The sequence below is a fragment of the Stenotrophomonas sp. 364 genome (genome assembly GCF_009832905.1).
GTDB classification, from domain to species: Bacteria; Pseudomonadota; Gammaproteobacteria; order Xanthomonadales; family Xanthomonadaceae; genus Stenotrophomonas; species Stenotrophomonas maltophilia_AP.
Genome location: NZ_CP047135.1, coordinates 380783 through 827697 on the forward strand (window position 1 = coordinate 380783; position 446915 = coordinate 827697).

429 protein-coding genes, 18 tRNA genes, 2 other RNA genes, 2 pseudogenes and 1 riboswitch (1 of these 452 cut by a window edge) are annotated in these 446915 nt (G+C 67.5%); of the genes and pseudogenes, 259 read left to right on the forward strand and 192 right to left on the reverse strand.

Annotated features, from left to right (window positions below; all coding sequences use genetic code 11):
- The 6 genes from GQ674_RS01710 to GQ674_RS01735 form a co-directional block, all read right to left on the reverse strand.
- Positions 1-1781, reverse strand: the 5' portion of a protein-coding gene (locus tag GQ674_RS01710) for an autotransporter outer membrane beta-barrel domain-containing protein (protein ID WP_159495751.1). 619 nt of this gene lie to the left of the window's left edge; the window shows 1781 of its 2400 coding nt (coding positions 1-1781); the start codon lies at positions 1779-1781; its stop codon lies beyond the left edge, outside the window.
- Between the two features lie 212 nt (positions 1782-1993).
- Positions 1994-3415, reverse strand: coding sequence for an ATP-binding cassette domain-containing protein (locus GQ674_RS01715; RefSeq protein WP_159495752.1), 1422 nt, complete (start codon positions 3413-3415; stop codon positions 1994-1996).
- A gap of 270 nt (positions 3416-3685) precedes the next feature.
- Positions 3686-5071 (reverse strand): FAD-linked oxidase C-terminal domain-containing protein, encoded by a 1386-nt coding sequence (locus tag GQ674_RS01720; RefSeq protein ID WP_159495753.1) that lies wholly within the window; start codon positions 5069-5071, stop codon positions 3686-3688.
- Entirely contained in the window at positions 5068-5610 is a 543-nt protein-coding gene (locus GQ674_RS01725) for a metal-dependent hydrolase (RefSeq protein WP_159495754.1), read from the reverse strand. Before GQ674_RS01725 ends, GQ674_RS01720 begins: the two co-directional genes overlap by 4 nt.
- 126 nt (positions 5611-5736) lie before the next feature.
- Positions 5737-6105 (reverse strand): YraN family protein, encoded by a 369-nt coding sequence (locus tag GQ674_RS01730; RefSeq protein ID WP_159499180.1) that lies wholly within the window; start codon positions 6103-6105, stop codon positions 5737-5739.
- A 5-nt stretch (positions 6106-6110) separates the two neighbouring features.
- Positions 6111-7832: a penicillin-binding protein activator gene (locus GQ674_RS01735; RefSeq protein ID WP_159495755.1), complete on the reverse strand. Its 1722-nt coding sequence runs from the start codon at positions 7830-7832 to the stop codon at positions 6111-6113.
- A gap of 80 nt (positions 7833-7912) precedes the next feature.
- Between GQ674_RS01735 and rsmI the strand changes: the two genes are divergently transcribed.
- Positions 7913-8734, forward strand: coding sequence for a 16S rRNA (cytidine(1402)-2'-O)-methyltransferase (rsmI, locus tag GQ674_RS01740; protein WP_159495756.1), 822 nt, complete (start codon positions 7913-7915; stop codon positions 8732-8734).
- Positions 8735-9002: 268 nt separating this feature from the next.
- Here rsmI and rnpB read toward each other — a convergent pair.
- From rnpB to GQ674_RS01755, 3 genes are all read right to left on the reverse strand, one after another.
- Positions 9003-9353, reverse strand: an RNA gene (gene rnpB, locus GQ674_RS01745) — RNase P RNA component class A.
- Between the two features lie 44 nt (positions 9354-9397).
- Complete coding sequence (locus GQ674_RS01750; protein WP_159495757.1) at positions 9398-9877, reverse strand: DM13 domain-containing protein; 480 nt, start codon at positions 9875-9877, stop codon at positions 9398-9400.
- 237 nt (positions 9878-10114) lie between these two features.
- Positions 10115-10891, reverse strand: coding sequence for an NRDE family protein (locus GQ674_RS01755; protein WP_159495758.1), 777 nt, complete (start codon positions 10889-10891; stop codon positions 10115-10117).
- A gap of 370 nt (positions 10892-11261) precedes the next feature.
- On the opposite strand from GQ674_RS01755, the gene GQ674_RS01760 reads away from it, so the two are divergent.
- The 15 genes and pseudogenes from GQ674_RS01760 to lpxC all read left to right on the forward strand — a co-directional run bounded on the left by GQ674_RS01760 (position 11262) and on the right by lpxC (position 28083).
- Complete coding sequence (locus GQ674_RS01760) at positions 11262-11663, forward strand: division/cell wall cluster transcriptional repressor MraZ (RefSeq protein WP_236546272.1); 402 nt, start codon at positions 11262-11264, stop codon at positions 11661-11663.
- Positions 11664-11677: 14 nt separating this feature from the next.
- The gene (gene rsmH, locus GQ674_RS01765) at positions 11678-12646 is read left to right on the forward strand and encodes a 16S rRNA (cytosine(1402)-N(4))-methyltransferase RsmH (protein WP_159495759.1); all 969 of its coding nucleotides are present in this window, start codon (positions 11678-11680) and stop codon (positions 12644-12646) included.
- Positions 12643-12906: a cell division protein FtsL gene (gene ftsL, locus GQ674_RS01770; RefSeq protein ID WP_159495760.1), complete on the forward strand. Its 264-nt coding sequence runs from the start codon at positions 12643-12645 to the stop codon at positions 12904-12906. The genes rsmH and ftsL overlap by 4 nt, the downstream gene beginning before the upstream one ends.
- A complete protein-coding gene (locus GQ674_RS01775) occupies positions 12903-14747 on the forward strand; it encodes a penicillin-binding transpeptidase domain-containing protein (RefSeq protein ID WP_159495761.1) in 1845 nt (614 codons plus the stop codon). The genes ftsL and GQ674_RS01775 overlap by 4 nt, the downstream gene beginning before the upstream one ends.
- Positions 14744-16225, forward strand: a complete 1482-nt coding sequence (locus tag GQ674_RS01780; protein WP_159495762.1) for a UDP-N-acetylmuramoyl-L-alanyl-D-glutamate--2,6-diaminopimelate ligase — start codon at positions 14744-14746, stop codon at positions 16223-16225. The genes GQ674_RS01775 and GQ674_RS01780 overlap by 4 nt, the downstream gene beginning before the upstream one ends.
- A complete protein-coding gene (murF, locus tag GQ674_RS01785) occupies positions 16222-17616 on the forward strand; it encodes a UDP-N-acetylmuramoyl-tripeptide--D-alanyl-D-alanine ligase (RefSeq protein ID WP_159495763.1) in 1395 nt (464 codons plus the stop codon). The genes GQ674_RS01780 and murF overlap by 4 nt, the downstream gene beginning before the upstream one ends.
- Positions 17606-18691 carry a phospho-N-acetylmuramoyl-pentapeptide-transferase gene (gene mraY, locus GQ674_RS01790; protein ID WP_038690505.1) on the forward strand — a complete coding sequence of 362 codons (1086 nt, stop codon included), beginning with the start codon at positions 17606-17608 and terminating at the stop codon, positions 18689-18691. The genes murF and mraY overlap by 11 nt, the downstream gene beginning before the upstream one ends.
- Positions 18691-20037 (forward strand): putative lipid II flippase FtsW, encoded by a 1347-nt coding sequence (gene ftsW, locus GQ674_RS01795; protein WP_038690504.1) that lies wholly within the window; start codon positions 18691-18693, stop codon positions 20035-20037. Before mraY ends, ftsW begins: the two co-directional genes overlap by 1 nt.
- Positions 20034-21125 carry an undecaprenyldiphospho-muramoylpentapeptide beta-N-acetylglucosaminyltransferase gene (gene murG / locus GQ674_RS01800; protein WP_159495764.1) on the forward strand — a complete coding sequence of 364 codons (1092 nt, stop codon included), beginning with the start codon at positions 20034-20036 and terminating at the stop codon, positions 21123-21125. The genes ftsW and murG overlap by 4 nt, the downstream gene beginning before the upstream one ends.
- A gap of 43 nt (positions 21126-21168) precedes the next feature.
- Positions 21169-22605, forward strand: a complete 1437-nt coding sequence (gene murC / locus GQ674_RS01805; protein WP_159495765.1) for a UDP-N-acetylmuramate--L-alanine ligase — start codon at positions 21169-21171, stop codon at positions 22603-22605.
- Positions 22602-23594 (forward strand): D-alanine--D-alanine ligase, encoded by a 993-nt coding sequence (locus tag GQ674_RS01810; protein WP_159495766.1) that lies wholly within the window; start codon positions 22602-22604, stop codon positions 23592-23594. The genes murC and GQ674_RS01810 overlap by 4 nt, the downstream gene beginning before the upstream one ends.
- Positions 23591-24265: pseudogene (locus tag GQ674_RS01815) on the forward strand (cell division protein FtsQ/DivIB); the annotation flags it as partial. The gene GQ674_RS01810 and the pseudogene GQ674_RS01815, both read left to right, overlap by 4 nt.
- Before the next feature lie 53 nt (positions 24266-24318).
- Positions 24319-25554: a cell division protein FtsA gene (gene ftsA, locus GQ674_RS01820; protein WP_017355446.1), complete on the forward strand. Its 1236-nt coding sequence runs from the start codon at positions 24319-24321 to the stop codon at positions 25552-25554.
- Positions 25555-25759: 205 nt separating this feature from the next.
- Complete coding sequence (ftsZ, locus tag GQ674_RS01825) at positions 25760-26992, forward strand: cell division protein FtsZ (protein WP_038690500.1); 1233 nt, start codon at positions 25760-25762, stop codon at positions 26990-26992.
- A gap of 179 nt (positions 26993-27171) precedes the next feature.
- A complete protein-coding gene (lpxC, locus tag GQ674_RS01830) occupies positions 27172-28083 on the forward strand; it encodes a UDP-3-O-acyl-N-acetylglucosamine deacetylase (protein ID WP_128097505.1) in 912 nt (303 codons plus the stop codon).
- Positions 28084-28408: 325 nt separating this feature from the next.
- On the opposite strand, the gene GQ674_RS01835 is transcribed toward lpxC, so the two are convergent.
- A complete protein-coding gene (locus GQ674_RS01835) occupies positions 28409-28849 on the reverse strand; it encodes a DUF721 domain-containing protein (RefSeq protein ID WP_159495768.1) in 441 nt (146 codons plus the stop codon).
- A 12-nt stretch (positions 28850-28861) separates the two neighbouring features.
- Between GQ674_RS01835 and GQ674_RS01840 the strand changes: the two genes are divergently transcribed.
- From GQ674_RS01840 to GQ674_RS01850, 3 genes are all read left to right on the forward strand, one after another.
- Complete coding sequence (locus GQ674_RS01840; RefSeq protein ID WP_038690496.1) at positions 28862-29812, forward strand: M23 family metallopeptidase; 951 nt, start codon at positions 28862-28864, stop codon at positions 29810-29812.
- 230 nt (positions 29813-30042) lie between these two features.
- Positions 30043-32775, forward strand: coding sequence for a preprotein translocase subunit SecA (secA, locus tag GQ674_RS01845; RefSeq protein WP_159495769.1), 2733 nt, complete (start codon positions 30043-30045; stop codon positions 32773-32775).
- 139 nt (positions 32776-32914) lie between these two features.
- Complete coding sequence (locus GQ674_RS01850) at positions 32915-33868, forward strand: Nudix family hydrolase (protein WP_159495770.1); 954 nt, start codon at positions 32915-32917, stop codon at positions 33866-33868.
- A gap of 113 nt (positions 33869-33981) precedes the next feature.
- On the opposite strand, the gene GQ674_RS01855 is transcribed toward GQ674_RS01850, so the two are convergent.
- Together GQ674_RS01855 and metF are read right to left on the reverse strand one after the other, a co-directional pair.
- Positions 33982-34566 carry a DUF4124 domain-containing protein gene (locus tag GQ674_RS01855; RefSeq protein WP_159495771.1) on the reverse strand — a complete coding sequence of 195 codons (585 nt, stop codon included), beginning with the start codon at positions 34564-34566 and terminating at the stop codon, positions 33982-33984.
- A gap of 50 nt (positions 34567-34616) precedes the next feature.
- Complete coding sequence (metF, locus tag GQ674_RS01860; RefSeq protein WP_038692495.1) at positions 34617-35444, reverse strand: methylenetetrahydrofolate reductase [NAD(P)H]; 828 nt, start codon at positions 35442-35444, stop codon at positions 34617-34619.
- Between the two features lie 123 nt (positions 35445-35567).
- Between metF and GQ674_RS01865 the strand changes: the two genes are divergently transcribed.
- A complete protein-coding gene (locus GQ674_RS01865; RefSeq protein WP_159495772.1) occupies positions 35568-36446 on the forward strand; it encodes a TIGR01777 family oxidoreductase in 879 nt (292 codons plus the stop codon).
- 26 nt (positions 36447-36472) lie between these two features.
- On the opposite strand, the gene GQ674_RS01870 is transcribed toward GQ674_RS01865, so the two are convergent.
- The 3 genes from GQ674_RS01870 to GQ674_RS01880 are packed head-to-tail and all read right to left on the reverse strand — an operon-like array spanning position 36473 to position 39590.
- Positions 36473-37768, reverse strand: coding sequence for a HAMP domain-containing sensor histidine kinase (locus tag GQ674_RS01870; protein WP_159495773.1), 1296 nt, complete (start codon positions 37766-37768; stop codon positions 36473-36475).
- The gene (locus GQ674_RS01875; RefSeq protein WP_159495774.1) at positions 37765-38460 is read right to left on the reverse strand and encodes a response regulator transcription factor; all 696 of its coding nucleotides are present in this window, start codon (positions 38458-38460) and stop codon (positions 37765-37767) included. The genes GQ674_RS01870 and GQ674_RS01875 overlap by 4 nt, the downstream gene beginning before the upstream one ends.
- A 2-nt stretch (positions 38461-38462) precedes the next feature.
- On the reverse strand, positions 38463-39590 hold the full coding sequence (locus tag GQ674_RS01880) for a DJ-1/PfpI family protein (protein WP_159495775.1): 1128 nt from the start codon (positions 39588-39590) through the stop codon (positions 38463-38465).
- Between the two features lie 107 nt (positions 39591-39697).
- Between GQ674_RS01880 and GQ674_RS01885 the strand changes: the two genes are divergently transcribed.
- Positions 39698-40255: a DUF3228 family protein gene (locus GQ674_RS01885; RefSeq protein WP_159495776.1), complete on the forward strand. Its 558-nt coding sequence runs from the start codon at positions 39698-39700 to the stop codon at positions 40253-40255.
- 108 nt (positions 40256-40363) lie between these two features.
- Here the strand turns inward: GQ674_RS01885 and GQ674_RS01890 are convergent, their stop codons facing one another.
- The gene (locus GQ674_RS01890; protein WP_159495777.1) at positions 40364-40873 is read right to left on the reverse strand and encodes a hypothetical protein; all 510 of its coding nucleotides are present in this window, start codon (positions 40871-40873) and stop codon (positions 40364-40366) included.
- A complete protein-coding gene (gene ybaK, locus GQ674_RS01895; protein WP_159495778.1) occupies positions 40870-41343 on the reverse strand; it encodes a Cys-tRNA(Pro) deacylase in 474 nt (157 codons plus the stop codon). Before ybaK ends, GQ674_RS01890 begins: the two co-directional genes overlap by 4 nt.
- 124 nt (positions 41344-41467) lie before the next feature.
- On the opposite strand from ybaK, the gene GQ674_RS01900 reads away from it, so the two are divergent.
- Complete coding sequence (locus tag GQ674_RS01900) at positions 41468-42577, forward strand: hypothetical protein (protein WP_159495779.1); 1110 nt, start codon at positions 41468-41470, stop codon at positions 42575-42577.
- Positions 42578-42643: 66 nt separating this feature from the next.
- Here the strand turns inward: GQ674_RS01900 and ahcY are convergent, their stop codons facing one another.
- Positions 42644-44089, reverse strand: coding sequence for an adenosylhomocysteinase (ahcY, locus tag GQ674_RS01905; protein WP_159495780.1), 1446 nt, complete (start codon positions 44087-44089; stop codon positions 42644-42646).
- 80 nt (positions 44090-44169) lie between these two features.
- A riboswitch (S-adenosyl-L-homocysteine riboswitch) is annotated at positions 44170-44256 on the reverse strand.
- Positions 44257-44382: 126 nt separating this feature from the next.
- Here ahcY and GQ674_RS01910 point away from each other — a divergent pair.
- Together GQ674_RS01910 and ppc are read left to right on the forward strand one after the other, a co-directional pair.
- Entirely contained in the window at positions 44383-46908 is a 2526-nt protein-coding gene (locus GQ674_RS01910; protein WP_159495781.1) for a prolyl oligopeptidase family serine peptidase, read from the forward strand.
- Positions 46909-47067: 159 nt separating this feature from the next.
- Positions 47068-49779 carry a phosphoenolpyruvate carboxylase gene (ppc, locus tag GQ674_RS01915; protein WP_159499182.1) on the forward strand — a complete coding sequence of 904 codons (2712 nt, stop codon included), beginning with the start codon at positions 47068-47070 and terminating at the stop codon, positions 49777-49779.
- A gap of 188 nt (positions 49780-49967) precedes the next feature.
- On the opposite strand, the gene GQ674_RS01920 is transcribed toward ppc, so the two are convergent.
- The gene (locus GQ674_RS01920; protein ID WP_128097792.1) at positions 49968-50468 is read right to left on the reverse strand and encodes an acyl-CoA thioesterase; all 501 of its coding nucleotides are present in this window, start codon (positions 50466-50468) and stop codon (positions 49968-49970) included.
- Positions 50469-50591: 123 nt separating this feature from the next.
- Between GQ674_RS01920 and GQ674_RS01925 the strand changes: the two genes are divergently transcribed.
- On the forward strand, positions 50592-50804 hold the full coding sequence (locus tag GQ674_RS01925) for a hypothetical protein (RefSeq protein WP_159495782.1): 213 nt from the start codon (positions 50592-50594) through the stop codon (positions 50802-50804).
- Here the strand turns inward: GQ674_RS01925 and metK are convergent, their stop codons facing one another.
- A complete protein-coding gene (metK, locus tag GQ674_RS01930) occupies positions 50805-52016 on the reverse strand; it encodes a methionine adenosyltransferase (RefSeq protein WP_128097791.1) in 1212 nt (403 codons plus the stop codon). It abuts the gene before it with no gap.
- 225 nt (positions 52017-52241) lie between these two features.
- On the opposite strand from metK, the gene GQ674_RS01935 reads away from it, so the two are divergent.
- A complete protein-coding gene (locus tag GQ674_RS01935; RefSeq protein WP_159495783.1) occupies positions 52242-53324 on the forward strand; it encodes a metal-dependent hydrolase in 1083 nt (360 codons plus the stop codon).
- 18 nt (positions 53325-53342) lie between these two features.
- Here the strand turns inward: GQ674_RS01935 and GQ674_RS01940 are convergent, their stop codons facing one another.
- The 8 genes from GQ674_RS01940 to GQ674_RS01975 all read right to left on the reverse strand — a co-directional run bounded on the left by GQ674_RS01940 (position 53343) and on the right by GQ674_RS01975 (position 62057).
- Complete coding sequence (locus GQ674_RS01940; protein ID WP_201290207.1) at positions 53343-54329, reverse strand: glycosyltransferase; 987 nt, start codon at positions 54327-54329, stop codon at positions 53343-53345.
- Positions 54326-56218 (reverse strand): hypothetical protein, encoded by a 1893-nt coding sequence (locus GQ674_RS01945; RefSeq protein ID WP_236546169.1) that lies wholly within the window; start codon positions 56216-56218, stop codon positions 54326-54328. Before GQ674_RS01945 ends, GQ674_RS01940 begins: the two co-directional genes overlap by 4 nt.
- Positions 56219-56369: 151 nt before the next feature.
- Positions 56370-57197 carry a methyltransferase domain-containing protein gene (locus tag GQ674_RS01950; protein WP_141059168.1) on the reverse strand — a complete coding sequence of 276 codons (828 nt, stop codon included), beginning with the start codon at positions 57195-57197 and terminating at the stop codon, positions 56370-56372.
- Between the two features lie 39 nt (positions 57198-57236).
- Positions 57237-58256 carry a tRNA dihydrouridine synthase DusB gene (gene dusB / locus GQ674_RS01955; protein ID WP_159495784.1) on the reverse strand — a complete coding sequence of 340 codons (1020 nt, stop codon included), beginning with the start codon at positions 58254-58256 and terminating at the stop codon, positions 57237-57239.
- Positions 58257-58428: 172 nt separating this feature from the next.
- Positions 58429-59175, reverse strand: coding sequence for a SagB/ThcOx family dehydrogenase (locus tag GQ674_RS01960; RefSeq protein ID WP_159495785.1), 747 nt, complete (start codon positions 59173-59175; stop codon positions 58429-58431).
- Between the two features lie 13 nt (positions 59176-59188).
- Positions 59189-60508 (reverse strand): YcaO-like family protein, encoded by a 1320-nt coding sequence (locus GQ674_RS01965; RefSeq protein WP_159495786.1) that lies wholly within the window; start codon positions 60506-60508, stop codon positions 59189-59191.
- A 13-nt stretch (positions 60509-60521) separates the two neighbouring features.
- Positions 60522-61091 (reverse strand): hypothetical protein, encoded by a 570-nt coding sequence (locus tag GQ674_RS01970; RefSeq protein WP_159495787.1) that lies wholly within the window; start codon positions 61089-61091, stop codon positions 60522-60524.
- A gap of 48 nt (positions 61092-61139) precedes the next feature.
- Positions 61140-62057, reverse strand: a complete 918-nt coding sequence (locus GQ674_RS01975; protein WP_159495788.1) for a hypothetical protein — start codon at positions 62055-62057, stop codon at positions 61140-61142.
- Positions 62058-62076: 19 nt separating this feature from the next.
- On the opposite strand from GQ674_RS01975, the gene GQ674_RS01980 reads away from it, so the two are divergent.
- Entirely contained in the window at positions 62077-62718 is a 642-nt protein-coding gene (locus GQ674_RS01980; protein WP_159495789.1) for a phosphatase PAP2 family protein, read from the forward strand.
- Between the two features lie 314 nt (positions 62719-63032).
- Here GQ674_RS01980 and GQ674_RS01985 read toward each other — a convergent pair whose 3' ends face one another.
- Together GQ674_RS01985 and GQ674_RS01990 are read right to left on the reverse strand one after the other, a co-directional pair.
- Positions 63033-63998: a ribokinase gene (locus tag GQ674_RS01985; RefSeq protein ID WP_159495790.1), complete on the reverse strand. Its 966-nt coding sequence runs from the start codon at positions 63996-63998 to the stop codon at positions 63033-63035.
- A 26-nt stretch (positions 63999-64024) separates the two neighbouring features.
- On the reverse strand, positions 64025-65323 hold the full coding sequence (locus tag GQ674_RS01990) for a nucleoside transporter C-terminal domain-containing protein (protein WP_159495791.1): 1299 nt from the start codon (positions 65321-65323) through the stop codon (positions 64025-64027).
- A 194-nt stretch (positions 65324-65517) separates the two neighbouring features.
- Between GQ674_RS01990 and GQ674_RS01995 the strand changes: the two genes are divergently transcribed.
- The 5 genes from GQ674_RS01995 (at position 65518) to GQ674_RS02015 (ending at position 71020) form a co-directional block, all read left to right on the forward strand.
- On the forward strand, positions 65518-66486 hold the full coding sequence (locus GQ674_RS01995) for an aldo/keto reductase (RefSeq protein WP_159495792.1): 969 nt from the start codon (positions 65518-65520) through the stop codon (positions 66484-66486).
- Between the two features lie 297 nt (positions 66487-66783).
- Positions 66784-66981 (forward strand): hemin uptake protein HemP, encoded by a 198-nt coding sequence (locus tag GQ674_RS02000; RefSeq protein ID WP_019182448.1) that lies wholly within the window; start codon positions 66784-66786, stop codon positions 66979-66981.
- Between the two features lie 268 nt (positions 66982-67249).
- Positions 67250-69433, forward strand: coding sequence for a TonB-dependent hemoglobin/transferrin/lactoferrin family receptor (locus GQ674_RS02005; protein ID WP_328803881.1), 2184 nt, complete (start codon positions 67250-67252; stop codon positions 69431-69433).
- Positions 69434-69438: 5 nt separating this feature from the next.
- Positions 69439-70035 carry a Hemin transport protein gene (locus tag GQ674_RS02010; protein WP_159495793.1) on the forward strand — a complete coding sequence of 199 codons (597 nt, stop codon included), beginning with the start codon at positions 69439-69441 and terminating at the stop codon, positions 70033-70035.
- Positions 70036-70078: 43 nt separating this feature from the next.
- Entirely contained in the window at positions 70079-71020 is a 942-nt protein-coding gene (locus tag GQ674_RS02015; protein ID WP_159495794.1) for a DUF6607 family protein, read from the forward strand.
- A 358-nt stretch (positions 71021-71378) separates the two neighbouring features.
- Here the strand turns inward: GQ674_RS02015 and GQ674_RS02020 are convergent, their stop codons facing one another.
- Complete coding sequence (locus tag GQ674_RS02020; RefSeq protein ID WP_159495795.1) at positions 71379-73865, reverse strand: FtsX-like permease family protein; 2487 nt, start codon at positions 73863-73865, stop codon at positions 71379-71381.
- Positions 73862-74464 (reverse strand): ATP-binding cassette domain-containing protein, encoded by a 603-nt coding sequence (locus GQ674_RS02025; RefSeq protein WP_159495796.1) that lies wholly within the window; start codon positions 74462-74464, stop codon positions 73862-73864. Before GQ674_RS02025 ends, GQ674_RS02020 begins: the two co-directional genes overlap by 4 nt.
- A 120-nt stretch (positions 74465-74584) precedes the next feature.
- On the opposite strand from GQ674_RS02025, the gene GQ674_RS02030 reads away from it, so the two are divergent.
- From GQ674_RS02030 to GQ674_RS02040, 3 genes are all read left to right on the forward strand, one after another.
- The gene (locus tag GQ674_RS02030; protein WP_236546170.1) at positions 74585-75235 is read left to right on the forward strand and encodes an arylesterase; all 651 of its coding nucleotides are present in this window, start codon (positions 74585-74587) and stop codon (positions 75233-75235) included.
- Positions 75236-75324: 89 nt separating this feature from the next.
- Positions 75325-76038, forward strand: coding sequence for a response regulator transcription factor (locus GQ674_RS02035; RefSeq protein ID WP_019182442.1), 714 nt, complete (start codon positions 75325-75327; stop codon positions 76036-76038).
- A gap of 154 nt (positions 76039-76192) precedes the next feature.
- Positions 76193-77464, forward strand: coding sequence for a HAMP domain-containing sensor histidine kinase (locus tag GQ674_RS02040; RefSeq protein WP_159495797.1), 1272 nt, complete (start codon positions 76193-76195; stop codon positions 77462-77464).
- 617 nt (positions 77465-78081) lie between these two features.
- Here the strand turns inward: GQ674_RS02040 and GQ674_RS02045 are convergent.
- Positions 78082-78786, reverse strand: a complete 705-nt coding sequence (locus GQ674_RS02045) for an SGNH/GDSL hydrolase family protein (protein ID WP_159495798.1) — start codon at positions 78784-78786, stop codon at positions 78082-78084.
- 288 nt (positions 78787-79074) lie between these two features.
- On the opposite strand from GQ674_RS02045, the gene GQ674_RS02050 reads away from it, so the two are divergent.
- The 8 genes from GQ674_RS02050 (at position 79075) to GQ674_RS02085 (ending at position 84662) form a co-directional block, all read left to right on the forward strand.
- A complete protein-coding gene (locus GQ674_RS02050) occupies positions 79075-79455 on the forward strand; it encodes a diacylglycerol kinase (RefSeq protein ID WP_038692485.1) in 381 nt (126 codons plus the stop codon).
- A 42-nt stretch (positions 79456-79497) separates the two neighbouring features.
- Positions 79498-80247: a TerC family protein gene (locus GQ674_RS02055; protein WP_128095236.1), complete on the forward strand. Its 750-nt coding sequence runs from the start codon at positions 79498-79500 to the stop codon at positions 80245-80247.
- Between the two features lie 118 nt (positions 80248-80365).
- Positions 80366-81007, forward strand: coding sequence for a LemA family protein (locus GQ674_RS02060; protein ID WP_159495799.1), 642 nt, complete (start codon positions 80366-80368; stop codon positions 81005-81007).
- 4 nt (positions 81008-81011) lie between these two features.
- Positions 81012-81908 carry a TPM domain-containing protein gene (locus GQ674_RS02065; RefSeq protein ID WP_159495800.1) on the forward strand — a complete coding sequence of 299 codons (897 nt, stop codon included), beginning with the start codon at positions 81012-81014 and terminating at the stop codon, positions 81906-81908.
- Entirely contained in the window at positions 81908-82396 is a 489-nt protein-coding gene (locus GQ674_RS02070) for a TPM domain-containing protein (RefSeq protein ID WP_159495801.1), read from the forward strand. Before GQ674_RS02065 ends, GQ674_RS02070 begins: the two co-directional genes overlap by 1 nt.
- Positions 82397-82480: 84 nt before the next feature.
- Positions 82481-83371 (forward strand): prolipoprotein diacylglyceryl transferase, encoded by an 891-nt coding sequence (gene lgt / locus GQ674_RS02075; protein WP_159495802.1) that lies wholly within the window; start codon positions 82481-82483, stop codon positions 83369-83371.
- Positions 83368-84162 (forward strand): thymidylate synthase, encoded by a 795-nt coding sequence (locus GQ674_RS02080; protein WP_159495803.1) that lies wholly within the window; start codon positions 83368-83370, stop codon positions 84160-84162. The genes lgt and GQ674_RS02080 overlap by 4 nt, the downstream gene beginning before the upstream one ends.
- A 5-nt stretch (positions 84163-84167) precedes the next feature.
- Positions 84168-84662 (forward strand): dihydrofolate reductase, encoded by a 495-nt coding sequence (locus tag GQ674_RS02085; RefSeq protein WP_159499190.1) that lies wholly within the window; start codon positions 84168-84170, stop codon positions 84660-84662.
- 109 nt (positions 84663-84771) lie between these two features.
- On the opposite strand, the gene GQ674_RS02090 is transcribed toward GQ674_RS02085, so the two are convergent.
- From GQ674_RS02090 to GQ674_RS02140, 11 genes and pseudogenes are all read right to left on the reverse strand, one after another.
- Positions 84772-85074 (reverse strand): hypothetical protein, encoded by a 303-nt coding sequence (locus tag GQ674_RS02090; RefSeq protein WP_159495804.1) that lies wholly within the window; start codon positions 85072-85074, stop codon positions 84772-84774.
- Between the two features lie 26 nt (positions 85075-85100).
- Positions 85101-85766: a DUF1287 domain-containing protein gene (locus tag GQ674_RS02095; protein WP_159495805.1), complete on the reverse strand. Its 666-nt coding sequence runs from the start codon at positions 85764-85766 to the stop codon at positions 85101-85103.
- Positions 85763-86773 carry a symmetrical bis(5'-nucleosyl)-tetraphosphatase gene (locus GQ674_RS02100; protein ID WP_236546171.1) on the reverse strand — a complete coding sequence of 337 codons (1011 nt, stop codon included), beginning with the start codon at positions 86771-86773 and terminating at the stop codon, positions 85763-85765. Before GQ674_RS02100 ends, GQ674_RS02095 begins: the two co-directional genes overlap by 4 nt.
- A 13-nt stretch (positions 86774-86786) precedes the next feature.
- The gene (apaG, locus tag GQ674_RS02105) at positions 86787-87170 is read right to left on the reverse strand and encodes a Co2+/Mg2+ efflux protein ApaG (RefSeq protein ID WP_038690425.1); all 384 of its coding nucleotides are present in this window, start codon (positions 87168-87170) and stop codon (positions 86787-86789) included.
- A gap of 114 nt (positions 87171-87284) precedes the next feature.
- Positions 87285-88118: a 16S rRNA (adenine(1518)-N(6)/adenine(1519)-N(6))-dimethyltransferase RsmA gene (rsmA, locus tag GQ674_RS02110; RefSeq protein WP_128095683.1), complete on the reverse strand. Its 834-nt coding sequence runs from the start codon at positions 88116-88118 to the stop codon at positions 87285-87287.
- Positions 88115-89095: a 4-hydroxythreonine-4-phosphate dehydrogenase PdxA gene (gene pdxA, locus GQ674_RS02115; RefSeq protein WP_159495806.1), complete on the reverse strand. Its 981-nt coding sequence runs from the start codon at positions 89093-89095 to the stop codon at positions 88115-88117. Before pdxA ends, rsmA begins: the two co-directional genes overlap by 4 nt.
- A 55-nt stretch (positions 89096-89150) precedes the next feature.
- Positions 89151-90455: pseudogene (locus tag GQ674_RS02120) on the reverse strand (peptidylprolyl isomerase); the annotation flags it as partial.
- The gene (lptD, locus tag GQ674_RS02125) at positions 90452-92905 is read right to left on the reverse strand and encodes an LPS-assembly protein LptD (protein WP_159495808.1); all 2454 of its coding nucleotides are present in this window, start codon (positions 92903-92905) and stop codon (positions 90452-90454) included. The gene lptD and the pseudogene GQ674_RS02120, both read right to left, overlap by 4 nt.
- A gap of 120 nt (positions 92906-93025) precedes the next feature.
- Positions 93026-93937: a histone deacetylase family protein gene (locus GQ674_RS02130; protein WP_038690415.1), complete on the reverse strand. Its 912-nt coding sequence runs from the start codon at positions 93935-93937 to the stop codon at positions 93026-93028.
- Positions 93938-93971: 34 nt separating this feature from the next.
- Positions 93972-94526 carry a cob(I)yrinic acid a,c-diamide adenosyltransferase gene (locus GQ674_RS02135; RefSeq protein WP_159495809.1) on the reverse strand — a complete coding sequence of 185 codons (555 nt, stop codon included), beginning with the start codon at positions 94524-94526 and terminating at the stop codon, positions 93972-93974.
- A gap of 13 nt (positions 94527-94539) precedes the next feature.
- Entirely contained in the window at positions 94540-95124 is a 585-nt protein-coding gene (locus GQ674_RS02140) for a hypothetical protein (protein WP_137190998.1), read from the reverse strand.
- A gap of 94 nt (positions 95125-95218) precedes the next feature.
- On the opposite strand from GQ674_RS02140, the gene ubiH reads away from it, so the two are divergent.
- Together ubiH and GQ674_RS02150 are read left to right on the forward strand one after the other, a co-directional pair.
- On the forward strand, positions 95219-96424 hold the full coding sequence (ubiH, locus tag GQ674_RS02145; RefSeq protein ID WP_159495810.1) for a 2-octaprenyl-6-methoxyphenyl hydroxylase: 1206 nt from the start codon (positions 95219-95221) through the stop codon (positions 96422-96424).
- Entirely contained in the window at positions 96421-97596 is a 1176-nt protein-coding gene (locus tag GQ674_RS02150) for a UbiH/UbiF family hydroxylase (protein ID WP_159495811.1), read from the forward strand. The genes ubiH and GQ674_RS02150 overlap by 4 nt, the downstream gene beginning before the upstream one ends.
- 104 nt (positions 97597-97700) lie before the next feature.
- On the opposite strand, the gene GQ674_RS02155 is transcribed toward GQ674_RS02150, so the two are convergent.
- From GQ674_RS02155 to GQ674_RS02170, 4 genes are all read right to left on the reverse strand, one after another.
- A complete protein-coding gene (locus GQ674_RS02155) occupies positions 97701-98096 on the reverse strand; it encodes an EF-hand domain-containing protein (protein ID WP_159495812.1) in 396 nt (131 codons plus the stop codon).
- Between the two features lie 61 nt (positions 98097-98157).
- Entirely contained in the window at positions 98158-99204 is a 1047-nt protein-coding gene (gene rlmM / locus GQ674_RS02160) for a 23S rRNA (cytidine(2498)-2'-O)-methyltransferase RlmM (protein ID WP_137190994.1), read from the reverse strand.
- 24 nt (positions 99205-99228) lie between these two features.
- Positions 99229-99789 carry a nucleoside deaminase gene (locus GQ674_RS02165; RefSeq protein ID WP_137190993.1) on the reverse strand — a complete coding sequence of 187 codons (561 nt, stop codon included), beginning with the start codon at positions 99787-99789 and terminating at the stop codon, positions 99229-99231.
- Positions 99790-99985: 196 nt separating this feature from the next.
- Positions 99986-101734 carry a glutamine--tRNA ligase/YqeY domain fusion protein gene (locus GQ674_RS02170; protein ID WP_159495813.1) on the reverse strand — a complete coding sequence of 583 codons (1749 nt, stop codon included), beginning with the start codon at positions 101732-101734 and terminating at the stop codon, positions 99986-99988.
- Between the two features lie 146 nt (positions 101735-101880).
- Between GQ674_RS02170 and GQ674_RS02175 the strand changes: the two genes are divergently transcribed.
- Both GQ674_RS02175 and msrA read left to right on the forward strand, forming a co-directional pair.
- On the forward strand, positions 101881-102147 hold the full coding sequence (locus GQ674_RS02175; protein ID WP_038690397.1) for a DUF2007 domain-containing protein: 267 nt from the start codon (positions 101881-101883) through the stop codon (positions 102145-102147).
- Between the two features lie 30 nt (positions 102148-102177).
- Entirely contained in the window at positions 102178-102828 is a 651-nt protein-coding gene (gene msrA, locus GQ674_RS02180; protein WP_159499192.1) for a peptide-methionine (S)-S-oxide reductase MsrA, read from the forward strand.
- A 149-nt stretch (positions 102829-102977) separates the two neighbouring features.
- Here msrA and GQ674_RS02185 read toward each other — a convergent pair whose 3' ends face one another.
- The 5 genes from GQ674_RS02185 to ahpC form a co-directional block, all read right to left on the reverse strand.
- Positions 102978-103940, reverse strand: coding sequence for a transaldolase (locus GQ674_RS02185; protein WP_159495814.1), 963 nt, complete (start codon positions 103938-103940; stop codon positions 102978-102980).
- 46 nt (positions 103941-103986) lie between these two features.
- Entirely contained in the window at positions 103987-104394 is a 408-nt protein-coding gene (gene rnk, locus GQ674_RS02190) for a nucleoside diphosphate kinase regulator (protein WP_038690393.1), read from the reverse strand.
- 139 nt (positions 104395-104533) lie between these two features.
- On the reverse strand, positions 104534-105484 hold the full coding sequence (oxyR, locus tag GQ674_RS02195; protein ID WP_159495815.1) for a DNA-binding transcriptional regulator OxyR: 951 nt from the start codon (positions 105482-105484) through the stop codon (positions 104534-104536).
- Positions 105485-105570: 86 nt separating this feature from the next.
- Positions 105571-107163, reverse strand: coding sequence for an alkyl hydroperoxide reductase subunit F (gene ahpF, locus GQ674_RS02200; RefSeq protein ID WP_159495816.1), 1593 nt, complete (start codon positions 107161-107163; stop codon positions 105571-105573).
- A 152-nt stretch (positions 107164-107315) separates the two neighbouring features.
- Positions 107316-107879 (reverse strand): alkyl hydroperoxide reductase subunit C, encoded by a 564-nt coding sequence (gene ahpC, locus GQ674_RS02205; RefSeq protein WP_038690387.1) that lies wholly within the window; start codon positions 107877-107879, stop codon positions 107316-107318.
- Positions 107880-108298: 419 nt separating this feature from the next.
- Between ahpC and prmC the strand changes: the two genes are divergently transcribed.
- The 3 genes from prmC to pip are packed head-to-tail and all read left to right on the forward strand — an operon-like array spanning position 108299 to position 110547.
- Positions 108299-109153, forward strand: coding sequence for a peptide chain release factor N(5)-glutamine methyltransferase (gene prmC / locus GQ674_RS02210; RefSeq protein WP_159495817.1), 855 nt, complete (start codon positions 108299-108301; stop codon positions 109151-109153).
- 54 nt (positions 109154-109207) lie between these two features.
- A complete protein-coding gene (locus tag GQ674_RS02215; protein WP_128097442.1) occupies positions 109208-109561 on the forward strand; it encodes a DUF5713 family protein in 354 nt (117 codons plus the stop codon).
- A gap of 41 nt (positions 109562-109602) precedes the next feature.
- Complete coding sequence (pip, locus tag GQ674_RS02220) at positions 109603-110547, forward strand: prolyl aminopeptidase (RefSeq protein WP_159495818.1); 945 nt, start codon at positions 109603-109605, stop codon at positions 110545-110547.
- 32 nt (positions 110548-110579) lie between these two features.
- On the opposite strand, the gene GQ674_RS02225 is transcribed toward pip, so the two are convergent.
- Positions 110580-111464 (reverse strand): LysR family transcriptional regulator, encoded by an 885-nt coding sequence (locus GQ674_RS02225; RefSeq protein WP_159495819.1) that lies wholly within the window; start codon positions 111462-111464, stop codon positions 110580-110582.
- A 107-nt stretch (positions 111465-111571) separates the two neighbouring features.
- On the opposite strand from GQ674_RS02225, the gene GQ674_RS02230 reads away from it, so the two are divergent.
- Positions 111572-113002 carry an MFS transporter gene (locus tag GQ674_RS02230; RefSeq protein WP_159495820.1) on the forward strand — a complete coding sequence of 477 codons (1431 nt, stop codon included), beginning with the start codon at positions 111572-111574 and terminating at the stop codon, positions 113000-113002.
- Positions 113003-113065: 63 nt separating this feature from the next.
- Positions 113066-113728: a hypothetical protein gene (locus GQ674_RS02235; RefSeq protein ID WP_159495821.1), complete on the forward strand. Its 663-nt coding sequence runs from the start codon at positions 113066-113068 to the stop codon at positions 113726-113728.
- A gap of 91 nt (positions 113729-113819) precedes the next feature.
- On the opposite strand, the gene GQ674_RS02240 is transcribed toward GQ674_RS02235, so the two are convergent.
- Genes GQ674_RS02240 through GQ674_RS02255 form a run of 4 tightly spaced genes read right to left on the reverse strand, consistent with a single transcriptional unit; the run spans position 113820 to position 116682 of the window.
- A complete protein-coding gene (locus tag GQ674_RS02240) occupies positions 113820-114611 on the reverse strand; it encodes an N-formylglutamate amidohydrolase (RefSeq protein WP_159495822.1) in 792 nt (263 codons plus the stop codon).
- Positions 114604-115155, reverse strand: coding sequence for an NUDIX hydrolase (locus GQ674_RS02245; protein ID WP_128097436.1), 552 nt, complete (start codon positions 115153-115155; stop codon positions 114604-114606). The genes GQ674_RS02240 and GQ674_RS02245 overlap by 8 nt, the downstream gene beginning before the upstream one ends.
- Positions 115152-116105: a 5'-3' exonuclease H3TH domain-containing protein gene (locus tag GQ674_RS02250; RefSeq protein ID WP_159495823.1), complete on the reverse strand. Its 954-nt coding sequence runs from the start codon at positions 116103-116105 to the stop codon at positions 115152-115154. Before GQ674_RS02250 ends, GQ674_RS02245 begins: the two co-directional genes overlap by 4 nt.
- A 1-nt stretch (position 116106) precedes the next feature.
- A complete protein-coding gene (locus tag GQ674_RS02255; RefSeq protein ID WP_159495824.1) occupies positions 116107-116682 on the reverse strand; it encodes a nitroreductase in 576 nt (191 codons plus the stop codon).
- A 331-nt stretch (positions 116683-117013) separates the two neighbouring features.
- On the opposite strand from GQ674_RS02255, the gene GQ674_RS02260 reads away from it, so the two are divergent.
- Positions 117014-119323, forward strand: a complete 2310-nt coding sequence (locus tag GQ674_RS02260; protein WP_159495825.1) for a DUF1631 domain-containing protein — start codon at positions 117014-117016, stop codon at positions 119321-119323.
- Between the two features lie 112 nt (positions 119324-119435).
- Positions 119436-120521, forward strand: a complete 1086-nt coding sequence (locus GQ674_RS02265; protein ID WP_159495826.1) for an NAD(P) transhydrogenase subunit alpha — start codon at positions 119436-119438, stop codon at positions 120519-120521.
- A 115-nt stretch (positions 120522-120636) separates the two neighbouring features.
- On the opposite strand, the gene GQ674_RS02270 is transcribed toward GQ674_RS02265, so the two are convergent.
- The 3 genes from GQ674_RS02270 to GQ674_RS02280 are packed head-to-tail and all read right to left on the reverse strand — an operon-like array spanning position 120637 to position 122011.
- Positions 120637-121062 carry a DUF3106 domain-containing protein gene (locus GQ674_RS02270; protein WP_159495827.1) on the reverse strand — a complete coding sequence of 142 codons (426 nt, stop codon included), beginning with the start codon at positions 121060-121062 and terminating at the stop codon, positions 120637-120639.
- Positions 121063-121064: 2 nt separating this feature from the next.
- On the reverse strand, positions 121065-121400 hold the full coding sequence (locus GQ674_RS02275; RefSeq protein ID WP_159495828.1) for a hypothetical protein: 336 nt from the start codon (positions 121398-121400) through the stop codon (positions 121065-121067).
- On the reverse strand, positions 121397-122011 hold the full coding sequence (locus tag GQ674_RS02280; RefSeq protein ID WP_159495829.1) for an RNA polymerase sigma factor: 615 nt from the start codon (positions 122009-122011) through the stop codon (positions 121397-121399). The genes GQ674_RS02275 and GQ674_RS02280 overlap by 4 nt, the downstream gene beginning before the upstream one ends.
- A gap of 78 nt (positions 122012-122089) precedes the next feature.
- On the opposite strand from GQ674_RS02280, the gene GQ674_RS02285 reads away from it, so the two are divergent.
- On the forward strand, positions 122090-122398 hold the full coding sequence (locus tag GQ674_RS02285) for an NAD(P) transhydrogenase subunit alpha (protein WP_019182396.1): 309 nt from the start codon (positions 122090-122092) through the stop codon (positions 122396-122398).
- Positions 122395-123849: an NAD(P)(+) transhydrogenase (Re/Si-specific) subunit beta gene (locus tag GQ674_RS02290; protein WP_159495830.1), complete on the forward strand. Its 1455-nt coding sequence runs from the start codon at positions 122395-122397 to the stop codon at positions 123847-123849. Before GQ674_RS02285 ends, GQ674_RS02290 begins: the two co-directional genes overlap by 4 nt.
- A 117-nt stretch (positions 123850-123966) precedes the next feature.
- Here the strand turns inward: GQ674_RS02290 and GQ674_RS02295 are convergent, their stop codons facing one another.
- Positions 123967-124386: a hypothetical protein gene (locus GQ674_RS02295; RefSeq protein WP_159495831.1), complete on the reverse strand. Its 420-nt coding sequence runs from the start codon at positions 124384-124386 to the stop codon at positions 123967-123969.
- Positions 124387-124504: 118 nt separating this feature from the next.
- On the opposite strand from GQ674_RS02295, the gene sufT reads away from it, so the two are divergent.
- From sufT to GQ674_RS02310, 3 genes are all read left to right on the forward strand, one after another.
- Positions 124505-125056 (forward strand): putative Fe-S cluster assembly protein SufT, encoded by a 552-nt coding sequence (gene sufT / locus GQ674_RS02300; RefSeq protein WP_159495832.1) that lies wholly within the window; start codon positions 124505-124507, stop codon positions 125054-125056.
- 57 nt (positions 125057-125113) lie between these two features.
- Positions 125114-126211 (forward strand): branched-chain amino acid aminotransferase, encoded by a 1098-nt coding sequence (locus tag GQ674_RS02305; protein WP_159495833.1) that lies wholly within the window; start codon positions 125114-125116, stop codon positions 126209-126211.
- Between the two features lie 453 nt (positions 126212-126664).
- Complete coding sequence (locus GQ674_RS02310; protein WP_159495834.1) at positions 126665-128410, forward strand: S8 family peptidase; 1746 nt, start codon at positions 126665-126667, stop codon at positions 128408-128410.
- 597 nt (positions 128411-129007) lie between these two features.
- On the opposite strand, the gene GQ674_RS02315 is transcribed toward GQ674_RS02310, so the two are convergent.
- From GQ674_RS02315 to wrbA, 3 genes are all read right to left on the reverse strand, one after another.
- Positions 129008-129493, reverse strand: coding sequence for an asparaginase domain-containing protein (locus tag GQ674_RS02315; RefSeq protein ID WP_038690351.1), 486 nt, complete (start codon positions 129491-129493; stop codon positions 129008-129010).
- A gap of 103 nt (positions 129494-129596) precedes the next feature.
- Positions 129597-129932 (reverse strand): DUF2069 domain-containing protein, encoded by a 336-nt coding sequence (locus GQ674_RS02320; RefSeq protein ID WP_128095670.1) that lies wholly within the window; start codon positions 129930-129932, stop codon positions 129597-129599.
- Positions 129929-130519 (reverse strand): NAD(P)H:quinone oxidoreductase, encoded by a 591-nt coding sequence (gene wrbA, locus GQ674_RS02325; protein WP_137190973.1) that lies wholly within the window; start codon positions 130517-130519, stop codon positions 129929-129931. Before wrbA ends, GQ674_RS02320 begins: the two co-directional genes overlap by 4 nt.
- 83 nt (positions 130520-130602) lie before the next feature.
- On the opposite strand from wrbA, the gene GQ674_RS02330 reads away from it, so the two are divergent.
- Both GQ674_RS02330 and GQ674_RS02335 read left to right on the forward strand, forming a co-directional pair.
- Entirely contained in the window at positions 130603-131877 is a 1275-nt protein-coding gene (locus GQ674_RS02330; RefSeq protein ID WP_128095668.1) for a YihY family inner membrane protein, read from the forward strand.
- The gene (locus tag GQ674_RS02335) at positions 131874-132455 is read left to right on the forward strand and encodes a TlpA disulfide reductase family protein (protein ID WP_159495835.1); all 582 of its coding nucleotides are present in this window, start codon (positions 131874-131876) and stop codon (positions 132453-132455) included. The genes GQ674_RS02330 and GQ674_RS02335 overlap by 4 nt, the downstream gene beginning before the upstream one ends.
- A gap of 166 nt (positions 132456-132621) precedes the next feature.
- Here GQ674_RS02335 and ppk2 read toward each other — a convergent pair whose 3' ends face one another.
- From ppk2 to hemA, 5 genes are read right to left on the reverse strand one after another with little or no spacing between them, the layout of a single operon-like run.
- Positions 132622-133401, reverse strand: a complete 780-nt coding sequence (ppk2, locus tag GQ674_RS02340) for a polyphosphate kinase 2 (protein WP_159495836.1) — start codon at positions 133399-133401, stop codon at positions 132622-132624.
- Positions 133402-133451: 50 nt separating this feature from the next.
- Positions 133452-133790 carry a hypothetical protein gene (locus tag GQ674_RS02345; RefSeq protein ID WP_159495837.1) on the reverse strand — a complete coding sequence of 113 codons (339 nt, stop codon included), beginning with the start codon at positions 133788-133790 and terminating at the stop codon, positions 133452-133454.
- 23 nt (positions 133791-133813) lie between these two features.
- Complete coding sequence (locus tag GQ674_RS02350) at positions 133814-135511, reverse strand: tetratricopeptide repeat protein (RefSeq protein WP_159495838.1); 1698 nt, start codon at positions 135509-135511, stop codon at positions 133814-133816.
- Between the two features lie 2 nt (positions 135512-135513).
- Positions 135514-136599, reverse strand: coding sequence for a peptide chain release factor 1 (gene prfA, locus GQ674_RS02355; RefSeq protein ID WP_159495839.1), 1086 nt, complete (start codon positions 136597-136599; stop codon positions 135514-135516).
- Complete coding sequence (hemA, locus tag GQ674_RS02360) at positions 136577-137860, reverse strand: glutamyl-tRNA reductase (RefSeq protein ID WP_128095663.1); 1284 nt, start codon at positions 137858-137860, stop codon at positions 136577-136579. Before hemA ends, prfA begins: the two co-directional genes overlap by 23 nt.
- Before the next feature lie 64 nt (positions 137861-137924).
- Between hemA and GQ674_RS02365 the strand changes: the two genes are divergently transcribed.
- The 8 genes from GQ674_RS02365 (at position 137925) to ychF (ending at position 144896) form a co-directional block, all read left to right on the forward strand.
- Positions 137925-139622 (forward strand): tetratricopeptide repeat protein, encoded by a 1698-nt coding sequence (locus tag GQ674_RS02365; RefSeq protein WP_159495840.1) that lies wholly within the window; start codon positions 137925-137927, stop codon positions 139620-139622.
- On the forward strand, positions 139619-140281 hold the full coding sequence (gene lolB, locus GQ674_RS02370; protein WP_159495841.1) for a lipoprotein insertase outer membrane protein LolB: 663 nt from the start codon (positions 139619-139621) through the stop codon (positions 140279-140281). Before GQ674_RS02365 ends, lolB begins: the two co-directional genes overlap by 4 nt.
- The gene (ispE, locus tag GQ674_RS02375; protein WP_159495842.1) at positions 140278-141147 is read left to right on the forward strand and encodes a 4-(cytidine 5'-diphospho)-2-C-methyl-D-erythritol kinase; all 870 of its coding nucleotides are present in this window, start codon (positions 140278-140280) and stop codon (positions 141145-141147) included. The genes lolB and ispE overlap by 4 nt, the downstream gene beginning before the upstream one ends.
- Before the next feature lie 9 nt (positions 141148-141156).
- Positions 141157-141233: transfer RNA gene (locus tag GQ674_RS02380), tRNA-Gln, on the forward strand.
- 133 nt (positions 141234-141366) lie between these two features.
- Positions 141367-142326 carry a ribose-phosphate diphosphokinase gene (locus GQ674_RS02385; RefSeq protein WP_038692467.1) on the forward strand — a complete coding sequence of 320 codons (960 nt, stop codon included), beginning with the start codon at positions 141367-141369 and terminating at the stop codon, positions 142324-142326.
- Between the two features lie 109 nt (positions 142327-142435).
- Positions 142436-143050: a 50S ribosomal protein L25/general stress protein Ctc gene (locus tag GQ674_RS02390; RefSeq protein ID WP_159495843.1), complete on the forward strand. Its 615-nt coding sequence runs from the start codon at positions 142436-142438 to the stop codon at positions 143048-143050.
- 81 nt (positions 143051-143131) lie between these two features.
- Entirely contained in the window at positions 143132-143710 is a 579-nt protein-coding gene (gene pth, locus GQ674_RS02395) for an aminoacyl-tRNA hydrolase (RefSeq protein ID WP_159495844.1), read from the forward strand.
- Between the two features lie 94 nt (positions 143711-143804).
- Entirely contained in the window at positions 143805-144896 is a 1092-nt protein-coding gene (gene ychF / locus GQ674_RS02400) for a redox-regulated ATPase YchF (protein WP_128095657.1), read from the forward strand.
- 99 nt (positions 144897-144995) lie between these two features.
- On the opposite strand, the gene GQ674_RS02405 is transcribed toward ychF, so the two are convergent.
- Together GQ674_RS02405 and GQ674_RS02410 are read right to left on the reverse strand one after the other, a co-directional pair.
- Complete coding sequence (locus GQ674_RS02405; RefSeq protein WP_159495845.1) at positions 144996-146033, reverse strand: FAD-dependent oxidoreductase; 1038 nt, start codon at positions 146031-146033, stop codon at positions 144996-144998.
- Positions 146034-146809: 776 nt separating this feature from the next.
- Complete coding sequence (locus GQ674_RS02410) at positions 146810-149560, reverse strand: TonB-dependent receptor (RefSeq protein ID WP_159495846.1); 2751 nt, start codon at positions 149558-149560, stop codon at positions 146810-146812.
- A 198-nt stretch (positions 149561-149758) separates the two neighbouring features.
- Here GQ674_RS02410 and GQ674_RS02415 point away from each other — a divergent pair, with 198 nt between their 5' ends.
- The 47 genes from GQ674_RS02415 to GQ674_RS02645 all read left to right on the forward strand — a co-directional run bounded on the left by GQ674_RS02415 (position 149759) and on the right by GQ674_RS02645 (position 187022).
- The gene (locus GQ674_RS02415; RefSeq protein ID WP_159499194.1) at positions 149759-150730 is read left to right on the forward strand and encodes a cyanophycinase; all 972 of its coding nucleotides are present in this window, start codon (positions 149759-149761) and stop codon (positions 150728-150730) included.
- A 117-nt stretch (positions 150731-150847) separates the two neighbouring features.
- Complete coding sequence (locus tag GQ674_RS02420) at positions 150848-151861, forward strand: isoaspartyl peptidase/L-asparaginase (RefSeq protein WP_159495847.1); 1014 nt, start codon at positions 150848-150850, stop codon at positions 151859-151861.
- A 138-nt stretch (positions 151862-151999) separates the two neighbouring features.
- Positions 152000-152085: transfer RNA gene (locus tag GQ674_RS02425), tRNA-Tyr, on the forward strand.
- A gap of 28 nt (positions 152086-152113) precedes the next feature.
- Positions 152114-152187, forward strand: a tRNA-Gly gene (locus GQ674_RS02430).
- Positions 152188-152234: 47 nt separating this feature from the next.
- Positions 152235-152310, forward strand: a tRNA-Thr gene (locus tag GQ674_RS02435).
- A 40-nt stretch (positions 152311-152350) separates the two neighbouring features.
- Positions 152351-153541 (forward strand): elongation factor Tu, encoded by a 1191-nt coding sequence (gene tuf, locus GQ674_RS02440; protein WP_159495848.1) that lies wholly within the window; start codon positions 152351-152353, stop codon positions 153539-153541.
- Positions 153542-153641: 100 nt separating this feature from the next.
- Positions 153642-153717, forward strand: a tRNA-Trp gene (locus GQ674_RS02445).
- Positions 153718-153761: 44 nt separating this feature from the next.
- Positions 153762-154169, forward strand: coding sequence for a preprotein translocase subunit SecE (secE, locus tag GQ674_RS02450; protein ID WP_159495849.1), 408 nt, complete (start codon positions 153762-153764; stop codon positions 154167-154169).
- Positions 154170-154179: 10 nt separating this feature from the next.
- Entirely contained in the window at positions 154180-154740 is a 561-nt protein-coding gene (gene nusG, locus GQ674_RS02455) for a transcription termination/antitermination protein NusG (protein WP_017356001.1), read from the forward strand.
- A gap of 245 nt (positions 154741-154985) precedes the next feature.
- A complete protein-coding gene (rplK, locus tag GQ674_RS02460; protein WP_019186116.1) occupies positions 154986-155414 on the forward strand; it encodes a 50S ribosomal protein L11 in 429 nt (142 codons plus the stop codon).
- A gap of 4 nt (positions 155415-155418) precedes the next feature.
- Positions 155419-156117 carry a 50S ribosomal protein L1 gene (gene rplA / locus GQ674_RS02465; protein WP_128096249.1) on the forward strand — a complete coding sequence of 233 codons (699 nt, stop codon included), beginning with the start codon at positions 155419-155421 and terminating at the stop codon, positions 156115-156117.
- A gap of 387 nt (positions 156118-156504) precedes the next feature.
- Positions 156505-157044, forward strand: a complete 540-nt coding sequence (gene rplJ / locus GQ674_RS02470; protein WP_128096248.1) for a 50S ribosomal protein L10 — start codon at positions 156505-156507, stop codon at positions 157042-157044.
- Positions 157045-157106: 62 nt separating this feature from the next.
- Positions 157107-157475 carry a 50S ribosomal protein L7/L12 gene (rplL, locus tag GQ674_RS02475; protein WP_038690307.1) on the forward strand — a complete coding sequence of 123 codons (369 nt, stop codon included), beginning with the start codon at positions 157107-157109 and terminating at the stop codon, positions 157473-157475.
- A 340-nt stretch (positions 157476-157815) separates the two neighbouring features.
- Positions 157816-161970: a DNA-directed RNA polymerase subunit beta gene (gene rpoB, locus GQ674_RS02480; protein WP_159495850.1), complete on the forward strand. Its 4155-nt coding sequence runs from the start codon at positions 157816-157818 to the stop codon at positions 161968-161970.
- Positions 161971-162059: 89 nt separating this feature from the next.
- Positions 162060-166301: a DNA-directed RNA polymerase subunit beta' gene (rpoC, locus tag GQ674_RS02485; RefSeq protein ID WP_159495851.1), complete on the forward strand. Its 4242-nt coding sequence runs from the start codon at positions 162060-162062 to the stop codon at positions 166299-166301.
- Positions 166302-166638: 337 nt separating this feature from the next.
- A complete protein-coding gene (gene rpsL / locus GQ674_RS02490) occupies positions 166639-167013 on the forward strand; it encodes a 30S ribosomal protein S12 (protein WP_017356008.1) in 375 nt (124 codons plus the stop codon).
- A gap of 12 nt (positions 167014-167025) precedes the next feature.
- Positions 167026-167493 (forward strand): 30S ribosomal protein S7, encoded by a 468-nt coding sequence (gene rpsG, locus GQ674_RS02495; protein ID WP_017356009.1) that lies wholly within the window; start codon positions 167026-167028, stop codon positions 167491-167493.
- Positions 167494-167631: 138 nt separating this feature from the next.
- Positions 167632-169773, forward strand: coding sequence for an elongation factor G (fusA, locus tag GQ674_RS02500; protein ID WP_159495852.1), 2142 nt, complete (start codon positions 167632-167634; stop codon positions 169771-169773).
- A 52-nt stretch (positions 169774-169825) separates the two neighbouring features.
- Positions 169826-171016 (forward strand): elongation factor Tu, encoded by a 1191-nt coding sequence (gene tuf / locus GQ674_RS02505; protein ID WP_159495853.1) that lies wholly within the window; start codon positions 169826-169828, stop codon positions 171014-171016.
- Between the two features lie 333 nt (positions 171017-171349).
- Complete coding sequence (rpsJ, locus tag GQ674_RS02510; protein WP_010341589.1) at positions 171350-171661, forward strand: 30S ribosomal protein S10; 312 nt, start codon at positions 171350-171352, stop codon at positions 171659-171661.
- An 11-nt stretch (positions 171662-171672) separates the two neighbouring features.
- Entirely contained in the window at positions 171673-172323 is a 651-nt protein-coding gene (rplC, locus tag GQ674_RS02515) for a 50S ribosomal protein L3 (RefSeq protein ID WP_128095572.1), read from the forward strand.
- 12 nt (positions 172324-172335) lie between these two features.
- Positions 172336-172941: a 50S ribosomal protein L4 gene (gene rplD, locus GQ674_RS02520; RefSeq protein WP_038690296.1), complete on the forward strand. Its 606-nt coding sequence runs from the start codon at positions 172336-172338 to the stop codon at positions 172939-172941.
- Complete coding sequence (rplW, locus tag GQ674_RS02525; protein WP_038690294.1) at positions 172938-173237, forward strand: 50S ribosomal protein L23; 300 nt, start codon at positions 172938-172940, stop codon at positions 173235-173237. Before rplD ends, rplW begins: the two co-directional genes overlap by 4 nt.
- A gap of 10 nt (positions 173238-173247) precedes the next feature.
- Complete coding sequence (gene rplB / locus GQ674_RS02530; protein ID WP_038690292.1) at positions 173248-174075, forward strand: 50S ribosomal protein L2; 828 nt, start codon at positions 173248-173250, stop codon at positions 174073-174075.
- 6 nt (positions 174076-174081) lie between these two features.
- Complete coding sequence (gene rpsS / locus GQ674_RS02535) at positions 174082-174351, forward strand: 30S ribosomal protein S19 (RefSeq protein ID WP_017355409.1); 270 nt, start codon at positions 174082-174084, stop codon at positions 174349-174351.
- 12 nt (positions 174352-174363) lie between these two features.
- The gene (gene rplV, locus GQ674_RS02540; protein WP_017355410.1) at positions 174364-174699 is read left to right on the forward strand and encodes a 50S ribosomal protein L22; all 336 of its coding nucleotides are present in this window, start codon (positions 174364-174366) and stop codon (positions 174697-174699) included.
- A 17-nt stretch (positions 174700-174716) separates the two neighbouring features.
- Positions 174717-175448 carry a 30S ribosomal protein S3 gene (rpsC, locus tag GQ674_RS02545; RefSeq protein WP_038690288.1) on the forward strand — a complete coding sequence of 244 codons (732 nt, stop codon included), beginning with the start codon at positions 174717-174719 and terminating at the stop codon, positions 175446-175448.
- Between the two features lie 5 nt (positions 175449-175453).
- On the forward strand, positions 175454-175867 hold the full coding sequence (gene rplP, locus GQ674_RS02550) for a 50S ribosomal protein L16 (protein ID WP_017355412.1): 414 nt from the start codon (positions 175454-175456) through the stop codon (positions 175865-175867).
- On the forward strand, positions 175867-176052 hold the full coding sequence (gene rpmC / locus GQ674_RS02555) for a 50S ribosomal protein L29 (protein ID WP_017355413.1): 186 nt from the start codon (positions 175867-175869) through the stop codon (positions 176050-176052). The genes rplP and rpmC overlap by 1 nt, the downstream gene beginning before the upstream one ends.
- An 11-nt stretch (positions 176053-176063) precedes the next feature.
- Positions 176064-176333 (forward strand): 30S ribosomal protein S17, encoded by a 270-nt coding sequence (gene rpsQ / locus GQ674_RS02560; protein WP_038692463.1) that lies wholly within the window; start codon positions 176064-176066, stop codon positions 176331-176333.
- Positions 176334-176346: 13 nt separating this feature from the next.
- A complete protein-coding gene (rplN, locus tag GQ674_RS02565) occupies positions 176347-176715 on the forward strand; it encodes a 50S ribosomal protein L14 (protein WP_038690286.1) in 369 nt (122 codons plus the stop codon).
- A 16-nt stretch (positions 176716-176731) separates the two neighbouring features.
- The gene (gene rplX, locus GQ674_RS02570) at positions 176732-177049 is read left to right on the forward strand and encodes a 50S ribosomal protein L24 (RefSeq protein ID WP_017355416.1); all 318 of its coding nucleotides are present in this window, start codon (positions 176732-176734) and stop codon (positions 177047-177049) included.
- 10 nt (positions 177050-177059) lie between these two features.
- Entirely contained in the window at positions 177060-177602 is a 543-nt protein-coding gene (gene rplE / locus GQ674_RS02575) for a 50S ribosomal protein L5 (protein ID WP_038690283.1), read from the forward strand.
- Between the two features lie 18 nt (positions 177603-177620).
- Positions 177621-177926 carry a 30S ribosomal protein S14 gene (rpsN, locus tag GQ674_RS02580; RefSeq protein ID WP_038690281.1) on the forward strand — a complete coding sequence of 102 codons (306 nt, stop codon included), beginning with the start codon at positions 177621-177623 and terminating at the stop codon, positions 177924-177926.
- 262 nt (positions 177927-178188) lie between these two features.
- On the forward strand, positions 178189-178587 hold the full coding sequence (gene rpsH, locus GQ674_RS02585; RefSeq protein WP_019186156.1) for a 30S ribosomal protein S8: 399 nt from the start codon (positions 178189-178191) through the stop codon (positions 178585-178587).
- A gap of 18 nt (positions 178588-178605) precedes the next feature.
- Positions 178606-179133, forward strand: a complete 528-nt coding sequence (rplF, locus tag GQ674_RS02590) for a 50S ribosomal protein L6 (RefSeq protein ID WP_128095570.1) — start codon at positions 178606-178608, stop codon at positions 179131-179133.
- A 95-nt stretch (positions 179134-179228) separates the two neighbouring features.
- Entirely contained in the window at positions 179229-179588 is a 360-nt protein-coding gene (gene rplR, locus GQ674_RS02595; RefSeq protein WP_038690277.1) for a 50S ribosomal protein L18, read from the forward strand.
- A 158-nt stretch (positions 179589-179746) separates the two neighbouring features.
- Positions 179747-180289: a 30S ribosomal protein S5 gene (gene rpsE / locus GQ674_RS02600; RefSeq protein WP_038690276.1), complete on the forward strand. Its 543-nt coding sequence runs from the start codon at positions 179747-179749 to the stop codon at positions 180287-180289.
- Positions 180282-180473, forward strand: a complete 192-nt coding sequence (gene rpmD, locus GQ674_RS02605; RefSeq protein WP_038690275.1) for a 50S ribosomal protein L30 — start codon at positions 180282-180284, stop codon at positions 180471-180473. Before rpsE ends, rpmD begins: the two co-directional genes overlap by 8 nt.
- Before the next feature lie 4 nt (positions 180474-180477).
- Entirely contained in the window at positions 180478-180921 is a 444-nt protein-coding gene (gene rplO, locus GQ674_RS02610; protein ID WP_128095569.1) for a 50S ribosomal protein L15, read from the forward strand.
- 3 nt (positions 180922-180924) lie between these two features.
- Entirely contained in the window at positions 180925-182280 is a 1356-nt protein-coding gene (gene secY, locus GQ674_RS02615; protein ID WP_038690265.1) for a preprotein translocase subunit SecY, read from the forward strand.
- A 361-nt stretch (positions 182281-182641) separates the two neighbouring features.
- Entirely contained in the window at positions 182642-182998 is a 357-nt protein-coding gene (gene rpsM / locus GQ674_RS02620; protein ID WP_017355426.1) for a 30S ribosomal protein S13, read from the forward strand.
- 12 nt (positions 182999-183010) lie between these two features.
- Entirely contained in the window at positions 183011-183400 is a 390-nt protein-coding gene (gene rpsK / locus GQ674_RS02625; protein ID WP_017355427.1) for a 30S ribosomal protein S11, read from the forward strand.
- Between the two features lie 14 nt (positions 183401-183414).
- Positions 183415-184044, forward strand: coding sequence for a 30S ribosomal protein S4 (rpsD, locus tag GQ674_RS02630; protein WP_038690262.1), 630 nt, complete (start codon positions 183415-183417; stop codon positions 184042-184044).
- Positions 184045-184099: 55 nt separating this feature from the next.
- Positions 184100-185098: a DNA-directed RNA polymerase subunit alpha gene (gene rpoA / locus GQ674_RS02635; RefSeq protein WP_159495854.1), complete on the forward strand. Its 999-nt coding sequence runs from the start codon at positions 184100-184102 to the stop codon at positions 185096-185098.
- A 201-nt stretch (positions 185099-185299) separates the two neighbouring features.
- The gene (gene rplQ, locus GQ674_RS02640; protein ID WP_038690259.1) at positions 185300-185686 is read left to right on the forward strand and encodes a 50S ribosomal protein L17; all 387 of its coding nucleotides are present in this window, start codon (positions 185300-185302) and stop codon (positions 185684-185686) included.
- 829 nt (positions 185687-186515) lie between these two features.
- On the forward strand, positions 186516-187022 hold the full coding sequence (locus tag GQ674_RS02645) for a disulfide bond formation protein B (protein WP_159495855.1): 507 nt from the start codon (positions 186516-186518) through the stop codon (positions 187020-187022).
- A gap of 50 nt (positions 187023-187072) precedes the next feature.
- Here GQ674_RS02645 and GQ674_RS02650 read toward each other — a convergent pair whose 3' ends face one another.
- Positions 187073-189193 (reverse strand): TonB-dependent receptor, encoded by a 2121-nt coding sequence (locus tag GQ674_RS02650; RefSeq protein WP_159495856.1) that lies wholly within the window; start codon positions 189191-189193, stop codon positions 187073-187075.
- Between the two features lie 218 nt (positions 189194-189411).
- On the opposite strand from GQ674_RS02650, the gene GQ674_RS02655 reads away from it, so the two are divergent.
- Entirely contained in the window at positions 189412-190803 is a 1392-nt protein-coding gene (locus GQ674_RS02655) for a 3-deoxy-7-phosphoheptulonate synthase class II (RefSeq protein ID WP_159495857.1), read from the forward strand.
- Positions 190804-190905: 102 nt separating this feature from the next.
- On the forward strand, positions 190906-192039 hold the full coding sequence (locus GQ674_RS02660; protein WP_159495858.1) for a mechanosensitive ion channel family protein: 1134 nt from the start codon (positions 190906-190908) through the stop codon (positions 192037-192039).
- Between the two features lie 138 nt (positions 192040-192177).
- On the opposite strand, the gene GQ674_RS02665 is transcribed toward GQ674_RS02660, so the two are convergent.
- The 3 genes from GQ674_RS02665 to typA are packed head-to-tail and all read right to left on the reverse strand — an operon-like array spanning position 192178 to position 196205.
- Positions 192178-193803, reverse strand: a complete 1626-nt coding sequence (locus GQ674_RS02665) for an amidase (RefSeq protein ID WP_159495859.1) — start codon at positions 193801-193803, stop codon at positions 192178-192180.
- 56 nt (positions 193804-193859) lie between these two features.
- Complete coding sequence (locus GQ674_RS02670; protein ID WP_159495860.1) at positions 193860-194345, reverse strand: DUF2127 domain-containing protein; 486 nt, start codon at positions 194343-194345, stop codon at positions 193860-193862.
- Between the two features lie 12 nt (positions 194346-194357).
- On the reverse strand, positions 194358-196205 hold the full coding sequence (gene typA / locus GQ674_RS02675; RefSeq protein WP_128097090.1) for a translational GTPase TypA: 1848 nt from the start codon (positions 196203-196205) through the stop codon (positions 194358-194360).
- Positions 196206-196543: 338 nt separating this feature from the next.
- Between typA and GQ674_RS02680 the strand changes: the two genes are divergently transcribed.
- Positions 196544-197035 (forward strand): peptidylprolyl isomerase, encoded by a 492-nt coding sequence (locus tag GQ674_RS02680; RefSeq protein ID WP_038690243.1) that lies wholly within the window; start codon positions 196544-196546, stop codon positions 197033-197035.
- A gap of 152 nt (positions 197036-197187) precedes the next feature.
- The gene (locus GQ674_RS02685) at positions 197188-198174 is read left to right on the forward strand and encodes a malate dehydrogenase (RefSeq protein WP_038690241.1); all 987 of its coding nucleotides are present in this window, start codon (positions 197188-197190) and stop codon (positions 198172-198174) included.
- Between the two features lie 129 nt (positions 198175-198303).
- On the opposite strand, the gene GQ674_RS02690 is transcribed toward GQ674_RS02685, so the two are convergent.
- On the reverse strand, positions 198304-199179 hold the full coding sequence (locus GQ674_RS02690) for an AraC family transcriptional regulator (protein ID WP_159495861.1): 876 nt from the start codon (positions 199177-199179) through the stop codon (positions 198304-198306).
- A gap of 144 nt (positions 199180-199323) precedes the next feature.
- Between GQ674_RS02690 and GQ674_RS02695 the strand changes: the two genes are divergently transcribed.
- The 5 genes from GQ674_RS02695 to GQ674_RS02715 all read left to right on the forward strand — a co-directional run bounded on the left by GQ674_RS02695 (position 199324) and on the right by GQ674_RS02715 (position 205112).
- On the forward strand, positions 199324-200394 hold the full coding sequence (locus tag GQ674_RS02695) for an aldo/keto reductase (protein WP_159495862.1): 1071 nt from the start codon (positions 199324-199326) through the stop codon (positions 200392-200394).
- Entirely contained in the window at positions 200391-200939 is a 549-nt protein-coding gene (locus GQ674_RS02700) for a nuclear transport factor 2 family protein (RefSeq protein ID WP_159495863.1), read from the forward strand. Before GQ674_RS02695 ends, GQ674_RS02700 begins: the two co-directional genes overlap by 4 nt.
- A gap of 120 nt (positions 200940-201059) precedes the next feature.
- Positions 201060-202937: a propionate--CoA ligase gene (prpE, locus tag GQ674_RS02705; RefSeq protein ID WP_159495864.1), complete on the forward strand. Its 1878-nt coding sequence runs from the start codon at positions 201060-201062 to the stop codon at positions 202935-202937.
- 514 nt (positions 202938-203451) lie between these two features.
- Positions 203452-203976 (forward strand): hypothetical protein, encoded by a 525-nt coding sequence (locus GQ674_RS02710; RefSeq protein WP_159495865.1) that lies wholly within the window; start codon positions 203452-203454, stop codon positions 203974-203976.
- Between the two features lie 77 nt (positions 203977-204053).
- Positions 204054-205112 (forward strand): suppressor of fused domain protein, encoded by a 1059-nt coding sequence (locus GQ674_RS02715; RefSeq protein ID WP_159495866.1) that lies wholly within the window; start codon positions 204054-204056, stop codon positions 205110-205112.
- 88 nt (positions 205113-205200) lie between these two features.
- Here GQ674_RS02715 and GQ674_RS02720 read toward each other — a convergent pair whose 3' ends face one another.
- The 5 genes from GQ674_RS02720 to GQ674_RS02740 form a co-directional block, all read right to left on the reverse strand.
- Complete coding sequence (locus GQ674_RS02720; RefSeq protein WP_159495867.1) at positions 205201-205812, reverse strand: glutathione S-transferase N-terminal domain-containing protein; 612 nt, start codon at positions 205810-205812, stop codon at positions 205201-205203.
- 90 nt (positions 205813-205902) lie between these two features.
- On the reverse strand, positions 205903-206361 hold the full coding sequence (locus GQ674_RS02725) for a cell wall hydrolase (RefSeq protein ID WP_159495868.1): 459 nt from the start codon (positions 206359-206361) through the stop codon (positions 205903-205905).
- 291 nt (positions 206362-206652) lie between these two features.
- Positions 206653-208686, reverse strand: coding sequence for an NADPH-dependent 2,4-dienoyl-CoA reductase (locus GQ674_RS02730; protein ID WP_159495869.1), 2034 nt, complete (start codon positions 208684-208686; stop codon positions 206653-206655).
- A gap of 244 nt (positions 208687-208930) precedes the next feature.
- Entirely contained in the window at positions 208931-209545 is a 615-nt protein-coding gene (locus GQ674_RS02735; protein ID WP_159495870.1) for a hypothetical protein, read from the reverse strand.
- 107 nt (positions 209546-209652) lie between these two features.
- Complete coding sequence (locus GQ674_RS02740) at positions 209653-210675, reverse strand: zinc-binding alcohol dehydrogenase family protein (RefSeq protein WP_159495871.1); 1023 nt, start codon at positions 210673-210675, stop codon at positions 209653-209655.
- A gap of 368 nt (positions 210676-211043) precedes the next feature.
- On the opposite strand from GQ674_RS02740, the gene GQ674_RS02745 reads away from it, so the two are divergent.
- The 4 genes from GQ674_RS02745 (at position 211044) to GQ674_RS02760 (ending at position 214619) form a co-directional block, all read left to right on the forward strand.
- Positions 211044-212135 (forward strand): OmpA family protein, encoded by a 1092-nt coding sequence (locus tag GQ674_RS02745; protein ID WP_159495872.1) that lies wholly within the window; start codon positions 211044-211046, stop codon positions 212133-212135.
- A 683-nt stretch (positions 212136-212818) separates the two neighbouring features.
- Entirely contained in the window at positions 212819-213328 is a 510-nt protein-coding gene (locus tag GQ674_RS02750; protein ID WP_159495873.1) for a hypothetical protein, read from the forward strand.
- 20 nt (positions 213329-213348) lie between these two features.
- Positions 213349-214182 carry a pseudouridine synthase gene (locus GQ674_RS02755; RefSeq protein ID WP_128097621.1) on the forward strand — a complete coding sequence of 278 codons (834 nt, stop codon included), beginning with the start codon at positions 213349-213351 and terminating at the stop codon, positions 214180-214182.
- Positions 214183-214274: 92 nt separating this feature from the next.
- On the forward strand, positions 214275-214619 hold the full coding sequence (locus GQ674_RS02760; protein ID WP_159495874.1) for a hypothetical protein: 345 nt from the start codon (positions 214275-214277) through the stop codon (positions 214617-214619).
- A gap of 404 nt (positions 214620-215023) precedes the next feature.
- Here the strand turns inward: GQ674_RS02760 and kbl are convergent, their stop codons facing one another.
- Positions 215024-216235, reverse strand: a complete 1212-nt coding sequence (gene kbl, locus GQ674_RS02765) for a glycine C-acetyltransferase (protein ID WP_159495875.1) — start codon at positions 216233-216235, stop codon at positions 215024-215026.
- A 195-nt stretch (positions 216236-216430) separates the two neighbouring features.
- On the opposite strand from kbl, the gene GQ674_RS02770 reads away from it, so the two are divergent.
- A complete protein-coding gene (locus GQ674_RS02770; protein WP_137190938.1) occupies positions 216431-217132 on the forward strand; it encodes a TorF family putative porin in 702 nt (233 codons plus the stop codon).
- 143 nt (positions 217133-217275) lie between these two features.
- Here the strand turns inward: GQ674_RS02770 and tdh are convergent, their stop codons facing one another.
- Positions 217276-218298, reverse strand: a complete 1023-nt coding sequence (gene tdh, locus GQ674_RS02775) for an L-threonine 3-dehydrogenase (protein WP_128097864.1) — start codon at positions 218296-218298, stop codon at positions 217276-217278.
- 388 nt (positions 218299-218686) lie between these two features.
- Between tdh and GQ674_RS02780 the strand changes: the two genes are divergently transcribed.
- From GQ674_RS02780 to GQ674_RS02810, 7 genes are all read left to right on the forward strand, one after another.
- Positions 218687-220849 carry a S46 family peptidase gene (locus tag GQ674_RS02780; protein WP_159495876.1) on the forward strand — a complete coding sequence of 721 codons (2163 nt, stop codon included), beginning with the start codon at positions 218687-218689 and terminating at the stop codon, positions 220847-220849.
- A gap of 200 nt (positions 220850-221049) precedes the next feature.
- Positions 221050-221694, forward strand: a complete 645-nt coding sequence (locus GQ674_RS02785; RefSeq protein ID WP_038690206.1) for a histidine phosphatase family protein — start codon at positions 221050-221052, stop codon at positions 221692-221694.
- A gap of 46 nt (positions 221695-221740) precedes the next feature.
- Complete coding sequence (gene folC, locus GQ674_RS02790) at positions 221741-223015, forward strand: bifunctional tetrahydrofolate synthase/dihydrofolate synthase (protein WP_159495877.1); 1275 nt, start codon at positions 221741-221743, stop codon at positions 223013-223015.
- Between the two features lie 106 nt (positions 223016-223121).
- Positions 223122-224156: an SPOR domain-containing protein gene (locus GQ674_RS02795; protein ID WP_159495878.1), complete on the forward strand. Its 1035-nt coding sequence runs from the start codon at positions 223122-223124 to the stop codon at positions 224154-224156.
- A gap of 55 nt (positions 224157-224211) precedes the next feature.
- Complete coding sequence (locus tag GQ674_RS02800; RefSeq protein WP_159495879.1) at positions 224212-225009, forward strand: CvpA family protein; 798 nt, start codon at positions 224212-224214, stop codon at positions 225007-225009.
- Positions 225010-225038: 29 nt separating this feature from the next.
- Positions 225039-226505, forward strand: coding sequence for an amidophosphoribosyltransferase (purF, locus tag GQ674_RS02805; RefSeq protein WP_038690198.1), 1467 nt, complete (start codon positions 225039-225041; stop codon positions 226503-226505).
- A gap of 10 nt (positions 226506-226515) precedes the next feature.
- A complete protein-coding gene (locus GQ674_RS02810; protein WP_159495880.1) occupies positions 226516-227367 on the forward strand; it encodes a ferritin-like domain-containing protein in 852 nt (283 codons plus the stop codon).
- A gap of 43 nt (positions 227368-227410) precedes the next feature.
- Here GQ674_RS02810 and GQ674_RS02815 read toward each other — a convergent pair whose 3' ends face one another.
- The gene (locus GQ674_RS02815) at positions 227411-228898 is read right to left on the reverse strand and encodes a DUF2235 domain-containing protein (protein WP_159495881.1); all 1488 of its coding nucleotides are present in this window, start codon (positions 228896-228898) and stop codon (positions 227411-227413) included.
- A 218-nt stretch (positions 228899-229116) separates the two neighbouring features.
- On the opposite strand from GQ674_RS02815, the gene GQ674_RS02820 reads away from it, so the two are divergent.
- Positions 229117-230370 (forward strand): M12 family metallo-peptidase, encoded by a 1254-nt coding sequence (locus tag GQ674_RS02820; protein ID WP_159495882.1) that lies wholly within the window; start codon positions 229117-229119, stop codon positions 230368-230370.
- A 57-nt stretch (positions 230371-230427) separates the two neighbouring features.
- Here GQ674_RS02820 and GQ674_RS02825 read toward each other — a convergent pair whose 3' ends face one another.
- The 10 genes from GQ674_RS02825 to GQ674_RS02870 all read right to left on the reverse strand — a co-directional run bounded on the left by GQ674_RS02825 (position 230428) and on the right by GQ674_RS02870 (position 245146).
- A complete protein-coding gene (locus GQ674_RS02825) occupies positions 230428-230982 on the reverse strand; it encodes a hypothetical protein (RefSeq protein WP_159495883.1) in 555 nt (184 codons plus the stop codon).
- A 127-nt stretch (positions 230983-231109) separates the two neighbouring features.
- Positions 231110-231853 carry a UDP-2,3-diacylglucosamine diphosphatase gene (gene lpxH / locus GQ674_RS02830; protein WP_159495884.1) on the reverse strand — a complete coding sequence of 248 codons (744 nt, stop codon included), beginning with the start codon at positions 231851-231853 and terminating at the stop codon, positions 231110-231112.
- A gap of 52 nt (positions 231854-231905) precedes the next feature.
- Positions 231906-232445, reverse strand: a complete 540-nt coding sequence (locus GQ674_RS02835) for a phosphatase PAP2 family protein (RefSeq protein WP_159495885.1) — start codon at positions 232443-232445, stop codon at positions 231906-231908.
- Positions 232426-233565, reverse strand: a complete 1140-nt coding sequence (locus GQ674_RS02840; RefSeq protein ID WP_159495886.1) for a glycosyltransferase family 1 protein — start codon at positions 233563-233565, stop codon at positions 232426-232428. The genes GQ674_RS02835 and GQ674_RS02840 overlap by 20 nt, the downstream gene beginning before the upstream one ends.
- A gap of 446 nt (positions 233566-234011) precedes the next feature.
- Positions 234012-236939 (reverse strand): TonB-dependent receptor, encoded by a 2928-nt coding sequence (locus GQ674_RS02845; RefSeq protein WP_159495887.1) that lies wholly within the window; start codon positions 236937-236939, stop codon positions 234012-234014.
- Positions 236940-237394: 455 nt separating this feature from the next.
- A complete protein-coding gene (gene ppx, locus GQ674_RS02850) occupies positions 237395-238921 on the reverse strand; it encodes an exopolyphosphatase (protein WP_159495888.1) in 1527 nt (508 codons plus the stop codon).
- A 172-nt stretch (positions 238922-239093) separates the two neighbouring features.
- Positions 239094-241175: a polyphosphate kinase 1 gene (gene ppk1 / locus GQ674_RS02855; RefSeq protein WP_159495889.1), complete on the reverse strand. Its 2082-nt coding sequence runs from the start codon at positions 241173-241175 to the stop codon at positions 239094-239096.
- On the reverse strand, positions 241172-242512 hold the full coding sequence (phoR, locus tag GQ674_RS02860; RefSeq protein ID WP_159495890.1) for a phosphate regulon sensor histidine kinase PhoR: 1341 nt from the start codon (positions 242510-242512) through the stop codon (positions 241172-241174). The genes ppk1 and phoR overlap by 4 nt, the downstream gene beginning before the upstream one ends.
- 168 nt (positions 242513-242680) lie before the next feature.
- On the reverse strand, positions 242681-243370 hold the full coding sequence (phoB, locus tag GQ674_RS02865) for a phosphate regulon transcriptional regulator PhoB (RefSeq protein ID WP_038690178.1): 690 nt from the start codon (positions 243368-243370) through the stop codon (positions 242681-242683).
- 135 nt (positions 243371-243505) lie between these two features.
- Positions 243506-245146, reverse strand: coding sequence for a M48 family metalloprotease (locus tag GQ674_RS02870; protein WP_159495891.1), 1641 nt, complete (start codon positions 245144-245146; stop codon positions 243506-243508).
- A 158-nt stretch (positions 245147-245304) separates the two neighbouring features.
- Between GQ674_RS02870 and grxC the strand changes: the two genes are divergently transcribed.
- From grxC to GQ674_RS02905, 7 genes are all read left to right on the forward strand, one after another.
- Complete coding sequence (gene grxC, locus GQ674_RS02875; protein WP_137190923.1) at positions 245305-245604, forward strand: glutaredoxin 3; 300 nt, start codon at positions 245305-245307, stop codon at positions 245602-245604.
- The gene (locus tag GQ674_RS02880; RefSeq protein WP_038690172.1) at positions 245601-245993 is read left to right on the forward strand and encodes a carboxymuconolactone decarboxylase family protein; all 393 of its coding nucleotides are present in this window, start codon (positions 245601-245603) and stop codon (positions 245991-245993) included. The genes grxC and GQ674_RS02880 overlap by 4 nt, the downstream gene beginning before the upstream one ends.
- 232 nt (positions 245994-246225) lie before the next feature.
- On the forward strand, positions 246226-247233 hold the full coding sequence (locus GQ674_RS02885) for an isocitrate dehydrogenase (RefSeq protein WP_102944208.1): 1008 nt from the start codon (positions 246226-246228) through the stop codon (positions 247231-247233).
- A gap of 132 nt (positions 247234-247365) precedes the next feature.
- Entirely contained in the window at positions 247366-247776 is a 411-nt protein-coding gene (locus GQ674_RS02890; protein WP_159495892.1) for a hypothetical protein, read from the forward strand.
- Positions 247777-247927: 151 nt separating this feature from the next.
- A complete protein-coding gene (locus GQ674_RS02895; protein ID WP_159495893.1) occupies positions 247928-248653 on the forward strand; it encodes a cysteine hydrolase in 726 nt (241 codons plus the stop codon).
- A gap of 52 nt (positions 248654-248705) precedes the next feature.
- Positions 248706-249614: a LysR family transcriptional regulator gene (locus GQ674_RS02900; protein ID WP_159495894.1), complete on the forward strand. Its 909-nt coding sequence runs from the start codon at positions 248706-248708 to the stop codon at positions 249612-249614.
- 25 nt (positions 249615-249639) lie between these two features.
- Positions 249640-250389, forward strand: a complete 750-nt coding sequence (locus tag GQ674_RS02905) for a sulfite exporter TauE/SafE family protein (protein ID WP_159495895.1) — start codon at positions 249640-249642, stop codon at positions 250387-250389.
- Positions 250390-250392: 3 nt separating this feature from the next.
- Here the strand turns inward: GQ674_RS02905 and GQ674_RS02910 are convergent, their stop codons facing one another.
- Positions 250393-251013: a flavin reductase family protein gene (locus tag GQ674_RS02910; RefSeq protein ID WP_159495896.1), complete on the reverse strand. Its 621-nt coding sequence runs from the start codon at positions 251011-251013 to the stop codon at positions 250393-250395.
- Positions 251014-251148: 135 nt separating this feature from the next.
- Entirely contained in the window at positions 251149-251907 is a 759-nt protein-coding gene (locus GQ674_RS02915; protein WP_159495897.1) for a Bax inhibitor-1/YccA family protein, read from the reverse strand.
- A 175-nt stretch (positions 251908-252082) separates the two neighbouring features.
- Between GQ674_RS02915 and GQ674_RS02920 the strand changes: the two genes are divergently transcribed.
- From GQ674_RS02920 to GQ674_RS03005, 18 genes are all read left to right on the forward strand, one after another.
- Positions 252083-252159: transfer RNA gene (locus GQ674_RS02920), tRNA-Pro, on the forward strand.
- A gap of 42 nt (positions 252160-252201) precedes the next feature.
- Positions 252202-252278 (forward strand) — tRNA-Arg (locus GQ674_RS02925).
- A 35-nt stretch (positions 252279-252313) separates the two neighbouring features.
- Positions 252314-252390: transfer RNA gene (locus GQ674_RS02930), tRNA-His, on the forward strand.
- A gap of 81 nt (positions 252391-252471) precedes the next feature.
- A tRNA-Lys gene (locus GQ674_RS02935) sits at positions 252472-252547 on the forward strand.
- A gap of 624 nt (positions 252548-253171) precedes the next feature.
- Positions 253172-253247, forward strand: a tRNA-Lys gene (locus GQ674_RS02940).
- A 265-nt stretch (positions 253248-253512) separates the two neighbouring features.
- The gene (locus tag GQ674_RS02945; RefSeq protein ID WP_159495898.1) at positions 253513-253776 is read left to right on the forward strand and encodes a hypothetical protein; all 264 of its coding nucleotides are present in this window, start codon (positions 253513-253515) and stop codon (positions 253774-253776) included.
- A 64-nt stretch (positions 253777-253840) separates the two neighbouring features.
- A complete protein-coding gene (locus GQ674_RS02950) occupies positions 253841-255178 on the forward strand; it encodes a chloride channel protein (protein ID WP_159495899.1) in 1338 nt (445 codons plus the stop codon).
- A gap of 87 nt (positions 255179-255265) precedes the next feature.
- Positions 255266-255350: transfer RNA gene (locus GQ674_RS02955), tRNA-Leu, on the forward strand.
- A 237-nt stretch (positions 255351-255587) separates the two neighbouring features.
- Positions 255588-256883, forward strand: a complete 1296-nt coding sequence (gene tig / locus GQ674_RS02960; RefSeq protein ID WP_159495900.1) for a trigger factor — start codon at positions 255588-255590, stop codon at positions 256881-256883.
- A 65-nt stretch (positions 256884-256948) separates the two neighbouring features.
- A complete protein-coding gene (gene clpP, locus GQ674_RS02965) occupies positions 256949-257575 on the forward strand; it encodes an ATP-dependent Clp endopeptidase proteolytic subunit ClpP (protein WP_038690153.1) in 627 nt (208 codons plus the stop codon).
- A gap of 125 nt (positions 257576-257700) precedes the next feature.
- Positions 257701-258990, forward strand: coding sequence for an ATP-dependent Clp protease ATP-binding subunit ClpX (gene clpX / locus GQ674_RS02970; RefSeq protein WP_038690151.1), 1290 nt, complete (start codon positions 257701-257703; stop codon positions 258988-258990).
- A 143-nt stretch (positions 258991-259133) separates the two neighbouring features.
- A complete protein-coding gene (gene lon / locus GQ674_RS02975; protein ID WP_159495901.1) occupies positions 259134-261599 on the forward strand; it encodes an endopeptidase La in 2466 nt (821 codons plus the stop codon).
- 205 nt (positions 261600-261804) lie between these two features.
- A complete protein-coding gene (locus tag GQ674_RS02980; protein ID WP_038690141.1) occupies positions 261805-262077 on the forward strand; it encodes an HU family DNA-binding protein in 273 nt (90 codons plus the stop codon).
- An 11-nt stretch (positions 262078-262088) separates the two neighbouring features.
- Positions 262089-262163: transfer RNA gene (locus tag GQ674_RS02985), tRNA-Val, on the forward strand.
- Between the two features lie 27 nt (positions 262164-262190).
- Positions 262191-262267 (forward strand) — tRNA-Asp (locus tag GQ674_RS02990).
- A gap of 108 nt (positions 262268-262375) precedes the next feature.
- Positions 262376-262452: transfer RNA gene (locus tag GQ674_RS02995), tRNA-Asp, on the forward strand.
- Between the two features lie 89 nt (positions 262453-262541).
- Positions 262542-262618 (forward strand) — tRNA-Asp (locus GQ674_RS03000).
- Positions 262619-263323: 705 nt separating this feature from the next.
- Positions 263324-265297 carry a peptidyl-prolyl cis-trans isomerase gene (locus GQ674_RS03005; protein ID WP_159495902.1) on the forward strand — a complete coding sequence of 658 codons (1974 nt, stop codon included), beginning with the start codon at positions 263324-263326 and terminating at the stop codon, positions 265295-265297.
- A gap of 324 nt (positions 265298-265621) precedes the next feature.
- On the opposite strand, the gene GQ674_RS03010 is transcribed toward GQ674_RS03005, so the two are convergent.
- Both GQ674_RS03010 and gloB read right to left on the reverse strand, forming a co-directional pair.
- Positions 265622-266851: a lytic transglycosylase domain-containing protein gene (locus tag GQ674_RS03010; protein WP_159495903.1), complete on the reverse strand. Its 1230-nt coding sequence runs from the start codon at positions 266849-266851 to the stop codon at positions 265622-265624.
- Positions 266848-267615, reverse strand: a complete 768-nt coding sequence (gene gloB / locus GQ674_RS03015; protein WP_128096571.1) for a hydroxyacylglutathione hydrolase — start codon at positions 267613-267615, stop codon at positions 266848-266850. The genes GQ674_RS03010 and gloB overlap by 4 nt, the downstream gene beginning before the upstream one ends.
- An 11-nt stretch (positions 267616-267626) precedes the next feature.
- Here gloB and GQ674_RS03020 point away from each other — a divergent pair, with 11 nt between their 5' ends.
- Genes GQ674_RS03020 through dnaQ form a run of 3 tightly spaced genes read left to right on the forward strand, consistent with a single transcriptional unit; the run spans position 267627 to position 269465 of the window.
- Positions 267627-268271, forward strand: a complete 645-nt coding sequence (locus GQ674_RS03020; RefSeq protein WP_159495904.1) for a methyltransferase domain-containing protein — start codon at positions 267627-267629, stop codon at positions 268269-268271.
- 11 nt (positions 268272-268282) lie between these two features.
- Entirely contained in the window at positions 268283-268735 is a 453-nt protein-coding gene (gene rnhA / locus GQ674_RS03025) for a ribonuclease HI (protein WP_128096569.1), read from the forward strand.
- A 4-nt stretch (positions 268736-268739) separates the two neighbouring features.
- The gene (gene dnaQ, locus GQ674_RS03030; protein ID WP_159495905.1) at positions 268740-269465 is read left to right on the forward strand and encodes a DNA polymerase III subunit epsilon; all 726 of its coding nucleotides are present in this window, start codon (positions 268740-268742) and stop codon (positions 269463-269465) included.
- 92 nt (positions 269466-269557) lie between these two features.
- Here the strand turns inward: dnaQ and GQ674_RS03035 are convergent, their stop codons facing one another.
- A complete protein-coding gene (locus GQ674_RS03035; RefSeq protein WP_038690130.1) occupies positions 269558-270262 on the reverse strand; it encodes a protein phosphatase 2C domain-containing protein in 705 nt (234 codons plus the stop codon).
- A 169-nt stretch (positions 270263-270431) separates the two neighbouring features.
- Between GQ674_RS03035 and GQ674_RS03040 the strand changes: the two genes are divergently transcribed.
- A tRNA-Ser gene (locus GQ674_RS03040) sits at positions 270432-270522 on the forward strand.
- A gap of 327 nt (positions 270523-270849) precedes the next feature.
- Positions 270850-271257: a DUF6165 family protein gene (locus GQ674_RS03045; protein ID WP_159495906.1), complete on the forward strand. Its 408-nt coding sequence runs from the start codon at positions 270850-270852 to the stop codon at positions 271255-271257.
- 98 nt (positions 271258-271355) lie between these two features.
- Here the strand turns inward: GQ674_RS03045 and GQ674_RS03050 are convergent, their stop codons facing one another.
- Entirely contained in the window at positions 271356-272405 is a 1050-nt protein-coding gene (locus tag GQ674_RS03050; protein ID WP_159495907.1) for a glycosyltransferase family 9 protein, read from the reverse strand.
- A 21-nt stretch (positions 272406-272426) separates the two neighbouring features.
- On the opposite strand from GQ674_RS03050, the gene GQ674_RS03055 reads away from it, so the two are divergent.
- Genes GQ674_RS03055 through GQ674_RS03065 form a run of 3 tightly spaced genes read left to right on the forward strand, consistent with a single transcriptional unit; the run spans position 272427 to position 274350 of the window.
- Positions 272427-273176, forward strand: a complete 750-nt coding sequence (locus GQ674_RS03055) for a 3-deoxy-D-manno-octulosonic acid kinase (protein ID WP_159495908.1) — start codon at positions 272427-272429, stop codon at positions 273174-273176.
- A complete protein-coding gene (locus tag GQ674_RS03060; RefSeq protein WP_159495909.1) occupies positions 273176-273943 on the forward strand; it encodes an MBL fold metallo-hydrolase in 768 nt (255 codons plus the stop codon). Before GQ674_RS03055 ends, GQ674_RS03060 begins: the two co-directional genes overlap by 1 nt.
- 2 nt (positions 273944-273945) lie before the next feature.
- On the forward strand, positions 273946-274350 hold the full coding sequence (locus GQ674_RS03065) for a DUF4440 domain-containing protein (RefSeq protein ID WP_159495910.1): 405 nt from the start codon (positions 273946-273948) through the stop codon (positions 274348-274350).
- Between the two features lie 77 nt (positions 274351-274427).
- Here the strand turns inward: GQ674_RS03065 and ffs are convergent.
- Positions 274428-274524, reverse strand: an RNA gene (ffs, locus tag GQ674_RS03070) — signal recognition particle sRNA small type.
- Between the two features lie 133 nt (positions 274525-274657).
- Positions 274658-275050, reverse strand: coding sequence for a hypothetical protein (locus GQ674_RS03075; protein WP_159495911.1), 393 nt, complete (start codon positions 275048-275050; stop codon positions 274658-274660).
- A 218-nt stretch (positions 275051-275268) separates the two neighbouring features.
- On the opposite strand from GQ674_RS03075, the gene GQ674_RS03080 reads away from it, so the two are divergent.
- Positions 275269-275586: a multidrug efflux SMR transporter gene (locus GQ674_RS03080; RefSeq protein ID WP_159495912.1), complete on the forward strand. Its 318-nt coding sequence runs from the start codon at positions 275269-275271 to the stop codon at positions 275584-275586.
- Positions 275587-275598: 12 nt separating this feature from the next.
- Here the strand turns inward: GQ674_RS03080 and GQ674_RS03085 are convergent, their stop codons facing one another.
- The gene (locus tag GQ674_RS03085; protein WP_159495913.1) at positions 275599-276051 is read right to left on the reverse strand and encodes a GNAT family N-acetyltransferase; all 453 of its coding nucleotides are present in this window, start codon (positions 276049-276051) and stop codon (positions 275599-275601) included.
- Positions 276052-276152: 101 nt separating this feature from the next.
- Here GQ674_RS03085 and GQ674_RS03090 point away from each other — a divergent pair, with 101 nt between their 5' ends.
- Positions 276153-276842, forward strand: coding sequence for a hypothetical protein (locus GQ674_RS03090; protein WP_159495914.1), 690 nt, complete (start codon positions 276153-276155; stop codon positions 276840-276842).
- 165 nt (positions 276843-277007) lie between these two features.
- Here the strand turns inward: GQ674_RS03090 and GQ674_RS03095 are convergent.
- Positions 277008-277100 (reverse strand) — tRNA-Ser (locus GQ674_RS03095).
- A 136-nt stretch (positions 277101-277236) separates the two neighbouring features.
- Here GQ674_RS03095 and dnaX point away from each other — a divergent pair.
- The 4 genes from dnaX (at position 277237) to GQ674_RS03115 (ending at position 280727) form a co-directional block, all read left to right on the forward strand.
- Positions 277237-279192 carry a DNA polymerase III subunit gamma/tau gene (dnaX, locus tag GQ674_RS03100; RefSeq protein WP_159495915.1) on the forward strand — a complete coding sequence of 652 codons (1956 nt, stop codon included), beginning with the start codon at positions 277237-277239 and terminating at the stop codon, positions 279190-279192.
- 6 nt (positions 279193-279198) lie between these two features.
- A complete protein-coding gene (locus GQ674_RS03105) occupies positions 279199-279519 on the forward strand; it encodes a YbaB/EbfC family nucleoid-associated protein (RefSeq protein ID WP_038690110.1) in 321 nt (106 codons plus the stop codon).
- 99 nt (positions 279520-279618) lie between these two features.
- Complete coding sequence (gene recR / locus GQ674_RS03110) at positions 279619-280218, forward strand: recombination mediator RecR (protein ID WP_038690108.1); 600 nt, start codon at positions 279619-279621, stop codon at positions 280216-280218.
- 149 nt (positions 280219-280367) lie between these two features.
- Entirely contained in the window at positions 280368-280727 is a 360-nt protein-coding gene (locus tag GQ674_RS03115; RefSeq protein ID WP_159495916.1) for a histidine triad nucleotide-binding protein, read from the forward strand.
- A gap of 200 nt (positions 280728-280927) precedes the next feature.
- Here the strand turns inward: GQ674_RS03115 and GQ674_RS03120 are convergent, their stop codons facing one another.
- From GQ674_RS03120 to GQ674_RS03135, 4 genes are read right to left on the reverse strand one after another with little or no spacing between them, the layout of a single operon-like run.
- Entirely contained in the window at positions 280928-281452 is a 525-nt protein-coding gene (locus GQ674_RS03120; protein WP_128096756.1) for a Slp family lipoprotein, read from the reverse strand.
- Positions 281449-283398: a DUF3488 and transglutaminase-like domain-containing protein gene (locus GQ674_RS03125; protein ID WP_159495917.1), complete on the reverse strand. Its 1950-nt coding sequence runs from the start codon at positions 283396-283398 to the stop codon at positions 281449-281451. The genes GQ674_RS03120 and GQ674_RS03125 overlap by 4 nt, the downstream gene beginning before the upstream one ends.
- Positions 283391-284347, reverse strand: coding sequence for a DUF58 domain-containing protein (locus GQ674_RS03130; RefSeq protein ID WP_159495918.1), 957 nt, complete (start codon positions 284345-284347; stop codon positions 283391-283393). The genes GQ674_RS03125 and GQ674_RS03130 overlap by 8 nt, the downstream gene beginning before the upstream one ends.
- A gap of 1 nt (position 284348) precedes the next feature.
- The gene (locus GQ674_RS03135; protein ID WP_159495919.1) at positions 284349-285275 is read right to left on the reverse strand and encodes an AAA family ATPase; all 927 of its coding nucleotides are present in this window, start codon (positions 285273-285275) and stop codon (positions 284349-284351) included.
- A gap of 67 nt (positions 285276-285342) precedes the next feature.
- On the opposite strand from GQ674_RS03135, the gene GQ674_RS03140 reads away from it, so the two are divergent.
- Entirely contained in the window at positions 285343-287184 is a 1842-nt protein-coding gene (locus tag GQ674_RS03140; protein ID WP_159495920.1) for a glycosyltransferase family 39 protein, read from the forward strand.
- 19 nt (positions 287185-287203) lie between these two features.
- Here the strand turns inward: GQ674_RS03140 and GQ674_RS03145 are convergent, their stop codons facing one another.
- The gene (locus GQ674_RS03145) at positions 287204-287776 is read right to left on the reverse strand and encodes a Maf family nucleotide pyrophosphatase (RefSeq protein ID WP_159495921.1); all 573 of its coding nucleotides are present in this window, start codon (positions 287774-287776) and stop codon (positions 287204-287206) included.
- A gap of 112 nt (positions 287777-287888) precedes the next feature.
- Between GQ674_RS03145 and GQ674_RS03150 the strand changes: the two genes are divergently transcribed.
- The 14 genes from GQ674_RS03150 to GQ674_RS03215 all read left to right on the forward strand — a co-directional run bounded on the left by GQ674_RS03150 (position 287889) and on the right by GQ674_RS03215 (position 299357).
- Positions 287889-288398 (forward strand): YceD family protein, encoded by a 510-nt coding sequence (locus tag GQ674_RS03150; RefSeq protein ID WP_038690091.1) that lies wholly within the window; start codon positions 287889-287891, stop codon positions 288396-288398.
- A gap of 108 nt (positions 288399-288506) precedes the next feature.
- On the forward strand, positions 288507-288704 hold the full coding sequence (gene rpmF, locus GQ674_RS03155) for a 50S ribosomal protein L32 (RefSeq protein ID WP_038690090.1): 198 nt from the start codon (positions 288507-288509) through the stop codon (positions 288702-288704).
- Between the two features lie 88 nt (positions 288705-288792).
- The gene (locus GQ674_RS03160; RefSeq protein WP_128096910.1) at positions 288793-289770 is read left to right on the forward strand and encodes a beta-ketoacyl-ACP synthase III; all 978 of its coding nucleotides are present in this window, start codon (positions 288793-288795) and stop codon (positions 289768-289770) included.
- Positions 289771-289844: 74 nt separating this feature from the next.
- Positions 289845-290627 carry a serine/threonine protein phosphatase gene (locus tag GQ674_RS03165; protein ID WP_159495922.1) on the forward strand — a complete coding sequence of 261 codons (783 nt, stop codon included), beginning with the start codon at positions 289845-289847 and terminating at the stop codon, positions 290625-290627.
- A 506-nt stretch (positions 290628-291133) separates the two neighbouring features.
- Positions 291134-292078, forward strand: a complete 945-nt coding sequence (fabD, locus tag GQ674_RS03170) for an ACP S-malonyltransferase (RefSeq protein ID WP_159495923.1) — start codon at positions 291134-291136, stop codon at positions 292076-292078.
- A gap of 70 nt (positions 292079-292148) precedes the next feature.
- Positions 292149-292892 carry a 3-oxoacyl-ACP reductase FabG gene (gene fabG, locus GQ674_RS03175; RefSeq protein ID WP_159495924.1) on the forward strand — a complete coding sequence of 248 codons (744 nt, stop codon included), beginning with the start codon at positions 292149-292151 and terminating at the stop codon, positions 292890-292892.
- A gap of 153 nt (positions 292893-293045) precedes the next feature.
- Positions 293046-293285 (forward strand): acyl carrier protein, encoded by a 240-nt coding sequence (acpP, locus tag GQ674_RS03180; RefSeq protein WP_017357544.1) that lies wholly within the window; start codon positions 293046-293048, stop codon positions 293283-293285.
- A gap of 136 nt (positions 293286-293421) precedes the next feature.
- Entirely contained in the window at positions 293422-294684 is a 1263-nt protein-coding gene (gene fabF / locus GQ674_RS03185; protein WP_038690078.1) for a beta-ketoacyl-ACP synthase II, read from the forward strand.
- A gap of 85 nt (positions 294685-294769) precedes the next feature.
- Complete coding sequence (locus GQ674_RS03190; RefSeq protein ID WP_159495925.1) at positions 294770-296125, forward strand: aminodeoxychorismate synthase component I; 1356 nt, start codon at positions 294770-294772, stop codon at positions 296123-296125.
- Between the two features lie 66 nt (positions 296126-296191).
- Positions 296192-297250, forward strand: a complete 1059-nt coding sequence (gene mltG / locus GQ674_RS03195) for an endolytic transglycosylase MltG (protein ID WP_159495926.1) — start codon at positions 296192-296194, stop codon at positions 297248-297250.
- The gene (gene tmk / locus GQ674_RS03200) at positions 297247-297915 is read left to right on the forward strand and encodes a dTMP kinase (RefSeq protein WP_159495927.1); all 669 of its coding nucleotides are present in this window, start codon (positions 297247-297249) and stop codon (positions 297913-297915) included. Before mltG ends, tmk begins: the two co-directional genes overlap by 4 nt.
- Entirely contained in the window at positions 297908-298867 is a 960-nt protein-coding gene (locus GQ674_RS03205; protein WP_159495928.1) for a DNA polymerase III subunit delta', read from the forward strand. Before tmk ends, GQ674_RS03205 begins: the two co-directional genes overlap by 8 nt.
- Positions 298864-299217: a PilZ domain-containing protein gene (locus GQ674_RS03210; RefSeq protein WP_038690068.1), complete on the forward strand. Its 354-nt coding sequence runs from the start codon at positions 298864-298866 to the stop codon at positions 299215-299217. Before GQ674_RS03205 ends, GQ674_RS03210 begins: the two co-directional genes overlap by 4 nt.
- Positions 299218-299282: 65 nt before the next feature.
- Positions 299283-299357: transfer RNA gene (locus GQ674_RS03215), tRNA-Val, on the forward strand.
- 212 nt (positions 299358-299569) lie between these two features.
- Here GQ674_RS03215 and GQ674_RS03220 read toward each other — a convergent pair.
- From GQ674_RS03220 to GQ674_RS03230, 3 genes are all read right to left on the reverse strand, one after another.
- The gene (locus GQ674_RS03220; protein WP_159495929.1) at positions 299570-300193 is read right to left on the reverse strand and encodes an SMI1/KNR4 family protein; all 624 of its coding nucleotides are present in this window, start codon (positions 300191-300193) and stop codon (positions 299570-299572) included.
- Positions 300194-300195: 2 nt separating this feature from the next.
- Positions 300196-300834, reverse strand: a complete 639-nt coding sequence (locus GQ674_RS03225; RefSeq protein ID WP_159495930.1) for an SMI1/KNR4 family protein — start codon at positions 300832-300834, stop codon at positions 300196-300198.
- A 176-nt stretch (positions 300835-301010) separates the two neighbouring features.
- A complete protein-coding gene (locus tag GQ674_RS03230; protein ID WP_159495931.1) occupies positions 301011-302084 on the reverse strand; it encodes a NucA/NucB deoxyribonuclease domain-containing protein in 1074 nt (357 codons plus the stop codon).
- A gap of 157 nt (positions 302085-302241) precedes the next feature.
- Here GQ674_RS03230 and GQ674_RS03235 point away from each other — a divergent pair, with 157 nt between their 5' ends.
- The 3 genes from GQ674_RS03235 to GQ674_RS03245 all read left to right on the forward strand — a co-directional run bounded on the left by GQ674_RS03235 (position 302242) and on the right by GQ674_RS03245 (position 305261).
- Positions 302242-303861, forward strand: a complete 1620-nt coding sequence (locus tag GQ674_RS03235) for a serine hydrolase domain-containing protein (RefSeq protein ID WP_236546172.1) — start codon at positions 302242-302244, stop codon at positions 303859-303861.
- On the forward strand, positions 303858-304307 hold the full coding sequence (locus GQ674_RS03240; protein ID WP_159495932.1) for a hypothetical protein: 450 nt from the start codon (positions 303858-303860) through the stop codon (positions 304305-304307). Before GQ674_RS03235 ends, GQ674_RS03240 begins: the two co-directional genes overlap by 4 nt.
- A 75-nt stretch (positions 304308-304382) precedes the next feature.
- Positions 304383-305261, forward strand: a complete 879-nt coding sequence (locus GQ674_RS03245) for an SDR family NAD(P)-dependent oxidoreductase (RefSeq protein WP_159495933.1) — start codon at positions 304383-304385, stop codon at positions 305259-305261.
- 66 nt (positions 305262-305327) lie between these two features.
- Here the strand turns inward: GQ674_RS03245 and GQ674_RS03250 are convergent, their stop codons facing one another.
- The 4 genes from GQ674_RS03250 to GQ674_RS03265 are packed head-to-tail and all read right to left on the reverse strand — an operon-like array spanning position 305328 to position 308465.
- The gene (locus GQ674_RS03250) at positions 305328-306137 is read right to left on the reverse strand and encodes a hypothetical protein (RefSeq protein ID WP_159495934.1); all 810 of its coding nucleotides are present in this window, start codon (positions 306135-306137) and stop codon (positions 305328-305330) included.
- A gap of 30 nt (positions 306138-306167) precedes the next feature.
- Positions 306168-306350: a hypothetical protein gene (locus tag GQ674_RS03255; RefSeq protein ID WP_159495935.1), complete on the reverse strand. Its 183-nt coding sequence runs from the start codon at positions 306348-306350 to the stop codon at positions 306168-306170.
- Positions 306347-307483, reverse strand: a complete 1137-nt coding sequence (locus GQ674_RS03260) for a PepSY-associated TM helix domain-containing protein (RefSeq protein ID WP_159495936.1) — start codon at positions 307481-307483, stop codon at positions 306347-306349. Before GQ674_RS03260 ends, GQ674_RS03255 begins: the two co-directional genes overlap by 4 nt.
- 58 nt (positions 307484-307541) lie before the next feature.
- Positions 307542-308465 carry a LysR family transcriptional regulator gene (locus GQ674_RS03265; protein ID WP_159495937.1) on the reverse strand — a complete coding sequence of 308 codons (924 nt, stop codon included), beginning with the start codon at positions 308463-308465 and terminating at the stop codon, positions 307542-307544.
- 106 nt (positions 308466-308571) lie between these two features.
- Here GQ674_RS03265 and GQ674_RS03270 point away from each other — a divergent pair, with 106 nt between their 5' ends.
- On the forward strand, positions 308572-310095 hold the full coding sequence (locus GQ674_RS03270; RefSeq protein ID WP_159495938.1) for an MFS transporter: 1524 nt from the start codon (positions 308572-308574) through the stop codon (positions 310093-310095).
- On the opposite strand, the gene GQ674_RS03275 is transcribed toward GQ674_RS03270, so the two are convergent.
- Both GQ674_RS03275 and GQ674_RS03280 read right to left on the reverse strand, forming a co-directional pair.
- The gene (locus tag GQ674_RS03275) at positions 310079-310225 is read right to left on the reverse strand and encodes a TonB-dependent receptor (RefSeq protein ID WP_236546173.1); all 147 of its coding nucleotides are present in this window, start codon (positions 310223-310225) and stop codon (positions 310079-310081) included. The genes GQ674_RS03270 and GQ674_RS03275 overlap by 17 nt on opposite strands.
- A 282-nt stretch (positions 310226-310507) precedes the next feature.
- Positions 310508-310921, reverse strand: a complete 414-nt coding sequence (locus GQ674_RS03280; RefSeq protein WP_159495939.1) for a GFA family protein — start codon at positions 310919-310921, stop codon at positions 310508-310510.
- A gap of 164 nt (positions 310922-311085) precedes the next feature.
- Here GQ674_RS03280 and GQ674_RS03285 point away from each other — a divergent pair, with 164 nt between their 5' ends.
- Positions 311086-312063 carry a DUF4105 domain-containing protein gene (locus GQ674_RS03285; protein ID WP_159499198.1) on the forward strand — a complete coding sequence of 326 codons (978 nt, stop codon included), beginning with the start codon at positions 311086-311088 and terminating at the stop codon, positions 312061-312063.
- On the forward strand, positions 312060-314009 hold the full coding sequence (locus GQ674_RS03290; protein ID WP_159495940.1) for an alpha/beta fold hydrolase: 1950 nt from the start codon (positions 312060-312062) through the stop codon (positions 314007-314009). Before GQ674_RS03285 ends, GQ674_RS03290 begins: the two co-directional genes overlap by 4 nt.
- A gap of 289 nt (positions 314010-314298) precedes the next feature.
- Here GQ674_RS03290 and GQ674_RS03295 read toward each other — a convergent pair whose 3' ends face one another.
- Positions 314299-315669, reverse strand: a complete 1371-nt coding sequence (locus GQ674_RS03295; protein ID WP_159495941.1) for an MFS transporter — start codon at positions 315667-315669, stop codon at positions 314299-314301.
- A gap of 92 nt (positions 315670-315761) precedes the next feature.
- On the opposite strand from GQ674_RS03295, the gene soxR reads away from it, so the two are divergent.
- Positions 315762-316196 carry a redox-sensitive transcriptional activator SoxR gene (soxR, locus tag GQ674_RS03300; RefSeq protein WP_201290209.1) on the forward strand — a complete coding sequence of 145 codons (435 nt, stop codon included), beginning with the start codon at positions 315762-315764 and terminating at the stop codon, positions 316194-316196.
- A gap of 135 nt (positions 316197-316331) precedes the next feature.
- On the opposite strand, the gene GQ674_RS03305 is transcribed toward soxR, so the two are convergent.
- Positions 316332-317141 (reverse strand): short chain dehydrogenase, encoded by an 810-nt coding sequence (locus GQ674_RS03305; RefSeq protein WP_328803873.1) that lies wholly within the window; start codon positions 317139-317141, stop codon positions 316332-316334.
- Here GQ674_RS03305 and GQ674_RS03310 point away from each other — a divergent pair.
- On the forward strand, positions 317032-317913 hold the full coding sequence (locus GQ674_RS03310; RefSeq protein WP_159495943.1) for a LysR substrate-binding domain-containing protein: 882 nt from the start codon (positions 317032-317034) through the stop codon (positions 317911-317913). The genes GQ674_RS03305 and GQ674_RS03310 overlap by 110 nt on opposite strands.
- A 77-nt stretch (positions 317914-317990) precedes the next feature.
- Here GQ674_RS03310 and proC read toward each other — a convergent pair whose 3' ends face one another.
- Positions 317991-318812 (reverse strand): pyrroline-5-carboxylate reductase, encoded by an 822-nt coding sequence (proC, locus tag GQ674_RS03315; RefSeq protein ID WP_159495944.1) that lies wholly within the window; start codon positions 318810-318812, stop codon positions 317991-317993.
- A gap of 31 nt (positions 318813-318843) precedes the next feature.
- Positions 318844-319524 carry a YggS family pyridoxal phosphate-dependent enzyme gene (locus GQ674_RS03320; RefSeq protein ID WP_201290210.1) on the reverse strand — a complete coding sequence of 227 codons (681 nt, stop codon included), beginning with the start codon at positions 319522-319524 and terminating at the stop codon, positions 318844-318846.
- Between the two features lie 86 nt (positions 319525-319610).
- Here GQ674_RS03320 and GQ674_RS03325 point away from each other — a divergent pair, with 86 nt between their 5' ends.
- The 4 genes from GQ674_RS03325 (at position 319611) to GQ674_RS03340 (ending at position 323747) form a co-directional block, all read left to right on the forward strand.
- Positions 319611-320648 carry a type IV pilus twitching motility protein PilT gene (locus GQ674_RS03325; protein WP_070208322.1) on the forward strand — a complete coding sequence of 346 codons (1038 nt, stop codon included), beginning with the start codon at positions 319611-319613 and terminating at the stop codon, positions 320646-320648.
- 78 nt (positions 320649-320726) lie between these two features.
- Complete coding sequence (locus GQ674_RS03330) at positions 320727-321869, forward strand: PilT/PilU family type 4a pilus ATPase (protein ID WP_159495945.1); 1143 nt, start codon at positions 320727-320729, stop codon at positions 321867-321869.
- A 172-nt stretch (positions 321870-322041) separates the two neighbouring features.
- Positions 322042-322626: a DUF4234 domain-containing protein gene (locus tag GQ674_RS03335; RefSeq protein ID WP_159495946.1), complete on the forward strand. Its 585-nt coding sequence runs from the start codon at positions 322042-322044 to the stop codon at positions 322624-322626.
- Between the two features lie 137 nt (positions 322627-322763).
- Positions 322764-323747: an aldo/keto reductase gene (locus GQ674_RS03340; RefSeq protein ID WP_159495947.1), complete on the forward strand. Its 984-nt coding sequence runs from the start codon at positions 322764-322766 to the stop codon at positions 323745-323747.
- 76 nt (positions 323748-323823) lie between these two features.
- Here the strand turns inward: GQ674_RS03340 and GQ674_RS03345 are convergent, their stop codons facing one another.
- Entirely contained in the window at positions 323824-324645 is an 822-nt protein-coding gene (locus GQ674_RS03345) for an alpha/beta hydrolase (RefSeq protein WP_159495948.1), read from the reverse strand.
- Between the two features lie 171 nt (positions 324646-324816).
- Here GQ674_RS03345 and GQ674_RS03350 point away from each other — a divergent pair, with 171 nt between their 5' ends.
- The 3 genes from GQ674_RS03350 to GQ674_RS03360 all read left to right on the forward strand — a co-directional run bounded on the left by GQ674_RS03350 (position 324817) and on the right by GQ674_RS03360 (position 326576).
- On the forward strand, positions 324817-325035 hold the full coding sequence (locus GQ674_RS03350; RefSeq protein ID WP_159495949.1) for a DUF4287 domain-containing protein: 219 nt from the start codon (positions 324817-324819) through the stop codon (positions 325033-325035).
- Positions 325036-325099: 64 nt separating this feature from the next.
- Positions 325100-325801, forward strand: coding sequence for a hypothetical protein (locus tag GQ674_RS03355; RefSeq protein ID WP_159495950.1), 702 nt, complete (start codon positions 325100-325102; stop codon positions 325799-325801).
- A gap of 67 nt (positions 325802-325868) precedes the next feature.
- A complete protein-coding gene (locus tag GQ674_RS03360) occupies positions 325869-326576 on the forward strand; it encodes a YitT family protein (protein WP_038690005.1) in 708 nt (235 codons plus the stop codon).
- Between the two features lie 10 nt (positions 326577-326586).
- Here the strand turns inward: GQ674_RS03360 and GQ674_RS03365 are convergent, their stop codons facing one another.
- Complete coding sequence (locus GQ674_RS03365) at positions 326587-327132, reverse strand: DNA-3-methyladenine glycosylase I (protein ID WP_159495951.1); 546 nt, start codon at positions 327130-327132, stop codon at positions 326587-326589.
- Positions 327129-328931 carry a DUF4153 domain-containing protein gene (locus GQ674_RS03370; RefSeq protein WP_159495952.1) on the reverse strand — a complete coding sequence of 601 codons (1803 nt, stop codon included), beginning with the start codon at positions 328929-328931 and terminating at the stop codon, positions 327129-327131. The genes GQ674_RS03365 and GQ674_RS03370 overlap by 4 nt, the downstream gene beginning before the upstream one ends.
- 80 nt (positions 328932-329011) lie before the next feature.
- On the opposite strand from GQ674_RS03370, the gene GQ674_RS03375 reads away from it, so the two are divergent.
- The 5 genes from GQ674_RS03375 to GQ674_RS03395 all read left to right on the forward strand — a co-directional run bounded on the left by GQ674_RS03375 (position 329012) and on the right by GQ674_RS03395 (position 332899).
- On the forward strand, positions 329012-329578 hold the full coding sequence (locus tag GQ674_RS03375) for a YqgE/AlgH family protein (protein WP_159495953.1): 567 nt from the start codon (positions 329012-329014) through the stop codon (positions 329576-329578).
- Positions 329571-330068, forward strand: a complete 498-nt coding sequence (gene ruvX, locus GQ674_RS03380; protein WP_159495954.1) for a Holliday junction resolvase RuvX — start codon at positions 329571-329573, stop codon at positions 330066-330068. The genes GQ674_RS03375 and ruvX overlap by 8 nt, the downstream gene beginning before the upstream one ends.
- A 17-nt stretch (positions 330069-330085) precedes the next feature.
- Positions 330086-331036, forward strand: a complete 951-nt coding sequence (locus tag GQ674_RS03385) for an aspartate carbamoyltransferase catalytic subunit (RefSeq protein ID WP_159495955.1) — start codon at positions 330086-330088, stop codon at positions 331034-331036.
- Positions 331037-331468: 432 nt separating this feature from the next.
- Positions 331469-332314 (forward strand): hypothetical protein, encoded by an 846-nt coding sequence (locus GQ674_RS03390; protein ID WP_159495956.1) that lies wholly within the window; start codon positions 331469-331471, stop codon positions 332312-332314.
- A gap of 60 nt (positions 332315-332374) precedes the next feature.
- Complete coding sequence (locus GQ674_RS03395; protein WP_159495957.1) at positions 332375-332899, forward strand: hypothetical protein; 525 nt, start codon at positions 332375-332377, stop codon at positions 332897-332899.
- 31 nt (positions 332900-332930) lie between these two features.
- Here GQ674_RS03395 and GQ674_RS03400 read toward each other — a convergent pair whose 3' ends face one another.
- From GQ674_RS03400 to GQ674_RS03475, 16 genes are all read right to left on the reverse strand, one after another.
- Positions 332931-333740 carry a prolyl oligopeptidase family serine peptidase gene (locus GQ674_RS03400; RefSeq protein WP_159495958.1) on the reverse strand — a complete coding sequence of 270 codons (810 nt, stop codon included), beginning with the start codon at positions 333738-333740 and terminating at the stop codon, positions 332931-332933.
- A gap of 67 nt (positions 333741-333807) precedes the next feature.
- On the reverse strand, positions 333808-334074 hold the full coding sequence (locus GQ674_RS03405; RefSeq protein ID WP_038689991.1) for a hypothetical protein: 267 nt from the start codon (positions 334072-334074) through the stop codon (positions 333808-333810).
- A 13-nt stretch (positions 334075-334087) separates the two neighbouring features.
- Positions 334088-335449 (reverse strand): magnesium transporter, encoded by a 1362-nt coding sequence (mgtE, locus tag GQ674_RS03410; protein ID WP_038689989.1) that lies wholly within the window; start codon positions 335447-335449, stop codon positions 334088-334090.
- A gap of 218 nt (positions 335450-335667) precedes the next feature.
- The gene (gene ptsP / locus GQ674_RS03415) at positions 335668-337437 is read right to left on the reverse strand and encodes a phosphoenolpyruvate--protein phosphotransferase (RefSeq protein ID WP_236546175.1); all 1770 of its coding nucleotides are present in this window, start codon (positions 337435-337437) and stop codon (positions 335668-335670) included.
- A 2-nt stretch (positions 337438-337439) separates the two neighbouring features.
- Positions 337440-337709 carry an HPr family phosphocarrier protein gene (locus GQ674_RS03420; protein ID WP_038689987.1) on the reverse strand — a complete coding sequence of 90 codons (270 nt, stop codon included), beginning with the start codon at positions 337707-337709 and terminating at the stop codon, positions 337440-337442.
- A complete protein-coding gene (locus GQ674_RS03425; protein ID WP_038689985.1) occupies positions 337702-338094 on the reverse strand; it encodes a PTS sugar transporter subunit IIA in 393 nt (130 codons plus the stop codon). The genes GQ674_RS03420 and GQ674_RS03425 overlap by 8 nt, the downstream gene beginning before the upstream one ends.
- A gap of 191 nt (positions 338095-338285) precedes the next feature.
- Positions 338286-339176: an RNase adapter RapZ gene (gene rapZ / locus GQ674_RS03430; protein ID WP_038689983.1), complete on the reverse strand. Its 891-nt coding sequence runs from the start codon at positions 339174-339176 to the stop codon at positions 338286-338288.
- The gene (hprK, locus tag GQ674_RS03435) at positions 339173-340123 is read right to left on the reverse strand and encodes an HPr(Ser) kinase/phosphatase (RefSeq protein WP_038689981.1); all 951 of its coding nucleotides are present in this window, start codon (positions 340121-340123) and stop codon (positions 339173-339175) included. The genes rapZ and hprK overlap by 4 nt, the downstream gene beginning before the upstream one ends.
- The gene (locus GQ674_RS03440; protein ID WP_159495959.1) at positions 340120-340572 is read right to left on the reverse strand and encodes a PTS sugar transporter subunit IIA; all 453 of its coding nucleotides are present in this window, start codon (positions 340570-340572) and stop codon (positions 340120-340122) included. The genes hprK and GQ674_RS03440 overlap by 4 nt, the downstream gene beginning before the upstream one ends.
- A gap of 21 nt (positions 340573-340593) precedes the next feature.
- A complete protein-coding gene (gene raiA, locus GQ674_RS03445) occupies positions 340594-340911 on the reverse strand; it encodes a ribosome-associated translation inhibitor RaiA (RefSeq protein WP_038689977.1) in 318 nt (105 codons plus the stop codon).
- A gap of 55 nt (positions 340912-340966) precedes the next feature.
- The gene (locus GQ674_RS03450) at positions 340967-342406 is read right to left on the reverse strand and encodes an RNA polymerase factor sigma-54 (RefSeq protein WP_159495960.1); all 1440 of its coding nucleotides are present in this window, start codon (positions 342404-342406) and stop codon (positions 340967-340969) included.
- A gap of 41 nt (positions 342407-342447) precedes the next feature.
- On the reverse strand, positions 342448-343167 hold the full coding sequence (gene lptB / locus GQ674_RS03455) for an LPS export ABC transporter ATP-binding protein (protein ID WP_128098031.1): 720 nt from the start codon (positions 343165-343167) through the stop codon (positions 342448-342450).
- Positions 343167-343721, reverse strand: coding sequence for a lipopolysaccharide transport periplasmic protein LptA (gene lptA / locus GQ674_RS03460; RefSeq protein WP_159495961.1), 555 nt, complete (start codon positions 343719-343721; stop codon positions 343167-343169). The genes lptB and lptA overlap by 1 nt, the downstream gene beginning before the upstream one ends.
- Positions 343722-343864: 143 nt before the next feature.
- Positions 343865-344425 carry an LPS export ABC transporter periplasmic protein LptC gene (lptC, locus tag GQ674_RS03465; RefSeq protein ID WP_128098029.1) on the reverse strand — a complete coding sequence of 187 codons (561 nt, stop codon included), beginning with the start codon at positions 344423-344425 and terminating at the stop codon, positions 343865-343867.
- Positions 344422-344970 carry an HAD hydrolase family protein gene (locus tag GQ674_RS03470; protein WP_159495962.1) on the reverse strand — a complete coding sequence of 183 codons (549 nt, stop codon included), beginning with the start codon at positions 344968-344970 and terminating at the stop codon, positions 344422-344424. The genes lptC and GQ674_RS03470 overlap by 4 nt, the downstream gene beginning before the upstream one ends.
- Positions 344971-345013: 43 nt before the next feature.
- Entirely contained in the window at positions 345014-346015 is a 1002-nt protein-coding gene (locus tag GQ674_RS03475) for a KpsF/GutQ family sugar-phosphate isomerase (protein ID WP_159495963.1), read from the reverse strand.
- A gap of 53 nt (positions 346016-346068) precedes the next feature.
- Here GQ674_RS03475 and GQ674_RS03480 point away from each other — a divergent pair, with 53 nt between their 5' ends.
- The 3 genes from GQ674_RS03480 to GQ674_RS03490 all read left to right on the forward strand — a co-directional run bounded on the left by GQ674_RS03480 (position 346069) and on the right by GQ674_RS03490 (position 347946).
- Positions 346069-346299: a BolA family protein gene (locus tag GQ674_RS03480; protein WP_128098027.1), complete on the forward strand. Its 231-nt coding sequence runs from the start codon at positions 346069-346071 to the stop codon at positions 346297-346299.
- 61 nt (positions 346300-346360) lie between these two features.
- On the forward strand, positions 346361-347638 hold the full coding sequence (murA, locus tag GQ674_RS03485; RefSeq protein ID WP_159495964.1) for a UDP-N-acetylglucosamine 1-carboxyvinyltransferase: 1278 nt from the start codon (positions 346361-346363) through the stop codon (positions 347636-347638).
- A complete protein-coding gene (locus tag GQ674_RS03490) occupies positions 347635-347946 on the forward strand; it encodes an EF-hand domain-containing protein (RefSeq protein ID WP_159495965.1) in 312 nt (103 codons plus the stop codon). The genes murA and GQ674_RS03490 overlap by 4 nt, the downstream gene beginning before the upstream one ends.
- A gap of 99 nt (positions 347947-348045) precedes the next feature.
- On the opposite strand, the gene GQ674_RS03495 is transcribed toward GQ674_RS03490, so the two are convergent.
- From GQ674_RS03495 to purM, 6 genes are all read right to left on the reverse strand, one after another.
- Positions 348046-348729 (reverse strand): DUF3108 domain-containing protein, encoded by a 684-nt coding sequence (locus GQ674_RS03495; RefSeq protein ID WP_128098024.1) that lies wholly within the window; start codon positions 348727-348729, stop codon positions 348046-348048.
- 3 nt (positions 348730-348732) lie between these two features.
- Entirely contained in the window at positions 348733-349527 is a 795-nt protein-coding gene (locus GQ674_RS03500) for a DUF3108 domain-containing protein (RefSeq protein WP_159495966.1), read from the reverse strand.
- Between the two features lie 67 nt (positions 349528-349594).
- Complete coding sequence (gene purN, locus GQ674_RS03505) at positions 349595-350254, reverse strand: phosphoribosylglycinamide formyltransferase (RefSeq protein ID WP_159495967.1); 660 nt, start codon at positions 350252-350254, stop codon at positions 349595-349597.
- Entirely contained in the window at positions 350251-350856 is a 606-nt protein-coding gene (locus tag GQ674_RS03510; protein WP_201290252.1) for a DUF2238 domain-containing protein, read from the reverse strand. The genes purN and GQ674_RS03510 overlap by 4 nt, the downstream gene beginning before the upstream one ends.
- 53 nt (positions 350857-350909) lie before the next feature.
- Positions 350910-351401: a hypothetical protein gene (locus GQ674_RS03515; protein ID WP_236546176.1), complete on the reverse strand. Its 492-nt coding sequence runs from the start codon at positions 351399-351401 to the stop codon at positions 350910-350912.
- Between the two features lie 20 nt (positions 351402-351421).
- Entirely contained in the window at positions 351422-352477 is a 1056-nt protein-coding gene (gene purM / locus GQ674_RS03520; protein ID WP_159495969.1) for a phosphoribosylformylglycinamidine cyclo-ligase, read from the reverse strand.
- Between the two features lie 108 nt (positions 352478-352585).
- Between purM and GQ674_RS03525 the strand changes: the two genes are divergently transcribed.
- From GQ674_RS03525 to hda, 3 genes are read left to right on the forward strand one after another with little or no spacing between them, the layout of a single operon-like run.
- On the forward strand, positions 352586-353707 hold the full coding sequence (locus GQ674_RS03525; RefSeq protein ID WP_201290211.1) for a DUF2066 domain-containing protein: 1122 nt from the start codon (positions 352586-352588) through the stop codon (positions 353705-353707).
- Positions 353704-354876, forward strand: a complete 1173-nt coding sequence (locus GQ674_RS03530; RefSeq protein ID WP_128098019.1) for an AI-2E family transporter — start codon at positions 353704-353706, stop codon at positions 354874-354876. Before GQ674_RS03525 ends, GQ674_RS03530 begins: the two co-directional genes overlap by 4 nt.
- On the forward strand, positions 354873-355583 hold the full coding sequence (hda, locus tag GQ674_RS03535; RefSeq protein ID WP_137188798.1) for a DnaA regulatory inactivator Hda: 711 nt from the start codon (positions 354873-354875) through the stop codon (positions 355581-355583). The genes GQ674_RS03530 and hda overlap by 4 nt, the downstream gene beginning before the upstream one ends.
- 100 nt (positions 355584-355683) lie before the next feature.
- Here hda and murU read toward each other — a convergent pair whose 3' ends face one another.
- The 4 genes from murU to GQ674_RS03555 form a co-directional block, all read right to left on the reverse strand.
- On the reverse strand, positions 355684-356397 hold the full coding sequence (murU, locus tag GQ674_RS03540) for an N-acetylmuramate alpha-1-phosphate uridylyltransferase MurU (RefSeq protein ID WP_159495971.1): 714 nt from the start codon (positions 356395-356397) through the stop codon (positions 355684-355686).
- A complete protein-coding gene (locus GQ674_RS03545; RefSeq protein ID WP_159495972.1) occupies positions 356394-357419 on the reverse strand; it encodes a phosphotransferase in 1026 nt (341 codons plus the stop codon). Before GQ674_RS03545 ends, murU begins: the two co-directional genes overlap by 4 nt.
- Before the next feature lie 59 nt (positions 357420-357478).
- On the reverse strand, positions 357479-357754 hold the full coding sequence (locus GQ674_RS03550; RefSeq protein WP_159495973.1) for a GlsB/YeaQ/YmgE family stress response membrane protein: 276 nt from the start codon (positions 357752-357754) through the stop codon (positions 357479-357481).
- Positions 357755-357824: 70 nt separating this feature from the next.
- Complete coding sequence (locus GQ674_RS03555) at positions 357825-359318, reverse strand: M20 family metallopeptidase (protein WP_159495974.1); 1494 nt, start codon at positions 359316-359318, stop codon at positions 357825-357827.
- A 247-nt stretch (positions 359319-359565) separates the two neighbouring features.
- Here GQ674_RS03555 and GQ674_RS03560 point away from each other — a divergent pair, with 247 nt between their 5' ends.
- The 4 genes from GQ674_RS03560 to GQ674_RS03575 all read left to right on the forward strand — a co-directional run bounded on the left by GQ674_RS03560 (position 359566) and on the right by GQ674_RS03575 (position 362686).
- A complete protein-coding gene (locus GQ674_RS03560; protein ID WP_137189998.1) occupies positions 359566-359847 on the forward strand; it encodes a helix-hairpin-helix domain-containing protein in 282 nt (93 codons plus the stop codon).
- 423 nt (positions 359848-360270) lie between these two features.
- Positions 360271-361338: a L,D-transpeptidase gene (locus GQ674_RS03565; RefSeq protein ID WP_159495975.1), complete on the forward strand. Its 1068-nt coding sequence runs from the start codon at positions 360271-360273 to the stop codon at positions 361336-361338.
- 26 nt (positions 361339-361364) lie between these two features.
- Positions 361365-362072 (forward strand): murein L,D-transpeptidase catalytic domain family protein, encoded by a 708-nt coding sequence (locus GQ674_RS03570; protein WP_159495976.1) that lies wholly within the window; start codon positions 361365-361367, stop codon positions 362070-362072.
- Positions 362073-362086: 14 nt separating this feature from the next.
- The gene (locus GQ674_RS03575; RefSeq protein ID WP_159495977.1) at positions 362087-362686 is read left to right on the forward strand and encodes a HutD family protein; all 600 of its coding nucleotides are present in this window, start codon (positions 362087-362089) and stop codon (positions 362684-362686) included.
- A gap of 196 nt (positions 362687-362882) precedes the next feature.
- Here the strand turns inward: GQ674_RS03575 and GQ674_RS03580 are convergent, their stop codons facing one another.
- The 13 genes from GQ674_RS03580 to GQ674_RS03640 form a co-directional block, all read right to left on the reverse strand.
- Entirely contained in the window at positions 362883-364487 is a 1605-nt protein-coding gene (locus GQ674_RS03580; protein ID WP_159495978.1) for a sulfite reductase subunit alpha, read from the reverse strand.
- Positions 364484-365464, reverse strand: coding sequence for an FAD:protein FMN transferase (locus GQ674_RS03585; protein WP_159499206.1), 981 nt, complete (start codon positions 365462-365464; stop codon positions 364484-364486). Before GQ674_RS03585 ends, GQ674_RS03580 begins: the two co-directional genes overlap by 4 nt.
- Positions 365465-365578: 114 nt before the next feature.
- Positions 365579-366385 carry a DUF4198 domain-containing protein gene (locus GQ674_RS03590; protein ID WP_159495979.1) on the reverse strand — a complete coding sequence of 269 codons (807 nt, stop codon included), beginning with the start codon at positions 366383-366385 and terminating at the stop codon, positions 365579-365581.
- Between the two features lie 123 nt (positions 366386-366508).
- Positions 366509-367027 carry a DUF2271 domain-containing protein gene (locus tag GQ674_RS03595; RefSeq protein ID WP_159495980.1) on the reverse strand — a complete coding sequence of 173 codons (519 nt, stop codon included), beginning with the start codon at positions 367025-367027 and terminating at the stop codon, positions 366509-366511.
- A gap of 20 nt (positions 367028-367047) precedes the next feature.
- The gene (locus GQ674_RS03600) at positions 367048-367683 is read right to left on the reverse strand and encodes a PepSY-associated TM helix domain-containing protein (protein ID WP_159495981.1); all 636 of its coding nucleotides are present in this window, start codon (positions 367681-367683) and stop codon (positions 367048-367050) included.
- Between the two features lie 640 nt (positions 367684-368323).
- Positions 368324-370756, reverse strand: coding sequence for a TonB-dependent receptor (locus tag GQ674_RS03605; protein ID WP_159495982.1), 2433 nt, complete (start codon positions 370754-370756; stop codon positions 368324-368326).
- 147 nt (positions 370757-370903) lie between these two features.
- Entirely contained in the window at positions 370904-371335 is a 432-nt protein-coding gene (locus tag GQ674_RS03610) for a hypothetical protein (RefSeq protein WP_236546178.1), read from the reverse strand.
- A 140-nt stretch (positions 371336-371475) separates the two neighbouring features.
- Positions 371476-372162 (reverse strand): Fe2+-dependent dioxygenase, encoded by a 687-nt coding sequence (locus GQ674_RS03615; RefSeq protein ID WP_159495983.1) that lies wholly within the window; start codon positions 372160-372162, stop codon positions 371476-371478.
- Positions 372163-372209: 47 nt separating this feature from the next.
- Complete coding sequence (locus tag GQ674_RS03620) at positions 372210-374531, reverse strand: catecholate siderophore receptor Fiu (RefSeq protein ID WP_236546179.1); 2322 nt, start codon at positions 374529-374531, stop codon at positions 372210-372212.
- Positions 374532-374688: 157 nt separating this feature from the next.
- A complete protein-coding gene (locus tag GQ674_RS03625) occupies positions 374689-375081 on the reverse strand; it encodes a hypothetical protein (protein ID WP_159495985.1) in 393 nt (130 codons plus the stop codon).
- Between the two features lie 79 nt (positions 375082-375160).
- A complete protein-coding gene (locus GQ674_RS03630; RefSeq protein ID WP_159495986.1) occupies positions 375161-375493 on the reverse strand; it encodes a non-heme iron oxygenase ferredoxin subunit in 333 nt (110 codons plus the stop codon).
- Positions 375490-376026 carry a GNAT family N-acetyltransferase gene (locus tag GQ674_RS03635; RefSeq protein ID WP_159495987.1) on the reverse strand — a complete coding sequence of 179 codons (537 nt, stop codon included), beginning with the start codon at positions 376024-376026 and terminating at the stop codon, positions 375490-375492. The genes GQ674_RS03630 and GQ674_RS03635 overlap by 4 nt, the downstream gene beginning before the upstream one ends.
- A 63-nt stretch (positions 376027-376089) precedes the next feature.
- Positions 376090-376851 carry an energy transducer TonB gene (locus tag GQ674_RS03640; protein WP_159495988.1) on the reverse strand — a complete coding sequence of 254 codons (762 nt, stop codon included), beginning with the start codon at positions 376849-376851 and terminating at the stop codon, positions 376090-376092.
- Positions 376852-376957: 106 nt separating this feature from the next.
- Between GQ674_RS03640 and GQ674_RS03645 the strand changes: the two genes are divergently transcribed.
- Positions 376958-377374 carry a hypothetical protein gene (locus GQ674_RS03645; protein WP_159495989.1) on the forward strand — a complete coding sequence of 139 codons (417 nt, stop codon included), beginning with the start codon at positions 376958-376960 and terminating at the stop codon, positions 377372-377374.
- Positions 377375-377446: 72 nt separating this feature from the next.
- Here GQ674_RS03645 and GQ674_RS03650 read toward each other — a convergent pair whose 3' ends face one another.
- The 5 genes from GQ674_RS03650 to GQ674_RS03670 form a co-directional block, all read right to left on the reverse strand.
- Positions 377447-378703 (reverse strand): cysteine desulfurase, encoded by a 1257-nt coding sequence (locus tag GQ674_RS03650; protein WP_159495990.1) that lies wholly within the window; start codon positions 378701-378703, stop codon positions 377447-377449.
- Positions 378700-379962 (reverse strand): Fe-S cluster assembly protein SufD, encoded by a 1263-nt coding sequence (sufD, locus tag GQ674_RS03655; protein ID WP_159495991.1) that lies wholly within the window; start codon positions 379960-379962, stop codon positions 378700-378702. Before sufD ends, GQ674_RS03650 begins: the two co-directional genes overlap by 4 nt.
- Positions 379962-380726, reverse strand: a complete 765-nt coding sequence (gene sufC / locus GQ674_RS03660; RefSeq protein ID WP_159495992.1) for a Fe-S cluster assembly ATPase SufC — start codon at positions 380724-380726, stop codon at positions 379962-379964. The genes sufD and sufC overlap by 1 nt, the downstream gene beginning before the upstream one ends.
- A gap of 66 nt (positions 380727-380792) precedes the next feature.
- On the reverse strand, positions 380793-382268 hold the full coding sequence (sufB, locus tag GQ674_RS03665; RefSeq protein ID WP_128095585.1) for a Fe-S cluster assembly protein SufB: 1476 nt from the start codon (positions 382266-382268) through the stop codon (positions 380793-380795).
- 16 nt (positions 382269-382284) lie between these two features.
- A complete protein-coding gene (locus GQ674_RS03670; RefSeq protein ID WP_038689897.1) occupies positions 382285-382737 on the reverse strand; it encodes an SUF system Fe-S cluster assembly regulator in 453 nt (150 codons plus the stop codon).
- 175 nt (positions 382738-382912) lie between these two features.
- Here GQ674_RS03670 and GQ674_RS03675 point away from each other — a divergent pair, with 175 nt between their 5' ends.
- Together GQ674_RS03675 and GQ674_RS03680 are read left to right on the forward strand one after the other, a co-directional pair.
- Positions 382913-383380 carry an SET domain-containing protein-lysine N-methyltransferase gene (locus GQ674_RS03675; protein ID WP_038689895.1) on the forward strand — a complete coding sequence of 156 codons (468 nt, stop codon included), beginning with the start codon at positions 382913-382915 and terminating at the stop codon, positions 383378-383380.
- 123 nt (positions 383381-383503) lie between these two features.
- The gene (locus tag GQ674_RS03680; protein WP_159495993.1) at positions 383504-384046 is read left to right on the forward strand and encodes a type 1 glutamine amidotransferase domain-containing protein; all 543 of its coding nucleotides are present in this window, start codon (positions 383504-383506) and stop codon (positions 384044-384046) included.
- Positions 384047-384245: 199 nt separating this feature from the next.
- Here the strand turns inward: GQ674_RS03680 and GQ674_RS03685 are convergent, their stop codons facing one another.
- The 4 genes from GQ674_RS03685 to GQ674_RS03700 all read right to left on the reverse strand — a co-directional run bounded on the left by GQ674_RS03685 (position 384246) and on the right by GQ674_RS03700 (position 386518).
- Positions 384246-384842, reverse strand: coding sequence for a DUF1439 domain-containing protein (locus GQ674_RS03685; protein ID WP_159495994.1), 597 nt, complete (start codon positions 384840-384842; stop codon positions 384246-384248).
- 98 nt (positions 384843-384940) lie between these two features.
- Positions 384941-385486 (reverse strand): hypothetical protein, encoded by a 546-nt coding sequence (locus tag GQ674_RS03690; protein ID WP_159495995.1) that lies wholly within the window; start codon positions 385484-385486, stop codon positions 384941-384943.
- 49 nt (positions 385487-385535) lie between these two features.
- On the reverse strand, positions 385536-385844 hold the full coding sequence (locus tag GQ674_RS03695; protein ID WP_128095580.1) for a DUF3861 family protein: 309 nt from the start codon (positions 385842-385844) through the stop codon (positions 385536-385538).
- Between the two features lie 275 nt (positions 385845-386119).
- Positions 386120-386518, reverse strand: coding sequence for an HU family DNA-binding protein (locus GQ674_RS03700; RefSeq protein ID WP_038689886.1), 399 nt, complete (start codon positions 386516-386518; stop codon positions 386120-386122).
- Between the two features lie 376 nt (positions 386519-386894).
- On the opposite strand from GQ674_RS03700, the gene GQ674_RS03705 reads away from it, so the two are divergent.
- The gene (locus GQ674_RS03705) at positions 386895-387326 is read left to right on the forward strand and encodes an OsmC family protein (protein ID WP_128095581.1); all 432 of its coding nucleotides are present in this window, start codon (positions 386895-386897) and stop codon (positions 387324-387326) included.
- 83 nt (positions 387327-387409) lie between these two features.
- On the opposite strand, the gene GQ674_RS03710 is transcribed toward GQ674_RS03705, so the two are convergent.
- Positions 387410-388285 carry a PhzF family phenazine biosynthesis protein gene (locus tag GQ674_RS03710; RefSeq protein ID WP_159495996.1) on the reverse strand — a complete coding sequence of 292 codons (876 nt, stop codon included), beginning with the start codon at positions 388283-388285 and terminating at the stop codon, positions 387410-387412.
- 180 nt (positions 388286-388465) lie between these two features.
- On the opposite strand from GQ674_RS03710, the gene GQ674_RS03715 reads away from it, so the two are divergent.
- The 3 genes from GQ674_RS03715 (at position 388466) to murD (ending at position 393882) form a co-directional block, all read left to right on the forward strand.
- Complete coding sequence (locus GQ674_RS03715; protein ID WP_159495997.1) at positions 388466-391069, forward strand: bifunctional aspartate kinase/diaminopimelate decarboxylase; 2604 nt, start codon at positions 388466-388468, stop codon at positions 391067-391069.
- A gap of 70 nt (positions 391070-391139) precedes the next feature.
- Positions 391140-392492 carry a UDP-N-acetyl-alpha-D-muramoyl-L-alanyl-L-glutamate epimerase gene (murL, locus tag GQ674_RS03720; protein WP_159495998.1) on the forward strand — a complete coding sequence of 451 codons (1353 nt, stop codon included), beginning with the start codon at positions 391140-391142 and terminating at the stop codon, positions 392490-392492.
- On the forward strand, positions 392473-393882 hold the full coding sequence (murD, locus tag GQ674_RS03725) for a UDP-N-acetylmuramoyl-L-alanine--D-glutamate ligase (RefSeq protein WP_159495999.1): 1410 nt from the start codon (positions 392473-392475) through the stop codon (positions 393880-393882). The genes murL and murD overlap by 20 nt, the downstream gene beginning before the upstream one ends.
- A gap of 56 nt (positions 393883-393938) precedes the next feature.
- Here the strand turns inward: murD and GQ674_RS03730 are convergent, their stop codons facing one another.
- Positions 393939-394538: an SMI1/KNR4 family protein gene (locus GQ674_RS03730; RefSeq protein ID WP_159496000.1), complete on the reverse strand. Its 600-nt coding sequence runs from the start codon at positions 394536-394538 to the stop codon at positions 393939-393941.
- A gap of 178 nt (positions 394539-394716) precedes the next feature.
- On the opposite strand from GQ674_RS03730, the gene GQ674_RS03735 reads away from it, so the two are divergent.
- A complete protein-coding gene (locus tag GQ674_RS03735; RefSeq protein WP_159496001.1) occupies positions 394717-395517 on the forward strand; it encodes a dienelactone hydrolase family protein in 801 nt (266 codons plus the stop codon).
- A gap of 582 nt (positions 395518-396099) precedes the next feature.
- Here GQ674_RS03735 and GQ674_RS03740 read toward each other — a convergent pair.
- Entirely contained in the window at positions 396100-397098 is a 999-nt protein-coding gene (locus GQ674_RS03740) for a polyprenyl synthetase family protein (RefSeq protein WP_159496002.1), read from the reverse strand.
- Between the two features lie 305 nt (positions 397099-397403).
- Between GQ674_RS03740 and GQ674_RS03745 the strand changes: the two genes are divergently transcribed.
- Positions 397404-399017, forward strand: a complete 1614-nt coding sequence (locus GQ674_RS03745; protein WP_159496003.1) for an alpha-glucosidase — start codon at positions 397404-397406, stop codon at positions 399015-399017.
- A gap of 363 nt (positions 399018-399380) precedes the next feature.
- On the opposite strand, the gene GQ674_RS03750 is transcribed toward GQ674_RS03745, so the two are convergent.
- Complete coding sequence (locus GQ674_RS03750; protein ID WP_201290212.1) at positions 399381-402140, reverse strand: TonB-dependent receptor; 2760 nt, start codon at positions 402138-402140, stop codon at positions 399381-399383.
- A gap of 259 nt (positions 402141-402399) precedes the next feature.
- Entirely contained in the window at positions 402400-404469 is a 2070-nt protein-coding gene (locus tag GQ674_RS03755) for a glycoside hydrolase family 97 protein (protein WP_159496005.1), read from the reverse strand.
- A 274-nt stretch (positions 404470-404743) separates the two neighbouring features.
- Between GQ674_RS03755 and GQ674_RS03760 the strand changes: the two genes are divergently transcribed.
- From GQ674_RS03760 to GQ674_RS03785, 6 genes are all read left to right on the forward strand, one after another.
- A complete protein-coding gene (locus GQ674_RS03760; protein WP_159496006.1) occupies positions 404744-406945 on the forward strand; it encodes a Six-hairpin glycosidase-like protein in 2202 nt (733 codons plus the stop codon).
- The gene (locus GQ674_RS03765) at positions 406942-408429 is read left to right on the forward strand and encodes an MFS transporter (RefSeq protein ID WP_159496007.1); all 1488 of its coding nucleotides are present in this window, start codon (positions 406942-406944) and stop codon (positions 408427-408429) included. The genes GQ674_RS03760 and GQ674_RS03765 overlap by 4 nt, the downstream gene beginning before the upstream one ends.
- Positions 408429-410144 carry an alpha-amylase family glycosyl hydrolase gene (locus tag GQ674_RS03770; protein WP_159496008.1) on the forward strand — a complete coding sequence of 572 codons (1716 nt, stop codon included), beginning with the start codon at positions 408429-408431 and terminating at the stop codon, positions 410142-410144. The genes GQ674_RS03765 and GQ674_RS03770 overlap by 1 nt, the downstream gene beginning before the upstream one ends.
- 124 nt (positions 410145-410268) lie before the next feature.
- Positions 410269-410649, forward strand: a complete 381-nt coding sequence (locus GQ674_RS03775; RefSeq protein WP_159496009.1) for an SseB family protein — start codon at positions 410269-410271, stop codon at positions 410647-410649.
- Positions 410650-410770: 121 nt separating this feature from the next.
- Complete coding sequence (locus GQ674_RS03780) at positions 410771-412270, forward strand: ATPase domain-containing protein (protein ID WP_159496010.1); 1500 nt, start codon at positions 410771-410773, stop codon at positions 412268-412270.
- Positions 412260-414308: a PAS domain-containing protein gene (locus GQ674_RS03785; RefSeq protein ID WP_159496011.1), complete on the forward strand. Its 2049-nt coding sequence runs from the start codon at positions 412260-412262 to the stop codon at positions 414306-414308. The genes GQ674_RS03780 and GQ674_RS03785 overlap by 11 nt, the downstream gene beginning before the upstream one ends.
- A gap of 61 nt (positions 414309-414369) precedes the next feature.
- On the opposite strand, the gene GQ674_RS03790 is transcribed toward GQ674_RS03785, so the two are convergent.
- Both GQ674_RS03790 and GQ674_RS03795 read right to left on the reverse strand, forming a co-directional pair.
- Positions 414370-417948: an ABC transporter permease subunit gene (locus tag GQ674_RS03790; RefSeq protein ID WP_159496012.1), complete on the reverse strand. Its 3579-nt coding sequence runs from the start codon at positions 417946-417948 to the stop codon at positions 414370-414372.
- Between the two features lie 13 nt (positions 417949-417961).
- Positions 417962-418855 (reverse strand): ABC transporter ATP-binding protein, encoded by an 894-nt coding sequence (locus tag GQ674_RS03795; protein WP_159496013.1) that lies wholly within the window; start codon positions 418853-418855, stop codon positions 417962-417964.
- 208 nt (positions 418856-419063) lie between these two features.
- On the opposite strand from GQ674_RS03795, the gene GQ674_RS03800 reads away from it, so the two are divergent.
- Positions 419064-419489, forward strand: coding sequence for a hypothetical protein (locus GQ674_RS03800; protein ID WP_159496014.1), 426 nt, complete (start codon positions 419064-419066; stop codon positions 419487-419489).
- On the opposite strand, the gene GQ674_RS03805 is transcribed toward GQ674_RS03800, so the two are convergent.
- Positions 419416-420447: a LacI family DNA-binding transcriptional regulator gene (locus GQ674_RS03805; RefSeq protein ID WP_159496015.1), complete on the reverse strand. Its 1032-nt coding sequence runs from the start codon at positions 420445-420447 to the stop codon at positions 419416-419418. The two genes, GQ674_RS03800 and GQ674_RS03805, sit on opposite strands and share 74 nt — an antisense overlap.
- Before the next feature lie 299 nt (positions 420448-420746).
- On the opposite strand from GQ674_RS03805, the gene GQ674_RS03810 reads away from it, so the two are divergent.
- From GQ674_RS03810 to GQ674_RS03835, 6 genes are all read left to right on the forward strand, one after another.
- On the forward strand, positions 420747-421301 hold the full coding sequence (locus GQ674_RS03810; protein ID WP_159496016.1) for a single-stranded DNA-binding protein: 555 nt from the start codon (positions 420747-420749) through the stop codon (positions 421299-421301).
- Between the two features lie 449 nt (positions 421302-421750).
- Positions 421751-422197, forward strand: a complete 447-nt coding sequence (locus GQ674_RS03815) for a hypothetical protein (protein ID WP_159496017.1) — start codon at positions 421751-421753, stop codon at positions 422195-422197.
- A gap of 260 nt (positions 422198-422457) precedes the next feature.
- Entirely contained in the window at positions 422458-423354 is an 897-nt protein-coding gene (locus GQ674_RS03820; protein ID WP_159496018.1) for a TIM barrel protein, read from the forward strand.
- Between the two features lie 30 nt (positions 423355-423384).
- A complete protein-coding gene (locus GQ674_RS03825) occupies positions 423385-425070 on the forward strand; it encodes a GMC family oxidoreductase (protein ID WP_159496019.1) in 1686 nt (561 codons plus the stop codon).
- Positions 425070-425645, forward strand: coding sequence for a gluconate 2-dehydrogenase subunit 3 family protein (locus GQ674_RS03830; protein ID WP_159496020.1), 576 nt, complete (start codon positions 425070-425072; stop codon positions 425643-425645). The genes GQ674_RS03825 and GQ674_RS03830 overlap by 1 nt, the downstream gene beginning before the upstream one ends.
- On the forward strand, positions 425645-426403 hold the full coding sequence (locus tag GQ674_RS03835) for a DUF1080 domain-containing protein (protein WP_159496021.1): 759 nt from the start codon (positions 425645-425647) through the stop codon (positions 426401-426403). Before GQ674_RS03830 ends, GQ674_RS03835 begins: the two co-directional genes overlap by 1 nt.
- 30 nt (positions 426404-426433) lie before the next feature.
- Here the strand turns inward: GQ674_RS03835 and GQ674_RS03840 are convergent, their stop codons facing one another.
- From GQ674_RS03840 to GQ674_RS03860, 5 genes are read right to left on the reverse strand one after another with little or no spacing between them, the layout of a single operon-like run.
- Positions 426434-426730 (reverse strand): cytochrome c, encoded by a 297-nt coding sequence (locus tag GQ674_RS03840; RefSeq protein WP_201290213.1) that lies wholly within the window; start codon positions 426728-426730, stop codon positions 426434-426436.
- A gap of 18 nt (positions 426731-426748) precedes the next feature.
- Entirely contained in the window at positions 426749-427615 is an 867-nt protein-coding gene (locus tag GQ674_RS03845; protein ID WP_159496022.1) for a sugar phosphate isomerase/epimerase, read from the reverse strand.
- Positions 427616-427633: 18 nt separating this feature from the next.
- The gene (locus GQ674_RS03850) at positions 427634-428758 is read right to left on the reverse strand and encodes a Gfo/Idh/MocA family oxidoreductase (RefSeq protein ID WP_159496023.1); all 1125 of its coding nucleotides are present in this window, start codon (positions 428756-428758) and stop codon (positions 427634-427636) included.
- A gap of 12 nt (positions 428759-428770) precedes the next feature.
- Positions 428771-429988 (reverse strand): nucleoside permease, encoded by a 1218-nt coding sequence (locus GQ674_RS03855; RefSeq protein ID WP_159496024.1) that lies wholly within the window; start codon positions 429986-429988, stop codon positions 428771-428773.
- 26 nt (positions 429989-430014) lie between these two features.
- Positions 430015-431067, reverse strand: coding sequence for a sugar phosphate isomerase/epimerase family protein (locus GQ674_RS03860; RefSeq protein ID WP_159496025.1), 1053 nt, complete (start codon positions 431065-431067; stop codon positions 430015-430017).
- A 95-nt stretch (positions 431068-431162) separates the two neighbouring features.
- Here GQ674_RS03860 and GQ674_RS03865 point away from each other — a divergent pair, with 95 nt between their 5' ends.
- The 4 genes from GQ674_RS03865 (at position 431163) to GQ674_RS03880 (ending at position 434141) form a co-directional block, all read left to right on the forward strand.
- Positions 431163-432170, forward strand: a complete 1008-nt coding sequence (locus GQ674_RS03865) for a LacI family DNA-binding transcriptional regulator (RefSeq protein WP_159496026.1) — start codon at positions 431163-431165, stop codon at positions 432168-432170.
- A 153-nt stretch (positions 432171-432323) separates the two neighbouring features.
- The gene (locus GQ674_RS03870; RefSeq protein WP_159496027.1) at positions 432324-432710 is read left to right on the forward strand and encodes a hypothetical protein; all 387 of its coding nucleotides are present in this window, start codon (positions 432324-432326) and stop codon (positions 432708-432710) included.
- A complete protein-coding gene (locus GQ674_RS03875; protein WP_159496028.1) occupies positions 432707-432985 on the forward strand; it encodes a hypothetical protein in 279 nt (92 codons plus the stop codon). Before GQ674_RS03870 ends, GQ674_RS03875 begins: the two co-directional genes overlap by 4 nt.
- 130 nt (positions 432986-433115) lie before the next feature.
- Positions 433116-434141 (forward strand): AI-2E family transporter, encoded by a 1026-nt coding sequence (locus tag GQ674_RS03880; protein WP_159496029.1) that lies wholly within the window; start codon positions 433116-433118, stop codon positions 434139-434141.
- Positions 434142-434168: 27 nt separating this feature from the next.
- Here GQ674_RS03880 and GQ674_RS03885 read toward each other — a convergent pair whose 3' ends face one another.
- Positions 434169-436148: a hypothetical protein gene (locus tag GQ674_RS03885; RefSeq protein ID WP_159496030.1), complete on the reverse strand. Its 1980-nt coding sequence runs from the start codon at positions 436146-436148 to the stop codon at positions 434169-434171.
- A 151-nt stretch (positions 436149-436299) separates the two neighbouring features.
- On the opposite strand from GQ674_RS03885, the gene GQ674_RS03890 reads away from it, so the two are divergent.
- Positions 436300-436515 (forward strand): hypothetical protein, encoded by a 216-nt coding sequence (locus GQ674_RS03890; protein ID WP_159496031.1) that lies wholly within the window; start codon positions 436300-436302, stop codon positions 436513-436515.
- On the opposite strand, the gene GQ674_RS03895 is transcribed toward GQ674_RS03890, so the two are convergent.
- Positions 436516-437577 (reverse strand): MBL fold metallo-hydrolase, encoded by a 1062-nt coding sequence (locus GQ674_RS03895; protein WP_159499212.1) that lies wholly within the window; start codon positions 437575-437577, stop codon positions 436516-436518.
- Between the two features lie 112 nt (positions 437578-437689).
- On the reverse strand, positions 437690-438259 hold the full coding sequence (locus GQ674_RS03900; RefSeq protein WP_159496032.1) for a TetR/AcrR family transcriptional regulator: 570 nt from the start codon (positions 438257-438259) through the stop codon (positions 437690-437692).
- A 255-nt stretch (positions 438260-438514) separates the two neighbouring features.
- Here GQ674_RS03900 and GQ674_RS03905 point away from each other — a divergent pair, with 255 nt between their 5' ends.
- From GQ674_RS03905 to GQ674_RS03930, 7 genes are all read left to right on the forward strand, one after another.
- On the forward strand, positions 438515-438964 hold the full coding sequence (locus tag GQ674_RS03905; protein ID WP_159496033.1) for a DUF1801 domain-containing protein: 450 nt from the start codon (positions 438515-438517) through the stop codon (positions 438962-438964).
- A gap of 53 nt (positions 438965-439017) precedes the next feature.
- Positions 439018-439533, forward strand: coding sequence for a DUF1801 domain-containing protein (locus tag GQ674_RS03910; RefSeq protein WP_159496034.1), 516 nt, complete (start codon positions 439018-439020; stop codon positions 439531-439533).
- A 141-nt stretch (positions 439534-439674) separates the two neighbouring features.
- The gene (locus tag GQ674_RS03915; RefSeq protein ID WP_159496035.1) at positions 439675-440829 is read left to right on the forward strand and encodes a metallophosphoesterase; all 1155 of its coding nucleotides are present in this window, start codon (positions 439675-439677) and stop codon (positions 440827-440829) included.
- A gap of 45 nt (positions 440830-440874) precedes the next feature.
- The gene (locus GQ674_RS03920; RefSeq protein WP_159496036.1) at positions 440875-441213 is read left to right on the forward strand and encodes a hypothetical protein; all 339 of its coding nucleotides are present in this window, start codon (positions 440875-440877) and stop codon (positions 441211-441213) included.
- 93 nt (positions 441214-441306) lie between these two features.
- The gene (locus tag GQ674_RS03925; RefSeq protein ID WP_236546180.1) at positions 441307-441972 is read left to right on the forward strand and encodes an alpha/beta hydrolase-fold protein; all 666 of its coding nucleotides are present in this window, start codon (positions 441307-441309) and stop codon (positions 441970-441972) included.
- A 75-nt stretch (positions 441973-442047) separates the two neighbouring features.
- Positions 442048-442242, forward strand: a complete 195-nt coding sequence (locus GQ674_RS21565; RefSeq protein ID WP_236546181.1) for an RES family NAD+ phosphorylase — start codon at positions 442048-442050, stop codon at positions 442240-442242.
- A gap of 2 nt (positions 442243-442244) precedes the next feature.
- The gene (locus tag GQ674_RS03930) at positions 442245-442658 is read left to right on the forward strand and encodes a hypothetical protein (RefSeq protein ID WP_159496037.1); all 414 of its coding nucleotides are present in this window, start codon (positions 442245-442247) and stop codon (positions 442656-442658) included.
- A 10-nt stretch (positions 442659-442668) separates the two neighbouring features.
- On the opposite strand, the gene GQ674_RS03935 is transcribed toward GQ674_RS03930, so the two are convergent.
- Together GQ674_RS03935 and GQ674_RS03940 are read right to left on the reverse strand one after the other, a co-directional pair.
- Complete coding sequence (locus GQ674_RS03935) at positions 442669-444078, reverse strand: DUF2867 domain-containing protein (protein WP_159496038.1); 1410 nt, start codon at positions 444076-444078, stop codon at positions 442669-442671.
- A gap of 30 nt (positions 444079-444108) precedes the next feature.
- Entirely contained in the window at positions 444109-444423 is a 315-nt protein-coding gene (locus GQ674_RS03940; RefSeq protein WP_128096117.1) for a metalloregulator ArsR/SmtB family transcription factor, read from the reverse strand.
- 392 nt (positions 444424-444815) lie between these two features.
- Here GQ674_RS03940 and GQ674_RS03945 point away from each other — a divergent pair, with 392 nt between their 5' ends.
- From GQ674_RS03945 to GQ674_RS03955, 3 genes are read left to right on the forward strand one after another with little or no spacing between them, the layout of a single operon-like run.
- Positions 444816-445250: a pyridoxamine 5'-phosphate oxidase family protein gene (locus GQ674_RS03945; protein WP_159496039.1), complete on the forward strand. Its 435-nt coding sequence runs from the start codon at positions 444816-444818 to the stop codon at positions 445248-445250.
- Between the two features lie 11 nt (positions 445251-445261).
- Positions 445262-446002, forward strand: coding sequence for a DUF72 domain-containing protein (locus GQ674_RS03950; RefSeq protein ID WP_159496040.1), 741 nt, complete (start codon positions 445262-445264; stop codon positions 446000-446002).
- Positions 445995-446723, forward strand: a complete 729-nt coding sequence (locus GQ674_RS03955) for a DNA-formamidopyrimidine glycosylase family protein (RefSeq protein ID WP_159496041.1) — start codon at positions 445995-445997, stop codon at positions 446721-446723. The genes GQ674_RS03950 and GQ674_RS03955 overlap by 8 nt, the downstream gene beginning before the upstream one ends.
- The last annotated feature ends 192 nt before the right edge of the window (positions 446724-446915 follow it).

The following is a 446915-nucleotide window of genomic DNA, read 5'->3' on the forward strand; positions in this document are numbered from 1 at the left end:
AGCGAGCGCGAGGTGGCGCTGGACTGGCCAGCGGTCAACATCACGCCCAGGCGGCCACGGCCGTCGTCAAACACGCCCATGTCGGCGCCCAACTGCAACCGCGAGCGGTCCACGCGCGGGTCCAGCTGGTCTTCCACGGCAGCCAGCTTGCTTTGGGTGCCATCCACGCGCGCCCAGCCACGCACGCCCTCATGGGCCGTGCTGCCGCCCTGGCGGTCGCGCCAGCCATGACGCAGTAGCTGGTCCAGCGCGAACTGGTTGGCCAGGTAGGCGCCGGTTTCCGGGCGCAGCACCGGAATGGGAATGATCGGATCCACCGGATCCACCGGATCCACCGGATCGACAATCGGCTGACACTGCGGCAGGCTGGGGTCGGCCACGCACGGGTCTGGCGCGGTGGCCAGCTGCGAACGCAGGTACCAGCCGCCGTCGGTCGCATCCTTGAACAGGAAGTACTCGTACTGCCCGCCCACCGCGCGGCCCTGCAGATCGAACTGCGCATTGGACGCGCCGCCGATGCGGATCAGCTCGATGCCCTTGCTGGTCTGCGCACCGGCACCGCCCGCGTTGGTCACGCGCACGTTGGCCTGGCCGTTGGCATCGCCGCTGATGATGAGCCTGTCGGTGGCCGAACTGTCATCGCCCAGCGCGGTGTTGAAGCCCAGCGTGCCACCGTTGCCGCTGAAGGTATCCACATTGAGCGTGTTGAAGGTGCTGCCATCGCCCAGCGCCACGGTGCCGCCAGCGCCCAGGGTGAGATGGCCGATGGTGCTGTCGCCGGTCATCTGCCAGGTGGCGTCGCTGTCGATGCTGGCGGTGGTGACGTTGGCGAAACGGCCGTCGATCTGCGCCTTGTTGCGAAGCACTACGTCCAGGCTGCCGGTAACGCGGTCGGTGTCGAAGGTGATATCGCCGGCAAGGCGTGCGTCATCCACCGTGAAGTGGACCTCGGCTTCGCCCGTTGCACTGCCATCGGGGCGCACCAGCAACAGATGGCCATCGCCGCCGGAGAGCTGGGAGCCGTTGGCGACGGTGATGTCGTAGCGCACCGACCTGCGCGGTGCTATCCAGATGGCGGCCCCACTGTCCGAGACGACCTGTGCGTTGTCCACGCGCAGGGTGATGGGCTGCCCGAGTACGGACGGGATGGTTCCGCCCAACAGTAGTACGCCCGAATTCGCGCCTTCCACCCGGGTGCCATTCTGCAGGATGGCGGTGCCCTGCTGCAGGCGCACTGCGTGGCCGTTGCTGAGCATGGCCGCGCCCGGTGATACTTCGGCGCGTACGAACGAAGAGTCGACGATGACGGTGCTGTTGGCATCGGGTCGGCTGGGGGACTTGTCGAGGTAGATGCCGACGCTGAACCTGGCGTTGGCCCCCACCGAGCGCAGGGTGCTTCCCGTGATGCGCGCGCTGGAATGATCGCTGACCACCACATTGCCGTCATGAAGCGTGCTGTTGGTCATATCCAGCGTTGAACTGCCCCGCAGCACGATGCTGGCATCCCTGCCATCGACGGGCGCTTGTACATGGCCGTTGTTCAGCGTTACCTGGGAGTCCGTGCTGCTAATTGTCTCCGTACGACCGCCGTCCACACTCAGGCGTGAGCCGTTGATCAGGTTCCAGGCTTCGGCGGTGCTGCCTTCACGCACGGTGGCCGATTGGCCATCAAGGTCACGGGACAGCACAGATGTTGCGGGAAGAGCCGCCAGGGCCAACAGCAGGCACTGGGTGAGGGGGCGCATGAGGAAGCACTGGGGACGTGCAGAATGACGGCGCATGGATCACTCCTGATCGGACCAATGTGTCTGGTATGGACAGCCGCGTCATGGGCCGTCACTCCTCTCTTCCGGGGAGCTTGGCCTGTCGGCGATGCGATGCCAGAGACGCCCGGGCATGTCCATTTCGACTCAAATTGTTCCGGCTCAAGGAGCGGGGGGCCATGCAATATGTTGCAAAGCGTCGTGATCGGCTTCCTGCTTTGCTTGAGGGTTCAGCGTACGACGGCGCCGTCGCTGGTGGCCAGGTTCAACCGCTGGGTAGGCTGCAGTGACTGGATGAAGCCCTCATCGTGGGAAATCACCACCAGGGTGCCCGGGTAGGCGTGCAGGACCTGCAGCAGATGGGCACGAAGGCTCATGTCCAGGTTGTTGGTGGGTTCGTCCAGTATCAGCAGGGTGGGCGGGTGGGCCGCCATCAGGGCCATCGCCAGGCGTGCGCGTTCGCCCCCTGACAGCTGGCCGATGGTCGTCTGCGCCGGAGCCTCGCCACGGAACAGGAAGTCGGCCAGATGCAGGCGGCATTCGGAGGGGGTCCATTGGGGTTGGCATGCGGCCATCGCCTGCACCGGCGTCAGCGCGCCCGGCAGTGCGTCGTAGTGCTGGTCGATCAGCGCGACCTGCTCCGCCGCCGGCAGCAGCCAGTCGCCCTCACGCTGGACATCGGTGGCACCCTGCAATGCGCGGGCGAAGGTGGATTTGCCGCTGCCATTGTCGCCGGTCACCAGCAGGCAGTCGCCCACCTCCAGGCGCACCTGCAGCTGCTGCACGATCAGCGGTGCATCGTAGCCGCAGGCGCCATCGGTCACCTGTACCACCACGCCCTCCCGGCGCCAGCCCGCGGGAAGCTGGAAGCGCGGCTCGATGACCTCGTCGCGCTGCAGCTGCCGGCGGCGCTCGGCAATGTCCTCCTGTACCTCACGGATCTGCTGGCGTTTCTGTCCGGCGGTGGTGTTGCCGCGTTCCAGTTTGGTGGCCGAACGCACCGTGCCCCATTTGCGCTGCTCCACCTTCACTGCGCCACGCTTGCGTGAGGAGGCGGCGCGCTCCTGTTCGCGCATCAGTGCGTCATGCGCCTGCGACTGTGCGCGGTCGAGATCGCGCGCGGTGCGATCCAGCGCGTCGCGCCGGCGCTGCAGTTCCACCTGATGGTCGTGGTAACGGCCCTGGAAGACCTCGATGTGCTGGTTGTGGATATGCCAGAGCGTGTCGCACAGCGCATCGATCAACGCGGTGTCATGTGAGGCGATCAGCAGGGTGCCGTGGTACTGGCGCAGCCGGGCCAGCAGCGAGCGCCGCGCACTGCGGTCCAGATGGTTGCTGGGCTCGTCCAGCAGCAGCACGTCCGGTGCTGAATCCAGCGCACGCGCCAGAGCATGGCGCATCTGTTCGCCGCCGCTGCGCGCCGATCCGTCCAGCACGTGTTGCGGTACATAGGCAACCGATGCATCGTCGCGCCAGCGGATCTCGCCTGCGCTGGGCATGACCTGTCCAGCCAGCATACGCAGCAGGCTGCTCTTGCCGGTGCCGTTGTTGCCGATCAGGGCGACGCGCGCGCCGGCAGGCAGGCGCAGGTCCACGCCGCTGAAAAGCGGGCGGCCGTTGAAATGAAGCTCTATATCTTCCAGTCGCAACATGGTGCTTGATCTCCAGCGAGCAGGTCGTTGTCGTTGACGGCCTGATCCTTCGCTACAGCGTGTAGTGGTGCAGTTTTCGATACGGCTCTGGTCAGGACTTCAGGGCCCGAGCCAGTGGCGCAACCCGATCCATGAATTCCCTGGCGCAACTTCGAATCTGGTAGCTGCCGAGCAAACCACGACCGTCAGCCAAAGTCACTGCAACAACTTGCAATAGCACTATGGCCGAACCAGCCCCCGGCGAGGCTGGTGCAGGGCCCCGGTGAAATATCAGCCAGGCGGAAGCACCTTGCCCGGGTTGAGGATGGCATCCGGGTCCAGCGCGTGCTTGATCGCCCGCATCGCCGCCAGTGTTGCCGGTGAGAATGCCTGGGCCATGAAATCGCGCTTGGCCAGCCCAATGCCGTGTTCACCGGACAGCGTGCCGCCCAGCGACAGCGTCAGTTCGAAGATCTTCGGCAGCGCGGCATGCGCGCGTGCGTTTTCGTCGGCATCGTCCGGGTGGTAGAGGATGTTGACGTGCAGATTGCCGTTGCCGGCATGGCCGAAGGTGACGATGGTCAGCGCGTACTCGTGCGCCAGTGCCTGCACGCCTGCCACCAGCTCCGGAATGCGCGACACCGGTACCACCACGTCTTCGTTGATCTTGCCGGGCGCGACGGTGCGCAGTGCGGGTGACAGTGCCTTGCGTGCGGCCCACAGCTGGTCGCGCGCGCGGCCTTCCATCGCCACGTCCAGTTCGATCATGCCGTCGCCTTCAGCGGCGGTGGCCAGCGCCTGCAGCAGGTAGGGCAGGGTGTCGTGGTCGCCGTCGGCTTCCACCAGCAGCATCGCGCCGGCCTCGGGGACGTCGGCGCCGTTACGGCGCAGCAGCTCCAGGCTGCGTGCATCCATGAATTCCAATCGGGTGGGCACCACCGGCTGCGCCATCAGGCGCGATACCGCCGCAGCGGCCGCATCGGCGTCGCGGTACAGCACGCGCAGCCCGGCCTGGGCGACCGGCAGCGGGGTGAGTTTGAGGGTGGCTTCCACGATCAGCGCCAGCGTGCCTTCGCTGCCTACCAGCAGGTGGGTGAGGTCGTAGCCGGTGGCGTCCTTGGTATAGGCGCCACCACAGTGGATGAGTTCGCCTGCGCCGGTTACCGCCACCAGCCCGAGCACGTTGTCGCGGCTGGTGCCGTACTTCACCGCGCGCGGGCCACCGGCATTGCAGGCCAGGTTGCCGCCGATGCTGCAGATGTCCGCGCTGGACGGGTCCGGTGCCCAGAACAGGCCATGCGGGGCCAGCGCGTGCTGCAGGTCGCCGTTGAGCACGCCCGGCTCGACCACCGCGCAGCGGTTGCCGGGCTGGATGTCGAGGATGCGCGTCATGCGCGCGAACGAGAGCACGATGCTGCCGTTGACCGGCACCGCCGCGCCGGTGGTGCCGGTGCCGGCGCCGCGCGCGACCAGCGCGATGCGATGGGCGCGGCAGGCGCGGACCAGCGCCGCCACCTGTTCGCGGTCACGCGGGAAGGCCACGCCGAGCGGCCGCTGGCTGCGCCACGAGTTGTCCTGTGCGGCGGCGGCCAGCGCGGCATCATCGGTGCGCCAGCCGTCCTCGCCCAGGAGCGCATGCACGGTGGAAACAAAGGCGGCGGGCAGGGCGAGGGTCATTGCGGGGTCCGGGTATCAACAGGGGCGCGTTGGATCAGCCTCCAGCCGATCACGGCGGCGGCCAGCGGCAACCACACCCAACGCAGTTCGGAAACAACGGTGGCCAGTCCACGCGGGCTGAAGAACTGCCCGGCGAACGGCGACACGCGGATCGGGCGCCACGGCGCGAACAGACGCTCGCCGCTCCATGGCCACCACAGGGCAACGCCCAGGCCGCCGGAGGTCAGCGCGTCCAGCAGCGGGTGCGACAGCGCGCTGATGCCGACGAACGCGGCGGCCTGCACCGCACTGGCGCGCAGGCGTGTGTGCAGCGCGGCAGCGAGCACGGCCAGCACCGCGGCGAACACGATCGAATGACTGGCCCCGCGGTGACCGAAGCTGTCGGCGTAGGGAATGTGCAGTGCGAAGGCCAGCACATCGGCATCGGGCAGCATCGCCGCGACCACGCCAGCGGTCAGCAATGGCGCAGCGATGCGCCCGCGATCGGACGCACACCACAGCGCCAGCGGAATCGCCGCATGGGTAAACACACTAGGCATGCGCCACGCCCCCGGCCGCTGACCGGCGCAAGGCCGTGCCGGCATTACCCACATGCCACCACCCCGTAGAGCCGGGCTCTGCCCGGCTGCACGCCATCCCGGAATCACGTACATCCGACCGATCCATCAGCAATCCTCCAGCCGGAATGCATCGCGCAGCCAGTTCAGTTGCGGCGGTTCCCCCCAGGCATCGATCACATCGAACCGGCACGGCCGGGTGGCCAGAGCCGGGTGGGACGACAGAAACAGTTGCGCGGCCAGCGCCAGCTTGCGCCGCTTGCGCAGGTCCACCGATGCCGCGCCGCCGCCAAATCCGGCACTGGCCCGGTACCGCACCTCCACGAAGACGGTGGTGTCGCCGTCGCGCATGACCAGGTCCAGTTCACCGCCGCGATAACGCGCGTTGGCGCTGATCGGCTGCAACCCGGCGTTGCACAGGTACGCCTGCGCGGCCGCTTCCACCGCCGCGCCACGCTGTGCCCGCGCGGTCGGCATGTCGCTTAGTTGGCGCTGGCGATCGGCATCGGCCGGCCACCGCTGAAGGTCGACCACGCCGGCACGCGCAGCACATTGCCATTGCTGTCCAGGAACAGCGTGCCGGTGGCGCCGGGCAGGCCGCCTTCGTTGGCCATCTTGTCCAGGTACGCACTGATCTTCCACGCATCGAAACCAAACGCGAACAGGCGGCCGGAGGCGCCGCGCGCGCTGGGCAGGATCTGCCCGGCGGTGCTGGCCGACGGCAGGCCCGGCACGCCGCGCACGTTCCATGCTTCGTTGGGGTACACGATGCCATCCAGCGCCATGTCTTCTTCGGCCTTGCCGGCACCCACGGTGAGCTGCGAGGTGCCGACGCGGGTGGCGCCACCGGCACCGGCCAGCGCCAGCTGCGGGGCCAGTGCGCGCGCCTGCGGCGCCTTCACCGCCAGCAGCACGCCGTCGACGGCACCGGCTGCGCGGATCTGCGCATCGATGTTGCCCACGGTTTCGCCCACGCCGATGCTGGCCACCACCTGGCCGCCGCGCTGGGCAAAGCGCTCGCGGAACGCGGCGGCGGCACGGCGGCCGTTGTCGTCATTGCTGTGCACCACCAGCACCTTGCTGCGCTCGCGCCCCCGCAGGTATTCGGCGGCGATGATGCCGTCGTCTTCCGGGGCCAGCGAGAAGCCGGCGCTGCCGGCCGGCGGGCTGCTCTTGCCGCGGTTCAGCGCCAGCACCGGCACCGGCAGCTGGGCGCGGCCGAACACGGCGTCCACTTCGTCGCGGCCGAGCGGGCCGACCACGAAATCGACGCCGGCATTGACCGCCTTGTCGTACGCGGCGACGGCACCGGCGGCGGTGCCGGCGGTGTCGATGAACTGGATGTCCGGGCGGCGGCGGGTTTCACCGTAGTAGCCACTGAGCAGGCCATCGCGCACCGGCTGCGCGGCCGTGGCCAGGCGACCGCTGAGCGGCAGCAGCACGGCCATCTTCACCGGCGGGCGATAGCCATCGCTCATGGCCGGCGGGCGCTTGCTGGTGTCGAACTGCACCGCCTGTTCGCGATCGAACGGACGCGGCAGCGGCAGGCCGCGCGCGATCAGGGCGCGGCCGGCGAAGTTGTACAGCGGCTCGTTGGCCGGCAGCGCGGCGGCGCGGGCGCGCAGGGTGGCATCGTCGAGCGTGCCGAGCAGGCCGGCGATGGCCTGCTGGTTCTCGATGCGGGCCTGGCCGGTGAGCGCGGCGTGCGCGCGGGCGCGTTCCTGTGCGGCTCCGATGATGTCGCCGGTGGCCTGCAGCGCGTTGGCACGGGCCAGCTGCCAGCGGGTGCGTAGTGGCGGGGCGATGGTGTCCGACGATTCCTTGAGCAGGGCCAGCGCCTGCGCCGGCTGCTTGTCGGCCAGGGCCAGTTCGGCACTGGTGAGGTGGTAGCGCTGCAGGCTGGCGCCGTTGAGCTGGCGCGGGGTGATCTGGGCCAGCAGGCTGCGCGCGCGGACGTTGTCGCCGGCTTCGTGCCAGGCAAACGCGGCATCGGCCAGTGCACCGGCACGCGCGGCGCCCTTGAGCGTGTTGGCCAGCGCTTCCAGCTGCACGGCCGCATCGCGTGGCTTGCCTTGATCGATCAATGCCAGCGCCTGGGCCTGGGCCGGCGATTCGGGCGCGCTGGTCAGGCTCGTCGTGGCGCAGCCGGCAAGCAGCAGCAGCGACAACGACAGGGCGGAGATCCGTGCGACGGGCTTGTTCATGATCAGGTCCATTCGATGGGGGCAGCGGCCAGGGCCGGGGAACGGTACGATTCTACCCTTGACCCATGAGTGACGTTGCGATGAGTGCTGTCCCCACGCTGTATGTCGTTGCCACCCCGATCGGCAACCTGGCCGATCTGACCCCGCGGGCACAGGACGTGCTGCGTTCGGTGGCGGCGATCTGCGCCGAGGACACCCGCCGCAGCGGCCAGTTGCTGGCCCACTTCGGCATCCAGCAGCCGCTGGTCGCGCTGCACGACCACAATGAAGAGGCCATGGCGCAGCGCATCGTGGCGCGGCTGCAGGCCGGCGAGTCACTGGCGCTGGTGAGCGATGCCGGCACTCCGCTGGTCAGCGACCCGGGCTACCGGCTGGTGCGCGCCGCCCGCGAGGCGGGCATCCGGGTGAGCCCGGTGCCGGGCGCCTGCGCTGCCATTGCCGCATTGAGTGTGGCCGGCCTGCCCAGCGACCGCTTCACCTTCGAAGGCTTCCTGCCGGCCAAGGGCGCGGGCCGCCGCGAGCGCCTGCAGGGCCTGGCCGCCGAAACCCGCACGCTGGTGTTCTACGAATCCTCGCACCGCATCACCGAATCGCTGGCCGACATGGCCGCCACCTTCGGCGCCGAGCGCCCGGCGGTGCTGGCGCGCGAGCTGACCAAGCTGTTTGAAACCGTGCTCGACGGCACCCTGGGCTCGCTGCTGCAGCAGGTGGAAGCCGACGACAACCAGCGCAAGGGCGAGTTCGTGGTGATGGTCCAGGGCGCCGCCGACGACGATCAGGCCCAGCTGGCCGCCGGCCGCCGCATGTACGCCAAGCTCAGCGAACACCTCCCGCCCTCCACGGCAGCCAAGCTGGCCGCCGAACTGACCGGCGCCCCCAGAAAGGCGTTGTACGGCGGCTGAGGGGGGAAGTGCAGGGGCGCGCAGGGATCCTGCGGGCCCGCGCGATGGCGCAGGTGTCGGCCGTCGTAGTGCCGGGCTCTGCCCGGCATCGCGCGAAGCGCGCCGCGCAGTTCACAGCAGCCGGGCAGAGCCCGGCTCTACGGCGTGATGTCACGTAGCCCCCTTTAGTAAAGGGCGCGCGGCGACAGCCGCGGGGAATTGGACGCTGGTGGCCCGGGGCCCAAGGTTTGCGCTGCAAACCTTGGAGCTTTTTTCGTCATAAAAAAAGCGGCGGAGCCGGCCGATAAGCCGGGTTTTGTCGTGGACAGTCATTCCTCTAGGCGCTACGTCACCGCAGCGCTCAAGCAACCTACCCGGACCCGACGCGGGCCACGCCATTAGGTCCCTATTTGGTCTTGCTCCAGGTGGGGTTTGCCGTGCCGGTCTGTTGCCAGACTCGCGGTGCGCTCTTACCGCACCATTTCACCCTTACCGGCTTCCCGAAGGAAACGTAGGCGGTATCTTTCTGTTGCACTTTCCGTCGGCTTGCGCCGCCCAGGCGTTACCTGGCACCTTGCCCTATGGAGCCCGGACTTTCCTCGGCATCCGCAAGGGATGACGCGACTGTCTGGCCGACTCCGCCGCGCGCATTGTCCCACATCCCGGCATGCGCAGGGCGCGCGATCACCCCGGTGTTCGATACTGTCCGGCCGAGATGAACTGCGCGAAGCGCTCGCACCACACCACCACGGTGGTGAATTCCTCGACATCCACGCCCGGTGGCACATCGACCAGGAACCGGTTGAAGGTCTTCACCTCGCCGATCCGCACCGCATCGGCCTTGATCCGTTCAAAGCCGGCCTTGGTGTCGACGAACTCGCGGGTCAGATACACCTTGTAGTCCGGCCCCGGGGCGATCTTGCCGGTGAACGCGACCTGGGTGGCGCTCACGCTCAGTGCGCCGTCGGCCCAGTGCAGCGCGTCGCTGCCTTTCTGGTTGCGGTGGAAGGTGGCGTGGTAGCGGGCCTGCTCCATCGCGGCCTGGACCTGTTGCACCGGCGGATCGTCGGGGGCGGTCAGGATCGGCAGGAAGTACACGCCCAGGCCGAAGCCCACGCCAAGGACCAGCAGATGGCTGGCCAAAAGAAAGAGGATGCGTCGCATACAGGTCTCGGTTCCGAAGAGGGCGCGGCGAAGGTGCCGCCCGCTTCATCCTCGTCTTGGAGGGGGAGGGGTCAAGCCCACGGCCGATGCCGGTGCCGGTCATGGCCGACGCTCGCCCGGGCCAGCCCGGCGTCATGGCCAGAAATCCGTTGCAGCGCAACGCGTTAAACTTCGGTGAACACCTTCAATCGCGGCTGAAGTGCCCCGTCGCACACCGGCGAAAACGCGCTGGTCGCGTCATGTCCCCGCAGCCGTCGGCGTAACCGCCAGCCGGGTCTCGCCGATGCAGCTGCCGTCCGGCCCGAACCGGCGCTCGTGGATGAAGCCCTGGCCGTCGGCATCCAGCGCGATGATTGTGCTGGCGCGGGTGCCGTACTCGGGGCTGCGGATGAATGCCGCGCTCAGCCAGCGCTCGCGTTCCAGGCCGATGCCGGTGTCGGGCAGGGCGCCGTCATCGGCGCGGGTTTCATCGGCCAGCGCCGCCCACAGCGGGGCCAGGTCGTCACTGCCGCTGGCGATCCAGCCCTGCAGGGTGGCGTTCAAGCGCTCCGTCTTGGGCCAGGGCGCATCCAGCGGCCCATTGGACATGCCGTGTACGCCGGGTGCCAACGCCTGCCGGCCCGCCGGGTGGTTGCCCAGGAACTGGCAGCTGTGGCGGTCGGCCAGCAGCAGGTTGAACGGGGCGAAGTCGGCGGCGCGGGCGGCCAGCCCATCGGCGAAGCGGGCGGCCGGGGCGGTGTCACGCAGGTAGTCGGCCACCAGGGCGCCGCGGGAGGGGCCGGTCTGGCGGGCCAGCGGGTCGCGCACGTTGGTCACCACCGCCATGCGGCCGCCGGCCCCGACGCCGGCCCAGGTGCCGCCCGAGCGCAGGTCGCGTCCGGCCAGCAGCCCGTGGTCGGGCGCCGGCCAGGCCGCCAGCGCGGCGGTGGGGCGGGCGTGGAACTCGTCGCGGTTGCCGGCCATCAGCAGCTGCCAGCGGGGGTGGGTTTTCCAGGCAAGGGCAAGCAGGCACATGGCCGACATTGTGCCGGGTTTGCGCAAGGCCCGGCCAATGGCGACGGGCCTTCGCATGAATACGCGCCTATGTTTCACGCCCTCTACACAGGCCTGAACTTCGCCCCAATCTCAAAAAATGAGACGAAACAGCAACTTGTGGATAAGCCTTGAACAAGTCTCTAAACATTGCTGCAAGCCCTTGATGTTCAAAGTGATTTCCCGCTCGCAAAGTTGTTGACAACCCAATCGGCACTGCTAAGGTGGGCAACAGAGGCAAAACCGGGTTTTTTGTGGTTTTTCGTGGTTCAATGTTTCATCCGGGCGAAGGAAAGGTGCACGCGTCGTGTTTCAGGGCGAGACGGCCATCACGGTTGACGATAAAGGACGCATGGCGGTTCCCACCGCGCATCGTGACCTTGTCGCGCGTGTGAGCAACAACCGCCTGGTCCTGACCTACAACCCCTTCGAGTCCGGCTGCCTGTGGCTGTATGCCGAAACCGAGTGGGAACGGGTCCGCGACGACGTCATGGCCAAACCCAACACACAGCGCGTCGTGCGTCTGCTGCAACAGAAGCTGGTCGGCTCGGCCGCGCATCTGGAGCTGGACGGCAACGGCCGCATCAGTATTCCTGCCAGCCACCGCGGTGCCGTTGGCATTGAAAAGAAGGCGGTTCTGCTCGGCATGGGCGACAAATTCGAATTGTGGAGCGAGCAGGCACATCGCGCGTTGATCCAGCAGACGTTGTCTGACGGGGATCTGGGCGATGGGTTGCTCGACCTGAAGTTGTGAGCCGGGGTGCCCGGATGCGCGGAGCAGCGCAGACCGGTCACCTTCCGGTGTCGCAGTCGCCGGCGGGGCACCTGCCGGTTCTGTACACACAGGTCCTGGACGGCCTGAGGGTGATCGAAAACGGTACGTATCTCGATGGCACGTTTGGTCGTGGCGGTCACGCCCGCGGCGTGCTCGCGCAACTCGGTCCCGGAGGCCGGCTGCTGGTCATGGACAAGGATCCTGAAGCGATTGCGGTAGCCGAGCGCGATTTCGCGCCGGACCCGCGCGTCTCGATCTTCCGGGGCAGCTTCGCCGACCTGCTGCACTGGGACGCCACCGCCGACGGCCTAGACGGGGTGCTGTTCGACCTGGGCGTGTCCTCGCCTCAGCTGGACGTGGCCGAGCGTGGTTTCAGCTTTGGCAAGGACGGCCCGCTGGACATGCGCATGGACCCGGACAGCGGCGAAAGCGCGGCGCAGTGGCTCAACCGTGTTGAAGAACGCGAGCTGATGGACGTGCTGTGGACCTACGGCGAAGAGCGCCAGGGCCGCCGCATCGCCAAGGCCATCGTGGCCCGCCGCGACAAGCAGCCCTTCACCCGCACCGCCGAGTTGGCGGAGTTGATCGCCTCGGTGATGCCGCGTGGCAAGGACAAGATCCACCCCGCCACGCGCAGCTTCCAGGCCATTCGCATCCACATCAACCGCGAACTGGCCGACCTTGAAGCCGGCCTGGACGCGGCGATGGCGCGCCTCAAGCCCGGTGGAAGGCTGGCGGTGATCAGCTTCCATTCGCTGGAAGACCGCATCGTCAAGCAGTTCATGAACCGCCACGCCAAGGCCCCGCCGAGCAATCGCCGGCTGCCCGAGCTGGCCGCGTTCGTGCCGACTCTGGATCTGCATGGCGGCGCCATCAAGGCCGAGGACGACGAGCTGGCGGTCAACCCGCGCTCGCGCAGCGCCGTGCTGCGCGTGGCCGAAAAACGCGAGGTGGCCGGGTGAGTCGCCTCCTGCTCATCGTGCTGCTGGCCTGCACCGTCGCCTCGGCGATCGGGGTGGTGTTCATGCGCCACCGCCACCGCCAGACCTTCATCGAGCTGTCCAAGGCCGAGCGCGCGCGCGACGAGATCAACATTGAATTCGGCCGCCTGCAGCTGGAGCAGGCGACCCTGGCCGAGGCGACCCGGGTTGACCGGGTGGCCCGCGAGAAGCTGGGCATGAAGTTCCCGGAAGCGGCCGACGTGGTGGTGATCCGGCCATGAACAAGTCCGGTCGCAACCGCACCCGCAACAGTTTCAACCTGCGCCAGCGCCTGAAGTGGGTGGGTCTGGCGCTTGGGCTGTGCTCGGTGTCGCTGGTGGGCCGTGCGGCTTACGTGCAGATCATCAACAGCGATTTCTACCAGCGCCAGGGCGAAGCGCGGTACCTGCGCGAACTGCCGATCAACACCTCGCGCGGCATGATCACCGACCGCAACGGCGAGCCGGTGGCGGTGTCCACCCCGGTCGCCTCGATCTGGGTCAACCCGCAGGAACTGCTGCGCGCCCCGGACCGCATCCCCGAGCTGGCCACCGCGCTGGGCATGCCGCTGGACGAGCTGACCTCCAAGCTCTCGCAGAAGGCCGACAAGGAATTCATGTACCTGCGCCGCCGGATCAATCCGGACGACGCGGAAAAGGTGGTGGCGCTGAAGATCCCGGGCGTGGCCTCGCAGCGCGAGTTCCGCCGCTTCTACCCGCAGGGCGAGGCGATGGCGCACGTGCTGGGCTTCACCAACATCGACGACCGCGGCCAGGAAGGGCTGGAGCTGGCCTTCGACGAATGGCTGCGCGGCAAGGCCGGCGCCAAGCGGGTGATCCGCAACCGCAAGGGCGACACGGTGGAGAGCGACCTGCTGCGCGCCGCCGAGCCGGGAAAGGACCTCACCCTCAGCATCGACCGCCGCATCCAGTTCCTGGCTTTCAAGGAGCTGCGCAACGCGCTGATCGCCAACAAGGCGGCCGGCGGCTCGATGGTGATCATGGACGTGGCCACCGGCGAAGTGCTGGCCATGGTCAACCTGCCCACCTACAACCCCAATTCGGTCGGCGGCGCCGCCCCGGACACCCGCCGCAACCGCGCGGTGACCGACCTGGTCGAGCCGGGCTCGACCATGAAGCCGTTGACCATCGCCTCGGCGCTGCAGTCCGGGGTGGTCACCAAGGACACCACGGTGGACACCAACCCGGGCTACATGGCCGTGGGCCGGTTCACCATCAAGGACGTGCCGCGCAACAACGGCGTGCTCAACGTCACCGGCGTGATCACCCGCAGCTCGAACATCGGCGCGGCCAAGATCGCCGCCAAGATGCCCGACCAGGTGTTCTACGACCACGTCCACAGCTTCGGCTACGGCGTGTCCCCGCACAGCGGTTTTCCCGGTGAATCGGCCGGCGTGCTGCCGCGTCCGGCGCGCTGGAGCGGGTCGTCCAAGACCACCATGTCCTACGGCTACGGCCTGAACGTCACCCCGCTGCAGATCGCCACCGCCTATTCGGCGCTGGGCAACGGCGGCAAGTTGATCGCACCGACCTTCGTCAAGGGCCAGCGCAACGAAGGCAAGCAGATCATCGACGAGAACATCGCCAGGCAGGTGGTGGCGATGATGGAAACCGTGGTCACCCAGGGCGGCGCCAAGCAGGCCGCGGTGCTGGGTTACCACGTGGCCGGCAAGACCGGTACCGCACGCAAGGCCGGCCCCGGCGGCTACGAGCGCGGTCATTACAACGCGCTGTTCGCCGGCGTGGTGCCGGCGACCAACCCGCGCTTTGCCACGGTGATCGTGATCAACGACCCGCAGGCCGGCAAGTACTACGGCGGTCTGGTGTCGGCGCCGGTGTTCCACAACGTGATGGAAGGCGCGCTGCGCCTGATGGACGTGCCGCCGGACGACATCGAGTCGTGGCTGGCGGCACAGCAGTCCGGAAAGCTGGGGCATACCGCCTCGTCGTTGCCGGTGCCGCCGCCGGAAACGGTGATCGCCCCGGATGCCGCCGCCGAATTCGATGCCGCGCTGCCCAGCGCGCACGCCACGGTGCCGCCCGCGCAGGGAGGCACCCAATGAGCCAGACGATGTTGCTTTCGCAGTTGATTCCCGATGTGGTGCTGAGCCACGACCCGTCCATCACCGGCCTGGTGCTGGACAGCCGCGCCGTGCGCCCGGGCAATGCCTTCGTGGCGATCGCCGGCTTCGGCGCGCATGGCCTGGGCTTCGTCGACCAGGCGCTGGCCAACGGCGCCGACGCGATCCTGTTCGAGCCGCCGGCGCCGGCCGAGCTGCCGGCCCCGGCCGACGCCATTGCCGTGCCCGGCCTGCGTACGCGCATGGGCGCGATGGCCGACCAGTTCCACGGCCATCCATCGCGCGCGATGACGATGGTGGGCGTGACCGGCACCAACGGCAAAACGTCCACCGTGCAGCTGCTGGCCCAGGCCTGGCACCTGCTCGGCACCGCCAGTGGCAGTATCGGCACCTTGGGCGTAGGTCTGTATGGCCACGTGGTGCCGACCGGCTTCACCACGCCGCTGGTGCTGCAGATGCATGAAGTGCTGGCGCAGCTGCGCGACGACGGCGCGCGCGCGGTGGCAATGGAAGTCAGCTCGCACGCGCTGGACCAGGGCCGCGTGGATGCCGTGCACTACGACGTGGCGGTGTTCACCAACCTCACCCGCGATCATCTCGATTACCACGGCGACATGGCGCAGTACGGCGCGGCCAAGGCCAAGCTGTTCCACCGCGACGGCCTCAAGGCCGCCGTGGTGAACCTGGACGACAGCTTCGGCAGCGAACTGCTTCGCACCGTCGATGCCAGCGTGCGCCAGATCGGGCTGAGCTCGCGCGGCGCGCAGCAGGCTACGCTGCGCGCCGATTCGCTGAAGCTGGACGGCCGCGGCATCGCCTTCGACCTGGTGGTGGAGGGCGCGCGCCATCCGGTGCAGTCGCCGCTGCTGGGCCGCTTCAACGTGGACAACCTGCTGGCCGTGGCCGGCGCGCTGTATGCGCTGGACCATGCACCGGCCGCTATCGCCGCGCTGCTGTCGCAGCTGCAGCCCATTGCCGGGCGCATGAACCGGCTCGGCGGCGAGCACGGCCTGCCCACCGTAGTGGTCGACTACGCCCACACCCCCGACGCGCTGGAACAGGCGCTGGCCAGCCTGCACGACCACCTGGCCGGGCGCCTGGTCTGCGTGTTCGGCTGCGGCGGCGAGCGCGATACCGGCAAGCGGCCGCAGATGGCCGCCATCGCCGAGCGCGGCGCCAACGTGGTGATCGTCACCGACGACAACCCGCGCGGCGAAGACGGCGACGTGATCGTGGCCGACATCGTGGCCGGGCTGGCCAACCCCGCCGCCGCCATCGTGCAGCGCGACCGCGCCGCCGCCATCGCCACGGCGATCGGCCTGGCCGGTGCCGGCGACATCGTGCTGATTGCCGGCAAGGGCCACGAGCCCTACCAGGAAGTGAACGGCGTCAAGCATGCCTTCGACGACACCGTGGTGGCTGCCGGCGTGCTGGCTTCGCTGCAGGAGGTTGCCCCATGAAGCGCACCCCGCTGTCGCTGATCGCGCATTGGGCCGGTGGCGAGATCCATGGCGAGGACACCGCCATCGACGCCATCAGCAAGGATACCCGCACGCTTGCCCCGGGCAGCCTGTACGTGGCGCTGCGTGGCGACCGTTTCGACGGCCACGATTTCGCCGCCGATGCCGTCGCGCGCGGTGCCTCGGCGATGCTGGTCGAGCGCCTGCTCGACGTGGCGCTGCCGCAGATCCTGGTGGCCGACACCCAGCACGCGCTGGGCCGCATTGCCCATGGCATGCAGCGCGACCGCGCCGCCGGTGTGTTCGCCATCACCGGCAGCAACGGCAAGACCAGCGTCAAGACGCTGCTGCTGGCGATTTTGCAGCAGGTGGCACGTGAAGACCGCAAGGTGGTGTACGCCAACCCGGGCAATCTCAACAACGAGATCGGCCTGCCGCTGGCGGTGCTGGATGCCCCCGAAGACGCCGATTTCGCCGTCTACGAGATGGGCGCCGGCAAGCCGGGCGACATCGCCTACCTGACCGATATCGTGCGCCCGCGCTACGCACTGGTGAACAACATCGCCCCGGCCCACCTGGAGCGGATGGGCAGCCTGCAGGGCGTGGCCACCACCAAGGGCGCGATCTACGCGGCGCTGCCGGCCGATGGGGTGGCGGTGATCAACGCCGACGACGCCTTCGGCATCTGGTTCGAACAGCACATCGTGGGCCAGCCGCCGCGCTGCCGCGTGCTGCGCTACGGCCTGGACCACAGCGCCGACGTGAGTGCGTTGGCCATCCGACCGAGCGCCACCGGGAGCCAGTTCCTGCTCACCAGCCCGACCGGGAACGTGGAAATCGCGCTGGCCCTGCCGGGTCGCCACAACATCAGCAACGCACTTGCCGCCGCCTCGCTGGCGCTGGCCGCCGGCATCGGCCTGGACCAGATCGCGCAGGGCCTGGCCCGTGCCGAACCGGTTCCGGGCCGCCAGGTCGCGCACCAGCTGCCCAACGGCGCGGTGCTGATCGATGACAGCTACAACGCCAACCCCGGCTCGCTGGCTGCGGCGATCGACGCGCTGGCCGGCGGCAAGGACGAAGGCTGGCTGGTGCTGGGCGACATGCGCGAACTGGGCCCGGACGGCCAGGCGCTGCATGCCCAGGCCGGTCGCCGCGCACGCGATGCCGGGATCAAGCGCCTGTACACGCTGGGGCCGCTGAGCGCCGCCGCATCGAGCGCCTTCGGCGACGGCGGCCGGCACTTCCAGGATCACGACACGCTGGCCGCCGCGCTTGCCTCTGAACTGCATGCTGGCGTGCGCTGCCTGGTCAAGGGCTCGCGCGGCAGCGCCATGGACAAAATTGTGAAAGCGCTGCTGGCGCGAGGAGAGGAAACCCCCCATGTTGCTTGAACTGGCCCGATGGTTGCAGCAATTGGAGAGCCTGTTCGGGCTGTTCGGCTATCTGACGCTGCGCGGCATTCTTGCCGCGCTGACCGCGCTGTTCCTGTCGCTGTGGCTGGGCCCGGCGATGATCCGCAAGCTGGCCCAGTTCAAGGGCGGCCAGCCGATCCGCACCGACGGTCCGCAGACCCACTTCTCCAAGGCTGGCACGCCGACCATGGGCGGCTCGCTGATCCTGCTCACCATCACCCTGTCGGTGCTGTTGTGGGCCGACCTGCGCAACCGCTACGTGTGGGTGGTGCTGGCGGTGATGCTGTGCTTCGGCGCCATCGGCTGGTACGACGACTGGATCAAGATCGTGCGGCGCGACCCGAACGGCCTGAAGTCGCGCTGGAAGTACCTGCTGCAGTCGATTTTCGGCCTGGCCGCCGGTCTGTTCCTGTTCTACACCGCCGACGTACCCGCCGCGCTGACCTTCTACATCCCGATGTTCAAGTCGGTGGCGTTGCCGCTGGCCGGCATCAGCTTCGTGGCCATCGCCTACTTCTGGATCGTCGGCTTCTCCAACGCGGTCAACCTGACCGACGGTCTGGATGGTCTGGCGATCATGCCGACCGTGCTGGTGGCCTGCGCGCTGGGCGTGTTCGCCTATGCCTCGGGCAACGTGGTCTTCTCCAACTACCTGCAGATCCCGCAGATTCCCGGGGCCGGTGAACTGGTCATCATCTGCGCGGCCATTGCCGGTGCCGGCCTGGGCTTCCTGTGGTTCAACACCTACCCGGCCATGGTGTTCATGGGCGACATCGGCGCGCTGGCGCTGGGTGCGGTGCTGGGCACCATCGCGGTGATCACCCGCCAGGAGCTGGTGCTGGTGATCATGGGCGGCGTATTCGTGATCGAAACGCTGTCGGTGATGATCCAGGTCGCCTCGTTCAAGCTGACCGGCAAGCGCGTGTTCAAGATGGCGCCCATCCACCACCACTTCGAACTTAAGGGCTGGCCGGAGCCGCGCGTGATCGTGCGCTTCTGGATCATCTCGGTGGTGCTGGTACTGATCGGCCTGGCCACGTTGAAGGTCCGCTGATGAACGACCTGTCGCGCCAGGCAACCCGCCTTGAAGCCATCGGAGGCCACTTCGACAAGTGGCTGCTGGGCGCGATCATCGCGCTCACCGGGCTGGGCGTGGTGATGGTCGCGTCGAGCTCGATCGCCTTGATGAGCAGTCCGTTCTACTACCTCAACCGCCATCTGATCTTCCTGGCCATCGGCATCGTGCTGGCGGGCATCGCCATGCGCACCGAGCTCAAGAGCATCGAGCAGTACAACCAGGTGCTGCTGCTGGGCTGCTTCGCGCTGCTGGTGGTGGTGTTCGTTCCCGGCCTGGGCAGCAGCGTCAATGGCGCCCGGCGCTGGATCAACCTGGGCATCTCCAAGTTCCAGACCGTCGAAGCGGTGAAAGTGCTCTATATCGTGTGGCTGTCCAGCTACCTGGTGCGCTTCCGCGACGAGGTCAACGCCACCTGGCCGGCGATGCTCAAGCCGCTCGGCGTGGCCGGTGCGCTGGTGGTGCTGTTGCTGCTGCAGCCCGACTTCGGGTCGTCCACGCTGCTGCTGGCCATCACCGCCGGCATGTTGGTGCTGGGCGGCGTCAACATGCCGCGCATGTCGATGCCGGTGATCATCGGCATGGTCGGCATGAGCGCACTGGCGATCATCGAACCCTACCGCATGCGCCGCATCACCTCCTTCCTGGACCCGTGGGCCGACCAGCAGGGCGACGGCTACCAGCTGTCCAACGCGCTGATGGCCGTGGGCCGCGGCGAGTGGACCGGCGTGGGCCTGGGCAACTCGGTGCAGAAGCTGTATTACCTGCCCGAAGCGCATACCGACTTCATCTTCTCGGTCACCGCCGAGGAGCTGGGCTTCATCGGCACCTGCCTGATCATCGCGCTGTACGCACTGCTGGTGGGTCGCACCTTCTGGCTGGGCATGCGCTGCGTCGAAATGAAGCGCCACTTCTCCGGCTACATCGCCTTCGGCATCGGCCTGTGGATCAGCATGCAGAGCTTCGTCTCGATCGGGGTCAACCTGGGCATCCTGCCGACCAAGGGCCTGACCCTGCCGCTGATTTCCTCCGGCGGGTCCAGCGTGCTGATGACCTGCGTGGCGATGGGGCTGCTGCTGCGCGTGTCCTACGAACTGGATCGCGCCGAGCGCCGCCAGGCGGTGCGCATGGGCGCGGCCGAAGGCGACGAGCCGATGGATGCCGAGCCGGGCAGGGGCGCCAGTGCCTCGTCCGTGGCCGCCGCCATGCAGGACACCAAGGCCCATGACGGCAGCCCGCGTGATGGCCTGCCACGTGACAGCGCCTCGCGTGGCACCAGCCGCATGCAGCAACGCATCGAACCGACCCTGGGGAGGATGGGATGAACACTCAACCCGCTTCCTCCGAGCGCCCGGTGATGATCATGGCCGGCGGTACCGGTGGCCACATCTTCCCGGGCCTGGCCGTGGCCAAGGTGCTGCGTGCGCGCGGCATTCCGGTGACCTGGCTGGGCAGCGACGGCGGCATGGAAACGCGCCTGGTGCCGCAGCACGACATCCACATCGACACGCTGGCCATCAGCGGCCTGCGCGGCAAGGGCAAGCTGGCCCTGCTCGGCGCGCCGGGCCGCCTGCTGCGCGCGGTGCGCGCGGCCGGCTTCCTGATCCGCGACCGCCAGCCGCGTGCCGTGGTGTCCTTTGGCGGCTTCGCGTCCGGCCCCGGTGGCCTGGCCGCGCGCCTGCACGGATTGCCCCTGCTGGTGCACGAACAGAACCGCGCGCCGGGCCTGACCAACCGCGTGCTGTCGCGCTTCGCGCGGCGCGTGCTGACCGGCTTCCCGGGCAGCTTCGCCCAGCGCGAAGAAGCCGTGGGCAACCCGGTCCGCGCCGAGATCGCCGCGATCGCGCCGCCCGACGTGCGCCTGGCCAACCGTCAGGGGCCGCTGCGCCTGCTGGTGCTCGGCGGCAGCCAGGGCGCACGCGTGCTCAACAACGCCGTGCCGAAGGCGCTGGCCGCACTGGGCAGCGCTGTCGCCGTCGACGTGCGCCACCAGAGCGGCGAAAAGCTGCATGCCGAAGCCGTCAGCGCTTACCAGGCCGCCGGTGTCACCGCGCGCGTGGATGCGTTCATCGCCGACATGGCCGAGGCATTCGCCTGGGCCGACCTGGTGGTGTGCCGTGCCGGCGCTTCGACCCTGGCCGAGCTGTGCGCGGTGGGCGTGGGCAGCGTGCTGGTACCCTTCGCCGCCGCCGTGGATGACCACCAGACCCGCAACGCGGAGTACCTGGTCGACCGTGGCGCGGCCGTGTTGCTGAAGCAGGATGAAACGCTGGCCACGCACCTGGAAGGCGTGCTGCGCGATTTGTCCGAAAATTCCGCCCGTCGCATGCAGATGGCCAACGCCGCGCGTGCCCTGGCCAAGGTCGATGCCGCAGAGCGCATCGCCGACATCATCCTCGAGGAATCCAAATGAAGACCGCCACGCGCCATCGCGCCTGCCCGACGCGGGGCCGCGCATGATCCGCCGCCTGCACGATACCAACGACCTGGTGCGCGCGTTCCCGCGCGTGCACTTCGTCGGCATCGGCGGCACCGGCATGAGTGGCATCGCCGAAGTGATGCTGACCCTGGGCTATGAAGTGTCCGGCTCGGACAACGCCGACAACACCGCCACCCGCCGCCTGGCCAGCCTGGGCGCGCGCGTGATGCGCGGCCATTCGGCCGCCAACGTGCTGGGCACCGATTGCGTGGTGGTGTCCAGCGCGATCCGCGACGACAACCCCGAGCTGATGGAAGCGCGCAGCCAGCGCATTCCGATCATGCCGCGCGCGGCGATGCTGGCCGAGCTGATGCGCTTCCGACGCGGCATCGCCGTGGCCGGCACGCACGGCAAGACCACCACCACCAGCCTGACCGCAGCGGTGCTGAGCGAAGGCGGGCTGGACCCGACCTTCGTGATCGGCGGCCAGCTGCTGGCCGCCGGTGCCAACGCCAAGCTCGGCAGCGGGCAGTGGCTGGTGGCCGAAGCCGACGAAAGTGATGGCAGCTTCCTGCGCCTGAACCCGCTGGTCTCGGTGATCACCAACATCGATTCGGACCACCTGGAAAACTACGGCAACGATTTCGCCCGGGTCCAGGCCGCCTTCGCCGAATTCCTGCAGCGCCTGCCGTTCTACGGCCTGGCCGTGCTGTGCATCGATGACCCGGAAGTGGCGGCGCTGGCCGCGCAGACCCCGCGTCACGTGATGAGCTACGGCATGAGCAGCAATGCCGACGTGCGCGCCGAGGACGTGGTCCAGGACGGCCCGCGCATGCGCTTCACCCTGCGCCTGCCGGAAGGCAGTAGCTACCCGGTCACGCTGGCCCTGCCGGGTGCGCACAACGTGCTCAACGCGCTGGCCGCCGCCGCCGTGGGCTGGCAGCTGGGCGTCGCCCCGGAGGCCATCGCCCGCGCGCTGGAGAGCTTTGCCGGCATCGGCCGCCGCTTCAACGATCTTGGCATCATCACCACCCACACCGGTGCGCGGGTACGCCTGATCGACGACTACGGTCACCACCCGCGCGAGCTGGCCGCGGTGTTCGCGGCTGCCCGTGGCGGCTGGCCGGACCAGCGTCTGGTGGTGGCCTTCCAGCCGCACCGCTACAGCCGCACCCGCGACCAGTTCGATGCCTTCGCCGCGGTGCTGTCCGAAGTGGATGCGCTGGTACTGAGCGAGGTCTACCCGGCCGGCGAAGCGCCGATTCCGGGGGCCGACTCGCGTTCGCTGGCGCGCGCCATCCGTGCGCGCGGCCGCAGCGAGCCGGTCGTGGTGGGTCATACCGCCGAACTGTCGCACGTGCTGCCCGACGTGCTGCAGGACGGCGACCTGCTGTTGCTGATGGGCGCCGGCGATATCGGCCACGTTGCCCAGCTGATCGCAACCGAAGGCTTCACGGAGACCCCGGCAGCATGAACCCGATCTTCTTCCCGTCGCTGCGCGTCACCGACCCAGCCGTGTTCGGCCGCGTCGCGGTGCTGCTGGGCGGCACCTCCAGCGAACGCGAGGTGTCGCTGGATTCGGGCCGCAACGTGATCGCCGCGCTGCGCGCGCGCGGCGTCGACGCGGTGGCCGTGGATGGCATCCCGGCGCTGGCGCTGGCGCTGGTCGAAAAGCGTTTCGACCGCGTGTTCAACATCCTGCACGGTCATAACGGCGGCGGTGAGGACGGCATCGTGCAGGGGCTGATGGACGCCTTCGGCGTGCCGTACACCGGCTCCAAGGTGCTCGGCTCTGCGCTGAGCATGGACAAGATCCGCACCAAGCAGGTGTGGCTGTCGCTGGGCCTGCCCACGCCGCGCTACGTCAAACTGGTGGAGGGCGTGGAAGTGCACGCCGCCGCCGCCGAGCTGGGCCTGCCGGTGGTGGTCAAGCCGGCCAACGAAGGCTCCAGCGTGGGCATCAGCCGGGTCAGCGATGACGCCGGCCTGGACGACGCCGTGGCCCTGGCCGCGCGCTACGACGGCCAGCTGCTGATGGAACAGATGGTGGTGGGCGACGAGCTCACCGTGGCGATCCTGGGCGACCAGGCGCTGCCGTCGATCCGCATCGTGCCCAAGGGCCAGTGGTACGACTACAACGCCAAGTACATCGCCGAGGACACCCAATACCTGTGCCCCGGCCTGGAGGGCGATGACGAGGCCGAGATCCGCCGCATCGCGCTGGCTGCCTTCCAGGCCGCCGGCTGCCACGGCTGGGGTCGGGTGGACGTCATGCGCGACCGCGACAGTGGCCGCTTCTACCTGCTGGAAGTGAACACCGCGCCGGGCATGACCAGCCATTCGCTGGTGCCCAAGGCCGCCGCGCAGGCCGGTATCGGCTTCGAGGAGCTGGTCTGGCGTGTGCTGGAACAGACCCTGCCAGCCAACCTGCAGGATCTGGACAGGGAGCGTGCCCACGCATGAACGCGGTGCTGCGCATCTTCGTCTGGTTGCTGGCCCTGTCGGTCGTAGCGCTGCCCGTGGTGGCCGTGCTCAACGGCTGGGTCGGTGCCGAACGCTGGCCGTTGGCCAAGCTGCGCGTGCACGCCGAGTTCAAGCGGGTGCCGGCCGAACAGCTGCAGCAGGTGGTGCTGCCGTACGCCAAGGCCGGGTTCTTCGCGGTCAAGCTGCAGGATGCGCAGGACGCCATTGAGCAGCTGCCGTGGGTGGAAAGCGCGCAGGTGCGCAAGCAGTGGCCCGACGTGCTGGAGATCCGCTTGGTCGAGCACAAGCCGTTCGCGCGCTGGGGCAACGACCGCCTGCTGTCCGAGCAGGGCAAGCTGTTTGCCACGCCCAAGAAGCTGCAGGACCTGGCACTGCCCGACCTGGATGGCCCGGACAGCCAGACCGAGGAAGTGGTGGCGCTCTACAACGATGCCCGGGCGCTGTTCGCGCCGGCCGGGGTGGACGTCAAGCGGGTCAGCATGGACGCACGTGGCAGCTGGTCGCTGCTGCTCAGCAATGGCACCGAAGTGGTGGTGGGCCGCGATGACGCACGTTCGCGCCTGCAGCGTTTCGTGCGCGTGCTGCCGCAGCTGAGCAACCAGGCGGCGCCGATCGAACGCGCCGACCTCCGATATACCAATGGTTTCACGCTGAGCTGGGGTACCCCGGCCGCAACCGCGCCAAAGCCGGCGCAGGACAGGACATGAATCGCAAGGGTGACAAATCACTGATCGTTGGCCTGGATATCGGCACCTCCAAGGTGGTGGCGCTGGTCGGCGAATATTCGCCGGGCAATCCGATCGAGGTCATCGGCATCGGCTCGCACGAATCGCGCGGGCTCAAGCGCGGCGTGGTGGTGGACATCGAATCCACGGTGCAGTCCATCCAGCGCGCGGTGGAAGAGGCCGAGCTGATGGCCGGCTGCGAGATCCGCTCGGTGTATGCCTCTATCTCGGGCAACCACGTGCAGTGCAAGAACTCCCCCGGCATCGTGCCGATCCGCGACGGTGAAGTGACCTGGGGTGACCTGGACCGGGTACTCGACGCGGCCAAGGCGGTGGCGATCCCGGCCGACCAGAAGATCCTGCATGCGATCCCGCGCGAGTACGTGCTGGACGATTCGCAGGAAGGCATCCGCAACCCGGTCGGCATGACCGGCGTGCGCCTGGAGGTGCATGCGCACCTGGTGGTGTGCGCACAGTCGGCCGCGGCCAACATCAGCAAGTGCGTGCAGCGCTGCGGCCTGCAGGTGGACGACCTGGTGCTGTCCTCGCTGGCCTCCAGCGTGGCCGTGCTGACCGCCGACGAGCGCGAGCTGGGCGTGGTGCTGGTCGACATGGGCGCCGGCACCACCGACCTGGCCGTATTCGTGCAGGGCGCGATCTGCCACACCGCCTCGCTGCCGATCGCCGGTGACCACGTCACCAACGACATCGCGCACATGCTGCGCACGCCGACCCCGGAAGCGGAGCAGATCAAGGTGCGTTACGCCTGCGCGCTGGCCCAGCTGGCCACCGCCGAGGAGAGCATCCAGGTACCCAGCGTCGGCGATCGTCCGCCGCGCCGGATGCCGCGCCATGCGCTGGCCCAGGCAGTGCAGGGCCGTTACGAAGAAATTTTCGAGATGGTGCAGGCCGAACTGCGTCGCTCCGGTTTCGAGGAACTGGTGCGCGCCGGCATGGTGCTCACCGGCGGTGCCTCGAAGATGGAAGGCGTGGTCGAACTGGCCGAGGAAATGCTGCAGATGCCGGTACGCGTGGGCATTCCGCAGCACGTCACCGGCCTGGGCGAAGTGGTCGGCAACCCGGTGCACGCCACCGGCGTTGGCCTGCTGCTGATGGGCAGCCAGATCGAACACCCGCGCCGTCCGTCGCTGCCCACCGGCCGCGCGGGCAGCATGTTCAAAAAGCTCAAGACCTGGTTCCGCGGCGAATTCTGACGCGGCCCGCGGTAGAGCCGACCGTTGGTCGGCTGCATCACCTGCACCACCACCACCCCCGGCACCACTGCAACGCAACGCACCACCGCAACACCGCACCACCGGCAACACACAACCCACACAGCCGCAACGGCAACATGACGCGCGAAAGGCAGGAGGCCTGACCGCCCATGCCACCGAAAGCGGATACAACGAGGACACGGACATGGCGCATTTCGAACTGATTGAAAAGATGGCACCCAATGCGGTGATCAAGGTGATCGGCGTGGGCGGCGGCGGCGGTAACGCCGTGGCGCACATGGTCAGCACCAGTGTGGACGGCGTGGAGTTCATCACCGCCAACACCGACTCGCAGGCCATCAAGAATTGCGGTGCCAAGCTGCAGCTGCAGCTGGGTACCAACGTCACCAAGGGCCTGGGCGCAGGCGCGAACCCGGAAGTCGGCCGCCAGGCCGCGCTGGAAGATCGTGAGCGCATCATGGACGCGCTGCAGGGCGCGGACATGGTGTTCATCACCGCCGGCATGGGCGGCGGCACCGGCACCGGCGCCGCACCGGTGGTGGCACAGCTGGCCAAGGAGATGGGCATCCTGACCGTCGCCGTGGTCACCAAGCCGTTCCCGTTCGAAGGCCGTCGCCGCATGCAGGTGGCGCTGAAGGGCATCGAGGAGCTGAGCCAGCATTGCGACTCGCTGATCACCATCCCGAACGAAAAGCTGATCACCGTGCTGGGCCGCAACGCCACCATGATCCAGGCCTTCCGTGCCGCCAACGACGTCCTCCAGGGCGCCGTGCAGGGCATCGCCGACCTGATCGTGCGTCCGGGGCTGATCAACGTCGACTTCGCCGACGTGCGCACCGTCATGTCCGAAATGGGCCTGGCGATGATGGGCACCGGCACCGCCCGCGGCGATGACCGCGCCCAGGCTGCGGCCGAAGCGGCCATCCAGAACCCGCTGCTGGACGATGTGAACCTGGCCGGTGCCAACGGCATCCTGGTCAACATCACCGCCGGCGCCGACTTCACCATGGCCGAGTTCGACGAGATCGGCCGCACCATCGATGGCTTCGCGTCCGAAGATGCCACCGTGGTGGTCGGTACCGTGCTGGATCCGGACATGCAGGACGAAGTCCGCGTGACTGTGGTGGCCACCGGCCTGAACCGCGTCGTGGCCTCCAAGACCCAGCGTCCGGGCGAGCGCGCGCCGATCAAGCTGGTCCGCAACGCCACCACCGGCCAGCCGGAGTTCGGCGAGTTCGACACCGGCGGCGATGCGGTCTCCAAGGCCGTCGGCGGGATGGGCATGGGCATGGGCCTGCGTCGTCCGAGCGCCGATACCCCGGCGTCGTCGGCCCCGTCGTCGTCCGGCCCGGCGGCTGCTGAACTGCCCAACGATTACCTGGACATCCCGGCGTTCCTGCGCCGCCAGGCGGACTGAGGATTGCATGCCGGGGTCTTGTCCTCCCCGGTAAGCGCCTCCATGTCCCTTGCTGCCGGGCCCGGAGTGGCCCGGCAGTCTGCCGCCCGTCTTTCGATTCAGAAAGGGGTGGTGGTACTGCGTGTTATTCTTGTTTGTCACCGCCGCGCTGACTGCGCGCTCTCCCGGTCCTGCTCCCCATGATTCCGCAACGCACCCTCAAGAACACGATCCGCGCCACCGGCGTTGGCCTGCACAGCGGTGACAAGGTCTACATGACCCTGCGCCCGGCCCCGGTCAACCATGGCATCGTGTTCCGTCGGGTCGATCTGGAGCCGGTGGTGGAAGTGCCCGCGCGCGCGGACCTGGTCACCGAAGTCACCCTGTGCACCGGGCTGACCTACCACGAGGCCAAGATCCAGACCGTCGAACACCTGATGTCGGCCCTGGCCGGCCTGGGCGTGGACAACATCATCGTGGAGCTGTCCTCGGCCGAACTGCCGATCATGGACGGGTCCTCCGGGCCGTTCGTGTTCCTGCTGCAATCGGCGGGCATCGCCGAGCAGGACGCCCCCAAGCGCTTCATCCGCATTCTCAAGACGGTGGAAGTGACCGAAGGCGACAAGGTCGCCCGCTTCGAGCCCTACGAGGGCTACAAGCTCGGTTTCACCATCCAGTTCGATCACCCGATGATCCCGGCCAAGCAGTCGCGCGCCGAGATCGAGTTCTCCACGGCCGCCTACACCAAGGAAATCTCCCGCGCGCGCACCTTCGGGTTCATGCGTGACCTGGAGTACATGCGCGAGCGCAACCTGGGGCTGGGCGGCTCGATGGACAACGCCATCGTGCTCGACGAATTCCGCGTGCTCAACGACGACGGCCTGCGCTACGCCGACGAGTTCGTGCGCCACAAGATCCTCGACGCCATCGGCGACCTGTATCTGGCCGGCGGCCAGGTGCTGGGCGCCTATGAAGGCTTCAAGTCCGGGCATGCGCTCAACAACAAGCTGGTGCGCGCGCTGATGGCCGACGCTACGGCGTGGGAGTGGGTGAGCTATGACGCCGCTGCTGCTACGGCGCCGGTGGTTTATGGGGCGCCGGCGTACGCCTGAGGTCGCCACCCGGCCGAAGTAGCCACCCATGGGGCGGCTCTACCACCCGGCGGGATATCGCATTGATTTTATTGGAAAACGAACGGCGCCTTGGGCGCCGTTTCGCGTTTTCGGGGTATAGGCGGGGTGATCTTGACGTCAATGAACCGTGGACGTGCACAGGTCACGGAATTGTGAACCTGATCGAGGTTCTTGCTGAATTTAACGCAATTTTAATAAAAGACTAACGACTGGGCGGCGTTCCGCGGCTACGATGCTGGCCGGTTCCCTGACAAGTTCACGTGCTCGTGACGCGTCGGGGAAGGGGACGGATGCCCCGATGCCTTCAGGACTTGGTGAAATCCATGTCCTTCAGGCAGGCCAACGCGTCGCGTAGCCCTTTGTGCGTGGCGGCTGAAACTGCGTGGGGGCCATTCCGGTTGTCGATCGCTGGGGAGCGTGGAGGAGGGGCAGCCGCAGTTTTGACGGTCACCTTGGTGACCTTCAGCCCGATGGACCGGGCCGCGTCGATCAACTGTGCTTCGGCAAGCCTCAGCTTGGCGTGCCACACAGGGGAGTCGACGAGAAAAACGAGGTGCTCGCCGCTTACATTCGCCAGCCGGCAACGGGTGGCCAGTGCAGGCGGTAAATGGGGGCGCAATTGACGGTCCAGTGCGTCCAGCCACAAGGCTCGGCGCAGCGGGTTACCGGCTTTGTCCGCCATCACCGCATCCAACGCCGGCTTCGGCGTGGATGGGGATCGCGCACTGGATTTCGGCTCAGACATGAAAACTCACTGATGGCATTCAAAAAGATCGTAATCAAAACGCGTGAAGGAAAGGCCAAGACGCCCCTGGCGCGTTTGCGTTTCTACTTCGAAGATTCCCCCCGGGCCCTGCTGGGCAGCGTGCTGGGGGTTGGCTGCCTGATCGGCTTCGGTGCCGGCATCGGCGGCAGCATGTTCAATGATTCCCGGCTCCACGCCAAGGTCGCCCAGCAGGAACGCGAGCTGGCGCAGGCCCAGAAGGACGCCCAGACCCAGGTGAACGCGCTGGCAGCGCGGATGGGTGAACTGCAGGCGCAGGCCACCCGTCTCAACGCCCTGGGCGAACGACTGACCCAGATGGGCAAGCTGGAAGACGGCGAATTCGACTTCAACGAGACCCCCGGCCTCGGTGAAGGCGAGCCCGGCCCGACCCAGGACATCCCGGTCAGCGCGGTCAACGCCGACTTACAGGTGCTGGAGCAGCGCTTTGCTGCTTCAGGCCGCCAGTTGTCGGTGATGGAGTCGCTGATGTTCGACCACCAGCTCGAACAGAACGCGGTGCCCGGCCGCATGCCGATCCGCAACACCTATATCACCTCCAACTTCGGCACCCGCAGCGATCCGTTCGGTCGCGGTGCGGCCACCCACAAGGGCATGGACTTCCACGCCAAGGTCGGTGACCCGGTGATGTCGGTGGCCGACGGCGTGGTCAGCTTCGCCGGCGTGAAGGGCGGGTACGGCAACGTGGTCGACGTGGACCACGGCAACGGCTATGTCACCCGCTACGCGCACAACTCGCGCCTGGTGGTGAAGCCGGGCGACCTGGTGCGGGCCGGCCAGGAAGTGGCCAAGGCCGGCTCCACCGGCCGTTCCACCGGTGCCCACGTGCACTTCGAGGTGTGGGAACGTGGCCAGGTGGTCAACCCGCGCAAGTTCCTCGGTGACGGCGGCAATACCCCGGTCGGGCGCGTCTCGCGCGGCTGATCGCGTCGGGTAGTGCCGGCCGCTGGCCGGCACGCCTGCAGGGTCGCCGAATGCGGTATCCGGCCAGCGGCCGGCACTACCTCCACGGGGTTGAAACGCCAGGCCCCCGACCCAAGCTACAATGGGTATTGCCATAGACAGGGCGCAGTGCGCCCTGTTTCGTTTGCGGCCGACGCATCCCCCGGGGAGGGCGTGGCCGTTGGGGCGTCTCATTCCAACCGGTTCCTTCAATGATCAACAGCCTGCTTACCCGCGTCTTCGGCAGTCGTAATGAACGACAGCTGCGCCAGCTCAACCGCATCGTCGCCAAGGTCAATGCGTTGGAGCCGGAAATCGAAAAGCTCTCCGACGAGCAGCTCAAGGCCAAGACCCCGGAGTTCAAGCAGCGCATTGCTGACGGTGAAGCCCTGGACAAGGTGCTCCCGGAAGCGTTCGCGGTCTGCCGCGAAGCCAGCCGCCGCGTGCTGGGCATGCGCCACTACGACGTCCAGCTGATCGGCGGCATGGTGCTGCACCTGGGCAAGATCGCTGAAATGCGCACCGGTGAAGGCAAGACCCTGGTCGCCACGCTGCCGGTGTATCTGAACGCCCTGGAAGGCAAGGGCGTCCACGTGGTCACCGTGAACGACTACCTGGCCCGCCGCGACTCGGCGCAGATGGGCAAGCTGTACAACTGGCTGGGCCTGAGCGTGGGCGTGGTCTACCCGGGCATGCCGCACGGCGACAAGCGCGAGGCCTATGCCAGCGACATCACCTACGGCACCAACAACGAATTCGGTTTCGACTACCTGCGCGACAACATGGCGCTGTCGCGCGCGGACCGCTACCAGCGCGGCCTGCACTACGCCATCGTCGACGAAGTCGACTCGATCCTGATCGACGAAGCGCGTACCCCGCTGATCATCTCCGGCCCGGCCGACGATTCCCCGGAGCTGTACATCCGCGTCAACCGCGTGGTCCCGGGCCTGATCAAGCAGGACGCCGAAGACGGCGAAGGCGATTTCTGGGTCGACGAGAAGGGCAAGCAGGTGCACCTGTCCGAAGCGGGCATGGAGCACGCCGAGGCGCTGCTGGTGGAAGCGGGCATCCTCAATGCCGAAACCGAAGGCCTGTACGCCGCGCAGAACCTGACCGTGGTGCATCACCTCAATGCCGCCCTGCGCGCGCATGCCATCTACCAGCGCGACGTGGATTACATCGTGCGCGACGGTGAAGTGGTGATCGTCGACGAATTCACCGGCCGCACCCTGGCCGGCCGTCGCTGGTCCGACGGCCTGCACCAGGCGGTGGAAGCGAAGGAAGGCGTGCCGGTCCAGCGCGAGTACCAGACCCTGGCCAGCATCACCTTCCAGAACCTGTTCCGCATGTACAAGAAGCTGTCCGGCATGACCGGTACGGCCGATACGGAAGCCTACGAATTCCAGAGCATCTACAACCTGGAAGTGGTGGTGATCCCGACCAACCGCCCGACCATCCGCAAGGACGGGTCGGACCAGGTGTTCCTCAACCGCACCGGCAAATTCAACGCCGTGCTGGCCGACATCCAGGAATGCAACAAGCGCGGCCAGCCGGTGCTGGTGGGTACCACGTCGATCGAAACCTCGGAGATGCTGTCCGAGCACCTGCGCAAGGCCGGCGTGCACCACGAAGTGCTCAACGCCAAGCAGCATGACCGCGAAGCGACCATCATCGCCAACGCCGGCATGCCCGGTGCAGTGACCATCGCCACCAACATGGCCGGTCGCGGTACCGACATCGTGCTCGGCGGGTCGCTGGAAGCGCAGCTGCACGAGCTGGGCGAAGAGGCTACCGACGAACAGCGCGCCCAGGTCAAGGCCGAGTGGCAGAAGCGCCATGACGCGGTCAAGGCCGCCGGCGGCCTGCACATCGTGGGCACCGAACGCCACGAATCGCGCCGTATCGACAACCAGCTGCGTGGCCGTTCCGGTCGCCAGGGTGACCCGGGTTCGTCCCGCTTCTACCTGTCGCTGGAAGACAACCTGATGCGCATCTTCGCCTCGGACTGGGTCCAGAAGGCGATGCGCATGATGGGCATGAAGGAAGACGACGTCATCGAAGACCGCCTGGTCAGCCGCCAGATCGAAAAGGCGCAGCGCAAGGTGGAAGCGCACAACTTCGACATCCGCAAGAACCTGCTCGACTTCGACGACGTCAACAACGACCAGCGCAAGGTGATCTACGCCCAGCGCGACGAGCTGCTGGACGCCGAGTCGGTGAAGGACAACGTGGACGGCATCCGTGGCGACGTGATCTACGACATCGTGGCCCGTTTCGTGCCGCCGAACTCGATCGATGAGCAGTGGGACCTGCCGGGCCTGGAAGCCACCCTGGCCGCCGACCTGGGCGTGCAGATGGACGTGGTGGGGCTGGTCAAGCAGCACGAAGAACTGGATGCCGAGGCCATCGCGGAGAAGGTCCAGGCGCGCATTGACGCGCACTTCGCCGAGAAGGAAACCGGCGTGGGCGAAGACACCATGCGCGCACTTGAAAAGCACGTGATGCTGACCGTGCTCGACCAGAGCTGGAAGGAGCACCTGGCGCGCATGGATTACCTGCGCCAGGGCATCTACCTGCGCGGTTACGCGCAGAAGCAGCCCAAGCAGGAATACAAGAAGGAAGCCTTCGAGCTGTTCTCGGAAATGCTCGAGAACGTCAAGCGCGAAGTGGTGACCCTGCTGGCGCGTGTGCGCATCCGCAGCGAAGAAGAAGTGGAAGCGCTGGAGCAGGCCGAACGCCAGCAGGCGCAGGCGCGCCTGATGCAGTCGCAGTTCCAGCACCAGGATGCCGGCGGCTACAGCGCCGACGAAGAGGCTGCGCAGGTGGAAGCGGCGCAGAACGGCGTGGCCCAGGTGGGCCGTGACGAGCCCAAGGTGGGCCGCAACGATCCGTGCCCCTGCGGCAGTGGCAAGAAGTACAAGCACTGCCACGGTCAGCTGACCTGACCCCAGGACGCCCCGCCAAGTGCGGGGCGTCTGCTATCTGGGGGTAGAGCCACGCCATGCGTGGCTGCACCCCGGCCCGGCACCGGCCGATGCTTTTTCGGGATTGCGCCAGCACCGCGCTATTGGGCATGCTCCCCCCATGCCATCCCCCAAACGATCGATCCACGTCGTGGCCGGCGTCATCACCGACGCCCGCGGCCGCATCCTGCTCAACCGCCGTACCGAAGACCGCGACATGGGCGGCCTCTGGGAGTTTCCCGGCGGCAAGCGCGAGCCCGGCGAAAGCTCCGAGCAGGCGCTGGTGCGCGAACTGCGCGAGGAACTGGGGATCGAAGCGGAGGTGGGCGAGTGGATCATGGACGTGCCGCAGATCTACCCCGACAAGCGGCTGCGCCTGGAAGTCCGCCGGATCAGCAGCTGGAAGGGCAGCCCCCGCGGGCGTGAGGGCCAGGCCATCACCTGGGTCACGCCGGACAAGTTGTCGCGCTATTCGATGCCGCCGGCCGACCTGCCGGTGGTGGCCGCGCTACGCCAGCCCGACCGCTACCTGATCACCCCCGAGCCCGAGGCCGACCACGCCCAGGCCCACCACGACTGGCACCAGCGCCTGGCCCAGGCACTGGCCGCAGGGGTCAGCCGGATCCAGTTGCGCACCCCCGCCAGCCCGGCGCGGGTGGCGCTGGCCGAACAGGCCATCCAGACGCACCGTGGCCGCGTGCAGTGGCTGCTCAACCGCGACATCGCGCTGGCCCAGCGGCTGGGCGTGGGTGTGCACCTGGGCAGCGAACAGCTGCTGCAGCTGGATGCCCGCCCGCTGCCGGCCGACCAGCTGGTGGCCGCCTCCTGCCACGACCTGGAGCAGCTGCAGGCCGCGCAACGACTGGGTTGCGACTTCGCCGTGCTCGGCCCGGTCCAGCCCAGCGCCAGCCATCCCGGCGGCACGCCGCTGGGCTGGGAAGCCTTCGAAGCCCTGCGCGAGCAGGTATCGCTGCCGCTGTATGCGCTGGGTGGCCTGCACCCGGACGACATCGAACAGGCCCGCCGCCACGGAGCCCAAGGCATCGCCGCGATCCGCGCGCTCTGGCCCACCTGATCCGTAGTGCCGGGCTCTGCCCGGCAACTCATGCCGCCTGGCCGCTTTGCCCGGCAATTCATGCCACCGGGCCGCCATGCCTGGCGATTCCCTCTGCCGGGCAGAGTCCGGCGCTACAGCGTGATCCAAAAACACCCGTACTGCCGCCGCAGCCCGAACACCGTGCGCGCCGGCGTCGCCGTGCTGCCCAGCGTCTGCTCCAGCCGCAGCCCCACCGGACGCGGCCGGCGCGGCGCCACCTCCGCCAGCGGCTGCCCATCGCTGCCCAGCACCGGCGCGGCGTCAGTCGCCAGCCGCGGCTCCTCATCGCTGGCCGGATACACCGGCGCGATATCCACCAGCGGCCGCTGCACCACCGATTCCAGCCGGCCGATGATCTGGTTGGCAGTGGCGTTGGAGACGTTGTTCCACAGATAGATGGACGACAGCCGGTTCACGTCCTGCTGGCTGACCGCGTCGCGGATCTGCCCGGTCAACTCGCTGAGCCGACGCGCGCACCCGGCGCGGTAGATGCCGGTGTTGCCCACGGTGGGCGTGCGTGCCGGCATCCGCTCGGTGGCGCCAAGCGCATCGCAGCGGCGGTCGGTGAAGACGGTCTGGCCCTGCGCGTTGGTACACCGGTTCACGCGCTGCGCCTGCGCCGATGCCGGGGCAGGCAGGCACAGCGCGCACAGCAGGAGCGGCAGAAGCAGTTTCATCGCAGCAGAGTAGCCGCGCCGGCGTTATCTGCAAGCGATTTGCGCGGGTGTCAGCCCTTGAGCAGCTTCAACACCTGGGTGGTCGGCTTGGCCAGATTGAGGGTGTAGAAATGCAGCCCCGGCGCGCCGCCGGCCACCAGCCGTTCGCACAGCCCGGCAACCACTTCCGCACCGAATGCGCGCACCGATTCGGCATCGTCGCCGTAGGCCTGCATCTTCTTGCCGATCCAGCGCGGGATCTCCGCGCCGCACTGCTCGGAGAAGCGGCGCAGCTGGCTGAAGTTGGAGATCGGCATGATGCCCGGCACGATCGGCACGGTCACCCCGAGCGCGCGCACTGCATCGACGAAATGGAAATACGCATCGGCGTTGAAGAAGTACTGGGTGATCGCGGCATCGGCGCCGGCGTCGATCTTGGTCTTGAAGTGCTTCAGGTCCAGCAGCGCATCGTTGGCCTGCGGATGCGTCTCCGGGTAGGCACCCACTTCGATGCGGAACGCATCGCCGTGCTCGGCGCGGATGAAGCTGATCAGGTCCGACGCATAGCGCAGGTCGCCGGGGTGGCCCATGCCCGAGGGCAGGTCGCCGCGCAGGGCGACGATGCGGCGGCACCCGATGGCGCGGTACAGCTTGAGCAGTTCGCGGATTTCCTCGCGGCTGCCGCCCACGCAGGACAGGTGCGGCGCCGCCTCGAACCCGTGGTGCTGCTTGAGATGGCGCACGGTTTCGGAGGTGTAGCTGAGGGTCGAACCGCCGGCCCCGAACGTACACGACACATACTCCGGCGCGAACGCTTTCAGCTTGGCCGCCGTGCGATCAAGCTGGGCGCGCTGGTCATCGGTCTTGGGCGGGTAGAACTCGAAGCTGATGGCGGTCATGGGCGGCGGCGGCAGCGGGTGTGTGGCCATCATATCGCTTCATCGCGATGAATGTAAAAGAGTGCTGCCGTGACCTGCACGCGATGTCGATTACAGTGCCTGTCCAGAGAGGGAGGAGTGAAGATGGACATCCTGATCACCGGCGGCACGGGTTTCATCGGTCGCCCCCTGTGCGAGCAGCTGCTGGAACGGGGGCACCGGGTCAGCGTGCTGACCCGCTCCCCCGGCCGCACCCCGCCGCCGGGCGTGCAGTACGTGGGGCAGCTGGACGATGTGGGACCGGTGCAGGCGGTGGTGAACCTGGCCGGCGAGCCGCTGACCGAGGGCCGTTGGACCGACGCTCGCAAGCAGGCCTTCCACACCTCGCGGATCGGCACCACGCGCGCGCTGCTGGCGTGGATGCAGGCATTGCCGACGCCGCCGCAGGTGCTGGTATCCGGTTCGGCGATTGGCTACTACGGGCCGGGGGATGCCACCCCGCTGGACGAGGCCGCCTCGCCCGGCCATGACTTCGCCGCGATGCTGTGCCGGCAATGGGAGGCCGAGGCGTTCAGGGCCGACGCGCTGGGCATACGCACCTGCGTGGTGCGCACCGGCATCGTGCTCGATCGCGACGGCGGCGCGCTGGCGCGGATGCTGCCGCCGTTCCGGCTGGGGCTGGGCGGTCCGATGGGCGATGGCGACCAATGGATGAGCTGGATCCATCGTGCCGACCTGGTCGGGCTGATCCTGTGGCTGCTGAGCAACGACACCGCCCGCGGCGCCTACAACGGCACGGCACCGGCGGCGGTGACCAATGCCGAATTCGCGCGCACCCTGGCCAAGGTGCTGGGCCGGCCTGCGCTGCTGACCACGCCCGCCTTCGCGCTGAAGCTGGCGTTCGGGGAAATGGCCGGGCTGCTGCTCACCGGGCAGAACGTGGTGCCGGCGCGCGCGTTGGAGGATGGTTACGTGTTCAAGCACCCAAGGTTGGAACAGGCGCTGGAGGCGATCCTGGGCTGATGGCGTGGACGGTCGCCGGACCGACGTCAGCCGGCCACCGATGGGGCCACGCCGCGCAGGCCCGCGCAGACGCCGGTGTCGCTACGCTCGATCCGCAGGCGCAGCCCGTGGTGGTCACACAGCCGGCGCATGATCTCCAGGCCAAGCCCGCTGCCCGGGCTGTGTTCACCCTTGTCGAACGGGCGCGGCTGCGGCCATTGCTGCAACGTTGCACCATCGTCCGAACTGTTGAGCACCTGTAACTCGCCGTGTTCCATGTGAATGCGCACGCGGCCGCGCTGGGTATGGGCGAATGCATTGCCGACCAGGTTGGCCAGCACCATGCGCAGCGGCGCTTCCGGTGCCAGCAGGGTGGCATCGTCGGCCAGCGCCAGTTCCACCGCCACCGCGCGCGTCTCCAGCAACGGCGCCTGTTCGACAATGATCCGCTCCAGCAGCGGCACCAGCTTCACCGGCGCGACGGGCTGCGTGTCGCTGTCCTCGCGCGCCAGGGCGAGCAGGGCGGCCACAGCCTGCTGCAGCTGCAACGCCGACAGCCGGATGTGCTGCACATGCTGGCGCCCGCGTTCCGACAACCCGGTCTCGCCCAGCAGCTGGCCCGCCGCGCTGGAAATCACCGCCAGCGGCGTGCGCAGTTCATGGCTGGCATCGCGGGTAAAGGCGTGTTCGCGGGCCACGAATGCGGACACGCGCTGCGACAGTCGATCCAACGCGCGCGCCAGCACGCCGATCTCGTCATCGGCGAACTCCGACGCCAGCGCGCTGCCGCCCTGCGGCTGCACCGGCAAGGTTTCCACCCGGTGCACCAGCCGATACAGCGGGCGCGTGCCACGGCGCGCCAGCCATACCCCCAGCCAGATCGCCAGCAGCACCATCACCAAGGCGGTGCAGGCCAGCACCATCACCACCCGGTCGCGGATGGGGCGCACCACCAGTTGCCGGCTGACCTCGGCGACCAGCCAGGCCGGCGCGGCCGGTGCAGGCGGCTGCAGCTGGCGCACGTGGTAGTGCCGACCCTCGCGGCCACTGAACTCCGACCGCCAGGGCTCCTGCGCGAAGCCCGGCTTCAGGTCGGCCGGGAACCGCGCCGGATCGCGGTACAGCACGATGCCGGTATCGGCCGGTGCCTGCCAATCGCCGCGGGCCGCATGGCTGGCCAACTGCGCGGCAGCTTCGCGCGCCAGTTGCGCCTCGAACACGCTGTCTTCCACCGCGTACATGAAGACCACCGCGTACAGCCCGAACACCGACGCCACCAGCACGGTGAAGGCAGTGAACGCCAGTACCAGGTGTCGGCGCAGCCGCCGTACCGGCCGCCTCACGGCGTTGCCTCCAGGCGGAAGCCAACCCCGTGGACGGTGCGCAGCATCTCGCCCTGGAAGGGGCGGTCCAGGGCCTGCCGCAGCAGGTACAGGTGCGACCGCAGGGGATCCGACGGCGGTGCTTCATCGCCCCAAAGGCGCTGGATCAGTTCACTGCGGGTCACGGTGCGCGGCCATGCATCGGCCAGTGCCAGCAGGATGCGTTGCGGCAGCGATTGCGGCTGCAGGTGCAGCGCCACGCCATCGCGCCATGCGGCCCCATCGCGACGATCGACGCTGAGCGGACCGATCCGCAGCAGGTGCGGCTGGCCGATATGGTGCCGCCGCGCCAGCGCCAGGCAACGGGCCAGCAGCTCGGCATCGTCGAAGGGTTTGACCAGGTAGTCGTCGGCGCCGCTGGCGAAGCCCTGCAGCTTGTCATCCAGGGCGTCGCGTGCAGTCAGCATCAGCACCGGCACGTGGCGGTCGCTGCCGGCCCGCAGCCGCTGGCACACGCCGATGCCGTCCAGCCCGGGCAGGCCCAGGTCGAGCAGCAGCACGTCCGGTGGCGCGGTCAGCGCCATGCGCAGGCCGGTGCGGCCATCGGCGGCGAAGTCTACCTGGTGGCCCTGCGCCTGCAGCATGTGCATGATCGCCGAGGCCAGCGGCAGGTTGTCTTCGATCAACAGCAGGCGCAGGCGCTCGGCATCCATGGTCAGGGCTGCATGCGGGCAAGAAGGGCCTTAGCTTGTTCCAGCGTGGGCTGCTTTTCCAGCACGGCCTGGAGCTGGCTGCGTGCCTGGTCGGTACGACCCAGCCGCCAATGCGCTTCGGCGATACCGACATCCAGCTGCGCCTCGTCCATGTACGGGCGGGCCAGCTGCATGATCGACAACGCATCGGCAATGGCGGCCGGGTCTTGCGCGGCCTGCAGCTGGTAGTAGCCGAGGATGCCGATCAGCTCGACATGCAGCGTGTCGCGCTGCTGCGCAAGCTCGGTGGCCACGCGTGGGTCGCCGCGCAGGTGCCGCTCCACCAGCGCCATGCTGCGCTCGTCGCGCCACGGTGTACGCGCCACCGGCACGCGACCGCTGGCACGCACGAAGGCATCGGCCAGCGCGGCCGTGGAGTAGGGGTTCTGGCCGGTCACCAGGCGTCCATCCACCACCACCTTGGGCATCATCAACGGGGCCTCCTGCCAGCGCGCGCCGCGTGCACGCAGTGCCGGTTCGAGCTGGAAGGCGAACGTGGCGGCCCAGCGCTTGCCGAACAGCGCTTCTTCCTCTTCGGTGAACCCGGTCATCGCCCGCCCGTCCACCAGCCGGCTGCCGTCGCCGAGCCGCACCTCGGCCAGCGCGGCCGGACCGTGGCAGACCGCGCCGACCACTCCCCCGTTGTCCCAGATCCGACCGATCACCTGCTGCAGGGCGGTATCGCCGGGCAGGTCGAACATCGCGCCCTTGCCGCCGATCACCAGCACGCCGGCGTACGCCTGCGGCTGCAGCGCGGCGGTAGGCAGGGTGGCGCCGAGCTTCGCCACCGCCTGCGGATCGGCCAGCAGTGCGGCATTGAAGGCCTCGGCGGGGTTGTACTTGTCGGCCTGCACCGCGCCGCCGGCCGGGCTGGCCACGTCGATCTCGAAGCCGTTCTGGCGGAGGATCAACCAAGCCTGCGCGAACTCGTCCATCTCGAACCCGGGGCGGGTTTTGCCTTGGTCACGTCCTTCACCGCTGACCACCAGCAGTACGCGCGCAGGGGTGGGGTTGGGGGCCGTCGACGCGTTGCCAGCCAGGGGCAGTGTGGCCGCAAGTACCAGCAGCCAGCGTGGGAAATTCAGGGTCATGGTGCGCGCTCCTTCAAGGGGTGGGCGCAGTCTGGGCAGGCGATGTGAAACGGATTTCAAATGCCGGGGCGGTTACCCTGTGCACCTGTTTTCCCGCTGCGTGCCCCATGTCCATCGTCCTCACCGACTTCGCCCGTCCCCGCCTGTTCCCGCGCGTCCCACGCGGCAACACCATCCAGGACTGCACCGCCGAACAGTTCCAGGCGCACCTCAATGCGCACGCGCCGTTCAAGGTGCTCAACGGCTACGCGCCGTTCTGCAAGCTGTTCGTGTACGAGAACTGGACCAGCACGCGCTGTCTGACCGTGCCGATCACCGACGCCAACCGCCACCAGCTGCACAGCGCGTACGAAGCGCGCAACCGCAACGAACTGCCGGTGCTGGTGCGCTGGTTCGAAGGCGTGGAATCGCCGCGCGCGAACTACCTGGTGGTGATCCTCTACAGCGCCGAACAGCTGGCCAAGGAAGGCTCGCCGATCGACGCCGACTGGGGCATCGTCGGCTGCATCTACACCGCCGAGCCGGACGAAGTGCCGATGGCGCCGATCACCATGATGCGCAACGCGTTGGGCGTGGACGAGGGCGGATCGGGCGTGCCGCTGGACCGCGAGGCGTACCAGCGCGCGGTGGCGTTCTGGGAGAGCAACGCCAACTGGCGGCCATGATCGCATGATCGGGTAAAGCCACGCCATGCGTGGCTGCGCCATGCGTGGCTGCGCCGTGTTCGGCCTTGCGGCAGCCACGCATGGCGTGGCTCTACCCCGTAGACAGGATCAGCCTTGCGGCAGCGCACTCCACTCCCACCACGGCGCGTGATACTCGCGGTCGGTGCAGCGCCATCCGCGCCCGCAGACGGTGCAGGTGGCGTCCTGCGTACCGCCCCAGCCACCTTCGGCGACGCCGGTGGCGATGGGCACCACATGGCCGCTGGCGATCTCGCGCCCGGGCTCGTAATGCATCCAGTGCGGATACAGCTGGCACAGGCAGCCGTCGTGGTCACGCCAGTGGCGCAGCTTGCGCAGCACGAAGTCCAGTGCGTAGTGCTCGCGGATCCACTGCGGGTCGGTGTTGTAGCGTGCGCGGGCCGCCTCCACGTACGGCAACTGCAACGCCAGGTCATCCAGCAAAGCCGCGTCGCGGGTGAGGGCGATGGTGGCGGCTGCGGTGCGCAGCAGGCCGTAGTCGCCACTGCCCAGCGCCCGCAGCAGGGCGGTGGCGGGGCGGCCTTCCTGCAGCGGCGGCAGGGGCGTGCCGAACAGGCGCTCGAACAGGCTGCCGATCATCGCGACTTACCGATCGGCGCATACGCACCGCCGGTGAGCTGCAGCAGGTCGGCCGGTGCCAGCGCCACTTCCAGCCCGCGCCGCCCGGCACTCACGTGCACCGCCGGCAGCGCCTGTGCGCTGGCATCCAGGAAGGTGCGGTGCCGCTTCTTCTGTCCCAGCGGACTGATGCCGCCGACCAGGTAGCCGGTGGCGCGCTGCGCCTGTTCCACGTCGGCCATCTCGCACTTCTTGCAGCCCGCGGCCTCAGCCAGCGCCTTCAGGTCGAGCGTCCCGCTGACCGGCACGATCGCCACCAGCAGGTCGTGCTTCTCGGTGCTGGCCAGCAGGGTCTTGAACACCTGCGCCGGGTCCAGCCCGAGCTGCTGCACGGCTTCGCCACCGTAGGAAGCGGCATCGGGATCGTGGGGGTAGGACAGCACGCTGTGGGCGATGCCGTGCTTCTTGAGCAGGTTGATGGCCGGGGTCATGGACGCATCGTAGCGTGGTGCGTGGGGTGGCGGCTTGACCGAGGCGACTGCGGGCCTGCCTTGACCTGGTGCGCGCGGCCAATCAGCATCTGGGCGCTTGATGAAACAGTCGCAAGGATGCGCCGTGCCCCACCGCAAACCGTTCCCGCCCTTCGTCCGCGTCGCCCTGCCCGAGTTGCTGCGTGCGCAGCTCTGGCAGTCGCTGCGCAGTCGCGTGCCGCACCTGCTGGGCCACCTGTTGGTGGTGTCGATGATGCTGGGGTTCGCGGCGCTCACCTCGTGGATGGCATGGACGGAGCCAAGGCGATGGTCGGGCCTCACCTGGCTGTGCGGGGGATTGGCGCTGGTCGCCATCCTGGTCGCGTTCGTGATGGCGCGCTACATGGGCAGGAAGGTCGCGCCCCTGGTGGTCGCGCTCTGGCGCGGCGAGGCCTGGGGCATGGCGTGCCCGGGGGCCGCGCTTGGCCCCGTCTGGAATCCCAGGGAAGGCTGCAGCATCGCGCTGGAGGGTGTCGCCTTGGCGTCACCGCTGGTGATGGTGTTGCCGGCCCGGTTCCGCCGCTTGGACGACACCTTCGTGACTGCGCTGGTGATGTACCCCCGCGCGACGCCGCTGCAGGTGTACGTGGAACGCGGTACGCCGGATGTTCTGCTGGGCATTCAGCACCTCGATGAGTCCGCGCCTTCGATTCAGCGCACCCCGTTGCAACACTGGCCGCTGCCGGTGGTGGCGTTCACCACCGGGCAGATTGTCGGCGCGGTCGTTTCGGGCAGTCTGGCGTTCACGGCCATCGTCGCGCTGACCGTGGTGTTGCGCGGCTCGGATGCCAGCGCGTTGTTCTTCGCCGTGCTCGGTGCTGTGGGCGCGGGCTGGGCTGTCTTCCGGGTATGGCGCCCGGTCGCCATGGCATGCATGCATCGCGGTGCACGTCCTGAACTGCACATCGTGGAAGGGCGTGCGCAGGGCATGATCGAAATCGTGCAGCTGTGGACCCAATCGCGTGCGCACGTGCATGTGCGCCACGAGCGCTGGCTACTGCTTGGTAATCACTGGCACCTGCTGGACACTGCACTTACCCCGGCGCCGGCGCCGGATGCACTGCCCCCGTTTCCGCCGACGCTGGACAGGGTGCGCCTTGAGTATGCGCAGTGGGGTCGTGAGCGCCAGCTGGCGCGGGCCATCGACGACCAGGGGCGCTGGATCGGCGGCGCGCTGCGACCGCCACAGGGCTGAGCGGAAACAAAAACGGGCGCCTCGCGGCGCCCGTTTCATTTCAACGCAACAGGATCGGCAGGCCGATCAGTAGCGGTAATGATCCGGCTTGAACGGACCTTCCACCGGCACGCCGATGTAGTCGGCCTGTTCCTGGGTGAGGGTGGTCAGCTTCACGCCGATCTTCTCCAGGTGCAGGCGGGCCACTTCTTCGTCCAGGTGCTTGGGCAGCAGGTACACCTTCTTCTCGTAGCTGTCCTTGTTGGCCCACAGGTCGATCTGGGCCAGGGTCTGGTTGGCGAACGAGTTGGACATCACGAAGCTCGGGTGGCCGGTGGCGCAGCCCAGGTTGACCAGGCGGCCTTCGGCCAGCAGGAAGATCGCATTGCCGTTGGGGAAGATGTACTTGTCCACCTGCGGCTTGATGTTCACGTGCTGCACGCCCGGGAAGCCCACCAGCGCATCGACCTGGATCTCGTTGTCGAAGTGGCCGATGTTGCAGACGATGGCCTGGTCCTTCATCGCGCTCAGGTGCTCGATGCGGATGATGTCCTTGTTGCCGGTGGTGGTGACGTACAGGTCCGCACGGCCCAGGGTGGATTCGATGGTGTTGACCTCGAAGCCTTCCATCGCCGCCTGCAGGGCGCAGATCGGGTCGATCTCGGTGACCACCACGCGCGCGCCGTAGGCACGCAGCGACGCGGCGCAGCCCTTGCCCACGTCGCCGTAGCCGCATACCACGGCGACCTTGCCGGCCAGCATCACGTCCATCGCGCGCTTCAGGCCGTCGGCCAGCGACTCGCGGCAGCCGTACAGGTTGTCGAACTTGCTCTTGGTGACCGAGTCGTTGACGTTGATCGCCGGGATCAGCAGGGTGCCGGCCTGGGCCAGCTGGTACAGGCGGTGCACGCCGGTGGTGGTCTCTTCGGAGACGCCCTTCCAGTCCTTGACCACGCGGGCCCAGTAGCCCGGACGCTCCTTGGCCACGCGCTTGAGCAGGTCCTTGATGACCTGTTCTTCGTGCGAGGCGGCCTTTTCGTTGACCCAGTCGCTGCCGTTTTCGAGCTCATAGCCCTTGTGGATCAGCAGGGTCACGTCGCCGCCGTCGTCCACCACCAGCTCCGGGCCGGTCAGGGTGCCGTCGGGCAGGGTGAAGGTCAGCGCGTCCAGCGTGCAGTCCCAGTATTCCTCCAGCGACTCGCCCTTCCAGGCGAACACCGGGGTGCCGGACTTGGCGATGGCAGCGGCGGCGTGGTCCTGGGTCGAGAAGATGTTGCAGGACGCCCAGCGTACGTCGGCGCCGATGTCCTTCAGGGTCTCGATCAGTACCGCGGTCTGGATGGTCATGTGCAGCGAGCCGGTCACGCGCACGCCCTTCAGCGGCAGGGTGGCGGCGTGCTTGCGGCGGATCGACATCAGGCCCGGCATTTCATGCTCGGCGATGTCCAGTTCCTTGCGACCCCAGTCGGCAAGGGTGATATCGGCAACCTTGTAATCACCTTCGGTGGAGAAGGTCTTGGCAACAGCATTCATTCGTAAGCTCCGGTAGTGACGCGCCATGCTCGTCAGACGCGATGTCGGCACTCCGACACCCGCATGACAACAAGACTCGTAATCGCCGGGCGCCGTTGGAACAAACCTGGCCACCGAGCCTGGCCGGCCGGACAGGGTCCGGAACGGTCGCAGCGCCCCTCGGTGGAGGGCCGCCCATTATATCGCGGCAGGGTGCGTTGGCATGAATCGGCGGCGGCCCCCAACCATCGGCAGGGGGGCGAACGGCGCCCGGCTGTTAAGGTCCAAGGTTTGTATCAGCACAGGGATCGAACATGACACGCAATGATCGTCGGCGCCGCGCGCGCTGGGGCGGCCTGGTGATGGGGATGGCGTTGCTGGCGGTGGCCCCGCTGGCGTTGGCCGCCCCGGCAGGCAAGACCTCCGCCCCGCCGGTGGCCAGCGCCAAGGGCGAGCAGGGCTATGCGCTGCCCTCGGCCGCGCTGCAGGCGGTGGTGGATGCGCCGCGTGCGCCCACGTTGAGCCTGTCCCCGCGCCGCGACATCGCCGCGATGCTGCAGACCCCGTCGCTGCCGTCCATCGCCGAGGTGGCCCAGCCCGAGCTGAAACTGGCCGGCCTGCGCATCAACCCGGCCACGCATGCCGCCAGCCGTTTCAGCTTCGGCAACAAGCTGTGGCTGCTGAACGTGGCCGACGGCAAGGAGCGCCAGATCACCGGCCTGCCGCAGCCGCTGTCGATCGCCGGCATGGCGTGGTCGCCGGACCAGCAGTACCTGGCCTTCAACCAGGTGCATGCGGCCAGCGGCGCCAACGAGCTGTGGATTGTCGATATCGCCGCCGGGTCGGCGCGGCGCCTGCTGTCGGATCTGAACACCGTGCTGGGCGATGGCTACACCTGGCTGCCCGACAGCCGCGGCCTGGTGGTGACCCAGCAGCTCAAGGGCCAGGGCCCGGCCCCGGCGGCCGGTGGCGTGCCGGCCGGTCCTGCGATCCAGCAGACCGAGGCTGATGCCGGCGTCCGTGCGATCCGCACCTACCAGGACCTGCTCAAGAACGAAGCCGATGCGCGCCTGTTCGATTACTACGCCAGCGCGCAGCCGGTGCGGGTCACGCTCAACGGCGTGACCACGCCGCTGTCCACCGCCGGCGTCTACCTGGATCTGGACGTGTCGCCGGACGGCCGCTTCCTGCTGGCCGAGCGCGTGCTGCGCCCGTATTCCTACCTGGTGCCGGCCGACGACTTCCCACGCCGCATCGAAGTGCTGTCGGCCTTGGACGGCACGCTGCAGCACACCGTCAGCACGCTGCCGCTGGTGGAAGGTCTGCCGACCGGCAATGACGCAGTCCCCACCGGCGTGCGCAGCATCAGCTGGCGCGCCGATGCGCCGGCGACGCTGGTGTGGGCTGAAGCGCAGGACGGGGGCGACCCCAACCGCGCGGCCAAGGTGCGCGATGCGGTGCTGATGCAGGCCGCCCCGTTCGATACGCCCCCGGTCACGCTGGCCCAGCTGGGCAGCCGCTATGCCGGCATCCAGTGGGGGCGTGGCGACCTCGCACTGCTCAACGAGTCGTGGTGGAAAAGCCGCGAAGTGAAGCAGTGGCGCATCGCTCCGGACCAGGCCGAACAGGCGCCGCAGCTGCTGTCGTCGCGGTCCTCGCAGGACCGCTACAACGATCCGGGCCGGCCGGGCCTGGTGCGCGACGTCAACGGGCGTGCGCGCCTGCAGATCACCGCCGATGGCCGCAGCATCTTCCTGTACGGCCAGGGTGCCTCGCCGGAAGGCGACCGCCCGTTCGTCGATCGCTTCGACCTGGACAGCAAGCAAGCCACCCGCCTGTTCCATTCGCAGGCGCCGGGCTACGCCGCGCCGGTGGCGCTGCTCGACCAGGAGGGCACCTCGCTGCTGATCACCCGCGAGACGCCTGATGAGCCCACCAACGTGTACGTGCAGTCGCTGGCCGACGCCAACGCCGCCCCGCGCGCGCTGACCCACTTCGCCCACCCGCTGCCGCAGCTGCGTGGGGTGAGCAAGGAGCAGATCCGCTACAAGCGCAACGACGGTGTCGACCTGACTGCCACGCTGATGCTGCCGCCGGGCTACAACCCGAAGAAGGACGGCCCGCTGCCGCTGCTGATGTGGGCCTACCCGGGCGAGTACAAGACCGCCGCCGCCGCCAGCCAGGTGACCGATTCGCCGTACCGCTTCAACGCGATCAGCTACTGGGGCCCGCAGGCGTTCCTGGCCAAGGGCTACGCGGTACTGGTGAGCCCATCGATGCCGATCATTGGCGAGGGTGACAAGGAACCCAACGACACCTACCTGCCGCAGCTGATCGCCAATGCCGAAGCGGCGGTGGACGAAGTGGTGCGGCGGGGCGTGACCGATCGCGACCACATCGCCATCGGCGGGCACTCCTACGGCGCGTTCATGACCGCCAACCTGCTCGCGCACACGCGCCTGTTCAAGGCCGGCATCGCCCGCAGTGGCGCGTACAACCGCACGCTGACCCCGTTCGGCTTCCAGGCCGAGGAGCGCAACTACTGGCAGGCCCAGGACGTGTACCAGAAGATGTCGCCGTTCAACTACGCCGACAAGATCAAGGACCCGATCCTCTTCATCCACGGCGTGGACGACAACAACTCCGGCACCTTCCCGATCCAGAGCGAGCGCATGTTCGCCGCGGTCAAGGGCCTGGGCGGGACGGCGCGGCTGGTGATGCTGCCCAACGAATCGCATGCGTACCGCGCACGCGAGTCGATCATGACCATGCTGGCCGAAAGCGAGCGCTGGCTGGAGCAGACCGTCGGCCCGGGCTCGCCGATCAAGAAGAAGCGCTGAAGCACCCGCAGGTACCGGCCGGTGGCCGGTACCTGAAAGGACCGGCACCCACCGGCCGCGGGCCGGCACTACCAGATGTAACTATTTGCGCGACGCAGCATTGACCTCGTTGTGGGTTAGGCTTGGGTGGATTCCGTTCCCGAGGCCAGTGCGTCGCAGATGAACGAGTACCGCAGCAGCATCGTCTTTGCCACTCCCGATATTCCCCTGCGCGACGACGTACGCCGACTTGGCGCACTGGTCGGCGACCTGCTTGCCGAGCAGGTGTCCACGCAGTTCTTCGATGACGTGGAACAGGTGCGCACGCGCGCCATCGCCCGCCGCGAAAGCGACGCCCCGCTGTCCGACCTCAACGACGCGCTCACCGGCCTGCCGCCCGAGCGCGCCGAAGCGATGGTGCGTGCGTTCAGCACCTACTTCCAGGTGGTCAACATCGCCGAGCGCGTGCATCGCATCCGCCGTCGCCGCGACTACCAGCGGGCCGGCACCGCCGCGCCGCAGCCCGATGGCCTGCAGGATGCGCTGCTCAACCTCAAGGCGCAGGGCGTGACCCTGACCGAGCTGGCGCAGTGGCTGCCACGCATCGACATCGAGCCGGTATTCACCGCGCACCCGACCGAAGCGGTACGCCGCGCGCTGCTGGAAAAAGAGCAGTTGATGGTCGCCAGCCTGGTCGACAACCTCGACGGCCAACGCACGCCCGGTGAAGCCGCCGCCGACGCCGCGCGCTTCCGCATGGCGCTCACCGCCTCCTGGCAGACCACCGATTCCTCGCCGGTGCGGCCCACCGTGGACGACGAGCGCGAGCACGTCGGCTTCTACCTGGTGCAGGTGCTGTACCGGGTGATCCCGGTGCTGTACGAATCGCTGCAGCAGGCGCTGCTGGATACCTATGGCGAAGACCTGCCGCTGCCGCGCCTGCTGCGCTTCGGCACGTGGGTGGGCGGGGACATGGACGGCAACCCCAACGTCGACGCCGGCACCATCCGGCACACGCTGGATGCGCAGCGCCAGGCGGTCCTGGGCCGCTACCAGAAAGACCTGCTGCAGCTGGCCAGCCTGCTCAGCCAGTCCACCGAGCGGATCTCGGTGAGTGACGCGCTGCAGGCGCGCGTGGCGCACTACGAACAGCTGTTGCCCCAGGTGAAGTCACGGCCACGCCATGCCGACATGCCGTACCGCCTGCTCAACGACCGCATGCGCGCGCGCGTGCAGGCCACGCTGGACGATGCAGACGGCGCCTATGCGTCGCCGGGCGAACTCGAGCACGACATCCAGTTGATCCTGGACAGCCTGCACGCCAACAAGGGCGACCATGCCGGCGGCTTCGCGGTGCGCCGCCTGCTGTGGCGCGTGCGCACCTTCGGCTTCCACCTGGCGCGGCTGGACGTACGGCAGGAGTCGAGCGTGCACGGCCGCGCACTGGCCAGCGTGCTCGATGGCCAGGAGGCCTGGGATGCGGCCGATGCGGTCACCCGCGCAGCCCGGTTGGCCCCGTTCGCCAGTGGCGAACAGGCCTTGCCGCCGAGCACCGAGGAGGGCGGTCAACGCCTGGACGCGGTGTTCGCTGCGCTGGCCGATGCACGCCGTCGCCACGGGGCCGACGCACTGGGCAGCTACATCATCTCGATGGCGCATGATCGCAGCGACGTGCTTGCGGTGCTCGCGCTGGCGCGCCGGGGTGGGCTGGTCGACGACGCCGGCGCGGTGCCGCTGGACATCGCCCCGCTGTTTGAAACGGTGGACGATCTCAGGCGCGGCACCGATACCCTGCGCGACCTGCTGGCCGACCCGGTTTACCGCACCCACCTGGCCGCGCGCGGTGATGTGCAGATGGTGATGCTGGGCTATTCGGACAGTGGCAAGGACGGCGGCATCGCCGCCTCGCGCTGGGGCCTGCAGCGGGCACAGGTGGAACTGTTGGAGGTGGCCGCCGAGAACGCCATCCGCCTGACCTTCTTCCATGGCCGTGGCGGGTCGATCAGCCGCGGTGGCGGCAAGACCACCCATGCGGTGGATGCCTCGCCACGGGGCAGCATCGACGGCCGCCTGCGCGTGACCGAGCAGGGCGAAGTGATCCACCGCAAGTACGGCATCCGCGCACTGGCACTGCGCTCGCTGGAACAGTCCACCGGGGCGGTGCTGCGGTCCAGCCTGCGCCCGCGTGCGGCCGAACCGCGCGAGGAGCAGTGGCGCCCGGTGATGGATCGGGTGGCGCAGAAAAGCGCCGAGGCCTACCGGGCCTTCGTGGGCCAGAAGGACTTCATGCAGTACTTCCGCCATGCCACGCCGATCGACGTGATCGAGCGGATGACGCTGGGCTCGCGTCCGTCGCGGCGGCTGGGCGAGGATGCCGCGTTGTCCAACCTGCGCGCCATTCCGTGGGTGTTCGCCTGGAGCCAGGCGCGCGCAGTGATTCCCGGCTGGTATGGCGTGGGCAGCGGCCTGCAGGCCGCGATCGAGGCCGGCCACGCGGACACACTGAAGGAGATGGCGCGCGACTGGCCGTTCTTCAGCACCTTCCTGGACGACATCGCGATGGTGCTGAGCAAGGGCGACATCACCATTGCCGAGCAGTTCTCGCAGTTGTCCGGTCCGTTGCACGCCACGTTCTTCCCGCAGATCCAGCGCGAGCTGGAGCTCACCGCGCAGCAGATCCTGGTGCTGACCGGACAGGACGAACTGCTGCAGCACGACCAGCGGCTGGCGTTGTCGATCCGCCTGCGCAACCCCTACATCGACCCGATCAGCGTGCTGCAGGTGGACCTGCTGCGCCGCTGGCGTGCCAGCGGTGGCGAGGACGACGATGTGCTGCGCGCCCTGGTGGCGTGCGTGAACGGGGTATCGCAGGGCGTGCAGAACACCGGCTGAGGGTGGGCCATGCGTACCGACCAACGGTCGGTGCCTACCGGGAATTCCATCGGCAAACGCGGCGGGCGACGACCGTTGGTCATGACCCGCAATGCCCGACCCCGGTAGGCCATGACCGTTGGTCATGGCCCGCAATGCCCGGCGACGAAGGTGCCCCCATACCGACCAACAGCCGTTACCCGTCGTCGTTATTCCGGCGACGGCGGGTTGGACGCCAGCAACTCCAGATGACGCTGTTCCATCTCTTCGCGCAGCTGCCGACGGATCAGCGCGGCGGCGTGGCGGCGGCGTTCGTCGCTGGTCTCCAGCTGCAGCGGCGGCACCGCGGTGGGTTTGCCGTCCTCGTCCACCGCGACCATGGTGAAGAAGCAGCTGTTGGCGTGGCGCACGCTGCGCTTGAGGATGTCCTCGGCCACCACCTTGACCCCGATCTCCATTGACGAGGTGCCGGTGTAGTTGACCGAGGCCAGGAAGGTGACCAGCTCGCCGACCGCGATCGGCTGGCGGAACATCACCTGGTCCACCGACAGGGTGACCACATAGCGGCCGGCATACCGGCTGGCACAGGCATAGGCGACCTGGTCGAGCAGCCGCAGGATCGCGCCGCCGTGCACCTTGCCGGAGAAATTGGCCATCTCCGGCGACATCAGCACGGTCATGGACAGCTGGTTGGATTTGAATTCGGGCATGGCGGCAGTGTAGCGCCGGTTGCCCGCCCGGTAGAGCCGACCGTTGGTCGACTGGGCGGGCCGCCGAAACGACGACGGGCCGCTTTGGCGGCCGCGCCGCGATGGCATGGATGCGCCGGGGTGATGAACGCATCGCCATGCGCCTGCGTTTTTGCCGCCCAAACGACGACGGGCCGCTTTCGCGGCCGCGCCGCGATGACATGGATGCGCCGGGGTGATGAACGCATCGCCATGCGCCTGCGTTTTTGCCGCCCAAACGACGACGGGCCGCTTTCGCGGCCCGTCGTTTTCATCTCGATCAAAGGCAGCCGACCAACGGTCGGCTCTACCGATTGATTATTTCAGCTTCGCATCCGCACGCAGGGCGGCGGCGCGGTCGGTCTTCTCCCAGGAGAAGGCCGTGGCGTTGACGGTTTCGCCCTCGCCGTTGAGGTAGCTGAAGTCCTTCGGCTTGCGGCCGAAGTGACCGTAGGCGGCGGTCTGCTGGTACATCGGGTGGATCAGGTCCAGCATCTTGATGATGCCGTACGGGCGCAGGTCGAAGTGCTTGCGGATCAGCTTTTCGATCTTGTCATCGCTGATCTTGCCGGTGCCGAAGGTGGTGACCGAGATCGAGGTCGGCTCGGCCACGCCGATGGCGTAGGAGACCTGCACTTCGCAACGGTCGGCCAGGCCGGCAGCCACGACGTTCTTGGCGACGTAGCGGGCAGCGTAAGCGGCCGAACGGTCGACCTTGGACGGATCCTTGCCCGAGAACGCACCACCACCGTGACGGGCCCAGCCGCCGTAGGTGTCCACGATGATCTTGCGGCCGGTCAGGCCGCAGTCGCCCACCGGGCCACCGATCTCGAACTTGCCGGTCGGGTTGATGTGGAACTTGGTGCCCTTGTGCAGCCACTTGGCCGGCAGCACCGGCTTGATGATCTCTTCGCGGACGGCCTCGATGAGGTCCTTCTGCTTCACGCCCGGGGCATGCTGGGTGGACAGCACCACCGCGTCGATGGCCGAGACCACGCCGTTTTCATAGCGCAGGGTGACCTGGCTCTTGGCATCCGGGCGCAGCCAGGACAGCGGCGAGTTCTTCTTCTTGCGGATCTTGGCCTGCTGCTCGACCAGACGGTGCGACAGGTGGATCGCGGCCGGCATGTAGCTGTCGGTCTCGTTGGTGGCGTAGCCGAACATCAGGCCCTGGTCGCCAGCGCCCATTTCTTCGGGCTTCTTGCGGTCAACGCCCTGGGCGATGTGCGGGGACTGCTTGCCGATCAGGTTCAGCACGCCGCAGGTGGCGCCGTCGAAGCCGACGTCGGAGCTGTCATAGCCGATGTCCACGATGACCTTGCGGGTCAGCGCTTCCAGGTCGATCCAGGCGCTGGTGGTGATTTCACCGGCCACGATGGCGACGCCGGTCTTGACCATGGTCTCGCAGGCGACACGGGCGCGCTGGTCCTGGGTGAGGATCGCGTCCAGCACCGCATCGGAGATCTGGTCGGCAACCTTGTCCGGATGGCCTTCGGAGACCGATTCGGAGGTGAAGAGGTAGCTGGACATCAGGCTTAATATCCTTTGATTCGGATGGAAAGATGGGCGCGAATGATACACGGCATGTCGCCCGGTTGCATTGTGCGCCACGGGGAGTTGCCGGTGGTTAAGCCCGCGTGCCCGGCCAAGCGGCCGCCAGGACGCGATTGGGCCCCAGCGTCGCGGCCCAGTGTTCCACCAGCGTGACAGCCAGGAAGCCGCCACGCCGCCCTTCACACCCTATACCATCGGCCGATGGACTCCCTAAGCCAGATCGTACTGGGCGGCGCCGTTGCTGCCGCCATCGCCCCCGCCGGCCACCGTCGCGCCGCCCTGTTGGCCGGTGCCGCGCTGGGCACGCTGCCGGACCTGGACGCCCTGGTGCTGGCCTTCACCACCGCCGACCCGGTCGCATTGATGACCGAGCACCGCAGCGCCAGCCATTCACTGCTGGTGCTGCCGTGGGTGGCCGCGCTGATCTGGTGGCTGTTCAAGCGCTTCGGCCACGGGCGGGTCGCGCAGGCACCGACGCGCTGGTTCTGGGCGATCCTGCTGGCGCTGGTGACCCACCCGCTGCTGGATGCCTTCACCGTGTACGGCACCCAGCTGTGGTGGCCGTTCACCCCTGCGCCGACCATGTGGTCCAGTGTCTTCATCATCGACCCGCTGTACACCGTGTGGCTGCTGATCGGCTGCGTGGTGGCCTGGTTCGCCCGTGCCCGCCCGGTGGCGCAGAAGGCGCTGGTGGCCGGGCTGGTGCTCAGCTGCGGCTACCTGGGCTGGTCGCTGCTGGCCAAGCACAACGTCGAGCGGCAGGCCGACCGCGCGCTGGCGGCGATGGGACTGGGCGACGCACCCCGCTTCTCGGTGGCCACCCCGTTCAACACGCTGCTCTGGCAGGTGGTGGCGATGACCCCGAGCGGCTACGTGATCGGCGAGCGCTCGCTGGTGGCCGACGAGGGCCCGATGCATTTCCAGGGCTATCCCTCCAACGTGCAGGCGCTGCGCCAGGCCGAGGCGGCGGGCATTCCGGCGGTGCGGCGGCTGCAGTGGTTCAACCGCGGCTTCATGCGCGCCCAGGTGGTGGATGGCCAGCTGCAGTTGAGTGACCTGCGCATGGGCCTGGAGCCGGATTACACCTTTACCTTCGCGGTGGCGCGTGTCCAGGGTGGGCAGTGGAGCGCCATCACGCCCGAGCAGTTGCGCCCGGCCTACGAAGGCGAACAGGGCAGGGCGAGGGTGAAGCAGCGGTTCGCGCAGATGTGGGCGCGGATCTGGCAGACGCCGCATGACCAGGCGGCCGCAGCAGACAGCGCAGCGGCCAGGGCCGTGCGCTGATCCGGCTGCGGCCCGGCGTTAGCGCGGTCGGGCCAACGGCGGCGCTGCCCGGTTGACCTGGATGGAGCGGTGCAGAACCTGGCGCGGTACATTGGCAATGTCGAAACCGGTGAAGGCCAACAGGAACTGCAGCCCGGAAATCAGGGCCACCATGACGATCATGATGGTGCCTACCGGGGTGGTGACATCGGCGGATGCCGAGGCGATCCAGTGGTACAGGCCGAAGAGGCTGCCGAACGCGAGCAGGCCCAGGCCGGCAATCAGCTCCAGTGACGCGATGGACAGGTCACGCAGGAAGTAGTTGTAGCCGATGCGCTTGAGCGTATTGCGCACATGCTTGAAGGCAAATTCCCCGAGGATGCGGCTGACGCGCAGGTTGCTGGTCTCATCGGCGTAGCGCGCGTCCATGGCGACGTCCTGGACGACGGCGCGGATGGTGTTGAGCCGGAACAGCATGTCGGTTTCGAAGAAGTAGCGATCGCTGACCGCATCCAGGCGCAGATGGCTGGCGACGCGGGCATGGATGGCGGTATAGCCGTTGGTGGGGTCGAACACCTGCCAGTAGCCGGACGAGGCCTTGGTCATGAACGACAGCATCAGGTTGCCCACCCGCCGCAGCAGGGGCATGCGCCGGATATGGCTGAGGTTCCAGAAACGGTTGCCCTTGGTGTAGTCGGCGGTGCCGTCGGCAATGGGTGCCACGAAGTCCATCAGCAGCGCCGGATCCATCTGACCGTCGCCGTCGACCTTGACCAAAATGTCCATTCCGTCGGCGATGGCGGCCCGGTAGCCGGTCTTGATCGCGCCGCCGACACCGCGGTTGTGCGGATGGAACAGCACGGTGACGCGCGGGTCGGTGCTGCTGGCTTGGATCAACGCGCCACTGCCATCGGGGCACGCATCGTCCACGCAGTAGATGGCGGCCACGGCGTCGTCGATTGCCGCCAGCACGTCCATGACATGGCGGGTGACCTTGTAGCAGGGGATGACGACAGCGATCTTCACGGCGCATCCCCGACGGGCAATGGCGCCGGCGCGCAGTCGGCCGGCACCTTCCGGCTGCAGGGTTCGGCCAGCATTGCCGCGGCGGGCACTTCCACCAGATCGGCGTACATCGACCGTGGCTCGACCACATCACTGACCATCACATGGTGGTAGCGGTTGAACGTGGTGTTGAACGCCTCTTCGGACATCGACGGGAAGCGCTGGCGGAAGTAGGCCAGCTGCGGGAAGTACAGGGTGTGGTTGACCGCCGGGATGCCGATGCCGGAGAACATGGCCCCGTAACGCCCTTCCACGACCAGCGAACCGTCCGGTGCCAGCTGCCCCCCGCGTGCCTGCATGGACTCGAGCACCGCATCGCGGTCCATGGCGAAGATCGGCTGTGCCGACTGCACCGGGTTGAACAGGCCGTTGATCAGCACGTTGCACAGCATGGCGACCGCCAGCACCAGCGCCGCCGGGTGCGCGGCCAGCCGCGGCCGCCGGGCGGCCAGGGCCAGCACGCCCACACACAGCAGCGGCCAGGCATCGGCGGTGGTGTGCAGCCGGCTGAAGCTGCCTTCCCCGAACGCAAGCTTGGCCAGGCTGCCGACCACCAGCAGTGCGGCCAGCAGCAGCAGGCGGCCGCGGCTCAGGCGCGTGCCGCCCTGCACCAGCACAACCGCGCAGCCGATGTTCAAGAGCAGGCCGAACGCCAGCACGGCGCGGCTGGGCGGCACCATGGACAGGCCGGTCAGCTTGCCCACGGCCAGCGGCACCGGCAGGAAGACCCAGCAGGCGATGAGCAGCGTGCCACCTACCAGCACCGCCAGCGACAGGCGGTTGGCGCGGACCCAGTGCATCACCTTGGTCCAGTCGGCCAGCACCGCGGTGAACAGCGGCAACAGGCTGCCGAGCACGGCGATTTCGCACGCGTTGGAATAGTTGAAGGCCGGCAGCGGATAGAAGCCGCGGGTCATCAGGTTGGGGAAGAAGTGGGCCATCAGCGTGATCCAGCTGACGCCACCGCCCGCGCTTTCGCGGTGCCCGGGGTAGACGGTGTTGCGGATCACCTCGATCGCGTCGTGGAAGTAGCCGACGAACACCGCAAGGGCCAGTGCACCGGCCAGCGCGGCATCGAACAGGCGTGGCAGGGTCAGTGCATCGCGGCGGAACGCCAGCACCAGTACGGCCATGGTCAGCAGGGCAGAAATGATGAAGGGCGGGTAGGCGATGGCCAGCAGCCACACCACCAGCGCGTAGGCGCTGGCCAGGATACGCGGCCAGCGGTTGTCGATGCGCAGCCAGGCCACGGCCGCCCACGGTGCCAGCGCGAAGGCGCCGGCATTGCTGGTCCACCAGACCTGCACATAGGGCGAGAAATACAGCGTGAGCGCGATCAGCACCGCGGCCAGGGGCGGCAGCCGCAGCTGGCGCAGGAACAGGGCCCAGCCGCACAGGAAGGCCATCGACATGAACATGAAGAAGAAGGAATAGGCGTTGGCCGGTGGCAGCACGAAGAATGCCCAGTGGTAGGGTTTGAACGGCAGTCCCCAGTCCAGCAGCGGCAACGCCTGGAACGAGCGCAGGGTCTCGTGGTACGGCGAAAACGCGTTGGTCGGACCGAAGTCGTTGGCCACGGCGATCTGCACGTAAGGCGTGTAGACCATCCATTCGTCCATGCGGATGCCGCGCGCCCTGCCCAGCAGCGGCTCGATCGGTGCCAGCCCCAGGTACTCGCTGGCCATCGCGTAGGACGAGGGCGTCAGGGCAAAGACCACATAGAGCACGCACAGCGCCGCGATGACCGCCATGCAGACACGCGCCTGGCGCGGATCGAGCCCGCTCAACAGGCCGGTGTCATGGGCGGGCTGTGGCAGCCGGACATGTCCGGCCAACGCGCGTTTTTTCATGTGGCTTCCCTTCGGGCGCAGAACTCGGTGCACCGCGACTGCAGTAGCAGCACGGTGAGGATCTGGCGCGCGCCTTCCTGGGCACCAACCTGAGGCTGATTCTAACCGGTTGGCTCAAACAGATAGCAGAAGGGAGTCACGTAGCGGTGGGTCAGTAAACGGTGGCGCGTGCCTGCACGAACGAGAAAAAGAACACGGCGTTGGGGTCGTTCTGGACCAGGCTGAATTCCCGGCGCATGCCGTCCACGGTGTCGCGATCGACCAGCCCGGCCTCCAGCAGCGGGTCGGCCGCCGACAGCAGCAGCTGTTCCCAGAACGCGATCATGGTCTTGCGCCGGGCCGGCTCGCGGTTGTCCAGGTGGATGGTCTTGATCTCGGTGTGCACGTCGCGGAAGCCACCGGCCAGCAGCAGGTTGCCGAGCTTGGCGCCCACGAACGGGTCGCCGCCGTGGTCGTACTGGAAATCATTGAAGGCCATCCAGTAGCGCCAGATGTGCGGCGAGTACGGGTCGAGCAGGAACGAGGCGTTCATCACTTCGGTGATGTACACCGGCGAGCCCGGGGCGAGCACGCGGCGCACCTCGCTGAGCACGCGCGCCGGTGACGGCACGTGTTCAAGCACCCAGCACAGGAACGCCGAATCGAACTGGCGCGCGCCGAACGGCAGGTCGCCGGCATCGGCCTGCTGCAGGGTGTAGCGCTCGCTGCACCAGGGCGTCTTTTCCAGGTTGGCGCGCGCGGTGTCCAGCTGCGCCTGGCTCAGGTCCACCCCGGTGACGTGCAGGTCGGGAAAACGGCGCAGCAGGATCTCGGTCTGCGCGCCGACGCCGCTGCCTACTTCCAGCAGGCGCTGGGCATTGCTGTAGTCGATGCCGCTGAAGATGCTCGATTCGAACAGACGGGCCTGGGTGACCAGGCGGTGCTGCTCGGTATCGGAGAAACCGTGCAGGTAGGTGGGGGCGGTGATCGGCGGGGTCATGGGAGCGGGGTCACATAGCGTCGAGCGTGGCTCGGCGGATCAGGGGGCAATGGCGCAGCGCGCCTCGGCGCTGGCCTCGGCATGCGGCAGGCCGGCGGCAAGCGCATTGAAATAGTCGGTGGTCAGCGCGATCTGGCTGGCGGCGTCGTCGGCGCGGTTGACCACCGCGCGGAAGGCGGCGTTCTCCGGCCGGTCCTTGGCGTACCAGCCCAAGTGCTTGCGCGCGATGCGCACACCCTGCGCTTCGCCGTAGAAGTCGTGCAGCGCGTGCAGGTGGCCCAGCAGTATGTCGCGCACCTCGTCCAGCGAGGGCGGGGCGAGCAGTTCACCGGTGGCCAGGTAATGCGCCACTTCACGGAAGATCCAGGGCCGACCCTGCGCGGCCCGGCCGATCATCACCGCGTCCACGCCGGTCACGGCCAGCACGTGGGCCGCCTTCTGCGGCGAATCGATATCGCCATTGGCCAGCACCGGAATGCGCAGCGCGGCCTTGATCGCGGCGATGGTCTCGTACTCGGCCTGGCCGGTGTAGTGCTGGTCGCGGGTGCGGCCATGCACTGCCAGCGCGGCAATGCCGCTGTCCTCGGCGATATGGGCGATGCGTGGGCCGTTGCGGTGGTCGCAGTCCCAGCCCGTGCGGATCTTCAGCGTCACCGGCACGTCCACCGCCTGCACCACGGCAGTAAGGATGCGTGCCACCAGATCCTCGTCGCGCATCAGCGCCGAACCGGCCCACGCGTTGCAGACCTTCTTGGCCGGGCAGCCCATGTTGATGTCGATGATCTGCGCGCCGTGGTCCACGTTGTAGCGCGCGGCCTCGGCCAGCTGCTGCGGCTCCGTGCCGGCGATCTGCACGCTGATCGGATCCGGCTCGCCGGCATGGTCCATGCGATGGAGCGACTTGCGGGTGGTCCAGAAGCGCGGATCGGAGATGGTCATCTCCGAGGCGGCCAAGCCCGCGCCCAGCCGTTTGCACAGCAGGCGGAAGGGTTTGTCGGTGACACCGGCCATCGGTGCCAGCACCACGTTGGGCTGGATGTTGTAGGGGCCAATCTGCATGCGCGCATTGTAGAACGCCCCGGCCGTGCCGGCCGCGCGCGGGGGCTGCCTGTTCAGGCCGATCGGGAAGGGCCTGATGCGCTCCGGTCATGAGCACATGCTTGACGATTGCTTCCGTCGCCCCCAATGGCGGCTGATGCTGGTCAGTTGGCTGGTGCGGCGCCGGCGGTGGTCAGGGCGCCGGACCACACGCGTAGGCCAACACGGCCAGATGCCGCTGCGGGTCGAGCCCGAGCAGGGCCAGTACGGCGGCATCGTCGAAGGAGCCGATCGCGCAGCCGGCGGCGTTCATCCCGGCCACTTGCTGCCCGAGTGCGCCCAGCCAGACCCCGGCCTCGATCAATACGAAGCGGCCACCGCGCTCGCCGTACTTGGCCAGCGTGCCGGCCGGCTCGGCGATCAGGAACAGCACGGCCGCCGGGCGTTCGGGCCAATCCACGCCGAGCAGCCCGGACAGCGCCGGCCATGCGGGGCAGGGCCCCACAGGCACCAGCGCATGCCCGATCGGGTCGTACCAATGGATGCCCGGCTCTGCGGCAATCGTATCGTCGGCGCCGTACAGCGCGGCATAGGCCTGGATCGGATACTTGGCCCCACCGGACGGCAGGCGCCGGGTGTCACTGTCGCCGGGTCGGGCCCGCAGCGGGGCGAGCACGCGGCCCAGCTCCTGCGCGCCCCAGCGGGCCACACCGAAGCGGCGGCCACTGTGGCGTTGCGCCAGCGCATCGCCGGGCTGCACCGGGTCGGGCAGGGCGATGCCGGCGGCGGCATGCACCGGTCGGGGCGGCGGGGCGATGCGCGCGGCATCGTCGGCGATGCGCGCGCGCATCATCTCCGCACGTGCGGGGTTGAGTTCGCCGTTGTGCCAGAACAGGTGGAAGGCGGGGGCATCGTGCCAGGGAGACGGTGGTGAGGGCATGGGGTGGCCTGCTTCAGCCCAAGGGATGCGGGAAGGGGTTGGGCGCTTCGCCGCCGTGCGGCACGCCGGGATAGCGCCACGCCACGTCGCGGCAACGCCCCCCCAGGAACGGTGCACGCTCGTCGGCATGCAGGCCGCTGAGCTGCGGCGACAGCACCCGCATCACCCGCACGCCGGCTGCGGCTACGTCAGTGGTGGTCAACTCGCGGTAGTACAACGCGATCCCGGCCTGGCCGAGACGTCGCCGCAGCAGATCCAGCTCGTCACCGGCGCGCAGCGCCGGCGGGCGCAACGCAGCCACCGTCGGCGACACCTGCAACGGGCTGTCATGCGTGCGCTTCAGCAGGGGCACGCTCGCCCACAGGTCCGGACGCAGGGTATAGAACGCGGCATGTTCGTCGAAGCTGCGCAGCGCGGCAGGCTCGCGCGGCAGCCGCGCGCTGTCATGTCGACACAGATGGGCGGCGAAGGTCAGCGCCTGCTGCCACTCCAGCAGCGCTTTGTGCAGCGCTTCGGCCGGGTCGGCGCGGCAGGCGATGCCCAGGACATGGCGGGGGCGGCCTTCAAACGGCATGCCACCGGCCACGGCGATCACCGGGTGCGGGTTCCAATGCTGGGTCAGGTCGAAGGCCTGCAGCTGGCCCCCGTGCTTGCTGGCATGCGCGTGCCAGGACGCCGGCAGGGCGATGCGGCGGCCCGCCACGCCATTGATCCACGTCACCGCCAGTGCGTCGCGTTCCAGCAGCTCCTGGGCAGCACGCAGCAGCGCCAGCCACTGGCCATCGCGGCCATCCCGCCAGGCGGCCAGCCCGCTGGAGGTCGACGGCAGCCGTGCCTGCCCGTGCCGAGGGCCTAGCCCGACCAGCTCCTGCGGGACCCACGTCACCTGGTTGTCGTCCAGGGAATACACGGCCGCGAACAGATCCTCGTCGTGCTCGGGCATCGGCCACGGGAAGCCCGGGGTTGCGCGCTGACCTGCCGAAAACAAGGCGAACGCCGACTCGTCCAGGCGTTGCGACGGCGTCAACGTATCCCGGCGGCGTACCGCCAGCGTGACCTGTGCCGCGGCCAGCCGCTCCAGCGCCTCGGCAACGGCTCCATCGGCGGCGGCAGCGGCATCCAGGCCGACGGCGCCGGACACGCTCTGCCAGGGATTGGCCGGGTCGGCCGGGGTGGCGGCGTTGTGCACCCGGCGTCCCCCGAACAGCGGGCCGGTGGCATCGCAGGCATGGGCGTCGATCGGCTGCGCCGGACGTACCACCCCGCAGCGCGCACGGGCCGCGCCGTGCAGCAGGTGCGAGGACAGCGTGGGCGGGAGGGGCGCGGCCGCCATCACGCGGCGCGGTTCACTTCAGCACACCCAGCCAGAGCATCATCTCCGCGGCGGCAGCGACGAACGTGCCCAGCAGCAGGCCGATGCCGACGCCGATGCCGCTGCCGAGCGAACGCCCTGACCGCTCGTAGACGGTGGCGTAGATGCCAACGATCACCGCAACGGCGACAAACAGGCCGAATATCACGTTGGCAGCGCCCATGACGCCGCCGGCGATCACGGCCAACGGCACCGCGAACGCACCCAGCAGCTTGCGTTTGGTTCGGCTCATCGGAACCGGGGCAGGCGGCATGGCGTGGCCAGCGTCCGGGGCGACGACCGGTTCCGGCGGCGGCGCATCCGGCCAGAGCGTCGGCTGGTCCGGAAGGCCGGTATTGCTGGCGCCGGTATCATCGCTGGCCGGGGTGTCGCGGCCGGTCGTTGCGATGGGTCCCAGCGAGCCGAGTACCACCGCCGACAGCGCCGAGGCGCCGATCAGGGTGACGATGCAGGAACTGCATGTGGTCGATGTCGAACCGCCACCGGCGGCGGCAAGGTCCTGGCGCGACGCGCTTGCATCGAACTGGTTGGGCAGACGGTACATACGGTCACTCCGTTGACGAATGAGGAAACGCCCGACACGTGCGTACGATCATACCGGTCGCCCGGTGCGCCACGGTAACGACAGGGGTTCGGCCGGCCAGGTCGCACCGCCCTGGCAGGCGGGGCACCACGGCAGTCGCAGCACCCGGTCGCGCTCGCCGTGCAGGCGATGCAGGTCGAGCCAGACACTGCGTTCGAGATAGCCCAGCAAGAGGGCTGGCTGATCCAGCAATGGCGCGACCAGCGCCGCGATGCGCGCCGGCTGCGCTGCGACCGCCGGCATCGTCGGCACGACCGCTTCGCCCCAGCGGCGCAGCACCCGGTTGCCCAGGCAATACACGCAGGCGGTCTGGCCGGGCACTACATAGGGCCCAAGCGCCAGTGTGTGGTGATAGCTGATGTCCACCAGCAGATGCGGTTGTGCCGGCATCTGCGCGCGGTAGCGGTCCAAGGCCTGTTCCCAGCCGAGGCCATGCCGGACCAGCACCCGCAGGTCGGCCTCGGCGTGGGCATCGACGCGCTGCAGATCCGCGCTGGCATGCTGGTCGAAGGCCTCGGCCAAGCCGGGCAGGGGCGTACCGAGCCAATCGAGCGCATAGCGCCTTGCCTTGCGCGCGGCATGCAACGGCACCAGCACGCCCAGGCGCATCAACTGGCGGGTCGCCGGGCCGCACTCGGCGTCGTCCTGCACGGACGCCAAGGTGTCGTTCTCCCAGTGCGCGAGGATGCGTTCGACGACGCTTGGCGTATCGGCCTCATCCACCACGTACACCTCATCGGCGCCACCGGAGACCAGCAGCAGCCGGCGCTGCGCATGGGTCTGCGAAAACAGGGCCCAGGCCGGATTGCGCGTCCAGCGCGGTGCGTCGACGTGCGCGCCTGCCTGTTCCTGACTGCCTGCTGCTGCCACTGCGTACAGTCCCTGTATTGGCCAAAGCACAAGAATAGCGGCAAACAGGCGTTCCACGTTCTGCTACGGTGCGCGCATGTCCCTACCGCCCGTTGCCACCACTTCGGTTCCCCAGCCGCCCTGGCGCGAGGCGATGCTGTGGATGCTGCTGCTCGGCGCAATGTTCATCCATGGCTACAGCTGGACCAACCACTGGGCCGCCAGCCAGGCGCATACCTACAGCCTGCACGGGCCTTGGGATGATGCGATCCCGTTCTGGGCGTGGACGATCTGGCCCTACCTGGCGCTGAATCTGCTGTACCCGCTGACGTTCTTCATTTTCCCGACCCGTTCGGCCCTGCGCCGCCATGCGCTGGCCATCGCCCTGGTGCAGGCGGCCTGCATGCTCGCCTTCGTGTGCTGGCCGACCGGCAACGTGCGTGCCATGCCGCAGCCGGATGGCGCGAGCGGGCTGTTGTTCGCACAGCTGCGGGCCTTCGAGGCGCCGTTCAACATGGCGCCGTCGCTGCATGCCGCGGTGCTGCTACTGGTGTGGCAGGCGTGGCGGCGCTGGTTGCAGGCCGACGCGGCGCCCCTGCGTTGGCTGTGGCACGGCGCCTGTGGCCTGATCCTGGTCTCGACCGTGACCACCTGGCAGCACGATCTGCTGGACGTGCTTGCCGGACTGGTGCTTGGGGCGCTGGCGCTGTGGATCACGCGGGCCCCAGTTTTGCGGTAGGCATCGTGCATTCACCGCTCCACGATGAGTACCTGTCGCCTCTCGCGTATGGCCGGTGCAGGCGCCGTTTGGTTCGGCGGGCGTCTCCGATCGGGCCGGTCGCGAGCGTGAGGGCCCCGTAGCCGCCGGTAGGCCCCTGGTGCAAATGTCCCCCGGCCGCAGGGCGGCCTCCTCCTTTATTTTGCCCAGGAGCCTACCGGCGGCTACGGGGCCCAGCGACCGACCCACCAACAACCGCGCCTGCAAAGGGTCAACGCAGGCTTAAAAAAAAGGCCAGCGCGAACGCTGGCCTTGGTACACGTCAACGGTGACGCTTACTTGGTTTCGGCATCACCCGGGGTGAAGTGCGGCATCGCCACGGCGGCGCCTTCCTTCTCGGTGGAGCGGCCGGCGAACTGGTTGGCAAACCGCACGTGGCGGATGAAGGCCGCGTCCGGGTCCTGCGCGATCGAGGCACACAGGGCGCCGTTGAACGCATCGCCGGCACCGGTGGTGTCCAGTACCTGCACCTGCTCGGCGCCCACCCGATAGTACGGCTGGGTATCGCCGCGCGGATTGTCTTCGGCGTGGGACACGAACACGCCCACCGAGCCCAGCGTCACCACCACGGTGCCGGTGCCGGTGAGCTTGCGGCACAGCGCATGCAGGCTGGCACCGTCGAGCGCGGCCACGTCGTTGGCATCCACACGCTCGCCCACATGGCGGCCGAGCAGGGCGGCGAACTCGGTCTCGTTGGGGGTTAGCACGTCGGCCAGCTTGAGCAGGCCGATGCTGGACGGTGCGTCGGCCGGGGCCGCGTTGAGCACGGTGGTGACACCGGCCTCACGGGCCAGCGCCAGCGCCGCTTCAATGGTTTCCACCGGCGATTCCAGCTGGGCCAGTACCACCTTCGCGTCGCCCAGCAGATCGCGCTGGGCCTGCACGAAGCCCACGCTCAGCGCGGCATTGGCGCCCGGGCCGATCACGATGGTGTTGCGGCCGCGGGCGTCCACATAGATGCCACCGGTGCCGGTGGGCTCGGTGCTGGCCTCGGCGGTCAGCGCGAACCCGTCCTGGGCGGCCAGGCCGCGTGCCATCGCACCGCCGGCATCGTCGCCCAGCGCGCACAGGAAGGTGGTGGCGGCGCCAGCACGGCACGCGGCCACGGCCTGATTGAAGCCCTTGCCGCCGGGACCGGTGCTGTAGCGCCCGGCGATGGTTGCGCCCGGGGCCGGGAGCGACTCGCAACGCCAGACATGATCCACGTTGAAGGAACCGACGACGACGACTTTGCTACTCATAAAGACTGTTTCTCAAAGAACGGATATCAACTGAAATGCGTCAGCACGCCGGCAATGGTCGCCGTCATGAAGGTGGCGATGGTGCCGCCCAGCACCGCACGCAGGCCGAACTTGGCCAGGTCGTGGCGGCGTTCCGGGGCCAGCCCACCAATACCACCGATCTGGATGGCGATCGAGCTGAAGTTGGCAAAACCGCACAGCGCGTAAGTCGCGATCAGGCGACCTTCGTCGGACAGGCTCATGCCCGGCACCTGGCCGTTCACGATCTTGGACAACTCGGTGTAGGCGACGAACTCGTTGATCACCACCTTCTGGCCGATCAGCGACCCGACCGTGGTGGCATCCACCCACGGCGTACCGATTACCCAGGCAATCGGGGCCAGCAGGTAGCCGAAGATGGTCGACAGGTCGGTCGGCTTGCCGATCGCGGCCGCCAGGCCGGTATATTCGCCAAACCAGGTCAGCGGCGCGTTGAGCAGGGCGATCAGGGCGATGAAGGCCAGCAGCATGGCGCCGATGTTCAGCGCCAGCTTCAGGCCATCGCCCGCGCCGGCCGCGGCCGCATCGATGATGTTGCTGGAGGTCTTCTCCACTTCCATCTTGACCGTGCCGCGGGTCAGCGGGGTACCGGTTTCCGGAATCAGGAGCTTGGCCACCACCAGCGTTGCCGGGGCCGCCATGATGCTTGCTGCCAGCAGGTGCTTGGCATAGAAGGCCTGCTGCACCGGATCACCGCCGCCCAGCATGCCCACGTAGGCGGCCAGCACGCCGCCGGCGATGTGGGCCATGCCGCCGATCATCATGGTCAGCAACTCGGACTGGGTCATCCTGGCGATGTACGGGCGCACCGTCAGCGGGGCTTCGGTCTGGCCAATGAACACGCTGGCGCAGACGCTGGTGGTTTCCGCACCGGACACGCGCATCACCTTGGTGATCGACCACGCCATCACCCGCACGATCGCCTGCATGATGTTGAGGTGGTACATCACCCCCATCAGCGCCGAGAAGAAGATGATGGTCGGCAGCACCTGGAAGGCGAAGATGAACCCGTAGTTGGAGGTGTCCATCAGGGAGCCGAAGATGAAGCTGGAGCCTTCGTTGACGAAGCTCAGCACCTTCACGAACCCTTGGCCCAGCGCATCGAACACGTCCCGACCGCCCGGCACCAGAATCACCAGCGCCGCAAAGGCGATCTGCAGGGTGATGCCGGTGGCGACCAGCTTCCAGTCCACCGCACGCTTGTTGTTGGAAAACAGCCAGGTGATGCCGATCAGCACCGCCAACCCGAACAGGCCGAAGCCGATCCTGCCCAAACCTTCGACCATGAGACTTCCCTTTGGGGGTGCCGCGAAAAACGGGAAGCCTATAGCGGCGGCAGGGGCGGGGCAAGGAAAAGCGGCGTCCGCGGGTCGATCGGCCGTGATCGGGCAAGCATCGGCAAGGGGTTGCGGGCGGCGGGCGGCTACACTGGCCGGCACCGTTCCGGCCCGGTTGCGGGCCTGCAGCAGAGGACAATCCCATGCAATACCGACGTCTTGGATCCACCGGCCTGAAGGTGTCGGCCCTGTCCTTCGGGGCCTGGGTCACCTTTGGCGACCAGATCGGCCGCGACGAGGCCCGCAACCTGGTCGCCAGCGCCTGGGATCACGGGGTCACCTTCTTCGACAATGCCGAGGGCTATGCGCGCGGGCGCGCCGAGCAGGTGATGGGCGATGTGATCGCCGACCTGCGCCTGCCGCGCGATGGCTTCTGCGTGTCCAGCAAGGTGTTCTTCGGCGCCGTGGACGACCCGCGCCCGACCCAGCACGGGCTGTCGCGCAAGCACGTGACCGACGCCTGCCATGCCGCGCTCAAGCGGCTGCGGGTGGACTACCTGGACCTGTATTACTGCCACCGCCCGGACCCGGACACCCCCATTGCCGAGACCGTGCTGGCCATGGACACCCTGATCCGCCAGGGCAAGGTGCTGTACTGGGGCACCTCGGAGTGGTCGGCGGCCCAGCTGCAGGAGGCCGTGGCCGTGGCGCGCGCGCAGCACCTGCACCTGCCGTCGATGGAGCAGCCGCAGTACAACCTGCTGCACCGCGAGCGGGTGGAACAGGAGTACGCCCCGCTGTACGCCGACCCGGGCCTGGGCACCACGATCTGGTCGCCACTGGCCTCGGGCCTGCTGACCGGCAAGTACAACGATGGCGTGGACACGCAGTCGCGGCTGGGCCAGGAACAACTGGGCTGGCTCAAGGACATGGTGCTGGACCCGGCCGGCAACCGGCTCGACAAGGTCCGCCGCTACACCGCGCTGGCCGCCGGTCTTGGCCTGTCCCCGGCGCAGCTGGCCATCGCCTGGTGCCTGCGCAACCCGAACGTGTCCAGCGTGATCCTCGGCGCGAGCCGGGTCAGCCAGCTGGAAGAGAACCTGGGCGCGCTGGACCTGCTGGCGCAGGTGGATGAGGCCACCTGGCAGCAGGTGGAGGCGATCTTCGCCTGATGCGCATCCCGGCGCAGCAAGCGTAGAGCCGGGCTCTACCCGGCTGAAACCAGCCCCCGTAGAGCCGGGCTCTGCCCGGCTGATCGACGCCGATCAACGCGATAAACCCGGACATCCCGGTGGCCCAGCCGAGCAACACTCGGCTCTACCGGGCGGCTGATTTACGCCAGTCGATTGATTGCGTCAATCGTAAATAGAAAATCAATCATCAATGCCATCAATCAAAGTGAGAATGGTTGTTGATTGTCAACTGAGAATCATTATCATTTGACTAGTCCCTCGCACGAGTCCAGACGAATGAACACTCAAGCTGCTGTACTGCTGCGCCCCGAAACGCTGACCCTCCGCGACCGTCCGGTGCGCGTGGTCCCGCCCGAAGAAGTGATCGACAGCGAAGCCCTGCTCAAGGGTCGCCGCGAAATCCTGATCCAGCACGGCGACCGCTTCTACCGCCTGCGCCATACCAGCAACGACAAGCTGATCCTGACCAAATAGAGCCGGGTAGAGCCGACCGTTGGTCGGCTGTTTACCGCCAGGCAGCCCGGCTGCACCGCTACCCGTCCACGCACGACCCATCGGGTCCGCCCCTCCCCCGGACCCGGCGGGCCGGTCGTGCACTACCGCTCTCTCCCCCTCGATTCTTCGTCAGCGGCTTGGGTCGCTGGCGTCGGTCGGGGGTCTCCTTCCGCGTCCCGCCCATCATCAGCCTCCCATGAAGAACCGTCCGACTGCCCTGAGCGCCGCCTTGTGGCTGGCCTTGCCGATGGCCGCCCATGCGGCGGCTGATGCCGCCCCCGACGCGCACCAGTTCGATCCCGTGCAGGTCACCGCCACGCGCACCGCACGCGCGCTGAGCGACGTGCCTGCCACCGTCGATGTGATCGACCGCGAGCAGCTGGACAACCACCTGGTGCGTGACCTCAAGGACCTGGTGCGCTACGAGCCGGGCCTGTCGGTGACCAGCAGCCCGGCGCGGTTCGGCCTGGGCGGCATCCGCATCCGGGGCCTGGACGGCAACCGCGTGCTGATCCAGACCGACGGCATCGCCATGCCCAAGGCCTTCGCGATCGGCAGCTTCTCCGACGCCAACCGCAACTTCACCGACCTGGAAACGCTCAAGCGCGTGGAAATCGTGCGCGGGCCCGCCAGCGCGCTGTACGGCTCGGACGCGCTTGGCGGCGTGGTCGCCTTCGTCACCAAGGACCCGACCGACTATCTCAAGGACGGCAGGAACAGCTACGTCGGCCTGAAGTTCGGGTACGACGGGCAGTGGGACGGTCTGCTGGGCAGCGTCACCACCGCCTTCGGCGGCGACCGCTGGAGCGGCATGGTCAACGTCAACCACCGCCAGGGCCAGGAAACCCGGAGCATGGGCGACCGGCGCAGCAACGACAGCACCCGCACTGCGGCCAATCCGCAGGACCGCGACGGTCGCAGCGTGCTGGGCAAGCTGGTGTTTGCGCCCAGCCAAGACCAGCGCTTCAAGCTGACCGTGGAAGGCAACGAAGACAGCGTGGATACCAACGTGCTGTCGTCGGTGGCGCCGCCCGCGCCTGTGGTCGCCGCCGCGACCACCACCGCGATGAAGGCCCGCGACCACCAGACCCGCGCCCGCGTGTCGTTCGGCCACGAGATGGACGACGTGGGCCAGGGCTTTGCCGATGACCTGTCCTGGCAGGTGTACCGGCAGGACAGCGAAACCACCCAGCGCACCTATGAAAACCGCGGCAGCGGTGACAATGCCAGCCGGCGCGAGCGCGAGTTCAACTTCGACCAGCGCGTGTATGGCCTGCAGGCGGTGTTCCACAAGGCCCTGCAGACCGGGTCGGTCGACCACGCGCTCACCTACGGCCTGGAAGGTACCTGGACGGACACCCATCAGAAGCGCGACGGGTTCCAGGTCAACGCCAGGGGCCAGGTCAACACCACGATCCTGCCCGACACCTTCCCGGTGCGCGACTTCCCGATCAGCAAGACCACCGAGCTGGGTCTGTACGTGCAGGATGAAATGCGCTTCGCCGACGGCCGCCTGTCGCTGGTGCCCGGCGTGCGCGTGGACCATTACGAACTGCGCCCGGAAACCGATGGCATCTTCGCCACCGACAACCCGGGCGTGGCCGTGTCCGACCTCACCAAGACCAGCGTGTCGCCGAAGCTGGGCCTGGTCTGGCGCTTCGCCGAGCAATGGTCGCTGTTTGCCGGGTACGCGCATGGCTTCCGCTCGCCGCCGTTCAATGACGTCAACTTGGGCTTCACCAACGTGCAGTTCGGCTACACGGCCATTCCCAACCCGGACCTCAAGCCGGAAACCAGCGATGGCCTGGAACTGGGCGTGCGCTTCATCGGCGCGGCCACGTATGCCAGCGTCAGCGGCTACTACAACCGCTACAAGGACTTCATCGAGTCGCAGGGCTTTGTCGGGTTCAACAACCAGGGCCTGCAGGTGTTCCAGTCGCGCAACGTGGCCGATGCGGACATCTACGGCGCCGAGCTGAAGGCCGGGGTCGAGTTCGGCAAGCTCAGCAGCGCGCTGGAGGGATGGTCGTTGAACGGTTCGGTGGCGTGGGCACACGGCCAGAACAAGACCGAAGACGTGCCGTTGTCGACCATCGATCCGCTGCGCGGCACCGTCGGCCTGGCCTTCGACCGCGACCGCTGGGGCGTGGAACTGGTGGGCACCTTCGCCCGGCGCAAGGACCGCCTGCCGCCGGCGGCCGCGGCCAACACCACGCCCTTCGCCCCGGCCGGCTACGGCGTGCTGGACCTGATGGCGCACTGGGACTTCGCGCCAGGCGCGAAGATCAACGTCGGGGTGTTCAACCTCGGCGACCGCCGCTACATCGACTATTCCGGGATCACCTCGTCGCTGGTCTCCACCAGCAGCGTGGCTGATCGTTTCACCAACCCTGGCCGCACCGTGTCGGCCAGCCTAGCCGTGAGCTGGTAGCCGCCATGAGCCGAGCCCTGTCTGCCGTACGTTCCTTCGCCGGTGCCCGCAGTACGGCACCGTTGCCATCGCCCGCGCAGCTGGTGGCGTTGGGCACCGTGCTGTGCCTGTACCGGCCCGACAGCAGCGAGCTGGGCGGCTGGAAACATGCGGTGTCGGCCCATGCCTGCCAGGGCATGGACAGCGAGGGCATCCGCGAAAGCCTGTGTTTTGCCGACGCACGCGGACGCTGCTGCTGGCGCCTGTACCTGCTGCCCGACAGCGACTTCCTGGCCTGGGACCGGCTGGTGACGGCCTTCCCGGCACGCCCGGAGCCGGTCAACGATGGCGGCGTGGCCGAGCGCCTGTGGCGCCGGCTGGCCACGCGCCTGGGCGGTGAACCGTGGCGGATGTGCGCGCTGCGCCTGCATGCCAACGACGGCCAGGGGCTGTCGGCCAGCCTGGCCTCGTTGTCGGCCCTGGGGGCGACAGCAGCGCGACGGATTGCACGGGTGGAAGGCGCCGACGGTGAACTGTGGGTCGACGACTGCTGCTGCGCCACGGCGGCGCGCCAGGCGCTGGCCCCCCTTGACCGCAGTGCGCCGCCGCTGGTGCGGCTGTAACCAACACGATGCGATGCAAGCCAACCTTGAAGGAACTCCTTGGATGAAACACCAGATAGCCAGTGCGTGCCTGCTGCTTGCCGGCAGCGGTATGGTCCACGCCCAGCCCTCGAACCTGCAGCGCGACCACGACAGCATCGTGGCGATGAAGGGTGAATACGTGGTCGACTTCGCCTTCGACGAGACGGTGCTGCTGAAGCCGGGTTACGAGCGCGCGCCGGCCGTGCGCAGCGGCGGCAACGAGGTGGTAATCGTGGTGGAGGACAGCCCGACGCGGGTGGTCCTGCAGCACCTGCTGGTGGATCCCAAGAGCGGCCATGTGACCAAGCACTGGCGGCAGGATTGGGTGTACGAAGCACCGCACCGGTTCGAGTTCAGTGCGGACCAGACCTGGCAAGTGCGCACCATTCCGGCCGCGGTCAATGCCGGTGCCTGGACCCAGTGCGTGTACGAAGTGAGCGATGCGCCGCGCTACTGCGGCACGGGCACCTGGGCCTACGACAACGGGGTGGCGACGTGGACCAGCGACCTGAGCTGGCGCCCGCTGCCGCGTCGTGAATACACCCGGCGCAGCGACTACAACGCGCTGGCGGTGGTCAACCGGCACACGCTGACGCCGAGCGGATGGACGCACGAGCAGTTCAACACCAAGATCCTGCGCAACGCCGACGGCAGCCAGCAGGAGATCGCGCGCGAGTTCGGCTTCAACGACTACACCAAAACCACCGAGGTCGACTTCAAACCGGCCTACGACTACTGGACCGCCACCGCCGGGTTCTGGGCCAAGGTGCGCCAGCGCTGGGACGGGTTCCTGGGGCAGGCCCCGGGCGTACACCTGAAGACGAAGCTGGACGGCATGGCGATGATCATCCCGCTGTTCACCCAGGCCCAGGACCTGCAGGACGGCAAGAAAGTGAAGGACGCGCAGATCGACGCGGTGTTCAAGCAATGGGTGGAAAAGGCACCGGCCGAGGCCGCCCGCTGAGCCCCCATGCCCTTTCCGGCGACTGTCCTCCGGCGTCGGCCTGCGGCCGCCACCTCCTCCTTTATTTCGCCTCCAAGGGCATGGGGGCCCTCACGCTCGCGACCGGTCCGATCGGAGACGCCAGCCGCGGCGCCTGCACACTCGGCGACCCGCGTCCCGTTGTGCTCACTCCGCGATGGCCATTGCACCAAGACGCTTCCCTCAGATGGGAGAAGAACCAAAAAAGAAGCGCCCGATGGGCGCTTTTTTTTCTGGAGTGCTGTCGGCCAACCCCGGTAGAGCCACGCCATGCGTGACGGCGCCTCAACGTCAACCGACCCACGGACGGTCGCGACGCGGCCTGAGCGCCGCGCCGGCCTCACACCTCGCGCAGCGCCAGCGCGGGCGGGGTGTGCAGGATCCGCCGCGTGCCCCACCAGCCGGCCAGCATGCTCAGGGCCACCCCGATCGCACCGCCGGCCAGCAGCGGTCCCCACGGCGGGCTCAGGGTCAGTTCGAACACCTGGCGCGCCACCACGCTGCCCAGCAGCGCGGCCGCACCCACTGCCAGCAGTGCCGACAACAGCCCCAGCGCGCCGAACTCCACCAGCACCGCCCCACGCAGCTGCGTGCGCGTGGCCCCCAGCGTGCGCAACACCGCGCTGTCGTAACGGCGCTCGCCGGCCGTGGCCTGCAGCGCGGCCAGCAGCACCAGCAGCCCGGCCAGCAGGCTGAAGCCCATCACCAGCTGCACCGCCTGGGTCACCCGGTCCACCACCTCGCGCACCCGTTGCAGGATGCCGTCGATGTCCAGCAGCGAGATGTTCGGGTAGTCGCGGGTCAGCGCGGCCAGCTGCGTGGCCTGCGCACGCGGCAGGTGGAAGGCGGTGATCAGGTTGTAGGGCGCATCGCCCACTGCGCCTTCGTTGAGCAGCAGGAAGAAGTTGACCCGGAACGAATCCCAGTCGGCCTTGCGGATGCTGGTCACGGTGAAGCTGCGTTGCTGCTCGCCCATCTGCAGGGTCACCGTGTCGCCCAGCTTCATCCCGTAGCGCTCGGCCCAGCCCTGTTCGATGGAGGCCTCCGCCGCCGTGCTGCCCACGGCCCAATAGCGACCACTCAACAGCGTGTTGGCCGGCGGGAAATCATGCCGCCAGGAGAAGTTGACCGGGCGGTTGGCATCGTCGTCGTCGTTGCTGTTGTCCTGCCGTTCCTGCCGCTGCGGCGGCCGGTCGTTGACCGCCAGCAGGCGCCCGGTACTGAACGGTTCGATCCCCGGCGCGGCCACGCCCAGCCCCTGCAGGGTGCTCAGCACGGCGCCGCGCTGCTCGGGCTGGATGTTCATCAGGAAGTAGTTGGGCGTGTCCACCGGCAGGCGGTCGCGCCACTGCGCCAGCAGCCCCGGCCCGATCACCGACAGCAGCAACAGCGCGCACAGCGACAGTGACAGCCCCACCAGCTGCAGCACCGCCAGACCCCGGCGGCGGGTGAGGGCAGCCAGGCCCAGCTTCCAGCGACCGCGCAGGCGCGGCTGCAGGCCACGCACCAACCACAGCAGAAACGCGCCCAGCGCGCCGGCCAGGGCCGCCAGTGCCGCCAGGCCGCCGAGTACCCAGGCCGCCAGTTTCACATCGCCGGTGGCCTGTACGGTCAGCGCCACCGTGGCGGCCAGCGCGGCCAGGTAGACCAGCAGCGAGCTCGGCGGCAGGGCGGCAAAGCTGCGGTTGAGCACGCGCATCGGCGGCACCCGGCGCAGCCGCAGCAGCGGTGGCAGGCCGAAGCCGAGCAGCAGCACCAGGCCGATGCCCGCGCCACTCAGCGCCGGGGTGGCCTGCGGCAGCGGCAAGCGGTTGGGGATCAACCCGCCCAGCGCCTGCACCAGCCCGGCCTGCGCGGCCATGCCCAGGCCGATCCCGACCAGGCATGCCGGCACCGCCAGCATCACCAGCTGCAGCGCCATGGCGCTGAGGATGTCGCGCTGGCGGGCGCCCAGGCAGCGCAGGATGGCCACCTGGTCGATCCGGCGCAGTGCAAAGCGGTTGGCCGCCAGCGCGGTAGCCACGCCGGCCAGCAGCACCGCCAGCAGCGCGGCCAGTGACAGGAAGCGGCCGGCCAGGTCGAACGCCCCGCGCACGCCGCGCTGGGTGTCGGCGATGCCGACGATGCGGTAGCCCTTGGCCTGTGGTGCCAGCCACGCGCGGAAATCGGCAATCGCCTCCGGCGCGCCGGCGAACATCATCCGGTACGAGGCGCGGCTGCCGGGGCCGAGCAGGCCGGCCGCGTCGACGTCGGCGCGGTTGACCAGCAACGGCGGGGAGAGCTGCATCAGCTCGCCGGAGGTATCCGGTTCGGCCTGCAGCACGCGGGTGACGGTGAGGCTGCCCGCGCCGAACTCCAGCGCGTCGCCCACCTTCAGGCCCAGCGCCTGCATCAACCGCGGATCGGCGTAGGCCTGCCCGGCGGGCGGCGCGCCGGCCGGTTCGGACGTGCTGCCCTGCAGGCCGCGGCTGACCAGCAGCTGCCCGCGCAGCGGATAGCCTTCGCTGACCGCCTTGATGTTGGCCATCTGGCTGGCCTCGCCATGGAACAGCACGGTGGGGAAGCTGACCATGCGGGTGCTGGCCAACCCGCGTTCGCGCGCGGCATCGGCGAAGGCCTGGGGGATGTCGTCGCGGGCGTTCAGGCCCAGGTCGCCGCCCAGCATTTCCGCCGCGCTGCCGGTCAGCGCGAGCGTGACCCGGTTGACCAGCGTACCCACTGCGGTCATCACCGCCACGCCGAGCACCAGCGCAGCGAAGACGGTGAGCAGGTCTCCGGCAAGGAATTCGCGGCGCAGGGCGCGCGCGGCATGTTTGACCACGTTCATGCGGATACGCCGGCCGCGTTGTCCACCAGGCGCCCGCCATCGAGCCGGTAGATGCGCTGGCAGCGCTGGGCCAGGCGCAGGTCATGGGTGACCAGCACCAGGGTGGTGTCGCTGGTGGCATTGAGGGCGAACAGCAGGTCGCTGATCTGCTGGCCGGTGGCCTGGTCCAGGCTGCCGGTGGGCTCATCGGCAAAAAGGATGCGCGGCCTGGCCACGAATGCCCGGGCCAGCGCCACGCGCTGCTGCTCGCCGCCGGACAGCTGGCGCGGATAGTGGCGGGCGCGATGGGTCAGGCCCACCTGCGCCAGGACCTCGCGCACCCGCGCAGGATCTTCGCGCCCGGCCAGCTCCAGCGGCAGTGCGATGTTTTCTTCGGCGGTCAGCGCCGGCAGCAGGTGGAAGCTCTGGAACACAAAGCCCACTTCGCGGGCGCGCAACTGCGCGCGGTCTTCCTCGTCCAGGGCATTGAGGTCCGACCCGGCCAGCGTGACCCGCCCGCGGCTGGGCAGGTCCAGCCCAGCCAGCAGGCCGAGCAGGGTGGTCTTGCCGGAACCTGAAGCGCCGACGATGGCGATGCTCTCGCCTTCATGGACGGTCATGCCAATGTTGTCCAGTATGTGGACTTCACCCTCCGGGCCACGCGCGGATTTGCCCACGTCGTGGGCGGCGATGGCGACGGACGCGCTGCGGGGGGACAGGCTGTCGATGAGGATTCTCCAATGTACCGAGCGATGTGGAAGGGCCGCACGGCCCTGATGGTCTGGATGCTGGCAGCATTGCTGCTGGCGCCGTTGCTGGCGTGTGCCAAAGGTGCCGCCCCCGCCAACGCGGTGCTGGTGGTCGGTGACAGCCTCAGTGCTGCCCACAATATCCCGGCCGAATCCGGCTGGGTGAACCTGCTTCAGCAGCGGGTCAAACAACAGGTGAAGCCGGCCCCGGCGATCATCAACGCCAGCATCAGCGGCGAGACCACCGCCGGCGCGCTCACCCGTCTGCCGGGCCTGCTGACCAAGCACCGCCCGGCGGTGGTGGTGATCGAGCTCGGTGGCAATGACGCGCTGCGCGGGCTGACCCCGGTACAGCTGCGCGGCAACCTGGAAAAGATGATCGTAGCCAGCCAGACCGCCGGCGCGAAGGTGCTGCTGCTGGGCATCGACGTGCCGCCCAACTACGGCCCGGCCTACCGCCAGCGGCTCAAGGACGTGTACGCCGGGCTGGCCAGCCAGTACAAGGTGCCGCTGCTGCCGTTCCTGCTGGACGGGGTGGCGCTGCAGCCCGGGTTGATGCAGGCCGACGGCCTGCACCCCACCGCGAAGGCCCAGCCCCGGGTGCTGGACAACGTCTGGCCGCACCTCAAACCCCTGCTGTGACAAGGCGTCATTCCCTGGCGTGAGCGGCTTCACGCCACCTCCACCGCCGATGCGGCATGTTTCACAAAGCTGAAGAAAGAGGGAATCCCATGCGTCAGACAAAGGAGACCTCCGGCCTGGTGCTGGTGGTCGAGGACAACCGCAATATTTCCGAGATGATCGGTGAGTATCTGGAAGGCCGCGGGTTCGAAGTCGACTATGCCCAGGACGGGCTGGACGGCTATCGCCTTGCAGCGGAGAACAGTTATGACGTGGTGGTGCTGGACCTGATGCTGCCGCGCCTGGACGGTATTGAAGTCTGCCGCCGGCTGCGCAACGACGCCCGCAAGTCGACCCCGGTGCTGATGCTGACCGCGCGCGACACGCTGGACGACAAGCTGACCGGGTTGGGCTTCGGCGCCGACGATTACCTGACCAAGCCGTTCGCGATCCAGGAACTGGAAGCGCGCCTGCGTGCCCTGATCCGTCGCGAACGTCGCCAGGTGGGCTCGGAAGTGCTCAAGGTGGCCGACCTGGTGCTGGACCCGGTGAGCATGCGGGCCACCCGTGCCGGCACCGAGCTGCAGCTGTCGCCGATCGGCCTGCGCCTGTTGACGATCCTCATGCGCGAATCGCCGCGTGTGGTGACCCGCCAGGAAATCGAGCGCGAGATCTGGGGCAATGGCCTGCCGGACTCGGACACCCTGCGCAGCCATCTGTACAACCTGCGCAAGATCATCGACAAGCCGTTCGACCGTCCGTTGCTGCATACCGTGCAGAGCGCCGGTTACCGCATCGCCGACATCGCCCAGCCGATGAGCTGATGCCCATCGCAGTGGCTGGCGCATGACCGCAGGGGCCGTGACCGGCCCCCTATCGAGACAACGACCCGCGCGTTTGCGGGTCGCTGTCGTTTCTTGCACGACGGAATCACGACGCGCTTCCCTATAATCGCGTCGAACCGCCCTGGACCCCGTAATGCCGCACGGTCTGCCGCGCAAGATACGCATCGTCTTCATTCTCCAAGCCGTGCTGGCCAGCCTGGGCATCCTGCTGGGTGCGTGGCTGGTATCGCTGGTGATCAAGCACAGCCTGGTCAGCAGCGCGCTGAAGGAAGAGGCGGCCTACTATTGGCAGCTCTACGACGCCTCGCCGATGCAGCCGCCGCCGAACACGCAGAACATCCGCGGCTACCTGCTGGAGACCGGGCGTTCGCCCTTGAGCCTGCCGGCCAACCTCCGCGCGCTGCCGCCGGGGTTCCACGAACTGAAGGCCGACGATCAGCTGGTGCTGGTGGACGTGCGCCCGGAAGGGCGGCTGTACCTGGTGTTCCTGCGCTCGCGTGCGGAGATGCTGGCCTTCTGGTTCGGGATCGTGCCGGTGCTGCTGACGTTGCTGGCGGTGTACGGCGCGTCGTGGGTGACCTACCGGGCCTCCAAGCGGCTGGTGTCGCCGGTGAACTGGCTGGCGCGGCGCGTGTCGCGCTGGGATCCGGGCCACCCGGAAGCGGCGGATCTGGCGCCGGACAAGTTGCCGGCGGACATGCAGGGCGAAACGCGCCAGCTGGCCGCGGCCCTGCATTCGCTGGCCACGCGGGTCACCGCGCACGTGGCACGCGAGCGCAACTTCACCCGGGATGCCAGCCATGAGCTGCGCACGCCGTTGACGGTGATCCGGGTGGCCAGTGATATCGCGCTGGGCGACCAGGAGCTGACGCCGCGCCTGCGCCGCGGGCTCAACCGCATCCAGCGCGCGGGCCGCGACATGGAGGCGGTGATCGACGCCTTCCTGATCCTGGCCCGCGAGGCGGACGTGGAGCCGCAGGTGGAACTGTTCGACGTCAACGAGATCGTGCGCTACGAGGTGGACAACGCGCGCGAGCTGATGGTGGGACGACCGGTGGAGATTTTCCTGCACAGTGCCGGCCCGGTGCAGTTGCACGCGCCGCCGCGGGTGCTGCAGGTGGTGGTGAGCAATCTGTTGCGCAACGCCTGCAGTTACACCGACGAGGGGCGCATCGATGTGGATGTGCTGGACGATCGGGTGGTGGTGCGCGATACCGGGATCGGGATGTCGGCCGAGGCGTTGGGGCGGGCGTTCGAGCCGTTCTACCGGGCCGAGCCGACGCGGCCGCAAGGCACGGGGCTGGGGCTGTCGATCGTGCGCCGGTTGTGCGACCGGTTCGGGTGGAAGGTGACGCTGGACAGCCAGCCGGGGCAGGGTACGCAGGCGGCGGTGTTGTACCGGTAGGTGTTTGGGGTGCGACCTTTTACGTTTGCGGCAACAGCAACAGCAACAGCATTGCGTTTGTGATTCCAGCTGTTGGGTCGGCGAGGGTGGGTTTGCAGGACACGCTGCAAGTACATCCCTGTAAGCTCCGTCGCCGCATCCATGCGGCTCAGGGTCCTGCAAACCCACCCTCGCCGACCCTCGACAGTGGGTCGGTGCGCATGGGGAGGGCAGGAGCAACCGAGCATGGCTCGGCTTTACCGGTGTTGTTCCGGTGGCATCTTTTTCGCGTGTTGATCATTGCCGCGCCGCGCGCGGCCAGCGGACCAACGGTCCGCTCTACCGGTCCAGGCAGCGAACCAACGACGGGTGTGTTTCCGGATGGCTCCCCACAAACGCGTTTCGCGGATCGTTTCCGACAACGCACACCCGCCGTGGTAGGTGCCGACCGTTGGTCGGCACGCTCTTCCTCTTTTCTCCAACGCGCCGACCTACTGTCGCGGGTCGGGGTGGGTGAGATGGCGGGACCGTTGGGCGCCATGGATGGCGCTCACGAGCCTCCATGGATGGATTTACGGCGTGTCCCGCCATCTCACCCACCCCGGCCAGCCCTCAGCGAACCGGATTCAGCCGTTGCTTCACTCGCACGACACCTTCGGCGCCAACGCCGCCCGCCAGATCGCATACCCGTCCGGCGTCATGTGCAGCATGTCCTCGCGGAACAGCGCCGCGCGCGGCTGCCCATCGCTGCCCAGCATCGGCGTGTAGATGTCCGTGTAGCCCGTGTTCGGCAGCTTGGCCAGCGCCGCCTTGATCATCGCGTTGGCCTCGATGATCGCCGGCAGCAGGTTCGCGCGCGACGGGCTCGGCTTGATCGAGATGTACTCCACCGTCGTCTTCGGCAGATCACGGTGCACCCGCTGCACGAAGGCCAGCACATCGTCGCGCACCTGCACCGCGCTGCGGCCGCTGTTGAGGTCGTTGTCGCCGGCGTAGAAGAACACCTTGCACGGCGCGTACGGCACCACCACCTGTCCGGCGTACCACGTACTGTCGCGCACTTCCGAGCCACCGAAACCGCGGTTGAATACCGGCTGGCCCGGGAAATCGGCGGCCAGGGTGTCCCACATCCGGATCGAACTGCTGCCGATGAACTCGATGCCCCCGCGCGGCGGCGGGGTGGTGGCGTCGGCCTTGGCGAAATCGGCCATGTCCTGGGCCCAGGCCACGTTGGAGACCTGCGCCGGCACCTGCGGCGGCTTGGCCGGGGACAGGGCGAACGCGGGCAGGGCGGCGCCAAGCGCCAGGGCGAGCAACAGGGGGCGGGTGCAGCGGTGACGCATCGGCAGACTCCTCGGCATGGCGCCCCATCGAGCGCCCGGTTCGGTTGAAACCCCATCATAGAAGCTGGGGGCCGGCGCCGCTTTACCCGCCGTGGCGGGGGCTGTGCGCCACGCGTTGCCGACGCCGGGCCGGTCACTAGCACGGCCTGACCCCGGCCGCCTCCGAGGAAGGTGCGACAGGCTTGTGGCAAAATGACGGATTGCCTGCCCATTCAGCCCTGCCCATGACCCCTTGCTGCGTGCTGTTCCCCGCGTCCCGGCCCGCCCTGCGTGATGGAGCGTGCCCCCGTGGCTGACGAAATCGGGCACATGCCGCGCGGCCCCCGGCGCATCTTCAAGGCGGCGGTGTGGTCCTGGCAGGGCCTGCGGGCGGCCTGGCTGCACGAGTCCTCGTTCCGCCTGGAGGTCTACCTGCTGGTGGTGCTGGCGCCGCTGGCGCTGTGGCTGGGCCAGACCCCGGTGGAGCGTGCGCTGATGATCGGCTCGATGCTGCTGGTGTTGTCCATGGAACTGGCCAACTCGGCCATCGAAGCGGTGATCGAGCGCTACGGCGCCGAATTCCACGAACTGGCCGGACGCGCCAAGGACATGGGCTCGGCGGCCGTGTTCGTGCTGATGATGAACGTACTGCTGTGCTGGGGCCTGGTCCTGCTGCCCCGCTTTTTCTGAGCTGCCCCCACGGCGCATCCCCCCTTGTAAGGATCCATGTCCATGTTTCTTGAGCTGCTGTCCGACCCCAACGTATGGTTGACCCTGTTCACGCTGAGCGCGCTGGAAATCGTGCTCGGCATCGACAACCTGGTCTTCATCTCCATCGCCGTGAGCAAGCTGCCCGAAGCGCGCCGCCCGTTCGCGCGCAAGCTGGGCATCGCGGTGGCCTGCATCACCCGCATTGCGCTGCTGGTGTCGCTGGCCTACCTGGCACACATGGAAGCCAACCTGTTCACCGTAGCCGGTATTGGCATCTCCATCCGCGACCTGGTGCTGATCCTCGGCGGCCTGTTCCTGATCATCAAGGGCGGCATGGAAATCCGCGAGCTGATCACCGGCGGCGAAGACGAAGACCCCACCACCACCAAGGCCTCGGCCGTGTTCGGCATGGTCATCGCGCAGATCGCGGTGATCGACATCGTGTTCTCGCTGGACTCGGTGATCACCGCCGTCGGCATCGCCGACCACGTGCCGGTGATGGTGGCCGCGATCCTGCTGTCGGTGGCGGTCATGCTGCTGGCGGCCAACCCGCTGGGCCGCTTCATCGATGCCAACCCGACCGTGAAGATGCTGGCCCTGGCCTTCATCCTGCTGATCGGTGCGGTGCTGATCCTGGACGGTCTGGGCGTGCACGTGCCCAAGCCCTACATCTACGCGGCGATGGGCTTCTCGGTGCTGGTGGAGTGGCTGAACCTGCTGATGCGCCGCCGCGCCGTGGCACACAACGTGCCGGGCGCCGGTAACTGGTAACAGGGGGCCGACTACAGGTCGGCAGGTGGGGCGCCCGGCAAAGCCGCCGGCCCCCACATCCGGTTGACCGCAAACGTGGCATGCTCCGGGTCCCGTCCATCGAAATCCGGAGCCGGCCATGCGATCGTTCTCCCGCCTGTTGTTGCTGGCCATGCTGGCCGCCCTGTTGTCCGGTTGCGGCTACAACGCCATCCAGCAGAAGGATGAGCAGGTCAAGGCCGGTTGGGCCGAGGTGCTCAACCAGTACAAGCGCCGTGCCGACCTGATTCCCAATCTGGTGCAGACCGTGGAAGGCTATGCCAACCAGGAACGCCAGGTGCTGACCGACGTGACCAACGCGCGTTCGCGGGTGGGCCAGATCAACGTCAACGCCGACGATGCCGAGTCGCTCAAGCAGTTCCAGCAGGCCCAGGGCGAACTGAGCGGCGCGCTGTCGCGGCTGCTGGTGGTCACCGAAAACTATCCGAACCTCAAGTCCGACCAGGGCTTCCGCGACCTGCAGGCGCAGCTGGAAGGCACCGAGAACCGGATCACGGTGGCGCGTGGCCGCTACATCCAGATGGTGCAGGACTACAACACCTTCCTGCGCCAGTTCCCGCAGCTGATCACCGCCAAGATCTTCGGCTACCAGGTCAAGCCGAACTTCACCGTGGACAACGAAGCGCAGATCTCGCAGCCGCCGGCGGTCAAGTTCGGTTCGCAGGCCCCGGCCCCCGCGCCGCAGCCGCAGCCGCAGCCGCAGCAGGCCCCGGCGCAGTAACCCGATGAACCTCCTTCGCCTGCTGCGCGGCCTGGTACTGGCGGGGCTCTGCCTGGCCGGGCCGGCGCTTGCCCAGGCCGACGTGGTGATCCCGCCGCTGTCCTCGCCGGTGGTCGATACCACCGGCACCCTGGATGCCGCCCAGGTCCAGGCGCTGCAGTCGCAGGCGTTGGCCCTGCAGCAGCGCAAAGGCAGCCAACTGCAGATCCTGATGGTGCCCAGCACCGCGCCCGAATCGATCGAGCAGTACACCCAGCGGGTGTTCGAGCAGTGGCAGATCGGCCGCAAGGGCGTGGACGACGGCGTGCTGCTGGTGGTGGCCAAGGATGACCGCCGCGTCCGCATCGAACCCGGTTACGGACTGGAAGGGGCGATCCCCGACGCCATCGCCAACCGCGTCATCCAGGAATACCTGGCCCCGCGCTTCCGCGCCAACGACTACGCCGGCGGCCTGGCCGATGCCAGCGCCGCGCTGATCAAACTGATCGACGGCGAGGACCTGCCGGCGCCGGTCAGTACCCACCGCGCCAGCCCCAATCCTGACGGCGGCGGCTGGACCTTCGCGCTGGTGATCGGCTTCTTCGTTGGCAGCGTCCTGCGCGCCATCCTCGGCTGGCTGCCGCGCCCGGTGCGGGCGCTGCTGGGCGGCGGCGGCGCGGCGGTGGTCGCCTTCCTGTTCACCTCGTTGTGGCTGGCCAGCGGCCTGGCCGGGCTGATCGGTCTGATCGTCGGCCTGTCGTCCGGCCGGGCCGGTGCGTTCGCGCGCGGCGGTGGCTGGGGCGGCGGTGGCGGCTGGGGCGGAGGCGGATTCGGTGGGGGCGGTGGCTTCGGCGGCGGTGGAGGCGGCTGGGGCGGCGGCGGTGGACGTTCAGGGGGCGGTGGCGCCTCGGGAGGCTGGTGATGCGCTGGCTTCGGCACATGTTTTCCCCCTCGGTGCGGCGCGCGTTCCCGCCCGGACGCCTGCAGGCGATCACCGACGCGATCACCGCCGGCGAGCGCCGGCACGGTGGTCAGGTGATGTTCGCGGTGGAGGCGGACCTGCCACTGCTGGCGCTGTGGCAGCGGGTCAGCCCCCGCCAGCGCGCCGAGCATGCCTTCGCGCAGCTGCGCACCTGGGATACCGAACACAACAACGGCGTGCTGGTGTACCTGCTGCTGGCCGACCACGCCATCGAGCTGGTCGCCGACCGCGGCCTGCGCGGCAAGGTGGGCGAGGCGCAATGGGCGGCCATCTGCGCCCACATGCAGCAGCGCCTGCGCGACGGTGCGTTGCAGGACGCGGTACTGCTGGCCATCGGGGAAGTATCGGACCTGCTGGCCGGGCACTATCCGCCGGTTCCGGGGTCACAGGATGACGGCCTGCCGAACACGCCGCAGATTCTGGGCTGAAGCCCGGCAGTCGCGCGATCGGCGCCGCCGCGAGGCCGCTCCCGGGCGGCGCTAGAATATCTGCATCCCTGCAAGGCGTCCTTCATGATCTATTTCCACGACATCGACCCCATCGCCATCTCGCTTGGGCCGGTCAAAGTGCATTGGTACGGCATCATGTACCTGCTCGGCTTCACCGCCGCCTGGTGGCTGGGGCGCAAGCGGATCGCCGCCGGGCGCCTCCCGGGGGTGAATGCCGATGGATTTTCCGACCTGCTGTTCTACGCCATGCTCGGCGTGGTGGTGGGCGGGCGCGTAGGCTACATGCTGTTCTATGCGCTGGGCGATTTCCTGCACAACCCGCTGCTGCTGTTCAAGGTATGGGATGGCGGCATGAGCTTCCACGGCGGCCTGCTGGGCGTGCTGTTCGCCGCGTGGTGGTGGTCGCGCAAGCACCGCCTGCACCTGTTCGACACCCTGGATTTCGTGGCCCCGCTGGTTCCGTTGGGCCTGGGCTTCGGCCGCGTCGGCAACTTCATCGGTGCCGAACTGTGGGGCAAGTACACCGGCGGCACCTGGGGCGTGGTGTTTCCCAGTGGCCTGCCGGCGCCGTTGAACGGGCTGGACCTGGCCACGTTGAAGGAGCAGTTCGCCACCGGCGCGCTCAACCCCTACGCCCGCCATCCCTCGCAGCTGTATGAAGCGCTGCTGGAAGGCCTGGTGATGTTCCTGGTGCTGTGGGCGGTGTCGGCCACGCCGCGCCATCGCTACGTGATCGCCGGCCTGTTCGCGCTGTTGTACGGCATCTTCCGCTTCGCCGTGGAGTTCGTACGCATGCCCGACAATGGCGTGTACGTCGCCTTCGGCTGGCTGACCAAGGGCCAGATCCTGTGCGTGCCGCTGATCGCCTTCGGCCTGGTGCTGCTGGCCCTGTCGCGCCGCGCCCCGGTGCTGCAGCCGCAGCTGCCGGTGCAGACCGCGGGGGCCAAGGCATGAAGCCCTACCTGGACCTGCTGCAGCACGTGCTGGAGAACGGCACCGAAAAGTCGGACCGCACCGGCACCGGCACGCGCAGCGTGTTCGGCTGGCAGATGCGCTTCAACCTGGGCGACGGCTTTCCGCTGGTCACCACCAAGAAGCTGCACCTGCGGTCGATCATCCATGAGCTGCTGTGGTTCCTGAAGGGCGACACCAACATCGGCTACCTCACCGACAACCAGGTGCGCATCTGGGACGAGTGGGCCGATGCCAACGGCGACCTCGGCCCGATCTACGGCAAGCAGTGGCGCAGCTGGGCCACCGCCGATGGCGGCAGCATCGACCAGATGCAGTGGCTGGTGGAGGAGATCAAACGCAATCCCGATTCGCGGCGGCTGGTGGTCAGCGCCTGGAACGTGGGCGAGCTGTCGCAGATGGCGTTGATGCCCTGCCACAACCTGTTCCAGTTCTACGTGGTGGACGGCAAGCTCAGCTGCCAGTTGTACCAGCGCAGCGGCGACATCTTCCTGGGCGTGCCGTTCAACATCGCCAGCTACGCGCTGCTCACCCATATGGTGGCGCAGGCCACCGGGCTGGGCGTGGGCGACTTCGTGCATACCCTGGGCGACGCGCACCTGTATTCCAACCACGTCGACCAGGCGCGCGAGCAGCTGTCGCGCACGCCCCGCGCGCTGCCGCAGCTGTGGTTGAACCCGGCGGTCACCGACCTGTTCGGCTTCCAGTTCGATGACATCCGCATCGACGGCTACGATCCCCACCCGGCGATCAAGGCGCCGGTCGCGGTATGACGGCGATCCGGCTGTCGCTGATCGCCGCGCTGGACCGCAGCCACGGCATCGGCCACGACAACCAGCTGCCGTGGCAGCTGCCCGATGACCTCAAGCGCTTCAAGGCGTTGACTTTGGGCAAGCCGATCCTGATGGGGCGCAAGACCGCGCAGTCGCTCGGTCGCGCGCTGCCGGGCCGCCCCAACCTGGTGCTCACCCGCAGCGGCCAGGTGCCGTTCGAGGGCATGCAGGCGGTGGCCTCGGTAGACGACGCGCTGGCCTTCGCCGCGGCCAGCGGTGCCGATGAGCTGTGCGTGATCGGCGGAGGCGAGGTGTATCGCCTGACGCTGGCCCAGGCCACCGACCTGCACCTGACCTGGGTGGACACCACGGTGGCCGCCGACACCCACTTCCCGCCGGTAGACCCGGCGCTGTGGGTGGAAGTGGCACGCGAGCACCACCCGGCCGACGCACGGCATTCGGCCGCGTTCGACTTCGTGGATTACATACGACGCCCGTAGAGCCGGGTTCTACCCGGCTTGTATCAGCAGCCCGCAAGGCAGCATCGTAGAGCCGGGCTCTGCCCGGCTGGCATCAGCAGCGCGCAAGGCAGCATCGTAGAGCCGGGTTCTACCCGGCTGGCATCAGCAGCGCGCAAGGCAGCATCGTAGAGCCGGGCTCTGCCCGGCTGGTATCAGCAGCGCGCAAGGCAGCATCGTAGAGCCGGGCTCTGCCCGGCGCCAGCGAGGTGTCGATGCTTGCCCGGCCGGCGCCTTCGCGCTGCAGGAACACGAAGCTGGCGGTATGCGCATGGCGCTGCACCCACAGCATCTTGCGCGTGCGTTGGAACCCGGTGGGCACCAGCAGCGCGTCGAACGCGGCCTGCATGCTCGCCAATGACGCCGTGGGGGTGATGGAAGCCTGTTCGGGCACGGGCGCGTCCTTGCGGTGGCCAGCGCTCAGGCTGGCGGCCGGTAATGGCCGATGAGGGTGTGGGCGAACAGCAGGTCTTCTTCCTGCGTGCCGCGCGCGATGTTGTGCAGGATCAGTGGGGTGCCGTCGCTGCGTCGTCGGTCGGAGACGATACCTACGTGCAGAAGCCCGCTGCCCTTGAGCTTCCAGGCCACGATGTCCCCGGCGGCAAAGTCGGCCGCCTGGCGCGACGCCGGTTGCTGCCAGCCCTGGCGCTCGAACCAGCGCATCAGGTTGGGCACGCGGCGATGGTCGATGTTGCGGTCCGGCCGCGACAGCCCCCACAGCGCCGGGTAGGCGCTGAAGGCGCGGCGCATGTCCTCGTGGATACGTTGCTGCAGATCCACGCCCTGTGTGCGCAGGGCGCGCACGATCACATCGGTGCACACGCCGCCGTCGATGGGGACGTCGCCACCGGGATATCCCAGGACGGCATAGGCCGGGTCGTAGCGCACGGTCTGCCCGATCTGGCTACGCGCAGCGGCCACCAGCGGCGGCGAGGGCAGCGTCGGTGGCCGTGCGGCGGGGGCGGGCGTGGCGACCGGCGCGCCGGTGTCGCCAGCCGCTGGCGTCGGGCTGCGCTGGCAGGCGATACCGGCCACGGCCAGCAGTCCTGCCAGACCCACCCGCAGCCACCGACCCGTGCCAATCATGCCGGGGTCGGGGTGCTTCCGCCGGTGTCGCCGGCCGGTTCGGGGTTGCGGCGCGGAGACGATGGACCACGCGGACCGCGTTCGCGACGCTGGCCCTGCGGCTGCCGCGGCGGGCGGCCGTTGCCCTGCGTCTCGCCATCGCCGGCCGGACGCCGTGCCGGCGGACGCGGCGGCGACACGGGCCGGGGCACGTCGCGCCCCGGCACCTGCACCACGCGCAGTTCCTCGGTATCCAGCTGCAGCGCGGTGAGCTTGCCGCCCCACACCGCGCCGGTGTCGATGGCATGCACGCCCTGGGTGATGGTCAGGCCCAGCGCGGACCAGTGCCCGCACACGATCTTCAGGTCACGCTCGGCGCGGCCCGGCACTTCGAACCACGGGTACAAGCCCTGTTCCTGCGTCCCCGGCGTGCCCTTGTCCTCGATCCCGATGCGGCCACGCGGCGTGCAGTAACGCATGCGTGTGAACAGGTTGATGATCGCGCGCGAGCGATCGTACCCGGCCAGGCCGGGCGACCAGCTGGGCTTGTCGCCGTACATGTTGCGGAACAGCTTGCGGTAGCCGCTGCCGTGCAGCTGCACCTCCACTTCGCGGGCATGCTTCTCGGCCAGCTGGGTGGTCCATTTCGGGGCCAGCCCGGCGTGGATCATCATCCAGCCCAGTTCGCGGTCCACGTGCGCCAGCTTCTGCAGGCGCAGCCAGTCCAGCAGCACGTCGCGGTCGTTGGCCTGCACGATACGCAGCAGGTCCGGGTTGACCTTGCGCTGCTCTTCCTCGGTGCGGGCACCCACGGCCAGCAGACTCAGGTCATGGTTGCCCAGCACCACCACGCTGCTGTCGCGCAGCGAATGGACCAGGCGCAGGGTTTCCAGCGACTGCCCGCCGCGGTTGACCAGGTCCCCGCAGAACCACAGGGTATCCACTGCCGGGTCGAAGCGGATCTTCTCCAGCAACCGCTGGGTGACGTCGTAGCAGCCCTGCAGGTCGCCGATGGCCCATACACTCATGCGCGCGCCTCCATCAGTGCAGTGTGCGTGGAACGGTCAACACGAACGGCGCGATGGCGGCGGCGAACTCGGTGCCATCGTCGGCCACCATGTCGTAATGCCCCTGCATCGTGCCGTGTTCAGTTTCCAGCATGACACCGGAGGTGTAACGGAAGTCTTCACCCGGGCGCAGCCGCGGCTGCTCGCCGATCACCCCGTCGCCATCCACGTGCTCGATGCGGCCGTTGGCATCGGTGATGCGCCAGTGGCGTGCCACCAGGCGGGCGGCCACGCGGCCATGGTTGTGGATGCGGATCGTATAGGCGAACGCGTAGCGCCCGTCCTCCGGCGTGGACTGGTCGTCGAGGAAGCGCGGAGCGACCTCGACCGAGATCGCATAGTGTGCAGCGTCGTTCATGCAGGCAGTTTAGAGAATGTCGTGCAGTTTGAGGTGAGCGCGCCATGGAATGGCGCGCTCCTTCAGGGATTTCAAGCGGTTCTGCGTGCCTGCGTCCAACGCAGGCCGGGGCGATCAGCCTTGCGGGGCGTCGTCGCCTGCCACCTGCGGAACGTTGGCCAGGGCGATGAACTGCGCCACGTCCAGCTGCTCGGCACGGGCATCGCTGCGCACGCCGGCGGCCTCGAACTGTTCGGGCGTGACCACCCCGTTCAAGGCGTTGCGCAGGGTCTTGCGGCGCTGCCCGAAGGCGGCCCGGACCACATCGGCGAAGCGCTTGCGGTCAATGATGCCGACCGTGTCCGGATCACGCGGCACCAGCCGCACCACGGCCGAGTCCACCTTCGGCGGCGGCCGGAAGGCGCCCGGCGGCACCACGAACAGCGCGGTGACCTTGCACCACGCCTGCAGCATCACGCTCAAGCGGCCGTAGACCTTGCTGCCCGGGCCGGCGGCCATGCGGTCCACCACTTCCTTCTGCAGCATGAAGTGCATGTCGCGGATCACGCCGGCGTGCTCCATGGCGTGGAACAGGATCGGCGAGGAGATGTTGTAGGGCAGGTTGCCCACCAGCCGGATCTGGCCGTCGCCGGCGAGCTCGGTGAAGTTCACCTGGAGCACGTCGCGGTGCACGATGGTCAGCTCGCCCAGCGGTTCAGCGGCGGCGGTCAGCGGCGCGATCAGGTCGCGATCGAACTCGATCACGGTCAGGCGCGGATGGCGGCGCAGCAGCGGCAGGGTGATGGCACCCTGGCCCGGGCCGATCTCGACCAGGCGGTCGTCGTCTTTCGGGTTGACCGCCAGCACGATCTTGTCGATGTAGCTGCGATCGGCCAGGAAGTGCTGGCCCAGCTGCTTTTTGGGCGGCGCGGTGAACCCGCCGGCCGAGGAGGAATACGAGGAAGTCATGGCACCATCTTACGTTGCCGCGCCAGCCGGGCACACAGCGCGGTGGCAGCGAGGAGGCTGGAAGGGTCGGCGATGCCCCGGCCGGCCATGTCCAGCGCGGTGCCGTGGTCGACGGCCACCCGCGGGTAGGGCAGGCCCAGGGTGATGTTGACGGCCTGTTCGAAGCCGCTGTACTTGAGCACCGGCAGGCCCTGGTCGTGGTACATCGCCAGCACGGCATCGAAGCCGGCCAGCTTGGCCGGCAGGAACGCGGTGTCGGCCGGCAGCGGCCCGATCAGGTCCAAACCCTGGTCGCGCAGGCGCTGCAGCAGGGGAATGATCAGGTCCAGCTCTTCACGCCCCAGGTGGCCGTCTTCCCCCGCATGCGGGTTCAGGCCAAGCACCGCGATGCGCGGCGCGACGATGCCGAAGTCGCGCTGCATGGCGGCGTGTACGGTGTGCAAGGTGCGCGCCAGGCCCTCGGCGGTGATGGCATCGGCCACCGCGCGCAGCGGCAAGTGGGTGGTGGCCAGCGCCACGCGCACGATATCGTTGGCGAGCATCATCACCACCTCCACGCCGGCCTGGTCGGCCAGCAGTTCGGTGGTGCCGCTGTAGGAGATGCCGCCCTGGTTGATCACCGCCTTGTGCACCGGGCCGGTCACCACGCCGTCCAGTTCACCGGCCAGGCAGGCCTGGCCGGCCTGCAGCAGCGCGCCGATCACCGCCCCGGCATTGGCCGGATCGGCGTGGCCGAAGCGTGAGGGGACGGCGTTGCGCACCGCGCGCACGCGCAGATCGCCCGGCTGGCGGGGAACAGCATCTTCAGGCAGGAGCTGCAGGGGCAGCGACAGCGCCGCCGCAGCGGCGTGCAGGGTGTCCGGGTCGGCGAAGGCCAGCAGCCGGCACTCGGTGCGCGGCTGCTGGGCAAGGCGGATGCAGAGTTCCGGACCGATCCCGGCGGGCTCGCCCGGTACCAGAGCGAGCTGCGGGATCATCGGGGTATCCTCAGGACTGCGGCGGCGTGGTGGTGGTAGTGCCGGTGGCGTCCGCGCCGGTACGCAGGTTGACGTAGGCTTCGCCACGCAGTTCCTGCAGATAGCGGTTGTACTCTTCTTCCAGCTTGCGGCGACCGATGGTCTCGCGGATCTGGGCACGCTGGTTGTCGGTGGTGGCATCGGTCTGGCGCGTGGCAACGCGCTGCACGATGTGCCAGCCGGCATCGGTGCGGAAGGCCGGGCTCACGCCGCCGTCTTCCACGCCCGCCACCTGCTTGCCGAAGTCCGGGCCGAAGGCATCGGCCGGGAACCAGCCCAGATCGCCGCCCTGGCCCTTGCTGTTGTTGTCCTCCGACGCTTCCTTGGCCACGGCCTGGAAATCGGCGCCGCCGGCAATCCGCGCGCGCAGCGTTTCGATCTTGGCCTTGGCCGCGGCATTGTCCTGCTGGTCGGTGACGCGCACCAGGATATGGCGGGCATGGTATTCGGTGATGGTCTGGCCGCTGGCGGCGGCGCTGGCATCGCGCACTTCCACCAGCTTGAGCAGCTGGAAGCCGCTCGGGCCGCGGATCGGGCCGACCACGTCGCCGGCCTTCATCTGCGCCATCATCTGCGCGAACGCATTGGGGATTTCATCCAGCGAACGCCAGCCCAGGTCGCCGCCTTCCAGCGCGTTGGGGCTGTCGGAATAGCGGACGGCAGCGGCGTTGAAGTCCAGTTCGCCCTTGTCCAGCAGCGCCTTGACGCCATCGGCCTTCTTCTGGCCGGTGGCGATCTGGTCAGCGGTGGCGGCTTCCGGCAGGCCGATCAGGATGTGCGCCAGATGGTACTGGGTGCCCACCGAGGCCTGCTGCTTCAGCGCGGCATCCACTTCACCCTCGCTGACGCTGATGCGGCTCTGCGCGAAACTCTGGCGGAGGCGCTGCACGGTGATTTCATCGCGGACCGAGTTGCGGAAATCGTTGAAGTCGATGCCGTCACGGGCCAGGCGCTGGCGCAGGGCGTCCAGGTTGGAGCCGTTCTGCTGGGCGATCGCGTTCAGGGCCTGGTTGAGTTCCTGGTCGCCGATCTTGATCCCGCTGCTCTGGGCGCGCGCCACCTGCAGCTTGACCAGCACCAGGCGTTCGAGCACCTGCCGGCTCAGCACGTCTTCCGGCGGCAGCTGGTTCTCACGACCGGCGTACTGCGCCTTGATGTTCTGGATCGCACGGTCCAGTTCGCTCTGCAGCACCACGTCTTCATCGACGATGGCGGCAATGCGGTCCAGCGGCTGGCTCTGCTGGGCCAGCACCTGCAGCGGTGCTGAGACGGTGGTCACCGCCAGCAGGGAAGCGAGTAGAACGGGAAGGGTCTTGGTCATGGGATCTGATTCGGATCGTAGTCGTCGCGGTCGGCCCCGGTGTTGCTGGGCGGCACGAGATAGAGGTCGTCTCGGTAGTACCCGAGAATAGCACGGCGCAAGGTGCGGTCCGTGTTCTGGCCGATGGAGCTCAGGCCCTTGAGCACGAACTCGATCTGGAAGGAGTTGTTCAGCTCGCCCTCGCGGTTGCGCACATAGCGGCGGGCGATGGCGCGAACCGCCAGGCAGCAGCTGTCCCACTGCACGCCACCGATGATCTCCAGCGGCTTCTTGTCTTCCAGGGAGTAGTAGTAGCGCCCCACCAGGCTCCAGCGCGGGCTGATCGGGTACAGGAACGACAGGTCGACCTGTTCAAGCAGCGTGCGTTCTTCCTTGGTCGCGGTGACCGGCGCTGCCGCGTTGATGCGGTAGCGGTAGGTCAGGTTGACGACGCCATCGTTGGACATCAGATACCGCGCCCGCAGGCTGGCCAGGTCCTCCCGCTTGTACTTGGGATCCCACTGGTAGGTGGCGCCCAGCGTCCAGCGGTCGTTGACGGCGTAATTGGCATCGGCGATCCACGCCGACTTGCCCTGCTCGACCTGGGACTGCTGGCCCGGCAGGGTGACCCGCGAATCATCGAAGTACAGGATCTGGCCGATGCTGCCGGAGAAGCGCTCGCGACCGGTGGTCTGGTCGATGAACCGGGTGCTCAGCGCCATCGTCAGCTGGTTGGCATCGTTCTGGCGGTCGGCGCCGGTATAGCGCGAGTCGCGGAACAGTTGGCCCCAGCTGAAGGTGAAGTCGCGGGTATCGAAGATCGGCAGTTCGCTCTGGTCGCGGTACGGCGTGCGCAGGTAGAACAGGCGCGGCTCCAGGGTGTGCAGGAACGACTTGCCGCCGATGGTGGTCTCGCGGTCGAAGAACATGCCCGCGTCGAGGCTGGCCACCGGCAGGCTGCGACTGGGCGAGGTGTTGCCGCGCAGCTGGTCCGGGGTAGCCGTATTCGGGTCGATGCCCGCGTCGGAAAGCGCCTGACGGCGTACCTGGTCGGCCAGGCCCTGGTCCAGCTGATAGCCGGTGTAGCGGTAGGCCAGTGTGGGCGTCACATACCAGGACGGGCCGCTGAACGGCAGCGACACGTATGGTTTGATGTCCAAGCGCGAGCCGTTGAACTGCTGCACCACCTGGCCGGTACGCTCGTACTCCTGCTCAGGGCCGAACTTGACGTTGATGTCGTCGTGGGTGAAACGCACCGCTTCCGCGTATACGCCGGTTTCCAGCCACGGCAACACCGGCTTGTCCCAGTTGAAGAACGCACGTGGCTGGCGCGCATACGGCAGCGAGCTTTCGGTCAGGGTGTAGTCGGTGAGCTGCCAGTAATCGGCCATCAGGCCGCCGGTCCAGTTCTCGCCGGTGCCGTAGATGCCCACCTGGCTCTGCAGGTTGGATGCGGTCACGCCCAGCAGTTTGCTGGAGAAATCTTCGGTATACCGCTCGTCGCTGACCCAGGCGATATTCGCGCGCGCCTGCCAGTTGGCGTTGAGGTTGTGATAACCCTCGAACTCGACCCGGCCGCGATCCTTGTCGCGCAGCTTGTCGTTGGGCAGGTAGGCGGTCAGCAGCGTGCCGCGCCCGCCGTCGTACAGATAGCGGAACTCGTTGTCGAGCATGAACCCGCGCTTGCTCATGTAGCGCGGGGTCAGGGTGTCGTCGTAGTTCGGCGCCAGGTTGAAGTAGATCGGCTGGGCGTAATCGAAGCCGTTGCGCCCGGACAGGCCCAGCTGCGGGTACAGCAGGCCGGTCTGGCGACGGTCGTCGATCGGGAACTTGAAGTAAGGTGCCCACAGCACCGGCACCTTGCCGATCCGCAGCACGGCGTTGCGCGCGGTGCCGAAGCCCTCGTCGTTGTCCACTTCGATCTGCGGTGCCGACAGCTTCCAGACCGGCTGGGACGGGTCGCAGGTGGTGTAGGTGGAGCGGTGCATCTGCCCGACCGCACCCTGCAGGTCCACCGATTCGGCGCCACCGTTGCCACGGCGATCCACCAGCTGGTACTGGATGTCGCTGATCTTGTGGGTGTCCGCTTCCTGGTTGCCTTCGGCGCGCTTGGCCACCATCCGGATCGAGGAGTCCTGGTAGCGGACGTTGCCCTCGGCGATGTAGTTGCCGCTTTCGGTGTCGAAGCTCAGGTGGTCGGTGCCCAGGAACTGGTCGCCGCGCTTGAGCGCGACGTTGCCCTGGTACTGCGGCACCGTAGACGTGCCAAACAGCTGGTCGCCCTCGATGTCGGTGTCCTGCTGGTCGCGCGTGGCGGCCGCGGCCTTGTCGGCTTTGGGCGCATCGTCGAACACGGGCAGCACGTCAGTGGCCGGGCACAGGCCCCAGTTCACCGGTTTGTCGTCGGCCATGGCCGGCAGGCAGATGGCGATGCTCAGGGGGAGAGGCAGCAGGCGGAGGGCTCGGCGCACGCGGGAGTCGGATTCGGGGGAAAACGGATCGTAGCTTGCCCCATCCCTTGCATAGGGGCAATGAAGGCCTTGCCCGGCCAAGGGTTCAGGTTCATGCGCGGGCTCGACCCGCGCAGGTGCTCAGCGCAGCTGGCCGACGTGGGCCACGCTGCATTCGGCCAAGGCCTGCAGGTCGTATCCGCCCTCCAGCATGGACACCACCCGGCCACCGCCATGACGCCGGGCCAGCCCGCGCAGCTCGGCGGTGATCCAAGCGAAATCGTCGGTCTCCAGCATCAGGTCGGCCTGCGGATCGCGCAGATGCGCATCGAAACCGGCCGAGATCAGCAGCAGCTGCGGGCGGAAATCGTCGATGGCCGGCAGCATTTCATCGGCCCAGGTGTTGCGGAAGCGGAACCCGCCGCTGCCCGGGGGCAGCAGGATGTTCATCAGGTTGCCGGCACCACGGTCGCGACGCAGCCCCGAGTTGGGAAACAGGCCGGCCTGATGAGTGCTGTAGTAGGCCACGCCGGGGTCGGCGATGAAGATGTCCTGGGTGCCGTTGCCGTGGTGCACGTCGAAATCGACGATGGCGATGCGTTCCAGGCCGTAGCGGTCGCGCGCATAGGCGGCGGCCACGGCGATGTTGTTGAGCAGACAGAACCCCATCGCCGTGCTGGCCGTGGCGTGGTGGCCGGGTGGGCGCACCGCGCAGAACGCGACCGGGTCATCGCCCAGCATCACCGCGTCCACGGCGGCCACGCCGGCGCCGGCGGCATGCAGGGCCGCGCTGGCCGAGCCGGGCGAGGTCAGGGTGTCCATGTCGATCTGGCGCAGCGGCTCGGTCTGGGCCTTGAGCACCAGGTCGATCAGCTCGCTGTCGTGCACGCGGGCCAGCTCGCCGAGCTTGGCCGGCGGCGCCTGGCGCCAGTCCAGCTGGTCGGGGAAGGCGGCGAGCAGGGCATCGAGCACCACCTGCAGGCGCTGCGGGGATTCGGGGTGGCCGCGGCCGGGATCGTGTTGCAGACAGGCAGGGTGGGTAAAAACCAGCATGCGGGCAGGGGTTCCGGTGGGGCGGCGGGAGGGCTCAGGCGTGGCGGCGTTCGTGGCGCCACACCACTTCGCCGTGCCCGTCGGCGCGGGCCAGCACCCGGGCCAGCACGAACAACAGGTCGGAAAGGCGGTTGAGGTAGCCGATGGCTTCGGCGCGCACCGGCTCCAGCCGCGCCAGGGTCACCGTTTCGCGCTCGGCCCGGCGCACGATGGTGCGGGCCAGGTGGCAGCGTGCGGCCGCCTCGCCGCCGGCGGGCAGGATGAACTCCTTCAGGGCGGGCAGGTCGGCGTTGTACTGGTCGAGCTGGCGCTCCAGGGCGTCGATGTCGGCCGCCTGGATGGCCGCGTGGCCGGGAATGCACAGCTCCCCGCCCAGGTCGAACAGCTGGTGCTGCACGGTGGTCAGCAGCGCCCGTACCTCGTCGGGCAGGGCGACTGCAAGCAGCACGCCCAGCGCCGAATTGGCCTCGTCGACGGTGCCGTAGGCGTTGACCCGCTGGGCATCCTTGGGCACCCGGCTGCCATCGCCGAGCCCGGTGCTGCCGTCATCGCCGGTGCGGGTGTAGATGCGTGAAAGCCGGTTGCCCATGCGTGCCGATCGCTCAGCGCAGGACGTCGTGGCGCGCCTGCAGCAGCTTGCCGACCTGTTCCGTGGTCAGCTGCAGGGCGGCGGCCAGGCCGACATAGATCGCGGCGGTACGCAGGTAGGGCACAAACCAGTCGGCGTAGTTCTTCAGCCAACCGGCGGCGGTCGGTTCGGCCACCATGTCGCTGCTCCAGTAGAACCCGCCCTGCGCGAACAGGTGGCAGACCGCCACCGCGGCCACCAGCAGCAGGGCCGCCTTGCCCAGCGTGAGCCACTGGGCGCCGTGGTATCCCTGGCGCAGCAGCAGGCCGCCGGCCCACATGGAAAAGTACGCCGGCAGCAGCATCCAGGTGCCGGGCGAGACGCAGTAATGCTGCAGGTACTGCTGGCCGCTGCTGCGGATCACCAGAATGTCGATCACGATGGCCAGCGCCATCAGCAGCGGGAACGCCCAGCGGGTCCAGCTGCGCAGGTAGAACCCGCCGATGAAGAACACGGCCCAGGAGGCATCCGGGATCGCCATGAAGTGATTGACCCGGGTGGCGGCCATCAGCAGTACGAGCACGGACAGGACGAAGGCGCGTTGGGCGGTGGTGGACATGGCAGCCACGGGAAAGGGTCAGGCATTCATTCTAGCGCCTGCTGCGGCAGGCCGCCGCACGCGCCGGGAACGGCCCAGCGCTTATCATGGCGGCATGAGTGAACGACATGACGTAGTGATCGTGGGCGGCGGGCTGGTCGGTGCCAGCCTGGCCATTGCACTGGACCGCGCCGGGCGCGACGTCGGGCTGGTGGAAGCCACCCCGGCTGGCACCCTGCCGACGGTATTCGACCAGCGCAACCTCAGCTTCGCCGCCGCCACGGTCAACGCGCTCACCGCGTTGGGCGTGATGCAGCGCCTGGGCACCGCGCCCGGTGCGATCACCCGCATCCATGTCAGCCGCGCCGGCGATTTCGGCCGGGTGCAGATGGACGCCGCGCAGTACCAGCGGCCGTGGTTTGGCCAGGTGGTGGTGGCGCGTGAGTTCGGCACCGCGCTGGAAACCTGCCTGCAGGGGCTGTCGCACCTTACCCGTTACCGCCCGGCACGCTTCGTGCGGCTGGGCGCCACCGTCGACGGGTACCGCCAGGTGTTCATTGCCGACGACAGCGGCGAGCGCTGCCTGCTGGCACGGCTTGTGGTGGGCGCCGACGGCACCCGCAGCGGCGTGCGCGAGGCGCTGGGCATCGACGTGGACGAGCACGATTTCGAACAGACCCTGTTCGTGTCGCGGGTGCGTGGCGCGCGTGCGCCGGACGGGACGGCCTATGAGCGCTTCACCGACACCGGCCCCACCGCGCTGTTGCCGCGCGGCGATCGCCACTTTGGCGCGGTGCACTGTGTGGCCCGTGACCAGGCCGCGGCGGTCCAGACGCTGGACGATGCGGCCTGGCTGCAGCGCCTGCAGGGCGCGATCGGCTGGCGCGCCGGGCGGCTGCTGGAAAGCGGCCCGCGCAGCGCCTACCCGCTGATCCAGGTGCTGGCTCAGGCGTTGGTGGGCGAGCGTGCGGTGCTGCTGGGCAATGCCGCGCAAACCATCCATCCGTTGGGCGCACAGGGCTTCAACCTGGGCCTGCGCGACGCGCTGACCCTGGCCGAACTGGTGGCCGACGCGCAGGACCCGGGCAGCGACGCGCTGCTGCAGGCGCATGTGGCGCGCCGCGCCGAAGACCGCGCGCAGACCATCGCCTTCTCCGGCGGGCTGGCCCGCCTGACCAGCAATCCGGCGCCGTTGATGCGGCCGCTGCGCAGCCTGGGGCTGCTGGCCGCGCAGGCCACCCCGATGCAGTCGATGCTGGTGGGCGGGGCGATGGGCTTCCGTGGCGAAGTACCGGCGCTGTGCCGCGGAGCGGGCGCATGAGCCGGCGCGCGCGCGATGTGATCGTGGTGGGCGGCGGCGTGGTCGGCGCGGCCTGTGCGCTGGCGCTGGCCGACACGGGGCTGCAGGTCACCTTGGTGGAAGGCCGCGAGCCGCCGCCGTGGCAGCCGCAACAGCCGGACCTGCGCGTGTACGCGTTTGCGCCGGACAACGCGGCCCTGCTGGCCGCGCTCGGGGTATGGCCGGCCGTCACCGCGGCGCGTGCCTGTGCCTACCGGCGCATGCGCGTATGGGACGCCGGCGGCGGCGATGAACTGCGGTTCGATGCCGACCACCTGGGTCGCGAACAGCTGGGCTGGATCGTGGAGAACGACCTGCTGGTGGACCGCCTGTGGGCGGCGCTGCCGGCGGCCGGCGTGCAGGTGTGCTGCCCGGCGCGGGTGGAAGCGCTGGAGCAGGACGCCGACGGCGTGCGGCTGCGGCTGGAGGATGGCCGCCGGCTGGAAGCATCCTTGGCCATTGCCGCCGACGGGGCCGAATCGACCTTGCGCCGCCTGGCCGGGCTGGAGGTCAGCCGCCAGGACTATGGCCAGCGTGGCGTGGTCGCTTACGTGGACAGCGAAAACGACAACGAAGCCACCGCGTGGCAGCGCTTCCTGGTGACCGGGCCGCTGGCGGTGCTGCCGATCGGGGCCCGCCGCAGCTCGATTGTCTGGACCCTGCCCGATGCCGAGGCCGAGCGGGTCCTGGCGCTGGACGAGGCCGCCTTCGGGCGCGAGCTGACCCAGGCGTTTGCGGGGCGGCTGGGAGCGATGACGCTGGCATCGCGACGGGCGGCCTTCCCGCTGCGCCGCCAGCTGGCCACCGGCTACGTGGCCGGGCGCGTGCTGGCCTTGGGCGATGCGGCGCACGTGGTGCACCCGCTGGCAGGGCAGGGCGTCAACCTGGGCCTGCGCGACGTGGCCGCGCTGCGCACACTGGTCCTGCAGGCGCAGCAGCGCCGCCAGGACTGGATGTCACCGCACCGGCTGCAGCGCTGGGCGCGCGAGCGGCGCAGCGAGAACACCGTGGCTGCCTACAGTTTCGATGCGATCAACACCGTGTTCTCCAACGACGAGCTGCACCTCACCCTGGCCCGCGGCCGGGTATTGGGCTGTGCCGGCAAGCTGCCGCCGCTGGTGTCGATGTTCTGGAAGCGCGCCGCCGGCGTGTGAGACCGCGCAGCCGGGCAGAGCCCGGCTCTACGTGGCGGTGGCGATGCGTTGGGCCGTGCGCAGCCGGGCAGAGCCCGGCTCTACGTGGCGGTGGCGCGGCTGCCTCAGTCGGTCAGCCAGCCGGCCAGGTCGGTGCGGTCCAGCTTGCCGCGCCGCTTCACATCCAGGGCGCCGAACTCATCGGCCAACGCCGGGTTGGCCTGCGCCTCGGCGCGGCTGATGAAGCCATCGCCATCGGTGTCCAGCGTCGCGAACGCGAACCGGTACTGGCCCACCACGCTTACCGGCTGCACCGAGCGCACCGTCACCGCTGCCTCGCCCGCCGGGGCGGCCAAGGTCACCTGATGAGTCACCCGGCCCTCGGACAACGACTGCGTGCGTACGCTGGCGGGGACCTCGCGCAGCGGTTCACTGATCGCTGGCGACGGCGTGTATGCCTGCGCCAAAGCGAGCGAAGGCAGCAGGCACAACAGCAGCAACAGGGTGGGGCGAGTTCGCATGCAGACTCCGTGGGTTACGTGGGCGGGAAGAGCCGGGCCATGCCCGGCGGTACCGCGTTGATCAGCGCAGCGGCGAGGCCAGCACCGTGATTTCCTCACGGTCGTGGTACAGCTGCTTGGCCCGCACCACCAGCGGCTTGCCCGCCTGTTCCTGGAACAGGTCCAGGCACAGGCGGGTCTCGTCCCAGCGCTTCTTCATCGGCAGCTTGAGGTTGAAGATCGCATGCTTGCACCAGCCCTCGCGGAACCAGGTGGCCATGCGCTCGGCCACCCGGCGCGGCTGTTCCACCATGTCGCAGACCATCCAGTCGAGCGGTGTTTCCGGCTGCCAGTGGAAGCCATCGGCGCGCAGGTGTTCCACCAGCCCGGTCTCCAGCACGTGCTCGCGCAGCGGGCCGTTGTCCACGCTGATCACCTTGACGTGCTGGCGGGTCAACACCCACGTCCAGCCGCCGGGCGCGGCGCCCAGGTCGGCCGCGCGCATGCCCGGCTTGACCAGCTGTTCGCGTTCTTCCGGGGTGAGCAGGGTGAGCAGGGCTTCGTCCAGCTTCAACGCCGACCGCGACGGGGCATCGGGCAGCAGCTTCAGGCGCGGAATGCCCAGCGCCCACGGCGCGCTGTCGCGGGTGTCGCTGACGCAGACGAACGCATGGCGGCCATCGACGAACACGACGTGCACGCGCGGCAGCGCGGTGTTGGCCTTGTCGGTGAGCAGGCCGGCCTTGCGCAACGCCGGACGCAGCGCATTGCCGAACGCGCGGGCCAGGCCGGCCAGCGGCTTGCCTTCGTCCGAGTCGGGGTGTTCCACCCACATGTCGCCGAAGCGCTGCTGCCCCTGCAGGGCGGCGATGATCGGGGTGATGCGGTCGCTGGGGTCCAGCTCACGCAGTTCGGCCAGCACCACCAGCTTCTGGCGCGCGAAGATCAGCGACCGCCACGGCAGCGCCTTGGACAGCGCGGCGCCTTCGTCGGTGGCGAACAGCACGTAGCCGTCATTGCGCTGGGTGCGCGCGTAGCCGGCGATGCCGGCATAGGCGGCGCGCTCGGACAGTTCACCGGCCAGTTCCGGCTCGAATCCCTGGCGGCACAGACACAGCAGGCCGCTCATCGCAGCGCGCCCGAGGCGCAGCGGTCAGTAATGCGCACCGTTGATCTCCCCATACTGGCGCAGCACGGCGCGCGCGGCGTCGCGTTCAATGTCGCGCACCACCTCGATGCCGCGCTTGTTGAGTTCACCGACCCAGTCGGCCGGCAGCGGGCCTTCATCGAACGCCGTGAGTTCTTCCACGTCCTGCGCACTGGCCCCGATCAGCAGCCGGTCGATGCCGGCCCAGATGGTGGCGCCGTAGCACTGGCAGCACGGCTGCGACGAGGTGGCCAGGGTGATCGGGCTCAGCACGTCGTTCAGCCGCGGGGTCTGCAGGCGCTGCTGGGCCAGCATGTAGGCCATGTTCTCGGCATGGGCCAGCGAGGTGCTGTGCGGCACCACGCGGTTGACGCCGGCGGCGATGACGCGATGGTCCGGGCCGAACACCACCGCGCCGAACGGGCCGCCGGTTTCCGCCTCGACATTCAGGCGCGACAGCTCGATCGCCAGGGCGACCTTGGCGGCATCGTCGGGATACACACGGGCCAGGTCGATCTGGTCGTGGATCCAGGCGGGCAGGGTGAGGTGGACTTGCGCGTACAGCATCGGGGCGTGGGCCTCTTCAAATATGGAGCAGCGGCAGTGTATCGGGCCGCGCGTAGGGATGCCGTGTCCGCGCTGAACGCGGCCACGGTGCTGGGGGCGCAGGGGATGCGCCGCTGGCGTGGGGAGTGGCGACGCGGCACCGCGGGTGCGGGGCCGCGCAGCAGGAGTGGCCGGTGCCTGGCACCGGCCGACAGGCTTACGCCGACCAGGTATCGCGCAGGGTCACGCTGCGGTTGAACACCGGCGTGGTGGCGGTATGGTCGCGACGGTCGGCGACGAAGTAGCCGGTGCGCTCGAACTGGAACGACTGCTCCGGCGCGGCGGTGGCGGCGGCCGGCTCGACATAGCCGGTGACGGTGCGGCGCGAGTCGGGGTTGAGGTAATCGCGGTAGGTCTTGCCGTCGGTTTCGTCGTCCGGATTGGGCACCGAGAACAGGCGGTCGTACAGGCGGATTTCGGCCGGCACCGCGTGCACCGCGCTGACCCAGTGGATGGTGCCCTTGACCTTGCGGTTGGCGCCTTCCATGCCCGGGCGCGATTCCGGGTCCAGCCAGCCGCGCAGTTCGGTGACGGTGCCGTCGGCGTCCTTGACCACCTCATCGCAGCGGAAGATGCCGGCGCCGCGCAGGCGCACTTCGCCGCCCGGCACCAGGCGCTTCCAGCCCTTGGGCGGAATCTCGGCGAAGTCCTCGCGCTCGATCCACAGTTCGCGGGCGAAGGGCACCTCGCGGGTACCGAAGGCCTCGTCCTTGGGATGGTTGGAGAAGGTCAGCGTTTCGGCGTGGCCCTCCGGCAGGTTGGTCAGCACCAGCTTGACCGGGTCGACCACGGCCATGCGGCGCGGCGCGGCGCTGTCGAGGTCTTCGCGCAGCGCGCCTTCGAGCACGCTGAAGTCGATCAGCGAATTCTGCTTGCTGATGCCCACGCGCTCGACGAACAGGCGCATCGCCGCCGGGGTGTAGCCGCGGCGGCGCAGGCCCTGCAGGGTCGGCATGCGCGGGTCTTCCCAGCCGTCCACCAGCTGTTCGGTGACCAGCGCCATCAGCTTGCGCTTGCTCATCACCGTGTAGTTGATGTTCAACCGCGAGAACTCGATCTGGCGCGGCTTGGCGGCTTCACGCGGCAGGCCGCGCTCGACCAGCGGCGCGGTCAGCGCGTCGTCGTGGGCGAAGTCGACGTTGTCCACGCACCAGTCATACAGCGGGCGGTGGTCTTCGAATTCCAGCGTGCACAGCGAGTGGGTGATGCCTTCCAGCGAATCGCCCAGCGCGTGCGCGAAGTCGTACATCGGGTAGATCGGCCAGGCGTTGCCGGTGTTCTGGTGTTCGACGTGCTTGATGCGGTACAGCGCCGGGTCGCGCAGGTTGATGTTGCCGCTGGCCATGTCGATCTTGGCGCGCACGGTGCGTGCACCGTCCGGGAACTCGCCGGCGCGCATGCGCGCAAACAGGTCCAGGTTTTCCTCGACGCTGCGCTCGCGGTACGGCGACGGGCGGCCCGGCTCGGTCAGGGTGCCGCGGTAGGCGCGCACTTCCTCGGCCGACAGGTCGCACACATACGCCTTGCCGTCGCGGATCAGCTTCTGCGCAGCCAGGTAATAGGCGTCGAAGTAGTCCGAGGCGTGGCGCAGCTCGTTCCACTCAAAGCCCAGCCAGCGCACGTCGTCCTGGATGGCGGCCACGTACTCGGGGTCTTCCTTGGCCGGGTTGGTGTCGTCGAAACGCAGGTTGCACACGCCGCCGAACTCGCCGGAAAGGCCGAAGTTCAGGCAGATCGACTTGGCATGGCCGATGTGCAGGTAGCCGTTGGGCTCGGGCGGGAAGCGGGTCTTGATCGCGGCATGCTTGCCCGCGGCCAGGTCCTCACGGACGATCTGACGGATGAAATCCCGCTTTTCGTGGGCTTCCGGAAGGGCGTCGGTGGGGGCGGCAGTAGGCTCGGACATGGTGCGCGGTCGCAGTCTGAAAGGCAGAAAGACCAACAGTTTAGCCTGTCGTAAGGCGACAGGCTAAACGGGTAGGTGCCGACCGTTGGTCGGCACGCCTTCAGCCCCCGGGGGTATGCTGGGGCCACACCCGCCGGAGCCCGCCCATGCACGTGATCTACCAGGCCGATAACCTGTTTGACGCCCATCTGGTCAAGCACGCGCTGGAGGATGCGGGCATTCCCGCGTTCGTGTTCGGTGAGTCGCTGCTGGGCGGGATGGGCGAGCTGCCGCTGTTCGGGGTGCTGCGCGTGTGCGTGCCCGACCTGGCCCGGCCGGAGGCCGAAGGCATCGTGGCCGGGCTCGACTTGGGTGGCGCCCCGGACGACCCCATATTCGACGGTGACGAAAGCGCCGGCCTGTTGCCGGCCTAGGAGACCGCCATGTTGGGAATTGCCAAGGGCCTGTTGGGCATCGGCGCGTTCAAGCAGCGCCTGCCGCGCCCGGACGAGGCGCTGCCGGGCCGGGACCACCCGCTGCCGCTGCACAACCAGCATTACGTCAACAGCCACCCGCTCAAGGACGGTTTCGCCGGCCTGCAGCGTATCCGCGTGGCGATGGGCTGCTTCTGGGGCGCCGAGCGCAAGTTCTGGACGCTGCCGGGCGTGTATTCCACCTCGGTGGGCTATGCCGGCGGTTCCACCCCGAACCCGACCTACGAAGAGGTCTGTTCCGGTATGACCGGGCACACCGAGATCGTGGAGGTGGTATTCGACCCGGCCATCATTTCGCTGGGCCAGGTGCTGCAGGTGTTCTGGGAGAACCATGACCCCACCCAGGGCATGCGCCAGGGCAACGACACCGGTACCCAGTACCGCTCGGCCATCCATGCCACCAGCCAGGCCCAGTTCGACGCGGCCATCGCCAGCCGCGACGCCTACCAGCAGCGTCTGGACGAGGCCGGCCTGGGCGCGATCACCACCGAGATCGAGTTTCCGGCCCCGGCGTACTACTACGCCGAGGACTATCACCAGCAGTACCTGGCCAAGAACCCGAACGGGTACTGCGGTATCGGTGGCACGGGGGTGAGTTGCCCGATCGGTGTGGATGCCTGAGCGATGCGGTAGAGCCGACCGTTGGTCGGCTGCTCCCACGTCACTGCAACGGCAGCCGACCAACGGTCGGCTCTACCCCGGTTGTTGAGGGTTGAGACACCAAAAGGCCCCGCATTGCGGGGCCTTTTGGCGTCCAGGACCCGGCGGGCTTACAGCCGCTCGCGGATGGTCTGGCGAAGGGCTTCGAGGTCCTTGGCGAAAGCGTCGATACCGGTGGCCAGCTTCTCGGTGGCCATCGGGTCGGCGGCCAGGTCGGCCGCAAAGCGTGCTTCGTCGATCGCCGCCGCCTGCACCGGCTCGGCCGCACCGGCCACCAGCTTGCGCGGCAACGCGCCGTGCTCGGCGTCCAGCTTCTCCAGCAGGTCCGGCGAAATGGTCAGCCGATCGCAGCCGGCCAGCGCCTCGATCTGGGCGGTCGAACGGAACGACGCGCCCATCACCACCGTCGGCGAACCGCGGCGCTTGAACTCGGCGTACACGCCGCGCACGAACACCACGCCCGGGTCGGCATCAATGTCGGCCGGGGCCTGGCCGTTGGCCACGTACCAGTCCAGGATGCGACCGACGAACGGCGAAATCAGGAACGCGCCGGCTTCGCTGCAGGCCAGCGCCTGGGTCGGGTTGAAGATCAGCGTCAGGTTGCAGTCGATGCCCTCGGCCTGCAGCACGCGCGCTGCCTCCACGCCCGCCCACGTCGCGGCGATCTTGATCAGCACCTTGCTGCGCGGCACGCCGGCCGCCTCGTACATCGCAATGAACTGGCGCGCCTTGGCCACCGTCGCGGCGGTGTCGTGGGCCTGGTCGGCGTCCACCTCGGTGGACACCCGGCCCGGCACCAGCGAGCTCAGCAGCGTGCCCACGCCCACCGTCAGGCGGTCGGCCACGGCGTGCACGATGGTCTCGCGTTCGCCGGCCTGCTCGCGGCCCCAGGCCAGTTCGCGCTCGATCAGGTCCGCATACACCGGCAGGTCCAGCGCCTTCTTCACCAGGGTCGGGTTGGTCGTGCAGTCGACCGGCTTCAGGCGCTTGATCGCCTCATAGTCGCCGGTATCGGCTACCACGACGGACAGATCACGGAGCTGGCTGAGCTTGGACGGAGAAACGGTGTTCATTGCGACTCCTGGTACGAAAACGGGAACCTGCGCGGCGGCAGGAAGGTCAGGCGTGGGGCTGGTTGTGGACGGCGGTCACGCGCAGGCGCAGCTTGCGGCCACCCGGGGCGTCCCAATCCATGGTCTGGCCGACCGACAGGCCCAGCAGGGCGGTACCCACCGGCGCAAGGATGGACACCTTGCCCTGTTCAACATCGGCTTCGCGCGGATAGACCAGCGTCAGCACGTGCTTTTCGTTCTGCAGCTCATCTTCGCATTCCACGCGCGAATGCATCATGACGGTGCCGTCGGGAATCTGGTCCGGCGCCACCACCGTGGCACGGTTGAGCTCCTTGGCCAGCGCCACGGCGGCCGGGGTCTGGCTGACGGCGGGGGATTCAAGCATGGCGTCCAGACGATCCATGTCGTGGCTGGAAACGATGATCGACGGGGGAAGTCCGCTGGAAGTGGACATGTAAAGCTCCTTGCGAGTAATGATGGCCCATGCAAAAGGCGGCGCCTGCTGGCGCCGCCTGGGTTCTATTGTGCTGCCTATCGAAGACGGATGCGACCCGTGCGGTGCAGGGGCCGATGCAGCCGGTTCATCCGGCTTGTCAGGCGTTGCCGCGCGCTGTCAGGGGCACGCCGGAATCGGTGTTGTCCAAGGTGAACAGTTCCTGCGGCAGGCGTTTGAACTGCTGCGCCAGCTGCTGCAGGAAGCCGGTCATGGCCGAACTGCGCCGCCATGCCATCGCGATGCGGCGGCTGGGCCGGTCGTCGCCCTGGAAATCGAGCAGGCGGATGTTTTCCGAACGCGGGACCGGCGGCTTCACCGACAGGGTCGGCAACAGCGTGATGCCCACGTCGGCCGCAACCATCTGGCGCAGCGTCTCCAGGCTGGTGGCGCGGAACTCGGACTTCTCATTGGCGCCGAACAGCCGGCACACCGCCAGCGCCTGGTCGCGCAGGCAGTGCCCGTCTTCCAGCAGCAGCAGCTTCTGGGTGGACAGCTCCTGCACATCCAGGTGCTGCCGGCGGGCCAGCGGGTGCTGCCCGGAGACGGCCAGCAGGAACGGTTCTTCGAACAGGAATTCGGCGTGCAGCTGGTCGTCGTCCAGCGGCAGCGCCAGCAACGCGGCATCCAGCTTGCCTTCGCGCAGCCGCGCCAGCAGCTCGTCGCTCTTTTCTTCCACCAGCAGCAGTTCCAGCTGCGGGAAGCGTTCGCGGATGTTGGGAATCACATGCGGCAGCAGGTACGGCCCCAGCGTGGGGAAAATGCCCAGCCGTACCGTCCCGGCTTCGGGATCGCGGCTGCGTCGTGCGGCTTCCTTCAACTGCTCGACCTCGGCCACGATGGTGCGCGCACGCGCCGCCGCTTCCACCCCGGCGGGAGTCAGCATCACTTTGCGTGGAGCACGCTCGACCAGGGGCAGGCCCAGTTCGTCCTCCAGCTTGCGGATCTGGGTGGACAGGGTGGGCTGGCTGACGAAGCACGCCGCCGCGGCGCGGCCGAAGTGCCGGTGGTCGGCCAGCGCCACCAGGTATTTCAGATCACGTAGGTTCATTTCCTTGGACCTCTAAGCGGTAATGGACCGGGTGACGGCGTGGCTTACCCAGCAGGTGGGTCCCGGCGAACCGGGACCCGGACGTTTCAGGCAGCTTCGGCGACAGCGCCGCTGCTCTTGGGAACGGATGTACGAATCAGGTGATCAAAAGCACTCAGTGCGGCGGTCGAACCGGCGCCCATCGCGATGATGATCTGCTTGTACGGAACGGTAGTGCAATCGCCTGCCGCGAACACGCCGGGCACGCTGGTCTGGCCACGGTCGTCGATCACGATCTCGCCACGCGGCGACAACGCCACCGAGCCCTTCAACCACTCGGTGTTGGGCAGCAACCCGATCTGCACGAAGATGCCTTCGAGTTCGATCCGGTGCGCATCGCCACCCACGCGGTCCTTGTAGACCAGCCCGGTCACCTTCTGGCCATCGCCCAGCACTTCCTGGGTGAGGGCGCTGGTGATGATGGTGACGTTGCCCAGGCTGCGCAGCTTCTTCTGCAACACTTCATCGGCCCGGAGTTTGTCATCAAATTCCAGAAGGGTCACATGCGACACCAGGCCGGCCAGGTCGATCGCCGCTTCCACGCCGGAGTTGCCGCCGCCCACCACCGCCACGCGCTTGCCCTTGAACAGTGGGCCATCGCAGTGCGGGCAGTACGCCACGCCCTTGTTGCGGTACTGGTCTTCGCCGGGCACGTTCATCTGGCGCCAGCGCGCACCGGTGGACAGGATCACCGTGCGCGACTTCAACACCGCGCCGTTCTCCAGCGTGATCCCCACCAGGCCGTCATCGCCGGCCGGGGTCAGCGCCGTGCCGCGCTGCAGGTTCATGATGTCCACCTCGTACTCGCGCACGTGCTGTTCCAGCGCCGTGGCCAGCTTCGGACCCTCGGTTTCCTTGACCGAAATGAAGTTCTCGATCGCCATGGTGTCCAGCACCTGGCCGCCGAAACGCTCCGCCGCCACGCCGGTACGGATGCCCTTGCGCGCGGCATAGATCGCCGCAGCGGCACCGGCCGGACCACCGCCGATCACCAGCACGTCGAAGGGTGCTTTGGCGGCGATCTTCTCGGCGTCGCGTTTGGCCGAACCGGTGTCCAGCTTGGCCACGATCTGCTCCAGGGTCATGCGGCCCTGGTCGAACATCTCCCCGTTGAGGTACACGGTGGGCACCGACATGATCTGGCGCGCCTCGACCTCGGCCGGGAACAGGCCGCCGTCGATCGCCACGTGCTGGATGCGCGGGTTGAGCACCGCGGCAAGGTTCAGTGCCTGCACCACGTCCGGGCAGTTCTGGCAGGACAGCGAGAAATAGGTTTCGAACTTGAGTTCGCCTTCCAGCCCCTGCACCTGCTCGATCAGCTCGGCGGTGGCCTTGGACGGGTGACCGCCCACCTGCAGCAGTGCCAGCACCAGCGAGGTGAACTCGTGGCCCATCGGCAGCCCGGCGAATGCCAGGTGGATGTCCTGGCCCGGCGTGGTCAGCGCGAACGACGGGGTGCGCTCGCTGCTGTCGCGGCGCACCTCCAGGGTGATGTGCGCCGACAGCGCAACCAGCGTGTTCAGCAGCTCCAGCATTTCCTGCGACTTGGCGCCGTCATCCACGTGCGCCGTGATCTGGATCGGACGGGTGACACGTTCCAGGTAGGTCTTCAGCTGGGACTGGAGGTTGGCATCCAACATCGAAAAACTCCTTGATTCAGGCAAGCAGACGGCGTCGACGAACCCCGTGGGTGCATCTGCGCGACATGGGGGTGAACCCAAACCGGCGCGTGGGGCACCGGCTTGGGTTCACCCCCATTCCCGTCGAAACGGGAATGGGGATGGGAAACGGCTTAGATCTTGCCGACCAGGTCCAGCGACGGGGTCAGGGTCTTTTCGCCTTCCTTCCACTTGGCCGGGCACACCTGGTTCGGGTTGGCGGCGGTGAACTGGGCAGCCTTCAGCTTGCGCAGGGTCTCGGAGACGTCACGGGCGATCTCGTTGGAGTGGATCTCCAGGGTCTTGATCACGCCTTCCGGGTTGATGATGAAGGTGCCGCGCAGGGCCAGGCCTTCTTCTTCGATGTGCACGCCGAAGGCGCGGGTCAGCTGGTGGGTCGGGTCGCCGACCAGCGGGAACTGGGCCTTGCCGACGGCCGGCGAGGTTTCGTGCCACACCTTGTGCGAGAAGTGGGTGTCGGTGGTGACGATGTACACCTCGGCACCGGCCTTCTGGAACTCGGCGTAATGGTCGGCGGCGTCTTCAATCTCGGTCGGGCAGTTGAAGGTGAACGCGGCCGGCATGAAGATCAGCACGGACCACTGGCCCTTCAGGGTGCTGTCGGAAACCTTGATGAACTCGCCATTCTGGTAGGCATTGGCTTCGAACGGCTTGATCTGCGTATTGATGAGCGACATTGATGTTCCTCTTGGTGAAGGGGGTGGGTGAAGCGACCAACACAGGTTAGCGGCTCCTTTCCCATAAGGACAATCCATTGATTGCATCTATGCGATAGCCATAGTCTATCAATAGGGGCTGATCGTGCGATGAATGTCAGGCCCTGTTTCGCCCGAAAGCGTTGCAGCACAATGACATCCGGGCTGAATGCGGTAATCGGAGCAATAGCTGCTTCTTATTCCTGCTGGGGGATGGCTGAACGAAACCAACGCGCGCACGCGGCGGTGGCATCGGATTGGCGATAGAGCTAGTCAACCAACGTTGGTTCGGTGATTGCGGCAATCAATGCCTCGCTTGGGCCAGCCCCCGTCCTTTCGCCTGCCTGGGCCCCCAGCCCGGTGCACTACACTGCGCCCCCGCCACCTGCCCGACCTGTCCGATGACCGCCGCCCCCCGTGACCTGCGCCAGCTGCTTGCCGATGCCGCCACGGCCCTGCCCGGGGTGGAGGGCCGGCACGAGGCCGAGCTGTTGCTGCTGCATGTGCTGGACAAGCCGCGCAGCTGGCTGTTCGCGCACGCCACCGACCCGGTGGCCGACGCCGACATGGCGGCATTCCAGGCGCTGCTGGCCCGCCGCGTGGCCGGCGAACCGGTGGCCTACCTGCTGGGCCATCGCGGATTCTGGACGCTGGACCTGGCGGTCAGCCCGGCCACCCTGATCCCGCGCCCGGAAACCGAGCTGCTGGTGGAGCTGGCGCTGGCCCGCATGCCGGCCGACACCCCGCTGGCGGTGGCCGACCTGGGCACCGGCAGCGGGGCGATCGCGCTGGCGCTGGCCAGCGAACGCCCGCAGGCCGCAGTGACCGCCACCGATCTCAGCGCCGCCGCGCTGGACGTGGCGCGTGGCAATGCGGCGCGCAACGGGCTGGCGCGCGTGCGGTTCGTGCAGGGCGCGTGGTTTGAACCGTTGCAGGGCGAACGCTTCGATCTGATTGCGAGCAACCCGCCGTACATCGCCAGCCATGACCCGCACCTGCAGCAGGGCGACCTGCGCCACGAGCCGGCCACGGCGCTGGCCTCGGGCATCGACGGCCTGGACGACATCCGCCACATCGTCGCCGCTGCCGGCGCGCACCTGCTGCCCGGTGGCTGGCTGCTGATTGAGCATGGCTGGGACCAGGGCGCGGCAATCCGCGCGCTGTTCGAACAGGCCGGCTTCGCGCAGGTGCACACCGAGCGCGACCTGGAACAGCGCGACCGGGTGACGCGCGGCTGTCTGCCGGGTATGCGCTGACGCTGCCTGAAACATCGCGCGGGTAGAATGGCGTTCCACTTGAAAGGAAGCGCCATGACCACTGCCAGCCCCTCTGTTTCCCACGCGCAGCTGCAGTCCCACGAATTCCTCGCCGACATGGTCGAGGACGCGTACTTCCCGCCGGCGCTGGTGGCCCAGGGCCAGCAGATCCTGCTGCGCCTGTGCGAACGCATCGAACGCGAACGCCCGGCCGACGCCGCCGCGCTGATGGCGCTCACCCATGCCGCCACGCTGGAATTCAACGTGTTGGGCGAAGCGTTCGAAGCGCAGGACAGCGAGCTGGAAACCGCTGCCCGCGAGAACATCGGCGCCGATTTCGAGCTGATCGCGCGCAGCTACGGATTCGATGTGGATGTTGATGATCTGACCAGCCCGCGCGAGTGGTGAACCCGCTCGCCCGCGCCTGTGCCCAACAACGGAGTTCTGTCATGCGTACGCTGTATCCCGCCCTCACCCCTTACGACGTCGGCACGCTGAAGGTCGACGATCGCCACACGCTGTATTTCGAGCAGTGCGGCAACCCCGACGGCAAGCCGGTGGTGATGCTGCACGGTGGCCCCGGTGGCGGGTGCAGCGAGAAAATGCGCCAGTTCCACGACCCGGCCAAGTACCGCATCAACCTGTTCGACCAGCGCGGTGCCGGGCGTTCCACCCCGCATGCCGACCTGGTGGACAACACCACCTGGGACCTGGTGGCCGACATCGAAAAACTGCGCGAGCACCTGAAGGTGGAGCGCTGGCAGGTGTTCGGCGGCAGCTGGGGTTCGACCCTGGCCTTGGCGTACGCGGAAACCCACCCGCAGCGGGTGACCGAACTGGTGCTGCGCGGCATCTTCATGCTGCGCCGCTGGGAACTGGAATGGTTCTACCAGGAAGGCGCCAACCGCCTGTTCCCGGATGCGTGGGAGCACTACCTCACGCCGATCCCGGAAGTGGAACGCCACGACCTGATCTCGGCCTTCCACCGCCGCCTCACCAGCGATGACGAAGCCACCCGCCTGGCGGCGGCCAAGGCGTGGAGCGTGTGGGAAGGCGCGACCAGTTTCCTGCACGTGGACGACGAGTTCGTGAACAGCCACCAGGACCCGCAGTTCGCGCTGGCCTTCGCGCGCATCGAGAACCACTACTTCGTCAACGGTGGTTTCTTCGAGGTGGAAGAGCAGCTGCTGCGTGACGTGCACCGCATCGCCGACATTCCCGGCGTGATCGTGCACGGCCGCTACGACGTGGTGTGCCCGTTGCAGAACGCGTGGGAACTGCACAAGGCGTGGCCGAAATCGACGCTGGAAATCAGCCCGGCGTCGGGCCATTCGGCGTTCGAGGCGGAAAACGTGGACGCCCTGGTGCGCGCCACGGATCGCTTCGCCGGTTGAATCGATGCGAGGTGCCGACCCACGGTCGGCACCTACCAGTTGCCGGCCAACAACGCGTCGGCCAGTACCTTCATCTTCGGTGAGGCCTGCCGCGACGGCGGGTACACCAGCGACAGCGCCCGGCTGCGGCCTTCGAACGGCTGCAGTACGCGTTGCAGCCGCCCCGCGGCGAGCGCGTCGGCCACCGCGAAATCCATCACCTGCACGATGCCCACCCCGGCCAGTGCGCCTTCCACCAGCGGGTCGCCGCTGTCGAACACCATCCGCGCCAGTGGGGTGAACTCACGCAGCCGGTCGTCCTCGCGGAACTGCCAGTCCACCAGCCGCCCGCTGCGCAGGTTGCGCACCGCCAGGCAGGTGTGATCCTGCAGGGCATCCACCGTGGCCGGTTGCCCGTGCTGAGCGATGTAGGCCGGGGAGGCGACCGTGACCCAATGCAACGGCCGCAAAGGGCGGGCCACCATGCGCACGTCGCTGATCGGCCCGGTACGCAGGGCGGCGTCGAAGCCTTCCTCGACCAGATCCACCAACCGGTCGTTGAGCACCAGCTCGAACTGCAGCTGCGGGTGCGTCGCCATCAACTGCCCGGCCAGCGGCACCAGTACCTTGCGCCCGAACATCGATGGCGCGGTCAGTTTCAACACACCCGAGGGCGTGGAGGGGCGGTCGCCCAGCCGGCGCTCGGCTTCCTCCAGCCCGCTCAGCAGCGGCGCGCAGTGCTCGACGAACTGGCGGCCATCCGGGGTGAGGCTGACATTGCGGGTGTTGCGTTGGAGCAGGCGCACGCCCAGCGTGCCTTCCAGCCGGCTGATCGCCCGCGACAGCCCCGACTGGCTGATGCCCAGCTGGCCGGCGGCCAGGGTGAAACTGCGTGCTTCGGCAACCTGCACCAGCATGCGCACGGCATTGAGATCCATGGCGGCGTCCGATTGATGCGAAAATGCATGACAGAAATCGAAGTATCCGGGTTTCTTTGTTTGGCGTCATCAATGAGACTGCCCGCCTTCCCCACGCACCGACCGGCATGACCCACTCCGCGCATTCCTTCCCGCCCCGGCTGGCGTTGACCCTGTTGGCCATGGCCCAGCTGATCATCGCGCTGGACGCCACCATCATCTTCGTCGCCCTGCATGAGATGGGCGTGCAGCTGCAGATCAACGCGCAGCAGCTGCAGTGGATCGTCAGCGGCTACACCGTGGCGTTCGGCGGCTGCCTGCTGCTGGGGGGGCGCGCGGCCGACCTGCTCGGTCGGCGCCGCATCTACCGGCTGGGCATGGGCCTGTTCGCGCTGGCCTCGCTGGTGGGCGGTTTCAGCACCAGCGCCTGGCTGCTGATCGCCGCGCGCGCGGTACAGGGCATCGGCGCGGCGTTGCTGTTCCCGGCCACGCTGGCGCTGATCAACACGCTGTACGCCGAAGGGGCGCCGCGCAACCGCGCGCTGGCGATCTGGTCGATGGCCAGCGCCGGCGGGCTGGCGCTGGGCACGCTGTTGGGCGGGGTGCTGACCCAGAGCTTCGGCTGGTCGTCGGTGCTGCTGGTGATCGTGCCCTTCGCCAGCGCCTGCGCACTGCTGGGCGGCTGGTGGCTGCCGCGCGACCCCGCGCCGCAGGCCGGGCGCTCGTTCGACCTGGCCGGCTGCTTCACCGTCACCCTCGGTGGCAGCCTGCTGGTCACTACCCTGGTGCAGGGCCCGGAGTGGGGCTGGCTGGCACCGCGCACGCTCGGCTGCCTGGTGCTCTCGGCGCTGCTGCTGGCCGCCTTCGTGCAGATCGAGCAGCGCAGCCGCGACCCGCTGATGCAGTTCTCGCTGCTGCGACTGCGCAGCCTGCGTGCGGCGATGCTGCTGACGTTGTTGTTCATGAGCAGCTTCGGCGTGCAGTACTACTTCCTGGCGCTGTATTTCCAGGACGGCTACGGCTGGAGCGCGCTGCAGGCCGGTCTGGCGTTCCTGCCGCCGACGCTGGTGTGCACCTTCGGCATCAAGATCACCGAACGCATGCTCACCCGGCGCTCGCCGCGGCAGGTGCTGGCGCTGGGCATGGCCGCCGGTGCGGTCGGCATCACCGCGGTGGCGGTGGCGCTGCCGTACGGGGCCACGTACTGGGCGCTGCTGCCGGGCATCGTGGTGCTGAGCGTCGGCCAGGGCATGACCTGGACGGCGATGTGGATCGTGGCCGGGCAGGGCGTGCCGGCCGCGCAGCAGGGCGTGGCGTCGGGCATGGCCGCCACCGCGCAACAGATCGGCGGCGCGTTGGGCCTGGCGGTACTGGTCATGCTGGCCAACGCCGGGCGTGGTGTCGCGGCTGCAGGTACCAGCCCCGAAGCGCTGCATGGCCTGGTCAACGCGCAGTACGGCGCGGCGGTGTTCGCGCTGCTCGGGGTAGGCGTGGCGGTGTGGTTGCGACCGCAGCCGGACGACGCGGCGCTGCCAGCGGCCTGCGCCACCGAACGGTAGGCGCCGACCGTTGGTCGGTGCGTTGGTTGCCTCTACCATCGCTGTTTGCCCGGACGCCCCGCCATGACCGCGTTGCTTACCCTCACCCAGGCCCTGGAAGCCATCGCTGCGTGCAGCGACGATGGCCAGGTGTGGGAGCGCCATGCCTGGGTCCATGCAAGCGACGGCGATGCGCGCCAGGCCCGCTTCTGGCTGGCCGGCCACGATGCCGCGGACGCGGAGGATGCCGAGGGCGTGCATCCGTTCGCGGCCGCGCACGGTCTGCGCCACTACCTGGAGGGCGCCACCTTCGCCGACGTGCTCAGCGTGCAGAAACGGCAGCAGCCGTTCTCGACCGTGGACGACTACGCACGCGCGCTGGACCATTACAGCGAAGAGGATGCGTTCCTGGAACGCCCGGGATTGTCGATGGCCTACGGCGATGCGCCGCAGGAGGAGCTGGCCCGCGCGCGCACCGAAAGGCTGTCGCCCGGGTTGTATGCCGCCTTCGACCTGGTGTTGGAAACGGTTGAGCCGGCGCAGCGCAAAGCGGCGGCCAGCCTGGTGGCCGAGATAAAGGCGCTATCGGTGGGCGAGGCGCTGGCGCAGGTACGTGCACTGCCGCTGGCAGTGGCCTGCAACATCGATCGCGCGGCAAGCGCCGCACTGCAGGCGCGCTTCGCGGCGATCGGACTGCCGCTGCAGGTCACCGGCTACCGCTCGTTCCCATGGCAACCCATCGGGTAGAGCCGACCGTTGGTCGGCTGCGGTACCCGAACGATCGCTACCCCGCCCGGTAGAGCCGACCGTTGGTCGGCTCCACGCACGGCCACCCCGTTCAACCGAACCGCGGCGCCAAAGCCTGCAACAGCCGCGCCAGCCGCCGTGCCCAGGCCTGCTGCCCGGCGGTGTCGGCAATCAGGTCCTGGCGGATTTCCAGTTCCACGTGCGCAAGCCCACGCGCTTCGGCGTGCACCGGGATCGCGTAGTCGGTGGCGTCGCTGACCGCATAGGGCTGGTTGTCGCCCACCACCAGGTCGCCCTCGGCCTGCAGGGCGTGCATCAATGCATGCGCAAAGCGCGCATCGCGCTGGTACAGCACGCCGGCATGCCATGGGCGCGCCACGCCCTGCATGGACGGGGTGAAACTGTGCATGGCAATCAGCACGGTGGGCGTGCCGGCCGCGGCGCGGGCGTCCAGTTCGGCGGCAATGCGGCCGTGATACGGCGCGAAGATGGACTGCACGCGGGCGTCCTGTGCTGCGTCATCCAGCCCCTGGTTGCCTGGCACCACGGTGCCGTCGCTGAGCGGCGCGAACCGCCCCGGCGCACCCGACGGGCGATTGCAGTCGATCACCAGCCGCGAGTAGGTCTGAGTGATCGCCCAGGCGTCCAGCAGGCGCGCCAGCTCCACCGTGACCCCGGCAATGCCGATGTCCCAGCCGATGTGGCGATCCAGTTCGGACGCCGGCAGGCCCAGGTTGCCCAGTGCCGCCGGCACCTGCTGGCCGGCATGGTCGGCGATCAGCAGGAACGGCGAGCGTCCCTGGGCCTGATGCACGGTGAACGGTGCCGGGTCGGACGGTCCGAGCAGTGCGGCCGATGTGATCGGGGCAAAGGAATCAGCCACGCGGGGTGCCGTCCAGATGGTGCTCGATCATCCACAGCCCGGCCCACAGCTTGGCGTCCAGTTCATAGCCCTGGCCGATCTTCTCCACCAACCAGGCGGCAGCGCGTGCGCGCGGCACTTCGTGCACGGTGATGTTCTCGCTGGCATCGCCACCGCCATCGCCCACCTTGCGCAGCCCGGTGGCACGCACGAACGCGATTTTCTCGCTGCTCGCGCCCGACGAGGTCGGGCCGATCATCAGCACTTCAGCGTGCTCGGCCGTCCAGCCGGTTTCTTCTTCCAGTTCGCGCACCGCCGACACTTCGATCGACTCGCCGGCATCGATATCGCCCACCAGCCCGGCCGGCATTTCGATGGTGTTGGCCTGCAGCGGCACCCGGAACTGCTCGACGAACAACACGTTGTCCTCCGGGGTGACCGCGATGATGATCGCGGCCAGGCCGCCGGCATGGGTACGCTCGCTGTATTCCCACGTGCCGCGCACGACCATGCGCTGGTATTTGCCTTCGTAGACGACCTTGGGGGCTTGCGTATTGGGGCTCATGCGAACTCGCTGGCAATGGAAGGGGAATCGGGCAGGCCGGCGGCGCTGAACAGCCGGCGCCGGGTCAACGGACCGAACCGCAGCGCATCGCACAGGCCCTGCAGCATCTGCGGGTCGGCGCTGCCCCGGCGGAAATCGGCATCGGCGCAGTCCAGTGGCGCGTCCAGCGCGATGGTGGTCAGCTGCCGCCACAGCAGCGCGTGCTCGCGCTGTTCGCGCAGCCGCACCGCCATCTGCGCCGCGCCGCGCAGGCGCAGGAAGGGCACTTCGTCCAAGCGCTCGTACAGCACGTCCAGGCTGCCGAAGTGGGCCAGCAGTACTGCGGCCGACTTGGCGCCTACCCCGGTGACACCGGGGATGTTGTCCACCGCGTCGCCACACAGCGCCAGGTAGTCGGCGATCTGGTGCGCGTGCACGCCGTGGCGCGCCTTCACCCCCGCCATGCCCCAGCGCTGGTTGCGGGCGTAGTCCCACTGTTCGTCGTGTTCGTACAGCAGCTGCGACAGGTCCTTGTCGGCGGAGATGATCACCCCGCGCATGCCGGCGTCGCGGCGTGCGTGCAGGGCGCTGCCGATCAGGTCATCGGCCTCGTACTCGTGGTGGGCCAGCACTGCCAGCCCCAGTGCCATGCACAGGGCTTTGCAGTGGGCGAACTGGCGACGCAGCGCATCCGGGGCCGGATCACGGTTGGCCTTGTAAGCGGCGTACAGCCGGTGGCGGAAGCAGCTGTCCAGGGCCTCGTCGAAGGCAATGGCGATATGCCGCGGGCGCTCGCGCTCGATCAGGTCCAGCAGGAAGCGGGCGAACCCGTGCACCGCGTTGGTCGGCCAGCCCTGCTGGTCCTGGAACTCATCGGGCATCGAATGCCACGCGCGGAACACGTACAGGCTGGCATCGACCAGGTACAGCGGCGGACGCGGGGCGAGGGGCGCGGCAGACAACGGGTCCATCTCAGCCCACCCAGTCCTGCAGCAGCGCGGCGGGGTCGGGGCGGTCGCGCTCGGGTGCCGGCGTCTTCGGAGTGCCGATGTGGATGAACCCGGCGATGCGCTCGCCCTCGGCCAGGCCCAGGTGGGCATGCACGGCGGGGTCGAAGGCCATCCAGGCGGTCAGCCACTGCGCGCCGTAGCCCAGCGCCTGCGCTGCCTGCAGCAGGGCAAAGCAGACGCAGCCGGCGGTCATCAGCTGTTCCTGTTCGGGCACCTTGGGGCTGGGGCGCGGGCTGGCCACCACGGTGATGATCACCGGCGCATGCGAGAACCGCTGGCGGTCCTTGTCCAGCTGGGCCTGCGCCACCTGAGGGTCACGCTGCTGGCTGCGCTCGGCCAGGAACGCGCCCAGACTGTGACGTGCATCGCCGGCGATGCGCAGGAAGCGGTACGGCACCAGCTTGCCGTGGTCGGGCACGCGCACCGCCGATGCCAGCATCCGCAACAGGGTGTCCGGGTCCGGCCCGGGCTCGCCAAGCTGCTTGGCGGGTACCGAGCGGCGGGCGTCCAGGGCTTGCAGCGCAGGGGATTCGGACATGTTCACTCGATCAGGTTTCACGGTGCGCCCAGTATAGTCGCGGCAGTTTGTGACGCGCCCAGCGGCGATCTCCGATCGATTTGCGACAAAGCGTGATGAACATCACCTAATCAATGGCATTGCTTCACGTGGCTGTACTCGCTTCCCGCCGACGCTGGTCGTACGATACAAGGCCTGCCGGTACCCCGGTCGTGAGGTTCAAAGTGCGGACTGTTTCACTGTCCCTGACCGGTGGGGCGACCTACCATCCGGACGCGGGTGCCTGGGGGGCACCGGTATCTGTTGTTTCCATGCTGCATTCTGTGCCTGCGAAGGTGGGGAGCCTTTTCGCATGATCGCCACGCCCACTCCATTGGGGCAGCCGGGTCGTCACCCGGCACTGTTGAAGCTTGCCCGCGAGGCAGCGCTACCGGCGCTGACCGAGTCGTTCGCGACCGTGCTGGCCCGCTTTGACGACGTTCTGTTCGACCGTGCCGGCACCGCCGGCGCGTCGCAACTGCTGTTCCTGGATGGCATGCGTGAACTGCGCCGCCGTCGCGAGGAGATCGTGGCCGGCTTCCGTAACCACCTGGCCCAGGCCTGGGACGCGCTGGAGCGCGGTGAGCCGGTTTCGGCCGAGGCCACGCTGGCCGGCCAGATCGAAGACGGCCTGAGCCTGGTGCCCGAGCATGTGCTGGAGTCGCGGCTGGCGGTGCGCAACTTCGCCACCGTGCTGCTGCGCGACTGGAAGCCGGTGCTGGCGCGGCTGGACCGCCGCCTGGGCTGGATCGCCGGCGGGCTGGAACTGAACGCCGACAGCAACCCGATCAGCCCCGAGCACATCGGCGTGGCCATCCATGAAGCCTTTGCCGACTGTGAACTGGCCCCGGAAGTGCGGCTGGTGCTGATCAAGCTGTGCGAGCGCGACCTGCATGCGCCGATCGGCAAGCGTTACGAGGCGCTGGACGAGCAGCTTGCTGCCGCCGGCGTGATGCCGCAGATGGCTGCGCCGCGGCGCCCGGCGCCACGGCCGCCAAGCCCGCGGCACGAGCTGGACGCGCTGGTCGATGCGCTGGACCAGGATGGCCAGATCGGCAACGACGATGCCGCCGCGCCGGCGTGGGCCCGGCGGTTCGCCGACCGCTGGGCCGAAAGCCGCGGACGGATGCAGTCGGCCGGCGCCAGCCAGGCTGCCGGCGAATCGGGCGATACCCTCAGTGGCAACCAGGGCATGCTGCTGGAAGCGCTGCACGAGCTGCTGCAGCAGACCCGGCACGTACGCGAAGACGCGACCTCCGCAGCCAGCGTGGCCGTCGGCCAGCAGCGTCCGCTGAGCCAGCGCGAGATGATGTCGGTGCTGTCGCTGCTGCAGGCCACGCCCAGTGCCACCCTGCGCGCGGCGATCGGCGAAGATGGCGAATCGCTGGCGCAGCGCCTCAAGAGTGAAGTGCTGTCGGGCGCCACGCGCCTGGGCGTGGATCCGTCGCAGGCGCGGCTGGACCCGCAGGACGAAGATGCGATCGACCTGGTGGGCATGCTGTTTGACGTGATGCTCGATGAGCGCGACCTGGAAGGCCGCTCGCGCGAGCTGATCGGCAGGCTGGTAGTGCCCTTCGTCAAGGTCGCCATGCTCGACCGCCGCATGTTCGTGCAGAAGACCCACCCCGCGCGCAAGCTGCTCAACTCGCTGGCCGAGGCCTGCGAAGGCAACACTGGCGAGAGCCAGGCCGAGCGCGTGCTGATGGGCAAGGTCGAGGAGATCATCGAACGGCTGGTGGCCGAGTTCAACGAGAACCTGGCGATCTTCCTGACCCTGGAAGAAGAATTCCGCGATTTCCTGGCCCAGCACCGGCGCCGTATCGAAATCGCCGAGCGCCGCGCCGCTGAAACCCAGCGCGGCCAGGAAAAGCTGGAAATGGCACGCAGCCGCTCGGCCGCCGAGCTGGACCGGCGCATTGCCGATGCCACCCTGCCGCAGGCCATCGGCGAGTTCCTGCGCCAGCCCTGGCAGCACCACCTCACCCTGACCGTGCTGCGCGAAGGCGAGGACGGGGCGTCGGTGGGCGAGGCGCTGGCCCTGGCCGACGGCATCCTGGAAGAAGTGGCCGAGGCGCGCCGGCAGATCGTCGGCAAGCCGTGGCTGCAGGCCTGGCACCCGGCATTGCGCAAGGTGTTTGCCAGCGTGGGCGTGCACGCCGACGCCGCCACCGGGGCGATCGACGCCCTGCACGACACGCTGCAGGCCATCGCCGAATCGCGCCCGGAGCTGGAACGCGCGCTGCCCGAACTGCCCCAGGTGGCGCTGCCCACCCCGCCCGTGCAGGAAAGCGCGCCGGTGGAACTGGGCGGCAAGGTCGACGTGACCGATTTCGACAATGCCGACGCCGACCGCTTCCGCGGCCTGGAAATTGGCAGCTGGCTGGATTTCGTCGACAAGGACGGCAAGGTGCAGGCCGGCAAGCTGTCCTGGGTGAGCCCGATTTCCTCGCGGCTGCTGTTCGTCAACCGCCGTGGCGTGCGCTTCTGCGTGGCTTCGCCGGAAGAACTGGCGGTGATGGTGCGGCTGGGTCGTCTGCGCGCGCACATCGACGATGGTGCCTTCGACAGCGCCATGCAGGGCGTGATCGACCGGCTGGACAACAAGAACGCCACCGTCCATTGAGGCAAGGCCGGGTTCTGCCCGGCCCCCTGCGTCCCACCGGCGCATGGTTTCTACTCAAACCGAACCGGTAGGTTACGATCCCCCCACACTCTGCTGATCGTCGGGGACACGCATGGCTGTCGAGGTGGTGGTGGTAACCGAACGCGCGCCAGGGGAACGGCGCGTGGCGATGACGCCGGAAACGGCACGCAAGCTGGCCGCGCTGGGCGCGACCGTGTGGTTCGAACCCGGGGCCGGCCAGGCCGCCGGTTTTCCCGACCAGGCATACATCGACGTCGGCGCGCAGCCGGCCGACGACACGCGGCTGGGCACGGCCGACATCGTGCTGTGCGTGCAGCCCCCGGACAACGCGCGGTTGGGCCAGCTCAAACCCGGCGCGAGCCTGGTCGGCATGCTGCACCCGCAGGCCGATGCCGAACGCGCCGGCCTGATCCAGTCGCGCGGGCTGCAGGCCTTCCCGCTGGAGCGCCTGCCGCGCACCACCCGCGCGCAGTCGATGGACGTGCTGAGTTCGCAGGCCGGCATGGCCGGTTACAAGGCCACGTTGATCGCTGCGCAGCTGGCACCGCGTTTCTTCCCGATGTTGACCACCGCCGCCGGCACCATCCGCCCGTCGCGGGTGCTGGTGGTGGGCGCCGGCGTGGCCGGGCTGCAGGCCATCGCCACCGCGCGCCGGCTGGGGGCGCAGGTGGAAGGCTTCGATGTGCGCCCGGAAACCCGCGAGCAGATCGAATCGCTGGGCGGCAAGTTCCTGGACCTGGGCGTCAGCGCCGTGGGCGAGGGCGGCTATGCGCGGCCGCTGACCGACGAAGAACGTGCCGAGCAGCAGCGCCGGCTGGGCGAGCACCTGCGCCTGGTGGACGTGGTGATCTGCACCGCGGCCGTGCCCGGGCGCCCGGCGCCGAAGATCGTCAGTACCGCGATGGTGCAGGGCATGAAGCCGGGCAGCGTGATCGTGGACCTGGCCGCCGAGACTGGCGGCAACTGCGAGGCCACCCGCCCGGGTGAAACCATCGCGCTGGGCGGGGTCACCGTGGACGGCCCGCTCGACCTGGCCAGCCGCGGCGCGGTGCACGCCAGCGAGATGTACGCGCGCAACCTGTACAACTTCGTCGCGCTGTTCCTCAAGGACGGGGCAATCCAGTTCGACTGGGATGACGAACTGCTGGCGAAAACCCGCTGGGTGGCCGCCGGGTGATCCAGCCAGCCACCCCATGGGTGGCTGCACACCACAGGCACCCGCGCCATTCCCGCACCCACGCGGTTCCCACCGGGGTAGAGCCACCCCATGGGTGGCCGCACACCCCACGGCATCACCGTTTCGGCGGCGGCATAGCCTTCACCGGGTTGGCCTTCAACCAGTCCTGGCGCTGCTCCGGGGTCATCTTCGACCAGCGCTCACGCAGCGCATCGCGCTGCGCCGGACTCAATTCGCGCATCTGCGCGAACAGCGCGCGGGCCTGCTCGCGCTGCTCCGGGCTCATGTTTTCGAACCGATGGCGCCCGCGCCGGGCCAGCTCGCGTTGTTCCGGGGTCATGCCCTGCCAGCGCTGGCCGTGCTCCAGCATGCGCTCGCGCTGCGGTGGCGGGGCGTCGTTCCAGCGGTCGCGCACGGGCGCGATCAGCGCCTCGCGCTGCTGCGGGGTCAGCCGATCCCACTCCGGCAGGGGCGGGGTCTGCGTCCCGCTGGCCGCGCTCGTCGACAGCAGCGCCAAGGCCAGGATCAGTCGCGGTGTCATGTTCACTCCATTGCCAAGTCGGTCGTGCCCAGCCATACGTACAGGTCGGGATTTTCGTCGAGCACATCGCTGCTGTCATCCACTGCCGAGGCCACCGTGGGCGTGGCCGGGGCGCTGGGTGGGTTGGCGGTGAAACTGTAGCCCAGCGCCAGCGCGGCCACCGCCGAGCAGGCAGTGGCCATCCACCAGCCATGCGCGCGGCTGCGGCGTGGCGCGGCCGCGTGGCGGGCATTGCGCAGCCGCGCCAGGGTGGCCGGCGACACCTGCTGCAGGGCCTGTGCGTGTAGGGCGTGCAGGGCGGCGTCATCGTGCAGGGGCGGGGTAACGGGGCGGCTCACAGGGCGATCTCCAGGTGCTGCTGCAGCGCCTGCCGGGCGCGCGAAAGATGGGTTTTGACCGCGCCTTCGCTGCAGCCCATGGCCGCTGCGGTGGTGGCGCCGTCCAGTTGCTGCAGCACGCGCAGTGTGAAGGCCTCGCGCTGGCGTGCGGGGAGTTCGCGCAGTGCCCGCACCAGCTGCGCGTACTGTTCGCGCTGCTCATGCGCCTGTGCCGGGCCGGGGGCGTGGTCGGCCCAGTCGATGTCGTGCTCGCTGCCGGCCTCGTCGCTGCTGCGCCAGAAGCGCAGCCGGAAGCCGCGCCGGCGCTGCAGGTCAACCACCCGGCGGCGCAGGATGCTCCAGAACAGCGGCGCCCACTCGGCGGCCGGTTTGTCGCGGTAGGACAGCATCCGCAGCATGCTGTCCTGCACCGCATCCAGCGCATCGTCGCGCTGGCGCAGGCCGGCCTCGGCGAAGCGGAACGCGCGCGGCCCGATGCCCGCCAGGAACGCGTCCAGTGACACCGGCAGGGCGGCGTCGGCCTCGGTGGTCAGCGGTTGCAGGGTGGGGCTCACCAGCACAGGGTAGCGCTCGCGCAGGGGGGTACCTGTGACAACGCACCGGGGCGGCATCGGTTGACCGGCCTGCAGAACGGTTCAGCGCATGGTTATGATGGGGGGACGGGATCACCGCCTGGGAGAGACACTGCAATGAGCGACGGGTTCGTGGCGTTGTACATCTTCATGCTGGCCGCGATCGCCGGCCACGTGATCATTTCACGGGTGCCGGTGATCCTGCATACCCCTTTGATGTCCGGCTCCAACTTCATCCACGGCATCGTGCTGATCGGCGCGATGGTGGTGCTGGGCCACGCGCAGACGCCGCTGGAGAAGATCATCGGCTTCATCGCGGTGGTGCTGGGCGCCGGTAATGCCGCCGGTGGCTACGTGGTCACCGAGCGCATGCTGGACATGTTCAAGCCCAGCGCCAAGCGCGACGCCGGGGAGAAGGCACCTTGAACGTGAGCACCGCGCAACTGCTGCAATGGCTGGTGCAGGTGAGCTACCTGGTGGCCGCCACCCTGTTCCTGCTGGGCCTGCAGCGCATGGCCTCGCCGATGACCGCGCGCAGCGGCATCCGCTGGGCCGGGCTGGGCATGCTGATCGCCACGGTGGCCACTTTCTTCCTGCCCGACCTGCACAACATTCCGCTGATCCTGGCGGCCGTGACGATCGGCACCGGCGTGGCCTGGTGGTCGGCCAAGCGTGTGGCGATCACCGACATGCCGCAGATGGTGGCCCTCTACAACGGCATGGGTGGTGGCTCGGCCGCGGCGATCGGCGCGGTGGAACTGCTGCGCTTCTCGTTCCTGGCCAACCGCGATACCACCCATTGGAGTGAACAGGCGCTGGCCGACCTGGCCGCGCGGCAGCCGTCGGCCACCGTGCTGGCGCTGGCCATCATCGGTTCGGCGATTGGTGCGGTGTCGCTGTCCGGCTCGATCATCGCCTGGGCCAAGCTGGACGGCCGACTCGACCGGCGCGTCACTTTCCCCGGGCAGCAGGCGTTCAACCTGCTGGTCGCGCTGGCGATGGTGGTGCTGGGCGCATGGGCGGCCATCAGCCTGAGCCCGGTGGCCATCATCAGCTTCTTCGTGGTCGCACTCGCACTGGGCGTGCTGATGACGCTGCCGATCGGCGGCGCCGACATGCCGGTGGTGATCTCGCTGTACAACGCGTTCACCGGCCTGGCCGTGGCATTTGAAGGCTACGTGCTGGGCAACGAGGCGCTGATCATCGCCGGCATGATGGTCGGCGCGGCCGGCATCCTGCTGACCCGCCTGATGGCCAAGGCGATGAACCGGCCGATCAGCGGGGTGCTGTTCTCCAACTTCGGCGGCGGCGGCGTGGCGCAGGAAATCAGCGGCGCGCAGAAGCCGATCGAGGCCAGCGACGTGGCGGCCATGCTCGCCTTCGCCGAGCGCGTGGTGATCGTGCCCGGCTACGGCATGGCCGTGGCCCAGGCGCAGCACAAGGTGTGGGAGCTGGCCCAGCGCCTGATCGACCGCGGCATCAAGGTGAAGTTCGCCATCCACCCGGTTGCCGGGCGCATGCCGGGCCACATGAACGTGCTGCTGGCCGAAGCGGGCGTGCCTTACGACCTGATCGCCGACATGGACGACATCAACCCCGAGTTCCCCAACACCGACGTGGGGCTGGTGATCGGCGCCAACGACGTGGTCAACCCGGTGGCGCGCACCGACCCGGCCAGCCCGATCTACGGCATGCCGATCCTGGACGTGGTCAACGCGCGCAACGTGGTGGTGATCAAGCGCGGCAAGGGCACTGGCTTTGCCGGCATCGAAAATGCCCTGTTCTACGCCGACAACGCCCGCATGCTGTACGGCGATGGCGCCGGCGCGGCAAGCGCGCTGGTCAGCGAATTGAAGGCGCTCGACGGCGGGCATTGAACAGAACGGTAGGGCCGGCCGCGGGCCGGCTCCCCGCGATGCGTGAATTCCAATGCGTTTGCGGGGCGTCATGAAGAGCCGGCCAGCGGCCGGCACTACCGTCGGCGCGCAGGGCGGTTACTTCGCCACCCACCACCCGATCACCAGCGCCACGCCCAGCCACAGCCATTCGGCGGCGCCGTTGGCCAGGCCGATCAGCGTCCAGGCCATGAATGGGCCCATCCGCAACGATGAATCCCACGGATTGAGGCCCATCGAGCCGCCCAGGTAGGCCGAGGCGATGCCCCAGTTGGCGGCCAGCGCAACCAGCAGGGTCGCCAGCAGGGTCACCACCACCCGGGCCGGGCCGGCGCGGAAGGTGCCCAGGCGCAGCATGAACGCGATGTCCAGCGCCGCCAGCACCGCCATCCAGCCGGCCTGACGGCCGCTGAGCAGGGCAATGAACAACCAGGCCAACATGGCCGTGACGACACCAAGCAGCAACATCGGGGGCCAGAGCCAATGGCGGCTCCGGGCAGGCACGGACGTGGGCGACATGCAATCTTCCTGTGAGTGCCCACAGGATACCGGCTTGCGGGGTGACCGGCGCGTGGGCGGCCGCTGGGCTAAAATGGTCGCCTTGCGGGAATTGGCCGCGACCCCCATATCGATCCACATGTATTCCCGTAGCAGTGAACCTGTCCACTTCGAACGCGACTGCGAGGCCGTCATGGTCCCGCAGGGCGAAACGGTCACGCTGCCCGCTGGCAGCTATGGCTACATCACCCAGGCACTGGGTGGCAGCTATACCGTCTTCGTCGAAGGCAATCTGTTCCGCATCGCCGGCAAGGATGGCGACGCCATCGGAAAGGAACCGGCGCCGGCGCTGGAGCTGCCTGACAACGCCTCCGATGACGAAGTCGAAAAACTGGTGTGGCAGCAGCTGCGCACCTGCTTCGATCCCGAAATTCCGTTCAACATCGTTGACCTGGGCCTGGTCTATGAGGTCGACCTCAAGCACCTGGACGACGGCCGGCGCGAGATCGACGTCACCATGACCCTGACCGCGCCCGGCTGCGGCATGGGCGATATCCTGGTCGATGACGTGCGCAGCAAGCTGGAGATGATTCCGACGGTGGCCCAGGCCGACGTCGAGCTGGTCTTCGACCCGCCGTGGGGCCGCCACATGATGTCCGAGGCCGCCCGGCTCGAAACCGGCATGTTGTAACCGCCCACCGCCAGCAGGCGTCGCGGCGTTCCCCGTAACCAGAACAGGAAATATCCGGTGTCCCAGTCTTCCGTGAGCTTCAACACCACCCGTTCCGCCACCCCGCGCAGCAGCGAGGAGCGCGAGCGCATCCTGGCCGCCCCCGGTTTTGGTCTGCATTTCACCGACCACATGGTGGAAGTGCGGTGGGACAAGGACACCGGCTGGCACAACGCGAGCGTGCGTCCGTACGGCCCGCTGCAGCTGGACCCGGCCGCGGCGGTGCTGCATTACGGCCAGGAGATCTTCGAAGGCATCAAGGCCTACCGCCACGCCGACGGCTCGATCTGGACCTTCCGCCCGGATGCCAACGGCCGCCGCCTGCAGCGCTCGGCGCAGCGCCTGGCGCTGCCGGAACTGCCGGTGGACATCTTCGTCGAATCGCTCAAGCAGCTGATCGCCGTGGACGCCAGCTGGGTGCCGTCGGCTGACGAATCCAGCCTGTATTTCCGTCCGTTCATGATCGGCGATGAAGCCTTCCTCGGCGTGCGCGGCGCGCACAAGGCCGGCTACTACGTGATCGCCAGCCCGGCCGGCCCGTACTTCGCCAAGGGCGTGGCCCCGGTGTCGATCTGGCTGTCCACCGAGTACGCACGTGCGGCCAAGGGCGGCACCGGTGCGGCCAAGTGCGGTGGCAACTACGCCGCCTCGCTGCTGCCGCAGCAGAAGGCGCAGGCCCAGGGGTGCTCGCAGGTGCTGTTCCTGGATCCGGTCGAGGGCAAGTACCTGGAAGAACTGGGCGGCATGAACGTGTTCCTGGTTTACAAGGACGGCACCCTGGTGACCCCGGCGCTGTCGGGCAGCATCCTGGAAGGCATCACCCGCGAGAGCATCCTGCAGCTGGCCCGCGACCGTGGCATGAAGGTCGAAGAGCGCAAGGTCACCATCGACGAGTGGAAGCAGGGCGTGGCTTCCGGCGAGATCGCCGAAGTGTTCGCCTGCGGTACCGCGGCGGTGGTCACCCCGATCGGCCAGCTCAAGGGCGAGGGCTTCTCGGTGGGCGACATCAACGCGCCGGCCGGTGAAGTGACCATGTCGCTGCGCAAGGAGCTGACCGACATCCAGTACGGTCGCCTGCCGGACCGCCACGGTTGGCTGGTGCGTCTGGACGCGTAAGCGCCCAGCACCGGATGACCCCTGAAAACCCGCCTGGCAACAGGCGGGTTTTTTCATGGCGGTCGTGCAGGCCTCCGCATGCGCAGGCGGATTGTCCAGCGGTGGCAGCACGGCGCAGGCCCCGGTGCGCAAGGCGTGTCTGCATTTTTCCGAGGCAGACAGCCGAAACAGACATTCGATGTCGCAATGTGACCGGTCGGAAGGCGCCAAGTTCCTTCACTTTCACAAACCTTCGACACGAAAAGTCTCAGATCCGACATTTCATGTCGCTGAAGTGCGGCTGAAACATTGTTGAACCCGCAGGGACCCACTAGGTTCGCGATGGGCGGTTTGATTTCAGGGGAACCGATCCAGCAACCGGTCTTGATCCGCGCCATCGCGTTCAACAGCCCCCGGGTCGGGACTGGAAATTCAGCCGCGTTCGCGGCATCCACAGTCTGAAAGGGAAATCCGATGTCTCATGATTCGCAACCCCGTTTGCGTCAGCGTGCATTGGTTGTACTCGGCGCGTCCGTCCTGTCCACCCTGCTGCTGGCCGCCCCGGCATTCGCCGGCGATGTGCAGCTCAGCGGCTTGTCGTCGGCACCGACGCACCAGCGTTTCATCGTCAAATACAAGGATGGCGCCAATCTGGTCGCCACCCCGACCGCACTGGCCAGTTCGTTGAAGGCGGCGGCCTCTGCCGTACCGGCTGCGCAGGGTCGCGCGCTGGGCCTGCAGAAGCTGCGCCAGCTGGCCATCGGCCCGACCGTGGTCAAGGCCGATCGCCCGCTGGATGCGGCCGAATCGGAACTGCTGATGCGCCGCCTGGCGGCCGACCCGAACGTGGAATACGTCGAAGTCGATCAGCTGATGCACGCCACCCTGGTCCCCAATGATGCGCGCCTGTCCGAGCAGTGGGGCTTCGGCACCAGCAACGCCTCGATCAACGTGCGCCCGGCATGGGACAAGGCCACCGGCACCGGCGTGGTGGTGGCGGTGATCGACACCGGCATCACCAACCATCCGGACCTCAACGCCAACATCCTGCCCGGCTATGACTTCATCAGCGACGCGGCGATGGCGCGCGATGGCGGCGGGCGTGACAACAACCCGAACGATGAAGGCGACTGGTACGCCGCCAACGAATGCGGCTCGGGCATTCCGGCGTCGAACTCGAGCTGGCACGGTACCCACGTGGCCGGGACCATCGCGGCGGTGACCAACAACAGCACCGGCGTGGCCGGTACGGCATTCAACGCGAAGGTGGTGCCGGTGCGCGTGCTCGGCAAGTGCGGTGGTTATACCTCCGACATCGCCGATGCGATCGTGTGGGCCTCCGGCGGTACCGTCAGCGGCGTGCCGGCCAATGCCAATCCGGCCGAAGTGATCAACATGTCGCTGGGCGGCGGTGGCACCTGTTCGACGACCTACCAGAACGCGATCAACGGTGCGGTGTCGCGCGGCACCACGGTGGTGGTGGCGGCGGGCAACAGCAACACCAACGTGTCGTCGTCGGTGCCGGCCAACTGCGCCAACGTGATCGCCGTGGCAGCCACGACGTCGGCCGGCGCGCGCGCGAGCTTCTCCAACTACGGTGCGGGCATCGACATTTCGGCCCCGGGCCAGGCGATCCTGTCCACGCTCAACAGCGGTACGACGGTGCCGGGCACGGCGTCCTACGCGTCCTACAACGGGACGTCGATGGCGGCGCCGCACGTCGCCGGCGTGGTGGCGCTGGTGCAGTCGGTGGCACCGACGGCGTTGACGCCGGCGGCGATCGAGACGTTGCTGAAGAACACGGCGCGTGCATTGCCGGGTGCGTGCAGCGGCGGGTGCGGCGCGGGCATCGTGGACGCCGATGCGGCGGTCACGGCGGCGCTGGGCGGGACCAATCCGAACCCGGGTACGGGCACGGTGCTGCAGAACAATGTGCCGGTCACCGGTCTGGGGGCGGCCAGCGGGGCATCGCTGTCCTATACGGTGGTGGTGCCGTCGGGCCGTTCGCAGCTGAAGGTGAGCATCGCCGGTGGCAGCGGTGATGCGGACCTGTACGTGCGTTCGGGCAGCGCGCCGACTGACACTGTGTACAACTGCCGTCCGTATCTGAGCGGCAACAACGAGACCTGCACGATCACTTCACCGGCGGCCGGTACCTGGCACGTGCGGGTGAAGGGCTATTCGACCTTCTCCGGGGTCACCCTGACCGCGCAGTACTGAGCCCACATCCCTCTCCAATGGGCACGCCCCGACTTCGGTCGGGGCGTTTTTTTTTGGGGGGGATTTTTTTTTAGAAGCTGAAAGCCGGAGCCGGAGCCGGAGCCGGAGCCAGAGCCAGAGCCGAAGCAGGATCAACGGCCGGGCGTTTGTGCCTGCGCTGGCTTGGCCGGGTACGGGTGGGTTGGCGGGACACGCCGCAAGTACGTCCGTGTAGGCTCGTGAGCGCCATCCATGGCGCCCAACGGTCCCGCCAACCCACCCGTACCCACCCCCGAAAATTTGCTGGTGCGCAACGAACAGCCGAAAGCAGAGCAGCGAAGCAGCCGACCAACGGTCGGCTCTACGGGGTTGGTCTTCGATGGGCACCGGCCAACTGTCTGGGGTGGGGGTGTGTGGGGGCGCGGGGCCGTTGCGCCGCATGGATGCGGCGCACGAGCCTACACGGATGTACTTGCGGCGTGCCCCGCGAACCCGCACACCCCCGCCCGGCCCGGAACGCAGGCGGTGTCGCTTTGGACGTGGCTCCAGACGTGGTTTTGGAAGTAGCTTTGGCCCCGGCTTCTGCCGGCAGCCGCCAAAAAACCTTCCCCCCTCCGATCAGGCTTCTTCGAACCGGTTCGCTGCCACGTTCTTGCGCACGTGCTCCGGGTTCCAGATGCGGCCGTTCATGGCGATGTACACGCCGCTGGCCAGCGACTGCACCGCGCCGATCGCGCAGCCGATGTTGAACTCCGCGTCCGAGCCGCGGAAACGGGCTGGGCTCAGTGCGCCGGTCATCACGATCGTCTTGTCGGCGATGCTCCGCAGCACCTGGCCGGTCTGCACCATCGAATCGGTGCCGTGCGTCACCAGCACGTGGCGCGTCGGCTGCGCGGCGATGGTCGCGCGGATCAGCTCGCGGTCCTCGTCGGTGATGTGCAGCGAATCCTTGCGCAGGATCGGAATCACATTGAAACGGAACGTCACGCCCAGCTCGCGCAGGATCATCCCGATCTGCGGATCGCCGATCTGGTAGTCCGACTTGTCGTCGAAGTAGATCTTGTCGATCGTGCCACCGGTGGTGATGATCAGTAGTTCGTCCATTGCAGGCTTCCTGGATAGCGGTCAGAACCGTGCGGGCAGCCCGCGCCGGGATGCAGATGATACGACCGCCAGCGCCGCCCCGCAGCCGCGGGCCGCCAACCGGTCAGCGCTTCCCGAAGCGGCGGCGCAGCCCCGGACCACTGCCCACCCCGATCACCGCCAGCGCCAGCAGCAGCTCCGCCCATGCCCAGCCGGCCGTTTCCGGGTGGCTCCAGGCGCTCATCACCCCGTGGCTGAACCAGAACAGCGCCAGCACCCCGGCCCAGAAGGCCGCCTTGCCGCGCCGCAGCCACACCCCCAGCGCCAGCAGCAGCGGCGGCAGGGTAAACACCAGCTGCGTGGCCAGCCAATGCCGGTCCTGCGCGAACCACAGCGCATACACCGCCGCCAGCGCCACCAGTAGCAGGGCCAGGATCGCGTCCTGCGCGCGGCCGTTCATGCCAGCCGCCGCGCGATGTCGGCCACGCGCCGGCCCAGCGCGCGTGCCAGGATCGCCTCATCTTCGCTCGGTACCGGATTGTCGTCGGCCCCGGCCACGTGGCTGGCCCCGTAGGGCGTGCCACCGGTGGTCGTATGGCTCAGCGCCGGCTCGGTGAAGGGAATGCCGACAATCAGACAACCGTGGTGCAGCAGCGGCACCTGCATCGACAGCAGGGTCGATTCCTGGCCACCATGCAACGAGGCCGTCGAGGTGAACACCGCCGCCGGCTTGCCAGCCAGGGTGCCATTGACCCATTCGGCACCCAGCCCATCCAGGAAGTGCTTCACCGGCGCGGCCATGTTGCCGAAACGGGTCGGGCTGCCCAGTATCAGGCCGTCGCACTCGGCCAGATCACCGATGTCCACATAGGGCGCGCCATCTTCGGGCACCGGCGGGCGGGCAGTCTGCGTCACCGCCGCCACTGGCGGCACCGTGCGCAGCCGCGCGCTCATGCCCGGCACCTCGCCGATGCCCCGCGCGATCTGGCGGGCCAGCCGGGCCACCGAACCACCGCGGCTGTAGTAGAGCACCAGTATTTCCGCCATCGCGCGTCATCTCATCCGGACCAGCGGCCAGTATGGCGATGCGATGCAGTCCCGCACACCCCTCTTCGGGTACCCTTGCGCCGATGGAACCCCTCGACACCGTGAACCTCTGGATGGAGCGCGTGCGCGATCGCAAGCGTGCCGCCAGCTTCGGCCGCTTCCTGTGGCGGCGCTTCCTGGACGACCGCCTGTTCCAGGCCGCGGCCTCGCTGGCCTACACCACCGTGTTCGCGCTGGTGCCGCTGGCCATCGTGGTGTTCGGCGTCCTGTCGGCGTTCCCGGTGTTCGACCGCTGGAGCGACCAGCTCAGCGACTACGTGTTCTCCAACTTCGTGCCCAACGCCGCGCGCGCCGCCGAAGGCTACCTGCGCCAGTTCTCGGCCAGTGCCGGCCAGCTCACCGCCGCCGGTTTCATCGCGCTGGTGGTGTCGCTGCTGATCACCCTCAACAGCGTGGAAGAAACCTTCAACCAGATCTGGCGCGTGGGCTCCACCCGGCCCAAGTTGACCCGCTTCCTGGTCTACTGGACCGTGCTGACCCTCGGCGCGATGCTGGCCGCCGCCTCGCTGGCGGTATCGGCGCGGGTGTTCGCGCTGCCCCTGTTCGGCACCAGCGAAGGCCGCTGGCTGGCCAATTTCTCGCTGACCGTGGCTCCGATTCTGATCGAGTTCGTCTGCATCACGCTGGTCTACCGCGTGGTGCCGCACCACACGGTGAAGTGGCGGCACGCCATTCCCGGCGCGATCCTGGCCGCGGTGATGCTGGAACTGGTGAAGTGGGGCATGGGCGCCTATCTGGGCAGCTTCCAGTCCTACCAGAAGCTCTATGGCACGGTCGCCTTCGTGCCGATCCTGCTGCTGTGGATCTACCTGTGCTGGGTGTCGGTGCTGCTCGGAGCCTCGCTCGCGTCCTCGGTCGCTGCCTTCCGCTACCAGCCGGCCGAGCTGCGCCTGCCCACCGGCTATGAGATTTACGGCCTGCTGCGCCTGATCGGGCGGTTCCAGCAGGCCCGTGCCGAAGGCCACAGCCTGGATGATGACGAGATCCTGCGGCTGGAGCCCATGCTCACCGACTCGCTGTTGCAGACCATGCTCTGCGACCTGGAGGCCATCCGTGTGGTGCGGCGCGATGAGCGCGGCGAATGGCTGCTGGCGCGCGACCTGGACAAGCTGACCTTGGCCGATCTGTACGAGACCACGCAGATGCGCATCCCGGTGCGCGAAGCCTACCTGCCGTACCGCGACGACAGCCTGGGCCAGGCCTCGGTACTGGCGTTGGATGCCCTGCGCCTGCCGTTGCGCGAACTGCTCAAGCGCCGCGTCAGCGATATCTACTCGACTCCCGGAGATACACCATGACCGCCAAGCCCCTGCTGCTGGCCGTGGGCCTGCTGGCCCTGGCTGCCTGCAACAAGCCCAACGCCCAGCCCGACGCCACCGCATCCGCGCCGACCGCGCCGACCGCGCCACCGGCCGCCGTCGCAGAACCGGCCGCGCCAGCGGCCACCGAGGTTGCGCCGACCGATCGCAAGACCGTCGAACGTCCCACCCTGACGTTGCCGGCATTGGACGGCAGCACCTACGACCTGGCCGCACATCGCGGCAAGTGGGTAGTGGTCAATTTCTGGGCCACCTGGTGTGCACCGTGCCGCAAGGAGATGCCGGAGCTGTCGGCGCTGCACGCGATGCGCAGCGAGATCGAGGTGGTCGGCCTGGCGTACGAGGACATCGAGCCGGCCGAGATGAAGGCATTCCTTGAAAAGCGCCCGGTAACCTATCCGATTGTCATCGTGGACACCTACAACCCGCCCGAGGATTTCGCCATTCCGCGCGGCCTGCCGCTGACCTACCTGATCGCGCCGGACGGCAAGGTCGCCAAGGAGTTCCTCGGCCCGGTCACTGCACACGACATCGAGTCGCGCATCAAGGAAGGCTGAATCGTAGAGCCGGGCTCTGCCCGGCTGCTTTACCAAAGGCGATGTATCTGCGGGTGGCGTCTGCGGCGCTTCCACCGTGCTGCGCGCTGCAGCCGGGCAGAGCCCGGCTCTACCCCCTCGGGTTCTGTTCCACGAAGCCGATGCACCGCGGCAGGCGTCTGCAGCCTTACGGAATCTCGAACGCGTCGATCGGCGGCAGCACCCCGAACTGCTCCTTGTGCAGCTTGCCCTTCAACGGCGGCAACGCCAGTTCCGGTTCGTCCACGCGGGTGTCGGGCAGGCGGTCGAGCAGATTGCGGATCAGCGCCAGCCGACCGCGCTTCTGGTCGTTGAAGTCCACCAGCGTCCACGGCGCCTCGTCACGGTGGGTCGCGCGCAGCATCGCTTCGCGCGCGTCGGTGTAGGCGCTGTACTTGCTGCGTGACTCCAGGTCCACCGGCGACAGCTTCCAGCCCTTGAGCGGGTTCAGGTGGCGCTCGGCAAACCGCTTTTCCTGCTGCGCCTGGTCCACGCCCAGCCAGTACTTGAACAGCAGGATGCCGTCGTCCACCAGCAGCTTCTCGATCACCGGCGCCTGGGCCAGGAACGCGTGGTACTCCGGTTCGCTGCAGTAGCCCATCACGTGTTCAACCCCGGCGCGGTTGTACCAGCTTCGGTCCATCAGCACGATCTCGCCGCCGGCCGGCAGGTGCGCGAGATAGCGCTGGAAATACCACTGCGTGCTTTCGCGGTCGGTCGGCTTGGGCAGCGCCACCACCTTGCATTGGCGCGGATTGAGGTGCTCGGCGATGGCCTGGATCGCACCGCCCTTGCCGGCGGTATCGCGGCCTTCGAACAGCACCAGTACGCGTTGGCCGGTGTGCTGCACCCAGCGCGCCATCGCGATCAGCTCCAGCTGCATGGGTTCCAGCAGGGCCTCGTACTCCTTGCGCTTGAGCTTGCCCATCCACGTGCCTCGGTCATCGTTGGGAACCCCGAGCCTAGCGCAGCGAAGGTTCAGCCGTTGTCGGCGTCGTCGGGCAGCGCACGCGGCCGGTGCACGAGGAGGTCGCCCGGCATCAGCACCACCGGTTCGCCGGCCATCTGCAGCGGGCCCTTCGCCATCGGCGCGCCCTCATCGTTGCATTCGAACACGGCAAACGACCCGAACGCATCGGCCGGCCAGGGAAGCACCGTGGCCACGGCACGACCGTCGATCGCATGCTGTGTGCACCACTGCAGGCGGGCGATGGCCAGGTCGAGCTCGGCCTTCCACGCCAACGCGGCAGGGTCGCCAGCTGTGTCGCGCAGCACCGCGACCGCCTGCGCGCGCTGTTCTTCCAGCAACGACAGCACGCGTGGCGATCCCGCGCCGGATGTCACGCCGCGCCCTGCCAACCGCGTTCGCGCGCCAAGTCTTCCACCACCGCGCTGAAATCACGGGCGAACCCGGCCATGTCGAACAGGCCGCTGTCACCGCGGCGCTGCGCCAGTTCGGCGCGCAAGGCCTGCAGTGCCTGTGCGTCGTTGCCCAACGCAATGGCGGTGGCCACGAAGGCGCGATCGTCGGCCACGTTCATGCGCGCCAGCCCCAGGTGATGGTTGAGGCTGCCGGCCACGCGCGAGGCGAACGTCGCGCCGGGGCAGGTCAGCACCGGGCAGCCGGCCCACAGGGCATCGGAGGCGGTGGTGTGTGCGTTGTAGGGGTGGGTGTCCAGGAACAGGTCGGCGTGCTGGTAGCGCGCGAGGTACGCCGGGTGCGGCAGCTTGTGCATGAACACCAGCCGTGCCGGATCCAGCTGCGCCTGGCGCGCCGCGCTGCGCAGCCGCGCATCGGCGTTGCCCGGGCCGGACAGCAGCCACAGCACGCTGCCGGGCACCCCATGCAGCACCGCGAACAGGCGCTGCACGCTGCGCGGATTGAGCTTGTAGCTGTTGTTGAAGCAGCACAGCACCACGCCCTGTGCCGGCAGTCCGCAGTCCTCGCGCGACGGCGGCGCGGCGAGCACGCGGGTGGTGTCCGACGGTTGGAACGCCCGTGGCAGGTACCGCACCTGCTCACTGAATCCGGCGACCAGCGACGCGGGCAGCACGAACGCGTCGGCCAGCACGTGGTCGATCCAGTCCGCGCCGGAGGTACCCGGATAGGCCAGCCAGTTCACCTGCACCGGGGCAGGGCGCATCGCCAGCACCTGCGGGGTACCGCCGCCGCCCCAGCCGCGCAGGTCGAACAGCACGTCGATGGCGGTGTCCCGGATGCGCGCGGCGACCTGCGGGTGCGGCAGCGCGCCCACCTCGTGCACCTGCGTGGCGGCCGCCTGCAGGCGTGCCCGCAGGGGGCTGCCATCGCTGGCGGTCAGCGCGAACAGGTGCAGGTCCAGGCGGCCGGCGGCGGCCAGCTGTTCCAGCAGCGCCACGATCAGCAGCCCGGTGGGATGCGCGCCGAAGCCGTTGGACAGAAAGCCCACGCGCAGGCGGCCCTGGCGGCGCACGGTGGTGGCGGGCAACGGCCGCACGCTGGCGCTGATGACCGCGGCGCGTTGCCGCGCACAGGCCAGTTGTTCGGCGGCACTGCCGTCTTCGCTCAGGAACGCAAACGGCTCCACTGCGGCCTGGCCCTGCGCGACGGCCTGGCGCACCTGTGCCGACAGGCGCTCGATGTTGCGCCAGTCGCACAGCCGACGCTGCCAGTTGAGCAGTTGCGCGGTGATGTAGGGTTCGCCCGGCAGTAGCGTGTGCGCATGCCGGTATGCATCGGCAGCGGCCTCCGGCTGGCCGGCATCCTCCAGCGCGTGGCCGAGCCACAGCGCGATGCCGGGGTGTTGCGGCGCGCGGTCGGACGCCTGGCGCAGCAGCGCGGCCGCCTCGGCGTGGCGTGCCTGCATCCAGCGCGCACGACCGAGCCGGGCCAACGCTTCGGGGTGATGGTCGCGCAACTGCAGTGCACGCGTGGCGGCGTGCTCGCCGGCCGGAACATCGCCGGCCTCCAGTTCGGCATCGGCCAGCATGACCCAGGCGATGAAATCGGCCGGCTGGTGTTGCACCGCCAGGCGCAGCTGCTGCCGGTCCGCCTCCATCCTCAGGTACCCGCCGCCAGCTGCGCCAGCTCGTCGGCCTGGTGCTCGTGGATCAGCCGTTCCACCAGGGTGTCCAGCTCGCCGGCGATGATGTTGGGCAGGTCGTACAGGGTCAGCCCTTCCACGCGGTGGTCGGTGATGCGCCCCTGCGGGAAGCTGTAGGTGCGGATGCGCTGGCTGCGGTCGCCGCTGCCCACCTGCAGCCGGCGGCTCTCGGCCGTGGCTGCGGCCTGCTTGTTGCGTTCGGCATCCAGCAGCTGGGCCTTCAGGCGCTTCATCGCCTTGTCGCGGTTGGCGTGCTGGCTGCGTTCGGTCTGGCATTCCACCACTACGCCGGACGGCACGTGGGTGATGCGGATCGCCGATTCGGTCTTGTTGACGTGCTGCCCGCCGGCGCCGGAGGAGCGGAAGGTATCCACGCGCAGGTCGGCCGGGTTGATTACCACGTCATCCACTTCGTCCGCTTCGGGAATGATCGCCACCGTCGCCGCCGAGGTGTGGATGCGGCCCTGCGACTCGGTGGCCGGCACGCGCTGCACGCGGTGCGTGCCGGACTCGAACTTCAGCTTGGAATAGGCCCCGCGGCCGACCACGCGGGCCACGATTTCCTTGTAGCCACCGTGTTCACCGGGGCTGTCCGACTCGATCTCCACCTTCCAGCCCTGGCGCTCGGCGTAGCGGGCGTACATGCGGAACAGGTCGCCGGCGAAGATCGCGGCCTCATCGCCCCCGGTACCGGCCCGCACTTCCAGGAACAGGTTGCCGTCGTCGCGCGGGTCGCGCGGCACCAGCAGCAGCGCCAGTTCCTGGTCCAGCTGCTGCAGCCGCTGCTGGGCGGCGGTGATTTCCTCTTCGGCCAGCTCGCGCAGGTCCGGGTCGCCGCGCATGGCTTCGGCCGCAGCCAGGTCGGCCAGCGCACGGGCCTCGTCGGCCAGGGCCGTGGCAATCGGCTGCAGCTGCGCGAACTCGCGCGAGAACGCGCGGAAACGGTCGTTGTCGTTCACCACGGCCGGGTCGGCAAGCAGGCGTTCCAGTTCTTCGCGGCGTTCGGCCAGCGCTTCCAGCTTACGGCGCAGGGTCGGCGTCATCAGTCTTCACAGCAGGATGTTGGTAGCCCGGCTTGGCCGGGAACAGGCGCTCGGCGGCGCGGGTCAGCTCAGTATCGCCGCTCAGCGCAGCCGCGCGCAGCGCGGCGGTGGGCGGGTGCAACAGGCGGTTGGTCAGGCCGTGGGCCAGCAGTTCCAGCACTTCGTCCGGTGATTTGCCGTGGGCCAGCTGCTGGCGGGCCTTGTCCAGCATTTCCACGCGGGTCGCTTCGCCGTACGCGCGCAGTTGCCGCAGGGGTGCCTGGTGGGCGCTGGCCTGCAGGGTTTCGACGAAGCGGGCCACCTGCAGCTCGATGATCGCCTCGGCTTCGGCAGCGGCCTCGCGGCGGCTGCGACGGTTGTCTTCGACCGCCCGCTCCAGATCGTCCACGGTGTACAGGAAGGCATCGGGCAGTTCGCCCACGCCCGCCTCGATATCGCGCGGCACGGCCAGGTCGAACAGCAGCATCGGCTTGTGCTTGCGGGTCTTCAGTGCGGCGGCCACATGCGCGCGGGCGATCACCGGCTCGCGGGCGGCGGTGGCCGAAAACACCACGTCGGCCTCGCCCAGGTGGCGCTCCAGCTCGGTCAGCGGCAGTGCCACGCCGCCATGGCGGCTGGCCAGTTCCTGGGCATGGGCCAGCGTGCGGTTGGCCACCAGCAGGCGGCGCACCTTGCCTTCGCTCAGGTGCCGGGCGGCCAGTTCGATGGTCTCGCCAGCGCCCACCAGCAGCACCGTGGAGTCTTCCAGCCGCGCGAACGAGTTCTGCGCCAGGCGCACCGCGGTGGAGGCCACCGAGATCGGGTTGGCACCCACGCGGGTATCGGTACGCGCGCGTTTGGCCACCGAGAAGGTCTGCTGGAACAGCCGGTCCAGGCGCTGGCCCAGCAGGCCGTGGTCACGCGCGATGGCCCAGGCGTCCTTGACCTGGCCCAGGATCTGCGGCTCGCCCAGCACCATCGAGTCCAGCCCGGTGGCCACCCGGAACAGGTGGCGCACCGCATCGGCGTCGGCGTGCTGGTACAGGTAGCCGTGCAGCTTCCCGGCGTGGGATTCCAGCCACTGCGCCAGTGCCTCACCCGATTCGGCCACCGCATACAGCTCGGTGCGGTTGCAGGTGGACAGCAGCACGGCTTCGGCCACCTGCGGGGTATCGCGCAGCGACGCCAATGCCTGGGGCAGGGCGTCGCCGCCAAAGGACGCGCGTTCGCGCAGTTCCACTGGCGCGGTCTGGTGATTCAGTCCGAGCACCCACAGGGTCATTGTTCAGTTGCTTGCGATAAGCTGCTGGCCATTCAAGTCGTCATTTTAAGGCCAGAAGCCCCCGATGCCCGCATTGATTCGCATCTCCAGCGTTCTGTTGCTGTCCTTGTCCGTCGCCAACGCCCTGGCAGCGCCGGCGCCGGCGCCCGTGGCAGCCCCCGCAGCCAAGGCCACCCCGGCCCCGACCGCGCCGTTGACCCCGGTCATGGCCGGTGAGTTCGCCCTGCAGGCCGGCAAGCTTGGCGATGCCGCGCGCTGGTACCTGGAAGCGGCCGAGGCCGGCACCGACGACGCCGGGCTGGCCGAGCGCGCCACCCGCATCTCCATGCTGGCCGACGACGACAAGCGCGCCGCCCGGGCGCTGGCGCTGTGGGAGGCGCGTGCCCCGCGCAGCCTGGCCATGCGCAGCGCCGCCGCTGCGTTGGACATGCGCCAGGCCGACATCGCCGGCGCGCGCATCGAACTGGGGGCGCTGCTGAAGGACCCGGACCCGCGCGGCTGGAAGTTCGCCATTGCCGCCTTGATCGGCGGCGGGCGCGACCCGGCCGTGCCGGCCCAGGTGCTGGGCGGGCTGGTGGACGACAACGCGATTCCCGATCAACTGGAGGTCTGGCAGGAGCTGGGCCGCCTGGCCATGCGCATGGAGCGCCCGGACCTGGCCAAGCGGATGGTCGACGAAGTCGTGCGGCGCTTCCCCAACGAACCCCGCGTGGCGCTGTTGAATGCCAGCCAGCTGGCCCAGGCCGGCAAGCAGGACGAGGCGATGGCGCTGCTGCGCGGCGTCGAGCCCAAGAGCCGCCAGGACCCGGACCTGCGCAACGCGCTGGCGATCGCCTACGACACCATGGGCGACCCGCGCGCGGCGGCCCGTGTGCTGGCGGTGGGGCCGCAGGACGTCCAGACCTGGGGCATGCGTGCCTCGCTGCTGGCCAAGCAGAAGGACGATGCGGCCCTGCTGCTCCTTTATAAGGAGCTGTCGGCCAAGGCGGCCAAGCCCGACCCGGCCCAGCGCCTGCTGCTGGGCAAGATCGCCGAGTACCTCAAGCGCCCGGCCGAAGCAGTGGACTGGTACCACAGCGTGCCGGGGGGCGAGGAACTGGCCGAAGCGCGCCTGCGCGCGGCCAATGCCCAGTACGACGCGGGCCGCCCGGACAAGGCCTTCGCCGAAGTGCATGCGATCCAGTCCGACGCCACCGTCGATGACGAGGCCCGCCGCGACGCCTACCTGCTGGAGGCCGAGCTGCGCCAGCGCGGCAACGACCTGCCCGGCGAGCTGGATGCCCTGGCCCGTGGTCTGGCGGCCTACCCCGACGAGAACGCGCTGCTGTACGCCCGCGCCCTGGCCTGGGAGCGCCGCGACGACGTGCCGCGCGCCGAAGCCGACCTGCGCAAGATTTTGGTCACCGACCCGGAGAACGTGGCCGCGCTCAATGCGCTGGGCTACACCCTGGCCGACCGCACCCAGCGCTACCAGGAAGCACTGGAGCTGATCGACCGCGCCCGCGTCGCCGAGCCGGACAACGCCGCCATCGTCGACAGCTACGGCTGGGTGCTGTATCGCCTGGGCCGCAACGAAGAAGCCCTGGTGCAGCTGCGCCGCGCCTGGACCCTGAGCAAGGACGCCGAGGTTGCCGCGCACGTCGGCGAAGTGCTGTGGGTGCTGGGCCGCAAGGACGAGGCACGGCGTTTCCTCGACGAGGCACGCAAACTGGACCCTGACAACCGCGCCCTGCAGCGCGTGATCGAGAAATACGGCGTATGACGTTGAACCTGTTCAAGGCCGGCGCCGCGCTGGCGATGGCCGCATCGTTGTCGGCCTGCGTGTCGCTGGACGAGCGCAAGGCCCCGGCCGCGCCCACCGTGGTGACCACCGTGTCAGCCGAGGCCGAGCACGCCGAAGTGGCCCGCGTGGCTGCCGTGCGTGCGCAGCCGCAGTGGAGCTTCCAGGGCCGCGTGGCGGTCAACAAGGGGCGCAATGGCGGCAACGGGCGCATCGACTGGCAGCAGGATGCGCGCCGCTACGTGGTGGAACTGAGCGCGCCGGTCACCCGCCAGAGCTGGAAGCTGACCGGCGACAGCCACCACGAAGGCGGGCGCCTGGAAGGCCTGGAGGGCGGGCCGCGCGAAGGCGAGGACGCCCAGCAGGTGCTGCTGGAGGCCACCGGCTGGGACATTCCGGTCAACCAGCTGCCCGACTGGGTACGTGGCCTGGTGGCCGATGACACCGGCGCCGCCGAGCACGTCGAGCGTGACGGCGACGGTCGGCCGCGCCGGGTCGAGCAGATGGGCTGGCAGATCCAGTACCTGGACTGGTACCCGGCCGAAGGCGACCGCCCGGTGCTGCCCCGGCGGATCGAAGCGACCAGCGGGGACGCCAAAGTGCGCGTGCTGGTCGACAGCTGGACGCTCGGCCGCCCATGAGTGCCCCGGACCTGAACGCGGGCTGGTCGCACTGGCCGGCCCCGGCCAAGCTCAATCTGTTCCTGAACATCACTGGCCGCCGACCCGATGGCTACCACCAGCTGCAGACCGTGTTCGTGCTGCTTGATTGGGGCGACCGGATCCGGCTGCGGGTACGTGAGGACGGTCAGGTGCGCCGCGACGGGCCTTCGCTGGCGGGCGTGGCAGAGGCGGATGATCTCGCTGTACGTGCAGTGCTGCTGCTTAAACGTGCCGCCAATGTCGCCCAAGGTGCGGACATCGGCGTGGAAAAGCACATTCCGGCCGGCGGCGGGTTCGGCGGCGGCTCCTCCGACGCGGCCACCGTATTGGTGGGCTTGAACCGTCTATGGAACGCCGGCCTGGACGTCGATGCGCTGGCCGCGTTGGGGTTGCAGCTGGGCGCGGATGTGCCGGTTTTCGTGCGGGGGCACAACGCCTGGGCCGACGGCGTCGGCGAGCAGCTCACCCCGATCACCCGCGCGCCGGCCTGGTATGTCATCGCCGATCCGGGCGTGCATGCGCCGACCGCCGGACTTTTTGCAGATCCGCATTTGACGCGCGACGCCCCAGTGGCGAAAATAGCGGACTTCGCTTCCGGGTCTTTGCTCGGGAATGCGTTCGAGCCGGTACTGCGCCGTCGCGAGCCTGCCGTAGAGGCAGCGTTTGCAGCGTTGAGCAGGATCGGCCGGGCACGACTCACCGGGTCGGGAAGCGGTTGTTTCGTCGAGTTCGCCACGCGCGCTGCTGCAGAGCAGGGCCTGGCGCAGTTGCCGGAAGGACTGCGGGCATGGGTGGCTGCGGGCGTGGAGCGCTCGCCACTGCTTGATGTACTCGAGCGTTATTGATTTTGATGCAGGGGCGTCGCCAAGAGGCCCAAGGCACCAGGTTTTGATCCTGGCATTCGGAGGTTCGAATCCTCCCGCCCCTGCCACTTGCGGATGTCAGCCGCGTTCCCATGCGCATATCTGCGCGGGCACGGCCGATGATCCGCGGTGTTGTCACCGCAGACACTCCAGGGTGCCGGCGGCCGAGTTCTCCAATCGCTCCCGCCCGAGACCGTCATGATGCAAGATCACCCCAACCTGCTGGTATTTTCCGGCAACGCCAACAAGCGCCTTGCGCAGAGCATCTGCAAGGAACTGGGGGTGCGACCGGGCAAGGCGTTGGTGTCGCGCTTCTCCGATGGTGAAGTCCAGGTCGAGATCGAGGAAAACGTCCGCAAGCAGGACGTGTTCGTGATCCAGCCGACCTGCGCGCCCAGCGCGGAGAACCTGATGGAGCTGCTGGTGCTGATCGATGCGCTCAAGCGCGCCTCGGTCAACAGCGTGACCGCAGTGGTGCCGTACTTCGGCTACTCGCGCCAGGATCGCCGCATGCGCTCCTCGCGCGTGCCGATCACCGCCAAGGTGGCCGCCAAGATGTTCAGCGCCGTGGGCGCCGACCGGGTGCTGACGGTGGACCTGCATGCCGACCAGATCCAGGGCTTCTTCGACATGCCGGTCGACAATGTGTATGCCTCGCCGCTGCTGCTCGCCGATATCTGGCGCGCCTACGGCACCGAAAACCTGATCGTGGTGTCTCCGGACGTGGGCGGCGTGGTGCGCGCACGTGCGGTGGCCAAGCGTCTGGACGATGCGGACCTGGCGATCATCGACAAGCGCCGCCCGCGCGCCAACGTCTCCACCGTGATGAACATCATCGGTGACGTCGAAGGCAAGACCTGCGTGATGGTCGATGACATCGTCGATACCGCCGGCACCCTGTGTGCGGCTGCCGCGGCGCTGAAGGCGCGCGGCGCCCTCAAGGTGGCCGCGTACTGCACCCACGCCGTGCTCTCGGGCCCGGCAGTGGACAACATCAACAACTCCCAGCTCGACGAGCTGGTGGTGACCGACACCATCCCGCTGCGTGAAGAGGCGCGGGTGTGCAGCAAGATCCGCCAGCTCAGCGTGGCGGAGATGCTGGCCGAAACGATGCGTCGCATCGCCTTCGGCGAGTCGGTCAGCTCGCTGTACGTGGACTGATTTTTTTTCCGCCCGCCAGCAACGGTGGGCGGGCCCCGGGTACGTCTGGTCGCGGACGTGCCCTCAATCGCCAAGCCAACCGGCAAGGCACCAACTGGTAGTCAATACAATGTCCAAGACCCATGAAATCAAGGTCACCGCTCGTGACGTGCAGGGCAAGGGTGCGAGCCGCCGCCTGCGTCACGCCGGCGTGATCCCGGCCGTCGTGTACGGCGGCGACGCCGCTCCGATCAACATCAACCTGGACCACAACGCCACCTGGCTGGCCCAGCAGAACGAGTGGTTCTACTCGTCGATCCTGGACCTGAACCTGGATGGCAAGATCACCAAGGTCCTGCTGCGTGACATGCAGCGCCACCCGTTCAAGCAGCTGATCATCCACCTGGATTTCCTGCGCGTGAACGAGAACGAAGCGCTGACCGCCAGCGTCCCGCTGCACTTCGTCAACGAAGACACCTCGCCGGCTGGCAAGGCTGCCGACGTCGTGGTCACCCACGAACTGAAGGAAGTGACCGTCACCTGCCTGCCGAAGGACCTGCCGGAATCGATCGACGTCGACCTGGCCGACCTGAAGGCTGGCGACGTGATCTACCTGTCGGACATCAAGCTGCCGAAGGGCGTCGAGATCCCGGCCCTGGCCCAGGGCAAGGACCATGACGACGCGATCGTCACCGCCAAGCTCGGCAAGGAAGAAGCTGCCGACGAAGCGCCGGCTGCAGAGTAAGTGATTGCGGCGCCTGTCCTTCGGGGCAGGCGCCGTTTCTGTATGTGCCGGCACAGTGCCGGTACCGACGAAAGAAGAGTGATGACAGGATTGCGATTGATCGTTGGTCTGGGCAACCCCGGACCCGAGCACGCCCAGACCCGGCACAATGCCGGGTTTCGTTTCATTGACGCCCTGGTTGAACAGGCCGGCGCGCGCTGGAGCGTGGACAGCAAGCTGTTCGGCGAGACCGCCAAGGTCGACATCGCCGGGCAATCGGTGTGGCTGCTCAAGCCCGCCACCTTCATGAACCTCAGTGGCAAATCGGTCACCGCCGCGCAGCGCTTCTGGAAGATCGAACCGGAAGAAACGCTACTGGCGCATGATGAGCTGGACCTGCCGCCCGGCGTGGCCCGGCTCAAGTTCGACGGCGGCCATGGCGGCCAGAACGGCCTGCGCGACACCATCCGCCTGCTCGGCCACGGCAAGTTCCACCGCCTGCGCATCGGCATCGGCCATCCCGGCCACAAGGACCGCGTGGTCCCGTGGGTGTTGGGGCGCGCGAGCAAGGACGACGATGTGCTGATCGGCCATGCCGTCAACGATGCGATCGACGTCCTGCCGCTGGCAGTGAAGGGCGATTTCAGCGAAGCGATGAAGCGGCTGCACACCCCCAAGTAGGTACCGACCGTTGGTCGGTACGGAGAATGATTGGTAAAACGGCGAACACACCGCGCCTTTTTCCCAATCACGTTCACCCCAGAGGTTGTCAAAGATGGGTATCAAATGCGGCATCGTCGGCCTGCCCAACGTCGGCAAATCGACCCTGTTCAATGCGTTGACCAAGGCTGGCATCGCCGCGGCCAACTTCCCGTTCTGCACGATCGAGCCGAACGTCGGCATCGTGCCGGTACCGGATCCGCGCCTGAACGAGCTGGCTGCGATCATCAACCCGCAGAAGGTCATTCCGACCGCGGTGGAGTTCGTCGACATCGCCGGCCTGGTGGCCGGTGCCGCCAGTGGTGAAGGCCTGGGCAACAAGTTCCTGGCGCACATCCGCGAAGTGGATGCGATCACCCACGTGGTGCGTTGCTTCGAAAACGCCGACGTCATCCACGTCAACAACAAGGTCGACCCGCTGTCGGACATCGACACCATCGACACCGAGCTGGCCCTGGCCGACCTGGACAGCGTCGAGAAGGCGCTGAACCGCGCCGAGCGCGCCGCCAAGGGGGGCGACAAGGACGCGGCGGCACGCAAGCCGGTGCTGGCCAAGCTGCAGGCCGCGCTGGCCGACGGCAAGGCCGGCCGTTCGGCGGGCCTGGACGAGGAAGAAAAGGCGTTGGTCCGCGACCTGTTCCTGCTCACGCTCAAGCCGGTGATGTACATCGCCAACGTGCTGGAAGACGGCTTCGAGAACAACCCGCACCTGGACGCCGTGCGCGCCCGCGCCGCCACCGAAGGCGCGCAGGTGGTGCCGGTGTCGGCCGCGATCGAAGAAGAGCTGTCGCAGCTGGACGACGAGGACCGCGACACCTTCCTGGCCGATCTGGGCCTGTCCGAGCCGGGCTTGAACCGCGTGATCTACGCCGCCTACCAGCTGCTGGGCCTGCAGACCTACTTCACCGCCGGTGTGAAGGAAGTCCGCGCCTGGACCGTTCGCAAGGGCGCCACCGCCCCGCAGGCCGCCGCGGTGATCCACACCGACTTCGAGAAGGGCTTCATCCGCGCTGAAACCATCGCCTATGACGACTTCATCAAGTACAAGGGCGAAGCCGGCGCCAAGGAAGCCGGGCGCCTTCGCCTGGAAGGCAAGGAATACCGTGTCCAGGAAGGTGACATCCTGCACTTCCGCTTCAACGTCTGAGCGCATCGCACGTTGAGGTCGGTACAAGAGAGGCCCCGCAGCGCGGGGCCTTTTCTTTGTCCGCGCATACCACCTCGCCGAAGCACCCCGTACCCGCGCTCAATCGGTAACGATCTCCTCCGCGGCCAGCCGGCCCAGCCAAGGCGCCAGCATGACGCCCGGGTGCGCGATGAGAGCGTAGAGACCGTCAATGCCCGGCATGAAACCCCGGATCGGCATGCCCGCGGCAGTCAGTGGCCGTTGAGCGGCCCTCATCGAGCGCACTACCAGCCCGGCAGGGGCAGTGAGCAGGGCCTGCGTATCGGCCATGCACTGACGGGCCAGGCGATCCAGTCCGTCATCGCCATCGACGGGCATGTCGGCCGCAACCAGCAGTCCACCGCCGAGACGCGGCCGGACTTCGTGGTCTGCGGCACACAGCAGGTGATGGAGACGCCCGGGCAATGCGTCGAACGCCAGCAATACGGCAGGCGCCTCATGCACGGGCAGGTGGATATCCAGGCGTGCCGCCAGGGGCACGGCGCTGGCGGCATTGGCAAGCACCACGGCGTCCACGGCATGCACCCCGTCCGTTGTCACCACTCCGGTGACCCGGCCGTTGCGGGTTTCGATGGCCGACACCTCCTGATTGAAGGCTACGCGCGCGCCGGATGCCCGTGCACCGGACAGCAGCTGCGCGGTCAGCAGGGCGGGTTCGAGGGCGACATCCCCGGGCACCCATGCGGCCAGTGCCGGCGCCTTCAGATACGGCTCCAACGTCCTGATGCGTGCGTGATCGAGCAGCTCGATACCGATACCGGCCTCTCGCTGCTGGGCTACAAACGCGTCGGTTTCAGCGTCTGTACCGGCCCATACGAGCGCACCGCGCGCTGCGATCGGTAATGGCCCCAGCGCTTTCGTCAGCCGAGCGAATTCTGGCAAGGCGTCGCGGATCATCGCAAAACGCGACGGTGAGTCGCCCGGCAGCATGCTGCCCGTACCGACCCAGCCGTACGAGCTGCCGGTCGCTCCGCTCGACGCAGTGGCGCTGCGCTCCAGCACCGTGACGGCTGCACCCGCGCGCGTCAGGTGCCACGCTACAGAGGCGCCGATGATGCCGGCACCGACAACGGCGATGCGGGGATTGCCTTTGCGCACGCGGTGCTCTCCATTGATAAGGGGGAACGCAGCATAGTCGGGATGGGTAGCCACTCTGCGACAGGTTGGCCGCTGGCAAGCACGTGGTGGTGATTATTTAATCACGCCCGGAAACCCTTGCCGCAGGTGCTTCCGACCCACTTGTCCACAACAAACACCCACCGCTCTCCACGCCCCATGTGGAAAACCCCGACCCCGGTAGTGCCGGCCGCTGGCCGGCAACCCGCACACCCACCCCGCAAGCCACGTGGACAATTTCTGACCACTACTGGAAACCCTTGCAGCGTATCGCTCGCACCGGGTTGTCCACAGCAAACCCCCATCGCTCTCCACGTACGATGTGGAAAACTCCACATACGCGTGGACAAAAAATCACCACGTCCCGAAAACCTTGCGGTGGTTGGCTTGCACCTACTTGTCCACACCAAACCCCCACGCCTCTCCACGTCGGGTGTGGAGAACCGTGCAGGACGTATTCGGAATGGCGAGGAGCCGGCCAGCGGCCGGCACTACCTGCTTGGCTCTCTGCATGGCCACCGGCCAATTGTCTGGGGCGGGTGCGGGTGGGTTGGCGGGACCCTCCACCGCATGGATGCGGTGGCGGAGCCTACACGGACGTACTCGCGGCGTGTCCCGCCAACCCACCCGCACCTGCCCCGCGCAGGCGCCAGCACACCGTGATGGCTTGTGCGTTGTCGCGTGGGAAGTGCATCGCCCAAAAAAAGACGGAGGCACTGCCTCCGTCTTTTCGCCCGCATCCACTGCAACCGCGCCGCTTACAGCGCCGTGCCGCCGAACTTGTGCGTGTACTGCAGATTGATCGTACGGCCCACGGTATCGAACCACGACACGTCGTAGTACGGGTAGGACGTATAGGTCGCGTCCTTCGGCGGCATCTTGTTGCCTACGTTCACCACCGACAGCGACAGGCGCGAATGGTCGTCCACGCGGTACTGCACCGACACGTTGTAGCGGTACGTGGCCCCGATCCACGGACTGTCGCCGCTCTCCGGATCGAAGCTCTGGTCATAGCTGTCGTAGGTCGGCAGCTTGCCCAGCCGCGACCCGTACAGCGTGGCCGACCACGCATCGTTCTCCCAGGTGATGCTGGCGCTGGTCTTGGTGCGCGGAATGTCGAACCCGCTGTTCACCGCGAACTTGTCCTCCACCACATCGCCGTCGAACTGCTGGAAATCGTGCGTCTTCACCCAGGTGTGATTGCCGCTCAGGATGAAATCGCCGATCCCGGTGGTCAGCCGGTAACGCACGCCCACGTCGATGCCCTGCGTGGTCTCGCGCGCGATGTTGACCGGGTTGACGTGCACTCCGTACAGGCGGCCGTCGCTGGTGCGGGTGACGCGGCTGATCGCATCGACACAGGTCGGCGAGTTCGCATCGGCATTCCCCAGGCGGCAGGCCGCTTCATCACGCAGGATGGTGCCCACGTCCATGTCCTTCACCTGGTCGCGCATGTCGATGTCGAACCAGTCCACCGACAGGTCCAGGCCCACCGCCGGCGACCACACGAAGCCGGCGCTCCACGACGTGCTGGTCTCCGGATCCAGCTGGCGGTTGCCTCCGCGCGTGCGGATCAGGTTCTCTTCGTAGTCCGAGCAGTCATCCGCGCCGTCCAGCTGGCAGGCGTAGTAGTCGTTGTTGCTGGTTTCATCGTTGCCCGGGCCGGCGTACACGTAGTGCAGGTCCGGCGCGCGGAACGCGGTGCCGTACGAGCCGCGCACCAGCAGGCTGTCGATCGGGCGCCACTCGATGCCGCCGCTCCAGGTTGCCTTGCCGATGCTGTTGCCCGAGTAGCGGTACTGGTCGTAGCGGCCGGCCACGCTTACGTTGAGCGTGTCGTGCAGCGGCAGGCGCAGCTCGGCCGCAGTGGCCCAGCGGTTGCGGCTGCCATGGCCATCCGAGTCCTTCCAGCTGTAGTAGTAGTACCCGGTCGCCAGCGGATCGGGGTTGAGCGCGTAGGACTGGTTGCCGAACTCGGCGGTGGCGGCGAACCCGGCCTTGCCGCCCGGCAGTTCGAACAGCTCGCCGTTGGTCAGGGTCAGCGCGGCCGTATCGGTGCGCGACTTCGGCGTATAGGTTGTCTTCGCGGCGATCGAATCGTACTCGGCGCGGCTCAGCGGCCGGTAAAGGCGCGCCGGATCGGCGTCGAACACCGGGAACACGTTGTCGTCGTCATCGGTGTACTCGCCCAGCTGCTCGCCCAGGAACAACGCATTGGCCTTGGACGCGATGATCTGCGGCCAGCGGATCGAGGACTGGTACTGCGAATGGCTCAGCGACGCTTCGTAGTCCCAGTTCGGGCCCAGGCTGCCCTTGAAGCCGGTGGTCACGCTGAAGGTCTTCTGGGTGCTGCGGATCATCCCGTTGCGCAGCCCGCCCATTTCCTCGGGCGAGAACTGGCGCTGCCAGAACTCCACCTGGTCGGTGGCCTGGTTGTAGAAATAGCCGTCTTCGTTGCCGTCGGCGGCCATCCGTCCCCACTGGGTCACGTCGCGCATCAGCGCGATGTCGTGGTAGCCCATCTGCACGTCGGCAAACCAGTTGGTGCCATTGTCGAAGGCATGGTTGAGCGAGGCGTAGCCATTCACGCCGCGGCGCTTGCTCAGGATCGTGCCGTAGCCGATGGAGCGGTCGCTGCCGCAGTAGAAGCCGTAGCGGGAACGCTCGGCATACTGGGTGCTGCCGCGGTTCTGCCCGGCCAGCGCATCGCAGGTCGCCTTGCCCGGGTCCAGGTAATCGTCGTTGTAGTCGGTGCGCAGGTAGGCGCGGCGCGCGGCGCGGGCGCTCTCGGTGGGCGCGTCCAGGGTGGAATCCTGCTGGCTGCGCTCATAGGCCCAGAGCGGCGTCTGCGACTGCAGTTCCAGGCTGTACACCGCACTGAAGCGGCCGGCATCGAAGCCGCTGGCCAGGCTGATGTCGAACGAATCGGCGCCGCCTTCGGTGGCCGTGCCCATGCGCACGTCTACCGTGGTGCCATCCACGTGCTTCTTGAGGATGAAGTTGACGACGCCGGCGATCGCATCCGACCCGTAGATCGCCGAGGCGCTGCCGGTCAGCACTTCGATCCGCTCGATCATCCCGATCGGAATGTTGGACACGTCGGTGAAGTTGCTGCGGCCCTGGAACGGCATCGGGAAGTCGGCGATGCGGCGGCCATTGACCAGCACCAGGGTGTGGTTCGGGCCCAGCCCGCGCAGATCGACCTGCTGCGCACCCGGCGAGAAGTCCGCGCCGCTGGAGGACTGCTGGCTCTGGGTTTCACCGCCGTTCTGGGACATCGACCGAAGCACGTCCGGCACGCTGGTGAAGCCGCTGGCCTGGATCTGCTCGGCAGTGATCACCGTGACCGGGGCGGGGCCCTCGACCTGGGCGCGCGGAATCCGCGAACCGGTGACCTGCACCGTGTCCAGCTGCTGCACCCCGGACGCGGCCGGCGCCTGGGCGCCTGCGGTTGCGGCCACACCCATCAACGCCAGCTGGATCGACCACGCCATCGCCTGTTTACGCATGAGAATTCTCGAGAAGAAAGTGTCGGCCTCCAGGGAGACCTGTCCCCCATTCACATTTCGCGAATGGACGGCGCGCATTTAACGCCTTTTTTACGGGCTTGACCACTACCGATTTCTCTGGCAAAGAGTGAAAGCGCTTACACCCGGTTTTTGTTCAGGGAGATCAACGTGCACAAGGCTTTCCGCCCGTTCGCGCCGATGCTCTGGCTGCTGCTCGGCCTGGCCCTGCCCAGCCACGCGCAGTCCGTCCTGGACACCGGCTACCGCTACTACGAGGTGGGTGATCTCGACGCCGCCCCGGCCCTCCGCACCGAACCGGCGATGATGTTGATGGGCGGGGGCGAGTGGGTTCCCGAGGCCTTCCAGTGGTGGCTGCAGCGCGCGGGGCACGGCCGCGTGGTGATCCTGCGCGCCTCCGGTGCCGACGAGCTGCAGCAGCGCCTGTACCGCGATATCGGCGGTGCCGCCTCGGTGCAGACCCTGGTCTTCGACAGCCGCCGGGGCGCCGACGACCCGGCCGTACTGCGGGTCGTGGCGGCCGCCGATGCGATCTTCATCGCCGGCGGCGACCAGTCCCGTTACATCCGCTTCTGGAAGGGCACCGCGCTCAACGAAGCGCTCAATGCGCACGTCCGTGCCGGCCGGCCGATCGCCGGCACCAGTGCCGGCCTGGCCATCCTGGGCGGCTACAGCTACGGCGCGATGGACGGCGGCAGCATCACCTCGGCCACTGCGCTGCGCGATCCGATGGGGGGCGAAGTCACCCTGGACAGCGACTTCCTGACCATGCCGTACCTGTCCAACGTGGTGACCGACACCCATTTCGGCAAGCGCGACCGCCTCGGCCGGTTGATCGTGTTCGTGGCCCGGGCGGCGCAGCAGGCCGGGCGCGAGGACATGGTGGGCATCGGCGTGGACGAGGACACCGCCCTGTGCGTGGAAGCCGATGGGCGCGGCCGCGTGCTCAGCAGGAACGGCGGCTACGCCTGGCTGGTGATGCCGCGGCACACCGCCGACCGCCTGCGCGATGGCGAGCCGCTGGAATTCCACGCCATCCCGGTCACGGGGGTGGGAAGCGGCAGCCTGCTGCACCTGGACGGGTTCCGCGTGGACGATGCGGCCTTCCAGGTCACTGCCGATATCCGCGACGGCGGTCTGGAGCTGCGGTAGCCCGCGACTGCGGGTCGTGGGATGACGGGCCCACGCGCGCCGCCAGGGCAGGGTATGGGCCTACCCGCACCGCGCATCTGCGGCCATGATGGGGCTCCCAACCTGCCGGTGCCGTCCATGTCCCGTCCAACCGCGTTGCTGCTGTCGCTGTGCCTGTCGATCCCGCTGGTGGCCACGGCTGCCGCGCCGGTATTGGTCATCCATGGTGGCGCCGGCGTGGAGCGCAGGGACCTGACGCCGGCCGAAGAAAAGGCCGCACGTGCCGCGTTGCGCCAGGCGCTGCTCAGCGGCCACCACGCGCTGGCGGCCGGCAAGCCCGCACTGGAGGCAGTGACCGCGGCGATCTCCGTGCTCGAAGACGATCCCACCTTCAATGCCGGCAAGGGCGCGGTATTCACCCACGACGGCCGCAACGAGCTGGACGCATCGCTGATGGACGGCGCCTCCCTGAAAGCCGGCGCGGTGGCCGGCGTGCAGCGGGTGCGCAACCCGATCCTGCTGGCCGAAGCAGTGATGCAGCACTCCGCGCACGTAATGATGGTGGGGCAGGGGGCGGAAACCTTCGCCGCCAGCCAGGGCATCGCGCTGGTCGATCCGACCTACTTCCGCACTGAAAAGCGCTGGCAACAACTGCAGAAGGCGCTCCGGGAAGAGGCCAGCGGACAGGCGCACGCAGACCTGGAAACCGCACGCCACTTCGGCACGGTCGGCGCGGTGGCACTGGATGCGCAGGGCCATCTTGCCGCGGGCACCTCGACCGGCGGCATGACCAACAAGCGCTACGGTCGCGTGGGCGATTCGCCGATCATCGGCGCGGGCACCTATGCCAATGCCACCTGTGCGGTGTCGGGCACCGGCTGGGGCGAGTACTACATCCGCACGGCGGCCGCGCACGACATCTGCGCGCGCATGCAGTACCTCAAGCAGGGGCCGGTGGAAGCGGGGCGCGCGGTGATCAACGATCGCATTCCCGCGCTCGGGGGCGACGGCGGTGCGATCGTGCTCGCCGCAGACGGTCGCGTCGCCGCGCCGTTCAACACGCAGGGCATGTACCGGGGCTGGATCGGCGCCGATGGCGTGCCGCACGTGGCCATCTTTGCCGACGAACCGCTGCCGCTGCCGGGGCAATAGCCCGTTACGCCAGGGCTTTTTGCACTTCGTGTGAAAAAGTTGAAAAAGAGTGTTGACAGAACCCCCGTTAATCTCCAAAATTCACGGCTCTTCCACCCCACACCGAAAACGCTTCGGCGCCACGGGACAGGGTGGTAAGGAGGGATACCCAAGCGGCCAACGGGGGCAGACTGTAAATCTGCTGGCTTACGCCTTCGGTGGTTCGAATCCACCTCCCTCCACCAGTTTCATGTTGTGGCAAAGGCTTCCGATGCGGGAGTAGTTCAATGGTAGAACCTCAGCCTTCCAAGCTGATGGTGCGGGTTCGATCCCCGTCTCCCGCTCCATTGAATGAGTTTGAATCTAATCAAATTCGTGCCATAATACAAAACTCGCTCACGTAGCTCAGTCGGTAGAGCACCTCCTTGGTAAGGAGGAGGTCGAAGGTTCGATTCCTTTCGTGAGCACCATCTAAGTGCCACCATTCAGACGATTTCGAGATAAGCAGCCATGGCCAAGGGTAAGTTCGAGCGCACCAAGCCGCACGTCAACGTCGGCACCATCGGTCACGTCGACCACGGCAAGACCACGCTGACCGCCGCACTGACCAAGATCGGTGCCGAGCGCTTCGGTGGCGAGTTCAAGGATTACTCCTCGATCGACGCCGCGCCGGAAGAAAAGGCTCGTGGCATCACGATCTCGACCGCGCACGTCGAATACGAATCCACCGAGCGTCATTACGCGCACGTGGATTGCCCGGGCCATGCTGACTACGTCAAGAACATGATCACCGGTGCCGCCCAGATGGACGGCGCGATCCTGGTCTGCTCGGCTGCTGACGGCCCGATGCCGCAGACCCGCGAGCACATCCTGTTGTCGCGTCAGGTCGGCGTGCCGTACATCGTCGTCTTCCTGAACAAGGCAGACATGGTCGATGACGCCGAGCTGCTGGAACTGGTCGAAATGGAAGTCCGCGAGCTGCTGAGCAAGTACGACTTCCCGGGCGACGACACCCCGATCATCGCGGGTTCGGCCCGCCTGGCGCTGGAAGGCGACCAGAGCGACATCGGCGTGCCGGCCGTGATCAAGCTGGTCGAAGCTCTCGACAGCTGGATCCCGACCCCGGAGCGTGACATCGACAAGCCGTTCCTGATGCCGGTGGAAGACGTGTTCTCGATCTCGGGCCGCGGCACCGTGGTGACCGGTCGTATCGAGCGCGGCGTGATCAAGGTCGGCGAAGAAATCGAAATCGTCGGTATCCGTCCGGTCCAGAAGACCACCGTCACCGGCGTGGAAATGTTCCGCAAGCTGCTGGATCAGGGTCAGGCAGGTGACAACGCCGGTCTGCTGCTGCGCGGCACCAAGCGTGACGACGTCGAGCGTGGCCAGGTGCTGGCCAAGCCGGGTTCGATCAAGCCGCACACCCAGTTCGACGCCGAAGTGTACGTGCTGTCCAAGGATGAGGGTGGTCGTCATACCCCGTTCTTCAAGGGCTACCGTCCGCAGTTCTACTTCCGTACCACCGACATCACCGGCGCTTGCGAACTGCCGGAAGGTGTGGAAATGGTGATGCCGGGCGACAACGTGAAGATGGTTGTCACCCTGATCAACCCGGTCGCCATGGACGAAGGTCTGCGCTTCGCGATTCGCGAAGGCGGCCGTACCGTCGGCGCCGGCGTGGTCTCCAAGATCATCGCGTAATTTCGTAATACCGGCGGTTGCATAGCTCCGCCGGTCTCGCGAATGGCGGGCCGGGAACCTCGGTCCGCCTTCGCCGTCTAAGGGAAGGCAGTTTTTCAGTACGCCAGTAGCTCAATTGGCAGAGCAGCGGTCTCCAAAACCGCAGGTTGGGGGTTCGAGTCCCTCCTGGCGTGCCACTTCTCCCTTCCAGCGGCCATGCCGCCTTAGCAGCCAGAGCCGGATGAACAGCAAGATCGAGCATTCCAAAGACAACGCCTCCACTGGAGGTGACATCGTCAAGTACGCCGCCGCAACCCTCCTGGTGCTGGCGGGTCTTTTTGCTTGGTACTGGTTCGGCACCCCTGAGCATGCGTCCCAGAGTGCATGGGCCGGTCCGCTTCGCGGTCTGGCCGTTGTCGTTGGCTTGGTGGCCGGCGTTGGCGTGTTCCTGATGACCGGCAAAGGTCGCGACACGCGTGAATTCCTTTCCGAATCGCGTTTCGAACTGCGCAAGGTAGTCTGGCCGACCCGCCAGGAAGCCATCCGCATGACCTGGGTGGTGATCGTTGTTGTGATCATCCTCAGCTTGCTGCTGGGCGGATTTGATTTCCTGATTCAGAAAGCGACCCAGTGGTTCCTGGGTCGATAAGGAGAAACCAGTGAAGCGTTGGTACGTCGTTCACGCCTATTCGGGCTTCGAAAAGTCGGTTGCGCAGGCTCTGCGCGATCGCATCGTGCGTGACGAGATGCAGGAGCGCTTCGGTGATGTCCTGGTCCCGACCGAGGAAGTGGTCGAAATGCGTTCCGGCCAGAAGCGCCGTTCCGAGCGCAAGTTCTTCCCGGGTTACGTGCTGGTCCAGATCGAGACCCACGAAGAAAACGGTATTCCGCGCATCGACAACGAAAGCTGGCACCTGGTGAAGGATACGTCCAAGGTGATGGGCTTCATTGGCGGTACCGCTGACCGTCCGCTGCCGATCCGTGACGAAGAAGCTGCTGCCATCCTGGACCGCGTTCAGGAAGGTGTGGAAAAGCCGCGTCCGAAGGTGCTGTTCGAGCCGGGCCAGATGGTCCGCGTCACCGAAGGCCCGTTCAACGACTTCAACGGCGTGGTCGAGGAAGTCAACTACGAGAAGAGCCGTCTGCGCGTCTCGGTGTTGATTTTCGGTCGTGCCACCCCGGTCGAGCTCGAGTTCGGCCAGGTCGAAAAGGCCGTCTGACCCCACGTGGCGCCGGGCTCTGCCCGGCGTTGCCGCGAAGCGGGGCAGGGCTCCGCTCTGCCGCATTCAGACAGGCGGGCCAAAACCTGATATAGTGCGCGGCTTCCTGCCAGGAAGCTGGCAAAAGCAAGGGCCGCCGCGAGGTGGCCTTCTGCGTGAATTCAAAACGCGATGCCGGGACGCGTGATTCCCGGTCCGATGGGGAGCCTGTTGTCGTAAGGCGCTAGCACCCGGAGAGCATACTCATGGCAAAGAAAGTTGTCGGTTATATCAAGCTGCAGGTGAAGGCCGGTCAGGCCAACCCCTCGCCGCCGGTCGGTCCTGCGCTGGGTCAGCGTGGCCTGAACATCATGGAATTCTGCAAGGCCTTCAATGCCGCCACGCAGAAGCTGGAGCCGGGTCTGCCGGTGCCGGTCATCATCACGGCCTATTCGGACCGTACCTTCACCTTCATCACCAAGAGCACCCCGGCCGCCGTGCTGCTCAAGAAGGCTGCTGGCATCTCCTCGGGCTCCAAGCGCCCGAACACCGAAAAGGTGGGCAAGGTGACCCGTAAGCAGCTGGAAGAAATCGCCAAGACCAAGGAAGCCGACCTGACGGCCGCCGACCTGGACGCCGCGGTGCGCACGATTGCCGGTTCTGCCCGTTCCATGGGCCTCGTGGTGGAGGGTTAAGAAGATGGCACAGACCAAGCGTGAGAAGGCCATCAAGGCCGCCGTCGTCCCGGGTAAGGCATATGCCTTCGAGGACGCGATCAAGATCCTGAAGACCGCTACCAAGGCCAAGTTCGTCGAGTCCTTCGACGTTGCTGTGCGCCTGGGCGTGGACGCCAAGAAGTCCGACCAGCAGGTGCGCGGTTCCACCGTGCTGCCGTCCGGTACCGGCAAGAGCGTGCGCGTTGCCGTCTTCGCACCGGCCGGTGCCAAGGCTGACGAAGCCCTGGCCGCTGGCGCCGAAGCCGTTGGCATGGAAGACCTGGCCGAGAAGATGCAGGCCGGCGATCTGAACTACGACGTCGTCATCGCCACCCCGGACGCCATGCGCGTCGTGGGTAAGCTGGGCACCGTGCTCGGCCCGCGCGGCCTGATGCCGAACCCGAAGGTCGGCACCGTGTCGGCCAACCCGGGCGAAGCCGTCAAGAATGCCAAGTCGGGTCAGGTGCGTTACCGCACCGACAAGGCCGGCATCATCCACTGCACCATCGGCAAGGCCGACTTCGCTGAAGAAGCGTTGAAGCTGAACCTGCAGGCGCTGCTGCTGGACCTGATCAAGGCCAAGCCGGCCACCTCGAAGGGCACCTACCTGCAGAAGGTATCGGTCAGCTCGACGATGGGCCCGGGCGTCACCGTCGACACCTCGTCGCTGACCCTGAAGTAAGTGTTTCAAGCGGGAGCTGGGCACATGTCCGGCTCCCGCGATATTTGAAGGCAATCGACGTGGGGTCCGCCCTGCAACGATAGCCGTCAAAGACCGCAGGCGCGGTCAGTACATACCGGCGACGGGCAGGGATGCTCGCATTGGCAGGGAGTCGCCGCCGGCGCAGTACCGACCGCTTAATCGATTCCCCCGGGAATCACCCTGCGTAGATGGTGCCCTTCTGGAGTTTTTCTGGTTTACGCACGTCTGGGTCTCCCAGGTTGGCCATCCAGGTCTAGAACGGCCCACCCTTGGAACATCAACCCGATGTTCCCGGCGTCCAGGACGGATGCCGCCCAGGACCGCACACGGCAGGAGCCGTAAGCGGAGTTCAATTGGAGGAGTGCAATGGCTCTCAATCTGTCCCAGAAGCAAGAAGTAGTCGCGGAGCTGGCAGAAGTCGCCGCCAAGGCTCACTCCTTGATCGCAGCCGAATACGCTGGCACCACGGTCTCCCAGATGACCGCGATGCGCAAGCAGGCACGCGAAACCGGCGTTTTCTTGAAAGTTGTCAAGAACACGCTGGCGGCACGTGCAGTGGAAGGTACCGAATACGCGTGCGCCAAAGACGCACTCGTCGGTCCGCTGCTGTACGCGTTCTCGCTCGAGGAGCCCGGCGCAGCCGGTCGCCTGATCAAGGATTTTGCCAAGACCAACGACAAGCTGCAGGCAAAGGTCGTGGCCATCGGCGGGGAACTGTTCCCGGCTGGCCATGTTGACGTGCTGGCCTCGCTGCCGACCCGTGATCAGGCCCTGGCCATGCTGGCCCGCGTCCTGACCGAGCCGGTCACGATGTTCGCCCGCGCCATCAAGGCCATCGGCGACAAGCAGGGTGGTGGCGAAGAAGCCGCTGCCGATGCTGCCGAACCGGCTGCCGAGACCGCCTGAGTCGACGTTTCCGTGGTTCCTGACGGAACCTCAACCCAGAAAATTATCCAAAGGTAATCAAAATGTCCCTTACCAACGAACAGATCGTCGACGCAATCGCCGAGAAGTCCCTGATGGAAGTGATGGAGCTGGTCAAGGCCATCGAAGAGAAGTTCGGCGTCTCCGCCGCTGCTCCGGTCGCCGCGGCTGCCGCTGCTGGCCCGGCTGCTGCCGTGGAAGAGCAGACCGAATTCGACGTCATCCTGAAGTCGGCCGGCGAGAAGAAGGTCGAAGTGATTAAGGCTGTCCGCGCCATCACCGGCCTGGGCCTGAAGGAAGCCAAGGACCTGGCTGAAGCCGGCGGCATGATCAAGGAAGGCGCTTCGAAGGACGACGCTGCCAAGTTCAAGAAGGACCTGGAAGCTGCTGGCGCGACTGTCGAAGTCAAGTAAGCAGTTCCTTGCCTCGCCATCGAATCACGGCGATGCAGCCAAGGCTGGGGGCGTAAGCCCCCGGCCTTTGGTCGTTGTTGCGACAACCGCTGGTAGAGCCGACCGTTGGTCGGCTGATCCTCAGTGGTAGAGCCGACCGTTGGTCGGCTGATCCTCAGCGGTAAAGCCGACGGTCAGTCGGCTGCCACACCTTTCCGGCCGCAGGCCGGCGAGTTGGCAGTTGGAAGTAGCGGGAGAAGGCGTGCTGGTGCCGGCAATACCAGCGACTTCCAACTGACAATTTTCATGTTCCCTTCGGGCCGCGCCTGTACGGCGGCCCGCACAGCCAAGGTGAGACCCCATGACGTCATATTCGTTCACCGAAAAGAAGCGTATCCGCAAGGATTTCGGCAAGCAGCGCTCGATCCTCGAAGTGCCGTTCCTGCTTGCCATCCAGGTGGATTCCTATCGCGAATTCCTGCAGGAAAACATTGATCCGGCCAAGCGCCGTGATCTGGGCCTGCACGCCGCGCTGAAGTCGGTCTTCCCGATCGCCAGCTACAGCGGCAACGCTGCCCTGGAATACGTCGGCTACAAGCTTGGCGACCCGGTCTTCGACGAGCGCGAATGCCGCCAGCGTGGCATGAGCTACGGCGCGCCGCTGCGCGTGACCGTGCGCCTGGTGATCTACGACCGCGAGTCGTCGACCAAGGCCATCAAGTACGTGAAGGAGCAGGAGGTCTACCTCGGCGAAATCCCGCTGATGACCGACAACGGCACCTTCATCGTCAACGGTACCGAGCGCGTCATCGTGTCGCAGCTGCACCGTTCGCCGGGCGTGTTCTTCGACCACGACCGTGGCAAGACCCACAGCTCGGGCAAGCTGCTGTACAGCGCCCGCATCATTCCGTACCGCGGCTCCTGGCTGGACTTCGAGTTCGACCCGAAGGACGCGCTGTTCACCCGTATCGATCGTCGCCGCAAGCTGCCGGTGTCGATCCTGCTGCGTGCGCTGGGCTACAGCAACGAAGAAATGCTGGCCGAGTTCTTCGAGATCAACACCTTCCACATCAACCCCGATGAAGGTGTGCAGCTCGAACTGGTCTCCGAGCGCCTGCGCGGCGAGACCCTGAACTTCGACCTGGCCGACGGCGACAAGGTCATCGTCGAAGCCGGCAAGCGCATCACCGCGCGCCACGTCAAGCAGCTGGAAGCCTCGGGCATCGCCGCCCTGGCCGTGCCGGACGATTACATCGTCGGCCGCATCCTGTCGCACGACGTGGTGGACGCCAACACCGGTGAACTGCTGGCCCAGGCCAACGACGAAATCACCGACGAACAGCTGCAGGCCTTCCGCAAGGCCGGCGTCGACGCCGTGGGCACCCTGTGGGTGAACGACCTGGATCGTGGCCCGTACCTGTCCAACACCCTGCGCATCGATCCGACCAAGACCCAGCTGGAAGCCCTGGTCGAAATCTACCGCATGATGCGTCCGGGCGAGCCGCCGACCAAGGATGCCGCGCAGAACCTGTTCCACAACCTGTTCTTCACCTTCGAGCGTTACGACCTGTCCACGGTCGGCCGCATGAAGTTCAACCGCCGTGTCGGCCGCAAGGCTGTCACCGGCGAAGCCGTGCTGTACGACCGCAAGTACTTCGGTGAGCGCAACGACGAAGAGTCCAAGCGCCTGGTCGCCGAGCACGCCGACACCTCCGACATCCTGGACGTGATCAAGGTCCTGACCGAGATCCGCAATGGTCGCGGCGTGGTCGATGACATCGATCACCTGGGCAACCGTCGCGTGCGTTCGGTCGGTGAAATGGCCGAGAACGTGTTCCGCGTGGGCCTGGTCCGCGTCGAGCGCGCGGTCAAGGAACGCCTGTCGATGGCCGAATCCGAAGGCCTGACCCCGCAGGAACTGATCAACGCCAAGCCGGTCGCCGCTGCCATCAAGGAGTTCTTCGGCTCCTCGCAGCTGTCCCAGTTCATGGATCAGAACAACCCGCTGTCGGAAGTGACGCACAAGCGTCGCGTCTCGGCCCTGGGCCCGGGCGGTCTGACCCGTGAACGCGCCGGCTTCGAAGTGCGCGACGTCCATCCGACCCATTACGGCCGCGTCTGCACCATCGAAACGCCGGAAGGCCCGAACATCGGCCTGATCAACTCGCTGGCCGTGTATGCCCGCACCAACCAGTATGGCTTCCTGGAAACCCCGTACCGCAAGGTTGCTGACGGCAAGGTCTCCGACGAGATCGAATTCCTGTCGGCCATCGAAGAAAACGAGTACGTCATCGCCCAGGCCAACGCCCTGACCGATGCCAAGAGCATGCTCACCGAGCAGTTCGTGCCGTGCCGTTTCCAGGGTGAGTCGCTGCTGAAGCCGCCGGCGGAAGTCCACTTCATGGACGTATCGCCGATGCAGACCGTGTCGATCGCTGCCGCGCTGGTTCCGTTCCTGGAGCACGATGACGCAAACCGTGCACTGATGGGCGCCAACATGCAGCGCCAGGCCGTGCCGACCCTGCGTGCGCAGAAGCCGCTGGTGGGTACCGGTATCGAACGCGCCGTGGCCCGTGACTCGGGTGTGACCGTGAATGCCCGTCGTGGTGGCGAGATCGTGCAGATCGACGCCGGCCGCATCGTGGTCAAGGTCAACGAAGTGGAGATCACCGACGCGACCGACGCCGGCGTGGATATCTACAACCTGATCAAGTACACCCGCTCCAACCAGAACACCTGCATCAACCAGCGTCCGCTGGTGGAAGTGGGCAACGTGGTGGCGCGTGGCGACGTGCTGGCTGACGGTCCGTCCACCGACATCGGCGAACTGGCCCTGGGCCAGAACATGCTGATCGCCTTCATGCCGTGGAACGGCTACAACTTCGAAGACTCCATCCTGCTCTCCGAGCGCGTGGTGGAAGAGGATCGTTACACCACGATCCACATCGAAGAACTGACCTGCGTTGCGCGTGACACCAAGCTGGGGCCGGAGGAAATTTCCGCCGACATCCCGAACGTGTCCGAGCAGGCGCTGAACCGTCTGGACGAGTCGGGCGTGGTGTACATCGGCGCCGAAGTGCGTGCCGGCGACATCATGGTCGGCAAGGTCACCCCGAAGGGCGAAAGCCAGCTGACCCCGGAAGAGAAGCTGCTCCGCGCGATCTTCGGCGAGAAGGCCTCGGACGTGAAGGACAGCTCGCTGCGCGTGCCGCCGGGCATGGACGGCACCGTCATCGACGTGCAGGTCTTCACCCGCGACGGCATCGAGAAGGACAAGCGCGCCCGTCAGATCGAAGAGTCTGAAATCAAGCGCGTCAAGAAGGACTTCGACGACCAGTTCCGCATCCTGGAAGGCGCCATCTACGCCCGTCTGCGTTCGCAGATCGTGGGCAAGGTGGTCAACGGTGGTGCCAACCTGAAGAAGGGCGACACCGTCACCGACGCGTACCTGGACGGCCTGAAGAAGGCTGACTGGTTCGCGCTGCGCATGAAGGACGACGACGCTTCCGAAGCCATCGAACGCGCCCAGAAGCAGATCCAGGCGCACGAGAAGGAATTCGAGCGTCGCTTCGCCGACAAGCGCGGCAAGATCACCGCCGGTGACGACCTCGCCCCGGGCGTGCTGAAGATGGTCAAGGTGTTCCTGGCCGTGAAGCGTCGCATCCAGCCGGGTGACAAGATGGCCGGCCGCCACGGCAACAAGGGTGTGGTCTCCAACGTGGTGCCGGTCGAGGACATGCCGTACATGGCCTCGGGCGAAACCGTGGACATCGTGCTGAACCCGCTGGGCGTGCCGTCGCGTATGAACATCGGCCAGATTCTGGAAGTGCATCTGGGCTGGGCCGCCAAGGGCCTGGGTCGCAAGATCCAGGGCATGCTGGAAGCCCAGGCCGCGATCAACGACCTGCGCAAGTTCCTGGACGACGTCTACAACCACGACAAGACCCAGCACGCCAACCACGTCGACCTGACCCAGTTCAGCGACGAGGAGCTGCTGCGCCTGGCCGCCAACCTGACCGACGGCGTGCCGATGGCTACTCCGGTGTTCGACGGTGCCACCGAAGCCGAGATCAAGCACATGCTTGCCCTGGCCGACCTGCCGCTGAGCGGCCAGACCCAGCTGTATGACGGCCGCACCGGTGAGGCGTTCGATCGCCACACCACCGTGGGCTACATGCACTACCTGAAGCTGAACCACCTGGTCGACGACAAGATGCACGCCCGTTCGACCGGCCCGTACTCGCTCGTTACCCAGCAGCCGCTGGGCGGCAAGGCGCAGTTCGGTGGCCAGCGCTTCGGTGAAATGGAAGTCTGGGCGCTGGAAGCCTACGGCGCGGCCTACACCCTGCAGGAAATGCTGACGGTGAAGTCCGATGACGTGCAGGGCCGCAACCAGATGTACAAGAACATCGTCGACGGTGAGCACGAGATGGTCGCGGGCATGCCGGAATCCTTCAACGTTCTCGTGAAGGAAATCCGCTCGCTGGCCATCAACATGGAACTGGAAGACAACTGATGGCGCAGGCGCGGCTGCCCCGGCAGCCGCGCCACCCGTTCGTTCGCTGACAGCCCATCGACAAGATTTCCTCCTTTCGGAGAAACACCATGAAAGACTTGCTGAACCTCTTCAACCAGCAGCGCCAGACGCTGGACTTCGACGCGATCAAGATCGCGCTGGCCTCGCCGGACCTGATCCGTTCGTGGTCCTTCGGCGAAGTGAAGAAGCCGGAAACCATCAACTACCGCACCTTCAAGCCGGAGCGTGACGGCCTGTTCTGCGCCGCCATCTTCGGGCCGGTCAAGGACTACGAGTGCCTGTGCGGCAAGTACAAGCGCATGAAGCACCGCGGCGTGGTCTGCGAAAAGTGCGGCACCGAAGTCACCCTGGCCAAGGTGCGCCGCGAGCGCATGGGCCACATCGACCTGGCCTCGCCGGTCGCGCACATCTGGTTCCTCAAGTCGCTGCCGTCGCGCATCGGCCTGATGCTGGACATGACCCTGCGTGACATCGAGCGCGTGCTGTACTTCGAAGCCTACGTGGTGACCGAGCCGGGCCTGACCGCCCTGGAGCGCCGCCAGCTGCTGACCGAAGAGCAGTACCTGCAGGCACGCCAGGAGCACGGCGACGACTTCGACGCCGCCATGGGCGCCGAGGCCGTGTACGAGCTGCTGCGCACCATCGACCTGCAGTCGGAAATGACCCGCCTGCGCGAGGAAATCTCCAGCACCGGTTCGGAAACCAAGCTCAAGCGCCTCACCAAGCGCATCAAGCTGGTCGAAGCCTTCCTCGAGTCGGGCAACCGTCCGGAGTGGATGGTCATGACCGTGCTGCCGGTGCTGCCGCCGGACCTGCGTCCGCTGGTGCCGCTGGACGGTGGCCGCTTCGCGACCTCCGACCTGAACGACCTGTACCGCCGCGTCATCAACCGCAACAATCGCCTGCGCCGCCTGCTCGAGCTGAACGCGCCGGACATCATCGTGCGCAATGAAAAGCGCATGCTGCAGGAATCGGTCGATGCGCTGCTGGACAACGGCCGTCGCGGCCGTGCCATCACCGGCACCAACAAGCGCCCGCTGAAGTCGCTGGCCGACATGATCAAGGGCAAGCAGGGTCGCTTCCGTCAGAACCTGCTGGGCAAGCGCGTCGACTACTCGGGCCGTTCGGTCATCGTGGTCGGTCCGTACCTGCGCCTGCACCAGTGCGGCCTGCCGAAGAAGATGGCGCTTGAGCTGTTCAAGCCGTTCGTATTCGCCAAGCTGCAGCGTCGTGGCCTGGCCACCACCATCAAGGCCGCCAAGAAGCTGGTCGAGCGCGAAGAAGCCGAAGTCTGGGACATCCTGGAAGAGGTCATCCGCGAACATCCGGTGATGCTGAACCGTGCGCCGACCCTGCACCGTCTGGGCATCCAGGCGTTCGAGCCGGTGCTGATCGAAGGCAAGGCCATCCAGCTGCACCCGCTGGTCTGCACCGCGTTCAACGCCGACTTCGACGGTGACCAGATGGCCGTCCACGTACCGCTCTCGCTGGAAGCCCAGCTGGAAGCGCGTGCGCTGATGATGTCCACCAACAACATCCTGTCGCCGGCCAACGGCGAGCCGATCATCGTGCCGTCGCAGGACGTCGTGCTGGGTCTGTACTACATGACCCGCTCGCTGGAAAACAAGAAGGGCGAGGGCATGGCCTTCGCCAACATCGCCGAAGTCAAGCGCGCCTACGACAACCGCGTGGTGGAACTGCACGCACGCGTGAAGGTCCGCATCACCGAAGTGGTGACCGACGAAGACGGCAACAAGCAGAACAAGACCTCGATCGTGGACACCACGATCGGTCGCGCCCTGCTGGCTGAAATCCTGCCGGAAGGCCTGCCGTTCGCGCTGGCCAACACCGAGCTGACCAAGAAGAACATCAGCCGCCTGATCAACTCCAGCTACCGCCAGCTGGGTCTGAAGGACACGGTCGTGTTCGCCGACAAGCTGATGTACACCGGCTTCGCTTACGCGACCCGCGCCGGCGTCTCCATCGGCATCGACGACATGCTGATCCCGGACGAGAAGAAGGGCATCCTCACCGAGGCCGAAGCCGAAGTGCTGGAAATCCAGGAGCAGTACCAGTCGGGCCTGGTCACCGCCGGCGAGCGCTACAACAAGGTGGTCGACATCTGGTCGCGCACCAATGAGCGCATCGCCAAGGCGATGATGGACACCATCGGTACCGAGAAGGTCATCAATGCCAAGGGCGAGACCATCGACCAGAAGTCGATGAACTCCCTGTACATCATGGCCGACTCCGGTGCGCGTGGTTCCCAGGCACAGATCCGCCAGCTGGCCGGTATGCGTGGCCTGATGGCGCGTCCGGATGGCTCGATCATCGAAACGCCCATCAAGGCGAACTTCCGTGAAGGCCTGAACGTACAGGAATACTTCAACTCCACCCACGGTGCCCGTAAGGGTCTGGCCGATACCGCGCTGAAGACCGCCAACTCGGGTTACCTGACCCGTCGTCTGGTGGACGTCGCGCAGGACGTGGTCATCACCGAAGTGGATTGCGGTACCACCGAAGGCCTGACCATGACCCCGATCGTGGAAGGCGGCGACGTCGTGGAGCCGTTGAAGGACCGCGTGCTGGGTCGTGTCGTGGCCGAGGACGTGTTCCTGCCGGGCAACGACGAAGATCCGATCGTGACCCGCAACACGCTGCTGGACGAAGCGTGGGTGGCCAAGCTTGAAGATGCCAGCGTGCAGTCGGTGAAGGTCCGTTCGACCATCTCCTGCGCCTCGGCCTTCGGCGTGTGCGCCCATTGCTACGGCCGCGATCTGGCCCGTGGCCACATCGTCAACATCGGCGAAGCGGTCGGCGTCATCGCCGCCCAGTCGATCGGTGAGCCGGGTACCCAGCTGACCATGCGTACGTTCCACATCGGTGGTGCGGCATCGCGTGCGGCTGCCGTGGACAACATCACCGTCAAGACCACCGGTTCGGTCAAGTTCAACAACCTCAAGTCGGTGGCGCATGCCAGCGGTTCGCTGGTGGCGGTCTCGCGCTCGGGTGAAATCTCGGTGCTCGACGCCCACGGCCGTGAGCGTGAGCGCTACAAGCTGCCCTACGGTGCCACCATCACCTCCAAGGACGCCGACTCGGTCAAGGCTGGCCAGACCGTGGCGAACTGGGATCCGCATAACCACCCGATCGTGTCCGAAGTGGCCGGTTTCATCCGCTTCATCGACTTCATCGACGGCGTGACCGTCATCGAGAAGACCGACGAACTGACCGGCCTGGCGTCGCGTGAAATCACCGACCCGAAGCGTCGTGGCTCGCAGGCCAAGGACCTCCGTCCGATCGTGCGTATCGTGGATGCCAAGGGCAATGACCTGACCATCCCGAACACCGATCTGCCGGCCCAGTACCTGCTGCCGCCGCGCTCCATCGTCAACCTGCAGGACGGCGCCGCCGTCGGCGTGGGTGACGTGGTCGCCAAGATCCCGCAGGAAGCGTCCAAGACCCGTGACATCACCGGTGGTCTGCCGCGCGTGGCCGACTTGTTCGAAGCGCGCAAGCCGAAGGATCCGGCGATCCTGGCCGAGCGTTCGGGCATCATCAGCTTCGGTAAGGACACCAAGGGCAAGCAGCGCCTGATCATCAAGGACACCGATGGTTCGGAACACGAAGAGCTGATCCCGAAGTACCGTCAGGTGATCGTGTTCGAAGGCGAACACGTGACCAAGGGCGAAACCATCGTGGACGGCGAGCCGAGCCCGCAGGACATCCTGCGTCTGCTGGGTGTCGAGCCGCTGGCGGCCTACCTGGTCAAGGAAATCCAGGACGTGTACCGCCTGCAGGGCGTGAAGATCAACGACAAGCACATTGAAGTGATCACCCGCCAGATGCTGCGCAAGGTCGAAATCACCGACCAGGGCAGCAGCAAGTTCCTGAATGGCGAGCAGGCCGAGCGCCAGCGCGTCATCGAGGAAAATGCACGCCTGACCGCCCGCAACGAGCTGATCGCCCGTTTCGACCCGGTCCTGCTGGGTATCACCAAGGCATCGCTGGCCACCGAATCGTTCATCTCGGCGGCCTCCTTCCAGGAAACCACCCGCGTGTTGACCGAGGCGGCCGTCCGCGGCACCAAGGACAACCTGCGCGGCCTGAAGGAAAACGTCATCGTCGGCCGCCTGATCCCGGCCGGTACCGGTCTGTCGTACCACGCCAACCGCCGCCGCAACGCGAGCGGGCTGACCGATTCGGAAATGCAGACCCTGGCCGGCACCCCGGTCGTGGCGGCACCGGTCGTCGCGTCCGCTCCGGAAGTGGCGGTCGAGTCGACCGACACCGAGCAGGCGGAAGACTGATTGACAGGTCCGGCCCTGGCCGGACCGAAGGGTAGGGCCCGGCCATTGGCCGGGCCAGACCGCTCGGACGCCGCCGGCCACTGGTCGGATGGCTGCCGATGAGGTAGGATGCCGGCCCGGTCTGTCAAAGGACCGGGTTGACAACCTGAACGGGGGGCATGGAGAAGGCTCCCCTGTAACGGCCCGGGATCAGGGCTGGCTTGGCGCGTGCGCATTTGACTGCGTTTTCGCCAGGTTGCTACAATCGTCTGTCTCAGCAGGCCGGTTTCTTGCCTGCTCGCACATATCCGCATTCATGGCCGGTTTTTTCACTGGCCTCTCTCAGAAGAACATACTGATGGCGACGATCAATCAGCTTGTCCGCAAGCCGCGGCAGGCAACCACTTATAAGAGTGCCTCCCCGGCCCTCGATAAGTGCCCCCAGCGCCGTGGCGTCTGCACGCGCGTGTACACCACCACTCCGAAGAAGCCGAACTCGGCGCTTCGCAAGGTTGCCAAGGTTCGCCTGACCAACCAGGAAGAAGTGATTAGCTACATCGGCGGCGAAGGCCACAACCTGCAGGAGCACTCCGTGGTCCTGATCCGTGGCGGTCGCGTCAAGGATCTGCCGGGTGTGCGTTACCACACCGTGCGTGGCTCGCTGGACGCCTCCGGCGTTGCCAAGCGTCGCCAGGGCCGTTCCAAGTACGGCGCCAAGCGTCCGAAGAGCTAAGGGAAAGTACACATGTCTCGTAAAGGTAATACGCCGCAGCGCTCTGTCCTGCCGGATCCGAAGCACGGAAGTGAAACCATCGCACGCTTCATCAATATGGTGATGCTGAGCGGCAAGAAGTCGGTCGCTGAAAAGATCGTCTACGGTGCCATGGACGTGATCGGCGAAAAGAACCCGAACTCCGTCGAGCTGGTGCAGAAGGCTCTGGACAACGTGGCTCCGTCGGTCGAAGTCAAGTCCCGCCGCGTCGGTGGTGCCACCTACCAGGTGCCCGTCGAAGTGCGTTCGTCGCGCAAGATGGCCCTGGCCATGCGTTGGCTGATCGACTCGGCGCGTAAGCGTGGTGAAAACACCATGCCGAAGAAGCTGGCTGCCGAACTGCTGGACGCCTCGGAGAACCGTGGCGGCGCCATCAAGAAGCGCGAAGAAACCCACCGCATGGCCGAAGCCAACAAGGCATTCGCCCACTACCGCTGGTGAGTTTGACGGCCTTGCAAAACAGGCAGAGCGGTACTACGTATTAGTGCCGCTTCGCGGCACCTGGGGTGCCGCGCCAATCCGAAGGCCGCCGAAAGGCGGCGTTCGGCCATCCGAATTCCAAGAAATTGAGAGGCTCCCGTGGCCCGCACCACTCCCATCGAGCGTTACCGTAACTTCGGCATCATGGCTCACATCGATGCCGGCAAGACCACCACGTCCGAGCGCATCCTGTTCTACACCGGCAAGAGCCACAAGATCGGTGAAGTGCACGACGGCGCTGCCACCATGGACTGGATGGAGCAGGAGCAGGAGCGTGGCATCACGATCCAGTCCGCTGCGACCACCGCGTTCTGGAAGGGCATGGACAAGTCCCTGCCGGAGCATCGCTTCAACATCATCGACACCCCCGGACACGTCGACTTCACCATCGAAGTAGAGCGCTCGCTGCGCGTGCTCGACGGTGCTGTGTTCGTGCTGTGCGCCGTCGGTGGCGTGCAGCCGCAGTCCGAAACCGTGTGGCGCCAGGCCAACCGGTACAAGGTGCCGCGCATTGCCTTCGTCAATAAGATGGACCGCACCGGTGCCAACTTCACCAAGGTCGTTGGCCAGCTGAAGGCCAAGCTGGGCGCCGTCGCCGTGCCGATGCAGCTGCCGATCGGCGCTGAAGAAGGCTTCAAGGGCGTGGTCGACCTGATCAAGATGAAGGCCATCCACTGGGATGAAGCCTCGCAGGGCATGAAGTTCGAGTACCTGGAGATCCCGGCCGACATGCAGGCGGAGGCCGACGAGGCCCGCACCTACATGATCGAAGCCGCGGCTGAAGCCAGCGAAGAGCTGATGGAAAAGTACCTGGGCGGCGAAGAGCTGACCGAGGCCGAAATCGTCGAGGCCCTGCGCGTGCGCACCCTGGCCACCGACATCGTGCCGATGTACTGCGGTTCTGCGTTCAAGAACAAGGGCGTGCAGGCCATGCTGGACGGCGTGGTGCAGCTGCTGCCGTCGCCGATCGACGTGCCGGACGTGACCGGTACCGACGTCGACGATGAAACCGTTGCGCTGAGCCGCAAGTCCGACGACAAGGCCCCGTTCTCGGCCCTGGCGTTCAAGATCATCACCGACCCGTTCGTGGGCGCGCTGACCTTCTTCCGTGTCTATTCGGGCACGCTGAACGCTGGCGACCAGCTGCTGAACTCGGTGAAGGGCAAGAAGGAGCGCATCGGCCGCATCCTGCAGATGCACTCCAACGATCGTGAAGAAATCAAGGAAGTGCTGGCCGGTGACATCGCCGCGGCCGTGGGCCTGAAGGACACGACCACCGGTGACACCCTGTGCTCGCAGGACCACCCGATCATCCTGGAGCGCATGGTGTTCCCGGAGCCGGTCATCTCGATGGCCGTCGAACCGAAGACCAAGTCCGACCAGGAAAAGATGGGTCTGGCGCTGGGCCGTCTGGCTCAGGAAGATCCGTCGTTCCGCGTCAAGACCGACGAAGAATCCGGCCAGACCATCATCTCCGGCATGGGCGAGCTGCACCTGGACATCATCGTTGACCGCATGAAGCGCGAGTTCAACGTTGAAGCCAACGTCGGCAAGCCGCAGGTTGCGTACCGCGAAACCATCCAGCTGGCCGATGTCAAGTCGGACTACAAGCACGCCAAGCAGTCCGGTGGTAAGGGTCAGTACGGTCACGTCGTGATCGAGCTGTCGCCGATCACCGCTGAAGACCGTGCCGATCCGAAGATCGGGCCGCTGATCAAGGACGACTTCCTGTTCATCAACGACATCACCGGTGGCGTGATTCCGAAGGAATTCATCCCGTCGATCGAAAAGGGCCTGCGCGAAACCATCACCAGCGGTCCGCTGGCGGGCTTCCCGGTCGTGGACGTCAAGGTGAAGCTGGTGTTCGGCTCGTACCATGACGTCGACTCCTCGGAAATGGCGTTCAAGCTCGCGTCCTCGATGGCCTTCAAGCAGGGCTTCCAGAAGGCCAAGCCGGTCCTGCTGGAGCCGATCATGAAGGTCGAGATCGTGACCCCGAGCGACTATCAGGGTGACGTGATGGGCGACGTGAGCCGTCGTCGCGGCATGCTGCAGGGTTCGAGCGTGACCGGTGACGGTTCGGCCGAGATCATCAACGCGATGATCCCGCTGGGTGAAATGTTTGGTTACGCCACCTCGCTGCGTTCGCAGACCCAGGGTCGCGCGACGTTCACGATGGAATTCGACCATTACGAGCCGGCTCCGTCGAACATCGCTGAAACCGTGATCAAGAAGTCCTGAGCGTAAGCTCAGGTCTCAATCTCTTTCTTTCTGACATTCAAGGGTTACAACAATGGCAAAGGGTAAGTTCGAGCGCACCAAGCCGCACGTCAACGTCGGCACCATCGGTCACGTCGATCACGGCAAGACCACGCTGACCGCTGCACTGACCAAGATCGGTGCCGAGCGCTTCGGTGGCGAGTTCAAGGATTACTCCGCGATCGACGCCGCGCCGGAAGAAAAGGCACGTGGCATCACGATCTCGACCGCGCACGTCGAGTACGAATCCACCGAGCGTCATTACGCCCACGTGGACTGCCCGGGCCATGCTGACTACGTCAAGAACATGATCACCGGTGCCGCCCAGATGGACGGCGCGATTCTGGTCTGCTCCGCTGCTGACGGCCCGATGCCGCAGACCCGCGAGCACATCCTGCTGTCGCGCCAGGTCGGCGTGCCGTACATCGTCGTGTTCCTGAACAAGGCCGACATGGTGGACGATGCCGAGCTGCTGGAACTGGTCGAAATGGAAGTCCGCGAGCTGCTGAGCAAGTACGACTTCCCGGGCGACGACACCCCGATCATCGCGGGTTCGGCCCGTCTGGCGCTGGAAGGCGACCAGAGCGATATCGGCGTGCCGGCCGTGATCAAGCTGGTCGAAGCTCTCGACAGCTGGATCCCGACCCCGGAGCGTGACATCGACAAGCCGTTCCTGATGCCGGTGGAAGACGTGTTCTCGATCTCGGGCCGCGGCACCGTGGTGACCGGTCGTATCGAGCGCGGCGTGATCAAGGTCGGCGAAGAAATCGAAATCGTCGGTATCCGTCCGGTCCAGAAGACCACCGTCACCGGCGTGGAAATGTTCCGCAAGCTGCTCGACCAGGGTCAGGCAGGCGACAACGCCGGTCTGCTGCTGCGCGGCACCAAGCGTGACGACGTCGAGCGTGGCCAGGTGCTGGCCAAGCCGGGTTCGATCAAGCCGCACACCCAGTTCGACGCCGAAGTGTACGTGCTGTCGAAGGACGAGGGCGGCCGTCACACCCCGTTCTTCAAGGGCTACCGTCCGCAGTTCTACTTCCGTACCACCGACATCACCGGCGCTTGCGAACTGCCGGAAGGTGTGGAAATGGTGATGCCGGGCGACAACGTGAAGATGGTTGTCACCCTGATCAACCCGGTCGCCATGGACGAAGGTCTGCGCTTCGCGATTCGCGAAGGCGGCCGTACCGTCGGTGCCGGCGTGGTCTCCAAGATCCTGGCGTAATCTGCTAGAATCTTCGCCCCGATGTTGCCTGGGTAGGGCATCGGGGCGGAACTAAATGGGAAAAGAGGCGCAGGACGCACCTCGTGTTCCCCGGACCAGGAAGGGTCGCGCCATTCAGGCAGTGTCAACAGGTCCCCTGTTGACCGCCGCGTTGTATGCGCGCTATACTTTTTGTCTGGGCAGATCGGGAGACCGGTCTGCCTCGATTTTTGAGGTCTACGGAAAGATCTTGTCGCCGCACGGGAATGTGCGGCGTCTGCATTCAGGATATTCATGGGACAAGGCAACCCAGAGGCCTTGTCCGTCGCTCTTTTAACGAAGGAACCCACCGTCATGGCGGACCAAAAGATCCGGATTCGGCTGAAGGCGTTCGATCATCGTTTGATCGACCGTTCGGCCAGCGAGATCGTAGAAACGGCAAAGCGGACCGGCGCGCAAGTGCGTGGCCCGATCCCCCTGCCGACCAAGATCGAGCGTTACACCATTCTCGTTTCCCCGCACGTCGACAAGGACGCGCGTGACCAGTACGAGACCCGCACGCACAAGCGCGTGCTCGATATCGTTGACCCGAACGACAAGACCGTGGACGCGCTGATGAAGCTCGAACTGGCTGCCGGCGTCGACGTTCAGATCAAGCTGACCTGAGGACTACGACCATGACGAAGAAATATTCGTTGGGCTTCGTGGGCCGCAAGGCTGGCATGAGCCGCGTGTTCACCGAAGATGGCCAGGCCATCCCGGTAACCCTGATTGAAGCTACCCCCAACCGCATCGCGCAGATCAAGACCGTCGAATCCGACGGCTACAGCGCCGTGCAGGTGACCGTCGGCGCGCGTCGCGCTGCCCTGGTCAACAAGCCGGAAGCCGGTCACTTCGCCAAGGCGAAGGTCGACGCGGGCCGTGGCCTGTGGGAATTCCGCGTTGAAGACGCCCAGCTCGGCGATTTCGCCGTCGGTGGCGAAGTCAAGGCGGACATCTTTGAAGTCGGCCAGATCGTCGACGTCCAGGGTGTCACCAAGGGTAAGGGCTTCCAGGGCACCATCAAGCGCTACAACTTCCGTATGGGTGACGCTACCCACGGCAACTCGCTGTCGCATCGCGCGCCGGGTTCGCTGGGTCAGCGCCAGACGCCAGGTCGCGTGTTCCCGGGCAAGAAGATGTCCGGTCACATGGGCTCGGTGCAGCAGAGCACCCAGAACCTGGAAGTTGTCAAGGTCGACGTCGAGCGCGGTCTGATCGCGGTTCGCGGCGCCGTTCCTGGCGCGGCGGGTGGCGACGTGATCGTCCGTCCGGCGAGCAAGGCATAAGGAGAGATGACGATGGAACTCGTTATCACGGGTAGCAATAACAAGGTCTCGGTCTCCGACGCCGTGTTCGGTCGCGATTTCAGCGAAGATCTGGTTCACCAGGTCGTTGTCGCCTATCGCAACGCCGGCCGCGCCGGCACCAAGGCACAGAAGACTCGCTCTGAAGTGGCTGGTACCACCAAGAAGTCGAAGAAGCAGAAGGGCGGCGGCGCGCGTCATGGCGCACTGACGGCTCCGATCTTCGTCGGCGGCGGTGTCACCTTCGCGGCCAAGCCGCGCAGCTTCGAGCAGAAGGTCAACCGCAAGCAGTACCGTGCAGCCATGTGCGCGATCCTGTCCGAGCTGAACCGTCAGGGCCGTCTGACCATCGTGGAGTCCTTCGATGTCGAAGCGACCAACACGAAGGCTCTGATCGCCAAGCTGGCCGGCCTGGAAGTGGGCAAGCGTCCGCTGATCGTCACCGAAGATGCTTCCGAGCACCTGTACCTGTCGGCGCGCAACATTCCCTACGTGGAAGTGCGTGACGTGCAGGGCCTGGACCCGGTGTCGCTGGTCGGTGCCGACACGGTCGTCATCACCGCTGACGCGGTCAAGAAGGTCGAGGAGTGGCTGGCATGAGCGCCAACGAGAAAATCTTCAGCGTTCTTCGCGCTCCGCGAGTCTCCGAAAAGACCGCGCGCCTGCAGGAACATTCCAACCAGTATGTCTTTGAAGTGTCGAACGAAGCGACCAAGGCCGATGTGAAGGCCGCGGTTGAGCAGCTGTTCGATGTCAAGGTCGAGTCGGTCAACGTGCTGAACGTGAAGGGCAAGAACAAGTCCTTCCGTAACCGCACCGGCCGTCGCGGCGATTGGCGCAAGGCATACGTGCGTCTCGCCGATGGCCAGTCCATCGATGTAACGGCCAAGGCCTGAGGTCCATCCCATGCCATTGATGAAATTCAAGCCCACTTCCCCCGGCCGCCGTTCGGCCGTGCGCGTGGTTACGCCCGATCTGCACAAGGGCGCACCGCACGCAGCGTTGCTGGAGCCGCAGAGCAAGTCCGGTGGTCGTAACCACCACGGCCGCATCACCACCCGTCACGTTGGTGGTGGCCACAAGCAGCACTACCGTGTCATCGACTTCAAGCGCAACAAGGAAGGCATTCCGGCGCGCGTGGAACGCATCGAATACGATCCGAACCGCACCGCCCATATCGCCCTGCTGTGCTACGTCGACGGCGAACGCCGCTACATCATCGCACCGAAGGGCCTGAAGGCCGGTGACCAGGTGATCGCGGGTTCGGATGCGCCGATCAAGACCGGTAACACGCTGCCGCTGCGCAACATCCCGGTCGGTACCACTGTCCACGGCATCGAACTGAAGCCGGGCAAGGGTGCTCAGATCGCGCGTGCCGCCGGCGCCGCCGTGCAGCTCGTCGCTCGTGAAGGTATCTACGCCACCCTGCGCCTGCGCTCGGGTGAAATGCGTAAGGTGCCGGTCGAGTGCCGCGCCACCATCGGTGAAGTCGGTAACGACGAACACAACCTGGAAAAGCTGGGCAAGGCTGGCGCCAAGCGCTGGCGCGGTGTCCGCCCGACCGTTCGTGGTGCTGCCATGAACCCGGTTGACCATCCGCACGGTGGTGGTGAGGCGAAGGCCGGCCAGGGTAATCCGCATCCGGTCACCCCGTGGGGTGTTCCGACCAAGGGTTACAAGACGCGCAAGAACAAGCGCACCCAGCAATTCATCGTCCGCGATCGTAGGGGCTAATCGACCATGGCACGTTCACTCAAGAAGGGCCCGTTCGTCGATCACCACCTCGTCAAGAAGGTGGAGGCCGCTGCGGGTAGCAAGAAGCCGATCAAGACCTGGTCGCGCCGTTCGATGATCCTGCCGGAAATGGTAGGCATCACCATCGCCGTTCATAACGGCAAGAACCACGTTCCGGTGCTCGTCAACGAGAACATGGTCGGCCACAAGCTCGGCGAATTTGCCATCACCCGGACCTTCAAGGGTCACGGTGGTGACAAGAAGTCGGGCAAGTAAGGAGAGATGACAATGGAAGCGAAAGCAATCCTGCGCTCCGCGCGCATCTCTGCGCAGAAAGCCCGCCTGGTCGCTGACCAGGTGCGCGGCCTGCCGGCCGAGCGTGCGGTCAACCTGCTGAAGTTTTCGGACAAGAAGGCTGCCCACCTGATCAAGAAGGTGGTGGAGTCGGCTATCGCAAATGCCGAAAACAACCAGGGCGCCGACGTCGACGAGCTGAAGGTTCAGACCATCATGGTAGATGAAGGTCCGACCCTGAAGCGTTTCATGGCGCGGGCGAAAGGCCGCGGCACCCGCATCCTCAAGCGCACCAGCCACATCACTGTGGTTGTGGGCGCCGGCAAGTAAGCGGAAAGGAAAACACCATGGGTCATAAAGTTCATCCGATTGGTATCCGCCTCGGTATTTCCAAGGACTGGAACTCCAAGTGGTACGCCAACAAGGGCGAGTTCGCTGGTTACCTGGCGGCCGACCTGAAGGTGCGGGAAATGCTGCGCAAGAAGCTTGCGCAGGCCGGCATCAGCAAGATCCTTATCGAGCGTCCGGCAAAGACCGCTCGCGTGACGATCCACACCGCCCGTCCGGGCGTGGTGATCGGCAAGCGCGGTGAGGACATCGAAAAGCTGCGTAAGGAAGTGAGCGAGATGATGGGCGTTCCGGCGCACATCAACGTCACCGAAGTGCGCAAGCCCGAGCTGGACGCACAGCTGGTTGCCGAGTCGATCGCGCAGCAGCTGGAGCGTCGCATCATGTTCCGCCGCGCCATGAAGCGCTCGGTCGGCAACGCGATGCGCCTGGGTGCCCTGGGCATCAAGGTCAACGTCGGTGGCCGCCTCAACGGTGCAGAAATCGCCCGTTCGGAGTGGTACCGCGAAGGCCGCGTGCCGCTGCACACGCTGCGTGCCGACATCGACTATGGCTTCGCTGAAGCCAAGACGACCTACGGCATCATCGGCATCAAGGTCTGGATCTACAAGGGCGAGGTTTTCGATTTCTCCCAGGTTGGCCAGGAAAAGCAGGACGATTCCCCGCGCAACGATCGTAACGATCGCGGCGACCGCGGTGACCGTCAGCGCCCGGCTCGTGAAGCGAGGTAACGGCAATGTTGCAACCCAAGCGAACCAAATACCGCAAGGTACACAAGGGCCGTAACGATGGCCTGAGCTGGAGCGCCAACGCTGTCAGCTTCGGCGAATACGGCCTGAAGGCAACCGCTCATGGTCAGCTGACCGCGCGTCAGATCGAAGCGGCTCGCCGCTCGATCAGCCGCTACGTCAAGCGCGGCGGCAAGATGTGGATCCGAGTGTTCCCCGACAAGCCGATCACCAAGAAGCCCATCGAAGTTCGAATGGGTTCTGGTAAGGGCAACGTGGAGTACTGGGTAGCCCAGATCCAGCCCGGCCGCATGATCTATGAAATTGAAGGTGTGGATGAAAGCGTGGCTCGCGAGGCGTTCCGCCTGGCAGCTGCCAAGCTCTCCGTGACCACCACCTTCGTGACCCGGACGGTGATGTAATGGATATCAAACAACTTCGCGAAAAGTCGGCTGACGATCTGAAGGCCCACCTGACCGACCTGCGTAAGGAGCAGTTCTCGCTCCGTATGCAGCAGGTTACTGGCCAGCTGCCGAAGACTCACGAAACCCGCCGGGTCCGCCGCGAGATTGCTCGCGTCAAGACCCTGCTCGGCAGCACCAAGTAAGGATGGCCGCGATGAGCGACAATACTGAAAACAAAGCGCTGCGCACGGTCGAAGGCCGTGTCGTCAGCAACAAGATGGACAAGACGGTCACCGTGTTGGTGGAACGCCTGGTCAAGCACGCCCTGTACGGCAAGTACATCAAGCGTTCGACCAAGCTGCACGCCCACGACGCCGACAATGCCTGCAACGAAGGCGATGTCGTCCGCGTGACCGAGATTGCTCCGATGTCCAAGACCAAGAACTGGCGCGTGGTGGAAGTCATCACGCGTGCGGCTGAATAAGGAGATCTGAATCATGATCCAGATGCAGAGCTACCTCGAGGTCGCGGACAATTCCGGTGCCAAGGAAGTGATGTGCATCAAGGTGCTGGGCGGCTCCAAGCGTCGCTACGCCCACATCGGTGACATCATCAAGGTCACCGTGAAGGATGCGATCCCGCGCGGCAAGGTCAAGAAGGGTGAAGTGTTCGACGCCGTCGTGGTGCGTACCCGCAAGGGTGTGCGTCGCGCCGACGGTTCGCTGATCCGTTTCGACGCCAACGCCGCGGTCCTGCTCAACAACAAGCAAGAGCCGATCGGCACCCGCATCTTCGGACCGGTGACGCGTGAACTTCGTACCGAGAAGTTCATGAAGATCGTCTCGCTCGCTCCCGAAGTGCTGTGAGCGACAGGAGATAATCATGGCTAACCGTATCAAGAAGGGCGACCAGGTCGTCGTCAACACCGGCAAGGACAAGGGCAAGCAGGGCGAAGTCGTCCGCGTCGACGGCGATCGTGTGATCGTCGCCAACGTGAACATCGTCAAGCGCCACACCAAGCCGAACCCGCAGGCAGGCGTTGCCGGCGGCGTGGTCGAGCGTGAAGCGTCGATCCATATCTCCAACGTGAATGTGCTGAACCCGGCTTCGGGCAAGGGCGAACGCGTTGGTTTCAAGGTGCTGGAGGATGGACGCAAACTGCGTGTGTTCCGCTCCAGCGGTGAGGCGCTCGACGCCTGAGGATGCGCTGATGAATACCCGTCTCGAAAAGTTCTACAAGGAAGAAGTGGTGCCGGCGCTGATGAAGCAGTTCGGCTACACCAATCCGATGCAGGTTCCGAAGCTGGTCAAGGTCACCCTGAACATGGGTGTCGGCGAAGCAGCCACGAACAAGAAGATCCTGGAAAATGCCGTCGCCGACATGGCCAAGGTCTCCGGCCAGAAGCCGATCGTGACCAAGTCCCGCGTCTCGGTGGCTTCGTTCAAGATCCGCGATGGTTGGCCGATCGGCTGCAAGACCACGCTGCGTCGTGAAAAGATGTATGAGTTCCTGGACCGCCTGATCAACATCTCGCTGCCGCGCGTGCGCGACTTCCGTGGTGTCTCGGGTCGTTCCTTCGACGGTCGCGGCAACTTCAACATGGGTGTGAAGGAACAGATCATCTTCCCGGAAATCGACTTCGACGCTGTCGACGCGATCCGCGGCATGGATATCGCCATCACCACCACCGCCAAGACCGACGCGGAAGCGAAGGCGCTGCTCGCAGCGTTCAAGTTCCCGTTCCGTAACTGATACGTCGAGGAAACTGAAATGGCAAAGACCTCCATGGTCAACCGCGATCTGAAGCGCGCCAAGCTGGCCGTCAAGTTCGCTGGCAAGCGTGAAGAGCTGAAGAAGATCATCTCCAGCCCGACCGCTTCCTACGCCGACAAGGCCGACGCTGTCGTGAAGTTGCAGAAGCTGCCGCGCGATTCGTCGCCGAGCCGCCACCGCAACCGCTGCGAACTGTCCGGCCGCCCGCGTGGCGTCTACAGCAAGTTCGGCCTCGGCCGCAACAAGCTGCGCGAAGCCACCATGCGTGGCGACGTGCCGGGCCTGCGCAAGGCCAGCTGGTAAGGGATTCGTCCCGGAACCTGCCCCGCATCCCCTGGGTGTGGGGCAGGGGGGGGCGACCGGTTGTTCAGGTTTGTTCCCAATTAAGGAGTCCGACGCAAGTCGGGCTCTTTTTGCCGTATACTTCCGCGTCTTGCTCCGTCACCGGGGCTGGCGCAGAGCGGACCGTTGGCCCGCTGAACAGGTAACAAGGGTTCTGGCCCATCCCAGGAACACAGCAAGATTTTCGCGAAAGCGGATATCGGTGCACTCAAAGGTATCGACTATGAGCATGACTGATCCCATCGCCGACCTGCTGGTACGCATCAAGAATGCGGCCGCGGTAGGCAAGCAGACGGTGAAGGCACCGTCCTCCAAGATCAAGGTTGCAATCGCAGAAGTGTTGAAGGCCGAAGGCTACATCACCGACCTGCGCGTGACCAAGATCGAGAACAACAAGGCCGAGCTTGAAATCGTCCTGAAGTATTTCGAAGGCAAGCCGGTCATCGAGACCCTGAAGCGCTTCTCGCGTTCGGGCCTGCGCCAGTACCGTGGCAAGTCTGAGCTGCCGAAGGTCCTCAACGGCCTGGGCATCTCCATCATCTCCACCTCCAAGGGCATCATGACTGATGCGCAGGCGCGCCAGTTGGGCGTCGGCGGCGAAGTCCTGTGCTTCGTGGCCTAAGGCGAGAAGGAACCAACTATGTCCCGCGTAGCCAAGAAGCCGGTCAACCTGCCCAAGGGCGTTGAACTGAACATCCAGCCGGAATCCGTCAGCGTGAAGGGCCCCAAGGGCACCCTGTCGCTGCCCAAGGTTGCTGGCGTTGAAATCACCGTCGACAACGGCGTGGCCACCCTGGCCGCCAACGACGAGAGCCTGATCGCACTGACCGGTACCGTGCGCGCCATCCTGGCCAACATGGTCAAGGGCGTCACCGACGGTTTCGAGCGCAAGCTCGAGCTGGTCGGCGTGGGTTACCGCGCCGCGATGCAGGGCAAGGACCTGAGCCTGTCCCTCGGTTTCTCGCACCCGATCGTGTTCGTGGCCCCGGAAGGCATCACCATCACCACCCCGACCCAGACCGAAGTGCTGGTCCAGGGCGCTGACAAGCAGCAGGTCGGTGAAGTGGCTGCCAAGATCCGTGGCTACCGTCCGCCGGAGCCCTACAAGGGCAAGGGTGTGAAGTACGCCGGCGAAGTCATCATTCGTAAGGAAGCCAAGAAGGCCTAATCAGGCGCGGGAACTTCCACGGGAACCCGGCGGTCAATCGCTGGGTTCCTCAAAGCAAAAGCCCGCTTCACTTCAGCTTTCAAGGAACTCAAATCATGAGCATCAACAAGAACATCGCCCGCCTGCGTCGCGCCAAGTCGACCCGTGCACACATCCGCGTTCTCGGCGTGCCGCGTCTGTCGGTGCTGCGCACCGGTCAGCACCTGTACGCCCAGGTCTTCACCGCCGATGGCTCCAAGGTGCTGGCGGCTGCCAACACCACCCAGGCCGACGTCAAGGAAGGCCTGAAGAACGGCAAGAACAGCGACGCCGCCGCCAAGGTGGGCAAGCTGGTCGCCGAGCGCGCCAAGGCTGCGGGCATCGAGAAGGTCGCTTTCGACCGCTCGGGCTACCGCTACCACGGCCGCATCAAGGCACTGGCCGACGCAGCCCGCGAAGGCGGCCTGCAGTTCTAAGGGATTCGGGGGCAGGGCACAGCCCTGCCTTCACCTGCCTGCCGGCGCGGGTTGCGCCGGGCGACGTCCTTCTTCTGCAGGGGCGAACGATTCACCGCACCACTTCACAGCTATAAGCGGCCTCGAGCCGTACATACTCAATCAATCAAGGAATCAACATGGCAGAAGAACGTCAGCAGCGGGGTCGCGATCGCGACCGTAACCGCGAAGAGAAAGTCGACGACGGCATGATCGAAAAGCTGGTCGCGGTCAACCGCGTCAGCAAGACCGTCAAGGGTGGTCGTCAGTTCACCTTCACCGCACTGACCGTGGTCGGTGACGGCGCAGGCAAGGTCGGTTTCGGCTACGGCAAGGCACGCGAAGTGCCGGTCGCCATCCAGAAGTCGATGGAGCAGGCCCGCAAGAACCTGGCCGACGTCGATCTGAACAACGGTACCCTGTGGCACCCGGTGAAGTCCGGCCACGGCGCAGCCCGCGTGTTCATGATGCCGGCCTCCGAAGGTACCGGTGTGATTGCCGGTGGTGCCATGCGCGCCGTGCTGGAAGCCGTTGGCGTCAAGAACGTGCTGGCCAAGGCCGTTGGTTCGCGCAACCCGATCAACCTGGTTCGCGCCACGTTGAAGGGTCTGAGCGAAATGCAGTCGCCGGCCCGCATCGCGGCCAAGCGCGGCAAGAAGGTGGAGGATCTCAACCATGGCTAATGACACCACCAAGACCGTCAAGGTTCGTCTGGTTCGCGGCCTGCGTGGTGCCCAGGCGCGTCATCGCCTGTCGGTGCGTGCGCTGGGTCTGGGCAAGCTCAACGATGTTCGTGAACTGAAGGACAGCCCGCAGGTTCGCGGCCTGATCAACAAGGTCCACTACCTCGTCAAGGTTGAGGAATAATCCAATGACCATGCATCTGAATGAATTGAGCCCGGCACCGGGCGCTCGCAAAGAGCGTACCCGCGTCGGTCGTGGTATCGGCTCCGGCCTGGGCAAGACCTGCGGCCGCGGCCACAAGGGTTCGTTCGCCCGCAAGGGTGGCGGCAAGATCAAGGCGGGCTTCGAAGGCGGCCAGACCCCCATGCAGCGTCGTCTGCCGAAGGTCGGTTTCCGTTCCAAGATTGCCAAGGACACCGCTGAAGTCCTGTCCTACCAGCTGGAACGCCTGGAAGCCGGCGAGATCGACTTTGCCGCGCTGCGCGCTGCCAAGCTGGTCCCGAGCTCCGCAAAGCGTGCCAAGATTGTCATGAAGGGCGACGTCACCAAGGCGTTCACCCTGAAGGGCGTCGCTGCAACGGCCAGTGCCAAGGCCGCGATCGAAGCTGCCGGCGGCAGCGTACAGGAGTAAGACATGGCGCAAGCTGGCATTGGTAACCTCGGCGGCGGGCTCGGCAAGTTCACGGAACTTCGCCAGCGTCTGCTGTTCGTCATCGGGGCATTGATCGTCTATCGCATCGGCTGTTATGTGCCGGTGCCGGGCGTGAATCCCGATGCCATGCTTGCGCTCATGCAGGCGCAGGGCGGCGGCATCGTGGACATGTTCAACATGTTCTCGGGCGGCGCCCTGCACCGTTTCAGCATTTTTGCGCTGAACGTGATGCCGTACATCTCGGCGTCCATCGTGATGCAGCTGGCGGTCCATATCTTCCCGGCATTGAAGGCAATGCAGAAGGAAGGTGAGTCGGGCCGTCGCAAGATCACCCAATATTCCCGCATCGGGGCCGTGTTGCTGGCCGTGGTGCAGGGCGGCAGCATCGCGCTGGCGCTGCAGAACCAGCTGTCGCCGAGCGGCGCGCCGGTTGTGTACGCCCCGGGCATGGGCTTCGTGCTCACCGCCATCGTTGCGCTGACCGCCGGTACGATCTTCCTGATGTGGGTTGGCGAGCAGGTCACCGAGCGTGGCATCGGCAACGGCGTCTCGCTGATCATCTTCGCCGGCATCGTGGCCGGTCTGCCGGGCGCGGTCATCCACACCGTGGAAGCCTACCGTGACGGCAACATGAGCTTCATCGCGCTGCTGCTGATCGTGCTGGTGGTGCTGGCCTTCACCTACTTCGTGGTGTTCGTCGAGCGTGGCCAGCGTCGGATCACGGTGAACTACGCGCGCCGCCAGGGCGGTCGCAACGCGTACATGAACCAGACTTCGTTCCTGCCGTTGAAGCTGAACATGGCGGGCGTGATCCCGGCCATCTTCGCCTCGTCGATCCTGGCGTTCCCCACCACCCTGGCCATGTGGTCCGGCCAGGCCAGTTCGGCCACCTGGCTGCAGAAGGTCGCCAACGCGCTGGGTCCGGGCGAGCCGCTGCACATGATCGTCTTCGCCGCGCTGATCACCGGTTTCGCGTTCTTCTATACCGCGCTGGTGTTCAACTCGCAGGAAACCGCGGACAACCTGAAGAAGTCGGGCGCCTTGATTCCGGGCATCCGTCCGGGCAAGGCGACGGCCGACTATGTCGACGCCGTGCTGACCCGCCTGACCGCCGCCGGTTCGCTGTACCTGGTGATCGTCTGCCTGCTGCCGGAAATCATGCGCACCCAGCTGGGCGCGTCGTTCTACTTCGGTGGCACCTCGCTGCTGATCGTGGTGGTGGTGGTGATGGACTTCATTGCGCAGATCCAGGCGCACCTGATGTCGCACCAGTACGAGAGCCTGCTGAAAAAGGCCAACCTGAAGGGCGGCAATCGCGGCGGTTTTGCCCGCGGCTGATAAGCCTGTTACACTTTCGTCTTCCTGACGTGATGGTCCTCCGCTTCGCGGACCTGGCCACACAAACGAAGGGCGGCCCCCGCAGCGGTTCCGGGTGGGGGTGAGATCGGGTGGTCCCGCGCGGGAGTAGCGCGGGCGTCACCGGGAAGGGCATCAAGGTGCCATTTCCTGGGGTCAACCTGATCCGGCGCCGGAGCCTGGGCACACTCCCTGGGCCAAGTTCGTGAAACCTTGTGTTTCACGGGCTTCCAAGTAAACCGGAACCTTGTTAGTATCGCTAGTTCACTTTTTTGATCCATCCTGCCGGATTGGCGCGCCCCATGGTGCGCTGTCGGCCATCACTCAGCTGGAGAACCGCGTCATGGCGCGTATTGCAGGCGTCAACCTGCCAGCCCAGAAGCACGTCTGGGTCGGGTTGCAAAGCATTTACGGCATCGGCCGTACCCGTTCGAAGAAGGTCTGCGACGCCGCAGGCGTTACCTCGACCACCAAGATCCGCGATCTGTCGGAGCCGGAAATCGAGCGTCTGCGCTCGGAAGTGGCCAAGTACATCGTGGAAGGCGATCTGCGCCGTGAAATCGGTATCGCGATCAAGCGCCTGATGGATCTGGGCTGCTACCGCGGTCTGCGTCACCGTCGCGGTCTTCCGCTGCGTGGCCAGCGCACCCGTACCAACGCCCGCACCCGCAAGGGCCCGCGCAAGGCGATCAGGAAGTAAGGGACCTAAGAAATGGCTAAGCCCGTCGCTAAGACCAAGAAGAAGATCAAGCGCGTCGTCACTGACGGCGTCGCCCACGTCCACGCTTCTTTCAACAACACCATCGTGACCATCACCGACCGTCAGGGCAACGCTCTTTCGTGGGCGACCTCCGGTGGCGCTGGCTTCCGCGGTTCGCGCAAGTCCACCCCGTTCGCTGCCCAGGTGGCTGCCGAGAAGGCCGGCCGTGCCGCGCTCGACTACGGCGTCAAGTCCCTGGAAGTCCGCATCAAGGGCCCGGGTCCGGGTCGTGAGTCGGCCGTGCGCTCGCTGAACAATGTGGGCTACAAGATCACCAACATCATCGACGTGACGCCAATCCCGCACAACGGGTGCCGTCCGCCGAAGAAGCGTCGCGTCTAAAGGAGCGATAAGAAATGGCTCGTTATATCGGTCCTACCTGTAAGCTCGCCCGCCGCGAAGGCGCCGACCTTTCCCTCAAGAGCCCGGCGCGTGCGCTGGACTCCAAGTGCAAGCTGGAGCAGAAGCCCGGCCAGCACGGCGCCACTGCCCGTAAGGGCAAGCTGTCCGACTACGCTACCCAGCTGCGCGAAAAGCAGAAGGTCAAGCGTATCTACGGTCTGCTGGAGCGTCAGTTCCGCAACTACTACAAGAAGGCCTCGACCAAGAAGGGCAACACCGGCGAGAACCTCCTGCAGCTGCTGGAAACCCGCCTGGACAACGTTGTCTACCGCATGGGCTTCGCTGTGACCCGTCCGGCTGCCCGTCAGCTGGTCTCGCACCGCGGTGTCACCGTGAACGGCAAGTCGGTCAACCTGGCTTCTTACCAGGTCAAGGCTGGCGACGCTGTTGCGCTGTCCGAGAAGGCTGCCAAGCAGCTGCGCGTTCAGGAAGCCCTGACCGTGTCGGCCACGCACGACCTGCGTCCGTCGTGGGTTGAAGTGGATTCCGGCAAGTTCGCCGGCATCTTCAAGGCGGTTCCGGATCGTGCGGACCTGCCTGCGGATATCAACGAAGCGCTGATCGTCGAGTTGTATTCGAAGTAATTCACATTGGAGAATCCCCGGCGACGGCCGGGGATTCACTAGGAGAACCCGCAACATGACGGTTACCGCCAACCAGGTTCTGCGTCCTCGCGGTCCGCAGATCGAACGCCTTACCGACACCCGCGCCAAGGTCGTTATCGAACCCTTGGAGCGTGGTTACGGGCATACGCTGGGCAATGCCCTGCGTCGCGTGCTGCTGTCGTCCATCCCGGGCTTCGCCATCACGGAAGTTGAGATCGACGGCGTGCTGCACGAGTACACCACTCTTGAAGGCTTGCAGGAGGACGTGCTTGAAGTCCTGCTCAACCTGAAGGACGTGGCGATCCGTATGCATACCGGTGACAACGCAACCGTGTCGCTGTCCAAGCAGGGTCCGGGTGTCGTGTCTGCTGCCGATATCAAGGTCGATCACAACGTCGAGATCCTCAACAACGACCATATCATTTGCCACCTGACCAAGGACACGGCAATCAATATGCGTTTGAAGGTCGAGCGTGGTTTCGGCTACCAGCCGGCGGCCGCGCGTCGTCGTCCGGATGAAGAAACCCGTGCCATCGGTCGTCTGGTCCTGGACGCCTCGTTCTCGCCGGTCCGTCGCGTCGCCTATTCGGTGGAAGCGGCCCGCGTCGAACAGCGTACCGATCTGGACAAGCTGGTGCTGGACATCGAAACCAACGGCACGATCGATGCCGAGGAAGCCGTGCGCACTGCCGCGGACATCCTCAGCGATCAGCTGTCGGTCTTCGGTGACTTCACCCACCGCGACCGCGGTGCTGCCAAGCCGGCCAACAACGGCGTGGATCCGGTGCTGCTGCGCCCGATCGACGATCTGGAATTGACCGTTCGCTCGGCCAACTGCCTGAAGGCAGAGAGCATTTACTACATCGGCGATCTGATCCAGAAGACCGAAGTGGAACTGCTCAAGACCCCGAACCTCGGCAAGAAGTCGCTGACCGAGATCAAGGAAGTCCTCGCACAGCGCGGTCTTTCGCTCGGCATGAAGCTGGAGAACTGGCCGCCGGCCGGTGTCGCCCAGCACGGCATGCTCGGCTGATCCAGCGCTACGCAAGATGCTTGACCCCGCACCTTCGGGTGCGGGGGCTTTACCCGCAGTACCTCGCATCGACAGGCCCATAGCCTGCGGTGACGGTCGGCCAGGAGGGCCGGCATCGGACCAACCGCAGTCCAAGCAGCAACGCCAGGATGGCGACAGCGATACCCAACCGATCCAACATTCAATCAAGGAATCACGTCCATGCGTCACATGAAGTCCGGCCGCAAGTTCAACCGCACCAGCGCCCACCGCGAAGCTATGTTCAAGAACATGGCTGCCTCGCTGTTCAAGCACGAGCTGATCAAGACCACGCTGCCGAAGGCCAAGGAACTGCGCCGCGTCGCCGAGCCGCTGATCACCCTGGCCAAGGTCGATTCTGTCGCCAACCGTCGTCTGGCCTTCGCCCGTCTGCGTGACAACGAAGCCGTGGGCAACCTGTTCACCATCCTGGGCCCGCGCTACGCGACCCGTCCGGGTGGCTACCTGCGTCTGCTGAAGTGCGGCTTCCGCGCTGGCGACAACGCTCCGATGGCCTACGTCGAACTGGTCGACCGTCCGGCTGCCGTGGCTGAAGCCGTCGAAGAATAATCGACGCGCAACACCCGTAATTCGGTGAAGAACCCGGCCTTGTGCCGGGTTTTTCCGTTTGTGGGGTAGGGGTTTGTTGGTGTGTTGATCTACGGCAACGGCAACGGCAACGGCCAGGCGCGTCGCGTACTACGGAGGGGCGCTGGTGTGGGTGGGTGTACGGGACACGCCGCAAGTCCCGCTCCGCGGCCCAGCCCAGCCGCTGGCGGCTGTGCGTTCGGACGCATGCGAGGCAATGCCTCGCAAGCAATGCGTCCTCACCCATGTAGGCTCCGTCGCGCCATCCATGGCGCTCAGGGTCCCGTAGACCCACCCACACCAGCGCCTGGACAGTCGGTCGGTGCGCATGGGAAGGGCCGAGCCATGCACCTCAACCCCAGCGCGCGTTTGCGCCAGCGGACGTGCAGCCAATCACGTTGCTCGATAGCTTGTTGTTCAATTGCCTGCGGCACCAGCGAACTGTCAGGCGGCGGTACGGGTGGGTTGGCGGGACCCTGAGCCGCATGGGTCCGACGCATGCGTCGGACGGGCTGGGCAGGACGCCCAGCCCCGGCCTTGCCGAGCGCGCAGGATTGCGCACTCGCGCAAGCGGCGACGGAGCCTCCAGGGACGGATTCACGGTGTGTCCCGCCAATCCACCCGTACCGACGCCCCTTCCGGGGCAAGGAGTCAAAGGCATTCGCTCTTGCTGTCGGGTCACAGCCAAGATCTCAAACGTCAACAGAACACGCTGTCTGGTCCAGCGGGCCGATAGCCGGTAGGTCGGCAGGGGCCGGGGCCTGCGGCGCCCTGTTAATCTTGGCGCCTTGCACGTTCATGAGTGTTGCCAATGAATCCACTGCGCTGGAATTACCGCGCCCAGTTCCTGCTGGGGTTCCTGATCTGCGCCGGGCTGCTCGCCTATGCGATCTTCCTGCAGCTGAAGATCGGACTCGAGCCGTGCCCGTTGTGCATCTTCCAGCGCCTGGCGTTCGCCGCGCTCGGCCTGCTGTTCCTGATTGGCGCCCTGCATGGGCCGCGCGAGCGTGCCGGCCGTGGCACCTATGGCGTGCTGGCCTTCATCGCCGCGGCCGTCGGGATGGGCATTGCCGGCCGTCACGTCTACGTGCAGCTGCTGCCCAAGGATATGGGGTCGAGCTGCGGCCCGCCGCTGGCCTTCCTCAGCGAAACCATGGGCCCGCTCGAAGTGCTCCGTACCGTGCTGACCGGCACCGGCGATTGCGGCAACATCGACTGGCGTTTCCTCGGCCTCACCATGCCCATGTGGAGCCTGGTGTGGTTCGTGCTGCTGGCCGGTTGGGCGCTGTACGCCTCGTTCCGCAAGCGCCGCGCCTGATCCTGCGCCTCCGGGCCCGCCGGCGTATGGCCGGCGGACCGGATAGCCATTTAGAAGTCCTGCTGCAGGCTCAGGTAGGCGCCACGGCGCGGGCCCCACTGCGGGGCGAACACCCCGATGCCGCCGCCGTCGCGCAGCTGGTAACTGCGATCCAGTGCGTTGACCAGCGCCAGCTGGGCGTGCAGCGGGTGCCCGCTGTCGGCGTTGAAGTCGTGCGCCGCGCTCAGGTTCACCTGCAGGTAGGACGGCAGCTCGCCGCCGTTGGGCACGCCCTCGATATCCGAGCGCAGCCCACTGCCGAACACATAGTTGGCGCCCACCCGGTTGTGGCCAGCGAAGGCGTAGCTCAGCCCGCCCGATGACGTCAGCTTCTGGTCGTGGTCCAGGTGGATCCAGTTGTCCTGCACGTAGGCCAGCGCCTCCGGGTCCAGGTTGTACTGGCCGGTGAGCACGTGCTTGCCCATCGCCTTGTTGTAGGCCGCATTGACGTAGGCACTCAGCGGGCCCCGGCTGTAGTCCGCACTGAACTCCACCCCGTGGATGTGGCCGCGGCGGTAGTTGAAGGTCGAGTAGATGTAGGCCGCGCCGAACTGGCCTTCGTCCTGCAGGCGATCGACCTTGCGGTCGTAGGCGTCCAGTCCCAGCGTGAGATGCTCGCCGACCTGCTGGGAGATGCCCACGTCGTAGTAGTCGCTGCGCTCGGACAGCGGCGTGGTGCTGCCGATGGCCGGCTGCGCATTGGTGGTGCCGTCGTACAGCGCGATGTCGCTGCCGGCCACCAGCTCGCTGGCCGGGGGCGTGAAGTAGCGCGAGTAGCCCGCGTGCACGGTAGTGCTGTCGGTGGCGTTCCAGACCACGCCCAGGCGCGGGCTGAGCTGGCCTTCGGTGCCGCCGAAGGCCCGGTACCGGTCGCCACGCAGGCCGTAGTTGAGCGTCCAGTCGGTGCCGATGCGCCACTCGTCCTGCACGTACAGCGCCGTGGCGCTGGCGTGGAAGGCGCTGGCGTCGGGGATCACCCGCGGCGTGGTGCTGGCCTGGTTGCCGTCCGCGTCGACCGGGAACACCCAGGCGGTACTGCCCGCCCGTGCACGCTCGCTGTTGGCGTACAGGCCGTAACGCAGGGTGTGGTTGTCGCCCAGCGGGGTGGAGAAGTCGGCCTGCACTGTACTGGCGCGGTTGCTGCGCTGTACCTGCGAGGCCACCCCGCTGAAGACCAGGTCGCCGGCCACGTCCGGGTTGAACGCCAGGTCACTGTACCGCTGCCCCGCCGAGACCTGGTAGGCGGTGTCGCCCAGCGTGCCCTGCAGCGCCAGCATGCCGAAGCGGGTGGTCTCGCGCTGGGTCTCGTCCAGCTGCGCCGAGTCCTGCCCGGCGGTATCCAGATAGCCGAACTGCGGCGCCTGGCCGGGGTTGGTGGGGATCTGGAAGCGGTTGTTGGCGAACCCGGCGAACAGGCTCAGCCGGGTGCTGTCGTTGACTAGGTAGGTGAGGTCGGCGAACGCCTTGCCCTGGTGGGTGTCGTCATGATCGGGCCGGCGCGACGCAGTCGGGTTTTCCAGGCCCACCTGGTTCTGGTTGTAGTTGCCGGTCAGGTACCAGCTCCAGCGGCCCTGGCTGCCCCACCAGGAGGCGTTGGGGTTGAGCGTACCGAACGACCCGGTGGTGAGGCCGGCGCTGCCGCCATTGCCCAGCGCGGCGCCGCTGCGGGTGGTGATGTCCACCACGGCGGCGGTGCGCTCGCCGAACTGGGCCGGCAGCGCGCCATCCATCAGGCGGATGCTCTTGATCGTGCGCGCGTCCAGGGTCTGGCCGAAGCCGGAGATCGATTCGGGCAGCAGGACCCCGTTGAGGCGGTACTGCAGGTTGGCGTGGTCACCCCGCACGTGGACCCCGCCGTAGCTGTCCTGGACCACGCCAGGGGCCTGCAGCAGCACCTGGCTGAGCGGGGCGGAGGCACCCAGCGGCTGCTTCTGGATGTCCTCGGCGGTGATCTGGTACTGGCTGCTGCCGATGTCCGGCGACAGCGTATTGCGGGCCTGGTCGAGCTGGGCACTGACGGTCACCGTATCCAGGTCGGTGACCGCGGGCGTGGCGGGGGCGTCGGCCAGGGCGGGCAGGCTGGTGGCGGCAAGGGCGAAGGCAATGGCGGCGGTGAGCGCAGAGGGCTTCATGGGCGGGCGTTGGCTGGGCAGGGAAGGGGGTGCCGGCCTGGCAGTGTTACTCCGTAACAAATCATGCGCCTGTCCGCTGGCCCATGGGCATGCCGTTCGTGGCCGATCGCGCGGGCCGTTTTCCGGCGTTCAGCTGCCGCCACCGGGCGCGTGCCGCTTTGCGTGGGCGGCGCGCTCTGCGACCATGGCCGGTCCCCACCCCCTCCCGGAAGTCCGTGATGAGCCCGTCCGCCCCGCCCGTAGCCGATCCTGTCGCGACCGATGTCGATACCGCCTGGTCGCCGGAAAGCTGGCGCGGCAAGCCCGCGCTGCAGATGCCGACCTATCCCGACCCGCTGGCACTGGACGCGTCCCTGCACGAGCTCAAGCGGCTGCCGCCGCTGGTCACCTCCTGGGAAATCCTGGCGCTCAAGCAGCAGCTGGCCGATGCGCAGGAGGGCAAGCGCTTCCTGCTGCAGGGCGGCGACTGCGCCGAGAACTTCAGCGACTGCGAGTCCACCACCATTTCCAACCGGCTCAAGGTGCTGCTGCAGATGAGCCTGGTGATGGTGCACGGCATGCGCAAGCCGGTGATCCGGGTGGGCCGCTTCGCCGGCCAGTACGCCAAGCCGCGCTCGGCCGATACCGAAACCCGCGACGGCGTGACCCTGCCCAGCTACCGCGGCGATGTGATCAACGCGCCGGAGTTCACCGAAGCGGCGCGCCTGCCCGATCCGCGCCGGATGCTGCAGGCGCATGCGCATTCGGCGATGACCATGAACTTCGTGCGGGCGCTGATCGACGGCGGCTTCGCCGACCTGCACCACCCCGAATACTGGAACCTGGACTGGGTGCAGCATTCGCCGCTTGCCGCCGACTACCAGAAGATGGTCGCGTCGATCGGCGACGCGGTGCACTTCATGGAGACGCTGGCCGGCGCGCGCGTGCACAACCTCAACCGGATCGATTTCTACACCTCGCACGAAGCGCTGCTGCTGCCCTACGAGCAGGCGCTGACCCGCCAGGTGCCGCGCCAGCAGGGCTGGTTGAACCTGAGCACGCACTATCCGTGGATCGGCATGCGCACCGCCGCGCTCGATGGTGCGCACGTGGAATACCTGCGCGGCGTGCGCAATCCGATTGCAATCAAGGTGGGCCCGTCGGTGCAGCCGGACCAGCTGCTGCGCCTGATCGACGTGCTCAACCCCGATGACGAACCCGGCCGCCTGAGCTTCATCCACCGCATGGGCGCGGCGCATATCGCCGAGAAGCTGCCGCCGCTGCTGGAGGCGGTCAAGCGCGACGGGCGCCGCGTGCTGTGGGTGTGCGATGCGATGCACGGCAACACCGAAAGCACCAGCAACGGCTACAAGACCCGTCGCTTCGACAACGTGCGGGGTGAAGTGGAGCTGTCCTTCGACCTGCATGCGGCCGCTGGCACCCGCCTGGGCGGCGTGCATCTTGAACTGACCGGTGAAGACGTCACCGAGTGCACCGGCGGCGCGCGCGAGCTGACCGAGCGCGACCTGGAGCGCGCCTACCGTTCGTCGGTGGATCCGCGCCTGAACTACGACCAGTCACTGGAGATCGCCATGGCGATCGTGCGCAAGCAGCAGCATTACGGCGCCTGACGCAGCGGACGCCGTCCACGTGCGGCTTACATCCGGCTGACATGCCGGTCATGGCCACGCTGGCATCCTGCGGTCTTCCGTTGAAGACCGCAGGAGCGTGCAGTGACAGTGGACGGGCAACAGGCGGGGTTGTATCTGTGGCCGATCGGCATCGCGCTGGCGGTGGGTTTCACGGGCTGGTGGCTGCTGATGGCGCTGACCCGCCGCCTCAAGGGGCGTGACTACCGACGTGCGCGCATTGCACGGGTGATCAGCCGCCCGCTGGCGTTCGCGCTGCCGTTGCTGCTGCTCGTCCCCGCGCTGGAGGCCACGCCGCTGCAGGGGCGCTGGCTGGACGGCTCGCTGCGCATGCTGCACATCGGGCTGACCGCCTGCTTCATCTGGTTGCTGGTGCGCGCGGTGGCCGCCGGCGAGCAGGCGATCCTGCGCGACCACCCGATGGAGGTGGCCGACAACCTCGAGGCGCGCCGCGTGCAGACCCAGACCCGGGTGCTGAGCCGGGTGCTGATGGGCGCGATCATCCTGGTCGGCGTGTCGCTGATCCTGCTCACCTTCCCGATGGTGCGCCAGATCGGGACTGCGTTGCTGGCTTCGGCCGGCATCATCGGCCTGGTCGCGGGTATCGCCGCCAAGCCGGTGTTCGGCAACCTGATCGCCGGCCTGCAGATCGCCTTGACCCAGCCGATCCGGCTGGACGACGTGGTGATCGTGGAGGGCGAGTGGGGCCGGGTCGAGGAGATCGGCAGCAGCTACGTGGTGGTGCGCATCTGGGATGAGCGGCGGATGGTGGTGCCGCTGACATGGTTCATCGAAAACCCATTCCAGAACTGGACCCGGCGCAGCGCCGACCTGCTGGGCACCGCGTTCCTGTGGCTGGACTACCGGGCGCCGATCGCGGCGATCCGCGCCGAGCTGGAGCGTATCTGCAAGGGCGAAGCGCTGTGGGATGGCCGGGTGTGCGTGACCCAGGTGACCGAGACCACCGACCACACGCTGCAGGTGCGCCTGCTGGTCAGCGCGCGCAACTCCGGCGACGCCTTCGACCTGCGCTGCATCGTGCGCGAGCGGATGCTGGATTTCCTGGCCCGCGAACATCCGCAGGCGCTGCCGCGCACGCGTGCCGAACTGTTGCAGCAGCCGGATCCCGGTCTACGTGGCCCACGCTCCCAGCCGGCCGACGATGTGCGCTCGCCGGGTGCCGAGGATGGCGCGCCGGCGATCCAGCCGGAACCGTAGCGGGCGTGGTTGGTCGATGCCTCGTCGCCCGGCCAACGGTCGGGCGCTACCGGGGTGTAGCCAGGCGCACGGGTGATGGATCGGTGGCGCGAACGTGCCGAGGTCCGGTTGGTACCGACCGTTGGTCGGTACGCCCCCTCAGGGCGGGCTGATGTGCGGCAGCAGGCTGTTGGTCTGGAACCGCGGCGGGCGCCGGGCGCGGGTGCGCTGCTCGTAGGCGTAGGCCAGTTCGATCAGACGGGGCTCGCTCCAGGCCGTGCCCATGAATAGCAGGCCCAGCGGCAGGCCGTCCACGTGCGCCATCGGCACGCTCAGGCTGGGGTAGCCGGCTACCGCGGCGGCGCTGTAGCTCTCGCCCGGGAAATCATCGCCCGCGCCGGCGCGGATCGGCCAGGCGACGCCGGTGGTGGGGGCGATCAGTGCGTCCAGCTGCTGCGCGCGCAGCGCGGCGTCGATGCCGTCCGGTCCGGCCAGGCGCCGTGCCTGACTGCGCGCGGCGATGTAGGTCGCATCGCCCAGCCCGCCTACCGCGGCCGCCTCGTCCATCAGGTCCTGGCCGAACGGCAGCAGCTCCTTGTCGGCGTGCTCACGGTTCCAGGCGATCACCTGGTCCAGGCTGCGCACCGGCGCGTTGTGGCGGGTCAGGTAGCGCTGCAGGCCGGCCTTGAACTCATGCAGCAGCACGATGCGCTCGGCCTCCTGCCACTGGCCCTGGGTGGGCAGCTGGACCGGCACCACCACGGCACCGGCCTCGCGCAGCACGCCGATCGCGTGCTGCAGCGCCGGGGCGATTCCCGGCCGCTGGTCCAGCGGGCCCTGCAGCACGCCGATGCGCGCGCCGCGCAGGCTGTCGGCGTTCAATCGGGCGGTGTAGTCGTACACCGCCCGCCCGGGCATGGTCGCGGTCGCCGGGTCGGCGTCGTCGCGGCCGGCCATGGCGGTCAGCAGGGCCGCGGCGTCGGCGACGCTGCGCGTCATCGGCCCGGCGGTGTCCTGGCTGAAGGAGATCGGGATGATGCCCTCACGGCTGATCAGCCCGACGGTGGGCTTGAGGCCGACCACACCGTTGATTGCCGCCGGGCAGACGATGCTGCCGTCGGTTTCGGTGCCCACGGCGGCGGCCGCCAGGTTGGCCGCCACCGCCACCGCGCTGCCGCTGCTGGAGCCGCACGGGTTGTGGCTGAGCCGGTAGGGGTTGCGGGTCTGGCCGCCGCGCGCGCTCCAGCCGGAAATGGACTGGCTGGAGCGGAAATTGGCCCACTCGCTGAGGTTGGTCTTGCCCAGCACCACCGCGCCGGCCGCGCGCAGGCGGGTGACCAGGAACGCGTCGTCGGGGCGGAATTTCGCCAGCGCCAGCGAGCCGGCGCTGTTGCTCATCGGGCGCGCGCCGATGTTGTCCTTGAGCAGCACGGGGATGCCGTGCAGCGGACCGCGCAGTTGCCCACGCCGACGTTCGGCATCCAGGGCGGCGGCGTCCTTGAGGGCGTCGGGATTGAGTTCGATCACCGCGTGGAGGCGCGGGCCGGCGCGGTCAAGGCGGGCGATCCGTTCCAGGTAAGCGCGGGTCAGGGTAACGCTGTCCAGGGCACCGGCGGTCATCTGCGCCTGCAGATCGGCGATGTCGGTCTCGGCGTAGGCGAAGGGGATGTCGGGGGGCGGCACCGCAGGGGCGGCGTGCGCTTCGCTGGCATGGACCGGGGCGGGCGCAGGCGCGCAGCCGCACAGCGACACGAGCATCACTATCGATGTCAGCGGCAGACGCATCAGGGTGTCCCGGAAACCGGCGCTCAGGCTAACCAGCCGATGCCACGCGTTGCAACTCAGTGCAGGGCGGTCGGCCTGGGATGACGCTTGCGGATATCGCGGGCGAGCACGCCGACCACGATCAGGTTGATCACCAGCACCGACCACGAGGCCCAGCCAGGGTGACGGATGATGGCGTAGATATCGAACGGCAGGTAGATGCCGGCAGTGACGCAGCCCAGCCAGGAGGCCCAGGCCTTGGCGCGCCAGAGGCCCCAGGCCTCGAAAAGATGCAGCACCCCGTAGGCCAGCATGGCCACCGCGGCCAGGTGCACCGCATCGGGATTGATCATGTTGAGCAGCGAGGGCAGGGTGCCGTGATCCGGGTCCAGACTGAAGCGCCGGATCAGGGCATTGACCGCGTCGCGCAGTGGCTGCGGGCCGAGTACTTCCAGCCCGGTTGCCGCCAACAGCGCCAGGACCGCCTTGCTGGCTTCCAGCAAGGCGATCAGGTGCAACCCCGGATGCTTGTGAGGATCCGGGTTGTAGGGCTTGTCGGTCACGACAGGGTCCTATCAGCCGCCGCGCGATGCCTTCTTGCGGTCGCTTTCGGTCAGGCCCTTCTTGCGCAGGCGGATTTCCTTCGGGGTGATCTCGACCAGCTCGTCGTCTTCGATGAAGTCCAGAGCCTGTTCCAGCGAGTACTTGATCGCCGGGGTCAGCTGGATCGCATCGTCCTTGCCCGAAGCGCGCATGTTGGTCAGCGGCTTGGTCTTGATGGCGTTGACGGTCAGGTCGTTGTCCTTGGAGTGGATGCCGACCAGCTGGCCTTCATACACGTTGTCGCCTTCAGCAGCGAACAGCTTGCCGCGTTCCTGCAGCGGCCCCAGGGAGTACGCCGGGGTGGCACCCGGGGCATTGGCGATCATCACGCCGTTCTGGCGCTTGGCGATGGCGCCCTGTTCCTTCGGACCGTAATGGTCGAACACGTGGAACAGCAGGCCCGAACCCTGGGTCAGGGTCTTGAACTCGTTCTGGAAACCGATCAGGCCACGGGCCGGGATCTGGTATTCCAGGCGCACGCGGCCCTTGCCGTCCGGCTCCATGTTCTTCAGCTGGCCCTTGCGGGTGCCTAGCTTTTCCATCACGCCGCCCTGGTGCTGTTCTTCGATGTCCACCACCAGCTGCTCGATCGGCTCCATGGCCTGGCCGTCGATGTGCTTGATGATCACTTCCGGGCGCGACACGGCCAGCTCGTAGCCTTCACGACGCATGTTTTCGATCAGCACCGACAGGTGCAGTTCGCCACGGCCGGAGACCAGGAACTTGTCGGCGTCTTCCAGCTGTTCGACCTTCAGGGCCACGTTGTGGACCTGCTCGCGGTCCAGACGGTCCTTGATCTGGCGGCTGGTCAGGAACTTGCCACCGGACAGGTCCTTGTTGCCGGCGAACGGCGAGTTGTTGACCTGGAAGGTCATCGAGATGGTCGGCTCGTCGACGGTCAGGGCCGGCAGCGCTTCCGGGGTGTCCGGGTGGCACAGGGTGTCGGAGATGGTCAGCTCGGCGATGCCGGAGATGGCCACGATGTCACCGGCTTCGGCGGTGTCCTGCTCGATGCGCTCCAGGCCCAGGAAGCCCAGCACCTGCGCGACCTTGCCGTTGCGCTTCTTGCCTTCACGGTCGATCACCGCGACCTGCATGTTCTTCTTCAGGGTGCCGCGCTGGATGCGGCCGATGCCGATCACGCCCACGAAATTGTTGTAGTCCAGCTGGCTGATGCGCATCTGGAACGGGCCATCCGGGTCCACTTCCGGCTTCGGCGCGTGCTGCATGATCGCTTCGTACAGCGGGGTCATGTCGCCGTCGCGCACGGTGTCTTCCAGGCCGGCGTAGCCGTTCAGGGCCGAGGCGTAGACGATCGGGAAGTCGAGCTGTTCATTGGTGGCGCCGAGCTTGTCGAACAGGTCGAAGACCTGGTCGATCACCCAATCCGGACGCGAGCCCGGGCGGTCGACCTTGTTGACCACGACGATCGGCTTGAAGCCCATCGCGAAGGCCTTCTGGGTGACGAAGCGGGTCTGCGGCATCGGGCCGTCCATCGCGTCGACGAGGATCAGCACGGTGTCCACCATGGACAGCACGCGCTCCACTTCGCCGCCGAAGTCGGCGTGTCCCGGGGTGTCGACGATGTTGATCCGGTTCTTGATACCGGTCTTCTTGTCTTCCCAGGTGATGGCCGTGTTCTTGGCCAGGATGGTGATGCCGCGTTCCTTTTCCTGGTCATTGCTGTCCATCACGCGCTCGGCGAGCACGGTGCGCTCGGAGAGGGTGCCGGACTGCTTGAGCAGCTGGTCGACGAGGGTGGTCTTACCGTGGTCGACGTGGGCGACGATGGCGATGTTGCGAAGATTTTCGATAGACATGCGAAAGGGGGCCAGTCGGCGCCGGATTTGGAAAAAGAAGTCCAACATTATACGGCCAAGATGACCAATCGCGAAAAGTGCCTCGTAAGCCTTGCCGGACGGGCATTCAGGTAGTGCCGGCCGCTGGCCGGCAACCCCAGAACCCCGGCGGGTTTTGCCTGGCTGCCGCCCGTGGCCGGCACTACCCCCATCCCTGAGGCATTCAGCAAAGCCTTTCCGTGCCGGCGCGGAGGTGCCTGGGCGCGTGGCGACGCGTTTGTCCAACAGGCGCCCGTTGGTCAGGGGGCGCGGTGTATCCTATGGAGCTAACGACAAACCCCCGTACCCCAAGGATTTGCATGTCCCTCATCGCCACTTTCGACACCACCCAGGGCCCGATCAAGGTCGAGCTGTTCGCCGACAAGGCCCCGCTGACGGTTGCCAACTTCGTCAACCTGGTCAAGCGCGGCTTCTATGACGGCCTGGTCTTCCACCGCGTGATCCCGGACTTCATGATCCAGGGCGGCTGCCCGAAGGGTCAGGGCACCGGCGGCCCGGGCTACAAGTTCGAAGACGAGAAGAACGGCGTGCGCCATCAGGTGGGCTCGCTGTCGATGGCCAATGCCGGTCCGAACACTAACGGCAGCCAGTTCTTCATCACCCACATCAAGACCGACTGGCTGGACGGCAAGCACACCGTGTTCGGCCAGGTCCTGGACGGCCAGGCCATCGTTGACTCGGTCAAGCAGGGCGACGTGATCCATTCGATCACCTTGGAAGGCGACACCGACGCCGTGCTGGCCGCCCAGGCCGAGCGCGTGGCCGAGTGGAACAAGCTGATCCCGGCCTGATCCCGAAAAACACGAACGGCCCCCTGCAAAGGGGGCCGTTTCTACGTTCCGGCCGCCCCGCCAGGCCCGTCCCCGCCCGCGCGGCCATCTCCCACACAGCTACTTAGCCGGCCAGCGGCCGGCACTACAGCTTCTTAGCAGAGGAAATCCCCATGAAAGCACCTGTTCGTGTTGCCGTGACCGGCGCCGCCGGCCAGATCGGCTACGCCCTGCTGTTCCGCATCGCCTCCGGCGAAATGTTGGGCAAGGACCAGCCGGTCATCCTGCAGCTGCTCGAGCTGCCGGTGGACAAGGCCCAGGCCGCGCTGCGCGGCGTGATGATGGAACTGGAAGACTGCGCGTTCCCGCTGCTGGCCGGCATGGTCGGCACCGATGACGCCGAAGTGGCCTTCAAGGATGCCGACATCGCCCTGCTGGTCGGCGCGCGTCCGCGCGGCCCGGGCATGGAGCGCAAGGATCTGCTGCTGGAAAACGCCAAGATCTTCACCGCGCAGGGCGCGGCGCTGAACAAGGTCGCCAGCCGCAACGTAAAGGTGCTGGTGGTCGGCAACCCGGCGAACACCAACGCCTACATCGCCATGAAGTCGGCGCCGGACCTGAACCCGCGCAACTTCACCGCCATGCTGCGCCTGGACCACAACCGCGCGCTGAGCCAGCTGTCGTCCAAGCTGGGCAAGTCGGTCGGTGGCATCGAGAAGCTGGTCGTGTGGGGCAACCACAGCCCGACCATGTACCCGGACTACCGTTTCGCCACCGCCGATGGTGCGTCGGTTGCCGATGCGATCAACGACCAGGAATGGAACGCCGGCACCTTCATCCCGACCGTGGGCAAGCGCGGCGCGGCGATCATCGAAGCCCGTGGCTCCTCCTCGGCCGCCTCGGCCGCCAATGCCGCCATCGACCACGTGCGCGACTGGGTGCTGGGCAGCAACGGCAAGTGGGTGACCATGGGCGTGCCGTCCGACGGTTCCTACGGCATCCCGGAAGGCGTGATCTTCGGCTTTGCGGTGACCACCGAAAACGGTGAGTACACCCTGGTCAAGGACCTGCCGGTGGACGACTTCAGCCAGAAGTACATCGACAAGACCCTGGCCGAGCTGGAAGAAGAGCGCAGCGGCGTGGCCCACCTGCTGGGTTGATCGACCCGAGGCGACCTGCCGGCCCTGTGCCGGTACCCGTCGCCCGCAGGTAGGTACCGACCGTGGGTCGGTATGCTGTTGAAAAACGCCGGGCATTGCCCGGCGTTTTTCGTTTCGCATCGTGCTGCCTCATCCCGCGCGGAGCCGCGCGGCGTCCTTCGCTGGGGGGAGGCCGAACACCCGCGCGTAGTCGCGACTGAACTGCGATGGGCTCTCATAGCCAACACTGAAACCGGCGTTGGCGGCATCCAGTGCGTCGCTGACCATCAACCGCCGCGCTTCCTGCAGGCGCAACCGGGTGCGGTACTCCAGCGGACTCATCGTGGTGATGGCCTTGAAGTGCTGATGGAAACTGGAGCGGCCCATGCCGGCGCGTTCGGCCGCCTGCTCGATACGGCACGCTTCCCGGAAGTGCGTCTTGATCCACACGATGGCGCGCGCGATCTGGTTGAGCCGGCTGTCGGCCCGGGCCATGTGCCGGAGCAGGCTGCCGCTGGGCCCCTGCAGGAGCCGGTAGAGCATCTCGCGCAGGGTCAGCGGGGCAAGGGCGTCGATGTCGCCAGGGGTGTCCAGCAGGCGTAACAGGCGTATCGCCGCGCCCAGCAGTTCGTCACTGGTGCGGTTCAAGGCCAGTCCGGTGGCGGGCGCCCGCCCCACCGGCGTGGGGTGGCGCAGCGCCAGCTCGGACAGCATCTGCATGTCCAGATCCAGTTGCAGGCACAGGTAGGGCGCCTCCGCGCTGGCGGCCACCACCGACCCCATGACCGGCAGCTCGACCGAGGCGATCAGATAATGCTCGGGGTCATAGCGGTAGGCCGTGGTGCCGACGCTGGCCTGTTTGATGCCCTGGCCGACCAGGCACAGCGTGGGTTCGTAGATCACCGGCATCGGCAGCGTGGGTGCCGACGCACGGATCAGGGTAACCCCCGGAAGCGCGCTCTCATGGGAGCCGTCCACCCCGGTGTGGCGTTCCAGCAGTGCAATGAACGTGCTCAGTTGGTCCATGTGTCGATGGTAGCGCGACCGTCCGGGCCGGTTTGCGGCCCTGGAGGATCGGGCAAGCATCGCGCACAAGCGGGCTACCGGCGTCAGGTGCGGGGGGCGGGAAGATACATGCCGCATTCCCGCCTCCAAAGGACACCCCAAACCATGAACGCTCCCCAGGCACTGGACCACTATCGTCTGCTCGGCCGCTCCGGGCTGCGCGTATCGCCGCTCTCGTTGGGCACCATGACCTTTGGCTCGGACTGGGGCTGGGGCGCCGACGACGCCGAGTCCGCACGGATCTTCGACACCTATGTCGAGCGTGGCGGCAACTTCATCGACACCGCGGTGAACTACACCAACGGCGCCGCCGAGCGGATCCTCGGCGGGCTGCTCCGGCAGAAGCGCGAGCGCGTCGTGCTGGCGACCAAGTTCACCATGTCGCGTGACCCGGGCAACCCCAATGCCGGCGGCAACCATCGCCTCAACCTGGTGCGTTCGGTGGAAACCAGCCTGCGCCAATTGGCGACCGACCGGATCGACCTGCTGTACCTGCACGCCTGGGACTTCACCACCGCGGTGGAGGAGGTGATGCGTGCGCTGGACGACCTGGTGCGCGCTGGCAAGGTGCTCTATCTGGGCATCTGCAACACGCCAGCCTGGCGCGTGGCACAGATGCAGACACTGGCCGACCTGCGCGGCTGGTCGCCCCTGGTGGCGCTGCAGATCGAGTACAGCCTGCTCGAGCGCACGGTCGAGCACGAACTGATGCCGATGGCGGCCGCACTGGGCCTGGGCGTGCTGCCCTGGTCGCCGCTGGGCGGCGGCATCCTGACCGGCAAGTACACCCGTGCCGATCTGGTCGAAGACAACGCCGCCGATGTCTCGCCCACGCGCAAGGGCGTGATCGCGTCGACCGGGCACCTCAACGGGCGCGCGCTGGATATCGCCGCGGTGGTCGGCGAGGTTGCCGCCGAACTCGGCGTCAGCCGTTCGCAGGTGGCGCTGGCCTGGACCCTGCACAATCCGGCCGTGGTGTCGCCGGTCATGGGCGCGCGTACGCTGGCCCAGGCCGAGGACAACATCGGCGCGCTGGCGGTGGTGCTCGGCCAGGATCACCTGCAGCGGCTGGAGGACGCCAGCGCACCGGCGCCGATCTTCCCGGCACGCTTCATGTCCCGGCCGATGGCGCGACAACTGGTCACCGGTGGTGCGCATATCCGGGGGCGGCAATGATCGTGGGCGCAACGACGTGGATCCTGCTCCTGCTGGCACTGGCCTTGCCCTTGAGCGCCGCCGGCACGCCGTCTGAAAACAACCCCGCGACGGTCAGTGAGCACAATCGTCGCCTGGTCAGCGATGCGTTCGAACGCTGGAGCGCCGGCCAGGACGGCTTTTTCACGCAGGTGCTGGACCCGGCGGTGGTCTGGACCATCGCCGGCTCTGGCCCCAGTGCAGGGCGCTTTGAAGGGCGCGATGCGTTCGAGCAGCGCGCGGTGCGCCCGTTCATCGCCTGCCTGTTGGCGCCGGTGCGGCCCGTATCCCACCAGGTCTGGGCGGACGGCAACCACGTCATCGTGCACTGGCATGGCCAGGCCACCGCTGTCGACGGGCTGCCTTACCGCAACGACTATGCGTGGATCATGCGCATGCAGCACGGCCGTGCGGTGGATGTGGTCGCCTTCCTCGATCTGGTGCCATACGACGCGGTGCTGAAGCGCCTGGGGCCGGACTGCACCAGGGGTCTGCCCGCGCCGGCCGATCGCCCCCGTCGTCTGTAGCGAACGCGGGCACGGCGCGTACCATGGCCGGTACACGCCGTGCCTACGACCAAGGTCGGGCGGCCCGGCCGACACCATCGGACTATGCTCGATCCCATGATTCTGTCTGGGAGGGCTGTCATGCGTTACGAAGCGATGTACCGGCGTTCGGTGGATGAACCCGAGGCGTTCTGGGCCGAAGAGGCCCAGCGCATCTACTGGCATAAAGCGCCGGAACAGATCCTCGACTACAGCAACCCGCCGTTCCGGCGCTGGTTCGTCGGCGGCGAAACCAACCTCTGCTACAACGCCGTGGACCGGCACCTGGTCGACCGCCCGGAGCAGCTGGCACTGGTGGCCATCTCCACCGAAACCGACATCACCCGCGAGATCACCTATCGCGAGCTCTATCGCGAGGTGAACGCGTTCGCCGCCGTGCTGCAGCGCCTGGACGTGGGCCGTGGCGACCGCGTGGTGATCTACATGCCCAACATGGCCGAGGCGGTGTTTGCGATGCTGGCGTGCGCGCGCATCGGGGCAATCCACTCGGTCGTGTTCGGCGGCTTTGCCGCGCACAACCTGGCGCTGCGCATCGACGATGCCGAACCCAAGCTGCTGATCGCCGCCGATGCCGGCAAGCGCGGTGGCAAGGTGATTCCGTACAAGGCAATGGTGGATGCGGCCTGTGCCGAAGCCACTTCGCCGCCGCCGCATGTGCTGATCGTCTCGCGCGGGCTGGACCCGGCCGAACCGAAGGTGCCCGGTCGCGACGTCGACTACGCCACGCTGCGCGCCGAGGTGGGTGACCAGGACGTGCCGGTGGTCTGGCTGGAATCCAGCGAGCCCAGCTACCTGCTGTACACCTCCGGCACCACCGGCAAGCCCAAGGGCGTGCAGCGCGACGTGGGCGGTTACGCGGTGGCGATGGCGCAGTCGATGCAGACCGTGTTCGACTGCAAGCCGGGCCAGGTGATGTTCTCCACCTCCGACGTGGGCTGGGCGGTGGGCCATTCCTACAACGTGTACGGCCCGCTGATCGGCGGCTGCACTTCGCTGCTCTACGAAGGCCTGCCGACCAACCCCGACCCGGGGATCTGGTGGGCGTTGTGCGAGCAGTACAACGTGCGCACGTTGTTCTCCTCGCCCACCGCCATACGCGTGCTGAAGAAGCACGACACCGACTTCATCACGCGCCACGACCTGGACGCGCTCAAGTACGTGTTCCTGGCCGGTGAGCCGCTTGACGAACCCACGGCGCACTGGATCAACGACGCGTTGGGCAAGCCGATCATCGACAACTACTGGCAGACCGAAACCGGCTGGCCGGCACTGACGTTGTTGCCCGGGGTGGACATGAAACCGGTTCGTTTCGGCTCGCCCGGGTTCCCCAACCTTGGCTACAAGATGAAGGTCATCGACGAGAACACCGGGGAAGAAGTGGCGCCCGGGCAGAAGGGCGTGCTGGTGATGACCCCGCCGTTGCCGCCGGGGTGCATGAGCACCGTGTGGAAGGACGACGACCGGTTCCTGCAGAGCTATTTCAGCCACTTCAAGGAGCTGCTGTACAGCTCGCTGGACTGGGCGATCCGCGACGCCGACGGCTACACCTTCATCCTCGGCCGCACCGACGATGTGATCAACGTGGCCGGGCACCGGCTGGGCACGCGCGAGATCGAAGAGTGCATCTCCGGCCACCCGCTGGTGGCCGAGGCGGCGGTGATCGGGGTCAAGGACGAGCTCAAGGGCCAGGTGCCGCTGGTGTTTGTCACCCTGCGCCAGGCAGTGGACGGCGATGGCAGCACGGTGATCACCGAGATGATGCAGCGGGTGACCCACTCGCTCGGCGCACTGGCGCGGCCGGCGCACATCCATATCGTCAATGCGCTGCCCAAGACCCGCTCGGGCAAGCTGCTGCGGCGCTCGCTGCAGGCGCTGGCCGAAGAGCGTGATCCGGGGGACCTGTCCACGCTGGACGATCCGGCCGCATTGGATGAGATCCGGCGCGCGCTGGGGCACTGACGCGCACCGTTCGCGTCGCATGGGACAAACGCGCAGGCGCGGCCCCGGAAGGGGCTGCCTCGGTGCGGATCCCCATGGAGGACGGCATGGCGATGGAACACAGGATGCGGGTAAGCAAAGCGCTGGTGACGGCGATCGGCTGGTGCTGCCTGCTGGGCTACGCGACCTATCTGATCGCCGATGCCTGGGGGATTCCCGGCCGCTGAACATCCTCCAGGTGATCGCGGTGCCGGTCCTGCTGCTGGTGGTCATCCGTGCCATCCGCCGCTACCTGCAGTTCCGCGCGGACGCCTGACCGGCGCGTGTTGCAGCGCATTATCGGTGTCGGCCAGCCTCGGGTAAGCTCCGGACGTGACCGCTGCAGGCTCCAGTGCCTGGCGTCGCGCGCTGGGGACACGGCGCGCGGGGGCGCGGGCGTGGCGTTGCGCCTGCAACGGTCGCAAGGGGGCGCACGTGCACCGGCCAACGGCCGGAGGGCGGGCGTGGCACTGCAGCACGCAACAGGGGGAAGTACATGGCCTACATCCATGGCAAGACGGCCGCGGGCCGCCAGGAAATCGAAGACCGTGCACGTCGGCTGCCGCCGGCGTTGCGCTCCATTCTGCTGATGGTCGATGGTCAGCGCGATGACGATGCGTTGACCGCCTTGTTGCCGGGCCTGCGCGCGCCGGACGACGCGCTCGCGCAGCTGGCGCAGATGGGACTGATCGAGGTTGTCGGCGGTGCCGTCGCACCGCCCGCCGCGCGCGCGCTCACCGCCGGGCGCGAGCAGGACCCGGACCTTTACAAGCGCCTGTACGACTGGATGAGCGAATCGGTGCGCCGCCATCTGGGCCTGAAGGGCTATTTCATGCAGCTCAAGATCGAGCGCTGCACCGATGCGGCAGGGCTGGAAAAACTGTGGCCGGACATGGCCGCCGCTGTCGCCAAGGCCAAGAGCCCGGCGTTGGCCAGCCGCTGGTTGAGCGACACCCATGCAGTGCTCGACGCATCGACGCAGCCGCAGCCCGACGCGAGCGCCGAGCCCGTGCCTGGCTGAATCGCCAGCGCCTGCCAGGGTGGTCGTTGCCGCGCGGGGGCGTTACCTTGCCCGGCTACACCTGCAGGAGCACCGCGATGGACCCCACGCACGATGACCACGGCACCCCCGGCTGGGATGCCATCAATGCGGCCCTGGCCGCGTTGTACCCGGGGCAGGAACCCAAACACTTCGGCACGGCGCTGCCGTACACCCTGGGCGGCAATGACCCGCTCGACGGGATCAGCGTGTACTGGGCCGAATCGCCCCGCCCGTACTGGCATTACGTCACCTATGGCTTCTCCGAGCTGTACGACAAGCAGAGCGACGACGCAGCCGACAGCGGCTACGGCTTCGAGCTGACCTTCCGCCTGGCCGCCGCGCCGGGGCAGGGCGCGGACGACGCGCCGCCGGTGTGGCCGATGAACCTGCTGCAGAACCTGGCGCGCTATGTCTTCAGCAGCGGCAATGTGTTCGAGGCCGGCCACCACCTGGACGCCAACGGTCCGATCGCGCTGGACACCGACACCGTGCTGCGCCACCTGGCGCTGGTGGAGGATCCGCAGCTGCCGCCGCGCGACACCGCCAACGGCCGCGTGCGCTTCCTGCAGGTGGTCGGGCTGGCCGATGAGGAAATGGCGGCGGTGCGCCGCTGGTCCACCCAGGGCGTGCTGGATGCGCTGTTGCCGGCCATGCCGCTGTGGATCACCGACCTGCAGCGCGGTTCGCTGCTGGCCGATCCGGCCCTGGCCGCGCAGGTCGAGGCGGGCAGTGCCCGCGACGGCTCCGCCACCGGCCTGCTGTTCCTGGAAACGCTGGACTGGGAGGCCCAAGGCGACAGCGTGGAGCTGGTGCTGGGCGCCGGCCAGGTGCCGGGCGTGCTCGAACTGCTGCCGCTGCGGTTGGACCACGGCCACGCGCTGACCTTGCTCAACGCGCAGCGCAGCTGGCGCTTCGAGCCCGGCGAGGTGGACCAGCTGGAGATCGAGACGGACACCGCGCGCTGCGTGCTCAGCCCGGCCACCCTGCGTGCCTTGCAGGACCACCTGCAGGCCCAGCGGGGCGTCTACCCGCTGCCCGGCGGACGCCTGCGGATCCGGGTGGAGCCCACCCAGCTGCGCGACGCACAGGGCAATGTCGTGCGCACCGTCGGGTAACCCGGTAGAGCCACCCCAGGGTGACCGCAAAAGAAAAACGCCCGGCAGTGCCGGGCGCTTTACTTATATATATGCCGCGTTGAACGACTCAGCTCAGGCCTTCGGCCTTCAGCGTGGCCTGCACGCCAGCATCGGCGTCCATGCGGGTCTTGTACGCGGCGATGTTGTCCAGGCCGCCCAGGTCGATCTTGGCACCGGCCGCCCAGCGCAGGGTGATGTAGAAATACGGGTCGGCGAAGCTGCGGAAGCCGGCCAGCCACGGGCGGTCGGCGAGCTGCTTGTCGGCGCGTTCGAACAGGCCGCGCAGGCGCTTGCGTGCGGTGGCACGGAGCGCTTCGTGCTGGGTCTCGTCTTCGATGAAATTGCCCGGCCCGAACAGCGGCTTGAACGCCGGGTGCAGGTCCGAGTTGACGAAGGACAGCCACCGGGTCGCTTCGGCGCGCTGCTGGGCGCTGCCGTCACCGGCCAGGCCGGCCTGCGGGTAGGTGTCGGCGATGTAGCCCATGATCGCCGCGTTCTGGGTCAGGATGAAATCGCCATCGACCACCGCAGGCACCGAACCGGCCGGGTTGATCTTCAGGAATGCCGGCGCCTTCAGCGTGTCCTTGTCGAGCAGTTCCACCTCGAACGGCTGGCCGGTCCACTGCAGGGCGATGTGGTCGGCGGTGGAGCAGGCACCGGGCTTGCTGTACAGCTTCATGGGAACTCCGTTGACGGATGGGTGGAAGGTCAGCTGCCCACTATTCCAGAGCAGGCCCCGCATCCTCAACGGTATGGCCGTAACAGACCGTTACGACGTGCGCGGCTTGAGTTTCTGCACGCGATAGAACGTGTGGTCACCGATGGTGGCCACCTGGTAGGCATTGCGCCAGCTCGGGTTGGCAATCGACAAGGCGGCGAAGTGGCTTGCGCCGGGCACGATCTCCTTGCGTTCACCCACCGGCAGGGCCCAATTGCGCTCGGCATCGAAGGCCACCGTCATCGCTTCCTGCCAGGCGTCTGCATTGCCCAGCTGGGTGCCAGGGGCCACGATGGTCGGCGCGAACTGCTTGCGCGCGGTCACCACCTTGCACATCGAGTCGCCCCACAGCCCGCTGTCCAGACGACGCAGGGCCACCTCGGCGACGGCTTGCTGGCCGCGCAGGGTCTGGTCACGCGCTTCGAGGTAGACGGTCGTGCTCAGGCACAACGAATCGGCGGCCGGCTGCGGCAACAACTGCGACAGCCAGAGAATCCAGGCCAGTTTCATAAATCTCCTTGCTCCGTGTAGGCCGCACCTGGCTGGTCCATCCGATCATGCGGACGGGGCGGGGGTACGACTTGGCGTCATGGGGAGGCGACCATCGGGGTCGCCCGGGGGCGGACCCGAACAGGACGTGGGGTCCGCGCGCTCACTCGAACTGGGTGGTGAGCGGGAAAGTTGGCGCACGATAGGGGGCCATTTCCCAATGCATCCTGAACCCGAAAGCTTGACATTCAGGTTCGGGGCGCGGGCCGGAATGGGCTTCCGGACCCGTATTCAGGTCGCCAGCGACCGGTTTCAGAGCTGCGCGGCGAGGTGGCTGCCTTGGTGGATCGCGCGCTTTGCATCCAGTTCGGCGGCCACGTCCGCGCCCCCGATCAGGTGCGCGTTGATCCCGGCCGCCTGCAGCGCGGCGTGCAGATCGCGGCGCGGTTCCTGGCCGGCGCAGACCACCACGTGATCCACCGGCAGGGTCTGTTCCTGGCCCTCGATGCGCACGCGCAGGCCCGCATCGTCCACGCCCAGGTACTCCACGCCGCCCAGCATCGTCACGCCCTTGGCCTTGAGCGTGGCGCGGTGGATCCAGCCGGTGGTCTTGCCCAGGCGCGCGCCGGGCTTGCCCGGGCTGCGCTGCAGCAGCCAGACCTTGCGCGCCGGTGCTTCGGGCGCGGGCTTGGCGAGCGCACCGCGGGCTTCAAAACTGGGGTCCACACCCCATTCGGCCATCCAGCGGGCGGGATCGAGCGCGCTGGAGGGGCCGTCATGGACCAGGAACTCGCCCACGTCGAAGCCGATGCCGCCGGCGCCGATGATGGCGACCTGCGCCCCGGCCTGGACCCGGCCCAGCAGCACGTCCAGATAGTTGACCACCTTGGGGTGGTCGGCACCGGGGAAGTCGACCCGACGCGGGGTGATGCCGGTGGCCACCACGACCTCGTCAAAGCCGGCCAGCGTGGCGACATCGGCCACGGTGTCCAGCTTCACCTCGACCCGGGTCTGCTCCAGCTTGTGGCGGAAGTAGCGCAGGGTCTCGTGGAATTCTTCCTTGCCCGGAATGCGCTTGGCCACGTTGAACTGGCCGCCGATCTCGCTGCCGGCGTCGAACAGGGTCACCTGGTGGCCGCGTTCGGCGGCGACCGTGGCGCAGGCCAGCCCGGCCGGACCCGCGCCGACCACGGCCACGCGCCTGGGGGCGGTGACCGGGCGGTACACCAGTTCGGTTTCGTGCACGGCGCGCGGGTTGACCAGGCAGCTGGCGGTCTTGTTCTCGAACACGTGGTCCAGGCAGGCCTGGTTGCAGGCAATGCAGGTATTGATCGCTTCGGGGCGACCGGCGCGGGCCTTGTTGGCCCATTCCGGGTCGGCCAGCAGCGGCCGCGCCAGCGACACCATGTCCGCGCCGCCGCTGGCCAGGATGCGCTCGGCCACGTCGGGCATGTTGATGCGGTTGGTGGCGATCACCGGCAGCTGCACATGCGGCTTGAGCTTGGCGGTGACTCCGGCGAAGGCCGCGCGCGGCACCGAGGTGGCGATGGTGGGGATGCGCGCCTCGTGCCAGCCGATGCCGGCGTTGATCAAGGTCGCGCCGGCCGCCTCGATCGCCTTGGCCTGCTGCACGATTTCATCCCAGTTGCTGCCGCCGTCGACCAGGTCCACCAGCGACAGCCGGTAGATGATGATGAAGTCCGGGCCGCAGGCCTCGCGGATGCGGCGCACGATTTCAACCGCAAAGCGCATGCGCTGGGCCGCGTCGCCGCCCCAGCGGTCGGTGCGCGTGTTGGTGCGCGGGGCAATGAACTCGTTGATCAGATAGCCTTCCGAGCCCATCACTTCAACGCCGTCGTAGCCAGCCTCGCGCGCCAGCCGCGCACTGCGCGCGTAATCGGCGATGTGGCGCTCAACGCCACCGGCGCTCAGCGCGCGCGGGGTGAACGGATTGATCGGCGCTTTCAGCTTGCTGGGGGCCACCGACAGGGGGTGGTAGGCATAGCGCCCGGCATGCAGCAGCTGCAGGCAGATCTTGCCGCCGTTGTCGTGCACCGCGGCGGTCACCTGGCGGTGCGGGCGGACCTCCCACGGCCAGGACAGCTTGCCGCCGAACGGCTTGAGCCAGCCGACCAAGTTCGGTGCGAAGCCGCCGGTCACGATCAGGCCGACCCCGCCGGCCGCGCGCTCGGCGAAATAGGCGGCCAGGCGCGGGAAATCGCGCGCGCGGTCCTCCAGGCCGGTGTGCATGGAACCCATCAGGACGCGGTTGCGCAGCTGGGTGAAGCCCAGGTCCAGCGGGGCGAACAGATGGGGGTAGGCGGGGGATTCGGCGGCTGGCGACATGTCGATACGCTTGCGTACGGAAGCGCGCAGGGTGCCGTGAAAGGGTCTTGCGCGCAAGGCCCTTTCACGGCGCCCTGCGCGCTTCGCTCCAAGGTTCGCTGCGCGAACCTTGGACCCTGATGCATGCCTCCTCTACCCCCGCCTATCGGCGCGCCCCTTCAACAGAAGGGGCTTTTCTCCGGAGGGGCGCGCGCGCTGCATGGGGTAGGTGCCGACCGTTGGTCGGCACGGCTGTGGTCGCGGCTTACGGTGCCGCGACGGTGGCGGGGGCGGGCTTGCGGATGCCGAACAGCGGCAGCGTGACGCCGCAGAGTGGGCCGATCAGCAGCGCGAAGGCGAGGGTGCCCACGCCGACGTTGCCGCCCAGCCACCAGCCGATCAGCAGGACGGTGCCCTCGATGAGGCTGCGGACGACCCAGATCGGCCAGCCGGTGCGGGCATGCAGGCCGGTCATCAGGCCGTCGCGCGGGCCCGGGCCGAAACGTGCGCCGATGTACAGGCCGGTGGCCACGGCCACCATCAGCAGGCCACAGATGAACAGCGGGACCTGCCACGCCAGCCCGTGCACCTCCGGCAGCAGCCACAGGCCGAACTGCGCGCTCGGGCCGATCAGCATGACGTTGAGTACCGTGCCCAGCCCCGGCTTCTGCCGGATCGGCCACCACAGCAACAGCACCAGCGCGCCGATCACGTTGGTGGCCACGCCGAACGACAGCGGCGTCTGCAACGCGATGCCCTGCGACAGCACATCCCACGGCGCCACCCCGATCGCGGCACGGATCATCACCGCCGCGCCCATGCCGTACAGGAACAGGCCAAGCAGCAGTTGCAACAGGCGCAGGGGAAGTGAAGTGGGCATGGCATGTGTCACCGGAGGGGCCCTTGACTGTAGGTTGTGCCCGCCACGCCGGACAGATACAGATACACGCCAATATCCGCCGACACCTGCGCCGCCGGCGCAGGCATCTACCAGCCGGCCAGCACCAGCTTGCCGACCGTGCCACCGCTTTCCAGTTGCCGGTGGGCCTCGCGCAGGTTGGCGGCGTTGATCAGGCCAAGGTGCGTACTGCGTGTGCTGCGCAGTTCGCCCGCATCGACCAGGCTTGCAACGCGGTTCAGGATGCGATGCTGTTCGATCATGTCCGCGGTGCGGAACTTCACGCGCGCAAACATGAATTCCCAGTGGATGCCGATGCACTTGGCTTTATAGGGATCGCCGATGCGCAAGGCGTCGCGCGGTTCGACAATCAGGCCGACATGGCCTTGGGGCGCCAGCAGTTCGCCCAACACGTCCCAGTAGCGGTCGGTGTCGGCCAGGTTGAGCGCCACCTGCACCTGCGCGATGCCCAGTGCCTGCAGCTGCGGTGGCAACGGCTGATGGTGGTCGACCACGTGGTGGGCGCCCATCTGCAGGCACCACTGCACCGACGCGGTGCGCGACGCCGTGGCGACCACGGTGAAGCCGGCATGCCGGGCCAGCTGGATCGCCATCGAACCCACGCCGCCGGCACCGCCGATGACCAACAACACCTGGCCGGCATGGCGACGGTCATCAAACTGCAATGGCATGCGCTGGAACAGCAGTTCCCACGCAGTCAGCGTGGTCAGCGGCAGCGCTGCGGCGTCGGCGAAATCCAGCGTGGTCGGCTTGCGTCCGACCAGTCGCTCATCCACCAGGTGCCACTGCGCGTTGCTGCCGGTACGTGTCACATCGCCGGCGTAATACACCTCGTCGCCGGGCGCGAAAGCCACTACGTCCGGGCCAACGGCTTCGACGGTTCCGGCGGCGTCGTAGCCAAGAATGCGCGGGGGATCTTCGCGTTCCGGACGCGGCGCGCGCTGTTTGGTATCCACGGGATTGACGGAAACGGCCTGTATTCGCACCCGTAGATCCGAACCAAAGGGCGGACCGGGGTCGGGCAGCGTCAGATCAAGCAGTGCGGCGGGGTCGTCGATCGGCAGGTACTGGCGCAAACCCACGGCTTTCATGGCAGCTCCGGTGCAGGACGTTCCTCATCATACGTCCGCCAACAAAGCTGTTCTTGCGCTGAATCAAGGCAGGTGCGGATTTTTCACGGAATACTGCGATGGTGCAGTCCAAGGATAGCAAAATCGGGTCGGACCCCTTGCCATTGCTGGGTCTTGCGCAATTTCATCAACCTGTATAGGGTGCCACCAGCTGGGCCGGTAGAGGTCTGGCGGTCGTCTTCACATGTTACGTGACTGTTAACATCACCTTCACCCTCCTGAGCATAATGTTCGCTGCGGTGGCGTGCTGAATCGGCAGTCTGAAAACGACGCAGGTGCTGGCCCATGCCTCTACCGGTTTCATACCCCCGAAATAGGAGCTGTACTCAATGAACAAGAAGATCCTCACTGCCGCGCTGCTGGGCGGTCTGGCTTTCGCCCAGGCTGCTTCGGCGCAGGATTTTGACGACCGCTGGTACCTGACCGGTTCGGCCGGCTTCAACTTCCAGGATAACGACCGTCTGACCAACGACGCTCCGTTCGTGACCCTGGGCCTCGGTAAGTTCATCAGCCCCAACTGGTCGCTGGACGGCGAGCTGAACTACCAGAACCCGAACTTCGATGCCAACCAGGATCTGAACTGGAGCCAGTACGGCGTGTCGGTCGACATGCGTCGCCACTTCATCTCTGAAGGCCGTGGCTGGAACCCGTACCTGCTGATGGGTCTGGGCTACCAGAAGTCGGAAGAAGAGTACGCCGCCAACAGCCTGAATGGTCCGCGTGAGCGCAAGGACGGCAACTTCGCCGCCAAGCTCGGCGTCGGCCTGCAGACCACCTTCGAAAAGCGCGTTGCTGTCCGCGCCGAAGTGGCCTACCGCGCTGACTTCGACGACCAGAGCATCGCCGCTCCGTCGGAAGACTGGTTCGGCGACGTGCTGGCTTCGGTCGGCGTCGTGATCCCGCTCGGCCCGGCTCCGACCGCCGCTGTGGTTGCCCCGGCTCCGGTTGCTCCGAGCTGCGCCGACCTGGATGACGACGGTGACGGCGTCAACAATTGCGACGACAAGTGCCCGGATTCGCAGCCGGGTCAGACCATCGGTCCGGACGGTTGCCCGGTCCCGGTCTCGATCGATCTGAAGGGTGTGAACTTCGACTTCGACAAGGCGACCCTGCGTCCGGACGCCGTGGCGATCCTGAGCGAAGCCACCGAGATCCTGAAGCGTTACCCGGATCTGCGCGTTGAAGTTGCCGGTCACACCGACTCGAAGGGTACCGACGCTTACAACCAGAAGCTGTCGGAGCGTCGCGCCACCACCGTGTATGACTACCTGACCAAGAACGGCGTGTCCGCTTCGCGTCTGGTGGGCCCGATCGGCTACGGCGAGAGCCGTCCGATTGCGCCGAACACCAACCCGGATGGCTCGGACAACCCGGAAGGTCGTGCAAAGAACCGTCGTACCGAGCTGAACGTCCAGAACTAATCCTTCTGGTAGTACAGTTTCAGAAGAGGGCCCGGCATTGCCGGGCCCTTTTTTTGCTTTTTTTAGGTCAAAAGCCAAAAGCCAAAAGCCAAAGCCAGAAAGCGGTCGTTGCCGTCTGCTTCCAGGCTGGGCGGGGGTGTGTGGGTTCGCGGGACACGCCGCAAGTACGTCCGTGTAGGCTCCGTCGCGCCATCCATGGCGCTCAGGGTCCCGCGAACCCACACACCCCCTCCCTCGACAGTGGGCCGGTGGCCAATGAAGAGCGAGGAGCGAAAGCTGGGCGCCGTGTTTCGCTTTTCCTGTGAGCACCTGTCAGGTGTCGGGGGGGCTGGTAGGGGTGGGATTGCGGGGCCCTGAGCCGCATGGGTCCGACGCATGCGTCGGACGGGCTGGGCAGGACGCCCAGCCCCGGCCTTGCCGAGTGCGCAGGATTGCGCACTCGCGAAAGCGGCGACGGAGCCTCCAGGGATGGATGCACGGCGTGTCCCGCAACCCCACCCCTATCGGCCCAGCTCGGCACAGGGGGACATGGAGACCTCGCACTTGATCGTTGGCTTGTTGCTCTTGATCAAGAAATCAACAATAAATCCAACAAGTTGCCGTATTCATTGAATGTGGGATCTTGAAAGCCGTTGTGGCGCTGTTAAACTCGCCGCGTCACCCCTTTTCCCTGGATGCATCCCATGCTGCGTATCGCACTGGCCGCCGTGCTCGGCCTGGCCTTGGTTCCCACCGCCTACGCAGCCGTGGATTGCTCGGCGCATGCCATCAGCGCCTCGCCGCTGCCGCTGCCGGCCACCGCAATCGCCCCGGTCGCTGAAGAGCTTTACATCCGTAATGTGCAGCTGGGCATGCCCGCCGGCGTGCTCACTTCCAACTTCGACCAGCAGCAGTCGCTTGATCGCGTCCTGCAGCGCCTGCGCATCGATGGCTGCCAGAACATCGCCAAGGCCATGCCCGGCGCACCGGCGATCAAGGCCAACGACCCGGCTGCCTACAAGCCGGCCACCGAGTTTGACAATACGCCGTGGCGCTTTGACATGAGCCAGAACGGCAAGCGCATGACCGCCGAAGAATTCGATGCCTGGATGAAGGCCCGTGGCGTGCGCGTGGTCAAGGCGCGTCCGGTTCCCGCTGCAGCCCCGGCCGCGGCCGAAGCACCGGCTGACGCCAAGCCGGGCGAGAAGAAGTAAGCCGCCCTGCGCGGAGCACGATGAGCACACGCCGGCCCCCTGCCGCGCCTGCCTCTCGACCACGCCGCCCCGAGCGGCGTGCGTCACCGGTAACACGTCCGCGCAGCGACGATGCACCGCGCCATGGCCTGGCGCGCGTGCTCTCCAAGGCCGGGCTGTGTTCGCGCACCGAAGCGGCGCGCTGGATCCAGGCAGGCCGCGTCACCGTTGATGGCCGCGTCATCAACAACCCTGAATTTCCCATCATCGACGGTCGCCACCACGTGCGCGTCGATGGCCAGCCGCTGGATGCACCACGCCGCATCCACCTGATGCTCAACAAACCGCGCGGCCTGGTCACCACCGCCCAGGACGAGCAGGGCCGTGACACCGTCTACCGCTGTTTCGATGGTGCCGGCCTGCCGTGGATCGCGCCGGTCGGGCGCCTGGACAAAGCCAGCGAAGGCCTGCTGTTGTTCAGCAATGACCCGCAATGGGCCGCGCGCCTGACCGACCCCGCCACCGGCCCGGACAAGACCTACCACGTCCAGATCGACGCCATTCCCGATGCTGCGCAGCTGCAGGCGTTGTGCACCGGGGTGGAGGACGAAGGCGAGCATCTGCGCGCGCGCCGCGCCACCCTGCTGCGCAGTGGCGACAAGACCGCCTGGCTGGAAGTGGTGCTGGAAGAGGGCCGCAACCGGCATATCCGCCGCCTGCTGGCCGCGTTGGACATCAACGTGCTGCGCCTGGTGCGCGTGGCCATCGGGCAACTGCCGATGGGTGCGCTGGGCAAGGGCACTTGGCGCGAACTGAGCGCGCACGACCTGGACCTGCTGTATGCCGCGGCCGACGGTGCCGTGGCCCCGCCGTGACTTCCTGGCCTGCCCGTGCGTGGCAGGCCAACCGAACCGGGCAATGGATGGCCTTGTACCCGACGTTCCATTCACTCCCGGGAGATTCCCCCATGCACGCCCAACGCCTCAACTTTTCCCTGTTCCGCGGCGCCTGCCTGCTGGCATCGGCCGCACTGCTGGCTGCCTGCGGCGGACACAAGCAGGCCGCCAAGGCGGACGCGCCGGCGGCTGACAAGGTGGTGGAAGTCGTCACGCCTGAGCTGGACGGCCGCGGCAGCTACCGCTTCATGATGAGCGACGGCGACAAGAAGATGTCTGCCGACGAGTTCGACGCCTGGATGAAGGCCAACGGCATCCGCGTGGCCAAGGGCAACGGCCAGGACCGCCCGGTCGCCGCCCCGGTGGTGGTGGCCAGCAAGGAACAGGCCAAGGACAAGAAGAAAAAGAAGAAGTAACCCGCGCGGGGCGGATGCCCATGCCCCGCAACGGCCGGGTCCACCCCGTTCATGCGCGCGCAACGCCGGTAGAGCCGACCGTTGGTCGGCTGGGGCACGCCCGCGTGCCCCTTGGCAGACGTTCATGACCCACACCGCCGGTAGAGCCGACCGTTGGTCGGCTGGGCACGCAGGCGTGCCCCTGTGTCGGATGTTCTTGACGCTCACGAAGGGCAGCCGACCAACGGTCGGCTCTACCCCGGTTACGCGCTTGTGTCGGATGGTCATCGGTCGGGTCCACCCCGATCATGCGCGCGTGTCGGATGTCCATGACCCGCAATGGTCGTATCCACCCCGGTCATGCGCGTGTCCCATGTTCATGACCCACAATGCCGGTAGAGCCGACCGTTGGTCGGCTAAGGCACTCAGCCCTTGATCACGCCCAGCTCCACACCAATGCGGGTGAACGCATCGATCGCGCGGTCCAGGTGCGCACGCGTGTGCGCGGCGCTGATCTGCGTGCGGATGCGTGCCTGGCCCTTGGGCACCACCGGGAAGAAGAAGCCGATCGCGTAAATGCCTTCTTCCAGCAGGCGCTCGGCGAACTTCTGCGCCAGCGGCGCGTCGTACAGCATCACCGGGCTGATCGGGTGCACGCCCGGCTTCACGTCGAAACCGGCCGCGGTCATCTTCTCGCGGAAGTAGGCGGTGTTCTCGGCCAGCGTGCTGCGCAGGTCGTCGGCGGCGGCCAGCATCTCGAACGCCTTGATGCCGGCGGCCACCACGTGCGGCGGCAGCGAGTTGGAGAACAGGTACGGGCGCGAACGCTGGCGCAGCAGTTCGACCACTTCGCTGCTGGCGCAGGTGAAGCCACCCAGCGCGCCGCCCATCGCCTTGCCCAGGGTGCCGGTGATGATGTCGATCTTCTCCAGCACGCCCTTGACCTCGGCCGAGCCGCGGCCGGTAGCGCCCAGGAAGCCGGTGGCATGGCATTCGTCGATGTGCACCAGCGCGTTGTACTTCTTCGCCAGCGCGGTGATCTCGTCCAGCGGGGCAATGAAGCCGTCCATCGAGAACACGCCATCGGTGGTGATCAGCTTGGTCTTGCAGCCGGCAGCATCGGCGGCCTGCAGCTGGGCTTCCAGGTCGGCCATGTCGCAGTTGGCGTAGCGGAAGCGCTTGGCCTTGCACAGGCGCACGCCGTCGATGATCGAGGCGTGGTTGAGCGCGTCGGAGATGATGGCGTCGTTCTCGCCCAGCAGCGGCTCGAACAGGCCGCCGTTGGCATCGAAGCAGGCCGCGTACAGGATCGTGTCCTGCTTGCCGAAGAAGGCGGCGATCTGCTGTTCCAGCTGCTTGTGCAGGTCCTGGGTGCCGCAGATGAAGCGCACCGAGGCCATGCCGAAGCCGTGGCTGTCCAGCGCGTCCTTGGCCGCCTGGATCAGGTCGGGGTGGTCGGCCAGGCCCAGGTAGTTGTTGGCGCAGAAGTTCAGCACCGTGCGGCCGTCGTCCAGGGTGATCTCGGCCGACTGCGGGCTGGTGATGATGCGTTCGGACTTGAACAGGCCCTGGGCGCGGATCGCCTCCAGTTCTTCAACGTAGTGCTGGGTCAGCGGGGCGGAGGTGGCGTCGCTCATGGCAGGCAGTCTTCGGCACGGGAAAACCGGGATTTTACCTGTCGGCGCCGGGCAGGGGGGGGCGCTGGCGGTGGCTCGGCGGGCCGGGTGCGGTCGGAACGGTTGCACACGTGATTGTTGCATCGCAATATCAATCGGGTTAAAAAACCGTAAACCCCGCTGCACCGCCCACCCCACGTCCCGGAGAGACCCCGCATGAACCACGCCACGCGCTGTACCGCCGCCGCTGTGCTCTGCGCCGCCCTGCTTGCCCCGTTTGCCGCCAGTGCCCAGGACGAGGCCGAATCGCCGTTCAGCTGGAACGTCACCGCCGTGTCCGACTATGTGTTCCGTGGCGTGTCCCAGACCGATGAAGACCCAACCCTGCAGGCCGGCTTCACCTACACCTCGCCGGTGGGCCTGTACGCGGGTGTGTGGGGGTCGGGCGTGGACTTCGGGCCGGGCGACCCGAGCACGGAGATCGACTACTTGATCGGCTACGGGGTGGATGTCACCGACGGGGTCAATTTCGACGTGCTGCTCAATCGCTATACCTATCCGGGCGCCAGCGAGCTGAACTACAACGAGCTGATCACCACCACCACCTTCGCCGAGCAGTACAAGCTGACGGTGGCCTACACCGACGATCTGTCCGGGTCCGATACCAAGAGCTGGTATTACGCGGTGGGCGGCGAGTGGGGCCTGCCCAATGACTTCACCCTGAGCGCGAACGTGGGCCGTACCTCGCTGGAAACCGATTTCGGCAAGGACTACACCGACTTCAACGTCGGCGTGAGCCGCCAGTTCGGCCTGTTCAACCTGGGCCTGGGGTACCACGGTACCGATGGCGCCGGTCGCGACAACAACGGCAAGCTGGCCGACAACCGCGTGGTGTTCACCGTGGCCGTGGGCAAATGACCTGACGCTGCGATGGGCATGAAAAAGGCGCCGAAAGGCGCCTTTTTCGTTAGCCGGGTGCGTACCGACCAACGGTCGGTACCTACCTGGTAGGTCACGACCGTTGGTCGTGACACCGCCCGGCGCGCCAACGGCGCGCTGCCTCAATTCCAGCTCAGCACGACCTTGCCGGCCTTGCCCTGTTCCATCAGGTCGAAGCCCTTCTGGAAGTCGTCGATCGGCAACTGGTGGGTGAGCACCTTGCCGAGCGGGAAACCGGACAGCACCAGCTGGGTCATCTTGTACCAGGTCTCGTACATCTTGCGGCCGTAGATGCCCTGCACGGTCAGGCCCTTGAAGATGATCTTGTCCCAGTCGCAGCCGGCGCCCTTGGGCATGATGCCGAGCATGGCGATTTTGCCGCCGTGGTACATGCAGTCGAGCATGTCGTTGAAGGCGCGCGGGTTGCCGCTCATTTCCAGGCCAACGTCGAAGCCCTCCATGTGCAGGTCCTTCATGACGTCCTTCAGCGAGGTGTTGGACACGTTGACCACGCGGGTGGCGCCCATGTCCGCGGCCAGCTTGAGGCGGAAGTCGTTGACGTCGGTGACCACCACGTTGCGCGCGCCGATGTGCTTGCAGATGCCGGCGGCGATGATGCCGATCGGGCCGGCGCCGGTGATGAGCACGTCTTCGCCGATGACGTTGAACTCCAGCGCGCAGTGCGCGGCGTTGCCGTACGGGTCGAAGAAGGCGGCCAGCTCGGACGGGATCTGGTCGGGGATGGGCCACAAGTTGCTGGCCGGCATCACCATGTATTCGGCGAAGGCGCCGTTGACGTTGACGCCGATGCCGACGGTGTTGGGGCACAGGTGCGGGCGGCCGCCCCGGCAGTTGCGGCAGTGGCCGCAGACGATGTGGCCTTCGGCCGAGACGCGCTGGCCGAGCTCATAACCGGTGACGCCGGGGCCGATCTCGGCGATGCGGCCGACGAATTCGTGGCCGATGGTCAGGCCGGGCTTGATGGTGCGCTGGCTCCATTCGTCCCACAGGTAGATGTGCAGGTCGGTACCGCAGATGGCGGTCTTTTCCAGCTTGATCAGGACCTCGTTCGGGCCCGGGGTGGGGACCGGAACCTCTTCCAGCCAGATGCCCTTGGCGGCTTCACGCTTGACCAGGGCCTTCATTGTTTGCTGCGCCATCGGGGTGGAACTCGTCTGGGGGAAAACGCGGATTATAGGGCCGCGGGCGGTTTTCCCATGCTGCATTGCGGGTGGTTTAGCGGGGCGGCAGCGCCTGCTTCTGGCGAGCGAGGTGCCGGTCAGGCCGGTGCAGGACACGCCGTAAACCCGTCCCTGGGGGCTCGTGGTCCGCATCCATGCGGCCCAACGGTCCTGCACCGGCCTGCCCGCCACCTCCAGCCGGCTGCCCGTGCCCGCGGGGACGTAGAGCCGGGCTCTGCCCGGCTGGCATCCCCGGCTGGCATCTGCCGGCGGGCAACCCATGACTTCCGGGCTTCGGGCCGGGGCAGGGGGCTGGGCTACACTCGGCGGTTCTTTCACCAGGGGCTGCTCAATGCGCTCGAACCTGCTCGCTTTCTCCGTCGTCGCCAGCCTTGGGCTGGTCCAGGTCGCCCATGCCGCTGAAGGCATGTGGGTGCCGCAGCAGCTGCCGGAGATTGCCGGGCCGCTCAAGCAGGCCGGCCTGAAGCTGTCGGCCGAGCAGATCTCCAACCTCACCGGCGATCCGATGGGCGCGGTGGTGGCGTTGGGCGGCTGCACGGCAAGCTTCGTGTCCCCGCAGGGTCTGGTGGTGACCAACCACCATTGCGCGTACGGCGCGATCCAGTTGAACTCGACCGCCGAGAAGAACCTGATCAAGGACGGCTTCAACGCGCCGACCCTGAAGGATGAACTGAGCGCCGGCCCGAATGCGCGCGTGTTCGTGCTCGACCAGATCACCGACGTGACCGCGCAGGCCAAGGCCGCGATCGCCGCCGCCGGCAAGGACCCGCTGGCTCGCACCCGCGCGCTGGATGCCTTCGACAAGGCCCAGACCGCCGCCTGCGAAGCCGATGCCGGTTTCCGCTGCCGTCTCTTCAGCTTCTCCGGTGGCAACACCTACCGCCTGTTCCGCAACATGGAAATCAAGGACGTGCGCCTGGTCTATGCGCCCCCGGGCAGCGTGGGCAAGTTCGGCGGCGACGTCGACAACTGGATGTGGCCGCGCCACACCGGCGATTTCTCCTTCTACCGCGCCTACGTGGGCAAGGACGGCAAGCCGGCGGCTTTCGCGGCCGACAACGTGCCGTACCAGCCGAAGCACTTCCTGAAATTCGCCGACCAGCCGCTGGGGGCCGACGACTTCGTGATGGTGGCCGGCTACCCGGGCCGTACCAACCGCTATGCGCTGGCCGGTGAGTTCAACGAAACCGCAGGCTGGACCTACCCGACCATCGCCCAGCACTACGCTGCGGTGCTGAAGATGATCGACGAGGCCGGTAAGGCCGACGCCGACATCAAGGTGAAGTACGCCGCCACCGCAGCCAGCATGAACAACGTGGCCAAGAACTACGTCGGCCAGCTGGAAGGCTTCAAGCGCATCGACGCGGCCGGCCAGAAGAAGGCTGAAGAAGCGGCCGTGCTGGCCTGGCTGAAGCAGCAGGGCGCGGCAGGCAAGCCGGCACTGGCCGCGCACGCGCAGCTGATCAAGCACCTGGATACCAGCAAGGCCACGCGCGAGCGCGACCTGTTCGTCAGCCAGTTCAACAGCACCTCGGCGGTGGGCGCGGCGTTGTCGCTGTACCGCCTGTCGATCGAGCGCGCCAAGCCCGACGCCGAGCGCGAAGCGGGCTTCCAGGAGCGCGACCTGACCACCATCGAAGGCGGCCTGAAGCAGATGGATCGCCGTTACGTGGCGAAGATGGACCAGCAGCTGCAGACGTACTGGCTGGACCAGTACGTCGCCCTGCCGGCCGATCAGCGCAGCAATGAGGTGCTCAACACGTGGCTGGCCGGCAGTGATGCCGCTGCGGTGAAGGGGCTGGTGGCCAGGCTGGGCGGCACCGAACTGGGCAGCCTGGACAAGCGCCTGACCTGGTTTAAGGCCGACCGCGCCGCCTTCGAGGCCAGCACCGATCCGGCCATCCAGTACGCCGTGGCGGCGATGCCGGCGCTGCTCAAGCAGGAAGAGCAGAAGAAGATCCGCGAAGGCGAATCGCTGACCGCCCGCCCGCTGTACCTGCAGGCCGTGGCCGACTACAAGAAGAGCAAGGGCGGCTTCGTCTACCCCGATGCCAACCTGTCGCTGCGCATCACCTTCGGCAACGTCATGGGCTATGGCAAGGACGGTGTGAACTACACCCCGTTCACCACCCTGGAAGGCGTGGCCGCCAAGGAAACCGGCGTGGATCCGTTCGATTCGCCCAAGGCGCTGCTGGAGGCGGTCAAGGCCAAGCGCTACGGCGGCCTGGAAGACAAGCGGATCGGCTCGGTGCCGGTGAACTTCCTGTCCAACCTGGACATCACCGGCGGCAACTCCGGTTCGCCGGTGCTGGATGCACACGGCAAGCTGGTGGGCCTGGCGTTCGACGGCAACTGGGAGTCGGTCAGCTCCAACTGGGTATTCGACCCGGTGATGACCCGCATGATCGCGGTGGACAGCCGCTACATGCAGTGGATCATGCAGGAAGTGGCGCCCGCGCCGCAGCTGCTGAAAGAGCTGAACCTGGCCAAGTGACCCTCACAACCCCGCGGCGAAAGCCGCGGGGTTTTTCGTTGGGCAGATGTCGACCGTGGGGCGGCAGGCGGTCGCTGCAGGACCCGCGGCCCGGGCCGACCAACGGTCGGCATCTACCGGGTATCATGCGGTGCTCGCGGTCATTCACATCACGTGAACGATTGCGACAGCATTCCTCCCCCCAAGGACTCCCAGTACGCATGCGCATCCTGCTTGCCCGCCACGGTGAAACGCCGTGGAATGCCGAAGGCCGTTACCAGGGCCAGATCGATATCCCGTTGTCGCCGATCGGCGAAGCCCAAGCCCAGGCCCTCGGGGAGCGCCTGAAGTCGGTGGACATCACCCGTGCGGTAGCATCGCCGCTGTCGCGTGCACAGCGCACCGCGCAACTTGCGCTGGGCGCCGAGCGTGCGTCGATGCTGCTGACCGAACCGGAGCTGCAGGAGATCGCGCACGGTGAGTGGGAAGGCCTGCTGGCCAGTGAAATCCATGAAAAAGACCCGTCGCGCCTGCAGGCCTGGCGCGACGAGCCCGACACCGTGCTGATGCCCGGTGGCGAATCGCTGCGCCTGGTGCTGGAGCGCAGCTGGCGCGGCCTGGCGCGTGCCGCCGAAGGCCTGGGCGAGCACGACACCCTGCTGGTGGTCGCCCACGACGCGGTGAACCGGGTCATCCTGTGCCGCATCCTCGGCCTGCCGCTGTCGCGCCTGTGGACCTTCCGCCAGGCCCCGACCACGCTGAACCTGCTCGAAGGTGCCGACCTGGACCAGCTCGAACTGGTGCGCCTGAACGACTGCGCGCACCACACCCCGTTCTTCGGCGAAGCCAAGCACCGCGCGCTGTAATCGTCCCGCGTCCCATTCCGTCGTCCGCCCCACTGATCCAATGCCCATGACCACCGCACGCCCGCAGACCCTTTCCGCTTGGCTCAGCCATATCGAGCAGCAGCACCCGGCCACCATCGACATGGGCCTGGAGCGCGTGCGCAGCGTGGCGCAGGCATTGGGGCTGGCGCAGCCGGGCGCGCACACCGTGATCGTGGGCGGCACCAATGGCAAGGGCTCCACGGTGGCCTTCATCGAGGCGATTGCGCGGGCGGCCGGCTGGAAGGTCGGCGCGTACACCTCGCCGCACCTGCTGCGTTACAACGAGCGCGTGCGCATCGATGGGCAGGACGTCGCCGACGAGGCGCTGGTGGCCGCGTTCAATGCCATCGAGGACGCACGCGGCAGCATCACGCTGACCTATTTCGAGTACGGCACGCTGGCCGCGCTGTATCTGTTCGAGCAGGCCGGGCTGGACCTGGCGGTACTCGAAGTCGGCCTGGGCGGGCGCCTGGATGCGGTCAACATCGTCGACGCCGACGTGGCGGTGATCACCACCGTCGACATCGATCACAGCGAGTGGCTGGGCGAGGATCGCGAAACGATCGGCGTGGAGAAGGCCGGCATCATCCGCGGCTGGAAGCCGGTGATCCTGGGCGAAACCGATCCGCCGTCCAGCGTGCTGGCCCGTGCCTACCTGCTGGGCGCCAACGCGATCCGCGGCGGCAGCGATTTCTTCGCCGACGTCATCGATGCACAACACTGGCGCTGGCGCGATGTGGGGTTCAGCATCGACTTGCCCACCCCGGCCCTGCGCGGGCCGATCCAGCTGCGTAATGCCGCCTCGGCGATCGCCGCGCTGCGCACCCTGGACAAGCCGCTGTCGCGCACGGCGATCACCGAAGGCGTGGCCACTGCGCGCATCCGCGGCCGGTTGCAGGCCGTGCAGCGCAACGGCGTGGACGTGCTGGTGGATGTGGGCCACAACCCGCAGGCCGCGCGCGAACTGGGGGCCGCACTGAAGGCCGCACCGGTGGCCGGGCGCACCCGGGCGGTGTTTGCCGCCCTGCAGGACAAGGATGCGGCCGGCGTGGTCGAGGCACTGGGCGGGCAGGTCGATGCGTGGCACCTGGCCGGCCTGGACGGTGCCCGCGCGCAGAGTGCGCAGGCGCTGCAGGCCCGCCTGCAGGACACCGCCGCCGCCGATGCCCGTCAGCACGCCACCGTTGCCGATGCGCTGGAAGCGGCACTGGCCGCCGCTGCCGCCGGCGACCGGGTGCTGGTGTTCGGCTCGTTTCATACCGCCGCACAGGCGCTGCTGTGGCTGGACGCAGCGGACTGACACAGCTTTTCAGTGCGCTGCGGCCGTTCAGCCGCCACCGTCGCCGCTCACGCCGACACCCGTATAATCGCCGTGGCATTCCGCCGCGCCGCCCTGCCTGCCTTCCGTGGATACTCCTCTGAAACAGCGACTGATTGGTGCCATCGTTCTGGTGGCTTTGGCTGTGATCTTCCTGCCCATGCTGGTCAAAGGCCCTGCGCCTGACAGCGGCGTGGCCAGCGTACCCATCAGTGCACCGGCAGCGCCGTCGGACGGCCAGTTCGAAACCCGCGAACTGCCGCTGGTCGCGCCCACCGGCGCGGCAACCGGCCTGCAGGGGGCATCGACCACCCAGCCGCTGCAGGACGGCGTGGACGCCACCCCCGCGCCTGCCGCGACCGATACCTCGCCCACCGTGGCGGCCGGCAACTTCGCCGTCAGCTTTGGTGCCTATGGCAGCCAGGCCGACGCCGATGCGGTGATTGCGTACCTGAAAAAATCCCAGCTGCCCGGCTTTGCCGAACCGGCCACCATCAATGGCCGCCAGGCGTGGCGCGTGCGGGTTGGCCCGTATGCCGACCGCGCCCAGGCCGAAGCCGCCCGCCTGCAGGCGGTGAAGGTGCGCAACGACGTCAAGGCCGAAGTGGTCACGCTGGATGCGCGCGCCGACACGGCCGTGGCCCCTGCGCCGTCGCCGGCCGCCACCGCCCCGGCCACCGCCACTGCGTCCAGTGCTGCCGCTGCGCCGTCCAGTGCCGCGGTGAAGACCGAAGCGCTGCCGCCGGAGCCGGTCGCCGCCGCGAAGCCGGTGGCCCCCAAGCCCGAACCCAAGCCGGCCCCGGCCAAGCCCGAACCGGCCAAGCCGGAGCCGGCCGCGACCGCCGCTGCCAAGCCGGTGGCAACGCCGGCGGCCCCGGCCGCCAGCAGCATCGGCTTCGCCGTGCAGCTGGGCGCGTTCGGCCAGGCTGCCGAAGCCAATGCGCTGCGCGACAAGGTCCGCGCCGCCGGCTTCAGCGCGTTCGTGGAACAGGTACGCACCGACAAGGGCACGCTCAACCGCGTCCGCGTGGGTCCGGTCGCCAACCGCGCCGAGGCCGAAAACCTCAAGGCCCAGGTGGCGTCCAAGGTGGGCGTGGCAGGCATGGTCCGGCCGCATCCCTGATGCCGCACGCGTACGCGCGCCCTGAGCCCGCACGGCCCCGGTGCCGGGGGCGCGCATGATCGATAGCGCCCTGCTGGTGGTGATCGCGCTGTCGGCCCTGCTGGGCGTGCTGCGCGGCTTTGTCAGCATCGTCATCAGCCTGGCGTCGTGGGTGCTGGGCGCCTGGGCGGCGCTGGTGTTCGGGCAGAACGCGGCCACGTGGTGGGCGGGCTCGGTCGAACCGGGTACCGGCCATGTGATCGCCGGCTACGTCTCGGTGTTCCTGCTGGTGATGGTGGCGGTGTGGGCCATCGGTCTGGTGATCCGCCAGCTGGTGCGGGCCACCAGCCTCAACGGTGCTGATCGCCTGCTGGGCGGGGTACTGGGCGTGGCCCGCGGCGCGGTGATCGGCTGTGTGCTGTTGCTGGCGGCGTCCTACACCCCGATGGTCAATGAACCCAGCTGGCGCGACTCCCAGCTGCGGGGCGTGCTCGACCCCGGCGTGGCCTGGTTGCAGGCGCGCATGCCGGGCATGCCCGAGCTGCCGCAGCTGCCCGGCGTGGACGCGCTGCAGGGCCTGGCCGGCCTGCCGGCGGCGCTGCCGGAGGTGAATGCGGCGCAACTGCCCGGCGCGGAGTTGGGCAAGCCGGGCCTGACAGGCGATAATGGCGTGATTGGCGGATTGCTGGCAGGGCGCGGATGGCCGCGACCACTGGATGAAACCCCGCAGCAGGCGGGAGACCCCACCGACGTGGGGGCGCGCAGCGGCAGCCCAGGTTCCTCGCAGCACAACGATCCGGCGCGCGTGCGCCCGGATCAGCCTGTTCCGGCACGGAACGGGTCCCCCGGCCAGGCACGGCCACCTTCACTGTAGATGGGCACAGCCCAGCGGAGATTCGCACCATGTGTGGCATCGTCGGAATCGTCGGCAACCAGAACGTCGCCGGGCAGTTGTATGACGGCCTGACCGTCCTCCAGCATCGTGGCCAGGACGCGGCCGGCATCGCCACCGCCGACGGCACGCGGCTGCGCGTGCAGAAGGCCAACGGGCTGGTCCGCGACGTGTTCGACGCCAAGCGGATGTCGACCCTGGAAGGCCGCGTCGGCATCGCCCACGTGCGCTACCCGACCGCCGGCTCCGAAGGCATGGACGAGGCGCAGCCGTTCTACGTGAACTCGCCGTACGGCATCGCGCTGGCCCACAACGGCAACCTGATCAATACCGAAGCCCTGCGCCAGCAGGTGTTCGAACAGGACCGCCGCAACGTCAACACCGACTCGGACAGCGAAGTGCTGCTGAACGTGTTCGCCTACGAACTGGACGCGCAGCGCCAGCTCACCCCGGAAGCGGCGATCCGCGCCGTGGCCGGCGTGCACCGCCGGGTCAAGGGCGGCTACGCGGTGATCAGCGTGGTGCTGGGCTTGGGCCTGGTGGCCTTCCGCGACCCGCACGGCATCCGCCCGCTGGTGCTGGGCAAGCGCGCCCACGCCGAAGGCGATGAATACATCGTGGCTTCCGAATCGGCCGCGCTGGACGTGCTGGGCTTCCAGCGCGTGCGCGACGTGCGCCCGGGCGAAGCGCTGGTGATCACCGCGCGTGGCGAGCTGTTCTCCGAGGTCTGCGCCGAGCCGGCCGAGCACAGCCCGTGCATCTTCGAGTACGTGTATTTCGCACGTCCCGATTCGATGATCGACAACGTGTCGGTGCACAAGGCGCGCATGCGCATGGGCATCAAGCTGGGCGAGAAGATCCTGCGCCTGCGTCCGGACCACGACATCGACACCATCATCCCGATCCCGGACACCTCGCGCGACGCCGCGCTGGAGATCTCCAACACGCTCGGGGTGAAGTACCGCGAAGGCTTCATCAAGAACCGCTACATCGGCCGCACCTTCATCATGCCGGGGCAGGGCGAGCGCGTGAAATCGGTGCGCCGCAAGCTCAACCCGATCCACCTGGAGTTCCGCAATCGCGTGGTGCTGCTGGTGGACGACTCGATCGTGCGCGGCACCACCAGCCAGCAGATCGTGCAGATGGCGCGCGACGCCGGCGCGCGCAAGGTGTACCTGGCCAGCGCCGCGCCGCCGGTGCGTTACCCCAACATCTACGGCATCGACATGCCGGCCGCCGAAGAACTGGTGGCGCACAACCGCAGCATCGAAGACATCGAAAAGCACCTGGGCTGCGACTGGTTGATCTACCAGGACATCGAAGACATGGAAGCGGCGGTGCGCGAAGGCAACCCGGAACTGAAGGCCTTCGATTCGTCGTGCTTCAACGGTGTCTACCCGACCGGCATCGAGCCGGGGTATTTCGAGCGCATCCAGCAGTTGCGCTCGGACGATGCCAAGCACAAGCGTCGCGCCTGAGGCTGCGCCGATGGCCGAGCAGTTGCCGCTGGAGGCGGCCGGTGACCTGCTGCGTGCCGCGCAGCAGTGCCTGGCCGCAACGGACCCGCTGCAGAAAGTCGCGCTGACCCAGGCCTACGCGGTGCAGTTCCGCGCGGGCCAGCTCAAGGCCCGCGCCGATGCCGCGCCGCCCGCGCCGATCCGCATGCCGGGCCGGCCGTCCAGGCCGCAGCTGGTGCACCCGCGCGACCTGCCCAAGCGCGGGCTGGGCAGTGCAGAGGGACGCGCCGCGTTCATCCATGCCATCGCGCATATCGAGCTCAATGCCATCGACTTGGCCTGGGACGCGGTGTACCGCTTCCGTGGCCTGCCCGGTGCGTTCCATGCCGACTGGGTGAGCGTGGCCGACGACGAATCGCGCCATTTCATGCTGCTGCACGGGCGTCTGCAGGCGCTGGGATTCGACTACGGGGATTTCGACGCCCACAACGGCCTGTGGGAAATGTGCGAGAAGACCGCGCACGACGGGCTGTCGCGGATGGCGCTGGTACCGCGCGTGCTGGAGGCCCGCGGGCTGGATGTCACCCCGGGCATGATCAACAAGCTGCGGTCGGCCAACGACCACGCCACCGCCGATGTGCTGGAGATCATCCTGCGCGAGGAAGTGGCACACGTGGCCGCCGGCTCGCGCTGGTACCACTGGTACTGCAAGCGCGCCGGGGTCGAACCGCGCGAACGCTTCATCGCGCTGTTGAACGAGTACGCCGGCGGCTTCCTGTATGGCCCCTTCAACCTGGAAGCGCGCCTGCTGGCCGGGTTCGATGAAGAAGAACTGGCCAACCTGATCGAGCAGGCCGGCCGCACCAGCGGCCCGGTGCGATAACACCACACCGCGTGCAGCCACCCCACAGGTGGCTACACGCACCTCACGCGTTCGGCAACACCACGCGTTTGCCATCTTCGGTGGGGCGGTTGATGTAGAACAGTCCCGGCCCGGGGCGATACGGCAATTCGCGGGTGCCTTCATCGGCGGCGTAGAGCAGCGCGGTATCGCCAAGCGCGTCGAAATTCCAGTGCGCCGACTGCATCAGGTAGTGCTGCCGCAGCAGCTGTTCCTGTGCCGCATCCAGCGCCTGCCCCGACAACAGCCGCGCGGCGATCGGCCGCAGTACGTCGGGCAGGGTGAGCTCGGCCACGTCGTCGGCATCGGCCAACCAGCGCACGCCCGCCGCAGCCGCACGCTGCTGCATCAGCCGCAAGGCCACCCACTGGTAGCGCCCATCGATGTCGCGTTTCAACACCACCGCTGCGTGCGCATACAGCACCCACTGCGGCAGCACGCTGGCACTGCCGGCCACCCGCTGGGCCTGCCAGCGGTGCCATACGTCCACCCACACCGCGTCATCGCCCAACCCCAGCTCGGCTTGCCAACGCTGGCACGCTGCCAGTGCCTGCCGGTACACCTGCGTGCCCTGCAGCAGGTGCAGCGGCGGTAACTCGGTGTCGGCCAGGCCGTGCCCGGCAACGCGCTGGCCGAGCGGGCGCGTCAACAGCTTGGGCCCTTCGATGCGCTGGTCGTAGCCGCCGCCGATATTGGCGTGCACGCCGGGCAGGGCGATCTCTTCGTGCTGCGGTGCCACCGAGGTCAGCGCGAAGTGGTAACGGTGTTCGTCGCGCGCGGCAATCTGCACCACCTTGGCGGCACACCCGGCCGGCAGCGCCACAGCGGGAAGCTCGTCGCGCTGCTGCGGGTTGATCGCCACCACCGTATCGAACAGACCGACAAAGCGCGCCGGCCGTGCGGGCACGGCCGCCTCGTTGGCCAGCTGCCAGCCGGTGCGGTGCAGCTGCTCACGCAGCCACGCGCGGCCGTCGGCGCGGTTGAGCCGGGTGAGCGCGTCGCGTGCGGATGCGGCGCCGCGCGAGAAACCGAACAGGTCGATATGCAGCATCTCCAGCACCGCCTGCGGGTGGGTTCGCGCCAGCGCGCGCAGGGCCTCGGGAAGCAGTTCGTCCAGCGCCCGCCGCGACTTGGCACGCACCCCGGTGCGCCCGATGCCGAAGGCCAGGCCCATCAGGTCGTCGTCGCTTCCGGTGCGGGTGCCGGCACCTTCGATGTAGATCGCCAGCGATGCCACCGGGCCGCGCGTCGGCTGCGCGCGGTCGTCGGGATACAACGCATGCAGTCGCGCGATATTGGTCAGCCCGTTGCTGTAGCTGCTGGTCAGCCGGCTCTGGTAGGGCGAGGCGTCATCGGCCACCAGTGGCGCCGGTGGCCGTGCGGTGGGGGTGGTGCTGCCGGGCGGGCGGGAGGCGTGCAGCAGGTTGTCGGCGTTGTTGCGGGTGCCGTCGAAGAACAGGCCGATCTGCAGCGACAACGTTGCCGTGGGTGCCGGAGGGGGCTGTCCTGCCATGGCCATCTGTTCCCGATAGATGCGCCGAAGGTAGCGCGAAAACGACACGAACGCGACGTGGCTGAACCAGCCGGTCGGCGGTCACAGTTCGGAAAAGTGATCGACATTGTCTATTGAATTCACGCGATCAAGTGGAGCCATATGGGCGGGCCCGCTCGCAGGGGCTGCACCGCAATCACGATGTCCACCCCGTTTTCCACTCAAAGAGAGATGACACGATGTCCAGATCGATGAGCAAGGCCGCAGGTGTGATCACGTTGTGCCTGGCGGCGGCCGGCGCGGCCGGCGCTGCCCCGCTGTTTGAACCGGTGACGGTACTCAGCCGCGCCGGTAGCGCCAACCAGCCCGCTGCACAGGCCGTGTTGTCTGCCGCCTCCACGGCCGCGGTCCAGGAGGTGCGGATCGATGCCGCCGCGGTCAACGCCGGCCAGCGCCAGCTGGAGTTCGAGCTGCTGGGTACACCGGTGCAGGCGCTGCAGCAGCGCGTGGAGGCCCTGCCCGACGGCGGCAGCATCTGGTACGGCCAACTGCAGGCGCGCAGCGCCAAGCTGGGCGCGCGGGCCGCCGCCAACGACCCGGCCAATTCGGTGATCCTGGTGCGCAACGGCGACACCGTGACCGGCTCCATCCGCAAGGACGGCCAGCTGTACCGGCTGCGCCCGCTCAGCGATGGTCGCCATGTGCTGGTGGAAGTGGACGAGTCGCGCATGCCGGCCGACCATCCGGCCGATTACAACAGCCTGCCGCGGATCGCCATGCCGGTCAGTGACCGCGCCGGCATCGCGGCGGCGTCATCGGGGACGCCGGCCACCATCCGCGTGCTGGTGGTGGCCACCAACGGCGCGGTGGCCGCGTACGGCGGCAACATGCAGTCGCTGGTGCAGCTGGCGGTGGCCGAATCCAACCAGGGCTACGTCAACAGCAACGTCGGCATCACCCTGCAGCTGGCCGGTTACGAGACCACCCCTTATGTGGAATCGAGCAGCTTCTCCACCGACCTGGCGCGTTTCCGCAGCACCACCGACGGGGTGATGGACAGCATTCACACCAGCCGCAACACCACCCGCGCCGACGTCGCCGTGCTGGTGATCAACAATGCCAGCTCGTGCGGCCTGGCCTCCGGCATCGGCTCCACCGCGGCTACCGCGTTCGCGGCGGTGCACTGGGACTGCGCTACCGGCTACTACTCCTTCGCGCATGAAATCGGCCACCTGCAGAGTGCGCGCCATGACATCGCCACCGACCCCAGCACCTCACCGTATGCCTATGGCCACGGCTATCGCTACGAGCCGGCCACCGGCGCGCGCTGGCGCACGATCATGGCCTACGCGTGCACGGCAGGCTGCCCGCGCCTGAACTTCTGGTCCAATCCGAACATCAACTACAACGGCGTGCCGATGGGCATTGCCAGCAGTGCCGACAACCAGCGCGTGCTGGTCAACACCAAGGCGGCGGTGGCCGCGTTCCGCTGAGCCTGGCCGACGCCCTGTCTGCGACCGCACGTTGCGTTCGCGGGCAGGGCAACCGGGTCAGGCAGGATCGGCCGCGTCCGCGCGGCAGCGCCGCAGGGCGGTCTGGCCGTCGCTGGGCTCGATCCGGCCGGGAGGTAGGTCGCCGCCGGCGGAGGTGCTGTCGGCATCGATGAAGAGCAGCAGATTCACGATCGCGCTGGTGGCCACATAGGCGGTGTCGCCCTCGGCCGTGGTCACACCGCGATACAGGCGCGGCGTCTTGCCGCACACCACCAGCTCGTAGGCCATCGCGCCGACACCCTCGCCATCGCCGGCCTTCAGCTGCATGCGTTCGCCATAGGGACCGCTGCCGAAGCGCTCCAGCAGCACCCAGCCCTGCGCGGGAGGCGCCTGTTCGAACGCGAACACGGGCGTGCGTCCCTGCGCATCGGTGATGCCCTGGTAGACATCCTTCTCCGCGGCCACGAACGGCAGGTCGAACGCCGTGTGCGACAGCCCGAAGGACCGTAACGCGGCCGGGGCGGCGCTGACCGTATCGCGCAGCACGAACTGGTAGCGGTGTGGGCCGCTGCCTACCTGCACGGCATGCGGGTCGGGGGCGATCTGTTCCACCTGGGGGGGGCGTGGCCGCGGCGTCGGCGGCTGTGGCGGCGCTGGCTGCCGCAGGCGCGCCCAGCGAAAGCAGCGCGGCCAGCAGCAGGGCCGGTGTGCGGTCGATCATCCGTGATCCCTTATCGGCTCAGCGCGCCAGCGCATCCAGGCTCCAGCCCTGCGCGGTCACGCGCAGCACCGAGCCTTGTTCATACCAGTCGCCCAGGACGATCCGCGTGCACGGGCGACCGCCGACCTGCAGCGCATGGATCGCCGGGCGGTGGGTGTGGCCGTGGATCATGGTGTCTACGCCGTGGCGCGCGAAGGTGGCCTCCACTTCAGCCGGTGCCACGTCGGTGACGGTTTCGAAGCTGGCCCGGTCGTCCTGCTTCATTTCCGACTGGCGTGCCTGGCTGGCATCGCGTGCCTTCTGCGCAAAGGCGATGCGCGCGGCCAGCGGCTGCGACAGGAACTGTGCCTGGAACACCGGGTCACGGGTCTGCGCGCGGAACTGCTGGTAGGCCACGTCGTCGGTGCACAGCAGGTCGCCGTGCTGCAGCAGTACCGGGCGGCCGTACAGATCGATCACGCTGGGGTCGGGCAGGATGCGGAAGCCGGCACGGCGCGCGTAGTCGTTGCCGACCAGGAAGTCCCGGTTGCCACGGATGAAGTACACCGGCACGCCGGCATCGGCCACCGCGTGCAGCGCGCCCGCCACCGCGTCGGCGGCGGCGGACGGGGTGTCATCGCCGATCCAGGCTTCGAACAGGTCGCCCAGGATGTACAGCGCGTCGGCCTGCATCGCTTCATCGCGCAGGAACGCTAGGAACAGCTCGGTGATGGCTGGACGACTCGGGTCCAGGTGCAGATCGGAAATGAACAGCGTGGTCATGCGCGCATTGTAAAACGGGTCGGGCGGCTCTGCGGCGGCCCGCATCATCGGGTTACATCGGCAACGGCAGCCAGCGAAGGCTGGCACCGGCCAGCGCGGTGGCGATCGCCGTGGCGGCGAGCACGTCGCTGGGATAGTGCAGGCCCAGCACCACCCGCGACAGCCCCACCGCCGCGGTGAACGGCAGCAGCAGCGGTGCCAGCCACGGGTAGTAGGCCAGGGCAACGATGGTGAACGACACCGCGTGCAGGGTGTGCCCGGACGGGAAACTGAATTCATCCAGCGGCGCCACCCAGGCGCGGATGCGCAGGTCGGCGGCATACGGGCGCGGGCGTCGGGTCCAGCGCTTGAGGCCCTTGTACAGCAGCAACGCCATCAGCCCGGTGGCGGCCATGTGCAGCGAGGCCTGCAGCCCTTCAAACCCGTCCACCAGCACCAGCGCGCCCATCAGCGCGTACCAGAACACGCCATCGCCCAGCCGGCTGACCACGGCGAACGCGCGGCGGACCCGGCGGCGCCGGCAGTAGTGGTTGGCGCGGCGGCACCAGCGGGTTTCGTGGCCGCGCAGGGCCTCAAGCGGCGTGGTCGGCATGCGGCCTCCGGGCCTGGGCCAGTTCGGACAACAGGGCATCGAATTCGGCCACCACCTGCTGCGGATGCAGCCGCTTCATCGCGGTGGCCGCGTTGCGGCCCAGGCGGGCCCGCAGCACATCGTCGCCGGCCAGCTGCAGCGCGGCGGCGACGAACTCACTGTCTTCGTTCACCGCGATGCCATTGTCGTCGGTGCGCAGGTACTCGCGTGCCGCGCCGTAATCGAAGGCGACCGTCGCCACGCCGCTGGCCATCGCTTCCAGGGTGACATTGCCGAAGGTTTCACTGCGGCTGGGAAACAGGAACAGGTCGCCGCTGGCGAAGTGGCGGGCCAGGGCGTCGCCCCGCTGCACGCCGCAGAAGATGAAGTCGGGGTTTTCATGCGCCAGCTTTTCGCGCGAGGGGCCATCGCCCACCCAGATGAAGCGCGCCTTGGGGCGGATCTGCTGCAGGCGGCGGAACGCCTTCACCGCCAGCCCGAGGTTCTTCTCCGGCGCGATGCGGCCCACGTAGATCGCCGCAAAGCCGTTGCCGTCGATGCCCCATTCCTCGCGCAGGGCGGGGTCGCGCCGCTGCGGTTCGAACTGGCTGCTGTCCACCGCGCGGGCCAGCAGGCGTACCCGGTCGAAGCCCTGTTCGCCCAGGAACTGCTGCAGCTCCTGGGTGGGCACCAGGGTGGCATCGGCCTGGTTGTGGAAGCGCCGCATCCAGCGCAGCGCAGCGGCCTGCAGCCAGGCCACACCGTAGTCGGGCAGGTATTCGTCGAAGCGGGTATGGAAACCGCTGGCCACCGGAATGCCCAGCCGTCGGGCGGTGCGCAGTGCCGACCAGCCCAGCGGGCCTTCGGTGGCAATGTAGATCGCATCGGGGCGTTGCAGCTGCCACTGGCGTGCCAGGCGCTTGGGCGCGGGCAGCCCGAAGCGCAGGCCGGGATAGCGTGGGAGGCCGGCGCCGGCCACCAGCAGGGTGCCTTCTTCGGTGTCGGCTTCGGTGGCCTGGCGCGGGCGTACCAGGTCCACCTGGTGGCCGGCCGCGCGCAGTCCCTGTTCCAGCCCCTGCACGGTCAGGGCGACGCCGTTGACTTCAGGGGGGTACGTTTCAGTGACGATGGCATAGCGCATGGCGGGCCTCCGGTATGCGGCCATGCTGGGCGCGCGCGATGTAGCCCCCATGACGCGCGCATGACCGGCCGATGACGCCCGGAGGCTTCAGCCCCCGCGCCCGACCCACCGACAAGCGTCAAAAAAAGCATGGCATCCACCTGCGCACCGCAAGCCGAGCCCCGTAGCAGCCGGTAGGCCCCTGGGCAAAATAAAGGAGGAGGCCGCCACGCGGCCGGGGGACATTTGCGCCAGGGGCCTACCGGCTGCTACGGGGCCCTCCCGCTCGCGACCGGCCCGATCGGAGTCGCCAGCCGATCCAAACGGTGCCTGTGCACCCGCGTAGCGTCGCGCTCACTCTGCGACGGCCTTGCAACAAGACGCTTCTCTCAGAGGGGAGAAGAAACACAAAAAAACCACGGCCCCGAAGGGCCGTGGTTGGGTGTTGCGGTACTACCTGGCAACGATCAGAAGCGCTGCTGGTACTTCATGTAGACGAAACGACCGATGTCATAGCCGCCGTAGTACGAGAAGGCCGAGTTCGGCTTGCTGTACATGACCGGACCCAGCTTGTCGAACACGTTGTTGGCGCCGACCGACACGGTGGCATCCCACGGCAGGTTGTAGCGGAACTGCAGGTCGTGGAAGGTGACCGAACCACGCTCGTTGTAGTTGCGCGCGCCCTTGTACCAGGGAGCGTACACGCCCGGATCGGAGCACTCGCCCGGGTACCTGGTGATGTCCACGCACTGTTCCTTCACGCCGGAATAGTAACGCGCGGTCCAGGTCACGCCGAAGTTCTCCAGGTCCCAGCCCAGCGACAGGTTGGAACGGATGCGGAAGCCGCTGCCGATGCCGTTGGTCGGGGTCGGAACCACCTTGCTGTCGTCGGTCGAACGGTAGATGTTCTCGCTGACGTAGGTGCTGGCCCAGTTGGCGCTCAGCTTGCCGTAGCCGGTGTCCACGCGGTAGCTCACGTCCAGGTCGTAACCTTCGGTCTGCAGGAAGCCGGCGTTGCGGTTGCCGAACTGCAGGTCGGTGACGATGCCGTTGGACGGGTCACGGGTGAAGCGGGTGCAACGCGAATCAATGCCCTGCTCGTAGCAGTCGATCAGGATCTGCGTGGGGGTATCGGCGATGATCGTGTTGTCGATGCGGATCTTCCACCAGTCCAACGCAATGTTGAAGTTGCTGATGAAGGTGGGGCTCCACACCACGCCCAGGGTCTTGCTGGTCGAGGTTTCCGGGGTCAGCAACGGGTTGGAGCCGTTGGTGAACGGCACCGGGGTGGCGTCGGTCGCGGTGGCGACCGGCTGGTTGCCCTGGCGCAGCTGGCGGAACGTATCGGCGTTGGCGATGTCGCGGGCGCAGCGCGCGCGGACTTCGGCGCTGGTCTTGGACGCACCGAACTGGGTGTCGCACGGATCGCTGAACTGCGCGAAGGTCTGCGAACCGCCACCGTACAGATCGTTGATGGTCGGCGCGCGGAAGCCCTCGGCCCAGGTACCACGGACCAGCAGCTGGTCGATCGGCTTCCACTTGAAGCCGAACTTGCTGTTGAGCGTGTTGCCGAAGGTGTCGTAATCCGAGAAGCGGGTGGCCGCGTTCAAGGTCAGTTCCTTGGCACCCGGCAGGTCGGCCAGCACCGGAACGTTGACTTCCAGATAGGCTTCGTTGACCTGGTAGTCACCACCGGTCGGGCCAGCGGCCAGGTTGGTGGTGGCACCGGTCTGGGCCAGCGGATCGGGCACGTACTTGCCCACTTCCTTGCGGCTCTCAACGCCGAACGCGAAGCCCAGGTCGCCGGCCGGCAGGGTGACGATCGAACCGGCGATGTTGGCGAAGAAGTTCTTCGTCGTGGTCTGGCCCTTGGTCAGCTCCGGCGGGAACAGCCATTCCTGCAGCTCGGCATTGCCGTCCAGGCCGTTCGGGTCGATCGTGCCGTACGGCACCAGCGGGTTCCACGGCTTGCAGGTGGCGGGATCGATCGGCGCGCCCGGGGTACCGCACTGCACCTTGCCGGTGGCAGCGTTGTAGAACGACGGGCCCACCGCAGCGGCGACACGGCCCTTGTGCAGGTTGCCGGTAGCCACCGACTCCAGCTCATTGCGGTTGTACTGGTAGCCCACTTCCCAATCGAAGTAGCGCTCGCCGATGTCGAACGAACCATCGAACGAGGCCACTGCACGGTAGGTCTTCAGCTCGCTGGTGGTGACGCGCGGCACTTCCCAGGTACGGCGGTTCCACGCGACGGCGGTCGGCGTGGCGTAACCGTGCTGGCGACCGAACGGGTTGAAGTAGCTGTCGATCGACATCGAGCCGACGCCGGCAGTGCTGGACTGCAGCGGGTAACCGGCGATCTGGCGGACCGAGTTGCGCTTGTTGTAGCCCAGCTCGGTGCGGAAGTTGATGTTGTCGGTGATCGCAAAGCGCCCGTCGAAGTACACCGAGTCGCGCTTGACCGGATAGCTGACGTGCATCTGGTCGTTGGAGTTGCTGACATCACCGGTGAACCCGGTCGGGTCGGTGATGTGATAGTTGGCCGGGTTCAGCGGGTCGGCGCCGCGGTTGAGCGAGTAGTTGCACCCGGCGGTGGCGTTGGTGCAGCCCGGGCGACCCTTCACGCCGGTGAACTGGCCGTACTGGCTGATGGTGGCCCAGTTGGTCAGGTTGTCGGCGTGGCGGTCGGTCAGGCCGTAGGCGCTGAAGCCACGGTCGGCGGCCCACACGGCCTTTTCTTCGGAATGCTCGGCCGACAGCGTCAGCGAGATGCGGTCGTTGCTCCAGCCGGCAACCACGTCGAAGCGGTCACGCGCGCCGTCGCCTTCGCTGTACTGGCCGTGGTAGACGTTGGCGGTGACGCCGGTGACGTTGCTGCGGGTGATGATGTTGACCACGCCGGCCATGGCATCGGAGCCGTAGATGGCCGAGGCGCCGTCCTTCAGCACTTCGATGCGCTCCACCGCCGAGACCGGCAGCGTGGAGATGTCCTGATAGCCGGAGGTGCTGATGCCCAGGCGCTTGCCGTTGACCAGCACCAGCGTGCGCTGGGTGCCCAGGTTGCGCATGTCGATGTAGGTACCGCCGGCATTTTCACCGGCGGTCAGCGCGTTGGCGCGGCTGATCGTCGGGCTGCCCATCGCGGTCACGTTCTGCAGGATATCGGCCACCGAGCTGAAGCCCTGGCGTTCGATGTCGTTGCGGCTGATCGCAAACACCGGCTGTGCGGTTTCCACGTCAACCTGGCGGATGCGCGAACCGGTGATCTCGATGCGGTCAAGGTTGGTTGCTGCCGGCGCGTCCTGTGCCATCGCCGGGGCGGCCATCAGGCCTGCGGTGCCGGCGACCAGGGCGTAGCGGATTGCCTGCCCCAGTACGTTGGTGCGTGAATTCATTTGGCTCTCTCTCTCGGTTGGAACTGGATCAAAAAAGAGTCGGCGGGCCCAAGTTCCCGCGTTCCCAAAAATCCGACCGTGTGAAGGCCGGTTCCTTGATCATAGTCTCGGTCGTTAATACTTTGTAAATAGTCCGCAAAGAATTTCTCACGGCTTTGTAACGAGCGGGACAAAAGTGCAAGAGAAGCAATGACTTGTCTTGGCGGTTCAGTGGTGACTGCGTATCGGTTTGTGTCGAAATGTATCAATTTGACGCAGTGCGGCATGGTCGGCGCGCAAATTCGCCCCTCGTCCGGGCGCTGGACCCGCCCGCAAACGGACACGACCCTGCCACCGAGCGCCGGGGGGGGCGGGCGTTGGAAGGGGGGATAAGGTGGGTTCACACGCGCCCGGTACCCGGACGCGGTCCTGAATGGACAAGGGGGCTGCCCGCGTCGGTGCGCGGGCCGGTGACCTCAGGCCACGAACGGCCGGAATTGCACGCCCAGCCCGGCCATGCCTTCGGTTTCACCGATCAGGTCGGCGCGCAGCAGCGGCCGCGCGTCGATGTAGGCCTGCGGCAGGATCAGCGAGAGGCGGGTGTCGTCGGCGGTGAGTTCCAGCGCCGGCATCGGGGTTTCTTCGTGGGCGCGGTTGAGCAGCACCGCCAGCCGCAGCAGCGCGGTCATGCGCCGTGCCGGCTGCAGCAGGCGCTCGGGCAAGGCCTCGAACGCCGACTTGGAGATGTTGCGGCGGTGGCTGCGCACCAGCGCGGCCAGCAGCTGCTGTTCCTGCCGCGAGAAGCCGGCGATGTCCGAGTTCTCCAGCACGTAACTGCCGTGCACGTGGTAACCGCTGTGGGCGATCATCAGGCCCAGCTCGTGCAGGCGCGCGGCCCAGCCGAGCATGCGCGCGTCGTCGGGGTCCAGCCCCCAGCTGTCTTCGACCTGGGCCAGCAGGTTCATCGCGGTGTGCTCGACCCGGTCGGCCTGCACGATGTCGATGCCGTAGCGCAGGGTCAGCGCGGCCACCGATTCGTCGCGCAGGTCGTTCTCGCTGGCGCGGCCCAGGATGTCGTACAGGATGCCTTCGCGCATGGCCGCCTTGCTGACCAGCAGCTTCTGCAGGCCCAGCGCCTGGAAGGCTGCCTCCAGCACCAGGATGCCGCCGGCGATGATCGGCCGGCGATCGGCCGACAGCCCGGGCAGGTTGATGTCTTCGATGCGCTTGGCCTTGAGCAGCTCGTCGCGCAGCTGCGGCAGGGCTTCGGCGGTGATCGCGCCCTTGCTCAGCTTCATGGTGGCGCAGATCTCGCTGATCGCCTTGTGCGTGCCCGACGAGCCCAGCGCTTCATGCCAGCCCAGTGCACGGTACTTGTTGGCGAACTGCTGGAACTCGGCGCCGATCTCGGTGAGCGCGTCCTTCCAGCGCTTGCGGCTGAGCTTGCCGCCCGGGAAGAACCGGCGCGTGCTGGCGATGCAGCCGGCCTGCAGGCTTTCGCGCTCCAGGGTCTGCATGCCCTGGCCGATGATGAATTCGGTGGAGCCGCCGCCGATGTCGATCACCAGCCGGCGCTGGTCCGGCTTGGGCGGTTGCGCGTGGGCCACGCCCAGGTAGATCAGGCGGGCCTCTTCGCGACCGCTCACCACCTCGATGGCATGCCCGAGCGCGGTCTCGGCCGGCATCAGGAAGGCCTGCGGCGAGCGCAGCTGGCGCACGGTGTTGGTGGCCAGGGCGCGCACCCGGACCGAGGGAATGGCGCGGATGCGCTGGCCGAACCGCGCCAGGCATTCCAGCGCGCGCTGGCGCGCCTCGGCGGACAGGCCGCCCTTGCCGTCCAGGCCATCGGCCATGCGCACCGTTTCGCGCAGGCGGTCGACCACCCGCAGCTGCCCGAGCGTGTAGCGCGCGATGACCATGTGGAAACTGTTGGAACCCAGGTCGATGGCGGCGAGCAGGTCGCCATCCTGCAGGGCGGGCGGAGTCGTGGAGGTATGCGGCATTTGCGAATGTTAGCCGAAGGGTGGGTCGCGAAGTCACCGCGCGCCCTTCACATGGGCAGGCTGCGACGACCGGTCGCATCGAAGGGGGGACCGGCGGCCGCCGATGCGCGAATCGTGACCCGCCGGGTGCGCACCGTTGCCCGGCACGAAGGGGGCATCACCCGGTCGGTCCCTACAGCCCCTGCATCAAGGCCATCTGCGCCGCGTGCGGCGGTTCGTCATGGCCCGGGGTGCACTTCAGGTAGCTGCCGTCGGCCTGCAGCTGCCAGGCGTTGAGGTTGTCGTCCAGGTAGTTCTGCAGCACGTCGCGGTACACCTTGCGCGCCAGCTCCTGGTCCAGGATCGGGAAGCAGGTTTCCACCCGGCGCAGCAGGTTGCGCTCCAGCCAGTCCGCGCTGGCACAGTAGAGCTCCGCGGCGCCATCGTTGCCGAACCAGTACACACGGCTGTGCTCCAGGAAGCGGCCGACGATCGAGCGCACCCGGATGTTGTCCGACACCCCGGGCACGCCCGGGCGCAGCGTGCAGGCGCCGCGCACGATCAGGTCGATCTGCACGCCGGCCTGCGAGGCGGCATACAGCGCACGGATCACCTGCGGCTCGTTGAGGGCGTTCATCTTGGCGATGATCCGGCCCGGACGACCACTGGTGGCCAGGCGGGTCTCGCGTTCGATCCGCTGCAGCAGGCCCGGGTGCAGGGTGAACGGCGATTGCAGCAGGCACTTGAGCTTGGTCCGCGGCGCCAGACCGGACAGCTGCTGGAACAGCAGGTGCACGTCGTTGCCGATGTCCGGGTCGGCGGTGATCAGGCTCAGGTCGGTATACGCGCGCGCGGTACCGCTGTGGTAATTGCCGGTGCCCAGGTGCACGTAGCGGCGCAGCTTGCGGCCCTCGCGGCGCACGATCAGCAGCATCTTGGCGTGGGTCTTGTAGCCCACCACGCCGTACACCACCTGTACGCCGGCTTCCTGCAGGCGGTCGGCCAGGCCCAGGTTGGCTTCTTCGTCGAAACGGGCGCGCAGTTCCACCACCACGGTGACGTCCTTGCCGTTGCGCGCGGCCTGGATCAACGCATCGACAATCTGCGAATCCTTGCCGGTGCGGTACAGCGTCTGCTTGATCGCCAGCGCATTGGGGTCCACCGCGGCCTGCTTGATCAGGTCCAGCACCGGGGTGAACGCATCGAACGGATGGTGCAGCAGCACGTCCTTGCGCGCCACCACGTCGAAGATGCCGTCGCCGTCGCGCAGCACGCGCGGACTGAGCGGGGGATACTTCAGTTCGGGGCGGGCCAGCAGGTCGTACAGCTGGATCACGCGGTTGAGGTTGACCGGCCCGTCGATGCGGTACACCGCGTTCTCGGTCAGGCCGAAGTTCTGCAGCAGGGTGCGCACGATGTCGCGCGGGCAGTCCTGCGCGATCTCCAGCCGCACCGCCGGCCGGTAGCCGCGGTCGACCAGCTCGTCGCGCAATGCCAGCGCCAGGTTCTCGACCTCTTCCTCGTCCACCACCAGCTCGGAATTGCGGGTCACGCGGAACTGGTAGGCGCCCTGGACTTCCATGCCCGGGAACAGTTCATCGACGAAGGTCGACAGCACCGAGGACAGGAACACATAGGTCTGCGCGCCGCCGAGCTTTTCCGGCAGCTGGATGATGCGCGGCAGCGAGCGCGGCGCGCGCACGATGGCCAGGTGGCCGGCGCGGCCGAACGCATCGGTGCCCTTGAGCACCACCACGATGTTCAGCGACTTGTTGAGGATCTTCGGAAACGGGTGCGACGGATCCAGCCCGAGCGGCGACAGCACCGGCATGATCTCGTTGCGGAAATAGGCGCGCAGCCAGCGCTTCTGGCGGTGGTTCCAGGAGTGCCGGCCAAGCACGTCGATGCCGGCCTCGTGCAGCGCCGGGCGTAGGGTCTCGTTCCAGCAGCGGTACTGCTGGTCCACCAGCTGTGCGGCACGGTCATGGATGGCGTTGAGGATCGCCTGCGGGGTCATGCCATCCGGGGCCGGCGGCAGGCCGAATTCCTGCGCATGGCGGACCGCGGCGGCGCGGATCTCGAAAAACTCGTCCAGGTTGGTGCAGGAAATGCACATGAAGCGCAGCCGCTCCAGCAGCGGCACCTGGGTGTCCATCGCCTGGGCCAGCACGCGGAAGTTGAAATCCAGCTGCGACAGCTCGCGGTTGATGTACAGCGCCGGGTCACGCAGTGGATCGTTGTCCACAGGCACGGCGATGGGAACGAGAGTGCTCATGCGGAAAGGTCTTCGGAAGAGGAAAGGGAGGCCGTGTCGGCGCGCTCGCGGACGTGGTCGGCATCGAAGTGGCACGCGAACACGCTGCCCTTGCCGACCTCGCTCTGGATCTCCAGGCGCGCATGATGCAGGCCCAGGATGTGCTTGACGATCGACAGGCCCAGGCCGGTGCCGCCGCTTTCGCGCGAGCGGCTGCTGGACACCCGGTAGAAGCGTTCGGTCAGGCGCGGCAGGTGGGTGGCGGGAATGCCATAGCCGGTGTCGCGCACTCTGAGCACCACGCCCTGGCCCTCGCGGGCCAGCTCGACTTCTACCCGCCCACCGGCCGGGGTGTAGCGCACCGCGTTGGTGACCAGGTTGGAGAAGGCGCTGTGCAGTTCCTTGTTGGAGCCCTGCAGGTCGACCCCGGCGCTGTCGATCACGCTGATCTGGTGGCGGCCCTGGCTGTGCGCTTCGGCCTCGCGGCGCAGCGTGGCCAGCATCGGCGCCATCGCCACGGCTTCTTCTTCGGTATGTTCCTGCGATTCCAGCCGCGACAGGGTCAGCAGGTCTTCCACCAGCTGGGCCATGCGCTGGGACTGCTTGCGCATCTCTTCCAGCATCGGGCCGGTACCGGGGAAGTCCTCCGGCTCCATCATGTCCAGGTAGCCGTGCACCACGGTCAGCGGCGTGCGCAGTTCATGCGACACGTTGGCCACGAAGTCGCGGCGCACCTGCTCCAGCCGCAGCAGCTTGCTCACATCGCGGGCGATCAGCAGCCAGTAGTCCGGCGAATAGGGAATCAGCCGCAGGTTGAGCCGGATCGCCGGATCGACCGGGGAGGGTACGTCCAGGATCGGTTCGGCATTGCGCCCGCCGGCCAGCCAGTGGGCCAGGGGCATCGGCTGCAGGCGCTCGACCAGGGCCTCGCCCAGGTCACCGGGATGGTGCAGGCCGAGCAGCGAGGTGGCCGCTTCGTTGAACCACTGCACGCGCTGGCTGTTGCGGTCCACCACCACCACCGCGTCGGGCAGGGCGGCGGCGGCGGCGCGGTAGCTGCGCAGCATGTCCAGCAGGCGCCGCTTGCGCGTGCGCATTTCCAGCTGGTTGCGGTACAGCAGGCGGTCCAGCTCGTTCCACACCCCGTTGCCGCCGCCCATGTCCCAGCGCTGCCGGGCGGTGAGCCGGCGCAGCACCCGGCGCAGCCGCCAGTAATGCCAGGCCAGTGCGCCGATGGACGCCAGCGCGATGCACATCCACACATGGCCGGTGAGCAGCCCCAGCACGCCGGCGGCGAGCAGCAGCAGGGCGAGGGTGGCCAGTGTCTTCAACCAGGCAGAACGGATGTGGCGCGGCATTGCGGTCTCGCGGAAGGTGCGGTCCCCGGCGTGATCCGGGGGAGAGCGGGGCGCTGCTCCAGCGTAGCGCGGGGCTCTGCCCCGCTGAATCGTTGCCCCGCTGAATCGTAGAGCGGGGCTCTGCCCCGCTGCTGGAGCAACCCGAGCGTAGCAGAAGGCAGGCAGAGATCAGGTCGAGGTAGAGAAGCGGTAGCCAGCGCCGCGCACGGTCTGCACCATGTTTTCCGCCGCGAACGGTTCCAGCGTCTTGCGCAGCCGGCGGATGTGCACGTCGATCGTGCGCTCCTCCACGTACACGCTGCCGCCCCATACATGGTCCAGCAACTGGGCGCGGGTGTAGACGCGCTCGGGGTGGGTCATGAAGAAATGCAGCAGGCGGTATTCGGTGGGGCCGATCGGCACCGGCTGGTCGCCGGCGAACACGCGGTGGGCGGCACCGTCGATGCGGATCGAACCGACCGCCACGCTGCCGTCCTCGTCATCGTCGCGGGCGCGGCGCATCACCGCGCGGATCCGGGCCAGCAGTTCGCGGGCCGAGAACGGCTTGACCACGTAATCGTCGACACCGGCTTCCAGGCCGCCGACGCGGTCGTTCTCTTCGCCGCGGGCAGTCAGCATGATGATCGGCACCTCGCGGGTGAGGGCCTCCTTGCGCCAGCGACGGGCCAGGTCCAGCCCACTGGTGCCCGGAAGCATCCAGTCCAGCAGGATCAGGTCGGGGACGCGATCAGCGATCGCCGTCTGCGCTTCGCGCGCATCACCGGCATGGATGGGGTCGTAGTCGCCCTTGCGGAGGGCGAAGGCGACCATTTCGCGGATCGCGGGTTCGTCATCGACGATCAGAATGCGTTTCTGCACGTGCGCACCGTATTGCTTATCAGACCGGGATTGAGCCCAGTAGACTACGGTTTCATGACATGTTTGTGACGACCCGGGCGGCCATCGATGCCGATTGCCATGCCCCGGTCATCTGTCGGGAGCCCGGTCACCGGCTCAGCGCCGTTCCAGTTCCGGATCGCGGACGCCCTGGCGGCGCATTTCGAGCACGGTCGGGGTGATGCTCTCGATGCGTGCATCCACCCGGGCGCGGCCCACGTAGTCCAGGCCGGGCTGCTTCTTCAGGGCCTGCAGCTGGATCAGGGCCTGCTCCGGCCTGCCGTTCAGGTAGGCCGCCTCGGCGTAGGCCTCGCTGGCGCGCACCGTATCGCCGGCCAGTTCGCTGGCCCGGGCGTACCGCAGCTGGAACACCGGATCATTGCCGCTTTGCGACAGCAGCGGGCGCAGCATCGCCTGGGCGCGCTGGCCGGCCTCGCGGCCGCCCTGCTCGTTGAGGGTCTCGGCGTAGGTCAGTGCCACCGGGCGGCTGCCCGGGTGCTGGCGCAGCAGCGTCTCGAAGCGGGCATTGGCCTGGGCGGGCTGGCCCGCGCGTGATTCGGCCTGGCCCAGCGCCACCGCGACCCACAGGTTATCGGGATGGTCGCCGAGCAGCGCGGCCAGGTCGGTACGGGCCTGGGCGGCGCCGCTGTTGCGCAGCCGCGCCAGGGCCAGGCCGTAGCGCTGTGCCGGGCTGAGGCCGTTCTTCTGCGCGCGCTGCAGGTTTTCGTACTCGCGCACCACGTCGCCCGGGGTATCGGCGCTGAGTACGCGCAGGCGTTCGCGCGCCCACTCGAACTGGCCGCTGGCCCCGCGGCTGAGGGCGTTCACCGACAGCTGCATCGAGGCCGGCAGCAGCGGGTTGCCGCGCCGCACGATCGGGTCGGACAGCGCCGGGTCGGCCGGGTTCACCCGTTCCTGGCGGACCCCGCCGGGAACCTCGGTGGTCAGCAGCACGGTGTCCTTCTTCATCTGCTCGGCGCGGGCCTTGGCCTCGCTGATGCGGGTGGTGTTGACCGGGTGGGTCTGCAGGAAGTCGGGCACCGAGTAGCCGCCGGCGTTGCCGCGCATCGAGGCGGACATGCGTTCGAAGAAGCCGGCCATGGCATCCACGTCGTAGCCGCTGCGGGCCAGCGTGCGGATGCCCAGGCGGTCGGCTTCGGATTCGTTGCTGCGGGTGTAGTTGATCTGGCGCTGCTGCATCAAGCCCATGCCCGAGGTGATCGCGGCCATCGTCGCATCGCCGGAGGAGCTGCCCCCGGCCTGCTGCGCGGCTACCACCGCGGCCAGCATGCCCAGCAGGATCGGGATCTGGTCGCGCTGGGCGCGTTCCACCCCGCGCAGCACATGCTGCTGGGTGACGTGGGCGATTTCGTGGGACAGCACGGCGGCCACCTCGTCCTCGCGTTCGGCGGTCAGCACCAGGCCCGCATTCACCCCCACGTAGCCCCCCAGCGTGGCGAAGGCATTGATCTGGCGGTCCTTGAGCATGAAGAACGTGTAGGACTGGCGCGGCTGGGCGCTGTTGGAGCCCAGCCGGGTGCCGATGTTCTGCAGCCAGTCGTCCACCAGCGGGTCGTCCAGCAGGAACCCGTAGTTGCGCAGTTCGCGCAGCATCATGCCGCCGTATTCGGCCTGGCGGGCCGGGGTCAGCAGCTCACCGGCCGACGACCCGATGTCCGGCAGCTTGGCGTCCTGGGCCGAGGCCAGCGGGGTGGCCAGGGCGAGGGTGAGCGCGGCGGAGAGCAGCAGAGGGCGCAATCGAAGCTCCAGGACAGGCGGGGCGGGGCGGGGGACCAGGCGGCAGCGTGACAGGCTTCATGCCAATCTGCGGTTAATCCACAGTGTTGCGGTCATGACGTGGAAAAACCAGCGGCCAGCTACCATATACAGACACTCGTTTGTCCGTGGAGTTTCCCGTGAGCCAAGATGTTGCGTCCAACCCGGGTGGGGCCCCCGCCATCACCATCTATTCCACCGCCGTCTGCCCGTACTGCGTGGCCGCCAAGAACTTCCTGAAGAGCAAGGGGCGCGACTGGACCGAAGTGCGGATCGACCTGGACCCGGTCGAGCGCGACAAGATGATGGCCAAGACCCGCCGCACCAGCGTGCCGCAGATCTTCGTCGGCGAGGTCCACGTGGGCGGCTACGACGACATGATGGCCCTGCACCGGGCCGGCAAGCTGGAACCGCTGCTGGCCGGCGAGGGCCAGGCGTGAGCGCGGCCGACGACGGCAGCAAGGACCGCATCGCCGAGTTCACCGAGTTCCGCCAGCGCATGAACCAGCGCATCCTGGGCGAGCCCAACCAGGTGGTGCGGCGCTTCTTCGCGCTGGACACCCAGACCTACCAGGCCGGTGCCCTCGATGTGAAGACCAAGGAGCTGCTGGGCCTGGTCGCCTCGATGGTGCTGCGTTGCGATGACTGCATCAGCTACCACGTGGCCCAGTGCAAGGACGCCGGGGTAACCCGCGAGGAATTCTTCGAGACCTTCTCGGTCGGCCTGGTGGTCGGCGGTTCCATCGTGATTCCGCACCTGCGCCGCGCGGTCGATTTCCTGGACCAGCTTGAAGGTGGTGCCGCCGCGCCGGCGGTTCACGAGCATTGAGGGCGGGGCCGCGGTGCGGCCCCGCCCCTGATGACGCCGGCGACGCGCCGGCGGGTATCCGTTCATGTTCGACCGTACGTGACCACCGACCAACGGTCGGTGGCTGCCTACCACCAATGGCGGATTTGGGTCCGTTGGGCGGGTCAGGCATAATTGCCGATGAAACTTCCCTTGCGCCCGTGCTCCGCGTAGCTGACGGACGGCGCTCCCCCTCGGTTCGGAATACACATCAATGACGCAGAAAATCACGGTCATCCGCGGTGACGGCATCGGCCCGGAGATCATGGACGCTACCCTGTTCGTGCTCGGCAAGCTGGATACCGGCTTTGAATACGAAGACGCCGACGCCGGCCTGGTCGCGCTGGAAAAGCACGGCGACCTGATGCCCGCTTCCACGCTGGAATCGATCGCACGCAACAAGATCGCCCTGAAGAGCCCGCTGACCACTCCGGTCGGTGGCGGCTTCACCTCGATCAACGTCAGCCTGCGCCGTCACTTCGACCTGTATGCCAACGTGCGTCCGGCGGTGTCGTTCCCGAACACCAAGTCGCGCTTCGGCGATGGCGTGGACCTGATCACCGTGCGTGAGAACACCGAAGGCGCCTACCTGGCCGAAGGCCAGGAAGTGTCGGCCGATGGCGAGACCGCCTTCTCCGGCACCCGCATCACCCGCAAGGGCTCCGAGCGCATCGTGCGCTACGCCTTCGAGCTGGCCCGCAGCACCGGCCGCAAGAAGGTCACCGCCGTGCACAAGGCCAACATCATCAAGTCGACCTCGGGCCTGTTCCTGGCCGTGGCGCGTGAAGTGGCAGCCAAGTACCCGGACATCGAGTTCCAGGAAATGATCGTCGACAACTGCTGCATGCAGCTGGTGATGCGTCCGGAACAGTTCGATGTGATCGTGACCACCAACCTGTTCGGCGACATCATCTCCGACCTGTGTGCTGGTCTGGTCGGCGGCCTGGGCCTGGCCCCGGGTGCCAACATCGGTGAGAACGCGGCCATCTTCGAAGCCGTGCACGGCACCGCGCCGGACATCGCCGGGCAGGGCAAGGCCAATCCGTGCGCGCTGCTGCTGGCCGCCGCGCAGATGCTGGACCACGTCGGCCAGACCGACAACGCCGAGCGCCTGCGCAAGGCCATCGTGGCCACGCTGGAAGCCAAGGACTCGCTGACCGGCGACCTCGGCGGCACCGGCAACACCATGGGCTTCGCCCAGGCCATCGCCAGCCGCCTGTAAGCGGCCGGCGTTCCCGCTGGAGATCGCCTCGGGCGATGTTCAGCCGGGGAGGCACAGCGTTGAAGACGGGCCGTCCTTGTACGGCCCGTCTGCGTTTTCAACCGCGGGTTTTCACCGACAGGATGTTTCCAGATGCCTGAGGCAGCCGTGTGGGTCGTGGCGGCCGTTGCCGTCTATGCCATCGGCGTGGCGATCTACGCCACCTTGTACTGGCCGTGGTCCCGCGCCCAGCGTGCGCTGCGCCACCTGCGCAGGCATGGGGTGCCTCTCCGCAGCCTGCGCGAGAGCGAGGCGCGCCTCCTGCAGTTGATCGAGTTTCCGGCGGGGTTGCCGGTGTATCTGCTCGAAGGCAGCTGCGCGGCGTTCGTTGTCAGGGGCAGGTCTCCTCCGGCCCAGTATGTGCAGACGCTGGCTGGCGTGCCGGTGAAGTATCCGGCGGGCCTCGCACATGCCGTGCGCGCGGGAAGCAATACCGCCGAAGTGGTTCTGGGGCGCGACCACGCGATGATCGTGCGGCTCAATGGGGTCAAGCTGCCCTCGTAGCGTCGAGCCATGCTCGACTACGCAAGGCCAGTCGAGCATGGCTCGACCCTACAGTGCGTTTTTTGCACAGATCATGTGTTGTTGCACGGCTGGTTCGTGCGCCATCCGCTCCGCATCCTGTGCCCACTTCCCACCGCACAGGAGTCGCCCCATGGACCTTTCCGCCTTCGGCCTGGCCAGCCTGATCGGCATGGCCGCCGCCGAGCCGGCCCATCCCACCATCCGCCACATGGCCGGTGCACCGTCGGTCACCGCGCTGGATGCCGCGAAAACCGCCGTGCTGGTCATCGATTTCCAGAACGAGTACTTCGACGCCAGCGCCGCGCCGGCCTTCGCCGGTGGCCGCATGGTCATTCCCGATGGTCTGGCCGCGCTGCGCCAGGCCCAGCGCGTGGTGCAGTTCGCCGATGCCCATGGCATCCGGGTGATCCACGTGCAGCATGTGCTGCCGGCCGGCGCGCCGCTGTTCGCGCAGGGCAGCGCCAATGCCGCCTTCCATCGCGACCTGCAGCCGCGCCAGGGCGAGACCGTGGTGCAGAAGGACAACGTCAGCGTGTTCGCCGGTGCTTCGGCTGCGGTGCTGGACAAGGTGTTGAAGGATGCTGGCATCGACACCCTGCTGGTTACCGGCCTGCAGACCCATGCCTGCGTGGTCGGTGCTGCCCGCGATGCGGCCGCCGCACCACGCGGCTACCGCGTGATCGTGGCCGGTAATGCCACCGCCAGCCGCGACCTGGACCTGGCCGGCGGCCAGCGCATCGGTCACCGCGCGCTGCACGAAGCCTCGCTGGCGCAGGTCGAAGATGCCTTCGGTGAAGTGATCAGTACCGAGGCGATGCTGGCGCTGCCGGTGCGCAAGGCCGGCGACGGCGCTTGATAAGCTGGCGGGGCCCGCAGATCGCGGGCTCCGCTTCCGGGAGCTGCCTTCGATGGATCACTTCGCCGCCCTGCGCGCGCTGCGCGCCATCGTCGAAGCGGGCAGTTTCACCGCCGCCGCCGAGCGCCTGGGCACCACCCATTCGGCGATGTCGCGGCAGCTGCGGCAACTGGAAGAACACCTGCAGGTGCGCCTGCTCGACCGCAACAGCCGGCGCCTGTCGCTGACCGAGGCCGGGCGCGATTATTACCGCGAGGCCGTGGCCCTGCTGGATCGCCTGGAGGCCGCCGATGACCGCGCACGCGCCGGCCAGGCCGAGCACAGCGGGCGCCTGCGCATCAGTGTGCCGCAGGTCGTGGCCAGCCAGGAGCTGCCGCATTGGCTGCCCGGTTTCCTCGCCCGCTACCCGCAGGTCTCGCTGGACCTGTCGGCCGACGATCAGCTGGTCGATGTCGTCGGCGGTGGCTTCGATCTGGCCCTGCGCATCGCGCCGTCCCTGCCGGACAGCCAGCTGGTGGCGCGCGAGCTGGCCAGCTGCCCGCGCATCCTCGTGGCCGCCCCCGCGTACCTGGCCCGGCACGGCCTGCCGCGTCAGGCCACCGACCTGCAGCAGCACACGCTGCTGGGCTTCAGCCCGACCGGGGCCGGTGCGCCGTGGCAGCTGCAGGGGCCGCGTGGCGCCACCGCCAGCATCGAGGCCGGCCAGCGCCTGCGCGTGGATGCCACGCCCGCGCTGCATGCGGCGGTAATGGCGGGCATGGGCATCAGTCTGTTCACTGCGTTGACCGTGCAGGAGGATCTGCGAAGCGGTCGCCTGATCCGCGTGCTGCCGGCCTGGAATGCCGGCCAGCGCCGTTACTTCGCGCTGTATCCGCACGCGCGTGCCCTGGCGCCGAAAGTGCGCGCGCTGGTCGATCACCTGGCCACGCACTACGCTGGGTGGACGGGCGGGGCAGGCTAGCCACGCCACGGCAACAAGGAGCGTGATGGATCCGGTCTATCTGCTGGTGGCGGTCGGTGCGATCGTCGCCGGCTTCGTGCAGGGCCTGTCCGGGTTCGCCTTCGGCATGGTGGCGATGTCCTTCTGGGCCTGGGGGCTGGATCCGCAGCTGGCCGCTGCGCTGTCGGTGTTCGGCGCGCTGACCGGCCAGCTGCTGGCGGTGTTCACCGTGCGCCGCGGCTTCAACCTGCGCCTGTTACTGCCGTTCGTGCTGGGTGGGCTGGCCGGTATTCCGCTGGGCGTGCTGGTGCTGCCGCAGCTGGACATGGCCTGGTTCAAGGCCTTGCTGGGCGGGTTTCTGGCGGTGTGGTGCCCGGTGATGCTGAGGGTGCGCAGGCTGCCGCCGATCAAGGTGGGGGGCCGCATCGGCGACGCCGTGGCCGGCATGGCCGGCGGCGTGCTCAGCGGCATTGGCGGCTTCGCCGGGCCGGTGCCGACGCTGTGGAGCACGCTGCGCGGCTTCGCCAAGGAGGAGCAGCGTGCGGTCATCCAGAACTTCAACCTGGCCATGCTGGCGGTGACCATGGCCACCTATGTCGGCAACGGCATGATCACCCGGCAGATGCTGCCGTACTTCGCCATCGTGGCACCGGCCATGCTGGTGCCGACCCTGCTGGGCGCGCGCCTGTACATCGGCATCAGTGAAGCGCGCTTCCGGCAGATCGTACTGGGCCTGCTGACCGCGTCCGGCATCGCCCTGCTGTGCTCGGCACTGCCGGTGCTGTTGTCGCGTTGAGGCTCAGGCCGGACGGAACATGCGGAAGCGCTGTTCGGCGCTGACCCGGAAGTAATCAGCCGGGCCGCCACCGCGCAGGATCGGATCGGCGGCGGCCGTGTCGTAAATGCCATCGACCAGCAGACGCGCATCGATATGCACCGCCACCACCTCGCCCAGCACCAGCCAGCCGTTGGTGTCCTGGCCGGCGGCATCGCGCAGGCGCACGATCTGGGTGCAGCGGCATTCCATGCTGACCGGGCTCTGCGCCACGCGCGGCGGGCGCACCTGGGTGGAGGCCAGCGGGGTCAGCCCAGCCAGGCTGAACTCATCGACCTCCGGCGCGACCGCACGGCAGCTTTCGTTCATCGCCTCGGCCAGATCGAAGGTGGCCAGGTTCCAGACGAACTCGCCGGTGGCCTCGATGTTGTGCAGCGAGTCTTTCCGCCCCTGGCTGGAGAAGCCGATGATCGGCGGGGTGTAGTTGAAGGCGTTGAAGAAGCTGTAGGGCGCCAGGTTCAGGGCGCCGTCGGCGGTGCAGCTGGAGATCCAGCCGATCGGGCGCGGGCCGATGATGGCGTTGAAGGGGTCGTGTGGCAGCCGGTGGCCATCGGCGGGGCGGTAGCTGTGGAAGGTGTCGGGCATGGGGTGGGGGTTCCGTGGAGTCAAGCGTGCTTGACTGGATGTTGCCCCCGATTATCCGTCAGCCGGACAGGTGCGACCCACGAAAAAGCCGCGACCCTCGCGGATCGCGGCTTGTCGCTTACGGCTTGATCGGGCTCAGCGCTGCTGGATCTTCGACAGCAGGCGCAGGAATTCTACGTACAGCCACACCAGCGTCACCATCAGGCCGAACGCGCCGTACCACTCCATGTACTTCGGTGCGCGAGCTTCGGCACCGGTTTCGATGAAGTCGAAATCCAGCACCAGGTTCAGCGCGGCCACCACCACCACGAACAGGCTGAAGGCGATACCGAGCCAGCCGCCTTCATGGATCATCGGGATGTTGATGTTGAAGAAACCGAGCACGAACGAGGCCAGGTACAGCAGCGCGATGCCGCCGGTGGCGGCGACCACGCCGAGCTTGAAGTTCTCGGTGACCTTGATCAGCCCGCTGCGGTACGCAGCCAGCATCACAAACAGCGTGCCGAAGGTGAGCATCACCGCCTGCATCACGATGCCCGGGAACTTGGCGTTGAACAGGGCCGAAATCGAGCCCAGGAACAGGCCTTCGACCAGCGCGTACATCGGCGCGGTCACCGGCGACCATTCCTTCTTGAACACCGTCACCAGCGCCAGCACCAGGCCGCCGATCGCGCCGCCCATCGCGTACAGCATCGCGCTGGAGGTGGGCAGGCCGGACGCATCAATGGCCTGGCTCCACGCGAACGCTGCGGTCAGCACGGTCAGCAGCAGCAGCACGCCGGTCTTGTTGACGGTGCCATTGATGGTCATCACCTGGTCGGGCGAGGTCACCACCGAGCCGCTGGCCAGGTCGAGGAACGTCGATTCGGAAAGTGCGGGGTTGCCGCTGCGCATTGCCAATCTCCTTGAAGGGTAGGGTGCCGACCATCCGGCCGCTGTGCCGAGAATAGCCGATACGCCGTTGCCGGATCGGGACATGCACGACAACGTGAAAAAAGCGTTGACAGATCCCGCGCGCATTCCCACAATAGCCGACTCTTTCGGGGGGAACCTCGGAGGGATCAACCGCCGGGGTATAGCGCAGTCTGGTAGCGCGCCTGCTTTGGGAGCAGGATGTCGGGGGTTCGAATCCCTCTACCCCGACCAAGCCTGCTCAAAACAGGATTGAAATGCGATAATCCAGCCAGGGCGCCCGTAGCTCAACTGGATAGAGCACCGGCCTTCTAAGCCGGCGGTTACAGGTTCGATTCCTGTCGGGCGCACCATCAGGTGCATGCGTCAGGAAGCAAAGGTTTCAGTGGTGGCTGTAGCTCAGTTGGTTAGAGTTCCGGATTGTGATTCCGGAGGTCGGGGGTTCGAGTCCCCTCAGCCACCCCACTGATTTGAAACTGGTTCGCCGAAAGTGAATCAGGGTTGCAAAAGACGACACACGCGTTACACTGTGCGTCTCAGTTTTCAGGGCTGTTAGCTCAGTTGGTAGAGCAGTTGACTCTTAATCAATAGGTCCAAGGTTCGAATCCTTGACAGCCCACCAAGACAGAAGCCACCTGGTCATCCAGGTGGCTTTTTTCTTGTCTGGCGTTCCCGGAATGCTGACTGGAGAGTAGCCCCCTTGAGTCAAGGGGGCGCGGCGAAGCCGCGGGGATGTGGGTGCTGATGAGAGGGGCCCGCGTCTTGCGCAGCAAGGCGTGGGGCTGCGGCGCGATTGCGCGGCAGCTACCCCACCAAGACAGAAGCCACCTGGTCATCCAGGTGGCTTTTTTCTTGTCTGGCGTTCCCGGAATGCCGACCCGGAATGCCGACTGGAGAGGAGCCCCCTTGAATCAAGGGGGCGCGGCGAAGCCGCGGGGATGTGGGTGTTGATGAGAGGGGCTCGCGTCTTGCGTAGCAAGGCGTGGGGCTGCGGCGCGATTGCGCGGCAGCTACCCCGCCAAGACAGAAGCCACCTGGTCATCCAGGTGCCTTTTTTCTTGCCAGCGATTCCGCAAGCGCCCGTAGTGCCGAGCTACGCTCGGCAACCACGTAAGGCCGAGCAGCATCGCGACTCCGCCAGCCGGGCAGGGCCCGGCTCTACCATCGGGGTGCTGTTTCTCACCCGTTTAGAAAAAGTGCTTGCATCCCCGTCGGGAAATCCAGCATAATTCGCCTCCCGATTTTCGGGCTGTTAGCTCAGTTGGTAGAGCAGTTGACTCTTAATCAATAGGTCCAAGGTTCGAATCCTTGACAGCCCACCAAGACGAAAGCCATCTGGTCATCCAGGTGGCTTTTTTCTTGCCCGGCGTTCGCGTGCGACGCAACCCGGTAGTGCCGAGCCACGCTGTGCAACGGTCCAGCGCGCGAGGATCTCATTGCGCACGTCGCTGCCATGACCTCCCGCCGCCCGCCGCGCCGAACACGTCACGGGGTTTTCCCAACCTGCAACGTCGCGCACGGTCTGTGCCTGGCAACCGCGTTTCACTCGACGTACCGCGCCAACGGCGCCTGTTCGAGGCAGCAACGATGACGCTTCCCACCTTCGCCGGACTCATGCTGGCCGCCTTTGCCGGTACCGCGCTGGCGGCCGACGCGCCGCCGCAGGCCGTACCGCCGACGGTACAGGCGCAGTACGCCACCACGGTGGTTCGCCATGACATGGCGCCGGGCACGTTCGTGCCTGCCATCCCGCTCGCAGACGTGCCGGCCCATCCTTACGCGCAGACCGTGCTGCGTACCGACCTGGCCGAGGGTGAATTCCTGCCCGCCCAGGCCGTGCCAACCGACTGATTCGGCCGCCGCTGCCGCCAGTCACTGCACATCGCGTGGATCGGTCCGGTGGAACACTATGGGCATGGATACCCCGTCGCCTTCGTCGCGCACGCGCTGGCTCGGCTCGCGGCAGCAATGGTTCGAGCGCTTGGCGCTGTGGGGCGGGGCAGTGGCGGTGGCGCTGGCCGCCATCCTGTTCGCCAAGGCCAGCGACGCGGCATTCGCGCTGTTCCGGCGCATCTACGATGCCTCGCCGTGGTGGCCGCTGCTGCTCACCCCGGCCGTGTTCGGCCTGTTGGCCTGGCTCACCCATGGTGCGCTCAAGCCCACCCGCGGCAGCGGCATTCCGCAGGTGATCGCCGCGTTGGACAAGCCCGATGCCGACTTCCGCCAGCGCAACCTGTCGCTGCCGGTGTCTGTCGGCAAGCTGGGGCTCACGGTGCTGGCCTTGCTGGGCGGGGCGTCGGTCGGGCGCGAAGGCCCCACCGTGCATGTCGGGGCCAGCCTGATGTACGTGATCGGGCGTGCGCTGGGCTTCCGCGACCCGCGCCACGCCGGCCACTTCCTGTTGGCCGGTGGTGCGGCGGGCATCGCGGCGGCGTTCAACACCCCGTTGGCCGGGGTGGTGTTCGCCATCGAGGAGCTGTCCGGGCGGCTGGAGCACCGTTTCTCGGGTGCACTGCTGACCGCGGTGATCGTGGGCGGCGTGGTTTCGTTGGGGTTGCTGGGCAATTACACCTACTTCGGCCGGGTCGATGTCGCATTGCCGCTCGGCATGGGCTGGCTGGCGGTGCTGTTGTGCGGGGTGGTCGGCGGTCTGGCCGGGGGCCTGTTCAGCCGCGTGGTGCTGGCCGCCATGGACGGTCGCCCGCGCTGGCTGGGGCGCGCGCGGGCGTCGCGGCCGGTGCTGTTCGCCGCCGCGTGCGGGCTGCTGCTGGCGCTGCTGGGACTGGTGTTCGGCGCGGGCGCGTTCGGCACCGGTTACGAGCAGGCCCGCGGGCTGGTGCAGGGGCAGGCGCTGGTCGGGCACGAATTCGGGCTGATGAAGCTGGCTGCCAACCTGGTGTCCTACATCGCGGGCATCCCGGGCGGGCTGTTCTCGCCCGCGCTGGCGGTCGGGGCCGGCATCGGCCACAACCTGGCCGCACTGCTGCCGGGGGTGGACCCGTCGGCGGTGGTGCTGCTGGGCATGTGTGCCTACCTCACCGGGGTCACCCAGGCGCCCTTGACCTCGGCGGTCATCTCCATGGAGCTGACCGACAACACGGACATGCTGCTGCCGATCCTGGCGGCGGTGCTGCTGGCGCGCGCGGTGTCCTCGCTGGTCTGCCACCAGCCGATCTATCGCGCGCTGGCGCAGCGGCTGCTGGCGGCGATGCCCGCCGCGCCCGCGCCGGTGGTGGGTCGGCCAGATGTCTGAATGCGGAGCGCGCTGCCTGTCGGTGGCGCCAACAGCGCTTTTTCTTTGCCTCCAGCCCTGCAACAATGGCGGGCTGAGCATCTGCTCGCGAAAGTGGCGGAATTGGTAGACGCCCTGGATTTAGGTTCCAGTGCCGCAAGGCGTGGGGGTTCGAGTCCCCCCTTTCGCACCATCCCATTCCCGGCGCTGGCCGGCACCATGACGATGGGCACGTCCCGGATCCCGGGAGACGGCGGCATGCTGCCCTGGTGCGCCTTCAGGGCCGCGCCCGGCCCGCGCTGGCGGCGCTGGCCGTTATCGGCGAAACTACAGGGCTGCGGCGGGCATGCGCGTCAACGACCCCGCGTTCTAAACCCGTTCCATCCATCACATCGTGCCGGGGGCGTTGCCGCCGGTGGCAGGAGTCAACATGCAAGCTTCGATCGAATCCACTGGCAATCTGGAACGCCGCCTGACCTTCTCGCTGCCGGAAGACCGCCTGCAGACCCACATCAGTGGCCGTCTGGGCGAAATCGCCCGCACCGCGCGGATCAAGGGCTTCCGCCCGGGCAAGATCCCGGCCAAGGTGATCGAACAGCGTTTCGGCCAGCAGGTCCGCAGCGAAGCCGTCGACGGCCTGCTGCGCGAGACCTTCGATGCCGCCCTGCGTGAGCACGAGCTGCGCATCGCCGGCACCCCGCGCATCGACAAGGGCGAGGAAGGCGAATTCTCCTTCGTGGCCACCGTCGAGCTGATTCCGGACTTCGGCGACGTGGACGTCAGCAAGCTGACCGTGGTGCGCCACAGCGCCGAGATCAGCGATGCCGACATCGACCAGATGATCACCAACCTGCGCGAACAGCGCCGCAGCTGGAGCCCGGTCACCCGTGGCGCGCAGGAAGGCGACCTGGTCGCGCTGGAAACCTTCTCCCAGGCCGGCGATGAGCGCCTGCCGGCCGAAGGCAGCGAAAAGGGCAGCGTCATCGTGGGTCAGGGCATGATGTTCGAGCAGATCGAGCAGGGCATGATTGGCATGACCAAGGGTGAAGAAAAGACCCTGGACGTCGAATTCCCGGCTGACTGGCGCGTGCCGGCCCTGGCGGGCAAGCAGGTGAAGGTCACCGTCAAGGCCGTGGACGTCTCCGCGCCGGTGCTGCCGGACGTGGATGAAGACTTCATCAAGAGCTTCGGCGTGAAGGGCGGCGACGAGGAGCAGTTCCGCAAGGACATCCGCGCCAACCTGGAGCGCGAACTGAAGGGTGCTCTGATGAACCGCCTGCGCCGCGAAGTGGGCGAGCAGCTGATCGCCGCTTACGCGTCGGTCGAAATGCCGCCGCGCCTGGTCGAGAACGAAGCCCGTGCCATGCTGGGCCAGCAGATCGAGCAGATCCGCCGCAGCGGCCGCAACCCGGGCGAAATCCCGGCCGATGCCCATGAGGGCTTCAAGGACGCCGCCGCCAAGCGCGTGCTGGTCGGCCTGCTGGTGGGCGAAGTGGCCCGCAAGAACGACCTGCGGCTGGACCCCAAGCGCCTGAATGAAACCATGCGCCTGATCGCCTCGACCTACGAAGAGCCGGAGCAGGTCATTGAGATGTACCGCAATGACCCCCAGCTGATGAGTGGGCTGCAGAATCGTGTGATGGAAGAGCAGGTGATCGACTGGATCGCCGAGCGCGCCCAGCACACCGAAGAGAAGCTGTCGTTCCAGGACGCGATCCGCCAGTAAGCGGCCGCGTTTTACGCCCCGCGCTCCGGCGCGGGGTTGTTCCCCCCAAAATAGGTGCCTCACTAATGGACAACCGAACCACAGCCCTGAACATGGTTCCGATGGTGGTCGAACAGACCAGCCGCGGCGAGCGCGCCTATGACATCTATTCGCGCCTGTTGAAAGAGCGCCTGATCTTCCTGGTTGGCCCGATCGACGATCACATGGCCAACGTGGTGGTGGCGCAGCTGCTGTTCCTGGAAGCGGACAACCCGGAAAAGGACATCAGCATCTACATCAACTCGCCCGGTGGCGTGGTCACCGCCGGCATGGCGATCTACGACACCATGCAGTACATCAAGCCGGACGTGAGCACCATCTGCGTCGGGCAGGCCGCCTCGATGGGCGCGCTGCTGCTGGCATCCGGCGCGGCCGGCAAGCGCTACGCGCTGCCGAACTCGCGGGTGATGATCCACCAGCCGCTGGGCGGCTTCCAGGGCCAGGCCACGGATATCGACATCCATGCCCGTGAAATCCTGACCCTGCGCTCGCGCCTGAACGAGGTGCTGGCCAAGCACACCGGCCAGTCGCTGGAGACCATCGCGCGCGATACCGAGCGCGACAACTTCAAGAGCGCCGCCGACGCGGTGGCCTACGGGCTGGTGGACCAGGTGCTCGAGCGCCGTCCGGAAGAGTCGATCACCCCGGCATGATGCTGCAGCCAGGCCGGCAAACCGGCTTGTTTCCGCGGGGTCGGGCGGACTGGTGTCCTCCCGACCCTGTGTTATTCTCGAATCGAACCCCCGTTCAGCGGGTGGGGTAACTGGGTAAGCGAAGCATGAGCGAAGACCGCCAAGGTCGTTCCACGGACACCGGCAAGATCCTCTACTGCTCTTTCTGCGGAAAGAGCCAGCATGAGGTGCGCAAGCTGATTGCGGGCCCGAGCGTGTTCATCTGCGATGAGTGCGTGGAGCTGTGCAACGACATCATCCGTGAAGAACTCGAGGAAAAGGCCCAGTCGGCGCGCAGTTCGCTGCCCAAGCCGCGCGAGATCCTCGAGGTCCTTGACCAGTACGTGATTGGCCAGAACCGGGCCAAGCGCACGCTGGCCGTGGCTGTGTACAACCACTACAAGCGCATCGAGAGCCGGCAGAAGAACGACGAGGTCGAGCTGGCCAAGTCGAACATCCTGCTGGTCGGCCCGACCGGTTCGGGCAAGACGCTGCTGGCCGAAACCCTGGCCCGCCTGCTCAACGTGCCGTTCACCATGGCCGACGCCACCACGCTGACCGAAGCCGGTTACGTGGGCGAGGACGTGGAAAACATCATCCAGAAGCTGCTGCAGAAGTGCGACTACGACGTCGAGAAGGCACAGCAGGGCATCGTCTACATCGATGAAATCGACAAGATCTCGCGCAAGAGCGAGAACCCGTCGATCACCCGTGACGTGTCCGGCGAAGGCGTCCAGCAGGCCCTGCTGAAGCTGATCGAAGGCACCGTGGCCAGCGTGCCGCCGCAGGGCGGGCGCAAGCATCCCCAGCAGGAATTCCTGCAGGTGGACACCAAGAACATCCTGTTCATCTGCGGCGGTGCGTTTGCCGGGCTGGACAAGGTGATCCAGGCGCGCTCCAACGATTCGGGCGGCATCGGCTTTGGCGCCAAGGTCAAGAGCGCCGAGCGCAAGCAGGAGATCGGCAAGGTGCTGGCCGAAGTCGAGCCGGAAGACCTGATCAAGTTCGGCCTGATCCCGGAATTCGTCGGCCGCCTGCCGGTGGTGGCGACCCTGGAAGAGCTGGACGAGGCCGCCCTGGTGCGGATCCTGACCGAGCCGAAGAACGCCATCACCAAGCAGTTCAAGAAGCTGTTCGAGATGGAGCACGTCGAGCTGGAGTTCCGCCCCGACGCCCTGGCCGCGATCGCCCGCAAGGCGCTCAAGCGCAAGACCGGTGCCCGTGGCCTGCGGACCATCGTCGAATCGGTCCTGCTGGACACCATGTACGACCTGCCGTCGGCCGAGAACGTCAGCAAGGTTGTCGTGGATGAATCGGTGATCGAGCACAAGTCCGAGCCGTACCTGATCTACCAGACCCCGCCGGCCCCTGAACAGAAGGCCGCGGGTGCTGAATAATCGGCTCAAGCAATTGAATTGATAGAAGTTTTTCAGAACAGCTTGCATCTAGAAGCCGATGGCCCCATAACGAGGCCATCGGCTTTTTTTGTATCCGGGCGAGGCCGCCCGGAGGCCATCCCCACTGTTCCACTGGAGCCCACATGGCCCGTTCCCCAATTGAGACTCTCGACCTGCCGGTACTGCCGCTGCGTGACGTGGTGGTGTTCCCGCACATGGTCATTCCGCTGTTTGTCGGCCGCGACAAGTCCATGCACGCGCTGGAACAGGCGATGGCGGCGGACAAGCGCATCCTGTTGCTGGCGCAGAAGTCGGCCGAGACCGACGATCCCACCGCCGCCGACCTCTACCAGGTCGGCACGCTGGCCCAGGTGCTGCAGCTGCTTAAGCTGCCCGACGGCACCATCAAGGTGCTGGTCGAAGGCCTGTCGCGGGTCAATGTCACCCAGGTCACCGAGCGCGACGGCGCGCTGCAGGGCATCGCCACCGAAATCGAATCGGACGAGTCGCGCGAGCCGCGCGAGATCGAAGCGATCGCCCGCTCGCTGATGTCGCTGTTCGAGCAGTACGTCAAAACCAACCGCAAGCTGCCGCCGGAACTGCTACAGACCCTGGCCGGCATCGATGAACCGGCGCGCCTGGCCGACACCATCGCCGCGCACATCAGCGTGCGCCTGGCCGACAAGCAGCGCCTGCTGGAAACCCTGCAGATCGGTGACCGGCTGGAAATGCTGGTGGGCCTGGTCGACGGCGAAATCGACGTGCAGCAGATGGAAAAGCGCATCCGCGGCCGCGTGAAGTCGCAGATGGAAAAGAGCCAGCGCGAGTACTACCTCAACGAGCAGATGAAGGCCATCCAGAAAGAACTGGGTGACCTCGACGACGCGCCCGGCGAGCTGGACGAACTGGCCCGCAAGATCGCCGAGGCGGGCATGCCCAAGCCGGTGGAAACCAAGGCCAAGGCCGAGCTCAACAAGCTCAAGCAGATGTCGCCGATGTCGGCCGAAGCTGCGGTCGTGCGCAACTACCTGGACTGGCTGCTGGGCGTGCCGTGGAAGAAGCGCACCAAGGTGCGCAAGGACCTCAAGGCCGCGCAGGACACGCTGGATGCCGATCACTTCGGCCTGGACAAGGTCAAGGACCGCATCCTGGAGTACCTGGCGGTGCAGTCGCGCGTGAAGCAGATGAAGGGCCCGATCCTGTGCCTGGTCGGCCCGCCCGGCGTGGGCAAGACCTCGCTCGGCCAGTCCATCGCCAAGGCCACCAACCGCAAGTTCGTGCGCATGAGCCTGGGCGGCGTGCGCGACGAGGCCGAAATCCGCGGCCACCGTCGCACCTACGTCGGCTCCATGCCGGGCCGCATCGTGCAGAACCTCAACAAGGTGGGCAGCAAGAACGCGCTGTTCGTGCTGGACGAGATCGACAAGATGTCGATGGACTTCCGTGGCGATCCGTCGTCGGCGCTGTTGGAAGTGCTGGATCCCGAGCAGAACAACGCGTTCAACGACCACTACCTGGAAGTGGACCTGGACCTGTCCGAAGTGATGTTCGTGGCGACCTCCAACTCGCTCAACATTCCCGGCCCGCTGCTGGACCGCATGGAAGTGATCCGCATCCCCGGCTATACCGAGGATGAAAAGCTCAACATCGCCATGCGCTACCTGGTGCCCAAGCAGCTCAAGGCCAACGGCCTGAAGCCGGAGGAACTGGAGATCGAGGCCGACGCCATCCAGGACATCGTGCGTTACTACACGCGCGAATCGGGCGTGCGCAACCTCGAGCGCGAAGTGGCCAAGATCTGCCGCAAGGTGGTCAAGGAAATCGCGCTGGCCGGCCCCGCCGGGCTGCCCAAGCCGGCCAAGGCCGGCAAGAAGGGCGGTGCGAAGAAGAAGGCACTGGTGGTGGTCACCGGCAAGAACCTGGACAAGTACCTGGGCGTGCGCCGGGTCGATTTCGGCCGCGCCGAAGAACAGAACGAGATCGGCCTGGTCACCGGTCTGGCCTGGACCGAAGTGGGCGGCGACCTGCTGCAGATCGAATCGACCCTGGTCCCGGGCAAGGGCCAGCTGATCCTGACCGGCCAGCTGGGCAACGTGATGAAGGAATCGGCCTCGGCCGCCCTGTCGGTGGTGCGTTCGCGTGCCGAGCGGCTGGGCATCGACAACGAGTTCCTGCAGAAGCACGACGTGCACGTGCACGTGCCCGACGGCAGCACCCCGAAGGATGGCCCCAGTGCCGGCATCGCGATGGTGACCTCGCTGGTGTCCACGCTGACCAAGGTGCCGATCCGCGCCGAAGTGGCGATGACCGGCGAGATCACCCTGCGTGGCCGCGTCACCGCGATCGGCGGGTTGAAGGAGAAGCTGCTGGCCGCGCTGCGTGGCGGCATCACCACGGTGATCATCCCCGAGGAGAACCGCAAGGACCTGGCGGACATCCCGGCCAATGTCACCCGTGATCTGAAGATCATCCCGGTGAAGTGGATCGAGGAAGTGCTGGACCTGGCGCTGGAGACCCCGCTCACCCCCAAGAAGGCCAAGAAGGATGGGGCGCGCGTCACAGTGCGCGGCAAGAGCAAGACAGCTTCCACCACGCGCGTCAAGCATTGACGTGTGCTGTCGAAATGCCCGAAACCCGCGTCGTTATTGGCTTTTCAGCTTGCGCGGGTAGGGGTGCACTGGTATAAAAGCACCACTCGCGAGTCAGTACGCACTGATGTCGGCGAATCGAGAACTTCACTGGCATCCGGCCGCAGTCTGGGTCGGATGCTTCACTGTCGAACATGCGGAATCCCCGCCAAAGGAGCTGTACAGAATGAACAAGACCGAATTGATCGACGCCGTTGCCGAGGCCGCCGACCTGACCAAGGCCGAGTCCAACCGCGCCGTCGATGCCGTCATCGCTTCCATCACCAAGGCCCTGAAGGGCGGTGACGCTGTGACGCTGGTGGGCTTCGGTACGTTCCAGGTTCGCGCACGTGCTGCCCGCACCGGCCGCAACCCGAAGACCGGCGACACCATCAAGATCGCTGCATCGAACAATCCGTCGTTCAAGGCTGGCAAAGCCCTGAAGGATGCCGTAAACTAAGCGGCTTGCTGGGGTGCTTAGCTCAGCGGTAGAGCGTCTCCTTTACACGGAGAGGGTCGGGGGTTCGAAACCCTCAGCACCCACCACAGCACCGCAGTAGAAGTTTGAGATTTGGAGCGGTAGTTCAGCTGGTTAGAATGCTGGCCTGTCACGCCGGAGGTCGCGGGTTCAAGTCCCGTCCGCTCCGCCAGTTTCAAGAAGGCCCCTGAGCAATCGGGGGCCTTGTTTTCTCCGCCGACGCAGGTCGCGGTGAAGGCGGTAAAGCCGACCGTTGGTTGGCTGAAAAAAGTTAAAACATGGAGCGGTAGTTCAGCTGGTTAGAATGCTGGCCTGTCACGCCGGAGGTCGCGGGTTCAAGTCCCGTCCGCTCCGCCAGTTTTAAAAAATCCTCGAAAAAAGCAGTCTTCGGGGTAGGTTTTCTGAATATCTTCGGATAGAATGAGCGCCTGCAAAGTTTCAAGCGCGGAGCGGTAGTTCAGCTGGTTAGAATGCTGGCCTGTCACGCCGGAGGTCGCGGGTTCGAGTCCCGTCCGCTCCGCCAATCTTTGAAGAGCCCCTGGTGCAAACCAGGGGCTTTTTTTTTGGTTTTTGTCCCGACGAACGGGAGTGTCTTGTTGCAAGGTCCGGAGCAGAGGGCGTGCATCCATTCACGTGCGTCTTGATTGTCCAGGCGACGTTGTGGATCGGGGCGCAACTCCGTTCGTGACTGCCGCGAGCGTGAGGGCCCCGCAGCGGCCGGTAAGCCCCTGGCGCAAATGCCCCCGGCCTGGCGGCCTCCTCCTTTATTTTGCCCAAGGGGCCTACCGGCCGCTACGGCGCTCGGCTTGCGGTAAGGAGGGGGAAGCCAGGCTTTTCTGGCGCTGTTGGTGGATCGGGCGCTGGGCCCCCATGCCCTTGGAGGCGAAATAAAGGGGGAGGTGGCGACCGCAGGCCGACGCCGGAGGACATTCGCCGGAAAGGGCATGGGGGCCCAGCGCCCGATCCACCGACCACCGCGCCCGGAAAAGTCCACCGCACCTGTCGTGCGTGCCGCGCCGCTGGCAGAAGAAAGAAGAACCGGTTCTGTCTAACGCGGCAGCGTCAAGCGCGTCGTGGTCAGCTGCCCCTGCCGGGATCGATGTGATGGCGACATCGGGCGGCCCGCAGACGTTGCGATGGCCGCGCCGCGCCTGCCTGCGATGGTTTTGGAGCCACGCCGGAAGCGGGTTACACTGCCCGGCTCGCCACTCAGGCCATGATTTTTCCCATGCTGCAGAAACTTCGCGACAAGACCTCGGGCTGGATCGTTACCGTGATCCTGGGGCTGCTGATGATTCCGTTCCTGTTCGTGATCGACTCCAGCTACCTCGGTGGCGTGGGTGCGCAGAACGTGGCCAAGGTGGCGGCACCGCCGACCTGGTGGCGCTCGGCGCCGTCGTGGTGGCCGATGTCCTTCCTGTGGCAGCACCACGAGATCAGCTCGCAGGATTTCCGCGTGCGTTTCGAGCAGGCCCGCCAGCAGGCGCGCCAGGAGCAGGGCGAGAACTTCGACCCGCGCGAATTTGAAAGCACCGAAAACAAGCTGGCCGTGCTCGACCAGATGATCGACGAACAGGTCGTGCGCCTGGCCGGCGAACAGTCCGGCATCGTGATCGGCGACAACGCCGTGCGCGAATACATCGCCGCGATCCCGGCCTTCATCGGCCCGGACGGCAAGTTCAACGACAACCAGTACCGCCTCGCGCTGGCCGGTGGCAATCCGCCGCGTACCCCGACCCAGTTCGAGGCCCTGGTGCGTGAGAGCATCCAGCAGTCGGTGATTCCGTCGGCGCTGCAGGTGTCCGGGTTTGCCACCGCCGCCGAAGCCGAGCGCCTGCTCAAGCTGCTGGGCGAAACCCGCGACGTCGAACTGGCCGCGCTGCCGGAACTGCCGGCCGACACCGCCGAGGTGACCGACGCGCAGATCAAGCAGTGGTACGACAGCCACACCAAGGATTTCCGCCAGCCGGAAACCGTGACGCTGGAATACGTGGAAATCAACGGCGCGAACCTGCCGGCGGCTGCCCCGGCCGACGAAGCAGCCCTGCGCAAGCGCTATGAAGAGGAGAAGGCGCGGTTTGCCACCCCGGAACAGCGCCTGGCCTCGCACATCCTGATCGCCGCCGATGGCAGCGACCCGGCCAAGCTCAAGGCCGCCGAAGAAAAGGCCACCCGCCTTGCCGCCGAGGCGCGCAAGCCCGGCGCCGACTTCGCCGCACTGGCCAAGGCCAACTCCGAAGACCCCGGCTCCAAGGAACACGGTGGCGATCTGGGCTGGGTCGAGCGCGGCGCGATGGTGAAGCCGTTCGAGGACGCGCTGTTCAACATGCAGGCCGGTGAAGTGACCGGCCCGGTCAAGACCGACTTCGGTTACCACGTGCTGCTGCTGCGCGAAAAGAAGGGCGGCGAAGGCCGTCCGTTCGAAGACGTGCGCGACCAGCTGGCGGCCGAAGCACTCAAGGCCGACAACGAGCGTGCGTTTACCGACCTGAGCGGCCGCCTGGTCGACCTGGTGTACAAGAACCCGACCTCGCTGGAAGGCCCGGCCAAGGACATGGGCCTGCCGGTCCAGACCCTGGGGCCGTTCACCCGCACCACCGCCAGTGGCATCGCCGCCAACCCGGCCGTGCTGCGCGCCGCGTTCTCCGACGTGCTTACCCAGGACGGCACGGTCAGCGACCCGATCGAGCTGGCGCCGAACCACAACGTGATGATCCGCGTCACCGAGCACAGCCCGGAGCAGGCGATGCCGCTCGCCAAGGCGCGTGACCAGGTGATTGCCGCCATCCGTGGCGAGCGTGTCCGCGCGGCGTCGGAGAAGGCCGCCGATGCGGTGCTGGCCAAGCTCAAGGCCGGCCAGACCCTGCAGGCGCTGACGGTCAGTGACAAGCTGCAGGTGACCCCGCTGCCGGGCCTGCCGCGTACCCAGCCGGTGCCGACCCCGGAAATCAACCGTGCGGTGTTCAGCACGGCGCTGCCGGCCGACGGCAAGCCGAGCTACGGCAAGGTCGCCATGCAGGGCCGGTACCTGGTCTTCGCGGTGAACAAGGTCACTCCGGGCAACCTGGCCGAGATCCAGCCGGAGCAGAAGAAGGCCTTCACCGATCAGCTGAACCAGATCGATGGCATGGCCGCCGCCAAGGCTTACATCGACGCGATGCGCAAGCACTACAAGGTGCAGACCGAAGAGGCCAACCTGTAACCGATCCGGTTGCAGTGGCAGCAGAAGGCCCGGCATTGCCGGGCCTTCTGCGTTGTGGGGCAGGCCGAGGTCGGTACGCAGCCTGTCGGCCGCACCTGATGGCTCGCACGCTCGCCATCCCGGTAGGGGCGCGCCCCAGCCGACCGCCGACACGCCGGATCGGCGCGATGTCGGCATGACCCCAACCGGCGCTGCCGCCCATGGCGGCCCCTCGGTACGCAAGGGGAGCGTCTGCCGGCCCCCGGAAACGACGATGCCCGGCAACGCCGGGCATCGTAGGTACCGCATTGAACCGATCAGCGCGGCCGGGGGCGGCGCGCCGTATCAATCTTCCACGCGCAACACCGCCCCTGGCTTCAGCACGCTGCTGCCGGTGAGCCCGTTCAGCGACAACAGCGCCTTGAGCGGCATCCCGTACCGGCGCGCAATGGTCCACGGCGACTCGCCGTCACGCACGGTGTGGTGGCGGTTGCGGGGCCGGTCGGCACTGCTGGCCACGGTCCGGGCCGCGCGCGCGGTCGGCGCGCTGGCCGTGGCGGCTGGCGCGGTCTCGGTGCGGTCCGGGGACTCCACGGTGGCCACGGCAGCCATCACCGCGGCGCTGGCGTCGACGGGGGCGTGCGTGGCCGGTGCCAGTACCGTCACCTGGCCGCTGGGGCGGCCCTTGCCGCTCGCCAGGGCCGGGTTGAGCCGGGCAATCCGCGCCGGGTCCAGCGAGCGCTGTGCGGCCCACTGCTGGACGCTGGTGCCCGCCGGCAGGGTGTGGCCCTTGAGCACCGGCACCGTGCGGTCCAGCGAGGCCATCACGCCGGGCTTGGTTTCGGCGTTTTCCAGCACACAGGCCAGCGCGTGCAGCTTCTCGACGTAGGCATAGGTGATCGGCGACAGCCCCGGCAGTTCGGCCGGGCGCGCGTTCTGCGCGTTCATGCCGGCCTTGCGCAGCGATTGCAGCACCCGGTACTCGCCGGCGTTGTAGGCCATGGTGGCCAGGCGCCAGTCGCCCCCGAACATACCGTGCAGGGTCTTGAGGTAGCGCACCGCGGCCTGGGTGGAATCCACCGCAGACAGGCGGCCGTCGTAGCCCGGGGTCATCTGGACGCGGTGGTTCTTGGCGGTGGTGGCGATGAACTGCCACAGCCCGGCCGGGCCGGTGCCATTGCGGGCATTGGGCCGGTAGCCGCTTTCCACGAACGGAATCAGCGCGAACTCGGTGGGCAGGTTGGACCGGCGCAGTTCTTCGACCACGTAGCCAAACAGCACCAGGGCATCGTCATCGGTATTGGCCAGCCGTGACGGGGCGTGCGCGAACTGCTTCTGCCACCGTGGGCTGGTGGCCTCGGCGTTGCAGGTGGGTTCGGCCAGGCCATCGCGGAAGCTGGCGAAGATCTCCTGCCCGTTGCGCACCGAGACCGGCGGCAGGGCGGCGGGGTCCAGGGGCAGCTGGGAGAGCCCGGCCACGTTCTGCGACATTCCCGCACTCAACGACTGGGCGCTCGCGCCGCCGGCCAGGGACAGTGCCAGGCCGAGCGCGAGCGGCAACAATCGCCGGCTCATGTACCGAATCCGTCTTTCCAGCCGCGCAAGCCTGCGACGACATCGACTTCATCGGTGACGGGGCGACCCAGGTGGGCACTGACGGCCTGCTGGATCGACGGCGTTCCGGTACGCAGGAACGGATTGCAGTGAAGCTCGCTGGCCAGTGACACGGGCAGCGTAGGACGGTCATCGCGGCGCATGGCCAGGGCCTCCTCATGGCGCTGCAGCAACGCAGCGTTGGTGGGGTCGACATGCCGCGCGAAGACGGCATTTGACACGGTGTATTCGTGCCCGCAGCACAACAGCAGGTGCGGGGGCAGGGACGCCAGCTTGTGCAGGGATGCCAGCAGCTGGGACGGCGTACCTTCGAACATGCGGCCACAGCCCAGGCTGAACAACGCATCGCCACTGAAAAGGTGTTCAGCGGTGTGAAACGCGATGTGGAACCGGGTGTGGCCGGGCACGGATACTACGTGGAACCTTTGGCCCGCTGCCTGAATGCATTCACCTTCAGCCACCCGATGGGTGGCCATCGGGATGCGCGGATCGTCCGGTGCATACACCGCAAGCCCCGGATACCGGGCCTGCAGCGCGGCCACGCCGCCGATATGGTCGTTGTGGTGGTGGGTGAGCAGAATCGCCGTGGGGGTCCATCCCTGCTGCGTTGCGGCAGCCAGAACCGGGCCGGCGTCGCCGGGGTCGACCACGACCGCCTGGCCGTCATCGGCGACCAGCGCCCAGATGTAGTTGTCCGCAAATGCGGGTAGGGCAGTGAGTCGCATAGAATTGGACCATGCCCGCCACGCCGAGCCCCCGTCAAGCGTCAGTCGCATCCTGGTTTGATACTGAACCGGCACATGTGCTGTGCCAGTTGGAATTCCGGCGGCTGATGCCGTTGCTGGCCGAGCGCCCGGTCACGCCGTGGCTGTGGCTCGCCCCCACGGCCGCCTGGGCGGCCCTGCCGGACCTTCCCGGTCGCGGCCTGCGCCTGCACCGGGCTGGGGCAGGGTTCGCCGGCGACACCCGCTGTGGCCTGCCGCTGCCGCTGCCGGACGAGAGCGTCAACGCCATCGTGTTGCAGCACGTGACCGCCCGCGATGCCGAGCAGTTGATCGGCGAGTGCGAGCGGGTGCTGATGCCCGGTGGCCGGTTGTGGCTGTCCACGCTCAACCCGTTCAGCCCCTACCGCCGCCAGTGGCGCCAGCACGGCCTGGTGGTGCGCAGCCCGCAGCGGCTGCGGCACACCCTGGAGCGGGCCGGCCTGAGCTGTGATGGGCTGAGCTACCTGGGGCCGATGTGGCGTGACTGCGCCCCGGGCCAGCGCAGCTTCGCGCCCCTGCGCGCGGCCTGCCTGTTCACCGCCGAGAAACGCACCCCGGCCCTGCCGGGACCTACGCCGCTGCCGGTCCCTCGATGGGCCGGTACCGTGGCGACCTGATCTGGACTGCAATGAAAACAATCGAAATACACACCGACGGTTCCTGCCTCGGCAATCCCGGGCCCGGTGGCTGGGCGGCATTGCTGCGCTACAACGCGCACGAGCGTGAACTGAGCGGTGGCGAAGCGCATACCACCAACAATCGGATGGAGCTGATGGCGGCCATCTCCGGGCTGGAAGCGCTGACCGAGCCGTGCAACATCGTCCTCTTCACCGACTCGCAGTACGTCCGGCAGGGCCTGACCCAGTGGATGCCGGGCTGGATCCGCAAGAACTGGAAGACCGCCGGCGGCGACCCGGTCAAGAACCGCGAGCTGTGGGAACGCCTGCACGCGGCCACGCTGATGCATACCATCGACTGGCGCTGGGTGAAGGGCCATTCCGGCGACCCCGACAATGAACGCGTGGACCAGTTGGCACGCGACGCCGCGATCCGGATCCGCGCCGCCGGCCCGGTACACTGAGCCCATGCGTCAGATCATTCTTGATACCGAAACCACCGGCCTGGAATGGCGGAAGGGCAACCGCATCGTCGAAATCGGCTGTGTGGAACTGCTTGAACGCCGCCCCAGCGGCAACAACTACCACCAGTACATCAAGCCGGACTGCGAATTCGAACAGGGCGCGCAGGAAGTCACCGGGCTGACCCTGGAGTTCCTGGCCGACAAGCCGGTGTTCGCCCAGATCGCCGAGGAGTTCCTCGCCTTCATCGACGGCGCCGAGCTGATCATCCACAACGCCGCGTTCGACATCGGCTTCCTCGACAACGAGCTGTCGTTGCTGGGGGATCAGTACGGCAAGATCACCGACCGCTGCACGGTGATCGATACGCTGAAGATGGCGCGCGAGCGCTTCCCCGGCCAGCGCAACTCGCTGGATGCATTGTGCAAGCGGCTGGGCGTGGACAACGCGCACCGCCAGCTGCACGGCGGCCTGCTCGACGCGCAGATCCTGGGCGATGTGTACATCGCGCTGACCTCGGGCCAGGAGGAAATCGGCTTTGGTTCGACCGACGACAGCAAGCGCGGCACCGCGCATGCCCAGGCGTTCGATACCTCACGCCTGCTGCCGCGCCCGCGCGTGGTGGCCACCGCGTCCGAGCTGGAGGCGCACGAAGCGCGGCTGGCCAAGCTGCGCAAGAAGGCCGGCCATGCCATCTGGGATGGGCCGAAGGTGGAAGAGGCGGTGGCGTGAGGGCATCACGACCAACGGCCGTGATCCACCGGTTGGTGATGCACCCATGCGATGAACCGGTAGGTCACGACCGTTGGTCGTGACCGGGGCAATCAATGGCAACGCACCAGAATCACGGTGATGTTGTCCGACCCGCCGCCATCCAGCGCGGCCGCCACCAGCGTGTCCACGCATTCCTGCGCGCTGGCGTCATCGAAGGCCAGCGTGCGGGCGATGCCGGTGTCCTCCACTTCCTCGGTCAGCCCGTCGCTGCACAGCAGCAGCTGCATGCCCGGGCGCAGTTCGCCGGTGGTGGTGGCCACGTTCAGATGCGCCGGGTCGGTGACCCCCAACGCCTGCGTCACCACGTTGCGGTGCGGATGGGCACGGGCCTGCTCGGCGGTCAGGTTGCCCTGGGCCACCATTTCCTGCACCACGCTGTGGTCCTGGCTGAGCTGGGCCAGCTGGCCGTCGCGCCACAGGTAGGCGCGGCTGTCGCCGACCCAGGCCACTTCGTACCGGTTGCCCTGGACCCGCGCGGCCACCACGGTGGTGCCCATCGGCAGGCTGTCGTTGCGGCGGCGCGAGGTGCGGATGATCTCTTCATCGGCCACCCGGATGGCGTGCGCCAGCGTCGCGCCGTGGCGGATCTCGCGCACGATGGTCTCGCGTGCCAGCGCGCTGGCCACTTCGCCGCAGGCGTGCCCGCCCATGCCGTCGGCCACCAGCCACAACGCCAGTTCGCCATCGCCGTAGTAGGTGTCCTCGTTGAGGTCACGGCGCAGGCCGGGGTGGGTGAGATGTCCGAATTCGATCATGGGTGGGCTGCAGCCAAAGGGACGTTGCGGGGGATAACGGCATGATCGCGGCCCGCCGGACATCCGGCAAGGCATCCATACAGAAGAAATTCACTTCGCCGGTGCGGAATGACTTGTCGTCAGCGCGTCCTGCCCGTATCATTCGCGTCCCGGTTCGCCGGGACCATCTGGAGAGGTGGCAGAGCGGTTGAATGTACCTGACTCGAAATCAGGCAGGCGTTTATAGCGCCTCGGGGGTTCGAATCCCCCCCTCTCCGCCAGACACAAAGAAAAAGGGCTGCCCGTTGGGCGGCCCTTTTTCTTTGTGTCTGGCGCGGGATGCGACGGCGCTGCGCGCCGTCGCCCCAAACGCTGCTGTGCAGCGTCTGGGCCCGTCCCTTTGCCTGCCTCTCCCCGCCCCTGTCAGGGCAGCCCCTCAACAGAGGGGCTTGTTGCTCCAGAACGGATGTGTGGGGTGAAGCGGACGGAAGGGCGGGGAAGGGAGACCGCGGCGGGTGGGGTTCTGGTGGGCGACGCAGACGGTCCGTTCGACGTGGGTTGACTGCCGGGTCCGTTAAACTGGCGGCCTCACGTAACGGATGGCCCCCATGACCGCTGAAATCCTTGTTCCCGTGTCCTTTGGCGAGCTGCTGGACAAGATCTCGATCCTGCAGATCAAATCCGAGCGCATCGACGATGCGGCCAAGCTGGCCAACGTCCATGCCGAGCTGAGCGCGCTGGACAAGACCTGGATGGCGCACCCGGCCGCAGTGAAGGACATCGCGCGCCTGCGTGCCGACCTGAAGGCGGTCAACGAGCGCCTGTGGGACATCGAGGACAACATCCGCCTGCAGGACAAGGCGCAGGCCTTCAACGAGGACTTCGTCGCGCTGGCCCGCAGCGTGTACCTGCAGAACGACGAACGCGCCCGCATCAAGAAGGCCATCAACCTGGCGCTCGGCTCGGGCTACGTGGAAGAAAAGTCGTACAAGGATTACGCACCCAAGGGCGCGTAACTCCATCGGCCTGCCATGCAGAGGTGGTAGTGCCGGCCGCTGGCCGGCAACCCCGCAATGTCCGTCTCCGCTTGACCGCGCAGCGTTAATTGCGCCGGTCAGGCCGGGCGATGATCGGCGACATACCGCTCGAACGCGGCGATGCCGTCTTCGACGGTGATCAACTGCATCACGTCGTCGAATTCGATCTTGGTGCCCCACTTGAGCGCACTGGCCGGCTTGCCCAGGTACTTACGCGCGGCATCGTCGTAGCGGTCCACGCAGTAGCGTCGGTCGGAGTAGGGGCCGCTGCGGTGCGGGTTGCTGGCCGCGTGCAGGCCCAGCACCTTGGTGCCCACCGCGTTGGCGATGTGCATCGGGCCCGAGTCCGGGGTCATCACCAGCGCGGCGCGTGCCAGCAGCGCCGGCAGCTGCTTCAGCGTGTCCTTGCCGACCAGGTCCAGCGCGGGCGTATCCAGCTGGGCCAGGATGGCATCGCTCATGTCGCGCTCCAGTTCGCTGCGCCCCCCGCACAGCACCACCCGCCAGCCGCGCGCGGTGGCATGGTTGGCCACCGCGGCGTAGCGGTCGGCGTACCAGTTGCGGCGCACATGGCTGGAGCAGGGCGAGATCATCAGCACCGCGCGGCCATCGTCCTGCCACTGCGCCTGCGCCCATTCCACCGCGGCAGGCGGCACCGCCAGATCCCAGCTGACCTGCTGCTGGACGATGCCCAGCGGCTCGCTGAAGCTGCCGATCGCATCCAGTACGTGGATACCGGGGCGGTCGGGAATACGTTCGTTGATGAAAAGGCCGTGAAGATCCTTCGAGCGTGCCTTGTCGTAGCCGATGCGGCGCACGGCCGGCACGAACGCCGACAGCACATTGGCGCGGAAGGCCACCTGCATCTGCAGCAGCGCCTCGAAACGGCCGGGCGGGAAGGTGGCCTTCAGCGCCCGCATGCCGGCCAGGCCGGTCTTCTTGTCGTACGGGTGGAAGACCACGCCGGGCAGGCCGTCGAGCAGTTTGTGCCCGGCCTTGTCGATGATCCAGTGCAGCGACGTGCCCGGCCTGGCCTGCTGCAGGGTCCGCACCAGCGGCACCACGTGGGTGACATCGCCCAGGGCGGACAAACGCAAAAGACACAAGGAAGAGGACGTTGGTGCCATGGTGTTGTTAGACTCGAAGGAATGGTCGCATTCGACGCCAATGAAGCGCTGACGCCCTGCCGTGATGGACGCGGACTGGGTGCCATTCTGTTCGACCGCGAACGGCTGCGGCAAGCCGAGATCGAGCTGTTCTCGCCGGCCCACTGGGCCGAGCGGGCGCGGCCGGTCGGTGATGGCGGTCGCGGCGGTGCCTGGTTCGTCGATGCGCCGTTCGGCCAATGCGTGCTGCGCCAGTACCTGCGCGGCGGCATGGCGGCGAAGCTTAGCCGCGACGCCTACCTGTGGCGCGGCGCCGACCGCACCCGCAGCTTTGCCGAATTCCGCCTGATGCGCGCCCTGCGCGCGCTGAAGCTGCCGGTACCGCGTCCCATTGCCGCGTTCTACATGCGCGAGGGCATGCGCTACCGCGCCGCCATCCTGATGGAGCGGCTGGAGGGCGTACGCTCGCTGGCCGACCGCGCGCTGGTGGCCGGGCGGGGCGCCCCGTGGGAAGAAACCGGCCGGCTGATCGCGCGCTTCCACCGCGCCGGGCTGGACCATGCCGACCTCAACGCACACAACATCCTGTTCGACGCCAACGGCCACGGCTGGTTGATCGACTTCGACCGCGGCGTGCAGCGCATTCCGGCCACGCGCTGGCGCGAGCGCAACCTCAAGCGCCTGCTGCGGTCGCTGCTCAAGCTGCGCGGCGAGCGCAGCGTGGAAGAGGTGGAAAAAGACTACGCACGGCTGCGCCGCGCCTACGACCTAGCCTGGAACCGGGGCTACTGATGGACTGGGCACTGCGCTTCATGGGGGTCGGCAACGCGTCGGCCGTGCAGCTGGGCTCGCCGATGGCGGTGATCGAGCGTGACGGCCGGCCGTGGCTCACCATCGACTGCGGTGGCGAAGGCCTCACCGCTTTCATGGCGCAGTACGGGCAGGTGCCGCAGGCACTGTTCGTCACCCATGTGCACCTGGACCACGTGGCCGGTTTCGAGCGCTTGTTCGTGGATGCGTATTTTTCGCCGCACCGTCGCGGGCGCATCCGCGTGTACGTGCCGGCCACGGTGGTGCCGCTGCTGCACAAGCGCGTGGCCGACTATCCCAACGTGCTGGCCGAGGGCGGCGCCAACTTCTGGGACGCCTTCCAGCTGATCGTGGTGGGCGATGCGTTCTGGCACGACGGGGTGCGCCTGGAAGTGTTCCCGGTGCGCCACCACTGGCCGGAAACCGCCTATGGTCTGCGCCTCAAGGGCGCGGTGACCTGGAGTGGCGATACCCGCCCGATTCCGGAAATGCTGGCCCGCTACGCCGACGACAACGAACTGATTGCCCACGACTGCGGCCTGCACGGCAACCCGTCGCATACCGGCGTGGATGACCTGGAACGTGAGTACAGCCGTGAGCTGCAGGCGCGGATGATGCTGTACCACTACGCCAGCGAGGCCGATGGCGCCGCGCTTCGCCAGCGCGGGCATCGGGTGGCGGTGCCGGGCGAATGCGTGGCGCTGGCCGCGCCGACCGCCCTGCACGTGCTGACGCAGGATCCGCCCTGAGCATGGCGCAGGTGACGGACAGCACCGCGCTGGCCGCCCACCTGGAAGCGCTCGAACGCGCCCTGCATGACCCGGTGGTGCGTGCCGATGCCGCGCGCCTGGAGGCGCTGCTCGATCCGGATTTCAGTGAAATCGGCAGCTCGGGCAGCTGTTACGGGCGCGCCGCCGCACTGGTCGAGATTCCCGCCGAACGCGCCGTGGTGGAGATCGTCTCGGACGACTACCGCGTTGCGGTGCTGGCCCCGACCGTGGCGCAGGTGCGCTATTGCAGCTGGTATGTGGTTGACGGTGTGCGCCAGCGCGCGGTGCTGCGCAGTTCGCTGTGGCGGCTGCACGACGCGGGGTGGCGCCTGCTGTTCCACCAGGGCACGCCCGGCGTAGAGCCGACGGTTGGTCGGCAGACGTAATCATCCGGGGAGCGTTGAGGGCAGCCGACCAACGGTCGGCTCTACGCCCGCGATGGCAGGGGCCCAAAAAGGTGGCGGCCCCGCCGGCTGACCTCGGCGCCCGCGTCGATCGATACCGTTGCTGCCTTCCGGCCCTGGCGGGATTTTCGACCTAGCGTCGCGAGGGGCCGACGGGGCCACCATAGAGACGTTCCAAGCACCGGGTGATCGAAATCAGCGGGTGCCGGAGGTGCAGTGCAGGGACAGCCCCGCAGTGCAGTCGCGCATTCTAGCGCATGCGCCGCGTGCAGTGCCAGCGGCGCACGACTCAGCCGCCACGCTGCCAGAGCAGCTGCAGGTCACCATCGACGAAACCCAGCCCGATGCCCTGCACCTGCGCGCTCAGGCGCGGGCCGAAGCGGGGCGTGGCCAGGGCCTGGAGCAACGCGGTGTGCAGCGCGGCCAGGCAATCTTCCCAGTGGTTTCCGGTCACCGAATACGGCAATTCGATTTCGCGGGCCTCCGGTGCCCAGACTTCATCACAGGCCCAGTCAGGATCCTGTGCATCGAAACGGTCGGTACCGACCAGTTCGATGCAGAAGCCGGCATCGTCGCCCGCCGCGCCTTCGCTGAGGTTGAATGACAGGCCCACTACTTCGTCGGGCAGTGGCGACTGCAGCGCCTGTTCCAGCCAAGCGGCGAGCGTCGAATCAAGCGTCATGCGGGGGCTTCCTGCGTCCGGGCGGGTCAGGATGCCACGCCCGCCGCGCGTCCATGTAGCTGAATCGGTTGTAGCCACGGGCTGAACCCCGCGACAAGTGCCGGGCCTGCAGGTGCCGGCCATGGTCCGGCGTTGCTAGAATCGCCGCAGGAGGAACGGCCTCCCCCGCAGCGGGACACACTGACCAGGACGGCCTGGCCCTATCTAAGGAGGGCCACATGGCCTGGATCTATCTGTTGGCAGCCGGCGTACTGGAAATCGTCTGGGCGTTCGCGATGAAGCAGTCGGACGGCTTCAGCAAGCTCACCCCCAGCATCATCACCGTGGTTACCATGATCGCCAGTTTCTGGCTGTTGTCGCTGGCCATGCGCACCTTGCCCCTGGGCACCGCGTACACGATCTGGACCGGTATTGGCGCGGTGGGTGCGTTCGTCATCGGCATCACGTTCCTGGGCGAGCAGGTGAGTGCGATGCGTATCGCCGCAGCCGTGTTGATCGTGAGCGGGCTGGTGCTGATGAAGCTGTCGAGCAGCTGAGTCCTTCGGCGCTTAATCCAGCGGCATCACGCGTTGCATGTCCACCGCGTCCAGGCCCGGGCCGTGGCCATCGGTCACGATCCGGGTGATGCCGAATCCCAGCGCGGCGTAGAAATCGCAGGTGTGCTGGCTGGTGCTCAACACCACGCGGCGCGCGCCATGTGCGCGTGCCTGCTGCAGGCGCGCGTGCGCCAGTTCGCTGCCCAGCCCCTGCCGGTGCACGGTGTGGTCAACCATGCCCCAGCAGAACGCGGCGGTCAGCGCGTCGTCCATCGCCAGTCCGCCGCAGGCCACCACCCGGTCGTCGCGTTCGATCACCAGGTAGTCCGCAGCGCGCGCAGGCTGCTGCAGGTAGGTGGCAAAGTCCGCACGTTCATGCGCGCCGAAGAAGCGCGGCACGTTGCCATCGAAGATGGCCAGGCAGGCGGGTGCATCGGCAGCGGTGAAGGCGCGGATCGTGGACATGGGACGGCATGCAGTGGCTGGGAAGCGCGACTGTGCCACGGAACCCCGCTGCCGACCCGCCGCGCTACCATCGGGGCGGACAGGTGAGGCAGGAGGCCGGAATGTTCAGAGCGAAGATCGCCGCATGCGTGCTGCTGGCGGCGTCGGTGTCGGGGTGCACGTACGTGGTCAAGGACACGGCGGTGGTCTGCGACACGGTCGGTCGCGCGCCGGTACAGGCGACGCTGCCGCCGACGGCAGGGCAGCCGGCACGCCGCATCGTGCTGGTGCTGGACTATTGGCTTATAGAGGCCGCGCCGGGTCAGGCGGACAATGTGGTGTGGCTGGCAGTGAGCGCAAGCAATGAAGGGCGGCGGCGCTACGACACGCGTCGGCACGGCCCCTACGCGCCGACCGTGTGGGGCCCGGGCGAAGCACCGGTACCGCTGTGGTATTCCTCGGCAGGGGCGTACCTGGTGCGGGAAGACGGCCAGCGCATCGCGGCCGATCCGGCGTTGTATCGCGGCTTCACCACGGCATTGAGCGCCCGGCAGCGCCGCCCGGCCCGGTACGACGCGCGGCGGCTCGACCTCAACAGCGATGTCATCTGGGGGCCGCGCCAGGGCGGAGACCTCAACCAGGCGATCATGATCCGCTTTGATATTCCGCCACCGGCGCCGGACGCGCGCTGGACCCTGTATCCCGGCGAGGTGACCGTGGGTGACACCGGCGCCGTCGTGGCATTTCCCGCGCGCGCGTTGTGCCTGCGCAAGGGCCATCGCGGCAAGGTGCACTGGAGCATGCTGCCGTGACGGGAGGGGGAGCTGCGTCGCCCGCTGGCAGGCCGGCGGGGTAGAGCCACCCCATGGGTGGCTGCGCGCCGGTAACCGAAGCCACCCATGGGGTGGTTCTACAGGGGATTCTCTTGCGTCGCGCCAACAAAAAGGCCGCCCCGAAGGGCGGCCTTTTCATGTGTGTGGCGGAGAGAGGGGGATTCGAACCCCCGAAGCGCGGTTTAGACGCTTACACACTTTCCAGGCGTGCTCCTTCAACCGCTCGGACACCTCTCCGGACCTGCTGCGATAACCCGCTGCAGGGGCGCAGATTCTAGCGGGGGAATCGCAATCGCACAAGCGGCACGAGACGGAGGGCAGGGGGGCTGGACAGGCGTGGCACAATGGACGTCCCGATGAAGACGGTGGCCTGATGTCCTATCTCGTCCTTGCCCGCAAGTGGCGTCCGAAGCGTTTTGCCGAGCTGGTGGGCCAGGAACACGTGGTCCGTGCGCTCAGCAATGCGCTGGACAGCGGCCGGGTGCACCATGCGTTCCTGTTTACCGGTACCCGCGGGGTGGGCAAGACCACCATCGCGCGCATTTTCGCCAAATCGCTGAACTGCGAGCAGGGCACCAGCGCCGACCCGTGCGGCCAGTGCCCGGCCTGCCTGGACATCGATGCCGGGCGCTATATCGACCTGCTCGAGATCGATGCCGCGTCCAACACCGGCGTGGATGACGTCCGCGAGGTGATCGAGAACGCCCAGTACATGCCCTCGCGGGGCAAGTACAAGGTCTACCTGATCGACGAAGTGCACATGCTCTCCAAGGCGGCGTTCAATGCGCTGCTGAAGACGCTGGAAGAGCCGCCGGAGCACGTGAAGTTCCTGCTCGCCACCACTGACCCGCAGAAGCTGCCGGTGACGGTGCTGTCGCGCTGCCTGCAGTTCAACCTGAAGCGGCTGGACGAAGACCAGATCCAGGGCCAGATGACCCGGATCCTGGCCGCCGAGGAGATCGAGTCCGACCCGACCGCGATCGTGCAGCTGGCCAAGGCCGCCGACGGCAGCCTGCGCGATGGCCTGTCGCTGCTCGACCAGGCCATTGCCTACGCGGGCGGCGCGCTGCGGGAAGACGTGGTGCGCACCATGCTGGGCACGGTCGACCGCACCCAGGTGGCCGCCATGCTGGACGCCCTGGCCGATGGCGACGGCGTGCGCCTGCTGCAGGTGGTCGCCGCACTGGCCGAGTTCTCGCCCGATTGGAGCGGCGTGCTTGAGGCGCTGGCCGAGGCGCTGCACCGCATCCAGGTGCAGCAGCTGGTGCCGGGCGCGCAGTCCGACGGCGAGGGGATCGATGCCGCCGCCTTCGCCCAGCGGCTGCGCCCGGAAGTGGTGCAGCTTTGGTACCAGATGGCACTGGGGGGCCGACGCGACCTGTACCTGGCCCCGAGCCCGCGTGCGGGCTTCGAAATGGCCGTGCTGCGCATGCTGGCATTCCGACCGGCCGCCGCGGTACCGCCGGTGCCGCGCGATCCGGGTAACGGTACCGAGGTGAACAACGGCGCCGGCAGCCCCGCGCAGGGCAGCGGCATGGCCGCAGCGCCAGTGGCGGTGGCGGCTGCACCGGTCGCCCGGGTCGCCCCTCCCGCAGTCACCCCGGTGGCCCCGGTAGCGGCGGTGGCCGTGCCCGTGGTTGCCCCGGCTGCGGCGCCGGCGCCGGAAAGCCCGCGCCCGACGCCGCCCCCGGCGGCCCAGCCGGCGCCTGAAGACGACCTGCCGCCGTGGCACCAGGCCGGTGCCGAGGAGCGTGACGAGGCGCTGGCCGCCGAACTGGCCAGCCCCGACGCGGCCATGGTGGCCCCGTGGGAGGCGCCGCCGGCGCGTCCTCCCGCACCGGCCCCGGTGGTGGCGCCGGCAGCCGGGGCGCGCCCGCAGGGCATCGCCATTGCGCCCTCGGCGTCGGTTGCCGACGCGGATGCCGCTGCCCCGATCGCCCTTTCCTCGCCGGAAGCCTGGCTGGAACTGGTCGCCCAGAGCCAGCTAAACGGCCCCTCGCGGCAGCTGGCGGCCCACGCGGCGTTCATCAGTTTTCAGCACGGCATCTTGAAACTGGCGGTATCGCCCGGATTTGAGTACTTGTGTTCGGACCGTTCGCTGGCGGCGCTGACCGATGCGCTGTCCGGGCCGCTGGGACAGACCCCGCGGATCGTGATCGAACATGGCAACGCCGAGGCCGAAACGCTGCACCAGCGTTCCGATCGCCAGCGTGGCGAGCGGCAACAGGCGGCCGAAGCCGCCTTCATGGCCGACCCGCAGGTGCAGGTGCTGATCCAGCAGCACGGCGCGCGGGTCGTGACCGATTCCATCCGTCCTTTTGATGAGTAACACGACATGCGCGGCAACATCGCCCAATTGATGCAGCAGGCCCAGAAGATGCAGGAAAACCTGCAGAAGGCCCAGGAAGACCTCGCCAAGCTGGAAGTTACCGGCAGCGCCGGCGGTGGCATGGTCAGCGTGACCCTGACCGGCACCAAGGAGTGCCGCAAGGTGCGCATCGACCCGTCGATCCTGGGCGATGCGGAAATGACCGAAGACCTGGTCGCGGCCGCCTTCAACGATGCGTCCAACAAGATCGACGCCGAATCGAAGAACCGCATGGGTTCGGCCACGGCGGGCATGCAGCTGCCGCCGGGCATGAAGCTGCCGTTCTGATCCACCGCAGGTGCCGGGCCCGCGCCCGGTACCGGTGGGGTGACCACGACGCGAAGCCTTCGGGCTTCGCGCGTTTGTTTCTGAGATGAGCCCATCGCCATGAGCCTGCCCCTGCTCGAACAATTGATCGAGGCCTTCCGCGTGCTGCCGGGCGTCGGCCAGAAAACCGCCCAGCGCATGGCCTACCACGTGCTCGAGCGCGAGCGTGTGGGCGGGCAGAAGCTGGCCGAGGTGCTGGCCAAGGCCATCGAACGCATCGGCCATTGTGTGCAGTGCCGCGATTTCAGCGAGACCGAGACCTGCGCGGTGTGCGCCAATGGCAGCCGTGAGCGGCAGCAACTGTGCGCGGTGGAATCGCCCGCCGACCGGTTGGCGATTGAACATGCGACCGGTTTCCGCGGCGTGTACTTCGTGCTGCAGGGGCGGTTGTCGCCGCTGGACGGCGTGGGCCCGCGCGAACTCGGCCTGGACCAGCTGGAGGCCCGCCTGAAGCAGGGCGAAGTGCAGGAACTGATCATCGCCACCAGCGCCACGGTGGAAGGCGAAGCCACCGCGCATTACCTGGCGCAGCTGGCGCGCGCGCACAAGGTGCGCCCCAGCCGGTTGGCCCAGGGCCTGCCGCTGGGCGGGGAGCTGGAATACGTGGATCGCGGCACGCTGTCGCACGCGTTCGGCACGCGCACCGAAATCCAGGAATGACCCCGGGCAACCGCGCCGCGCCGACGGGGTAGAGCCGACCGTTGGTCGGCTGGCCGCGCTGACCGCACCTCCCATGCCCCGCGCCGCACCCGTCGAAACCGGCAGCGCATCCGCGCTACTCTCCAAGCCCCTGTTCCAAGAGGTGCCCCATGAGCCAAGACACCCTGTTCGGCAAGATCATCCGCCGCGAAATCCCGGCCACCATCGTCTACGAGGACGACGAGGTGCTCGGCTTCAAGGACATCGCCCCGCAGGCACCGGTGCACGTGCTTTTCATTCCCAAGAATGAGGCGATTCCGACGTTGGACGACGTGCAGCCCGCGCAGGCGCACTTGATCGGCAAGCTGGCGCTGGCGGCAGCCGAGTACGCGCGCCGCGAAGGCTTCGCCCAGAACGGCTACCGCATCGTCATGAACTGCCGCGAGGACGCCGGGCAGACCGTGTTCCACATCCACCTGCACCTGCTGGCGGGCGCGCCGCTGGGCCACTTCGGCACGGCGAACGGCTGAGGCGCCTACGGCGACGGCATCCCGCGGGGTAGAGCCACCCCATGGGTGGCTGCGCGGCGCCGGATCCAACGGCAGCCACGCATGGGGTGGCTCTATCTGATCGGCGACGCCCGTTGTGTTGCCCCACGGTGCAACAAGAAAAGCCGCCCTTGGGCGGCTTTTTTGCAATGCCTACCGACCAACGGTCGGTATCTACCCGGTTACCACCAGCCCCAGCCGCGGTAGCCCCAGCCCGGGCCCCAGCCCGGACCCCACGGCCCGTACGGGTAGGCTGGCACCACGTCCACCTGGCGCTGTTCCGGCCACAGGTAGATCACATCGGCGTCCAGCTTGGGCAGGCGGTAGTCGTATTCGCCGATGCGGGTGTTCTCGTAGCCGGCGATCTTGCCGATGAAGGTCACATCGCGACCCGGTTCGAACACGGCCGGGTCGTAGAAGCCGGCGCGGCAGGCCACGAAACGGCCGTCGCTGGCGTCGGCCGAGGTGGTGCTCGGGCGGCCACTGCCGTTGAGCGGGCGCGAGATCATCTGGAAACAGGTCTGGCCCTGGGCCGGATTGGTTTCGATGATGCGGCCGCCCCAGCGCACCGGGGTACCCACCTGCTGGGTGGGCACCGCATCGCGCGGGCTGACCATGCTGAACTGGCCTTGCAGCGGTTTGGGCGCGGTCGCGCAGGCGGCCAGCGCCAGCGAAGCAGCGAGGGGAAGCAGAATCTGGATCTTCATGGGGATGCTCCGGAGGACGGGCGATGCCTGCGCAGGTCGCGCAATAATGAAGTGAGGTCGACGTCCGCGCCAGCGTAGCGCGCGAGAACGAAACGGCTGCTGAGCGACAACAGCGCCGGGTCTGGCCGCTGCTGGTGGACGCGCTGGGCCCAGCGGCCTGCGGGCTCGGCACTGTCACGCGCCAGGCCAAGCCTGGCGTAGCGCCGCCCCAGGCGGTGCCACGCGCGCAACAACGGGTCGCGCTCGCGTTCGCCACGGCTCAGCAGCCACGCCATCCAGCCTAGCGTGGCCAGCGCGAAGACCGTGAAAACGGCGATCAGCTGTGACGGTTCCAGCGTGTCGATGCCCAACGGCCGCAGCATCTGCTGCTGGCGGTTCGCGTCGAAGGACAGCACCAGGTCGTTCCAGCCGCGCCGCAGCCAGTCGCTGGCCTGCCCCAGTTGCAGCCAACGGCTCTGCAAGGTGGCGGCGCCGCCCTGCTGCAGGCGATCTTCCAGGGTGTCGTAGATGCGCTCGGGAGCCACGGCGGCGGTCGGATCGACCCGCACCCAGCCTCGCTGCGGCAGCCATACCTCGGCCCAGGCGTGTGCGTCCATGCGGCGCACCACCCAGTAGTCGCCGTACGGATTGCGCACGCCACCGGCGAAACCGGTGACCACCCTTGCGGGAATGCCGGCGTTGCGCATCAGCACCACGAATGCCGAGCTGAAGTGTTCACAGAAGCCGGCCTGCTGGTTGAACAGGAACTCGTCCACGCCATCACGACCGGGCAGAGGCGTTTCCAGGGTGTAGGCGAAGCGGGCGCGGATCCAGTCCAGGCTGCGCGCGACGATGGCCGCGTCGTCGCTGCCCGCCTCGCTGCGCCATTGCCGGGCCAGGGCGGCGGTACGCGGGTTGAAGCCTGCCGGCAGCTGCAGCGCACGTTGGCGCTCGTAGGGGCTGAGCGCGTCCTGGTAGGTGGCCACCGGCGACGACTGCAGGCGCCAGCGGGTCAGCGTGGTCAGGCGGGCAGTGCTGCGCAGGCTGTGGGCACCGTCCAGGGTGCTGCCGGCGGGCGCCTGCAGCGGCAGGTCCAGCGCCACCAGCTGGCGGCGGTCGGTGGGCTCGTAGTCGATCTGGTAGTCCCAGCGCACAGCCGAATGCGTCACCGCCGCCGGAGACCGTTGCCGGGCAGCGTCATCCTGTTCCCAGCGGCGCCCATCGAAGCGGGTCATCACCGGGCCGCGCCAGTAGCGCTGCTCGGCGGCGGGCACGGCGCCGAAGAACTGCACGCGCAGGGCAGGCGCGTCGTCGGCCATCAGGTCCAGCCACTGCCCCGGCTCCATGTGGTCGGACAAACCGGGCGTGCCCACGGCGCGGTCCGGGATGCCCCACAGCGGCTGGCTCAGGCGCGGGAAGAGCCAGAAACCGGCCAGCGCCAGAGGCAATCCCAGCGCGACCAGCTTGCCCACCCCGCGCAGCGCGCCGCCCAGGCGCGGGCTGGGCGCCTGGCCTTCGGCATGGGCAAGCCGCTGCAGGGTCAGCAGCGCCGTGAGCGCGGCCACGACGGCCAGGGCCATCGTGGTGGGGCCTTGGTCCAGCAGGAACGCGGCGAACGGCGCGAACAGCGCAAAGCCAAGCAGGCTGCGTGCATCGCGCAGGCTGCGCAGTTCGCTGGATTTGAGTGCCAGCATGGCCGCCAGCAAGGCGCAGCCGGTATCGCGGCCGGGACGCGCGCCCATCTGCCAGTAGATGGCGGCGAGCATGCACAGCACCAGTGCCACGCGCAGCACCGCAGGCAGCACGCGTTGACGGGCAGCCGCAGCGGTCACCAGCGCGACCAGGGCGATGATGGCGGCGAGCAGGTCGGGCAGCTGCAGCAACAGCGGCAGCAGGCCCAGTGCAGCACTGGCCAGGGTCCAGTGGCGCGCGCTGGAAGCCAGGGTGGGGGACGTGGGCTCAGTCATGCGGCATCAGCGCCAGTGCGCGTTGGCACAGGTGGTGGTGGGCGCTGCCATTGCCCGGTCCCAGCACCGGCTGCCCGGGTAGCTGCAGGGTGTAGCGGCGGCCATCGCGCTCGGCAAGGTCCACCCAGCGGGCCAGCCGCGCGATGCGTGCTTCGACCGGTAGCGCGGATAGCTGTCGCCAGTCCAGCAGCACGTCCACGCCAACCGGCTTCTCATACTCGCGCACCAGCAGGGTGTCGCGCCGTGCGGAGTGCTTCCAGGCGATGCTGCGCGTCGGGTCGCCCGCGCGATAGGGGCGCAGCTGATGCAGCTCGTCGCCACTGGCATGCACGCGGGTATGCAGGGGATCGCCACCACTTTCCGGCAGGGCGGGCGCCTGTCGTTCGGGGGCGGCGTAGACCAGCAGCGGTGCGTCGGGCCATACCCACGACCAGGCACGCACCAGGCCCAGCGGCTGCGTGGTGGAAATGCGGATGCGTGCCAGATCGAACCAGCCGCGTCGCACGGTGGGCAGCATCAGGTCCACTTCGATCTGGTCGGTATCCAGCAGATGGCCGAAGGCCACCGCCTGATCCAGGGCGAGTTCGAGGCCGCGTCGTGCGCGTGCGTCGGGCCGCGACAGGCTGATCCGCAACCGCATCGGCTGGCCGGCGTGCACCGGTTCGGCCGATACCGCATCGATCTGCAGCCCGGACAGCTGCAGGTGCGCGCTGATGGTGCTGGCGATCGCGACGGTGGCCAGCAGCAATGCCAGCAGCAGTGCCGGGTTGTTGTTGTAGTTCAGTGCGCCCAGCAACATCGCCACCAGCACGGTGGTCACGAACATGCCGAAGCGGGTGGGCAGCACGTAGATGCGGCGCCGGTCGAGCCGGCGCGGCAAGGCTTCGGGCTGCCGTGGCCGCGCCAACAACTGCAGCGTGTGCCAGCGGTCTCCCCAGCCGCGGCGCATCTCAATCCACCGCGACGGTCTGGAGGATCGCGCGGGCCAGTGCCGGGCCGGTGCTGGCTTCGGCCTCCGGCACCAGGCGGTGGCCGGCAACCGCCACGAACAGGGTCTGCACATCTTCGGGCACCACGTGGGTGCGACCGAGCAGCAGCGCATGCGCCTTGGCCGCATGCAGCAGGGCCAGGCCGGCACGGGGCGACAGCCCCACGCGCACGCCGGCGTGCTGGCGGCTACGGGTGAGCAGTGCCTGCACGTAGTGGATCAGTGCGTCGCTGGCATGCACCTGGCGGGCCGCCTCGCGCAGCGTGCGCACCTGTGTGTCGTCCAGCCGCGGCTGCGCCTGTGCGATCAGGTGGCGGCGGTCGGTGCCGCGCAGCAGTTCGCGTTCGGATTCGGCATTGGGATACCCCAGGGCCAGCCGCAGCAGGAAGCGGTCCAGCTGCGAGTCGGGCAGCGGGAAGGTGCCCGACAGATCCACCGGGTTCTGCGTTGCGATCACGAAGAAGGGATCGGGCAGCGGGTGGGTGACACCGTCCAGGGTGACCTGCTGTTCGGCCATCGCTTCGAGCAGCGCGCTCTGCGTGCGCGGTGGCGCGCGATTGATCTCGTCGGCCAGCAGCACGTGGGTGAACACCGGGCCGGGATGAAACTGGAACTGGCGGCTGGCCGCATCGTAAACCGAGACGCCGAGCACATCTGCAGGCAGCAGGTCCGAGGTGAACTGCACGCGCTGGAAGCCCAGCCCCAGGCTGGAGGCCATGGCGTGGGCCAGCGTGGTCTTGCCCAGACCCGGCAGATCCTCGATCAACAGATGACCGCCGGACAGCAGGGCGACGAACGCCAGCCGCACTTCATGCGCCTTGCCCAGCACCAGTCCGTTGACCTGGTCCTGGGCGCTGCGGAGGGCCTGTCGCACTACATCGGTTAGCATGGCTGGCACGTGGGGCGAATTTTCCATGTCCGTCTCGTGTCGATGATTCCTTCGATTCTATAGAGCAATGCAGGGCGAACAACGCGCACGCACGATTTTTCTGCTGTTGTGGACGCTGGTCACCGCGGTGAAGCTGGTGATCGCCGCGCGTCTGCCGTTGTTCGTGGACGAAGCGTTCTACTGGCAGGAAGGCCAGCATCTGGCGGCGGCCTATTCCGACCTGCCGGGGCTGACCGCATGGCTGTCGCGGCTCGGGGTGGAGCTGGGGGGCGCGCACGTGCTGGCCCAGCGCCTGCCGTTCCTGGCCATCGGCGCTGCGCTGCCGTGGTTGGTCTCGCGTATTGCCACGCGCTGGTTCGGCGCCGTGGCCGGCTGGCAGGCCGGCAGCCTGACGTTGCTGATGCCGTTGTCGGGCACGCTGGGCATCCTGGCGGTGCCGGACGTGCCGATGGCGCTGGCGGCGGTGCTGTGCCTGGACGCCGGCGCGCGCCTGCTGCGCACTGTGGACGCAGCCTCTGCGGTGAAGCTGGCGCTGGGCCTGATGATCGGCGCGCTCAGCCATTACCGTTTCATCGGCGTGATCGTGGTCGGCTTCATCGCCCTGCTGTTGTTGCCGCAGGGCCGCCGCATGCTGCGCGATCCGCGCGTGTGGGTGGCGCTGGCGGTCGGGGTGCTGGCGTGGCTGCCGCTGCTGTCGTGGAATGCCGACAACCAGGATGCCGGCCTGAAATTCCAGGTGGTCGAACGCCACCCGTGGGCGTTCGAATGGAGTGGCCTGTGGTTCCTGGTGATCCAGCCGATGCTGGTCACCCCGATCCTGTGCATGGCGATGTGGAAGGTGGCGCTGGCCGGCACCCGTAGTGGTGGCGGTGCGCGTGCGCAATGGCGCTACTTCGGCCTGGTGGGCGCGGTGTCGACCGTGGCGATCTTCGGGCTGGGCTTCTTCACCGATGTGGAACGCATCAGCTTCCACTGGCCGCTGCCGGGTTATCTGGCGCTGCTGGTGGCGGTGCCGGTGGTGCTCAACGGCTGGCCGCGCTGGCTGCGGCGCACCGGCTGGTGGCTGGCCGGTACCGGCCTCGCACTGGCCTTCGGCTACTACCTGATGGCGTCCACCCCGAGCCTGCGCGAGCAGCTGGCCGGCGACAAATACTACCCGCGCAATTTCGCCGGCTGGGAACCGCTGGCCGCTGCGGTGCGCGACGAACTGTCCGGCATGCCCGAAGGTACCCGGGTGCTGGCCGGCAACTTCAAGGTGGGGGCCGAGCTCGGCTTCCAGTTGCGCGATCCGTCCATCGAAGTGCTGCGCCACCCGCTCAACGACAAGCACGGCCGCAGTGCCCAGCTGGGGCTGTGGGGGCTGTTGCACGATGGCCAGCGCAACGCGCCGATGCTGCTGGTGCTGTCGCCCAGCGACCAGCGTTACCGCGACCTGCTGCAGCGCTACCACGCGGTGTGCGAGCAGGTAGGCCCGCTGCCACCGCCGCGGGTGGTCAGCAACGATCATGGCTACCAGCGCTTCCTGCTGTTCAAGCTGCCCGCAGAGCGTGCGTCCGGGCCGTGCGTGACCCCGGCGATGGCCTGGATCGATACGCCCCAGGCCGACGCAACGGTGGCGGGCGTGGTGGAAGTACGCGGCTGGGCCTTCAAGGACGGGGTGGGGCTGTCGCGGGTGGAGGTGCTGCTGGATGGCAAGGCCGTGGCCGAGGCCGAGTACGGTCGCCTGTACGACATCACCAGCTTCTGGACGAACTCCAACGACCCGCAGCACCCCAACGTCGGCTTCAGTGCACGGATCGATACGCGCGGGCTGGCACCGGGCAGGCATTGGCTGGGGCTGCGCCTGCATGGCCGCGATGGCAGCGTGGAAGCCTGGCAGGAACAGGTGCTGCAGGTGCCCGCGCGATGAGCAGCGCGCTGCCCGGGGTTCAGGGCAGGGTGTAACCGGCCTGGCGCAGCAGCTGGCTGGTGGCGATCAGGGGCAGCCCGATCAGTGCCGTGGGGTCGCGGTTCTCGATGGCCTCGAACAGGGCGATGCCCAGCCCCTCGCACTTGAAGCTGCCGGCGCAGTCCAGCGGCTGTTCGGCAGCCACGTAGCGGGCGATGGTGGCCGCATCCAGGGCGCGGAAGTGCACCCGGGTCAGGTCGCAGGCCGCCAGCTCCCGACCGTCGCAGCGCAGGCTGACCGCCGTATGGAACGCCACCACCTGGCCGGACATCGCCGCCAGCTGCGCCTGCGCCGCGGCCACGGTGCCCGGCTTGCCCAGCGGGGAACCGTTCAGCTCGGCGACCTGGTCCGACCCGATCACCCAGCGCCCGGGGTGGCGGGCGGCCACCTCGGCGGCCTTGGCCTGTGCCAGGCGCACCGCCAGCGCATGGGGAGATTCGCCCGGCCGGGGGGTCTCATCCACGTCCGGGCGTGCGCAGTCGGGCGCCAGGCCCAGTCGTTGCAGCAGTTCCAGGCGGTAGCGGGAGGTGGAGGCAAGCACGGGCGGAAGCATGCGAAAATACCGGTCGGTGGGGTCGGCAGTCTGGCCGCGGCGGCCGGGTGGGGCAAGCCGGTACAGGATGGATTTGACAGCCGGGCAGACGGTCCTTAACATTCAGCGGCTTATGTCCGCGAACGTGCCCGAATTGCTGGATGCTTGGCGGATGGTCGCAGCACGCAGGTGCTTCGACGGCCAGGTGAATCTAGCTGAATTGACCCGCCTGCAAGGGCTTGTTGCCGATACCGAAGGTCAGTGCACCTATGCACTGGAATTCGCGCACGACGACATCCTGCGGGTATCCTATGTTGAACTGACCATCGAAACCGCGTTGCCGCTGATCTGTCAGCGCAGCCTGCAGCGCTTCCTGCTGCCGGTCTCGATGGTGCAGCGGCTCGGCCTGATCCGCAGCGAAGAGGAAGAATCCTCGTTGCCGGAAGGGTACGAACCGTGGCTGGTGCCCGAAGACGGCATGCTGCGACCGCTGGAACTGGTCGAGGACGAACTGGTCCTGGCCGTGCCCGTTGTGCCGTTGTCTCCCGATGGGCAGGCAGTGGACCGCGACTGGGCACCGACCGAAGAAGAAATCAGCAAGGCCAATCCGTTCGCGGCGTTGGCGGCACTGAAAAAACAATAGCAGCCGGATTGTCGTCGGCGGCTGCGGCGAAAGCGAAGACTGTGCTGGGCGCTGGCGTCCTGCGCGACGAAACGACGAAGCAAAACGAACCGAGTTTGGAGCAATCCCATGGCTGTGCAGAAATCCCGTGTCACCCCGTCCCGCCGCGGTATGCGCCGTGCGCATGACGCCCTGAGCGCCAAGCAGCTGTCCACCGATCCGACCACCGGTGAAGTGCATCTGCGTCACCACATCACCGCTGACGGTTTCTACCGTGGCAAGAAGGTGATTGCGACCAAGTCGAATTCGGCCGTCGAAGAAGATTGATCCGTGAAGGCCGCTGCCCGGTCGGGCAGCGGCCTTTACTCCATTCTTCCCGGCTGTCGGTGTTGATGGCCGTGCTACAGGACATGCAATGAGCAAGCGGATCTACTCGAGGATCGCGGGCACTGGTAGCTATTTGCCCGAAAAAGTGTTGACCAACCAGGATCTGGAGAAAATGGTCGACACCACCGATGAGTGGATCCAGTCGCGAACGGGTATCCGTGAGCGGCACATTGCAGCGGAAAACGAGACCACCAGCGACCTCGGCTACCATGCCGCGGTGCGTGCGCTGGAAGCGGCCGGTATCGACGCTTCGCAGCTGGACATGATCGTGGTGGGTACTACCACGCCCGATCTGATCTTCCCCTCCACCGCGTGCCTGATCCAGGCCAAGCTCGGTGCGAGCGGGTGCCCTGCCTTCGACGTCAACGCAGCCTGTTCTGGCTTCGTGTTCGCGTTGAGCGTGGCGGACAAATTCATTCGTTCCGGTGATGCACGCCATGTGCTGGTCATCGGTGCGGAAACCCTGACCCGGATCGTCGACTGGACCGAGCGCACTACCTGCGTGCTGTTCGGCGATGGCGCCGGCGCGGTGGTGCTGAAGGCCGACGAAGACACCGGCATCCTGAGCACCCACCTGCATTCGGATGGCAGCAAGAAAGAGCTGCTGTGGAATCCGGTGGGCGTGTCGGCCGGTTTCGGCGAGGGCGAGAACGCCCGGGGCGCGATCCTGATGAAGGGCAACGACGTGTTCAAGTACGCGGTCAAGGCGCTGGACTCGGTCGTCGATGAAACCCTGGAAGCGAACGCGCTGACCAAGGCCGACCTGGACTGGCTGATCCCTCACCAGGCCAACCTGCGCATCATCGAAGCGACGGCCAAGCGCCTGGACATGTCGATGGAGCAGGTGGTGGTGACGGTGGACAAGCACGGCAACACGTCGTCGGCGTCGGTGCCGATGGCGCTGGACGTGGCGATCCGGTCGGGGCGCGTCGAGCGTGGCCAGCTGCTGCTGCTGGAAGCATTCGGCGGCGGCTTCACGTGGGGTTCGGCCCTGCTGCGCTATTGATAGCACTCGTTACGACAGCGTGACGCTTTCATTACGGCCCCATCAGGGGCCGTATGCATTTCAGGAGACCTGTCATGGTTGAGCCCATCGTCATTGAAGGGCAACGCGCCTGGCTGAAGCAGTACGGCGAAGGAAGCCGCGCGGTAGCCTTGGGCCTGCTCAATTTTGTTGCACACCGTTTCCAGCTCGATGCGCTGCGCCCGCCGCCGCACCGGGGCGGCGATGCCGCGAAGGAAACCGAGGCGCGCCGTCTGGGCGAGCTGGCCGCGCAGGGGGTGAACGTGCCGCACGTGATCGGCACTGGCCACGCGGCGCTGGTGCTGGAAGACAACGGCAGTTCGTTCAATACGTGCCTGCGACAGGCCGACGCGGCCGGGCGCGACGTGCTGGTGGCGGCAGCGATGCAGGCCATCGCGGCGGCGCATGCGAAGGGGGCCTACTTTGGGCAGCCGTTGCCGCGCAACCTGACCTGGGACGGGGCGAAGGTGGGCTTCATCGATTTCGAGGAAGACCCGCTGGAGGTGATGGATCTGGCGCAGGCGCAGGCACGCGATTGGCTGATGTTCGGCTACGGTGTGGCCAAGTATTACGAGGACCGTCCGCAGCAGTTGCAGGCGCTGATGGCGCAGGCGATGGACGGGGTGGAAGCGCCGGTGATCGCGCATGCGCACGCGGTGTCGGGGCGGCTGCAGGGGCTGGCCCGGGCGAGTCTGAAGATGGGCCGTTCGGCGCGCGCGCTGGCCCACGCGATTCTGATCGTGCATGGGGCCACGGCGCTGGGGGTGCTGATGCTGGCGGTGATCTGCTACGACTTCTTCTCCGACGGCGACCTCGACATCCTGCAGTTGTTGGTTTGATCGGGGTGGGGCCAGAGCGTTATTGCTCGCTTGGGTTGGGCCGGGTCGGCGTGGATGGGTTGGCGGGACACGCCGTGAATCCCGCTCCGCGGTCCGGCCCAGCCGCTGGCGGCTGGGCGTTCGAGCGCTTGCGAGGCAGTGCCTCGCAAGCAATGCGCTCTCACCCTTGGAGGCTCGTGGGCGCCATCCATGACGCCCAACGGTCCCGCCAACCCACCCACGCCGACCCCCGACAGATTCCGGGCGGGCATGGGCAATCAACGGCACTTCGTCTCGGCGTTGCTGAGCCTCAGCAGAGCAGCCTGCCCGTATGGGTGAGGGGAGGGTAGTGCCGAGCGAAGCTCGGCACCTCTCAAACCCACCCCAGCCCTCTCCAAGACAGTGACGGACTGCTCTGGCTCCATGCTTGCAATCGAAAGCGGCCCCGCCACATACGCGTCAGTACAGACGGAGGGCGGTATTCCCCCTTATCATTCGCCGTTCGATTTTTGCAGGCGGATGACCGCGTGACCGATTCCAATCTCGCATTCGTGTTCCCCGGCCAGGGCTCGCAGTCGCTGGGCATGCTCGCCGAACTGGCCGAGCTGCACCCGCAGGTCCGCGAGGCCTTCACCGAGGCCTCCGATGGCGCCGGTGTCGACCTGTGGGCGCTGTCGCAGGGCGGCCCCGAGGAAATGCTCAACCGCACCGAATTCACCCAGCCCGCCCTGCTGGCCGCCAGCATCGGCGTCTGGCGCGTCTGGAATGCCCTCGGTGGCGCCACGCCTGCCGTGCTGGCCGGCCACAGCCTGGGCGAGTACACCGCGCTCGTTGCCGCCGGCGCCCTGACCCTGCGCGACGGTGCCCACCTGGTGCGCCTGCGTGGCCAGCTCATGCAGGAAGCCGCCCCCGCCGGCGTCGGCGCCATGGCCGCCGTCCTCGGCGCCGAAGACGCCCTGGTCCAAGAGGTCTGCGAACAGGCCGCCGGCAGCCAGGTCGTCGTGCCCGCCAACTACAACTCGCCCGGCCAGATCGTCATCGGTGGCGACGCCGCCGCCGTCGACCGTGCCCTGGCCCTGCTCGCCGAAAAGGGCGTGCGCAAGGCCGTCAAGCTCGCCGTCAGCGTCCCCTCGCACACCCCGCTCATGCGCGAAGCCGCCAACCGCCTGGCCGAAACCATGGCCGGCCTGGACTGGCGCGCCCCCGCGCTGCCGGTCGTGCAGAACGTCGACGCCCGCATCCACGACGGCGTCGACGCCATCGCCCAGGCCCTGGTCCAGCAGCTCTACCTGCCCGTCCAGTGGACCGGGTGCGTGCAGGCGCTGGCCGCCCGTGGCGTCACCCGCGTTGCCGAGTGCGGCCCGGGCAAGGTCCTGACCGGATTGATCAAGCGCATCGACAAATCGCTGGACGCGCGCACACTGTCCACGCCCGCCGATTTCGAGGCAGCCCGCGAAAGCTGGGCCGCCTGATCCTTTGACTGGCTTCGCGTCGCCCGGCCCCGGCCTGGCGCGTGGACCGGTCCCGTTCGAGGAACTACAGATGAGCAAGCCCCTTCAGGGTGAAATCGCACTGGTGACCGGCGCCAGCCGTGGCATCGGCGCCGCCATTGCCGACGCACTGGCCGCGCAGGGCGCGACCGTCATCGGCACCGCCACCACCGACGCCGGTGCCGCCGCCATCGGCGAACGCCTGGCCGCTGTGGGTGGCCACGGCCGCGCACTGAACGTCACCGACGCCGCCGCGCTGGAGGCCGTGCTGGACGGGATCGCCAAGGAGTTTGGCGCCATCAGCATCCTGGTCAACAACGCCGGCATCACCCGCGACAACCTGCTGCTGCGCATGAAGGACGAGGACTGGCAGGCCATTCTCGACACCAACCTGACCAGCGTGTTCCGCACCTCCAAGGCGGTCATCCGCGGCATGATGAAGGCCCGCAAGGGGCGCATCATCAACATCGCCTCGGTGATCGGCGTGACCGGCAATGCCGGCCAGGCCAACTATGCCGCCGCCAAGGCCGGCATCATTGCCTTCTCCAAGTCGCTGGCCAAGGAAATCGGCTCGCGCGGCATCACCGTCAATGTGGTCGCTCCCGGCTTCATCGACACCGACATGACCAAGGCCCTGCCGGAAGAACAGCGCGCCGGCCTGGTCAAGACGATCGCCCTGGAACGCCTGGGTGAACCGTCCGACATCGCCAACGCGGTGGCGTTCCTGGCCGGTCCCTCGGCCAGCTACATCACCGGCGAAACCCTCCATGTGAACGGCGGCATGTACATGCCGTAAGCATGTGGCGCACGGATCGCGCCGCAAGTGGTTGATCTGAAAGATGTTTTGCAGCAATGCAAGGCATCGTCGGTTTCCACTACACTATCCCACGGTCATCCGACATCGGATGGCGTCATTTTTGAACCACTACTCCATCTGGAGCGATATCCAATGAGCACCATCGAAGAACGCGTCAAGAAAATCGTCGTCGAACAGCTTGGCGTCAAGGAAGAAGAAGTCACCAACAGCGCATCGTTCGTCGATGACCTGGGCGCTGACTCGCTGGACACCGTTGAACTGGTGATGGCGCTGGAAGAAGAGTTCGAGTGCGAAATCCCGGACGAAGAAGCCGAGAAGATCAGCACCGTCCAGGCTGCAATCGACTACATCAACGCCCACGTCAAGGCTTGATGTCAGGCGGCTTGCGCGCGGCGGTGGCACCCGCCCCGGCCGCGCGCGGCAATCCCATGGGGCCGCACTTGCGGCCCTGTGCATTTGAGCGTTACACCGCGTCATACCCGTGAACCACGGGCCAGGAGAATCAGCAATGAAGCGTCGCGTCGTCGTCACCGGCATGGGCATGGTCTCGCCCCTTGGCAATGATCTGGACACCAGTTGGAAGGGCATCAGCGAAGGCCGTTCGGGCATCGCTGCGCTGACCAACGTTGCCGACAGCTACCTGGAACGGTTCACCACCAAAATCGCAGGTGAGGTCAAGGGATTTGACATCACGGCCGACAACGCACTGTTCGGCACGTACCGGGTCAGCGGCAAGGATGCCAAGAAGATGGACCCGTTCATCCATTACGGCTTGGGCGCAGCGTTCATGGCCCTGCACGATTCCGGCCTGGAGATCACCGACGCCAATGCCGAGCGCATCGGCGCGATCGTCGGCGCCGGCATCGGCGGCCTGCTCGGCATCGAAGAGCAGACCATCGATTTCCATGAGGGCAAGAAGATCTCGCCCTTCTACGTGCCCAAGACCATCATCAACATGTTGCCCGGCCAGCTGAGCATCATCAGCGGCCTGAAGGGCCCGTCGTTCTCGGCGGTGTCGGCCTGCGCCACCTCGAACCATTCCATCGGCACCGCCATGCGCATGATCCAGTACGGCGATGCGGACGTGATGGTGGCCGGTGGTGCCGAACGTGGCTCCTCGCCGACCGCCCTCGGTGGCTTCTGCGCGATGAAGGCCATGAGCACCCGCAACGATGATCCCGAAGCGGCCTCGCGGCCGTGGGACAAGGACCGTGACGGCTTCGTGCTCGGCGACGGTGCCGGCATCCTGATCCTGGAAGAGTACGAACACGCCAAGGCCCGTGGTGCGAAGATCTACTGCGAACTGGCCGGTTTCGGCGCCAGCTCCGACGCCTACCACATGACCGCGCCGAGCGAGAACGGCGAAGGCGCCGCGCGCTGCATGGTCATGGCCATGAAGGACGCCGGTGTGACCCCGGAGCAGATCGGCTACCTCAACGCGCATGGCACCTCGACCCCGCTGGGCGACCTCGGCGAGACCATGGCCATGAAGGCCGCTTTCGGTGACCACGCCTACAAGATGATGGTCAGCTCGACCAAGTCGATGACCGGCCACCTGCTCGGTGCCGCTGGCGGCGTCGAAGCGATCTTCTCGGTGCTGGCACTGCGCGACAACGTGATTCCGCCGACCATCAACCTGCACCAGCCGGGCGAAGGCTGCGACCTGGATTACGTGCCCAATGAAGCACGCCAGGCCAAGGTCGACGTGGTGATGTCCAACGGCTTCGGCTTCGGCGGCACCAACGGCACGCTGGTGTTCAAGCGCGTCTGATCGCCGCGCAGCCGTACCCGCACCCGGGCCGCCATCTTGGCGGCCTTGGTGTATCTGGCCCTCCCGCACCTTCCGGTTCCCCGCCATGCTGCTGACCCATCCGCTGCCCGCCACCACCGACCTGCTCGCGCTGCAGCGCGTGGCGCCGTCGCGCTATCCGCTGCTGATGGAGTCCACCGCCTCGGGCACCGCGCAGGGTCGCTGGGACCTGCTGCTGATGGGCAACGGGCAGGCGCTCGCGCTGCACGCGGACGGCGTCGTGCGCGATGCCGAAGGTGTTGCCCATCCGGGCAGCTTCCTGGACGTGCTGGACGCGCAGTGGGCGGCGCTGCGCCAACCCCGCGAGGAGATCCAGCTGCCGTTCCGCGGCGGCTGGGCGCTGATGCTGGATTACGAACTGGCCGGGCAGATCGAGACGGTGCTGCAGCTGCCCGCGCGCGCCGACGGGCTGCCCGCCGCCCTGGCCCTGCGATGCCCTGCAGCGGTGCTGCACGACCGCGTGCTGGGCCAGTACCACGCTGTGTGCGAAACCGACCACGCCGCACTGCTGCAGACCCTGTTGGCCGACCTGGACGCCGCGCGTGCGTTGCCGCCGCTGCCGGCCTGGCAGCCGCCGGCCGAGGTGGGCGAGGATGGGCCCGCACGCTTCACCGACGGCGTGGGCAAGGTGATCGATTACCTCCGCGCCGGCGATGTGTTCCAGGTGAACCTGTCGCGGCGCTGGAATGCCCGGTTCGCCAGCACGCTGTCGCCGCAGGCGCTGTACGCGCAGTTGCGCGTGGCCAACCCGGCGCCGTTTGCCGGGCTGTTCATGGCGCAGGGCAGGGCGGTGGTCAGTTCCTCGCCGGAGCGGCTGGTGTCGGTGCATGGCGATGAGGTGCAGACCCGGCCGATCGCCGGTACCCGCCCGCGCTTTGCCGGTGACGATGACGCCGCGCGCATCCAGGAGCTGGTCGGCCACCCCAAGGAGCGCGCCGAGCACGTGATGCTGATCGACCTGGAGCGCAATGATTTGGGCCGCATCTGCACGCCCGGCAGCGTCGAGGTCGACGAGCTGATGACGGTGGAAAGCTACGCCCACGTGCACCACATCGTGAGCAACGTGCGTGGCCGCCTGCGCGCGGGCGTGAGCCCCGGCCAGGTGATCGCCGCCACCTTCCCGGGCGGCACCATCACCGGCTGCCCGAAGGTGCGCTGCATGCAGATCATCGCCGAGCTGGAACAGACCGCGCGTGGTGCCTATACCGGCGCGTTCGGCTGGCTCAACCGCGACGGCGACCTGGACCTCAACATCCTGATCCGCACGGCCGAAGTGGCCGACGCCAGTGCCACCTTCCGCACCGGTGCCGGCATCGTGGTCGATTCGGACCCGGACAAGGAACTGGACGAAACCCGCGCCAAGGCGCGTGGCCTGATGCGTGCGCTGGGCCGGCATGACTGAGCCGTTTGGGCGTGTGCAGCGGTCGCGCGGTATGCTGCGCGGCGGCGAAAACCATTCGAGGTGACCATGGCGGGTGCGAAACGGGGATGTCTGGCCGTGCTGGCGGTGCTGCTGTTGGGGGCATTGCTGCTGGCCGGTGCAGGGGCATGGTTCTGGCATAGCCAGCGCGGCTTCGCCGATGCGCCGTTGACCCCGGACCAGCCCAGCATGGTGATCGCCTCCGGCGACGGCCTGAACACGGTGCTCGGCAAGCTGCGTGCGGCCGGCGTGGACGAAGGCAGCGACACCCAGTGGCAGCTGCTGGCGCGCCAGCTGGATGCGGCTGGCAAGCTCAAGGTGGGTGAATACGCGCTGGACCCCAGCCTGACCCCGCGCGAGCTGCTGCTGCGCATGCGCCAGGGCCGCGTGCTGCAGCACCGGGTGACCATCGTGGAAGGCTGGAACATCCGGCAGGTCCGGGCCGCGCTCAAGCGCGCCGACCCGCTGGCGCACACCACCGACAGCCTCGACGATGATGCCCTGATGAAGGCCATCGGCTTCCCCGGCGAACACCCGGAAGGCCGCTTCCTGCCCGAAACCTACGTGTACCAGCGCGGCGACAGCGACGTGGACGTGCTCAAGCGCGCGCACGCCGCGATGGAGAAGGAAATGACCGCAGCGTGGGACAGCCGCGCCGACGACCTGCCGCTGAACTCGCCCTACGAACTGCTGACCTTGGCCTCGATCATCGAGAAGGAAACCGCGCTGCCCAGCGAGCGGCCGCAGATCGCTGGCGTATTCATGCGCCGGCTGAAGATCGGCATGCGCCTGCAGACCGACCCGACCGTGATCTACGGCATCGGCAGCAGCTATGACGGCAACATCCGCAAGCGCGACCTCACCACCGATACGCCGTACAACACCTACACCCGGGCCGGCCTGACCCCGACTCCGATCGCCATGCCGGGCCGCGACGCCCTGCAGGCCGCCGCGCAACCGGCCGCCGGCGATGCGCTGTACTTCGTGGCAGTGGGCGACGGCAGCGGCGCGCATGTGTTCTCGGCCAACTACACCGACCACAACGCCGCCGTGGCGCGCTACCTGCAGCAGCTGCGCCAGCAGCGCAGCCAGGCGGCGCCGCAATGACCGCATCGCTGCTGCGCCACCCGCGTTTGGTCAGCCTGGAAGGCGGCGAAGGCGCGGGCAAGACGACCGCCATCAATGCCATCCGCGAGGCCCTGCACGCACGTGGCCACGAGGTGCTGTTGACCCGCGAGCCCGGCGGCACGCCGCTGGCCGAGCGCATCCGCGCGCTGGTGCTTACCCCCGATGCGGAGATCGCCGCCGAGCCGCTGTCGGCCGAGGCCGAACTGCTGCTGGTGTTCGCCGCGCGGGCCCAGCACGTGCGCCAGGTGATCGAGCCAGCGCTGCGCCGCGGCTGCTACGTCGTCAGCGACCGCTTCACCGATTCCAGCTACGCCTACCAGGGCGGCGGCCGTGGCCTGGACCCGGCCTGGATCGCCGACCTCGAGCGCCGCGCCGTGGGCCTGCTGCCCGGGCTGACCCTGCTGCTGGATGTGGACGTGGCCATCGGCCGCGCCCGCGCCAATGGCCGCGATCTGTGGCCGGACCGCATCGAGAGCGAGCAGGACGATTTCTTCCAGCGCGTGCGCGCGGTATTCCGCCAGCGCGCCAGCGCCGACCCCGCCCGTTTCCGCCTGATCGACGCCAGCCAGGACCAGGCCGGCGTCTCCGCTTCGGTGGTGGCGGCGCTAGATGCCTGGCTGGCACGGGAGCCTGCCCATGAGTGACACCTTTTCCCCGTGGCAGCAGCGCGCCTATGACCAGACCGTGGCCGCGCTGGATGCCGGGCGCCTGGGCCACGGCCTGCTCATCTGCGGCCCGGCCGGGCTGGGCAAGCGCGCCGTGGCGCTGCGCATGGCCCAGCACATCCTGTGCCGCGGTGAACCGGCCGCTGCCCAGCGCAGCGCGCAGCTGATCGCCGCCGGCACCCACCCGGACCTTCAGCTGATCTCGTTCGTTCCCAACAAGTCCGGCGACAAGCTGCGTACCGAGATCGTGATCGAGCAGGTCCGCGAGATCTCCCAGAAGCTGGCGCTGACCCCGCAGTACGGCATCGCCCAGGTGGTGATCGTCGACCCGGCTGATGCGATCAACCGCGCGGCCTGCAACGCGCTGCTCAAGACCCTGGAAGAGCCGCAGCCGGGCCGCTACCTGTGGCTGATCAGCAGCGACCCGGCGCGTCTGCCGGCGACGGTGCGCAGCCGCTGCCAGCGGCTGGAGTTCAAGCTGCCCCCGCGTGAGGAGGCACTGGCGTGGCTGAAGACCCAGGGCCACAGCCCGCGCAGCGCCGAAGAGGCACTGGACGCCGCGCGCGGCCACCCCGGGCAGGCCGACGACTGGCTGCGCGAGGATGGCCTGGCGCTGCGCAAGCAGGTCGCCACGGACCTGGAGGCGCTGGTGGCCGGTCGCGCCGGCGCGGTGGAGCTGGCCCAGCGCTGGACCGCGGACGACAACGCGGCGCTGCGCCTGCGCCACGCCGCCGACCTGGCGCTGGCCCAGGCCAGCACGGGTGGCTTGACCGATCCGGACCGATTGCACAAGCTGGCGGCGTGGTTCGACGCCGCCAACCGTACCCGCGATCTGCTGCGCACCACCGTGCGCGCCGACCTTGCGGTGGTGGAATTGTTGTTGGCCTGGAACAAGGTCAACGAGCGGCAAGCAAAGGGGAATAGAGCATGAGTGCCACCAACGCCCGCCAGGGCATCCTGTCGCTGGCGGTCAAGGACAAGGCCGCGCTGTACAGCGCGTACATGCCGTTCGTGAAGAACGGCGGCGTCTTCGTCCCCACCCCCAAGCGCTACTTCCTGGGCGACGAGGTGTTCCTGCTGCTGACCCTGCCGGACTCCAGCGAGCGCCTGCCGGTGGCCGGCAAGGTGATCTGGGTGACCCCCGCCGGCGCTCAGGGCAACCGCGCGGCCGGCATCGGCGTGCAGCTGGCAGAAGGGGCCGAGGGCGAGAACGTGCGCAACAAGATCGAGACGCTGCTGGCCGGCATCCTGACCTCGGACAAGCCCACGCACACGATGTGAAGAAATTTCGGCGAAACCGTTGACGCCGAAAATTGCCGCCCTATAATGAGCGGCTCAGCAGCATCGGGCGGTTAGCTCAGCGGTAGAGCATTGCCTTCACACGGCAAGGGTCGCAGGTTCGAACCCTGCACCGCCCACCACGATTCAGTCGAAAAAGCCTCCGGAAACGGGGGCTTTTTTGTTGGCGTGGGTTCTCACGGCCCGATGCGGTGACACGGCCGCTCTCTGATGAGGGCTGTTAGGCTGGGTTACGCCCGCAACTCAGTTGCAAAGTTCGATCAGAAGCGAACGCCAGGTTTAGGTGGATGAGTCGATCACCAACGCCGCCTCATGGGTCACAGTTGTGTGTCTTTCATCTGCGAAAGCTTGCTTGGTAAGAGCTGACGAGCTCCTGGATGAGATCCAAAAAAGTCTCCTCACAGTCATATCCCTGGCGGCTGTACATGACCGTCCATGGCTCGCCTTTGGGGCTCGCATTGATCGGGTCGAACAGGACGAACCAGTCATAGTCCGAAGGCTCAGCAGTTACCTGGATGGCGTCGCCCATGCGATAGGTCACATCCTCGATATCAAGTAGCGGGTCCTTGGCGTGCGCATTCGCCCACATCGCAACGATCTGCGCATTGTCGTCCCCGAACTTTCGGACCAGCTCCACGGGAAGCAGGACGCAACAGTAAGTTCCAGGAACTAGAAAGCCGTTCGACTCCAAGAGGAACTCCCGGTAGCTGTCAGGGAACCTAAATCCAAGTCGCTCTTCAGCGTCAGCGATCTGTTGGGGTGTTGCGCCCTTCTGACCCAGCCATGTCAGTTCTTCACGACCAACCTTTGATGCAAGCACCGCTAGAGGGGCGTCTGGAAAACCGTTGATGAACGGCTCCAGGCCAAGGTACTCAATGCCATCATCCCTGCCGCGTTCAATGCACGCCAGTCCCACTGCATTGAGCTCCACAAGAAGCTCTTTCCACAAGGCGCTCATGTCTATTTTTCCTGGTACAGGCGAAGGCCGTAATTCACTGAGAAGAGCTGGAGCTCCATGAACTGCTCAAAACCATCGATGTATTCCGCGCCCTCATGAACGAGTTTCACCACCTCCACCTCTCCCTTTGGTGACTTTTCCTGTGGGTCAAGAAGGACGAATTCGGGGCGGTGATTGGGTGGGCCCGAAAGCTGGATCGTTCCCTCAAGGCGATTCTGGACGTAGTCGTCCACTTCAGCTGGCCATGTGTCCAATGTCTCTCGGTAGAACCGTGCTACGTCTGCATGGTCGTCGCCGAGGTGCGCGATCAGTTCTACAGGCAGGATCGAGCTTGTTGATTGGCCTGGCATGAGAAAGCCGTTCGAAACGCGAAGAAATGCGGTGTAGGTAGAGGGCAGCGTGACGCCCAGCCGCTGTTCGGCGGATGTGATCTGCACCTGCGTTGCAGGCGGCATACCAAGCCAGGTAGCGTGCCCGGCCATCGCAGAAATCGCAACCTGGGCCATTGCGCTGTTTGAGTGCCGGTCGACAAACTGCTGCATCCCCAACTCAGGGGGAGGGTTCGCCACGATGTACGGGATGCTGGTGAGACATGCTTGATTGAGATCGGTGAGGAGGCGGCGCCAGTCTTGTTCGTTCATGGACTTCTCGATCCTTGGCAGTTCAAGGGAGTTCTGTCGCGCTCGTACCTTGAGATGTTGAGGCGGACACGTGGCTTTCTTCCTGGCATGTACACTTTGCTGAGATCATGGCAGGCCAGAACATAAGCTCCGTCTGCCAGCTACAGTTGGCCTGGCATTTCCGATCTGCACTTCTACTACTCCACTACCCTCACCCAGAACTCCTCTCCGTCGAGCACCCTCGCTTCCGTGCACAGGAACCCTCCTAGTCGATTGCCAACCTTCTGGTTGTCCGCGCCAAGAATGTACTTGACGGACATTGAGGTTTCCGGGACCAAAGAAGCGCCTTGGTTGGTAGATGCGAAGGGGTACTCGTCGCAGTTGAGACCTGCCTCGTAGCCCTCCGGAAATCGCTTCCTGCACAGTGTTCCCGATGCATTTCGATTGGCATTGTTGATCTTGTCATCTCTCGTGCGGGTCAATGCCGCACCGCGGCGCGCAGGATCTACATGCCAGCGTCCTATCATGCCAGGAAGAATCTCCTGCGCGACTTTGATGTGCGTTGCCGACTCATCCGTTTCCGAGTCGGAAAGGCTGACGTCAAACACTGCGGGATACTCCAGGAATCTGCACCCAGATGTTCGCTTCTTGGACAGCGTGTCGCAGCGTAATTGCGGCGCGACCATTTGTATTGGCGTCTGGTCGACGTTGAATCGTGTCAAAACAAGCTGTGTGTTCTGACTGGTCTTGCCATCGTCCGTATCGAAGCGAAGCGCTGCGGAGAATTCGTAGATTCCTGGTCCACTCAGCGTTTGTGGCTCGAACTGCTGCTTCTCAGTGCAACTGCCGCAGTATAGATCGGGGGCTACGATCAGCCCGGCCATTGCGTTGCCTTGTATGGCTTCAAACTCGACGCGGACGCGGTGCGTCCATGCGGTACGACTTTGCGGGACAGACACATAGTCATACATCGTCACGTTTGCCACTTCTTCCTCACCCGTTTCCGGGTTGTGTGAGGAGTACTTCGCGACCCGTTTTACGCAGTAGTGCTTCCGCGAACCAGTCGCTTCTTCCTCATCCTTGTCCGTCGCATCCTTGCAGGCTTCTTCGAACGACATCTCCGGATTCTGCAGGCTGTGCTCGTACTGCCGCAGTTCGTCCAGCGTCATGCTGGCGACCATCTCCGCATCGGTGGGGCAACCTTCTTCATCCTGCGCAAAGGCGGGCAACGCGAACAACGCAAAGGCCAAGGCCAACGGGGTGAGCTTCATGTACTGCTCCTGGAGGTTGGATGCGTGGATGCATCCGGTATCCCGGTGTTACGCCTGCTCAAGGCCATTCGATGTAGGGAAACTGCACTGCGGGCGCGAAGCGTGACGCTCCGTCGGCGGCGCCTGTGCCGCACTGCACGCTTGGCAGCTCGAAAGTGTGTGGGCTGCACGGCGGCATGACGATCCGTCAGTGTCAGCGCGTGTCGCGATCAGCCGCTTCATGCGCGTTCCAATCAGAATCGGCGGTAGTGACCTGCATGCCAAGGCCGAGCTGCCACGTCCCGCGCTCTCGTTGAAACAGGCCGCCATCTATCCGATAGTGTCCCGGCCACGCACCTGGCCCGGCGCGTTGGACATTCTCCAAACGGACGAGGTGGAATGCATGCGGCGGTTCATGATTGTCGGAATTGCAGCCCTGCTGCTGGTCTCACTGGCGGCCCATGCCAACCCGCCTGAGCCGCAACAGGACACGGCCCAGCAGGCCCTCGCGGCGTGGCTGGCCGCCTTCAACGACGCCGATGGCGATGCGCTGCACGCGGTACGTGAGAAGTACGGCATGCGTCCCAATCGTGTGGCCGATCTCGAATTCCGCAAGGACACCGGTGCCCTGCAGGTACTCGAGGCCAGGCCCGGCACCGCTGGCACTGCGAAGGTACTGGTGCTGCCGTCGGTGAATGACCGCGCGATGCTGGTCACCGCGTCCGTCGACCCGACATCCGGCGCGACCGCGCTCCAGTTCGAGGGCGCGGAAACGCCGCCCCGGTTCGCACCCAAGCGCCTGCCTGAAGCTACCCTGCTGGCCGAGGCGAAGGCCCGCCTTGACGCACTGCAGGCATCGGACGAGGTTGCCGGTGCCTTCCTCGTTGCCAGAAACGGCGAGGTGCGGATGCAGTGGCAGGGTGGGCGGGAAGACCGCGAGCGTGTGCTGGCCGTGTCCGCTGACACCCGGTTCCGCCTGGCCTCGTTGAACAAGATGTTCACTGCCGTGGCCATCCTGCAACTGGAGCAGGCGGGCAAGCTGACCCTCGATGATTCCCTTGGCAAGCACCTGCCCACCTATCCGAACCGTGCGGTGGCCGACGCAGTCACGCTGCGCCAGCTGCTGAACCACACCAGTGGGCTCGGCGACATCTTCGGCGAGAAGGCCAGCAGCAATGCCGCTGCGCTGCGCACCCTGCACGACTATTGGGCGGTGTTCGCCGACGAGCCGCTGGCCTTCCCGCCGGGCAGCAAGGACCAGTACTCGAACTACGCCTACATTCTGCTGGGCTCGGTGATCGAGGCGGTGTCGGGCCAGTCTTACTACGACTATGTGGATACCCACATCTACCGGGTTGCGGGCATGGCCGGGACCGGATCGCTGCCGGAGTCGACACCGGTCCCGGCAAGGGCGAACGCGTATACCCGCGTGGATGGAAAATGGACGCTGGAAACGGCGTCGCTGCCCTGGCGCGGCACTTCCGCGGGCGGTGGCTACAGCACCGTGGGCGACCTGCTGAAGTTCGGCGAGGCACTGCGTACGGGAAAGCTTCTGCCCCCCGCCGTCCTGGCGACAGCCACCGCGCCGCAGAACACCATGGCCTGGTATGGCTATGGCTTCATGGTGCGTGGCCAGGGAAGGGAGCGTCTGTATGGGCACGAGGGCGGGGCACCCGGCGCAAACGCGGTGTTCTACGTGCTTCCCGAGCAGGGCTATGTGCTGGTGGGGTTGAGCAACGTGGACCCGGAGGCGATGGGCAACGTGGTCAATTTCGTGGCCAACCGGCTTCCACTGTGAACGTGCGTGGGCCGGCCAGGGGTGCTGGCAGGATCAGCGCACACGCCGCTGGGCCCTGCCTGGGCAGCTACTTCGCGCGGTTGTACGCCGGGGCATTGGCCTTCCTGCCGCTGCCGGCGCTGGCGTCGGATTTCACCGGCCTGCTCACCGGCATGACGCTGCTGCTGCTCGCAGCCACCCTGGTGGTGTTGCTGCCCTTGCTGCTGGTCCGCCGGCATGCCTGGGTGCGGTGGCTGGGTACGTTCGTGGGCGTGAGCGTATTACTCATTGGCCTTGGCACCGCGGGCGTGGATACCTGGCGGCTGGTGGCCCGGACCAAGGTCAACGAAGTGCTGTCGGTGGGCACCGGCCTGCTGCTGCTCTACCTGCTGCTATGGCTGGCCATTGCCTACACGACGTACCGTCTTCAGCGCAGGCCGCCCGGACCAGACACGCGCCAGCGCTGACGATACGCGCAGCGTATCGCTACGGCACGCAACAGGTATTGGCGGCGCACCCCGTCGCTGCCCGATGCTGTGCGGATGACGACATCGAATCCCGTTTCCTTCGACGGCCAGGTGGGCCTGGTGACCGGCGCGGCCAGTGGACTGGGTCTGGCCTATAGCCGCCTGCTGGCCCAGCGCGGCGCACAGGTGGTGATGCACGACGTGGGTGCCGGGCTGGACGGCACGGGCAACGACCCGCAGCGGATTGCCCGCACGGTCGCGCTGCTGCGCGAGGGCGGGCTGGGCGTGCATGCGGCACACGGCAGCATCGACACCCGCGCCGACTGCCAGGCCCTGGTCGCCGGCATCCTGCAGCGTCACGGGCGGCTGGATTTCATCATCCACAACGCCGGGTGGGTGGAGTACCAGCCGATCGAGGCGCTGGATGACGACCACTTCGACCGCATGATGACGCTCGCTGCCAAGACGCCGCTGTGGCTGGCCGAGGCCGCGTGGTCGTCGATGCAGGCCAATCGCCATGGCCGCATCGTACTCACCACGTCCGACCGTGCGTTGTACCCGCAGTATGTGCAGAAGGGGCTGGCTGCCTATGCGGCGGCCAAGCTGGCGGCGGTGGGCATCGTCAACGTGCTGGCCGCCGAAGGCGCAGCGCACGGCATCGTGGTCAACGCGGTGTCGCCGGTGGCCAAGACCCGCATGTGGGGCGTGGAAGGCGAGCCGGACGAGCTGCATCCGGATGCGGTGGCCCCGGGCGTGGCGTTCCTGGTGTCCCGTATGTGCGTGGACGGCGGCTGGATCCTGCGGGCCAGCAATGGCCAGTTCCACGCCACGCGCAGCACCGAGGCCGACGGCGTAGCGTATCCGCGCGATCTGCGTGCGGTGCGTGCCGGCAGCATCGAGGACATCGCCGGGCAGTGGCCGGCCATTGCACCGACGGTGGCGGAACCGCGCTGACGGCCGTCCGCAGCAGCGCGATTCCGCCAGCACTGTGCGGCTTTCCGGGCACGGCCGTGACGATTGTTACTGTTGCGCGGGGTTCCGCGCACGCAGGTCCTGGGTGAGGCGGAACACATCGCTGACGACGTACAGGCCGTCGTGTCGCTGCAGGTGCTGATTGTCCGGCCCGTCCACCGCACTGGCGAGCAGCACGAACTGGTGCGCGGGATCGGGCTGGTAGACCAGCCCGAACAGGGCGTGCCGATCCAGATAGCTGTCCTCGTCCGACGTTGGCGTGCCACGCGCACGCAGTGCGCGCAGTGTTTCCATCGTGGGCGGCTGACGCTCGAGGTAGTCGTAGAACTCGACGATCGGTGCGCCGTGGGCGACGTCCAGTACGTACATGGCGTGGAAGTGGTCGTCCACCTGCACCGAGGCCACGTCGCCGGCGCGCCACAGCGTGAGTGATTTCTTGTGAGGCGGACGGCGCGCGGGCATCAGCGGCGCGCTCTGCAGCAGCGCACGGATCTGGCCGCTCTTGCGGTGGAAGTGATCGCTCAGGGCCACCGCGTCGTTGAGCGCAGTGATCGCGGCGAGGGCGCGAGTGGTCAACGCAGGTGCGTGGAAGCCCTGCTGGTGCAGTGCGGTGGCCAGCGCCAGTGCGGTGGTGTGGCGGTACAGCGGGGTGGTGATGCTGTCGTCGCTGTCCAGGATGCACTGCCAGCGCAGCATCAGGGTGGCAATGACCTCCGCGCCGATCTCGGCCGGTTCACGCGCAGCCTTGTCGGGGGAAAGACGCGCCCACAACGCGCAGCGCTTCACGTCAGATTCGATCGCCTCTACCAGTTCGCCGCCGGCCAGGTGGTTGAGCACGTTGCGGTGGGTAATGGTCACGGTGGTCGCTCGGTGTGCAGGCCGGACAGTTTAGCGGGTGCGTTTGACCCAGGCGCGCACAGCCAGCGCCACCAGACCGACGAAGATCAGCCACGACACCACATCGAAGATGCCATCGCCGAGCAACGCGCTGACCAGCCCCAGCAGGCTGGCTGCGGCGATCCAGGCCGGGGCGACGAACGGGCTGCGCGGTGCGGCGGAAGATCGGCTCATTCGGGTGCTCCGGTACGCGCGGCGCGTTCGAGTTCGGTCACCCGTTGCGCGGTGCTGCCGCGCTTGAACCACAGGTACAGGCCGCTGATGAGCACGCCAATGGTGAGCAGGTCCAGCAGCGCCCACAGGATCTTCAATGGCAGCTTGCCGTAATCACCGAAGTGCAGCGGCTGGCTGAGCAGCAGCACGCTCATGTAGAGCGGCAGCTGCGGCTGCGCGGTGAGTGCGCCGGTCTGCGCGTCGATCAGCACCGGGCGGTACAGGCGTTCGGTGAGTGCGCTGTTGCCCTGCATGAACACGCCATAGTGGTGGTTGCCGCTGTAGCCGGTGCCGGGGAAGCTGACGAAGGCCGGGCGCATGCCCGGTTCCGCAGCGCGCGCGGTGTCCACCGCCGCCTGCAGCGAGGCCAGCGTGGTGGGGCGTGGCTGGCCGGCGTAGCGTGCGGCGAATTCGCCCAGCTGCTCGCCTTGCCACGCCTGTTCGAGCGGCTTGGCGACGGTATTGATCGCGCCGGTGATACCCACCACCAGCGCCCAGCCCAGGGTGACGACGCCCAGTACGTTGTGCAGGTCCAACCAGGCCAGCCGACGGCTGCGCCCGGTACGCAGGGTGCCGAACGGCTGCTTGCGCATGAACGGGCCGTAGAGCACCAGGCCGGAGATGATCGCCACGGCGAAGAGCAGGCCCATCACGCCCATGAACAGCATGCCGGGAAGGCCCAGGAACAGGTCGGTGTGCAGGCGGTACAGGAAGTACATCACCCCTTCGTTGAACTGCGCGGCCGGCAGCACCTCGCCGCTGATCGCATGCAGCAGCGCGGTCTGCATCTGCGGCGGTGGGGTGTCGGCGCGTGCACCGGTGTTGACGTACACGGTGGGCGCGTCCGGGTCCCAGCCGACGAACAGCGGCACGTTGCCCGGGTACTGCGCCAGCGCGGTGCGCACCTGTGCATCCAGATCGCGCGCGGCGGCATCGGTGGCCGGTGCGTCCACGTGCGGCTCGGCCAGGTGGGCGATCTCTTCGCCGAATACCAGCGGCAGGCCGGTCAGGCACAACAGCAGCAGGAACACGGTACAGACCAGGCTGGTCCACTTGTGCACGAGGAACCAGGCGTTGAGGGTGGATCGTTGCATTCGGCTGGCGCAGGGCAGGCAGGGATGCGGGCGATGGTACGTGATGCGGCCGAAGCGGTCAGCGCCGCGCGGGTGCAGCAGGCGGCGACGGTGCGGCGCTGAACAGGTGCTCGGCCATGAAGTCGATGAACACCCGCAGGCGCGCGCTGGGCTGCCGTGTGCCCGGCCACAGCAGTGAGAACTGGCCGGGCTGCCGTGGTTGCTCGGGCAGCAGCGCCTGCAGCCGGCCGTCGGCCAGCGCGTCAGCGGCCAGGAAGTCGGGCATCCACGCCACGCCCAGCCCGCCGATGGCAGCGGCGAGCAGGGCTTCCATGTTGTTGCAGGTCATCACCGTGGCCAGCGCGGCACCTGCATCGCCATCGTGCCCGGGCAGCAACCACGGCTGCAGCTTGCCCGTGGTGGGGTAGCGGAAGCGCACCGCTGGATGCGTTGCCAGCTGCGCCAGCGTGGCCGGCTCTTCGTGCGCGTGCAGGTGCGTCGGCGCGGCGCACAGCACGAAGTGGAACGGTCCCAGGCGGCGCGCCATCAGGCTGGAGTCGGCAAGTTCACCGCTGCGGATCACCACGTCCAGCCCTTCGCTGACCACATCGACCAGGCGGTCGTTGAAGTCCAGCTCCAGCTGCACGTCCGGGTAGCGTTGCCGGAACAGCGGCAACAGCGGCAGCAGGAAGCGGTAGCCGATGGTGGGCAGCCCCACCCGCAGCAGGCCGCGGGGCGACTGCTGGCGCTGGGCCAGGTCGGCTTGTACCTCGGACAGCTCATCCAACGCGCGTCGGCAGCGCTGCAGCAGCAGCTCGCCTTCTTCGGTGAGGTGTACCCGCCGCGTGGTGCGCTGGAACAGGCGCACGCCCAGCTGCTGCTCCAGGCGTGCAATGCGCTTGCCAACCGTGGAAGGCGACAGGCCGAGGCTGCGGGCAGCCCCGACGAAGCTGGCGGTTTCGGCGGTGCGGACGAAGGCGAGCAGGGCGGTCAGCGAATCCATGGGGCGATGATTACGGAACAAAGGTCCGTAATCAAATGCCAACGCGGGCGTTTTTGCTGGATAGACGCCGCTGTATCGTCAATCTTCCTTGTTGTCTGGATCCCCCATGTCTTTGTTGTCCCCTGATGACCTGCGCCGCGATCCGCGCTGGGGCGTGCTGGCGGTGTGCCTGGTGGCGCTCGCGCTGCCGTTGTCCTTCTCGGCCGGTGCGGTGGCGGTGCCGGCGCTGGCCGGCCGTTTCCAAGGCGCGCCGAGCGCGCTGGCGTGGGTCACCAACGCCTTCATGCTCAGCTTCGGCAGCCTGTTGCTGGCCGCCGGGGGGCTGGCCGACCGGTTCGGTCGCCGCCGGCTGTTCCTGTGCGGCAGCGCGGGATTCGTGCTGGCAACGTTGGCGGTGTGCCTGGCGGCGGACCTGCGCGCGCTGGATCTGGCGCGCGGCGTGCAGGGTGTGGCTGCCGCCGCCGCGTTGGCGTCGGGCAGTGCGGCGTTGGCGCAGCGTTTCCACGGCCACGCGCGTACGCGCGTGTTCGCGCTGATGGGCACGATGTTCGGGGTGGGGCTGGCGCTGGGGCCGCTGTTGGCCGGCCTGCTGCTGCAGACGCTGGGCTGGCGCGCGGTGTTTGCCAGTGGTGGGGTGCTGGCGCTTGCTGGCTGGGTGCTGGCCTTGCGCCACCTGGACGAGAGCCGCGGCCCGCCGGCGCGCCTGGACGTGGCCGGCATGCTCTGCTTCAGCCTGATGCTGGCCGCGCTGACGGTGATGCTGCTGATGCTGGCCGAGCACGGGGTGGGATCGCCACAGGTGATCGGCGCGGCACTGGCCACGCTGCTGTTGCTGGTGCTGTTCGTGCGGGTGGAAGCGCGTGCGCGACCGCCGCTGCTGGATCTGTCGCTGTTCGCGCAGCGCCGCTTCCTGGGCGTGCAGTTGCTGCCGGTGGCCACCTGCCTAGGCTATGTGGTGTTGCTGGTGGTACTGCCGTTGCACCTGCTCGGGGTGCAGGGTCAGTCACCGACCCGGGTGGGACTGCAGATGCTGGCGTTGTCGGCGCCGATGCTGGTGCTGCCGATGCTGGCAGCCGGCTGGTCGCGACAGGTGGGCGCGGCGCGGTTGTGCGTGGTGGGGCTGCTGGTATGCGCGGCGGGGTTGTATGCGCTGTCGCGCCAGGTGCTGCACGCACCGGCTGCGCAGTGGTGGCCGGCGCTGCTGCTGATCGGCGCGGGCACCGCGCTGCCGTGGGGGCTGATGGATGGGTTGTCGGTGAGCGTGGTGCCGGTGCAGCGCGCGGGCATGGCCGCGGGGATCTTCGGCACGGTGCGGGTGGCCGGCGAGGGCATCGCGCTGGCTGCGGTCACTGCGTTGCTGGCGATGCTGGTGGCGCAGCGGTTGGCGGTGGACAGCGGGTTGCCGGCCGCCACGCTGGCGCGGGCCGGCGCCTACCTGGCCACCGGGTCGCTGGCGCAGGCCACCGCACTCCTGCCGGGCCTGCCGCCGCAGGCGCTGCAGCAGGCCAGCAGCGAGGCGCTGGTGGCGCTGCTGCGCGGGCTGGCCGTGCTCACCGCTGGGAGCGGGCTGCTGGTGCATGCGCTGCTGGGGCGGTCGCCGGCACCGGCGGCGATCAGAACCGGTAGCTGATCGTGCCGGTGACCGTGCGCGGGTTGCCGGTGAAGCAGTCGCCGAAGTTGCGGCACGGCGCGACGTATTTCTTGTCGGTGAGGTTGGTGATGTTCAGCGCCATGGTCCAGTCGGTGACCTGTGCGAACACGCGCCGATGACGTGACCGGCACGGCCGTCACATGGCTGTCGTACCGGCCTCACCTGGCCTATGCCGGGGCGTGGGTAACGTGACACGTCCCCGTCCCCCACGGAGACACGCCATGTGGTTGCTTGACCGACTCTGGCCCGCACGCCCGGCCCGCGAGGCCGTGACGCCGCCGCCGTTGCCCGATGCCGCCCAGCGCAGGCTGCTGCTGAAGCGGCCTGCACGCGCAGGACGCAGCTCCATGGCACCTTGGCAGAAGGTCGCCGCGCCGACGCGGCGACGCAGTCACTGAGCCGGGAGCCGGTCGGCGGGGTGGTTGACCCCGTCGCTGACCGGCACCTCGCCCAACGCATACGGATTGATGCCGTCCAGGCAGCCCAGGTTGTAGCCGTACTCGTCCGGCGATGAGCGCCGCTGGTGGTGGGTGTAGATGCCGCAGGTCCCGCAGAACCAGTGCTTGGCCACGTGCGTGTTGAACTGGTAGAGCCGCAGCGCGTGCTCGCCTTCGATGACCTCCAGGTCGGCCAGCTTCACCGACCCGACGATGGCGCCCTTGCGCCGGCAAAGCGAGCAGTCGCACCGCCGCGGCGACAGCACCCCGTCGGGCAGGTGCAGGCGCAGGACCACCGCGCCGCAGTGGCAACGGGCCATGTGGTGGCGCTGGATCGGCACCCCGCCGATGGAATGAATACCGGGCATCGCAAGCGCCTCCTGTGCGCAATGGGGACGCCGCCAGTATGCCGCCGGCCCAAGCTGAACACGCGGACATGTAACCCACACATCGGTTGTGGCTAACTAGCGCCCCCGAACCAACGATGGACCGACGCGTGAAGAAGGCAGGACGATGGGGGCTGGCGCTGTTGATGCTGGTCGCAGCGCTGTGGGTGACCGGCCTGTTGGCCTACCAGCTGCCCGGACCGGGCTGGCTGCGCTGGGTTGCCATCGCGGCGTGGGCGGGCTTTGCGCTGACTACGGCGGTGGGCGTGGCGCGTGCGCGGGCAGGGCGTTGGCCCGGTGCGGTGTACGTGGGCGCGCTGGTGCTGTGCGGCGTCTGGTGGCTGCTGCTCACCCCGCGCCAGGACCGGGTCTGGGCCGACGACGTGGCGCAACGGCTGAAGGTGGTCGAATTCGACGGCACCCACGTGGTCCTCGACAACGTGCGCAACTTCACCTGGCGCAGCGAGGACGATCACGACGTGCACTGGGTGCGCCGCAGCTATGACCTGGACCAGCTGCGCTCGGCCGACCTGGTGATGTCGTACTGGATGGGGCCGATGATCGCCCACACGCTGATCTCCTTCGGCTTCGCCGACGGTCGCCAGCTGGTGTTCTCGCTGGAGATCCGCAAGGAGCGCGGCGAGTCGTTCTCGGCGCTGGGCGGGTTCTTCCGCAAATTCGAAATGACCCTGGTGGCGGCCGAAGAGACCGACATCATCCGCGTGCGCAGCAACGTGCGGGGCGAAGACGTGTACCTGTACCGCCTGCAGGGCATGACCGGCGAACAGCTCAAGGGCCTGTTCGTGTCCTACCTGGGCGAGGCGCGCAAGCTGGACGCCGCCCCGGCGTTCTACAACACCCTGACCAGCAACTGCACCACCATTGTCTATGAGCTGGCCAAGCAGATCGCTCCCGGCCTGCCGCTGGACTACCGGCTGTTGGTGTCGGGCTATTTCGCCGAATACGCACGCGACCTGGGCGTGCTCACCCCCGGCGTGGACTTTGCCACGCTGAAAGCGCGGGGCCGCATCACCGACCGCGCACGCGCCGCCGGCAACGACCCGGCGTTCTCGCAGGTGATCCGCCAGGGCGTGCCGGGCATGCAACAAGGAACCGCGCCATGACCGTGCCCCACACCTTCTCCCGCCGCCTGCTGCCGCTGCTGGCGGTGGTGTTGTCGCTGCTGCTGTCCAGCGGCTGCGCCATGGTCACCATGAAGCAGGTGGCGCCCACCGACTATCTGGCCAACAAGCGTGGCGACGTGCTCACCTCGGGCAAGCTCAGCGCGGCATCGCAGGAAACCCTGAGCGTGGTCGGGCTGGACGAGGACCTGTGCGCCAAGGACGTGGCCACCTGCCAGAAGACGCTGGAAGACACCGCCGTGCTGCCGGAGGAACAGCGCCTGTCGGCGCTGTCGGAGCTGTGGGTGAAGACCGCACTGGGCCTAAGCCCCAAGCCGAAGGACCGTGACAAGCACCCGATGAGCGACGCGGCGCTGGATGCGTGGCTGGAAGCGGCGCGTTACGCCTACGCCTACCTGTTCTTCAGCGGGCGCACGCCGTCGGACCGTGCCTTCGAAGACCGCCAGACCCAGGTGCGCGACTACTACAACTACGCCGCCGAGCAGACCGCAGCGGTGGTGTTCAAGCGCGCCCGCGAGAGTGCGCTGGAGGGCGAGGACTACAACGCCCCGGTGGCCGGCGAGCGCTGGACGCTGACCTCGGACTTCGACGAACTGCGCATGCCCAGCATTCCCACCCGCATGGTGTCGGCCTCGTCGGTGAGCTTTGCCGGCCTGCGCAGCACCTACCGGCGCGATGGCTTCGGTGCCGAGCTGGTGGTGGTGATGGACCCGCCCAAGCTGGCGGCCGCGGCGGACGGGACCAAGGCCGAGATTCCGCAGTACAGCGAGATGTCGGCGATCAACGCCACCGCGCTGCTGCGCTTCAAGGGCGACAGCCTGCAGCAGGTGCTCGACACCACCCAGGTGTTGTTCGACGTGTATTCGCCCGAGTCCACCGAACGCGTGGATCTGCACGGCGAAAAGGTGCCGCTGGCCGGCAACTTCACCGCCGCCTACGGCATGTGGCTGGCGCAGTCTGGGTTTGCCACGCAGTCGCTGCGCACGCTGTTTGGCCTGAGCGAAGGCATCGGCGAACCGCACATGTACCTGATGCAGCCGTGGGACCCGAACCGCCGCATCATCTTCATGCTGCACGGCCTGGGCAGCAGCCCGGAGGCGTGGGTGAACGTGGCCAACGAGATCATGGGTGATCCGGAGCTGCGCAAGCACTTCCAGGTGTGGCAGGTGTATTACCCGACCAACGCGCCGATCGCGTTGAACCGCTTCGAGATCGACGCCGCGTTCGACAACACGCTCAAGCACTTCGACCCGACCGGCAGCAGCCCGGCGTCCAAGAACATGGTCTTCATCGGCCACAGCATGGGCGGCGTGCTGGCCCGACTGCTGGTGACGTCCTCCGGTGACGTGTTGTGGAACGACCTGCTGGCCAACTACGACCTCAAGGGCGAGCGCCTGAAGCGGGTGCAGGCCAAGCTCGGGCCGCTGCTGCATTTCAACGCCGAACCGAACGTGGAACGCGCGATCTTCATCGCCGCCCCGCACAAGGGCACCGACATCGCCGGCAACCGCGTGGGACGCCTGATCGGGCGCCTGGTGCGCCTGCCGATCACCATCCTGGGCAAGTTCGATGACGTGTTCCAGGCCCTGCAGCAGTCGGAAAGCCAATCGGCGCAGCCGACCAAGCTGCAGATTCCCAACAGCATCGACAACCTCAAGGCCAGCGACCCGTTCGTGAAGGCGGCCGGCGCGTTGCCGATCATGCCGGGGCTGAAGTACCACTCGATCATCGCCCAGCGCAAACCCGACGTGCCGCTGCAGCAGTCCGACGATGGACTGGTGCCGTACTGGAGCGCGCACCTGGACGGGGCGGTGTCGGAGAAGGTGATCATCTCCGGGCACAGCGTGCAGGAAACCCCGCAGGCCGTGCTGGAAATCCGCCGCATCCTGCGCGAAGACCTGAAGGACGTGGGCGACACGCACCCGTGAAGCGGGGACCGGCCGGCTGATACGCGCCCGGCGGAAAGCGGGCGCGGTTGGGGATATGCAATCACCGGCGAATGGATCGATCGGCAATATGCATTCATCGTCGAACCGGGCCGACCGGCAATGTGCGGTCGCTCGTAGAGCGGGGCTCTGCCCCGCTGCCCTTCGCGGTGAAAGAAGGCAGCCGGGCAGAGCCCGGCTCTACGGTATGGGGAAAGCAGCCGGGCAGAGCCCGGCTCTACGGTATGGGGAAAGCAGCCGGGCAGAGCCCGGCGCTACGCGCGTGCGGTGGTCAGATGCGCCGCGCGACGACCACGCTGGCCACGGCCAGCACCAGCATGATGGCGTAGGTGAGCAGGTAGCCCAGCATCACGTTGCCCTGCAGGAACAGCGCGAACAACGAACCGGAGATCGCCAGCGTGGTGGCCACGGCCAGCGCTTCGCTCAACTGCAGCGCCGAGGTGTTGGCGCCCTGCTGCGCGGGCGGTGACAGCGACAGGGTCAGCACCGACAGGCTGGGGTAGATCAGGCCCATGCCGAAGCCAGTGAGTGACCAACCGGCCAACGCGAACCACAACGGCGTGGCCGGCTGGATCGCCAGCGACGTGGCCACGATACCCACGCACATCAGCAGCGCGCCGGTGACCAGCAGCTGTTGGCGCGTCCAGCCGCGCTGCTGGTGGCCCTGCAGCCACGAGCCGCTGAACCAGCCCAGTGCGCCCAGGCTCAGTGCCACCCCGGCCAGCAGCGGGCTCAGCCCGCGTTCGCGCTGCAGCAGCAGCGGCAGGAAGGCTTCGCAGCCGAAGAAGGCCGACGCGGCGATGCCCCGCAGCGCGATCACGCTGGGCAGCCCCCGGCGCAACCGCAACGTGCCGGTGGGCAGCAGCTTCCAGCTGCACAGCGCCAGCAGGGCCAACGCCGGTGCCAGCAGCGCCAGGGCGGTCCAGCCCTGTTGCTGGCCGCCGATGTACAACAGCAGGGCGCCGGCAGCGGCCCCGATCGCCCAACGGATGACGCGGTCATCGCAACGCGCAGACGGCGGCGGCGCGCCCACGTCACGCAGGGCGGGGCGCAGCAGCAGGGCCGCCGGCACCGCCAGCAGGGGCACGATCAGGAACACCCAGCGCCAGCCCAGGTGCTGCACGATCAGCCCGCTGATGCCGGGGCCGATCAGCGAGGGCACCACCCAGCCGGCCGAGAACGCCGCGAAGACCCGCGGGCGCATGGCCTCGGGAAAAGTGCGCCCGACCATCACGTACAGCGACACCGAGACCGCACCCGCCCCCAGCCCCTGCAGCAGCCGGCCCAGCACCAGCTGCGGCATGGTGTGCGCGAAACCGGCCAGCAGCAGCCCGGCGATGAAACACACCAGACCGAGCCACAGCGGGCGCGCCGGCCCCAGCCGGTCGCTCCAGCGCCCGGCCAGGGTCATGCCGATCACGCTGGTGGCCAGGGTTCCGCCGAATGCCAGCGCGTACAGGCGCAGGCCGTCCAGGTCGTGGGCCACCGTGGGCATCGCGGCGGCCACGGCCAGCGCTTCGAAGCCGTACAGCGAGACCAGCGCGACCATGCCGATGGTGGTGGCGCGGTAGCGGGGTGACAGGATCGACGGCGTTGGCACGTCGGCGGGGGCCGCGGCGGCGGCGGTTACATCGGAGGACATGCGGGATACCAGGCAGCGGACGGGCAGGGCGTGCTTGCAGTGCATCCCCGCGTCGCGCAGGATGCCACCTGAACCATGGTTGAGGTCAAGCAGTGATCGCGCAGGAACTGAGTGTGGGCGAAGTGGCCAAACGCAGCGGGGTGGCAGTGTCGGCGCTGCACTTCTATGAACGCAAGGGCCTGATCCGCAGCCTGCGCACCGCCGGCAACCAGCGCCGGTTCGCGCGTGATGTGCTGCGCCGGCTGGCGGTGATCCGCGTGGCGCAGCGCGTGGGCATGCCGCTGGAGGCGGTGGCCACCGCCTTTGCGGCATTGCCGGAGAACAAGACGCCGACCAAGGCCGAGTGGGCGCGGATGTCGGCGTTGTGGCGCAGCGAGCTGGACCAGCGCATCGAGCAATTGTTGTTGCTGCGCAACCAGCTCACCGACTGCATCGGCTGCGGCTGCCTGTCGTTGAAGCGGTGCTGGCTGGCCAACCCGGGCGATGCGCTGGGGGACCAGGGCGATGGACCGCAGCGTTGGGGGTGAGGGGGGGGCTTACAGGGCGTGCGGGTTGTCGGGTGGTCGGGTGACGTCATGCGGCGCGCTTGAAACATCTGATGCCGGCCCATCCGGTAGGTATCGACCGTTGGTCGATACGCATCATCCGCCCGCCGCCCCACCTCACCACACGTTGAACACCTGCCCGCTCTGCACGCCTTCCACGCTGCGCAGGTAGGCCAGCGACGCGCGCTGGGCGGTGACCGCTTCAAAGCCGGGGAAGTAGGCGCCGTAGTCGGCCAGGGATTCGACCAGCACGTTCGGGCTGACCACGTTGATGCGCAGCCCGCGCGGCAGCAGTTCGCAGGCGGCGCCACGCGCGAAGCCCTCCAGCGCGGCGTTCACCGCCGTGGCATTGGCACCGTCGCGGATCGGTTGGGCGCTGACGATGCCGCTGGTGAGGGTGATCGAGCCGCCGGCCGTGAGGTGGTGCTGGGCCGCCAGCGCCAGCCGCACCTGGCCCAACAGCTTGTCCTGCAGGCCCACGTTGAACTGCGCCGGGGTCATGGTGCCCAGCGGGCCGAAGTGCAGCTTGCCGGTGGTGGCCACCACCGCGTCCACCGTGCCCACCTGGGCGAACAGGGCCTGCACGCTGGCATCGTCGGTGAGGTCCACCTGCACGTTACCGCCGTGGCGGCCGGCGCGGATCAGCTGGTGATGGGTGCCCAGGGTTGCGGCGACGGCCTGGCCAAGGGTGCCGCTGGCACCAACGAGAAGGATCTTCATGCGGGAGGCTCCAGAAAGGACGTGCAGCCAGTCTGCGCCTGCGGCGGCGGTTCGGTAACCGGCGTATGCTTTGCAGATTGCAAACCAGTGGTTACCAATGGATATCTTGCGCTGCATGCAGGCCTTCGTGGCCGTGGTCGAACACGGCAGCTTCAATGCCGCCGCCGAGCACTTGGCGGTGTCGTCGGTGATGGTCGGCAAGTACATCCAGCAGCTGGAAACGCATCTGGGGGTGCGCCTGCTGCAGCGGAACACGCGCCGGCAGAGCCTGACCGATGCCGGTCGCAACTACCTGGCCGGCTGCCGCAACGTGCTGGATCAGGTGCAGCAGGCGCAGGCGAGCGTGGCCGGCCTGCAGGCCCAGCCGCAGGGCGTGCTGCGGATCAGCGCGCCGGTCACCTGGGGCAGCTGCGTGCTTGCGCCGCTGGTGGCGGAGTACCTGGCCGCCTACCCGCAGGTGACGGTGGAGCTGGACCTGAGCAACCGGCGGGTGGATCTGATCGAAGAGCAGTTCGACGCGGTGGTCCGGATGGGCCGGATCGGCTCGGCCGAATGGGTGGCACGGCCCTTGCCGCCCTATGCGATGCAGATCTGCGCGGCGCCGGCCTACCTGCAGCGCAAGGGCATTCCACAGCACCCCGGCGACCTGCGCGATCACGACTGCCTGACCCACCTGGCTTGGCGCGGGGGTCATGGCTGGCGCCTGCGCGGGCACCCCGAGCAGGACTGGTCGGAGCATTCGCGGCTGCTGTGCAACGACGGCGATGGCCTGCGACGTGCGGCGTTGGCCGGGGCCGGGCTGATCCTGCAGCCGGCGGTGCTGCTGGCCGACGACATCGCCAGTGGGCGCCTGCAGCCGGTGCTGGCCGAGTACCTGCCGGAGCCGCGTCCGCTGCACCTCGTCTACCTGCCTGATCGCCGCCCGCGGCCGAAGTTGTCCAGTTTCGTGGATTTCCTGCTGGACCGACTGACCCGGTAGAGCCACCCCACGGGTGGCTGTCGTGCAATCCGGAGTTCCGTAGCCACCCATGGGTGGCTCTACCGGTTGCCGGGGGCTCAGTCGTTCGCCGCTGACAGCGCCTGGCCGCGCCGGGTCGCCGCGTCGATCGCGCGCGCGACGATGGCCTCGAAGCCGTCGGCCTGGAAGGATTCGATTGCGGCCTGGGTCGTGCCGTTGGGTGAGGTCACCCGGCGGCGCAGTTCGGCCGGGGCGTCGCCGGATTCGTCGAGCATGCGGCTGGCGCCCAGCAGGGTCTGCACCACCAGCGTGCGCGCCGCCTCGGCCGGCAGGCCCTGCGCCACAGCGGCCGCTTCCATCGCCTCGGCCAGCAGGAACACATAGGCCGGGCCGCTGCCGGACACCGCAGTCACCGCGTCCATGCGGGCTTCGTCATCGATCCACACGGTGCGCCCGGCGCTGGCCAGCACGGTATCGGCCTGGATTCGCTGGGCATCGCTCACCGTCGCGGTGGCATACAGCCCGGTTACACCCGCACCGAGCAGGGCAGGGGTGTTGGGCATGGCGCGCACCACCGCCGCGCTGCCGCCCAGCCAGCGTTCCAGCTGCGCACTGGTGATGCCGGCGGCGATGGAGACCACCAGCGGCTGCCTGGCACCGGCCAGGGGCACGAGCGACGCACACACATCGCGCAGCACCTGCGGTTTCACCGCCAGCACCCATACGTCGCCCTGGGCCGCCGCTTCAGTGGCGCTGGCGTAGGTTTTCACGCCGAAGTCGGCGGTCAGCTGTCCGCGCAGGTCGGTGATTGGCTCGGCCACGTGGATATGCGCAGGCGCAACGCCCTGGCGGACCAGCCCGGCGATCAGGCTGCGGGCCATGTTGCCGCCGCCAATGAAGGTAAGTGTGATGGCGCTCATGCAATCTCCGGGTGGTACACGTGAAAGAGAGTCATGCCGGGCGCGGACGCGCGCCGAACAGGGCCGTGCCGATGCGCACCAGGGTGGCCCCATGCGCGATGGCCTCGGCATAGTCGCTGCTCATGCCCATCGACAGCGTGTCCACCTGTGGATGCGCTGCCGCCAGTGTGTCGAACAGCGCACGCATGCGCGCGAACGCCTGCTGGCGGCGCTCGGCCTGGGGCCACGGGGCGGGAATGGCCATCAGCCCGCGCAGCTGCAGGCGCGGCGCGGCAGCGATGGCAGCGGCCAGCGCAGGCACGTCCTCCGGGGCGCAGCCATGCTTGCTGTCCTCGTCGTCGATGTTGACCTGGATGAGCACGTTCAACGGGGCCAGCGCCGCCGGCCGGTGCGCGGCCAACGCCGCCACCAGCTTGGGCCTGTCCACGCTCTGCACCCAGTCGAACTGCCGTGCGGCCAGTTCGGCCTTGTTGGACTGCAGGTGGCCGATCAGGTGCCATTCCAGCCCCAGCGCCGCCAGTGCGTCGATCTTGGCCGCAGCCTCCTGCACGTAGTTCTCGCCGAACGCACGTTGGCCCTGGGCGGCCAGTGCCGCCACCGCCTCGGCCGGCTGGGTCTTGGAGACCGCCAGCAGCAGCGGGTCTGGCCGCCCGGCGGCGGCGGCCGCGTTGTGCAGGTTCAGCAATAGCGTGGACAGGGGCAGCGCGGACACGGGCGTTTTCCGGTAGATCAGGAACGCTATACTGCCGCCCGGGGAAAGAACCTTCCAGTCGCAGCAGTCATGGGGAGTAGCAGCGCATGGATATCGCCGAACTGTTGGCGTTTTCCGTAAAGAACAAAGCGTCGGATCTTCATCTGTCGGCAGGCCTGCCGCCGATGATCCGCGTTGACGGCGATGTCCGTCGCATCAACATCCCGGCCTTGGACCACAAGCAGGTGCATGCGCTTGTGTACGACATCATGTCGGACAAGCAGCGCCGCGATTACGAGGAATTCCTCGAAGTCGACTTCTCGTTCGAGATTCCGTCGCTTGCGCGCTTCCGCGTCAATGCGTTCAATCAGAACCGGGGCGCCGGTGCGGTGTTCCGTACCATTCCCTCGGAAGTGTTGACGCTGGAAGACCTGGCCGTGCCGCCGATCTTCCGCGAACTGATCGACCAGCCGCAGGGCCTGATCCTGGTCACCGGCCCGACCGGTTCGGGCAAGTCGACCACGCTGGCGGCGATGATCGACCACATCAACAAGAACGAATACGGCCACATCCTCACCGTCGAGGATCCGATCGAATTCGTGCACACCTCGCAGAAGTGCCTGATCAACCAGCGCGAAGTGCACCGTGACACGCACGGCTTCAACGAAGCGCTGCGCTCGGCCCTGCGTGAAGACCCGGACATCATCCTGGTCGGCGAATTGCGCGACCTGGAAACCATCCGCCTGGCGCTGACCGCCGCCGAAACCGGTCACCTGGTGTTCGGCACGCTGCATACCAGTTCGGCGGCCAAGACCATCGACCGCATCATCGACGTGTTCCCCGCCGGCGAGAAGCCGATGGTGCGCTCGATGCTGTCCGAGTCGCTGCGTGCGGTGATCTCCCAGGCCCTGCTGAAGAAAGTCGGTGGCGGGCGTACCGCCGCGTGGGAAATCATGGTGGGCACCCCGGCCATCCGCAACCTGATCCGCGAGGACAAGGTGGCGCAGATGTACTCGGCGATCCAGACCGGCCAGCAGATGGGCATGATGACCCTGGACCAGCACCTGCAGGACCTGGTCAAGCGCAGCCTGATCACCCGGAACCAGGCCAAGGAATACGCCAAGGACAAGCGCATCTTCGAATGATGGTAGAGCCGGGCGCTGCCCGGCTTCCTGCACCGCCGGCCGCTGGCCGGCTCCCGGCAATCTTCGGAGCACACCGCAATGAACACCACCAACACGACCATCGACTTCACCTCGTTCCTCAAGCTGATGGCGCACCAGAAGGCGTCGGACCTGTTCATCACCGCGGGCATGCCGCCGGCGATCAAGGTCAACGGCAAGATCTCGCCGATTACCCAGACCCCGCTCACGCCGCAGCAGAGCCGCGACCTGGTGCTGAACGTGATGACGCCGGCGCAGCGCGAAGAGTTCGAAAAGACCCACGAGTGCAACTTCGCCATCGGCCTGTCCGGCGTCGGCCGGTTCCGCGTGAGCTGCTTCTACCAGCGCAACCAGGTAGGCATGGTGCTGCGTCGCATCGAGACGCGCATTCCCACCGTGGAAGAGCTGAGTCTGCCGCCGATCATCAAGACGCTGGCGATGACCAAGCGCGGCATCATTCTGTTCGTGGGCGCTACCGGTACCGGTAAATCGACTTCGCTGGCGGCGATGATCGGCTACCGCAATCACAACTCGACCGGGCACATCATCACCATCGAAGACCCGATCGAATTCGTGCACAAGCACGAAGGTTGCATCATCACCCAGCGCGAAGTGGGCATCGACACCGACAGCTGGGAAGCAGCGCTGAAGAACACCCTGCGCCAAGCGCCGGACGTGATCATGATCGGCGAGGTGCGCACCCGCGAGGGCATGGACCACGCCATCGCCTTCGCCGAAACCGGCCACCTGGTGCTGTGCACGCTGCACGCCAACAACGCCAACCAGGCGATGGACCGCATCATCAACTTCTTCCCGGAAGACCGCCGCAACCAGCTGCTGATGGATCTGTCGCTGAACCTCAAGGGCGTGGTGGCGCAGCAGCTGATTCCCTCGCCGGATGGCAAGTCGCGCAAGGTGGCGATGGAGATCATGCTGGGCACACCGTTGGTGCAGGATTACATCCGCGATGGCGAGATCCACAAGCTCAAGGAAGTAATGAAGGAGTCGGTGCAGCTGGGCATGCGCACCTTCGACCAGAGCCTGTTCGAGCTGTACCAGGCCGGTGAGATCAGCTACGAAGACGCACTGCGCTATGCCGATTCGCAGAACGAAGTGCGCCTGCGCATCAAGCTGTCGCAGGGCGGCGACGCACGCACGCTGTCGCAGGGCCTGGACGGGGTGGAGATCTCGGAAGTCCGCTGACCGCACCGGGCGCGCACCACGCGCGCCCTTGCCCCCGCCCGCCCCGGTGCGCCGGGCTGCGGCGGGATCTGGAAAAACCCCCCGCGCTCTGCGATAGTCGCGCCGTCCCGGATTCCCGGGATACAGGGGGCGCCGGCACCTCGCCGGTAGATGCATTGCAGGTGATCCGCATATGGAAGTGGACGATCCTTACCGTGCGCCGGCAACCATGCCGGTCGCAGCACCACCGTTTTCCCCGGCACCCCGCATCGCCACGCGCGATGTGGTCGCTGCCGCGTACTACTCACCGCCCACGCTGAAACTGGCTTCGCTGTCGCTGGTGACGCTCGGGCTGTACCCGCTGTACTGGTTCTGGCAGAACTGGCGGGCGATCAAGCGCGAAACCGGCGGCACCCAGTGGCCCTGGGCGCGCGCCCTGTTCGCCCCGCTGTGGTCGTTCCTGTGTTTCAGCGACCTGCGTGACATCGCGGTCAGCCGCCGCCGCGAACTGGCCTTCGCACCGGGACTGCTGGCGGCCGTGTACTTCCTGCTCAACCTGGGCGGACGCCTGCCGGGCGGCATGGGGCTGGTGTCGTTGTTGACCTTCGTGCCCCTCCTGCCGATCAACAGCCTGCTGCGGCGCTACCACCGCGAGGAAGGTGTGGACATGCAGCGCATGGACCGTTTCGGGGTGTGGCACATTCTGTTGCTGCTGTTCGGCGCGGGGTTCCTGCTGCTGGGGCTGTTCGGGCTGTCACTGCCGGATACGGAGCGCTGAGGCAGGCATGGGCACGGCGCTGGATTGATGAGCCTGTTTCATTACCACCAGCGATCACGCCGGTTCATTTCCTGCCGTCGGGCGGTTCAGTATGGGCATCCCCCACCGATGCCGTTCCCGCCGGCAGGAGCATCACCATGCAGACACGAGAACTGGGCAACAGCGGCCTGCGCGTTTCCGCGCTGGGCCTAGGGTGCATGGGCCTGAGCTTCGGCTACGGCCCAGCCACCGACACCGGTACCGCCACGACCCTGCTGCACGCCGCCGTGGCGCAGGGCGTGACCTTCTTCGACACGGCCGAGGTGTACGGCCCCTTTCGCAATGAGGAACTGCTGGGCCAGGCGCTGGCGCCGTACCGTGACCAGGTGGTGATCGCCACCAAGTTCGGGTTCAAGGACGGCCACGCCGACGCCGGGCTGGACAGCCGCCCCGAGCGTATCCGCGCGGTTGCCGAGGCCAGCCTGCAGCGGCTGCGCACCGACCGCATCGACCTGTTCTACCAGCACCGCGTGGACCCGAATGTGCCGATCGAGGACGTGGCCGGCACGGTCAAGGAGCTGATCGCCGAAGGCAAGGTGAAGCACTTCGGGCTGTCCGAGGCGGGTGCCGACACCATTCGCCGCGCGCACGCGGTGCAGCCGGTGGCCGCCCTGCAGAGCGAGTACTCGCTGTGGTGGCGCGAGCCGGAGCAGAGCGTGCTGCCGGTGCTGGAGGAACTGGGCATTGGTTTTGTGCCGTTCAGTCCGCTCGGCAAGGGTTTCCTGACCGGCGCGATCAACGCCGACACCGCGTTTGCCGCCGACGACTTCCGCAACAGCGTGCCGCGCTTCGCCGCCGAGGCGCGCCAGGCCAACCAGGTGCTGGTGGATCGGATCAGTGCGATTGCCACCGCCAAGGGCGCAACGCCTGCACAGGTGGCACTGGCCTGGCTGCTCGCGCGCAAGCCGTGGATCGTGCCGATTCCGGGCACCACCAAACTGCACCGCCTGCAGGAAAACCTCGGGGCGGTCGCGCTGCAGCTCAGCGCCGACGACCTGCAGCAGATCGGGGTGGCGCTGGACAGCATCGCGATCGTTGGCGACCGCTACAACGCGGCGCGGCAGAAGCTGGTCGCGCGGTGATTCCCATGCCACGGTGCGCGCGACCAACAGCCGTGCGCTACCGTGCCCGGGTACCGACCGTTGGTCGGTACACCGCTCACCCGCGAATGAACGCCAGCACGTCCCGGTTGATCACCTCGGCATGCGTGGTGCACATGCCATGCGGATACCCCTTGTAGACCTTCAACGTCCCGTGCCTGAGCAGTTTGATCGCCAGCTCGGCCGAGTCGGCAATCGGCACGATCTGGTCGTCATCGCCGTGCATCACCAGCACCGGCACATCGATCTTCTTCAGGTCCTCGGTGAAGTCGGTTTCCGAGAACGCCCTGATGCAGTCGTAGTGCGCGTTGATCGCACCCATCATGCCCTGGCGCCACCAGTTGTCGACCACGCCCTGCTGGACCGGCGCGCCGTCGCGGTTGAAGCCATAGAACGGAATGGGCACCTCGCGGTAGAACGTCGCGCGACCGGCCACCAACTGGGCGCGGAAGCCGTCGAACACCGTCTTCGGGGTGCCGCCGGGATTGGCCTCGCTCTTGATCATGATCGGCGGCACCGCCCCGATGAGGACCGCCTTCGCCACGCGGCCGGGCCTGGCCTGGGCCACGTAACGCGCCACTTCGCCGCCGCCGGTGGAATGCCCCACGTGCACCGCATCGCGCAGGTCCAGGTGGTCGGCCAGCGCGGTGACGTCGGCCGCGTAGGTGTCCATCTCGTGGCCGCCGCTGGTCTGCGAGGACCGGCCGTGGCCACGGCGGTCGTGGGCGATGACCCGGTAGCCCTGCAGCAGGAAGAACTGCAGCTGGGCATCCCAGTCGTCGGCACTGAGCGGCCAGCCGTGATGGAACACGATGGGCTGGCCCTGGCCCCAGTCCTTGTAGAAGAGCTGGGTGTTGTCGGCGGTGGTCAGGTAGGGCATGGCGCGGGCTCCTGCAAGGGAAGAGGGGAGGGTGCGGCGGTACCCTGGCATGCTGCGGCAGCGGGGTGTTCAGCGGGCATGAACGCCGCTGTCGATTTCGCGCCCACCGCCACGTCATGCACAGAGAGCGCCGCCATTCCGGCGGTGCGCCACTCCTGCGAGGCATCCGTCATGAGCGATACCCCTGCCCTGAAAGGCCCGGCGTCGTACTTCCCGTCCATCGAAAAGACCTACGGCCAACCCATCGGGCACTGGCTGGCGCTGCTGGTGGCCCAGGGCGGGCTGAAGCACATGGAACTGGTGGCCTTCCTGAAGACCGAGCACGGCCTGGGCCATGGGCATGCCAATGCGCTGGTGGCCCATCACCTGGCCGCTGCACGGGCCGGGTGAGCACAGCGGGCCGGGCGACAGTGGCATGCTGTGCGGCCTTGCTGCCGACCGGAGTCCTGCCGCGATGCCGCGCTTTACCGAACTACGCGTGCAGTCCAGCCCCGCGGTCACCCGCGCCGGGCGCGTGCTGGAAGGCTTTCCCTTCAGCGCGGACGCCTACCATGTGGCCGCCCTTTTCATGGCCGCGTTGCCACGTGACTACGTGCTTGATGGCGCCAGCCTGCTGACCCTGCAATGCGGGCCGCACGGCGATGAACCGGTCTACCAGCGCTTCCCGGGGGCCAGCGTGGTGTGCGTGGACCCGTTCGATTTTGCCGCTTACGCCGACAGCGACCCGGCAACCCGCGAGCGGGCGGTGCTGGCGCTGATCGAACAGCACGGGTTGGCGCTGATCGACCGCGTCGAGGCCGATCCGGCCCCGTGGCGGGCGGCGGCCGCTTTGGTACGCGCACAGGGCTTCCAGCGCGAGGACGAGGTGGCACGGCTGGGCCGCGCGCTGCCGGGCCGGGCCGGCTGGATCCGGGTCTACCGCGGGCTGGGGGCCGGCGTGGGCGAGCGGTGGCAGGCGCGTGTGCTGGACCGCGGCGGGGCGGTCATCGCCTGCCACCCGATGCGCAGCCCGGCCGCGCTGGACCAGCGCGACTGGTTCAAGCGCTCGGCCTGGGAGCAGGGCGTGTTCGTGGTGCGCCAGCGCCTGGGGGAGGCGGTTTTCACGCTGGAACCGCCCAGCGCGACGGGCCCGGGCAGCAGCTGGATGGCTCTCTGAATGATTTCACCTGCAACTGTCACGCTGATCGTGTCTAATACCGCTCCCCACGCACAGCCCCACCCCCATGTCCCTTGATTCCCATGGCCCCGCGCCGTGCGACGACGCTGACGGCCACCTGGTCACCGCCGGCCCGCTGACCCCGCCGCCGGACAGTGCCGGCACCGTCGCCGATGAAAAAGCGCTGCGCCATTCGGTGGCCGAGGATGTGCAGGGCATGATCCTGGCCACGCTGGTGGCCTCGCTCGGCCTGGCCATCTTCGCCAAGGGCGGGTTGATGATCGGCGGCATGGCCGGCCTGGCGTTCCTGGCGCACTACGCCTTCGACTGGAACTTCGGCCTGGTGTTCGTGCTGGTCAACCTGCCGTTCTACTGGGTGGCCGTGCGCCGGATGGGCTGGGAGTTCACCCTGAAGACGTTCGCGGCGGTCACCGCGTGCGGCGCGCTCACCGACCTGCTGCCGCGCTGGGCCGATTTCGCCCATATCGCCCCGCTGTATTCGGCGCTGGTGGGCGGCGCGCTGGCCGGCCTCGGCATCCTGTTCTACATCCGCCACCGCGCCAGCCTGGGCGGCATCGGCATCCTGGCGGTGTACCTGCAGCGCACCCGCGGCTGGAGCGCCGGCAAGGTACAGATGTCGTTCGACACGCTGTTGATGTGCGTGGCGTTCTTCGTGCTGTCCCCGTCGCAGGTGATGTATTCGGCGATCGGTGCGGTGGTGCTCAGCCTGGTGCTGATGTTCAACCACCGCCCGGGCCGTTACATGGGGGTGTAAGCCCCCCGCATCATCCGGTAGGCGCCGACCGTGGGTCGGCACGCAGGCGTTGCAGCCGGGCGTATACCGGGCAGTCCGGGCTGTGCGCGCCGGGCAGGTAGCCCAGGCTCATCAGGAACTCGCCGGTGATCTCGCCGCCGGTGAAACGGAACGTCTTCTTGAACAGCTTCACCCACGCCGCCTTGTCCTGCGGGTGGTACGCGTCCAGCCACGCCGCGAAGCTGCCGTGGCTGGCGCGTAGCTGCTGGATCACCTGCGCGTTGTGCACTGCTGCGTGCACCTTGAGCCGGTTGCGGATGATGCCGGCATCGTTGAGCAGGCGCTCGATGTCGCGCTCGCCGTAAGCCGCCACGGTATCCACGTCGAAGCCGGAATAAGCCGCGCGAAAGCCCTCGCGCTTCTTCAGGATGGTTTCCCAGCTCAGGCCGGCCTGGTTGATTTCCAGCAGCAGCCGTTCGAACAGCTCGCGCTCGTCGCGCTGCGGGAAGCCGTATTCGTGGTCGTGGTAATGGCCGTGGACCGGGTGGCCGGGGGCGATGAGGCAGTAGCCGCTCATGGGCGTGATTCCTTGTAGGCGGTTTCGTCGATGGTCTGGGCGGGCCCGCCGTCGATGGACAGGCGGGGCCAGCGCGGTGCCTGCAGCTGCAGCTGGCCGTCGCGCAACGCGGTGTTGCCACGGGCGACGCCGTTCGTGCCGTCGCCCTCCGGGAAGGACAGCGTGCCGACGTCCTGCCACCGGCCTGCATCACGGGCATGCACCCGGCAGTAGGCGCGACGATGTGGCGACAGGTTGCACAGCAGCACCTCGTCCACGCCGTCGCTGTCCAGGTCGCGGCGCAGCACCACGCAGTCCTGGCCTACGTCCAGGCAGTCGCTGGTGGCCAGCGTGCGCGCCAGCACGGCCTGCCACCAGTCCGGGTCCGGGGCGGGCAGGCCCTTGGCGAGGGTCAGCTGGCGCTGCAGCGCGGGGAGATCGGCAATGCCATCGTCGATGTCGCCCAGTTGGTTGTCCGGGCCCCACCGCGTGTCGCGGGCCAGCGCGGAGGCGATTACGCCGGCGGCGCGTGCATCCTGGCTGAAACGCGGGTCGCGCTGCAGCGTCTTGAGCGCGTCCACGCCGTGGCGGCCGTAGGCGAAGCGCAGGGTGGTGGCCTGCTCGGCATCGATCGCCGGTGCACCGGCCTGCACGCGCGCCAGCTGGCTGCCGGCACTGATCCGCAGCGGGTCGAGCAGCGGCGAGTTGGCCAGCACCGCGCTGCCCAGCACCGCCCAGCACATCCAGCGGTTCACCGGCTCAAGCCGCTGCAGCCAGCGCGCGCCCGGGCGCAGCACCGCCAGCGCATAGCCCAGTGCGTAGCCGCACACCAGCACCGCCACCAGCGCGCCCCAGAAGCGTTCCGGGGTCCAGCCGTACTGGGCGATGCGCAGGCCCATCGCGTACAGCGCCACGGCGGCGTAGACCGGCAACGCCAGCAGGGCCGCCTCGACCAGCCGGCGCAGCCAGGCCGGGTAGGGCGGCTGGTCGCTGTCGTGCTGGTAGACCGCGTTGACGAACATCACCAGCAGCAGCGACAGGGTGATCAGCAGGCTGGCCGCCGAGCGGGTGCGCCACAGCGGCTCGAGCCCCGTGAACGGCAGGCTGAGCACGAACAGCAGCGCGATGAAGGCCAGCAGCGGCAACAGCCCGCGCCCCACCGCGAACAGCACCGAACGCACCATCTGGATGGCGCGGTGCTGGGTCCGCCCGATCAGCACGCCGAAGCCGAACAGGGTCCCGGTGGCCAGCGCAATGAACGCCGCCTCGCCGAACAGGTCGCGGAAAAAGCGGATAGCCACCAGCTGGAACAGCGCCGCCCACAGCCACAACAGCAGCCAGGTCAGCCCGGTGAAGGCCACGGCCAATGCCAGCGTCAATCCGTTCTGCCAGGCGTGTTCGAACAGGGCCGCGTAGGGCGCACGCCAGTGGCCGTGCTGCAGCCGGAACTGCCACCACGGCAGGCTCACGAACACGGCGATGGCCATGCTGATCGAGAACGGCCACAGCACGCCGCTCTGCTCCAGCCCCGTCGCCCCGCCACCGAGCGTCCAGCCGATGCCGCTGGCCAGGGCCAGCACCAGCAGCGAGGCCAGCCCGGCGTGCAGCCACAGGCGTCGATCACGCAGCTGCACCAGCGTCAGGGCGACGGCGGTGGGCACGCTCAGCACCCAGGCATACCAGCACACGCGGTTGCCGAGAGCGTGGAAGGGCCAGCTGTCGGCGGTTTCCTGCGCGGCGTACAGCATCAGCCCCTGCAGCAATGCGATCAGCACGATGGCGCTGCGCGAGGTGGTGGGGAGTGCAGGGCTGGCAGTCATGCGGTGCGGTCCTTCCTGGGAGGCCTGCATCCTAGCAGCGCTCACGCCCGTGCCCCGGGCCCAGCGGGTAGAATGGGCGCATGTCCGAGCTCTCCACCTCCCTCGCCCATCACCTGCTGGTCGCGCTGCCGTCGCTGACCGATCCCACCTTCGCGCGCAGCGTGGCGCTGATCTGCCAGCACGACGACAACGGTGCCATGGGCGTGCTGGTCAACCAGCCGTCCGAGTACACCCTGGGCGACGTGCTGGCGCAGATGGAAATCACCACCGACAGCCCCGACCTGCGGGGCCAGATCGTGCTCAACGGCGGCCCGGTGCATCCCGAGCGCGGCTTTGTCATCCATGACGATGCGCGCAGCTGGGATTCCAGCCTGGCCGTGGGCGAGGGCGTGTACCTGACCACCTCGCGCGACATCCTCGAAGCGATGGCCCGCGGCGAAGGCCCGCGCAACGCCCTGGTCACCCTTGGCTGCGCCGGCTGGAGCGAAGGTCAGCTGGAAAGCGAGCTGGGTGAGAACAGCTGGCTGACTGTGCCGGCCGATAGCGAACTGCTGTTCAGCACGCCATTCGAACAGCGCTGGCAGGGCGCCGCCTCGCGCATTGGCGTCGACCTGTTCCTGCTCACCGATTACAGCGGCCATGTCTGAGCCCGCCGTGCCACCGCCGGCCGCTGGCGCCCCCGGCACCATCCGCCGCGATGGCACCGTGCTGGGCTTCGACGTCGGCTCGCGCCGCATCGGCGTGGCCATCGGCAGTTCGTTCGGCACCCACGCACGCGCGATCGCGGTCGTGGATGTGCACGGCAACGGCCCGGACTGGCCCGCGGTAGAGCGCCTGATCAAAGAATGGCGGCCTGACGGCCTGGTGGTCGGCGACCCGCTCACCCTGGATGGCCAGGAGCAGCCCAACCGCAAGCGTGCGCAGGGCTTTGCCCGCCAGCTGCGGGAGCGTTTCAAGCTGCCGGTGGTGCTGGTCGACGAGCGCTCCAGCTCGGTCGAAGCGGCCCGCCGGTTTGCCGTCGAACGTGCCGAAGGCCGCAAGCGTCGCCGCGATGCCGCCACCCTCGACGCCGTGGCCGCCGCGGTCATCATCGAGCGCTGGTTGTCCTGCCCGGACGATGCCACCCCCGTTTCCTGACTCACAGACCCCCGCCCATGACCGCTTCGCAACTTGATTCCGATGGACGCCTTCGCCACCTGCTGACCCTGGAAGGTCTGCCCCGTCAAACCCTGTTGCAGCTGCTCGACCGTGCCGGCCAGATCCGCGATGCGGCAGTGGGCCGGGTGGGCAACAAGCGCCACGTGCTGGGCGGCGCGGCGGTATGCACGCTGTTCTTCGAACCGTCCACGCGCACCCGCAGCTCGTTCCAGCTGGCCGCGCAGCGGCTGGGCGCGGACGTGCTTAATTTCGACGCCTCGACCTCGTCCACGCGCAAGGGCGAAACCGCCTGCGACACGCTGAAGAACCTGGAAGCGATGGGCGTGCGCGGCTTCGTGGTGCGCCACCCCGACGACGGCGCCGTGGCGGCCCTGGCGGCGGCCGCAGGCGAGGGCACCGCGCTGGTCAATGCCGGTGACGGTCGCAGCTCGCACCCGACCCAGGGCCTGCTGGACATGCTGACCCTGCGCCAGGCCAAGGGCAGCGATTTTTCGAAGATGAAGGTGGTGATCGTCGGCGACGTGAAGCACTCGCGCGTCGCCCGTACCGACCTGCACGCGCTGCGTACACTGGGCGTGGGCGAGATCCGCGTGTGCGGCCCGCAGTCGCTGCTGCCGGACGATGACACCCTGAAGGGCTGCATCGTCGGCCAGGATTTCGACGCCATGTTGGAAGGCGTGGATGCGCTGATGATGCTGCGCCTGCAGCGCGAGCGCATGGAAGAGGGCCTGGTGCCGTCGATCGAGCAGTACCACGCGCAGTACGGTCTGGACGTGAAGCGCCTCAAGCGCGCCGGCACCGATGCCGCCGTGCTGCACCCGGGCCCGATCAACCGCGGCGTGGAAGTCACCGACGAAGTGGCCGACGGCCCGCAGTCGTGGGTACTGCGCCAGGTCGCCAACGGCGTCGCCGTGCGCATGGCGGTGTTGGAGACGTTGTTGGGGTGATTGACGACCGTCGCAGCCGGGTGGAGCCCGGCGCTAAGAGGGGCGACTTCATCTGCCGCCGCGTATCGCCGGGCTCTACCCGGTTGCCGTTGCGTTTGCTTTTGACATCGGGCAAATGTATCCGGGCGGCACCGATGTGGAATGTCAGGCTTCCCTGCTTGCACATGTTTCTGCTTCAGCACTGAATCAAGGGTGCGTACTGGCGCGTAATTGCCATCCAGGTTGTCGCATGTGGGTCACGCGTCGTACTAGGTTTGTGGGTACCGAAGCCGCGGGCTAGATTCGATTCTCAATATCGCAACGACCGAATCAATCCATTGGATCGGTTGATAGCGTGACAGCATGCCAGCGCCGCGATAAAGCCAATCGTAAGATCGACCTGAATCCAACTGGGCGACGGCGGTCTTTGGCGTGCGGATCCTACGGCGATGCATGGAACTGGGGCTGCTCACCTGTGTGGGGGCTACTGACGTTGCGCATAGCAGTGAATCGTTCGAGTCCCGGTTTCATGCTTTCAGGGCCGAGGCGGCCAAGGTGCTTGCGCTGCGGGAGGGGAACCGAAGATCTGAGATTCGCGTGGCATTTGATCGCCAGTTCGCGACTGTCGATCTACCTTCCCTTTCCAGCGATGACGCAGGTTATTTTCTCCGGGCGCTGGCGGACGTAACCTTCCACCAGCCGGATGCAGACCTGACGGCGGTCGCGATGCAGGTGGTGCTGCGCCACGAGCTGACAGAGCTTCAGCCGCTCTCCGGTCCCCGGCTGGTTGATCAGATGCTGCTGGGTGATCGCAGCTTTGGTGGTGCTGCAGCCTGGCGCGCACGTTTCTCCGAGTTTGACGATGCTCTGCTTCCGCAAGTCGAGCGGTTGAATTCCGGTCATCACCGCATGTACACCATTTCAGAAGATGGTCGCCATCTTCTCGAGCTGGACTCCCACATCGCAACGGGTGATGGTTTGATCGTTGTCGGCCATCCTGCATGTGGCTTCTCGCGTGCTGCTGCCGAATGGATGCGAGACCAGCTTGGAGACACCGGAACTCGATTGCTCTGGCTTGCGCCTGTAGACGGAAATCTGCAGTTAACGATGCTACTGCAGTGGAATCGTCAGTTCCCCTCTCAAGCGTTCGCGATTGCCCGCTCCTCAGACGATTGGCAGTTCATTGATACCTGGGATACACCCCAGTTCTTTTGGCTGGCGGGAGGGCGGATTCGCGAGCGGAGTGCGGGATGGAATGAAGGCTCTCGCGCTCTGCTACGGCGTTTCAATGCGGAGTGAATTGCCGCCAATGATTCACATGCCGGTACTGACGGCCTCTTAGGGAGAGGGAGAGTGGAAATGAAAGCAGCAGCTTTGTTCGTATTGGTCGCAACGCTAATCACCACTGGAAATGCAATCGCAGGCGGCGGTGGTGAGATTCGCCCTCAAGGCATCGACGCGGCAGCGGAAAGATTGCAGGATCGCGCCCATGCACTGATACGGAGTGCAGAAGAACTCGAGTTGTTCCTTTCTGCAGAGCCAGCGTGGTCGCCGTTGCGCGCCTTGAGTGATTCGGGGCGACGGCAATTTCTCGGAAGTCTGGATTTTTCGGACCAAGGCCTGGCGTCGTACAGTATTGCTGGCTTGCAGGGTGCGGACGAGCATCTTCAGATCAGCATCTTGGAGCTGTTTGGCGAACAGGCAAGCCTCACGGCGTTCGCAGGTGCGTCGAAGGACAGCCCATCAAGCGACCAGTCGGTACGGGCGAAGCCTCCGGCCTTGCACCCTCAACCCGGTGTGGACTATCCGGGTTACAAGTGCGTCGGGAAGGGGACGTGCGAACAGTCTTTTCGCGACACGATCTGCATAGGAGACAATTGCTGAGCCAAGGTGTCCGCCAACTATACGGCGGGCATCATATGCCCGCGTCCCGGTACGTTTGTGCCCACAACCACGCCCACATCGCCGCATCGGCATACGTGGTATCCCACGCATTGTGGTTGCCATCCGGGTACTCGGTGTAGCGCGCGTCCTTCGCGCCGGCCTGTTCGAACGCGGCCTTCAAACGGCGGTCGTCTTCCGGCGGGACCACGTCATCGCGTGCGCCATGGAACATCCAGATCGGGGTGTGTTTCAGGCGCTGGGCGATGGCCGCGTACGGGTCGGCTTCATGGGCCACATCTTCCACGAACAGGGTCGGGCGCACCGCGCGCGGGGCCAGTACCGCGCCGCACACCGGTACGATGGCGGCAAAGCGCTGCGGGCTGTCCAGCGCGATGTTCCAACTGCCGTAGCCGCCCATCGACATGCCGGTGAGGTACTGGCGCTGCGGGTCGGCGTTGAACTCGGCCACGGTGGCATCCAGCGCGGCCAGCGCGACGCGGTTGTTGTCGCCCGACCACTCGCCGTCGCCCGGCACTTGGGGCAGCACCACCAGCGCGGGGAAGGTGTCGGCATGGCGGCGCAGGTACGGGCCCAGCCCGGCCTCGGTCTGGGCCTGGTTGTCGTTGCCGCGTTCGCCCGAACCGTGCAGGAACAACACCACCGGCAGGCGATCGGGCTGCGCCCGTGCGCCGCGTGGCACGAAGACTTGGTAGTACGCGGTACGTCCGTCCACCTTCACCGCGCGGGCTTCAAACCGGCCCACGTCCTCGCGGGTGGGCGCACACCCGGCCATCGTCACCATCGCCATTGCCCACAGCAGCCACCCGGTGCGTCGTGCCATTGCCCATCCTCGACTGAAAACGGTTTCAGTCTAGGCGCCCTGGCGCGCCGGGGCATCGTGCAGTGCATCAGTCCGGGCGCGGCGCGGCGGCCAGGATCTCCATCTGTTCGATCGCCTCGGGATGCCCGTCGGCGGCGGCTGCCTGTACCTGGGCCAGGGTGGGGTGGACCACCAGCAGGATCGGGTTTTCGCACTGCGGGCAGTCGAACTGCGCTTCGTCTTCGTGCAGCTCCATCGGCATCTGGCGCGCGCTGCCCTGCCATTCGCAGGCGGCGCAGGTATACGTCGCATCGCGCCAACCGGGGACGAAGTAGTTGTCGAGGGTCACGGCCATGCGGGGTCCAGGGTCAGTGCAGCAGGATCAGGGTGGCCAGCCCAAGGAAGCTGAAGAAGCCCATCACGTCGGTGACGGCGGTCACCACCACGGTGCCGGCCACGGCCGGATCCACGTTCATGCGCTTGAGCATCAGCGGCAGCAGCACGCCGGCCAGAGCTGCGGCGCAGAAGTTGATGATCAGCGCCAGGGTGATGACCAGCGACAGCAGGAAACTGTGGAACCACAGGAAGGCGATGATGCCCACCACCGTGCCGATCAGCGTGCCGTTGATCAGCGCCACCCGCGATTCCTTCCACAGCAGGATGCGTGCATTGCTCGGGCCCACTTGGCCCAGCGCGATGCCGCGCACCATCAGGGTCAGCACCTGCACGGCGGCATTGCCGCCGACGCCGGCCACGATCGGCATCAGCACTGCCAGCGCCACCACCTTCTGCAGGGTCAGCTCGAACTGGCCGATGACACTGGCCGCGAGGAACGCGGTGCACAGGTTGATGCCCAGCCAGACCACGCGGCCGCGCACGGCCCGCTTGATCGGCGAGAACAGGTCTTCCTCTTCGTCCAGACCGGCGGCGCCCAACGCCTGGTGCTCGGCCTGCGAACGGATGATGTCGACCACGTCATCGATGGTGATGCGGCCGAGCAGGATGTTGTTGTCGTCCACCACCGGCGCGGACACCCAGTCGTGATCGGAGAACTGCCGGGCCACTTCCTCGGCGCCCTCGCCGACGTCGATGGCCGGCTGCTCGTCGTCGATCAGCCGGTTGATCGGGGTGTTGTCTTCGTGGGTGACCAGCGCGGCCAGCGACAGCCGGCCCAGGTACTGGTGGCGGCGGCTGACCACGAACAGGTGATCGGTGTGGTCGGGCAGTTCGCCACGCAGGCGCAAGTAGCGCAGCACCACGTCCACATTGACGTCGGCGCGCACGGTCACCACGTCCGGGTTCATCAGGCGGCCGGCGCTGTCCTCGGGGTAGGAAAGCACCTGCTCGAGCCGCTCGCGGTTCTCGCGGTCCATCGACTTGAGCACTTCGTCGATGACCGTGTCGGGCAGGTCTTCGACCAGGTCGGCCAGGTCATCGATGTCCAGGTCTTCGACCGCGGCGATGATTTCGTCCGGGTCCATGTCGGCCAGCAGGCTTTCGCGCACTTCTTCGCCGACGTGGACCAGCACCTCGCCATCGTCTTCCGGATCGACCAGGCCCCACACCACTTCGCGCTTCCCCGGCGGCAGCGATTCCAGCAGGTTGCCGATCTCGGCCGGCGCCAACGTGTTGACCAGCCGGCGCACCGGACCCAGTCGCCCGCTGTCCAGTGCATCGGACAACAGCCGCAGCTGGCGTGCCGTCTTGTCGTGGCGTACGGCTTCGGCCATGGGCAGCTCCTGCGGGAAAAGAAAAGGCCGCGATCCTGACAGGATGCGGCATGCGGGGTGGTCAGCGCGTCATTATCGCGTGCTTGTGTGTCAATCGGGTAGGGCACAGACGGCGATGCGCGTGGGACGCACGCATTCAACGACGGTAGTGCCGGCCGCTGGCCGGCAACCACGCATGCCGATCCGAAGGTTCATGCGGAGCCGGCCAGCGGCCGGCACTACCGGGCTTTTTCGATCCAGCGTTCAATGCCGCGGCGGTCGCGGGCCTGCATCAGCTTCGGCGCCATCGCCTGCAGCACGGACAGGTCGCTGTCGCGGATCGCGCGGCGCACTTCCAGCAGCGTGCCCGGGTGCAGGCTGAACTCGGTGAGGCCCAGGGCCAGCAGCAACGGGGTCATGCGCGGGTCGCCGGCGATCTCGCCGCACACCGCCACCGGGATGTCGTAGGCCTGGCCGGTGCGCAGGATATGCGCCAGCAGGCGCACCACCGCCGGATGCAACGGCGAGTACAGCTCGGTGACCGCCTCGTTGTTGCGATCGGCCGCCAGCAGGTACTGCACCAGGTCGTTGGTGCCGATCGACAGGAAGTCGACCAGGTCGATGAAGCTCTCCAGCGCGATCGCCGCGGCGGGCACTTCGATCATTGCGCCAAAGGGAATGTGCTCGGCGACCTCATGGCCTTCGGCGCGCAGCAGCTCGGCCTGCTTGGCCAGGCGCCGGCGCACCGCGAGGATCTCCTCGCGGGTACTCACCATCGGGATCAGGATGCGCAGCTTGCCGTAGGCCGAGGCACGCAGGATCGCGCGTAACTGGGTGTCGGCCACTTTCGGCCGGGCCAGCGACAGGCGGACGCCGCGCAGGCCCAACGCCGGGTTTTCCTCGTTGCTCAGGGTAAGTCCGGTGCGGTCGGCCTTGTCCGCGCCCAGGTCCAGGGTGCGGATGGTCACCGGCCGCCCGCTCATGCCGAGGGCGGCGTCGCGGTAGGTCTCAAACTGCTCCTGCTCATCGGGCAGCTCGTTACGCTGCAGGAACAGGAATTCGGTGCGGTACAGGCCCAGCCCGTGCGCGCCCAGCGCGTGGGCCTGGGTGACGTCTTCGCTGGATTCGGCATTGGCCAGCAGCGCGATGTCGACGTTGTCGCGGGTGCGGGTCGGCTTGGTGCGCAGGCGGCCGAGTTCGCGCTGTTCGCGCGCGTGTTCGCGCAGGCGCACGCGGTAGTCGCGCAGGTCCGGGGCCTGCGGGTTGATGGTGACCGTGCCGTCGCTGCCATCCATGATCAGCACGTCGCCATCGGCGACCTTCTGCAGCACGTTGGGGACGTTGACGATCAGCGGCAAGTGCAGGCTGCGGGCCAGGATCGCGCTGTGCGACAGCGCGCTGCCGCCGGCCGTGACGATGCCGACCACGCCGTGCGCCTGCAGCTGGGCCAGCTCGGACGGGGCGATGTTGTCGCAGACCAGGATTTCGCCGGCCATGCCTTTCACGTCCGGCGGGCGCTTCTGCAGGAACGCATGGATGCGGCCGATCACATGGTCCAGGTCGTCCATGCGGCTCTTCAGGTAGGCATCGTCCATGCCGTCGAAGACCTTGGCCAGGCGGTCGCGCTGCACGCGCAGGGCGTAGCCGGCGCTGTAGGGGCCACTGCGGATCAGCTCATCCAGCCCGAACAGCAGCTCCGGGTCGTCCAGCAGCAAGGCGTGCAGGTCGAGGAACTCGCCGACCTCCTTGTTCAGGGCACCCTGCAGGCGCTGGCGCAGGTCGTGCATTTCCGCACGCGCCGCGTCCACGGCCTGGTGCAGGCGCTCCAGTTCGGCCTCCACCTTGGCCGGGGGGATGCGCTGCTCGGCCACTTCCAGCGCGTGCGGCAGCCGCACCCGGGCGCGGCCGAGCGCATTGCCACGCGAGGCACCGTGTCCGGTCAACAGCAGCGCGCCGGACGCGGTCCGGCTGGCGGCGGTCGATCCCGGTCGCGACGGCTGCCCCGGCATGGTCAGTTGTCCTCGTCGAAGCGCCGTTCGAACAGGCCCACCACCGCGTCCATCGCGGCGGCTTCGTCTTCGCCGTCGATGCGCACGGTGACCGGGGTGCCCTGGCCGGCGGCCAGCAGCATGACGCCCATGATGCTCTTGGCGTTGATCTCACGGCCCTTGGCGGCCATGGTCACGTTGCAGCGGAAAGGGGCGAGCTCCTGCACCAGCTTTGCAGTGGCGCGGGCGTGCAGGCCCAGGCGGTTGGATACGGTGAGTTCACGTTCAAGCATCGTCGACAATCGCTCCATTGCGAGTGCCTGCCGCGGCAGTGGCAGGCAGTTGATCCAGTCCCTGTTCCGGATAATTCATCACCCGCAACAACATCGGCAGGCTAAGCGCCGAAACCCGGCGTGCCGGGGTGCCCAGACGAGCCAGTTGCCCGGCCAGATTGCTGGGGCTGGCGCCGTACAGGTCGGTCAGGATCAGCACGCCCTGGCCACTGTCCACCCGGCGCAAGGCGGCCGAGGCGAGTGGGAGCAGGACGTCCAGGTCTGCGTCGAACGGTACTTCGAAAGCTTCGGTCTTCAGCGGCAGGTGCCGCAGCAGCCGGGTCGCCACATCCAACAGGGACGTGCCGACGCCGGGGTGTGTTACGAGGAGAATGCCACAGGTCATCCCCGAACGTTAACAGGTCAACATGAATTGGGGGTAGGGGGAGACCGCATGCGGGCCGCCCCGGGTAGCACCCGACCCTTGGTCGGGTGACATTTCAAATGGCTCCAGTGGCCGCAAAAAAGCGCCTTCGCGCGCACGGCCCCCGATCCGGCGACATTTCTGTGTTCCAAATCAGGTGCCCAGGCACGCCGTCAATCCAGTTCCCGGTGGAAGGTGGCCACTTCCGGCCAGCCCTGCTCACGGGCGTGGCGGGCCATGCGTTCGGCCAGGTACACCGAGCGGTGCTTGCCGCCGGTGCAGCCGAAGGCCACGGTGACATAGCTGCGGGTATCGTTGCCCAGCCGCGGCAGCCAGGTATCCAGGAAGTCGATCAACTGGCCGGCATAGCGCTGCACGTCGGGCTGGGCGTCCAGGTACTCGCGCACGGGGCGCTCGCGCCCGGACATCGGGCGCAGTTCGGGGTCCCAATGCGGGTTGGGCAGCACCCGGGCGTCGAACACGAAGTCGGCCTCGGCCGGCACGCCGCGCTTGTAGGCGAACGATTCGAACAGCAGCGACAGCTTGCTGCCATGGTTCAGCGCGAACTCGGTGACCACCTTGCGGCGCAGCTGGTGCACGTTGAGGGTGGTGGTGTCGATCACCGCGTCGGCGGCGCGCCGCAGCGGGGCGGTCAGTTCGCGCTCGCGCGCGATCGCTTCGGGCAGCGACAGGCCCAGCTGGCTGAGCGGGTGGCGGCGACGGGTGTCGGCGTAGCGCTTGAGCAGGGTTTCGTCGGTGGCATCGAAGAACAGCAGCTGCGCGTCCAGGCCGGCGGCCAGCGCATCTTCGCGCCAGTGCGAGAGCTGGCTCAGGTCGCTCTGCCCGCGCACGTCGATGCCCACGGCAAGGCGACGCGGCGCGTCGGCATCATGGCCGGCCAGCAGGCTGCGCACGAAGTCCGGCAGCAGGTTGATCGGCAGGTTGTCCGAACAGTAGTAGTCGAGGTCTTCGAAGGTTTTCAGTGCGACCGTCTTGCCGGAACCAGACAGGCCACTGACGATGATCAGGGTGGCGGCGGTCGGGGCGGAGGCGGGGGTGTTCATGGCGTTCGGCGTTCCAACAGGTTGCTGTGGCGGGCGATGAACATCGCCGCAGGATCGATGCCCTTGGTGCGCAGGATGTGCAGCCGGGTGGCCGCCTCGGTCAGCACCGACAGGTTGCGCCCGGGCATCACCGGCAGGGTGATCAGCGGCACGTCCAGGTCCAGCACGTGGCGGGTGCCCGAATCGCCGGTGAGTCGCTCGTAACCATGCGGGGTGGGCTCGGTCATGGGCTTGGTCAGGTGCACGATCAGCCGAAGGTACTTGTTCTTCTTTACAGCGGTGTCACCGAACATCTCGCGCACGTTGAGCACGCCCAGGCCGCGCACTTCCAGCAGGTCCTGCAGCAGTTCCGGGCAGGTGCCGTCGAGCACGTCCGGGGCGATCTGGGTGAATTCCGGGGCGTCGTCGGCCACCAGCCGGTGCCCGCGGCTGAGCAGCTCCAGCGCCAGTTCGCTCTTGCCCGAACCCGCTTCACCGGTGATCAGCACGCCAATGGAGTAGATCTCCATGAACACGCCATGCAGGATCACCCGCGGCGCCAGCGTGCGCGCCAGGTGGTAGGACAGGTGGTTGAGCAGTTCGTGCCCGCGCTTGGGCGAGATCCACAGCGGGGTCTGCGATTCGTCGGCGGCCGCGCGCAGGTCTTCCGGGCATGCCTGGTTGCGCGTGATCACCAGCGCCAGCGGGTGCGAGTGCATGATCCGCTCGATGGTTTCCCAGCGTTGGCGCGAGTCCAGCGAGTCCAGCCAGGACAGCTCCTCGGTGCCCAGGATCTGCACCTTGTTGGGGTAGATCGCGTTGAGGTAGCCGGCCAGTGACGGCCGCCGCGAGACGGTGTTGCCCGCTTCCAGTTCGCGGCGCTCGCCCTGCTGCCCGGCCACCCAGCGCAGGGCCAGGCGGTCGCGCTGCTGTTCGAACAGCTCACGGGCGGTGATGCTGGTATTCATGCGGCACTCGCCGGCGGGGGAAATTCGATGACCTGGCGCAGTGCCTCGCCGTCGCGCGCTTCGCGCAGCGCCTGGCGGACGTCCGGCTCGGAGAACAACTCGGCCAGCTCTGACAGCAGCATCAGGTGTTGATGGGTGTAATGGGCTGGGACGGCAATGGCGAACACCAGGTCGACCGGTTCATCGCCGCCGAACTCCACCGGGCTTTCCAGTCGCAGCAGGGCGCCACGTGGGCGCTCCAGCAACGGCGCGCGGCCGTGTGGAATGGCGATGCCGTGGCCGATCGCGGTGCTGCCCAGCTGCTCGCGCTGGCACAGGTTCTGGTAGATCAGGTCGGCATTGGCTTCGCGGCAGGCCAGCAGCCGGGCGGCGGCATGCAGGACGCTGTCGCGATCGGCGGCCGGCAACACTTGCGTGCGCACGGCCGCCAGGAGATCAGTCAAGGGCATGTCAGGGGAAGAACGAGGACGTCAGTCGTCATTGTCGCCCACTGGCAGCGGCGCGTGCTGCTGTTTTTTCTCCTTGTGCTTGATCACAAGGCGGTCCAGCTTGTCGGCCAGGATATCGATCGCGGCATACATGGTCTGACCGCCAGCCTCGGCGTGCAGGGTCTGGCCGGGGACGTTGGCACTGGCATCGACGTGGTGTTCGTTCTTGCGCAGCTCCAGGGTGACCCGCACCTCGCAGTGCTGGTCGAAGTGCTTGCCCAGGCGCTGCAGCTTGGTTTCCACGTACTCGTGCAGGGCCGGGGTGACTTCTACGTCTTTGCCAAACGTCTCGATGCGCATCGGGTTTCTCCTTTGTTCGGATGAGCCAATGAACCTTTCCGCCGGGCGCGGTGCGTCAGGCGATTCGTACCCTTTCGTGCGAGGCGGAAATGTTCATGGCCTCACGATACTTCGCCACGGTGCGGCGCGCTACCGGTATTCCCGAGGTCTTGAGCAGGTCAGCCAGCTTGGCGTCAGAAAGCGGCTTGCGCGGGTTCTCGTCGTCGATCAGGCGCCGGATCATGGCCTGGATGGCGGTGCTGGACGCTTCGCCGCCACTGTCGGTGTCGATGCCCGAGGCGAAGAAGCTGCGCAGCGCCAGGGTGCCGCGCGGGGTGCGCACGTACTTGCGTGCGATCGCCCGGGAAATGGTCGATTCGTGCAGACCCAGTTCGGCCGCCACCTCGCGCAGGGTGAGCGGGCGCAGCGCCTGTTCGCCGAACTCCAGGAACGCGGCCTGCTGCTGCAGCAGGCTGCGCATCACCCGCAGCAGGGTTTCCCCGCGTGCCTCCAGGCCCTTGAGCAGCCAGCGCGCTTCCTGCAGGTGCGCGCGCAGGTAGCCGGCGTCGGCCTCGCCGCAGCGGCGGATCATCTGTTCGTAGCCGCGGTGGATGACCACCTTGGGCCCGGCATGGCCGGCCAGCGCGGCGCGCCAGACCCCGTTCTGGCGCCAGACCACGCAGTCGGGCACCACGTAGCTGTCGTGGGCCAGCTCGCCGATCTGGGCGCCCGGGCGCGGGTCCAGCGTGCGCAACAGCTGCACGGCCACGTCCACCTCGGCCACCGGTTCACGCAATTCGTGCGCCAGCCCGGCCACGCCGCTGCGCGGCAGGCGTTCCAGCGGGCCGTCGGCGATGCGCCGGGCCAGTGCCAGGCCGGGGGTATCGGGGCACAGTACGTCCAGCTGCAGCCGCAGGCATTCGCCCAACGTGCGCGCGCCCACCCCGATCGGGTCGAAGCGCTGGATCTGGTGCAGCACCGTGAGGATCTCGGCGTCATCGGCATGAATGGCCGGCAGCAGGGTTTCGGCGATGGCAGACAACGGCTCGCGCAGGTAGCCATCGTCCTCGAACGCGTCGATCAGTGCCGCGCCGATGCTGCGGTCGCGGGTGGACAGGTGCGACAGGTGCAGCTGCCAGAGCAGATGGTCGACCAGGCTGTCGGTGTCGGCCACGCGCTCGGCGGCGGTACCGTTGTCGTCATCGTCGAACGAGCCGCCGCTGTTGCCGCTGCTCCAGTCGCCTTCACCCGGTGCCCAGTCTTCACTGGCCGAGGCCTGGTGCTCGCCGTCGCTGTGGGTGTCGGTGGGCGTGGGCGGGCGCTCGTCGTCGCTGGGCGCCGCGTCCAGGGCAGGCTCGACGTTCTCGGCCCAGTCCAGCAGGGGATTGGTTTCCACCGCCTCGGCGATTTCCAGCTCCAGCTCGGCGCTGGACATCTGCAACAGCTTGATCGCCTGACGCAGCTGCGGCGTCATGACCAGTTGTTGTCCCAGCGATGTCTGCAGCCGTGCTTTCATGCCTGTGCCGAACGAAGGGAAGGCGCCGCAGCGGCCGGGCGTCAGAGCTTGAAGGTCTCTCCAAGGTAGACGCGACGGACATCGGCGTTGGCCAGAATCGCCTCTGGTGCCCCCTGCGCCAGTACGCTGCCTTCGTTGAGGATATACGCGCGGTCGCAGATTCCCAAGGTTTCCCGCACATTGTGGTCGGTGATCAGTACCCCGATGCCGCGCTGCTTGAGGTGGGTGACGATGCGCTGGATCTCGCCGACCGAGATCGGGTCCACGCCGGCGAAGGGTTCATCGAGCAGGATCAGCCGCGGCCGGGCGGCCAGCGCGCGGGCGATCTCGCAGCGACGGCGCTCACCGCCGGACAGGCTGGCGCCCAGCTGGTCGGCCACGTGGCCGATCTGCAGCTCGTCCAGCAGCGAATTCAGCTCGGCCTCGCGGCCGGCCTTGTCCAGGTCCTCTCGCAGCTCCAGCACCAGCCGGATGTTGTCGGCCACGGTCAGCTTGCGGAACACGGACGGTTCCTGCGGCAGGTAACCCACGCCCTGCTTGGCCCGTGTGTACATCGGGTCGCCGGTGATGTCCTTGCCGTCCAGCACGATGCTGCCGGCGTCGGTTTCGACCAGGCCGACGATCATGTAGAAGCAGGTGGTCTTGCCGGCACCGTTGGGGCCCAGCAGGCCCACCACTTCTCCGGCTTCCAGGGTCAGACCGAAGTCCTTGACCACTTCGCGCTGCTTGTAGCGCTTGCGCAGGCCTTTGGCGACGAGCATTACTTCTTGCTCCCGGCAGTGGGGACGGTGGTCTTGGCGGCCGGGGTGGCCGCGGCAGGGGCAGCGGTCTTGTTCTTGGGCGGAATCACGGTGCGCACGCGGGTGCCGTCGCCGCCGCTGTTCATTTCGCCGGTGCGGGTGTTGTAGGTCATCTTCTGGCCGGCGTTGGTGCCACGCGCGCTTTTGACGTGGTAGTTGCCGGTCATGGTCAGCACCTCGGCCTTGATGTCGTAGTCGATGCGGTCGGCGCTGGCGTCCATCCAGCTGCCGTCATCGAGCTGCTGCTTGAGCTTGGCCTGCTTGCCGGTGAACACCGCGCGCACCGCCTCGCCGTCCTTCATGTAGATCTCGGCGTCGGACGAACGCAGGTCCAGCGTGCCCTGGGTGATCACCACGCCCTGGGACAGGGTGGTCTTGCCATCACCGACCAGGGTGCCCGACTGGGCGCCGGCGTCAATGGTCATGTCCTGGTTGCGGTCGGTCGACTTCGCACTGACGGCGAAGGTGGGGACCAGAAGACTGATCGCGCAGGCGGCTGCAAATAGGATCTTCATGAAGGGAGTCTGTCCTGGCGGAGAAGGGGCGTGGCCGGGGAGGTCACGGTAAAAGGGACGTTGGCCAGGCAGGCGCCTGGCCGACGGGTGGGGCTGCGGTGCAGCGGCGCCGGTCCAGGGGACGTCGCCTGCGCTGCACCGGCTCAGCGTTGGGGCGTGTAGCGGCCCTTGGACTGGCTCAGGAAATGATAGGTCTTGTTCTTGGAATCCAGCTCGAACCCCACGCCGGACTGGGTCATGCCCGGCCGGGTCATGGTCACCAGCGCATCGGTCTTTGCGCGGTTTTCCTTGGGGAACACGTCCAGGTGGTCGGTACGGAAGGTGGTCGGCGGCACGCTGGCCACCTTGGGGCTGTCGCCGCTCACGTTGCCGGTGAGCTTGAGCTGGTCGCCCTTGGCGCTCACCCAGCCGGTGTCGCTGCGCAGTTCCCAGTGGTTGCCGTCCTGGTCGGGCAGCAGGAACAGCGGGGTGGTGATGCTCATCGTTTCGTCGTTGCGCGACCGTTCCAGCAGCGGCGCGCGCAAGGTCGTGGATTCCTTGCCCTGCTCATCCAGCGCGATGATCTGGAAGTCGTGCAGCACGTAATCCTTGCTGCCGTCGTCGGTGACCTGCGCGGCCGGCTTGTCGCGGTGGCGCAGCAGCGACCAGCCGCTGAGCACGGCAGCCACCAGCAGCAGGCCCCCCAGGACGGTACGCCAGTTCATGCGCCGAACCTCGCCAGTACCGCGTCCACGTGGCCCTGTGCGGCCAGCAGCACGTCGCACAGCTCGCGCGCTGCGCCGCGGCCGCCATCGCTACGGGTCTGCCAGTGCACGCGCTCGGCAATCCAGGGATGCGCATTGGCCGGTGCCACCGCCAGGCCCACCGCGCACAGCGGGGCGAGGTCGGGCAGGTCGTCGCCCATGAAGGCCACCTGGTCCAGGCCGATGCCGTGGGTGTCGCACAGCGCGCGAACGCTGGCCAGCTTGTCGCCCACCGCGATCTGGGTGTCGATGCCCAGGTCGGCGCCACGCTTCTGTGCCGACAGGCTGTTGCGCGCGGTGATCAGCACCGGGTGGATGCCGTGTTGCTGCAGCAGTTTCAGGCCAAGTCCGTCCTGCACGTAATACGCCTTGCTCTCGTTGCCGTCACGGTCGTAGTAAAGCCGACCATCGGTGAGCGTGCCGTCCACGTCGAAACAGGCCAGCCGGATGCGGCCGGCAACGGCATGCAGGTGGGACGGGAAACCGGGCAGCGGGGAATAGGGCATCGGCTGGGCAGGTCGTGGCTGAATGGAGGAAGGCAACTGTGGTTTAAACCACCCGCGCCCGCAACAGGTCATGAATGTTGAGCGCGCCGACCAGCTTTCCCTGGCCATCGACCACCATCAGGCCGGTGATCTTGTGGGTTTCCATGAGCCGGGCGGCCTCCGCCGCCAGCTGGTCGGCACCGATGGTGCGCGGGTTGCGGGTCATCACCTCGGCGATCTTCGCGCTGCGCACGTCCAGCTCGGTGTCCAGCGCGCGGCGCAGGTCGCCGTCGGTGAACAGGCCGATCAGGCGCTGGTTGGCATCCACCACCGCGGTCATGCCCAATCGCTTGCGGCTCATTTCCAGCAGCGCCTCGCTGAGGCTGGCGTCGGCGTCCACCTGCGGCAGCTCCTCGCCGCTGTGCATCACATCGGTGATGTGCAGCAGCAGGCGGCGGCCCAGGCTGCCGGCCGGGTGCGAGCGGGCGAAGTCGTCGGCGGTGAAGCCACGCGCGTCCAGCAAGGCCACGGCCAGCGCATCGCCCATCGCCAGCGAGGCGGTGGTGCTGGAGGTGGGGGCCAGCGCCAGCGGGCAGGCTTCGGCCGGCACGCTGACGTCCAGGTGGACATCGGCGGCCTGCGCCAGGCTGGACTGCGGGCGGCCGGTCATGGCGATCAGCCGGTTGCCCTGGCGCTTGAGCACCGGCAGCAGCATCAGCAGTTCGTCGGACTCGCCCGAGTAGGACAGGGCCAGCACCACGTCGTCTTCAGTGATCATGCCCAGGTCGCCGTGGCCGGCCTCGCCGGGATGCACATAGAAGGCCGGGGTGCCGGTGGAGGCCAGGGTGGCGGCGATCTTGCGCGCCACGTGGCCGGACTTGCCCATGCCGGTGGCCACCACCCGGCCCTTGCCGTGCAGGACCAGCTGGCAGGCCTGGCTGAACGCATCGCCAAGCCGGTCGGCCACGGCGGCCAGGGCGTCGGCCTCGATCTGGAACACGCGGCGGCCGCTGGCGACCAGTGCCGCAGGGTCGGCCGGATGGGGGGGCAGGGGCGATACAGCCATGCGGGCGCCACGCGGAAGAGTAGAATGAGCGCTCATTTTATTAGGAAAGCCCGTTGGACGCCGACACCATCCGCAATCTGATCGAAACCGGCCTGCCCGGCGCCCGCGCGGACGTGCAGGGCGACGATGGCGTGCACTTCGAGGCCACCGTGGTCTGCGACGCCTTCGCCGGCAAGCTGCCGCTGGCGCGCCACCGCATGGTCTATGCCACCCTGGGCGACCTGATGGGCGGGGCGATCCACGCGCTGGCGCTGAAGACGGTGACCCCGGCCGAAGCGGGTTAGTCAGCCGACCGATTAGATCAGCCGACCAACGGTCGGCTCTACCTCAATTCAAGTAGATTCCATGGCCAAGATCGTAGTGACCGGCGGCAAGCCGCTGCACGGTGAAGTGAACATTTCCGGCGCCAAGAACGCCGTCCTCCCCATCCTGTGCGCCACCCTGCTGGCCGATGCGCCGGTGGAGATCACCAATGTGCCGCACCTGCACGACGTGGTCACCACGGTGAAGCTGCTCGGCGAACTGGGGGCCAAGGTCACCATCGACCAGGGCACGCTGTCGCACGGCAGCGCGATCGTGGTCGACCCGCGCTCGGTGAACCAGCATGTGGCCCCGTACGAGCTGGTCAAGACCATGCGCGCCTCGATCCTGGTGCTCGGCCCGCTGCTGGCCCGCTTCGGCGCGGCGGAAGTGTCGCTGCCCGGCGGCTGCGCCATCGGCTCGCGTCCGGTCGACCAGCACATCAAGGGCCTGCAGGCGCTGGGTGCGGAAATCACGGTCGAAAACGGCTTCATCAAGGCCCACGTGGCCAATCGCCTGAAGGGCGCGCACTTCACCTTCGACATGGTCAGTGTCACCGGCACCGAGAACGTGCTGATGGCGGCCGTGCTGGCTGAAGGCACCACCGTGTTGGACAACGCGGCGATGGAACCGGAAGTCACCGACCTGGCGCACTGCCTGATCGCGCTCGGCGCGAAGATCGAAGGCCTGGGTACCGCCCGCCTGGTGATCGAGGGCGTGGAGAAGCTGTCCGGCGGCCGTCATGAAGTACTGCCCGACCGCATCGAAACCGGCACCTTCCTGGTGGCCGCGGCGATGACCGGTGGCAGGGTCACGGTCAATCGTGCCCGTCCCAACACCATGGACGCGGTGCTTTCCAAGCTGGTGGAAGCCGGCGCGAAGATCGAGACCACCGAAGACAGCATCACCCTGGACATGGACGGCAAGCGCCCGCGCGCAGTCAACCTGACCACCGCGCCGTACCCGGCGTTCCCGACCGACATGCAGGCGCAGTTCATGGCGCTCAACTGCGTGGCCGACGGCGTGGGCGTGATCAATGAAACGATCTTCGAAAACCGCTTCATGCACGTCAACGAGCTGCTGCGCCTGGGTGCGGACATCCAGGTGGAAGGCCATACCGCGATCGTGCGCGGTGCCGAGCACCTGAGCGGTGCGCCGGTAATGGCCACCGATCTGCGCGCCTCGGCGTCGCTGATCCTGGCCGGGCTGATGGCCGAAGGTGACACCACCATCGACCGCATCTACCACCTGGACCGTGGCTACGAGAACATCGAAGAGAAGCTGTCTTCGCTGGGCGCGACCATCCGGCGCGTGACCGCATGATCCTGCGTGGCTCGTTCACCCGCCGCCGCAAGGCGCTGCTGGTGCTGATCCTGGTGGTGCTGGCGTGGCTGGGCTACGCCTGGTACGCAAACATCGCCATTACCCAGGGCATCGAGCAGCAGGACATGGACTGGAACGGCGACGGTAGTGTCAGCCGCACCGAAGTGCTGCAGGCGTTCTATGCGGTGGGAGTGAACAACCAGCAGGAAGGGAACCGGCATTGCCGCACCTTCTACTGGCGCAGCAACGGCGAGCAGATCCGGGTGGACTGCAAGACGGTGTTTGGCGACGAGGCCAAAAAGGAATGAAAAAAGCCCGCGCAAGCGGGCCTTTTTTCATCCGGCCGCATGTCGCCATCGCGACACGCCGCAATCGGCAGGCACCGACCGTTGGCCGGTGCGCGTGCCTTAGTTCATCCCTTTGATGGTCAGGTCCAGCGCGTCCTTGCCGCTCTCACGCTGCAGCAGGCGGGCCGGAACCGGGAACTCCTTGACGATCCAGGCAATCAGTTCCTTGTTGCCGTCGGTGCGCGACACCTTCGTGGCGTCGTACGACTTGCCGCCGACGGTGATCTTTTCCTGCCCGACCACCTTGTAGCTCATCGGCTTGATCCGGCCTTCGTCGACCATGCGGTAGGTCAGCGGCTTGCCGGCGGCCAGGTCGCGCGCGATCGCCAGGTTGATCAGCAGCGCATCCATGTCACCGGGCTTCAGCGCCACCGGGCCACGGCGGTCGGCTTTCACATCGCCGGTCCAGGTGGCCTGGTTGCTGGACCAGTTGTAGTTGGCATCCACGTTGCGCTTCTTCACCAGCAGCACAGACCGGTCGTTGCTGCTGAGCGGGCGCAGGCGGCCGTTGGCCTCCTCGAACACGGTGCTCTGGCTGAGATCGGCCAGCTGGTTCTTCACGTTCAGGCTGTAGCGCCACTTGTTGCTGCCTTCACTGGCCAGCGTCATGGTGCCGTTGGCCTGCATGCCCATGTAGCTGGCCTGGTAATCGGCCTTGAACGGCTGCAGCGCCATGGCCGGCAGGCTCACCACGGCCAGTGCGCCAGCGGCGATCCAGGTCAGCGGGCGGTTCATCAGGTTCATTGCTCAGACTCCTTGGTATTCGATCAGGCGAAGATCAATCCGATCTTCCCCATCTTCGCGTTGCAGGATGCGCACCGGCGTGGGGACACCGTTGGCGATCCAGAGGATGGTTTCGTCATTGCCGCCGTTGGTCCGGTGGACCCGTAGCGCGTTGTAGGACAGGTCGCCGACCTGCACGTTCTCGGTGTCCGGCGCGGCCTGGTAGTCGTGCTGGCGTACCCGGCCCACGTCGACATAGCGGTAGTGCATCTGCCCGCCGGGGCGGGCGTCGCGCATGATCGCCAGGTTGATCAGCAGGGCGCTCTGATCGCCCGGCTGCAGCGGAATCGGCTGGGTGCGTTCCTTTTTCAGGTCGCCCAGCCACTGCGCGGTACCGGCCTGCCAGTTGTAGGTGCCACTGACTTTCTTGCCCAGGAACAGGCCCTTGCGCACGGTGGCCTGGCTGATCGGCACGTAGACCTCGCCCTGCTTCTCGAACACGGTGCTCTGTTCCAGGTTCAGGCCAAGCACGCTGGCAAAGCCGCGCCGGCCCACCACCTGCATGTCCACCCGCCACTGCGCGCCGCCGGTGTGGGTCACCTTCATGATGGCGTCGCCCGCCTCCTTGCCCTTGTACAGGGCCTGGTAGGTGGCGGTGAACGGTTCCAGCGGCGGCGCTTCCCAGCTGATCGCCGGTACGGGCAGCGGCGCGGCCGCCTGCGCTGGCGCGGCCGCAGGCGGTTCCTGCGCCTGCGCGATCGCCACGGTGCACAGCAGGGATGCAATCAGCAGCACTGGCTTGGACAGGGAGGTGTTCATGCGGGCACGGAAAAGGGGGAAGAGGGAGGATGCCAGCGTCCGGATCAGCAGCGCGTGTGCGCGCCGCTCACCTGTTCAGCTTACCGGCGGAATCTAGGCGCAAGGGGCTAAACAGGGGGTGACCGTCGAGGTGAAGCCGTCCCTCGCGTTCAGCCACGCGGCCGGACACCAGCCACTGCAGGCTGGCGATCAGCAGCGGGTGCTCCACCGCCAACACCCGCTGGGCCAGCGTCTCGGGGGTGTCGTCGGCCAGCACCGGCACCCGCGCCTGCGCCAGCACGGTGCCGGCATCCAGTTCGGGCACCACGAAGTGCACGCTGGCGCCATGCTCGGCGTCACCGGCCTCCAGTGCGCGGGCATGCGTGTGCAGACCCTTGTACAGCGGCAGCAGCGATGGGTGGATGTTGACCAGCCGGCCGTCGAAGCGTTCCACAAAGGCCTGGCCCAGGATGCGCATGTAGCCGGCGCAGACCACCCAGTCCGGGGTGAACCCGGCCAGTGCGTCGCCCAGTGCGGTATCGAAGGCCGCGCGGTCGGCGAAGTCCTTCGGCGACCGCGCCCAGCGCTGTTCGGCTCCCACCTGCTGCAGGGCCGGCGCATCGGGCTTGTCCGACAGCACCGCCACCACCTGTGCGTCCAACTGGCCGGCCGCGATGGCCTTCGTGATCGCCTGCAGGTTGCTGCCGCGCCCCGAGGCGAGCACCGCCAGGCGTGCCGGCGCGCTCATCGCAGCGTGCTCCGCGGGGCCATCGGCCAGACCAGCAGGCTGCCCAGCGTGGCCAGCAGCATGTCGGCGTGCGCGTCCCACATGTCGCCCTGCTGGCCGTTGTAGGCCTCGGCCGCTTCGGGCGACAGCAGCAACGCGATGCCCCATTCCAGCCATTCGTAGGCCAGGCTGGAGCACATCACCACCATCACCGCCAGGGTGAAGGCCTGACCGATGCGCAGCGTCGGCCACGCATGGCGCGCCAGTTGCAGCAGCGCCGGAGTGAAGCAGACGCCGTACAGGAAATGGATGAGCCGGTCGAAGTGGTTGCGCTGCCAGCCGAAGGCGGCGTTCGGCGACCAGTGCAGCGCGGCCTGCAGCCACGCGTCGTAGGGCACGTTGGAATACAGCCAGCGCGCGGCGATGCAGTGGATGGCGATGAAGCCGCAGATCGCGGCGAATGCGCCGTTGCCCAGCCCCCAGCGGCGGTCCACCCACCACAGCGCCACCAGACCGATCACGGTCAGCGAGCTGTGCAGGGTCTGCTCCAACGGCCACAGTGGCTGGATCCAGCTGGCCGCGAAGATGGCCAGCACACCGGCAAGCGCGACCTTCTTGGCCATCGAAAACGAACGGGCACTGCGGCCACGGTGGTTCATGCGCGTCAGCCGGAAGGTCAGTGCGTGGAAGGGGGCAGGGCGGCGCCGTGCGCGAAGCGCTGACGCACCGACGTGCGGGTCAGGGTGACCAGAGTGAACACGCCGAGGATGGTGCCCAGCGGCATGAACATGCAGCACACCCCGGCGGCGACCATGCACAGCGTGTGGCGCTGCTCACGCGCCAGGCAGCGCCCGGCGTAGCCCACCAGGCCCGCCGTGGCGAGCATGGCCAGGAAGAACACCGTGCCCAGGCCGGTGAACACCCAGCCCATCAGCTGGACCTCGCCCGGCGATGACGCCGTGCTGCTGTCCACCGGCATGGCCCCGCTGAGCACCGCGATGCCGAGCACCAGGTAGATCACCGGGAACAGCGAAAACAGCGCGGTGAACCCGGCCATCACGTAGTGCAGCACCGACAACAGCTGCAGCTGCGCGGCGTCGTCCTGGCCGCCGCGCGGCGATCCCGCTGGCCCGCGGGTCGGCAGCGGCGGCGGAGCAGTGGCATCCATGCGGGGCTCCATGGGCGTGATCAACCGATCTTGACGCGCTCGGCACCGTCGGCGACGGTGACCGCACCGATGGTCCAGTGCGCCAGGCCCTGTGCGCTGACCGCTGCGGACACTGCCTCGGCCTGGTCGGCGGCCACGATCAGCACGAACCCGATGCCGCAGTTGAAGGTGCGCCACATTTCGCTGTCGGCCACCGCGCCTTCCTTCTGAAGCCACTGGAACACCGGCGGCAGCGTCCAGGCGTTGGCCTGGATGTCCAGGCCCAGGCCCTCGGGCACTACGCGGATGATGTTCTCGGTGAGGCCGCCGCCGGTGATGTGGGCCATGCCGTGGATGGCCGCGCCGTGGTCCTTCAGCAGCGCCAGGATTGGCTTCACGTACAGGCGGGTCGGGGCCATGAGGGCATCGACCAGCTTGACCCCGCCGTCCAGCTCCAGGTCGGCTGGCTGGCCGGCGCGGTCGTAGATGCGGCGCACCAGCGAGTACCCGTTGGAGTGCGGGCCGGAGGAGGCGATGCCGATCAGCACGTCGCCGGCGGCCACGCTGGCGCCATCCTTCAGCTCGCTCTTCTCGACCCCGGCCACGGTGAAGCCGGCCAGGTCGTACTCGCCCGGGGCGTACATGTCGGGCATTTCAGCGGTTTCGCCGCCGATCAGCGCGCAGCCGGCCTCGGTGCAGCCATTGGCGATGCCGCCCACGACGGCCGCGGCGGTGTCGATGTCCAGCTTGCCGGTGGCGAAGTAGTCCAGGAAGAACAGCGGCTCGGCGCCCTGCACCAGCACGTCGTTCACGCACATGGCCACCAGGTCGATGCCGATGGTGTCATGCCGGCCCAGCTGTTGTGCGAGCTTCAGCTTGGTGCCCACGCCGTCCGTGCCCGACACCAGCACCGGCTCGCGGTACTTGTTGGACAGGTCGAACAGCGCGCCGAAGCCCCCCAGCCCGCCCATCACTTCGGGGCGGAAGCTGCGCTTGACCAGCGGCTTGATGCGCTCGACCAGTGCATTGCCCGCGTCGATGTCGACACCGGCGTCGCGGTAGGTCAGGGGAGAGGGGTTGGACGGGGAGTTGGTCACGGGCGTCGGCGCTGCGCTGGGGTGAATCGGCGATTTTAACAGGCCACGTTGGCGCGCAGGCCCTATTCGGGCAACAATTCCCCCCGGATACGCTCAATGGAAGTCCTGATGCGCCGCAGCCTCTTTTTGATGATGCTCCTCACGCTATGCCTGCCGGTGGCCACGATGGCCCAGAGCGGCCTGCGTACCGAAGGCGACGTGGCCAGCGCCACGGGCGCCTATGAGGCCGAAGTGCCGGTCAACAGCCAGGCCGACGCCGACCGCAACGGCGCGTTGGCGCGCGCGCTGGGCAATGTGCTGGCCAAGCTGTCCGGCGACCGCAGCGTGATGGGCCGCCCGGGCGTGGCCCAGGCCCTGCGCGGGGCCAAGGACTACGTGGCCAGCTATGACTACCGCCAGGACCAGAGCACCTCGGCCACCGGGGCCCCCAGCTTCCGCACCACGCTGGTGGCACGTTTCCGCCAGGACGACGTGGACGGCCTGATTTCCGCGCTGGGGCTGCCGCTGTGGCCGCAGCCGCGGCCCAAGCCGGTGGTCTGGCTGGCCATCGACGATGGCAGCGGCCCGCGACTGGTCAGCGTGCAGCAGGCCAACGCGGCCCGCCCGTTGCTGAACCGCGCCATCGAGCGCGGCTACAAGCTGGGCCTGCCCGGCGGCAGCGCCGCCGAACAGGCGCTGGTGGGCGCGATCTGGCGCCAGGACACCGCCGCGGTGGCCCGTGCCTCCTCGCGCTATGCCCCGCCGATGCAGCTGGTGGGCAAGCTGTACCGCGCCAACGGCGGCTGGGTGGCCGATTGGGTGTTCGTGGACGGCGGCAAGGAACTGAACAAGTGGACCACCAAGGACACCGATGCCCGGCGGGCCATGGCCAGTGGCGCGGACGGCACCGCCGACGCGCTGGTCCGGCGCTACGCCAAGGCCGGGGCCGCCACCGGCGCGGCCGGCAGCTACACCATCGTGGTGAGCGGGCTGGACAGTGCCGAGGACTACCTGCGCCTGGCCGCCGGCCTGCGTGAGAACCCGGTGGTACGCACCATCACCCCGCTGCGCGCGTCGGGCAACCGCCTGGAGCTGTCGCTGGAGATGACCACCGGCCTGTCCGGCCTGAACCGCATGCTCGGCGACAACGGCGTGATCGTGCCGCTGGCCCCGCTGCCGGTGCCGGTCGACGGCGATGACGCGCCCGGCACGCCGCCGCCCCCGGCCAGCAACGAGTACCGACTGCGATGATCCTCACTCCCGAAGCCGAGATCGCGCAGTTCCTGCGCCGCCTCAAATACGTTCTGGCGGCGCTGGCAGTGGGCTGGGTGATCTGGCTGCTGGGCCCGATCCTCACCCCGTTCGTGCTGGCCCTGGCACTGGCCTGGCTGGGCGATCCGCTGGTCGACCGCATCGAGGCCACCGGCCGCTCGCGCAATACCGGCGTGGTGCTGGTGTTCGTGGCGATGATCCTGCTGATCACCGCCGCACTGCTGATCCTGGTGCCGATGATCGAGCGCCAGATCGCCACCTTGGTGGCGGCCATCCCGCAGGCCCAGCAATGGCTGATGCAGACCGGCATTCCGTGGTTCGAGCAGAAGACCGGGCTGGAGATCATGCAGTGGATGGACCCGGACCGGCTGATCGAGTGGGTACGCAGCCACTGGCAGCAGGCCGGCGGCTTCGCCAAGACCTTCTTCGGCTACGTGTCGCGCTCGGGCTTCACCATGGTGACCTGGGTAGTCAATATCCTGCTGCTGCCGATCCTGGCGTTCTACTTCCTGCGTGACTGGGACAAGCTGGTGGAGCGGGTCGCGTCGATGATCCCGCGCAACCACATCGGCACCATCACCAAGCTGGCCCGCGAGTCCGACGAGGTGCTGGGGGCGTTCATCCGCGGCCAGTTCCTGGTGATGATCGCGCTGGGCGTGGTGTATGCCGCCGGCCTGTCGCTGGTGGGGCTGAAGCTGGGCCTGTTGATCGGCCTGGTGGCCGGCCTGATCAGCTTCATTCCGTACCTGGGCGCCACCACCGGCATCGTGATGGCCATCGGTGCGGCGCTGGTGCAGGCGCAGGGCTTCGACCTGAAGCTGCTGATCCTGGTGGGCGTGGTGTTCACCGTGGGCCAGCTGCTGGAAAGCTACGTGCTCACTCCGCGCATCGTCGGCGACAAGATCGGCCTGCACCCGGTGGCGGTGATTTTCGCGGTGATGGCCGGTGGTCAGCTGTTCGGCTTCCTGGGCATGCTGCTGGCGCTGCCGGTGGCGGCGGTCAGCAACGTGCTGCTGCGCTATGCGCACCAGCGTTATCGCCAGAGCGACCTGTATGCCGGCGAGAAGTCGGCGATCGTGCTGGATTCCTACATCGACAAGCCCACCATCATCGTGGACACCTCGCCGAAGGCGCCTGACCTTCAGTGAGCGTCGTTCCGCAGCTGCCGCTCGCCCTGCGCTACCCGCAGGACGAGCGACTGGAAACCTTCATCGGTGCACCGGACGGTGCGCTGGCGCAGCTGCGTGCGATCGCGGTGGGGGCCGCACATGACTGGGTGTACCTGGAAGGCGCGGCCGGTACCGGCAAGACCCACCAGGCGCTGGCGATGTGCTCGCTGGCCGAACAGGCCGGCCGCCAGCCGACCTACCTGCCGCTGAAGGCGGTGGTGGGCCGGACCCGCGCCGCGCTGGAGTCGCTGGAGGGGCGCGACCTGGTCGCGCTGGACGGGCTGGATGCGGTGGCCGGGCAGCGCGAGGACGAGGTGGCGCTGTTTGATTTCCACAACCGCGCGCGCAGTGCCGGCATCACCCTGTTGTATACCGCCCAGCACGGCCCGGACCAGCTCGGCCTGGTGCTGCCGGACCTGCGTTCGCGCCTGCAGCAGTGCGTCCGCGTGCAGCTGCAGCCGCTGGATGACGAAGGCCGCGCGGCGGTGCTGCGCGAACGCGCGTTGCGCCGTGGCCTGGCCATCGACGAGGCGGCGATCGAATGGCTGCTCACCCGTACCGGCCGCGAACTGGGCAGCCTGGTCAGCCTGCTGGACTGGCTGGACCGCGAATCGCTGGCGGCACAGCGACGCATCACCGTGCCGTTCCTGCGGCAGGTCCTGGAAGACGGCCCGCACCGGTTGTAGAGCCGACCGTTGGTCGGCTGCTCTGGTGGGCTCGGGCGGAGAGCAGCCGACCAACGGTCGGCTCTACCGCCGGGTCGCCCAGGTTCGTGCCCGCGGTGTTTTACCCGTGCCGGGACTGCAACTGGGCGTCCAGCTGCGCCAGACGCTCCGGCGTGCCTACATCAGTCCAGCGCCCGCGGTGATGCTGCCCGCTCACGCGGCCCTCGACCATGGCATGGCGCAGCAGCGGGGCCAGGCCGAACTGCGGCGGTTGGGCCGCCGCGCCTGCGGTGGCGCCGATCACCGCGCGCCAGCGGTCAAGGATGGCCGGGCGGTACACGCCGATGCCGGCATAGGTCAGGCGTGCGGCGTCGCCATCGTCATCAACGCGGCCGTCGGGATGCAGGATGAAATCGCCGCACGGATGCTGCGCCGGGTTGTCGACCAGCACCAGGTGCGCATCGCCCGCCGGTACGTCCGGCAGCGTGCCGAAATCCAGGTCGGTCCAGACATCGCCGTTGACCACCAGGAACGGCGCATCACCAAGCAGCGGCAACGCGTTGAGGATGCCGCCGCCGGTTTCCAGCGGCACCGGGCCTTCGTCGATGAGGTGCAGGCGCAGGCCCCAGCGCGCGCCGTCGCCCAAGGCGGGGGCGAACTGCTCGCCCAGCCAGGACGTGTTGACCACCACCTCGTGGATGCCCGCGGCCGCCAGCTTTTCCAGGTGCCAGGCGATCAACGGCTTGCCGCCGGCTACCAGTAGCGGCTTGGGCGTGTGCAGGGTCAGCGGGCGCATGCGCTCGCCTTTGCCGGCCGAGAAGATCATCGCCTTCATGGGCGCGCCAGCACCGGGCTGGCCAGCTGCGCCAACGCCGGTTTGATGCGCCGCTGCAGCAGGTCGTCCAGCGCGGCCAGTTCGGGATGGCGCGGCAGCACTTCGTCCAGGTAGGCGATGAAGCGCGGCGCGTCGTCGAAATAGTGGCCCTTGCCGTCGCGGTCGCGCAGGCGCACGAACAGGCCCAGGATCTTCAGGTGGCGCTGCACGCCCATCCAGTCGGCGTCGCGCAGGAACTGCGGCCACGGCCGCACCGGCAGGCCCGCGGCCAGCGCCTGGGCGTGGTAGCGCGCCAGCCACGCATCCACCTTGGCCAGCGGCCAGCTCAGGAACGCGTCCTTGAACAGGCTCACCGGGTCGTAGGCGATCGGCCCACGCACCAGGTCCTGGAAGTCCAGCACGGCCGGGCCGCCGTCGACCGGCATCAGGTTGCGCGGCATGAAGTCGCGGTGGGTGAGCACCTGGGGCTGGTTCAGCGCGTTGTCCATCAGCCGCCGGTGCACCAACTGCAGCTGCTCCAGCTCGCCACAGTCGAGCTGCAGGCCCAGGTGGCGCTGCAGGAACCATTCGTCGAACAGCCCGGCATCACGCTGCAGCAGCGCCTCGCCGAAGCTGCCCATGCCCTCGGGCACGGGAATCTGTTGCAGCCGGATCAGCTGTGCGAAGGCGGCATCGAACCACGCATCGGCATTGCGGTCGTCGATGTGCCGGGCCAGCGTGGGCCCGCCCAGGTCTTCCAGCAGCAGGAAGCCCTGTTCGACATCGCGCTCGAGCACCTGCGGCACGCGCACGCCGTTGGGTTCCAGCAGGTCATGCATGCGCAGCCACGGGCGAACATCTTCCAGCCCGGGCGGGGAGTCCATCACGATGTGGCTGCCGCGCGCGCTGGTGGCACGCCAGTAGCTGCGGAACCCGGCGTCAACCGAGGCGCGGTCGAGCGCCAGCTGCGGGTCGTTCAGCGCGGTGCTGGCCCACTGGCGGCGCAGTTCGGCGCGCTGGGGATCGGAAGCAGGATCATTCATGGACAGGTACGTCGAAGCGGCACCGGGTGGCGCCAGGCGAATAGGAGAAGTGCGTCGGCTCAGCGCTTGCCGCCGCCGCTCACAAGCCGCAGCAGGGCAAGCACGGCCACCGCACCGAGGACCGCGCCGAGGAAGCCGGCCGGCTCACCGGCGGCATACCAGCCCATGTACTGGCCAAACCAGCCGGCCAGCAGTGCGCCGACGATGCCCAGCACGATGGTCAGCAGGCAGCCCATGCGGTTGTTGCCGGGCATGAAGAAACGCCCGAGCAGGCCGACGAAAAAGCCGACCAGGATGATGTAGAGCCAGCTGGTGCTGCCGAACAGTCCGTTCATGCCATCTACGCCGTCGAGGGATGGACGCAGCCTAGCAAGGCCAGGCTGCGTCCGTCACGGCGTGACGCAATCAGCAGCAGCCGTGGCCGCCGTGGCGGGTGCCGCTGTCGGCGGCCACCGGCGAACCGCTGGTCTCACCGCGCAGGCTGGCCGCGTAGTGCTCGCTGATCACCTTGGACACGCACGCGGTGACCTTCTTGCCCATCGGAATGTGCAGGAACTCGTTCGGGCCATGCGCGTTGGAGTGCGGGCCGAGCACGCCGGTGATCATGAACTGCGCGCCGGGGAACTTCTCGCCCAGCATGCCCATGAACGGGATCGAGCCACCTTCGCCCATGTACATCGCCGGCTTGCCGAAGAAGGTCTGGCTGGCGTCGTCGATGGCCTGGGTCAGCCACGGCGCCATCGCCGGGGCGTTCCAGCCGCTGGAGGCCTTTTCCAGGTCCAGCTTCACTTCCGCGCCGTTCGGCGGGTCGCGCAGGAGCGCTTCTTTCAGCAGCTCGCCGCAGGCCTTGCCGTCGGCGGTGGGCGGCAGGCGCAGCGACAGCTTCACCGCGGTATGCGGGCGCAGCACGTTGCCGGCCGAGGCCAGCGGCGGCATGCCGTCCACGCCGGTCACCGACAACGCCGGGCGCCAGGTGCGGTTGAGCACCAGCTCGGTGAGGTCTTCGTTCATCGGCTTGAGACCGTCGACCATCGGGAATTTCTCGAAGATCGCGGTGTCCACCACGTCGGCGGCGCGCTTGGCCTGTTCCAAGCGCTCGGCCGGGATCTCGACATTCATGCCGTCGATCAGGATGCGGCCGGTGTTCTCGTCCTCGATGCGCGACAGCAGCTGGCGCAGCAGGCGGAAGCTGGACGGGATCACGCCGGAGGCATCGCCGGAATGCACGCCTTCGTTGAGCACCTTCACCGAGAAGTTGCCGCCGGTCAGGCCGCGCAGCGAGGTGGTGCACCACAGCTGGTCGTAGTTGGCGCAGCCCGAATCCAGGCACACCACCAGCGAGGGCTTGCCGATGCGGTCGGCCAGGTGGTCCACGTAGGCCGGCAGGTCGTAGCTGCCCGATTCTTCGCAGGCTTCGATCAGCACCACGCAGCGCGCATGCGGCAGGCCCTGTTCCTGCAGCGCAAGCACGGCAGCCAGCGAACCGAACATGGCATAGCCGTCGTCGGCGCCACCGCGGCCGTACAGCTTGTCGCCGCGCAGCACCGGAATCCACGGGCCCAGGTCGTCGTCCCAGCCGGTCATTTCCGGCTGCTTGTCCAGGTGGCCGTACAGCAGGATGGTGTCGTCGCCGGTCTCGGCGCCGGAGGCGGGGATTTCCAGCAGCAGCAGCGGCGTGCGGCCTTCCAGGCGCACCACCTCTACCGTCAGGCCTGGCAGATTCTGGGCACGGGCCCAGGTCTCCATCAGGGTAACGGCCTGCTCCATGTACCCATTGGCCACCCAATCTGCGTCGAACATCGGCGATTTGTTGGGAATACGGATGTAATCGACCAATTGCGGGACGATGTCGCTGTCCCACTTCTCACTGACGAATTGGCCGAGTTTGGTGCTGTCCATCTGACACTCCGGATGCATTGGCAAGTCCTCACATTCTACGCCCGGAGCGGGGGTAGGGATTTCCCTACACAACGTCAGGTATTTGGCTGGCTGTGTGAAGTCGCTGTGGACGATAGGCTGTGTGTATGTGGCGAGGCACGCTGGAGCTTCCGACGGGATAGCCGGCAGGCACCGGTTCCGAGCCACAAGGAGTAGCAAGGTGGGGCCTTGGTTTTCGTGTAAGGCGCTGGTGCTGGGACTGTTGCTGATGGGGGCTGCGCAAGCATCCGACCGGATCGACATCAATACAGCAGATGCGTCGACGCTGCAGCAGGGACTGACGAACGTGGGGCCACACAAGGCCGAGGCGATCGTCGCGTACCGGCGACAACACGGCCACTTCCTTCGCGTCGAGGATTTGACGCGGGTGAAGGGGATAGGGACAGCAACGGTCGAACGGAATCGACAACGGATGACGACGGGGATCATGAAGAGTCCCGCCGCGGAACCGCCCAGGAGGGCGTTGCCGGCATCCGTACCGAGGCGCTGACCAGACAGGACAGGTCGGGGACGGGCAGGGAGCCTGTCACTGGTTGCCGCGCAGGACGCGCGGTGACACCGACATACGCAGGGATGCGTGCGCGGAAGGATTGGCGCGGATCCACCAGGACGGTGGCATCCAGACCCGGGAAGGGCTGTGATGGCGGAACAGGATACGGCCGAGTGCAGGGAGCATGGCCGGCACCCATACTGGGCAGGATGCACAGGGGGAAGGCGGGATGCCGACAAGGACGTGATGATTGCCCGGTACTGCGCAGGGATGCGCGGCCGGGCAATTTCTTTTTGGACGGCGTGGAGTGCTCGCGCCGACAACGCCACGCCATGCGTGGCTGTCTTGATCAAGAAGCCGCGAACACCTGTTTCATGCAGTGCGTTGGTGTAGCGTCTGCGCATCACTGGATGGAATGACCCCATGGCACCACGCCGCGCGTTGCTTACCCTGGCCTTGGCCACCCTGTTCGCCAGCGGATTCTGCTCGGCCGCGGCTGCTGCACCGCCGGCCAGCACGAGCGCTGAAAAATCCCCCGCCGCACCGCGCGGGCCCACCGATCTCAAGCCGGGCGAGTTTCTCTGGCATCCGGAAATCTCGCCGGCCGGGCCGATCGTGCTGGTGGTCAGCCTGGATGAGCAGCGCGCCTACGTGTACCGCAACGGCATCGCCATTGGCCTGAGCACGATCAGCTCGGGCAAGACCGGGCATGAAACCCCGACCGGTGTGTTCACCATTCTGCAGAAGGACAAGGACCACAAGTCCAACCTCTACAACAGTGCGCCGATGCCTTACATGCAGCGGCTGACCTGGGACGGCATCGCGCTGCACGGCGGCAACCTGCCCGGGCACCCGGCCTCGCACGGCTGCGTGCGCCTGCCGCAGGCGTTCGCGCAGAAGCTGTTCGGTGAAACCAAGCGCGGCGACACCGTGGTGGTGGCCGACGCCAAGAGCGCGCCGATGACGCTGGCCTACCCGGCGGTGCTGGCCCCGGTGAACAGCACCGGCAAGCCGTTGGTGGAAACCACCGATGCGCCGGCGCATTACTGGAACGACGCGGCCGCGCCGAGTGGCCAGGTGGGCATCCTGGTGAGCCTGCACGACCAGCGCCTGTACGTGCTGCGCGATGGCGTGTTGATCGGCGAATCGCACCTGGAGGCCAAGGCCCTGCCAGCGTTCGAGGGCACCACCCTGTTCGTGATGCAGCAGGGCTACTCGGATGTGCCCAGCCCGCTGGACGCCCACCAGCGCCTGCACAAGTGGACCGCCTACCCGTTGCTGGGGCAGAGCGCGGGCAATGCGAGCCCGGACCTGCTGGCCACGCCCAGCCTGCCGATGGCGCTGCCGCCGGAATTTGCCGAGCAGTTGTACAAGGCGCTGGTGCCCGGCACCACGCTGCTGGTGACCAGCCTGCCGGCGGTACGCCCGGTGGCCGATGAACAGAACCTGCAGCCGGTGTTGGAATCGGACGCGGACGGGTCCACCTTGTAACCAATGGCCCTGTTGGTATGTCGTCCATGCGCGTGACCCGGAGAACTCGAACTGTCCTGTGTGGGCTGGCGCTGGCCGGGTCGGGCGCGTGCGCGGCCGCCGCGCCGGCCGCCCTGCCGCCGGCACAGCTGGCCGACATGCTGGCGCGCGCGGCGCCGGGCGCCGACCGCAAGGTGCTGCAGCTGGCCGCAAAGGCAATGACCTGCGCTCTGCGGCGGCCGGAACTGGGTATCGACCCGACTCGGCTGAGCGTGATCGACTACTCGCGCCCGTCCACCGAACAGCGCATGTGGGTGTTCGACCTGGCCCGACAGAAACTGCTGTTCGAGGAATGGGTGGCGCATGGCCGCAACAGCGGGGGCAACCAGACCGAACATTTTTCCAATCGCGATGGCAGCTTCATGTCCAGCCTGGGCGCGTTCACCGCGAAGGAAACCTACATGGGCGGCAATGGGTATTCATTGCGCCTGGAAGGGCTTGAGCCGGGCTTCAACGACCATGCGCGCGACCGCGCCATCGTCATCCATGGCGCCCCGTACGTGAACCCGACCATGGCCCGGCTGCAGGGCCGGCTGGGCCGCAGCCTCGGCTGCCCGGCGGTCCGGCTGACCGTGGCCAAGCCGCTCATCAACAGCCTGCGTGACGGTGCGATGGTGTTCGCCTACTACCCCGACAAGGACTGGCTGGCACGTTCGCAGCTGTTGGGCCCGGACTGCGGCGGCCGCGCCGGCTGAGGCACAATGCCGGCATGTCGACCGATACCGTCCTGAGCGCGGCAACGCGCGTGATTCCAAGTGTCGAGTACCGCCGCGAGCGCTGGCGCAATGGGCTGGGCTGGACGCGCGAGATCCTGCGCGTGCCCGATACCGGGGAGTGGCAGGTGCGCATGTCGATTGCCGAGATCGAGCAGGATGCGGCGTTCTCCGCATTCCCCGGCATCGAGCGCGAACTGGTGTTGCTGCGCGGGCAAGGGCTGCGCCTACGCTTCGCCGACGGGGCCGTGCATACGCTGCTGCCGCCGCACGACCGGGTGCGGTTGGCCGGCGAAGCGGAGATCCATGGCGAGCTGGTGGACGGGCTTACCCACGACTTCAACCTGATGTGGCGCCGCGACGCGCTGGAGGCCGAACTGCTGCACCGGCCGCTGGTAGGCAGCATGTTCTTCTTCACCGAACCGGCGGTGGCCTGGGCGATTCATCTGCTGGCCGGACAGGCGCAGTTCGAGGGCGACACCGACCTGCCGCCGATGGACGTCGGCGACACCGCCTGGCTGGCGGCTGGCCCGCGCAAACGATTTGCGCTGCGTGGCGGCGGTGAACTGCTCGCGATCCGACTGAGCGCGCGGTAGGGGCGCATACCGATCACCTGCGCAACGTCAGGTGGTGGCATCACCCGTATCGAAGGCTCCGTTGCGGGTCATGCGTTCGCCGCGGGGATCACCGTCTCGGCAGTCGCTTGGGAACCGACCGTACCGATGGTTGTGCCAACGGTCATCGGCCGTCGATTCGGCACCAACGCCACCCGCGCGCGGCGCCTCCGTGCGCTCAGTACACGTCGCGCCGGTAGCGCCCGGCCACGATCAGCGCTTCCTTGCCTTCGCGGCCGAGGGCGCGTTCGATCACCGCGTCCACGGCCGGGGCCATGCCCCGCAAGCTGCCGCAGACCAGGATCGTGGCGCCTTCGCGCGACCATTCCCACAGCCGGTCGATGTGCGCCTGCAGGCGATCCTGCACGTAGCGGTGTTCGCCGCCGTCGCGGCTGAACACCGTATCCAGGTGTTCGATCCAGCCGGCCTGCTGCCACGCGCTCAGTTCGTCGCCGAAGTAGAAGTCGTGCGCCCGTGTGCGCTCCCCGAACAGCAGCCAGGTATGCCGCGCGCCGGCGTCGATGCGGGCACGCAGGTGCGCGCGCAGGCCGGCGATGCCGGTGCCGTTGCCGATCAGGATCAGCGGGGCGTCCGGCGCAGGGGCGTGGAAATTCGGGTTGCTGCGGAACCTCAGGTCGATGCGGCCGCCCAGTGCGGCGTGGTCGCACAACCAGCCGCTGCCCAGGCCGGGCGTGCCATCGGGGCGCAGCTGGCGGCGCAGCAACAGCTGCACGTGGCCTTCGCCGGGCATGCTGGCGATGGAGTATTCGCGGTGTGGCAGCGGGCGCAATGACGCCACCAACGCAGCCGCGTCGTCGGCCGGTGCTTCATCGGCATCGGGCAGGTGCGCGCGCGACAGGTGCGCGTGCAGGGTGTCGCCGTTGATCTGCTGCGTGCCGTCCAGCGCGGTGGTGGCCAGCCACGCATCCACCGCCGCCGGGGCATGGCGTGGGCCGATTTCCACCACGTCGCCGGCTTGCCACGCGGGCAGGACGCCATCGGCGGGCACCAGCGATACACGCCAGGTGCCGGCACCGGGGCTGCCCGGGTTTTCCAGCGTGCGGCTGCGCAGCTGCCAGTGCAGGTAATCGGCCGGGGTCCAGTCGGGCAGGTCCGTGGCGGTGCCACCCAGCTGGCCCAGCAGCTGCTGCCAGTGCCGCAGCGCGGCCGGGTCGGCGTTGTCCACTTCCACGGTGTCGAACAACGGGTGCGCACCGTGCTGGCGCAACCACGCATCGAGCTGGTGGCCGAACGCGCAGAAGTGCCCGTAGCTGCGGTCGCCCAGTGCCAGCACGCCGTAGTGCAGCTGCGGCAGTGCCAGCGCCTGCGGCATCACCGTGCGCAGGAACGGCAGCGCGTGGTCGGGCGCATCGCCTTCGCCGGTGGTGCTGGCGATGAACAGGACCTGCGTGGCCTGCTGCAGCGTGCTGGCGTCCACCTGGTGCAGGCCGCGCAGCCGCACCGGCACGCCCGCCGCGCGCAGGGTCTCGGCGCTGCGCGCGCACAGTTGCTGGGCAAAGCCGGTCTGGCTGGCCCAGACCAACAGCAGCGGTGCCGGCCCGGCCGCCGCCGCATCGTCGCGTGGACGGCCCCGCCACCAGATCGCAGCGCAGAGCACGGCATAGCCGAACACGCTGGCGGCGGCGATGCGCCACTGTGATGCCATCGGTGGACCCTGCCACCACGGCGCCTGCAGGTGCAGGCGCAACAGCAGCCACGCCAGCACCGCCAGCACGGCGATCACCAGCAGGTTGCCCACGGTGGCGCGCGTCGGACGGCTCATGCGGGCGGCGCCTGTGGCGCATCCAGCAGCTGTGCGAAGGCCGGGCTCAGGTGCTCTTCGATGCCCTGCGCGCCACGGCTGACAAAGCGCGCGGCCAGCGCGTGCTCGCGGGCAAAGGCCAGGCCCTGCTCGAGGCCCATCACGGTCAGCGCGGTGGCCCAGCCGTCGGCGTGCATCGCGTCGCGTGCGGCCACGGTGACGGCGGCGGCCGCACGCGTGACCGGCGCGCCGGTGCGCGGGTCCAGGGTGTGGCTGAACTGCACGCCGTCCTGTTCGAAGTGATGCCAGCGGTCGCCGGAGGTGGCCACGGCCAGGTCGTCCAGCGCAAGCACCCGTGGCGGCAATGCGGTGCTGGCTTCTTCTTCGTGACCGGCCTCGACCAGCACGCGCCAGCGCTGGCCATCGGGCTTGCGGCCGTAACCGTGCAGTTCCCCGCCCACTTCCACCAGCGCGGCATGCACGCCCTGCTGGCGCAGCCAGGCGCTGACCTGGTCCACGCCGAAGCCTTTGGCGATGGCCGACAGATCCAGTTCCACGCCACCGGGTTGCTGCAGGGTCTGATCGGCCCAGTGCAGACGCTGCCAGCCGCAGCGCGCGCGGGTGGCGGCCAGCGTGGCGGGGTCGGGAATGCGCTGTGCGTGCGCGTGCGCGCCAAACCCCCACAGCGCCACCAGCGGCCCCACGGTGGGGTCGAAGGCGCCCGCGCTGCGGCGGGCGATGTCCACGGCGACGTCCACCACCTGTGCGAACAGGTCGGGCACGCGCTGCACGCTGCCGGGCGCGGCGCGGTTGAAGCGGGTGATGTCACTGTTGGCTTCCCAGGTGCTCATCTGCGCCACGATGGCGTCGAGCCGGGCCTGGATGCCGGCATGCAGGGGGTGCAGATCGCGCGTGCGCGCGACCACCAGCTTTACCTGCCAGGTGGTGCCCATGGTGTGGCCACCGAGGCTGGCGATGTCGAGGTCTTCGTCGTTCATGGGCTGGGGCAGGGAGGGCATGCGGCCCGCACCATCATCGATCCTGGTAAAGGCCCCCTCCACCGGGGAGGGGGCGTGCCGCAGATGCGGCCTCAAGCGGAACTGCGCGGGGTGTTACTGCGGCAACACTTCGAGGGTGGCCACGTAGCTCAGGCGGCGGGTCTTGGCCTGCTTGAGCGAGGTCTTCTTGTCTTCGCTGCCGGTTTCCAGCCAGTACATGCCGGCCTCTGGCCAGGTGACGCTGAACTCGCCCTTCTTGTCGCTGGTGACCTTGATCTCGTCCTGGGCGTTGCGGTAACGCGTGCCGCCGCGGGTAATCTCGAACGCCAGGCCGGCGCGCGGCTTGCCGTCGACCAGCACGCGGAAGCGCGCCGCTTCGCCGGCGACCAGGTCATTGGGATGGCCCAGCGCAACCATTTCGATGCCCTGCCTGGTCGGCTTCAGCGCGGTGTCGTTGGGGGTGCCGTTGGTGACGAAGGTTTCCACCCGGCCGACCGATTGCGACACCTGCAGCTTCTTGGCCTTCTTCGGCACTTCCGTGGCGAAGGTGGCGGGAGTACCGCGCCAGCGCTTGGGCTTGCCGTCTTCTTCCCAGCTGGCCGACAGGCCGTTGTTGACGGTGGCCAGGCGGTAGGTGCCCTGCTGGGTGAGCTCGACATCGAACACGCTGCGGAACTTGCCGGTGGCCGCGTTCTGCGGCTGCACCAGGCTGCCGTCCGGGGCAGTGATGATGAGGTTGTCCAGGCGCAGCGGCACGTGGTTGAAGTAGAAGAGGTCGTTGGACACGGCCGCATCGACGGTGATCCACGGCTTCTCGCCGGCAACGACGGTCTGCGAGGGCTGCAGCCAGGCCTTGTGGGCCAGGGCGGAGAACGGAAGTGCGGCGGCCAGGGCGGCGGCTAGGACGAGCGAGCGCTTCATCAACAACTCCATGTAGGGGGCAGGTGCGAGGGACATGCCCGGTGAAGGGGGAACGGTCCGACCGCCGATGCTACGCGGCGGTGCGGGGATGCGGTGTGCCCGCCAGCGAAGGCGGGCGGAAGGTCACGGTTTGGCGCTGAGGGTGACCAGGCCGAGTTCGGTGGCGCCCTGCGCCTTGCCGTTCTGGACGGCGGTGACCGGCCAGGTGAAGGGGATTTTGAGCAGTTCGCGGCCGCCGACTTCGCGCACGGCTTCGACCACGAGGGTGTAGTTGCCGGGGGCCAGGGCCTTCAGAGCGGGCTGCTTGTCGTTGAACGACAGGGCCTGCTTGCCGGCGGGGCGGGTGGGGCCGGTGACGCCGTCGACGGGCACGTCCAGGGTGCGGCCGCTTTTGCGCCACCACTGGCGCAGGTCGGGCAGCCACTTGGTGCCATGGCCTTCGCTGTTGCCGGTCTGCTGGTACCAGACCGAGAGGTTGGCGGCGACTTTCTGGTCGGCGCCTTCCAGCCACACCGCGACGTAGGGGCGGTGATACTCGGCAACGGTGAGCTTGGGCACTTCGACGTTGATGTCGAGGGTGGCGGCGTAGGCGGGGCTGGTGGCGAGCAGGCCGCTCAGGGCGATGGTCAGGGTGACGCGCATGGTGCGGCTCCGTGGGGCGATCAGTGGATGAGGATGAGGGCGATGAGCAGGGGGATCATCAGGCCGAGGCCGACCAGGGGCCAGGTCATGCGTCGCTGGCGGGCATGCAGGTGGAGCAGGAAGAGGCCGGTGATGCAGAAGACAAGGCAGGCGCCGGCGAACACGTCGAGGAACCAGCCCCAGGCGGGCCCGGCGTTGCGGCCTTTGTGAAGGTCGTTGAAGTAGGAGACCCAGCCGCGGGTGGTGGCTTCGTATTCGACGGCGCCGCTGTCGCGGTCGATGCTGAGCCAGGCGTCACCGCCGGGGCGGGGCATGGAGAGGTAGATTTCGCCATCGGACCATTCGGCGGTGCGGCGGCCGATGGAGATGTGCAGTTGGGCATCGAGCCAGCGGGCGGTGGCACGGGGCAGGGGCGCGTTGCCGTCGGCGCGGTCGCCGAGCTTGGCGAGCAGGTCGGCGGGCAGGTCCAGCTGGCGGTTGACGACCTGCGGGGTGGCGTCGATCCGGGCGGCATGGTTGAGGGTGATGCCGGTGGCGGCAAACAGGAGCATGCCGATGAGGCAGACGGCCGAGCTGATCCAGTGCCACTGGTGCAGGGTGCGCAGCCAGAAGCCACGACTTTGTTGCTGCTGCACGCTGGAGGTGGGAGTGGGCACTGGGGGTGGGTTTTGATCGAATGGCGAATTACACCATTGATGAGAATGGTTCGCAATTTGTGGTTTGGGCCGAAGCCTAAAGCTCAAAGCACGGCGGCACTTGGGTCTGCCGGGGCGTGACGGCGGGTATGGGTTCACGGGACACGCCGCGAGTACGTCCGTGTAGGCTCCGCCACCGCATCCATGCGGTGGAGGGTCCCGTAAACCCATACCCGCCGTCCCGTGGACACTGCGTCGGCGCGCACGGGAAGAGCGGGCTGTTGGCCGTTTTTTGGAGAGGGGTGCCGAGCATGGCTCGGCAAAAACCAAGCCGCGATCCGGTAGAGCCGAGCGTTGCTCGGCTGCTGTTGCTCTTGCTGTTGCTCTTGCTCTTGCTCCCCCGCCCTTAACTGCGCCGGGGCCCCCGACCATCTGTCTGGGGGCGGTGGGGGTGGGGTTATGGGGCCGTAGAGCGCCATGGATGGCGCGAACGAGCTTACAGGGGTGAGGGCGCATTGCTTGCGAGGCACTGCCTCGCATGCGTCCGAACGCACAGCCGCCAGCGGCTGGGCCGGGCCGCGGAGCGGGACTTGCAGCGTGCCCCATAACCCCACCCCCACCGACCCACCCCAGAAACCCATCAGCCCCGACGCTTCCCCAATCAGAACTTCGCGTTCAACGACATCCAGTAGCTGCGGCGCTGGTCCTTGGTCGCGTAGTCGTCCACGCAGTTGTATTCGCTGTCGCTGATCAACACGCACGACTGCGACACGAAGTCCTTGTCGAACAGGTTGTTGACCCGCGCATTGAGCGTCAGCCAACGGTTGATGTTCCAGCTGCCGCCCAGGTGGAAGATCGTATAGTCCTCGTAATAGCGCACCTGCGAGGTGCTCACCCCGCCCACGTTGCCCACCAGCGTGTCGCGGTAGCGGTCGTAGCGGCCTTCGCCGATCAGCGACAGACTCACCGCATCGTTGATCTGCCAGTTCAGGCTGGCATTGGCCATGTGCCTGGCCGGCGTGGTCGTGCCCCCCACCGGCTTGCCCTTGTCCACCCCGCTGGTCTGCTCGGACCTGGTATAGGTGTAGTTACCGCGCAACTGCAGGCTGTCCAGCAGGTCCACGTAAGCCGCGGCTTCAACACCGCGCGTTTCGGCCTTGTCGATGTTCACGCTCTGGCTGAAGGTGCTGTAGCCCAGCGCCGCCCAGCCCGGGCCCACGTCCACGCAGTACCCGCCGCCGGCCGGAGCCACTTCGCAGTTCGGGAACGTGCCGCCGCTGGCGATCTTGTCGTCGAACTTGTTGAGGAAGCCGGTGACATTGAAGCCCCAGTCGCTGCCTTCGTAGTACGCCGCCACCTCATAGTTGGTGCTGGTTTCCGGCTGCAGGTTCGGCGAACCCACCAGCGGCAGCACGCCCTGGCCACCAAAGCCGGTCACGCCGGGGAACAGCTGGTCCGGGCGCGGGGTCTTGTACCCGGTGCTCACGCCGCCCTTGATCGTCCACGCATCGCTTGCGTTCCACACCAGGTAACCGCGCGGGCTGACGTGGCTGCCGAAAATGTTGTGGTCGTCGTAGCGCACGCCCACCGTGGCGGTCAGCGTGTCGGTCAGCGCCCAGTTGTCCTCGGCGAACACCGACCACATCCGGTGCTGCTGCTTGACGTTGTCACGGTAGCCGGCGCCGTCCATGCCGAACACGCCGTCCACCATGTCGGTGTCGTTGTACTGGCCACCCACGGTCAGCTTGTGCGCGCCGAAGGTCATGTCCAGCATCGTGTCCAGCACGTAGCCTTCCAACTCCATCGTGCGCAGCGGGCGCGGCAGGAAGGCCTGCAGGCGGGCCTGCTCGCTGGCGTTGAGCGCGGTCAGCGCATTGCCGCGGCCCGCGGCGCAGTTGGCGGCCGCGCCGGTGCGGCCGCATACGTCGTTCCACAGCGTCTGCAGGTCCGCGCGTTCGTCCAGGGTCAGCGGCAGCGAGCGGCCCAGGTTGTTGCTGGTGGTGTGGGTCAGCGTGGTCTGCCACGTGCCGAAGCTGTAGCGGCCCTGGTGGCTCAGCGCCAGCTGGTCGCGCTCGTAGCGCTGGTAGGCGGTATAGCCCACGCGCGGCTGCACCACGCGGCGGGTGATCGTGCCGCTGCCGTTCGGGTTGGGAATGGTCGCATTGCCCACGCGCCACAGGCTGGCGGCACTGTCCAGGGTGCCGGTCTGGCCTTCGCTGTTGTCGTACTTCTGGCGCGAGATGTCGTAGTCCAGGCTCAGGTCGTGGTCGTCGTTGATCGTCCAGTTCAAGCGCAGGCCGGTGTTCCAGTTGGTGTTGGCCACCGCCTTGCCGCCGCCGCCGAAGCCGATGCTGCGTTCCCACAGCGTGCCGTCCGGCAGCGGCAGGTCGTCCCACTCCGGGTTGGACGCCTTGGCGTCGTAGTAGCTGCCGCGCACTGCCAGGGCCAGGCGGTCCTTGAGCAACGGGCCGGTCAGGTACACGTCGGTGGTGCGCGCATCGCCGAACTGGTCGTCCTGCTGCACGGTGAAGCCTTGGGTGACCGAGCCGTGCCAGCTGTCCTGGTTGCGCCGGGTGATGATGTTGATCACCCCGCCCATCGCATCGGAGCCATACAGCGTGGACATCGGGCCGCGCACCACTTCGATGCGCTCGATCGCATCCAGCGGCGGCAGGTAGGCGAACTGACCGCCGCCGAAGTTGTTCGGGTACAACTGGCCCACGTTGCTCTGGCGGCGCCCGTCGATCAGCACCAGGGTGTATTCGGACGGCATGCCGCGCATGGAAATGGTGGCGCGGCCGTTCTTGTCGGTGGTTTCCATGCCCACGTCGATGCCTTCCACGTCGCGCAGCGCATCCACCAGGCTGGTGTACGGGCGCTTGCTCAGTTCCTCGCGGCTGACCACGCTGATGCTGGCCGGCGCGTCGGTGATCTTCTGCTCGAAGCCGGCGGCGGTGACGACCACCTTGTCCAGCGTGGTCGGCGCGCCGGCAGCGGCGCCGTTGGCGAAGGCCGGGGCGCTGAGCGCGCCGAGCAGGGCGATGCTCAGCGAGCAACGGGAAAGGGACGTGCAACGACGCTGGCGCTGGGCCATGGCAATAACCTCGAAGGGAAGCAGACGGACGCGCGCGCGGTTAGCAGGCCACGCCACGCACCACAGATCAGGAAGGGACCCGCAGGGCGGGCAGACAGGCGGTGATCGGCATCGACGGCGCGTTGGCGCCGCAGGCGATGCGCGGGATCAGCCCTGCGGTGGCGCCTGGCCGCGCTGTACGCGCAGCCCCGGGGCCGATGGCAGCGGCGTGGCCGGTGCCGAATCAACCGATGGCGATACCTGCGGCGGCAACGCGAGCATGGTGGCCATCAGCGCGCCCAGTGCATCCACCGGTTCGGGCAACGGCGGCAGCGGGGTACGCGACAACCGGGCGCTGGCCATCCGGCGCAGCTTGGCCGGTGCCTCTTCCTGCGGGGCGGTTTCGCCGCCGCCGGCGGGGCGTTCTTCCACCGGCATCTGCAGCACGATGGCGCTGCTGCCCGGTATGGCGTGCTCCAGCACCGGCAGGCCGGTGAGCAGCATCGCCAGCAAGGCCAGCCAGGCCAGCACGCTCGCCAACGCCGGACGCTGCCCGCGCACGGCGGGGGCGAAGCTGCGGTGGCGGTGCGGGTGGCGCAAGTGGGGGTGTCCGGTCTACGGCGGCCCGGAGGTTCGGGACGCAACGCGCCGGGATTGTAGTGAGATACGTTCCCGGGTGCAAATGGGAATGATTTGCGATTGAGGGTGGTACACCTGCCTCAGGACAGGCGCCGGTGCGCTCAGACCTCGCTCCAGCGGCGCAGCAGGTTGTGATACACGCCGGTGAGCTGCAGCACGGCGGCCGCGTCGGCACCGCCGGTGCGCAGCGTCTCGATGGCGCTGTCCATCTCCAGCAGCATGCGCCGCGCGCTGTCGTCGCGGACCATGCTCTGTACCCAGAAGAACGAGGCAAGCCGGGCACCGCGTGTCACCGCGTTGACCCGGTGCAGACTGCTGGACGGATAGACCACCAGGTCACCGGCAGGCAGTTTCACCTCGTGCTCGCCATAGGTGTCGCTGACCACCAGTTCACCGCCGTCATAGGCCTCCGGCGGGCTCAGGAACAAGGTGCAGGACACATCCGAGCGCAGGTGGGCACGCTGCTCGCCGTGGCCGGTGATCATCACCGCCCCGTCGACATGCAGGCCGTATTCGCCCCCGCCCTGGTAGCGGTTGAAGCGCGGTGGCAGGATCCGCAGCGGCAGCGCCGCGGCAAAGAACAGCGGGTGCCGTTCCAGCGCCGCCAGCACCACCCGCCCCAGCTCGGCCTTCAGGGGCGAGGCATCGGGTAGCTGCTCGTTGCGTTTGACCTGCGCGCCCTGCGCGCCCACGGTTTCGCGACCATCGGCCCAGTCCGCCGCCGCAAGCGCGCGCTGCAGATGGGCCAGTTCATCGGCGGAAAGTACGTCGGGAACATGCAGCAGCATGGCGGGATCCTCTGCGCGGCGCGGGGGCTGCCCGCGCCGCCCACGCATCAGAAGCGGTAGTCGGCGCTGAGCAGGAACGAGCGCGGCGCGCCCGGGGTGTAACGGTACCCGCTCTTGTTGATCGCAGCCACGTACTGCTTGTCGAACAGGTTGTAGGCGTTCAAGCGCACCACCAGGCGCGGGTTGATGGTGTACGAGGCGACCGCATCGTAGACCGTGTAGGACTTGGTGAATGCCGGGGTGCCCACTGCGCCATCGGTACCGCGATGCATCCGGCCCGCATACCGTGCGCCACCGCCGAGGGTCAGGCCGAACGGGAAGGTGTAGCTGGTCCAGCTGGTGAAGGTGTCGCCGGGCGTGTAGGTCAGGTTGCGGGTGCCGTCGGCGGCAACGTTGGCACCTTCCTCCACGTCGGTATCGAGGTGGCTGTAGCCGGCGCTCACCGACCAGTTGTCGGTGATGCGGCCCACCGTGGACACTTCGATGCCCTGCACCGACTTCTTGCCGGTCTGGGTCGGGTTGCCGGCGTCATCGAGCACCTGGGTGTTGATCTCGTTGCTGACCTCGGTTTTGAACAGCGCCACGTTCAAGGCCAGTGCGTCGCCCAGGAAGCTCCACTTGGTGCCCACCTCGAATGTCTTTGCCTTCTGTGGGTCCAGGCTGGGGTTGTCGGCGCTGCTGGCCGAGGCGCTCAGCTGGAAATTGCTGCCACCGGGGGGCTGCTGCGAGATGGCGTAGTTGGCATACAGGCTGACCAGGTCATCGACCTTGTACACCGCCCCCACTTTCCAGTTGAGCAGGGTGTCCGAATGCGCCAGCGACGGATTGGGGATCACCGTGCCGACTGGATTGCTGCCACAGGCCGGCCCGCGCCCACCGCAGACCGACGCGCTCTGGTACTCGGTCTTGTAGTGATCTGCACGCAGGCCAGCGGTGAGCAGGAAGCTCTCGCCGATGGTGAGCGTGTCGAACAGGTACGCCGACGACGTCGTGGTCTTGCCATGGCTGTCGGCGCCGTTGTGTGCCCAGGTCAGGCCGGTGGCGTTCCAGTCCGGTGCGTACAGGTTGGCCGCTGACCACACGCTGCCGCCGGTGGCAGCCTGCCCGAAACTCTTCAGTTCTTCGCGGGTGAACTCCAGGCCGGTGCTCAGGTTGTGCTCGACCGTACCGGTGGCGAAGTCGGCGCGCAGGTTGAGCTGGTCGGTAAGGATGGTGTTCTGCTGGTGCTTGAAGGTCGGCAGGCTTCGCGCGAGGGTGTAGCTGCCCAGGTCGGCGGCGGAGGTGTAGCGGATGTTGCCGGTCGCCGCGCCATTGGCACCGCGGGTGCCGGTGCCCATGAAGGCGGTCAGCATGTAGTCCTGGTCGGTGCGGCCCCAGCGCGCGGTGTTGGTCAGGCGGACGTTGTCGTTGAGGTCGTGCTCGATGCGGAACGTGGCCATCTTCGCGGTGACGTCGTCGTGGTCGGCCCGGGTACCGTAGAAGTTCTCCGGGTCCACCGGGTGGCCGGCCAGCTGTTCCAGCGTAGGCTGCGGCGTCCAGCCCGGCAGGCCGAGCGTGGGGACGCCGCCGTCGGGCACGTTGTCCTGTTCCACGTAAAGCAGGTTGAGGTAGTAGCGCGTGGCGGTGCCCAGGCCGAAGGCAAGCGACGGGGCGATGCCCCAGCGGCTGTTGTTGACATGGTCGCGGCCAGGCTGGTCGTTGTCCTGCCACATGGCATTGAGGCGCAGCGCGCTGGTCGCGCCCAGGGTCTGGTTCCAGTCGGCGGTGGTACGCGCCTGGCTGTCGGTTCCCGCCGAGACGGTGCCGGACACCGCGTCATGCAGGGTGGCCTGCTTGCTCACCATGTTGATCGCGCCGGTGGGGGCGGAACGGCCGTTGTCGGTACCGGCCGGACCCTTGGCCACTTCCACCTGTTCGGTATTGAACACATCGCGCGAGATCGAACCGATGTCGCGCACGCCATCGACGAAGATGCTGCTCGACGTGTCGAAGCCGCGCATGAAAATGCTGTCGCCGGTATTTGTGTTGCCGTTCTCGCCCACGTAGAACGTCCCCACACCCGGACTGTTGCGCAGTGCATCGGTCAGCGTGGTGGCACCCTGCTGGTTGAACAGATCGGCGGTGATCACCTGGATGGTCTGCGGCGTGTCCTGCAGCGACTGGGTGAACTTGGGCGAGGCGACCTTGTCGGCCTTGTAGCCGCGCACCCCGAGCACGTGCACCTGGTCCAGGGTCTGCGGCGTGGCGGTGCTGGACTGGGCCAGGGCTGTGACGGGCAGCGTGGCCAGGCCCAGGCCGGTGACCAGCCCGGCGGTGGCCAGGCAGGCGGCGCTGCGCGAAGAGGGAGAGTGCTTGCGGCTCTTGATCATGGAGGACAGTCCAGAAGGGCGAAGGTAGGGCAGCAGGGGCATGCAGCGATCGGACGGGGCGATCGGCGGTGCAGGCAGGGCAGGGCGAACAGGCGTGGCCGCTGGCTGCGCGACGCGCAGGCAGGGCAGTGCCACCACGCGGTGCGTGGCAGCAGGATCAGGCGTAAGGAGGGGCGTGGCCGGGGTTGAGCCGCAGCGACGGTTCCATCCGCTGCCAGCGCAGCGCATCGGCCGGCCACAGCGGCACTACTGCCACCCAGGGGGTGCGGCGCAGGCGCAAGGTCATGCCGTGGGTGCTGGTGTCGGGATCGGTCCCGCCTTCGGTGGCCGCAGACAGTTCACTGGCTGGGGGTTCCGGGCAGGGGGCCGGTGCCTGCGGCAGCGTGGCGGCGGCATCGACCGGCGCCAGAGCCAGCGTGGACAGCGTCGTGGCCGGGTGTGCCAGCGGGACGCTGGCGCGTTTGCCGCTCAGCCAGCCGGCGGCCAGCAGCACCACGCAGAGCGTGGCCCACAGGGCAGCAACACCGAGGGCGGAACGGGTGGCGGACACGGTTTACCAGGCAGGCGCGGCCGGGCGGCCGCGGCGCACATGGTAATGCTAGCGATTCCCATTTTCAAAAGGCCGCTGTTCAGTCGCGGTCGTCGCGGGCCCAGACCCCGTCGTGTTCGCGTTTGACGGGGAACCTGGCCACCGGCGAATAGGCCGGGGCGCACAGGGCGCGGCCATCGCGGATGTCGAAGCGGGCGCCGTGCAGCACGCACTCGATGCTGGCCTCGGCGGTATCGAAGGTGCCCGAGGACAGCTCGAATTCGTCGTGGGTGCACTGGTCTTCCAGGGCGTACAGCTCGCCGTCCAGGTTGAACACCACGATCGGGGTGCCGGTGACCTCGTCGAACGTGCTTTTCATCTCGCCCGGCAGCAGGTCGGCGCTGGCGCAGACGAAGGTCCAGATGTCGCTCACGCGGAAACCACCAGCGGCTTTTCCAGGATCTCGAAGCGCAGGTCGTCGCGCTTGGGGATGCCGAAGCGTTCGTCGCCATAGGGGAAGGGCTTCTTGATGCCGGTGCGTGCGTAGCCTCGGCGCTCGTAGAAGGCGATCAGCTCCTCGCGCACGTCGATCACGGTCATCTGCATCACCGGCACGCCCCATTCGCGGGCGGCGTGGGCCTCGGCGGCGTCCATCATCTGCTTGCCGATGCCGCCACCCTGCTGGGTGGGGGCGACCGAGAACATGCCGAAATAGCCCGTGCCGTTGTCGTCGGCTACGTGCGCGCAGGCGGCCAGCTGGCCCTCGCGCTCGGCCAGCAGGATGGTCGAACGCGGCTTGGCCAGGTCGGCCTGCAGGCCCTGCGCGTCGATGCGGGCGCCGTCCAGCAGGTCGGCTTCGGTGGTCCAGCCGGCGCGGCTGGCGTCGCCGCGATAGGCCGAGGTGACCAGGGCGATCAGGGCGGGGATGTCGGCGGCAGTGGCCGCGCGGAAGGTCAGGGTGCTCATGCCGCCCATTCTAGGCGGGGGGCGCGATGCCGGGTAGGTACCGGCCAGTGGCCGGTAGCCGCCTCAGCGCATGAAAAATTCCACCGGGAACGACAGTTCCACCGGTGCCTGGCGGTCCTCCGGCACCTTGGGCAACGGCGCGGCGCGGCGGAAGGTGTCCAGCGCGGCCTGGTCCAGCAGCGGGAAGCCAGAGGTCGCTTCCAGCGACAGCGCCAGCAGGCTGCCGTCGCGGCCCACGCTGACCCGCAGTTGGGCGATGCCTTCCTGGCGGCGGGCGCGCGCGGCGTTGGGGTAACGTCGGAAGCGCTCGAGGCGCGCCATCACCCGGCCCTCCCAGCTGTCGCGACCGGGCGTGGCTTCGCTGGGGCCGGCGGGCAGCGGCGGGCTGGGCGGTGCGGCGGCAACCGAGGCCTCCTGCTGCTGGGGCGCGAGGGAATCGGTGGTGGGCTGCGGTGGCGTGGGCGGGGGAATGACCCAGTTGGCGGTGGCGCGCGGCGGTGTCTGCGGCAGCGGGCGCGGTGGCTCCGGTTTCTGCTTGAGCACTGCGGCGGCACTGCTGGGGGTGGGGGCAACGATCTCTTCCAGCGGGACTTCCGGCGCACGCGGCGGCAGCAGGATCAGCTGGGTGCGCTCGGCCGGCGGTGGCGGTAGGTCAGCCGGGGAATAGGCCTGCCTCCAAAGCAGGGCCACGAAGAGGCCGACATGGGCCAGCACCGTGATGCCGGCCGCGAGAGCACGCGCATGGCGTTCGACGAACGCAGGCGGGCGGGGCGACCACGGCAGACCGACGGGCGGCTGGCCCGTGCAAAGGAGGGGGGACGGCATCGCCAATTACGCAAATGAGAAGTGTTCGCATTATCGCATTGTTGCGCCGCTGTTGGGCGCGCGTTGGGCTACGCTGCCGATCGCATTGGGCCACCAGGGGGCAGGAATGAACGTGTCGGGGGCGGTGATGGCCGTGGTACTGGCAGTGCAGGGTGCAGGCGCCCCGGTCGACAAGGGGCTGGATCTGGCCGGGACCTACGGCAATGTCTGCGTGCACCCGGATAGTGGCGACATGTTGGGTATCGAGCTGTTCTTTCCCGGCGCGGCCGACCCGGGACACGCCCGGCTATGGCATTACGAAGGCGCCGCCTTGGCGCCGGAGCGTCTGGTCATGGGCACGCGCGGTGCGGCGGTGTACCTGTACGCCAGCGACGGCACTGCGGTGATGGTGGTACGCCGGCAGGGGGCGGCCCTGCAGGTGACCCACCTGGCGGGCTCGCAGGCGTCCTCCGGTGGTGCTCGGGAGACCTTGGTGGCGGTGACGCGGCGTGGCGGCGACGGCACCCGGCCGGTATGCCGCTAGCGGCGGGACCGCCCGAACGCAGAACGCCGCGATCTCTCGCGGCGTTCCGGGGTACCCAACCTTCGGCTGCCGTCAGCCCAGCAGCTTGCGCACCTTGTTCAGCGCCACGATGAAGCGCTCGACCTCATCGTGCGTGTTGTAGAACGCCAGCGATGCGCGGCAGGCAGCGGCCACGCCGTAGTACTGCAGCAGCGGGTGCGCGCAATGCTGGCCCGAGCGCACGGCCACGCCTTCCAGGTCCAGCAGGGTAGCCAGGTCGTGCGAGTGGGCGCCTTCGATCAGGAACGACACCACCGCCGCCTTGTCCGGCGTGGTACCGAAGATGCGCAGGCCATCGATCTTGCCCAGCTCTTCGTTGAAGTGCGCCAGCAGCTCGGTTTCGCGTGTTTCCACGTGGTCCAGGCCGAGCGATTCGAGGTAGTCCACCGCCACGCCCAGGCCGATGAAACCGGCGATGTTCGGGGTGCCGGCCTCGAACTTGTGCGGGGCATCGTTGAACACGGTGCCCTCGAAGCTCACTTCCTTGATCATCTCGCCGCCCCCGATGAACGGCGGCATCGCGTCGAGGTGCTCGCGGCGTGCCCACAGTGCGCCGGTGCCGGTGGGGCCACACATCTTGTGCCCGGTGATGGCATAGAAGTCACAGCCGATCGCGGCCACGTCCACCTTGCGGTGCGGCACGGCCTGCGAGCCGTCCACCACGGTGACGATGCCGCGCTTGCGCGCTTCCCGGCAGATCTCACGCACCGGGTTGACCGTACCCAGCACGTTGGACACGTGCGCCACGGCGAGCAGCTTGACCTCGGCGGTCATCGCACGGCGCAGCGCGTCCAGATCGAGCGCGCCGTCAGGGGTGATCTCGGCCACGCGGATCGTGGCACCGGTGCGCTCGGCCACCAGCTGCCACGGCACGATGTTGGCATGGTGCTCCATCCGCGACACCAGGATCACATCACCGGCCTTCAACCGCGGCAACGCCCACGAATAGGCCACCAGGTTGAGCGCGAAGGTGGTGCCGCTGCACAGCACCAGTTCGCTGGCGCGCACGTTGAGGAAGCGTGCCAGCTTGGTCCGCGCGCCTTCGTAGGCATCGGTGGCCTCGGTGCCCAGCGCATGCACCGCGCGGCTGACGTTGGCGTTGTAGCGGCGGTAGAACTCATCCACCGCGCCAATGACCTGCACCGGCTTCTGGCCGGTGTTGGCATTGTCGAAGTACACCAGCGGCTTGCCGTGCACTTCGCGCATCAACAGCGGGAAGTCCAGGCGGGCGCGGTCCCAGTCCGGGGCCACCGCGGTATCGGGGGCCGGGCGCGCGGTGGAGAGGTTCATGCCACGCCTGCCTGGGCCAGGGCGATGTCGAGCTGGCGGCGCAGCTGTTCGGTCAGGCGGGCGTCCAGCGCGTTCAGCGGTTCATGGCAGAACGCCGCACTGAGCAGCTGCTGGGCCTGGTCGGCGGCCAACCCGCGCGAGCGCAGGTAGAACAGGGCGTTGGCATCGAGCTGGCCGACGGTCGCGCCGTGGGCGGCCTTCACTTCATCAGCGTCGATCACCAGCGTGGGCTGGGTGTCGATCTCCGCGTCGGCCGACAGCAGCAGGTTCTTGTTGGACAGGTTGGCATCGGTGCCATCGGCGCCGGCGCGGATGTGGATGCCACCATGGAACACCACGCGGCTGCGGTTGGCCGCGACGCCGCGCCAGACCATTTCCGAGGACGTGTCGCGCGCGATGTGCTCGATGCCCAGGCGGGTATCGATATGGCGGCGGCCATTGCCCAGCAACACGCCGTTGGCGGTGAGCTGGGCGCTGTCGCCTTCCAGGCGCACGTTGAGCTCGTGGCGGCTCAATGCGGCGCCCAGTTCCAGGTCGATGCGGCGGTACTGCGCGTTACGCGCGAGCACGGCATCGGTGCGCAGCAGGGTGGTGGCGCGCCCGCTGTCGGCCTGCACGCGGGCGTGCGAGAGCACGGCGTCCTGGGCGAGGTGCACGTGGACCAGGGTGTTGCCCAGGTGCGCGGCATCGCCCACATGCAGGTGGTGTTCGACCACGCCGAGCGCAGCGCCGGCGCGCAGTTCGATCAGGTGGCGATGGTGCCAGGACAGGTCGGTCTCGCCGGCCACGCTGATGAAGACCAGCTGCAGCGGCAGTTCGACCTGTGCACCATCTTCCACGCGCACCACCACGCCTTCATCGGCGAGGGCGGCGTTGAGGCGGGCGAACACTTCGTCGCTGCGCTCGAAACGGCGGCCGAGAAAGCGCAGGGCGTCGTCGCCGGCGGACAGCGCCGAGGACAGGGTCTGCAGCTGGATGCCGGCCGGCAGCGCGGCCACATCGCTCAGTGCGTGCGACGGACGGCCGTTGACGAACACCAGGCGCGGCGACGGAATGTCGGCCAGCAGCGCGGCGTCGACGTCGGTGGCAGCCAGCGGTGCCGGGCTGAAGCTGCGGCGTTCCAGCTGGCGCAGCGAGGTGTACTTCCAGGCTTCGGTACGTGGGCCGGGCAGGCCGGCCTGCAGGGCGGCGTCCAGTTCGGCGCGGCGCGCGTCGCTGCCGCAGAAGCCGCTGGCGAGGGAATCGAGCAGGGCGCTCATCAGACCGCTGCCTCCGGCACCACGCGGTCCTTCAGGAAGTGGTAGCCGTGGGCTTCCAGTTCCAGGGCCAGTTCCGGGCCGCCGGTCTGCACGATCTTGCCGTCGGCCAGCACATGCACCACGTCCGGCTTGATGTAGTCGAGCAGGCGCTGGTAGTGGGTGATGACAATGAACGAACGGTCCGGCGAGCGCAGCGCGTTGACGCCGTCGGCCACGCTCTTGAGCGCGTCGATGTCCAGGCCCGAATCGGTTTCATCCAGGATCGCCAGCTTGGGTTCAAGCACGGCCAGCTGGAAGATCTCGTTGCGCTTCTTCTCGCCACCGGAGAAGCCTTCGTTGACACCCCGGTGCAGCAGTTCGTCCTTCAGGTGCAGCACGGCCAGCTTCTGGCGCACCAGCTTGAGGAACTGCATCGAATCCAGTTCCTCTTCGCCGCGCGCCTTGCGCTGGGCGTTGAGCGCGGCGCGCAGGAAGTAGGTGTTGTTGACGCCGGGGATTTCCACCGGGTACTGGAAGGCCAGGAACAGACCGGCGGCGGCGCGTTCCTCCGGCGCCAGCTCGAGCAGGTCACGGCCTTCGAACTGCACGCTGCCCTCGCTCACGTCATAGCCGTCGCGGCCGGCCAGCACGTTGCCCAGGGTGGACTTGCCGGCGCCGTTGGGGCCCATGATGGCGTGCACCTGGCCGGGCTTCACGTCCAGCGAGAGGCCCTTGAGGATTTCCTTGTCGCCGATGCGGGCGTGGAGGTTGTCGATCTTCAGCATGATACGAATCCGGTGTAGAGCCACGCCATGCGTGGCTGAAAAATTCAAACGAAGGCGGCTGTCGGGTTAACCCACAGACCCTTCCAGCGACACTTCCAGCAGCTTCTTGGCTTCCACCGCGAACTCCATCGGCAGCTCGCGGAAGACCTGCTTGCAGAAGCCGTCGACGATCATCGACACCGCGTTTTCCTGGTCGATGCCGCGGGCGCGGCAATAGAACAGCTGGTCGTCGGAGATCTTGGAGGTGGTGGCCTCGTGCTCCACCGTCGCACTCGGGTTCTTGACCTCGATGTACGGGAAGGTGTGCGCGCCGGAGGTCTTGCCGATCAGCAGCGAGTCGCACTGGGTGTAGTTGCGCGCGCCGTCGGCGTTGCGGTCCACCTTGACCAGGCCACGGTAGGTGTTCTGGCCACGCCCGGCGCTGATGCCCTTGCTGACGATCTTGCTCTTGGTGCGCTTGCCGATGTGGATCATCTTGGTGCCGGTGTCGGCCTGCTGGCGATGATGGGTCAGCGCCACCGAGTGGAACTCGCCCACCGAGTCGTCGCCCAGCAGCACGCAGGACGGGTACTTCCAGGTGATCGCCGAACCGGTTTCCACCTGGGTCCAGGTGACCTTGCTGCGCGCGCCCCGGCATTCGGCACGCTTGGTGACGAAGTTGTAGATGCCGCCCACGCCGTTCTCGTCGCCGGGGTACCAGTTCTGCACCGTGGAATACTTGATCTCGGCATCTTCCAGCGCCACCAGCTCGACCACCGCGGCGTGCAGCTGGTTCTCATCGCGCATCGGCGCGGTGCAGCCTTCCAGGTAGGACACGTACGCCTTGTCCTCGCAGATGATCAGGGTGCGCTCGAACTGGCCGGTGTGGCCGGCGTTGATGCGGAAGTAGGTGCTCAGTTCCATCGGGCAACGCACGCCCTTGGGGATGAACACGAAACTGCCGTCGGAGAACACCGCCGAATTCAACGCGGCAAAGTAGTTGTCGCCGACCGGCACCACGGTGCCCAGGTACTGTTTGACCAGTTCCGGGTGCTCCTTGATGGCTTCGGACATCGAGCAGAAGATCACGCCCTTTTCGGCCAGTTCCTTGCGGAAGGTGGTGCCCACCGAAACCGAGTCGAACACCGCATCCACGGCCACGCCGGCCAGCTTGGCGCGCTCGTGCAGCGGCACGCCCAGCTTGTCGTAGGTGTCCAGCAGTTCCTTGGGCACGTCGTCCAGCGAGGCGTACTTCGGGCCCTTCGGCGCGGAGTAGTAGCTCAGCGACTGCAGGTCGATCGGGGCGATCTGCAGCTTGGCCCAGTTCGGCATCGGCATGGTCAGGAAGTGGCGGTAGGCGTCCAGGCGCCACTGCGTCATCCATTCCGGCTCGTCCTTCTTGGCCGACAGGGCACGAATGGTGTCCTCGTCCAGGCCAGGCGGCAGCGAGTCCGATTCGATATCGGTGATGAAGCCGGCCGAATACTTGCGGCCAAGCTGCTCGTGGATCTCGCGGTTGGGGGTATCGCCGGTGGCGACGGTGTCGAGGATATCGGTGGCCATGGGGGCTGCCTGTGGATCAGGAGACGACATCGGCCGCGATCACGCGGCGCGAAGCATCAACAAGGGGAAGAGGGGGCAGGATCTGCGCCAGGCTGACCGCGCGCAGTGCTTCGGACACCACGTCGTTGATCAGCCGCCAGCTGCTGCGCGCGCCGCATTGCATCTCGCGGCCGCACTGGCTGTGCTCGTGGGCGCACTCGGTCAGGCCCAGCGGGCCCTCCATGGCTTCCACGATCTCGAACAGGGTGATCTGCTCGGCCGGGCGGGTCAGGCGGTAACCGCCGCGCACGCCGCGCAGGCCTTCAACCAGCCCGGCCTGGGCCAGCGGCTTGAGCAGCTTGCTGACGGTGGGCGGCTCAAGGCTGGCGAACTCGGCCAGTTCGGTCGCACTGAGCACTTCGCCCGGGCGGGCGGCGAGCACGGTCAGCACGACGGTGGCGTAATCGGTGAGTTTGGTGACGCGGAGCATGGGGAGGGTTGAACCGTAAAGCGGACTGAAATTGTACGCTTTTCTCCGCGGGCATCCAACCCACCCCGTTCAGGGGCGATCCCGGGGGATGCTGCAGGGGCTGGGCATCGCGTGGCTTTGGCAATCACAAAGATTAAGCGAGAATCGTTGCCTACCTTCCGCAACGGCCAGCCACATGCCCAAGAAGATCCAAGCCCGCAAGTCCTCCATCCACGGCAACGGCGTGTTTGCGCTGGCGCCGATCAAGCAGGGCGAGCGGGTCATCCAGTACAAGGGGTTGCTGCGCAGCCACGCCGATGTGGATGCCGATGATACCGGGGACGTCGAGAGCGGGCACACCTTCCTGTTCACCCTGAACGACGATTACGTCATCGATGCCAACTACAAGGGCAACGACGCGCGCTGGTTGAACCACAGCTGCGACCCGAACTGCGAGGCGGTGATCGAGGAAGCCGAGGGTGACAACCGCCGCGAGGACAAGGTGTTCATCGAGGCGATCAAGGACATCAAGCCGGGCGACGAGCTGACCTACAACTACGGCATCACCCTGGCCGAGCGCCACACGGCGCGCCTGAAGAAGATCTGGGAGTGCCGCTGCGGGTCGAAGAAGTGCACCGGGACGATGCTGCAGCCCAAGCGCTGATCCGGCGGCGTGCACGGGGTGCCGGTGGCTGCCGGCACTGCCCACGCGCCCTGCACATGCTGGTCACTGCTGCTCAATGCGTGGCGCGGCAGACTGAAGGCTCCTTTCTACCGGAGCCTCTCCATGGCACACGCACTCGACGGCAAGAAGGTGGCGATCCTGGCCACCGACGGTTTTGAACAGTCCGAACTGCAGGAGCCCAAGCGCCTGTTGGAAACGTGGGGCGCCACGGTGACAGTGATCGCCCCCGGCGATGCCAGCCAGATCCGCGGCTGGAAGGGCAAGGACTGGGGCGAATCGGTGGCGGTGGATCAGGCGCTGGCCGCGGCCAAGCCCGACACGTACCACGCACTGGTGCTGCCGGGCGGGGTGATCAACCCCGACAAGCTGCGCATCGATACGCAGGCCGTGGACTTCATCAAGGCATTTGGCGCAGCGGGCAAGCCGGTCGCGGCGATCTGCCATGGCCCGTGGCTGCTGGTGGAGTCGGGGTTGGCCAAGGGCCACGCGGTTACCTCGTGGCCGTCGCTGAAAACCGACCTCACCAACGCCGGCGCGCAGTGGCGCGATGCCGAGGTAGTGGTGGACGGCAACCTGATCACCAGCCGCAAGCCGGATGACATTCCGGCGTTCGCCGACGCGGTGGCCAAGGCACTGGCCGGCTGATCGGGGCGGGGCCAATGCGGTGTGCACCGACCTGATGCGTACCGACGTGATGGGTACCGACCAACGGTCGGTACCTACCGGTGTCTGCTGCGCACCGATCATCCAGTAGGCACCGACCGTTGGTCGGTGCACGCGCCCATCAACGCCGCGGCATGGACCCCCCGGGTAGGCACCGACCGTTGGTCGGTGCGCTCCCGCATCATTTGCCCAGCATGCCCGCCGGGACCAGCTTGCCCAGATCCTGGTTGAACGTCACCACCAGCTTGCCGTTCTCCACCTGCGCCGATTGGACCTGGAGCGCGCCAAGCACGCTGGCCACGGTGGGGTCGATCTTGTAGATCGGCTCGCGCCGCGCATAGTCGGTCAGCCAGGCATTGAGCAGGCTGCGCGTGCGCGAATCCAGGCGTCCACCGTTGGTGGCCGGGGTGAAGTCGTCCACCGTCGGCTGGTCCAGGTGGAAGCCCTGGGTCTGTGCGTCGTAGCGCAGGCCACTGCTCAACTTCACCTTGCCCAGCGCGGCCGGCGCGCTGCCGGCGGTGGCCATGGCGATATCGAAGCCCAGATCCAGGCGGTTGCCCTGTGGCAGGGCCAGTTGCGGATGGCTCATGGTCATGGCGATCAGCCCGCCGAGCGCATCCTGGGTGCGTGGGAAGCTGCCGTCCAGGTACTGCTGCACGTCGCTGGCGCCCACCGACAACTGGCGGCCGGACACGCTGGGTGCGGCTTGCGCACCGACTGCGGCGGCGATCAGCACCGTGCATGCGGCGATGCGGGACAACAGCGGGCGTGCGTTCATGGGGCGGGCCGTAGCTAAGGGGGAAGCGCCAACGATAGCGCTTCCGGCTGAATCCAGCTTGGATGCCGCGCCGCCGCTGCAGGGTGGTTGCCGGGCAGTCAGTCCAGCACGGGCTGTACCGACGCGCCGTGGATTTCCCAGCCGCTTGCGTCGGGGCGTGGCTGCAGGCGATACCCGCCCTGGTACCGCAGGGGGCCATCGGCGGTCATCACGCGGATCCGCACCGGAACCTCGCGCAGGCGCGAGGGCTGGGCCTGGTCGCGGGCGATGGGGACCTCGGTGTCCATGCGCAGGCTGAGCACACGCGACGGTTCGGGTTGGGAAAGCAGTTGGCGCAGCACCGCGTCATCGGCATGGCTGGCGGTGCGGCCCCCACTCCAGAACGCATCGGCGGCGGCGTGGTCGCCGCGCGCGAGTGCATTCAGGTAGTGGCGCACCACGATGCCTTCATCCTCGGCACCCGCTGCCACGGCGCTCAGCGGCGCGGGCGCGAGCGGAGCGACGGTGGCGGCATTGGTACTGCCGGTCGCTTCGGCGCCCGCGGTCGCTGCCGTCGCGGCAGCGCCAGGCGCGTCGGCGGCGGGGTGACGCTCGCAGGAGCAACCGCCCAGCAGCAGCGGCAACAGGATCACGGCACGACGCATGCGGGTACTCCCCCAGGTGAAGGGCAGAGTGTAGCGGTCGGTGGCGCGCTCAGGGCGCCTGCTGGATCGCCTGCAGGGCCGTGAGCACTTCGCCGAGCTGCGGCTGCAGGACGCTCAACGGATGGCCCGGTTCGTGCGCGTGGCGCTGGGCCAGGTCGTGCAGCAGCTGGGTGGCCACGATGGCGGCCGCGCGCTCGTCACCGCTCAGGCCGGTCTGGCGCCGTGCGATTTCCATCAGGCGCATCCAGTCCTGCTGCGCGCGATGTTCCAGTTCGATCGTGCAGCGTCCGCTGCACTGCAACCCGTCCTTCTCGATCGGGGTAACGGTAATGCGATAGCGCTGGGAGGGGCTGGTCATGGCGGCTGGCGTTGGGGGGACGAAACCACCATAGGCGTGCCGGCGGCCGGGGGCGACGGGCGCGGCCGCACGCAGTGTTCCACCGCGCGCGTTCCACGCTGGCGCTGTCGGCCGGAGATGGCCGTGGGTGCAGCGTTTGCGCGCGACGCGGGCGCATCCTCCCCAATTGGCAACGCTGTGTTTCGCAGCCCCTGTGGTCGAGCGTCGGCGGGCGGCCCAAAAAAGAACGGGACGGCCAAGGCCGTCCCGTCCGGGTGCTGCAGGAAACGCGCTGGTTACAGCGCAGCGTCCTTGAGCTTCTTGAGCGGACGCACCTTCAGCTTGGTGGAAGCCGGCTTGGCGGCAAACCACTGCTCTTCCTTGGTGAACGGATTGATCCCCTTGCGCTTCGGCTTGGCCGCAACGCTGACGGTGGTGATCTTCAGCAGGCCCGGCAGGGTGAAGCTGCCCGCGCCCTTCTTGTGCACCGAAGCGGCGACGGCGCCTTCCAGCGAGGCGAGCACGGCGCGCACGTCCTTGGCGACAACGCCGGACGTTTCAACGATGTGTGCAACCAGACCAGACTTGCTCAGTACGTCCTTGATCGGCTTGGGAGCGGCCGGCTTGGCGGCTGCCTTGGTAGCGACTTTCTTTACTGCCTTCTTCGGGGCAGCCTTCTTAGCGGTCTTTGCCATGGTTTCCTGTTCCGTGAACGGTTGGTTGTTTGGTCGCGCCGAACCCGGTCGGCAAGCGAAATGTAGGCCAACCAGGCGGCGCCGCCAATAGGCAATCGCATAAAAGTTCGCGATTTCCTGCCTGCCGGTTACTGCAGTGCATCAGCACATGCCCGAAAAACAGGGCGGGCGATCACCCCGGTGGCCTCGGCCAGGATCGTCAGGATGCCCGTCGGTTTGCTCCAAACCCCTTGAAAACAGCGGTTTTCTCGCCGCCATGCGGCACTGCGACCGGGCCCGGGTGAGCGCCCGCGATGGGCGCGGCCGCCGGACCGACGCCGTGCTAACGCCGCCTCGTCCATGCTGGTCCTGCCATTCATCCGCAGGAGACACACCGATGGGTATTTCGCGTCATGCCACCGCGCACTGGGAAGGTGACCTCAAGACAGGCAAGGGACAATTGAGCACGCCGCAGAGCGGCCTGCTGGACAAGACCCGCTATGCCTTCAGCAGCCGCTTTGGCGATGAGAAGGGCACCAACCCGGAAGAACTGATCGCCGCCGCGCACGCCGGCTGCTTCACCATGGCGCTGTCGGCCAAACTCACCGAGGCCGGGTTCGTGCCGACCTCGCTGGACACCGAAGCCAAGGTGGACCTTTCCATGGAAGGCGGCCCGCAGCTGTCGCAGATCACCTTGAAGGTGAAGGCCGTGGTGCCCAACATCGACGCCACCCAGTTCCGGGCGATCGCCGATGACGCCAAGCAGAACTGCCCGGTGTCCAAGGCACTGAGTGCGGTGCCGATCAGCCTGGAAGCCGAACTGGCCTAACGGCCGACGGGTGCTTCAGGGGTGCCGGCCAATGGCCGGCACCCGCAGCGCGGCGGTATCTGCGGGGCAGGCCGCAGCCGGTGTTACCAGTCCAGCGTGCCGCGGATGACTGTCTGCACCTGGCCACCCGACCACACATCACCGTTGGCATCGATGTGCAGGCTGAGCCGCGCATCGTGGCCCACTTCGCGGCCCTGGCTCACCACATAGCGGCGTCCTGCGCCGGGCAGTGCATCGCGGCTGTCCAGCCACGCGGCCAGTACCGCGTTGGCGGCCCCGGAGGCGGCGTCCTCGAAGCGACGGCCGTTGCCGACGAACGCACGCACCGCCAGGTCCCATGACGCGCCCGTGCTGCGCGCATAGGCGAACACGCCCATGCTGTCGGTGCTCTCGGCCAGCGCGGCGATCACGTCCCAGTCCGGCCGCAGCGCACGCAGCGTGGCCTCATCGCGCAGTTCCACCACCCACCAGCTGCGCCCACCGGCCATCCGCGCCGGCGGCAATGCGCCCAGCGACCAGCCGGCCAGGGCGGCCTGCAGGCGCGGGTCATCCGGCTGCGCCACCTCGGCCACGCTGGCGCGCGGGGTGCGGATGGCGATGGTGCGGGCCGCGCCCGTGCCGTCCACCTGCAAGGGCAGGGTGCCGGCGATGCCGTCCTGCACCAGCACGCCGTCCACCGGCGCTGCCACGGCCTCCTCCAGCACCGCATGCGCGGTGCCCACGCTGGGGTGGCCGGCGAAGGGCACTTCCTTCTGCGGGCTGAACATGCGCAGGCGGTAGCTGCTGCCCGGCGCTTCCGGCGCGAACACGAAGGTCGTCTCCGGCAGTCGGGTCCAGCGGGCAATGGCCTGCATCGCCGCCTCGTCCAGGCCTTCGGCATCCAGCACCACCGCCAGGGGGTTGCCGGCGCCGGGGTAGGGGGAAAACACGTCCAACTGCAGGAAACGGCGGGAAGTCATGGCGTCAGGGTCTGCGAAACGGTCGGGCAGCTTACCAATCCGGGACGGCCCCGGGCCCGCCTTCGGCGCGGACCAGGTGCCCGCGCAGGCCCTGCCGGGGCCGGGCTTGGCATAGAATCGGGAGTTCGGCCGGTGTGCCGGGCGAATCCCCCCCCTCACTACGAAACCCTCTTTACTTCCATGTCAGCTTCCCCCCTTGTCGATCGTTGGATCGTACTGAAGTTCGGCGGCACCTCCGTGTCGCGTCGTCACCGCTGGGACACGATCGGGAAGCTGGCGAAAAAACGTGCGGAAGAGACCGGCGCGCGCGTGCTGGTGGTGGTGTCGGCGTTGTCCGGGGTCACCAATGAACTGACCGCCATTGCCGACGGCGCCGCCGACAGCCGTGCCCGCGTGGACGCGCTGGTGGCCCGCCACCGCGAGTTCCTGGTCGAGCTGGCGCTGGACGCCACCGCGCTGGATGAACGCCTGGCCGGCTTGTCCGGGCTGCTCGACGACCCGCGCGCGGCCAGCCGCCCGCTGGACTGGCAGGCCGACGTGCTGGGCCAGGGCGAGCTGCTGTCTTCCACCGTGGGCGCGGCCTACCTGCATGCCAGCGGCCTGGACTTCGGCTGGATGGACGCGCGTCAGTGGCTGGATGCGCTGCCGCCGCAGCCCAACCAGAGCGACTGGTCCCAGCGGCTGTCGGTGAACTGCCAGTGGCGCGCCGATGCCGACTGGGCCGCGCGTTTCCGCGCCCAGCCCACGCGCATGCTGATCACCCAGGGCTTCATTTCGCGGCACGCCGATGGCGGCACCGCCATTCTCGGCCGCGGCGGCTCGGACACTTCGGCGGCGTACTTCGGCGCGCTGCTCGGGGCCAGCCGCGTGGAGATCTGGACCGACGTGCCGGGCATGTTCAGCGCCAATCCGCGCGACGTGCCCGATGCGCGCCTGCTGACCCGCCTGGACTATTACGAAGCCCAGGAAATCGCCACCACCGGCGCCAAGGTGCTGCACCCGCGCTCGATCAAGCCGTGCCGCGACGCCGGCGTGCCGATGGCCATCCTGGACACCGAACGCCCGGAGCTGCCGGGCACCAGCATCGACGGCAATGCCGCGCCGGTGCCGGGGGTGAAGGCGATCAGCCGCCGCAACGGCATCGTGCTGGTGTCCATGGAAGGCATCGGCATGTGGCAGCAGGTCGGCTTCCTGGCCGACGTGTTCGGGCTGTTCAAGAAGCACGGGCTGTCGGTGGACCTGATCGGTTCGGCCGAAACCAACGTCACCGTGTCGCTGGACCCGTCCGAGAACCTGGTCAACACCGACGTGCTGGCTGCGCTGTCGGCGGACCTGTCGCAGATCTGCAAGGTCAAGATCATCGTGCCGTGCGCGGCGATCACCCTGGTCGGGCGCGGCATGCGTTCGCTGCTGCACAAGCTGTCGGACGTGTGGGCCACGTTCGGGCGCGAGCGCGTGCACATGATTTCGCAGTCGTCCAACGACCTCAACCTGACCTTCGTCATCGATGAAGCCGACGCCGATGGGCTGCTGCCGATCCTGCACGCCGAGCTGATCGACAGCGGTGCGATGCCGGTGGAAGAGGGCGAAGTGTTCGGCCCGCGCTGGCGCGAGATCGCCGGCACCGTGCGCCCGCGCGAAACCGCCTGGTGGCGGGGCCAGCGTGCCCACCTGCTGACGCTCGCCCAGGCCGGTACACCGCGCTACGTGTACAACCTGCCCACGGTGCGGGCGCGTGCGCGCGCGCTGACTGCGATCAAGGCCATCGACCAGCGCTACTACGCGATCAAGGCCAATTCGCACCCGGCCATCCTGGAAGTGCTGGAGCAGGAAGGCTTCGGCCTGGAGTGCGTGTCGCACGGCGAGCTCAAGCACGTGTTCAACACGCTGCCCACGCTGTCGCCCCGGCGCGTGCTGTTCACCCCCAGCTTCGCCCCGCGCGCCGAGTACGACGCCGCGTTCGCGCTGGGTGTCACCGTTACCGTGGACAACGTGGAAGCGCTGCAGCGTTGGCCGGACCTGTTCCGCAACCGCGAGCTGTGGCTGCGGGTGGACCTGGGCCGTGGCGAAGGCCACCACGCCAAGGTCCGTACCGGCGGCAAGGACTCCAAGTTCGGCCTGCCGATCGCCCGCGTGGACGAGTTCGTGCGCCTGGCCACCGAGCTGGGCACCCGCGTGGTGGGCCTGCATGCGCACCTGGGCAGTGGCGTGGAAACCGCGCAGCACTGGCGCCTGATGTGCGATGAGCTGGCCGGCTTCGCGCGGCGCATCGGCAGCGTGGAAACCATCGACATTGGCGGTGGCCTGCCCATTCCCTACAGCGCCGACGACGAGCCGTTCGACCTGGACGCCTGGGCCGTTGGCCTGGCCGAGGTCAAGGCGGTGCACCCGGCGTTCCGGCTGGCGATCGAACCGGGTCGCTACCTGGTGGCCGAATCGGGCGTGCTGCTGGCCACGGCCACCCAGGTGATCGAAAAGGACGGCGTGCGCCGCGTGGGCCTGGATGCCGGCATGAACACGTTGATGCGCCCGGCCCTGTATGACGCCTGGCACGACATCGAGAACCTGAGCCGGCTCGGCGGCTACGCCGAGGCCGCGTTCGACGTGGTCGGCCCGATCTGCGAGTCCAGCGATGTGTTCGGCAAGCGCCGCAAGCTGCCGGTCTCGACCGCGCCGGACGATGTGATGCTGATCGCCGATGCCGGTGCCTACGGTTACGTCATGGCCAACACCTACAACCAGCGCGAGCTGCCGCGCGAGGACGTCATCGATGACGGTCCTTGACCGCCGCCTGCCGCCCACCCTTGAAGACGCGCCGTGCACACGCACGGCCGCCCTCTGAACCGGATACACCATGACTGCTTTCGATAAACACCAGGTTGCCGTTTTCCGCTTCGTCCGCTGCGATTTCGCCGCGGATACCGGCGTGGCGCAGCTGGTCTATGCCTTCGACGACGGCCCCGAGCTGACCGAGACGGTCACCATTCCCGGCGCGCCGTTCGCGCTGGACGGCGCGCGTGCCGAGGCGGTGCAGCGTGCCCTGCGCCTGCTGCACCTGATTGCCGGCGTGAGCTACTACAAGGCTGGCGTGCCCGACCAGGTCCGCATCGACAGCTACAGCATAGATGCGGCGACCGCAGCGCTGGTCGAGGAGGTCTACCTCAACGGCCTGGGCGAGTTCGCCTACCGCAACGGCCTGAACCTGCGCGGTCGCTTCCGCCTGCCCGTGGACGGCGAGGCGTTCAGCGCGCCGGCGGTGGGCCTGCGCGAACACGCGCTGGTGGCCATTGGCGGCGGCAAGGATTCGCTGGTCAGCATCGAAGCCCTGCGCGGGCTGGGCATTGCCGAAACGGTCACCTGGATCGGCGGTTCGCAGTTGATCCGCGCCTGCGCCGAACGTACCGGCCTGCCCACCTTGAACATCGGCCGCGCGCTGGCCCCGGAACTGTTTGACCTGAACCGCCAGGGCGCGTGGAACGGGCATATCCCGGTGACCGCGGTGAACTCGGCGATCATGGTGCTGGCCGCGCTGCTGCAGGGCGTGGACCAGGTGGTGTTCTCCAACGAGCGCTCGGCCAGCTACGGCAGCCAGATTCCCGGCACCGGCGAGGTGAACCACCAGTGGTCCAAGGGCTGGGCGTTCGAGCAGGCGTTCGGGGAATACCTGGAGCAGCACGTGGCCGCCGACCTGCATTACTACTCGCTGCTGCGCCCGCTGTCGGAACTGGCGGTAGCGCGGCAGTTCGCCAAGAGCGATGTCTACGACGCGCACTTCTCCAGCTGCAACCGCAACTTCCACATCCTGGGCGAGCGCCCGGTGAACCGCTGGTGCGGGGTCTGCCCGAAGTGCCACTTCGTGTTCCTGGCGCTGGCCCCGTTCATGCCCAAGACCCGCCTGGTGGCGATCTTCGGCCGCAACCTGCTGGACGATCCGGAGCAGGCCGGCGGCTTCGATGCGCTGCTGGAATTCCAGGACCACAAGCCGTTCGAATGCGTGGGCGAAGGCCGCGAATCGCGCGCGGCGATGGCTACCCTGGCGGCGCGCCCGGAGTGGGCCGAAGATGCGCTGGTGAAGCGTTTCGTCAGCGAGATCCAGCCGCAGCTGGACAGCACCGAGCTGGGCATCGCGCCGTTGCTGGTGCTGGAAGGCGAGCACCGCATCCCGGCGTCGATCTGGGAGCGCCTGCGTGCGAATTTCGCAGCTTGAGGGCAAGCGCGTTGCGTTGTGGGGGTGGGGACGGGAAGGGCGCGCCGCCTTCGGCGTGCTGCAGCAGCGGCTGCCGTCGCTGCCGCTGACCCTGTTCTGCCCGGAGGCCGAGGCGGCGGCTGTGCGCGCGGAAACCGCCGGCGCGTTGGCCGTGCGTTCGGACGTGACCGGGGCGGCATTGGCCGCGTTCGAGGTGGTGATCAAATCGCCGGGCATCAGCCCGTATGGCGAGGCGGCCCTGCACGCCACGGCGGCGGGCACGCAGTTCATCGGCGGCACCTCGTTGTGGTTTGCCGAGCACGCCGCGGCCGATGGCACCGTGCAGGACACCGTGTGCGTGACCGGCACCAAGGGCAAGAGCACCACCACTTCGCTGCTGGCGCACCTGCTGCGCGCGTCCGGCGCGCGCACCGCGCTGGTGGGCAATATCGGCCTGCCGTTGCTGGAAGTGCTGGACCCGCAGCCGGCCCCGCAGTACTGGGCGGTGGAGCTGTCCAGCTACCAGACCGGCGAGGTCGCGCGCAGTGGCGCGCACCCGCAGGTGGCGATCGTGCTCAACCTGTTTCCCGAACACCTCGACTGGCACGGCAGCGAAGCGCGCTACATCGCCGACAAGCTGCGCCTGGTGACTGAAGCGCAGCCGCGCATCGCCGTGCTCAATGCCGCCGATCCGCACCTGGCCGCGTTGTCGCTGCCGAACAGCCAGGTGGTGTGGTTCAACCAGCCGCAGGGCTGGCACATGCGGGGCGAGGTGGTGTATCGCGGCGAACACGCGGTATTCGATACCGCCAACACGCCTCTGCCCGGGCGGCACAACCGCGGGAACCTGTGCGCGGTGCTGGCCGCGCTGGAGGCCCTGGGGCTGGATGCAGCGGCGCTGGCACCTGCCGTGCAGGACTTCCGCCCGCTGCCCAATCGCCTGCAGACCGTGGGTACGCGTGATGGCCTGACGTTCGTCAACGATTCCATCAGCACCACGCCGCACGCCAGCCTGGCCGCGCTGGACTGTTTTGCCGGGCAGCGCATCGCGCTGCTGGTGGGCGGGCACGACCGCGGCCTGGACTGGCAGGACTTCGTGCAGCACATGGCCCACGACATGCCGCCGGTGGAGATCATCACGATGGGGGCCAACGGGCCGCGCATCCATGCGCTGCTGCAACCACTGGCCGATGCCGGCCGCTTCGGGCTGCATGCGGCGGCTGACCTGGCCGAGGCGATGCAGCTGGCCCGCACCGCACTTGGCGTGCAGGGCGGGGTGGTGTTGATGTCGCCGGGCGCGCCCAGCTACGGGGTGTACCAAGACTACGTCGCACGCGGCCGCCACTTCGCCGCACTGGCCGGGTTCGACCCGGAGGCGATCACCGCCATCGCCGGCATCGGCATCGCGTAGAGCCGACCGTTGGTCGGCTGCGGTCGCGCTTGCCCGTTCCGTCGCGCCTCAGTGCATCACCCGTCCTGGTCTCCCATGAACAGGTACTCGTCCTCGATCAACTGCGCCAGGTACGCATCAAAGCCCGGTGCGATCACCACATAGCTGTCCGGGTCATGCAGGTAGCGCACTACCTGGCCGACAACGCCGCCGGGCGCGGGATCGAAATCCAGGTACAGCATCGAGGTGCCGCCGTTGTTCACGCAGTGCGCGAAGCACAGGCGCTGGCCCATCGGCAGGTCGGCATCGATGCCGGCGCCGAGGATATCGGCGTCTTCCTCCAGCCATTCCTCGTAGATCGAGCGGATGCTCTCGCCCCAGCTGTCCCACTGGGCGGTGTCTTCGAAGATCTGTTCGATCGACCGCAGGTAGTACGGGTAGCTGCCCAGGTCCGAGCCGAGCATCGGGACACAGACCTCGCCGCCGGGGTAGGCGCGGTAATGGGTGCCATCAATACGGCCCAGCAGGTCCACCAGGCTGTCAGGCACCTGCGGCCAACGGTCACGCAGGCGCTGCCGGTCTGTGGCGCTGGCCCCTTCGGTCCAGGCCCACATGGGGACTTCGTCGTCGGGAAGGCGGGGCACCAGGCCGGTGAGGAAGCGATCGACAAGCGTCATGGCGCAGCAGCCGTGCAGAAGCGGCCGACAAGAGTGCCAGATTTTCGTAGAGCGGGGCTCTGCCCTGCTGCTTTGGATTGCGGACGGTGGGGAACGGCAGCGGGGCAGAGCCCCGCTCTACACGGGGTGTTCGCCCGACCGTCCTACACTCGGGGTTCTTATCCGGAGGAGCAGGCGCATGGTCAGGCAATGGCGGTGGGGAGCGGCGGTGCTGTTGGGGATGGTGGCGCTGCCGGCGATGGCGGCAATGAAGACCCAGCCGGTGGAATGGCAGCTGGACGGCACCACCTTCAGTGGCGTGCTGGTCTATGACGACGGCGACAGCGACAAGCGTCCCGGGCTGGTGATGGTGCCCAACTGGAAGGGCGTCAATGACTCGGCCATCGCCAAGGCCAAGCAGTTGGCCGGCGACGACTACGTGGTGCTGGTGGCCGATGTGTACGGCAAGGGCGTGCGCCCGAAGACCGACGCCGAGGCGGGGCCGGTGGCGACCAAGCTGCGCAACGAGCGCCCCGTGCTGCGGGCGCGCGCGCTGAAGGCCATCGACGTGCTCAAGGCGCAGGCGGGCAAGGCGCCGCTGGATGCGTCGCGGATCGGCGCGGTCGGCTTCTGTTTCGGTGGCACCACCGTGCTGGAAATGGCCCGGGCAGGTGCCCCGCTGGCCGGCGTGGTCAGCCTGCACGGCGGGCTGGGCTCACCGTTGCCGGCCAAGGCCGGTGGCACCCATCCCTCGGTGCTGGTGCTCAATGGCGCCGACGACAAGGGCGTGAGCAAGGACGACATCGCCAGCTTCGAGCAGGAAATGAACGCAGCCAAGGTCGACTGGGAGTTCACCAACTACAGCGGCGCGGTGCATTGCTTCGCCGAGGCCGACGCCAACAGTCCGCCGGGGTGCCTGTACAACGAACGCGCCGCCAAGCGCGCCTGGAAGGCGCTGGACGAATTCTTCGAGGAGCGGTTCGAGACACGACGCCGGTAGAGCCGACCTTTGGTCGGCAAAGGCAAGCGGTAGAGCCGACCGTTGGTCGGCTGCACCGCGCATGGCGCGGTGCATCTATCGGTGATCGTGGTGCTGGGGCGAGGAGCAGCCGACCAACGGTCGGCTCTACGTGTGAGGGGCTACGCTGCCCCGGCCGTCGGCCCGTACGAACGATCCGGTAGAGCCGACCGTTGGTCGGCTGCACCGCGCAGGGCGCGGTGCATCTATCGGTGATCGTGGTGCCGGGGCGAAGGGCAGCCGACCAACGGTCGGCTCTACGTGTGAGGGACTACGCTGCCCGGGCCGTCGGCCCGTACGAACGATTCGGTAGAGCCGACCGTTGGTCGGCTGCACCGCGCAGGGCGCGGTGCATCTATCGGTGATCGTGGTGCTGGGGCCAGGAGCAGCCGACCAACGGTCGGCTCTACGTGTGAGGGACTACGCTGCCCCGGCCGTCGGCCCGTACGAACGATTCGGTAGAGCCGACCGTTGGTCGGCTGCTCCGCGCGGAGCGTGGTGCATCCATCAGGCATCGCGGCGCCGGGAGGAAGGGCAGCCGACCGTCGGCCGGCATGCCCTCCGTCAATGCGAACGCTGCACCGCGTAACGGGCCAGTCCGCGCAGGGCGGCCACGGCATCGTTGTCGGCCAGGCCGTCGAGCGCGCGCTCGGCGGCATCGGCGTATTCCACGGCGCGGGCGCGGCTGTATTCCAGGCCGCCGGTGGCGTGGATGGCGGCCAGCACTTCGGGCATGGCCTCGGCATCGCCGTTCTGCACGATCGCGCGCAGGCGCTCGCGGGTGGTCGCATCGGTATGCGCCATGGCGTGGATCAGCGGCAGTGTGGCCTTGCCTTCGGCCAGGTCGTCGCCGAGGTTCTTGCCCAGTTCGTCGGCGTTGGCCGAGTAATCGAGCACGTCATCGGCAATCTGGAAGGCATAGCCCAGCGCCATGCCGTAGTCGTACAGCGCTTGCTGGGTGGCTTCATCAACGCCGCTGGCCAGCGCGCCCAGGCGGGTGCCGGCCGCGAACAGCACGGCGGTCTTGCGCTCGATCACCCGCAGGTAGGCCGCTTCGTCGGTGTCGGGGTTATGCACGTGCAGCAGCTGCAGCACCTCGCCTTCGGCGATGCGGTTGGTGGTGTCGGCCAGGATCCGCATGACCGGCATGCGGTCCAGTTCGACCATCAGCTGGAAGCTGCGCGAGTACAGGAAGTCGCCCACCAGCACGCTCGGCGCGTTGCCCCACAGGGCATTGGCGGTACTGCGGCCGCGGCGCAGGTTGGATTCGTCCACCACGTCGTCGTGCAGCAGGGTCGAGGTGTGGATGAACTCGATGATCGCCGCCAGCTGGTGGTGTTCCGGCCCGGCCTGGCCCACTGCGTGGCCGGCCAGCATGACCAGCATCGGCCGCAGGCGCTTGCCGCCGGCGGAGATGATGTGGTCGGCGATCTGGTTGATCAGCACGACATCCGAGGACAGTCGGCGGCGAATCAGCGCATCGACGGCGGCCATGTCGGTCGCGGCGAGCGTCTGGATCTGGGGCAGGCCCAGCGCGGGGCGGGTGTCTTCGGTGATGGTCATGCGGTCTGACTTTCAGGCTTGACCTTAATTATAGGCGGTGCCGTCGTGTTTCGCCCGCGAAGGCCGGCCACGACCCACTGGCCGGTGGGCGGGCGGCCATCCGGGGCGCCGAAAGGAGACCGGGTGGGCCGGCCCATGGTCCGCCGGCCGGTGGCTCCGCAGGCCGGCCCAGCGCGCGCCAACGCGGCGCGTGACGTGAATACGTATGCATGCAGCGCCACCGCCGAAGGTGCAGGGCTAAGCTTGTCGGGTTCGTTTTGGCACCCCGTTCGGCGGGTGCATGGAAGCCCGGAGGGGGGCCCTCGATGTCGCAGACTCCATGGTGGCGCGGTGCCGTCATCTACCAGATCTACCCGCGCAGTTTCCTCGACGCCAATGGCGACGGGGTAGGTGACCTGCCCGGCATCATCGACCGGCTGGAGTACGTGGCCGCGCTGGGCGTGGACGCCATCTGGGTGTCGCCGTTCTTCACCTCGCCGATGGCCGATTTCGGCTACGACATCGCCGACCATCGCGACGTGGACCCGCTGTTCGGCACGCTGGCCGATTTCGACCGGCTGCTGGCCAAGGCGCATGCGCTGGGCCTGAAGGTAATGATCGACCAGGTGTTCAGCCACACCTCGATCGACCATGCCTGGTTCCGCGAGAGCCGCCAGGACCGCACCAATCCGAAGGCGGACTGGTACGTGTGGGCCGACCCGCGCGAGGACGGCACGCCGCCCAACAACTGGATGTCGATCTTCGGCGGGGTGGCGTGGCAATGGGAACCTCGCCGGGAGCAGTACTTCCTGCACAACTTCCTGGCCGACCAGCCCGACCTGAACTTCCATAACCCGGCAGTGCAGCAGGCCACGTTGGACTACGTGCGGTTCTGGCTGGACCGTGGTGTGGATGGTTTCCGCCTGGATTCCATCAACTTCTGTTTCCACGATGCACAGCTGCGTGACAATCCAGCCAAGCCGCTGGAAAAGCGCCTCGGCCGTGGCTTCAGCGCGGACAACCCGTACGCCTACCAGTACCACTACTACAACAACACGCAGCCGGAGAACATCGGCTTCATCGAGCAGTTGCGCGTTCTGCTGGATGAGTACCCGGGATCGGTCAGCCTGGGTGAAATTTCCGCGGAAGACTCGCTGGCCACCACCGCCGAGTACACCGCGCCGGGCCGCCTGCACATGGGCTACAGCTTCGAGCTGCTGGTGAAGGATTTCAGCGCCGGCTACATCCGCGACACCGTGTCGCGGCTGGAAGCGACGATGACCGAAGGCTGGCCGTGCTGGGCGATCTCCAACCATGACGTGGAGCGCGCGGTCACCCGTTGGGGCGGCCATCCGGCCCAGCCGCGGCTGGCGCGGATGCTGGTGGCGCTGCTGTGTTCGCTGCGTGGCTCGATCTGCCTGTACCAGGGCGAGGAACTTGGCCTGGGCGAGGCGGACGTGCCGTTCGAGGCGCTGCAGGACCCCTACGGCATCACCTTCTGGCCGAACTTCAAGGGCCGCGACGGCTGCCGCACGCCGATGCCCTGGATCGATGCGCCGCAGGCGGGCTTCACCAGCGGTGAGCCGTGGCTGCCGATTCCGGCCGAGCACCGCGCCGCGGCGGTGGCGGTGCAGGAACATGACCCGCATTCGGTGTTGAACGCGTTCCGCCAGTTCCTGGCGTGGCGAAAGACGATGCCGACGCTGCTGGTGGGCGACATCGAATTCCTGTATACGGCCGAGCCGGTGCTGATGTTCGCGCGCCGGCATGCGGGGGAGACGCTGCTGCTGGCCTTCAACCTGGCGGCCGACACCGCGCACGTGGCGCTGCCTGCCGGTAGCTGGCAGCCGATGCACGTGCCGGGCCCGGATGTGGGCCAGGCCGACAACGGCACGCTGGTACTGCCGGCGCAGTCGATGTACTGCGCGCGCCTGGGCTGATTCGATTTCCGGTGGTATTGAGAGGGCGGGGCTTGATGGCCTCGCCCTTTTTTTTTCTTTGTTGGATGGGGCGGCTGCGGAACCGATCCGCGTCTGGACACGCCTCTGCGTTGCCATGGCCGCCGACCCAGTGTCGAGGGCGGGGCTGGGTGGGTTCGCGGGACACGCCGTAAATCCATCCATGGAGGCTCGTGGGCGCCATCCATGGCGCCCAACGGTCCCGCGAACCCATCCATCCCCACCCAGCCCGTAGACGAAGGCGCTCGCAGTTGGAAGCCGGCCAGCGGCCGGCACTGCACCTGGGGCAAAGAAAAACCCCGCTGCCGAAGCAGCGGGGTTTTTGTTGGTGCGGCTACCGCAGGATCAGAACTTGTAGTTCACGCCCAGCATGTAGGTGCGACCCCACTCGATGTACTCCAACGGGCGGTCCTTGGTGCCGGCATAGGTGCGGTACGGCTCGTTGGTCAGATTGCTTCCCTGCAGCAGCAACGTCAGCCCGTGCAGGCTGCTGTCGTCGGCGAAGGTGTAGCTGATCTGCGCGTCGGTCACGTTCTCGCCCACCACGTAGCGCAGCGTGCGGTTGCCGTTGAAGTTGCCGATCTCGCCAATGAAGTCCGACCGACGACGCTGGCTCACGCGTGCCTCGAACCCACTGCGTTCGTAGTACGCCGTGAAGTTGTACACGCGCTTGGACAGCCCCGGCAGACTGATCGGATCGCTGCCCACGCTGGACGCGCTTTCCGGATCGAGGATCTCGATGTTGCTGTCATTGAACGTCGCGCTGGCCTGCACGCCGAAGCCGCGCAGGGTGTCGCTGAACATGTCCAGCGGGAACGACGCCGTCAGCTCCAGGCCCTTCAGCTTGCCGCCCTTGCCGTTCTCCGGCGAGGAGAAGGTGCCCGTGGTCAGCAGCGGCGCGGTCATGCCCGGCGGAATCACGTAGCTGGCCAGCAGGTCGCTGAAATCGTAGTCGTCGCGCGACTGCGTGTACACGTACGACTTCAGGTCCTTGTAGAAGATCGCCGCCGCGACATAGGCCTTCTCGCCGAAGTACTTTTCATACGACAGATCCAGCGCATTGGCGCGCCACGGATCCAGCAGCGGATTGCCGCCGCTGCCACCCGGCTTGCCGGTGGCCGTATCCACGCCGAACTCCAGGCCGGCGCGCATCTGGTCCACGCGCGGACGTGCCACCTGCTTGGCGGCGGCGAAACGCAGCGTCTGCTGGTGCGGGAACATGAACACCAGGTTCAAGCTCGGCAGCCAGTCGGTGTAGGTCTTGCCTGCATCGATCGGCAACACTTCCTGGCCCGCGGGGCGCGACCGGTCGAAATAGTTGGACTGCGAACTCTGGTCGGTGCGCACCATCTGCACGCCAATGTTGCCGCGCACGCCCACTTCGCCGATGTCGGTGTTGATGTTGGCGCGCACCCAGGCGGTGCTGGTCTTTTCCTGTACCGTCCATGCCTTCGGAATCAGGTAGTCCAGGTTGGTGACCGGGTTGAACACCATGTAGCGGTCCACTGCGCCCGGCACGTTCCAGGCCGGAATGCGGCCCAGCCCGGCAAAGCCCAGGTTGACCGGACGGTACTGCAGGTCGCCGGCGATGTTGGCATCGCCCTGGTCGCCGAGCAGGATGTTGCCCTCGGCCTGGGTCTTGTCCTTGCGGCGGTCGGCGTAGTTGACGCCCACGTCCATGTCGGCAAACCACTTCATCGCCTCGGGCAGCGCGAAGGTGGCCTGCAGGCGCGCGGCCTTCAGGCGGTCTTCCACCTGCGGCACCTTGCCGTAGCCGGAGCCGTAGATGGTGTTGGTCAGGAACAGCGCATCGGGGTTGGAATAGTTCAGGCCCGGGCGGATCTGCGAGAACCCGTTCGGGTTGACCACCACGCCCACCGTGTCCAGCTGCGGCATCGGCGTGAGCTGCAGGTTGTTTTCCAGGTTCAGTTCGTCGCGGGTGGCCTTGGAGTAGTTGACGTCCGCCACCACCTTGACCGATTCGAAGTTGAACTCGTTGTTCCAGCCAAACGCGTCGATCTTGTCCTTGCGCTTGTTGTACATGCCGCGCACCAGTGGATACACGCCGCTGGCCACGCCACCGGTGAAGGTGCCATCGGCGTTGACCTGCGGGTTGCTGATCAGCAGGCCCGGGGTGTAGTTGCCGTTGTAGTTGCTGAGATTGAGCTCGAACTGGTTGGCGGTGTCGATCTGCTCGGCTTCGGTGTGGAACGCATCCAGGGTGCTGGTCCACACGTTGGACGGGCGGAACTGCACGGTGGCCATCACGCCGTCGCGCTTGGTGTTGCCGGTGCGGCGCAGGGCCTTGATGCCGTCGGAGAACACCGTGCCCGGGGCCAGCCCGGGGCGGTTGCCCTGGTCGGTCTGCTCGGTGGTCCACGGCTCGTACAGGCCCACCTGGTTTTCCTGGATCGGCATGTCGCTGTGCGCGTAGCCGATCGCAACACCCCAGGTGTTGTCCATGAACTGGTCGATGTAGCTGGCGCTGAAGCGGTTGCCGTAGGGGTCCACGTTGGCTGCCTTGCCCAGCGAGCTCTTCTGGTAGCGGCCGCTGATGGCGATCACGCGCTCGGCGAAGCTAAGCGGGCGCGCGGTCTGCATGTCGATGGTGCCCGACAGGCCCTGGCCGACCAGCGCCGCATCGGGGGTCTTGTACACCACCACGCCATTGACCAGTTCCGAGGGGTACTGGTCGAATTCGACGCTGCGGTTGTCGCCGGTGCTGACCACTTCACGCCCGTTGAGCAGGGTGGTGGCGAAGTCGGGCGACAGGCCGCGCACGCTGATCACCTGGGCACGACCGGCCACGCGCTGGGCGGCCAGGCCGGGCAGGCGCGAGATGGATTCGCCGATGCTCACGTCGGGCAGCTTGCCGATGTCCTCGGCCGAAATCGCCTCGACCACCGAGGTGGCGTCCTGCTTGATCGCAATGGCGTTCTCGATGCCGCGGCGGATGCCGGTGACCTGCACGGTGTCCAGGTTGGTGGCCGCGGTCCCGGTCGGCGGGGCGGCGGTAGTGGGTTCGGCGGTCTGCGCCGACGCCATCAACGGCGTCAGGGCGACGGCCAGCGCGATACTCAGCGCGCTGCGCTTGCGGTTCAACATTTTCCCCTCCCAGGCAATGTTGCCAATCGATTTTTTGGTTGCCCGGAGACCCGGGAGCGTCACGGCGCGGTGGCCGTTGACTGCGTGGCTATGGTAGGCAGCGGGTCGGCTGCGGGAACCACCCTGCATACGTATTCAATGGCATTTGAGGCGTTGGAATCGGTTACAGGTGCGTCATCGCATTCGCGCTGCCGCGCCACGGTTTGCCATGCAAACCGTGGATACCCGTCATGGGCCACGTCGAGACCTCTGATCAGGTCTACAGCGGGGTAAAGCGGATCGCCTGGCCGCCGCCCGGCGCAAGCACCAGCGTCAGTGCATCGGCGCTGGTGACCTCGCGGGTTTCGCGCACGAAGGCGAACGGGTTGCTGCGGAAATCCGCACCGTCGCCGTCACGGTAGATCTCGGCGCGGTAGCGCACGCCCGGGTCCAGGAAGCCCAGCGATACCGGCAGCACGCGGCCGTGTTCGTCGGTGATGCTGCCCAGGAACCAGTCGCGGCTGTTGCGGTCCTTGCGCACGATCGTCACATAGTCCCCTACCTCGCCATTGAGCACGCGGCTGTCCTCCCAATCCACCGCCACGTCCTCGATGAAGCGAAACGCCTCGCGGTGCTGCAGGTAGTGTTCGGGCAGGTCGGCGGCCATCTGGATCGGACTGTAGATCGCCACGTACAGCGCCAGCTGCCGCGCCAGCGTGCTGGGAATGGCCTGCCCACCGCGGCCCTTCAGGCTCAGGATGCCGGGCGTGTAATCCATGGGCCCGGACAACATGCGCGTGAACACCAGGTTGACCTCGTGCTCGGGCGGGTTCGGAGGCTGCCCCCAGGCGTTGTACTCCATGCCGCGCGCGCCTTCGCGCGAGATCCAGTTGGGGTAGGTGCGGCGCAGCCCGGTGTCCTTGATCGGCTCGTGCGGGTTCACCGCGATGTGGCGTTTGGCCGCTTCCTGCACCACCTTCAGGTGGTGGCGGGCCATGAACTGGCCGTCGTGCCACTCGCGCCACAGCGGGCCGCCGGCCGGGTTGCGCCGGTCCACCTGGCCGTCGTCGCAGACATAGCCGCTCTTGAACGCATCCACGCCCAGCCGCGCGTACAGGTCCAGCGCGGCGCCCAGCTGGTCTTCGTAATGCTCGATGGCGCAGCCGGTCTCATGGTGGCCGATCAGGTGCACGCCCTTCCTGGCGCCGTAGGCCGACAGCGCCTCGATATCGAAGTCGGCCGTTGGCCGGGTGAAGTCGAAGTCGTAGCCGTTGCCCACCCAGTTACCGTCCCAGCCGGGGTTCCAGCCTTCCACCAGCACGCCACGGAAGCCGTGCGCGGAGGCGAAGTCGATGACTTTTTTCGTCTTGGCGGTGGTGGCCGCATGCCGGGGCCCGGTGGCCCAGCTTTCGTGGTCCAGGTGCATCGACCACCACACCCCCAGGTACTTGGACGGCTTCACCCAGCTCACATCCCCCAGCGCGTTGGGTTCGTTGAGATTGAGGATCAGGTCCGATTCCAACAGCCCACCGGCGCGATCGCTGATCTGCAGGGTGCGCCACGGCGTATCGAAGGGCAGGCTGCGGCGTACCTTCCAGCCCTCTGCCGACGGCGACAGCTGCGCGCGCAGGCGCTGGCCGTCGGTGCGGCGCAGCCACATGCCCGCATAGTCGACCAGGGCGGCCTCATGGATGGCGATGTGCAGGCCGTCTTTGCTGCGCAGGGTGATCGGGGTATGCACCAGCGGCACCTGGTCCAGTGGCGTGCGCTGGTACAGGTACTCGTAGTGGATCGGCTCGCCGGCCGGAATCCACCAGGCGGTGGCGGCCGGGGCGATCGCAAATTCGGTCAGTTCGTCGTCGATGATCGCCTCGCGCAGGCCGGGCTGCGTGGGGAAGCGGTAGCGGAAGCCCACGCCGTCATCGAACGCGCGGAACACCACCTCGAAGCGGCGCTTGGCCCCACTGCGCTCGCCCAGCTGCACCACCACTTCGTTGTAGTGGCTGCGCACCCGGCGGCGCTCGCCCCAGGGCTGTTCCCAGGTCTCATCGAACGTACGCGCGTGCTGGCCGAGCACCTCCAGGTCGCGGTCGAGCCGGCCATCGCGCAGCTGGAAGCCCAACCGCGACGGCGCCACCACCGTGTCACCCAAGCGTTCCACCTGGTAGCTGGGGGTGCCGCCATCAAGCTGCACCGACACCCGCAGTACCTTGCCAGGCGACGCCACGCTGGCCACCGTGACCGGTTCGGCGGCCGCGCCGAAGGCCAGCAGAAGCGCGGCGGCAGCCAGCCAGGGCAGGCCGGTGGTGGTGCGTGATCCACGCGGTGAATGCGGCTGTTTTGTCGGCATTTTCCCCTCCCAAGGCGGCCGTTGTCTGGCTCGGACTATAGCCACGCCGTCCCGGTCGTCCCGCCGCTGCGCCATGAATACGTATGCAAGGCGGCGCGCACCGGAGCCTGCCGTCTACCATGGGGCCAGGCACCCTGGGAGGGGGCCGCGCGCGCAACGCCACACCGGTGCACAGACCGGGAGGTGCCGACCTTGGCCGGCACCGTGCGTTGCGTAACCACAACGCGTGCAAAGAGGGAGGGAGGCGCCGGGCGCAAGCCGGGTAGCCGCTTCGATGCTGAAGATGATCTGCCTGACCGCTGCCCTTGGGCTGGCGCTGGGTTCGACCGCAACCGCGGCGGACCTGACCTTCGACGGCCGCACCGCGCGCGCCGACACGGCCGCCGATGGCGGCTTCCGCCTGCGGGCCGCCGGCCAGACGGTGGCCATTGCCGCCCCGCCGATGCGCAGCCGCACCGACAGCGTGCTGTTCGATGCCTTGTTCGCGCTGGCCCAGCAGGAGATGGACGCCGACCGCGTGGCTGCGATCCGCGACCCGGCCTTCAACCAAGGCAACCCGGTGCCGTGCGACTGCTTCCAGACCGGCGAGCGCTGGCCCTACGTGTGGACCCGCGATGTCAGCTTCGCAGCCGATCTGGCGCTGGCCCGGCTGGACCCGGAACGCACCCGGCAGTCGCTGCAGTTCAAGCTGTCGCCCGCGCGCGACGGGCACACCCCCGGGCTGTTAGTGGCCCAGGACACCGGCTCCGGCGGGAGCTGGCCGATCAGCAGCGACCGGGTGGTGTGGTTCCTGGCTGCACGCCACCTGCTGGATGACCCGGCGTTCGCCGAGCAGACCTGGCAGGCGCTGCAGGCCACGCTGGCGCAGGACCGCGCAGCGGTGTTCGATGCGCGCATCGGCCTGTACCGCGGCGAGACGTCGTTCCTGGACTGGCGCGAACAGACCTACCCGGACTGGACCCGTCAGGACGTGCGCTTCATCGGCGACTCCTTCGCGTTGTCCACCAACGTGCTGCACTACCAGGCGCTGCGCCTGGCCGAGCAGCTGGCGCGCACCCGCGGTGACGCCCGCGCCAGCGAGTACGCCGGCTGGGCCGACGCGTTGGCCACGCAGATCGACGCGCGCTTCTGGCGCGATGATGCCGGTATGTACATGAGCTACATCGGCGAGGCCGCGCACCCGGTGCCTTATGCCAAATACGACTTGCTTGCGCTCTCGCTGGGCGTGCTGGCCGACGTGTTCCCGGCCGACCGCGCCCGCCGTGCGCTGGCTGCCTACCCGGCGGTGGAAGGCGGCAGCCCGGTCGTGTGGCCGCAGGAAGCGCAGCAGCCGATTTACCACAACCGCGCGGTCTGGCCCTTCGTCAGTGCGTATTCGCTGCGCGCCGCGCGCCGGCTGGACGATGCCGCACGCATCCAGCTGGAGATCGAATCGCTGATGCGTGGCAGCGCGCTGGCCGGTTCCAACATGGAAAACTACGAGATGCGCCGCCTGGCCGTGCATGTCGACGAGGGCGCGTTGAGCGGCCCGGTGGTCAATTCGCCGCGCCAGCTGTGGTCGGTGGCCGGCTACCTGTCGATGGTGCTGGAAGGCGTGTTCGGCGTGGAGGCCGACGGCACGGTGGCCCCCAAACTTCCGACCGCGCTGGTACCGCAACTGTTCGGTGCGCGACGCAGTATCGAACTGGACGACGGCCAGCGCCGCTACATCCTCACGCGCCCGCGCACGCTGGACGGCGACCTGCTGGTGGCAAAGAAGATCGTGCGCCGGGGCAACACGGTCACCGTGCATCTGGCGACCCAGGCCGCCCGCGGTAGCGCCGAGCCGCGCCCGGTTGCGTCCGGATCTGCAACCGCCTACGCCCCTGCCACGCCCGCCGCACCGACACCCACCGCACGCGGCACGGCATGGTCGATTGCGATCCCGGCCAACCACGTGCTGTGGCGGGATGGTCGCCCGGTAACGGGCGCCTCGCCGCTGCTGCTCACCGACGACGGCCACCAGCACTGTCTGAGCTTCACCCGCCGCGAGGGTGCGCTCGAATCGCTGCACAGCCCGACGACCTGCATCGGGCCGCAGCAGCGTCTGCGCGGTGCCACCACGTGGAGCTGGACTGCCACTCACCCCACCCGGGTACGCGTACGCCTGCGCTACGACAACCCCAATGGCCCCATCAACACCGGCGTGACCGCTGCGGTGAAACAGCTGGTGATGCAGTGCCCGGGCCAGCCGGTGCAGCGTGCCAGCGTGGCGATGCCGCATAGCGTGGGTCCGCAGGATTCCACCGCCGCCGAATTCGACCTGCCCGGCGGGCGTTGTCGGTTCGCGCTGGAAGAGGGCTTCAACATGAGCGCACTGGCGCACTTTGCCACCTACAACGGCGGCAAGGGCGGGCGCGACGGCGTGCTCAACCAGGCTACGGTCAGCGCGCTGCTGATCGCGCCGATTGCCGCCACCGACGGGGATGCACGATGAGCCGCCCCGACAAGCCCACGCTGTCGTTCTGGCAGATCTGGAACATGTGCTTCGGCTTCATGGGCATCCAGTTCGGGTTCGCGCTGCAGAACGCAAATGCCAGCCGCATCTTCGAAACCCTCGGTGCACCGATGGATGCCGTGCCCGGGCTGTGGATCGCCGCGCCGCTGACCGGGTTGCTGGTGCAGCCGGTGATCGGCTACTGGTCCGACCGCACCTGGACCCGCTGGGGCCGGCGTCGCCCTTACTTCATGATCGGCGCGGTGCTGACCACGCTGGCGCTGCTGGTGATGCCCAACTCGCCCACGCTGTGGATCGCCGCCGGCACGTTATGGGTACTGGACGCATCCATCAATGTGTCGATGGAGCCCTTCCGGGCTTTCGTCGGCGACCAACTCGCGCCGCGCCAACGGCCGACCGGCTACGCCATGCAGAGTTTCTTCATCGGCATCGGCGCGATCGTGGCCAGCTTCCTGCCCTTCGTACTGGCGCACTTCGGCGTGGCCAACACCGCCGGGCCAGGGCAGGTGCCCGACACCGTGCGCTATGCGTTCTACGTGGGCGCGGTGGTGCTGCTCGCGGCGATCTGCTGGACGGTGTTCAGCACCCGCGAGTACGCGCCGGCCGAGCTGGCCGCGTTCGCCGATGCCGAGCCGCCCGCGCACCAGACCGCTGCCGCCGTGCGCGGGCCGGCGCCCTGGCACCAGGCGGCGCTGTGGCTGGGGGTGGGCGTGGTACTGGCCGGGCTCATCGCCTGGCGCCAGGGCGACAAGATGCTGTACGTGCTGGCCGGCCTGTGTGCCGCCTACGGCGTGCTGCTGGGCCTGGCGCGGGTGCTGCCCGGCACCCACATGCTGGCGCAGATCGTGGGCGACCTGCGCACCATGCCGACCACCATGCGGCGGCTGGCCTGGGTGCAGTTCTTCTCGTGGTTCGCGCTGTTTGCGATGTGGATCTTCACCACCCGCGCGGTGGCTGGCGTCCACTTCGGTGCGACCGAGACCGAGTCTGCGGCCTACAATGAAGGCGCCAACTGGGTGGGCGTGCTGTTCGGGGCCTACAACGGCTTCGCGGCGCTGGCAGCACTGCTGATTCCGCCGATGGTACGCGCGCTGGGGCTGCGCTGGAGCCATCTGCTCAACCTGTGGCTGGGCGGCGCGGGACTGATCTCGATGATGTTCATCGACGATCCCCGCTGGCTGCTGCTGTCGATGGTCGGCGTGGGCTTTGCCTGGGCCTCGATCCTGTCGTTGCCGTACGCACTGCTGTCCGACAGCGTGCCGGCGGCCAAGATGGGCGTGTACATGGGCATCTTCAATTTCTTCATCGTGATCCCGCAGCTGGTGGCCGCCAGCGCGCTCGGCTTCGCCCTGCGTGCCTGGCTGGGTGGCCAGCCCATGCATGTGCTGGTGCTGGGCGGCTGCAGCCTGCTGGTGGCCGGTCTGTGCGTACTGCGGGTTCCGTCCCGTCCGGAGGTGGTGTGATGCGTGGTGCGTTGTCTGTTGCTGTCCTGCTTGTTCTTTCCGCCGGCCAGGCCATGGCCGGACCACGCCCGGACTACATCGGTACCACCGAGCCGTTCGCCAGCGATGCGGTGTACTTCGTGGTCACCGACCGCTTCGTCAACGGCGATCCGTCCAACGACCACCGCGACCAGGGCGGCAAACACCGCACCTTCGACATCCCGGTGCCGTGCCCGGACAAGGTGGACGGCAACATCGGCTACCTGGGCGGTGATTTCAAGGGCGTGCTGGACAATGCCGACTACATCCGCAAACTGGGCTTCGGCGCTGTGTGGATCACCCCGATCGTGGACAACCCCGACGAGGCGTTCACCGGCAGCAAGCCGATCAGTTGCACCAGCACCCTGACCGACCGCGGCAAGACTGGTTACCACGGCTACTGGGGCGTCAATTTCTACACGCTGGACGAGCACCTGCCCAGCGCCGACCTGGACTTCGCCGGGCTCACGCGCGGCCTGCACGCGGCCAAGCTGAAGGTGGTGCTGGACATCGTGGGCAACCACGGGTCGCCGGCCTGGACCATGCCCACGCGCCAGCCGCAGTTCGGCCAGATCTTCGACAAGGACGGCACCCTGGTCGCCGACCACCAGAACCTGCCGCCGCAGCAGCTGGACCCGCAGCACAACCGGCTGCATGCGTTCTACAACAACACCGGCCCGGTCGACGGCAAGCACGGCTCGGTCTTCGACGGCAACCTGGCCGAACTGTCCGATTTCAACGAACACAACCCGGCGGTGATGGACTACCTGGTGGGCGCCTACCTACAGTGGACCGCGCAAGGCGTGGACGCGCTGCGCATCGACACCATCGGCTGGCTGCCGCACACGTGGTGGCACGAATTCGTGGGCCGCATCCGCGCCGCGCACCCGGGCTTGTTCATGTTCGGCGAGGCGTTTGATTACGACGCCCGCAAGATCGCCGAGCACACCTGGCCGGCCAACGCCAACGTCAGCGTGCTGGATTTTCCGCTGCGCGGCGCGCTGTCGTCGGTATTCGGCAAGGAGCAGAAGGGCTTTGAGACCCTGGCCGAACCGCTGCACCTGGTGGGCGGCCCGTACGCCAACCCGTATGAGCTGATGAGCTTCTACGACAACCACGACATGGCCCGCCTGGACGCCACCGACGCCGGCTTCATCGACGCGCACAACTGGCTGTTCACCGCGCGTGGCATTCCGGTGCTGTACTACGGCTCGGAAACCGGCTTCATGCGCGGCCGTGCCGAGCACGCCGGCAACCGCGCCTACTTCGGCCAGCCGCGCGTGGATGCCGCGCCGCAGAGCCCGATCTTCGGCCCGCTGCAGCGCATTGCCACCCTGCGCGAGGCGACCCCGGCGCTGCAGCGCGGCCTGCAGGTCAATGAGCGCTTGCAGGGCGACGAAGCGGTGTTCTTCCGCGTGCTGCAGCATGGCGACACCACCCAGACCGCGCTGGTGCTGCTCAACAAGGGGGGCACCGCGCGCAGCATGGAGGTTCGTCGCTATCTGCAGCCGGGCCAGTGGCGCGACGCGTTGGACGGGGGCAGCCAGCAGGTAACCGGCAGCCTGAAAGCCACGGTGCCCGCGCACGGGGTCAAGGTGTTTGTGCTGGACGCCCCGGTGAAGCAGCAGGACCTGCAGGCCGAACTGCAGCGCGCCGTCGCCGACCAGCAGGCGCGCAGCGCACGCCTGGCCCGCTGAGCGGTCCGAAACGGTAGTGCCGGCCGCTGGCCGGCTCGCGGGATACTGTGGTGCGATCGGCATGCCGGCCAGCGGCCGGCACTACCGGTACAATTCGGGCCCGCCACGCCCCGATAGGTTGCCCATGACCGAACTGCCCCCGCAAACGCCGATCGAAACCCTGCTGCAGTCCGCGATGGACGGCCAGTTGCCGATCGGGTTGTTCATGAAGGCCTTCGTGGCCTCCGAGGTGATGCTGCTCACCGGCAGCCTGGTCACCGCCGACGGCAGCGGGTTCGACCCGTTGCTGTTCGACAAGCAGGGCGTGCTGCACGTGGCGGTGTTCACCGATATGGCGCGGGTGGGGTTCCACAGCCAGCAGGCGCCGCACACGATTCGGATGCAGATGCTGGAGGTGCTCAAGCGCGTGCCCGGCGGCTACGGCGTGGTGGTCAATCCGGGGACGCGGCTGGGGCTGGAACTGTCGGCGGCGGGGATCGGCGAGATTTTGAAGGATTTTGGGTGATCGACGGCCGCTTTTTACGCGGCATCGACATTACTTAATCGGTCCTCGTCGAGAGATGCGGGTCACACAATATCTACACAGAAGCCGTTGCTAGACTCGCCGCGTCGAAATTGGCGAACCTATGCAGACACAAACTTCCCGCGTCACCACCGGCATCCAGGGCCTGGATCAGATCCTCCGCGGCGGCTTCCCGCAAGGGCGGCTGTACCTGCTGGAAGGCCCCCCAGGCTCCGGCAAGACCACGCTGTCGCTGCAGTTCCTGCTGCAGGGGCTCAAGCAGGGCGAGCGCTGTCTGTACATCACCCTGTCCGAAACCGCCGAGGAATTGCGCGAAGTGGCCAGCGCACACGGATGGTCGCTGGAAGGGCTGCACCTGTTCGAACTGGGTTCGGCCGAGGACGCGTTGGGTAATGGCCGGCTGCAGTCGGTGCTGCACGCCTGGGAGGTTGAGCTGGATGAAACGGTCAACCTGATCCTGGGGGAAGTGGACCGCATCCGCCCCAGTCGCGTGGTGTTTGATTCGCTGTCCGAGCTGCGCCTGCTGGCGCAGGATTCGCTGCGCTATCGTCGCCAGATCTTGGCGCTGAAGCAGTTCTTCGCGCCCAAGAGCACCACGGTGTTCCTGGTCGATGACCTCACCTCCACCGCCGAGGATCGCGACGGGCAGCTCCACAGCCTGTGCCATGGCGTGGTGTCGCTGGAACGGCTGACCCTGGACTTCGGCCCCGCCCGACGCCGCCTGCAGGTGCAGAAGCTGCGCGGCGTGGACTTCGTGGCCGGGTACCACGACATGGTGATCCGAGGCGGTGGTCTGGAGGTGTTTCCGCGCCTGATCGCCAACCAGCACCATGACCAGTTCCACGGCAGCCCGGTCGGCAGTGGGGTGGACGAGATCGACAACCTGCTTGGCGGCGGCCCCTTGCGCGGCACCTGCACGCTGCTGACCGGCCCGGCCGGCAGCGGCAAGACAAACGTTGCGCTTCAATACATATGGGCGGCCTGCGAGCGCGGCGAGCGCTGCTGCATATTCGAGTTTGACGAGCGCGTTGGCACACTGCTGGCACGCGCCCGCGCGCTGGACATCGACCTGCACCGGCACCTGGACGCGGGCCTGCTGGAGATCATCCAGATGGACCCTGCCGACATCTCGCCCGGCGAATTTGCCTGGAACATCCAGAAGGCGGTCGAGGAGCGCGGCTGCAGCGTGTTGCTGATCGACAGCCTCAACGGATATGTGGCGGCCATGCCGCAGGAAAAGCAGCTGATGTTGCAGCTGCACGAGCTGCTCTCCTACCTCAACCAGAAGGGCGTGGTGACCTTCCTGGTCAACCCGCAGCATGGTCTGGTCGGCACCATGTCCACGGGAAATCTCAACGTGTCCTACATTGCCGACGCGGTGATCCTGTTCCGCTTCTTCGAAGCGAAGGGACGGATCCGTAAGGCAATCTCGGTGATCAAGAACCGGGGGGGCGGGCACGAGGACACCATCCGCGAGCTCAAGATAGACGGCCGGGGGCTCTCGCTGAGCAGCCCGCTGAAGGAGTTCAGGGGCATCCTGACCGGAACCCCGGAATTCGTGGGTGACAGTGCAGCGCTGCTGAGTCATCCGTATGCCGGATGACGGCGGGGATGCGGGTGTAGTCCACATCGTCGCGCCGTTCGGGCGCGACGCCGACAGCATCGCCGCGGTACTGGATAGTGCCGGGCTCAGTACCGCCGTGTCGCCCAGCCTTCCTGCACTGGCCGAGGCGCTCGATGCGCAGGCCGGTGCAGTGCTGGTTACCGAAGAGGCGGTGGCAAGCGGCACCGACGCGCTGGTGGAGGTTCTGGCGCAGCAACCGGCTTGGTCGGACCTGCCGTTCATCCTGCTGCGTTCGCCACGCGCGCACCGCCGCTCGCCCGCTGAAGGACTGCTGCCGCGCACGCTCAACGTCATCGAACTGGACCGGCCGCTGGGCAGCATCTCGCTGCTCAGTGCAGTGCAGGGCGCGCTGCGTGCACGCGAGAAGCAGTACGTGGTCCGCGACCAGATGCAGGCCCTAGCCGACAGCCGCGCGGCATTGGCGCGCAGCGACGCCGAGCTGCGCCTGATCGCCGACGCCATGCCGGTGCTGATCGCCTTCATCGACCGCTCGCTGCACTACCGGTTCGCCAACAAGGCCTACGAGGCATGGTTCGACCGGCCGGTCGGCCAGGTCATCGGCCAGCACGTCAGCGAGGTGATCGGTGTCGAGGCGTGGGAGATCCGCAAGCCGGCGATGGCGCGGGCCCTGGCCGGGCGTGAGACGCTGTTTGAGGCCCGTCTGCCGCGCCGCGATGGCCGCCGACGTGACATCGAGGTGCGCTATTCGCCGCGCTTCGGCGCCGATGGCATTGCCGACGGCTTCCATGTCTTCGTCACCGACATCACCGCCTCCAAGGTGGCGCTGGAGGTCAGCCGGCAGCACGCCCAGCAGCTGGAGGTGATGGTGGCCCAGCGCACGCGTGAGCTGGAAGCGCAGATGGCCGCGCGCGAAGCCAGCGAAGCCGCGCTGCGCCAGTCGCAGAAGATGGAGGCGATCGGCCAGCTTACCGGCGGCATCGCGCACGACTTCAACAACATGCTCACCGGCATCCTCTCGGCGCTGGACATCGTGCGGCTGCGGCTGGAAAAAGGCCGCTACGATGACCTGGAGCGCTTCCTGGATACCGCCACCGCGTCCAGCCAGCGTGCGGCCAGCCTCACCCAGCGCCTGCTGGCGTTCTCGCGCCGGCAGTCCCTGGATTCCAAGCCGGTGGAGCTCAATGAACTGGTGGGGTCGCTGCAGCACCTGCTGCGCAGCACGCTGGGCGAAACAGTGCACATCCAGACCCGGCTGGCGGACGATCCGCTGCATGCCGCGCTGGACACCAACCAGTTCGAAAGCGCGGTGCTGAACCTGGCGATCAACGCACGCGATGCGATGCCCAATGGCGGCCAGCTTGAACTCAGTACCTCGCGGGTGCAGGTGGGCGAGGGCGTCTCGGCCACGATACCGGCCGGGGTCTACGCGGTCGTCGGGGTGGCCGACACCGGCACCGGCATGCCGCCGGAGGTGGTGGAGCGCGCCTTCGAACCCTTCTTCACCACCAAGCCCATCGGCAAGGGAACCGGCCTGGGCATGTCGATGGTGTATGGCTTCATGCAGCAGTCCGGTGGCCACATCGCCATCGACTCCGTGCCCGGCCAGGGCACCACCATTTCGCTTTACATCCCGCTGGCCGAGCCGGCAGCGGAACCGGACGCGGTCGTCAGTGCGCCCGAGGTCTCGCTGGGCGCCGGCCAGTCCATCCTGGTGGTGGAAGACGACGAACAGGTGCGCATGCTGGTGACGGTGGTGCTGGAGGACCTGGGCTATCAGGTGCAGGTCGTGGGGGATGCCGATGGTGCGATCCCGATCCTGCAGTCCGCGCGCTGCATCGATCTGCTCATTACCGACGTCGGGCTGCCCGGGCTCAACGGTCGCCAGCTGGCCGAGATCGCGCGACAGTCGCGCCCGACGTTGCCGGTGCTGTTCATGACCGGCTATGCCGAGAAGGCGCAGGAGCGTGCGGCGTTCCTGGAAGAGGGCATGGCGATGATCGCCAAACCCTTCCTGCTCGATGAGTTCAGTGCGGCAGTAAGGCAATCCCTCGCGTAGAGCGGGGCGTTGCCCCGCTGTTCCATTGCCGCTGTACCCGACAGCCGGGTAGAACCCGGCGCTACAGGCTCACCTTGCGCCGGTTGTCGTCGCTGACCCGGTCGATGAACTTGTTGTACGGATCAAACCCGGCCTCGTCCGGCTTGCCGTCCACCACCACGGTGATCGTCGGCGCCGCCTCGGTGACGTGGTGGCGCTGCAGGTACAGCACCTTCTGGTCGCGCTCCTTGCCCGAGGGGGCATTGGCGAATACACCCACCTCGATCCAGTCGTCCATGGTGCCGGGCGTCTCCTTGCCGCCGCCGTCGGCGTAGCGCTTCTCGGCGTGCAGCTTCAGGGCCACCTCGTACTTGCCATCGGCACGCTTGCGCGCCTTGGCGTCCAGCAGGCGGTTGTCGTACAGGGTGATCTTCTCGAACAGGTCGGTGACCACCTGCTGGCGGTCGGCCGGGGTTTCGGCGCGGATGTAGCCCAACAGCTCGCGTGAGGTGGTGTAGGGCGGCTGCTGGTAGCCCTTGTCCTGCAGGAAGCGCTTGAGCGCACGGTTGAGCGCGGCCTCGCCGATCTCCTCGCGCAGGCGGTAGAACACCAGCGAGCCCTTCTGGTAGTGGATGTACTGCTGGTTCTCCACCCGCTCCAGCGGCAGCTCCTTGATGCGCTCGCCGCCACGCCCGGCCAGGTAGCGGTCCAGTTCGGTCTTGAGGAACTGGCGCATGTGCGCGCGCCCATACTCCTTCTCCATCACCATCAGCGCCGAGTACTGCGACAGCGATTCGGACAGCACCGTGGCCCCCTGCACGTTGGCGCCGATCACCTGGTGCGCCCACCACTGGTGCGCGATTTCGTGCGCGGTCACGTAGAACACGTAGTCGATCTTGTCCGGGTCACGCAGGTCGGCGATGAAGCCGATCGACTCGGAATAGGGGATGGTATTGGCGAAGGACTGCGCGAAGCTCTGGTAGCCGGGGAACTCGATGATGCGCACCTGGCGGTGCTGGTACGGGGACAAGTTGGCCTCGTAGTACGCCAGCGACTTCTGCACCGCCTGGATCATCCGGTCCACGTTGTAGCCGTGGCGCGGGTCGTAATACACCTCGATGGGGATGTCCTTGTAGGTGCCGCGCTTGACCTCCCAACGCGCAGACAGGTACGCGTAGAAGTTGAGCATCGGCCGGTCCATGGCATAGCGGAAGCAGCGCCGCCCGTCCACCGTCTTCTCCTCCTGCAGGTAGCCGGGTGCCAGCGCGATCTGGTCCGGTGCGGTGCAGATGGTGGTGCGGAAATCGAGCCAGTCGGCATCATCGGAAACGTAGGTGTTGGCGCGCGCGGCCTCGTCCTCCAGCTTGGGCATGCGGGTTGGCTCACCCAGGCCGCGCTTGCGGCGCTCGTTGCGGTCCTGCAGCTCGTTGCCTGCTTCGTAGCCGAACGAGGGCAGCATGCGGCTGTTGAAGAAGCTGCCGTTGGCCACCAGCTTGGTCGGCGCCTGCCCGGCGGTGATGCCGTTCGGGTGCTGGTCCACGCGGAAGTGCACGCGGCGCTCCTTGCCTGGCTGCAGCGGGGTTGCCAGGCGGTAGATGCGGTAGCCCAGGTCCACGTCGTGGAAGGCCAGCGTCTGCCCGCCCAGGTCCACCGCCACCAGCTGGCGGTCATCGTCCATCGCGATATGGATGTCGGTGATCGGCGTGGCGTGGGTATTGCGCACGGTCCAGTCGGCGTCGATGGTGACCGACTGGGTTTCCGGGTACAGGTCCACGCGGTTGTCCACCGCGGTGATGCGCGGCTGCGGCAGGTGGCGGTACCTGGACAGCTCGCGCTCGTAGCGCACCTGCAGGTCGCGTTGCTGGTCCGGAGAGACGAACGGATTGCGGATGTTGGTGTTCCAGTACAGCCAGCCGCCTACCGCGACGAAGGCCAGCAACGCCGCCACCGCGCCCACGCCGGCGGGGCCGCGCAGACGGCGTCCGGCCAGGGCGAGGCGTTGGCGCAGACCCATGCCGACCCCGCGCACCCAGAACGCCGACGCCAGGCACAGCAGCGCCACCAGCAGCAGTCCCCAATAGCCCTGGAAGGCCAGCTGTCCGGTCAGGAAGTGGCCGAAGCCGTTCATGTCCGAATATGGTGCGTTGGGCCAGTTGCCGAAGTTGTAGAGGTTCTGGGTGTAGTCCAGCATTCCCAGCGCCACCTGGCCGATCATCACCACGATCAGCAGCGCATAGCCGAGGAACTTGTTGTTGGTCAGCACCTGCAGCACCAGCGCCATGCCACCCATCAGCACGTAGAACACCGAACCCAGAGCCAGCGTTTCGAGATACACGAATGGCTCAAGGTGGGTGTAGCCTTGGCCCAGCTGCAGCGCCATCGAGGCCAGCGCGCCGATCCCCTGGAAGCACACGATCACCATCACCAGCACGCTGAACTTGGCCAGCAGCGGCACCCAGTTGGGCACCGGCATGGCGTCGTTGACTTCATTGAGCCGTGCGGTGCGTTCCTTCCACACCAGCTCGCCGGCGTAGAACAGCACGATGATCACCAGCAGCCAGCTGTAGGCGCCCTGCAGCGCGCCGAGCATCTGCGCCGTGACCGGGTAGATCGGCGTGCCGTACAGCGTCTCCTGCGACAGCGCGCCCGGAATGAAGTTGGCCAGGCCCAGCACCAGCAGCACCAGGAATGGCACGCTGCGCAGCACGCCGGCGGTATCGAAGCGGACCTGGCGCAGGTACTGCCGCCAGCCGGTACTGGCGCCGAAGGTCGGGTGGATGCGCGGCACGGTGAGCTGCGTGGGGCGGGTGGCGGCGGCGACCGGCGCGGCGGGCTTGCGGCCCCAGCGCCGGCGCCCACTGCCGCTGCGCTCGGTGCGGAACAGCGCGAAGGTCGCCGCGAACAGCGCCACCGCCACGCCCAGCCACAGCGCGCGGTTGGCCAGCACGTAGCCGGCCAGCTGCGGCAGCTGGGTGTTGCTCTGCTCGGTCGCCCAGTAGCGCACGGTACGGCCCAGCGCCCGCATGCCGAGCGGTTCGGCCAGTGTGGCGATCCAGGTGTTGTCGATGTCGCGCAGCAGCGAGGCGCTCACCCCGTACAGCACGAAGTAGCCCACCAGGCCGATGTACACCCACAGGATCGAGCGGGTCAGCGCGGCCAGCATCGCCAGCAGCGCGGTGGTGAACACCAGGTTGGGCAGCACGATCACCGCGAACGTCCACGCGTAGGCGCGCAGCGGGGTGGGGCCTATCCGTGCCGGGTCGACCCACGGCATGAACGGGGCCAGCAGCAGGCCCATCGCGATGATCAGGTAGAACAGCAGACCGGCGCACAGCGCGGCCAGGACGCGCCCGGCCAGGTAGTCACGGCGTTTGATCGGGCTGGCGAAGATCAGCTCGGCGGTGCCCAGCTCGAAGTCGCGCAGCAGCGCGTTGCTCACCAGCAGGGCGGACACCAGCATGCCCATGATGGTGAAGATGCCCATGAAGCGGGCAATCACGATCGGGGCATTGCTGTGCACGTTGCCGGCACCCCCGCCGATCTGCACGGCATCGCTGGAGGCCGCGGCGAAGGCCAGCGCGGCGAACAGCACCGACAGCAGCCACAGCAGCGGGGAACGAAGCTGCTCGCGCAGCTCGAAACGGAAGAAGGCAGTGATCATGGGCGCGCTCCGGTCAGGCGGCCCGCGACTGCAGGCGCAGTCGCTGGAAATACACATCCTCGAGGTCCGGGGACACCGGCTGGAACCCGTCGCCGGGGTCGCTGGCGCTGTGCACGTGGATCACCGGGCGGCCGCCCACCAGGCGGGTGGAGAGCACCACATGGTTGGCTTCGTAGGTGGCCAGTTCGGCACTGTCCACCTGCTTGCGCCAGACCTGCTGCTGCAACGCGTCGATGGCATCGCTCGGCTTGCCGGTCAGCAGCACCTGGCCCTTGTTCATGATGGCCATGCTCGGGCACAGGTCGGTGACGTCCTCGACGATATGGGTGGACAGGATCACCGCCACGTTCTCGCCGATGGCGGCCAGCAGGTTGAGGAACCGGTTGCGCTCTTCCGGGTCCAGCCCGGCGGTGGGCTCGTCGACGATCACCAGTCGCGGGTCGCCGAGCAAGGCCTGGGCGATGCCGAAGCGCTGGCGCATGCCGCCCGAATACGTGCCCAGCTTGCGCTTGCGGGCATCCCACAGGTTCACCTGCTGCAGCAGTCCGTCCACCACCTCGCGGCGCTGCGCCTTGTGGGTAATGCCCTTGAGCACGGCGAAGTGGTCCAGCAGATCCAATGCACTGACCTTGGGGTACACCCCGAAATCCTGCGGCAGGTAGCCCAGGCGGCGGCGCACCGCGTCCTTGTCGCGCAGCACGTCGATGACCGGCTCGCCGGGAATCTCCAGGGTCACGCTGCCGCTGTCGGCTTCCTGCAGCGTGGACAGCGTGCGCATCAACGATGACTTGCCAGCGCCGTTGGGGCCGAGCAGCCCGAACATGCCGCGGGGAATGTCGAGGGTGACGCCGTTGAGTGCGTGCACGCCGTTGGCGTAGGTCTTGGACAGCGAGCGGATCTGCAGCATGCGTCGGACACCTTCCCTGAATGGTGAACGACTTATCCCGGCAAAGCCGCCCGGCCACATCCGCCGTAAGTCATGGGTGCGGTCGGGAGCGGCGCGCACCTGCTCCCGGCACGATGGGCTTCATCGCGGACAGATCGGTTTCATCGCATGACGCGGGCACCTGGCCTGCAGGGCAGGCAGGCTGGGGCCTTCACTGCAGGAGCGTGCCATGCCGATCCACCTCCATCTGACCCGCACGACCCTGCGCGGGCGCCAGGTATTGGCGGTGCTGGAAAGCAGTGCACCGGCCAGCACTGCGCCGGTGCCCGATGTCGCAACCGCCGCGCAGTGCGCGGTCGGCAGTTATCGCATGGCCGATGGCAGCAGTGTGGACATCGGACCGGAGGCAATGGCCGAACAGCTGCCCTGGCGGCTGCCGGACGGACGCACCGGGCAGCGGCTGGCGCGCGGCCATCATCGCTGGGTTGGTACGCGTGTCGCCAAGGCGATGGAGGTGGCCGCTGCCACGGCTGCCGCTGGCGGCCTGCTACGGCGCGGCACGGATAGAAACGTGGCCGCGCTCAACGCCGCCGTGACGACTCGCGCAGCACCTGCTTCACCGGAATGGTCTGCCCGTCCACCGGCGCGCCGCTGATCAGCGCCAGCAGCTTTTCCACCAGCAGCTGCCCGGCCTGTTTGGTGTCCTGCTGCACGGTGGTGAGCGGCGGCGACACCGATGCGGCCAGCGGGATATCGTCGAAGCCGGCCAGCGCCACATCCTGCGGCACGCGCAGCCCGTGCTCGCGCAGTGCGCGCATGGCGCCGATGGCGATCAGGTCGCTGGCCGCGAACACGCCATCCAACGTCTCGCCCCGCGCCAGCAACGTCTGGCAGGCATCGAACCCGTCCTGCTCGGTGGTGATCGCGTCGTGCTGCAGACCCGGTTCGGCACGGATGCCGCGTACCGCCATCGCCGCCACGTGGCCACGGTAGCGCTCCTCGAACTCGGGATAGTGGCTGGACGCGTGGCCGATGAAGGCGATGCGCTGGCAGCCCTGGTCGAGCAGGTGCGCGGTGATGTCGAACCCACCCTGGAAGTTGTCGCTGCCGATCGACACCCCTGGCTGGTCGGGCAGGGCCGCGCCCCAGCGCACGAAGTGGGTGCCCTGTTCAACCAGACGTTGCAGCCGCTCGCGCGACTCGTGGTAATCGCCATAGCCGAGCAGGATGATGCCGTCGGCCTTGTTGCTGTCTTCGTAGTCGGCCTGCCAGTCGGTGGACAGCTGCTGGAAGGACACCAGCAGGTCGTAGCCGCGCTGCGCGCAGGCGCGGGTGATCGAGCCCAGCATGGCGTGGAAGAACGGGTTGATCAGCGAGTCGTCGTTGGTGGGGTCTTCGAAGAACAGCAGGGCCAGCGTGCCGGCATTGCGCAGGCGCAGGCTGGAGGCGTTCTTGTCGACCTTGTAGTTCAGCTCCCGGGCGATGCGCAGGATGCGCTCGCGGGTTTCCGGATTGACCATCGGGCTGCCGCGCAAGGCACGCGAGACGGTGGGCTGCGACACCCCGGCCAGGTGGGCGATGTCCAGGGAGGTGGCTTTGCCGCGGATGGTCATTGCTGGGAACGGCGGGAACGACGACCTGCATGATGCCATGCACCGCGCGGGCGTGGCCGGGTGGCCGGGTGGCCGGCGGGCCGGCCGGCTGAACCGGCGCGGGCCTTGCCTCCCATGGGCTGCGGGGGAATCCGACGGGTTCTGGCCGGAATCCTGACGGGGGCGGGCGGGGCGGCGATGGTAAGATGGGGCATTCTGGACCCCACCCCATTCTCCCGTGGGTGGCCCTGCGTATCTGCAGCCCGCACGGCGCTGTGTTATGACTGCGGCCTGCCCTCGGACAACGGAAGAGCAACCCTATGGCGCGCGGCATCAATAAAGTCATCCTGGTCGGCAACCTCGGCAACGACCCGGACGTGAAGTACACCCAAGGCGGCATGGCGATCACCCGCATCAGCCTGGCCACCACCAGCGTCCGCAAGGACAAGGATGGCAACCAGCAGGAGCGTACCGAATGGCACCGCGTGGTGTTCTTCGGCAAGCTCGGTGAAATCGCCGGCGAATACCTGCGCAAGGGCAGCTCGGTCTACGTCGAAGGCAGCCTGCGGTACGACAAGTACACCGGCCAGGACGGCGTGGAGAAGTACTCCACCGACATCATCGCCGACGAAATGCAGATGCTGGGCGGCCGCGGTGAAGGCGGCGGTGGTGGCGGTGCAGGCGCCGGTGCCGGTGGCAACTACGGCGGCGGCGAGCGCCCGCAGCGCCAGCAGGCCCCGCGCCAGGAATACGGTGGCGGCGGTCAGCGCCAGGGCGGGCAGGGCGGTGGTTACGGCCAGCAGCGCCCCCAGCAGCAGCCGCAGCAGTCGGCGCCGCCGATGGACGACTTCGCCGATGACGACATCCCGTTCTAAGAACACGGGGTTGTAAGCGTCGATAAAGATCCGACAGGAGCCCCATTCGTGGGGCTCCTTTTTTTGTGCTTTTTTGCCTGGAAAGAAAGTCAGGCATAGTCACGCATACATGACTTGCGCATGCGTAGGCAGTAATCCACTCAGCTTCCGGGACCCGTTGGGCCTCTCCAGTGAGATCCGGATCACTGGGTACGTTGATCCCATTACTCACAGCGGGACAAGGGTAGATCCGGACCGTCCAGGGATTCCCACCCGTTATGCGCATGGTGGTCCCGATTCAATGAACGTGTCGTCCTCGTCAGTAAGCATGGCCCCGCGCTCGCTGCGGCGTGGGGTATGACCGGACCTATGCCCAGAGTTGGCGGGGGCGGCAAAAATCCCGGCTACGCCAACCCTGGTCAGTATTCTCCCTTCCAGCCGAAATCGCCGGAGCCTCGATGAAACCAGGAATGTCCGTGGTCACCCTTGTCGTTGTCGCCCTTGCGACGGCCGGTTGCAGCGGCGAGCTGCGCGGCCCGAACGCCAGTGAACAACGAAGTCCGAGCGATGCCTTCGTGATTCCTGACGAAGAGCGAGCGACCGTCGAGGTGGCCGCCAACCAAGGGGATGTCGCAGCCGTGAAGCGGCTGATCGACCATTACGAGGCCCTTTCGGGGAGCGACCAGGATGCGGCGAAGTGGAAGGCAGTGGCGCGGGAGCTTGGCGATTCGCAGCAACTGAATTACTACGCGGCGAGCACATTGACCGCCGCGAGGCGTGAGAACGACCCGGCGAAGCGACATGCAATGTTGGTCGATGCCTTGGGGGCGGCCAGGCGTTCCAACGCAAGCAAGGCCAATCCGTCGGCACAGAAGCTCATTCTCGAGGCAACTCGGGCAATGAAGGCCGAACAGTAGCGCGAAGGGCACGCAGAGCATCATCACCTTCGTGCCTGTTCGCACACCGGTAGAGCCGACCGTTGGTCGGCTTCTCCCAGCGCCCGATGAGACGAACGTAAGCCCCAAGGTCGAGCCAAACGTACATGGCCCTTGTGCTCTGCAGCATCGGTTTTAGTGCACTGCGTCTTGCAAAAAAAAGACCCGCTCCTCTATGGTGCAATCGATTGCATTAAACCGAATCGTCAGCGTGTGATACCGGTTGGGAGGCCGGAAAGTGGATGCCTATCCATTCGATCGGACCAGGCCCGGCCCCGGGGCTCACACGGCGCGATGCGCTGCGCATGGCGGTGGCCGGGAGCGTTGGGCTGGGGGCGGCGGGCGTTCTGCCCGCGTTTGCAGCCACCGCACCGCTCAAGGGCAACTTGAAGCATTCCGTCGCCCGCTGGACCTTCCCGCAACAATCGATCGCCCAGCTCTGCCAGACGGTGAAGGGCATCGGGTTTGCCGCCATCGATCTGGTGGGTCCGGAGGACTGGCCCACGCTGAAGGCCCATGGCGTGTACAGCGCGATGTGCAACGGCGCGGAGCTGGGCCTGACCCAGGGCTTTGCCGGCCGCCAATTCCACGATCAGCTGGTCGAGCGTTACACGCGGCACATCGACCTGGTGGCCGATGCCGGCTATCGCAACCTCATCTGTTTCTCCGGCAACCGCAACGGCATGGACCCCCAGGAGGGCATGGCCCATGCCGAGGCAGGGCTCAAACGCATCCTCGGGCATGCCGAGCGGCGCGGCGTGGTGCTGGTGATGGAGCTGCTGAACTCCAGAGTCGATCATCCCGACTACCTGTGCGACCACTCCGCATGGGGCGTCGAGCTGTGCCGACGGCTCGGCTCGGAGCATTTCGGCCTGCTGTACGACATCTACCACATGCAGATCATGGAGGGCGACATCATCGCCACCATTGGCAGGCATCACGCGTACTTCAAGCACTACCACACCGCGGGCGTGCCTGGCCGACACGAGATCGGCGACCAGCAGGAGCTCCACTATCCCGCCATCTGTCGCGCGATCCGCGACACCGGTTTCGATGGGTATCTGGCGCAGGAGTTCATGCCTGCCGCGCCCGATCCCGTCGGCTCGCTGCGCGAGGCCATCCGCCTCTGCGATGTCTGAAACGCTATCCACCCAGGTGAAGTAGAACCCATGGCAGACAATCACTACGACGCAATCGTTGTTGGCTCCGGCATCAGCGGCGGTTGGGCGGCAAAGGAACTGACCGAGAAGGGCCTCAAGGTCCTGATGCTGGAACGCGGTCGCAACATCGAGCACGTCAAGGACTACGTCAACGCGATGAAGGAGGCGTGGGATTTCCCGCACCGCAACCGGCCCACCCAGGCGATGAAGGCTGACTATCCGGTGTTGATGCGCGACTACGGTCTGGCCGAGAACCTTGAAGGCATGTGGGCCAACGAGAAGGAATCGCCTTACACCGAGACCAAGCGATTCGATTGGTTCCGCGGCTATCACGTGGGCGGGCGATCACTGATGTGGGGGCGGCAGAGCTATCGCTTCTCCGACCTGGATTTCGAGGCGAACCTCAAAGACGGCATCGCCACGGATTGGCCGATCCGGTATGCCGACATCGCACCGTGGTACGACCATGCGGAGAAGTTCGCGGGCATCGCAGGCACCCGGGAGGGGCTGGATGTGCTGCCCGATGGCGAATTCCTGCCGCCGATCCCGTTGAACATCGTCGAGAAGGACGTGGCTGCGCGGATCAGGAAAGCGTTTGGCGGAACACGCCATATGATCCACTCGCGCACCGCCAACATCACCCAGCCCATGCCCGAACAGGGCCGGGTCAACTGCCAGTACCGCAACAAGTGCATCCTGGGCTGCCCCTTTGGCGCCTATTTCTCGACACAATCGGCGACGCTGCCGGCGGCGATGAAGACCGGCAACCTTACATTGCGGCCGTTCTCGATCGTCAAGGAAGTGCTCTATGACAAGGACCGCAAGCGTGCGCGCGGTGTAGAGATCATCGACGCCGAGACGGGCCAGACCTATCAGTACACAGCCAAGGTCATCTTCCTCAATGCGTCGTCCTTCAACTCGACCTGGCTGCTGATGAATTCGGCGACCGATGTCTGGGACGGTGGTCTGGGCTCGTCGTCCGGCGAACTCGGGCACAACGTGATGGACCATCATTTCGGCGCGGGCGCCTCCGGCCGGGTCGAAGGATATGAAGACAAGTATTACTTCGGCCGTCGCCCCTGCGGCTTCTACATTCCCCGTTTCCGCAACGTCGCTGCGGACAAGCGCGGTTACCTGCGCGGGTTCGGCTACCAGGGCGGTGCCAGCCGCAGCGGGTGGTCACGCGAGATCGCCGAACTCAACATCGGGGCCGATTTGAAGGAGGCGCTGACTGTCCCCGGTGACTGGCGCATCGGCATGACCGGCTTCGGCGAAATGCTGCCGCACCACGACAATACGATCCGCCTGGACGCCGAGCGCAAGGACAAGTGGGGCCTGCCGGTGTTGGCGATGGATGTGTCCATGCGCGCGAACGAAAAGGCGATGCGCAAGGACATGGCCGCCGATGCTGCCGAGATGCTGGAGGCTGCCGGTGTGAAGGACGTGGAGATGCACGACAACGACTACGCCCCGGGCAAGGGCATCCACGAAATGGGGACCGCGCGCATGGGCCGTGACCGCAGAACCTCCGTACTGAACCAGCACAACCAGGTCTGGGATGCGCCCAACGTCTATGTCACCGACGGTGCCTGCATGACCTCCAGCGCCTGCGTGAATCCTTCACTGACCTACATGGCACTCACCGCGCGCGCTGCCGACCACGCCGTGCGCGAGCTGAAAGCGGGGAACCTCTGATGGATCGCCGCGAACTGCTGAAGATGATCGTCGCCGCCACCGGTGCGGCCATGATCGGCCTGCCCGCGCTCGCCCAGGGGCAGGCGCCCGCCGCAGGGGCGAAGACGCCGTTCTCCGACGCGGATGTGGGCACGCTGGATGAGATCGCCGAAACCATCCTGCCGCGCACGGCAACGCCGGGGGCGAAGGACGCCGGGGCCGGTCTGTTCATGGCGCGGTTCGTCGCCGACTGCTACACGGCCCGGCAGCAGGCGACGTTCCGGGCCGGCCTGGCCGATATCGACAAGCGCGCCGGCGGCCGGTTCGTTGCGCTTGCGCCGCAGGCCCGCACCGAACTCCTGCGCGCGCTGGATGCAGAGGCCCGGAAACACGCGGTCGACGTGACCGAGACCGGCACCGCCGAGGAAGGAGAACGGATGCCGCACTACTTCACCATGATCAAGCAGCTCGCCATCTTCGGCTTCTTCACCTCGAAGGTCGGCGCGACCGAGGTGCTGCGCTACGTCGCCGTACCGGCTCGCTACGACGGCGAGCTGGCCTATGTGCCTGGCACGCCCGCCTGGGGGACCAGCTGATGAACCGTACCCCGTTGATCAGGTCTCTCCACGTCGCAGCGGGGCTGCTGGCCACCGCGTCTGTGTTTGCGCAGTCCGATACCGACCCCGCGCGCGATCCAGCCAGGACCGAGGTGTGGACGCCCGTGCCCGCTGTAGTGTCCGCGCCGCCGGGCAAGGCGCCTTCCGATGCGATCGTGCTGTTCGACGGCAAGGATGTGTCTGCCTGGGAGGCGGAGCAGGGCGGGCGCGTGCCTTGGCGCGTGGCCGACGGCGCGCTCACGGTGGTGCCGGGTAGCAAGGGCATCCGCACCCGGCAGCGCTTCTGCGACATCCAGCTGCATGTCGAGTGGCGCACGCCCACCGATACGAAGGGGTTCGACGGTCAGAACCGGGGCAACAGCGGCATCTTCCTGCAGGAGCTCTACGAGCTGCAGGTGCTGGACAGCTACAACAACCCGACCTACGCCAATGGCCAGGCCGGCGCGATCTACAAGCAGGCCATGCCACGGGTGAATGCCTCGCGTGCGCCGGGCCAGTGGCAGGCCTACGACATCCTCTGGAAGGCGCCGCGCTTCTCGCCGGGCGGCGGGCTCATCTCGCCCGCGCGCATCACCGTGCTGCACAACGGTGTCCTGGTGCAGGACGACACGGTTCTCTCGGGCAAGACCGAGTACATCGGCGCACCGTCGTACGCGCCACACGGGTGCGCGCCGCTCTACCTGCAGGAGCACGATGCCAAGGTCAGCTACCGCAACATCTGGGTACGCGAACTCTGACGGCGCAGGGCCGGCGCCAGTGCCGGCCCGCTACTTCGCCAGGTAACTGCTGATGTCGTCGATCTCCTGCTGTGACAGGTGGGAGAAGGGCGGCATCAGCCCGCCACCCTTGCTGATCTTCTCCTTGATCTGCACCGGCGTCATGCGCTTGCCGATATCGGTCAGCGCGGGGAACGCGCCGGGCATGCCCGCACGATCCGCGCCATGGCAGGCCGTGCAGTTGCTCGCGTACAGCTTCGCGCCCGCAGCAGGGTCGTCCTTGGACCACGCCGCCGGCGCATGTGTTGCCGCCCACAGGGTCAGCGTCAGTATCAGGGTCGTTTTCAAGCAGGGCTCCTTTGCGGGCTAGCGCGGTGCGCGGGCGGGCAGGCTGACGGTCAGGTGGTTGCGCAGGTAATCGGCACCGGTCTTGATCACCTTGGCAGGATCACGGGGTTGGTCGTGCTCGACGATGTACCACTGCACACCGGCACCCGCCGCCGCCGGCAGGATCGCGTTCCAGTCGAGCACGCCCTGGCCGACCGCTGCGAAACCGCCTTCGTCTTCGGCCTGGCCCTTGGGCGCATTGTCCTTGGCATGGACGGCGAACAGCCGGCCGCGGAACTTGCCCAGCATCACCGCCGGGTCGTAGCCGGCGCGCGCCACCCAGGCAAGGTCCAGCTCGGTCTGCAGGTCAGGCCCGGCCGCGGCGAACAGCAGGTCCAGGCCGGTCCTGCCATTGAAGTCGACCAGCTCGAAGTCGTGATTGTGGTAGGCCAGGTGCATGCCCTCGGCCCGTACCTGTTTCGCGATCCGGCCCAGTTCCTGGCCCAGTGCGGTCCAGCCCGCGGCGTCTGTCGGCCGATCCTTCGCGTCCAGGTAAGGCACCACCAGTGTGGTGTTGCCGATCGCCCGGTTGAAGGCCACCACGCCGGCCAGGTCGCTGCGCAGCTCGGCCAGGGGCACGTGCGACGAAATCGCCTTGATTGCGTACCGGTCCAGCAGCTGCTTGAGTTCGGTGGCACTGACCCCCTGCGTGCCCACGGTCTCCACCGCACCCACGCCCGCGTCATGGACGATCTTCAACTGCTGGTCGAGCGAGCCGGCGTTGCGCAGTGAGTACATCTGCACCGCGATGGGCTTATGCGGGGTAACGATGTCGTGTGCGAAGGCGGGCAGGGCCGCGAGCAGCAGCAGGGCGAGGGTTGCAGTTCTGCGAACAGAGGTGTTCATCAAACGATCTCCCGTGATTCAGCCGATGGTGGTCCAGGCGCGTGTCCTGGCCGATGCAATGACGCGGTCGACGATCAGCGCCGAGCGCACGCCGTCTTCGAAGGTGGGCAGACCTTGCGGCTGCTCGCCTTCAATGGCGCGATAGGTGTCGGCGACAAACGCCTCGAAACACTGTCCGTAACCCTGCGCATGCCCAGCGGGCAACACCGACAGCCGGCGTTGTTCGGCACTGCCGGCGCCTGGCCCACGGACGAATATTTCCTCGCGCTGGTCGGGACGGCCGACCCATAGCCGCTCCGCGTCTTCCTGGTTGAACGCCACGCTGGCCCTGGCGCCATCGATCTCGAACCAGAGGCGATTGTGGCGTCCGGCCGATACCTGGCTGACCGTCAGTGATGCCAGCGTGCCTGCGCCGGTCTTGAACATCGCCGCCGCCACGTCCTCGCTCGCAACCGCCTGCATCGCGCCGCCGGCCACCGCCGTGGTGAAGCTCTGCCCGGTGTCGGTGCTGCGTTCGGCGATCACCGTGGCGAACGCCGCGCTGACCTCGGCGAAGCGCTCGCCGCTGACCCATTCCACCAGGTCGCACCAGTGCGAGCCGATGTCGGCGAACACGCGCGACGCGCCGCCCAGCGCCGGGTCCACGCGCCAGTTGTTGCTGGCCGGGTCCAGCAGCCAGTCCTGCAGGTAGCTGCCATGGATGAGGTGCAGCGGCCCCAGTTCACCCTGCGCGATGCGGGCGCGGGCCTCGCGGATCACCGGGTGGTAGCGGTAGACGAAGGGCACCGTGGCGACCAACGCGTTCGAGGCGGCCAGTGCAGCCAGGGCCTGGGCGTCTTCCAGCGTCGTCGCCAGCGGCTTCTCGCAGATCACGTGCTTGCCCGCTTCCAGCGCCGCCTGCGCCATGCCGCGGTGCAGATGGTTGGGCGTGCAGACGTGCACCACCTGCACCTGTGGATCGGCGACCACGTCCTCGATGTCCCGATACGCACGCGGCACGCCCCACGCCTGCGCCACCTCGTGTGCGCGTTGCGGTGACGAGGCGGCCACGCCCCGGATCTCCGCACCGGCCAGCAGCGCCGCGCGACGGTGCACGGCGCCGATCATGCCGGTACCGACGATGGCAATTCCAAGCTTGGGCATCGGGTGGGCTCCTCAGGGGGTGGACGGTGCGGCCGCGACCACCGGCCGGTCGCGGAACAGCAGCAGGAAGGCGATCAACACGACCAGCGCGACACCTGCCGGGAACAGCCAGATCTTCTGCCAGTCCGGGCCCGCCGCCGTGGTGTAGTGCTCCACCACCGCGCCGGACAGGAACGTGCCGATCAACATGCCCACGCCGTAGGTGGCCAGGGTGATGAAGCCCTGCGCGCTGCTGCGCGCGGCGGGGCCGGCATGCGCATCGGTATAGATCTGCCCGGTAACGAAGAAGAAGTCGTAGCAGATGCCGTGCAGCACGATGCCGATCACCAGCAGGGAGAAGCCGCCGCCTGCATCGCCAAAGGCAAACAGGACGTAGCGCACCACCCACGCGGCCATGCCCACCGCCAGCATCGTCTTGACTCCCAGCCGCACGAACAGGAACGGCATGGCCAGCATCAACAGGACCTCGGACACCTGGCCCAGCGATTGCAGGCCGGCGGCGCTGCGCACGCCCAGATCGTTGAGGTAGGGATTGGTGAAATTGTAGTAGAACGCCAGCGGGACGCAGATGGCGATGGAGGACAGGAAGAACACCAGGTAGGCGCGCGACTTCAGCAGCCGCAGCGAATCCAGCCCCAGGATCTGCCCCAGGCCGGCATCGCGCTGTTGCGCCAGTGGCGGCGTGTGCGGCAGGGTGAACGCATACAGGCCCAGGCCCAGCGACGCCATCGCCGCCATCTGGAACGTCAGCTCCAGCCGGTGTGCCTGTTCCCAGCCCAGCCAGCCGATCAGCACGCCCGCCACGATCCAGCCGACGCTGCCGGCCACCCGCACCAGCGGGAATTGCTTCTCAGGCGATTGCATGTGCCGCATCGCCACGCTGTTGGCCAATGCCAGCGTCGGCATGAACAGCAGCATGTAGCCCATGACGCAGGCGAAGAAGATGTTGAAGGTGGTTGCCGTGGACGCCAGCCACATCAGCAGCGCACCGGCCAGGTGCAGCACCGCGAGGATGCGCTGCGCCGCGAAGTAGCGGTCGGCGATCAGGCCAACCAGGAACGGCGCGACGATGGCACCGATGGACTGGCTGAGGAAGGCCGTCGCCACCTGGCTCGCGCTGGCCTGTAGCGGCCCCTGCACCAGGTACGTCCCCAGGGTCACGAACCACGCGCCCCAGATGAAGAACTGCAGAAACATCATCGCGCCCAAGCGCGACATGGTGTGCGTCATGGCTTGCCCTCCCAGGCAGTGATGGCTCAGATCCCCAGCATGCGGCGCAGTGATCCAGGATCGGTGCCGCTGTCGGCAAAGTCGTCGAAGGCGCGCTCGGTCACGCGGATGATGTGGTCGCGGATGAAGGCCGCTCCCTCTCGCGCGCCGTCCTCCGGGTGCTTCAGGCAGCACTCCCATTCCAGCACCGCCCAGCCGGGGAAGTCGTACTGCGCGAATTTCGAGAAGATCGCCTTGAAGTCGATCTGCCCATCACCGAGCGAGCGGAACCGGCCCGGACGATCGATCCAGTCCTGGTAACCGCCATACACGCCACTGCGCGCGCTGGCGTGATACTCCGCGTCCTTGACGTGGAAGATGCCGATGCGCGCGTGGTAGCGGTCGATGAAGCCGAGGTAGTCCATCTGCTGCAGCAGCAGGTGGCTGGGGTCGTACAGGATCTTTGCGCGGGGGTGATGGTCCACCACGTCCAGGAAGCGCTCGAAGGTCGCGCCGTCATGCAGGTCCTCGCCCGGATGAATCTCGAAGCACAGGTCCACGCCGCAGGCGTCGAAGGCGTCCAGGATGGGGCGCCAGCGGCGGCCGAGTTCGGCGAAGGCTTCCTCCACCAGCCCAAGCGGACGTTGCGGCCAGGGATAGAAATAGGGCCAGGCCAGTGCGCCGGAGAACGTGGCATGCGCCGTCAGCCCCAAACGCTGGCTGGCCTTGGCCGCCAGCAGCAGCTGGTCCACCGCCCAGGCTTGGCGGGCGGTCGGATTGCCGCGCGTGTCCGGCGGCGCGAAGCCGTCGAACAGGCTGTCGTAGGCGGGATGCACGGCAACCAGCTGCCCCTGCAGGTGGGTGGACAGCTCGGTGATCTGCAGGCCATGCCCGGCCAGCATGCCGGCGACGTCGTCGCAGTACGCCTGGCTGCGCGCCGCCTCGGCCAGATCGAACAGGTGGGGCGCGCTGGTCGGTATTTGTACGCCAGAATAGCCCAGCCCTGCGGCCCAGCCGGCCAGCGTGTCCAGCCGATCAAAAGGAGGTGTGTCGCCGATGAACTGCGCCAGGAACAGCGCTGGACCCTTGAGCGTTTTCAAGAGGATTCGCCTTCGATGCAATCGATTGCATTATCCTAGCAGCGGCATTCGAAAGACGCGTTGTGCACTGCACAGCGGAAGGAAGAGGTAACGCCATGGCCACCATCTACGATATTGCAAAGCACGTCGGCGTCTCGGCAGGCACGGTGTCGCGGGCGCTGTCCCGACCGGAGAAAGTGCTGCCGGCCACGCGCGCGCGCATCGAGCAGGCGGCCGCCGCGCTGGGCTATGTCCCCAACACGGTGGCCAGAACGCTCAAGACCCAGCGCAGCGGCAAGATCCTGGTCACCGTGCCGGACATCGCCAATCCGTTCTTCGCCCAGATCCTGCAGGGCGCGGAGGACGCGGCGCAGGCCGTTGGCTACGCCGTGCTGCTGGGCGATACCCAGAACCTGCCCGAGCGCGAGGAGCGCTACGCGCAGATGCTCCGGCGCAACGAGGCCGATGGTCTGATCGTGCTGGGGCATCGCCTCCCGCCCACGGCACGTGACATCGTCCAGCAGCAGGGCAGTGCCGCGCCGGTGGTCAACGGCTGCGAGTTCGATCCGGCGCTGGGCATCCCCAGCGTCCACATCGACAACGCGGCCGCCGCGCGCGCGGTGATGGACCACCTGTACGGGCTGGGACACGAGCGCATCGCCGTGGTCGGCGGGCCGCCGGACAATCCCCTGCACCAGCAGCGACTGGAAGGGGTTCGGGCCGCCGGCAAGGCGCGCGGTCGCCTGCGTCACCTGAGCGTTGTGCCGGGTGACTTCTCGGTGGAATCCGGTCATGCGGCCGGGATGGAACTGCTGGCCCGCGCGTCGGTGCCGACGGCGGTGTTCTGCTTCAGCGACCAGATGGCGCTGGGCGTGCTGGCGGCCTGCCGGGATCTGGGCATCGGCGTGCCCGATGGCCTGTCCGTCGTCGGCTTCGACGACCTGGCGTCGTCGCGTTACCTCACGCCCCCGTTGACGACCATCCGGCAACCGATGCGGGAGATCGGTGCCCGCGCGGTCCACCTGCTGCTTGCCATCATCGAACGAGTCGATGTGCCGCTTCAGCAGACGCTGGATTTCAGCCTGATGGTGCGGGGCTCGACGGCTGCGCCCGGATGCAGGTAATGGCAGGGGCACCGCCGCGGAAGAGCCACCCCAAGGGTGGCTGCTGTCGCGACCTGCGCCACGTGCAGCTACCGTAGGGCGAGAGCGGCACGATAAGATCGCTGGAACAGCCACTACGGAACGGTGTGCAATCCCATGGAGAGGAGCGGAGAGATGACACGACAGGGTGCTGCATTCCTGACCCTGCTGGCCCTGTCACTGGCGGCCGCGTATTTTCTGCAGATTGCGATAGTGGCCAAGGGCCGGTTCGAATTCGGCGTGGCGGACATCGTCGCGTGCGAATCCGGACTGCTGTTCGCATTGGTGGGCGGCTTGATTTCCAGGCGCTATGGTTTCGCCGTGGTGGTCGGCGTGACGTACGCGGCCTTCTGGGCATTGGCGATCTACCACCTAAATACATCCACGGGCGGCGGTTGGGTCCTCGAAATTCTCTCGGTGAACGCAGTGAACATTGCCGCATCGGTTCTGGCCGGTATCGCGGGCGCGTGCCTCGGGGTATTCCTTCGCAACCGCAAGCGGACGCGGCCGCGAGTAGCGTGAAGCGAGGCAGCGCCGCGCTTGGAGGGAGCCTGCTGCTGGGTTGGATCGCCCTGCCGTGGCTATTGGCGCGGGCGGACAACCTGGCGTTGTTCGCGCTCCATCAGCTGTACCACCTTCCGCTCGCGGCGTGGATCGGCGCACCGTTCTTCCGTGCCGACAGCGAGGTGATGTTCGTCGTGCAGCCTGCGGGACGCGTGTTGACGGCCGTGTTCTACCTGGCGATCGGCGGTGCAATCGCGCTGGTCGGCCAACGACGGACGAAGCGCACCGGGTGACCACCCCGCAGGTAGCCTTGGCCCTGGGCGGGCCAAGCGCGCTGCGCACGCCGGATGGTGGTCACGTGCAGGTCACCCGCCCTGCCATCGGCATCCACTACCATGGGCCGACCCCGCCGGATGCTCCCCCATGTCCCTTGTAATCCCCACGTTACCCAGGCCCCCCACCGCCCGCATCGCCGCGTGGCTGCTGATGCTGCTGGGCATGTGGCTGGCCTTGAAACTGGGCCTGGTGGTGACGCTGCTGTCGGGCCTGCTGGTGTTCCAGCTGACCCATGTGCTGGCCTCGGTAGTGGAAGGGCGGCTGCGGCCGGGGCGGGCGCGGGCGATCGCGGTGATCGTACTGGCGGCGGTGATCATCGGCGTGCTGGTGTTGGCCGGCATCGGCATCGCGGCGTTCTTCCGCAACGAGACTGGCGGCCCGGACGTGCTGTTGGCGCGGCTGATGGACATCCTCAATACCTCGCGCCACCAGGTGCCGGCGCTGCTGCAGCCCTACATTCCCGAAGACCTCACCGCGCTGCGCGCCGCACTGAACGACTGGGCCGCCGAACACCAGCGCCAGCTGGGCGTGGCCGGCACGTCGGTGGTGCAGGTGAGCGTGCGGGTGCTGATCGGCATGGTGCTGGGCGCGATGATCGCGCTCTACGACGAACTGCCGCTGCCGAAGATGGGCCCACTGGCGCAGGAACTGATCGGCCGCACCTCGCGGCTGGCCACCGCGTTCCGCCAGGTGGTGTTCGCACAGGTCAAGATTTCCCTGCTCAACACGCTGTTCACCGCGATCTTCCTGCTCGGCGTGCTGCCGCTGTTCGGGGTGCACGTGCCGCTGTCCAAGACGTTGGTGCTGATCACCTTCCTGGCCGGTCTGTTGCCGGTGGTGGGCAACATCATCTCCAACACCATCATCACCATCGTGGCGCTGTCGGTGTCGTTCTACGTAGCGATGGCCGCGCTGCTGTACCTGGTGGTGATCCACAAGCTGGAGTACTTCCTCAACGCACGCATCGTCGGCGGCGAGATCCAGGCACGGGCCTGGGAGCTGCTGCTGGCGATGCTGGTGATGGAAGCAGCGTTCGGCCTGCCCGGGTTGGTGGCCGCGCCGGTGTTCTATGCGTACATCAAGCGCGAGCTGCTGGACCAGCGCTGGATCTGAGCGCGCCCGCCCGCACCGTGGGCGGCGCTAGCGCCGGGTGAGCTTGCTGCGGCGGTAGTCGGTGCGGTTGGCCTGGAAGCGGGCGATGCTCTGGCCCAGTTCGTCCAGCGCGCCGACCGGCAGCCACAGCTGCTGGGTGCCGCGCGTCATCGCCGTGTATGCCGCACGCACCGGGTTGTGCGCGTAGCCCCGGCCGAAGCCGGTGCGGAAGCAGCACATCGACATGGCCACCACCGCGAACTCGGTGTTCTTGGCATGCTCCACCAGCAGCAGTTGCAGCGTGGCGTCGTGGAACTCGGCCAGGCGCTGGCCAAGTTCGATGAAGCGGTCGCGGTTGTAGCCGCGCATGAACATGCGCGGGATCTGCGGCATGTCCTGCTCGCTGCATTCGGCCAGCAGCGCTTCCCAGCGCTGGCTGCTGCCGCCATGCGAGGTCATTTCGCGGTAGGCCTCTTCGCCGCGGTTCACATCGCGGCCCACGCTGGTCAGCGTGTCCGGATGAATGCCGAACGGGACGCCGGCGGCAGCCAGGCGCTGGGCTTCTTCCAGCAGCCGCCATGGGTTGCCGTAGACGCGCGCACCATTGCCGGGAACCTCGTCCCAGCTGGTGTAGGTCCGGGTCAGCGTGGGCTGGTCGGCCGAGCCTTCGAACGGCCCGTCGAAGAAGCCGGTGGCGTCCAGCGCCATGGTCTCGTTGACCAGGTGCTCCACCAGCCGGCCCTGGCGCACGGACTGGGCGATCTCCAGCTTCATGCCGGTGGCAAAGCGCGGCGCACGTCCCACCAGGCGCTGATTGGGGTCGCCCAGGCTAATCACCGACCCTTCGTAGCCGGACAACAGGCCTTTCCAGGCCGGGCTCATGTCGTGGCCTTCATCGATCAGCAGCGTGCCCCACAGGGTGGGAATGCGCGCACCGTGCAGGGCCAGCCACTTGCCGATATGGTCGACGTTGAGGCTGAGCAGGGTGGTCTTCTGCACGGCCGGGTCGAACATGCAGCGCCACACGTGCTCGGCGGCGGCGATGTAGGGGCCGGCATCGATCATCGCCCACGGCAACGCGCGGACGAAGTGGCGCGGCTCCAGCCGCTCGGCCGGCGACCGGCACCAGGCGGCGATGCCGTCGAAGGCCACGCGCAGCACGCTGGTGGGGGCATGGTTGCCGATCGGCTGCAGGCCGATGCGCTGGGCGATGTCGCGGAACGAGGCCTTGCTGATCTGGAAGGTCGGGCGGAACGCGGTGCCCAGAATGCCCTGGCGGAACGCGGCGCCGGCGATCTGGTTGGCGAAGCTGATCTGCGACAGGACCTCGATCGGCAGCGCGCCACTCAGCCGGCGCCGGAAGGCCTGCACCTGGCTGGGACGTGGCGCGATGTAGGTGTAGCGCCGGGTCGCGCTGTCCAGCAGCTGCAGGATCAGGTGGGTCTTGCCCGCGCCTGCGTAGGCGTCCAGATCGATGTGTTCGTCATCGTTGGCCACGATCGCGCGCAGTGCACGGGCCTGCTCGGCGGTGTAATCGTGGGTGCGCTCGACATAGGCCGGGGCCTGCGCAACGTCGATCCCGACGTCATCGGGTTCTTCACCGGCGGCGTCGGTATAGAAACGGATGGTGTGCGGCTCCAGCGTGGTGCGGCAGGCCGCCTGGAACGGATCCACCGGGTAGTCCGTCGGAGACATCCGGCAGAACTCGGCCACCACCGCGTCCGGGCCCAGCACCACGCTCTGTGCAGCCAAGGCCTGCAACGCGTCGTTGAGCTGGCCAGGCATGCCGGCGGCCAGGGCCTTGAACTGGGCATCGGCATCATCGGGCTGCGCGGCAAACAGCGCGCAGGCCTGGTCGATCAGGCGGGTCAGCGCGGCGCTGTGATGGGCGCGCCCTTGGCACAGCGCTGCGGCGAACAGGCCGGCACGCTCCAGCGCGCTGGCCGGGATCTGCCCCACATCAAGGAACGCGGCAAGCGCTGTTTCGCTCAGCGGCAGGAAATACACGGGTTGGGTCGGCAGGGGCATTGCAGGGGCAGTCGGACGGCTGCCGGCACGGTAGCAGATGCACCCCGGCTGCGCGTGCAACCGGGGTGCGTTGGCTTATGCTGCGGCAGTGCCCGGCACCTGCCCGGCTCGCCGTGCCCCGTCCAGCATCACCCGGATCAAGGACCTGTCCATGTTGTTCTTCCTGCTGTTGCTGGCCATCACTGCGGTGAGTTTCTGGATTGTCTTCCTGGGCGGCGCAGAGCGCGTGCAGGGACTGTTTTCGCTGCTCAGCTTCGACCTGGTCGACCTGTTCACCGAACCCCTGACCGTGCAGCAGGTGCGCCTGTGCACGGCGATCACCTGGTGCATCGCGGTGGTCATCATCGCGGTGGTCGGCCTGCGCTGATCACATCGCGCTGCCCGCCGGGGTGATCCGGCGCGCGTCCTGTTCGGCCTTCACCTGGCGCCACCACGGCGTGCCCGGCTGTGGTGCGTCCAGGTCCAGGCGTTCGCCCATGCCCGGCGTGGCCAGAGGTATTGCGCGCTGACGCGCCAGTGCGCTGACCCGTTCAAACGGCTCGTCCCACTGGTGCAGGGCCAGGTCGAAGGTGCCGTTGTGGATCGGCAGCAGCCAGCGGCCCCGCAGGTCCTGGTGGGCCTGCACGGTCTGCTCGGGCTGCATGTGCACGAACGGCCACTTGGCGTCGTAGGCACCGGTTTCGATGAAGGTGACATCGAACGGCCCGTAGCGCTCGCCAATCTGGCCGAAGCCGTCGAAGTAGCCGGTGTCGCCGCTGAAGAACAGGCGCAGACCGTCATCCAGGATCACCCACGACGCCCACAGCGTGCGGTTGCCGTCGCGCAGCCCGCGGCCGGAGAAGTGCTGGGCCGGGGTGGCCGCGAAGCGCACGCCGTCCACCTCGGTTTCCTGCCACCAGTCCAGCTGGCGCACGCGGTCGCGCGGCACGCCCCAGGCGATCAGCCGGTCGCCCACGCCCAGCGGGGTCAGGAACACATCGGCGCGGCTGGCCAGGTACTTGATGGTGGCGCGGTCGAGGTGGTCGTAGTGGTCGTGCGAGAGCAGCACGCCGCGGATGGGCGGCAGGTCGTGCAGCGCGATCGGCGGGGCGTGGAAGCGCTTGGGCCCCATCCACTGCACCGGCGAGGCACGCTTGGAGAACACCGGGTCGGTCAGCCACCAGCCGCCGCGCAGTTTCACCAGCAGGGTCGAATGGCCCAACCGGTACAGGCTGTGCTCGGGGGCACTGGCCAGCTCGGCGGCGGTGATCGCATGCACCGGTGGCGGCGCGGGCGGCGTGGTGCCGGCGGGGCGGTCGAACAGGAATTCCCACAGCAGCTTGAGCGTACCGGTGACGGTTTCCTTGGGCTTGGGGGCGACGTTGGTGAAGTGGCCGTCGTGCATCTGCGGCGACTGGTCATTGGAGGCGATAGGCACGGTGAGGGTCATCCCGATAAGTACGGTGAGGGAGAAGGCGAGGGCAAGCAGGGGGAGGGCTCTCATGCGGCGCCTTCTGGTTTATGAGTGTGTACGCACTCATTTATTTGAGGAAAAAACGGGGTCATCGTTGGATGCCTTTCCAGAACAGGTCGAACCCGGCCTGCTGCAGCGTCGCGGCGTTCTCGGGGTCGGCCGCCATCGCCTCCAGCGTGGTTTCCAGCAGGTTGATCAGCACCCGGCCCAGGTAGAACGGCAGCCGTTCGGGATCGATGTGGCTGGCCAGGCTGGTTTCCAGCGCCTGCAGCATGCTGCCTAACAGGCACGCGCATTCGCTGCGGGTGTGCGCGCTGATGCGCTCGGACACCTTGAGCTGGCGCAGCGCCATGCGATCGATGGGGTAGGTCGAGCCCCAGGCGATCAACGCGTTCCAGGCATGCAGCACCAGGTCGCGGGCGTCGGCCTGGTCCGGGAAGTCCGCGCCGAGCACCATGGCCAGCCGGGTTTCCAGACGCACGAACAGCGCGTTGAGCAGCGCGTCCTTGGTCTCGAAGTAGGTGAATACCGTGCCTTCGGCCACCTTCGCCGCCCGTGCGATCTGCGCCGTGGACGCGCCAATGCCCTGCGCGGCCACCAGTTTGGCGGTAGCGTCGAGGATAGCGTCGCGTTTCTGTTCGCTGAGCGGGCGGGCCATGGGAATGAGTAAGTGAGTGCTTGCTCATTTATAGGCGCGCGACCTGCCCGACGCAAGTGCTGGCGGCGGCGCTGGCGGGTTTTGTTCAGCCTCTTACGGTCGGAGGCGGCTGGGCGGAACGCTGGATGCCGGCGCCCCGCGCGGCGATCCGCACGATCGGGTGTACCGCTACGCGCGCTGAGCCCTGCCTGCGTTGCCATCCCGTGCACTGGGGTCTATAAGGCGGTTCTGGGCCGCTTCCGGAAGGCGTACACCATGCCAAAGCGATCAACACCGTCTGCTGCTACCCCGCCCGCCAAGGCTGCGCCGCGCCTGTTGGCCGGCGGCAATCCGCAGATCGCCAAAGGCGAGGGCGACGCGCCCGTACAGGCCTATATCGCGGCGATGCCCGGCTGGAAACGCGCCGTGGGTGAACGCATGGATGCCCTGATCAGCGCAGCGGTGCCGGGCGTGCGCAAGGCGGTGAAGTGGAATTCACCGCTGTATGCCGCCGGCAATGACGGCTGGTTCCTGAGCCTGCATTGCTTCACCGGGTACATCAAGGTGGCCTTCTTCCGGGGCACCGCGCTGAAGCCGGTGCCGCCGGAGCCGTCGAAGAGCCAGGACACGCGCTACCTGCATATCCGCGAAACGGCGCCGTTGGACGAGGCGCAGTTCAGCGCCTGGGTCCGCCAGGCCAGCCGCCTGCCGGGCGAGCGCATGTAATTGGCCCGCGTGCCGGTGGTTTCTCCAACTGCCATCCCTGCCAGGACATTCCCATGACCAAGGCCGCCTCCCGCAGCACCTCCACCGCATCGGCCGACCAGAGCCCGTCGGCCGCGCAGGTCATCGACGCGAAGATTGCCGGCCTCGACGACTGGCGCGGCACGACCCTGGCGCACGTGCGCCGCATCATCCAGCAGGCCGACCCGGCGGTGGTGGAAACGGTGAAGTGGCGCGGCGTGCCGGTCTGGGAACACGACGGCATCCTGTGCACCGGCGAAACCTACGCGCACGCGGTCAAGCTGACCTTCGCCAAGGGCGCCGCGCTCGACGATCCGGCCGGGCTGTTCAACGCGAGCCTGGACGGCAACACGCGCCGCGCGATAGACCTGCGCGAGGGCGACACGATCAACGCGACGGCACTGAAAGCGCTGATCCGTGCTGCGGTAGCGGTGAACGTGGCGGCCAAGGCGGCGAAAAAGGCGGCGCCGCGCAAACGTGCGGCACCCAAGGCGGCAACCGCCACGCGTGCCGCGGCGCCAACCGGCATCGCACGCCCCCCGCGCCGGTAAGTGTCGGCCGGCCACGAGGCGCATCGTGGCCAACATGACAGTGGCGCGGTGGCAGCGGCCGGCGGATTCGGCAAAGATGGGGGCTGCCTTCTCGCCCTGTAGCGCGATGTCGGCTCTCCCCCATTGAAACTGGATCTGCCTGTGCTGAGTGTTGTTGGTGTGCTGCTTGCGTTGTATTTGGTGTGGCGCGTGGTGTGGCCGTTGCGGGTGTCGCTGTCACTGCGTGGCCCGCTTGGATTGCTGGTGGTGTCGCTGGCCCTGCATCACCGTATCGTGGCCCGGTTCGCCGGCACCATGGCCTCGCCGGAACTTCCCAAACCGGTCATCGCGGTGCTCGCCACCGGCTTCACCGCGCTGCTGATCGGCGCACTGGCAGTGTTGGTGCTGGATGCGCTGCTGCTGGGCGCGCGCCTGTTGCGCTGCCCACGTGCCACCGCCGCACTGCGCACGGCGTGGCTGCGGCCGGCCGCGATGGGTGTGGCGCTGGTGGTGTCGGCGTATGGCATCTGGCAGGGCATGGCCGTGCCGCAGACCCGACACATCGAGGTGGCCATTGATGGTCTGCCGGCACAGTTCGACGGGTACCGCGTGCTGCAGCTCACCGACATCCACGCCAGCCGCCTGCTGACCGGTGCCTGGGTGGCCAAGGTGGTGGCCAACAGCAATGCGCTGTCGCCGGACCTGGTGGTGATCACCGGTGACCTGATCGACGGCACGGTGGCTGCGCGTGCCGCCGATTTCGCCCCGTTGGGCAAGCTGCGCGCCCCCGACGGTGTCATCGCCATCACCGGCAACCACGAGTACTACGCGCAGTACGCCGACTGGATGCAGGCCTTCCGCGCGCAAGGCATGCAGGTGCTGGAGAACACCCACACTCAGGTCCGCCGCGACGGTGCGGTGCTGACCATCGCCGGCGTCACCGACCCGGTGGCGGCGCGCTACGGCCTGCCGATGCCGGACCTGGCCGCCGCGCTGGCCGGCGCCGATCCCCATGCCCCGGTGATCCTGCTCGACCACCGCCCCGGGGCGGCGCGTGCCAATGCCGCACGCGGCGTCGCACTGCAGTTGTCCGGGCACACCCACGGCGGGCACATCGTGGGCATGGACCAGCTGGTCAAGCGTGCCAACGGTGGTTACGTGTCCGGGCGCTACGCGGTGGACGGCATGACCCTGTATGTCAGCAACGGTGCCGGGCTGTGGGCCGGTTTCGCCGCGCGCATCGGCGTGCCGTCGGAGATCACCCTGATCACGCTGCGCCAGGGCGCGCCGGACCGTCAGATCGCCGGCGCGCTATAGTCCGGCCATCGACGGCAGCCGCCGTCGCTGGATAGAGGCGTATGCATGCTGATCCTGCTGTTGGCCGCGATGCTGGTGCTGCTCAATGCGGTGGCATCGGTACAGGTGTGGAACCGCCCGGACGTGCCGCGACCACAACGTGTCGCGCAACTGCTGCTGGTCTGGCTGCTGCCAGTGGTCGGGGCGCTGTTGTGCCTGGTGTTCGTGGCGATGACGCGCGCTGGCGATGGCGGCGGCAGCGATCCGGGACCGTCCTACGTCAATGACAGCGGCTATGCGTGGGGTGAGGGTGACAACGGCGGCACGCGGTGCGCCGCGGACATCGACAGTTGCGACGGTGGCGGCGACAGTGGGGGCGGAGACGGTGGCGGTGGGGGTGACTGAGCGCGGCCAGCCTCACCGCAGCTGAACGCCGCAGCTTGGCAAGCCCGCAGGGAATTGCGACGCTTGCGCGCTGATAGGGCGGAAAGAACGCGGATGAAAGCGATGCGCAACGTGCTGGGAACGATGATGGTGCTGGCTACCACCGGTGGCTGTGCGCTGCAGGGCGATGCGCTGCGCAGTACACCTGCGGCGACGGCGGCAGGCGTGGTCCTGCCCGATACCGAGAGCTGGAGCGTGCATGATCCGGCCGGGCGCGATTACCCGATCTGGGTGGCGCTGCCGGCCAGCTACGCGCAGCACCCGGAGCGGCGCTACCCGGTGCTGTTCGTCACCGACGCGCTGTACAGCTTTCCGCTGGTGCGCAGCGTGCGCAACCTGGTGGGGCAGGGCGGCGCCAACCTGGAAGATTTCATCCTGGTCGGGCTGCCGCCGCAGCAGGGGCTGACCTCCAAACAGAGCCGCTCGCGCGACTACACGCCCACCCAGCCGCAACGCACTGCCGACGACGACTACAGCGACGACGTGGTCTACGGCGGTGCCGCGCACTACCGCGATTTCCTGGCCACGCATGTGTTGCCCGCGGTGGACGCGCGCTACCGCACCGATCCGGCACGGCGCAGTTTCGCCGGGCATTCCTACGGCGGCCTGTTCGGCACCTATGTGCTGCTCACGCGCCCGCAGATGTTCCAGACCTACATCCTGTCCAGCCCGTCGCTGTGGTTCGATGGGCACTACATCGACCGCCTTGAACAGGACTAGGCGCAGCAGCACCGCGCGCTGCCGGCGCGGGTACTGCTGGCGATCGGCAGCGAAGAGACGCCCACGCCCGATGCGGTGGACGGCCCCCGCAACGACATGGTGCGCGATACGCAGGCGTTCGCCGACCGCCTGCGCCAGCGTGGCTACCAGGGCCTGCAGGTGGACAACCGCGTGATCCCGGCCGAAGACCACCTCACCGTGTACCCCACCACGCTGACCCGCGCGCTGCTGCAGGTTTACCCGGGCGCCGGCCCGTACGACGGCGGCTGAGCATGCAGACCGTGCGCACCGTGCCGTTGTTTGACGCCCGCTGCAGCCACTGCGGTGAGGCGTTCGCCCATCCCAGCCTGGGCGATGCGGTGTACGGCGCGCTGATGCTGTGCAGTGTGGACGGACGCCAGCACGCGATCGTGGACGGCTTCAGCGCGGTACCAGCGCAGGTCGCCGTGCTGCTCGCTGACGATCCGGACACCGCGCTGTGGCCGGTGCTGGCCGCGTTGGCCGATCCACCTGAAGGCTCGGCCTGGTCGGTGGAGCTGCATTGCCCGCACTGCGGTCAGCCCGATCCGGCCTTCCAGGAAGGCACGCGCCGCGGCATGGCGGACATTCCGTTGGCCCGCTTCGGCCAGTGCGCAGCGGGCGACCTGGCCGCGCAGGTCGCACGGCTCGCGGATCGCCAGCGCTGAGCCCACCCGATCAGGCCAGGGCGGTGTCCTGCAGCGATATCGCCGTGGCCAGTTCCGGTGCCAGTGCGTGTGCCACGGCCATGCGCAGCATCGCCGGGCTGACGTGGCGGCGGTGCACCCGGTTGATCGCCGCCATGTACAGGCGACCGAACGCATTGAGCGTACGCACCTTTGTGCCCAGCGCGATCACCGCCGCACCATCGTCCAGAATCTGCACGCGCACGCACGAGCGGAACTGCAGGTGGCGGTCGTCGGCGCCGAGCAGGACCTCGGCGCTGCGGTCGGCGGCGTCGCTGGCCTGGGCGTGTACCGGGAAGCGACCGGCGAACCGCTCGCCGGGACCGTCGGACAGCAGCGAGGACACCGGGCAGCCCAGCGGCGAGGTACGCAGCCGCAAGGGGGTCACCAGGATGTTGCGCAGGGCCATCAGCCGGCCCACGCCCGGCGGTGGGTTGCGGACGAATCCCTCCAGCACCGCTTCCAGCAGTGCACGCGCCGAATGCCCGCCGACGCTGTGGGCGGGCAGGGTGACATAGGTGTAATCCTGGTGGTCGAAGCCCTGCGGCAACGCCTGCTGCAGCAGTGAATCGGCCGGCGCCTCCGCCTGCGTGCCCAGCGTGCCGCATGCCGCGCGCTGTCCGATGTAGCCCTGGGCCGGGCGCACCCGCGCCAGGCCGCTGCGCACCCGCCCGACCAGATCGCGGCTGCCGGCGCAGCAGCGCGCCAGCATCGAGGCGGCCGGTGCGCGCAGCGACAGCGTCACCTGCGGAAGCTGGTCCAGGTCGGTCTGCTCAAGCAGCTGCTGCAACGCCGGCGGCAGGGTGTCGGTCAGCGAAGGAATGTCGGCGGCGCCTGCATCGATGCGCGCACGTTGCGCATCGCTCAACGCGCCACTGCGCTCATCGGCGTGGCAGGACAGCGCGAACAGCGCCGGATGCCGGGGATGACGCGACACGAACTGGTGCCAGGTACCGCTGCCGAAGCGCACAGTGAACAGGCAGTCCGGCGGCACGTCGATGCAGCGCAGGGCGCGCACGAAGGCGGCCGGGTCCTGCTGCAGTTGTGCATCGGACACGGTGGAAAAGCGCAGCTGGGCGCCGCCGCTGCCGGCAATGGCGGTGAACATGCGCGGGCCGGCATGGCGATGGAACGGATGCCCGGTGCGGCCTACCGAGAACGAGTACAGCGACGAGGCATCGCCGTGCGCCAGGTGCATGCCGCCCAGCCGGGCGGAAGGTTCGTCCAGCGCATCCACGAAGCGCGGATGCTGTGCCTGGCGCAGGCCCGCGTCGCGCAATAGCGCATCGCCGGCGCCGATCCCGAGCTGGGCGATCAACGCCACTTCGACCGGGCTCCCATCGCCGCAGGACGGCAGGCTGATGCTGGGAAACGAGCGGCTGACGCGGTGGGTATCGAGCATGACGTTCTCCTTGTCCTGCGGCGGTACGGCTCAGGTAGCAGGCTTGCGGCGCGCACGGGCGCGGCTCTCACGCTGCAATGGCCCACCCACCGGGCAGACCTCGGCGGCCCACGCGAACAGGGTGTTGGCCAGCCTGTCGGGCACCTGCCGGAAGTACACGAACTGGCCGCGCTTCTCGCGTTCGATGAGCCCGGCGTCCTCCAGGATGCGCAGGTGGCTGGACAGCGCCGGCTTGCTGAAATCGAAGCGCTCGCCCAGCTCGCCGGCGCTCAACTCGCCGCCATTGAGGTAGGCCAGGATCTGTCGGCGGGCAGTGGAGGCGAGGGCTTCGAAGATGCGATCCATGGCGGTAGTTAACTAATTCGTTAACTGATGGTGGTCCGCCGGCGTGCTGCTGTCAAGGGGCTTTTGCAGCGCGACCCCCGGGCGTGACCGATGCCTGCCCACGGAGGCGTCGTGCGCGCCCGCGGCAGCAACACGGGCGAGCCCAAGCAACACGGGCGAGCCCACCCCGCTGGCCGACCTCAAGGGCGAAGACCCGTGGCAGGACCTGTGGTTCCATTCCAACCCGTGTTCATCGACGCCCGCCCCCGGTAGAGCCACGCCATGCGCGGCTGTCTGCCTCCGATGCGGCCCGCCGTGCTCCGGCATCGCGTGAAGGCCAGGACAGCGCGCCTCCACGGCACGGTCACTGCCTTCCGCCGACGCTGGCAGCCTGTCCCCAACCCGGATGCGCCATGACCACCCTGACCCTGCCCGAACTGGCCAAGAAGATGGCCAACATCGACTTCACCATGCTGCAGACCCACACCGACAGCGGCGAGATCGCGGCGCGGCCGATGAGCAACAACGGTGACGTGGACTACGATGGCGACAGCTGGTTCTTCACCACCGAAGACACCGACATGGTCCGCGAGATCACCCGGGACCCGAAGGTGGCGCTGAGCTTCAGCGGCAGCAAGTCGCTGCTGGGCAAGCCGCCATTGTTCGTGGCGGTGCAGGGCAGGGCAACCCTTCACCGCGACAAGACGATCATGCAGCAGCACTGGGTGAAAGACCTGGAGCGCTGGTTCGAGCAGGGCGTGGATAGTCCGGGCCTGGTGCTGATCCAGGTAGCTGCGGCGCGTATCCATTACTGGGACGGGGAAGACCAGGGCGAAATCCTGCGCTGAGGGAGGCCGACATGGACGCGTCGGGCATGCCGAAGATCGGGTGTGCGGGCTGGTCGATTCCCAGCCGCTACGCGGCGCACTTCGGGCCCGGCGACAGCGCGCTGGCACGCTATGCCACGCGCTTCGAGGTGGCGGAGATCAATTCCTCGTTCTACCGGCCGCACCAACGCACCACCTACGCGCGCTGGGCGGCCACCGTTCCGTCGGAGTTTCGTTTCTCGGTGAAGCTGCCCCGGACGATTTCGCACGATTCGGGGCTGGTGGGCGTCGGCCCGCTGCTGGACCGCTTCCTGGACGAGGTGGGCGGGCTGGGGCGCACGCTGGGCGCGCTGCTGCTGCAGTTGCCGCCATCGTTGGCCCTGGATACACGCCGCGCCGGGAGTTTTTTCCGCGCCCTGCGTCGACGCACGCCAGTGCCCGTGGTCTGCGAGCCTCGCCATGCCAGCTGGTTCAGCGCGCAGGCCGAGGCACTGTTGCAGCGCCACGCGATTTCCCGGGCCGCGGTGGATCCGGCGCGCGTTGCCGCCGCGGCGCTTCCTGGCGGCGCGCAGGGGTGGCGGTACTGGCGCTGGCACGGTTCGCCGCGCATGTATTACAGCGATTACCCCGATGCCGCATTGGCCAATCTTGCCGCACACCTCGTGCAACACCCAGGGCAGGCGCAGGCACCGTGGGTGATCTTCGACAACACCGCCCATGGCTTTGCGATCGCCAATGCCCTGCGCCTGAAGGAGATCGTCACGCATGCCTGAAGGTCCCTCCATCGTCATTCTGCGCGAAGCCGCCGCCAAGTTCCGCGGCAAGACCGTGCGCCGCGCACTGGGCAACAGCAGCCTGGACCTCACCCGCATGGAAGGGCGGCGGGTGCTGGCGCTGCGCAGCTGGGGCAAGCACTTTCTGATCCAGTTCAGCGGCTTCAGCCTGCGCGTGCACATGCTGATGTTCGGCAGCTACCGCGTCGACGAACGCAAGCCCTCACCAGCGCGCGTGTCGCTGCAGTTCGACAACGGCGAGTTGAACATCTATGCCTCGTCGCTGAAGTACATCGAAGGGCCGTTGGAGGACACCTACGACTGGCGCGGCGACGTGCTCTCGCCCGACTGGGATCCGCGCCTGGCCCGGCGCCGGCTCAAGCAGCAGCCGGACACCCTGATCTGCGATGCGCTGCTGGACCAGGCGCTGTTTGCCGGGGTCGGCAACATCATCAAGAATGAAGTGCTGTTCCGTACCCGCGTGCATCCCGAATCGACGATCGGCAGCATCCCGCCGCGCACGCTGGGCAAGGTGATCGCCGACGCACGCACCTACAGCGAGGCATTCCTGGCGTGGAAGAAGGCCGGCACGCTGCGCCAGCACTGGCAGGTGCACACCAAACGGACGTGTCCGTGCTGTGGCGGGCCGCTGTCCAAAACCTACCCGGGGCGCAGCAAACGGCGGACCTTCTTTTGCCCGAACTGCCAAGTGAAGTACTGACACAACGGGCGTCTGGGCAGCGGGGCCAGGCATCAGACGGGTGAAACTGCCGGTGGGCCGGCTGCTGTAGGATGGCTGCGTCACACGCCATTACGCGCGTCCTGCGCGGTCCGCACCTGACCGCCCGCTTCGCTCCATTTTCCGGGTACGGCGTCCAACAGGGCCGCCGTGCTCCCCGTGTCCAACGGAGCG

Coding starts and splice junctions, on each gene's coding strand:
- GQ674_RS02280 (WP_159495829.1), bottom strand. CDS start 122,011: ATGCCGCCCCGGTGCGTTGTCACAGGTACCCCCCTGCGCGAGCGCTAC.
- GQ674_RS02945 (WP_159495898.1), top strand. CDS start 253,513: ATGACGCTTCCCACCTTCGCCGGACTCATGCTGGCCGCCTTTGCCGGT.
- GQ674_RS02840 (WP_159495886.1), bottom strand. CDS start 233,565: ATGCGCTATGCCATCGTCACTGAAACGTACCCCCCTGAAGTCAACGGC.
- GQ674_RS02015 (WP_159495794.1), top strand. CDS start 70,079: ATGAAACACCAGATAGCCAGTGCGTGCCTGCTGCTTGCCGGCAGCGGT.
- GQ674_RS03105 (WP_038690110.1), top strand. CDS start 279,199: ATGCGCGGCAACATCGCCCAATTGATGCAGCAGGCCCAGAAGATGCAG.
- GQ674_RS03065 (WP_159495910.1), top strand. CDS start 273,946: ATGGCGCAGGTGACGGACAGCACCGCGCTGGCCGCCCACCTGGAAGCG.
- GQ674_RS02035 (WP_019182442.1), top strand. CDS start 75,325: ATGCGTCAGACAAAGGAGACCTCCGGCCTGGTGCTGGTGGTCGAGGAC.
- GQ674_RS02735 (WP_159495870.1), bottom strand. CDS start 209,545: ATGCCCACTTCACTTCCCCTGCGCCTGTTGCAACTGCTGCTTGGCCTG.
- GQ674_RS03325 (WP_070208322.1), top strand. CDS start 319,611: ATGGATATCGCCGAACTGTTGGCGTTTTCCGTAAAGAACAAAGCGTCG.
- GQ674_RS02910 (WP_159495896.1), bottom strand. CDS start 251,013: ATGCCCGACACCTTCCACAGCTACCGCCCCGCCGATGGCCACCGGCTG.
- GQ674_RS03220 (WP_159495929.1), bottom strand. CDS start 300,193: ATGAGCGCCTTGTGGAAAGAGCTTCTTGTGGAGCTCAATGCAGTGGGA.
- rplP (WP_017355412.1), top strand. CDS start 175,454: ATGTTGCAACCCAAGCGAACCAAATACCGCAAGGTACACAAGGGCCGT.
- GQ674_RS03295 (WP_159495941.1), bottom strand. CDS start 315,669: ATGTCCTCCGATGTAACCGCCGCCGCCGCGGCCCCCGCCGACGTGCCA.
- ppx (WP_159495888.1), bottom strand. CDS start 238,921: ATGCCGCATACCTCCACGACTCCGCCCGCCCTGCAGGATGGCGACCTG.
- rpsC (WP_038690288.1), top strand. CDS start 174,717: ATGGGTCATAAAGTTCATCCGATTGGTATCCGCCTCGGTATTTCCAAG.
- GQ674_RS01980 (WP_159495789.1), top strand. CDS start 62,077: ATGTCCCTACCGCCCGTTGCCACCACTTCGGTTCCCCAGCCGCCCTGG.
- GQ674_RS03285 (WP_159499198.1), top strand. CDS start 311,086: ATGCTGGTCGCAGCGCTGTGGGTGACCGGCCTGTTGGCCTACCAGCTG.
- kbl (WP_159495875.1), bottom strand. CDS start 216,235: ATGAGCGACGCCACCTCCGCCCCGCTGACCCAGCACTACGTTGAAGAA.
- GQ674_RS02385 (WP_038692467.1), top strand. CDS start 141,367: ATGCAAGATCACCCCAACCTGCTGGTATTTTCCGGCAACGCCAACAAG.
- GQ674_RS03765 (WP_159496007.1), top strand. CDS start 406,942: ATGAGCCGCCCCGACAAGCCCACGCTGTCGTTCTGGCAGATCTGGAAC.
- GQ674_RS03060 (WP_159495909.1), top strand. CDS start 273,176: ATGGACTGGGCACTGCGCTTCATGGGGGTCGGCAACGCGTCGGCCGTG.
- mraY (WP_038690505.1), top strand. CDS start 17,606: ATGTTGCTTGAACTGGCCCGATGGTTGCAGCAATTGGAGAGCCTGTTC.
- GQ674_RS03340 (WP_159495947.1), top strand. CDS start 322,764: ATGCAGACACGAGAACTGGGCAACAGCGGCCTGCGCGTTTCCGCGCTG.
- GQ674_RS03940 (WP_128096117.1), bottom strand. CDS start 444,423: ATGGATCGCATCTTCGAAGCCCTCGCCTCCACTGCCCGCCGACAGATC.
- GQ674_RS03710 (WP_159495996.1), bottom strand. CDS start 388,285: ATGACTTCCCGCCGTTTCCTGCAGTTGGACGTGTTTTCCCCCTACCCC.
- rplK (WP_019186116.1), top strand. CDS start 154,986: ATGGCAAAGAAAGTTGTCGGTTATATCAAGCTGCAGGTGAAGGCCGGT.
- sufC (WP_159495992.1), bottom strand. CDS start 380,726: ATGCTGAAGATCGACAACCTCCACGCCCGCATCGGCGACAAGGAAATC.
- GQ674_RS03010 (WP_159495903.1), bottom strand. CDS start 266,851: ATGAGCCGGCGATTGTTGCCGCTCGCGCTCGGCCTGGCACTGTCCCTG.
- pth (WP_159495844.1), top strand. CDS start 143,132: ATGACAGGATTGCGATTGATCGTTGGTCTGGGCAACCCCGGACCCGAG.
- purF (WP_038690198.1), top strand. CDS start 225,039: ATGTGTGGCATCGTCGGAATCGTCGGCAACCAGAACGTCGCCGGGCAG.
- ppc (WP_159499182.1), top strand. CDS start 47,068: ATGAACGAGTACCGCAGCAGCATCGTCTTTGCCACTCCCGATATTCCC.
- murU (WP_159495971.1), bottom strand. CDS start 356,397: ATGAAGGCGATGATCTTCTCGGCCGGCAAAGGCGAGCGCATGCGCCCG.
- GQ674_RS02645 (WP_159495855.1), top strand. CDS start 186,516: ATGAATCCACTGCGCTGGAATTACCGCGCCCAGTTCCTGCTGGGGTTC.
- rplX (WP_017355416.1), top strand. CDS start 176,732: ATGGCTAACCGTATCAAGAAGGGCGACCAGGTCGTCGTCAACACCGGC.
- GQ674_RS01780 (WP_159495762.1), top strand. CDS start 14,744: ATGAGCCAGACGATGTTGCTTTCGCAGTTGATTCCCGATGTGGTGCTG.
- lptB (WP_128098031.1), bottom strand. CDS start 343,167: ATGCTCGTCGCCAAAGGCCTGCGCAAGCGCTACAAGCAGCGCGAAGTG.
- GQ674_RS02040 (WP_159495797.1), top strand. CDS start 76,193: ATGCCGCACGGTCTGCCGCGCAAGATACGCATCGTCTTCATTCTCCAA.
- ruvX (WP_159495954.1), top strand. CDS start 329,571: ATGTCTGAGCCCGCCGTGCCACCGCCGGCCGCTGGCGCCCCCGGCACC.
- rpmD (WP_038690275.1), top strand. CDS start 180,282: ATGGCTAATGACACCACCAAGACCGTCAAGGTTCGTCTGGTTCGCGGC.
- GQ674_RS03705 (WP_128095581.1), top strand. CDS start 386,895: ATGGGTATTTCGCGTCATGCCACCGCGCACTGGGAAGGTGACCTCAAG.
- GQ674_RS03640 (WP_159495988.1), bottom strand. CDS start 376,851: ATGCCGTCCCCCCTCCTTTGCACGGGCCAGCCGCCCGTCGGTCTGCCG.
- GQ674_RS03795 (WP_159496013.1), bottom strand. CDS start 418,855: ATGCTGCAGATCCGCTCGCTGTCCAAGACCTACGCCAACGGCGTGCAC.
- GQ674_RS01715 (WP_159495752.1), bottom strand. CDS start 3,415: ATGTTGCGACTGGAAGATATAGAGCTTCATTTCAACGGCCGCCCGCTT.
- GQ674_RS03900 (WP_159496032.1), bottom strand. CDS start 438,259: ATGGCCCGCCCGCTCAGCGAACAGAAACGCGACGCTATCCTCGACGCT.
- GQ674_RS03440 (WP_159495959.1), bottom strand. CDS start 340,572: ATGCCCTTGACTGATCTCCTGGCGGCCGTGCGCACGCAAGTGTTGCCG.
- rnhA (WP_128096569.1), top strand. CDS start 268,283: ATGAAAACAATCGAAATACACACCGACGGTTCCTGCCTCGGCAATCCC.
- GQ674_RS02730 (WP_159495869.1), bottom strand. CDS start 208,686: ATGTCGCCAGCCGCCGAATCCCCCGCCTACCCCCATCTGTTCGCCCCG.
- GQ674_RS03470 (WP_159495962.1), bottom strand. CDS start 344,970: ATGCCCTATTCCCCGCTGCCCGGTTTCCCGTCCCACCTGCATGCCGTT.
- GQ674_RS02185 (WP_159495814.1), bottom strand. CDS start 103,940: ATGAACACCGTTTCTCCGTCCAAGCTCAGCCAGCTCCGTGATCTGTCC.
- GQ674_RS02130 (WP_038690415.1), bottom strand. CDS start 93,937: ATGCTGGTTTTTACCCACCCTGCCTGTCTGCAACACGATCCCGGCCGC.
- rpsL (WP_017356008.1), top strand. CDS start 166,639: ATGGCGACGATCAATCAGCTTGTCCGCAAGCCGCGGCAGGCAACCACT.
- GQ674_RS01775 (WP_159495761.1), top strand. CDS start 12,903: ATGAACAAGTCCGGTCGCAACCGCACCCGCAACAGTTTCAACCTGCGC.
- GQ674_RS02820 (WP_159495882.1), top strand. CDS start 229,117: ATGTCCAGATCGATGAGCAAGGCCGCAGGTGTGATCACGTTGTGCCTG.
- GQ674_RS02800 (WP_159495879.1), top strand. CDS start 224,212: ATGATCGATAGCGCCCTGCTGGTGGTGATCGCGCTGTCGGCCCTGCTG.
- lpxH (WP_159495884.1), bottom strand. CDS start 231,853: ATGACCACGCTGTTCATTTCCGATCTGCACCTGGACCCGAGTCGTCCA.
- rplA (WP_128096249.1), top strand. CDS start 155,419: ATGGCACAGACCAAGCGTGAGAAGGCCATCAAGGCCGCCGTCGTCCCG.
- GQ674_RS03130 (WP_159495918.1), bottom strand. CDS start 284,347: ATGCGCCGCGGCTGGGGAGACCGCTGGCACACGCTGCAGTTGTTGGCG.
- GQ674_RS03500 (WP_159495966.1), bottom strand. CDS start 349,527: ATGAACACCTCCCTGTCCAAGCCAGTGCTGCTGATTGCATCCCTGCTG.
- GQ674_RS01945 (WP_236546169.1), bottom strand. CDS start 56,218: ATGAAAAAACGCGCGTTGGCCGGACATGTCCGGCTGCCACAGCCCGCC.
- GQ674_RS02065 (WP_159495800.1), top strand. CDS start 81,012: ATGAACCTCCTTCGCCTGCTGCGCGGCCTGGTACTGGCGGGGCTCTGC.
- GQ674_RS03565 (WP_159495975.1), top strand. CDS start 360,271: ATGGCACCACGCCGCGCGTTGCTTACCCTGGCCTTGGCCACCCTGTTC.
- rplO (WP_128095569.1), top strand. CDS start 180,478: ATGACCATGCATCTGAATGAATTGAGCCCGGCACCGGGCGCTCGCAAA.
- GQ674_RS03085 (WP_159495913.1), bottom strand. CDS start 276,051: ATGTCCACGATCCGCGCCTTCACCGCTGCCGATGCACCCGCCTGCCTG.
- GQ674_RS03790 (WP_159496012.1), bottom strand. CDS start 417,948: ATGATCACTGCCTTCTTCCGTTTCGAGCTGCGCGAGCAGCTTCGTTCC.
- GQ674_RS01865 (WP_159495772.1), top strand. CDS start 35,568: ATGGACATCCTGATCACCGGCGGCACGGGTTTCATCGGTCGCCCCCTG.
- GQ674_RS03920 (WP_159496036.1), top strand. CDS start 440,875: ATGCTGATCCTGCTGTTGGCCGCGATGCTGGTGCTGCTCAATGCGGTG.
- GQ674_RS02335 (WP_159495835.1), top strand. CDS start 131,874: ATGACCGCCAAGCCCCTGCTGCTGGCCGTGGGCCTGCTGGCCCTGGCT.
- GQ674_RS02030 (WP_236546170.1), top strand. CDS start 74,585: ATGTACCGAGCGATGTGGAAGGGCCGCACGGCCCTGATGGTCTGGATG.
- mgtE (WP_038689989.1), bottom strand. CDS start 335,449: ATGGCCGAAGCCGTACGCCACGACAAGACGGCACGCCAGCTGCGGCTG.
- GQ674_RS03270 (WP_159495938.1), top strand. CDS start 308,572: ATGTCTTTGTTGTCCCCTGATGACCTGCGCCGCGATCCGCGCTGGGGC.
- GQ674_RS01720 (WP_159495753.1), bottom strand. CDS start 5,071: ATGACCCTCGCCCTGCCCGCCGCCTTTGTTTCCACCGTGCATGCGCTC.
- lptC (WP_128098029.1), bottom strand. CDS start 344,425: ATGAACTGGCGTACCGTCCTGGGGGGCCTGCTGCTGGTGGCTGCCGTG.
- GQ674_RS03120 (WP_128096756.1), bottom strand. CDS start 281,452: ATGAAGATCCAGATTCTGCTTCCCCTCGCTGCTTCGCTGGCGCTGGCC.
- mltG (WP_159495926.1), top strand. CDS start 296,192: ATGGCGGGTGCGAAACGGGGATGTCTGGCCGTGCTGGCGGTGCTGCTG.
- lolB (WP_159495841.1), top strand. CDS start 139,619: ATGACGTTGAACCTGTTCAAGGCCGGCGCCGCGCTGGCGATGGCCGCA.
- GQ674_RS03570 (WP_159495976.1), top strand. CDS start 361,365: ATGCGCGTGACCCGGAGAACTCGAACTGTCCTGTGTGGGCTGGCGCTG.
- GQ674_RS03375 (WP_159495953.1), top strand. CDS start 329,012: ATGTCCGAGCTCTCCACCTCCCTCGCCCATCACCTGCTGGTCGCGCTG.
- GQ674_RS02835 (WP_159495885.1), bottom strand. CDS start 232,445: ATGCCGACCACGCCGCTTGAGGCCCTGCGCGGCCACGAAACCCGCTGG.
- GQ674_RS03385 (WP_159495955.1), top strand. CDS start 330,086: ATGACCGCTTCGCAACTTGATTCCGATGGACGCCTTCGCCACCTGCTG.
- GQ674_RS02725 (WP_159495868.1), bottom strand. CDS start 206,361: ATGAAACTGGCCTGGATTCTCTGGCTGTCGCAGTTGTTGCCGCAGCCG.
- GQ674_RS03510 (WP_201290252.1), bottom strand. CDS start 350,856: ATGGCCAAGAAGGTCGCGCTTGCCGGTGTGCTGGCCATCTTCGCGGCC.
- rplF (WP_128095570.1), top strand. CDS start 178,606: ATGTCCCGCGTAGCCAAGAAGCCGGTCAACCTGCCCAAGGGCGTTGAA.
- rpoC (WP_159495851.1), top strand. CDS start 162,060: ATGAAAGACTTGCTGAACCTCTTCAACCAGCAGCGCCAGACGCTGGAC.
- raiA (WP_038689977.1), bottom strand. CDS start 340,911: ATGCGCATCGAGACGTTTGGCAAAGACGTAGAAGTCACCCCGGCCCTG.
- rplD (WP_038690296.1), top strand. CDS start 172,336: ATGGAACTCGTTATCACGGGTAGCAATAACAAGGTCTCGGTCTCCGAC.
- GQ674_RS03730 (WP_159496000.1), bottom strand. CDS start 394,538: ATGACGCTTGTCGATCGCTTCCTCACCGGCCTGGTGCCCCGCCTTCCC.
- GQ674_RS01925 (WP_159495782.1), top strand. CDS start 50,592: ATGAACGCATCGCCATGCGCCTGCGTTTTTGCCGCCCAAACGACGACG.
- GQ674_RS01760 (WP_236546272.1), top strand. CDS start 11,262: ATGGCGGTTCCCACCGCGCATCGTGACCTTGTCGCGCGTGTGAGCAAC.
- secE (WP_159495849.1), top strand. CDS start 153,762: ATGAACAGCAAGATCGAGCATTCCAAAGACAACGCCTCCACTGGAGGT.
- GQ674_RS03225 (WP_159495930.1), bottom strand. CDS start 300,834: ATGAACGAACAAGACTGGCGCCGCCTCCTCACCGATCTCAATCAAGCA.
- GQ674_RS03140 (WP_159495920.1), top strand. CDS start 285,343: ATGCAGGGCGAACAACGCGCACGCACGATTTTTCTGCTGTTGTGGACG.
- GQ674_RS01890 (WP_159495777.1), bottom strand. CDS start 40,873: ATGATCGGCAGCCTGTTCGAGCGCCTGTTCGGCACGCCCCTGCCGCCG.
- typA (WP_128097090.1), bottom strand. CDS start 196,205: ATGTCTATCGAAAATCTTCGCAACATCGCCATCGTCGCCCACGTCGAC.
- ahpC (WP_038690387.1), bottom strand. CDS start 107,879: ATGTCGCTCATCAATACGCAGATCAAGCCGTTCGAAGCCAATGCCTAC.
- GQ674_RS02390 (WP_159495843.1), top strand. CDS start 142,436: ATGTCCAAGACCCATGAAATCAAGGTCACCGCTCGTGACGTGCAGGGC.
- GQ674_RS02255 (WP_159495824.1), bottom strand. CDS start 116,682: ATGTCCGAATCCCCTGCGCTGCAAGCCCTGGACGCCCGCCGCTCGGTA.
- GQ674_RS03045 (WP_159495906.1), top strand. CDS start 270,850: ATGACCGCTGAAATCCTTGTTCCCGTGTCCTTTGGCGAGCTGCTGGAC.
- GQ674_RS02020 (WP_159495795.1), bottom strand. CDS start 73,865: ATGAACGTGGTCAAACATGCCGCGCGCGCCCTGCGCCGCGAATTCCTT.
- GQ674_RS03165 (WP_159495922.1), top strand. CDS start 289,845: ATGGTTGAGCCCATCGTCATTGAAGGGCAACGCGCCTGGCTGAAGCAG.
- rpsM (WP_017355426.1), top strand. CDS start 182,642: ATGGCGCGTATTGCAGGCGTCAACCTGCCAGCCCAGAAGCACGTCTGG.
- GQ674_RS02215 (WP_128097442.1), top strand. CDS start 109,208: ATGACCACTGCCAGCCCCTCTGTTTCCCACGCGCAGCTGCAGTCCCAC.
- tuf (WP_159495853.1), top strand. CDS start 169,826: ATGGCAAAGGGTAAGTTCGAGCGCACCAAGCCGCACGTCAACGTCGGC.
- GQ674_RS01910 (WP_159495781.1), top strand. CDS start 44,383: ATGACACGCAATGATCGTCGGCGCCGCGCGCGCTGGGGCGGCCTGGTG.
- GQ674_RS03530 (WP_128098019.1), top strand. CDS start 353,704: ATGATCCTCACTCCCGAAGCCGAGATCGCGCAGTTCCTGCGCCGCCTC.
- GQ674_RS02055 (WP_128095236.1), top strand. CDS start 79,498: ATGTTTCTTGAGCTGCTGTCCGACCCCAACGTATGGTTGACCCTGTTC.
- GQ674_RS01730 (WP_159499180.1), bottom strand. CDS start 6,105: ATGCCGACCGCGCGGGCACAGCGTGGCGCGGCGGTGGAAGCGGCCGCG.
- gloB (WP_128096571.1), bottom strand. CDS start 267,615: ATGCGACTCACTGCCCTACCCGCATTTGCGGACAACTACATCTGGGCG.
- GQ674_RS01880 (WP_159495775.1), bottom strand. CDS start 39,590: ATGACCCTGAATTTCCCACGCTGGCTGCTGGTACTTGCGGCCACACTG.
- GQ674_RS02780 (WP_159495876.1), top strand. CDS start 218,687: ATGCGCTCGAACCTGCTCGCTTTCTCCGTCGTCGCCAGCCTTGGGCTG.
- GQ674_RS03895 (WP_159499212.1), bottom strand. CDS start 437,577: ATGACCCTCACCGTGCCTATCGCCTCCAATGACCAGTCGCCGCAGATG.
- GQ674_RS03950 (WP_159496040.1), top strand. CDS start 445,262: ATGGACGCGTCGGGCATGCCGAAGATCGGGTGTGCGGGCTGGTCGATT.
- rpsS (WP_017355409.1), top strand. CDS start 174,082: ATGGCACGTTCACTCAAGAAGGGCCCGTTCGTCGATCACCACCTCGTC.
- fabG (WP_159495924.1), top strand. CDS start 292,149: ATGAGCAAGCCCCTTCAGGGTGAAATCGCACTGGTGACCGGCGCCAGC.
- GQ674_RS02900 (WP_159495894.1), top strand. CDS start 248,706: ATGGATCACTTCGCCGCCCTGCGCGCGCTGCGCGCCATCGTCGAAGCG.
- GQ674_RS01920 (WP_128097792.1), bottom strand. CDS start 50,468: ATGCCCGAATTCAAATCCAACCAGCTGTCCATGACCGTGCTGATGTCG.
- GQ674_RS03585 (WP_159499206.1), bottom strand. CDS start 365,464: ATGAACGACGAAGACCTCGACATCGCCAGCCTCGGTGGCCACACCATG.
- secY (WP_038690265.1), top strand. CDS start 180,925: ATGGCGCAAGCTGGCATTGGTAACCTCGGCGGCGGGCTCGGCAAGTTC.
- GQ674_RS01835 (WP_159495768.1), bottom strand. CDS start 28,849: ATGTCTGAGCCGAAATCCAGTGCGCGATCCCCATCCACGCCGAAGCCG.
- rsmA (WP_128095683.1), bottom strand. CDS start 88,118: ATGACTTCCTCGTATTCCTCCTCGGCCGGCGGGTTCACCGCGCCGCCC.
- hemA (WP_128095663.1), bottom strand. CDS start 137,860: ATGACCCTGTGGGTGCTCGGACTGAATCACCAGACCGCGCCAGTGGAA.
- GQ674_RS03645 (WP_159495989.1), top strand. CDS start 376,958: ATGAACGTGTCGGGGGCGGTGATGGCCGTGGTACTGGCAGTGCAGGGT.
- GQ674_RS03620 (WP_236546179.1), bottom strand. CDS start 374,531: ATGATCAAGAGCCGCAAGCACTCTCCCTCTTCGCGCAGCGCCGCCTGC.
- ppk1 (WP_159495889.1), bottom strand. CDS start 241,175: ATGAGCACTCTCGTTCCCATCGCCGTGCCTGTGGACAACGATCCACTG.
- GQ674_RS03090 (WP_159495914.1), top strand. CDS start 276,153: ATGTTCAGAGCGAAGATCGCCGCATGCGTGCTGCTGGCGGCGTCGGTG.
- rpsK (WP_017355427.1), top strand. CDS start 183,011: ATGGCTAAGCCCGTCGCTAAGACCAAGAAGAAGATCAAGCGCGTCGTC.
- ftsA (WP_017355446.1), top strand. CDS start 24,319: ATGAATCGCAAGGGTGACAAATCACTGATCGTTGGCCTGGATATCGGC.
- GQ674_RS02310 (WP_159495834.1), top strand. CDS start 126,665: ATGTCTCATGATTCGCAACCCCGTTTGCGTCAGCGTGCATTGGTTGTA.
- GQ674_RS03150 (WP_038690091.1), top strand. CDS start 287,889: ATGTCCGCGAACGTGCCCGAATTGCTGGATGCTTGGCGGATGGTCGCA.
- GQ674_RS03475 (WP_159495963.1), bottom strand. CDS start 346,015: ATGGCTGTATCGCCCCTGCCCCCCCATCCGGCCGACCCTGCGGCACTG.
- GQ674_RS03125 (WP_159495917.1), bottom strand. CDS start 283,398: ATGACTGAGCCCACGTCCCCCACCCTGGCTTCCAGCGCGCGCCACTGG.
- GQ674_RS03400 (WP_159495958.1), bottom strand. CDS start 333,740: ATGGCACGACGCACCGGGTGGCTGCTGTGGGCAATGGCGATGGTGACG.
- GQ674_RS03880 (WP_159496029.1), top strand. CDS start 433,116: ATGTCCCTTGTAATCCCCACGTTACCCAGGCCCCCCACCGCCCGCATC.
- folC (WP_159495877.1), top strand. CDS start 221,741: ATGACCACCGCACGCCCGCAGACCCTTTCCGCTTGGCTCAGCCATATC.
- GQ674_RS03775 (WP_159496009.1), top strand. CDS start 410,269: ATGACCGAACTGCCCCCGCAAACGCCGATCGAAACCCTGCTGCAGTCC.
- GQ674_RS02690 (WP_159495861.1), bottom strand. CDS start 199,179: ATGGACCAACTGAGCACGTTCATTGCACTGCTGGAACGCCACACCGGG.
- lon (WP_159495901.1), top strand. CDS start 259,134: ATGGCCCGTTCCCCAATTGAGACTCTCGACCTGCCGGTACTGCCGCTG.
- GQ674_RS01755 (WP_159495758.1), bottom strand. CDS start 10,891: ATGTGCCTGCTTGCCCTTGCCTGGAAAACCCACCCCCGCTGGCAGCTG.
- recR (WP_038690108.1), top strand. CDS start 279,619: ATGAGCCTGCCCCTGCTCGAACAATTGATCGAGGCCTTCCGCGTGCTG.
- rplW (WP_038690294.1), top strand. CDS start 172,938: ATGAGCGCCAACGAGAAAATCTTCAGCGTTCTTCGCGCTCCGCGAGTC.
- GQ674_RS02285 (WP_019182396.1), top strand. CDS start 122,090: ATGAGCGACGGGTTCGTGGCGTTGTACATCTTCATGCTGGCCGCGATC.
- GQ674_RS03075 (WP_159495911.1), bottom strand. CDS start 275,050: ATGACGCTTGATTCGACGCTCGCCGCTTGGCTGGAACAGGCGCTGCAG.
- GQ674_RS02080 (WP_159495803.1), top strand. CDS start 83,368: ATGAAGCCCTACCTGGACCTGCTGCAGCACGTGCTGGAGAACGGCACC.
- GQ674_RS02155 (WP_159495812.1), bottom strand. CDS start 98,096: ATGCGAACTCGCCCCACCCTGTTGCTGCTGTTGTGCCTGCTGCCTTCG.
- GQ674_RS03490 (WP_159495965.1), top strand. CDS start 347,635: ATGATCCTGCGTGGCTCGTTCACCCGCCGCCGCAAGGCGCTGCTGGTG.
- GQ674_RS03080 (WP_159495912.1), top strand. CDS start 275,269: ATGGCCTGGATCTATCTGTTGGCAGCCGGCGTACTGGAAATCGTCTGG.
- GQ674_RS03930 (WP_159496037.1), top strand. CDS start 442,245: ATGCAGACCGTGCGCACCGTGCCGTTGTTTGACGCCCGCTGCAGCCAC.
- rplN (WP_038690286.1), top strand. CDS start 176,347: ATGATCCAGATGCAGAGCTACCTCGAGGTCGCGGACAATTCCGGTGCC.
- murC (WP_159495765.1), top strand. CDS start 21,169: ATGATCCGCCGCCTGCACGATACCAACGACCTGGTGCGCGCGTTCCCG.
- GQ674_RS02150 (WP_159495811.1), top strand. CDS start 96,421: ATGAGCCGGCGCGCGCGCGATGTGATCGTGGTGGGCGGCGGCGTGGTC.
- GQ674_RS03020 (WP_159495904.1), top strand. CDS start 267,627: ATGCCCGCCACGCCGAGCCCCCGTCAAGCGTCAGTCGCATCCTGGTTT.
- GQ674_RS03635 (WP_159495987.1), bottom strand. CDS start 376,026: ATGAGCACCCTGACCTTCCGCGCGGCCACTGCCGCCGACATCCCCGCC.
- rpsQ (WP_038692463.1), top strand. CDS start 176,064: ATGAGCGACAATACTGAAAACAAAGCGCTGCGCACGGTCGAAGGCCGT.
- GQ674_RS01840 (WP_038690496.1), top strand. CDS start 28,862: ATGGCATTCAAAAAGATCGTAATCAAAACGCGTGAAGGAAAGGCCAAG.
- GQ674_RS03230 (WP_159495931.1), bottom strand. CDS start 302,084: ATGAAGCTCACCCCGTTGGCCTTGGCCTTTGCGTTGTTCGCGTTGCCC.
- GQ674_RS03205 (WP_159495928.1), top strand. CDS start 297,908: ATGAGTGACACCTTTTCCCCGTGGCAGCAGCGCGCCTATGACCAGACC.
- GQ674_RS03350 (WP_159495949.1), top strand. CDS start 324,817: ATGAGCGATACCCCTGCCCTGAAAGGCCCGGCGTCGTACTTCCCGTCC.
- GQ674_RS01985 (WP_159495790.1), bottom strand. CDS start 63,998: ATGAGTAGCAAAGTCGTCGTCGTCGGTTCCTTCAACGTGGATCATGTC.
- tdh (WP_128097864.1), bottom strand. CDS start 218,298: ATGAAGGCCCTGGTCAAGCGTGAAGCCGCCAAGGGCATCTGGCTGGAA.
- GQ674_RS03050 (WP_159495907.1), bottom strand. CDS start 272,405: ATGGCACCAACGTCCTCTTCCTTGTGTCTTTTGCGTTTGTCCGCCCTG.
- GQ674_RS03395 (WP_159495957.1), top strand. CDS start 332,375: ATGAAAGCAGCAGCTTTGTTCGTATTGGTCGCAACGCTAATCACCACT.
- rsmI (WP_159495756.1), top strand. CDS start 7,913: ATGAGTGCTGTCCCCACGCTGTATGTCGTTGCCACCCCGATCGGCAAC.
- dusB (WP_159495784.1), bottom strand. CDS start 58,256: ATGCAGATTGGCCCCTACAACATCCAGCCCAACGTGGTGCTGGCACCG.
- GQ674_RS03810 (WP_159496016.1), top strand. CDS start 420,747: ATGGCGCGCGGCATCAATAAAGTCATCCTGGTCGGCAACCTCGGCAAC.
- GQ674_RS02770 (WP_137190938.1), top strand. CDS start 216,431: ATGAACCACGCCACGCGCTGTACCGCCGCCGCTGTGCTCTGCGCCGCC.
- phoR (WP_159495890.1), bottom strand. CDS start 242,512: ATGCCGCGCCACATCCGTTCTGCCTGGTTGAAGACACTGGCCACCCTC.
- GQ674_RS03495 (WP_128098024.1), bottom strand. CDS start 348,729: ATGAACCTGATGAACCGCCCGCTGACCTGGATCGCCGCTGGCGCACTG.
- GQ674_RS02270 (WP_159495827.1), bottom strand. CDS start 121,062: ATGACACCGCGACTGATCCTGGCCTTGGCGCTGCTGTCGACGAGCGCG.
- GQ674_RS01725 (WP_159495754.1), bottom strand. CDS start 5,610: ATGCCTAGTGTGTTTACCCATGCGGCGATTCCGCTGGCGCTGTGGTGT.
- GQ674_RS03580 (WP_159495978.1), bottom strand. CDS start 364,487: ATGAGCCGTCCGACGCGCGCCACCGTGGGCAACCTGCTGGTGATCGCC.
- GQ674_RS02905 (WP_159495895.1), top strand. CDS start 249,640: ATGGATCCGGTCTATCTGCTGGTGGCGGTCGGTGCGATCGTCGCCGGC.
- GQ674_RS03850 (WP_159496023.1), bottom strand. CDS start 428,758: ATGCCCAAGCTTGGAATTGCCATCGTCGGTACCGGCATGATCGGCGCC.
- rplV (WP_017355410.1), top strand. CDS start 174,364: ATGGAAGCGAAAGCAATCCTGCGCTCCGCGCGCATCTCTGCGCAGAAA.
- GQ674_RS03135 (WP_159495919.1), bottom strand. CDS start 285,275: ATGCTAACCGATGTAGTGCGACAGGCCCTCCGCAGCGCCCAGGACCAG.
- GQ674_RS02700 (WP_159495863.1), top strand. CDS start 200,391: ATGATCGTGGGCGCAACGACGTGGATCCTGCTCCTGCTGGCACTGGCC.
- murA (WP_159495964.1), top strand. CDS start 346,361: ATGGCCAAGATCGTAGTGACCGGCGGCAAGCCGCTGCACGGTGAAGTG.
- rlmM (WP_137190994.1), bottom strand. CDS start 99,204: ATGAGCGGCCTGCTGTGTCTGTGCCGCCAGGGATTCGAGCCGGAACTG.
- GQ674_RS03160 (WP_128096910.1), top strand. CDS start 288,793: ATGAGCAAGCGGATCTACTCGAGGATCGCGGGCACTGGTAGCTATTTG.
- GQ674_RS03605 (WP_159495982.1), bottom strand. CDS start 370,756: ATGGCCCAGCGCCAGCGTCGTTGCACGTCCCTTTCCCGTTGCTCGCTG.
- rplC (WP_128095572.1), top strand. CDS start 171,673: ATGACGAAGAAATATTCGTTGGGCTTCGTGGGCCGCAAGGCTGGCATG.
- GQ674_RS02890 (WP_159495892.1), top strand. CDS start 247,366: ATGCCTGAGGCAGCCGTGTGGGTCGTGGCGGCCGTTGCCGTCTATGCC.
- GQ674_RS03190 (WP_159495925.1), top strand. CDS start 294,770: ATGCTGCTGACCCATCCGCTGCCCGCCACCACCGACCTGCTCGCGCTG.
- GQ674_RS03825 (WP_159496019.1), top strand. CDS start 423,385: ATGGCAGACAATCACTACGACGCAATCGTTGTTGGCTCCGGCATCAGC.
- rplE (WP_038690283.1), top strand. CDS start 177,060: ATGAATACCCGTCTCGAAAAGTTCTACAAGGAAGAAGTGGTGCCGGCG.
- ptsP (WP_236546175.1), bottom strand. CDS start 337,437: ATGCCGGGGCAGCCGTCGCGACCGGGATCGACCGCCGCCAGCCGGACC.
- pdxA (WP_159495806.1), bottom strand. CDS start 89,095: ATGATCCCGCAGCTCGCTCTGGTACCGGGCGAGCCCGCCGGGATCGGT.
- GQ674_RS02895 (WP_159495893.1), top strand. CDS start 247,928: ATGGACCTTTCCGCCTTCGGCCTGGCCAGCCTGATCGGCATGGCCGCC.
- acpP (WP_017357544.1), top strand. CDS start 293,046: ATGAGCACCATCGAAGAACGCGTCAAGAAAATCGTCGTCGAACAGCTT.
- clpP (WP_038690153.1), top strand. CDS start 256,949: ATGGACAACCGAACCACAGCCCTGAACATGGTTCCGATGGTGGTCGAA.
- GQ674_RS02720 (WP_159495867.1), bottom strand. CDS start 205,812: ATGAAGCTGTACAGCAAGCCCGGTGCCTGCTCCACCGCCGACCACATC.
- GQ674_RS03355 (WP_159495950.1), top strand. CDS start 325,100: ATGCCGCGCTTTACCGAACTACGCGTGCAGTCCAGCCCCGCGGTCACC.
- GQ674_RS03390 (WP_159495956.1), top strand. CDS start 331,469: ATGGAACTGGGGCTGCTCACCTGTGTGGGGGCTACTGACGTTGCGCAT.
- GQ674_RS03755 (WP_159496005.1), bottom strand. CDS start 404,469: ATGCCGACAAAACAGCCGCATTCACCGCGTGGATCACGCACCACCACC.
- lpxC (WP_128097505.1), top strand. CDS start 27,172: ATGATTCCGCAACGCACCCTCAAGAACACGATCCGCGCCACCGGCGTT.
- lptA (WP_159495961.1), bottom strand. CDS start 343,721: ATGAAGATCCTATTTGCAGCCGCCTGCGCGATCAGTCTTCTGGTCCCC.
- wrbA (WP_137190973.1), bottom strand. CDS start 130,519: ATGGCGGAAATACTGGTGCTCTACTACAGCCGCGGTGGTTCGGTGGCC.
- rpsJ (WP_010341589.1), top strand. CDS start 171,350: ATGGCGGACCAAAAGATCCGGATTCGGCTGAAGGCGTTCGATCATCGT.
- GQ674_RS02680 (WP_038690243.1), top strand. CDS start 196,544: ATGTCCCTCATCGCCACTTTCGACACCACCCAGGGCCCGATCAAGGTC.
- GQ674_RS01960 (WP_159495785.1), bottom strand. CDS start 59,175: ATGCCCTCACCACCGTCTCCCTGGCACGATGCCCCCGCCTTCCACCTG.
- GQ674_RS03145 (WP_159495921.1), bottom strand. CDS start 287,776: ATGCTTCCGCCCGTGCTTGCCTCCACCTCCCGCTACCGCCTGGAACTG.
- GQ674_RS02250 (WP_159495823.1), bottom strand. CDS start 116,105: ATGGACCCGTTGTCTGCCGCGCCCCTCGCCCCGCGTCCGCCGCTGTAC.
- GQ674_RS02715 (WP_159495866.1), top strand. CDS start 204,054: ATGGACCCCACGCACGATGACCACGGCACCCCCGGCTGGGATGCCATC.
- GQ674_RS02165 (WP_137190993.1), bottom strand. CDS start 99,789: ATGCTGTACGCGCAAGTCCACCTCACCCTGCCCGCCTGGATCCACGAC.
- GQ674_RS03760 (WP_159496006.1), top strand. CDS start 404,744: ATGCTGAAGATGATCTGCCTGACCGCTGCCCTTGGGCTGGCGCTGGGT.
- GQ674_RS02260 (WP_159495825.1), top strand. CDS start 117,014: ATGATCGCCACGCCCACTCCATTGGGGCAGCCGGGTCGTCACCCGGCA.
- GQ674_RS03575 (WP_159495977.1), top strand. CDS start 362,087: ATGTCGACCGATACCGTCCTGAGCGCGGCAACGCGCGTGATTCCAAGT.
- GQ674_RS02295 (WP_159495831.1), bottom strand. CDS start 124,386: ATGTCGCCCACGTCCGTGCCTGCCCGGAGCCGCCATTGGCTCTGGCCC.
- GQ674_RS03675 (WP_038689895.1), top strand. CDS start 382,913: ATGCCCAAGAAGATCCAAGCCCGCAAGTCCTCCATCCACGGCAACGGC.
- GQ674_RS03450 (WP_159495960.1), bottom strand. CDS start 342,406: ATGAAAGCACGGCTGCAGACATCGCTGGGACAACAACTGGTCATGACG.
- GQ674_RS02025 (WP_159495796.1), bottom strand. CDS start 74,464: ATGACCGTCCATGAAGGCGAGAGCATCGCCATCGTCGGCGCTTCAGGT.
- rplB (WP_038690292.1), top strand. CDS start 173,248: ATGCCATTGATGAAATTCAAGCCCACTTCCCCCGGCCGCCGTTCGGCC.
- rpsH (WP_019186156.1), top strand. CDS start 178,189: ATGAGCATGACTGATCCCATCGCCGACCTGCTGGTACGCATCAAGAAT.
- sufT (WP_159495832.1), top strand. CDS start 124,505: ATGTATTCCCGTAGCAGTGAACCTGTCCACTTCGAACGCGACTGCGAG.
- GQ674_RS03805 (WP_159496015.1), bottom strand. CDS start 420,447: ATGACCATCCGCGGCAAAGCCACCTCCCTGGACATCGCCCACCTGGCC.
- metF (WP_038692495.1), bottom strand. CDS start 35,444: ATGACCGCCATCAGCTTCGAGTTCTACCCGCCCAAGACCGATGACCAG.
- GQ674_RS02785 (WP_038690206.1), top strand. CDS start 221,050: ATGCGCATCCTGCTTGCCCGCCACGGTGAAACGCCGTGGAATGCCGAA.
- GQ674_RS03715 (WP_159495997.1), top strand. CDS start 388,466: ATGTCAGCTTCCCCCCTTGTCGATCGTTGGATCGTACTGAAGTTCGGC.
- GQ674_RS03815 (WP_159496017.1), top strand. CDS start 421,751: ATGTCCGTGGTCACCCTTGTCGTTGTCGCCCTTGCGACGGCCGGTTGC.
- ispE (WP_159495842.1), top strand. CDS start 140,278: ATGAGTGCCCCGGACCTGAACGCGGGCTGGTCGCACTGGCCGGCCCCG.
- GQ674_RS01965 (WP_159495786.1), bottom strand. CDS start 60,508: ATGGCGGCCGCGCCCCTCCCGCCCACGCTGTCCTCGCACCTGCTGCAC.
- GQ674_RS02045 (WP_159495798.1), bottom strand. CDS start 78,786: ATGCGTCACCGCTGCACCCGCCCCCTGTTGCTCGCCCTGGCGCTTGGC.
- GQ674_RS03845 (WP_159496022.1), bottom strand. CDS start 427,615: ATGAACACCTCTGTTCGCAGAACTGCAACCCTCGCCCTGCTGCTGCTC.
- GQ674_RS03685 (WP_159495994.1), bottom strand. CDS start 384,842: ATGAACGCACGCCCGCTGTTGTCCCGCATCGCCGCATGCACGGTGCTG.
- GQ674_RS03935 (WP_159496038.1), bottom strand. CDS start 444,078: ATGCTCGATACCCACCGCGTCAGCCGCTCGTTTCCCAGCATCAGCCTG.
- GQ674_RS03865 (WP_159496026.1), top strand. CDS start 431,163: ATGGCCACCATCTACGATATTGCAAAGCACGTCGGCGTCTCGGCAGGC.
- sufD (WP_159495991.1), bottom strand. CDS start 379,962: ATGAGCGCCCTGCTCGATTCCCTCGCCAGCGGCTTCTGCGGCAGCGAC.
- hprK (WP_038689981.1), bottom strand. CDS start 340,123: ATGAATACCAGCATCACCGCCCGTGAGCTGTTCGAACAGCAGCGCGAC.
- dnaX (WP_159495915.1), top strand. CDS start 277,237: ATGTCCTATCTCGTCCTTGCCCGCAAGTGGCGTCCGAAGCGTTTTGCC.
- GQ674_RS03910 (WP_159496034.1), top strand. CDS start 439,018: ATGACCAAGGCCGCCTCCCGCAGCACCTCCACCGCATCGGCCGACCAG.
- GQ674_RS03555 (WP_159495974.1), bottom strand. CDS start 359,318: ATGGACAGCACCAAACTCGGCCAATTCGTCAGTGAGAAGTGGGACAGC.
- GQ674_RS01950 (WP_141059168.1), bottom strand. CDS start 57,197: ATGACCCCGCCGATCACCGCCCCCACCTACCTGCACGGTTTCTCCGAT.
- dnaQ (WP_159495905.1), top strand. CDS start 268,740: ATGCGTCAGATCATTCTTGATACCGAAACCACCGGCCTGGAATGGCGG.
- rsmH (WP_159495759.1), top strand. CDS start 11,678: ATGCGCGGAGCAGCGCAGACCGGTCACCTTCCGGTGTCGCAGTCGCCG.
- tmk (WP_159495927.1), top strand. CDS start 297,247: ATGACCGCATCGCTGCTGCGCCACCCGCGTTTGGTCAGCCTGGAAGGC.
- GQ674_RS03955 (WP_159496041.1), top strand. CDS start 445,995: ATGCCTGAAGGTCCCTCCATCGTCATTCTGCGCGAAGCCGCCGCCAAG.
- GQ674_RS03800 (WP_159496014.1), top strand. CDS start 419,064: ATGCCGATCCACCTCCATCTGACCCGCACGACCCTGCGCGGGCGCCAG.
- GQ674_RS02410 (WP_159495846.1), bottom strand. CDS start 149,560: ATGCGTAAACAGGCGATGGCGTGGTCGATCCAGCTGGCGTTGATGGGT.
- GQ674_RS02060 (WP_159495799.1), top strand. CDS start 80,366: ATGCGATCGTTCTCCCGCCTGTTGTTGCTGGCCATGCTGGCCGCCCTG.
- GQ674_RS03245 (WP_159495933.1), top strand. CDS start 304,383: ATGACGACATCGAATCCCGTTTCCTTCGACGGCCAGGTGGGCCTGGTG.
- GQ674_RS02010 (WP_159495793.1), top strand. CDS start 69,439: ATGAGCCGAGCCCTGTCTGCCGTACGTTCCTTCGCCGGTGCCCGCAGT.
- GQ674_RS03650 (WP_159495990.1), bottom strand. CDS start 378,703: ATGAACCTCTCCACCGCGCGCCCGGCCCCCGATACCGCGGTGGCCCCG.
- GQ674_RS03035 (WP_038690130.1), bottom strand. CDS start 270,262: ATGATCGAATTCGGACATCTCACCCACCCCGGCCTGCGCCGTGACCTC.
- rapZ (WP_038689983.1), bottom strand. CDS start 339,176: ATGAACACCCCCGCCTCCGCCCCGACCGCCGCCACCCTGATCATCGTC.
- GQ674_RS03945 (WP_159496039.1), top strand. CDS start 444,816: ATGACCACCCTGACCCTGCCCGAACTGGCCAAGAAGATGGCCAACATC.
- rpsE (WP_038690276.1), top strand. CDS start 179,747: ATGGCAGAAGAACGTCAGCAGCGGGGTCGCGATCGCGACCGTAACCGC.
- GQ674_RS02005 (WP_328803881.1), top strand. CDS start 67,250: ATGGCCGCCCATGCGGCGGCTGATGCCGCCCCCGACGCGCACCAGTTC.
- GQ674_RS03345 (WP_159495948.1), bottom strand. CDS start 324,645: ATGCCCTACCTGACCACCGCCGACAACACCCAGCTCTTCTACAAGGAC.
- GQ674_RS03890 (WP_159496031.1), top strand. CDS start 436,300: ATGTTGTTCTTCCTGCTGTTGCTGGCCATCACTGCGGTGAGTTTCTGG.
- GQ674_RS02665 (WP_159495859.1), bottom strand. CDS start 193,803: ATGCGTCTGCCGCTGACATCGATAGTGATGCTCGTGTCGCTGTGCGGC.
- rplL (WP_038690307.1), top strand. CDS start 157,107: ATGTCCCTTACCAACGAACAGATCGTCGACGCAATCGCCGAGAAGTCC.
- GQ674_RS03560 (WP_137189998.1), top strand. CDS start 359,566: ATGGGGGCTGCGCAAGCATCCGACCGGATCGACATCAATACAGCAGAT.
- GQ674_RS01810 (WP_159495766.1), top strand. CDS start 22,602: ATGAACCCGATCTTCTTCCCGTCGCTGCGCGTCACCGACCCAGCCGTG.
- prfA (WP_159495839.1), bottom strand. CDS start 136,599: ATGACGCCGACCCTGCGCCGTAAGCTGGAAGCGCTGGCCGAACGCCGC.
- GQ674_RS03695 (WP_128095580.1), bottom strand. CDS start 385,844: ATGACCAGCCCCTCCCAGCGCTATCGCATTACCGTTACCCCGATCGAG.
- GQ674_RS03750 (WP_201290212.1), bottom strand. CDS start 402,140: ATGTTGAACCGCAAGCGCAGCGCGCTGAGTATCGCGCTGGCCGTCGCC.
- lgt (WP_159495802.1), top strand. CDS start 82,481: ATGATCTATTTCCACGACATCGACCCCATCGCCATCTCGCTTGGGCCG.
- GQ674_RS02315 (WP_038690351.1), bottom strand. CDS start 129,493: ATGGACGAACTACTGATCATCACCACCGGTGGCACGATCGACAAGATC.
- GQ674_RS01935 (WP_159495783.1), top strand. CDS start 52,242: ATGGACTCCCTAAGCCAGATCGTACTGGGCGGCGCCGTTGCTGCCGCC.
- GQ674_RS03525 (WP_201290211.1), top strand. CDS start 352,586: ATGCGCCGCAGCCTCTTTTTGATGATGCTCCTCACGCTATGCCTGCCG.
- rpoA (WP_159495854.1), top strand. CDS start 184,100: ATGACGGTTACCGCCAACCAGGTTCTGCGTCCTCGCGGTCCGCAGATC.
- GQ674_RS03405 (WP_038689991.1), bottom strand. CDS start 334,074: ATGGCCGTGACCCTCGACAACTACTTCGTCCCCGGTTGGCGCGATGCG.
- GQ674_RS03670 (WP_038689897.1), bottom strand. CDS start 382,737: ATGCTCCGCGTCACCAAACTCACCGATTACGCCACCGTCGTGCTGACC.
- rplQ (WP_038690259.1), top strand. CDS start 185,300: ATGCGTCACATGAAGTCCGGCCGCAAGTTCAACCGCACCAGCGCCCAC.
- GQ674_RS03615 (WP_159495983.1), bottom strand. CDS start 372,162: ATGCTGCTGCATGTTCCCGACGTACTTTCCGCCGATGAACTGGCCCAT.
- GQ674_RS02655 (WP_159495857.1), top strand. CDS start 189,412: ATGAGCCCGTCCGCCCCGCCCGTAGCCGATCCTGTCGCGACCGATGTC.
- GQ674_RS03005 (WP_159495902.1), top strand. CDS start 263,324: ATGCTGCAGAAACTTCGCGACAAGACCTCGGGCTGGATCGTTACCGTG.
- ahpF (WP_159495816.1), bottom strand. CDS start 107,163: ATGTTGGATGCCAACCTCCAGTCCCAGCTGAAGACCTACCTGGAACGT.
- GQ674_RS03420 (WP_038689987.1), bottom strand. CDS start 337,709: ATGCTTGAACGTGAACTCACCGTATCCAACCGCCTGGGCCTGCACGCC.
- GQ674_RS01990 (WP_159495791.1), bottom strand. CDS start 65,323: ATGGTCGAAGGTTTGGGCAGGATCGGCTTCGGCCTGTTCGGGTTGGCG.
- GQ674_RS02980 (WP_038690141.1), top strand. CDS start 261,805: ATGAACAAGACCGAATTGATCGACGCCGTTGCCGAGGCCGCCGACCTG.
- GQ674_RS02225 (WP_159495819.1), bottom strand. CDS start 111,464: ATGGATCTCAATGCCGTGCGCATGCTGGTGCAGGTTGCCGAAGCACGC.
- rpsD (WP_038690262.1), top strand. CDS start 183,415: ATGGCTCGTTATATCGGTCCTACCTGTAAGCTCGCCCGCCGCGAAGGC.
- GQ674_RS03700 (WP_038689886.1), bottom strand. CDS start 386,518: ATGGCAAAGACCGCTAAGAAGGCTGCCCCGAAGAAGGCAGTAAAGAAA.
- GQ674_RS01735 (WP_159495755.1), bottom strand. CDS start 7,832: ATGAACAAGCCCGTCGCACGGATCTCCGCCCTGTCGTTGTCGCTGCTG.
- GQ674_RS02755 (WP_128097621.1), top strand. CDS start 213,349: ATGAGCACACGCCGGCCCCCTGCCGCGCCTGCCTCTCGACCACGCCGC.
- GQ674_RS03870 (WP_159496027.1), top strand. CDS start 432,324: ATGACACGACAGGGTGCTGCATTCCTGACCCTGCTGGCCCTGTCACTG.
- GQ674_RS02685 (WP_038690241.1), top strand. CDS start 197,188: ATGAAAGCACCTGTTCGTGTTGCCGTGACCGGCGCCGCCGGCCAGATC.
- GQ674_RS02175 (WP_038690397.1), top strand. CDS start 101,881: ATGCACGTGATCTACCAGGCCGATAACCTGTTTGACGCCCATCTGGTC.
- GQ674_RS01970 (WP_159495787.1), bottom strand. CDS start 61,091: ATGTACCGTCTGCCCAACCAGTTCGATGCAAGCGCGTCGCGCCAGGAC.
- GQ674_RS02235 (WP_159495821.1), top strand. CDS start 113,066: ATGACCGCGTTGCTTACCCTCACCCAGGCCCTGGAAGCCATCGCTGCG.
- GQ674_RS03360 (WP_038690005.1), top strand. CDS start 325,869: ATGTCCCTTGATTCCCATGGCCCCGCGCCGTGCGACGACGCTGACGGC.
- GQ674_RS03260 (WP_159495936.1), bottom strand. CDS start 307,483: ATGCAACGATCCACCCTCAACGCCTGGTTCCTCGTGCACAAGTGGACC.
- GQ674_RS01885 (WP_159495776.1), top strand. CDS start 39,698: ATGTCCATCGTCCTCACCGACTTCGCCCGTCCCCGCCTGTTCCCGCGC.
- tuf (WP_159495848.1), top strand. CDS start 152,351: ATGGCCAAGGGTAAGTTCGAGCGCACCAAGCCGCACGTCAACGTCGGC.
- GQ674_RS03550 (WP_159495973.1), bottom strand. CDS start 357,754: ATGAACGGACTGTTCGGCAGCACCAGCTGGCTCTACATCATCCTGGTC.
- GQ674_RS03330 (WP_159495945.1), top strand. CDS start 320,727: ATGAACACCACCAACACGACCATCGACTTCACCTCGTTCCTCAAGCTG.
- GQ674_RS02230 (WP_159495820.1), top strand. CDS start 111,572: ATGACCCACTCCGCGCATTCCTTCCCGCCCCGGCTGGCGTTGACCCTG.
- GQ674_RS03835 (WP_159496021.1), top strand. CDS start 425,645: ATGAACCGTACCCCGTTGATCAGGTCTCTCCACGTCGCAGCGGGGCTG.
- murG (WP_159495764.1), top strand. CDS start 20,034: ATGAACACTCAACCCGCTTCCTCCGAGCGCCCGGTGATGATCATGGCC.
- rpsN (WP_038690281.1), top strand. CDS start 177,621: ATGGCAAAGACCTCCATGGTCAACCGCGATCTGAAGCGCGCCAAGCTG.
- rpmC (WP_017355413.1), top strand. CDS start 175,867: ATGGATATCAAACAACTTCGCGAAAAGTCGGCTGACGATCTGAAGGCC.
- ybaK (WP_159495778.1), bottom strand. CDS start 41,343: ATGACCCCGGCCATCAACCTGCTCAAGAAGCACGGCATCGCCCACAGC.
- rplR (WP_038690277.1), top strand. CDS start 179,229: ATGAGCATCAACAAGAACATCGCCCGCCTGCGTCGCGCCAAGTCGACC.
- GQ674_RS02350 (WP_159495838.1), bottom strand. CDS start 135,511: ATGGAGGCGGACCGGCAGCAGCTGCGCCTGGCGGTGCAACACCAGCCG.
- GQ674_RS03365 (WP_159495951.1), bottom strand. CDS start 327,132: ATGAGCGGCTACTGCCTCATCGCCCCCGGCCACCCGGTCCACGGCCAT.
- GQ674_RS02140 (WP_137190998.1), bottom strand. CDS start 95,124: ATGTCCACCACCGCCCAACGCGCCTTCGTCCTGTCCGTGCTCGTACTG.
- GQ674_RS02135 (WP_159495809.1), bottom strand. CDS start 94,526: ATGGGCAACCGGCTTTCACGCATCTACACCCGCACCGGCGATGACGGC.
- sufB (WP_128095585.1), bottom strand. CDS start 382,268: ATGGCCACCGATATCCTCGACACCGTCGCCACCGGCGATACCCCCAAC.
- GQ674_RS01875 (WP_159495774.1), bottom strand. CDS start 38,460: ATGGATGCCGAGCGCCTGCGCCTGCTGTTGATCGAAGACAACCTGCCG.
- GQ674_RS02650 (WP_159495856.1), bottom strand. CDS start 189,193: ATGAAGCCCTCTGCGCTCACCGCCGCCATTGCCTTCGCCCTTGCCGCC.
- GQ674_RS02745 (WP_159495872.1), top strand. CDS start 211,044: ATGAACAAGAAGATCCTCACTGCCGCGCTGCTGGGCGGTCTGGCTTTC.
- purN (WP_159495967.1), bottom strand. CDS start 350,254: ATGAGCGCGCCGGCACGCCTGGCGGTGCTCGCCTCGGGGCGCGGCAGC.
- GQ674_RS03515 (WP_236546176.1), bottom strand. CDS start 351,401: ATGGATGCCACTGCTCCGCCGCCGCTGCCGACCCGCGGGCCAGCGGGA.
- proC (WP_159495944.1), bottom strand. CDS start 318,812: ATGAGCGCCATCACACTTACCTTCATTGGCGGCGGCAACATGGCCCGC.
- GQ674_RS02750 (WP_159495873.1), top strand. CDS start 212,819: ATGCTGCGTATCGCACTGGCCGCCGTGCTCGGCCTGGCCTTGGTTCCC.
- GQ674_RS02915 (WP_159495897.1), bottom strand. CDS start 251,907: ATGCGCAGCGGCAACCCCGCACTTTCCGAATCGACGTTCCTCGACCTG.
- GQ674_RS02710 (WP_159495865.1), top strand. CDS start 203,452: ATGGCCTACATCCATGGCAAGACGGCCGCGGGCCGCCAGGAAATCGAA.
- GQ674_RS03690 (WP_159495995.1), bottom strand. CDS start 385,486: ATGCGTCGTGCCGTGATCCTGTTGCCGCTGCTGCTGGGCGGTTGCTCC.
- GQ674_RS03265 (WP_159495937.1), bottom strand. CDS start 308,465: ATGGATTCGCTGACCGCCCTGCTCGCCTTCGTCCGCACCGCCGAAACC.
- GQ674_RS02330 (WP_128095668.1), top strand. CDS start 130,603: ATGGAACCCCTCGACACCGTGAACCTCTGGATGGAGCGCGTGCGCGAT.
- GQ674_RS02695 (WP_159495862.1), top strand. CDS start 199,324: ATGAACGCTCCCCAGGCACTGGACCACTATCGTCTGCTCGGCCGCTCC.
- rpoB (WP_159495850.1), top strand. CDS start 157,816: ATGACGTCATATTCGTTCACCGAAAAGAAGCGTATCCGCAAGGATTTC.
- GQ674_RS03855 (WP_159496024.1), bottom strand. CDS start 429,988: ATGACGCACACCATGTCGCGCTTGGGCGCGATGATGTTTCTGCAGTTC.
- GQ674_RS03885 (WP_159496030.1), bottom strand. CDS start 436,148: ATGCCCCTGCCGACCCAACCCGTGTATTTCCTGCCGCTGAGCGAAACA.
- pip (WP_159495818.1), top strand. CDS start 109,603: ATGCGTACGCTGTATCCCGCCCTCACCCCTTACGACGTCGGCACGCTG.
- GQ674_RS03335 (WP_159495946.1), top strand. CDS start 322,042: ATGGAAGTGGACGATCCTTACCGTGCGCCGGCAACCATGCCGGTCGCA.
- metK (WP_128097791.1), bottom strand. CDS start 52,016: ATGTCCAGCTACCTCTTCACCTCCGAATCGGTCTCCGAAGGCCATCCG.
- GQ674_RS02415 (WP_159499194.1), top strand. CDS start 149,759: ATGCTCTGGCTGCTGCTCGGCCTGGCCCTGCCCAGCCACGCGCAGTCC.
- GQ674_RS02845 (WP_159495887.1), bottom strand. CDS start 236,939: ATGAATTCACGCACCAACGTACTGGGGCAGGCAATCCGCTACGCCCTG.
- apaG (WP_038690425.1), bottom strand. CDS start 87,170: ATGAACGACGCTGCACACTATGCGATCTCGGTCGAGGTCGCTCCGCGC.
- rplJ (WP_128096248.1), top strand. CDS start 156,505: ATGGCTCTCAATCTGTCCCAGAAGCAAGAAGTAGTCGCGGAGCTGGCA.
- GQ674_RS03115 (WP_159495916.1), top strand. CDS start 280,368: ATGAGCCAAGACACCCTGTTCGGCAAGATCATCCGCCGCGAAATCCCG.
- GQ674_RS03590 (WP_159495979.1), bottom strand. CDS start 366,385: ATGAAGCGCTCGCTCGTCCTAGCCGCCGCCCTGGCCGCCGCACTTCCG.
- GQ674_RS03210 (WP_038690068.1), top strand. CDS start 298,864: ATGAGTGCCACCAACGCCCGCCAGGGCATCCTGTCGCTGGCGGTCAAG.
- prpE (WP_159495864.1), top strand. CDS start 201,060: ATGCGTTACGAAGCGATGTACCGGCGTTCGGTGGATGAACCCGAGGCG.
- GQ674_RS02000 (WP_019182448.1), top strand. CDS start 66,784: ATGAACACTCAAGCTGCTGTACTGCTGCGCCCCGAAACGCTGACCCTC.
- GQ674_RS03305 (WP_328803873.1), bottom strand. CDS start 317,141: ATGTACTTGCCGACCATCACCGACGACACCGCCAAGTGCTCGGCGGCG.
- GQ674_RS02950 (WP_159495899.1), top strand. CDS start 253,841: ATGGATACCCCGTCGCCTTCGTCGCGCACGCGCTGGCTCGGCTCGCGG.
- GQ674_RS03595 (WP_159495980.1), bottom strand. CDS start 367,027: ATGCGCGTCACCCTGACCATCGCCCTGAGCGGCCTGCTCGCCACCAGC.
- GQ674_RS03280 (WP_159495939.1), bottom strand. CDS start 310,921: ATGCCCGGTATTCATTCCATCGGCGGGGTGCCGATCCAGCGCCACCAC.
- rnk (WP_038690393.1), bottom strand. CDS start 104,394: ATGTCCACTTCCAGCGGACTTCCCCCGTCGATCATCGTTTCCAGCCAC.
- fabF (WP_038690078.1), top strand. CDS start 293,422: ATGAAGCGTCGCGTCGTCGTCACCGGCATGGGCATGGTCTCGCCCCTT.
- tig (WP_159495900.1), top strand. CDS start 255,588: ATGCAAGCTTCGATCGAATCCACTGGCAATCTGGAACGCCGCCTGACC.
- rpsG (WP_017356009.1), top strand. CDS start 167,026: ATGTCTCGTAAAGGTAATACGCCGCAGCGCTCTGTCCTGCCGGATCCG.
- GQ674_RS02320 (WP_128095670.1), bottom strand. CDS start 129,932: ATGAACGGCCGCGCGCAGGACGCGATCCTGGCCCTGCTACTGGTGGCG.
- GQ674_RS03770 (WP_159496008.1), top strand. CDS start 408,429: ATGCGTGGTGCGTTGTCTGTTGCTGTCCTGCTTGTTCTTTCCGCCGGC.
- GQ674_RS03830 (WP_159496020.1), top strand. CDS start 425,070: ATGGATCGCCGCGAACTGCTGAAGATGATCGTCGCCGCCACCGGTGCG.
- secA (WP_159495769.1), top strand. CDS start 30,043: ATGATCAACAGCCTGCTTACCCGCGTCTTCGGCAGTCGTAATGAACGA.
- GQ674_RS03055 (WP_159495908.1), top strand. CDS start 272,427: ATGGTCGCATTCGACGCCAATGAAGCGCTGACGCCCTGCCGTGATGGA.
- ftsW (WP_038690504.1), top strand. CDS start 18,691: ATGAACGACCTGTCGCGCCAGGCAACCCGCCTTGAAGCCATCGGAGGC.
- ppk2 (WP_159495836.1), bottom strand. CDS start 133,401: ATGGGCAAGCTCAAGCGCAAGGAGTACGAGGCCCTGCTGGAACCCATG.
- GQ674_RS02815 (WP_159495881.1), bottom strand. CDS start 228,898: ATGGCAGGACAGCCCCCTCCGGCACCCACGGCAACGTTGTCGCTGCAG.
- rpmF (WP_038690090.1), top strand. CDS start 288,507: ATGGCTGTGCAGAAATCCCGTGTCACCCCGTCCCGCCGCGGTATGCGC.
- GQ674_RS03290 (WP_159495940.1), top strand. CDS start 312,060: ATGACCGTGCCCCACACCTTCTCCCGCCGCCTGCTGCCGCTGCTGGCG.
- GQ674_RS01750 (WP_159495757.1), bottom strand. CDS start 9,877: ATGCGACGCATCCTCTTTCTTTTGGCCAGCCATCTGCTGGTCCTTGGC.
- GQ674_RS02810 (WP_159495880.1), top strand. CDS start 226,516: ATGGCCGAGCAGTTGCCGCTGGAGGCGGCCGGTGACCTGCTGCGTGCC.
- GQ674_RS03545 (WP_159495972.1), bottom strand. CDS start 357,419: ATGAATGATCCTGCTTCCGATCCCCAGCGCGCCGAACTGCGCCGCCAG.
- GQ674_RS03745 (WP_159496003.1), top strand. CDS start 397,404: ATGTCGCAGACTCCATGGTGGCGCGGTGCCGTCATCTACCAGATCTAC.
- oxyR (WP_159495815.1), bottom strand. CDS start 105,484: ATGAACCTACGTGATCTGAAATACCTGGTGGCGCTGGCCGACCACCGG.
- GQ674_RS03680 (WP_159495993.1), top strand. CDS start 383,504: ATGGCACACGCACTCGACGGCAAGAAGGTGGCGATCCTGGCCACCGAC.
- GQ674_RS03820 (WP_159496018.1), top strand. CDS start 422,458: ATGCCTATCCATTCGATCGGACCAGGCCCGGCCCCGGGGCTCACACGG.
- GQ674_RS01995 (WP_159495792.1), top strand. CDS start 65,518: ATGCAATACCGACGTCTTGGATCCACCGGCCTGAAGGTGTCGGCCCTG.
- ahcY (WP_159495780.1), bottom strand. CDS start 44,089: ATGAATGCTGTTGCCAAGACCTTCTCCACCGAAGGTGATTACAAGGTT.
- GQ674_RS01855 (WP_159495771.1), bottom strand. CDS start 34,566: ATGAAACTGCTTCTGCCGCTCCTGCTGTGCGCGCTGTGCCTGCCTGCC.
- GQ674_RS02070 (WP_159495801.1), top strand. CDS start 81,908: ATGCGCTGGCTTCGGCACATGTTTTCCCCCTCGGTGCGGCGCGCGTTC.
- GQ674_RS03905 (WP_159496033.1), top strand. CDS start 438,515: ATGCCAAAGCGATCAACACCGTCTGCTGCTACCCCGCCCGCCAAGGCT.
- GQ674_RS02095 (WP_159495805.1), bottom strand. CDS start 85,766: ATGATTGGCACGGGTCGGTGGCTGCGGGTGGGTCTGGCAGGACTGCTG.
- prmC (WP_159495817.1), top strand. CDS start 108,299: ATGACCGCCGCCCCCCGTGACCTGCGCCAGCTGCTTGCCGATGCCGCC.
- GQ674_RS02420 (WP_159495847.1), top strand. CDS start 150,848: ATGTCCCGTCCAACCGCGTTGCTGCTGTCGCTGTGCCTGTCGATCCCG.
- ubiH (WP_159495810.1), top strand. CDS start 95,219: ATGAGTGAACGACATGACGTAGTGATCGTGGGCGGCGGGCTGGTCGGT.
- GQ674_RS03310 (WP_159495943.1), top strand. CDS start 317,032: ATGGATATCTTGCGCTGCATGCAGGCCTTCGTGGCCGTGGTCGAACAC.
- GQ674_RS02265 (WP_159495826.1), top strand. CDS start 119,436: ATGGCTGTCGAGGTGGTGGTGGTAACCGAACGCGCGCCAGGGGAACGG.
- GQ674_RS03780 (WP_159496010.1), top strand. CDS start 410,771: ATGCAGACACAAACTTCCCGCGTCACCACCGGCATCCAGGGCCTGGAT.
- GQ674_RS01850 (WP_159495770.1), top strand. CDS start 32,915: ATGCCATCCCCCAAACGATCGATCCACGTCGTGGCCGGCGTCATCACC.
- GQ674_RS03925 (WP_236546180.1), top strand. CDS start 441,307: ATGAAAGCGATGCGCAACGTGCTGGGAACGATGATGGTGCTGGCTACC.
- GQ674_RS02760 (WP_159495874.1), top strand. CDS start 214,275: ATGCACGCCCAACGCCTCAACTTTTCCCTGTTCCGCGGCGCCTGCCTG.
- murF (WP_159495763.1), top strand. CDS start 16,222: ATGAAGCGCACCCCGCTGTCGCTGATCGCGCATTGGGCCGGTGGCGAG.
- GQ674_RS03735 (WP_159496001.1), top strand. CDS start 394,717: ATGGTCAGGCAATGGCGGTGGGGAGCGGCGGTGCTGTTGGGGATGGTG.
- GQ674_RS02100 (WP_236546171.1), bottom strand. CDS start 86,773: ATGAGTGTATGGGCCATCGGCGACCTGCAGGGCTGCTACGACGTCACC.
- GQ674_RS02365 (WP_159495840.1), top strand. CDS start 137,925: ATGCCCGCATTGATTCGCATCTCCAGCGTTCTGTTGCTGTCCTTGTCC.
- GQ674_RS03255 (WP_159495935.1), bottom strand. CDS start 306,350: ATGAGCCGATCTTCCGCCGCACCGCGCAGCCCGTTCGTCGCCCCGGCC.
- GQ674_RS03740 (WP_159496002.1), bottom strand. CDS start 397,098: ATGACCATCACCGAAGACACCCGCCCCGCGCTGGGCCTGCCCCAGATC.
- GQ674_RS02170 (WP_159495813.1), bottom strand. CDS start 101,734: ATGTCCGAGCCTACTGCCGCCCCCACCGACGCCCTTCCGGAAGCCCAC.
- GQ674_RS02885 (WP_102944208.1), top strand. CDS start 246,226: ATGACGCAGAAAATCACGGTCATCCGCGGTGACGGCATCGGCCCGGAG.
- clpX (WP_038690151.1), top strand. CDS start 257,701: ATGAGCGAAGACCGCCAAGGTCGTTCCACGGACACCGGCAAGATCCTC.
- murL (WP_159495998.1), top strand. CDS start 391,140: ATGACTGCTTTCGATAAACACCAGGTTGCCGTTTTCCGCTTCGTCCGC.
- GQ674_RS03370 (WP_159495952.1), bottom strand. CDS start 328,931: ATGACTGCCAGCCCTGCACTCCCCACCACCTCGCGCAGCGCCATCGTG.
- ftsZ (WP_038690500.1), top strand. CDS start 25,760: ATGGCGCATTTCGAACTGATTGAAAAGATGGCACCCAATGCGGTGATC.
- ychF (WP_128095657.1), top strand. CDS start 143,805: ATGGGTATCAAATGCGGCATCGTCGGCCTGCCCAACGTCGGCAAATCG.
- GQ674_RS03785 (WP_159496011.1), top strand. CDS start 412,260: ATGCCGGATGACGGCGGGGATGCGGGTGTAGTCCACATCGTCGCGCCG.
- GQ674_RS02245 (WP_128097436.1), bottom strand. CDS start 115,155: ATGAGCCCCAATACGCAAGCCCCCAAGGTCGTCTACGAAGGCAAATAC.
- GQ674_RS02740 (WP_159495871.1), bottom strand. CDS start 210,675: ATGAAAGCCGTGGGTTTGCGCCAGTACCTGCCGATCGACGACCCCGCC.
- GQ674_RS03425 (WP_038689985.1), bottom strand. CDS start 338,094: ATGACCTGTGGCATTCTCCTCGTAACACACCCCGGCGTCGGCACGTCC.